Source organism: Mycobacterium senriense (genome assembly GCF_019668465.1).
Taxonomy (GTDB): Bacteria; Actinomycetota; Actinomycetes; order Mycobacteriales; family Mycobacteriaceae; genus Mycobacterium; species Mycobacterium senriense.
In genome coordinates this window covers 1,197,875-1,656,284 of the sequence record NZ_AP024828.1, presented here as the reverse complement: position 1 = coordinate 1,656,284, position 458,410 = coordinate 1,197,875, and the positions used below count along the sequence as shown (strand labels likewise).

Genomic DNA, 458,410 nt, shown 5'->3' with positions numbered 1-458,410 from the left:
GATGCCGACCTCTGGGTGTCGTTTTGACCGCACCAGTCGTCGGTGAGGGCACTGAACTGTGCCGCCGTGGGTCTTCGTACCGACGCGGTGCCGCATCGCTGGAACTGTAGGCGGAGCCTGCTGTGGTTACACGAGGCCTGCTGCCGAGTCGACCAGCCTTGGACGAGCGGGAATCCCTTGACAGCTTCCTGGAACGGCTCGCTATCGCCAACGGCTTGTCACCACCTCAGCTGCTGCGGCTTCTTACCGTGGCTGAGCATTTCGGCTCCCCCAGTGCGGCTTTCATGATGATCAAACCGGATCCTTTGATCATCAGCAGGATCGCCAGGTTGAGTGGCGTCGATGAGGCTTCCGTTGCCCATGCCACCCTCCTGCGGTTCGACGACGGGTTGCCGCTGTATCTCGACGGGCTGGATCCTCTTCGTCGGCACACCTTCCGGCACGTGGTGACCCAGGGCTGGTTTCCCCAGTGCGGCTCGCAGGCGTGCCCGCTGTGCTTGGTCGAGGACGGCATCTGGGCGGTGGAATGGCGACTGCCTCTTGCCGCGACGTGTCCTCGCCACGGGGTCTTCCTGACGACGCACTGCAGTGGTTGCGGTCATCGATTCCGCACTCACCGCTATTCGCCGTTGCGCCCCCTGGCCGGCCCGCAACAGTTATGCGCGAACCCTGTCGGCCTACGCAATCCATGCAGGCAATCGGTGCTTAGACACGTTCCAGAGTCAGCTCCACCACAGGTGCTCAGCACCGCAACAATCTTGGCCGAAGCGCTGGCCGGCGAGACCGTGCCGATGCTAGGCAGGCGCGTTGACCCTCGACTCTTCCTCGCTGAGATACGGCATGTCGCAACCTTGTTGCTTCACCTGCTGTCGCGGCCAGACGGACCGCAGGTAAGGAACTGGGCCGAGGTTCTCCACGCCGAAGCCCGTGAGCGCACAACAAACCTTCGCGGGCCACGCTGGGGAATCAGCCCACCCAAGAGTGCGGTGGTCCGAGGGCACGTTCTCACCGATGCTGCCGACATCCTTCAGCAGATACACATTGAAGGCGCCGCTACCCGCCTGTGCCCCTGGCTGGGTCTGATCGCCGAGGCGAAAAACGGCCCATGCGCGTGGTTAGTGAATCGCACGACACGCACACCGACGATGGAGCGGCTCATCAATACCGCAGCTAGGCAGCGTCACCACGTCGGGCGACGCCTTCAGAAGGTTCGTCGCAGTGAATTGCTTCAAGGCTCGGCCATTCCACAACTGATCGACACCGACATCTACCACGCATGTTTTGACGAGATGCTCGGTGGATACGAATGGACGGGCAGATTGTATGTGTCACTGTGCATGGTCAGACTCGTGGCAGACGTGGCCAATTGGTCGGATGCCGCAGTAAGAATCGGTCTGGCTCCCGCGATCGGTGCCCGCGCCGCCCGCGCATCCAGCGCCCGATTGCGGGTCACTCCAAAGGTATTCGCCGACGCCGTCAACACCGCGATGGACATGCTCTCGTGCAGTCGCAATTTCCGCGAGCATGAGGCTCGGGTCCGCGCACTGACCCGAGACCCCGGCGGTTGGTTCGAAACTTGGCGGACGACGACGACACCGCATCGGCGGCCCACTTCGTCGCCCTACGCGATCACCTGGATGTGGTGCGAGGTGGCTCAAGGCTTACTCGATGTCAGCCCTGCCTGGCCAGCGCCGCCTACCCCGCGGATCAAGGCGACCTACCGCGTGTTCCGCGATCGCCTTCCGGAGCCGGCGCGCGCGGCGCTGCGCTCGCTTGTGCTCGACCAGTCGTCGCCACATCATTCCGTGGAATAGCTGGTTAACGTCCTCGCGGCTCCCGCGCCTCCGCGCCTGGGCCCCGGTGAGCCACCGCCATGTGCACTACTCCAGTCGTGGTTGACGAGGAGGTGCGATCGGGGCAGCGGTCACTGGACCATCGCCGTGACTTTCGTGCTGGCGTTGCCCAGCTTTTCAGCTGGGTACCAGACGTTGTTCCTCTGCACGTTTGCTCAACATCACGACGTTGAGATGCCGGAGCAGGATCCTGTGGGTGCCATCAGTGATTGCCCCGATCGTCGCCTCGCAGAGCAGCGCTTTGAGGTCTCCGAGGTAGCCCTGCGTGCGGTGATAGAGCTCGGCCGCAAGCTTGGTGTGCAGCTCGTTCGGCCGACTTCGCGGCAGATGAGGCAGCAGCAGCTTCTCGAAATCACGCACGATCACTTGCCAACCGATCCGATCGGCGTCGAGATCGTCGATCTCGTACGGCCCGAACCGATTCAGCCGGAGACGGGCCGCGATTTGTGAGTCATGCACTAGGTCTCGGGCTTCGAGATCGGCACCGATGAGAACAAGTGTGACGCCGATCTGACCAAGACGTGTATTGAGGTGCTTGATATGGTCGAGCACGTCGCGTCCCGATTTCCAGTTCGTCTTGAGCAGGTGAACGTCATCGATAATGACGATCTGTGTTCGGTGTCTTCGAACCGCGTCCATCGCCGCCATCGATATGTCGCGTTTTGCTCCCTCGGCCGACAGGTTGAAGAACCCCAGGATTGCTGCGTCGACGTCTTTGATCTGGGCAGCGGCGTCAAGGTCAATCCACACAACGGGATCCAGATCGACTTCCCACCCCGGTTTTGGGCGGATGATCGGTCGGCCATAGGGGTCCAATTCAGCGTCAGCAATCCACGCTAGGTACTTCTCGCGCGCCCAGCGCATCATCATCGTGCTCTTGCCGGCGTAGTTCGGTCCTGAGAGCGCGGGCAGGCTCTTCGCACCCGGTGGAGTCAACTTATTGATTCGAACAATGTTGTCGGCACTGTCGTAGATCGCCACCACATCGCCAGTGGGCAGAAACAGGCTCTGCAGCCATTCGGTCAAATGGTCGATATGGGCTGCCCGTTGCTGACGTGTCATTACCTTCCACTGCCGGACGGTGACCGGTTGGGGCTCTGCTGGTGGCTGCATCGTGCAGTAGTCGTGCCATAGCTGCGCATCCATGGTTTAGGCACCTTCCGGAAGCTCGGGCCACACGTCGTGCGCCGGCGATGGCCGCCGTGGGCGTGACCGCGAGGGCGGCACCTGGTCTTGATGCTGCTGCGCCTCGGCGTGATCGGCCTTGGCCTGCTCCACCCGCAACCGGGCGGCGATGAGCTTTTTGCGCAGTTTCGGTTTTGCAGGTGCCTCGGTGATCTGGGTGAGTTCGTCGAGGATCTGGCGCGTGGCGGAATCGCCATTCAAGACCAGGTTGCCGCCTCGGTGGCGTATCCGTCGACACGCGGCATCGACGATCGCCGCGGTCATGGGCGCGACGCTGCGATCCGAGCCGCGCCATTCAATGGGTTCGACTCGCTTCGTCGCGGGATCGCGAAACCAGATCCGCGAGAGATCTTGCGGATCGTAGAAGAAGGGTGCCGCGCGGTCTTCAGGTCGGAACTGCCCGACTGGCACCGAACGATAGGGCTCAAAGACTCTCAGCGAGTCGTACACCAGGTTCTTGAACTCCACACCGGCGTGGCTGATGGTCCCCCATCGAACCGGGAGGAACTGGTAGATCAGATCCGATTGTTGCGGCACATCGATTCTCCCAGTGAGTTCAGTCATCGCATCCCACATCTCGAGCGGGCACATCCTTGCCTCCTCTTCACCGGGCAGGATCAGGCCCTCATGCGCGCTGCGGTGGTAATCGAGTGCGACGAAACGACGTAAGTGATCCCGCAGCTGCGATGCGGTCAACAGGGGCTCCTCGCTAACCAGTCTGCCGCGCTCAGAGGTGTTGCGGCCCTTGTATCCCGGGATCTGCTGCAACCCACGCTGAATGGTTTCGTGCCAACGTTCCACATGTGGGTTGTCGTTGGCCTTGCCGCCGCGATTTAGCATCAGGTCGATTCCCAGGGTCGCCAGCAGCGCCCGGAAATGTTGAGAGACGAAGATTGATCCGTGGTCGCAGCGGATGGCATCCGGTAACACGGACGGGATGCCGTGCTCGCCCTGCAGAGTGCTGAAGTCCGGTGCCAGCAGGCGCTTGCCGACCCGTACGGCCACGCCGCGGAGATCGAGCTGCCCAGGTAGGCCCGCCCACCTCCACTGACTGATGGACGTACCCTCGACCAGCAATGAGAAAGGGCGGCAGATGTCGTAGAGCAGCAGCCCTGCCTCGATACCATTGGCGCTTCTGGGAACGACGCGTAGCGCGAGAACCACGCGGGTCGCGACATCGATGGCGGTGATGATCTCCACGCTGCATGCGCGGCCAGTCAGTGTGTCGTAAACGAGATTGTCGGCGCGGGTGACGTCGATGGCGACCACCTGGCCCGGGCGAATCGCCGGGTAGTGTTTTGCGCCTGAAACCTTGCGGTGCTTCCGGCTCTTTTGTGCACGCGTCGTTGCTCCTCGCTCCCGTTTGAGGGCAGCCAGGAACTGGCCGGTGATTCGCTGCGGCGCCTGGAAGTCCTTAATCCCGTTTTCCTTCAGTCGAACTCTGGTTCGGCGATCGATCTCCTGATTAGAGATAGTCGATCGGTCCCCGTCCAAGGTGTCCACTATCTGGGTGGCCACCTGACGGTATCGCTCGTCGATCAACTCCCAGGACTTGCTCTGGCGAGTACTTCGTGCATCGATCAGCGCGAGCAGGCCACGCTCTTTGAACCCGCGTACCCAGCTTCTGATCGTGACCGGGCTGTAATGCGCTGTGCTGCAATCCTCGTCCTGAATCCGACGGGGCGGTTTGCGATCGAGTTGCGCCCCGAGATTCAATTCCATGGCCATCGCACTGCAGCGCTGGCTCTCCGAAGCCCCACTCGGACCGAACGGCGGTCTCGGCTCACCAGGACGTGCCAGAGCGGGGTGGCCGTCTCGGTAACCGGTCAAGATCTCTTGAACAATTCCCAACTTGAAAAGCGCCGCCTCGCGGGCTTCGTCGCTGACGGCGTCCCACCGTGGGCGAAGCGGTTCGCAGAGTGCTGACGCTTCGCCGTTCTCAAGGATGCGGATTGAATCAATGTTCGCATAACCGGTTTTCGTTGTATCGCCGTAGGCATACTGCAAGATGACGCTGGCTGCTTCGACTTTGTCGATGACCGCGAACCCTCGATTAGTCAGTACGCGTGTTCCTTCGACCAGGTTGGTACGGCCACTAGACATGGCTCTGCTCCTTGCTCGCTACAACGGGTGTGTGCAGCGTCCACGGCACGGTCATGTCGATGTCCAATGCGCCCGTCCACATCATGTGCCAGACCACCGTTTTGAGTTCGCCTGTCCCGTCATCTGCCGAAAGAAGCGAGCCCACTGTCGTGTCGCCACATTCAGCCAGCTGCTGTATCTGTTCCTCGAAATGCGTTGCCCATGGAGGTCTGCGGCGAAATCCGTGCAGCCACAACATGTTCATTCGTTCCGTTACGGTTGTTCCGGCGAACACCGTGTAGCGCCATCCAACCCGCTGGCAGGCGCGACGGGTCACGACGCTCTTGGCCTGAAAGTCGTCGTCCTGCTTTTCTTGTGGTCGGGCATCCCATACGGTGACGCTCCCATCGATGTGCTGAGTCAATAGGTCGGGGAAGTGGGTAACCGGTTCTTCGGTATGCCATGACAACCGGAACGGTTGGGAAAATTATCCGCAAGACGGTGGAGTCACGGTCTAGCATGCGAACCAGGTCGTGCTCAAGCCCCGATTCCAGATGTACGACACCAGAATTGGTAAATGTGTAAGCCGACACTGGGATATGGCGATTACTCGCCGAAGACCGAGGGGTCCGGATCGGAGCCAGCAGGTCCAGTGGTGGAGCACCTTGGACTTGCCATAGCCATACGGTTTCCACACCGTCGCGGAAACGCAGTGTCCACTCAAGCTGCACAACGCCGTCTGCTGCGCCTTGGCCATTTTGCCGTGCATTGTTGCGACTCATCGGATTTACCTCCACCTTCGACGTAGGGTCAGGTGCGCCACGATATGCATCTTGGAGGTAGCTACTGGGTCGATTTTCGAAACTTTTACGTGCATTTTCACTCGTGCACAGCATTTGCTGTGCACTCACGGTTTTGTGTGCCACCTATGAGAAGTTAAGTCCGTCAAGAAGTTTGAGAGGCGGGTGCCAGTACACCGGTTCACTGACTCCCTGCTCCGCAAGGAAGCTCCGTGCACGCTGATCCAGCGCCGCCACCGCCGGCTCGGTCAGGTGCGCCGTGAAAGCGGTCACGAGCTTCGTCAAACTCCAGTAGTCCAACTCGGGGTGGAACTGAAGGGCGAGACGCGGGGAACCACTTATCCTTTCAATCAAATAACAATGCGCGGCCACAACCGAGCTCCCCGTCGGCAGCGAGCCAGCATCGCCTTCCATCTGTTGCTGCCAGAAGTCATCGCTGACCAACAGGGAGTAATCGAGCTGGCGGCGGCGCTCGTAGTTGATCCGGCCACTGCCCTGCTCTAGGAAGTCACTTAACCGGACGAGCGCCTGCTGCATCGACTCCCAGTAGTTTGAGTCGCACAAAACCCACAGCCTGTTATTCAAAATGCTGTGACTCTCGACGACGCCCAGGAGGCCCACTGCCGCAACGGGCCTGATGGTTGCACCCACGAGCAGTGTGGCGCACGACAATGTCTCGCGGAGTACCAAAGTCTTGCGACGGCCGGATAGCAACACAGACGCCCATCGCGTCCAGATTGCCGCCGGCAGCCGGGCAGCCTTCTTCTGGATTCGCTTCTGACCGGGGATCGGTGCGCACGGCAGCGTCGTTGCAGTGCGGTATCGCAGCTGGAGTTCAGGACCCAGATCGGCGTTACGCGCCTTCAAGACGATGGCAGCGGCGATGTCGCTATCTCGAACGCATGAGCGGATTTCCGCTGGGCCGCTGGTGGCGTTCTGCCCTGCAATGAACCATCGTGCGGCCATCCCACAGTCGGCCACGCTTGCGTGCCGCAACACCTTCAAGGCCAATGTGGTACCGACGGCAACATCCAGAGCACGAAGCGGCGCTTTGTTATTCAGTGTTTCTCGCGCCTGTGAGGACGTGAAACCTACCGTATGCTCGCCCGTCAGGTCATCCTCAATGCCCTGAATCGTCAGGCTGTGGGTCGACGAATAGTTCAAGATCCTGTTGGCAAGGCTTCGGACAGCCCCCAGGACCTCCTCCAAAAGTCGTGGGTACGCGTCGAAAATTCCGAAATCATAGTAGCCGTCGTCAATAACCTCATTGACCGCCTCCTGCGCCCACGAAAAGTCGTGTCTATCGGTCCACCGCAATGCTGGAACCGTTCCCAGTGGGAGGCCGCAACGGCAGGTGGCTGGAGGCTCGATGCGGCGGTAGTACTGGGTCGATCGCTGATAGCTTCCGCAGCCGGGACATTGGTCGACGAGGATGCAATTGTGTTCCAGGCACGCGAAGGACCAACCGAGGCGCCAGCGCAATTGCCACCGACCGCCCGTTTCGCGTAGGCATGCAGGGCAGAACCGGGACCTTGGCAGAGCTCCGAAGGGGAATTTTGGATTGAGGCGCTCCGTGTCCGCATCAATATGCAAGGCGGTCCCGTCGTACTTGCTCAGCGTCATCGCTTCGAACGACTCCGCCGGTACACCGGTGGCCGCCGCGAGCAACTGCGCCTGCGCCGGCGGCAGGCAGGTCAACCAAGGCGGCTTCGCGGTAGCCGGAAGCTTTGCGGCTGCCGCAAGGGTTCCGACGGTGCCCCCCATTGCACGTGCACTGGCCTCCAGCCACGAATCGATCGATTCACCCTTAAGTGGTTGCACCTGAAGCGGAAGCCAGCGGCGCGCGACTCTCATTTCGAGCAGCTACTTTGACAAGATCTTGGGGCCGAGTCGGCAGTTAGCGGCTTGACCTGCACTTATGCTGCCAGACACTCAGATCGACTGACGCTGTTGTTTAACAATCAATGCGCGCTTGTCAATCTTCATTGCATCTCGGCAGCAGCCTCACCGCGCCATGTTGGTGAACCGCGACAGGTGCAGCTGGTGCGCAACCGTCACCGTCTTGGTGGGGCCGTTGCGGTGTTTGGCGAGAATAAAATCCGCCTCTCCCCCGCGTGGGTCGTCGCGCTCGAACGCGTCCGGCCGGTTCAGCAGGATCACCATGTCGGCGTCCTGCTCGAGCGATCCCGACTCACGAAGGTCCGACAGCATCGGCTTCTTGTCGGTGCGCTGCTCGGGACCACGGTTGAGCTGGCTGATCGCGACGACGGGGACTTCGAGCTCCTTGGCCAAAAGCTTGAGGTGACGCGAGAATTCGGATACTTCGAGCTGCCGCGACTCGACCTTCTTGCCCGACGACATCAGCTGTAGATAGTCGACCACGACCAGTCGCAGGTCGGACTTCTGCCGCAACCGGCGAGCCTTGGCGCGGATCTCCATCATCGTCAGGTTCGGCGAGTCGTCGATATACAGGGGCGCCTCGCTGATCTCGCTCATCCGCCGGGCCAGCCGCGTCCAGTCTTCGTCGCTCATGCGACCGGACCGCATGTCGGCGAGCTTGATCTTCGCTTCCGCCGACAGCAGCCGCATCACGATTTCGGACTTGCTCATCTCCAGCGAGAAAATGACGCTGGCCATGCGGTGCTTGATGGAGCACGACCGCAAAAAATCTAGCCCCAGTGTCGACTTGCCCACCCCAGGCCTGGCCGCGACGATGATCATCTGCCCGGCGTGTAGGCCGTTGGTCACCTCGTCGAGTTCGGTGAAACCCGTCGGCACGCCGCGCGCGACGCCACCGTTGGACGCGATGGCGTCGATCTCGTCCATCGTCGGCTGCAGCAGATCCTCGAGCGGAACGAAATCCTCCGACGTCCGGCGCTCGGCCACCTCGTAGATCTCAGCCTGCGCGCGGTCGACCACCTCGGCCACGTCGGCACCCTCGGCGCCCGCGTAGCCGTACTGCACGACCCGGGTGCCGGCCTCCACGAGGCGCCGCAGGAGCGCCTTCTCGGCCACGATGGTCGCGTAGTAGCTCGCGTTGGCCGCGGTCGGCACCGTCGAGATCAGCGTGTGCAGATACGGTGCCCCGCCGATGCGCCGCAGCAGGTTGCGGCGGTCCAGCTCCGCGGCGACCGTCACCGCGTCGGCCGGCTCGCCGCGCCCGTAGAGATCGAGGATCGCGTCGTAGACGTTCTGGTGGGCGGGGCGGTAGAAGTCGCCAGGCCGCAGCCGTTCCAGCACATCGGCGATGGCGTCCTTGCTCAGCAGCATGCCGCCCAGCACCGCCTGCTCGGCCGCCATGTCCTGCGGTGGCTGCCGGCCGAAGTCCTCGCTTGGCGGCGAGGAATCCATGCCCGACGCCAAGTCATCGACGACCGCCACGGATTCCCTCCTCCCCTGATTCACGCATCCGAACATACATTCGAAGTCGACCTCGAGCGTAAGTCAAGGTGCTGACAACCTGCGCCCAGAGCACCCGCACGCCCGGCGCCGGGACGACGTTAAACGTTGCTGGCTAGTACGCAAAGGGGGCGCTGTTTATGAACCTGTGCATCGTGTGTGCATATCCGTCGACACCTGTGTTGAGCGGGGTGTGGAGAACCTGTGGATTAATGCAAAGGGCTAGGACATCAGTGCAGATACCGGCCATACAACGGCATGGAATTCGTGTGGACAAGAATCTCTACGGCGTGTCGGGCCAGGTTACTGTGCCGGGCGTGTTGGCTTTCGGCCGTGTTTTCCCAGCGTTACGGGCCGGTAAAGCGCCCTGGCGGAATACACCCCAGAAATAGTTCGCCGGGGGGCACGTCCGCGATTGCTGTCACCGGAGTGTGCCCGCGTGGCCGCAGCGCAACGCAGCCCGGCGGCGGCCGATCAGGCCACCGCCGGGCTGTGAGCAAATGTCGGATGCTTAGCTCTGCGCGACGACCTCGAGCGCGACCTCGACGTCGACCTCGGGGTGCAGGTGCACCGCCACCGGGTGGGTCCCGACGGCCTTGATGTGCGACTTCGGCAACCGCACAATGCGCTTGTCCAGGTTGGGGCCGCCGGCCTTCTTGATCGCCGCGACGACGTCGCTGGCCGTCACCGAACCGAACAGCTTCCCGGAATCGGCCGCGGTCTTCACCGGCAGCGCGACCGGGCCGAGCGCCTCGATCGCCGTCTTGAGTTCGTTGGCGTGCCCGAGGTCGCGGACCGCCTTGGTTTCGCGGGCCCGGCGGATATCGTCGGCCTGCCTCTGCGCGCCGCGGGAGGCCACGATAGCCAGCCCGCGCGGGAGCAGGAAGTTACGGCCGTAACCATCCTTGACCTCGACAGTGTCGCCGACGGTACCAAGGTGGTCGACGTCAGCCGTCAGAATCAGCTTCATCGTTTCGTACTTTCGGTAGGCCTGCGGCGACTATCGCGCCGAGGAGGTAAAGGGCAGCAGCGCCACTTCGCGGGCGTTCTTCACCGCGACGGCGACGTCACGCTGGTGCTGCACGCAGTTGCCGGTGACGCGACGCGCACGGATCTTGCCGCGCTCGCTGATATACGTACGCAGCAGCGCGGTGTCCTTGTAGTCGATCGCTTGTCCCTTCTTCGAGCAGAAGACACATTTCCGCGCCTTGACCGGCTTTTCCGGAGCCGGCCGCCGCTTGTTGGACTTGGCCATGTCTGTTTTTCTTTCCGTTCTCTATTACTGAAGTTTCTTCAAATCAGAAGGGCGGTTCGTCGTCGCCGCCGCCGAACGAGCCCGATGCGGGGGCACTGCCCCACGGATCGTCCGCGGGTGCGCTGCTCGCCGGCGCCGACTGCTGGCGGGATCCGCCGCCGCCACCACCGCCGCCACCGCCGAAGCCGCCGCCACCGCCACCGCCACCGCCGCTGCGGCTGGCCTTGTTGACCTTGGCCGTGGCATACCGCAGCGAGGGGCCGATCTCGTCGACCTCGACCTCGACGACGGTGCGCTTCTCACCTTCACGAGTCTCAAAGGAGCGTTGCTTGAGCCGGCCCGTGACGATCACCCGGGCACCACGCGTGAGGCTTTCCGCGACATTCTCGGCGGCTTCCCGCCAGATGTTGCACCGCAGGAACAGCGCCTCGCCGTCTTTCCATTCCCCGCTTTGGCGGTCATAGATCCGGGGGGTCGACGCCACGGTGAAGTTCGCGACGGCCGCACCCGACGGGGTGAACCGCAATTCGGGGTCGGCGGTCAGGTTTCCAACAACGGTGATAGTGGTGTCACCAGCCACAATTTCCTCCTGGGTCCGCCGCTCGGGTGGTGGGTGTCATGAGCGTACTTTCGCTGAGCTCTCCACAGCCTAAGCAGGTGCGCCGACGAGAAGCACGCGACGCAGCCAAGGCTGTTAGTGCTTGTCGGTGCGCATCACCTTGGTGCGCAGTACCGACTCGTTGAGGCTCAGCTGGCGGTCGAGCTCGGACACCGTCGCCGGCTCGGCCTTCAGGTCGACGACGACGTAGATGCCTTCGGCGTGCTTGGCGATCTCGTAAGCCAGACGGCGCCGGCCCCAGATGTCGACCTTGTCGACGGATCCACCATCCTTGCGGACGACGTTGAGGAACGTCTCCAATGACGGGGCAACGGTGCGCTCGTCGAGCGTGGGGTCAAGAATGACCATGATTTCGTATGGACGCATGGAAACCTCACCACCTCCTCTGGTCTGTGCGGCCACGGACGTTCCGTGGCAGGAGGGTCGCCTGCGTCGGCAACCGCATCAGAGTACCGGACAGCGGGCTGACCAGAAAAATCCGGTCGTTTGGGCAACCTTGCTACTGCCGGGCGGCCAAGTATTCCTCGGCCCTCGCCACCGTCGCGGGATCGGTTTTGGCGAGCGCGCCCGAGTCGAACGGCGGCTGCGGGTCGTATTCGATGAGCAGCTGCGCCGCCTGCGCGGCCTCGCGATCGACGAGCAGCTCCACCAGACGTAGGGCCATGTCGATGCCGCTGGACACTCCGGCCGCGGTGATGATCCGCTGCGGCAAATGTTCGACGACGCGCTCCGGCACGTAGCGGGCGCCCAAGCCGTTGAGGAGGTCCGCGGCCCGCCAGTGGGTGGTGGCGGTGAGCCCATCCAGCAAACCGGCCGCGGCGAGCAGCAGGGCACCCGTGCACACCGAGGTGGTGAACGTCGTGTTGGGATGTACCGCTAGCAGCCACCCCTTGATGGCCTCGTCGTGAACGAGCTGCCGGGTACCGATGCCGCCGGGGAACACCACCACATCGGGTGTAGCCACCTCGTCGAAGGTGGCGTCGCAGCTGATGCCGAGCATGCCGTTCTCGGTCCGCATTTCACCGCGCTGGTGCCCGACGAACACGACGTCGATCGACGGGATGCGTTGCAGCACCTCGTACGGACCCACCGCGTCGAGCGCGGTGAATCGCGGGAAGACCGGGATGGCCACCTGCGTCACGGCGCTGAGGCCACTTCGCTGGCCACCGCGGGTTGCTCGTCAGCGGCGTGGGATTCCGGGACGCCCGAGCGGCGCGAACCAATCGGCCGCAGCCGGTCCGGCACCCACCGGGGTGGCGCGTCAGGTGCGCGGTCGAACGGCCCGCCCACCGGATCGTCCACCCGGCCGTCCCAGCGCACCAAATCCTCACCGGGCCGGTAGATCTGGCGAATCACCAACGCGCACAACACGATAACCGCGATGTCGCGCAGCAGCACCGTGGTGGTGAAGAACTGTTCGGGTAGCGAACGGTTGGGATTGCCGTACAGGAAATACATCCGCGGCACCCACACCAGCGCGTCAAGGGTCATCCACGTCAGCAGTAGCCGGCGATGCGGGAGTGCGAGCACCGCCAGCGGCACCAGCCACAGCGAGAACTGCGGGCTCCAAACCTTATTGGTCAGCAGGAAAGCGGCGACCACTAGGAACAGTAACTGCGCCACGCGTGGCCGTTGCGGGGCGGTCAGTACGATGAATGCGATTGCCGCACAACACGCCACGAACAGCACCGCAACGACGGTGTTGAGCACCGTCGGCGGCTGCCAGAACCCGAGCTTGGGATCGAAGCCCCGCCAGCCGGTGAACGACTTGATGACGTTGTACACCGAGTCCATGTCGTCGCCGCGACGCGTGTTGAGCCGGAAGAACTCCGACCAGCCCCGCGGAAAGAACACCAGCACCGGCAGGTTCACCAGCAGCCAGGTCACGCCCGCCGCGACCGTGGTGCGGGCCCATGCACGCAGACGTCCGGTCCGAATTCCCAGCAGCAGCATCGGGCCCAAGAACAGCAACGGATATAGCTTCGCCGCGGCACCCAATCCGATCAGCACCCCGGCCAGCACCGGTTTTCGTCGCGCCCAGGCCAGGAGCCCGGCCATCGCGAAAGCCGTTGCCAGCGCGTCGAAGTTGGTGAATATCTGAAAGATCAGTATCGGGGAGCCGGCCACCAGGGCCGCATCCCAGATCCGCCGCCCGGCCAGACCGGCGCTCGCCCAGACGGTGGCCAGCCAGGCCAGTGCCAGCCCGAAGGCCGCGACGTCGAAGAACATCACCACCTCGGCGACCACCGGAAGCGGGGCCAGCTTGCTCAGCGCGGTGTAGGTCTTGGCCAGCGCCATCGACACGTACTGATAGATCCCGGTCAGCACCGGATACTCCATGTAGCGCACCGCGGGCCGGCCGTCGTAACGGATCTGCTGGGCGCCGGTCGAGTCGGTCTCGACCCAGCTCGACTTGTAGGGAAATTTGCCCTGGCTCAACAATTCTGCGCCGTAGAGCGGCACGGTATCGGAGTAGCACAGCTCGTAGTAGGCGCGCTGGTTGTTCCAGTTGGCAACCCGCTGGTCGGCGGTCCCGGTGCCGGTGCTTTGCAGACAGGCCGCCTTCGTCGACCAGCCGAGCGCCAGGAACACCAGTGCGATCAAGAACATCACCCGCACCGGGGTCATCAGCCGGGAGCGGCCGATCAGCGCGTGCCGGCCGACCGGTCCGCCGACGACGTCGGCGAGTGCGGCACCCAGAAAGTCGGTGCGGCTCGGGCAATCTCGGCTGTCGGCGCTGCGCAGATCCGCGGCGAGCCGCTGCGGTGAGGTCGTCGCGCCGTGCTCCGCGGCGTCGGTCACGGTGGCGGTGGCGGCGCTTGGGCTCCACCCGGCGGGACGCCACCACCCGGGGGACCACCAAACGGGCCACCCGGGGGGCCACCAAACTGACCACCCGGCTCCGGGCCACCACCCTGCTCCGGCCCACCCGGCGGACCGACAGGCGCCCGTGGCGCCGCGGTGATCGTCGTGGGCGGACCGACCGGAATGGTGATGCCCGGCGCCACTTCGATGGTGGGCTGGATGACGGTCTCCGACGGCGGCGGGGGCGGCGGGGGTGCAACGGGCACGCCCGCGTAACCGCCGATCTCGGTCGGCTTGGGGAAGGATTCGTTGGACGTGCCCTTGAGCGCGCCGTCCATGGTGGACTTCCAGATGTCCGACGGCAGCCCCGAGCCGTAAACCGGTCCGCCTGAAGCCGTTACCAGCGGGCTATCGCCCTTGGCGGTGCCCACCCACACCGCCGTCGAGAGCGACGGCGTGTAACCCACCATCCAGGCGTCCTTGTTCGAGGTGGTGTCACCGAGCTGGGTGGTGCCCGTCTTGGCCGCCGACGGCCGACCGCCGGACAGGGCGTGGCCACGCGAATAGGCGGCGATCGGCACCATGGCCGCGGTGGTGTTGTCGGCGACGGCCTTGGGGATGCGCTGCTCGGTCTTGTTGTCGGAGTTGGCGGCATCGAACAGGACCTGGCCGTCTGAGTTGACGACCTTCTGCACGAAGTGCGGGCGGTGATAGACGCCGGAGGCCGCCAGCGTGGCGTACGCCGAGGCCATGTCGAACACCCGGGTTTGATACTGGCCCAGCACAACTCCGTTGTTGGGTGGTCCGCCCTTGCCGTCCTCGGATAGGGTGTGGTCGACGCCAGGGAAGCTGGTCGCGATGCCGGCTTGGTGCGCTGCGTCGGCGACGGCCTGCGGGCCGCCCTTGAGCTTGAGCATCAGCCGGTAGTAGGAGGTGTTCAACGACATCTTGAGCGCCTGGGCGATGTTGCAGGTTCCGCAGCTCTCGCCCTCGACGTTGGTGATCTTGATGCCATCGACGGTCAGCGGTGAGCTGTCCACCTGGTAGCCCAGGCCGATCCCCTGCTCGAGCGCGGCGATGAGGCAGAACACCTTGAACGACGACCCGGTCTGCAGGCCGGCCTGGGCGAAGTCGAACCCGTTGGCGTCGGTGCCGCCGAAGTACGCACGTATCGCGCCGTCGTGTGGGTCGACCGACACCGCGGCCGAACGCATATCGGGATCCTGGCCGTCGAGGTACTTCGACACCGCCTTCTCCGCGGCCTGCTGGGCCTTCGGATCGATGGTGGTGGTGACCTGTAGGCCCTGGGTGTTCAGGGTCCGCTCGTCGATGTTGAACAGTTCCATCAACTCTTTGGTCACCTGACGCTCGATCAGCCCGTTGGGCCCGGTCGTCTGGTTCTGCGCGCGCGCCTGATCAGGCGGCACGGTCGGCGGGAATTCCTGCGCCCTGCGATCACTCGGAGACAGCGCCTTGGTTTCCACCATGCCGTCGAGCACCCACGCCCAGCGGGCACGGGCGCCCTGCGGATCAATCGCCGGGTCCAATGAGGACGGCCGCCGGATCAGTGCCGCCAACAGTGCGCCCTCGGAGACCGTGAGTTGCTCGACGGGTTTGTTGAAGTAGGCCTTTGCGGCGGCCGAAATCCCGTAGGCGCCCCGACCGAAGTAGATGATGTTCAGATAGGCCTGCAGCACATCGTCTTTCGACCACTCCCCCGACATCTTGGTGGCGATGACAAGTTCCTTGGCCTTACGCATCAGGCCGCTGACCCCGTGCTGGGCCGAACCGACCAGCGCGTTCTTCACATACTGCTGGGTGATCGTCGACCCGCCCTGCAGATCACCGCTGCCGAAGAGGTTGTTGTTCACTGCGCGCACGAAGCCGCTGAAATCGAATCCCGGGTTCGAGTAGAAGTTTCGGTCTTCGGCGGCGATCACCGCCTGGCGCACATGCACGGGAACCTGATTGATGTTGACGTCGACCCGATTGCCTTCGGGCGGAATGATCTTGGCGATCTCCGAGCCGTCGCTGGCCAGGATCGTCGAAACCTGATTGGTGCGAAGGTCACCCGGCTTGGGGATGTCGACGATGAAGTACGCCATGGCGAACGTGACGATCGGCAGCAGCACCAGCACGGCCGCGCAGAGGTAGGCCCCGCGCCGCACCCATAGCCAGTTGATCTGCTCGGTCCAGGTCCAGTCGCGCCACGGCGGCAGCGGCCGGCCGCCGGGACCGCCGGGTCCTCCCGGACCTCCTGGCCGGCGGGGCGGAGGGGGCGGGCCGCTGGGCGGACCACCGCCGAGGCCGGGGCGATCGAGCCGGCCGGACGTCGGTCTCCGGCCGTCGAGTGCGGCCTTGACCTCGTCGAGCGCGTCGCGCCGTAAGGGCGTCGACGGGGGGCCGGCCAGCGCAGCCTTGACTTCGTCGATGGGGTCGGAGCGTCGTGGCGCCCGGTCGTCTTGGACCGGCGGCAGGATCGTCGTCAGCCGATCGTCGGGCGGGGCCTGACGGCGACGGCGGTTGATGGTCGGCGGCGCTTCCCGGCGTTCGGGATCCCGACGACCGGCGTCCGGACGGTCGGGCTCCGGGCGCTTGTCAGAACTCTGATTGCCTACATGCTCAGTCGCTGGCCCACGTTGGTCACCGGACGACTGGCTGTGGCGTCCTTCGTTATTCAATGGCCGTGCGAGCGTTGTTGCGCGCCGTCCGCGTGCGTCCGGTCCCCCTGGGAGGAGGTGCCGTGCGCGCCGCGCCGAGCACATAGGACTTGACGAGATGGTTCCAGCTGCAGGTCCGGCACACCTCCACCACGTGGACGGCGAACTCCTCGAAGCGGGTGGCCAGCATCACCAATTCTTCGGCCGTGCGCGCCGAGCCCGACACCGCACCGAGGTGCTCGCCGAACACCCACGACACCAGCGTCAGCTGCTCCTTGCGGCAGATCGGGCACATGACCTGACTGGGTTTCCCGTGAAACTTGGCGGCGCGCAGCAGATACGGGTTCGCGTCACAAACCTCGGACACACCGGTGCGGCCCGAGTACACCTGGGCCAGCAGTGAGCGCCGTCGGAGCGCGTAGTCCACCACTTGTCGCTGCAGTCGCACGCCCACCAGAGTACGTCGCCATCCCGACCAGTGATACGCAACCGAACCGCGGCGGTCCGTGCCGGGCGTTCGACGACGGTATCTGTGGGCTCGCGCGCGTCACTGCCGCCCCTGCAGTCCCGGCTCCGGGAGTGCATGGTCTTTTCGAAGTGCGATAGCGCCGGCGCTAGCACGTTTTGGAGTCACCCATGGGTGCCATCTCGGTGCCCATGAGGCCGGTGTGGCGGCGGCCCATATCGATTGGTCGCGCCAGGTGAGCGCGCCCGCGCTCACCGACCTTGCGGACCAGCCGCGCCAAAACCACGTACTCGATCGTCGAGCCCGACCGACCCGACCACACCGGGTGGGCTCTCGCAGATGAGTCTGCCCACGTAAAGCCCGGTCCTCCGGCTCGTTTCACACCCGTGCACTGTGACGAACGGCAAACCAACAGTCAGTGGTGTTGTGGCTAATATATCGAGACGATACGATTGCGCGAGGCGTCGAACCGTCGTAACCAGCCACGCAAATCTTTTCAGGGAGGTGATTCGGTTGCTGGAGCTTGCCATCCTGGGTCTCCTGATCGAGTCGCCCATGCACGGCTACGAGTTGCGCAAGCGGCTGACCGGTCTCCTCGGTGCGTTCCGGGCGTTTTCGTACGGATCGCTCTACCCCGCCCTGCGGCGCATGCAGGCCGAAGGGTTGATCGCCGAGGATGCCGCGCCGGCCGGGACGCCGGTCCGGCGGGCCCGGCGCGTCTACCAGCTGACCGACGAGGGCCGCCGGCGCTTCGGTGAGCTGGTGGCCGACACCGGTCCGCACAACTACACCGACGACGGCTTCGGCGTACACCTGGCGTTCTTCAACCGGACTCCGGCAGAGGCGCGGATGCGCATTCTGGAAGGCCGCCGCCGTCAGGTCGAGGAACGACGGGAAGGCCTGCGCGACGCCGTGGCGCGGGCCAGTAGCTCGTTTGATCGCTACACCCGTCAGCTTCATCAATTGGGGCTCGAGTCCAGTGAGCGCGAAGTCAAGTGGCTCAACGAGCTCATTGCTGCGGAGCGGGCTATGCCCGGCCTCTCCGAGCAAACGTAAATCCCTGCACATACCCAGCATCCCAGTCAGTGGTTAGAGGTTAGGAGAACGCCCATATGAGTGAGCAGAACGCGCCGCAGGCGTCGACGGAGGTACGAGTCGCCATTGTCGGCGTCGGTAACTGCGCGTCTTCGCTGGTTCAGGGCGTGCAGTACTACTACGACGCCGACGCGAACAGCACCGTGCCCGGCTTGATGCACGTGAAGTTCGGTCAGTACCACGTCCGCGACGTGAAGTTCGTCGCGGCGTTCGACGTGGACGCCAAGAAGGTCGGCTTCGACCTGTCCGAGGCGATCTTCGCGTCGGAGAACAACACCATCAAGATCGCCGACGTACCGCCCACCAACGTGACGGTGCAGCGCGGCCCGACGCTGGACGGCATCGGCAAGTACTACGCCGACACCATCGAGGTGTCCGATGTCGAGGCCGTCGACGTGGTCCAGGCGCTGCGCGAGGCCAACGTCGACGTCCTGGTCTCCTACCTGCCGGTCGGCTCCGAAGAGGCCGACAAGTTCTACGCCCAGTGCGCCATCGACGCGGGCGTGGCGTTCGTCAACGCGCTGCCGGTATTCATCGCCTCGGACCCGGTGTGGGCCAAGAAGTTCGCCGACGCCGGCGTGCCGATCGTGGGCGACGACATCAAGAGCCAGGTCGGCGCGACCATCACTCACCGCGTGATGGCCAAGCTGTTCGAGGACCGCGGCGTGCAGCTGGACCGCACCATGCAGCTCAACGTCGGCGGCAACATGGACTTCCTCAACATGCTCGAGCGTGAGCGCTTGGAGTCCAAGAAGATCTCCAAGACGCAGGCCGTCACCAGTAACCTGCAGCGCGAGTTCAAGACCAAGGACGTACACATCGGCCCGTCCGATCACGTCGGCTGGCTCGACGACCGCAAGTGGGCCTACGTGCGGCTGGAAGGCCGCGCCTTCGGTGACGTGCCGCTGAACCTGGAGTACAAGCTCGAGGTCTGGGACTCCCCGAACTCCGCGGGCGTCATCATCGACGCGGTGCGCGCCGCCAAGATCGCGAAGGACCGCGGCATCGGCGGCCCGGTGATCCCGGCATCGGCGTACCTGATGAAGAGCCCACCGCAGCAGCTGCCCGACGACATCGCGCGCACCCAACTCGAAGAGTTCATCATCTCGGGCTAAGGCCCGACGCTCGGCCGACTCCTACCGTCGAGTGTGGGCCCCGGGAACGAATTCGGGCGCTGTCCCCCTGCCGAGGGCCCACACTCGGCGCATCATCGCCAAATCATCGACACGATGCTGTGCAGGTGCTTAGCATCATGTTTCGATGACCGTTCAACCCGCAGCGTTCCTGCGCACCACCCTGCCCCTTGACCTGTCCGGGCTCGCCGGACTCGACAGCGGCCGGTACCACTCCATCTGGCTGCCCGATCACATGGTCAGCTTCTGGCCGGACTCGCTCTGGACTCCCGAATTCACCGACCTGGCCGCCGCTTCCCCCTCGCCGCACCGCCACCTGGACGGGCTCGCGGTGGCGGCCGCGGCGGCCGTGCTGACCGAGCGGGTTCCTCTGGTCAGCGCCGTGGTCGACACCGTGCGCCGCCATCCCGCCATGCTCGCCCAGACGGCGCTGACCATCGATCACCTCGCCAAGGGGCGTTTCATCCTGGGGCTGGGCAGCGGCGAGAGCGAGAACACGCTGCCCTACGGCTTCGACTTCTCGCGTTCGGTCAGCCGTTTCGAGGAGGCGCTTGCGGTGATCCAGCTGCTGTGGCGCAGTGACGGCCCGGTCGACTTCGACGGCCAGTTCTATTCGCTACATCATGCCCGCCTGGACACCGAACCCTACGAGGGCCGGCAGCCCCCGATCTGGATCGGCGCCAGCGGCCCCCGGATGCTCGACATCGCGGGCCGCTACGCCGACGGGTGGTGGCCGGCGGGCGCCTGGACTCCCGAGCACTACGCCCAGATGCTCACCGCGGTAAGGGCATCCGCAGACCGCGCCGGGCGCGACCCGATGGCGATCACCCCGTGCTTCATCCAGGTGTGCCTGATCGGCTCGGACGACGCCGCCCTCGCCGAGATCCTGCAGGCTCCCCTGGTCAAGGCCTTCCTGCTGCAGGTCTCCGCAAAGACGCTGCGCGACTTCGGGTTCGAACACCCGATGGGCGAGAGCTGGCGGGGATTCCAGGACATCGACCCGGCCGTGCTCACCCGGGAACGGATCGTGGAATTTCTGGACAACGTGCAACCCGAGATGGTGCTGGCCGTCGTACCGCACGGCACGCCCAAAGAGGTCGCCAAAATCGTCAAGACATACGTCGACGCCGGCCTGCGCGTGCCCAAGATCCTCGACTACGGCGCGATGGCCGGCGTGAAATACGCGCAGGCCTCGGCGGCCAACGTTCGCGCGGCCGAAGACGAACTGCTGCGGCTCTGCGGAGACCTGCCGTGACACCACGTTTGGACGCCGCGGAGATGCTCGCCGCCGCCGAGGCGGAGACCGGACTGCGCGATTACGGTGATGCCACCCTGCCCGAACGCTTCGCCGTCGCCGTCGACCACCTCAACGGTCTGGGCATGGATGCCGATGGCCGCTTCGAAGCCGCGCAGGTGTGTCGCTGGCTGCTGACGTCGCGCCTTGAACTCATCGAAGACCGCAACCGCTACCCGATCGGTGCTGAGGTGATCGAGTCGCCGATGTTCGTCACCGGCGAACCCCGTTCGGGCACAACGCTTATGCATGCCCTGATGTCCGTCGACCCGCGCGCCCGCGCGCTGCGGTTCTGGGAGGTGATGTATCCGTCCCCGCCGCCGGGGCTCGCAGCACCCGACGACGACCGCCGGGCGCGCGCCGACGCGGATTGGCGCGAGATCAACGCCAAGATGCCGAAATGGCTGCACAGCCACCCCTACAACGACATGCTGGGCGACGGCCTTCCCGAAGACGAGCGCACCTGGGCATTCGACTTCCGGGTGATGACGCCGACGGCGTGGTGGCGGGTGCCCATGCAGTCGCTGGTCGGCGGCCTGGCAACCGACGCGGCCGCGCAGTACCGGCTGCACAAGGCCATGCTGCAACAACTGCAGTACCGACGGCCCCGGAAATACTGGGTGCTGAAGGGGTTTCACGGATTTCGCCTCAAGGAGATGTTCGACGCCTACCCCGACGCCACCCTGGTGTGGCTGCACCGCGACCCGGTGCAGGTCGCGGCCTCACGCACGATGATGATGGCCGACATCGCCGAAGGCATGGTCGGTCCCGTCGACCTGCACGCCCTGGCGAAGATGCATCTGGAGTTGACGCGCGATGGCGTCGCCAACACCATGAGCAACCCCATGGTGGACGATCCGCGCATCCTGCACATCCGCTACACCGACTTCGTCGCCGATCAAATCGCGACTGTCCGGCGGTATTACGAGTTCGCCGGACGCAAACTCACGCCGGAGGCCGAATCGGCGATGCGCGACTACCTGGCCAACAACCGCGGCGACCGGTACGGCAAGTTCCGCTACTCCACCCGGCTGCTGATCGACATCGGCGAGGACCTCGATGCGCTGCACGCCGAATTCCGGCCATTCCGTGAGCGATTCGGTGTCGAGATCGAAACCCGGGGCTGATGTGACGTCGCCGCACAAACGCCTGTCCGTCCACGACGTCACCTTCTTCGGCGCGCCGCTGGCCGAAGTGGCACAGCATTGGGCGGCCCTCGGCGTGTCGCGGCTCAGCGTCTTGGACAGCGAGCTGCTCGACCCACAATTTCCAAAGCTGTTGCAGCGCAATACCTACACCGTGGAGGCGGTGTGCCACATCTTCGGCGGTGGCCGGCTCGACGCATTCGGGACCGCGGCCCGGGACGCGTTGCTGGCGGTGATCGACGCCGCGGCCGCGGTCGGCGCCCGGGTGGTCTACCTGCTCACGGGCGGCCGGGGGGCACTGACCTGGCCGCAGGCCGCCGATCGCTTCAGCGCGTTGATCGCGCCCTGTGTCGAGCACGCGGGGCAGGCGGGGGTGGCGTTGGCGATCGAGAACGCGTCCAGCCTCTACGCCGACATTCATCTCGCGCATACCCTGCGCGATACCGTCGCGCTGGCCGAGATGAGCGGACTCGGAATCTGCATCGAGCTGTTTCACTGCTGGGCGGAAGGCGATGTCGAAGCGATGGTGCAGCGGGCATTGCCACGAACCGAGCTCATCCAGCTCAGCGATTACGTGCTGGGCGACCGGGCGCTCCCGGGTCGCGCGGTGCCCGGCGACGGCGTGATCCCGCTCGAAGCGTTCGTCGGCCAGGCCTTGGCCGGCGGCTACGCGCACGGATTCGACCTGGAACTGATCGGCCCCCGCATCGACGCCGAGGGCCGGCTGCAATCCGCGCGGCGCGCCTGCGATGTCGTGGGCGCGATGCTGAACAGATTGGGTGCATGACAATGGGTTTCGGCGACGGCCCCGACGACGCGGCACTGCAGTCGGCGTGGACCGAATTCTGCGCCCAGCTGGAGCGCGCGGGCCGGCAGGTGTTCAAAGACGCCAACCCCGCCAAGGCATCGCAGCGCGTCGATGCGTACCGATTTCTCACCCAAAACCTCGGCCAGGCCTTCGATCTGGCACTCGAGACCCGCGACACCGGCTACCCGGCGCTGCATGCCTTCTGCGGTCCCACCCGCAAACTCGGCGGGGACTGCGCCGACTTCACCTATCAACAGGCGTGGATCGACGGGCACTCCAGCTATCGGCTCACCGGCACCCGCGGCACCGCCCGCTTTTTCAACGTCACCGTGCAGGGACGGCGCACGCCCGGCCCGGGCGTCTTGCACGAGCCATTCGGCGACACACCGGAGGCAAACCTGGTCGGCCACCAACTCGACATCGGCGAAGACGGGCGGTTCGAGCTTTACCTCGGAGGCCCCGAACGCGGGCCGAACTGGCTACCCACCACACCGGAGTCCCGGAAACTGTTCATCCGCCAGGGGTTTGACCGCTGGGACGAATCGCCGGCGCAGCTGCGCATCGAACGCATCGACATGGCCTCCCCCAAGCCGTTGCCCACCACCACCGACATGGTTGACGCGATGCGCTGGGCCGGCGATTTCGTCACCGGCCTGATGTCGGATTGGCCCGAATTCCCCTTCAACTACGGCGGCGTCGACGCCGAGCACCCCAACACGTTCCCGCACGTCGGCGTCACCGACGCCGACAACAAACGCGGCAGGGCCGCGGCCAACATGTACTGGGAGCTGGCGGCCGACGAGGCGCTGATCGTCGAGTTCGACGCCCACGACGGGCTGTGGATGTTCACCAATATGGGTGTCTTCTTCAACAGCATGGACTACCTGTACCGCCCGGTGAGCTATACGCCGAGCCGCACCAAGGTCGACCGCGACGGCCGCATCCGCCTGGTTATGGCTCACCGCGATCCGAGCGTGCACAACTGGCTGGACACCCAGGGCTTCGAACGCGGCAACCTGACCTACCGGCACATGCTCGAGGGCGAGCCCGCTGTGCTGGACACCCGGCTGGTCAAGCACGACGCACTGCCGGGCGCCCTGCCCGAGGAAACCGCCATGGTGAGCGCGCCGGAGCGCGCCGCCGCGATGTGGCAGCGCTTCCGTGGCGTTCGCCGCCGGTACGTCCTATAGCTAGTGTCAAAGATCGTGACCGAGATTTCCGAAGACGAACTGGCCGGGCTGTCCGAATTCTCGCTGCTGTCCGAAAACGCCGAGCAGGCCGGGGTCTCCGGTCCCCTGCCCGACGCCGAGCGCGTCGAGTCCGGCACGGGCGAAAGCAAAATCAGCGCCCTGCGCTGGGGCAGCGCTCCCCCGCGAATCGTGTTCGTGCACGGCGGCGGGCAGAATGCGCACACCTGGGACACCATCATCGTCGGCCTCGGTGAGCCCGCTCTGGCGGTCGACCTTCCCGGCCACGGCCACTCCGCCTGGCGCGAGGACGGCGACTACTCGCCGCAGCACAACGCCGACACCTTGCTGCCGATCCTGCGCGAACACGCCGCGTCCGCCGACCTCGTCGTCGGCATGTCGCTGGGCGGATTGACCGCGATCCGGCTGGGCGCGGTGGCACCCGAACTGGTCAAAGAACTGGTGCTGATCGACGTCACCCCGTCGGCGCTGCAACGGCATTCCGAGATGACCAAGGAGCAGCAGGGCACCGTGGCTCTGATGCACGGGGAACGCGAATTTCCCAGCTTCCAGGCCATGCTCGACTTGACCGTCGCGGCGGCCCCGCACCGCGAGGTGAAGGCTCTGCGCCGCGGGGTGTTTCACAACTCGCGCAAGCTGGAGAACGGCCAGTGGACGTGGCGCTACGACGCCATCCGTACCTTCCCCGATTTCGCCGGCCTGTGGGACGACGTCGACGCCTTGTCCGCACCCGTGACGTTGGTGCGCGGCGGCTCGTCGGGCTTCGTCAGCGACGACGACGCGGCCGAGTTGGCCCGTCGCGCAAAGCATTTCCGCGCCGCGCACGTCGTGGAGAATTCGGGCCATTCCGTGCAAAGCGACCAGCCACGCGCGCTGATCGACCTTCTGCGTGGAGTGCTCGACGCACGCTGAGCCTACGGTGGGCTAATGACTTCTGAGTTCGGAATCCGTATCGGTGTCCAGCTGCAGCCCCAACACGCTCCGCAATACGGCCAGATGCGCGACGCCGTGCGCCGCTGTGAGGACATCGGCGTCGACATCGCCTTCAACTGGGATCATTTCTTCCCGCTCTACGGCGATCCCGACGGTGCGCATTTCGAATGCTGGACGATGCTCGGGGCCTGGGCCGAGCAGACCTCGCGCATCCAGATCGGCGCGCTGGTCACCTGCAACTCCTACCGCAATCCCGAGCTGCTGGCCGATATGGCCCGCACCGTCGACCACATTTCCGACGGCCGGCTCATCCTCGGCATCGGTTCGGGTTGGAAACAAAAGGACTACGACGAGTATGGCTACGAATTCGGCACCGTCGGCAGCCGCCTTGACGACCTGGCGGCCGCACTGCCCCGGATCAACGCGCGGCTGGCTAAATTGAACCCGGCTCCCACCCGCGACATCCCGATCCTCATCGGCGGCAAGGGCCCGCGGAAGACATTGCGCATGGTCGCCGAATACGGCGACATCTGGCACGGTTTCACCACCGTCGAGACCTATCCGGGGGCGGCGGCCGTGCTGGAAGAACATTGCGCCGCGGTCGGGCGCGACCCGTCCACCATCGAAAGGTCGGCCGGCGTCGAGAACAACAGCGGCGTGCGCCGCGGCGAGGGCCTCGACGGGCTGATCGCCAACGCCGAAGGCCTCACCGCCCTGGGCGTGACGCTGCTGACCGTCGGCGTAAATGGTCCGCACTACGACCTGACCGCCGCCGAAGCGCTATGCAAGTGGCGCGACAGCCGTTAAAACCGGCGTATTCAGGTTCCTCGGCCAAACACTAAACGCGCGCGTCAATTCGTGAGAAACTCTCAGCGCTGGCTTGCCGAACCGGGCGTGAAAGAGACTGAAACAAAAAGATGCCGAAGAAATACGGGGTCAAAGAAAAGGACCTGGTTGTTTCGCACATCCTGCACCTGTTGTTGACCGGGAAGCTGCGCACTGGAGACCGCGTCGACCGCAATGAAATTGCGCTGGGCTTGGGAGTGAGCCGGGTGCCCATTCAAGAGGCACTGGTCCAACTCGAACACGACGGCATTGTGTCCACGCGATATCACCGGGGCGCGTTCGTCGAGCGGTTCGATGAGGCCACCGTCCTCGAACACCATGAGCTCGACGGAATGCTCAATGGGATTGCGTCCGCACGCGCGGCGACCAGTCCCACGCCAAGAATCCTGGGCCAGCTCGACACCCTGATGCGCTCGCTGCGCACCGCCAAGGATTCGCGCGCATTCACCGACATCGCCGCCGAGTATCGGCGCACCCTCAACGAGGAGTACGCCGGTCCGCGGCTGCATGCCACGATCCGCGCCTCGCAGGATCTCATCCCCCGCCTGTTCTGGACGACCTACCAGAGCGGACGCGACGAAGTGCTGCCGTTCTACGAAGACGAGACCGCGGCGATACAGCGGCGCGACCCCGAAGCCGCGCGGGCCGCGTGCGTCGACCGCTCCTATCTGATGGCGCAGACCATGCTGGCCGAACTGGTCCGGCGGCGGGTCTTCACCCCGCCCGACGACGTCGGTCGCGTCGTTCCGGGCCCGCTGCCCGCGATCGCCGACGCGGGCCCGATCTCCGACGAAGCATCGCTGGTGCTGTGAACCGACTCTGAGCGGGCCAGGTCGCCGTTCAGTCGTTACGGTGACACTGATGAATTCGCGCGTGGGCCGCCACACCGAGCGCCGCGGAAGGGCATTCGGCCTGGCCGCGACCGTCCTTGTGGTGTGCGGCCTAACGCTGGGGGGCCCGGTCGCGCCGGCGGCAGCCGACTGGAATCAATGCGCGCCGGCCGGCGTGGACAGCGCGCGGGCCCTGCCCAAGGACCTGACCGAGAGCCCGACGACCGGCGAGGACGACCGTGACACCACGGCGTCGGTCGAGCCGCTCGACGCGGTCGACGTCGGCTCCCTGGGTCTCGGCGTGCCGGGTGTCCTGACCGTCGGCACGCTGTCGGACGCCCCACCCAACATCTGCATCAATCCCACGGGCGAATTCAGCGGCTTTGACAACCAACTGCTGCGCGCCATCGCCGCCAAGCTGGGTCTGCAGGTCCGCTTTGTCAGCACCGACTTCTCCGCGCTGCTCGCCCAGGTGGCTTCCCGGCGCTTCGACGTCGGCTCGGCAGCGGTCAAGGCGACCGACGCCCGCCGGCACACCGTCTCTTTCACCAACGGCTACGACTTCGGGTTCTATTCGCTGGTGGTCCCGCCCGGTTCGGCCATCCACAAATTCAGCGACCTCGCCGGCGGCCAGCGGATCGGCGTCGTGCAAGGCACCGTCGAGGAGTCGTACGTCGTCGACGTGCTGCATCTGCAACCCGTGAAATATCCCGGCTTCGCCACCTTGTACGCCAACCTGAAGTCCCGGCAGATCGATGCGTGGGTGGCACCGGGGACCCTTGCCGCGACCGTCATTCGCCCGGGCGATCCGGCGGTGGTCGCCGCGAACACCTACAGCCCAGGCAATTTCGTCGCCTATGCGGTCGCCAAGGGCAACAAGCCGTTGATCGACGCGCTCAATTCCGGGCTGGACGCCGTCATCGCCGACGGCACCTGGGCGCACCTGTACACCCAATGGGTGCCGCGGACAGTGCCGCCCGGCTGGAAACCCGGCTCCAAAGCCGCGCCCATCCCCAAGCTGCCGGACTTCGCGGCGATCGCGAAACAACACCGCTCGCCGGCGGGCCCACCTGCCCCGAAATCTCCACTGGCCCAGTTGGGCGACTCGTTCTTCGACTGGGATATGTACCGGCAGGCCATTCCCGTGCTGTTCACCACCGGCCTGCCGAACACGTTGATCCTGACCAACAGCGCCCTGGTCATCGGCCTGGCGTTCGGAATGGTGTTGGCGATGGCCGGGATCTCGCACCGGCGCTGGCTGCGCTGGCCCGCCCGGGTGTACACCGACATCTTCCGGGGTCTGCCCGAGGTGGTGATCATCTTGCTGATCGGGATGGGCATCGGCCCATTGGTCAGTGGGCTGACCAACAAGAACCCCTACCCGCTCGGCATCGTCGCGCTGGGGTTGATGGCCGCCGCCTATATCGGCGAGATTCTGCGCTCCGGCATTCAAAGCGTCGATCCCGGACAATTGGAAGCGTCCCGGGCGCTGGGCTTCGGCTACGTCACCGCAATGCGGCTGGTGGTGGTGCCGCAGGGCATCCGTCGCGTGCTCCCCGCCCTGGTCAATCAGGCCATCGGGCTGTTGAAGGCCTCCGCGCTGGTCTACTTCCTCGGCCTGATCGCCGATCAGCGAGAGCTCTTCCAGGTGGGGCGGGATCTCAACGCGCAGACCGGGAGCCTCTCACCGTTGGTGGCCGCGGGTCTGTTCTACCTGCTATTGACCATCCCGCTAACGCATTTGGTGAACTACATCGACACCCGGCTTCGCCGCGGCCGCCGCGCCGCCACGCCCGAGGACGACGCCGACCTGCTCGGGACCACGTTCGGCCAGGAGATCACGTGACCTTCGGCATCCACGGGCGCGCGTCAGTTTCGCTGGCGGCCAAGGGCGTCCACCAAACCATAGGCGGAAGCAAGGTGCTGCGAGGCGTCGATATCGAGGCACCCGCGGGCAGCACCGTGGCGATCATCGGGCCGTCCGGTTCGGGAAAGTCGACGCTGCTGCGCACGCTGAACCGCTTGTATGAGCCCGACAGCGGCGACATTCTGCTCGATGGCCGGTCGGTCCTGCGCGACGATCCCGACGAGTTGCGCCAGCGCATCGGCATGGTGTTCCAGCATTTCAACCTCTTTCCACACCTGAGCGTGCTGGCCAACGTGGCGATGGCACCACGAAAGTTGCGGCGTCTGCCGGCCGACGAGGCCCGCGACCTGGCGATGGCGCAGCTGGACCGAGTTGGCCTGAAACACAAGGCCGGTGCCCGTCCCAGCATGCTGTCCGGCGGGCAACAGCAGCGGGTGGCGATCGCCCGCGCGCTGGCCATGGGGCCGCAGGTGATGTTCTTCGACGAGGCAACCTCGGCGCTGGATCCCGAAATGGTCAAGGGAATACTGCAACTCATTGCCGACCTCGGCGCCGATGGCATGACAATGGTTGTGGTGACCCACGAAATGGGTTTCGCGCGGTCGGCCTCCGACGCCGTGGTGTTTATGGATCACGGCAAGGTCGTGGAATCGGGCCCTCCTGAGCAGATATTCGATGCCGCAGAGACCGAACGGCTGCAGCGGTTTTTGTCGCAAGTGCTTTGATCGCCACTAACTGGCGGGCAATAGCTCCCTTGTACGCACCTCATATCGGGTTAGACTCCCGATTTATGGCAGACAGCGAATCGAACCCGGCCGAGGTAGCCGAGCTCGCCGAGGGTTTGCACCGAGCGCTGTCCAAATTGTTTGCGATTCTCCGCCGGGGAGACCCCAGCGGCGCCGCGGCCGGGGAGCTGACCCTGGCGCAACTGTCGATCCTGGTCACCCTGCTCGACCAAGGTCCGATCCGGATGACCGATCTCGCCGCACACGAACGGGTGCGGACCCCCACCACGACCGTGGCGATCCGGCGGCTGGAGAAGGTGGGGCTGGTCAAGCGTTCCCGCGATCCGTCCGACCTGCGTGCCGTGCTCGTGGACATCACCCCGCGGGGACGGGCCGTGCACGGCGAATCGCTGGCCAATCGGCGCGCCTCGCTGGCCGCGATGCTGAGCCAGCTTCCGACGTCCGACCTCAACACCCTGATGCAGGCGCTGGCGCCACTGGAGCGGCTAGCCTCCGGTGACCCGACGTCCGGACCCGCCGGCGTACCACCCGCACGCAAGGAAGCCTGAAAAGAACTCGCCGTCAACGCTTTTCGCTTACATTTGCGGCGTCGGTAAACTGCTGGGCATGCCCAATGCACTCATCACCGGCGCCGGCGGCGGTATCGGATCGGCCATCGCCACAGCGCTGGCACCCACGCACACCCTGCTGCTGGCGGGCCGGCCGTCCGATCGGCTCGACGCGATCGCGGAGCGGCTCGGCGCCACCACGTTCCCACTGGACCTCACCGACTCCGGCGACATCGACGCGGCCTGCGAAATTGTGGACGAGCTCGACGTGCTCGTGCACAATGCGGGGCTGGCCATCCCGGGCAGCGTCGCGGACTCGAACGTCGACGAGTGGCGTGCCACCTTCGCCGTGAACGTCTTTGGACCGGTGGAACTTACGCTGGCGCTGTTGCCGGCGCTGCGACGGGCGCGCGGCCAGGTGGTGTTCATCAACTCCGGTGCGGGGCGCACCGCTTCGCGGGGTATGGCCTCGTATTCGTCCAGCAAGTTCGCACTGCGCGCCTTTGCGGACTCGCTGCGCAGCGACGAACCGGAGTTGCGGGTGACGACGGTCTATCCGGGCCGGACCGACAGCGACATGCAGCGAGAACTCGTCGAGTTCGAGGGCGGCACCTATGACCCCGCCAACTTCTTGAAGCCCGAAACGCTCGCGGCCGCGGTCGCCCATGCGGTGGGCACCCCGCGCGACGGTCACCTGCACGAGGTGGTGCTGCGCCCCGCCGGGCGATAGCGCTACACGACCAGGTTGACCAGGCGGCCGGGCACCACGATCACCTTGCGCGGGTTGGCGCCCGCCAGAAACGCCTGGACCTTTTCGTCGGCCAGCGCGGCCGCCTTCAGGGTGTCCTGATCGGCGTCGGCGGCCACCGACACCCGGCCGCGCACCTTGCCGTTCACCTGCACCGGGTACTCCACCGTGTCGTCGACCAGATAGGCGGGGTCGGCGACCGGGAAGGGGCCGTGCGCCAGCGGGGTCTGGTGGCCCAGTCGCAGCCACAACTCCTCGGCCATATGCGGGGCCAGGGGCGCCAACATCAGCACCAGCGGCTCAACCGCCGCGCGGGGCACCGCGTCGCGGTGCTCCTTGGTGAGATGGTTGGTGTATTCGATCAGTTTGGCCGCAGCGGTGTTATTGCGCAGTGCGGCATAGTCTTCCGCGACGCCGGCGATGGTGCGATGCAGCGCTCGAAGCGTGTCGGTTGCCAACTGCTGTGCGGGTCCGTCGACCACGCGGGCGTCGCCGGTCTGCTCATCGACCACCAAGCGCCATACGCGCTGCAGGAAGCGGTGGGCTCCGACGACATCCTTGGTCGCCCAGGGCCGAGAGGCCTCCAGCGGGCCCATCGACATCTCGTAGACCCGCAGCGTGTCGGCGCCGTAGTCGTCGCAGATCTCGTCGGGTGAGATCGAATTCTTCAGGCTCTTACCGATTTTCCCGAACTCCTGGAAGACTTCCACCTCTCCCCCGGGTCCGGGGTAGACGAAGCCACCGTCTCGTTCGACCACTTCCTCGGCCGGCACGTACGAGCCGCGCGCGTCGGTGTAGGCGAAAGCCTGGATGTAGCCCTGATTGACCAGCCGGCGATAGGGCTCCCGTGAGCTCACGTGGCCCAGGTCGTAGAGGACCTTGTGCCAGAACCGCGCATACAGCAGATGCAGCACCGCATGTTCGGCGCCGCCGACGTACAAGTCGACGCCACCGGGATCCTGCGGCCCATGCTCGGCCGGCCGCGGACCCATCCAGTAGGCCTCATTCTCCTTGGCGCAGAACCGTTCCGAGTTATGCGGATCGGTGTAGCGCAGTTCATACCAGGAGCTGCCTGCCCACTGGGGCATCACGTTGGTATCCCGGCTGTAGGGCTTCAGGCCATCGCCGAGGTCCAGCTCGACGTGCACCCACTCCGTCGCCTTTGCCAGCGGCGGCGACGGCTCGCTGTCGGCGTCGTCGGGGTCGAACAGCACCGGCGAGTAATCCGGGACGTCGGGCAGCTCGACCGGCAATGCGGCCTCGTCGAGCGCATGCGCGCGCCCGTCGGTGTCGTAGACGATGGGGAAAGGCTCGCCCCAGTACCGCTGGCGCGCGAAAAGCCAGTCGCGCAACTTGAATTCGATACGCGCCCAGCCACGACCCTCGGCCTCCAGGCGGGCGGTGATCTTTTCTTTGGCCGCGGCCACGTCCAGCCCGTCGAGGTAGCCGGAGTTGACCAGAACCCCGTCGCCGGCGTAGGCGGACTCCGAAATATCGCCTCCCGCAATGACTTCCACGATCGGCAGGCCGAACTCGTGGGCGAAGTCCCAGTCGCGCTGGTCGTGGCCGGGGACCGCCATGATCGCCCCGGTGCCGTACCCGGCCAACACGTAGTCGGCGATGAAGATCGGCACCGGTTTGCCGTTGGTGGGATTGGTCGCGTAACTGCCCAAGAAGACGCCGGTCTTGGCTTTACTCTCCTGGCGCTCGAGGTCTGACTTTGATCCGATCGCCTGCCGGTAGGCGGCAACGGCCTGCACCGGTGTGGCGGCGCCGTACGTCCAGCGCGGGTCGGTGCCGTCCGGCCAGGCGGTCGCCACCAACTCGTCGACCAGGTCGTGCTCGGGCGCCAGCACCAAATAGGTGGCACCGAAGAGCGTGTCGGGCCGGGTGGTGAACACTTCGATGTCGACCGTCTCACCATCGCGCCCGGTCGCCGCGAACAGCGCCTTGGCGCCGGTGGACCGGCCGATCCAGTTGCGCTGCATGGTCTTGACCGGTTCGGGCCAGTCCAGCACGTCGAGGTCGTCGAGCAGCCGATCGGAGTACGCGGTGATTCGCATCATCCACTGTCGCAACCGTTTCCGGAACACCGGGAAGTTGCCGCGGTCGCTGCGACCGTCCGCGGTCACCTCTTCGTTGGCCAGCACGGTGCCCAGACCGGGACACCAATTCACCATCGAGTCCGCCCGGTAGACCAGCCGGTAGCCGTCGATCACATCGGCCCGCTCCCCCGCCGACAGCCCGGCCCAGTCCCGCCCGTCCTCGAGGCCGCGCGCACCTGACTCGAATTCGGCGACCAGCTCGGCGATGGGGCGGGCCTTGTTGGCGGCGGTGTCGAACCAGGCGTTGTAGATCTGCAAGAAGATCCACTGGGTCCACTTGTAGAACTCGGCGTCGGTGGTCGAGAAACTGCGCCGGCTGTCGTGGCCGAGGCCCAGGCGTCCCAGCTGGCGCTTGAAATTGACGACGTTGGCCTCGGTCCGGGTGCGCGGGTGGGTGCCGGTCTGTACCGCGTACTGCTCGGCGGGCAGCCCGAAGGCGTCAAACCCCAACGCATGCAAGACGTTACGGCCGGTCATCCGGAAATAGCGGGCGTATACGTCCGTCGCGATGTAGCCCAGCGGGTGGCCGACGTGCAGCCCCTCCCCCGACGGGTAGGGAAACATGTCCTGCACGAACAACTTGTCGTCCGGGACCGGGGCTCCGTCTGCCGGAGCCAGCGAACCGACCGGGTTGGGCACGTTGAACGTCCCGAGCTTCGCCCAGTTCTCCTGCCACGCGCCCTCGATACGACCCGCCAGCGCCGCGGTGTAGCGGTGCGGCGGCGCATCAGAGTCGGGCACGGCGGCGCCGGAACTGCTTGCCGGCGAAGCGGTCGGGGAGTCGGTCACCTGAACAGGGTATAAGGGCCGACACGACGAGTCCGCCGGCCACAGGTTGGTCTCGGTTCCGTTGCGCGCCGATCAGAGGTTCATCCCAGGTGTGTTTCGAGCCTGTTCACCGCCTTTGACCTCTAGTTACAGTCAGCCACTATCGACGGCTTCTGATACTGACGCCTTTGGAAGGACCGACGCAGATGATTGAGATCGTCCCCGTCCACCGGGCACTCCTCGGCGGTATGGTCGCTGGCCTGATGGGCCTGGCGGTTGTCGCGGGCGGCACGGCATCGGCAGACCCGGTGCCCCCAGCGCCGGCACCCGTCCCCGCGGTTCCCGCGCCGGCACCGCAGAATCTCGGGCCCGAGCTGGTGCCGCCGAGCAGATACCTCGCGGCCCCGCCGGCCGGCAACCAGATCACCCCGCCGGCAGCCGCCCCCGCCCCGGGAACCGCGGCGCCGGCCGCGGTCGCCCCGCCGGCCCCGGCTCCGGCTCCCGCTCCCGCGACGTCCGGCACGATCCGCGAGTTCTTGCAGTCGAAGGGCGTGAAGCTCGAGGCGCAAAAGCCTCAGGGCTTCCAGGCACTCGACATCACCTTGCCGGTCCCCGCGCGCTGGACCCAGGTGCCTGATCCCAACGTGCCCGATGCGTTCGCGGTGATCGCCGACCGGCACGGCAGCAGCATTTATTCGTCGAACGCGCAGGTCGTGGTGTACAAACTGGTCGGTGCGTTCGACCCGAAAGAGGCCATCACCCACGGTTACGTCGACAGCCAGAAGCTCCCGGCGTGGCAGCCCACCAACGCCGCGATGACCGATTTCGGCGGCTTCCCGTCGTCGATCGTCGAAGGCACCTACCGCGACGGAGATTTGACGCTCAACACGTCGCGCCGCCACGTCATCGCCACGTCGGGACACGACAAATACCTCGTGTCGCTGTCGGTGACCACCGATCGCGCGGTAAGCGTTGCCGACGCACCGGCCACCGACGCGATCGTCAACGGATTCCGCGTGACCGCCCCCGGCGCCGCTCCCGTCGCACCTGCCGCCCCGGCACCCGCTGTGGCTCCCGTCGCACCTGTCGCCCCGGCACCCGCTGTGGCTCCGGTCGCGCCCGCCGCCCCGGCACCCGCTGTGGCTCCGGTCGCGCCCGTCGCCCCGGCTCCCGGCGCGGCCCCGCTGGTGCCGCTCGCCCAAACGTCACCCGCGGCCCCGGTCGGGCTTCCCGCGCAGGCGCCCGTGACGAACCCGCAGCGCACCCCCAGCCTGTTGGCTATGGTGCCGGGCCTGCCCCCGCTGCCGAACTTCTCGTTCCTGCAGCATTAGAGGAAGGCGGCGCCGGCACCCATAGAGCCGGATGCGCAGGTCGATAAGCCGGCTCGTATTGTGAGCCCATGCTGATTGCGGGCGTGCTGTGCATGTGTGCTGCGGTGGCCTCGGCGGGTTTCGGCACCTGGTCGCTTGCCCACAACCGGGATTTCGGTGCCACCGCGTTGGCGCTGCGCGCGATGGCGCCCACCCAGTTGGCCGCTGCGGTGATGTTGGCGGCTGGCGGCGCGGTGGCCGTGGCCGCCGTCCCGGACACGGCGCTGGTGGTGCTCATCGTCTGTGTGGTCGGCGCGCTGGGAACGCTGGCCGCGGGCTCGTGGCAGAGCGCCCGCTTCGCGCTGCGCCAGGATGCGGCGGCGCCCGCCTGCGCCGGCAGCTGTGCCGGCTGCACGCAGTCGTGCCAGTGAACTGAGGCCGGGGGACAGGCTCTAATTCCGGCTGACGTCGATGGGGTGGGTGGCCAGCAGCGAGAGCGGCAGCGGCTGGCGACGCAGGACTTGGCCCCACAGGTCGGACCTCGGTCCCACGAGCACGTCGGATGGCAAGGCGGACAACACAATCCAGTCGTCGCGCTCGATCTCGCCTTCCAGCTGACCGATAGTCCAACCCGAGTATCCCGCGAAGATTCGCACCCCTTCGACCACCGGCGCGATCACGTCGGGGTCGGCGTCCAGGTCGACCATGACCACCCGGCCGTCAACGTGCCGCAAGCCGGGCACGCCCTGGGGATCGGCGCCGACCCGCAGCGTCGCCAGACACAGCGCCGCGTCACGCTTGACCGGCCCGCCGATGAACATCGTCTTCGGCTTGGCCGACAGCTTGGTCCACTGGGGCAACACGTTGTACACCGCGGTTTCGCTGGCGCGGTTCAGGACGACGCCCAGCGTGCCTCCGTCGTTGTGCTCGACGATGTAGATCACGCTGCGCCGAAACGTCGGTTCGAGGAGATCGGTGTTGGCGAGCAGCAACGTGCCCGCACGCACCCGTTGCGCGGCAGGTGCGACGTAGTCCTCTGGATCCTCCGGCGGCGGCACCTCACCATCATCGCATCCAGCGGATCGTGGCCCAGGGCAATCGAGAGGGTGGACCACGGAGATTTGTACTGTGGTTGGGACGGCTCTGATCGCGCGAGCTTTGCCAGCCCCAATCGTGGAAGTCGGTTTCGGTGATCCCAACCCGGATGCAGTCCAGTGCACCCGTCGAGATTTGGCGGTCCGTGCGTGGTTTGCCGGATTTCTGGCGGCTGCTGCAGGTGCGAATTGCGAGCCAATTCGGTGACGGCTTGTTTCAGGCGGCGCTGGCCGGCGCCCTGCTGTTCAGCCCGGATCGGGCCGCCGATCCTCTCGCCATAGCGCGCGCCTTCACGGTCCTGTTCTTGCCGTATTCGCTGCTCGGTCCGTTCGCTGGTGCGCTGATGGACCGATGGGACCGGCGGCTGGTGCTCGTCGGCGCCAACGTGGGCAGGCTGATCCTGTTCGCCGCGATCGGCACCATTCTGGCGGTGCGAGCCGGTGATCTGCCGCTGTTGCTGGGGGCCCTGTTCGCCAACGGCCTGGCCCGCTTCGTCGGGTCCGGGCTGTCGGCGTCGCTGCCGCATGTGGTGCCGCGCGAGCAGGTGGTGACGATGAACTCGGTTGCCACCGCGACCGGGGCCATCGCGGCATTCGTCGGCGCAAACTTCATGCTGGTGCCCCGGTTCATCTTCGGGTCCAGCGACAAGGGCGCCTCGGCGATCGTATTCCTCACGGCGGTTCCCGTGTCGATCGCGTTGCTGTTGTCCTTGCGGTTCGGTGCGCGGGTGTTGGGGCCCGACGACACCTGGCGAGCGATCCACGGGCCGGTCTTTTACGCGGTGATCACCGGCTGGCTGCATGGCGCACGGACGGTGGCGCAGCGTCCCACGGTGGCCGCCACTCTGTCCGGCTTGGCCGCCCACCGGATGGTCATCGGCATCAACTCGCTGCTGGTCTTATTGCTGGTGCACCACATGCCCAACCTCGAGGGCGGGGGATTCGGCACCGCCTTACTGTTCTTCGGCGCCGCTGGCCTTGGCGCCTTCCTGGCCAACGTCCTGACGCCGCCCGCCATCCGCCGCTGGGGGCGCTACGCGACGGCCAACGGCGCGTTGGCGGCGTCGGCGATCATCGAAGTTGCCGGCGCCCAGCTGCTTCTCCCGGTCATGGTCGCGTGCGGCTTCCTGCTCGGCGTCACCGGTCAGATGGTCAAGCTGTGCGCCGACACCGCAATCCAGATGGACGTCGACGACGCTCTTCGCGGGCATGTGTTCGCCGTGCAGGACGCGCTGTTCTGGGTTGCGTTCATCGTCTCGATCACGGTGGCCGGCGCCCTGATTCCCGACGACGGGCACGCACCCGCATTCGCGCTGGTCGGATCGGTGCTCTACCTGATCGGACTGGCCGTGCACAGCGTCATCGGGCGCCGCGGCGAGCAAGCCAACGATCGTTAAGGTACAGACGTGATTTGTCCGATGGCCGCTGCCGACAATCGAGGGCTGCGATGACCGGCCCCGCGCCCATGGTCGACGATTTGCGCGCCGAAAGCGACGCGCTCGACGAGCTGGTCGCGCCGTTGCCGCCCGACCGCTGGGGCGACCCCACACCGGCGCCCGGGTGGACCATCGCACACCAGATCGGCCACCTGCTGTGGACGGATCGGGTCGCCCTGATCGCGGTCACCGACGAGGCCGGCTTCGCCGAGGTTTTGGCGGGCGCGGCCGCCGACCCGGCGGGTTTCGTCGACAAGGGCGCCGAGGAGCTGTCCGCGCTGGAGCCGGCCGCGTTGCTCGCGGACTGGCGGGTTACCCGGGCACGGCTGCACGACGCGCTTCTCACGGTGCAGCCCGGCCGCAAGCTGCCGTGGTTCGGCCCGCCGATGAGTGCGGGGTCGATGGCCACCGCGCGCCTGATGGAGACCTGGGCACACGGCCTCGATGTCGCCGACAGCCTGGGCGTGACGCGGCCCGCGACCGAGCGCCTGCGGTCGATCGCTCACCTTGGGGTACGCACCCGCGACTTCGCTTTCGCCGTCAACAATCTGGCGCCACCGGCCGAGCCGTTCCTGGTCGAGCTGCGCGGGCCCGCCGGCGATACCTGGTCCTGGGGGCCACCCGACGCCGAGCAGCGGGTCAGTGGGTCGGCGGAGGATTTCTGCTACCTGGTCACCCAGCGCCGCCCGTTGAGTGCCCTCGACATCACCGCCCAAGGCGCCGACGCCCAGCGGTGGTTGCAGATCGCGCAGGCTTTCGCGGGGCTACCCGGCACCGGTCGATGAGCGCGTGAAGCGCGCGAAGAGAGCCGGGGCCCATCAGGTCGAGCACCGGTCGGTGAGCGCGTGGGGAGCACGCGTCAGTGCAGCGGGCCGCCGTAACTCGCCCGGTTCTCGGCCTCGGCCTCCTCGCGCAGCGCGGCAATCGCCAGGTTCAGCCTTTCGGCCAGCTCCCCGTGGCCGTACCCGGTCATCACCCCGGGATGCAGAGTCAGTTTGAGTAACCGGCCATCGGAATTCGCGACCGCGTGGACGTCGCCGAGGTCGACGCTGTAGGTGACGGCTTGGGCCTGCGCCACGAGGGCTTCCCACTTGTCGGCCGCCTCGCTCAGTTCCCGAAGAACCGATTCGACGAGATCCTTCTCGCTGAGATTCGCGCGACTGCCCGAACCCGCCACCATCACAGTATCGTCGACCCCTCCGACCAGCGTCAATTCATACGCGAACAGGTTTGCGACCGGCCTACCGGGGGTTCACCCGCCGAGCTTTTGATACCAGGCGAGGTGATAGTTCGCCGACACCGCGTCGCCGCTGGCGATCCCCTCGGTCGCGGCCATCAACAGGCACTTGAGCAGAAGCGCGGGATTGACGTTCGGGTACTGAACGAGGAGTTGGTAGCGCGCGGTATCGAGGTGTACCCGCAGCACGTCGACCTCCTGGTCGACGATGACCGTTCCCGCGGCGGCGGCCTCTGCCAACCTCGGCACGATCTTGGGCAGCTCGGCACGTCCGCGGGTGGCCGCGCTGAGCACGTTCGCCAAATCATCGATCGCGGGCAGGGTGCGAGGCTCCACCGACGACCTGGTCGCGGCGAAGTCGACCGAGCGGCGTAGCGAATCACCGGGAGCGTAAGTGACGACGCGCGCCGTTTCTCCGATCAGCGCGGCAACCCTGCCGGTGCGCCGCTCGGGCTCCAACAACCGCACGCCCGCCGGAAGGGTGATGCCGGACGGGATCCACCCGTGAGCGAGGTCGGTGACGAGCACGGTCGTCCCGTCGGCGCGCTCTCCGATCGCCCAATTCACGCGTGGCTCCTGCCGGACCACGAACTCCAGTAGCCGATTCAGCCGCTCGCCGTCGGATCGTGTTGGCGGCGTTGGCTTTTCGATCTGCGGCCCGGCGGCGGCGAACGCGGCCGTGTCGGCCTCGACGGCGGGAGCGACGTCGGCCGCCGCGAGGGCCACGTCGGCCGCCGCGGGTTCCTGCGGGACCGGCTCCGCCTTCGCGACGGCCGGCTCGTCGACGACCGCGTGGTGGCGACCGGAATCGGCCTGGTCCGGGGCCGGCTCGGGCGCGCGCTGCGCTGGCGCCTCGAACACCGGCTCCGTCCGCGTGACCACCGGGATGACCTGCGTCTCCTCGAGATGCGGCGCATCGACGGCACCGGGAGGCTCGTGCTCGGGCGCCGCCGCCTGCGGCTCGTCCTCGTCGCCCGGGTCGACGATCGCGTGGTGACGACCGGAGTCGGTCAGCTCCGGGGGCGCGGGATCCGCCGGCATCGGCGAAACCGGCTCCTCCCTGATCACCGGGATGACTTGCGTCTCGTCGAGATCTGACGCATCGGCGCTGCGGCGGGCCGCGTCGTCCGCACGGGCCTTCGGCCCAGCTGCCTGCGGTGTAGCGGTGTCGGTGACGGCCTCTTCCGCGGACTCTCGGCGGCGCCTTCTGCCCGGCCGCGGGACCGACTCGGGCGGGCTCGGTGGGCGCGCCTCGGCGACCGGCTTCACCTCGCGGATTGCCGGCAGCACCTGCGTCTTTTGCAGGTCCGTGTCCGACGGCTCGACCCTCGGTGGGGGAGCCGCGGGGGGCCGGGCTCCGCTCTGCACCGCATGCAAATAGCGGATCGTCGATTCGACTCGGCGCACCGCACGGCCGCGGGCGGCGTCGATGACGCGCGCCTCCGCCGCCTGACGGGAAGGGTCGGTCATTCCCGATCGCTTGATCAACTTCAGTTCGTCGTTGGCGGCGCGAGCAATTCGCTCCAGGTCAGCCTTGAGATACTCAGCGAGGGTGGCGGTTTCGGGCGTCACAGTCGACAATTCGGCAGGCCACAACCCGCCTGTCACCCACGGGGTGCAGTCGATAGGGGAGCTGAAAGCCGGCGTCGCCAGTGATTCCCGGGTAGCTCTCCGGAGGCGCTGGCGCGCCGACATCCGACCGAAGACCGCCACCGGCTAAGCGTACCGGGACCCGGCGGGCGACTTGTGCGGTCAGTGAATTGTGCGCTCGCAAGGCCCTGGGTAGCGTAAGGGCATGGCTGATTCTGCACTGCAGCAGCAACTCGACGAGGTGCGCGCCATGCTCGCTCGCGCGCGAGAGTTGTTCGGCCCCAATCCGATAGAGCCGCCGACCGGTATCGCCCCTGATCCCAGCGCGGCTAAGCCGTGGTTGCGCTAGGCCGGCAGCTCGCCTGAAAGCCCTTAAATCACACCGCTGCGGCGACGCAGTTTGTGCGCCAGCAACTTTTCGATGGCCGCATCGAGATCTCGGGGGGTCGGAACCTCCGCGGACGGAGTGTGCCCCGCCGCGACAATCTCGTCGCGAATTTCCAGCAACGCTTTGAGGCAAGACACGTCGGCGGTCAGCAGGATGCCCTGCGCCAACGTCTCGGCGTCGGTTTCCATCGCCTCTTCACTCAGCGCGACGCTGTGCATATAGCCGCCGCGGCAAGAGCGGACGAGGATGTGTCCACTCGGGTGAACGGTGTCGAAAGCGGGATTCGCGTCGGTCATCGACCGCGGTCGACGATGTCGCCGAACTTCCCTGCCGCCTCCTGCTCGTGCTGCTCCCACATCGTCGCCGAAACCGTCAGTTTGTCGGCCAGATCCGCGTGGTCAGCAGCTTGCTGCTCATAACACTGGCGTCGAAGCTCCAGCAGCTCCCGGCCCGCGTCGCGCAGTTCACTGAAGATCGGCCCGAGCGAATCGAGGCTCTCTTGAATCGCCGCATGCGACGAAGGAACGGTACGCAAGTACTCCGAGGTGTCCTGGTGATGCGCGGCAGCCTGACGTAGGTGCGCAGGCACTACATGAATTGAATCTGCCATCCGCTGTCTCCTGTTGACGACCGCCGGTTGTGCCGGCGGATTCATTTTTGTCAGGTGGTCGACGAAGTCGCCGGCCGGGTAGGTGTCGGTGGGTCAGGCTTGGCCGGCGTCGGTATTGCCGCGGCCGCCGCCGGCGGATGCTCCCAGCCTAAGAAGGTCGGCCCGCTCACGGTGGCGATGTGCTGAATTTGGCCATCGAGAAGCGCCTTGCCGGAGCCGAGGGCGAGCGCGTGACGATCGGTGAGCATCCCGATGTCGCCGGGTGCCACCTGTAGGGCATCGACGGGGCTGGACACCGCGGTTCCCGGTGGGGGAATGGTCATTCCCTGCTGTTGGAAGGCCTCGGCTATCGGGGTACCGGCGACGGCGGCCGTGATCGCGGCCGCCAACTGTGGGCTGGCGGCGGTCACCGTTTCCCCGTCGGGCAAGGTCACCGGTGTCGGACCGGCCGGCGACTCATCCGACGACGTGCCGTCCTGGGCGTCGGTCCCGTCAGCCGCCTCGTCCGAGGCGTCGCGCGCTCCCGGGTCCTGGACCTGGTCGTCCGGCAGCTCGTCGTCGGCCAGTTCTTGAACAGCCGGATCGGTCCCGTCGCCACCTTCCGGTCCGGAGAGCGGAAGGCCGCCGGGCTGCCACCCGGCCATCGACGGCATGGAGCCGAGCCCCGGCAGGGACCCACCGAAGTTGGGCATGGCGGGCGCCATCGGCGGCTGCGGTACGGCGGGCATCGCCGCGCCGGCACCGGGATCCGGCCCCAGGACATCCCCGGACAGGTCGTCATCGTCGGCCAACAAGGAGTCCAACAGCGGATCCACTTCGGCGTCGAGATCATCGGTCGCGCCGCCCGCGGATGTATCACCAACCGGCACCGCGGCCCGCGGTTGTTCGCCTGGCGCATGCGGTTCGCCTTTGGAGGCGTCGTACAGCGACGTCCAGGAGGCCATCAGCGCTGACTTCGACGTGTCGTCCAGGCTGGCGTTCAGGACTACCTCGCGGATGTCCCGGAGCTTGCCGATGAGGAAGCGCTGGAAATCCCGCGCCCCCGCCGGGGTGTCCAGGTCTGACCTGGTCCGCACCGCGGCTTCGGTTTCGTGTTGCAACTTGGTCAGGGTTTCTCTGCCGTCAACGGCCCGCAGGTGCGCGTTCAGGATCGCCGAGACCACCTGCATGTCCAGCTGCGAGCTCGCCGAGTTCTGTTGCGCAAGAGCAGCTTCGGCATTGGCGATGGCGTCAGCCGCAGCGCCCGTCTCGCGATCCGGCGGTGCCGAGGTTTCGGCGGACGGCCGCTGCACGGGCGGATTGGCCGCCGTTGCGGCGCCGAAGACGCCGGCGTGCTGCTGGCGGACCTTGCGCAGGATCGCCTCGACCTGTTCGGGCCGAGTGGTCGGGGTGATCACGGCGGTCACTTCGGCGGGCGCCAATCCCGTCTGCCATGCGTTCGGATCACCAGTGCGGTCTCGGACGTATTTCACCGCGGCAAGCAGGTCGTCATATGCCGACATCAGCCAGCCAGGCGGCGCCGCAGCCTGCTCGAACGCTGCTGCCAAAAATGACGCGACCCCTCCATGTTCGGCGACAGTACTCAGGGGCATAGCTATCGACAATTCACTGCATTGCACGGTGTGGACTAGTTCTGGCTAGCCGCTGTCGGCGCCGTACTGAGCCCGAAGGCTCTGCAACACAGCCTTTTTCGCCTGGCCGAATTCGCGCGCTTCGGTCACGACCGAGGCGATCTCGCGTTGCTTGGCCATCAGGAACTTCTGAAACTCGCGCGCCCCCATGGGCGTGTCGAGCGCGAGGTCCGCCTGGTTCACGGTCGCGTGGTCGATCTGCTCGGCGATGAAGTCCAGTCGCCGGACGCTCTCGCGCGCTGCCTCGTGAGCACTCGTCAGCACCTCGGTCAGCACCCGATCGGCTTCCGACGCGGTGCCGTGCTGACTCGCCAGCGCCGACCGCCGCGCCTCAACTGCCTCTAACGATGGCCCCGGTTGTTGTTCCGGCATCGGCTCACCCCATTCGTCGTGCCCGCATCGCCGGGCGGTCTTGGGTTGTCATATCGCTCGGCGGATCGCAACGTTGTTGCCCAGTCGGCTTATTCGCACCGAGGCGCCCGAATAGGGCGCTTCCACAACCAGGTTGTTCCCGATCGCCAGCTGCACATGGCCGGCGTGCGGAAACACCAGATCACCCGGTCGCACCTGGGAACGGGCGACCGGGAAGCCGTCGTTGATCTGCTGATACGTGGTGCGGTCCAGGTGGATACCGGCCTGCGCGTAGCTCCACTGCACCAGCCCAGAACAGTCGAACTGGTCTGGGCCGGTCGCGCCCCAGACATACGGTCGCCCTAAGCGCGACAAGGCGGCACGCACCGCGAGTGCGGCGCGGCCGTTCGGCAATCCCGCCAGCCCGAGCCGACGGTCGTGCCGGAGCCGATAGCGCAAGGCCAACAGTTCCGCATAGCGCCGCCGCGCACGCGAGCGCGCCGACAAGACGTGCGCCCGTTGGGCCCGCAGGCGAATCGCGCGGCGCCGCATCGCCTCCCGCTGGGCCAGTGGCGTCACCTGCAGATCGGCATCCGCCCGGGCCGCGTCCAGCACGCTTCGAGTCAGGTCGCGGGCCTGTGCCCGATCGCGGTGCGCGCCGGCGATGACGTCAGTGGCCGCGGCGTCGGTGCCGGCCGCCTCGGTAAGCCGTTGCCGGCTGTGGTCCACCGCGAGTTGGTAACCGCCGTGCGCCATCTTGTCGCTCAGCCGTGCGGCTTGCTGCAACACGTTGCTGTAGTGCGCGGTGCCCGCGGCCAGGGACGACGGATGCGTGCTGCCGGCGAACAGTTGATGGGCGCGGCTCAATGCCTCGACTTCGCTTTGACTCACGGCGCCCCCTCGTCGTCGGCTTGGCCTGCCTCGTTCTGACCGGACTCGACCGCGTCGGTGAAGGCACGGACGCGGGGGAGGGCACCCGGCGCGATCACCCCCCGGTTGCGGATGTCCCACATCTCGTCGACACCCACGCCGACCAGTGCCGCGATAATGGTCTCCGGCAACGACGACTGCGCGCACGCCCGGTCGAAACGGGCGCTCAAGCTGGTGGGCATCCGCTCCAACAGCGCCGCACGCGTCGCCTCCAGGGCTTGCAGATGCTCCATCAGCCGGCCGGTCGAGTCGGCGCCGGCGTTCACCGCCACCCGCCAGGAACTGGCGGCGAGCATCTCTGCCTTCACGCATTGCGCGATCACAGACAGAATATACGTCTCATATTCGTTTGATGTTGTCGCAGGCAACCGATCGATGACTGATTTGAGAGCATCGAGCTGCGCTTCGGCATAGCCTTCCAGCACTTCTGTGTCGCTGTGACGGTCCACCACCACCGGTCCGCTGCGCCGCGTGGGCATGGGTGCCGGCGGCTGCGCGGCCATCAGACGCGCCAGCTCGGCGTCCGGATCGGCGGCCACCAAGAGCCGCGAGTAGGTGCCCGGCGGTAGCCCAAGGCCGTTTTCGATCTTCTGAACTGTGCTTTTGTGCGGCTTGCGGGCTCCACGCTCGAGAAAGCTCAGTCCCATGATGCTGACCCCGGTCGCGGCGGCGAGGTCGGCTAACGACCAATCGCGCGATTCACGCAGCGCGCGGATGGCCGCACCAGCCGATTCACGAGTCACCGCGCGCTCCGGCCATGGGCCGGATATTACACAGCCAACGCTTGCACTATCGGTATATACGTTTCTGTCACGTTTCTCTTGCGCTCGCCGTGGAGTTATGTATACGCTTCCATCTACGTTTCACGCTCGACAAGGAGACCGACATGGGACACCCTTGCGCAACCAACCCGGAACTGTGGTTCGGCTACCCCGACGACGACGGTGGTGACGGTGCCGCCAAGGCACGCGCATACGAACGGTCGGCCACCGAGGCGCGGATCCAGTGCCTGCGTCGCTGCCCACTGGCACAGCAGCGCCGTTGCGCCGCCCACGCCATCGCGCATCGCGAGGAGTACGGCGTGTGGGCCGGGGTGAAGCTGCCGGGCGGCCAATACCGCAAGCGGGACCAGCTCGCTCACGCACACGACGTCCTGCGGCGTATCGCCTCCGGCGAGATCAATGCCCGGCAGCTGCCCGAGAACGCAGCGCTGCTGGCACGCCACGAGCACGAAGCGGTCCCGGTGGCCGCGGTCGTGCTGCACCTGCCGCTGGCGCAAGTCAAACCGCGTTCGGCTGCCTGACATTTCGCCGAAAGCCGGAGCGGCAGTTTGCTGAGCCGGTCAACGGGGTAGTCGGGGTCGGCAAGACCAGTCTGTCGACCTAAGGCGCACCCATGACGTTCGACCTGACCCCGACGGCGGCACAACACGACCTGGCCCGGCGTACGCACGAGTTCGCCGAATCCGTAATACGCCCAGTAGCACTCCACTACGACCAGCGGCAGGAGTTTCCCTGGCCCGTGCTGGAGGAGGCGGCTGAGCGCGGCTTCTACAGCCCACTGTTTTACCGCGATCTGATCGGTGATCCGACCGGCATCTCCCTACCGATGTTCATGGAAGAGCTGTTCTGGGGCTGCGCCGGGATCGGTTTGGCCATTGTCATGCCGGCGCTCGCGCTATCCGCGATCGGCCAGGCCGCGTCCCCGGAGCAGATGCTGGAGTGGGCGCCCGAATGTTTCGGCACACCAGGAGATCTCAAGCTCGCGGCATTGGCCATCTCCGAGCCCGAAGGCGGCAGCGACGTGCGTAATCTGCGCACATTCGCGCGACGCGACGGCGATGACTGGATCATCGACGGCCACAAGATGTGGATCGGCAATGGCGGCATCGCCAACGTGCACGTGGTCAACGCCGTGGTCGACGAGGAACTGGGCCATCGCGGTCAGGCGCTGTTCGTGGTGCCCGGTGGCACTCCTGGACTGAAGCTACTGCGAAAGCTCGACAAGCTGGGCTGCCGCGCCTCCCACACCGCCGAGTTGCTCTTTGAAGGCGTGCGCGTCCCGGGCGCCAATCTGCTTGGCGGGCAAGAAAAGCTCGAACACAAGCTGGCGAAGGCCAGGGAGGTCGTGGCGGGCGGAAAACGCTCCGGTTCGGCGACCTTGGGCACCTTCGAGCAGACCCGGCCCATGGTCGCCGCCCAGGCCATCGGAATCGCCCGCGCGGCCCTCGAGTACGCCACCACGTACGCCACCGAGCGCGAGGCCTTCGGCGGGCCCATCATCGACAACCAGGGCATCTCGTTCCCACTGGCGGAGCTGGCCACCCAGATCGACGCCGCCCGGCTGCTGACCTGGCGTGCGTCGTGGATGGCCGCCAACAACATTCCCTTCGAACGGGGCGAGGGTTCGATGTCGAAGATGGCCGCCAGCGAGGTCGCGGTCAGGGCCACCGAACGCGCCATCCAGACCATGGGTGGCTGGGGCTACATCACCGATCATCCAGTGGAGAAGTGGTATCGGGATGCCAAGCTGTACACCATCTTTGAAGGAACCAGCGAGATCCAGCGGATGGTCATCTCCAACGCGCTGGGTGCCGCCGTCGGTACCCCGCCGCTGCATGTGGTGCTCGAACCGTCCGGGGGACCGCTGAACCGGGTATTCGGGCGGGGCACCCCGCTGCGCTCCCGCGCAGCCGACAGCGCCCTGTCGATGAAGGATCGCGTGCCCGAGCCCGTCATGCGACTGGCCATGAAGGTGCTGCGGCCCCCGCGCAAGTAGGCGTGGCGGGTACGGTCGCGGACGACGGCGCTCGCGCGAGGGCCCCGCGACGGAGGGTGGACGATGAGCAATCTCGAGGCCGCGCCGGCCGAAGTCGCTTGCGCCGCTTCACAACACGTAGATGCCTCGGCGATGGTGGAAGTGCTGCAGCCGCGAGAGGTTCCGTTGGGCGGCCCCAGGGCAATCCGGGTGCAACGCACCCTTCCGCAACGACGGCGCTCGCTCGTCGGGGCGTGGTGCTTCATCGACCACTACGGTCCGGTCGCCGCGCGAATGGACGTCCCGCCGCACCCCCACACGGGACTACAAACCGTCAGCTGGTTGTTCAGTGGGGAAGTGGAGCACCGCGACAGCGCCGGCGTGCACGCGGTGGTACGGCCCGGCGAGTTGAACCTGATGACCGCGGGGGCAGGCATTTGCCATTCGGAAGTCTCACTCGATTCCGGCGTCCTGTTGCACGGTGTCCAACTCTGGGTCGCGCTGCCCGGGTCCGACCGCGAAACCGCACGCGACTTCGCCCATTACACCCCGGCGCCCCTGGCGCTGCCGGGGGCGACCGCGCGGGTCTTTCTTGGCGAGCTGGCCGGCGGGCGATCGCCGGTGCCAACGGCTACGCCGTTGCTGGGTGCCCAGATCGACCTCGACGCAGGGGCCGACCTGGACATCGACGTGGACCCGACCTTCGAGCACGGGGTGCTCTGTGATTCCGGGACCGTACACGTGGACAGGACGGCCCTGACGACCGCTGGATTGGCATACCGAAGTCCCGGCCGGGCCCGGCTGCAGATACAGAATGGGGGAGAGGGCCCCGCGCGGGTGCTGCTGCTCGGCGGCACGCCGTTTACGGAAGAGTTGGTGATGTGGTGGAACTTCGTCGGGCGAAGCCACGAGGACATCGTCGACTACCGACAATTGTGGGAGGACGCCGACGACCGCTTCGGCGCCGTCCAGGGATACCGGGGAGCGCTCGACCGACTGCCCGCCCCACCGCTGCCGACCACCCGGCTGCGGCCGCGACCGACACCGCAAAGAAAGGGAAGCACAGATGACAACCGATAAGACCGGCGCCGAAGCCACGGTCAACCTCCAGGACGGCAAGTACACGATCGCCGTCGACGGTAAGACGGTAGGACTGGCCGATTTCGCCGACCGCGGCGATCAGCGCGTCTTCTACCACACCGAAATCGATCCGGCCTACGGCGGACGTGGGCTGGCGACAATCCTTGTCGAGGAGGCGCTCAATGAGGCGCGGGATGAGGGCAAGCGCATAGTTCCGGTGTGCTCGATGATCGGCACGGTGCTCAAGAAGCATCCCGAATTCGACGACATCACCGATCCGGTCACCCCGGAAATCACGCAGTGGGTGCGCTCGTAGCGGGGCTGAATCAAGCGAAGGCGCGGTGTGTCGTCACCAGAGCCCCAGGCTATCCGTGTGATGGGCCAAAATACTTGTCCGCGAGTGCCTTTTCCAGTGCGATTAACTCTTTACACGACCTCGCCGCGTTTGTGCTGGAGAACAGTTCTTCGATACGACCAACATTATTACGTGCCCATGTCACCGTGTCGGATGGTTGTACCACATTCATCTCATCAAAACCATCCAGGTACTGTCGAATAACCGATATTCGGAACCAGTTGCCAGGGGAATCTGCCAGCGCAGTAGGCGCGACTCCGAAACCTATCTGCCCGCGGTTATTGTGTATAGACCAATTGATGACAGGGCCCGTAAGAGTCAGACCCGCATCTATCGTCGGGGCCCCCGATGTCCTGGAATCGGTAATGCGATAATCGGGATCTAGATACAAAAATCCGAAATGTTCCACAAAGAACTCTAACAATGTCTTCATCACGAAGCTCCTTTAGTCGGCGGAATGAGGGTATTAGTGCCCACGCGTTGATATCCATGCGCTTGAAAGTACCGTATTTCGGCGGCAGCGTAGGTGTTTGCTTCGACCTTACTAAATGGCACCGTTAACGTAATTTGATCTTGGTTTGCTATCGCAATATCGAGCACGTGTTGGTTCGCGGCGAGTTGCTGAGTCGGTGTGCACGAATACCAGGCTTTTCCAATATCAAAGTAGCTCGCCCCCCGATCCTCTGCCACCTGGATATAAGAGGGACCCCGCCCTCTGGGTTGAACGGTCCGATGACGGTTTCGCCGCTGCCAGTCAGGTGCTGTTCGGATAGCGCCCGCAGCTCGGGTGGCATGTAGTTGAGCGGGTTGTCGAGGTTAAATTCCGGATGGGCTGGATCGACCACAACTGGCGGCGGGCTATCGGAGACGACCGGTACGTGGGGTTCACCTGAGGCGTGTTCGACGGGTGCGTCGGCGGGCGGTGTGTGCTCAACAGGAGGCGGCTCAAGCGGATGGGTGCCCGGAACAGGTTCTCCGCCGGCGGGCGGCGGGGAGTGTGCGGCGAGGTTGCGCTCAGCGGCCTGGAAGTGTTCTTCGGCTCCGGCTAGTGCACGGGGGAACACGTTGTCGGCTGTCACGCCCTCCAGCGCTTCACGGCTGAAAAGCGTCTTCAGGCCTTGCCAAGCCGCAGCCCCGCCTGCCTTGAGCTCCGGCGCCCCAACCGCCAAAGTAACTGCGGTAAACAAGGGTTCAGAGGTGGCTTCCACCTTCCCGGGATCCGGTGTGCGCATGCCGGTCAGCTTGCCGCCGTTGAAGGAGTAGTACGTACCAGTGGCCTGGTCGAAGAATTCGCCGGTGCCGTTCTTGAGCTGGCCCATGACCTGGACGGGCTGTCCGTTGGCGTCATAGGTAAACATGAAGTGCCCGTCGGGGGTGATGCTCACCGAAGCGGGGTCGATGCTGTTGTAGTCGGGAATCTTGCCCAGGTCGTCGAGAGCATGGGCGAGATCGGACTTGAGCTTGGGCAACTTGGCACTGGCGGCCTCGCCTTCCGGCGAGCCCGGACCGTGGATATAGAGGTCGGCGATGGCCTTATCCAGAGCCTGCTGCGCCGCACGCACCTTAGCCATTTGGTCCACGACGGCCTGGTTGGTGGCTTGGCGAATGTCAGCCAACGCGGCCTGTTGGGCTGGAGACGGCGGAGCCACACCGTCAGCGTCGGCGCCATGGAGCGGCGCGCCGTCATACCCTTCGGCGTGAAGGCTATTCAGAGATTTCTGCAGTCCGTCGGAATAGCCGTTGCGAATCGCTTGCAGATCAGCGAGGGCGGCCTTGGTGTCGCGTAGGGCGTCGCCTTCGAGCGTGTCGATGAGGGCATGCAACGATTGTTGGTCCGCCGGACTGAGGCTATTGTCCTGGTTCAACATGTCGACGGCCTCGGCAACCAAGTCCGAAATATTCTTCAACTGCGCATCTAAGGTGGCGATCCGCGCGGCCCCGGCCTTTTGCGCGTCGGCCAACGCCGCCGCGATGCCCTCCAGGTCCGCGGCGATCTTGGGCAGTTGCAAGGACTGCGCCCCCAATGCTTTCGTCACCCGCTGCACTTCGTCCGAGTCGTTGATCGGGTGACCGCCATCCTGGTGATTCCAGGCAGCTCGGAAGCGGGTGCGGGCCTGCTCGAAGGCGTTGTTGGCCTCCTGGGTGCATAGGCCCGCGCGATGAAAGGCTTCGGCCAGATTGGAAATCTGCAACGGGCTGCCCGCCTGCAAACTTGCGTTGATCGCCCACGGGTCACCACCGGCTTCGGCGATCAGCGCCTGCTCATCTATATAGGGAAGACCCACGGCTCCGCCTCTGGCTGCGCAGCCCCAAGCATCCGCCCCGCGGATCGCGTCCCGCGCATTTCCGACCCTTCCTGAGCTGGTCATCAGGGTACTAACGCCGACACTCCCGTCAATTCACTTCGCCGTATCCGGCCGCCCGGGAAATTGGACACTACATAGATGGAGCCTGCACGGTGGCCGCCGGATGAAACGATCTGCTATCCGTCGCGTTCCATTGCGCCACAACGAGATCCTGCTCATTCGGGCGCCGTTGCCTTCACACAACTATCGGGATTTGAAAAGATGGTCGGGTGACAGATCCGTGTGCGGGTTGCGGTTTCGTCTACGACCTGCGCCAAGCCGGGACCGCCGGTGGTGATATCTGCGCCCGAGCGGCCGCAGTCGTTGAGGTACTGCGCGACAATGCAATTGATGTCCGGTCCCGCCCATGTCCCGACGTGTGGTCTCCACTGGAGTACGCATGCCATCTGCGAGATGTGCTGCTGGTGCAGCGGGAGAGGGTGCTGGCGGCTCGGCGGACGAATGGCGCCGACTGCGCGAGCATGGGTCGCGAGGAGCGCGCCGAGCATGACGGATACAATGAACAGGATCCCACCGACGTCGCGCGCCAACTTATCGATGCGGCAGCACTATTCAGCAATGTACTGGCTCGGCTATCCGCGGAGGACTGGGACCGCACGGTCATCTATCACTACCCGGAGACCAGCGAGCGACCGTTGCGCTGGGTTGCGATACATACCGCACACGAGTTGCGTCACCACCTTCTCGACATTCGCGGCCAACTGTGACCGGGCGCAGCGAGCGGCCGGGCCGCTGATCCGCCTGCGCTACTGTGCCGACCTTGAACGTCGATGCGGTCGCCTTCTCCCAACGATGGGAGCGGAACTGGAACGTTCACGACGTCGAGGCCGTTCTCGCCGACTTCAATGACGACGTCGTGTTCACGTCGCCGGTGGCCGCCAAACTCTTCCCGGAAACGCAGGGCGTGGTCCGCGGCAAGGCGGCGTTGCGGCAGTACTGGACCGCAGCCGTCGCACACATACCGGATCTGCGGTTCGCCGTTGATGGCGTCTACCACGGCATAGACACGCTCGTTATCGCGTACCGCAACCAGAACGGTGACGCGGTCAGCGAGGTCCTGACATTTCGGGACGGCGCGGTCATCGAGGGCCATGGAGCGTATCGGGTATCCGACTGACGCAGACGCCGGCATCAAACCGGTCGCGTTCTCAGGGGCTCGATCAGCCGTTTCGTTCGGGGATGTCCGCAACAGCTCGACATCTGCGTACAGGCCCCAGCCCCGAAGTTCGTTCGCCGTTTCGCGTACGCAGCGCTTGGCCCAGCGCGGGTTGAGTCGGTTCAGCGGGAGTCCCGGTGCGGCGGGCTGTGCCGGGCCGCGACGGATCCGCCGACATCAAAGGCGACGTCTTTTGAGAACCAATACAGCGCCTCATCGACGTCGCCGACGTGGTCGAACTTTTGCCGACCCCGCTCCCAGTAGTCGTAGTGATACCTGCCGTCGTCATCGATGTAGATGTTGCGGTCGTCGTTCTTCAACACGATGCCGACCTCGATTGCTGGGGCGTGCAGCATTGCGGCGAGGCGATCGACTTCGGCCTGCAATCGAGCCGTCCGGTCATCGACCATGGCGACCGACCCTATGTCGCCAGCGCTGCACCGCACCCACCACAAAACACAAAAGTCACGACCTCTTTCGAGGCCGTGACTTTTCGTTGAACCGCTCAGTGTGGGCGAAGGGGGACTTGAACCCCCACGTCCCGAAGGACACTGGCACCTGAAGCCAGCGCGTCTGCCATTCCGCCACTCGCCCGGAAAAACAACCGATGGACCATATCACTCTAATGGCCAGATCCCCGAACCGCCGCAGTGGGCCCCGAAGCTGCACCGCACCGTGCACTCGTCGGCCAGCACCGGCCTGAGCTGGGCCGATGCAATTCTCACCATTTCGAAAGTGCCGCAGCAACACGGCGTGCCGATACCATGCGGAAGTGATCCAGCACCAGGGTGATTCGTTTGCCGTCCACCGGCAATACCTGATGACAAGTGCACGCGAACGGTAGGACATGAGTAGCCAACGGGGGCTGGTTGCGCGGATCGAGCGCAAACTCGAGGCGACGGTGGACAACGCCTTCGCCCGGGTATTCGGTGGATCGATCGTTCCGCAGGAGGTGGAAGCGCTATTACGCCGGGAAGCACGTGACGGGGTTCAGAAGCTCCACGGAAATCGCCTTTTGGCCCCCAACGAATACATCATTACCCTCGGTATGCACGACTTCGAGAAGGTGAGCGCCGATTCGGATCTCACGTCGAGCGCTTTCGCGAGGTACTTGGCTGACTACATCCACGAAGAGGGGTGGCAAACGTATGGTGAGGTGGTCGTTCGGTTCGAGCAGTCGTCGAACCTGCACACCGGCCAGTACCGCGCCCGCGGTGCTGTCAACCCCGATGTCCAGCCCCGCCCGACGGTCGACGACCCCGTCCGGCCACAATCAAATAACGCGTTCGGCGAAGAACGAGGAGTAGCACCAATGACTGACAATTCTGGCTACCGCGGGGCTCAGGGGCCGGGGCGATCCGGCGACGAGTACTACGACGACCGCTACGGGCGTCCGCAAGACGACGCGCGCGGTGGCCCGGACCCGCAGGGAGCACCCGACCAGCGGGGTGGATATCCACCCGAGCAGCAGGGCTACCCGCCTCAGCAGGGCTACCCGCCGCCACGCCAGCCCGAGCAGGGTGGCTATCCGGAGCAAGGCGGCTACCCCGAGCAGGGACACGGCGGCGGTTATCCCCCTCAGCAGGGCTATCCCGACCAGCGCGGCTACCCCGAGCAGGGACAGGGCGGCTATCCCCCGCAGCAGGGCTACCAAGATCAGCGCGGCTACCCCGAGCAGGGACAGGCCGGCTATCCGCAGTCCTACGAGCAGCGTCCGCCAGCTCCTGGCGGCTACGGCGGCCAGGGCTACGACCAGGGGTACCGCCAGGGTGGTGGCTACGCACCTCCCGGCGGTCAGCAGGGCGGCGGCCAGCAGGGCTACGGCGGATACGGCGACTACGGTCGCGGACCGGGCCGCCCCGACGAGGGTTATGCCCCGCCTGAACACCGACCCGGCTACCCCGAGCAGGGTGGCGGGTACGACCAGGGCTACCAGCAGGGCGGCGGATATGGCCGCCAGGACTACGGTTCCGCCGAGTACACCCAGTACTCCGAGCACGTGCAGGGCGGGTACGGCGGCCAGGCCGGGGGCTACCCCGACACCGCGAGCCCCGAGTACGACTATGGCCAGCAGCCGGAGTACGCCCAGCAGCCGGAATACGGGCAGCCAGCCGACTACGGTCAACCAGCTGACTACGGCCAGCAGGGCGGTTACGGCGGTTACGACCAGGGCGGCTACGGCGCCAGCGGAACCACGATCACGCTTCAGCTCGACGACGGCAGCGGCCGCACCTACCAGCTGCGCGAGGGCTCCAACATCGTGGGCCGCGGGCAAGACGCCCAGTTCCGATTGCCCGACACCGGCGTGTCACGGCGTCACCTCGAGATCCGCTGGGACGGACAGGTCGCGCTGCTGTCGGATCTCAATTCGACCAACGGCACCACGGTGAACAACGCACCGATACAGGAATGGCAGTTGGCCGACGGCGACGTGATCCGCTTGGGCCACTCGGAGATCATCGTCCGGATCCACTAAGCCACTGGGCTTAACGCTGCCGTGCTTCGCCCCGTGTCGTCCGCCGTCCAAGTATCGTGACGTAGCCGATGTGCTCGGAGTCACGGGCGCCAGGGATGCGACGCTAGGACGGAAAGGACGCCAGATGCAGGGACTGGTACTGCAGCTGACGCGCGCCGGATTTTTAATGTTGCTGTGGGTATTTATCTGGTCCGTGCTGCGAATCCTTCGGACCGACATCTACGCGCCGACCGGTGCTGTCATGGTGCGGCGCGGTTTGGCGCTGCGGAGCACACTGTTGCCTTCGCGCCAGCGCCGCCACGCGGCTCGGTACCTAGTGGTCACCGAGGGCGCGCTGGCAGGCGGACGCATCACGCTGAGCGGACAGCCGGTGCTGATCGGCAGGGCCGACGACTCCACGCTGGTGCTTACCGACGACTACGCCTCGACACGGCACGCCAGGCTGTCTCAGCGCGGCTCGGAGTGGTACGTCGAGGATCTAGGATCGACCAACGGCACTTACCTTGACAGGGCGAAGGTGACGACTGCGGTACGAGTTCCAATCGGAACACCGATTCGAATCGGCAAAACGGCGATTGAGTTGCGCCCGTGACCCTGGTCCTGCGATATGCCGCGCGGAGTGATCGCGGCCTGGTGCGCGCCAACAACGAAGATTCTGTCTATGCCGGCGCACGGCTGCTCGCGCTCGCCGACGGCATGGGTGGTCATGCCGCCGGCGAGGTGGCGTCCCAGCTGGTGATCGCCGCGCTGGCCCACCTCGATGACGACGAGCCGGGCGGCGACCTGCTGGCCAAGCTCGACAATGCGGTGCGCTCCGGCAACGCTGCCATCGCCGCACAGGTGGAGGCCGAGCCCGAGCTGGAGGGGATGGGCACCACGCTCACCGCGATCCTGTTCGCGGGCGACCGCATCGGGATGGTGCACATCGGCGACTCGCGCGGCTACCTGCTGCGCGACGGGGAGCTGACCCAGATCACCAAGGACGACACGTTCGTCCAGACCCTGGTCGACGAAGGCCGCATCACCCGGGAAGAGGCTCACAGCCACCCGCAGCGGTCGTTGATCATGCGGGCGCTCACCGGCCACGAGGTCGAGCCGACATTGACCATGCGCGAGGCGCGCGCCGGGGACCGCTACCTGCTCTGCTCGGACGGGTTATCGGATCCGGTGAGCGACGAGACCATCCTCGAGGCCCTGCAGATCCCCGACGTCGCCGAGGCCGCCTACCGCCTCATCGAGTTGGCGCTGCGCGGCGGCGGCCCGGACAACGTGACCGTCGTGGTCGCCGACGTGGTCGACTACGACTACGGGCAGACCCAGCCGATTCTCGCCGGCGCGGTGTCAGGCGACGAGGATCAGATGACCCTGCCCAACACCTCGGCCGGCCGCGCCTCGGCAATTCGGCCCCGCGACGAATCCGCCAAACGCGTTGCGCCGCAACTGGAGACACCGAACCGGCCACGTTGGTCGCGGCGGAAAATGTACATGGCAGTCGGCCTGGCGGTGCTGTTGGTGTTCGCGGGCCTCACCGTCGGATGGTGGGTCATCCAACGCAACTACTACGTCGCGGAATACAGCGGCCGGATCTCCATCGTCCGCGGGATCCAGGGCACCCTGCTGGGCATCCCGTTGCAGGAGCCCTACCTGGTGGGTTGCCTCAACGCCCGCAATGAGCTTTCCCTGATCAGCTATGGGCAATCCAGTGGCCACCCCAATTGCCAGCTGATGGCGCTGCAAGACCTACGCCGCCCCGGACAAGTGCAAGTTCAAACCGGCCTGCCGGGCGGCAGCCTGGACCAGGCCGAGTCGCAGCTGCGGCAACTATTGGCTGAATATCTGTTGCCGATCTGTCCGCCCCCGCGCGCGACCTCACCGCCCGGCGCACCGGGCACCCGCAGCGGAACACCAGAATCCGGCACCACAGCATCGCCAGCACCACCGACCACCAGCTCGCCAAGCGCCGGCCCCGCACCGAGCACGAGCGCCAACGGCCCCGCGAACTCAGCGCCGGCAGGTCCGACGACCACCTCGCAGACAGTCACCGCGCTTCCCGGGCCGCCACCTCAACCGGGCATCGATTGCCGGACCGTGGCATGACGACCCAACTTCAGCCGCCGGTCGCGGTCACGCCCCCCTTGCCTACCCGACGTAATGCCGAACTGCTGCTGCTGGGCTTCGCCTCACTGATCACCGTCGCCGCGCTGCTGATAGTTGAAGCCAACCAAGAGCGCGACCTGCACTGGAACGCGATCAGCTACGGGCTGATATTCCTCATCGTCTTCGGGTCGGCGCACATGGCCATCCGGCGCTTCGCGCCCTACACCGACCCGCTGCTGTTGCCAATCGTGGCCTTGCTCAACGGCCTTGGCCTGGTCATGATTCACCGGCTCGACCTGGTCACCAATCAGCTCAGCGGACGGCACCACCCCAGCGCGACCCAACAGATGCTGTGGACCCTGATCGGCGTGGTGACCTTTTCGCTGGTGGTCACGTTCCTGAAAGACCATCGGCAACTGGCGCGCTACGGCTACATCTGCGGACTGGTCGGCCTGGTCTTTCTGTTGGTCCCCGCCCTGCTGCCGGCGTCGCTGTCCGAGCAGAACGGCGCCAAGATCTGGATCCGCTTCCCCGGCTTCTCAATTCAGCCCGCCGAGTTCTCCAAGATTCTGCTGCTGATCTTCTTCTCCGCGGTGCTGATCGCCAAGCGCGGCCTGTTCACCAGCGTCGGTAAGCATTTCATGGGATTGACCCTGCCCCGTCCGCGCGACCTCGCGCCCCTGCTGGCGGCGTGGGTGATCTCGGTCGGCGTGATGGCCTTCGAAAAAGACCTCGGCACATCGCTATTGCTGTATACATCGTTTCTGGTGGTGGTGTACCTCGCCACTCAACGCTTTAGCTGGGTGGGGATCGGCCTGGTGCTGTTCGTCGCGGGAAGCGTTGTCGCGTATTACATTTTCGCCCACGTCCGGGTCCGCGTGCAGATGTGGTGGGACCCGTTCTCCGACCCCGACGGCAGCGGCTACCAGATTGTCCAGTCGCTCTTCAGTTTTGCCACCGGCGGAATCTTCGGGACCGGCCTGGGTAATGGTCAGCCCGACACCGTGCCGGCCGCCTCGACCGACTTCATCATCGCCGCGTTCGGCGAAGAACTGGGGCTGGTGGGCCTGGCCAGCATCCTGATGCTCTACACCATCGTGATCGTGCGGGGCCTGCGCACGGCGATCGCCACCCGCGACAGCTTCGGCAAGCTGCTGGCCGCGGGCCTGGCGTCGACGCTGGCCCTTCAGCTGTTCATCGTCGTCGGCGGGGTAACCCAGCTCATTCCCCTGACCGGGCTGACAACGCCGTGGATGTCCTACGGAGGCTCGTCCCTTCTGGCGAACTACGTGCTGCTGGCCATCCTCGCGCGCATCTCGCATAGCGCCCGTCGCCCCCTGCGCAGCCGCACCCGCAAGCCGCCGATCGCGGCGGCCAGCACAGAGGTGATCGAGAAAGTATGAACGCCTCTCTGCGCCGGATCTCGGTGACCGTGATGGCGTTGATCGTGTTGTTGTTGATCAACGCCACGATGACGCAGGTGTTCGCCGCGGACTCGCTGCGTGCCGATCCGCGCAATCAGCGGGTTTTGCTCGACGAGTATTCGCGCCAGCGCGGCCAGATTGTGGCAGGCGGCCAGCTGCTGGCCTATTCGGCCGCCACCGACAACCGCTACCGCTTCCTGCGCGTCTACCCCAACCCGGCGGAGTATGCGCCCATCACCGGCTTCTATTCGCTGCGCTATTCCAGCACCGGTCTGGAACGCGCCGAGGATCCGCTGCTGAACGGGTCCGACGAGCGGCTGTTCGGGCGCAGGCTGGCCGACTTCTTCACCGGCCGTGACCCGCGCGGCGCGAACGTCGACACCACGATCAAGCCACGGATCCAGCGCGCCGCCTGGGACGCGATGCAGCAGGGCTGCGGCGGTCCGCCGTGCAAGGGTGCCGTCGTCGCCCTCGAGCCGGCGACCGGCAGGATCCTGGCGATGGTGTCCTCGCCGTCCTATGACCCCAACCTGCTGTCGTCGCACGACCCCGAGGTGCAGGCGCAGGCGTGGCAGAAGTTGCGTGACGACCCCAACAACCCGTTGACCAACCGTGCGATCTCGGAGACGTACCCGCCCGGGTCCACCTTCAAGGTGATCACCACCGCGGCCGCGCTGCAGTCCGGGGCCTCCGACACCGAGCAGCTGACTGCCGCCCCCTCCATTCCGCTGCCCAACAGCACGGCAACTCTGGAGAACTACGGTGGGGAATCGTGTGGAAACGACCCGACGGTGTCGCTGCGGCAGGCCTTCGCCCTGTCCTGCAACACCGCATTCGTCCAGCTCGGCATGCTCACCGGGTCCGACGCGCTGCGCAACATGGCGCGCTCCTTCGGCCTGGACAGCACGCCCAGCGTCATCCCGCTGCAGGTCGCGGAGTCGACCGTGGGGATCCTTCCGGACGCCGCGGCGCTGGGAATGTCGAGCATCGGGCAGAAGGATGTCGCGATGACGCCCCTGCAGAACGCCGAGATCGCCGCGACCATCGCGAACGATGGGGTGACGATGCAGCCCTACCTGATCGACAGCCTCAAGGGGCCAGACCTGACGACGATCAGCACCACGGCACCGTATGAGCAGCGGCGCGCCGTGTCGCCGCAGGTCGCCGCTAAGCTAACAGAGCTGATGGTCGGCGCCGAGAAGGTCGCACAGCAGAAAGGGGCCATTCCCGGCGTGCAGATCGCATCTAAGACTGGTACCGCAGAGCATGGCAGCGATCCGCGGCACACCCCGCCGCACGCGTGGTACATCGCTTTCGCGCCCGCACAGACCCCGAAGGTCGCTGTGGCGGTGCTGGTGGAGAATGGCGCCGACCGCCTGTCCGCGACGGGGGGTGCACTCGCCGCGCCGATCGGACGGGCTGTGATCCAAGCCGCGCTACAGGGAGGACCATGAGCCCGCGAGTTGGTGTGACGCTGTCTGGCAGATACCGCCTACAGCGCCTGATCGCCACCGGCGGCATGGGTCAGGTGTGGGAGGCGGTAGACAGCCGGCTGGGCCGACGCGTCGCGGTCAAGGTGCTCAAGCAGGAGTTCTCCCAAGACCCCGAGTTCATCGAGCGCTTCCGCGCCGAAGCGCGTATCTCGGCGATGCTGAACCACCCCGGGATCGCTGCCGTCCACGACTACGGCGAAAGCCAGCTTGACGGCGAAGGCCGGACCGCCTACCTGGTGATGGAGCTGGTCAACGGCGAACCGCTGAACTCGGTGCTCAAGCGCACCGGCCGGCTGTCGCTGCGGCACGCACTGGACATGCTCGAGCAGACCGGGCGCGCGCTGCAGGTGGCGCACGCGGCCGGTTTGGTGCACCGCGACGTCAAACCGGGCAACATCTTGATCACGCCGACCGGCCAGGTGAAGATCACCGACTTCGGTATCGCCAAGGCCGTCGACGCCGCGCCGGTGACCCAGACGGGGATGGTGATGGGCACCGCGCAATACATCGCACCCGAACAGGCTCTGGGCCACGACGCCAGCCCGTCCAGCGATGTGTACTCGCTTGGAGTTGTTGGCTACGAAGTTGTTTCGGGCAAGCGGCCGTTCACCGGTGACGGCGCCCTGACGGTGGCGATGAAGCACATCAAGGAACCTCCGCCACCGCTACCCTCCGACCTGCCACCCAACGTCCGCGAACTCATCGAGATCACGCTGGTGAAGAACCCGGCGATGCGTTATCGCAGCGGGGGACCGTTCGCCGACGCCGTGTCCGCGGTGCGCGCCGGTCGTCGTCCGCCGCGGCCCAGCGCGACACCGCCCGCCGGCCGGGCATCGCCGGCGGCCATTCCGTCCAGCCCGACCACCCGCGCGGCCGCGGTGACGCCGAGCCGAAGCGCGGCGCCCCGTCGCTCGCGCCCGACCACCGGCGGACACCGCCCACCCCCGGCCCGGCGTACCTTCTCCTCGGGTCAGCGCGCGCTGCTGTGGGCGGCCGGCGTGCTCGGCGCGCTGGCGATCATCATCGCGGTGCTCATCGTCATCAATTCGAAGGCCGACCAGCAACAACAGCCACCGACGGTGACCGACACCGGGACCCCGCCCGCCTCGGCAACGCCGCCGCCGAGCAAGACCCCGAGCGGTTCGGCGGCCAGGCCCGAAATGCGGCTCGATTGGCCGGATGACGGGACAATAGGGACCTCCGGCTTACACAACGTGCCGGCCCGACACGGAACACATCAATGACCACGCCGCAACACCTGTCCGACCGTTACGAATTGGGCGAGATCCTCGGCTTCGGGGGTATGTCCGAGGTCCACCTGGCCCGCGACGTCCGCTTGCATCGCGACGTCGCCGTCAAGGTGCTGCGCGCGGATCTGGCCCGCGACCCCAGCTTCTACCTGCGCTTCCGGCGCGAGGCGCAAAACGCCGCGGCGTTGAATCACCCGTCCATCGTCGCGGTCTACGACACCGGCGAGGCCGAGACGCCCACCGGGCCGCTGCCCTACATCGTCATGGAGTACGTCGACGGCGTCACCCTGCGCGACATCGTGCACACCGATGGCCCGCTGCCGCCCCGCCGGGCCATCGAGATCATCGCCGACGCGTGCCAGGCGCTGAACTTCAGCCACCAGAACGGCATCATCCACCGCGACGTCAAGCCGGCCAACATCATGATCAGCACCACCAATGCGGTCAAGGTGATGGACTTCGGTATCGCCCGGGCGATCGCCGACAGCGGCAACAGCGTCACCCAGACCGCCGCGGTGATAGGGACCGCGCAGTATCTCTCGCCCGAGCAGGCCCGCGGCGACAGCGTCGACGCCCGTTCCGACGTGTACTCGTTGGGCTGCGTGCTCTATGAAATCCTCACGGGCGAACCGCCTTTCACCGGTGATTCGCCGGTTGCCGTCGCCTACCAACATGTTCGGGAAGACCCGGTCCCGCCGTCGCAGCGGCACGAAGGCATTTCGGCCGACCTCGACGCCGTCGTACTCAAGGCGCTGGCGAAGAATCCGGACAACCGTTATCAGACCGCGGCGGAGATGCGCACCGATTTGATTCGGGTGCACAACGGCGAAAAGCCCGACGCGCCAAAGGTGTTCACCGACGCGGACCGCAGCTCGCTGCTGTCGTCCGCTCCCGGCGCCGCCAGCCCGTCACGGACCGATCCGCTGCCGCGTCAGGTTCTCGCCGATGCGGGCGAGGACCGCAGCGTCGGCTCGGTCGGCCGCTGGATCGTCGCGGTCGCCGCCCTGGCGGTTTTGACGATCGTTGTCGTCATCGCCTTCAACACCTTCGGCGGCAGCGCCCGCGACGTGCAGGTGCCAGACGTGCGCGGGCAGGTGTCCGCCGACGCCATCGCGGCGCTGCAGAATCGCGGTTTCAAGACCCGCACCCTGCAGAAGCCGGATTCCACGATCCCGCCCGACCACGTCATCGGCACCGACCCGGGCGCCAACGCTTCGGTCAATGCGGGCGACGAGATCACCATCAACGTCTCCACCGGGCCCGAACAGCGCGAGGTGCCCGACGTGTCCTCGCTGAGCTACTCCGACGCGGTCACCAAGCTCAAGGCCGCGGGATTCAGCAAGTTCAAGCAGGCCAACTCTCCCTCGACCCCGGAACTGCTCGGCAAGGTGATCGGGACCAACCCGCCCGCCAACCAGACGTCGGCGATCACCAACGTCGTCACCCTCATCGTCGGCTCCGGGCCGGAGACCAAGCAGGTTCCGGATATCGCGGGCCAGACCGTCGACATCGCGCAGAAGAACCTGACCGTCTACGGCTTCAGCAAGGTCACCCAGGTGCAGGTAGACAGCACCCGCCCGGCCGGCGAGGTCATCGGCACCAATCCGCCCAAGGGACAGGCGGTTCCGGTCGACTCGGTGATCGAACTGCAGGTGTCCAAGGGCAACCAGTTCATCATGCCCGACCTGTCCGGCATGTTCTGGACCGACGCCGAGCCACGGCTACGGGCGCTGGGCTGGACGGGGATCCTGGACAAGGGCGCCGACGTCGACGCCGGTGGCTCCCAGTCCCATCGGGTGGTGTATCAGAACCCGCCGGCCGGCTCCGGGGTCAACCGGGACGGCATCATCACGCTGAAGTTCGGTCAGTAGGCGTCGGGTCGGCCGGGAAATACGGTCGCACCGCGGCGTGCACGTCGTTCTCGAGCCGGCGCACCAATGTGTCGTCGCGCTCCCATCCGCAGTCGGCGAGCCAGTTCGCCAGCATCCGGTGGCCGCCCTCGGTCAGGATCGACTCCGGGTGAAACTGGACACCGTGAATCGGTAATTCGGTGTGCCGCACGCCCATGATCACCCCGCTCTCGGTGTGGGCCGTGACCTGAAGCACCGGCGGCAGCGACTCGGGCAGGATGGTCAGCGAGTGGTAGCGAGTCGCCGTGAAGGGATCCGGAAGTCCTTGCAGCACACCGATATTGCCATGGTGGACGCTGCTGGTCTTGCCGTGCAGCAGTTCGGGGGCCCGGTCGACGACGGCGCCGAACGCGACGCCGATGGCCTGGTGCCCCAGGCAGACGCCGAGCAGCGGGGTCCGCTCGGCGGCACACGCGCGCACCATCGGAATCGACGCGCCGGCGCGTTCCGGGGTGCCCGGCCCCGGACTGAGCAACACCCCGCCGAACTGACGCGCGACGGCGGCCTCGTCGGAGAGCCGGGCGTCGTCATTGCGCCAGACTTCGGCGTCCACGCCCAGCTGGCCCAGGTACTGCACGAGGTTGAACACGAAGCTGTCGTAGTTGTCGACAACCAGGATCCGCATCGTGCCAGGTTACCGTCCACGGGCGCTCGCGCCGCTGGTCAGTAGGCCTCAGTAGCCGATCGGGCCGTTGGGCTGCGCGAAATGCAGGCGGTCGGGCTCGAAATGACCGACCACCTGCACGTCGGTCTTGACCTCTTCGGTGTAACCGAGCCCGAAGCGAACCACGTACTGCTTGTACAGGATCACCAGCGGCGCGGCGGCCAGGGCGGCCTGCATGGCCGCCGCGTTGCCGATCGCGGCGATCGTGTACGGCGGGCTGTAGGTGCGCCCGTTCAGCAACAGGGTGTTGCCGACGCAGCGCGGCACCGAGGTCGCGATGATCCGCTGGTCCTGCATCTGGATCGCCTCGGCGCCGGCGCTCCACATCGCGTTGAGCACGGCCAGGATGTCTTGCTGGTGCACCACCAGATCGTCCGGAGAGGCGTCGCGGGGAAAACGGCCGTTGGCGTCGCGCTGGGCGTCCGCGAGGGTGACCACCAGGCCCGGACCATGCACCGGGCTCATGCCCGCCTCCCCGGCGAGCTGGCCGGAGCGCCGCAGCATGGCCGCCAGCGCGGCATCGGACGACCGCCCGTGCGCGGCGTCGATCTTGCCCGCCAGCGCCTCGCGCTGGGCGCTGAGACGATTCACCGACGACTGGGTCTCCCGGACGAGGTCCACCAGCCGCGGGGCGTCACTGCGGCGGATCTCGGCGCCTCCGGACACGCCGTGGGTGGCGGCGAGCAGCAGTCCGGCCAGCAGACACACGACCGGGACGCCCCAGCGCCATGGCGACTGGCGCGTCTGGATCATCGCCTCTCCATTTCCTGGTCACCGCCCCAGGTGAGTTAGTCTCGTACCCAAGCTATGGGTGCAGCTGCAGTGCTTATCGTTGCACCCCGTCCCGCTCCCCGTGTCGTTGAGGTAATTCGCGAGGTAATCATGCCCAAGTCCAAGGTTCGCAAGAAGAACGATTTCACCGTCGGCGCGGTCAGCCGCACCCCGGTGAAAGTCAAGGTCGGACCCTCGAGCGTGTGGTTCGTCGCGCTGTTCATCGGTCTCATGCTGATCGGCCTTGTCTGGCTGATGGTCTTCCAGTTGGCCGCCGTCGGGAGCCAGGCACCGGCCGCTCTCAACTGGATGGCCCAATTGGGCCCGTGGAACTACGCGATCGCGTTCGCTTTCATGATCACCGGTTTGTTGCTCACGATGCGCTGGCACTGAGCAGGGCAGCCGCCGTAATGAATTCATTTTCGGCCTGATCTGTCACCGCGTCAGCAACTTTGTAACCACCCAATCACACGCGTGTGATTTATCCCCACTGTTGATAGCTGATGTGGATAACTGCATAGGCCGTGGTGGGAGGGGTTAAGGACCGCATGCAGCAAACACAATGGCAGCCGCACACGGCGGGAATCGCTGGTTGCGGAGCCGCGGGTGTTCTGATGGCTATCGCGGCTGTGACCGTGGTCACAGACCCGCCGGGGCGCATCCTGGCGAGCGTTGCCGCGGCGGGTCTGATCTTGTTTGCCGGCGTGTCGTGGCACGCGCGTCCCAAGCTGGCAATCACGCCCGGCGGCCTGATGCTCCGCGGCTGGTTTCGGACGCAGGTATTGCAGCATTCCGACATCAAGATCATCCGCATCATCGAGTTCCGCCGCTACGGGCGCAAAGTGCGGTTGCTCGAGGTTGAGACGGCCGACGGCGGCCTGGTGCTGTTCTCCCGCTGGGACCTCGGAACGGATCCGCTCGAGGTGCTCGACGCACTCACGGCAGCGGGCTACGCGGGCCGCCAGCAAGGCTGATCGGCACGCGGCTTACCGCCGACTCAGGAGATGGTGATCGACTCGATGACCACCGGCTCGGTGGGACGGTCGTTGCCGTCGGTGCCCGTGGTCGAGATCGCCTCAACGACCTTCTGCGACTCGGGGTCGGTGACCTCGCCGAAGATCGTGTGGCGCCGGTTCAGGTGTGGGGTTTGGCCGACCGTGATGAAGAACTGCGAGCCGTTGGTGCCGGGGCCCGCGTTCGCCATCGCCAGCAGGTAGGGCTTGTCGAATTGCAGTTCGGGGTGGAACTCGTCGGCGAACTTGTAGCCCGGGCCGCCGCGACCGGTTCCGGTCGGGTCGCCGCCCTGGATCATGAAGCCCCGGATCACCCGGTGAAAGACCGCGCCGTCGTAGAACGGGCCGGACGAGCCTCCCGATGCGTTCTGCGTCGAGTACTCCTTGGTGCCCTGCGCCAGGCCAACGAAGTTGGCGACGGTCTTGGGTGCGTGGTTTCCGAAGAGGGCGACCTTGATGTCGCCGCGGTTGGTGTGGAGCGTGGCGGTAGCAGTCTGAAAGGGGCTGTTGGTCACGGCATCAGAGTCTGCCACTACGGGCGGGCGTTGCCGCAGGCGGTGTCACCCAAGGCAACGCCGACGTCCCTATGCTGGCAGTCTGTTCAGATACCGGGCCGGCTTCACGCCAGGCTCTACCCACGGGACAGGAAGGCGACAGATGAGGGCGAAGGCGGATTCTCGGCTGACGCCGCGGCAGCGACTGGCCCGCGGCCTGACCTATTCGGCGCAGGGACCGGTGGACGTCACGCGGGGAGTGGTCGGCCTGAGTGTTCAGTCCGCGCAGTCGACCGCCACGCAGCTGCGTCGCCGGTATCAAGAGGGTCAGCTGGCCAGAGACCTCGCCGCGGCCCAGGAAACCCTGGCCCAGGAGCTGGCCGCCGCGCAGGAAGTTGTCACGAGCCTGCCCCAAGCGCTGCAGCAGGCGCGGCGCGCACAGCGTCGCGGCAAGCGCCCGTTGGTCTTTGCGGGGGCGGCCGTCGCAGTCCTCGCCGGGGGGGCCATCGCGTTCAGCCTCGTCCGGCGCTCCGTGCGGGCGAAGCCGCAGGAGCCGCAGTCGCGGCCGCCGAGCGTCGACGTGCAGCCGCGGCCGTAGGGGTCACTGCACAGCTAGCTGAAGCCGGTCGCGGCGCCGGACCAGGATGCTCGGCAGCCAGTCGCCGATATCGGTCGCGTCGATCCATGAGGTGCGCTCGAGCAGCATCCGCAGCACGATGTGGGCCTCCAGACGGGCCAGCGCCGCACCCACGCAGAAATGCACGCCCCTGCCGAAACTCACATGACTTTTGGCTGCCGCGCGGTCGAGCCGAAACTCGTTCGGATCCTCGAAATGCGTCGGATCGCGGTTGGCCGCCCCCCACATCAGTAACAAGTGTGCGCCGGCCGGCACCTCGACCCCGGCCAGCGTGGTATCGCGCCACACGTGACGGTAATGACCGCGAAACGGCGGCTCGAAGCGCAGCGTCTCTTCGATGAAAGCGCTTAGTAACTCCGGGTTTTCGCGAAGTTGCCGCTGGATCGCGGGGCGATCGGTGAGGATCCAGGCCGCGCTACCCAGCAGCGACGCCGTCGATTCGCCCGCGGCACTGAAGAGGGTGAGCATGATGCTGAGTGCCGGCAGCTGCGCGAGTTCGCCCGAGGCACAGCGGGCCGCCAGGTCAGCCATCAGCGCCGACTCTGGCTTGCCGCTTGCCTTTTCGAAATGCTCGATCACATAACCCGACAGTTCCATCGCGGCCAGTCCGGCGAGTTCGAGCTGTTCGGCGGCGACAACCCCGTCGAGCAACGTGGTGGTGGCGTAGCCGAGCCGGATGAGTTTGTCGACGTCGTCAGCGGGCAGTCCCAGCAGCTTGCAGACCACCATCATGGGCAATCGGTTGGCGATCGCGCTCATCCATTCGATCCGGCCATCGCGCAGGTTCTCCTCCCAGAGACGGTCCGCGGTCTGGGCGGCGAACTCTTCGATGACCCGAATCCGCTTGGCCGACAGGTGCGGCAACAGGATCTTTCGGTGCATCGCATGGATCGGGTCGTCCGCGGTGGCCAGAGCATGCATCGAATCTCCCGGCGGCCCCATATCGAACGGGGTGACGGTGCCATCCTCGTGAAAAACCATGGTCGCCGTGAGATTCGAGGAGAAATCTTCGACGCGGTCGACTGCCTCGAGTACGGCGTCCCAACCGGATACCGCGTAGAACACTGAGTCGCCGATGCGGTGCACCGGCGCGTCGGCACGCATGCGGTCGAACAGCGGGTAGGGATCCTGGATCGCCTCGTCGCTGAAGAATTCGATCGCACTGTCCAAGACCGCCATGTGTTTCAGGCTCGATGCAGCTCGCACCAGCGTCAACGGGATGCCGAGAAGTTGAGGAACCGTCGCGCCTCCGGTCGACGGGTTACGGCCGCGCGCACCCGCCACCAGCAGCCGATTCGCCTGATAAACGCTGCCCGGAATTTCTCAGGCTGCGAGAAGTATTTCTGCATCGTGCAATGTGGTGGAGCATGGGTGGATGCCACGTGACGACTGGTTGGTGGGCCGGGATCGCCGTAGTGAAGCCGCCGAACGGATCTACACCACGGCGGCCGACCTCATCGCGCGCCATGGATACGACGGCTTCACGATCGAGGCCTTGGCAACCCGGGTGCACTGCTCGCCCGCAACGATCTACCGGCATGCCGGCGGCAAGGCGACCATCCGCGACGCCGTCGTCGGTATTCAAGCGGCTCGCATTGTCGACGCCACTCGGGAAGCCATCAAGGACCTGCGCGGCCCCGAGCGAGTCGTCACCGCCACGATCATGGCGCTGGAACGCCTGCGTGCCGATCCGCTGGCCCAGCTCATGCGCTCGATCCACGCGGCCCCGGTCAGCGATTGGGTCATCAGCTCGCCCACGGTCACCGCTTTGGCCGCCGAGATGCTGGGGCGCGACAACGATGACCCGCTGGCGGCGCAGTGGCTGATCCGCGTCTTCCTGGCGCTGTGGAGCTGGCCGCTCAAAGACCCGGCGGCTGAGCGCGCCCTGGTGGAACGCTTCCTCGGCTCGTCGTACACGGGCAGCGCCGGGAAGGGGCGTGACCTGTGGAGCCTAGGGGAATCGAACCCCTGACACCCGCCTTGCAAAGGCGGTGCTCTACCAACTGAGCTAAGGCCCCTCATCGTGACTGAGCGGCTGACCTTGGTCATCCACCGCCACGTGCCAAACCTCGACTCCACGTCGTGACCACGCCACCGCTGCCAATACGGCGATGAGTCCCAGTGGCAGGGCGAGCCTTACGCAACGTCTTGACGGGCACATGGTTGTGGGCCTAGGAGGACTCGAACCTCCGACCTCTTCGTTATCAGCGAAGCGCTCTAACCGCCTGAGCTATAGGCCCGTACTCGCGTACGGCCGAGCGACGAGATTACCGCAATCCCCGCCCTACTCCCAAAAGCGCAGCATCCATTGCTAGTCGCGGTCCGCCAGCGTGACCTCGACGCCGCCGATCAGATCGGTGGTCAGGTTGTAGACGAATGCGGCGATGGTCGCCATGGCGGTCAGCAGCACGATGTTGACCAAGCCGATCAGGACGGCGCCGCCGAAAATCGTGCCGCTGGACACCAGTTCGCCGCTGCTGCCGCTGGTGTTGTTCAGCAGGTCGCCGACGTTGCTGTTCAACTTCGACCACACACCCATGCCGCCGAGCACCAGGTAGAGGAACGCGACGGCGATCATCCAGACGAAGAACAACGCCACCGAGAGCAGCAGCGACACCTTCAGCGTGCTCCACGGGTCGATGCGGCGGATCTGCATGCTCGCGCGTACCGGGCCCCGCGTGCGGCGAGACACCTGCACCCGGTTGTCGCGGCTGTCCCGTCCCTCCCGGGTTTCTGCGGTGGCCAAACGTCCGGCACCCGACGAGCTCGACGACTCCGCGGGCCGCTCGGGGGCGGGTTTGCGGTGCGGGCCGCGCGGCACCGGGCCGGACAGATCCGGCAGCTCGCTGGCATAGGCCTCGGTCGCCGAAGTCTCGGCCCGTGCGGGCTCGGGCTCTTTGGCATGCGCCGGAGCGCCGGGTGCCGCGGTGCCGGAGATGAATCTGTTCAGCCGTGCTTCGACGCCGCCGGCCGGACCGGATGGCCGCTTCTCGGTGGGCGGCTCGCTCTGCCGAGGTCCCGGCTGCTGGGGCCGGGCACCGCCACGCTGCCAGGGCGGTCCATCCCCGCCCTCTTGGCTGCGGCCACCCTGCGCGGGCGGCGCGGCGCGGCGCACCCCGGCACGCTCGACCGAACCATCCCCGTTGGGGCCGTCCCCCTTGTTGGGGGCGCCCGGCTCGTTCGGTGAGGTCACCCCGACTCCTTAGGTCTCCTACCCGGCCGCCCACGCGGTGGCAGTCGCATTATGTCTGGTCGGGCTGAGTCTAGTGGCTCGGCGCCGGCTAGCTGTCCGACTCCGCGGCGCCGCCGATTTCCTCGACGACTTCGTCCGCGTTTTCTTCCGCGTTGCGGGCGATGGCCAACAGCGTGTTCTCCTCACCCAGGTTCATCAGGCGTACGCCCTTGGTCTGCCGTCCCGCCTTGCGAACCTGGCCCGCTGCGGTGCGGATGACGCCGCCTCCCGAGGTGATTGCGTACAGCTCGCTGTCATCATCGACTATCAACGCACCAACCAGCCTGCCACGTCGGCGGTCGTACATCACCGTCAGGACTCCCTTGCCGCCGCGGCCCTGCACCGGATACTCCTCGATCGCGGTGCGCTTGGCGTAGCCGCCCGACGTCGCGACCAGCAGGTAGGTGCCCTCGCGCACGACGTTGAGCGACAACAGATAGTCGTCGGTGTTGAACCGCATGCCCTGCACGCCGGAGGTGGCGCGGCCCATCGGGCGCAGCGCTTCGTCGGTCGCCGAGAACCGGATGGATTGGCCGTTCGCCGAGACCAGCAGCAGGTCCTCGTCGGCGGAGCAGAGCACCGCACCGACCAGTTCGTCGTTGTCGCGCAGGTTGATCGCCACGATTCCGCCCGAGCGGTTGGAATCGAAGTCGGTCAGCTTGGTCTTCTTCACCAGACCGTTGCGGGTTGCCAGCACCAGGTACGGGGCGTCCTCGTAGCTGCGGATCTGGATGACCTGCGCGATGCGCTCCTCGGGTTGGAACGCCAGCAGGTTGGCGACGTGCTGACCGCGAGCGGTCCTCGAGGCCTCGGGGAGTTCGTACGCCTTGGCTCGATACACCCTGCCCTGCGTGGTGAAGAACAGGATCCAGTCGTGCGTGGAGCACACGAAGAAGTGCCGCACGATGTCGTCCTGCTTGAGGCCGGCGCCCTGCACGCCCTTGCCGCCGCGTTTCTGGCTGCGGTACAGGTCGGTCTTGGTGCGCTTGGCGTAGCCGGTCTCGGTGATGGTGACGACGACGTCCTCGCGGGCGATCAGGTCCTCGTCGTTGACGTCGCCGTCGGCGGCGATGATCCGGGTACGACGCTCGTCGCCGTGCTTGTCGACGATCTCCGACAGCTCGTCGTGCACGATCGCGCGTTGCCGCTCGGGCTTGGCCAGGATGTCTTCCAGGTCTGCGATCTCGGCCTCGATCTTGGCCAAGTCGTCGATGATGCGCTGACGCTCCAGGGCGGCCAGCCGGCGCAACTGCATGTCCAGGATGGCCTGCGCCTGGATTTCGTCGATATCGAGCAGATCGATCAGGCCGGCCCGCGCGATTTCCACGGTCTCGGACGCGCGGATCAGGGCGATCACCTCGTCCAGCGCGTCGAGCGCTTTGACCAGACCGCGCAAGATGTGCGCGCGTTCGTTGGCTTTGCGCAACCGGTAGGTGGTGCGCCGGACGATGACGTCGAGTTGATGCGCGACGTAGTAGCGGATCATCTGGTCGAGCCGCAGCGTGCGCGGCACCCCGTCGACGATCGAGAGCATGTTCGCGCCGAAGCTGGTCTGCAGCTGGGTGTGCTTGTAGAGGTTGTTCAGCACCACCTTGGCCACCGCGTCGCGCTTGATCTCCACCACGATGCGCAGACCGACGCGGTCGCTGGACTGGTCCTCGATGTTGGAGATGCCGGCCAGCTTGCCGTCACGGACCTGCTCGGCGATCGAGGTGATGAAGTTGTCGTGGTTCACCTGGTAGGGCAGCTCGGTGATCACCAGCGAGGTGCGGCCGCGTGAATCTTCTTCTACCTCAACGACTCCGCGCATCCGGATCGAGCCGCGGCCGGTGGTGTAGGCGTCGTGGATGCCCTGGGATCCGACGATCAGACCGTGGGTGGGGAAGTCCGGGCCCTTGACCCGCTCGCGGACCGCGGCCAGCGTCGCCTCTTCGTCGGCCTCGTGATTGTCCAGGCACCAGTAAACCGCTTCGGCCAACTCGCGCAGGTTGTGCGGCGGGATGTTGGTCGCCATGCCGACCGCGATGCCGCCGGAGCCGTTGGCGAGCAGGTTCGGGAATCGGCTGGGCAGCACGGTCGGTTCCTGCACACGACCGTCATAGTTGGGGATGAAATCGACTGTCTCCTCGTCGATTTCGCGCAGCATCTCCATCGCGAGCGGGGTCAGTCGCGCCTCGGTGTACCGCATGGCGGCCGGCGGGTCGTTGCCTGGCGAACCGAAGTTGCCCTGCCCGTCGACCAGCGGATAGCGCAGCGACCACGGTTGCGCCATGCGCACCAGGGTGTCGTAGATCGACGAGTCACCGTGCGGGTGATAGTTACCCATCGTCTCCGCAACCGACCGTGCCGATTTTGCGTGTCCGCGGTCGGGCCTGAACCCGGAGTCGAACATCGCGTACAGCACGCGGCGGTGCACCGGTTTGAGACCGTCCCGCACCTCTGGCAGCGCGCGTCCGACGATCACACTCATCGCGTAGTCGATGTAGCTGCGCTGCATCTCCTGCTGAATGTCGACCGGTTCGATCCGGTCGACGGAGTCGTCGCCCGGCGGCAGCGTGGTGTCAGTCATGTAGTCCTCGTGGGTCGGTCAAGGGTGGCGGGTCTGATCGCTCAGACGTCCAGGAAGCGAACGTCCTTGGCATTACGGGTGATAAAGCTGCGGCGCGCATCGACGTCCTCGCCCATCAGGATCGAGAACAGTTCGTCGGCGGCTGCGGCGTCGTCCAGCGTGATTTGGCGCAGCACCCGAACGGTGGGGTCCATCGTGGTTTCCCACAATTCCTTGGCGTCCATTTCACCCAGACCTTTGTAGCGCTGGATACCGTCTTCGGCGTTGATCCTCTTGCCTGCCGCCCGTCCGGCCTCCAGCAAGCCGTCGCGCTCGCGATCGGAGTAGGCGAACTCGGGTTCGCTGCGCTGCCACTTCAGCTTGTACAGCGGCGGCTGCGCCAAAAACACGTGCCCGTGCTCGATCAGCGGCCGCATGAACCGGAACAGCAGCGTCAGCAACAACGTAGAGATGTGCTGGCCGTCGACGTCCGCGTCGGCCATCAGCACGATCTTGTGATAGCGCAGCTTGGCGATGTCGAACTCGTCGTGAATACCGGTGCCGAGTGCGGTGATGATCGCCTGGACTTCGGTGTTCTTCAAAACCCGGTCGATGCGGGCCTTTTCGACGTTGATGATCTTGCCGCGCAGCGGCAGGATGGCCTGGAACATCGAGTCGCGGCCACTCTTGGCCGAGCCGCCGGCCGAGTCGCCCTCCACCACGTACAGTTCCGACTTGCGGGGGTCGGTGGAGCGGCAGTCGGCGAGCTTGCCGGGCAGCCCGCCGATATCGGTCGCGCTCTTGCGGCGCACCAACTCTCGCGCTTTGCGGGCGGCGATGCGGGCCTGCGCCGACGACACCGCCTTATTGACCACGACCTTGGCGTCGGCGGGGTTGGCCTCGAACCAGTGCGTGAGTTGTTCGTTGCAGACCTTCTGCACGAACGACTTAACTTCGGTGTTGCCCAGTTTGGTCTTGGTCTGGCCTTCGAACTGCGGTTCGCTGACCTTGACCGAGATCACCGCGGCCAGGCCCTCACGGATGTCGTCGCCGGTGAGGTTCGGATCCTTTTCTTTCAGCAGCTTTTTGTCTTTGGCGTACTTGTTGACCACCGTCGTCAGCGCGCTGCGGAAACCCTCTTCGTGGGTGCCGCCCTCGTGGGTGTTGATGGTGTTGGCGAAGGTGTGCACCGATTCCGAGTAGCCACCGTTCCACTGCATCGCGATTTCGACCTCGTGGCCGGGGCCCTTGCCGTCGAAGTCGATGATGCTCTGCTGGATCGGGCTCTTGGTGCGGTTGATGTGCTTGACGAAGTCGACGAGCCCACCCGGGTAGTGGAAGGTGCGGTGCTTAACCTTATGGGGCGCAGTGGATTCCGCTGCCTTCTCCTGCGCCGACTTGGGGGCTTCGGCGGTGTCGCTGACGACCTCGTCGACCACCTCCTCCTTGGTCACCCGCTCGTCGGTGAGGTTGATCGTCAACCCCTTGTTGAGGAACGCCATCTCTTGGAGCCGGCGCGCGACGGTCTCGAAGTCGTAGTCGGTGGTCTCGAAGATTTCCGGATCGGCCCAGAATCGGATCGTGGTGCCGGTGCGTTTGGTGGCCTCGCCCTGCTTGAGGGTGCCGGGCACGGCGCGGTCGTAGTACTGCGACCATTCGTGGCCGTCGCGGGCGATGTCCACTTCGAGTCGGGTCGAGAGCGCGTTGACCACCGACACACCGACGCCGTGCAGACCACCGCTGACGTTGTAGCCGCTGTTCTCACCGCCGAACTTGCCACCCGCGTGCAGTTGGGTCATCACGACGTCGACAGTGGGGGCGCCGGTCGCGTGCATGGCCACCGGGATGCCACGGCCGTTGTCGGAGACCTCGACGCTGCCGTCGTCGAGAATGCGGACGTCGACCTTGTCGGCGTAGCCGGCCATCGCCTCGTCAACCGAGTTGTCGACCACCTCCCAGATGAGGTGGTGCAGACCACGCTCACCGGTGGACCCGATGTACATACCGGGGCGTTTGCGGACGGCCTCCAGGCCTTCGAGCACGGTGATCGCTGAAGCGCCGTATTCGTCTTGCGCCTTCTTCTTCTGGGCAGCCACGGTCGGAATGCTCTCCTTGGGGTTTCATGCGGGCGGTTCCAGTCACCGCAACAGTCGCATCCCGTCAGTCTAGCGTGAACAGCCGTCCGCACCGATTTTCTGGCCGCGTTTCTACCCAGCTAACCGCGCCGTGCGCACGATTTCTTTATTCTGGCCGCGTCCCGACGTGCGTAGCAGGGATCCGCGTCGTCCTGGCGGATTTCAGGGGCCTGTGGACAAAGCCCCGTCCGAGGATCCGCGGACGGGAATTCAACTCCCTAACCGTAGGTGTCGCGCGGGCCTCGTCCAGCGATATGACGCGGCCCCTTGCGCCACGAAGGCGCGGTCGGGCCGGTGATTTTCAACGACGTGACCACACCGTTGCCGACCGCGGCGGCGATCTTGGCCAGTAACTGTGACTGAATCATCCGCAACTGGGTGGCCCATGCCGTCGATTCGGCGGTCACGCTCAGCACACCATCATTGAGGGCGGTCGGCGTCGCATGGTCGGCGATCTGATGCCCGACGACGGTCGCCCAGTTGCCCAGCACGGTGCCTTCGGCCACTTGCGCGGACCAACCTCGTTTTTTCGCCAGATCACGCGCCAGGTTGCCCAGCGGTTGGGGATCGCGCACATCGGGTCCCGGTCCCGACCAACTGCGACGCTGGCCCGCCACCCGGCGGCGGGCGGGGGCCACCGCGCGGCCACGGCCGGCGTCTTTTCCCTGAGCCCGAGCCGCGGCGCGCGCCTCCTCAAGGGTGCGGCGCACCAGATCGATCCCGCTCAGCGAATTCAACGGCTCGGTGGGACGCGGACCCTCATCCGTGCCGGTCACGAGCGCATCTCCGATATCCGTCCTAAGTCGCTGTCTCGTAAGTCGACGTACACCTGCCGAGCCTCCCAACCCGCCGGAATGTCTTCGAGCACCGCCGCGGTGACCAACACCTGTTCGGCCGATTCGGCCACCATCGCCAAGGCCCGGCGCCGCGCCGCGTCGAGTTCGGCGAACACGTCGTCGAGCAATAACACGGGATCGCTTTCGTCGGCGCGCAGTAACTCGTAAGCGGCCAACCGCAGCGACAACGCAAACGACCACGATTCCCCGTGGCTGGCAAAGCCTTTCGCCGGCTGATCGCCGAGCCACAATTCCAGGTCGTCGCGGTGCGGGCCAACGAGGCACATGCCGCGTTCCAGCTCCGCCCCGCGGCGCGCCGACAACGCCGCCAGCAAGGCGGCTTCCAGGAACTCGCGGTCGGCGCCTGCGATGTCCGCCGCGGCCTCGGCGCCCACGCTGGATCGATAACCGATGGAGGCGGCACGCGATCCCGGTGCCAACAGCTGATAAGCCTTCTCGACCTCCGGTGCCAACTGGTTCACCAAATCGATACGAACGGCCATCAATTGGGCACCGAATTCGGCCAGCCGGCTGTCCCAGACGTCTAACGTATCCAGGGCGCTCTGATCGCCGCGGTGGCGCGCACCGGACAGGGATTTCAACAGCGCGGTGCGCTGCCGCAAGGCTTTTTCGTAGTCGGCGCGTATCCCGGCCACCGCCGGCCGCCGCACCGTCGCCAAATCGTCGAGGTAGCGCCGCCGATCGGACGGGTCACCGCGGACCAGGGACAGATCCTCGGGAGCAAATAGCACCGCGCGCAAGACCCCGATCACTTCGCGGGCACTGCGCATCGGTGAGCGGTTCAGCCGCGCCTTGTTCGCCCGGCCGGCCGCGATTTCCAGATCGACCGCGCATTCCCTGCCTTCGTTGACCACGATGGTGGAAACCACCGCGCGGTCGGCGCCCGCGCGGATCAACGGCGCATCCGTGCCCACCCGGTGTGAGCCCATGGTGCTCGAATACCACAGCGCCTCAAGAAGATTCGTCTTCCCAAACCCGTTGGGCCCGATGAAGACCGTCCGACCAGGCTGCAATTCGAGGTCGGCGTGTGCCCAGGACCGGAAATCGCGCAGTCCCAAATGCCGGACGTACACCTAGCCAGGCAACCGGACGGGCATCAGCAAGTAGACGTAATCGGTCGGCAGGGCGCTGTAGGGCCCCGCGCCGCTCGGGTGGCTGTCGTCATTCAACGCCGGACGCAGCAACGCCGGCTTGCCCGGTGTCGTGAAACCGAACGACACCCGCTCGGAGTGGACCGATCCCAGTCCGTCGGTCAGATACGTCGGGTTGAAGGCGATCGTCAGCGGTTCCCCGACGAAATCGACCGCCAAGTCCTCCTCGGCCCGGCCGACGTCGTCGGCGCCCGCGGACAGCCGCAGCGATCCCTCACTGAATTCCATCCGCACCTGGGCGCCCCGGTCGGCCACCAGCGCCACCAGCTTGATCGCCTCGGTCAACTCCGCGACGTTGATCGTCGCGACCGCCGTGTGCTCCGCCGGCAACAGCTGCCGGAACTTCGGGAACTCCGCATCCAGCAGGCGGGTGGTGCTGCGCTTGCCATTACCGCTGATGCCGAGCAATCCGTCTTTGCCGACGCCCGACCCTGCACCCAATGACAGCCGGACCTCGGAGCCGTCGGCGCCCGTCCGCGCGGCTTCGGCCAGGGTCTTGGCCGGGACCAGCACTGCGGCTTCGATGTCGGGCGAGGCCGCCGACCAGGTCAGCTCGCGAACCGCCAAGCGGAACCTGTCGGTAGCGGCCAAAACCACGGTGTTACCCGAAATCTCAACCCTGATCCCGGTCAGCATCGGCAACGTGTCGTCGCGACCGGCCGCGATGGCGACCTGGCTGATCGCCTCGGCGAACAGGTCGGCGGGCAGCGCCCCGGTCTCTTCCGGCAGCGTCGGCAGCGTCGGGTAATCCTCAACCGCCATCGTCGGCAGCGAGAACCTGGCGTTTCCGCAGTGCAGCGCCACCCGGTTACCGTCGACGTAGAAGTCGATCGGCTTGTTCGGCAGCGCCCGCACGATGTCGGATAGCAATCGACCGGATACCAAAACGCTTCCCGGAGAAGCGATTTCAGCTGCAACTTGTGCTTCGGCCGAAACCTCGTAATCGAATCCGGAGATCGTCAGCCCCTCATCGGTTCCCGAGAGAAGCACACCGGAGAGCACCGGCACCGCAGGCCGGGACGGCAGATTCTTCGCCACCCACGACACCGCGTCTGCGAAAGACTCCCGCACCAAACGAAATTTCAAGTCGCTGAGGCCAGCCGTTGTCGTCGCCGCATCCATAGCGTCCCTCCACCTACCCAGCGTTCTCGAATCCATTGGCTAGCCGTCCCCGCTAGCACGGCTCCGCCACGAGCGGCGATGACATGCAATGCCAACGACGATCGCAACGGCAGTCGAAGAACAACCGTAGATCCTCCGACGTCATCTTGAAAGCTAATCGCAAAGCCCGACAACCCGAGCCGGCGAAGGCTCAGACGACGGCTGTGCGCCGCGCGTCCCCAAGCCTGTATTTCAAAGAAGAACCGATGAAGAGATCTCAGTACCAGTATTAAGGCCTGTGCATTCTGGGGACAGCACCGTCTCGGTGCAGCTAGCGCCACGATCGGGTTGTGCATCGCGGCGCGAACGCCTGTGGGTGACATGTTGGGCGGGTGGGGACGAACGACGGCTGTGCACGCAACGCCCGTTACTACACCGGCGCTTAATTGCGTTGTGCACAGCCCTGCGCACATACCCGGGGTGTGGCGGATGTGACAGACGGGTGTGAAGTTTCTCGAAAAAATTACAAACACGGGCAGCGGAAGCACGAAAATCAGCGCTCGCAGCGCTAGGGGAGCGGGAAACTCAGCGCTTTGAGCGCTGACGGATGCGAGTGGTGAGCTCCTTGACGTGATCAAAAACCTCACGCCGCTCAGCCATCTCGGACAAGATCTTGCGCTGCGCGTACATGACCGTGGTGTGGTCCCGGCCGAAAGCCTGCCCGATCTTGGGCAGTGAGAGGTCGGTGAGTTCGCGGCACAGATACATGGCGATCTGACGCGACTGGGCCAGCGCCCGGGTCTTGCCGGGCCCCCGGAGCTCTTCGACGGTGGTGTCGAAGTATTCGGCGGTGGCCGCCATGATGGTGGCCGCGCTGATCTGCATGGTGCTGGCATCGGCGATCAGATCGCGCAGCACAATCTCGGCCAGCGACTTGTCAATCGGGGTCTTGTTCAGCGACGCGAACGCGGTCACCCGGATCAGCGCGCCCTCGAGTTCTCGGATGTTGCGTTCGATGCTGCTGGCGATCAGCTCGAGCACGTCGTCGGGCACCGCCAGCCGCTCCATCTGCGCTTTCTTACGCAAGATGGCGATGCGGGTTTCCAGCTCCGGGGGCTGCACATCGGTGATCAAGCCCCACTCGAACCGCGTCCTGAGCCGGTCTTCCAGGGTGGCCAGCTGTTTGGGCGGCCGGTCCGACGAGATGACGATCTGCTTGTTGGCGTTATGCAGGGTGTTGAAGGTGTGGAAGAACTCCTCCTGGATACCTTCCTTGCCCTCGATGAACTGAATGTCATCGACCAGCAGCACGTCGACGTCGCGATAGCTGCGCTTGAAGGCGACCTTGCGGTCGTCGCGAAGCGAGTTGATGAAGTCGTTCGTGAATTCCTCGGTGGAGACGTACTTGACCCGCATCCCGGGGAAGAGCCGCTGTGCGTAATTGCCGGCGGCGTGCAACAGGTGGGTCTTGCCCAGACCGGACTCACCCCAGATGAACAACGGGTTGTAAGCCCGGGCCGGCGCTTCGGCGATGGCCAGGGCGGCGGCGTGGGCGAACCGGTTGGAGGCGCCGATGACAAAGGTGTCGAAGGTGTAGCGACGGTTGAGGCTCGTTCCGGCGGCGACGGCTGGATCGATGGCGTGCGGCCGCTCGGTGAAGTAGTTCGGCCAACCCGGCTGGTTGTCGTTGACGGTCTCGCTGTTTTCGAAGGCTTCCTCGGTCTCGACGGCCGCGGCGTCAGCGCTGAACGACGGGTCGGAGGCGGGGAACGGTTCGGCCGGCGGGATGAGTGCATCCTCGACATCGTCGGATGGGGGAGCGATGCGGACACCCAGCTGGATCTGTTGTCCGAGCCGGCGGCTCAGCGCATCGGTGATCGGGGCCCGGAGATGCCGTTCGATCTCGTTTTGGACAAAACTGCTCGGCACCGACAGCAGAGCAAAACCTTCGACGATGGTCAGTGGGCGAACCAGATTCAGCCACGCTCGTTGCTGGGGGGTGAGAGGAGTGACCAGAGTCATGCGGTTGGCGGCCATGCCGTCCGCGGTGGGCTCTCCGTTGAGTTCGGAAACGACCGCATTCCACACTGTCGTGAAACTGGAACCGGGGTCATCGGTCAACGACGCATCTCCCTGGTTCTCGAACGTCCCGACCCAAGTCACACCACGCTTGGCGACAAAACAACTGTCCACATAGTTATACACAGGTGTGGACAGGATGATCGTAGGTGAGCCACAACCTACCGGCGACGGCTCGCGATCTCCGCGCTGGAAGAGAACCTCGAAAGGTTGTCTAGGCAGCTAGTCGATCTACCATCCTCGCTTCGTTGTCGAGCGCTGCTTCAGTCTAAAACGACTTCGCAGAAGCTAACAGTTTTCCGTTCGGCTGCCAACCGTTCCGCTGCATTCCAATCGGGTCGTCTAGGGTACGTGGGGCCTGCTACGGCTCGTTATGGTAGCCACCTCGGTCGCGGGTGTGATCGAAACGGAAATCTTTGTTAGACCCTCCGCCCGGGTTCGTTGTGGGAAGCGAGGTTTGACCAGGCGAAGCCGCGTCAGTACCCTCAAACAGTCGCCCGAAAGTCGGCGATACGGCTGCGACCCGAACCACTGGGGACCGCGCCGGCCAGCAGCACCAAGACCACCTCCGGTCGAACCGCAGACGAGCCCGATGCGAAACGTCTGAGCGGCCGGATGGCAACACAACGAGGAGAACGTCGTGGCCAAGGGCAAGCGGACCTTCCAGCCGAATAACCGGCGCCGTGCCCGCGTGCATGGTTTCCGCCTGCGGATGCGCACTCGTGCAGGACGCGCGATCGTGTCCGGTCGGCGCCGCAAGGGTCGCCGCGCGCTCTCTGCCTGATCGCAACGTCAGGTCTTTCGGCGGTGCTTCCCGCACGCAACCGCATGACGCGGTCAATTGACTTTGACGCGACGGTGAAGCACGGGATTCGTCTGGCACAGCCCGATGTCATCGTGCACTTTCGTCGGGGAGTGGACGGCGACGGAATCGGTGCGCCGCGGGTCGGATTGGTTGTGGGCAAACCCGTCGGATCCGCCGTGGAACGCCACCGTGTCTCGCGCCGACTGCGCCATGTGGCGCGCACGCTGCTGAGCGAGCTCGGCCAATCCGATCAGTTGGTGATTCGTGCACTGCCCAGCAGCCGCACCGCATCCTCGGCCCGCCTGGAGCAGGAACTGCGCCGGTGCTTGCGACGCGTGCCGGCGGCGGGGAGTAAGTCGTGACGACATCGGCGCGGCTGCGCGCGTTCACCCGTACGACCGGAAGGGCCGCCGCGCGCGGAGTGATTTTTCTGATCCAGCTGTACCGGCATATGGTGTCGCCGCTACGCCCGGCGACGTGTCGCTTCGTTCCGACCTGCAGCCAGTACGCGGTCGATGCGCTCAACGAGTACGGCCTGATTCGGGGGAGCTGGTTGGCTGCGGCCAGACTTGCCAAGTGCGGACCATGGCATAAAGGCGGATGGGATCCGATACCGGACCGCCCCGGAAGCTACGTGAATTGCCAAAACGCCAGCGACGCTTGGGTTGTCCAGGCGGCGCGAGGGGAGAGTGGATCTTTTGTTTGATTTCTTCAGCCTCGACTTCGTCTACTACCCGGTGTCGTGGATCATGTGGGTCTGGTACAAGCTGTTCGCCTCCATGCTGGGGCCGTCGAACTTCTTCGCCTGGGCACTGTCGGTGATGTTCCTGGTCTTCAGCCTGCGGGCGCTGCTCTACAAGCCTTTCGTGCGGCAGATCCGCACCACGCGCCAGATGCAGGAGCTGCAGCCCCAGATCAAGGCGCTACAGAAGAAGTACGGCAAGGATCGCCAGCGCATGGCGCTCGAGATGCAGAAGCTGCAGCGCGAGCACGGCTTCAACCCGATCCTGGGCTGCCTGCCGATGCTGGCGCAGATCCCGGTGTTCATCGGTCTGTATCACGTGCTGCGTTCGTTCAACCGGACGACCGGCGGCTTCGGCCAGCCCCACTTGTCGGTGGCGCAGAACCGCCTGACCGGAAACTACGTCTTCACCCCGACCGATGTCGGACACTTCCTGGACGCCAACTTGTTCGGCGCCCCCATTGGTGCCTTTATGACGCAGCGCACCGGGCTGGACGCGTTCACGTTCTTCAGCCGGCCGGCCGTGATCGCGGTGGGCTTGCCGGTGATGATCCTGGCCGGCGTCGCGACCTACTTCAACAGTCGGGCGTCGGTGGCGCGGCAGAGCCCGGAGGCGGCGGCCAACCCGCAAACCGCGATGATGAACAAACTCGCGCTCTACGTCTTCCCGCTCGGCGTGGTGGTCGGTGGGCCGTTCCTTCCGCTCGCGATCATCCTGTACTGGTTCGCCAACAACATCTGGACCTTCGCGCAGCAGCACTACGTCTTCGGGATGATCGAAAAAGAGGACGAAGCCAAGAAGCAGGAAGCGATCCAGCGCCGGGCGGCCAATGCGCCGGCGCCGGGAGCGAAGCCGAGACGGAACCCCAAGGTGGCATCGCCGGGCGGCAACGGGTCGTCGACGGCCGACAGCGACACCGATGCATCCGGTTCCGCGACGGCGGATTCCGACGTTGCCGACGGCCCGGCCGCCGACGCGAGCAACGGGCCGACCAACCGCACGCCGCGGCCCGGGGCGCGACCGAAAAAACGTAAACGCTGATCCGGGCGGAGTAGCTATCGGGGCCGCCCGGGGAGGGCGACCTCAATTGGGCTGGGGCCCATGGAATGAGGGAGAGAAGACATGACAGACGCCGACACCACTGAGCGCGACGTCGACACGGAGCTCGACGCGCAAGCGGCCGCGGAGGATGCCGGGGAATCGGGTTCGGAGGAATTCGATGATCTCGAGGAGCGGTTGGTCGCCGAGGGCGAGATAGCCGGCGACTATCTCGAAGAGTTGTTGGACTTGTTGGACTTCGACGGCGACATCGACTTGGACGTCGAGGGCAGCCGGGCGATCGTGAGCATCGATGGCAGCGACGACTTGAACAAGTTGGTTGGTCGCGGCGGTGAGGTGCTCGACGCGCTGCAGGAGTTGACCAGGCTCGCGGTGCACCAGAAGACCGGCGTGCGGAGCCGGTTGATGCTCGACGTCGCGAGCTGGCGGCGGCGGCGCCGGGAGGAATTGGCGGCGCTGGGCGACAAGGTCGCGCGCCGGGTGCTCGAGTCCGGGGAACGCGAAGAGCTCTCGCCGATGACGCCGTTCGAACGCAAGATCGTCCACGACGCCGTCGCGGCGGTCGCCGGGGTGCACAGCGAGAGCGAGGGCGTCGAGCCCGCCCGCCGCGTGGTCGTCCTGCACGACTGACGCCCAGAGTTACAGCCATGTAGTTCCCGTCGCCCGTCCGGCCTCCGAAGGTTGCAATGCACGCTCCAACTAGAGGATGTTTCACGTGAAACATGTCGGACCCGGCGACGCCGCCGTGGGTCCGTCCGGGCAGGAAGCGGGGATCCGCGCGGCCCCTGATTCGGCGGCCGCGATCTTCGGCGACCGGCTGGGAACCGCGCAACACTATGCGGAACTCCTCGCGACCGCCGGGGTGGAACGGGGCTTGCTCGGCCCGCGCGAGGTGGACCGTATCTGGGACCGCCACATACTCAATAGCGCCGTCCTCGGTGAGCTACTCGGCTCGGGCGAACGGATCATCGACATCGGCAGCGGGGCGGGCCTGCCCGGCATACCCCTGGCGATCGCGCGGCCCGATCTCGACGTCGTATTGCTAGAGCCGCTGCTGCGGCGCAGCGAATTTCTCAACGAGGTCATCAACGAACTAGGGTTAGCCGTCGAGGTGGTCCGTGGCCGTGCGGAGGAACCGGGAGTGCGCAGCCGGTTCGGGGAGAGGGATGCTGCGGTGTCGCGAGCGGTTGCATCATTGGACAAGCTGACGAAGTGGAGCTTGCCACTATTACGCCCCAACGGACGGATGCTCGCCATCAAGGGGGAGCGCGCTTCCGACGAAGTTGAACAGTACCGGCGTGTGATGGCAGCATCGGGCGCCGCTGATGTCAGGGTGGTGACATGTGGCGCGACCTATTTGCGTCCCCCGGCAACCGTAGTTTCAGCGCGACGCGGAAAGCCGCCACACCACAAGCCGGCACGGACCGGGAAGGCCGGAACCCGATGAGTTCTTCAGGAGATTGGCCGGTGGCTCCGCAGGCGCCGGCAGACGTTCACCAGGCGGCAGCGCCCGCCCCAGCGGCGGCGAATCCGGATGTGTCCGCCCCACCACCGGTTGCCCCCCCGCCGACCGCCGGGACGAATGTTTCACGTGAAACAGCGGATGAATTCGACACCCCGATCGGGGCCGCCGCCGAGCGCGCGATGCGGGTGCTGCACACCACCTACCCGCCGCTGCGCCGGCCGTCGCGTCGCCGGGTGTTCACGGTCGCGAACCAGAAGGGCGGCGTCGGGAAGACGACCACCGCCGTCAACCTCGCGGCTGCCCTCGCGCTGCAGGGACTCAAAACCCTCGTCATCGACCTCGACCCTCAGGGCAACGCCAGCACGGCGCTCGGCATCACGGACCGTCAATCGGGGACGCCATCGTCGTACGAGGTTTTGCTCGGCGAGGTCGCCGTGCATGACGCGCTCCGGCAGAGCCCGCACAACGAGCGCCTGTTCTGCATCCCGGCGACGATCGACCTGGCCGGTGCCGAAATCGAATTGGTCAGCATGGTTGCGCGCGAGAACCGACTGCGCACCGCGCTGGCCGACCTCGACACCCTCGACTTCGACTGCGTCTTCATCGACTGCCCGCCATCGCTCGGGTTGCTGACTATCAACGCACTCGTCGCTGCGCCGGAGGTCATGATCCCGATCCAGTGCGAGTACTACGCTCTCGAGGGCGTCTCGCAGCTGATGCGCAACATCGAAATGGTGAAGGCGCACCTCAATCCCAAGCTTGAGGTGACCACCGTCGTCCTGACCATGTACGACGGCCGCACCAAACTCGCGGACCAGGTCGCGGAAGAGGTGCGCCGATACTTCGGAAGCAAGGTGTTGCGCACGGTGATTCCACGCAGCGTGAAGGTTTCCGAGGCGCCCGGCTACAGCATGACCATCATCGATTACGACCCCGGCTCACGCGGGGCGATGAGCTATCTCGATGCGAGCCGCGAACTCGCCGAGCGCGATTGACCACCATCCGCGAAGGGACGACTATGACGCAGCCGTTACGCAAGAAGGGCGGCCTCGGCCGGGGCCTGGCTTCGCTAATTCCGACCGGCCCCGCGGAGGGTGACTCCGGGCCGGCGACACTCGGCCCGCGGATGGGCGACGCCGCCGCCGACGTCTTGATCGGGGGACCGCCGGCACAGGACGCGTCGTCGGTGGGAGCGGTCTATCGCGAGATCGCGCCGGCCGACATCGAACGCAACCCCCGTCAGCCCCGGCAGGTCTTCGACGAGGAGGCGCTGTCGGAACTGGTGCACTCCATCCGCGAGTTCGGGCTCTTGCAGCCGATCGTGGTGCGAGCCGTCAAGGATTCCGCGAGCGGAGCGCGTTATCAGATCGTGATGGGGGAGCGGCGCTGGCGCGCGGCCCAAGAGGCCGGCCTGGCGACCATCCCGGCGATCGTGCGCGAAACGGGCGACGACAATCTGCTGCGCGACGCCCTGTTGGAAAACATCCATCGCGTGCAGCTGAACCCGTTGGAAGAGGCGGCCGCCTACCAACAGCTGCTCGACGAGTTCGGTGTCACCCACGATGAACTGGCTGCACGCATCGGTCGGTCCCGGCCGTTGATCACCAACATGATCCGCTTGCTCAAGCTGCCGATCGCGGTGCAGCGTCGGGTGGCCGCCGGGGTGCTTTCCGCCGGTCACGCGCGCGCACTGCTGTCGCTGGAGGCGGGCCCGGAGGCGCAGGAGGAACTGGCCACCCGGATCGTCGCCGAGGGGCTGTCGGTGCGGGCCACCGAGGAGGCGGTCACCTTGGCCAACCGGGGTGGCCCGGCCACGCCGACGGCACCGCGCCGCAAGCCGATCCAGATGCCGGGCCTGCAAGACGTTGCCGACAAGCTCTCCACAGCCTTCGACACCCGGGTCACGGTCAGTCTGGGGAAACGCAAGGGCAAGATCGTCGTCGAGTTCGGTTCGGTGGACGATTTGCAGCGGATCATCGACGTTATGTCCCCGCCCAAGGCATGAACTAGGACATCGTGTAATTACGTCACTGTGACACCGAGGCTGTTTTTGCGGGGACTGCACGTATTCCAGGTGTTTCGGATTGACGAAACGGCATGCGCATCAACAACTTTCGATTACTGGCGCGATGCGGTGGCGCGGCGCCGAGCTTTCGGGACCGCCCACCCCCGTGGCCAGGCCAAAGCTGGCCCGATCACGACAACCTCTCCTATTCTGGAGGGGTTGTCGGCGCAGATCGCTGCAGTACCGCACAGGAGCCAGGAGGCTAGTGTCCGCTCGAATCATGCCGCTACGGCTCGAGGCATTCGAGCAGCTTCCCAAGCACGCACGCCGGTGCGTCTTCTGGGAAGTCGATCCAGCGACCCTCGGTAATCAGGATCACCTCACCGACCCCGAATTCGAAAAAGAAGCGTGGCTCTCGATGGTGATGCTGGAGTGGGGCTCGTGCGGACAGGTCGCGACCGCCGTCCCCGATGAGCGAAGCCAGGCCGAGCCGCCGTGCCTGGGCTACGTGTTCTATGCGCCGCCGCGGGCGGTGCCCCGGGCGCAGCGATTCCCGACCGGTCCGGTGTCCGCGGACGCGGTGCTGCTGACGTCGATGGGCATCGAACCCGGGCCGGCGGCCGACGATTTACCGCACGGTTTGATCGCCCGGGTTATCGACGAACTGGTGCGCCGCGGCGTCCGCGCGCTTGAAGCGTTCGGCCGCACCCCGGCGGCCTCCGAATTGCAGGATCCGTGCCTCGTCGGTCCTGACGTGCGGCCGGTCCTGGAAGCCGTCGGCGACTGCTCGGTCGATCACTGCGTCATGGATGCGGACTTCTTGAAAGACGCGGGTTTCGTTGTGGTGGCCCCGCATACGTACTTCCCGCGGCTGCGCCTCGAGCTCGACAAGGGTCTCGGGTGGAAGGCGGAAGTGGAGGCCGCCCTGGAGCGCCTGCTGGAGAACGCGCATTTCGAGCAGCCGGTGGGCGCGGGGTCCACGGCAGCGAATGCGCTGAAAACCACCCAGGGTGGTTAGAACCTAGGAACCGCCGAGTTGGCTGGTGCGTTCCACCGACAGTTCGTGGGCCAGTAATTCGGCGAAAGTGAATGTGCCAGTGGGCCGGTCGTTCTTGCCCAACAGGTAGAGCCGCTTGACCGCGGCGAGGATCCCCTCGGCGATGGCGTCACGGGTCTGGGTCGAGACCAGCATCGAGCGATCCCGCGGGTTGGTGATATAGCCGACGTCGACCTGCACCGTCGGCATCCGGGTCAGACGCAGCAGGTCCCATGTCCGGCCGTGCGTGCGGCAGTCCCGTAAACCGGTGCGGGCCACCACTTCTCGCTGGATGAAGTCGGCGAGATTACGCCCGATGGTGGAGACCGATCCATGCGAGTTGCCGAAGTGAAAGGAGGCCACCCCATTGGCGGCGGGGCTGATCTGACTTTCGCAGCGCAGGCTGATCATCAGGTCGGCGCCGACGTTGTTCGCGGTGGCGGCGCGTTCGGCATCGAGGGGGCTGCGGCCGACCGGTCGGGACAGGAAGGTCTCCATGCCGATCGCCGCCATCCGCCCCTCGAGGCGGCTGGCCAAGTCCCACAACACATCTGCTTCACTGACCGGTCCCGACGGACCCTGCATGATGGTGCCGTGGTCCGCGCCGCCACGGCCCGGATCGATGATGATCCGCTTGCCCGACAGTTTGGGACCGGATGAGCGAACCAGCTCCTCCTCGCGCAGCGCGTGCGGAGAGCCGCCGGTGACCCGCGAACTCAGGAAGTGAAAGGAGCGCAAAGTTTCCGGGCCGCAGATGCCGTCGGCGGAGAGCCCGTACTCGCGCTGATATGACATCAAAGCGTTGTGGGTCTGCAACCCGAAGTAGCCGTCGACCAGACCGGTGTAGAAGCCAAGGTCCTGCAGCCGTGCCTGCAACGTGGCGACGTCATCGCCGAACAGCGGGGCGCCGAATTGGTGATACAGCGTGCGGGCACCGAGCCGGTACGACGCCTCCTTCAGCGCCCGGTAGGTGGCCTCACCGACGATGCCGTCCACCAGCAGACCGCGATGCTGTTGAAAGGCGCGAACCGCCTGGTCAAGCTCGGCATCGAAAAGTTCGAGGGCCACGTGCCGCCCGGTATCGAGATCGTCCTCGGAGCTATCCAGCAGGCCCAGTGTGGCCAGCGTTGCCCGGATCTCGGTCACAGCTGCGCTGCGGTCACCACAGCGCAGCGCGTCGCCGTATTCGCGGCGCGGACTCGACATACCAAGGGTCCTCCGGGACTAACTGACAAGCTCAGATGTGGGCAACAGCTAACCGTATTGTCGCAGACGCTTCGCAGATTCGGGAAAACCCCAGGCTGTGCGCGGGGCGTGGTGCGACGAATTAATGAATGTCAGCCGAGGTCGGGCACGGCGTCGGAGAGCTCACGCAGTAAAGACGCCTTGCCCTTCGCGCCGACGATCCGCTTCACCGGCTGCCCGTCTTTGAACAGGATCAGGGTGGGAATGGAGACCACCTGGAAGTTCTGCGCGGTTTCGGGGTTGGCGTCGACGTCGAGCTTGGCAACGGTGAGGTGTTCGCCGCGCTCGCTGGCGATCTCCTCGAGAACCGGCGCAACCATCTTGCAGGGCCCGCACCAGGTCGCCCAAAAGTCAACCAGCACAGGCTTATCGCTCGACAACACCTCGGTGGAGAATGACGCGTCGGAGACTTCTATTGTGGCACCGGCTTTTTCGGCGTCGGTCATTGTGGCGCTCCAATCAATGTGTCGGTACTGCCCGGAAATTCGGTGGCGTCGCCCTGTGCGGCGGCGCTGGCCTCTTCGTGGTCGGCGAGCCAGCGTTCGGCGTCGATGGCGGCCGAGCAGCCGCTGCCCGCGGCGGTGACGGCCTGGCGGTAGGTGCGATCCACCAGGTCCCCGGCGGCGAACACCCCATCAATCGACGTACTGGTGGTGCGGCCTTGGACCAGCACATAACCCTCAGGGTCGGTCTGCAGCACGTCGCGCACCAACTCCGAACGCGGGTCATGCCCGATCGCCACGAACACCCCGCTCACCGCCAACGTGGACACCTCACCGGTGCCGGTATCACGCAGCCGCACCCCGGTCACGGTCTGCTCACCCTCGACCGCCTCCACCGCCTTGTTCGTCAAGATCGTGATCTTGTCGTTCGCGCGGGCGCGGTCCAGCATGATCCGCGACGCGCGGAACTCGTCGCGGCGGTGCACCAACGTCACACTGCGGGCAAAGCGGGTCAAAAACGTGGCCTCCTCCATCGCCGAGTCACCACCCCCGATCACCGCAATGTCCTGGTCCTTGAAAAAGAACCCATCACAGGTCGCACACGACGACACGCCGCGGCCCAACAACTCCTGCTCACCGGGCACCCCCAAATAACGCGCCGCCGCACCCATCGCCAAAATCACCGACCGCGCCCGCACCGTCTCACCCTCGGCGGTGGTCACCGACTTCACCGGCCCGTCCAGCGACACCGATTCGACGTCTTCCATCCGCAGATCCGCCCCGAACCGCAACGCCTGCTCACGCATCTGATCCATCAACTCCGGACCCGTGATCCCGTCGCGAAACCCCGGGAAATTCTCCACCTCGGTCGTCGTCATCAACGCCCCACCAAACGACGTCCCCTCAAACACCACCGGCGCCAACTGCGCCCGCGCCGCATACAACGCCGCGGTATACCCCGCAGGACCCGAACCAATAACGATCACGTCATGCACTGTGTCGGCGGTCATTAAAACCTTTCAAGCGATTCATCTCTGGATCTGTGTAAACGCCAGCGTAGGTACGGCTGTTCCCGGGTGTGTCGTACCCATGGGACCACATTAGGGGCGGGGGACCTGGGTATTGGCCAGTAGTCCGGTATCGGCGGCGCTGCAGTTCGGCGATACCGCGAACACGGCCAGGATGTGCGGGCTGTCACCGGGGATGACCAGAACGATTCCGGGGCGGGCGTTGATTTCGACCGGGCGCGCCCCCAGGACCTGCGTGGACGCGGGATAGCCGAGACCGGTGAGGCAGGAGGCGCGCCGCGCCGGGTCGTTGAGTGTGCCGTAGTCGGGGCTGCGGCCGAGCAGGCCGAGGATTTCGTTCTGCGAAAGCGGGATTTCCATCGGCGAGGTCGACACCGTGATGTGCTGGATATCGCCGGGGGTGTCCGGGGCGGGTTCGGGCACGTGCAGCAGGGCGACGGTCCCGAAGCCGATCGCGGCGAGCGCCGCGCACACGCCGGCGGCGGCCGCGATGGTGCGGGCCGGACGCAGGTGTGGGCGTGCGGAATGATCGACCGGGCCGTTCTCGTCGGTGGACGCAGGATCCGCGGCGCGCAACGCCGCCGAAACTCGGCCGGTCACCTGTGGGGGAGGGTCGGGTGGCGCGCCCGGATCGGCGCCGACGGCGGCGACGTCGCGGCGGACTCGATTCAAGGCGTTTAGCACGTCGGCGGCGTGCGGGTCGGCGCGGACTTGGCTGCGGACACGGGTGGCGGCCTCGTCGTCGAGAATGCCGGCCTGCAGGTCGGCGAGCAGTTCGACGGTCAGCGGTGGGTCTGATCCCGCACTGCGGTCATCCGCCGCGTCGTCGTCCGCTGCGTTCATCGGACCTAGTGTCCGTCATGCACGCACCGATGGCCACGCATGGCCCGCGGGGGCGGCCGGACGCGGAGAGGTTCAGGCCTGGCCGGCGGCGGCGTCGGGCAGGGCGTGCGCGCCGGCGTTGAGGTAGCCCAGCAGTTCGGCGAGCCGCACCCGGCCGCGAGCGCAGCGGCTCTTGATCGTGCCTTCGGCGACGCCGAGCAGGCGGGCGGTGTCGGCCACCGAATACCCCTGCATGTCGACGGCCACCACCGCGGCCCGCTGCTCGACCGGAAGCCGCATCAGGGCGCGCTGCACCGCCATCGTGGTCTCGACCTGAGCCGTGCGATCGGCCACCGGATAGATGTCTTCCAGCGGCACGGTCGGGTGCGCTTTGGTGCGGCGCAGCCGGTCCAGGCAGGCGTTGACGACGATGCGATGCAGCCAGCTGCCGACGGCGGCGTCATGCCGGAATGCGCCGGCGCCGCGGTGAGCGGAGAGCATGGCGTCCTGTAGCGCGTCCTCCGCGTCCTCGGGGGTGCGGGTGGTCAGGCGGGCGAGCCGATGCAGGTGCCGCTGGTGGCGGAGGAAAAGCTCGCTGAAGGCGTACCGATCGCCGGCCACATGGGCCGCTAGCAGCTCGGCGTCACTGCGCTCTTGCTCGGCGTTTCTCCCGAAGCCCACGGGCGGACATTAACCAATTGCGTATGCCGCGGCACTTCACTCGCAACAGGTTGTGTGAGTGTGTGAATGGCCCGCGGATCAGGACGCGGCCTGGACCGTGATCTCCGAAAAGCCCGCTTGGCTCTTCCCGTTGGTGGAGCCCAGCGTGGAGATCCACACCAGCAAATTCGACGTCGGTGAGCCGGCCTTGACCGGAATGACGTTGTGGCCGGGTTTGAGCGTGAAGGCCGGCGCCAGCACGGTCGTGTCGTTGAGGCTGGACGGGCTGGGCGAGGAGGCTGCGCGGATCTCGACCTTGGTTCCGTTGCTGGGGGTGTCGATGCTGACTTGGCCGATCACGGTGGGGCTGGGCAGCTGCAAGATCAGCCCCTCGCCCTGCTTGAAGCTGGGGAAGGGGACGGCGTCGCTGTAGACCTCGGTCGCCCAGGCCGTCGAGGGATCGCCGTCGATCGCCTGCCCGGCCGTCCCCGCATTGTCGGCGTCGCCGTCGGGGGAGAAGACGGTCGCCTTGGTGGGTTTGACGACGCTGCCCGCGGCCGCGGATGGGGCGGGCGCCGAGGCCGGCGCGGACGACGACGACGAGGGGCCGTTCAGCCCGAGCTCGTCCTTGTTCAGGCCGCCGCCGACGTTGCCGAAGATCTTGCTCACGATCGACGCCAGCACGAGCAGGGCGACCACGATGACGGCGAGGCCGGCGCCGACTCCGATGAGCACATTGCGCCGCCGGCGCGCGAAGGTCGCCTGCTCCTGACCCGGTGAGATCAGAGCCGTCGACGGCGAAGGCGAATCGTCGATCGGGCCGAGGACCTCGGTGCGGTCGGCGACCGCGGTGGCCTGCTGGAGCAGGTTCAAAAGCGTTGAGGCGCTGCGTATTCCGCCGTCCTCCTGGACCGCGCGGACGGCGACGGCGGAGATTTGGAAGGGGATGTCGCGGTCGAGGGACATGGGTTCGACGGGGTTGCCCGAGGAGTCGCGCTCGGCCGCCGCGAGCCCGCTGCGCACCCCGCTCTCCACGATGGGCCAGCGGTTGACCAGCAAGGCGTAGAGCGCGGCACCGATGCCGCGGATGTCGTCCTGCGGGTTGGCGTCGGGCATGGTCGCCGGGTATGCCAGCACCACATCGCCCTCGATGCTGACCCGGACCCGGCTGGGGTGGTCGATCGACAGGGCGACGCCGGCGCGGTGGGCCGCGTCCGCGGCGGCGGCCAGCGACTGCATGGCCCGTACCGCGCCCACCGGTGAGGGTGCGGTGTCCGCCACCTCCTGCAGCGAGCCACCGCGAATCCACTCGGAGACGACGAGGCCGCCGGCGCCGGTGTGCACCACGTCGAGCACGCGGGCGATACCGGGCTTGTCGATGCGGCTGAGCCGCAGGGTGCGCGACAAGATCTCCTGCAGGACCTCACCGGGCAGGGCCCCGTCCGGGTCGACGAAGGTCAGCGCCACCTGCCGGTCCAGCGCGGTGTCCAGCGCCTGCCAGAACTGCAGCGGTGGGGCGCCGCCGTGGAAGACCAGCAGGCGGTAGCGGCCGCCGGCGATGCGGGCGCCGGGGACCAGGTGCACGTCGTCTCCGGCGGAATCCGCGCGACGTTCGCGCGGCGCTTCGAACGGGGTCGGTGCCCGCCGGGCTTCGCCGGGGATATCGTCGTTGGCCTTGTCGGACGGGCGCGGGGCGGGCCGCTTGGGCTCGTCGGCCGGAATGTCAGGCTGAAAGTCGTCGGCGACCGGCCGCGGCAGCGAGGTACCTGAGCCTGCGCCAGGCCCAGCGCCGGGGGCTGCGCTCTCGATCGGGCGATCGGTCACCTCCGGTCCTTTCACTAGCCGGGCTCGGTTTGCCCGCTCCGGAGGCCTGCGCCGGATCGGCTCCTGGACCGCATTTACCCCAGGCGGGGACGAATTCCTCTGCTCAGGGTACGTGACCGGGCGCCGGTGGGACGATCGATCCTTGGCACTCGGTTTGCGGGGGCGCGGTCCGCGGCCCGTGATGCGGTACCGGAGCACGTCCAGCGCCGCCCGTGCCTCGGGGACTTGAGCGCGCAGCATGACGGCGGCCGTGATCGGCAGCATGATCAGCCCCAGCACCAGCAGGCGAAGCAGGGAACCGGCGCCGCCGTGCTCGGTGAGCCGGTTCAGCCCGAGCAGCCGGTCGATCACATGGGCAATCAATCCGGCCAGCATCGACGCGGTGAGCGTCACCAGGATGGTGCGGACTTCACCCACGCCGATCAGGTGGCCACCGACCGACAGCAGGGCGCGTCGCAGCAGGACGTAGCCGATGACGGCGCCGGCCAGGAATCCGATGCCGTTGGCCAGCCCCAGGAAACCGGCCACCAGCTTGGGGTCATCGGTGAGGTGCGGTGCCAGCACAGAGCCCAGGATCTTGACGGCCGTAATGACCAGGATGATGACGATCGGCGTCCACGGCTGTTCGCGCGCGTAGAACACCCGCAGCTGCAGCAGCACCAGGCCGTAGGGAATCAGCGTGAAGGCCGACAGGGTGATCGCGGCGCCCAGGTATCCGGCGTCGACGTTTCCGAAATGGCCGTAGGCGAACAGCGCGCTGCCCATCGCCGGACCGCCGACCGTCATGAACGCCACGATCGGGATCAGGGTGATCAATGTCAGCCGGGTCGCCAGCGAGAGGTCACCCAGCACGGCTTTGGTGTCGTCGGCGGCGGCGTTGCGGCTCAGCCGCGGCATCACCACGGTCAGCACGGTCACGCCGATCATGCCGAACGGCAGCATCAGGACCAGCCACGTGTAGTTGTAGATCGCGGGGCCGGATGCCGCCGCGGTACTGGCGATCTGGTTGCCGACCACCAGGCCGAGCTGGCTGATCAGCACGTAGAGCACCATCGCGGCGGCCATGGTGCCAAAGCGCTTGAGCCGCTGGTCGATTCCCCACAGGGGGCGTAGGTCGACGCGCTGGCGTCGCAGCGCCACCAGCAGCAGTCCGGTCTGGGCGAACACGCCCAGCGTGGTGCCGACGGCGAGCACCAGCAGCTTGGCGTTGCCCATCCGGACGGGATCGACCGAGAGCTCGCCCGGCACCAGCGCGTAGACCCCGAGGGTGACCAGCGCGACGAGGTTGTTGAGGACCGGTGCCCACGCCGTGGGCCCAAACACGTTGCGGTTGTTCAGGATCGCCATGAACACCGATGTCAGCCCGTAGGCCAGGACCTGGGGGAGTAGCAGGTAGGCGAACGCGATGGTGAGCGGCTCGTTGACTTGCGGGTTGCGGCCCAGCATCAGCCGCACCAGCAGCGGGGCGGCCACCACCGAAAGCACAGTGGCGAAGACCAGCAGCGCCGTCGTCAACGTGACCAGACGCCGCACGAACGCCGCGCCGCCGTCGGGGTCGCTCTGCTCGGCGCGCGCCAGCACCGGCACGAAGATCGCGGTGAACGTCGCCTCCAGCACGAGGGCCGCCACCAGGTTGGGCAGCTGGTTGGCCACCGAGAACGCGCTGGACAACGCCGCACCCAGAATCGCGGCCAGCAGCACCACCCGGGCGAAGCCGGTGAGCCGGCTGATCAACGTGGCGAAGGCCATCCCCCACGACCGCGACACCAGCGCCGCGTCGGACAGCTCGGGGCGCCGGCGATCGATCTCGGCGGCAACGGGCGGCAACGGACCGGTCGGCGGTGAGCCCTGCATCCGGGAATGGCGGGGCGGTTCGGGCAGGCGATGGTGTGGTTGGGCCTGCCGATAAGCGGGGGTCATACGCGGTGCTCTTGTTCGACCGGCTGGTCGGCCTCGTCGCGGGCCTGGCCGGCGTCGGCGGCGTGCCGGGCATCGGGTGGGTCGGGGCGGTCCAGGTCGGCGCGGTCGGGCTGGCCCCGGAAGCGGTGCCACAGCCGGCGGCCGGCCAGCAGGACCAGCACCGCCGCGGCCGACAGCGTGATCGCGAACAGGACCTTGCCGTAGGCGTTGGAATGCACCGACAACCGCACGGGCTCGCCCAGCCGCAAACCGTCCGCGGTCCGCAGGGTGACGTCGACGGCGACCCGCTGGGTGAAGTTCACTTCGATCGGAACGCGCAGCGGCAGGTAACCCGGCGGCAGTTCGATCTGGCCGACGTCGGTGACGTTCATGCCCGGCGGCGCGTCGACATGCAGCCTCACCCGGATCGGGACGGCCAGCCCGTTGTGCAGCGCCAGCGGCAGCGGGCTGTGCTCGGTGGCGAGGGTGTAGGAGCCGCCAGGGTTGACGATCGTCACCGCGCCGAACAGGTCGTTGACCGTCTTACCGACCACCGCCAGGCGCTGCTGGGCCAACCCGCTGCGGGTGTCCGGCGGTTCCGACTGGCTCAGCGCGCGCAGCATGTCCTCGCGCAGCGGCGCGGTGTACTGGACGCCGGTCAGCCCGGTGCGGTCGTCGGTCATCAGCGATGACGTCAAGCCCCACAGCCGGCCGACCTGCGCTGTGATGCCGGCGGTGACGTCGTCGCTGAACTGGCCGCGCGCGGACGTATAGCTGCCGACCTCCTGCGGGGGTTCGGGGTGGGCTTGCACAGCCTGGTTGGCCTCCGCGATCACCGCGGGCAGCGGGCGCGGCACCGCCAGACCGGAGCGGATGGTGGTGGTCAGCGCGGTCAGGATGACCTGCGCATCGTCGGCCTGCAGGTTCCATGTCGTCGGCGGCACCAGGATCTGGGTGCGCGGGTCGTCGCGGCGCAGCGCGTGCCAGAAGATCGAGCCCAGAGCGTCCTGGCGGCGCGCGGTCACCGAATCATGTCCGAGCCGAACCGTCAGGGACGGGTCCAGGTACGTCGGCACCTCGGGGTTGGTCCCCGCTCCGGCCAGCGCGGCGCCCACGGCGGGGTCGAACGGCGCGACCACGACTTGCGGGGACAACCGCCGGGGCGCGGTGTCGACGGCGGTTTCCGAGGAGCCCTGCGCCTCGGCGGCCGACAGGTCGGTGGCGGCGATCGCGACGGTGTTGTCGTTGGCGCCGAGCAGCTTGACCGCGCGGCTGGTCAGCGGGCCGTCGGGCACCAGCGTGGCGCCGCGGATCGAGGAGACGTCCAGGATCTTGTCGATGATGTTGTTGGCGCTCGTGGTGGCGATGGCGCTCAGGCCGGGATCGTTGACGCGCTGCACGGCATCCAGATCGGCCTGCGCGTAGGGGAGCGGGGCCACGCAGGTCCGGTGCGCGAGGGCGCGCAGGCGGTTCAGCCATTCGGTCGCGGTGGCCTGCCCGCCGCCCGGGTGGGTGGGGGTGCCGGGCAGCTGCGCCGGGCCGTCGGGGGAATCGGACACGACATAGCCGGCGGTCATCGCATTGACGGTGACCAGCAGGTCCGGGTCGATCGCCAGACACAGCGCGCGGCCGACGGCCCCGTCGGGGTCGACGTCGTGACTGGTTGCGACTTCCGCCGAGGCCAGCAGGATGTCGAGCCGGCCGCCGCTGGCCAACGAGGTGGCCAGGTCGTCGTCAACCAGCCGCACCGGGATGGTCCCGCCCGGCACCCCCGGAGCCAGCCGGGGCCGGTCGGCCAGCGGCCACAGCATGGTCATCAACACCGGTTTAGAGGTGTCGGGCGCGACGGCCGAGCCGACGTCGTCGGCGCGGTCGGGTGGGACCCCGACCGCGGGCAGCAGGAAGCGCGCGTTGTCCAGCCGGGCGGGCGCGCCGTAGTCGGGCGTGCCGTTCACGTTGACCAGGACGGGATAGATGCCGGGCTTCTCCACGCCCAGCGATGGCTTGGTTAACGCGCGCAGCGGGGCCGACAGGGTGAAGCCCACCTCCTGCCCGCGCTGCAGTTCGGGCGCGACCGTGAGGAAATCCGCGGCGGCCTGATAGCCATCGGTGTCGCCGTCCAGTGTGGTGCGCAACCCCGCGGAGGCAGTGACCGCGCCGGCGTGCTCGAGCCGGACCATGACGTCGCGGACCGGACGGTCGCCGATGTTGGTCACCATGCCGCTGACGGTCACGACGGGCGGACTGGTTGTGGTGACCACATCTGGGGTGACCTGATCGATGCGGACCCGGACGAACGGCGTCACCCCGGGCTCGCCCGCGGCCGCCCGCGGCATAACCGGCCCGGTGAGCACCGCGAGTCCGGCCACGATGGCGAGCACGGCGGCGATCCGCACCAAGCCGGCCCAACGCAGACGCGGAGCTGTCACGGCCCCGGTCCGTGGCCGTTCTTCCGGCCTGCGGCCGGTTTGTCAGAATGCCGAGTCCGCGAATGGGTCTGCGGGCGGCGCCGCGGCGCGCTGGGCGGCAGCGGCGGAAGCGAGGCCGGACCGTCGCTCTGCAGCTTGTCGATCAGCTCGTCGGCCACGCGGGCCAGGCGACGCTCGTCGGCGTAGGCCAGCCGGGACGGCAGTTCGCCCATCGGTACCCAGGCCACCTCGGCGACTTCGAGATCTTCGTCGGACAGCTCACCGCCGGAGAACCGCATTAGATAGTGGTGCACGGTCTTGTGCACACGACGGCCGTCGGTGACGAACCAGTAGTCGATACGGCCCAGCGCGGCCAGCACGCTGCCCCGGATGCCGGTCTCTTCGGCCACTTCTCTTATAGCGGTCTGCTCGGCGGTCTCGCCGAGTTCGATGTGCCCTTTGGGCAGCGACCACAGCATCCGTCCCCGCCGGTCGATGCGACCGATCAACGCGGCGACCTGAGACTCGCGCGGTCCGTCGAGCCCGTCGATGACCAGCCCCCCGGCCGAGGTTTCGTGCACGGTGCGCAGCTGATCGGGTCCGCGGCGGGACGCCCGGGATCGGCGCGACTTGGTGGCCGTCGAATCACCGGTCACTTGACCGGCGGTTTGGTTCTCGGACGAAACCGGGGTGCCACGGCCGCGGCGACGCCCCCGGCGCCGACGTGGTTTGCCTTGTTCGCCGTCCGACACCCAAGCGATAGTAGCTGGCACGGCATCTTCTGCCGGAGATACTCGCCGCGGGTGGGCGCGGGAGGGCGCGGCGGAAGGTCACTCGTCAGATCGGGCCGACCGCGTGAGCGATTGCCCACAGCGCACCGAAGATCAGCAGTGAGAGTGGCCCGGACAGGCTGCCGATGAGCATTCCACGCCCGATCTGGCCCACTGTTCCCGAAGCCTGCATAACCAGAGCTGCGATCGCCATGTAGACGAGGACTACGGGAAGTACAAAGACGATCGAGTACGGCATGAAAAGCCATGTGGTGAATTCGACGATGAAGACGTGGAGTACCGCTACCCCGAAAGTGACCGGCCCGTAGCGCGATTGCGATAACGGGAGTACCGATTCATCGGCCATCACAAGACCTTTCAGCGTAATACCAAGTAAGCGTAAACAATCCCACCGATGAGCACCGTCGCGGAAGATCCCGCAATGCTAAGCGCAAGACCGCGGTTGCGCGGCCTAGGCGATTGCCACAGTGCCGCGGCGACCGCAAGAGATACCACGGTGGTGATCGCGGCGGCGAGAAGCATCCAGCTGCGTTCGGTGTGTCCGCGTTCGGTCGCGAAGATCCCTTTGCCCAGCACCCACATCGTGGCGAGCAGCAGTCCTAGGACGATCTGTACGACGAACGGCGTGGACAAGGTCGCCGTGCGCCATGTGGTGGCGTCTAAGTCACGAACTCGGAGGAAAGACGGCATTTATTGTGCTTTCAGTTGTTCGCGATGACCTTCCACGGGTCTCCACCGCGAACATGATCAGTGCGCCCTTGCATATGTATCAAAGATGCAACCCGTCATCCCGCCGTTGACCCTTTCGTCGCACGTAACGCTACTGACGCTCCCCGCTCGGTCAATTCACCGTGTCCGCGTGCGAGCCGCCTCACAGGGGCTTTTCGCCGACGGCCGACTAGGCTGATCGAACGTGCCAGACGCCGCCCAGGATGCCGACCTGCTGACCGCCGCCGCGGTCGCTCTGAATCGGCATGCGCCCATGCTGGCCGAGCTCGGCTCCGCGTTCGACGCCGCGGGCCACGAGCTCTACCTCGTCGGCGGGTCGGTGCGGGATGCATTGTTGGGCAGGTTGAGTCCCGACCTGGATTTCACCACCGACGCCCGGCCCGAACAGGTGCAACAAATTCTGCGGCGGTGGGCCGACAACTTGTGGGACACCGGGATCGAATTCGGCACCGTCGGTGTCGGCAAGGGCGACCACCGCCTGGAGATCACCACCTTTCGCGCCGACACCTACGACCAGGTGTCGCGAAATCCCGAGGTTCGCTTTGGCGATCGCCTCGAAGATGATCTGGTGCGCCGCGACTTCACGGCCAACGCGATGGCCGTGCGCATCACGCCCCATGGGCCGGGCGAATTCCTCGACCCGCTAGGCGGTTTGGCTGCGCTGCGCGCGCGAATCCTGGACACTCCCGCCGCGCCGGAGGTGTCCTTCGGCGACGACCCGTTGCGAATGCTGCGCGCCGCGCGGTTCGTCTCGCAGCTCGGCTTCGGTGTCGCGCCGCGGGTCCGCGAGGCGATCAACGAGATGGCCCCGCAGCTGTCGCGGATCAGCGCCGAACGGGTGGCCGCCGAGCTGGACAAACTGGTGCTCGGCGACGACCCGACGGCCGGCATCGATCTGCTGGTGCAGACCGGCATGGGTGAGGTGGTGCTGCCCGAGGTCGGCGGCATGCAGATGGCCATCGACGAACACCACCAACACAAGGACGTCTACCAACACTCGCTGACCGTGCTGCGCCAGGCGATCGCCCTGGAAGACGACGGCCCGGATCTGGTGCTGCGGTGGGCCGCGCTGCTGCACGACATCGGCAAGCCCGCCACGCGGCGCCACGAAGCCAACGGCGGTGTGAGTTTTCACCACCACGAGGTCGTCGGCGCCAAGATGGCCCGGAAGCGGTTGCGGGCGTTGAAGTATTCCAAGCAGATGGTCGAAGACATCTCGCAGCTGGTGTATCTGCATCTGCGTTTTCATGGCTACGGCGACGGCAAGTGGACCGACTCGGCGGTGCGCCGTTACGTCACCGACGCCGGCCCGCTGCTGCCGCGGCTGCACAAGCTGGTGCGAGCCGACTGCACGACCCGCAACAAGCGCCGGGCCGCGCGGTTGCAGGCCAGTTACGACCGGCTCGAGGCGCGGATCGCCGAGCTGGCCGCCCAGGAAGATCTGGCGCGGGTGCGCCCCGATTTGGACGGCAACCAAATCATGGAGCTGCTCGGCATCCCGGCCGGCCCGCAAGTCGGTGAGGCATGGCGATTCTTGAAGGAGCTCCGGTTGGAGCGCGGCCCGCTGGACAACGAGGAGGCGACCGCGGAGTTGTTGGCGTGGTGGCAGTCTCGGGGGAACGACTAGCCGCAGCCACGCGTCCGAATACCCATGGACTACTGCATCTCTGGCGATAACGGCGCAGCGGCGATTTGGCACGGGCAGCCGGACCTCGACTTGGACCACGACGGTCACTTCGAATCGATCGGACTGGATTTCGATCACGACGGACTGCGCGACGACGCCCTCACGGATCTCGACGGCGACGGCCTCGTCGATCACGCCGTGCTGGACCTCGACAATGACGGCACCCCCGAGGCGTACTTCACCGACGACGGATCCGGGACGTGGGCGGTGGCCATGGATCGGGGCGGCCAGTTGCGCTGGTTCGACCTCGACGGGGTCGAGCACACCGGCGGCCCGATGGTCGACTTCGACGGCCACGGGAGCGCCGACGCACGCCTCGTCGATACGGACGGCAACGGGCTCGCCGACCGGGTGCTGCGCTCGGACGACACCGGCGTGACCGGTTACGTCGACACCGATTGCGACGGCAAATGGAATGTCCGGCTGAATGATTCGGACGGCGACGGTCTGGCCGACGGGGCGAGCACGCTGTGACAACGGGTCGGTGACGTACCGTCGCGACTCGATGCGGATGCGATGCAACTGCGCCACCTGAGCATTCCATTCCTCGTCGCCCAGGCCGGTGGCGATCCCTGGTCGACCGACGCCGGCCTGCAGGCCGGTCGCCCGGCGCAGATCTCAGCGCTGGCGCAGGCCTTCCGCGATGCCGGGGTGAGTACTGCCGAGGCCGCTTTCGCGTTTGAGGCCGCACGCCGCCGGTTTGAGGCGGCGTGGGATCACCGTAATGGCGAGCATCCGATCAACGGCGCTGACGAAGTGCAGCGTGTCACCAGGGTACTGGGCCTGGAGGCCGCGCAATTACCCGCGATCGCAATCGATTTGGAGGGCATCGCCGCCGCTCTGGCCGAGGGCCAACGCACCTCCGCGTGGTACCTAGCCGCGCTGGAGTACGACCTCGAGGCCATCGACGACGAGATCTGCGAGGCCCTCGCCGACGACGATGTTTGTGGCGCCGACGACCTGCGCGGGGACGCCGTTACCGAGGTGAGGGCAATCATGCTGGCGCTCCGTCAGATTCGCGATCGATATTCGGCCGTGCTTGCGTCTGCCTTGGGAACGCTGCGGGCTGATGGGGCTGACCCGGCCGAGATTCAAGGTGTCGACGAGTTGTCGATTCCGCTACCGGACAGTGATCCAGGACGAGTAACACGATGGTGGGATTCGTCGAGCGCCGAGCAAAAGCGCCTGCTGATCGATCAGCACCCCGACGAGCTGGGCAACCTCAACGGCATCCCGGCCGACGTGCGCGACTCGGTCAACCAGGCGGCGATGAACGATGACCTGCGCAGGGTCGAAGACGTTGCCCGTCAGCGCGGGCTGGTTCCCGCAGCGCTCCGAGATAGCGCACTGAACAACCGGGATGCCGACGTGTTCACCCGCCCCGGCGACTACGGGCTGTGCGCTACCGACATCACCCGATACCAGAACGCGGTGAAAACCAACGACTTCCTCGAGCGCGACGAAGGGCATGACGGGCTGCCCGTCATGTTGTGGGCGTATGACCCGCTGGCATTCAACGGCAAGGGCAGGGCGGCCGTCGCGATCGGCAACCCGGACAAAGCCCGCAACACGGCGGTCATCGTCCCCGGCACCAACAGCAGCGTGCGGGCAGGGTGGATGTCCGACGGGACAGACGACGCCATCAACCTGTACCAGCAGGCTGCGAGAGCCGACCCCCAACACTCCACCGCGGTGTTGGCCTGGATGGGTTATGACGCACCCGAATTCGCGTCACGTTGGCAGCAGGCCGTGACCGACCCGTCGAACCTGGAACAGGTCGGTACCCCATGGCGGGCCCGGCAGGCGGGGGCGTTGCTGGCCGCCGACGTCAACGGCCTTGCCGCCACTCATGGTGCGTCGACCCCCAGGCATGTCACTGTTCTGGGGCATTCCTACGGTTCCACAACTGTCGCCGACGCGTTCGCCAACAGCGGCATGCGCGCCAACGACGCCGTGCTAACCGGTTGCCCGGGAACCGATTTGGCGAGTAACGCGGCGGACTTTCATCTCGACGGCGGCAGGCTGTACGTGGGTGCCGCATCGACCGACGCGATCAGCTGGATCGGCGAGTCGGGCGGTGGCCTGCCCAATGGGCTGAACGCGACGCTGGACCGACCGTTGGGCCCCTTGGCCGGGCTCGGCGCGGACCCGGCTCACGCGGGTTTCGGGGCGGTGCGGTTTCGCGCCGAAGTCGCCGGCTCACACAGTGTCATGCCGTGGTTCACTGACCACTCGCACTACTACGACGTGGGCAGCGAGGCCCTGCGCAACATGACTGAGATCGTCACTGGGCACGGCGATCGCCTGGCCGGCGAAGGCATGCTGGCGCCCGACCGAGCCGCAGCGCGGATCGCCGTTCCGCTCCAGGTGCACACCCCCTTGGGGACGATGTCGCTGCCGCATATCGGAGTCCAGATGCCGGTCACGGTCGATCCGGAATGGGATCGGCCGGCGCGAACGGTCACCAATGATCATGGTTTCTAGCCGCGGGACAGCCGGGGGCGGTGGTGAATTGACCACTCGCGAATCGGCATTTAGCCTGATCAACGGCGACTGTGGCGCGTATTGAACCCCATCGCTTGAGACCCGGAAGGAGTGCCGATGTTCGTCGATACGGATCTTTTGCACTCCGGTGGCAATCAGTCGCACCGTGCCGGTGGGCACGCTCAAGACGGGGCGGATCAGTTGGCGGGCGGAACCGTGGCGTCGGGGATGTTCGGTGATTTCGCCGCGGCCGACGCTTTTCACGGTGCGGTTTCAGCCGCACACGGCCAGCACGTGAAAGCGCTTCAGGGACATAGCGAGACGCTGACCGGTGTGGGCACCAAGGCGCACCACGCGGCCAACGGGTTCACCAACATGGATAAGAACAACGCCACCGAAATGCAGGCGCTGCGACCGAGTTCCGGTCCTTCAACACAGAACGTCTAAGGAATGCCGGTGACGGAGGACCCGCCTTCGCATCCGGCTGCGGGGCCGCATGTTGGTCCGCCGGTAGGGCAGCAAGCACCGGGCTATCCCGCGGCGCGCTCACGCATATGGCCGGCGGTCGCGCTAGCGACCGTCGCCGTCCTGCTGGGCGGCACTGCCCTCGTTGTCGCCTTGATCCGGCCTACAGGCGACCGGCCAGCGGCCTCGTCAGCCATTTCAGCGACACCTTCGTATACCGCGGACCAAACCGCAGCGGCACACAAACAGCTTTGCGCGGCATACAAGCTGGCTGCGCGCGCGGTCGAAATCGATACCAACGGTGACAATCCGGCGTTGGCTGGCGTTGCCTCTGTAAACGGTTCCCTAATCCTGGAGCAGGCGTTAAGTGCTGCACCGGCAATCTCATCGAGCGATCGAGCTGCCGCACTTGCGTTGGCTGCGGCGTATACGAAAGCCACTGCGATGGGCAGCTGGTCGCAACGGGACGATCCTGCCTTTAGAGCGCAAGTCAATGAGGTCAACGCCAAGGACGCCGCAATGAAGTCGGTATGCGGCGACGGCTGAGTTCTTACTCGCAAGGCCGCGGTGATTGCTCACTGGTTGGTTAGCTGTTCCACTAAGGGGACACGCGGCGCAGGATCTTCGGCAGTCTACGTCGAACGCCGCTAAGAGATCTGAGGAGGACGCATGGCGGGGGATTTGCCTCCAGCTCCTGGGAGTGGGCCGACCGCAGGCGCTCCCAGACCAACGCAATGGTCACCCGTATTTCCCACCCAGCCACAAGCTCGTCCTCGGACATGGCCTGCGGCGCTCTTGGCTGGAATAGCTACGGTCCTGGCGATCGCTGCATTGATTGTGGCGCTGACTCGACCGACAGCTACGAAGTCAACAACGACATCCACTGCGCCGACCTACAGTGCCGTCGAGACTTCCGGAGCTGAACGGCAATTGTGCGATACCTACAAGCTAGGCGCGCAAGCAGTGCAAGCTGACACGAACGGCCACGAGGTCGCGCTAGGTCGGATAGCACTGACAAACGCTGCAGCCATGCTTGAGGATGCAGCGACCAATCCAGCCCTTGGCGCGACATATCGCGATCCCGCACGTGCGTTAGCCGAGTCCTATCGCAAGGGGACGGCTATGGGGAATAGGGACGTTGCGACCGATGCACAGTTTCAAGCCGCACTCGACGACATCAACGCGAAGGATGCTGCAATGAAGAAGGTATGCGGGGGCGGGTAAGTTCTGCCGGGTAATGCCCAGTGTTCGGTTAACACCCTAACGATCAATTTGCCAGACGTGATGAGCAGATGTGCAGCGGCGGTTGATTTTTGCGGCGTCCGTCGTCGATTTGACGCATCGAGCGACGTTCAGATGAGGGAGAATCGCCGTGTGCGGTGAATTGCCTGCCGTCCGGTTGCTGTTCCACTATTGGAGGAGGCAATGGCGCCATGACACCGGGCAAGCCGCCGCAGGAGTTTCCGGACCAAAGGAGGACGGATGGTGGGAGACCCCCCTTCGGGCCATGGTGAAGGGCCGTCAGGCCCGCCGCCCGCTGGAGGTTGGCCGCCACCGCATTTCCCGCAACCAGTATCTCGTCCACGCCGATGGTTAGCGATCGCACTAGCCCTGACGGCGGCAATAGCCGTCGCAGCGCTGGCGGTAGCACTGACCCGGCCCACGGCTTCGAAACCGCTCGCTACCACGACGACGCCGACTTATAGTGCGGCCGAGACTCGTGCAGCACAGAAAACACTTTGTGACACGTACACGCTGGTAGCGCGAGCGGTGGAAGTGGACACCAGCGGTAATGACAAGGCACTGGCCCGTATCGCGGATACCAACGGTGCCGTGATGCTCGATATGGTGTCGACAGCTCCTGCTCTTGATACCAACCATCGAGAGGCCGCGCGCGCCTTGGCAATGGCCTACGGGACGGTTACTAGCATGGGCAATAGCGCAGTCACCGCCGACGCAGATTATCGAGCTGCTCTCGACGACGTTATCGCCAAGGACGCTGCAATGAAAAAGGTATGCGGTGGCCGTTGATCTTCCACCTGGCACCTGGACAGCTGCGCTGATCGGGCCTTGGTGGCCAGCACCGTCGACGGGTTTACGCGCCGGCGCTCAGCACTGGAGCCAAGAGTGCGCAGAGCAGCAGCTGTATTCGCAGAACTTGCGCACCCAGTGGACAGCCTTTGCTGCAAACAACAAGGGGCATACGGCAGACGATCTCATAATGAGATTCCAGCAAGGGGAAAAGCTCCACCTGGACCTTGCCGAAAAGTACCAGACAAAAGCGTCGGCGTTTAATTCAGGCGCCGACGCCATCGACTATCTCCGAAGTCGCTTGTCGGACATAGCAAATACGGGCAACAGAGAAATCAATGAAATCCTCGCATCAAAAAAGCTGCCTCCGGAGAAGTTGGTTGAAATCCAGGCTGTTCAGGCGCGCTGCAACGCCGACGCCGCGAATGCCAGTCGGGACGCGGCCGACAAGATGATGGCGGCGACGCAAAAGATTCTCGATGCTGAAGGCATCGGTGGCAACGCCCGGAGCTGGGCGCAGGCGAACGGGTTCGATGTTGGCGATACCAAGCCGCCGGAGCCGATTAGTGAGCATGACATGAATTCGGTAGCTGGCGGTAGCGGGGTGCGTGGTGACGGAGGAGTTCCGCCACCGGCTGGGTCGCCGGGCCACCCGCCGCCAGCCGCGGCGGGCGGTGGGATACGTGGTGGTGGAGGTGTGCCATCTGGCGGACCGTCAGGTGGGCCGCTTCCAGCACCAATCAGTGGGGAGGGTGTGCGCGGCAGTATCCCGGGCGCGAGTACTCCGTTATCGCCCGCCGGCGTCCAAATGCCCGGTGGCGGCGGAACCGTATCGCCCGGAATGCCAGGCGTACACGGCGGCGGAATGCCAATGTCACCGGTCGGTCTAGGTCAAGGCGGGCAGCCCGGATTAGGACAAGCGTTCACGTCCGGCCTCGCGACCGGGCAGGCGACGGGACCTGGCGGGCAAGCGTTTACGGCTGGTCCGCTACAAGCGATGGAAGCCGGGGGGCCTCAAACTCCCCAGGTGGCACCAGCAGGAACACCGACCGTGCCCAGCGCCGGAGCATTCATTCCAACAAGCACTCCCGTCGACGCACCCCCAGCGGCGTCCCCCGCGCCGGCGGTCACCGGGGGAGGCACTTCAGTTGCGCCGGTGATGACCGGGTCCTCGTGGTCGTCGCCCGCCCCGACCCTCGGGGGCGGGTCTTCCATTCCCTCAGGATCGTTGCCCGCCTATGGCTCCGACCTGCGTCCGCCGGTGGTGGCGCCCCCATCCGTGCCTTCTGCACCGGCCGGTCCCCTGTCGGGTGCACCGGTGGCTTCTTCACCGGCGTCGTCCCCATCCGCGGGTGGGCCGCTTGTCTCTCCCGTGGAGCGGACGGCCTCCGGGGCAGCCGCGGGTCAGGCCGGTGCGGGATCGTCGACCATGGCAGGCGCATCGGCAGCGTCCGCGGCTGCAGGTGCGACCGCAGGCACGGTGTCCGCCAGGACGGCCGAACAACAACGGCTGCAGCGGCTGGTCGACGCGGTGGCCCGTCAGGAGCCGCGGCTGTCGTGGGCGGCCGGATTGCGCGACGACGGCACCACGACGCTGTTGGTTACCGACCTCGCCGGAGGGTGGATTCCACCGCACGTCCGGTTGCCCGCCCACGTCACCCTCCTCGAGCCGTCGGCACGACGCCATGACGCCAACGTGGTGGATTTGCTCGGCGCCATCACGGTCGCGGCTGCCCATCATGCGAACTCGTATGTCGGCGAGCCTGGGCCCGACGAGCCCGCACTCAGCGGTGATCGGCCTGCCCGATCGGCCGCGCCTGAAGTCGATGAGCTCGGGCCGATCCTGGTCGATGCCGTGCGCCGGCGGGACGGCCTTCCTCGTATCGCGCAGGCTGTCGCAGGGCCTGCGGTGCGAAAGACGGGTGTCCTCGAGAGCGAAACGGCGATGCTGCGCGAATGCGTCGCTGAAATTCAACACTCGGTGCTGAACGCATACCCCCATCACGACCCAGCGGCTGTCGGGGATTGGATGCTTTTAGCAGCTATCGAGGCGCTGATCGACGGGCACGGGTACCTCGCGAATTATCATCTGGCGTGGTTTGACGTGATCAGTCACCGGGGCGGTTCGTAATCGCCCGCAGTTATCGGGTGAATAGCGTTACCGCCGTTTTGTGCCAAAATTGTTGTACTAGCGCTCGGCTGCACCAGCATGAAGCGTTTGCGGGCTTTGCAAGTGGGGTGGAGGTGAGACTGTGAATCAGCCGATCAGTCACGATTTTCCAACTACTACCGGGTTAGCCAACGGAGTGCCATTTCCGCCTCCGAACCCAGGCCCCGGTCACCCACCCGGCGCGTCGCCTCTGGACGGCACTGGCGGCGCACTAACCGGCGCTGGAAACGCCGGTGTCCCCAAAGACGCAGCCGACGCAGCCGCCGCCGACGCTGATCGTCGGGCCCACGCCGCCGACGCCGCCGCAAAATTCCCGGCCAACGAAGCAATCGGCCAGCAAGACATGCAGATGATCCAGCAGATGCTGCAAAGCGTCACCGGCGCGCTCGGCGGCGCGATCGGTGGAGTCATGGGGCCGATGACGCAACTTCCCCAGCAGGCGATGCAGGCCGGTCAGAGCGCACTCCAGCCGCTGATGAGTGCGGTGCAGGGCGGCGCCCACGGCGTTGGACTGGCCAACGACGCGCATCTGGTCGACAGCGTCGGCAGTGGCGGGGGCTCCGGACTGGGCGCCGGTTCCGGCGGCGGTGGTGCTGGTCTCGGCGGTGGCGGCACAACTCCGGCCAGTTCGCTGGGCCCGCCGCCCGTGCCCACGTCGTCCCCGCCGACCACACCCGCGGGCGCCAAGGTGCCGGTGATGCCGCCGACCGGTGGCATGCCCGCCATGCCCGGCCAATCCGGCATGACCGGTATGCCGATGATGCCGCCCGGTGCCATGGGCCACGGCGGTGAAGGCGGCAAGAAAGACAGCCCGGTCGAGAAGCGGGTGATGGCCCCGGGTGTGCCCAACGGCCAACCGATCAAGGGCCGCTTGACGATTCCGCCTAGTGCCCCGGGCAACAAATCCGGGGAGGCCAAGCCGACCGTCGTCACCAATAGGCCCAACCGCCGGATCGTGATCATGCCGTCCGAGGACGAGCCGAAGGAATAGCCAACGAATCCTCCCAGCCCGCCGAAAGGTGAGTGGCCGGGCGGTTCGCACGCCAGTAGTGTCGCTACGTAATCGCGGCCGGGTCGATCCCAATGTGCGGGTCAAATTGGGTTGTTCGTTATTGACAGCAGAACTGTCGATGCGTGCATGCTATGGGAACGTCTGCAGCGACCGCGGAATACGCGGCCAGGAGGGTGTGGGAGTACTAGCGCGAAGTGTCCGGCGAGGATGCGGCGCCGCGAGGGCGCATAAATGGATCAAGGCGGGGAAGTCGGTGACCGATCCCCTCAAAATGCAAGCGGTCACGGCGCTGTTGCGCGCCCACAATCTGTTCTCCGGAGCGACGCAGGACGGCGGCGTCGGTGACGCGCCGGCTCGGATGCAGGCGCGCGCCGAGGCGATAACGCATCGCGCGGGTGGACTTCCCAGCGCGGCGGTCAAGCGGTCGGGCGCATCGATCACGCAGTTGACGCGGCTGGCTAATTCGGACCGATCACTGGGACAGATCATCACCGCGGCTCGGGCCGATCACACATACGGCCGCGCGGCAACGCGCGCAACCCTGGACGCCGCCTTGACCGACACGACGCCGGCGGTAGACACGCCGCTGGGCCGCCGCGAGGCCGCCGCCCGCATGGCAGCGCGGTTGCGGGCCCAACATCGGCATGTCGCCGGATCGCGCCGGCGGGCACGGCTGCTGGCGCGCAGGTTGCGACGTTTGCACTACCTACGAGGGCGGTCGATGCACAGCAACCAGGCCAGCGGGCGCCCGGCGGTGTTGGCGGCCATCCGGAAAGCCTTGGATATCAAGGGCATTCACGACCCGGCGGCGCGTATTCGCTGGGAACGCGGCATGGACCTGGTGGCCCGCCGCGAATCCAACTATGACGCGAACGCGGTCAACGACTGGGATTCCAACGCGGCACGGGGCACACCGAGCAAGGGTGCCTGGCAATTCATCGCGCCGACGTTCGCGGCCTACCACCAGCCGGGAACCTCGCGCGACATCCACAATCTGGTGGCGCAGGCGTGCGCATTCATCAACTATGCGACGGGCCGTTACGGGGTGGCCCTCAACGCGTCGAACCTAGCCGATCGGATTCAGCAGGCCGATCCTCACCGAGCACCCAAGGGGTACTGAGCATGCCGCTGAGTTTGTCTAACCGCGACCAGAACTCCGGGCACCTCTTCTACAACCGTCGGCTGCGCGCGGCGACCACCCGCTTCTCGGTGCGCATGAAGCACGATGACCGTAAGCAGACCGCCGCGCTGGTGTTGTCGATACTCCTGGTGGTCATCGCCTGCGGCTGGATGCTCTTGCTGAACGTACTGAAACCGACCGGGATCGTGGGTGATTCGGCGATCATCGGCGACCGCGATTCCGGAGCGCTCTACGCCCGGATCGACGGCCGGCTCTACCCGGTGCTGAATTTGACGTCCGCGCGGCTGGCGACCGGCACGGCGAACCAGCCGACGTGGGTGAAACCCGCTGAGATAGCGAAGTATCCGACCGGGCCGCTGGTCGGCATCCCCGGTGCGCCGGCGGCGATGCCGGTCCATCGGGGCGCGACGTCGGCGTGGGCGGTCTGCGACACGGCGGGACGACCGCGCAGCCCTGAACGACCGGTGGTGACCTCGATCGCGGGTGTACTCGACGGCTTTGACCGCGCCACACCGCTGAGCGACGACGCCGGGGTGCTGGTCACGTTCGAGGGCAACACGTTCGTGATCTGGGGCGGCAAACGCTCGCAGATCGATCCGACGAACAGGGCGGTCACGCTCAGCCTGGGACTCGACCCGGGAGTCACACTGCCGGTGGAGATTTCGCGCGCCCTCTACGACGCGCTGCCCGCGACCGAACCGCTCGGCGTCCCCGCGGTGCCCCTGGCGGGCACGCCATCGACCTGGGTGTCGGGCTCACAGGTCGGCGCCGTGTTGCAGACCCAGACCGCCAGCGGCGGCAAGCAGTTCTACGTGCTGTTGCCCGACGGCGTGCAAAAGGTCACCAGCTTCGTCGCCGACCTGTTGCGCAGCGCCAACTCCTACGGCTCGACAGCGCCCCGAGTGGTGACTCCCGACGTGTTGGTCAACATCCCCGAGGTGTCCTCGCTCGCGGTGGACTACTACCCAACCAAGCGGCTGAATTTCATTGACACCACGGCCGATCCGACCACCTGCGTGGGGTGGGCGAAGGGGTCGACGGATCCGCAGGCCCGTGTCGTCGTCTACAACGGACGCGGACTGCCCACGCCGTCGTACATGGACAACCGCATCGTGCACCTGGTACGCGACGACCGCGACCCGGCTTCGGTGGTCGCCAACCAGGTGCTGGTCTTACCCGGCGCGGCGAACTTCGTGACGTCGACCAGCGGCGTGGTCACCTCCGACTCCCGGGAATCGTTGTTCTGGGTAGCGGACAACGGGGTGCGGTTCGGCATCACCAATGACGACACGACGTTGCGCGCGCTCGGGCTCGACCCGGGGTCGGCGGTGCAGGCGCCCTGGCCGCTGCTGCGGACCTTCGCTGCGGGCCCGGCACTATCAAGGGAGGCAGCGCTTTTGGCGCGGGACACCGTCCCGGCGCTCGGCAAGGTGGCTGTGGTGACGACATCGGCGAAGCCGGGAGGCTAGAGAATGTCCAAGAAAGCGTTCCCCATCAACCGCGTCAAGATCGAGCCGCCGAAACCGGTGCGGGTAGCACCCAGCGCGCCGATCGCGCTGCCGGAACGCGAGCCGCGCAACATCTGGGTGATGATCGGTGTGCCGGCGCTGATCGTGGCGCTCATCGGCACCATCGTCATGCTCTACGTCTCGGGCGTGCGCAGCCTGACCACCGGCTTCTTCCCCCTGATGGGCATCGGCGCCTTCAGCATGCTGGCCTTCTCCGGGCGCTTCGGGCGAGCCCGCAAGATCACCTGGGGCGAAATGGAAAAGGGCCGTCGACGCTACCTACGTGATCTCGACGGCAACCGCGACGAGATCCAGACCGCCGTGTGCGCGCAACGCGAGTGGCAGAACTCCGTGCACGCCGACCCCCGCGGTCTCGGCGCCATCATTGGTGGCCCGCGGATGTGGGAACGAGGGCGCAGCGACGCGGACTTCCTGGAGGTGCGGCTCGGCACCGGCGTGCAGCACGCACCGGATTCGGTGCTATCGGTGACCTGGCCCGACATCGCCTCCGATGAGGAGCTCGAGCCCGTCACCGGGCAGGCGCTCCGGGATTTCATCTTGGAGCAGCGCAAGATTCGCGACATCGCCAAGGTGGTCAACCTGCGCTCTGCGCCCGGATTCAGCTTCGTGGGCGAGGATCTGGACCGGCTCAGGTCGCTGATGCGCTCGGTGCTGTGCTCCCTGGCGGTCTTTCATAACCCACGCGACGTCAAGCTGATGGTGGTGACCCGCAACCCCGAGGTGTGGTCGTGGATTGTGTGGCTGCCGCACAATCTGCACGACGAGCTCTTCGACGCCTGCGGGTTTCGTCGCCTGGTCTTCGCCACACCCGAGGAACTCGAAGAGACCCTCGGTGCCGAGCTGCACATGAAGGGCAAACGTGGCGCCTGGACGCCGCTGGCCGCGGCAAGTCCCACCGCGATGGGCTCAGCCCTGGAAACCGGCACGGGCACGGTCGACCTCGGCCCGCACCTGGTGATCGTCGACGACAACACCGGCAGCCCCGACGCCTGGGAGAGCGTCGTCGGCCAGGTCGGCAAGGCGGGAATCACTTTGCTGCGCATCGCCTCCCGGATCGGCACCGGCGTGGGCTTCGCCGGCGACCAGGTGTTCGACCTCAGCGAACGCCACAGCTCACCCAACGGCTCGGTCAACGGTCAAGTAGCCTTGCACCGCAACGGCTCCGACGCCGACGGCGAAGACGACCGCCCGGCACCACTGCTGCGGGTTCGGAACAAGTTCTTCGCCCACGCCGACCAGCTCTCCGTGCACCGCGCCTACCGCTACGCACGGGCGATGGCCCGCTGGTCGCCGACCAGCCGCAGCGAGATCGCCGACTCCGTCAGCGGCGCAACCGAATTGCTGCGCGCCCTCGGCATCAGCGACCCTCGCGACCTGGACGTCGACCGGCTCTGGGCCGAACGCCGCGGCCGCGGCGACGAGCGCTGGTGCGAGGTCCCGGTCGGTGCCAAACCCAACGGGGAGCTGCAGAACATCACCATCCGCGCCAAGGACTTCGGCGGCTTCGGGTTCCACTCCGTCGTCATCGGCACCAGTGGCTCGGGTAAGTCGGAGTTCTTCCTGTCGTTGGTCTACGGCATCGCGCTCACTCACTCCCCGGAGACGTTCAACGTCATCTTTGTCGACATGAAGTTCGAATCGGCGGCGCAGGACATCCTCGGCATCCCGCATGTAGTGGCCGCGTTGTCGAACCTCGGGAAGGACGAACGGCACCTGGCCGAGCGGATGCGCAGGGTCATTGACGGCGAGATCAAGCAGCGCTATGAGCTGTTCACCTCCGTGGGCGCACGTGACGCCAACGACTACGAGGAGATCCGGCTCGCCGGGCGCGATCTGCCGCCGGTGCCGGTCCTGCTCGTCATCGTCGACGAGTACCTGGAACTGTTCGCCAACCACGAGAAGTGGATCAATCTCATCATCCACATCGGCCAGGAAGGGCGCGGCGCGAACGTCTTCTTCATGCTGGGCGGGCAGCGGCTGGACCTGTCCTCGCTGCAAAAGGTCAAGTCCAACATCGCCTTCCGCATCGCGCTGCGCGCCGAGTCCGGGGACGACAGCCGCGAGGTGATCGGCTCGGATGCCGCCTACCACCTGCCGTCGAAGGAAAACGGTTTCGGTCTGCTCAAGGTCGGGCCGCGCGATCTGGAGCCGTTCCGCTGCTTCTACCTGTCCGCCCCGTTCGTGGTGCCGAAGACCAAGGAGGTCGCCACCACCGTCGACATGACGCTGACCAAGCCACGGTTGTACAACTGGCAGTTCCAGCCGCTGGACGCCTCCGACGCCACCGCTTTGGAGGCCGCCGCGGCCGTCGACGCCGAGCCCGACGAATTCCTGTACTACGACGACGGTTTCAAGCGAAAGAAGATCGTCGACGTGCTGCGGGAATCGTTGCACGATGTGCCGCACCGCTCACCGCGCCGGCCGTGGTTGGAGCCGCTGGAGGAGCCCGAGTCCATCGACGCCCTCGTTGCCGGATACCGCGGCAAGCCCTGGCACGTCGACTATGGGCGCAACCCGGGCCTGATGTTCCCGGTGGGCGTCATGGACATCCCGGAAGAGTCCAAGCAGATCGTGCATGCGGTGGATGCGTTGCGCAGCAACGTGATTGTGGTGGGCGCCAAGCAGCGCGGCAAGACCACCACGCTCATGACGCTGATGTGCTCGGCGGCAACGATGTACAGCCCGTCGCGCGTGACGTTCTTCTGCATCGGCGGGGCAACCCTCGCCCAGGCCGCTTCGCTGCCCCACGTCACCGACATCGTGTCGCCGAAGGACGCCGAGGGCATCGAGCGAATCCTGAGCAGCATGGACGCCTTGATCGATGCCCGCGAGGATTCGTTCCGGCGCCTCAAGATCGACCTCGACGGCTTCCGCGAACGCCGGTTCGCGCCGGGCAGCGACGGCCTGGGCGGCACCGACGCCAACGACCCGTTCGGCGACGTCTTCGTGGTGGTCGATGACTACGACGACCTGTATTCCAAAGACACCGTGCTCGGTGACCGCATCATCTCGTTGAGCAGCCGCGGTCCCGAGTACGGGGTGCACGTGATGTGCAGTGCCGGCGGCTGGATTCACGGGCAACGGCAGAGCCTGCTGCAAAACGCCACGGCGCGAATCCAATTGCGGTTGGCCGATCCCAGCGAAAGCCAGATGGGCCACTCGTCGCTCGAATCGCGCGACGCAGCCCGGCGCACACTGAACCGGCCCGGGTTCGGTCTGACCGACAGCCTGCACGAGTTGCGCGTGGGCGTGCCGGCGCTGACCGACCCCACCACCGGTGCGACGGTCAGCATCATCGACGTCGGCGCCCGCATCGCCGACGTCGCCGGAGTGACCAAGCACGCCACCCTGCAGCGACTGCCGCAGCGGGTGGCGCTGAAGGCGATCCTGGACTACGAGGCCGCACACCCCAGCGGCGACGACCTCTCGATCAGCTTCGCCATCGGGGAGCGGCACGAACTGGGACCGGTCCCCATCAAGCTGCGCGAGAGTCCCGGATTGATGATTCTGGGACGGCAGGGCTGCGGAAAAACCATGTCGCTGGTTGCCATTGGCGAGGCGATCATGAGCCGGTTCAGTCCGGAAGAGGCGCAGCTGACGTTGATCGACCCCAAGACCGCACCGCACGGGCTGCGGGATCTGCACGGGCCCGGCTATGTCAGCGCGTACGCCTACGACCAGGACGAGATCGATGAGGTGATCACCGCGCTGGCGCAGCAGGTCCTGCTGCCCCGGTTGCCACCGAAAGGCTTGAGCCAGGAGGAATTACGCGCGCTCAAGCCGTGGGAGGGTCCGCGACACTTCGTGCTCATCGACGACATCCAGGACCTGCGTCCGGACCAGAGCTACCCGCCCAAGCCGCCGGTGGGCGCGGCGCTGTGGAAGCTGATGGAGCGCGCGCGGCAGATCGGATTGCACGTCTTCACCACGCGCAACAGCGCGAACTGGGCGACGCTGCAAATGGATCCGTGGATGCGGTTCCAGAACTCGGCGAAAGTCGCTCAGCTGTACATGGACAACGACCCGCAGAACCGGATCAACCGAAACGTCCGGGCCCAGACGCTGCCGCCGGGGCGTGGCCTGCTGGTCAGCGTCGACGGCGACGTCGAAGGCGTGCTGGTCGGGTTGCCCTCGTCGTTCATACCGCCGCAGCAGTAACCAGTCGCGGCTCTGGCGTTTTCACCGTCGGCGTGACGGCGCGGCGGGGAAGCGGGCTGGGCCACCAGAACCACCGGCCCAGCAGCGCCACGATGGACGGCACGATGAAGGCCCGTACCACCAGGGTGTCCAGCAATAACCCGACGGCGATCGTCGTGCCGATCTGGGCGATGCTGAGCACACTGCTACTGAGCAGCGCCAGCATGGTCAGCCCGAAGATGACGCCGGCGACAGTGACCACCCCGCCGGTTGCACCGAATGCCCGGATGATGCCGGTCTTCAGACCCGCCGCCGCTTCCTGTTTGATGCGCAACGCCAGCAGCAGGTTGTAGTCCGCGCCGACGGCGATCAGCGCGATGAACGCGATCGGCGCCACGGCCCAGTGCAGGTCGTGATGAAACAGGTGCTGCCAAATCAGCACGCTGGCACCGATGGCCGACGCGTAGGAGGTGACGACGGTCCCGACAACGACCAATCCCGCGACCGGGCTGCGCAACATGGCGGTGACGATCAAGAAGATCAATACCAGCGCGGCACCCACCAACAGCTCGGTATCGCCGGCGACAAAGCGCTGCAGATCGGCGGTCACCGGGCCCACCCCGGCGAGGTCGACCTCGGTCGGGGCCAGGGTGCCCTCCTTGGTGGCCTCCTTTATGGCGGCGCGCACCTGGTCCGCCCGCTTGGCGCCGTCGGCACCCCACTCTGAACCATCGCCATAGACCAACAGGTAAGCGGCGCGGCCATTCTGCGAGATCAGATGGCTGAGCGCGGTCGTGTACCGCGGATCGGTCAGCGCCCGCTGCGGCATGTAGAAGTCCGCCGCGGCGCTGCCCTGAAACTGGGTGGCGATCTCGTTCATGTAATCGGTCAACTGGCGCATTTGCGGTCCGAGCGTGTCGGACAGGCTGAGCAGGTCATGCGTGGCCGAACGTGCCTGCCCCAAGGCGTCTTTCATCGACGTGACGCTCTGCGGCAGGGTGGCCATCGCGGTTGCGGCCGTGCTCGAACCGGTGGTGAGCTTCGCGGCGCCCGAGCCCAGGCGCGTGGACGTCTGCACCAGGCTGTCGACTGGCTGCAGCACGCGGTCGACCGTCGAGCAGATCGGATTGGTGGCGCAGTCGGGGGTCCGCCCGACGAAGTCGCGCAACGGGTCGAGGTAGCCCGACACCGTCGTGACATTGCGCTGCAGCCCGTCCATCCCGGCCCGCATGTCTTCCGCGGCACCGGACATGTCCGCCAATCCTGCACTGCCACCGCGCAATCCGGTGCCCAGCCCGTCGACAGCAAGCTGGGTTTGCGCCAGCGCGCTGTCCAGTTCGGAGATCCGCTTGAGGCGCTGGGTCAGCGAATCCATGGTGTCGCCGAACTGACGGCCCAGCACACCGGCTTGGTAGCTCAACGTCGCCTGTTCGGGCACCTTGCCGTCGGGCCGGCTGGCGGACTGCACCGCCCGCACACCCGGCACGGCCATGATGTGGCGAGTGATGCGCTCGATGGCGATCAGGCCGGCCGGATTACGCAGGTCGTGGTCGGCCTGGACGGCGACGACATCGGGCAGCAGAGCGTTGGCCGCGAAATGCCGGTCGGCGCTGGCGTACCCACGGTTGGAGTCGGTGGACGACGGCGTGGCGGCGGGTTCGTTGAAGCCGACCCGCATGCTGACCAACGGCAGCGCGATCAGCAGGGTCAATGCCAGCGCGGTGACCAGGATCGGTCCGGGCCAGCGCGCCACCGTCGTTCCCACGCGACGCCAGCGACGCGCGGTGCTGGACGGCCGCGGTTCCAGGTATCCGCGGCGTATCGCCAGGCTCATCAGCGCGGGAGTCAGGGTCAGCGCGGCCACCATGGTCGCCAGAATGCCGATAGCGCAGGGCAACCCGGCACTGCGGAACGATCCCACCTTCGCGAACACCAAGCACGCCAGCGCAACCGATACGGTCAGCGCCGATCCGATGACCACGGGCGCGATGGAGCGGTAGGCCTGCTTCAGCGCCTGAGCCGGCTCGACACCGCGGCGCCGGCCTTCGTGGTAGCGGCCGACCAGGAAGATCGCATAGTCGGTTCCGGCCCCGAGCGTCATGGCCGCCATCAGCGCCACCGAAAACAGCGACACCTCAACGACATTGGACTGGCCCAGGGCGGCGACGACGGCTCGCCCCAGGGCCAGGGCGAGCCCCACCGAGATCAGCGGGATCGCCGCCGCGATCGGCGATCGGTAGACCACCAGCAACAGCAGCAGGATGAGACCGATGGTGGCGGCGGTGATTCCGAGCATCTGGCGGTCGATCGCGGAGAACTCGTCGACGATGGTGGCGCCGGGGCCCGTGACATGGACCTGCAGGCCCGACGGTGGTGAGAGCTTGTGGACGGTCCCGCGCACGGAGTCCACCGAGTCGCGCGCCTGCGCGGTGCCGAGCATGCCGGCCAGGCGCACCATCACGCTGACCGCCTTGCCGTCCGAACTCTGCGCACCGGCGGCCGTGGCCGGCTGCGACCACAGGTCGGTCACCGCATACACGTGACGCTGATCCGAACCGAGCGCTGTCGTCAGCGCATCGTAGAACCGGCGGTCCTGCGGTGTCAGCCGCTGATCACGTTCCAGCACAACGTAAACGAAGTTGTTGCTGGGCGTCTGGTCGAACAGTTGGGCGGCGCGTGCCGCTGCCACCGCGCTGGGCGCGCCGGGGGGCATGAAGGACCGGGCATGGGAGTCGACGACCCGCTCGAGTTGGGGGACCGCAAGGTTGGCGGCACCCGCGGCCAAAATCCAGAGGCCGACGATCAGGAGCGCGTACCGACCGGTCAGGCGCGCGAAGCTTCCCATTCGGTCATGCAACGGTCTGCCGATCCCCGGTGGGCCCACCGAACAGGCCCACGGCCACGTGCTCGCCGCGCGTGAGCGAGCGCACGCGCAACGACCGGCGGGCGCCGATCTTCACCAACGCGTGGAGCCCGGGCTCGGCGGCTTCCAGATCGGCGCGCACCTGTTCGGCCGGCGCGCCCTCATGAGCCGCCTGATCCAGCTTGGCCACCAGCATGGTGATCCATCGCTGGCTGAGCGAAAGCATCAGGCCCTCCTCGTCACCGAAGAGCTCGGACACCTCGGATGACTTGTCAATCAACGCAAGTGCCGCCTCGGGGTTCGTCTCGGCGGCGTTGATCACCTCGGCCATGAAGGCCATGCGGTCGTGCAGCTGTGTCCATGTCATGACTCGACGTTAGAAAACCAGCCACCCGCTGCGCGTCGTGCCGAAGTGCAGTCTTTGCCTCCTACCACGGGCGGAGGCGGGTGCCGACCGCGGGAGGATGTGACGGGGCGCCGTGCTCTTCTAGGATTGGACGATGTTGCACGCCGCAGCGAATTACCTGCGGGAGCAGCTTCGCCGACGAAGCGAACTGATTCCCGTCGGTATCACCTGGGCATCGTTTCTCGCCGTCGACGTGACCGAGGTGGGCGGTGGGGTGATCGCGATCTGGCAACGCCCCACCTCCGATCTGGCTGTCGGCCTGGCGGCGTTCGCGGTATCCATTGCACCGTCACTGCTTTTCTTCTTCTTCAACATGAAACTCAGCACGGCGGTGATGTGGGCAAGCTGGTCGAGCGCCTCGGCCATGATGCTGTTCGCCACCTCGACACCCATTCGCGCCGATTTTGCCCCGGCCTTGTTGGTGCTCATGGTCCTCGCCGTCGCTACCTTGAGCTCGATCGTGGGTGGCTTCCTGGCTGCAGCGTCGGCGGCCGCGATGTTGCTCACCGCGTCGGCGTTGCACCGCCTGGACGCGGTGGCGCTGTACCTGGGTTTCGTCGGGGCGGGGTGGCTGCTCGGTTACGTGATGCGCTCGCAGCGGCTGTTGCTGGCGAAACAGATCGAGGCGCAGGAAATGCTTGCCGAGCATGCCGCCGCCGATGAGCGGCGGCGCATCGCGCGTGAGGTGCACGACGTCATCGCCCATTCGCTCAGCATCACCCTGCTGCATGTGACCGGCGCGCGCCGCGCACTGCAGCAGGACCGCGACGTCGACGACGCGGTCGAGGCATTAGAGCAGGCCGAGCGGCTGGGCCGGCAGGCGATGGCCGATATCCGTCGTACCGTCGGATTGCTCGACAACTGGCCGACCAAGGCCACTAAAACCACACCAGAACCCGGCATCGACGACATCGCGGCGCTCGTCGAGGGTTTCCAGCGGGCCGGGCTGGCCGTCGGGCTGTGCGTCGAAGGCCCCACCGATCACGTGTCCGCTGCGCTCGGCCTCGCGCTGTACCGCATCACCCAGGAGTCGCTGGCCAACATCGCCAAGCACGCACCGGAGTCGAAAGCCGGTGTCGTGTTGGATATATCGCCGGTATCGGCGCGGCTCGCCGTCACCAATCTGCTGCCCGCGGCGGTGATGGCCGCGCAATCGGCCGAGGGGCGCGGCTTGCGCGGCATGCGCCAGCGCGTCGAGTTGCTCGGCGGGGCCATCGACGTCGGCCCCACCCGCGACGGCTGGTCGGTGTGCGCCGAAATCCCGCTGCGGGAAGGCGATACCAGCTGGTGTCCGTGGTGGCGGACCCGCCATGATTGACGCGACCCCCGAGGTCACCGTGCTGCTCGTCGACGATCAGGACCTGGTGCGGTCCGGCCTGCGCCGGATCCTGCGCCGCAAGGACGGTTTCGTCGTCGTCGCGGAATGTGCCGACGGTGACGAGGTGCCCGCGGCGGTGGCCGAGCACCTGCCCGATGTCGTGGTGATGGACCTGCGGATGCGCCGCGTCGACGGCATCGAGGCGACGCGCAGGCTGGGCGGTCGGCCGCCGGTGCTCGCGCTGACTACCTTCAACGAGGACGAGCTGTTGTCGGGGGCGCTGCGAGCCGGCGCGGCCGGCTTCGTGCTCAAGGACTCTTCGGCCGAGGAGTTGATCCGCGCGGTCCGGGCGGTCGCCAGGGGCGACAGCTATCTCGATCCCGCGGTGACCTCGCGCGTGCTCACCACGTACCGCAAGGCCGCGCCCGGGCCGCGCGGCACCGCGATCGGCGAGCTGACTACCCGCGAGCTCGACGTGCTGACGCTGATCGGGCAGGGCCTGTCGAATACCGAGATCGCCGATCAACTGTGCATCTCGGGCGTCACGGTCAAGAGTCACATCGGGCGGATCTTCGGGAAGCTCGATCTGCGCGACCGCGCCGCCGCGATCGTCTACGCGTACGACAACGGCATCGTCGCGCCGCGCTGACGGCTTAAAGGGGCGCCGACTGCTCCGTCAGATTCAGCAGCAGGTAGGCCATGCACACCAGGAAGTTCAGCACCACCATGACCAGGCCCGCGAACAGCAGCGAGCGGGTGCCGCGTTGCTTGAGCCGCTTGTAGCGCGCGGCGCGCAATTCGCGGTCGAGCCGGATCGCGATCAGCGCGAAGTTCACGTTCATCAGTTCGTGGGCGGCCAGCGGCGCGCCCTCCAGCATTTGCCGCAACCGTTCCGGTGCCGTTCGAACACCCACCCGTTCGAAGCTGTGGCACAGACGTAGCGCCCGCCGTCGGCGGAGCGTTTCATACGGCAGCCGAAGCCGCCGCGCAACTTGCCCTCGATCGTCCCCCCAGGGGTAAGACGGGGTCATCACAAGCGGGATTCTAAATCGCTCGGCGCCACTTTCGCGCTGTGAACACGAATTACATTGCGAGATATCACTCCGGCGCACCACCGCTCATTTGCTGGGACATGGGCAACTCGATGTAGCGCTCCAGGTTGCGATGCATGTTGATCACGCGTCGTTCCTCGCTGGACAACACCATGTGTGTGAAGCCGGGTTGATGCATGCCGCGTTGCAGGCCGGGAAGCACCGCGATGTCTTGCGTGAGGACCACGCCGGGCTCGGCCGCATCCGCGGCCATGCGGACGTCGGTCGGCTTGGTGCGCGGCGCGCCCGGAGGCATCCGCGTCATCAAGAACATGATCAGCTCGCCCTTGTCGGGGGAGGGGTCAGCGCCCGGCCGCGAGCACATGACGGTCAGATGGTCGGCGTTGGTCAACAGCGTCATGTTGGGAAACACGTTGTACTGGTGCAATCGGGTCATCCGATCGGTATCAGCCCAGTTGAGATCGACACCGCGGCTCGCGGCGAAGGCGCGGGTTCGGTCGGCGATCAGGTCGGCGACCGTCTGGCCGGGCCGTCGTTCGTCGGCGGGGAACGGTGTGCCCTCGGCGGCGCCCATCAGCGCCCCCTGCGTGTAGACGTAGGCGTTCCAGACCTCCTCGTCGCTCAGCGCGCCGTCGAAGCGGGGGCTCTGCACGCCATAAGGCTGATCCGACTTCCCGGTATGGCCCCAAATTCGTTGCGGCGCGTGGATATCGTCGACGCAGCCCAGGAGTTCGGGATGCAGGGTCTGGATGTGGTAGGTCTCGCTGAATCCGTCGGCGATCGTCTTCCAGTTGGCGCCGACCTCAACAGTGAGCGTGGCGTAGCAGCGGAAATCCTCCAGGTGGCACCAGGCGATGTCGTCGGGCACCGCCTCCAGGTATTCGGTCAACGACACCGCGCCCGGGTCGAGGTTGACGAAGACGAGCCCGGCCCAGGTGTCGACGCGAGCCGGTATCAGTGGAAAGTCGGACATCCGCAGCGAGCCGAAACCCTTGCGGTTGGGCACCCGTTTGAGCGCCCCGGCCAGATCCCAGGTCCACCCGTGGTAGCCACACTTGAGTTCGCGCAGGCCCGAGCCGGACCCGGTGCACAGCGAATTGCCGCGATGCCGGCAGACGTTCTGGAACGCGCGGAGCTCCCCGTCGTCGTCCCGGACGATCAGCACACCGAAAGGGCCGCAGCGGTATTCGAAATAGTCGCCGGGTGCGGCGACATGGTCGACCATGCAGGCCAGTTGCCACACCCGCGGCCACATCCGTTGCGTTTCGAGCGCGGCGAAGGCGGGTGAGTAGTAGCGCTCGGCGGGCACCAGCGTCGGGTTCTCCGGCGGGGTGCCGATCGCATCCTCGTCGCGGGTCCGCACCGGATTGCCGGCCGTCGTTGCCATCGAGCGAGTTCTCAGCGCGCTCCGCGGACCAGGCGTCCGGGGCGGGCACCGGTGTCGACGTCTTTGCGGCGGGTCACCGTTCCGCTGACGATGGTCGCGGCATAACCGCTGGCGCCCTGTAAGATTCGGTTCCCACCGGCGGGCAGGTCGAACGCCATTGCCGCCGGGTGCAGGGTCAGGGCGTCCATGTCGATGACGTTGAGGTCGGCCTTCTTGCCGGGCTCGATGGTGCCGCGGTCGGTGAGCCCGAACAGGTGGGCAGTGTCGCGGGATTGCTTGCGGATCACGTACTCCAGCGACAGCTTCTCGCCCCGGTGCCGGTCGCGCGCCCAGTGGGTGAGCAGGAACGTCGGGTAGGACGCATCACAGATCATCCCGCAGTGGGCGCCGCCGTCGGAGAGTCCGAGCACGCCCGCCGGGTGCAGCATCATTTCGCGGATCGCGTCGTGGTTGCCGTCGGCGTAGTTGAACAACGGCAGCATCAGCATGCTGGTCGCGTTGGACTCCAGCATGAGGTCATACAGCGTCGACAGCGGGTCCTCGCCGCGGGCCTTCGCGATGGCCGCGACGGTGCGGTCGGGGGTGGGCTCGTAGTCGGGCGGATTGCCGAGCACAAAGAGCCTGCCCAGCGAGTGCTGTACCAGTGCGAACATCCCGTCGAACAACAAGGTGGGGTCGGCGGGCAGGTCGTCCTCGGACAGGATTGCGGCCTTCACCGCGGGGTCGGCCAGCCGCTGAGCGAGCTCGTCGCGGCCGCACTCGGCCTTGAGCCGGCGGTAGGTGGGCCGGTGGCTGAATCCGTGATGCCCTTGGAAGCCGATCATCATGCCGAATGGCCGCGCCGCGATCTGCGGATGGAGGCGGGCGCCCGCCGCGTGCGCGTCCGCCGACAGGTCCAGCATCTCGCGCCACAGTTTCGGATCCGCGTCCACCTGGATCAGCGCGAAGGACACCGGCCGGTCGATCTCGGCGCTGAGTCGCCGCATCCAGTCCAGTTCCTTTTTGGGTCCGATGATGTCCTCGCCGGCCGCCCCTTGCGGGGCGAGCTCGAACACCGCCTGACCGCCGGCCGCCATGGCGCGCCCGAGGCCGAACAGCTCCTCCTCGGCCGCGAAGGTGCCGGGGACCGGTTCGCCGTCCATCGCGCGGTGGCCCATCGTGCGCGACGTGGAGAACCCGAGCGCCCCGGCCTCGATCGCCTCGCGAACCAGCCGGCCCATCGCCTCGATGTCCTCGGGGGTGGCCGGTTCGTTGCGTGCTCCCCGCTCGCCCATCGCGTAGGCGCGGACGGCGCCGTGCGCGACTTGGCTGCCCACGTCGACGGAGAACTTCTGCTTGCCGACCGCGTCGAGGTACTCGGGGTAGGTCTCCCAGCCCCAGGTGATGCCTTCGGTCAGCGCGGTGCCGGGGATGTCCTCGACGCCCTCCATCAGCTCGATCAGCCACTGCTCGCTGCCGGGCCGCACGGGGGCGAACCCGACGCCGCAGTTGCCGGTCACGATCGTGGTCACGCCGTGGCCGCTGGATGGCTCCAGCAGGCTGTCCCAGCTGACCTGGCCGTCGTAGTGGGTGTGGATGTCGACGAAGCCGGGTGCCACCACATGCCCTGTGGCATCAATGGTTTCGGCCGCCTCCCCGCTCATCGCGGGGCCGTCGGCGGCGCGGCGCACGACGTCGACGATCTTGCCGTACTTGATGCCGATGTCGGCCGGGTAGCGTTGCGCGCCCGTGCCGTCGACGACGGTTCCACCGATGATCTTGAGGTCGAACATGAGGCTCCTCTTCGCCGCCGCGGGCTGTCTCTGGAGGGCTGAGCCGTAAGGCGCGCAGCATTTCGCTACGGTAGGTAGCGTAACTCTTGGCGCGGCGAAGGCAATAGCCTCAGCCGAATTGGGCCGGGCCTACAGGGAGCTCTTCAGGACGGCGACGGTTTCCAGATCGTCGAGTGCCGCGACGCCTCGGCGCAGGCCTTCCATCGCGATGTCTTCGGCCTGCATCCCGCCCATGCCGGTGGTGATCAGCGGCGCGACGTAGGCGTACAGCGCCGCCTGGCGGAACCGCAGCCAGAGGTCGTCGCGGTCCAGGTCGGGGCCGCCTGACGCCACCAGCGCCCGCCGGTAGTCGTCGAGGAGCTCGCGCTGGTTGGCCCGCCGGTCTTCGGGCGTCAGGCTGGTGATCAGCGTGTAGGCCAGTTCGCGGGAGGGGTGTCCCCTGCGCACCGCCTGCCAGTCCAGCAGCCCGGCCTTTCCGCCGTGGAAGTACATGTTCCCCGGGTGAGCGTCACCGTGCATGACGGTGTGCGGGGGAGTGTCGATGAGCGCGGCGACGGCGCGGTAGTTGTCGGCGATGAACCTGCCGTTGTCCACCGGGATCGTCGTGTGTTCGGCGAGCCGCTTGATCGAGGTGTGCATCAGCGAACCGGTCAACAGCGACGTGACGTCGCCGGACGCGGTGTACAGCCAGCCCATCGGGCCGCGTCCGTTGCGCGGCAGCCGGTCCCAGAAGGTGGCGTGCAGCTCGGCCAGCAGCTCGATGATCAGGCTGGCCTGGTCGGCCGACAGCGGGTGCAGGGTGTCCGGGAACTCGCACGACTCGGCCGGCAGGTCCTCCAGGACCAGCAGGTAGCGGCCGGTCGAAGCGTCGAACGCCGTGCCGTAGCAATAGGGGACGCCGATGACCTGCGGCGCGAGCTCACGATAGAACCGCACCTCGGTCTGTCCGAGGCGCCCCAGCTCGCCGACCAGCCGGGTAGCCGCGGTCTGTGCCGCGACCTTGACGAACACCGATTCGGGGACGTTCTTGCCGGTCAGGACCAGCCGGCCCCGCGAGGACGTGCCCGCGTCCCTGCTCAGCACGCGGATCGACCGAACGGTCGTTCCCATGACCCGGGACAGGACCGCCGGGTCGATGTCGTCGACCGTCCGCGGTAGGCCGAACCGGCCGCCCACCAACGCGTCGGTGGCCACCCGACGCGCGCCACGGCCCAGGTGCGCGGCCAGGCCGAGGATAGAAAGCGCCTGTCCCACAGGAGTTTTCATGTCGATCCATCCTGATTTGCCAGCCGGCCGTGGTGCTGTGCTTTAACACCGGGGCGCAGGGCAAAACCAATTGAACGCCTGGACATCAGACAATATCCGATCATTGTCTGATCTGTGGCACCAGAGCCCGCACCACGAACTGCTCGACGAATTCTCGTTTGTCCGCGGCGGTGCGATATCGCCACGACGGAGCCAGTAAAAACAGGGTCGTGGTGTGCAACCACTGGACGATCGACCGGAAATCGACGTCGGGGTAGAGCAACCCCGCCGCTTTCCACCGGGTCAGCAGCGGACCGTAATGCCGCATCAGCAACTCCACGATGGGTTCCGAACCCTTCTCCAGCGCCGAGGCCACCGCGGTGCTCTCGGCGGCGAACAACGCTTCGTTCAGCGCGTTGCCATTCACCGATTCCACCCGGGCCAGCACCAACTCGGGCACCGATCGAACGGGGTCGTCGGGGGCGGGCAGCGTCCGCACCAACTCCGAGATCGCGTCGTCCACACGCGCCAGCATCAGGCCCAGCAGGACATCGTCGCGGCCAGGGAAATACCGGTACACCGTCGACCGTGACACCCCCGCCTCATCGGCCACCTCGCCCATCCGGAACTGGGTGTTGCCGCGCCGGACGATGCAGCGGCCCGCGGCGTCCAGGATTCGGCTGCGGGCCTCCTCGTCGTCGAGGATCGCGCGGTCGTCGCCCCATCGCCGGCTCGGTTCCATGGCGGCGATGTTACGGGATGCCTTGTGCTGCTTTGTTATCTGACGCGAGCAGAATCCAGCGCGGTTTCTGCTGTTGAAACCTATTGCAGCACAAGGCGTTAGGTAGCGAGGAGCGGGCGCGGCCGGGTGATCAGGCCTTGAAGCTGGGCCGCGTGATGTGGCTCCAGGTCAACGTGACGCGGGTGCCCTGCGCCGTGCGGTCGATGGCAACGTCGTCGGCGAGCGCCTCCATCAGCGGGATGCCGCGGCCGCGCATCTGCTGCCGGTACTGGACCGGCTTCTTCTGCCGCCACCGGCCGCGGTCGTCGACGATCACCGCCAGGGTGTCCGAGTCGCCGTCGTAGGCCGCTCGCACGTCGACCGTCCCGCGCTCCGCGGCGTCGACGTAGGCGAATTCCGCGGCATTGGCGATCGCCTCGTTCACCGCCAGCAGCAGGTCGTTGAAGCGGTCGTCGTCAAGCGAGAAATACCGTCCGAGCCACATCCCGAATTCGGCACGGGTCCGCGCAGCGCTGCGCGCGTCGGCGGCCACTCGCGTCCGCACGAAGCGGGATCGGTCATCGATGTTCGGCACGTTCCGCGGCTGATCAGAGCGCCCCATCGTCCCCAGTTGCGTCCTCATCCGGTCGAGGCTCACTCACCAGCGAGACCGCTCAGCGCACCGTCGAGGCTGCTGTAGAGCGAGAGCACGCTGTCGATTCCCATGAGTTTGATCGGCCGGCTAGTGGCCGACCCGTTGGCAACCACGGCGAACTGCGTCGGCGGCTCAATCTCCGACTGCGTGGTGACCAGGACGGTCATCCCGGCCGAGGCCAGGAAACCGACCTTGGACAGATCAACGATCAGCGCCGCGGGCTTGGTGGCCAGCGCGGTTTGAATGGCATCGGCCAGCAGCGGTGAGCTGAGCATGTCGACTTCGCCGGAGACGGTCAGCACGACCGCCTGATCTACCTGGTGTTTGCCCACTTCAAAAGCGGTTGGATCGACGATGTCGCCGGATTGTTCGCCCATGGTCTTTCACTCACATTCGGTCCCGTGTGGGACACCGCTAGCTCTCAAAAACAGCAACTGCCATACCGGAGGCTGTTGATTCAACCCCTCGGGAACACGCATGCCTACGGAGGAGACGCACCCCGTCGATCTGCACTACTGAATGCAGATACAGCTACAAGTGTTTAGCCAATGGTAGGACACGCGGCGTAACACGCTCAAAACGCTGAACGATTTCGGGCACCACGACGTAGTCCGGATGTGCGTGACGGCCGGCGCAGAAGTTGCACGGTGCATCGGCCCGTGCGTGAATTGCTTCCATCGGTTTCGTTCTCAGCCCGCACGGCGTGGCCTGCACAAACGGGAAGGACGGTGGGCCGTGGGACCCGGTGATCGCGGTGGCGAACAAGACGGTGGAGAGCGGTTTGACGACCCCCCGGAGCCCGCGCCACCGCCCTCGCAATCCGGCGCGCTGAACCGGCGCAGCGCACTGCTGGGCATGGGCGCGGTCGCCGGATTCGCCGCGGTCGACGTCGGTGGCTTCGCTTATGCCGGGGGCTGGTTGCGGCCCGGCGCGCTGACTCCGCCCCGGTTCACCGACCGCTTCGAGCACGTCTACGGCCGTCACGATGGTTTCCGGCGCAATCACGCCAAGGGCCTGAGCGCCACCGGAACGTTCGTCAGCACCGGGGCGGCGGCGGCGATCTGCCGGGCCGCGGTCTTCCGGCGCGGCAGTGTTCCGCTGATCGGCCGGTTCTCGCTGTCCGGTGGGCTGCCCGACCAGCCCGACAAACTCGACACCGTGCGCGGGCTGGGCCTGCTGTTCGACGGACCCGACGGCCGGCAGTGGCGCACCGCGATGATCAACATCCCGGTCTTCCCCGACAGCACGCCCCAAGGGTTCTACGACCGATTACTCGCATCGAAGCCGCTACCCGCCACGGGCAAACCCGACCCACAGCAGATGGCCGCGTTCCTGCAACGCCATCCCGAGACCGCCGCGGCGATGCGCATCATCAAGCAGGCCCCGCCGAGCGGGGGATTCGCCGACAGCGCGTTTCACGGCCTGAACGCCTTCCAGTTCACCAACGACGCCGGCGCGACGGTGCCGGTGCGCTGGTCGGCGATTCCCCAGCAAGGCACCGAGGTCACGGCCCCGCCGGCCAAGGACTACCTGTTCGACGGCCTCATCCGCACGCTGGCACACACGCCGCTGAGCTGGCGGCTGGTGCTTACCGTCGGTGAGCCGGGCGATCCGACCCACGACGCCACCAAACCCTGGCCGGCGGGGCGGCGGACGATCGACGCCGGCACCATCACCATCTCCGCGGTCCAGACGGAGGAGCCTGGCAACGCGCGCGACGTCAACTTCGATCCCCTGGTGCTGCCCGACGGCATCGCGGCCTCCGACGACCCGCTGCTCGCGGCGAGGTCGGCGGTGTACGCCCGTTCATTCACCCGTCGCGCCGAGGAGCCCAAAACGGCCAGCGCTGTCGACGTCCAAGCGGTCCTGCAGTGACGCCGGGTCCCGTCGCGGCGCGGTTCACCCTGCCGTCGCGCGTTCTGCACTGGCTGATGGCGCCGATGGTCATTGCGCAGCTGCTGATCGGCGTGACCATGGTCGCCGCGCTCAGCTACTACCCGCTGCTGCTGGCGATCCATCGGCCACTGGGGCTTTTGATCTTGGTATTCGCTGTCATCCGGTTGGCGAACCGGCTCACCCACCGGCCGCCGGCCTTCCTGGCCACCATGAGCAAAGCCGAACGCCGCATCGCGACATGGTCGGAATACCTGCTGTACGGCCTGCTGCTGGTGCAGCCGCTGATCGGGTGGGCCATGCTGTCGGCGGCCCGGTTCCCGATCGTTCTGACGGGGTCGCTTCACCTGCCGGGCATCGCGCCACACGACCTCGACATGTACGGGGTACTCCGGGAGTGCCACAACGTCTTCGCGCTCCTGCTCTTCCTCGCGTTTACCGCCCATGTGACGGCGGTACTCTTTCACACGCTCGTCTTGCGTGACCGGCTGCTGGACCGCATGGCGCTATGGCGCACCAAGGCCGGCGCCGGCCAGCCAGACCGGGGCTGAGACCCAAATCGCAGTCCGACGACCTGCCTGCTCGGGCTCGAAGTGGCCGAATATGATCGGCACGATTCAGACTTGAGCGCGCGGGCAGGGGGCCGGGCGTGCGGTGTCCGTGAGGGCCATGAGAAACCGGGAGAGTTCAATGTCGAACCAGCAGCAAGCGGAACGGATGACGTCGGGCAAGGGATTCATCGCGGCCCTCGACCAGAGCGGCGGTTCGACGCCCAAGGCGCTGCGCCTGTACGGCATCGAGGACAACGCGTACTCCTCCGAGAAGGAGATGTTCGACCTAATTCACCAGATGCGCTCGCGGATCATCACGTCCCCGGCCTTCACCGGTGACCGCGTGCTGGCGGCGATCCTGTTCGAGCAGACCATGGACCGCGAGATCGCGGGCAAGCCGTCGACCACCTACCTGTGGGAGACCAAGGGTGTGGTGCCCTTCCTCAAGATCGACAAGGGCCTGGCCGACACGTCCGACGACGTCCAGCTGATGAAGCCCATCCCCGGCCTCGACGAGCTGCTGGACCGCGCCGCAAATCTGGGTGTCTTCGGCACCAAGGAGCGATCGGTGATCGGCGGCGCCAACCCCAAGGGCATCGCCGCCGTCGTCGCGCAGCAGTTCGAGCTGGGTCACCAGGTCCTCTCGCACGGTCTGGTGCCCATCATCGAGCCCGAGGTCACCATCTCGATTTCGGACAAGGCCGAGGCCGAGGGCATCCTGCGCGACGAGATCACCAAGCAGCTCGACGCCGTCCCCGAGGGCGAGCGCGTCATGCTCAAGCTGAGCCTGCCCTCCGAGGTCAACTTCTACCGCCCCCTGATCGAGCACCCGAAGGTGATGCGGGTGGTCGCTCTTTCCGGCGGCTACTCCCGCGAGGAGGCCAACGACCTGCTGGCCAAGAACACCGGGTTGATCGCCAGCTTCAGCCGGGCGCTGACCGAGGGGCTGACCGCCGACCAGTCCGACGAGCAGTTCAACGCCACCCTGGACAAGGCGATCCAGTCGATCTACGACGCCTCCGTCGCCGGCTGAGCTAGTAGCGGTGCTGGGCCATGCGCGGTGGCCCGGTGTCGCCGTCGCCTTCGTCGGACACCAGAGCGGGCACCATCTCGCTGGTCACCAGGCCCTCGTCTTGGGTCAATTCGTCGATGATGGCGAAGGATTGGGCGATGTTGGCCGGGGTGTCGATCACGATGGTGACGACGGGCACCCGACGGGTCAGCGAGAACAAGCCGTCACCGTGGGGCGGGTGGTCGCCGTGAAAACCCCAGACGCCGCGCAGCACGGTCGCGCCGTCCGCGGACTTGGCCTGGCGCAGCCGCTGGGCGATTGCGCGGTGGATCGGCACACCGCCGTGGTGGGCCGACTCGGAGGTGTAGATCGTCAGCTGCTGGAACAGCGGCAAGCCGCGCTCGTCGACGCCGGGCAGGGCGTGCGGCCGCTCCAAGAACTGGCCGTCGCGCTTGCACACCCGAACCCGCTCGAGGGTGAACAGGGGCCTGCGCACCAGCTCGCCGAGTTCCGGGAGCACGCGACTGATCCGCTCACCGGATCCGACGACGACGATCACCATCGGGACGTCGGCATTGCGCCCAAAGAAGTTGGCGCGCTGGCGTTCTCCGTGTGCGACGCCGTCCACCCCGAGCAGCACCGTGGCGCCGGCGAGGCCACGCCGGTGCATCAGATCGCAGAGCGCGATGTAGGCGGGTGAGCCGTTGACGCGTTGCTTGCGGCCGACGTAGATCGTCAGCTTGACGGCGTCGCGCAGATCTTCGGGCAGCTGTGGCGTCCCGATGTGCTCGTGGAGCAGCCGGGCGCGCTCCAGGGTGACCAGACCACGCTGCTTGACGGACAGCACCGGGTCGAGCAGGGCCTCGATCTTCGCTCGCGTGTCGACCGCGATGATCGCCACCGGCGGGTCCTCGGACAACGTCAGGGACTCGTCGGTACGCAGATAATGACCGGTGCCGAACCCGCCGATGCCGCGCAGCAGGACGCCACACGCGATGCGGTGCTGTGCGTACAAGCCGAGCAGGACATCGGAGACGAAGCTGTCCCCGGTCCGCCTACGCTCGGCCAAATAGGTGGTGAGCTTCAGGCAATCGTCCATCGCCGCTCCCGTCGCCTCTCGGCGAGCCTACCGCTCGCAGACACCAAGCGCCGCAGCGGCGTTCGACGCGACCGACGTCAACGCAGCCCTTCGATCGGCTGAACCGCTCAGCTTCCGGTGAGCGCTGCCACGATGAGCCGGGTGGTCCGTTCGGCCCGCCGACGCGAGTAGGCCTGTGCGCCCGACAGGATCGGGTACACCACCCCGCCGACGATCGCGTCCGCAGCCGACTCGGCGGTGGCCTCGTCGATGCCGTCGGCCAGCAGCCGGGCCCGCACCCTGTCATGCAGGGGCGCACTGAAACCGGCGCGCAGCTTGACGGCGGTGTCCTCGTGTTCCATGCAGGCGACGGTCAGGATTCGCAGCATGGCCGAACCCCGCGGCGTTGTCAGCCTGGCGAACAGCTTGCCCACCCAGCCGACCAGGTCGGTGCTGAGGTTGTCGCCGTGGTTGACCGACGAGAGCAGCTTGTCGGCGTCTTCGAGCATGACGTCGGCTACCAGCGCGGGGCGGGTGGGCCACCAGCGATAGATGGTCTGCTTGCCCACGCCGGCGCGCGCGGCGACGGCCTCGATGGTCAGCCCGTCGAACCCGCGCTCGAGCAGCAGTTCGCGCGTCGCGGTGACGATCGCCGTGCGGGACCTCTCGCTGCGTCTCCTCGGCGAGCCCGCCGGCGCGTTCACCCCGCTCGGATCGGTTGGCATCTGGTGGTCCTCGCTTCTGCGAACTCAGATCGGAAGCCGCTCGCCGGGGATCGGGCGCGCTTTACATATCCTGACTCGCGCCGGTAGTCTTCCACAAGACGAGACGGTCCGTCTTGTACGCGGCGATCGCAAGCGCGGCAACGGCCGGGCGCAGCGGGTCGCCGCCATCAGAGGCGAAAGGATAGCAGTCCGTGCGGCCCACGCCAGTTATCTCTCGGCCGTCCTCGTGACCCTGGGACTGAGTCCGGAGCAGCAGGAGCTCAGCGACGCCGTAGCGCAGTTCGCCGCCCGCAATGCTCCCATTGCCACGACGCGTGAGAGCTTCGACGACCTCGCGGCCGGACGCGTACCCGCGTGGTGGGATGCGCTGGTCGCCAACGGTTTCCACGCCGTACATCTGCCCGAGGACCTCGGTGGCCAGGGCGGAGGGCCGATCGACGCCGCCTGCGTGCTGGAATCGGCGGGCAAGTCGCTGCTGCCCGGACCGCTGCTGCCGACAGTGACCGCCGGAGCCGTCGCACTCCTCGCTGAACCGACGCTGCCCGCAGAATCATTCCTGCGTGACCTGGCGTCCGGCGCCACCGCGGCGACCGTGCTTCCCGACGACAACCTTTCTGCGCGCTTCGACGGCGGGCGGTGGCTGGTCACCGGCGCCTCGCAGGTCACGCAGGGAGTGTGTGCGGCGCGCACGATCCTGCTCGGCGCCCACAGCGAAGACGGCGACGTCGTCTGGCTGCTGGTGAAACCCGAAAACCCCGCGGCCACAGTCGAACCCATAACCGGCACCGACCTCGTCGCCGATGCCGGGATCCTACGACTCGACGACTACCGCGCGACCGAGTCGGAGGTCCTGCGCGGCATCGACCCCGACCGCGCGGGGTGCGTCGCCGTGGGTCTGGTGGCCAGCACGCTGGCCGGCGTCGCGCAGTGGTGCGTCGAGGCAGTCACCGCGCATCTACGCATCCGAGAACAATTCGGCAAGGTGATCGGAACCTTTCAGGCATTGCAACACAACGCCGCCATGCTGTTGGTCAACAGCGAACTGGCCACCGCGGCGGCCTGGGACGCGGTCCGCGCCGTCGACGAATCGCTCGACCAGCACCGCCTCGCGGCCGCCGGGGCGGCGACGATCGCGGTCTCGCCGATCCCTGATCTGGTGCTCGACGCCCTGACGATGCTCGGGGCGATCGGTTTCACCTGGGAACATGACGTACACCTGTACTGGCGGCGGGCCATCAGCCTGGCGGGATCGATAGGTCCGGCGAATCGCTGGGCGCGGCGGCTGGGCGAGCTCGCGTGCACGCAGACGCGCGACATGTCGGTCAATCTCGGCGACGCGGAATCGGAATTCCGTTCCTGGGTCGCCGAGACCCTGGATGCGGCAATGCAATTGCGCAACGACAAACCCGCACCGCACGGCGACTACGCGGACCAGGCCTCCGGGCCGCAACGCACGTTGATCGCCGACGCCGGTCTGATGGCGCCGCACTGGCCGGCACCCTGGGGCGTCGGGGCGGATCCATTGAAACAGCTCATCATCGACGAGGAGTTCGCCAAGCGGCCCGGGCTGGTTCGGCCGTCGCTGAACATCGCCGAGTGGATCCTGCCCTCGGTGATGGCCGCCGCACCAAAAGACCTGCAGGAGAAATTGATTCCGCCGACCCAACGCGGCGAGATTCATTGGTGCCAGCTGTTCAGCGAGCCGGGCGCCGGCTCCGACCTCGCGTCGCTGGCCACCCGGGCGACCAAGGTCGACGGCGGTTGGCGGGTCAACGGCCACAAAATCTGGACGTCGTTGGCGCAGTATGCCGACCTGGGTGCACTGCTGGCCCGCACCGACCCCGAAGCCGGCAAGCACCGCGGCATCGGGTACTTCATCCTCGACATGCGATCGCCTGGCATCGAAATCCAGCCGATCAAGACGGCGACCGGGCAGGCGCACTTCAATGAGGTGTTCCTCAACGACGTCTTCGTTCCCGACGAGATGCTGCTGGGCGGCCCGACCGACGGATGGAACCTCGCGATCGCGACGATGGCCGAAGAGCGTTCAGCCATCAGCGGATACGTCAAGTTCGACCGGGCTATCGCGTTGCGCCGGCTCGCAGCTCGACCCGGGCCCGACCGTGACGACGCCGTGCGTGAGCTCGGCGAGCTGGACGCCTACACCAACGCGATCAAGGCGCTCGGGGTGCGGGAGACCATCCGGCTGCTCGACGGGCAGGCGTCGGGTCCGGCGTCCAGCATCGCGAAGGTCGCGATGAATGTGTTGCTGCGCCGGACCTTCCAGGCCACACTGCAGTTGACCGGGCGGGTCGCGATGGTCGACGATCCCGACGCAGGGGTCGTGGAACCCTATCTGCATCTACCGGCCGAGCTGATCGGCGGGGGGACGAGGGAGATCCAGCTCAACATCATCGCGCAGATGATTCTCGGCCTGCCCCGGAAATAAGGACACAGCATGGGTTTACGCGGAGAGGCCGCGATCGTCGGATACGTCGAACTGCCGCCGGAACGCATGACCAAGGCGTCGCCCGCGCCGTTCGCCATCGAACAATGGGCGGAACTCGGCGCCGCCGCGCTGGACGATGCGGGTCTGCCCTTCGAGGTCGTCAACGGGATCGTCGCGTCACACCTGGCCGAGTCGGAGATCTTCGTCCCCTCCACGATCGCCGAATACCTGGGCGTGGGAGCACGATTCGCCGAGCACGTCGACCTCGGCGGGGCCAGCGCCGCCGCCATGGTGTGGCGGGCCGCCGCCGCCGTCGAACTCGGCATCTGCGACGCGGTGCTGTGCGCGCTGCCCGCCCGCTACATCACCCCGATGTCGCCGAAGAAGCCCAGATCGCTGGGCGACGCGTTGTACTTCGGTTCGTCGAGCAACCAATACGGCTCGCCGCAAGCCGAATTCGAAATTCCCTACGGCAACCTCGGCCAGAACGGCCCCTACGGCCAGGTGGCCCAGCGCTACGCGGCGGTCTATGGCTACGACGAGCGGGCCATGGCCAAGCTCGTCGTCGACACCCGGGTCAACGCCAATCACACCGACGGCGCGATCTGGAAAGACAAGCCGCTCACCATCGACGACGTTCTGGCCAGCCCGGTGATCGCCGACCCGCTGCACATGCTGGAGATCGTCATGCCCTGCGTCGGCGGCGCGGCGATCGTCGTCGCCAGCGCGGACGTCGCCAAGCGGTCGCGCAATCGTCCGGTGTGGATCAAGGGATTCGGCGAGCACGTGCCGTTCAAGACCCCGACGTATGCCGAGGATCTGCTCAACACCCCCATCGCCGCCGCGGCCGACACCGCGTTCGCGATGACCGATCTGACTCGTGACCAGATGGACATGGTCTCGATCTATGACTGCTACACCATCACGGTGCTGCTCTCGCTGGAGGACGCCGGTTTCTGCGAGAAGGGCACGGGCATGGAATTCGTCGCGAACCATGACCTGACCTTCCGCGGCGACTTCCCGCTGAACACGGCCGGCGGCCAATTGGGCTTCGGCCAAGCGGGTTTGGCCGGCGGAATGCACCACGTCTGCGACGCCACCCGCCAGATCATGGGCCGCGCGGGCGCCGCGCAGATTACCGACTGCAACCGTGCCTTCGTGTCCGGCAACGGCGGCATCCTGTCCGAGCAGACCACCCTGATTCTGCAAGGGGACTGACCGATGAAGTTCGAACGACCGATGCCCGTCAAAACTCCTACCAGCGCGCCATTTTGGGATTCGCTGGCGCAGCATCGCATCGTCATCCAGTATTCGCCGTCGCTGCAGTCCTACGTGTTCTACCCGCGGGTGCGAGCGCCGCGCACCCTGGCCGACGACCTAGAATGGCGCGAAATCTCCGGCATGGGGACCCTGTACTCCTACACGGTCGCGCACCGGCCCGTCAGTCCGCATTTCGCCGATGCCGTACCTCAGCTGCTCGCCATCGTCGAATGGGAAGAGGGCCCAAGGTTTTCCACCGAGATGGTCAACGTCGACCCGGCCCGCCTAAAGGTCGGGATGCGGGTCAAGCCGGTGTTCTGCGACTACCCCGAACACGAGGTCACGCTGCTGCGTTACGAGCCCGCCTGACCTAGGTCGACGACCGCACCACCAAGTGGGCGATGTCGGTCAGCTCGGGAGACGGTGGCGCGGGGTGCCCCAGCCGCTCGAAGACCGCGGCAAGCGCAGCGTCGGCGACCGCGCAGGGATCGAATTGCACGGTGGTCAACGGCGGCGTGCTCACCATGCCCATCGGGGTGGCGTCGACGCCCATCACCGCCAGGTCGCCCGGACAGCGCAGCCGCGCTTGATGAATGCCGTACAGCACGAGGCAGGCGATGTCGTCGCTTTGCGCGCACACCGCGGTCACCCCGTTGCCCACCCAGCCGGCGACCACGTCGGCGGCGTTGTCCAGGGTGACTTCGTCGACGCGCACATCGGGAAGGCCGCGCAACTGCGCCGCCCGCGAAACACCCTCGAACCAGTAGTCGCCCAGCGGGCGCCATCGGGCAATCCCGGTGTAGGCGAACGCGATCCGGCGATGGCCCCGCTCGATCAGGTGGTCGACCCGCATCTCGCCGACAGACAGATGCGGGGCTTTCAGCGCGGGCAGTGTGCCGATCTCGATGTGGGGGATGCCCGCGGTCGCCACCGCCTGCCGCGCGGCCGCACTCAGCGGGAACAGGCTGGTGACCGCGACGGGATCCAGATTCTCGATCGCGTCGACCACGTGCTGGGCGTCGTCGGTCTCGAAGATCTGCACCTGAAGAAAACCCTCGCAGGCCAGCGCGGTCGTCATCCGGCTGCCGGCCTGCATCGGCATCTCGCCGACGGCCACGTGCGGCACCACGTAGAGCACCACCCCGCTTTTACCGCGCGCGAGGTTGCGGGCGGCCAGGTTAGGCCGGTAGCCCAGCAGTTTGGCCGCGCGGTACACCGCGTCGCGCGTCTCGGGGGAGATGCGGCGGCCCCGCGCGTTGTTGAGTACATAACTGACCGTGGCGGTGGACACGCTGGCCAGTCGGGCCACGTCGGCGGTGGTCGGACGCGCAGCTTTATTGGTGCTCAACTTCCGTTACCTTCCGGGCCCGGTCATGCCCCATGGTGGCACGGGAAGCCGATTGGCATCGCGCCATCCCACGCTGTGTGCCTGTGGGTGGTGGCAGACATCGGACTAATAGTCCGTTTTTACGCGCCGGATGGAATGGTCTACCCCGCTTACCGGCTCGTAGCTGCGCCGTTGCTATATGGCGGATTAAGCCCGGTAATGCCGTGTCCCGCACCCGGCGGCGGCGGTTGACACTGTGACACACGCCATTATCTACTAGTCGCTATCGATAGACCGAGGAGCGCGGCATGAACAAGGACGATCTGATCCTGATCAGCGTGGACGATCACATCGCCGAGCCGGCCGACATGTTCGACGCGCACGTTCCCGCCGCCTACAAGGACCGCGCCCCGCGGGTGGTCCTCGAACCCGACGGCATCCAGCAGTGGTATTACGGCGAGATCCGCGGACGCAACATGGGACTGAACGCCGTCGCGGGAAAGCCGCGCGAGATGTACAACATCGACGCCTCACGCTACGACGAGATGCGGCCGGGCTGCTTCAACGTCGACGAGCGGGTGCGGGACATGAACGCCGGCGGCCAGCTGGCGGGTTTGAACTTCCCGAACTTCACTGGCTTCTCCGGCCAAATCCTCAACCAGGGCCCCGACCGCGACACGAACCTGGTGATGATCAAGGCCTACAACGACTGGCACGTTGACGAATGGTGCGGGGCGTACCCGGGCCGGTTCATCCCGTGCGGCATCCTGCCGCTGTTCGACGTGGCCGAGGCCGCCAAGGAAGTCAAACGACTCGCCGACAAGGGTTGTCACGCCGTCACGTTCTCGGAGAACCCAGAGGCGTTGCAAATGCCCAGCATTCACACCAAGTACTGGTACCCGCTGTTCGAGGCCGTGTGTGAAAGCAATACGGTGCTGTGCACCCACGTGGGCTCCGCGTCACGCTCGCCGCAGGTGTCGACCGACGCCCCGCCCAGCGTGCAGATGACCGCCTCGTCGATGATGAGCATGTTCACGTTCACCGAGCTGATCTGGGCGCAGTTCTGGGCGGATTTCCCACAGCTGAAGTTCTCGCTGACCGAGGGCGACGTCGGCTGGATCCCGTACTTCCTCTGGCGGGCCGAGCACGTCTACAACCGACACTCGGGTTGGACGCTGGCGTCCTTCCCGCCGGGATACGACGGGCCGACCGACGTCTTCAAACGGCACTTCTACACCTGCTTCATCAGCGACAAAGTCGGTGTGCAGAACATGAACTGGTTCAACGAAGACATGCTGTGCTGGGAGTCCGACTTCCCACACTCCGACAGCAACTGGCCCTTCGCGCCCGAAGACATCATTGCCACCATGGGCCACCTCGACGACGCGGTCATCGACAAGATCACCCACCAAAATGCCATGGCCGCATACTCATTCGACCCGTTCGAGTACATCCCGAAGGAGCAGGCGCGGGCCGGCTACCTGCGTGCACAGGCCACCGACGTCGACGTGGTCACCCATGTCGGACGCCACGCCAGCCAGCGTGACCGGGACGCGTGGACGCGGATGACACAGTTTGCCCTGCAGGCGCAGGCCTCGGCGCAGGCGCCTGCGACGGTTGAGGTGTCCGGCATCGCCGGGCGCGCCACCACCCTGGGCAACTGAGCGTGGCAGCCGAGGCGCCGTTCGCGGACTGGCGCGTGCTGGAATTGTGCAACGGCCTGGCGGTGTCCTACTGCGGCAAGATGTTCGCCGATGCCGGCGCCGACGTGGTGAAAGTCGAATCACCGCAGGGTGATTCGCTGAGAGGCTGGTCGGCGGGTGGACCGCCCGGTGCGCTGTTCGGCTACCTGGCCGCGGGCAAGAGGTCGGTCGTCAACCACGGCCAGGCCGAGATCCCGTCGCTGCTGGCCGGCGCCGACCTCGTGCTCACCGACCTCACCGACGGATGGACACTGGACGCCATCACCGCCCACACCGCCGCGTCGGCCGTGATCGTGGCCATCACGCCGTTCGGCACCACCGGCCCTTACGTCGAAAACCAGGTCGCCGCGAACGAATTCATCCTGCAGGCGTTGTGCGGATCGATCGCCGGTCGCGGCTGGCCGGACGACGAGCCGGTCCAAGTCGGCGGCCGGCTCGGCGAGTGGCTGGCGGGCACCTTCGCGGCGGCGGTCGCCGCCGCGACAACGCGGCATGCCGTCCGCAGCGGGCGCGGCGAGGTCATCGATGTCTCCATCTACGAGGCCATGGCGATCGCGATGGGCGGGCTGTCCGCCATGTCGGCCAGTGTGCTGGGCGCCGATTCGCTGCTGCACGAACGCAGCCTGGAGCTGCCCTCGATCGTTCCGACGGCCGACGGCATGGTGGGCTTCTGCACCATCACGGCGCAGCAGTTCCAGGACTTCCTGGCGATGATCGAGCGCGCCGATCTGGTCGACGACGCCGAACTGGCCTCGTTCGCCGGCCGCGCCGAGCGCCGCGACGAGTTCCTGGGCATGGTCACCGAATGGACCGCGAGCCGAACCACCCAGGAGATCGTCGATCTCGCGGTGGCATTCCGGATTCCCGTCGCCCCCATCGCGACTCCCGAGATGCTGCCCAAGATCGACCACTTCGTGGAGCGCGGCGTCTTCACCGAATCGCCAGGTGGGGTGCTGGCCCCGCGGGTGCCGTATCGCAGCGATGCGATAACGACCGGGCCGCCCGCAGAACCGCCGCAACTCGGCGCCGATACCGGGCGCGTGCGGTGGCCGGCGCGCCCCGAGTCGCCGCGCGGCGATGATGCCGGCGCACTGCCGTTGTCGGACGTCCGGGTCACCGACTTCACCGCGTTCTGGGCCGGGCCGGTGGCCACCCAACTGCTGGGCGCCCTGGGCGCCGACGTGATCAAGATCGAGGGTGTGCGCCGCCCCGACGGCATGCGGTTCTCCGCCGGCCGCCCACCGGACTGGGACCAATGGTGGGAATGGGGCCCGGTGTTCTTGTGCAGCAACAACAACAAGCGCGGAGTCAGCATCGAACTCGGTACCGACGCCGGACGAAAGCTCGCCCTCGAACTCATCGCCGCGAGCGATCTCGTCGTCGAGAACTTCTCACCCCGGGTGATGGCGAACTTCGGCCTGGAGTTCGACGCGGTGCGTGTAGCCAACCCGCGAGCGATCATGGTCCGGATGCCCGCGTTCGGCCTCGACGGCCCGTGGCGCGATCGGGTCGGCTTCGCGCAGACGATGGAACAGGCCACCGGCATGGCGTGGATGACCGGACACGCCGACGGCCCACCGGTGATCCCGCGCGGAGTGTGCGACCCGATCGCCGGCCTGCACGCCGCCTTCGCCGCCGTGGCGGCGCTGGTAATCCGTGACCGCCGAGGCACCGGAATGCAGGTGGAGTCCATCATGGTCGAGGCCGCGCTGAACGTGGCGGCCGAGATGCTGGTCGAGTATTCCCGCAACGGGATCGCTATGCGCCGCAATGGCAACCGCGGCCAGGGCGGCTATCCCCAGGGCGTCTACCGCTGCCGCGGTGACGAGGAGTGGGTAGCGCTGGCCGCGATGGACGCGGCCGCCCGCTCGTCGCTGGCCGGCCTCCTCGGCCAGCCCGGGCTGGAGAAATCCGGCTGGGCCGAGCGTGCCGACGACATCGACAAACTCATCGCCGCCTGGGCCGCGGGGCAATCGGTGACCGACGCCGTCGAGGCGCTGCGCAACGCCGGTGTGGCCGCGGCGCGCGTCACCCCGGCCTCCGCGTTGCTGACCGATCCGCAGCTGCGGGCCCGCGGCTTCTGGGAGACGGTCGACCACCCCGTTGCGGGATCGTTCCTTTGCACCGGAATGCCTTTCGCGTTCCTCGGCAAGCCGCGGCGCTGGATCCGGCGGGTGCCGCCGCTGTACGGCCAGCACACCGATGAGGTGCTGACCGACGTTCTGGGGCACAGCCGGGACGAGCTGGCCGCCCTGCGGGAGTCGGGAGCCGTCAGCGCTCGGCCGGCGGGCCTGTGACATGGCAGTCAGCCTGTGCGTGCCGCCCCGCGCCGGCGAGCTGTGTGCACCGGTGCGCTTCCTGGTGCGCCAGGACTCGGTGGTGATGGAGCTGACCGCGCGGCACCGCATCACCAGCGTCGAATGGGACGATGGCGAACACGCCATCGCGATGGTCGTCGAGATCACCGACCCGCAGACGGCGCGGCCGGTGGACGTGCGCATCGATGTCCTGGAGTTGGATTCGGCGGCCGACACCGACAACGCCGATACACACGGCAAGACCATCGGTACTATCAGCCGCGACGGGCGGCAATACGAGGTACGCGGCACCTACCTGGGTGTCGTCGCGGACGAAAACTAAAGGGCTGCAACGGGAATGGAATGTCAGTGAGCGTTGCCAAGCGTACCGCCGCGATCGTCGGAGTGCACAACACCCGCCAGGGGCGCCGCCTGGACGGCGAAACCTCGCGTGGCCTGGCGATCAAGGCAATCCTGGGCGCGCTCGACGACGCCGGCCTGACCCTCGACGACGTCGACGGCATCAGTGCGAGCCCACATTCGACTTCGTTGATCTACGACCTGCGGATCGGGCCGGCCTGGCAGGGCCTGGCGTTCGGGGTCGGCATGATCACCGAGGCGGTCACCGCCATCGAGCACGGCATGGCCGACGTGGTGGTGCTGGTCGCGGCCCAGGCCGGCGAGTACCGCGACCACGAGGCCACCGCGCCGTGGACCCGACCCGAGAACGAATTCGTCGCCCCCTGGGGAATGTTCACCACCGCCGAGTTCGCGCTCATCGCGCGGCGCCACATGCACGTCTATGGCACGACGCGCGAACAACTTTCGATGGTGGCGGCGACAATCCGCAACAACGGTTCACGCAATCCCGAAGCCGTCTACTACGACCGGGGGCCGTTCACCCCGGAGGACATCACCGCGTCCCGGCCCATCGCCGACCCGTTCCATCTGCTGGACTGCGCGACCACCTCCGAGGGGGGATGTGCGCTGGTGGTGGCCAACATCGATGCCGTCGACCTCGCGGGCCAGCCCATCTACGTGCTGGGCAGTGGTGCGGACTTCCACGGCCCGTCCTACCAGCATCCACCCGCGTACGACCTTGCCGGGCGGCGCGGGGATCACGTCAACGGTGTGGTGGGCCGGCGCGCGGCCAACTGCGCGTTCAACCACGCCGGACTGCGCCGCGACGACGTCGACGTGCTGGAACTCTACGACCCGTTCTCCTTCGAAATCATTCGCCAGCTCGAGGCTTTCGGCTTCTGCGGTGACGGCGAGGGCGGCCCGTTCGTGGCCGACGGTCACACCGCCGTCGATGGCAGCCATCCGATTACCACCGACGGGGGAACCATGTCGTTCAGCCACGCCGGCGCCAATCCGCAGATGATGCAGCGCGCCATCCGCGCGGTGCAACAGTTGCGCGGACAGGCCGGCGATCTTCAGGTCCCCGACGCCCATGTCGCGTTGTGCAGCAACGGGGGAGCCGGGGCTCTGTTCACGACGGTGCTGATCCTGGGAGACGAACCACGATGACCTCCGATCCATTGCGGCCCCAGGCCGGTCCCGTCCCGCACGCGAGCAGCCACGTCAGCGAGCCGTTCTGGGCGGGATGCCGGTCTCACGAACTGCGCTATCAGCGTTGCGCGGCTTGCGGATCGGCGAACTTCCCGCCGACCGAGCATTGTCGCCAATGCCTTTCGGAGGAGCTCAGCTGGCAGCTGGGCGGCGGTCGTGGCGAAGTATACAGCTGGACGGTCGTATACCGGCCGGTCACAGCGGAATTCGAGCCGCCCTACGCGCCGGCCATCATCACCCTGGACGAGGGTTACCAGATGCTGACCAACGTCGTCGGCGTAGCACCGGATGACCTGGACGTCGGCATGCGGGTGCGGGTGGAGTTCCACGCCGCCGGGCCCGGCGTCACGTTGCCGTACTTCACCGGCGCGAAGACGGACAGCTCGTGAGTCCCAGGACCGCCAACGGCCTGCCGGTCACCGCCTACCTCGTGCTGGGGGTGCTGGCGGCCAACGACGAGCAACTCACCGCCGGTGAGATCAAGATGCGCGCGGAACTGTCGGTCGGCCACTTCTATTGGTCGCCGTCGGTCAGTCACGTGCGGCGCGAACTGACCCGTCTGCTGCAGCGGGGCATGGTCAGCGAGACCGGTGCGCAATCCGGCAAGCGTGCCATCACCTTGTACGCGACCACCGATGCCGGCGTCGACGCGCTGCGCCGCTGGGTCCAGCACTTCCCGGGCCAGGATCAGGTGGTCATCAAACACCCCGTCATCCTCAAAACCTGGCTGGCCCGCGGCCAGGACCCCGAACACGTCCTCGACACGTTGGACCGGCATCTGGAAGCGACCCGGGCCCGGCTGGACGAGGCGCTGTGGTCGCGGCAGCGATCCGTCGAACTCGGCATCACCGAGGATCCTGAGCAGCGCTACTCGTTTGCGGTGCTGGACTACGCGATTCGCGGGCTGTACGCGGAGATCTCCAACATCTCCCAACTGCGCGACGAGATCGCCGCCGGCACAACCCGAGACCAGGTCAAACGGGTGCGACGGTCGAAGGGGCAGATCCGGCGCCGGGAACCGAGGAGCCCGGCCTAGCCGATAGCGACCCGCTGCGCCCGGCTCCGCCGCCCTTGCGATCGCCACTGACCGCGTAGGCCGTGCCCCGTGGTTCGCGCTCCCACAGCACCTCTGGCGCCCCGACGTCCGTTCCCTGAGCGATCAACTGGCGCTTCAGCACTTTATGCGTTGCGGTGCTGGGTAGGTCGGCAGCGATGCGGACGAAGCGTGGGCGGGCCTTGGGGGACAGGTCGGGCTGCGCGTCCAGGAACGCTTCGAATTCGGCGGGCGTAAGGGTGTGGCCGTCGTTGAGGACGATCGCGGCCATCACCTGATCCCCGACGTGACCGTCCCCGACGGCATACACCGCAATCCGGCTGATCGCGCTGTGGCGCAGCAGAATCCGTTCGATCGGCGCCGCGGCCAGGTTCTCGCCGTCCACCCGCATCCAATCCGCCGTGCGCCCGGCCAGGTAGATCCAGCCGTCGGCGTCGCGGTACGCCAGGTCCCCGGACCAGTACATGCCGTGGCGCATGCGTTCGGCGTTTGCGTCCGGGTCGTTGTAGTAGCCGGTAAAGAAACCCGAACCGGCCGTGTTGACCAACTCGCCGATCGCTTCGTCGGCGTTGACCAGTGCGCCGTCGGCATCGAACCGGGCGACCGCACATTCGGTGACGGTGTCGCTGTTGTAGATCGCGATCCCGTCCATGCCCTTGCCGATCGAGCCCTTGGGGGTGCCTTCTTCGCGGATCACGATGACGGCGTTCTCGGTGGAGCCGAAGCCGTCCTCGACCTGAACACCGAAGCGGCGGGCGAATTCGTCGATGTCCTTGTCGTTGGCCTCGTTGCCGAAGGCCACCCGTAGGGGATTGTCGGCGTCGTCGTCGCGTTCGGCGGTGGCGAGGATGTAGGCGAGCGGCTTGCCGACGTAGTTCATGTAGGTGGCGCCGTGGCGGCGGATATCGTCGAGGAAACTGCTCGCCGAGAACTTCGCCGGCACCAGGGCGGCGCCGGAGCACACCGCGGGCGCCCATCCGGCGACGACCGCATTGGAGTGGAACAGCGGCATCGAGACGTAGCAGGTGTCCTGTGCGGTGAGGCCGAAGCGCTGGACAAGGTTGAGGCCGGCGAACGTCGCCATGAGGTGTGATACCTGCACCGCCTTGGGATTTCCGCTCGTCCCGGAGGTGAAGATCATCATGAAGGCGTCCATCGCGGTGACCTCGCGGTGTGGCTTGAGCTCACCGGCGGCGTCGATGAATTCGCTCCATTGCGGTGTCGAGGAGTCGAGGATCTGCGTGGCGCCGAGGTCCAACCCGTCCAGCAGCGGCCGGTGTTCGGCGTCGGTGACCACGAACTGGCAGTCCGCGCGCCGCACGTCGGAGGCCAGCGCCTCACCGCGCCGGGTGGTGTTCAGTCCGCACAGGACGTAGCCGCCGAGGCCGGCCGCCGCCATCTGGCTGACCATCTCGGGGGTGTTTCCCAGCAGGGCGCCGATGTGCATCGGCCGCTGCGGGTCGGCGGCCGCCAGCAGGGCGGCGGCGCGCGCCGCGGCGCCCGCCAGATACTGACGCCAAGTCCACTGCAGATCACGGTATTTCACCGCGACCCCGGGGTCGGACAGGCGCTTGCGCAGCAGCGCCTGAATCGTGTCGTCAGCCATCGGTCGAATTCACCTTCACTCCGCCCGTACTACGAGACGAGACGGTCCGTCTTATACTAACGGCTCAGCGCCGCTGCACCCCAGCGGCGGGCGGCGCCGGCGGGCGCACGCCCCGCCACCACCTCGCGTTGTGGAAATTTTCATGCCCATTTCGCCCAGGATTCCCGATCGGGGACCGCGTGTACAGCCGTTCCGTTCGCATTCAACGGCCATCATTGGACCCATGCTCTTTGAGTTGCACAGGTCGCTGATCCTGCTCAGGAATCGAGCCCGCGAATATCGCCTCGAAGTCGCACAATCGCGTTCGATGGGCGTCTCCGGCCGGCGGCGGCGCCGCGGTCAGTCCGCCGCACCGAAAGACCGCGACCAAAGCTGATGCCACGCAACGCCGTTGGCAATCGAATCCATCGCCCGTCGGCTGCCTAACCGCCCACCATCATCAGGCCGCCGTCCACGGCCAGCAGTTGACCGGTGATGAAGCCGGAGCCGGGGCCGGCCAGGAAAACGAGCATCGGGCCGACGTCGCGGGCGGGGTCGCCCAGTGTGCCGCCGAGCGGGATCATCATCTGCATCTGCTGGTCGATCAGGGCCGCGGCGTCCGGGCCTAGGAAATCGCGGAGCCGGTCGGCGCCCGCAGTATGCACCGCGGGAGCCAGGGCGTTGACGGTGATGTTGTCGGAGGCCCAGGCCTTGGCGGCCGACCGCGTCCACGCCTGCACCGCGCCCTTGGTTGCGGCGTAGACGGCCGAGATCGGGCTGCCCATCACGGCTTCGGATGACCCGAAGTTGATGATGCGACCACCCTGGGCTTGGTCCTTCATCACCGCGTAGGCGGCCTGGTTGGTGAGTATGGTCGCCTTGACGTTGGTGTCCAACAGAAATGAGATGTCGTCGGCGCCGATGTAACCGGGAATCCCCGCCTGCCACAGCCCGGCGGCGTTCACCAGCACGTCGAGTCCACCGAGCCGCTGCGCGGCCTCGCCGACCATCGCCGTGACGGCCTCGGCCTCGCGCACGTCGCACTGCAACCAGTCGGCCGCGAGGCCGTCCGGCGGCGGCGTCTGGTGATAGGTCGCGGCGACCCTGGCCCCCGCCGTCGTCAGGACCGAAACAGCGGCCGCGCCGATACCGGTGGCGCCGCCGGTGACCAGGATTCGCCTGCCGGACAGGGGAGCCGTCGCTTCTGACATGGCCAAGACGCTACCGCGAGCGGAGGTTTCCGCCGCGGCGGCACCACGCAGGTCAGGCGCGCACCGCGATCGTCGAGAGCAAATCGGCGAGCCGGTCGGGCTGATCGACCATGGAAAAGGTCCTGGCCCCCGCGATCACTTCGAGACGGGCGTTGGGGATGGTAGCGGCCAGCCGCGCCCCGTCTTCCTGCTCGAAGAACACGTCGTCGGCAGACCACGCGATGAGCGTCGGCTTGTCGAAGTCGTACAGCCTGGCCGCCACCGTCGTCGTCACCTCGGTGCGCATCGAAAGCGTGAACTGCCGCAGGTCTTCGGCGACCGCCGGCAGCGACAGCGCCGGGCGTACCCAGACCTTGGTGAGGTCATCGATGTTGCTGTGCGCCAGGTCGTTGAATGCGCGGGCGCGCACGACCGGCGCGCGCACCGCCTGAATCGCGGTGCGGAACAACGTCTTCGATTTTGCCGCCAGGAGCAGTGGCCGCAGGATCGGCGGCGGAAAGTGTTCGAACGCATCGCAACTCGTGAGCACCAGCGCACCCAGGCGCTCGCGATGATGCACCGCCACCAGCTGGGTGACGACACCGCCGGTGTCGTTGCCGACCAGCACCACGTCCCGCAGGTCAAGCGCTGCGAGCACCTCGGCGACCATGCCGGCAACACCGGTGATGGTCTGGTCGGCGCCGCGGCGCAGCGGCTCCGGATGCGCGCCCAACGGCCAGGTCGGCGCGATGCAGCGCAAACCGCGGGCGGCCAGGCGCTCGCTGACCTGGCGCCACAACTGCCCACCCATCATGTATCCGTGCACGAAGACCACCGGCCTGCCGTCCTCGGGTCCGGTTGCTTCGTAATGGATGGTTCCGGCACTAATGTCGATCGTCGACATAGCAAACTCCTACTTCAGAGATACACTTACAAACAGGCTGCCTGTTCGTAAGTTACCAACAGGTTGTATGGAAAGCAAGAGACGGACCCAGGAAGAGCGCTCCGCGGCGACCCGCGACGCGCTGATTGCGGCTGCCCGCAAGCTCTGGGGACTGCGGGGCTACGCGGACGTGGGGACGCCGGAGATCGCCACAGCCGCCGGGGTCACCCGGGGAGCGATGTATCACCAATTCGCCGACAAGGCGACGTTATTCCGCGAAGTTGTCGAGGTCGTCGAGCAGGATGTGATGGCGCGGATGGCCATCGTGGTGGCCGAGTCCGGGGCCACCACGCCCACGCAGGCGGTCCGGGCCGCGGTCGACGCGTGGCTCGAAGTTTCCGGCGACCCCGAGGTGCGCCAGCTGATCCTGTTGGACGCGCCGAGCGTACTCGGCTGGGCCGAATTCCGTGATGTCGCGCAGCGGTACAGCCTCGGCATGACCGAGCAGATGCTCAGCGAGGCCATCCGGGCCGGCGAACTGGCCGAGCAGCCGGTGCGGCCGTTGGCGCACGTGCTGATCGGCGCGCTCGACGAGGCGGCCATGGTGATCGCCACCGCCGAGGACCCGCAACGAACCCGGCGAGAAATCGGTCAGGTGCTGCACCGGCTCATCGGCGCGATGTTCGCCGCTCGGTGACACCCGCAGGCGGTTTGCTGACCTTCTGAATATCAGGCTGCGTAGGCGTCGATGGTGGGACGATATTCCACGTGACGAACGGCCGGGGCATGCCGGCGGAGAGCGCAAGTACCCATAGCGAGCTCGGCGCATCAATCGACGAGCTGGTCGATCGCGCCGTGTCTGCAATCAATCGTGGTGACTCCACGACGGCGGCGGCCTTGGCCGGTGAGGTACTTGCCATCGACCATGCGAATGCCGACGCCGAGGACTTGCTGTCGGCCGCGCCCGGCGTGGGAGGGGAGATCCGGCGGCTCACAATTCTGTTCGCCGACGTGGTCGATTCAACCGCGTTGTCGACTCGCGTGGAGCCGGAGATTTATCGTCTGGTGGTCGGAGGCTACCGGGATATCGTTTCGCGCACGGTTGACGGGTATGAGGGCCACATCGGCTCCACCAAGGGTGATGGATTGCTGGCGGTGTTCGGTTACCCGACGGCGCATGAGAACGACGTCAAACGGGCGGTGCACGCAGGACTGGACATCGCCCGAGCGGTAGCCCGGCTCAGCGAGCAGACCGACCGCCGGTTCGGGATCGACATCGCGGTGCGCGTCGGGGTGCACCGCGGGCTGGTGTACCTGGACACCGCACAGGACGATGTGTACGGCTTGGCGGCGAACTTGGCCGCCCGCCTGTCGGGACTCGCAGCACCGAACTCCGTGGTGGTTTCCAACCCGGTTGCGGTATTGGTGCGCAACGACTTCGAGCTCGAAGAGCAACCCGCCGCCCCGGTCAAGGGTGTGGCCGGGTTGATCGCTCACCACCGCGTCGACAGCGAACGTGTTGAGCGACCGGCGCGCGTCCATGGACCTTTGGTGGGCCGTGATCGCGAGCTGGCACAGCTGAACACACACTGGCGGCGCGCTCGGTCCGGCGCGCTCAAAACGCCCGCGCTGTTCTTCTGCGGCGAACCGGGCGTCGGCAAGAGCCGGCTAGTGGCCGAAGTCGCCGACCTGGTCAAGCCGTCTGGCGCGGTAGTACTGGAGCTGGCCGGATCTCCCTTCCACACCCCGGTGGGCTTGCACCCGATCCGCGTCCTGCTGGAGCGACGGTGCGGCATAACTCGCGTAACCGATCCGGTGGAGCGGCTGCGTCTGCTGCGAGCCGAAATAGTTGCGCGCGGTCTAGATCCAGCTACCGCGGTGCCGGCACTCGCACCGGTTCTGGGAATCGGAGCCGAACACGGCTACGAGCCGCTCGAGGCTGAGGGCCGCAGGCTGGAACAGTTGATCGGCTCGGCGGTGCGCTCGTACCTGACGGCTTGCCTGAGTGACGCGCCGGCGCTACTCGTCGCCGAGGACCTGCAGTGGTTTGATCTACCGACCCTGGAAGTGATCGAGGCCATGCTGGACACCGGCGAGGGTCGGCTCCTTGTCGTGATCACCAGTCGCGACGAAAAGTCGCTGCCGAACCATTGGCAGGTAGAACAATTCAACCTGCCGCCATTGACGGACGAAGAGGCCGATGAGCTCATCGTCGCGCTAGACCCGACTGCGAGCGCCGAAGAGCGCGCGGAGGTGCGACGCCGTTGTGACGGGGTGCCCTTCTACATCGAGCAGGTAGTGGCAGGGCTGCATATGGCGCCATCGGACGGTACCCATGTGCCTGACGCGTTGTACGAACCGCTTTTCGCACAGCTGCGCGCCGGCAACAATGTGGTGCCGGTGGTAGAGGCCGCCGCGGTCATCGGCCGCCATATCGACCGATCGCTGTTGATCACCGTGGTGGACCTCGACGAGCAAGAGGTCGACGAAGTCATCGACCGCCTCGCGGATACGGGTGTGTTCGACCGCAGCGGAAACGCCGGCTGCCGATTCCGCCATGAGCTGCTTCGCGAGGTCGCCGACGAACTCGCTCCGCCGAGCGTGCGGCGCAAACTGCACGCGAAGGTCGCCGACGCCTTGGTCAACACCATGACTGGTGACCCCGACTGGCCACTGGTTGCCTCTCATTACGAGCAGGGCGGCCGGCACGCCGACGCCGCGTCGGCCTACCAACGGGCTACGGCCGCAGCACGTCGCCGCGGCGCCCTCGCCGAAGCCCGCACCTACCTGACCTTCGCCCTGGCTCAAGTTGAGCAATGCCCGCCCGGCCCGGACCGCGATCACCGCGAGATCGCCCCGCGGCTGGAACGCGGCTACCTCACTGCCACCGCAGAAGGGGCCCAAAGCCCGGTTGCCGCTTCAGACTTCGAGCGATGCCTGCAGCTTGCGGGTACCGATCCGCGCGACGATGAACTGTTTGCGACGCTGCCCGCCGTGGGCGCCTACTACCTTTGGCGTTCGGACCTCCGCCGGGTTGATTCGCTGTTACAGGCCGCACAGGCGGCCACCGAGCACGGGCGAGAATGGTTCCGGCCGGCCCTTGCCGGCTCTGCGGGCGTCGTGGCCTGGCTGCGCGGCGAATTCGACACCGCGAGCACATATTTCGAGCAGACGACGGGTCTAGCTGAGGAATACCAGGAGCGGATCCAGGCCATCTGGTTCGTCCCGCACGACCCGGTGGCGTCGGCACACGAACACCTGGCCTGGCAACGCCTGGTGCAAGGAGATCTCGCCGGCGCCGAGGTGCAACTCAAAAGCGCCGTCGACCGCGCGAGCCAACTTGGTTATCCACAAAAGCCCTACAACCATCTCTACGCCATCGACATGGATATCTGGGTATGCGCCGAGACCGCTCAGTACGATCGCGCTCGCGAACTAATCCGCGAAATAGCCGACACCGCCGACCGATACGGGCTCGACTATCTGTATTGGCAGCTGCTCGGCGCGACCGAAAAAGCGATGGTCGACGGGCAGGCGGCTATCGCTGCGCGCAATCCCGACCCCACCTCGCTAGGCCCCCACATCGAGGCGATGACGCAGGTGATCGAGGTCTGGCAGGCGCTGGGAGCCAGCACGTACAGGCCCTTCTATTGGTGCATTCTGGGACGGCTTTTGATCGCCGGCGAACAGGTAGACCAGGCCCGTACCCGGCTCGATACCGCGCTCCAATTCGCGGCGGACACCGGCGTGCGTTTCTACGACGCCGAACTGCTGCGGGCCCGGGCGCAGACCCACACGGAGCCGAACGCGCGCGCCGACGACCTTGCCGCCGCCCGCGAGGTCGCTCGCCGCCAAGGTGCGCGGCTCTTTGAAATCCGCGCGAGCCTCGACGATTTCGTCCTGCGTGGGGAGCCGGCGCGAAGGCATCTAATTGATGCCGTCGGGAAGATCCCGAAAGACAGTCGGCTTCCCGAGCTTGCGCGGGCGCGTGCAGCCCTTCGATAGCCGACGGAAAGCCGAGCCAAACAAGCGGTCCGTCAAACACCGCGAACATCAGCGACGCCCGCGATGACGCCTTGGATCAGCCGGTCCAGGTGCTCGGCATCGCCGACGGCCGGCTGGCCCGCGACGAAGGTCAGCATGATGCCGTTGATGAACGCGAGCGTGGCGATCGCCTGATCGTCGACCAATGCCGGATCCGGCGCGCTGTCGGCGGGATGCCACTGGGTGACGACGTCGCGCGCCAGCGCGTAGAGCCGGTCGGCGGAGTCGCTGAGGGCCGCGGCCAGCTCCGGGTCCCGGCCGGCGAGCAGAGCGAGTTCGTAGCGCGCCTTGGCGCGGGTCAACCAGGGTTCGCTGTTGACGTACATGACGATGCGGGCCAGGCCCGCGGTGCCGGTGAACTGCGTGGCGTGATCCTCGGCGAGTTCGGCCATCATCGAGAAGTCGGCGAGGTCGAGTTCGGCAAGCCGCGTCGCCATGGCGTGCATCAGCGCCTTGCGGGTCCGGAAGTAGAACGACGTGGTGCCGGCCGGCACGCCGGCGTGGTCGTCGACTTTCGGGTGACTGACGCCGTGCACCCCGTTGCCGCCCAGCAGTTCGATCGCGGCGTCGGCGAGCTGGCGGCGCCGCTCCGCCGCGTTGTGCTTTCTACGTGCAGCGATACACACCAGTTTATCCGGCGACCGCGACGACGGCCCGGATCGTGGGAAACCGTTAGAACTGGCCGCAGTTCGGTGCTGTGGGCGCGCCGTTGAAGCGCGCGGCGATCCATTGCATGGCGGGTTCGCCGTCGACCAGCATCGGCAGCGCGTGGTTGATGATCAGCTTGTTGAGGAAGGGCGGCTCTTCGTTGGTGCGGAATTCCACGTCGGCGCCCTGCGCGCACCAGTCGCGACCCAGCTGATTGGCCGCGGTCCACGGCACCAGCGGGTCGTACCGGTTGCTGTCGATCATGACCGGCGCATTGGGTTTGAAGCGCCCGATCCGCTGCGCTTCGAAGAGGGTGTTGAACGGCTCCTCGTTGACCAATGTGTTGATGTCTTCGGTGAAGTAGGGCTGCAGGTGACGAAACATGAAGTCCAGCAGGGTCTGTCCCACGCATTGGCGCGACACCGACTCCAGCATCGCCAGCCCGCGCGGCGTCATTTTGGAGCGGATGGTATCGGCGAACTCCGGGTAGGCGGCCATCACGCTGTTGAGCGCGTACCCGACGACACCGACCAGGACGCTGCCGTCGGCGTAGGGGAACAGCTCCTTGAGGTCGGCAGGCGGGGCGCCGGCGTAGGTGCCCACGATATGAAGGTCGGGGGCATATTGCGAGGCGAGTTCGGCGGCCGACGCCGAAGCGCCACCGCCCTGCGAGTAGCCCCAAAAGGCCACCGGCCCATGCGGATCCAACGAGGTTCCGGGTAGCCGCATGGCGGCGCGGGCGGCGTCGAGTACGGCCTGCCCCTCGGCCACCCGGCCCACATAGGTGTGCATCGACGGGGTGCCCAGGCCCTGGTAATCGGTCATCACGATGGCGAAGCCACGGGCAACCATGGTGGCGACGAACAGCTCCTCGTAGTTGAACATGATGTCCCAGCCACCCGAATAGTGGATGCCCTGGTTGAACATTCGCGACGGGGCGCACTGATTGCCCTGGCCCTGGGTGCCGGGTGCGTAACTGATCAGCGGCCGTGGTCCGCCGCCGGGCCAGTCGTTATAGGGCTCGAAATAGGTGCCGGTGACCGCGATCGGGTTGCCCCGGGTATCGGTGCTGCGGTACATGATCCGGGTGCCGGTGGCCATGATCGCGCCCAGCTGGCCGGAGGGCTCCAACACCAGCCGCGACGGCTCGGTGCGGATCAGGTCGCCGGGCTGGCCGGGCGGCAGGGGATCCGGCGGAAGATAGAAGTCCGCATATTGCGGTTCGTCCCCGCCGTCGGCCCGCGCAATTCCGACTCCCGCGAGTGCGGAAACCATTACCAGCAGTGTTGCGAAAACTCCCCCGGCCCGACGCATTACGGAACGGTAACAATCAGCGGGTCGCCAGCGGAAGGGAAATCTCTAATTTTTTAGAGATTGGTTTTCGCTACCGATGTTTCTGGCTGAAGAATTGCCAGATGGTGTCAGTGGCGTCCAAGGCCGTTGACGGCGCCGGAATCCCGGCGACCCTTTCCGCCAGGGGACTCGGCTCCCCGCCGGGCCATTGATGACCGGCCCCCGCGACCGAGATCAGCTGCACGATTCGCCCGTCGGCGCAGCCCGCCGTCTGCGTGGTCACGTCGCCGGAGGTGATCGAGCTGGGCGCCTCGCATCCGTCGATGGCGCGCCAGGTGGCGTTGACGGATTGCACCGACGGCCCGTCGACACGCGGGGATCCGTTGATCGCCAACGACTCTCCGGGCCCGCCGTTATACGGCACGCGGCCGTCGGCAGTGCCGTGGATCTGCAGCACCGATGCCGGCCGTGCCGCGGAGCAGTCGGTCAGCAGGGTGCCGCCCACAGGTGCGATCGCCGCGAAGGCGTCGGACTGGCAGCCCAGGCGAAGCGCCATCATGGCGCCGTTCGACATGCCCGTGACATAGATCCGCGCCCGATCGACAGGGATCTCCTGCTCGATGGCGCCGAGCATGGCGGTGATGAATCCGACGTCGTCGGTGTTGAGGTGTCCGGGTTCGCCGCAACAGGTGCCGGCGTTCCAGGCCCGGTTTAGGCCGTCGGGGTAGGCGACCAGGAAGTGTCCGTTGTCCGCCTCGGCGTCCCAGTGGTAGGAACGCTCGGCCTGCGCGCCGTTGCCGAAGCCGCCGTGCAGCATCACCACCACCGGCACGGCCTCGCTTAGCCCCTGGGGCCGATAGAGGTGGAAGGTCCTGTTCGCTCCGCCCGAGGAGATGCTTTGCGTGGATTGGCCCGCCGGGATCGATTGCGAGCCGGGGGTTCCCAGCGCATGACCGCCACCGAGACACCCGCCGAGCATGACGACCAGAACGGGTGGCAGGCAAACGCTCGCCACCCGGGTCCATCCCCATCGCATGAGCACAGCGTGACACCGATCGGTGGTTTTGACAAGTAACTTGTCAAATGGGCTCGGGGTGGCAGACTTGCGACATGGCGCAGGAATCGGGTTCCGGGTGGGAGCCCACCATGCCGGCGCTGGTGAATCTGGTCGCCGCCGCAGGGGCGCCGCACTTGCGCGCGGCGTTCGCCGCGGCCGGCCTCGACGGGATCCGCCCCGCCCAAGCGGTCGCGCTGGTGCCACTGGCGGCGGGTGGGTTGCACGCATCCGATCTGGCCGATCGCCTCAGGGTGAGTCGGCAGGCGGTGGCCCAGGCGATAGCGGCCCTGGAGCGGCATGGCTACGTCACCCGGGGACCCGACCCGGCGGACGCGCGTGCCCGCATCATCGAGCTGACCGCACGCGGTCGCCGGGCGCTGCAGGTAATGCGTTCTAACGCACTGGCTTTGGAGCAGCGATGGACCGGGGTGCTGGGCGAGCGACGGATGGGGGAGTTACGCGAGACCCTGAAGGCGTTGCTCGCCAGTGAGGTTGGTGCGGCCTCCAAATCGGTTGACTAGCCGCCCGTTACGGCGTCTTGAGGAACACGTCGTTGAGTGTGACGGTGCGAAGGTTCCGGTCGCGGATGATGTCGATGAGTTGCGGATAGACATGGGTCACCGGCAGATGATTGAGGTGCCCGATCACGATGGACTGCGGCGTGAAGTACTGATCGGCCATCTGCACGATGTACTCCTCGGTGATCAACGTCGAGTCCGACAGCGATCCCGACCACAAAGTCGGGACCGTGTAACCGAAGTCGCCCGCCACGGCGTCGACGGCGGCGTTGTGCTTTCCGTACGGCGGCCGCCAGTATGGTTTCGCGCCGACGCCATAGGTGTTCTTCAGAAACGCATCATTACGTGAGAGCTGTTCGGCGACTTGCTCTTTCGTCAGCGTGGTCAAGTCCGGGTGCGACCAGGTGTGGTTGCCGAGCTGAATCTGCCCGCTGTCCACCAACGGCCGCAGCATGTCCAGGTTCTCGGTCCATGAGTCGTAGGTCCCGTTGACGAAATAGGTCAGCCGGATGTCGGTGTCCTTGGCGAACTGCGTGTAGGCCCGCACCACCTCGCTGTTGACGCCGTCGTCGACGGTCAGCGCGAGCAGATCGCCCTGGCCGGGGATCTTCATCAGGGCGCCGCCGCCGGGCAGCGGGATGCGGGCGCTCGGTGGCGGGGGCGGCAGCAGGGCCTGCGGGGCGGTCGGGCCGGAGGTCGGTATGTCGGCCGCCGGAGTTTGGGCGAACGTGCGTGGCTGCGGGTCGACGATGAGCCGCGCAGCGCCCACGCCGGCGACGACCGACGCGGCGAGCGATCCAAGGAACTGACGACGGTTCATGGCTGACAAGCGAGGGCGTCGAACAAATGATCACGCGGTAGTAATGGCGAATTCGGCCCGAGTATTCGCGCATTTATTGTGGCGCGCTGCGCAACTAGCGGGTCCGCGTGGGAACCGCCGTTGGTGCAATACATCGAGGCCACAGCAGCGAACCGTACCATTCGCGCTGCCCGAATGTCGGCTGCGTTACGGGAGGGTCAGCTGTGAATTCTAGTCGACTCCTGTTATCACCGGTGAATGCGAGCCGACCAGCGGGAATTAACGCGGTTCGCCGGCGGACCGTTCCGGCAGCTGCACCGGTTCGGTATTGGGGGTGCCGAGCGTCGAGGCCAGCCAGGGTAGCGCCGTGGCAAACGCCTGGGCGGCGAACGGCCAGTCGTGTTTGCCCGGCTGGGTGACCACCGCGCAGACGATGCCGTTGGCGGCGCCGACGGCGCACAGCGAGTTCGCCGCGATGTCCTGGCCCTCGGGGTTGACGGCGGGATCGCTGCTGGACGCGATCAGGGCCGGATTGCCTTCCTGCGCGACGTTGTGCGCCCCGTCCGAGCCGGGCACGTCGAACCAACCCGACAGGCCGTCGTAGTGACCGTGCTTCGTCATCACGGTGACCGGGTCGAAGGCGGCCCAGGCGTCGTGGTTGCCGCCGAACAACCGGGCGACGGTTTGATCCTTAGAGCCGCCGTTGGGTCCGCGGTCACCCGCGATGTCCACGAACGCGCTGAACAGCTCGGGGTGCATGACGGCCAGGGTCACGGCGCAGGTCCCGCCCATCGACCATCCGGCGACGCCCCAGTTGGCCCGGTCAGCGCTGACGCCGAAGTTCGACACCATGAAGGGCTCGATGTCCTTCGTCAAGTGGTCGGCGGCGTTGCCTCGGGTGCCGTTGACGCACTCGGTGTCGTTGTCGAAGGAGCCGGTCGGATCGACGAACACCAGCACCGGGGAGAAGCCGTGGTGTGCGGTCGCGAAGTCGTCGATGGCGGTGAACGCGCCGCCGGGGCCCAGCCAGTCGGCCGGGGTGTTGAACGCGGAGCTGATCATCATGACCGCAGGCAGCCGGGGTGGCGGATTGGTGTTGAACCATGCGGGAGGCAGGTAGACCAATTCTCGGCGGTGGGCGAAGTGCGAGCCGTTGTCGTCGATGTCCACCGGGACCACCACGCCCTTGGCCGGCTTGGTTCCGGCGACCTGCATCTCGGTCACCCGCAGCCGGTCGATCTGGTCGGGCAGCGGCACGGACGTCAGCTGATTCCACGCGGCGAGCGCGGTGGGGAAGTAGCCCACCCAGCCGTTCAGCGCCATTCCCGCGCACAGGACACACAGCGGTATCGCCAACACCGCCACCCCGCGCCGCCACCAGCGGATGCCCCGCCACCCCACCAGGAGGACCGCGGCGGCCAAGCCGCTCATCGCGATCCAGAGCCACAGCGCGGTCGGCGCCGGGTCGCCGGCCACCCCGAGCGAAGTGATGTACCACCGGGCCAGCAGCGTCACCGCGACGGCCGCGATCAGCGCCACCGGCAGCACCCGCTTGAGCCAGCTTCGGGTGCGCCATTGAATCGCGACGAGCAGCACGAGCAGCGCCAGGCCCTGCACCGACGGCGGGAACCAGCCGTGCAACAGGGACAGCTTTGCGAAGAACTGCTCCAACGGTCGTGACCTTTGCTAGATCGATCGCTGCGCGCGGGTGAGGTGAGTATCGAAGGGCCGGTCGGGGTCACCGAAGGCGGCGGCCGGACCAACTATCCCATACGAACGTGGCCTGTCAGCCGACCGTTTCTGCGTGTGGGCCGACCAGATGCGCGCGGACCGGGATCCGCTGCTCATGCGTGGTCGATGACGCTGGTGAACGAGCGCAGCCGCAGGCTGTTGCCGACGACGAGAAGGCTCGAGGCCGCCATCGCGGCACCGGCGAACATCGGGTTGAGCATGCCGAGCGCGGCCAGGGGGATCGCGGCCAGGTTGTATCCGAAGGCCCACACCAGGTTGGTCTTGATGGTGGCCAGCGTTCGCCGGGACAACCGGATCGCGTCGACGGCGGCACGCAGGTCACCGCGCATCACCGTGAGGTCGGCGGCCTGGATCGCGACGTCGGTGCCGGTGCCCATGGCCAGGCCCAGGTCGGCGGCGGCCAATGCCGCGGCGTCGTTGATGCCGTCACCGACCATGGCGACCACCTTGCCCTCGGATTGCAGGCGTTTGACGGCGGCGACCTTGTCGGCGGGCGTCGCGTCGGCGATGACCTGCGCGATGCCGAGTTCGTCGGCGATGTGGGCGGCGACGGCGGTGTTGTCCCCGGTCAGCAGCACCGGGGTCAGGCCCTGGCTGGTGAACTGCCGCACCGCCTCCGCGCTGGACGGTTTGACGGTGTCGGCGACCACCAGGATGCCTTGGGCCAGGCCGTCCCAGCCGACGGCGACGGCGGTCTTGCCCGCGGTCTCGGCGCGGTTTTTGGCCTCCGAGAGGGCCGCGTCGAGGCGAATTCCGCATTCGGTCAGCAGGCTCTCGCGCCCGACGACGACCGCGCGACCGTCGACCGTGCCCCGCACACCCTTGCCGTTGACCTCGGTGAAGTCGGCAGGTGCCGGCAGCGCGCCGAGTTGCGCCGCGGCACCCCGGGCGATTGCTCGCGCGACGGGATGCTCGGAGGCGTCTTCCAGGGCGCCGGCGTAGCGCAACAGGGTGGTGCGGTCGGTCCCGATCGCGGCGATCGCGTCGACCAGGGTCATCTTGCCGGTGGTGACGGTGCCCGTCTTGTCGAGCACGATCGTGTCGACCTTGCGGGTCGACTCCAGCACCTCGGGCCCGTTGATGAGCACGCCGAGCTGAGCGGCGCGGCCGGTGCCGACCAGCAGGGCGGTCGGGGTTGCCAGCCCGAGGGCGCACGGGCAGGCGATGATGAGCACCGCGACGGCGGCGGTCAGGGCGGTGGTGAGCGTGAAGCCCGCCGCGAGCCAGCCGGCCAGGGTCGCCACTGCCAGCCCCATCACCAAGGGCACGAACACGCCCGAGACGCGGTCGGCGAGACGCTGTACCCGGGCCTTGCCGGATTGGGCCCGCTCGACAAGCCTGGCCAGCTGCGCGAGCTGGGTGTCGTCACCGATCCCGGTGGCCCGGACGACGAGCCGACCGCCCGCGTTGACGGTCGCGCCGGTGACGGCGTCACCCTCGCCGACCTCGGCCGGGACGGACTCGCCGGTCAGCATGGAGGCGTCCACTGCCGACGAACCCGCGACGACGATCCCGTCGGTGGCGATCCGTTCGCCGGGACGCACGACGAACTCGTCGCCGACCGCGAGCCGTTCGATGGGCACGCGGGTCTCGCTGCCTTCGTGCAGCACAGCGACGTCCTTGGCGCCCAGCGTCAGCAGCGTGCGCAGCGCGGCGCCGGCCGCCCGCTTGGACCGCCTTTCGAAATAGCGCCCGGCGAGGACGAACAAGGTCACGCCCGCGGCGACTTCGAAATAGGCGTGGCACGGGGCGCCGTCGCGCCCGACGGTCAGCTCGAAGTCGTGCTGCATGCCCGGCCGGCCCGCTGACCCGAGCAACAGGGCGTAGACGGACCACAGGAAAGCCGCCACGGTGCCGAGCGAGACCAGGGTGTCCATGGTGGCCACGCCGTGTTTGAGGTTGGTCCAGGCCGCCGCGTGGAACGGCCGGCCGCACCACACGACGACCGGTGTGGTCAGGGCCAGCGAAAGCCAGTGCCAGTGCGGGAATTGCAGGGCGGGAAGCATGGCCATGGCGATGACCGGGCCGGCCAGCGCGATCGCGGTGACCAGACGCCGGCGCAGCGAGGTCAGTTCGGGGTCATCCGGCGCCGCCCCGTCCCGGGCGGGCTCCGGCACGCGCCGCGGCACGACGGCCCGGTAGCCGGCCTTTTCGATCTCGCCGATGAGAATCCGTGCGTCGTAACCGGCGGGGGCCGTCACGGCGGCCTTCTCGGTGGCGTAGTTGACGGTGGCGGCGACGCCGTCGAGCTTGTTCAGTTTCTTCTCGATCCGGGCCGCGCAGGCGGCGCAGGTCATCCCGGTGACGTCTAGCTCGATCAGAGGTGATGCGGGGTTATCGGGTAGGGCGCCCTCGTCGATCTGCCGTGGGGGCGTGCTCATGCGACCAAGACGGCCTCATAGCCGGCCTCGTCGACAGCGCCGAGGACGGCGTCCGCGTCGATGGGTTGTGCGCTGGTGACGACGAGCTTGCCCGTGGCGGCGCTGACCGCCACGTCGTCGATGCCCGGGATCTGGGCAACCTCGCTGCGGACCGCGGCCTCGCAGTGGCCGCAGCTCATTCCGCTCACCTGATATTCGCTGGTGGGCATGCCGCTCCTTCTCGATCCCCCGGCAGTCTTGACCACACCATTCTGCCTGCTGGCGGAGCGGCCTATTGCCGCAGGTGCGAGCCGCCGCGGGTGGACCAGATGTGCCCGTCACCGGTGTGGGACCCGAACATCACCGATCCACAGAACCAGACTGGATTACCCTGCCGGTAGCGGAAGGACATCATGACCGTCACTGTCGTCGACCGGGGGCCCCGCCAGGTGAGCCGCAGGGTCGAGGTGGCCGCCCCGGCCGCGGAACTGTTTGGCTTGGTCGCCGACCCACGCCGTCACCACGAGCTGGACGGGTCGGGCACGGTGCGCAACAACATCACCGTGCCGGCACACCTGGTTGAGGGCTCGAAGTTTTCGACGCACATGAAGATGTTCGGCCTGCCCTACCGGATCACCAGCACGATCACCGCACTGACGCAGAACGAAGTCATCGAATGGCGCCACCCGTTGGGTCACCGCTGGCGGTGGGAATTCGAGAAGCTGTCGCCGACGCTGACCCAGGTCACCGAGACCTTTGACTACCGCGATGCGGGCGCGCTCAAGAACAAGCTGAACTACTACGAGCGGATGGGCTTCGCAAAGGCGAACGCGAGGGGCATCGAAGCGACGCTGGGCAAGCTGCGCGATCGCTACGCGGGGTGATCAGTCCGCCGCCGGATCGGCTGCGTCCCAAGGCATCACGCCGGAGACCCAATGGCTTAGCTCTTGGACTTGGTCGTTGCGGTGCAGATGGCGCGGCGGCGTTGCGAAGGTGGAGTAGGGCCGGCAACGGATGACCACGCGATTCTCGCGTTCGCACATTTCCCGGATGTGCGGCCGGGCCTCGTCGCCGAGCGGTTGGCCGGACATCCGGCCGCCGACGGCCATCATCACGTCGACCGCCAGATCCCGGTCTTGGTCGATGGTGGCGTCGGCGTAGACCTGCAGATACGCGAACGGCCAGCGCTCGTCGAGGACGCACAGGCTCACCTTGGGATCGCGTTGCACGATGCGGGCCTTGCCACGGCCGGCCATGGTGGAGACCAGCAATTCACCGGCGTCGGTGGGGACGTAGTACACGATCGACATCGCCGGGCCGTCGTTGCGGCGGCGGTAGCCGAACACGCAGGTGCGATGAGTGCGCACGAACTCGCGTCGTTCGGAGGGGAGCATGTCGCGGTCGGTGGGCGCAGTGAAGGGCTCTGCCGCCAGGGGGAGAAGCATGGCGAATGTTCCTTGCTGTCAAGGTGGTTGATCAATCCGTTATTTATGGATACAGTGTCTCCGTAATGTACGAAGTTGTCAAGCGGCATGAGCGCCACGGTGGGTGATGTGAGCGACAGCGACCGGTCGCAGAGCCGTTCTCGTGGCCGCCCGGCCCTGCCGGTGGACCGCATCCTGACCACGGCCGTCGAACTCGTCGACGAACGGGGGTCCGAGGCACTGTCGATGCGCTCGCTGGCACAGCGCCTGGAGTCGGGTACGGCCACGCTGTACCGCCACTTCTCCAATCGGTCACAGTTGGTATCCCAGGTGATCGACCACATCCTCGGCGAGGTCGACCTCGATGCGGACGAGCTCGCCGCACTGCCGTGGCAAGACGCCTGTACGTTGTTCGCGCAGCACATGTTCGACGCACTGAGCCGGCACGGCAATATCGCGCCCCTGTTGATCGAATACACCCCGACGGGACCGAACGCGTTGGCCAACCGCGAGCGCTGCCTGGCCATCCTGCTCGACAACGGCATCCCACCGGCGGTTGCGGCCCGCGCGTACGCGACGCTCGCCCGCTACGTTCTGGGCTTTGCCATACAGCTTTCCGGCGCCGAGACGGACGGCGGCGAACGAGACGCCGAACTCTCCGCGGCGTTTCACCGGCTCGATCCGTCCCGCTTTCCCGCGACGGTCACCGTCGCCGACGACCTGCCCGTCCCGCTGGCCGACGAATTCGCTTTCGGGTTACGGCTCATCGTCGCGGGCCTCGAGCGGTTGCGGAATTGAACGCGAACGTGTCCTGAACCGTGGGTTGGGTGGATGCCAGTTTTGTTCTCTCGAAAGGACTTCGCCCGATGATCGATCACACCCTGGCGCCATCGGCGGCGCCGGCGCTGACCCGGTGGGGCCGCCTCGTCAGCCGCTACGGCCTGGTGCTCGTCCTGGCGTGGATCGGAGTGGGCAAGTACGTGAAAATGGAATCCCGCGTGCTCATCCAGCACAGCCCGTTGATGAGCTGGGTCTACGACGTCTTCAGCTTCACCTTCGTCGCGCGCGCACTCGGGACGATGGAAATCGTTGCCGCCCTTCTCATCGCGCTGCGGCCGCTGTGGCCGCTGGTCTCGGCCGCGGGCAGCGCCCTGGCGGTGGTGCTGTTCTTGGGCACGGTGAGTTTTCTGTTCACCACTCCCGGAGTGGTCATGACGTACGCCCACGGCTTCCCGGTGCTCTCTGCGCTCCCCGGCCAGTTTCTGCTCAAGGATCTGGTCTTGCTCGGCGTCGCGTTGTGGACGTTGGGCGAGTCATTGGCGGCGGTCGGTAAAGAGCGTTCCCCGCAGTAGTCCCTTGGCCGAATCGAGCGTCGCGGCGTAGGCGCCCGGGTCGAGGCTGGCCGCCCGTTCCGTCAGACCGCGCGCCAGCGCATGGATCGCATTCACCGCGGCGCGCGGCTCGGTCCCGCCGGGCAGCACGCCTTGCGCGCGGGCGTCACTGATGATCTCAGTGATGGTGTCGCGCAACGCTTTCGGCCCGCGGCGCCGCGTCCGGTTGCCGTGTTCGTGGCCGATCACGCCCATCGCGCGTTCGAAGGCGGCCAGGTCGGGATAGTCGCGCATCAACCGGCTCGACTCGTCGAGCACCGCGGCGAGGCGATCGACGACGTTCTCGGCCCCGGCGGCGGCGTCCCGCAGCCGGGGGAGTGCGATCCGGTCGATCTCGCTGACGGTGGCCTCGAGCAACTCGGATTTGTTCACGAAGTAGTGATACAAGCTGGCGCTGGTCATGTCCGCGGCGCGGGCGATCTCACGAATCGTCGCGCGAGTGTGCCCGGCCTCGGCCACACAGCGCATTGCCGCGGCGATGATCCGTGCCCGGGTCTGCTCGGCATCGGCGCCCACCGGCCGGCCCAATTGCGGCCCAGCGACGGTCATTCCGCGCCTCGGGTCCGTTGATCACGCACCGCGCACCTCCGCGCCAGCATCAAATCGATCGTCCGATTATATTCGATATGTCGGAACCATCGGCCGACGGACAGGATGCGAGCAGTGCAGGCAGCACCGTGACGCGGGCCCAACGCGGGCGCCCGGTCGGTGCCAGCGGCGAGGAGACGCGCCGGCGGATCGTCGCCGCCACCATGCGGTGCGTGGCCACGGTCGGTTACGCGCGCGCGACGATTCGTGAGATCGCCCGCACCGCGGACGTGTCCAGTGCGAGCCTCTACAACTACTTCCCGAACAAGTCCGAGCTTATGAATGCTGCGGTGGCCGCGCGGACCGACATCGCGGTGCCGCGACTGCGCCGGGCGGCCGCCCGGCCGGGCGACGCGATCGCGCGACTGGAAGCGGTCCTCGACGAGTCGGGCCGACTGATGCGCGAGTACCCCGACCTGGCGGCGTTCGAGTGGGTGATCCGGGCGGAGAACGCGATCGCCGTCGACGCCACGGCGACGAGCGGGTTTCAGGCGTTCCGCGAAATCATCGACTCCATCGTCGAAGACGCGGTCCGCGAGGGCGGGCTCGCCCGCGGTGCGGACCGGCGCGGCGTCGCCGAGGCGATCTACGCGCTGATCTACGGCCTGACCGAGTCGGCGGCCACGCTCGCGCCCGAGGACTATCACGCGGCGCTGGTGTCGGCCAGAGACCTGATCCGGGGCACCCTGCTCGCGGCGTCACGGGCATAGCCGCCGGTAGACGGCCGTTTGCGCGGACGCGCCCTTGATATGATCAAGCGATTGATTATAAGGTCGAGGCCACGGAGAGGAACCGAGGTCGTGACTGAGACCGTTGGCCGGGCGCTTGACGTCGACGCGCTGCGACGCAAGTACGCCGAAGAACGCGCGCGCCGCATTCGCCCCGACGGCATCGCCCAGTACGTCGAGATTGCGGGCGCGTTCGCCCGGTTCGCCGACGACCCGTGGGCCAACGGGGATCACGCCCGCGAGCCGCTCACCGACGAGGTGGACGTCGCCATCGTGGGCGCCGGGTTCGGCGGGCTGTTGACCGGGGCACGGCTACGTCAACTCGGCGTCGAAAGGGTGCGGTTGATCGATCGGGCGGCCGACGTCGGCGGAACCTGGTATTGGAACCGTTATCCCGGAATCGCTTGTGACGTCGAGTCGTATGTGTACATGCCTCTGCTAGAGGAGCTCGGCTACACGCCCACCGAGAAGTATGCGAAGGGCTCGGAGATTTTCGCGCATTGCCGTCGGATCGCAGAGCACTACGACCTCTACCGTGACGCCTGCCTGCAGACCGATGTGCGGGAAATCCGTTGGGATTCAGCGAGATCGCGGTGGATCATCCGTACCGACCGGGGTGACGAAATGCGCGCCAGGTTCGTGTCGATGGCCAACGGCTACCAGGCCAAACCGAAGCTGCCGGGCATCGACGGACTCGGCGCCTTCCGCGGGCATGCCTTCCACACCAGCCGGTGGGATTATGCCTACACCGGCGCGCAGCTCCAGCATCTGGCCGACAAGCGCGTCGGCATCATCGGCACCGGCGCCACGGCGATCCAGTGCGTACCGCACCTCGCCGCTGCCGCCGGACGGCTCTACGTCTTTCAGCGCACGCCCTCCTCGGTGGACGTGCGGGCCAACCGCGCCACGGATCCGCAGTGGGCCAACGCGTTACAGCCCGGCTGGCAGCGCGAGCGGATACAGAATTTCCAGATCCTCACCGCCGGAGGTCAAGCCGACCAGGACCTGGTCGCCGATGCCTGGACGAGCATCACCCGCAAGCTGCCGGTCATGCGTCACGACGGAGACGGCCTGGCCGATCCCGAACAGCGCGGCCGTGACATCGAGCTGGCCGACTTCGCCAAAATGGATGAGATCCGCGCGCGCGTCGCCGCGATCGTCAGCGATCCCGCCACCGCCGAAGCACTCAAACCGTGGTACGGGTACTTCTGCAAACGTCCCTGCTTCCACGACGAGTATCTGCAGACCTTCAACCGGGACAACGTCACCCTGGTGGACACCCGCGGGCGCGGGGTGCAGCGGATCACCGAAACCGGCGCGGTGGTCGACGGCGTGACCTACGAGCTCGACTGCCTGATCTTCGCAACGGGTTTCGAGGTGGGCACCGATTACTGTCGCCGCACCGGATTCGAGTTGATCGGTCGTGACGGCGTGACGCTGACCGAACATTGGGACGACGGGGTGCGCACCTTCCAGGGCCTGTGCACGACCAAATTCCCGAACTGCTTCATCGAAAGCATCGCCCAGGCCGGCCTGACGGTGAACTTCCCATACCTGCTCGACGTGCAGGCCGGCCACGTCGCCTGGATCATCGCGACCGCACTCGCCGACGGCATCACCGAAATCGAGGTCGCACCCGAAGCCGAAGCCGGCTGGGTCGACACGGTGGTGGCCCGCTCGGTCGCGAGCGCCGAGCGCGCCAAGACATGTACGCCCGGCTATTACAACCGGGAAGGCAAGGCCGACGGTAAGACTCGACAGGGCAGCTTCTTCTTCGGCGCACCAACCGAGTACGCCGACATCCTGCAGCAGTGGCGGGCCGACGGCGACCTGAAAGGCCTACTGGTCCGCCGCGCGGGGGACCGACCATGACGAGCCGAAAAGCCGGAGCGCTCTACGCCATTGGGCGGATGCGGGCGGCGACACGGCGCCGGCGCGCGCCGAAGGTGGCCATCATCGGCGCCGGCTTCGGCGGGCTGGGCGCGGCCGTGGCGCTGCGCCGCGCGGGCATCGACGACCTGGTGATCATCGAGGGCGCCGACGGCGTCGGTGGCACCTGGCGGCGCAACACCTATCCCGGCGCAGCCTGCGATATTCAGAGCCACCTGTACTCGTTTTCCTTCGCCCCCAACACATCCTGGAGCCGGACCTACGCGAGGCAGCCCGAAATATTGGCCTACCTGGAATCCGTCGCCGACGATTTCGACCTGCGTCGCCATCTCCTGCTCGGCACCACGGTGCGCTCCGTGCGCTGGGACCCGCATGCCGGCGCGTGGCATTGCGAGCTGGAGCGCGACGGTCAGCCGGCCATGCTGACCGCCGACGTCGTCGTGTGTGCGGTCGGCCTGTTCGGCTCCGCCAAGCTCCCCGATATCGACGGGCTGCGCGACTTCACCGGCCCGGTGCTGCACACCGCCGCATGGGATCACAACCTCGATCTGGCCGGCCGGACCGTCGCGGTGATCGGCACCGGCGCCAGCGGGGTACAGCTGGTGCCCGAGCTGGCGAAGACCGCTGGTCGCGTCACGGTCTTCCAGCGCACCCCACCGTGGATGGTCCCCAAGGACGACCGTCCTTACAGCGCAACGGAATTGGCCCGCTTCAAGCGCAGCCCCCTGGCGGTGCGGCGTACCCGCTGGCAGATCTGGAAGTTCCAGCACGACAACACCGCGACCTTTGCCGACGATCCCGTGGTGATGGCGCGCACGCAGATCGCGGCATCGTTCCTGGGCCGTACGGTGGATGACGAACCGCTGCGCCGGGCGCTGACGCCGGACTACCCGTTCCGCTGTAAGCGGGTGCTGCTGGGCGACGACTATTACCGGGCCTTGCAGTGCGACAACGTCGAGCTGGTCACGGACCCCATCGCGCGCATCGGCCCGCCCTCGGTGATCACCGCGTCGGGCGCGGAAGTCGACGTCGACGCCATCGTGCTGGCCACCGGTTTCGAAACATCCCGCTACCTGTCCGGCATCGACGTCGTCGGCGCCGGCGGGCGCAAGCTGCACGAGCACTGGGGTGACGACCCGTGCGCCTACCTTGGGGTCGCGGTCAGCGGATTCCCGAACTTCTTCATGCTCTACGGCCCTAACACCAATCAGGGCGGTAACTCCATCGTCTACATCCTCGAGGCCGGGGCGCGGCTGGTTGCCAGCGCGGTAACCCGGCTGGCGCGCCGCGGTGGATACCTCGACGTGCGCCGGGAGGCCGAAAAGCGTTACAACGACGCGCTTTCCGCGGACCTGGCGCGCACCATCTGGACGCAGTGCGACAGCTACTTCCGATCACCGTCCGGCCGGATCGTCACCCAGTGGCCGTACACCGAGCTGGAGTACGCGCGCCGGACCTGGCGGGTTCGCCGACGAGATTGGCTGCACCACGTCGGGGCGCCGAACGACCGGACGACGCCAACCGACACCGAAGCCGATAACCGCGAACCAATTGGCCGGTAACTAGGTCGAGCAACACGATCGGCCGTTTGAACATGTGGCGGAGCCACGCCCCAGCGGGCCCTCAGCGTGCGGGATCGTCGGCGACCTCGATATCGCCGGCCGCTGCCGCGGCGCGCAACTGGTGAAAGTCATCAAGTGATTTGTCGGCGTAGGCATACGACCAATCGGCCACCGCGTCGTGCACGGCGCTACTGGTGCCGACATATCCCCGCAGGATGGACGCGTTCGCACTCTGCGCGTGTGCTCGGGCCAGCAGCACCGCACAGGCAAGGACGTATTCGGCGAAGATCGAGGCCGACATGCCTTCGGTGTCGATGCTGCCCTTCATGTCGTGGAACTGCCGGACGTAGTAGTCGCGGCCGTCCTTGCGGGTCGTCCCCAGGAACACATCTGACATCGCCTGCAAGATCAGCTGACCGTCAATCACGCGCACGCCCTGGCCGTTGGCCTCGACCGCCGCCGTGAGGACGACCGGCTGCGGGCCAACCGCCGTATTCGTCGAGCACCGATCGAGTGGCCTCTTTGATCTGCATGATCAGCGGCGTTCCGTTGGGGCCGACCAGGATGACCAGGTAGCACCGGGTGCCGACGCTGCCGACGCCGACGACGCGCAGCGCGATGTCGGTGATGCGATAATGCGACAGCAACAACGCCACGTCGGCCGGAACCGCGGCCAGATATTCCTGAACCGACTCGATCAAGGGGGCTTCGATGTCCTCCTCGACGTGCTGCAGGACGGGAGGATCCTCGCGCAGGCGCGGGGTTCCATCTGCGCCGGTTTCCATGATCTGCTTGAAGACTCGCTCCGACGTTCGCGTGCGCGCCCGGGAAATCGTCTTTTGAATCACCGCCTGCAGACCCTTGGACACTGTCCCGGTGTAGCGCTCGGGTTCCACCCGTAGGTAGTAGCGGTCCAGAACATTCATCTCCTCGAGCATCGCCTCGAGGCTGGTTTGATAGCCCGTCAGCGCCTCTTCGACACAGCGGCGGATGGCCTTGCCCGGGTATCCAGCGTGACGACCACCGATGATCGCGCTGGTGATCAGGCGCTTGACGTCCCACTCCGCGGGTGCGACGGCGGCCTCATCGAAGTCGTTCAGGTCGAAGACGATTGAGCGATGAGGGGCGGCGTACAGGCCGAAATTCGACACGTGCGCGTCGCCGCAGCACATGATTTCGATCCCGCTGGACGGGCTTGCGGCCAGGTCGGCGGCCATGACCGCCGCCGAACCTCGGTAAAAGGAAAATGGGTCGGCGAGCATGCGGGCAAATCGGAGCGGAACGAGTTCTGTTAGCCGATCGGCGTTTTGGGCGACGAGAATTTCGGTGGCTGTTCGCGTGGATGGCGTCAGCTGCGCGAGCGACCGCCGGGGGGCGGCCTTGCGCAGCGCCCGGCCGCGTGCCAGGTCCTCGCTTGGAACCTCGACGTCGATCAAGCGATCACGCAACGGGCGTTGCGGCATTTGACCAGCATAATCACCGCGGCAGGCATTTACGTCACGCTGATTCTCATGGCTGTCGCCGGGTGGCCCGATCGTTAACATTCTCAAAAATGTTCGGTGCCACACGGGGCTGTTTGGCACATCATCATGATCGGTGATGGGAGGTGTGGCTGGCGTGGTGAAACTGCTATCACCCGGTGCGGCCCGCCCGTCGCTGCGCCTGCCCTGGCTGAGCATCCTCGGCGTCCTGGCCATCGTCGCCGCCACGACCGCGATCGTGCTGAAAAACCTCCCGACGGGTGGTTCGAACGAAGTCCTCAATGTCTCCTACGACCCGACGCGCGAGTTGTATGCCGCGCTGGACAAGGAATTTGTCGCGGATTACCGCACGCACAACGGAACGACGCTGACCATCAAGGAATCTCACGGCGGCTCGGGACGCCAGCTCCGCAGCGTGCTGGACGGCAGCCAAAAAGCAAGCGTGGTGTCGCTGGCGCTGATCAGTGACATCGACACGCTCAGCAAGCGGGGCCTGATCGCCGGCAACTGGCAACAGCGGCTTCCCAACGCCTCGGTGCCCTACACGTCGACCATCGTCTTCGTCGTCCGCAAGGGCAATCCCAAGGGAATTCTCGACTGGCCCGATCTGATCAACCCGGACGTGGCCGTGGTGTCGCCGAACCCACGGACGTCCGGCAACGGTCAGCTGAGCGTCCTGGCGGCCTGGGGCTCGGTCACCACCCGCGGCGGCACCCCGACACGGGCGGCCGCCTACGTGAAGTCGCTACTGCAGCACGTCGCCGTCTCCGACGGCGGAGCCCGCGGCGCCGGAGACAGTTTCGCACTGGCCAAGATCGGCGATGTCCAGCTGACGTGGGAGAACGAGGCGCTGCGTGAGGTCGCCGCGAACAAGGACGACCTGGAACTGGTCTATCCGCCGGTCAGCATCCTCGCCGAGCCCGCGGTCGCGTGGGTCGACGCGAACCTGACCGATCCCCAGACGGCGGCCCACGCGAAGGCCTACCTCGATTACCTGTTCACCGATGCCGCCCAGGAACAGGTGGCGCGATTCGGGTATCGGCCCTACAAGCCGGCGATCCTGGCCAGGCACGCCGATCGGCTGCGCCCGCTGACGTTGTTTCCGATCAGCGCCATCGCCAAGGACTGGAGCGACGCCCGGGAACAGTTCTTCGGCACCAACGGAATTCTGGACACGATCTCGGTGCCGGGCGCGGCGTCGGGCGCTTAGCGGAAAGACGTCGAAAACGTGGGTGTGCGTGTGAATTACGATCTGGTGAAGGGCCGCCATGATGTGATCGCCGGCCTGACCGTCGCCGCCATTTCATTCCCCCAGGCGATGGCCTATGCCCTGATCGCCGGGGTGGACCCGAGATTCGGCGTCTACTCGGCGATCGTCGTGACCGTCGTCGCCTCGATCTTCGGGTCGTCCTCGCACCTGATCAACGGGCCGACCAGCGCCATCTCGCTGCTGGTGTTCACGGCGCTGGCCTTCATCGACTCGGAAAATTCCAAGGAACTCTTCGAGGCGCTCTTCCTGCTGGCGGTGCTGGTCGGCGCATTCCAGATCGTGATCGGCCTGTTCAAGCTCGGCAACCTCACCCGCTACATTTCCGAGTCGGTCATCATCGGCTTCATGGCGGCCGCGGCCTTCCTGCTCGCGATCGGGCAACTGGGCAACGCGCTGGGCGTGCGCGACAAGGGCAACGGTCACATGCAGGTGCTGCGCCGCGTCTGGCTCACCCTGACCCACGGCGACCACATCAATTACCGCGCACTGACATTGAGTGCGGCGGCGGTGATCGTGGCCGTCGTGCTGCGCAAGCTGGTGCAGCGCTACGGATGGCCGCAGGTCGACATGCTCGCGGTGCTCATCATCACCGCACTCATCGCATACCTCACCGGTTGGTCGACCCCGGGCCCGGGTGGGCACACCGCGGTGTCGGTGGCCGCCAGGATCCCGCGGAGTCTGCCAGGACCGCATGTGCCCGAGGTCCACACGGAGTGGCTGCCGCATCTGTCGACGGGTGCACTCGCCATCGCCTTCGTCGGCATCATCGAGGCGCTGTCGATCGCCAAAGCCATTGCCTACCAGACACAGCAAAAGATCGACTACAACCGCCAGATCATGGCCGAAGGCCTGGCCAACCTGACCGGCGGGTTCTTTCAGAGCCTGCCCGGCTCGGGCTCCCTGTCGCGGTCGGCAATCAACTTCCAGTCCGGCGCCGCGACACGGTTCTCCGGAATCGTGTCGGCCGCAACGGTTGCCGCGGCCCTGCTGCTGTTCGCCCCGCTGTTGCGCTACGTTCCGCAGCCCGCGCTGGCCGGGCTGCTGCTCGTCACGGCCGCGCGCCTGGTCGACTTCAAGCGCTTGGTCTACACCCTCAAGGCGTCCCGCTACGACGCCGGACTGGTGATCGTCACCGCCTTCACCGGCATCGCCGTCGACCTCGACAAGTCGGTCCTGCTCGGGGTGGTCCTGTCCATCCTGCTGTTCGTGCCGCGGGCGGCCAAGCTGAAGTCCAAGGAGCTCGTCGTCACACCCGAACGCGTGGTCCGCGAACGCATTCCGGGCGACTCAGCGGATCCCTCCATCGTCATCTACGACCTTGAAGGCGAGTTGTTCTTCGGCGCCGCACCGGAATTGGACCGGTACCTGACCGGGATCAGCCGACGCGTCGCCGAGGGCGATATCGCCTTCGTGGTGTTACGGCTCAAGCGGGTGCGTCACCCGGATGTGGTCTGCATCGAGCGGATCGAGCATTTCCTGCGCGAGGTGACCGAGCGTGGCGTTACCGTCCTGCTCGCCGGGGTCCGCCCCGACACGCTTGGCGTCCTGAACAATGTCGGCTTCCGGAGTTGGTTCCCCGCCGAGCAGGTCTTCCCAGAGGAGGACGAGGAATTCTCGGCCACCCTGAAGGCGGTTCGCTACGCGCACAACAGGCTGGCCGACCTCAAAGTCAAGGAGCCCTTCACCAGCGCGCCCGAACTCGCCCCGCACTCCGAGCTCTACTACCTGGTCTAGCCGGCGGCGGACATCCTGGCGCGTTCGGTCATGGAGGCGATCACGCCGCCGTCGTTGAGAATGTCTGTGCCGGTGAGGTATCCGGCCTTCTCGCTGGCGCAGAAGGCGAGCAGCTCGGCCATCTCTTCCGGCTTGCCCCACCGCGGGACGGCGGCGTTGGCAACCATCGCGCCCGCTCCGGCCTGCTCCTCGAGCCGGCCCATCTCGGTGTCGATCGACCCCGGTGACACCGAGACGATGCGCAGCCCGCGGGCGTTGAAGCGCTCCGCCTGCGACTGGCTGTACCACTTCACGAAGCTCTTGCTGATGGCGTAGGCGAGACCGGATCGCGCCTCCTCGGGGGCGATGCCGCACGCCGCCAGCATCGCGTCCATGAAGGCTTCGGTGTCGTTGAGCGCTTGCGGAAATTGTTCTGCCGGAATGATTTCGGCGGGCAGCATGTGCGCCGCCATCGATGCGACGTTCACGATCACCGCGCCCTCGCCGGCGACCGCAAAGAACTCCTCGTTGACGTTGACGGTGCCGACGGCGTTGGTCCGCATGACGTAATCGGCGGCACCCATGCTCGGGCTGACGCCCGCGGTATGGATGACGGAGACGACCGTCCCGAGGCCGGTTGCGGTGCCGAGCATGTCCGCGACGGCGCGTCGGTCAGTGACGTCGCAGTCGACGGCCGTCGCGGCGATCCCGAGGTCTTGCAGGGCGGTGGCCGCGGCCGCCAGCCGGGCCTGCCTGACGTCGCACAGCACCAGGGTGTGGTCGTGGCCGACGATTTTCGCCGTGGCCACGCCCATGCCGCCCGCGCCGCCTGTGATCACCGACACTCGAGTCATAACTGGACCGTATACGCCGCGTGCTGTCGAACGCGGGCGCGGGGGCGGTGACGGCGCGCCGGAGCCTACCGCGGGTGGGCGGGGCCTTGTGGTTCGTGGTGGGGATGACCGCTGTGCCGGATCGCCGTGCCGAAGAACGGCGCCCGGACGGTGGCAACCAGGTGGCGACGATTGATGATCAGCCCGGCGACGGCCACCGCGAGGTAGACACCGCAGAGCAGCAGCCGGCCCTGCGTCGTGAAGATCGGGAACTGGACCACGAACAGACCCAGCAGGGTGCACGCGGCGGACCGGTGGAATCGCAGCGCCAAGATCAGCGCCACCCCCATCATCGTCTGCGTCGCGGTGAGCAGCACCTCCTCCACCTGCCGGGAGTCGAGGTGCAGGGAGATCCCGCCGCCGCCCAGCAGGTGGGCGATGGGCAAAGACCCGATCAGCAGGGTCCACTGGTTGACTTTGGAGGAGATCAGCGTGGCGATGGCCGCCGTGCCCTTGCCACGAGTGGCGAAGATGGTCGCGATGATGAATTCGGGCGCTTCGGACGCCAGCGGGGCCAGCCACTGCACAAGCAGGAAGCGGTTGATGCCGAGTTCGGTGCCGGCGGCAACCAGGTTGTCGGCGAACGGCTTGGCGCACAGCAGGATCACCGCGCCCGACACCAGGAACAGTCCCACCACGGCGACGCGCCGCCGGCGGTCGGGCAGGTCGCCCAACGCGGCCGCGGTGCCGATCAGGTCGGGCTCTTCGACGTCGCCGTGGCTGATCTTGTAGAGGTAGAACCCGAACCAGGCCAGCAACGCCAGCCCCAGCCCGAGATGGATCTGCCCGCTCGCCGGGATCACGAACGCCAGGACGCCGGCGATCAACAGGAATCCGAGTTCGACCCGGTTTGCTGGCTCCAGCGTCAGGCCGGTGGTCTTCCCCGAGCCGGACTTGCGCGCGACCAGGATGCTCACCAGCACCACGACCGGCCAGCCCAGACCCATCAACAATCGGTTGGACCCGGTCATGTTGGCGGCGGCGTACTGCGTGTAATCAGGATTGTGGCCGGACACGTAGGCGTAGTAGAGGTCGACGGCGTATTCGGGCAGCACCGCGATCAGTGCGAGCAGCGCCGTGGCCAGCCCGCCGGAGACGTCGATCTGCGCGGCCTCGGCCGCCCACGCCAGCAGGAAGCTCGCCGCCACCACCGCGGCCCCGAAGATCAGCAGGGCGAGCACCGCGCCGGTGCGCAGGCCCGCGATGCGGACGACCACGGCCGGAAGGATGAATGCGCCGGTGATCAAGCCGGAGCGGGTCAAGGTGAGCCGCCGCCAGCGTGCCGTCGTCGCGACGGTGGCTGCGGGCCGGTCTATGGCGAGCATCGTCATCCTTCGCGCTGGCGATCGGGCGGCTGCTTCGGCTCGTGTGTCGTGGTGAACCGGTTACCCAAGGTACCCGCAGTGGCGGGGGTCAGCAACGCGGCGGGTTCGCGAACACAGCGGCGCATCCGAACCCATATTTGCTGCCCAGGGTATCGCGGACGCAAAAGTTAGGTTGCCCTGATTTGGAACTTTGGCAAACCTCGCCGACATCCATACGACGCACAGCGAACGCCCGAAGTTCCCGCCGGTTGCGGCTATGCGCCTGGTCCCATGGCCGCCGCGGCGGCCTGCGCGAACAGCTCAACCGCCTGTTTGCGGCTCAGCGATGCCAACAGCTGCGCCGCGGCGCGCATGGTGTCGCCCACCATCAGGGTGGGGCCGTTGCCGAGGTTCTCGAACGCCTCGGCGACGACGTCGGACACGGCCGCCGCGTCTGGAGGCACCTCGTCGGGGGACCCGATCAGACCGCGGGCGTATTCGAGTTCGCGCAATGCCGGTGTGTTGGTCTTGCCCAGGATGAGGCCCAACACGTCGACGCCCTTGTCGTGGAGTTCGGCCCACAGCGCCTCGGCGAAGACCATGTCGAACGCCTTCGATGCGCCGTAGGCGACCATGTTCGCCCCGCCGGCCAGCCCGGCCCCGGAACCGAAGATGACGATGCCGCCGCTGCCTCGCTCCACCATCGCGGGTGCGTAGTGGTGACATAACTGCATGGGCACCATGCAGTTGCGTTGCACCATCGCCTCGGCCGCTTCGATCGGATTGGCAAGGAAGGGCTCGAAATTGGGGTCGGCACCGGCGCAGTACACGACCGTGCCGATCTCCAAGTCGCCGGTTGCCGCGGCGACCGCCGCGGCGGCGCCCGGCTCAGCGAGATCGATTGCAAGGGTACGGGTTTGCGCCGGCGTCTTTGTCTCGATGTCGTCCGCGACGCGGTCGAGCACAGCTTGCCGGCGCGCCAGCAGTACCACGTTCACGCCGCGCTCGGCGAGCCCTTCGGCGAACGCCGCGCCCACACCATCGGAGGCGCCGGCCACCAATGCCCAGGGGCCGTATTTCGTCGCGAATGTCATTTATCCGCCTCCGATCGTCGTGATGCGAACCTGCGTGTAGCGCCGGCGGGCGATGCGCCATCCCGCCGGCGTGCGGACGATGTCGTCGTCGTAGAATCCGATCGCGTTGACACCAGAGTTGTTGTCGCCGGACATGATCAGGCCGTCGACGTAGGTGCATGCGGTGGCTTTGTCGCCGTCGAGGGTGATGGCCTGGTTGGTCAGGCGGTGCAGCGTGTGTCCCGCCAGCGCGTGCACCTGCTCCATGAAATCAGCGACGGCGTCGACGCCGTCCCAGGTGCCGATCTCGCCGTAGTCCAGTCGGCAGTCGTCGGTGAAGACGGTGCGAAACAGCGTCCAGTCGCGCCGGTCGATCCCCGTGGCATAGCGCACCAGCAGTTCGGAGATGTCTTGCCGGTCATCGTGTGCGGTCACTGGTTGCCTCCATTCGGACGGACGGTTGGTCCGGGGTTCGGCGGCTTGCGAACCGGTCATCGGCCAACCAGCAACACGACAGCACGCAACGCGGTAGCCTTCTCGAATAATCGATATAGGACCTCGAATTTTCGTACAACTGTAAAAACGCTGTTCCAGAGGAGTCAAGCAATTCGCGGATCGACGTCAGCGCCGACCGCCCGGGTGCTCGACGTTGTTGAGCTGCTGGCGCGGTCTCCAACCGCCCGGCTGCGCTTCTCCGACGTGGTGCGGGAGCTGGACCTCACCCAAGCAACCGCGCACGCGATTCTGAAGACCTTGTGTGACCGCGGGTGGGCCAGTCGAGATCCGGTCGCGAAAACGTTCGCCCTCGGTCCCGCGCTCGCCGTGGTGGCCGCCCGTACCGACACCGCCCGGCCCCTCGCGTACGCCGCGCGTTCCGCCGCGCTACGACTCTCCCGCGAAGTCGGTTACGCCTGTTCAGTGGTCGAGAAGTTCGGTGATTCATTGGTCGTCACCGCCTTTGAGGGAGAACCCGCCACGCAGCCATCGGGAATACCGGGCGATCGCATTCCGTACGCGCCGCCGTTCGGCGTCGCGATGGCGGCGTGGGACACCGAGGACGAACAACTCGCGTGGATCCGGCGTGGCGCGGGCGGGAGTCCCGACCGCACGCAGCGCCTGCAGCAGGTGTTGGCGCACACGCGGCAGCGGGGATTCGACGTCGACTGGACGACGCCCGCGCTCGCGCAGGCCGTGCAGGCGGTCGGCACTTTGGACAGCAGCGAGATGCCGACTCCGGTGCGCCACATCATGGACCAGTTGCTGGTCGAGTTCACCACCATCGGGTTCCTTTCCGACGACAACCCGGGCCGCCGGAAGCAACCCGTGGTGACCATCGCCGCGCCGGTCTTCGACGACCGGGGACGCGTCGCCATGATGGTGGCCGTACATCCGCTGTGCGCGCTGAGCGCGCGACAGATCCGGGACATCGGAAAACACCTGACCGACGAGACGACCGCACTCAGCGGATCGCGACCGCAGCCGGGTGCGGTCGAGCGGATCAACGACCGCGGCGCCTGAGCGAACCCACGAACGGCGCTATGCGTCGTCGCGTCCGGGCACGCCGGCATCGAACGCATTGAGTGTCACGGCGACCATCGAGAAGCAGCCCACCAGAAACACGATCTCGGCAGCTCCGCCCTGGCCGAACCGGCGTACGGCGGCTCGATAGGTCGCGCTTCCTAGTGCAGGTGAGGACACCTAAGCTCGACACATGGAACTGCGGCAGCTGCGCTATTTCGTCGCAGTCGCAGATGAATTGCAGTTCGGTCGCGCCGCCCAACGCCTGCACATTTCGGGACCGGCGTTGTCGCAACAGATCATCGCGCTGGAGCGGGAAGTGGGCAGTGATTTGTTGGTGCGCGACCGGCGAAGCGTCCGGTTGAGCGCAGCCGGCCGTACGTTTCTTCCGGACGCGCGCCGGATCCTGTCACTGGCCGACGATGCCAAGCATCGGCTGCAACGAACGGCCGCACACAGTTCGCCGCTGCGGCTGGGTTACGTCAGCTGGTTACCCGATGACATCGGCAATCTGGTGGGATCCGGGGTGGCCCTGCGCCTCGACGAATGGGTGTTGCCCTCACACGTGCAAGCGGACCGGGTGGCCGAGGGTACCCTCGACTTCGCCTTGGCGTGGATCACCGGTGGGCATGTCAAGCAGCGGGAGTTGACCGCCCACCTGTTACGCGCCGAACCGTTGCGCGCGGTCATTCCAGGAGCTACCTCTTCGGACCCGGTTGGCGCACAGCATGTCAGCGTGCTCGTCGATGACGACGAGTCGGCATGGTCGTCGTGGAACCGGTTCGCCAAAGAGTTTGCCGCCGACACCGGCGCACGTGTCATCGAAATCAACGACGGCGGCATCACCGGTGACGCGTTCTACTCGCACGTACGCAAGATCGGAACTGCCGTGCTCGCGTCACCGAAGCGCCACACCGCGGCACTCCCACCCCGGCTGGGACTGCGTCCCGTCGCCGACCCGATACCGCTGTGGACGTGGTCGCTGCTACATCGTCAAGACGATGACCGGGCCGTTGTGCGCGGTGTCGCGAGCTCGCTGCTGACGGTTGCGCGCGGACGTCATTGGCTCACCCCTCCCACGCGGCGGTGGTGGACTCCGTCCGACGATCCTCACCGTGGAGTCCTCGATCCCGGTGCCGGCGTGCGGTGAGAACTTCTTCCAACTACTCATAAGAGATTGATCCTGGACGGTGCCTCATCGCTGGGTTTCAGTAGCGGTAGCAGCTAGGAGGCGAAAAGTGGTGGCACATAACTACGTTGTGGACGAGCTGGCCGAATTCGTCGTCGGCGCGCGGCAGGCGGATCTGACCGGGCCGCCGCGCGCGCTGTTGAAACGCAACGTGCTCGACAGCCTTGCGTGCGCCGTCGGTTCCCTGGACGGGGAACTCATCCCGACGATCCGTGACCACACCGCCCAGTTCGGTGGAGCCCCCACGGCCACCCTGGTCGGCGGTGGGCGGGCGTCGGTGGACCAGGCCGCGTTCTTCAACGCGGTGCTGGTGCGCTATCCCGATCTGCTCGACACCTATCTGACCGTGGGCGGGCTCTGCCATCCCGCCGACAACGTCGGTGCCATGCTGGCCGTGGCCGAGCACACCGGGGCCAGCGGGGCCGACTTCCTGCTGGCGCTCGCGGTCGCCTACGAGATCCAATGCCGTTTCAGCGCACAGGTTCCCGTGATGGCGCGCGGGCTCAACCACGCGCTGCAGCTGTCGATGTCCGTTGCGGCGGGCAGCGCGAAGCTGCTGGGGCTGAGCGCCGAACAGACCGCCAACGCCATCGCCGCCGCGGCGGCCGACAACGTGTCGCTGGCCACGGTCCATGCCGAACCGGTGTCGAACTGGAAGGGCATCTCGCCGGCGATCACCGGCATGCGCGCCGTGTACACGACGATGCTGGCCGCGCGCGGCATCACCGGGCCCAAGTCGCTGTTCGAGGGCCCACACGGGTTGGTGCAGCTGTTCGATCAGCCCATCGATCTGCACGCCGGCGACCGGAGCCTGCGCTGCGTCGAGCAGACCTACCTGAAGCAGTACTGCTCTCTCATCCACGGCCAGGTGGTGATCGACGCGGTGCTGACCGTTCGGGCCGAGAACGGCTTGCGCGGTGCGGATGTCGCGCGGGTGGTCCTCGAGGTCTTCCAGGGGGCGTACGACTTCGCCGGTGGGGGCGCGTACGGCGACAAAGAACATCCGATCACCAAGGAGCAGGCCGACTACAACCTCAAGTACCTCACCGCGGTCGCCCTCCTCGACGGCGGCGTCGGCCCCGAACAGCTTGAGAACGAACGTGTTCTGCGAAGCGACGTCCAGGATCTGTTGTCGCGCGTGGAGGTCAGGCCGGCCGACGATTTGACCGCCGACTATCCGCAACGCACGGCGGCGCGCGTGCGCGTGATCGCGAACGACGGGCGAAAGTTCAGCCGCGAGCAGTCGGATTACGAGGGATCACCCACCCGTCCGATGTCCTGGGAACGCGTCGTGGACAAGTTCGGCTGGCTTGCCGAACCCTTCTGCGACGAGCCGCTGCGTGACGACATCGTCGCCGCGGTGGCCCGGCTCGATGACATCGGAGTCGCCGAGCTCACCGGACTCCTCGGGTCGGTGCTTCCCACCGCCCGGTGCCCGCGCAGCGAGCCGCGCTTCTGACGCACATCGTGCGCGCCCCCTTGCGTGGCCGACCGCCCGCCATGAATGATCCGGCCATGGGGAAAGAACGCCGCCACAACCGGTGGGAGCTGGTCACCTGCGCCGTTGCCGGCCACGTCACGTATGCACCCGACGACCAGTCCCTCGCCGACCGGCTGAGCGGTAAAACCGGGCTGGGCGAAGTGTGGCGCTGCCTGCGGTGCGGCGAATTCACCGTCGGCGAGCCCCACGGACGCGGCCGCGCCGAGGACGCGCCGATGATCATGCGGGGCAAGGCGTTACGTCAGGCCATCATCATCCGCATCCTCGCGGTGGAACGCTTGTTCCGGGCGGTGGTGATCGCGCTGGCGGCCTACGCGGTATGGAAGTTCCGCGGGGCGCGCGGCGCGATCCAGGCCACCCTCGATCGCGACCTGCCGATCTTTCGCACCGCCGGCTTCAAGGTCGACCAGATGACCATCGTGCACGAACTGGAGAAGGCGCTGGCCGCCAAGCCGTCCACCCTGGCCCTGCTCACCCTGATGCTGGCCGGCTATGCCCTGATCGAGGTCGTCGAAGGGGTCGGCCTGTGGCTGCTGAAGCGCTGGGGCGAGTATTTCGCGGTGATCGCCACCTCGGTCTTCTTGCCGCTCGAGATCCACGACCTGGCCAAGGGCATCACGATGACCCGGGTGGTGACCTTCACCATCAACGTCGCCGCGGTGATCTACCTGCTGTTCTCGAAACGACTGTTCGGGCTGCGCGGTGGGCGCAAGGCCTACGACGAGGAACGACGCGGCGAGCAGCTGCTCGACGTCGAGAAGGCCGCGGCGGGCAGCTGACCGGCCCGCCGGGCGCCGGGGCTCATGCCCGCGTGTCCTTGGGCTGGATGAAGACGCCCTCGGCTTCCACGGTGACGCCGTCCTCGTCGGCCAGGTGGCCGACGGCGAAGATCTTGACCCCGTCGACGCGCTCGACGCGAGCCTCCGCCCGCAGTCGCCGCCCCAGCGCCGTGGGACGCCGGTACCGCAGGGTCAGGGTGCCGGTGTACGCGGGCTTGTCGGGTCGATGCGCCGTCGCGCCGAGCACATGATCGAGCACCAGGGCGCACACCCCGCCGTGAACGGTGCCCGGCGGGCCTTCGTAGGCGGCGCCCAGCACGAACTCCGACCACACCGGGCCGTCGGGATCGTGATGGATGACCAGCGGCGGCGCCACCGGGTTCCGCAGACCCACCACGGCGTTGCCCCACGCAATGGTCTGGCCGTCGGGTGTGCGGTGCACGCCGAACGGTCCGGGCAGCAGGTCATCGCTCAATTCGTCTGCCGCACTGTCGATTCTGGTTATCGCCGCCGCCACGGCCGTCGGCCCGGCTTCGGTGCGGATGCTGATGTCGAGGAGTCGGCGGACCGATTCGGCCAGCGGCGCGTAAACCGACTCGAGCTGGCTGAAATCGATGCAGGGCGTCTGGTCATGCATCCTGGCAACTTAACAGTGCGACCACTGGCTGGGCCGTGCCCGTCTCAGCGGCCCGTCGCCCGGGCATACTGCCGTGAGAACGGAGGAGTCAATGGGGACCTATGCCATTACCGGGTCGGCTTCCGGGATGGGCCGCGAGACCGCCCGGCGGCTTCGGGACAACGGGCACAGCATCATCGGCGTCGACATCAAGGACGCCGACGTGGTCACCGACCTGTCGACGCCCGACGGGCGCAATGCGGCGGCCGAGCGCGTCCTGGAGCTCTCGGGCAACAGGCTCGACGGTGCCGTGCTGGCGGCCGGCCTGGGGCCCAGTCCCGGTCGCGACCGCATCCGCCGGATCGCTGCGGTCAACTACTTCGGGGTCGTCGAACTGCTTGCCGCCTGGCGTGCCGCGCTGGCCGCCGCCGAACGCGCGAAAGTCGTTGTCGTCGGCAGCAATTCGACGACCACCATACCTGCGGTGCCGCGTCGTGCGGTCAGAGCGTTGCTTGCCCACGACGCCGACAAGGCGGTGCGAACGGTGCGGCTGTTGGGTCCGGCCGCGCCGACGATGATGTACGGGGCGTCCAAGATCGCGGTCAGCCGGTGGGTGCGGCGACACGCGGTGCGTCCGGAGTGGGCCGGGTCGGGCGTGCGCCTGAACGCGCTGTCTCCCGGCGCGATCATGACACCACTTCTGCAGGAGCAGTTGTCGGACCCGAGGCAGGCTAAGGCCGTCCGGTCGTTCCCTGTCCCTGTAGGCGGCTTCGGAGACGCGGGACACATGGCGGACTGGATGTGCTTCATGCTGTCGGACGCCGCCGATTTTCTCTGCGGCAGTGTAGTATTCGTAGACGGCGGTACCGACGCGTATTTCCGCCCCGACGACTGGCCGAAGGCGGTACCGGCACACCGATTACCGGGTTATCTGCGCCGGTTCAAGGGTTTTCACTGAACGCACTGTTGCGTGCCCATCGTTGCGTCACGAATGTGCCGTAGGCCACAAACCGGCTTTTCGTGACGTTTACCCCGGCGCGGCGCCGCCGTAAAACGGCTGCAGTGCAATTGACTGAATCGGCGCACATGCCGAAAGAACAGAGGAATACATCGTGGCAACACTTCCGGCCTGGGTCAGCCAGGCTCCCGCCACTTTCGACGTGGTCGCGCCGCTGAAGGCGCGCGCCTTCGATGTAGTGCAGGCGGTGCTCAGAAGCGGGCGGCGCCCGGTGGACCCGGTCCCGCGCCTGATGCCCAAAGGCATCGAACGCTGCTGACGGCCCGGTCGGGCAGACTGGGTCGACGGTGGATGACTACGCGAAGCACGACGACTACTGGAACCACAACACCGCCTATCACCCCTGGCTGGTCGGCATCGCCTCCCAACACCGGGGCGACGTCCTGGACGTCGGATGCGGCGAGGGGTTGCTGGCCGCGCGGCTAGCTGCGGTGTCATGCAGCGTCGTGGGGATCGACGCCGACCCGACATCGGTGCGGCGTGCCTCGCAGCGACTGCAGGCGCTCGGTAACGCCTCGGCGGAACTGCGGCGCTTCGAGGATCTCGAGCGGGGCGAGCGTTCGTTCGATGTCATCACCTTCGTCGCCAGCCTGCACCGTCTGCCGCTGCGCGACGCACTGTGGAAGGCACGCCAAATGCTGTGTCCAGCAGGGGAATTGGCGGTGGTCGGACTGTCCGCCAACAAGAGCGTCGCCGACTGGGTGTGGGCCGGTCTGTGTTTACCGGCGGTGCGCGCCGGGTCGAGACTGCACCGGGAAACCCGCAACATCGGCGTGGCGGTCGCGGATCCCCGCGAAAGCCTGGCCGAAATCCGGCAGACAGCCAAAGACGTCCTACCGGGGGCCCGCATCCGACGGGGGCTCTACTACCGGTACCGCCTGCGCTGGCGAAACGCCTGACGCCGCCGCCCGATCGCGTTCGCGCCGCCGGGCCCGGGAGGCCCGCAGATTGACGGCGTTGCCGCACGTTTTGACGTCGTGCCAGACCCCGCTGTTGTTCTTCGAGCGGTCGTAGAACGCCGACCCGCACCGGTGATTCTGGCAGCGCTTGATCCGCCGCCAGGTGCCGGCGTGCTGGCTCAACAGGATCTCGCCCCACAACGCCGACGCCAGCCAGCGCCAGCCGCTGCCTGCGGGATCCAGCCGCACCTCACCGGACCCGGCCAGCGCGAAGCGTGCCGCAACGCCGCCGGGACCGCGCCCGCTGGGCGGCTCGCCGTCCACCAGCCGCTCGACGGCGGCACGCACGGCGCGAAGCCTGGCCAGGTCCGCCTCGCCCAGCTCCGGGGGCCGAAGGTCCGCGCCGCGCCCGGCCGACCACGCGCGCACCGCGGCGGCCGCCCAGTCGGCGGCGAGCTTCGGGTCGGCCAACAGGTCTGGGCCGTACCCGTCGATGGCCCTCGTGTTCAGGAAGTCCTGGACCAGGGCCAGGCTCCCGGGCGCCGCGGCGCACCCGTATCGCTGTGACGCAACCCACGGACAAGACATAGGCAAATATTAGTTGACTATGTCGGCGCGGTCAATTACCGTGACGCAAGCAAAGTAGTTTTGCCTACGTCAAAGGAGCGAGATCATGGTCAACGTCAAGGGGTCGACGGTGGTGGTCACCGGTGGGCAGCGCGGGCTCGGCAAGGCCATCGTGGCGGAGTTGTTGGACCGCGGCGCGGCCAAGGTCTACGCCACCGCCCGGGCGCCGCAGCCTAGCCCGGACCCACGCGTGGTCAGCATCGAATTGGAGGTCACCGACGCGGATTCGGTTGCCGCGCTGGCCGCCACGGCATCGGACGCCGACATCGTCATCAACAACGCCGGTGTTCTCGGCGCCCGGAGCCTGCTCACCAGCGACATCGACGAGGTCCGGGCGGTCTTTGAGACGAACTACTTCGGCGCGCTGCGCGTCGCCAAGGCGTTCGCCCCGATCCTGGCCGACAACGGCGGTGGCGCACTGGTCGACATCGCCTCGATCCTGTCGTGGATGCCGGGATCCGGCGGGTATGGCGACTCCAAGGCCGCCCTGTGGTCGACGACGAATTCGCTGCGACTCGAGCTCGAGAAGCAGGGCACCCTGGTGGTCGCCGCGCACCTCAGCTTCACCGACACCGAGATGACCACAGGCTTTGACGCACCGAAGAACGACCCGCGCCACGTGGCGCGCGCGATCGTGGACGGCATCGAGGCGGATGACACCGAGGTGCTGGCCGATGACGACACCCGCTACGTCAAGGCGGCGCTGTCCGGACCGATCGAGGCGCTGCCCCGGATGGGGTGAACGGCTTGAAGGTCTGTCCGAAGGCAGAACCCCGTGGTGACGGTGGGTCAAGCAGGCCCTTGCGGTGGCTCACTTGGTCGGAGCCCGGACTAGGCTCTCTGCACTTCGGACAGACCACCGGGTCGTCCCGGCACGACCACCGTCGCACGCGCGCGCCGGCGCGGCGATGGCCAAAGGTCCTCAACGCCCGGCCCAAAGTCACCAGCGCATCGACCGGCCCGGCGTGTTTGGATAGCACCATGTCCGATACGGAACTCGATCGCGTCGTCAGCGCCACCCGCGTGATGTCGGCCAACGCCGCGCGGATCTTCGAACTGATCGCCGACCCGTCGCGCCAGCCGAGCTGGGACGGCAACAACAACCTGGCGTCGGCCGCCGCCGGCCAGCGCGTTCATCGGGTCGGCGATATCTTCAAGACCACATTGACCAACGGTGCGGTGCGGGAGAATCACGTCACCGAGTTCGTCGAGGGCAGCAAGATCGCTTGGCGCCCAGCAGAACCCAACAAGCAGCCGCCGGGCCACCTGTGGCGCTGGGAGCTCAGCCCGGTCAACGCCGAGCTGACCACGGTGACCCACACCTACGACTGGACGGAGCTGGCCGACGCCACCCGCCTCGAGCGGGCCCGTGCGACGACGGCCGACATGTTGCGCGAGTCGATGGACCGGCTCGCTCTGGTCGCGCAGTCGCCGGACTGAGGGCCGGGCGCCCGGCCGGCGGTCAGCCTTTCTTGGCGCGCACCCACTGGAACGTGCCCAAGTTCTTCACTCGCACGCTGGCAAAACCGTTGTCCTCCAAGACATCGCCGATTTCGTCGTCACCGAACGCGTGTGCCCCGACATTCGGCAGCAACTGCCAATACCGGGCCAGCCGCCCGGCGGTCGGGACCATGACGGCGAGCCTGCCGCCGGGCCGCAACACGCGAGCGATCTCGGCGAGGGCCGCCGCCGGATCCGGCACCAATTGCAGTACCGCGGTCGACACCGCGACGTCAATAGTGCCGTCGCGCAGCGGAAGCCGTTGCGCGTCGGCCTTGATGAAGCCGACCTGCGGCCCGGCCTCATTGCGCACGGCGCGGGCAAGCATCGGCTCGGAGATATCGACCCCGAGGCCCAGCCCCTCCGGGCCGGCGGCACGTGCCAGCGACGCGGTGACGTTGCCCGGACCCGAGCCGACATCCAGCGCGATGCCGCCTCGCGGAACGTCCAACCACTCCAGCGGCAGTTGCCACGCACTGATCCAGCGCCGGGAAAGCGCCTGGGCGTTGTCGTAGAGCATCGACCCGAGCGGTGACGCCCACGCCGCCTGGATCGGCCCGGTGTTCTTCTCGACGGCGTCGTCGTGGGCCGCGCCGGTGCCGAGCAGATCGAGATAACCCCGGCTCACGTCGGGATCGGCCGGTGGGTCGATGAGCAGGTCCAGCGCTCGCCGGAGCGCGGGAGGCAGCGAGATGTGCACGTCGGTCATGCGTACTCCTTCGATCAAATGCCAAGCCAGACGCCAGAAATCGAATGGAAAGCCGCGAAGCCTCGGCTCCGGTAAGTCCCCGCCCGCAGCCTACGCCGAGGCCCCCGACGCTTCGACCGCTGCGAATTGGCCGCCTGGTTACCGGCGGACGACGGCGTGCTCGCGGACCAGGGCGTACAACCGCCAGTAACCGGGCACGCCCTTGAGCGCGGTCTCGCCGCGGTCACCGAACCTGTGCCGCGAGCCGGTGACGATGTCACGCAGCGTGGACGACACCAGTACCTCGCTGGGCCCGGCGAGTGCCGCCACCCGCGCGCCGATGTGTACGGCCATGCCCGCGACGTCCGCGCCGCGCACCTCGACTTCGCCCGCATGAATGCCTACCCGCACCTCGATGCCCAGCACGTGAACGTCGTCCACGATGGCGTCGGCGCAGGCGATCGCCGCGCTCGGGCTGCTGAACGTTGCGACGAATCCGTCGCCGGCCGTGTTGACTTCGCGGCCGCCGAAGCGCTGCAGTTCGTGGCGCACGATCCTGTCGTGGTTGTCCAGCAGGTCGCGCCAGCGGTGGTCACCCAGCGCCGCGGCGCGCTCGGTGGAGCCGACGATGTCGGTGAACACGATCGTGGTGAGCAGGCGCTCGGCGTCGGTGCCGCCACGCACCCCGGTGATGAACTCTTCGATCTCGTCGAGCATGGGCGCGGTGTCGCCGACCCAGTACAGGGCGTCCTCGCCGGGCAGTTCGACGAGGTGCGATCCGGCGATGTGCTCGGCGAGGTAGTGCGCGTGCTCGACGGGGCTGAAGCCGGGGTTGTCGCGATGCAGGATCAGCGTCGGCACCGCAACGCGAGGCAGCCGGTCTCGGACATCGCCCTCCCTGACCTTGTTGATGAACGCACGGGCCATGCTGGGTGACGCGGCCCGGTTGCCGGCCATGTCCCACCACGAGCGGAATGCGGCGTCATCCGCCACGGAAGGCGCGATGATGCCGAGCATGTCGAAACCCTGCTCGACGGCGTCCGGCTCCATGCCGATCGACGTAAAACGATCGGCGGCGTCGAGCTCAGCGCCGATGGGGTAGTCGGGACCCCGCAGCGTGCGCGCCGCGCCGTTGGCGATGACAAGGCTGTTCACTCGATCGGAGTGGTCGGTGGCCAGAACCACCCCGGCCAGCGTGGTGAAACCCGGGGCGAAGACAGTGGCTCGCTCGCAACCGACCGCGTTCATGACCGCGAGCGCATCCTGTGCCCACGATTCCGGGCCGAGCATGTCCAGCGAGGGAACCCGCGACGACAGGCCGATCCCGCGCTGATCGAAGCGGATCACCCGGCAGAACGACGCGAGCCGGCGATGGAAGCGGTACATCGAGGGCTCGAGGTCGACGCAGTCGATCGGGATCAGCGGGCCCGGCAGCATGAGCAGGTCCATCGGCCCATCGCCGAAGACCTGATAGGCGATGTCGATCTCGCCGCAACTGGCATACCGGGTCCGCGGAGCCGCAGAACTCCCAGCCACGGCTCAAGGCTAGTGCAGCGGGCCGACAATTCGAGGCCCGTTACCGGGCCTGCCGATGATCGGAACCAGATAGCGCGCGGCGTACTCGCGCACCGCGGCCGGGTCGGAGGTGTCGAGCCGGTCGGTGGGAAAGACGATGATGCCGAGGGCGACGCGCAGCAGGATGTCGGCGATGTTGTCCAGGTCGGGCTCAGCCAGGTCGGCGCCGCACCGCCGCAGGGTATGGGCGATGCCGTCGGCGAACTGGCGAATCGGGAAGGCCTGCGACCGGGAGAACATGCCGAACAGCTCGGGCTCGCTTTCGGCGATCCGCGAATACAGCGGCGAGTCCTGCACCAGGCGCACCCCGAGCGCGAACGCCTCGATCACCGCCTCTTGCTGGTCGCAGCCCGTCGTCGCCCGATCCAGGGTGCTGAAGAACAGTCCCGCCTCGCGCCGCACGACGTGGGCGAACAAGTTCTCCTTGGTTGGGAAGCGACGGTAGATGGTGCTGCGGCTGACGCCGGCCCGGGCGGCGACGTCGTCGATGTTGGCGCGGCGCACGCCGTAGGTCTCGAACACGCTGCGCGCGGTGTCCAAGATGGTGCGATCGAGGTCGGTGAGCGCATCGGCACTGGCAGAGCCCGGTTCGGACTGCATGATTGGCGGCATCGTATCAATCCTCGGCGGGGTCGCTGCCGACTTTTCGGGGGCTTGGGCCCCGCCCCGGGGTATGCAACGGAGGCGAGCGATTGCTAGGCTCTGGAACAAAGATACGGCTTTGTGTCATTGATTCGCAACGTTTGCCGGGAGGCAGGCTCCGCCCGGCGCGACCAGGAGGTGGGCATGACCGCCCAGCACGACGAGTGGACCGCGCCGAGCGCGGGTTCGCGGTTCGACACCGGCGTTCGCGAAGCGATCCCCATGCCCATCGACGACGACGACGTCGCCGACGCCGCACCGCGGCTGGGCCCGGATTCGTTGATCTGGAAGTTTTACGGGGACAACCGGACTCAGCTCTTCGGTTTCCAGCGCACCGCCGGGGTGGAGAACTGCATCGAACAGCTCGCCCAGGGCGTGCTGGACCATTCCGTCATCTTCAGCGACACGCTGGGCCGGGCCAAGCGGACCGCGCCGCCCCTGATGAACACCGTCTACTCCGACGAACCCCACGAGTGGGGCCGCAAGGTGCGCGACTTCCACAAGACGATCAAAGGCACCATCAGCGACGGCTCGAGGTATCACGCGTTGAATCCGGAGCTGTTCTACTGGGCGCACGCCAGCTTCGTCGACCAGGTCATCTACAACACCGACACGTTCATCCGCAGGCTGTCGCACGCGGAGAAGGAACAGGTCTTCAACGAGGGCAAGCTCTGGTACAGCCTGTACGGCGTCAGCGACCGCGCACAACCGCAGACCTACGACGACTTCCTGTCCTACTGGGACGAGATGCTCGACCGGTTCGTCCCGCACAAGACCGTGCTGTACGGCACCGGCTACATCCGCAAGGGCATCCCCGGTCCGCGCCGGATCCCTAGGCCGTTGTGGAAGATCCTGTCGGCGCCGCTGAACGCCTACACCCGGCTGGTCGTGGTCGGCACCCTGCCACCCCAGATGCGCGAGGTGTGCCAGCTGCAGTGGGACGCCAAGAAGGAGAAGCGTTTTCAGCGCATCGCCGCGGCCATCCGGGCGCTCAACCCGCTGCTCAACCGGCTGCCCGTCCGGGTGCTCTACACGAGCTGGGCCGCCGCGGCGTGGCAGCGCGCCGGCGTCGACCCGCGCCCGCTGCACAACCGGCCGGCCGCGTAACGGATCCTTCGGCGGCCGTGATTGTCGTGACACCGCGCGGGCGCATAGGGCATCGTGGTTAGCCGGCTCCGCATTGGGGCATTCCGCTCTGTCGGCCGAGTAGGCCGGTCGAGCTGGCCGATGACAGGGCGACCCCAAAGGAGAACCGCGATGCAGATGACCGGCAACACCGTTCTGGTCACCGGTGGCGGCAGCGGCATCGGCCGCGGCCTGGCCGAGTCTTTCCACCGTTTGGGTAACACGGTGATCATCGCCGCCCGGCGCAGCGACAAATTAAAGGCCGTCGCCGAGGCCAACCCGGGCATGCAAACCCTGTCGCTCGATCAGGGTGACGCCGCCGACATCCGGCGATTCGCCACCCGGGTGACCGACCATTACCCAGACCTCAACGTCGTCGTCAACAACGCCGGCATCCAGCGGGTCGAGGACCTGACCAGTGGCAATGTCGGTCTGGCCGAGCAGTCGGTCGCCATCAATCTGCTGGGCCCCCTCCGGCTGACCTCGGCGCTGCTGCCGGCGCTGCTGCGCAAGCCGCACGCCACGATCCTCAACGTCACGTCCGGTCTGGCCTTCATGCCCAGCGCGCTCACCCCGACCTACTGCGCCGCCAAGGCGGCGCTGCACTCCTACACCGAATCGCTGCGCTTCCAGCTGCGCGACACCTCCGTGCAGGTGATCGAGATCATCCCGCCGCACGTGCAGACCGCGCTGCAGGGCGAGCGGGGATTCGACCCCCGGGCGATGCCGCTGGAGGACTACATCACCGAGACGATGACGCTGCTGCAGACGCAGCCGGACGCCAAGGAGATTGTGGTGGAGCGCGCCAAGATGTTCCGGTATGCCGAGCGTGACGGCACCTATGACGACATCTATCCCCGTTTCAATCAGGCGATCACCGCCCTGCTCGGCAGTTAGGCCAGGAGCGGCTCGCGCGGGAGGACGCGATGCGAGTCTTGATGGTGGGCGCCACCGGGCGACATGCCCGCCTGGTGTTGCCCGAGCTGAAACGACGCGGCGCCGCGGTGCGGGCGTTGGTGCGCACTGAGGAACGGGCGCTGCTGGCCCGGCGCAACGGCGCCGACGAGACCGTCATCGGCGATCTCACCGCACCCGAGAGCCTCACCGACGCCATGGCCGGGATGGACGGCGTCTTCCACATCGGTCCCGCGCACTCGGCGACCGAAGCCCAGATGGGTCTGGCAATGGTCGACGCTGCCCGGGCCGCCGGCGTGCGAAAGTTCGTGTATTCCGGCGTCATTCACCCGTCGATCTCGGCGATGACCAACCATGCCGCGAAGCTGGCGGTCGAGGAGGCGCTGTACGGCTCGGAGTTGGACTTCACCGTGCTGCAGCCCGCCCGGTTCATGCAGAATTTCGAGCAGTCCTGGGGCGACATCGTTGAAAACAACCGGCTGGCGCAGCCGTACGCGCTGACCTCGAAGATGGCTTCGGTGGATTACCGCGACATCGCGGAGGTCGCCGCGATGGCGATGACGGACGCCGAACTCGGCTACGGCACCTTTGAATTGTGTGCGCCCGGAATGCAGGACACCCGCGAAACGGCCGCGATTCTCAGCGAGGTGCTCAGCCGGCCGATCGCCGCGGTGCAAATACCCCTGGACCAATACGCCGCCCGCCTACCAGAAGGCTCCTTCCGCGACGGCATGACCCGGATGATGGCCTACTACGACCGGCACGGTCTGCCCGGCGGCAATCCGCTGGTGTTGCGCGCAATCCTGGGCCGCGAGCCCCGGACGCTGCGGGGCTACTTTCGTGAGCTGGCATCGGGCTGAACACCGCGTGCACACCGATGAAACGTACTGTGAAATAAGACGATAAAGCGATACGAGGACACGGGTGGAGGGCCGGTGTCCTTGGCGTAGCGGCCCACGATGGGACAGGATCAAGGGCATGGGCGAAGTCGACTTCTCGTTGTTGGACGTCCCGCGCGCGGCACCGGTCGAGGATGCCGAAGCCTATCTGCGCGCCGCGATCGCCTGGCACTTCGGCGACGACACCGGGTCGCCGTTCTGGCTGCGGACCGCCGGCGCACTGGACTTCAACCCGTTGACCGACGTCAACACCTTTGCCGATCTGCGGTTGTTTCCCAACCTGGTCAACGAATTGCGCAGCGTCCCAGTGGAGGATCTCATTCCGCGCGGTTACCTCGCCCAGGGATCTGCGCCCCCGGTGCCCCAGATCTTCGAGTCCGGCGGCACCACCGGCGCCCCGAAACGCACTGCGCAGCTACCGGATTGGGTCGCGCAGGTCATCAAATGGCAGACCGAGGACTTCGCCACCGGTGGCTTCCGGCAGGGGCAGGGATTTCTCTGCCTGATGCCGAGCGGCCCACACGGCGTCGGCTACTTCTCCCGGCTGGTGTCGCAGCGGCTCGGCGCGGCCTTCCACGCGATCGACATCGATCCGCGCTGGGTCAAAAAGATCGCCGCCCGCGGCGCCGCCGCCGACGTGGCGGCCTACGTCGACCACGTCGTTGAGCAGGCCGTCTTCGTGTTACAGACACAGAACGTCGCCAACCTGCACGCCACCCCGCCGCTGCTGGAGGCCATGGTCCGCGACGATCGGGTGGTGGACCTGGTCAACGACAAGATCCGCTACCTGCTGCTCAGCGGCGCGCATGTGGATGCCGACACCCTCGACCTGCTGCGCGGCATCTTCCCCGCGACCACGATCACCATGGCGTTCGGCAGCACGATGGTGCTGTCGCAGGCGGTCACCCGAACCGTCGACGGCGACACATTCGTCTTCGACCCGCGCACCCCGTACGTGGTGTTCTGGGTGGTCGATCCCGACACCGGGGAACGGGTGCCGTACGGGCAGCAGGGCCAGGTGGTGATGAACCACGTCAGCAAGGGCATGTTCATCCCGAACAACCTGGAGCGCGACCTGGCGATCAGGATGCCGGGACCGGCGGGTGAACTCAGCGACTCGGTCAGCGAGGTGCGACCAGTGTCCACCTTTGAGGGCGAAGCCGTCATCGAAGGCGTGTACTGAGCGTGACCGGTGAAAACATCGGCGTCGCAACCGATTTGGTCGCGCTGGACGCGCTCGGCGCCGACGGTGAATACCGGACCCGCAACCGCCAGGTGATCACCACCACCGCGGGCGCCGCCGTCGCGGAGCTGAGCATGGTTCCGCCGCTCTACGTTTCGCGCACGCTGGGCGCGCAGCGCAAGGCCGCACCGCTGCCGCTCGCCCAGCGCGCGGCGGCGCTGTCCCGGGCCGCCGACATCTTCGGCAACGGCGTGATCGCGGGCCTGGATTTCGAGGCCTATGTCGGGCTGGCCGCCCGGATCTCGGGCATGCCGATCGCCATCACCCGCGCCGGGGCGCGCGGCGTGGCCGACGCGGTAGCCGGCGCTTTCGATGCGGTGCGGCCGGCTCAGCCGGTAGGGGCGACGCTGGACTGGCGCGACGAGCGCACCCGCGCGGGCGGCGCGTTGTGGGTGCGCCGGGGGGAGGTGTTCGCAGTGCACGCGGCCGGAAACGGCCCCGGCGTCCATGGGCTCTGGCCCCAGGCGCTGGCGCTGGGCTACCGGGTCGCGGTGCGCCCATCGCGGCGCGAACCGCTGACGGCGCATCGGCTGGTGTGCGCGCTGCGGGAGGCCGGGTTTCGCGCCGAGGACGCCGTCTATCTGCCCACCGACCATGCCGGAGCCGACGAAATCATCCGATCCGCCGACCTCGCCATGGTGTACGGCGGCCAGGACGTGGTCGACAAGTACGCCGGCGATCCGGCGGTGATCGTGAACGGGCCGGGGCGCACCAAGATCGTGATCACCGCCGACCGGGACTGGCGTGACTATCTGGACGTCATCGTCGGCTCGATCGCCAACCACGGCGGCATGGCGTGCGTCAACACCACCGCGGTGCTCTACGAGGGCGATCCCACCGATGTCGCCCGGGCGATCGCCGAGCGACTGGCGGCCATCGAGCCGCTGCCCACCGATGACGAGTCGGCGAACCTGCCGACCCAGCCCGTCGAGAAGGCGCGCGCCCTGGCAAAGTTCCTGGCGGCCAAGGCCGCCGGGTCAACCCCGCTGCTCGGCGCCGATCAGGTGGTCGCCGATCTCGGGAAAGGCTATGCCGCGCTGCGCCCCGCCGTCCATCTGCTGGCCGAACCCGACGTCGACACGCTCAACCTCGAGCTGCCGTTCCCGTGTGTGTGGGTGTCGCCCTGGACGCGCGAGGCCGGGGTGCGCCCGTTGCGGCATTCGCTCGTCGTCACCGCGATCACCGGCGACGAGACGCTGATCGACCATCTGGTCGCCGAGCCGACCATCGGCAATGTGTACTGCGGACAGCATCCGACGTGGTTGCACGCACCGCACATTCCGCACGACGGATTCCTGGCCGACGCCCTGATGCGCAACAAAGGCTTCATCAGGGAGTAGCCAGGAATCTCCGTCGGGCCGCTACTCTCCGAAGCTGCCGTGCGGCGACGCGACCGACTGTGCGCCGGGCCCGCCCGAACCCAGATGGCTGGAGGCGAAGGCGACTCCCTTGTCGATCATCGCGTTGTCGTCGGCGTAGGTGTCGTGCGCGGCGAAATTCATCCCGTCGGAGCAGACCGGGTCCTCGGTGGCGCACACCTTGACGGTCTTGTCTTGGTAGAGCGGGCCGATGACCACGGGCGGTTCGTTGAGGAAGTTCATCGCCCGCACGTTGGGCATGCCGAACAGCACGACCGAGGAGACGTGGCTGGCGACGTCGGGGGACAGCGGCTTTGGAACGGTGTTGGGGTCGATGCCGTCGGGCACCGAGGCCGAGGTGACAAACCCCATCACGGCCGCGCCCTGCGAGTAGCCGCCGAGCACCATTTTGGTGGTGGGGCAGTCGTGGGCCATCGAGTTGATGTGTGCGCCCGCGTCTCTGATCCCGTCGATGCCGGTATCCCATTGGTCGCTGGCGGGGTAGTTGACCGGATACACATCGAACGACCGTCCGCCGACGCGCTGGTGCAGCGCGTCGACGAAGGCTTGACCGGTGGGGCCGACGCCCGGCGCTTCACCGGTGCCGCGGGCGAATACCACTTGCACGTCCGGACACTGGGCCGAGGCGGAAGGGATAACGGACGTGGACAAGGCCGAGACGGCCATGCCCGACGCTGCGATAACTGCTGCTGAACCGAGGGAACGAACTAATTGACGCGCAATCATGCCGCCATTGTGCCCAGCCGACGCGTTCGCTAAACACAGGAAACACCGAAATTACTGTGTTCTCATAAAATAACCGCCGCTGATGCGGACGGGCTGAGATCGGTTGTGCGCGGCGCTGATCCGGCGCGCACGCTCGGGCGGCCTACGCTCACCCGTCGCCGAGGGTCCCCGGGGGCGGTCTTGGCCGGGGCGGAGCGCAGGTCCGGACCGCACTGTGGTCTGCTACTTGTAGTTACGAGCCCGGGGCACGGTGAAGCAACCGCCGACCCCGGCAAGCGGCTCGAGTGGATGCGGCAGCGAAGTTGAACGCACTAACGCAGGCCCTGAACACGGTCACGGACCACGTGGCCAACCCGGCGCGGGTGTCGGACCCCGACAAGTTGCGGGGCACCGTCCTCGGCAAGACCGTCTTGGTGACGGGCGCCTCCTACGGCATCGGTGAGGCGACTGCGCGCAGCCTGGCCGCCGCGGGGGCGACCGTGCTGGTGGTCGCCCGGTCCGCGGAACGGCTCCGCGACCTCACCGCGTCGATCAACGCCGGCGGGGGTCGAGCGGTCTCCTACCCGACCGACCTCACCGACGAATCCGCGGTGAGCACCCTGACCGAACAGATCACCGAGGAGCACGGTCCGCTCGACATCGTGGTGAGCAACGCCGGCAAGTCATTGCGCCGTTCGCTGCATGACCAGTACGACCGGCCGCACGACTTCCAGCGCACCATCGACATCAATTACCTGGGGCCGGTGCGGCTGCTGCTGGGGCTGCTGCCGGCCATGCGCGGCAACGGCAGCGGGCACATCGTGAACGTGTCGAGCGTCGCCGTGCGGGTGGCGCCGGGCCCGCAGTGGGGTGCCTATCAGGCGTCCAAGGGCGCCTTCGACAGGTGGTTGCGCAGCGTGGCGCCGGAGTTGCACACCGACGGCGTCGACGTCACCACCGTCTACTTCGCGCTGGTCCGCACCAGGATGATCGCGCCCACCCCGCTGCTGGGCAGCCTTCCGGGACTCTCACCCGACGAAGCCGCCGACGCCATCGCCAAGGCGATCATCGAGCGGCCCCGCACCATTGCGCCGCTGTGGGTGCTGCCGGCCGAGGTGGCCTCGGTGCTCCTGGCCGGGCCGGCCGACTATGCGGCCCGGCTGTGGCATCGCCGGTTCTTCAGCGAGTCCGACACCGACGAGGCCGCTGATGACGACTGATCGCGTGCTCCCCTCCGCCGCCCGGGCCCTGCTGCGTTCCGGTCTGCTCACTCCGCCGGCGCCGCTCGCGGGTGTCCGGCTGCTGCGCGAGGTGCGCCGGGGCGGCACCAACCCCTACACGCTGCTGGCGGTCACCGCCGCCCGCTGGCCCGACCGGACGGCGATCGTCGACGACGACGGCGCGCTGACCTATCGCCAGCTGCAGCAAGCGACCGAGTCGCTGGCGCGGCGGCTGGCCGGCGACGGTGTTGCACCCGGGCAGGCGGTTGGGGTGATGTGCCGCAACGGACGCGGTTTCGTGGCGGGCGTTTTCGCCGCGGCCCTGCTGGGTGCCGACGTCGTGCCGATGAGCACGGAGTTCCGCACCGATGCGCTGGCGGCCGCGGTAGCGGCCCACCGCATCTCGACCGTGGTCGTCGACGACGAATTCACCGAGCGGGTCCGGAGTGCGGACGATTCGGTCGTCACGGTCGATCCGGCGACGGTCGGCACCGACGAGGGCGCCCGCCCGGACGTCGCCACCCCCGGCCGCATCGTGCTGCTGACGTCGGGCACCACCGGGAAACCCAAGGGCGTGCCGCGCACCCCGCAGATGCGCTCGGCGGTGGGCGTGTGGGTGACGATCCTCGATCGCACCCGGTTGCGCACCGGTTCGCGGATTTCGGTGGCAATGCCCATGTTTCACGGGCTCGGGCTGGGCATGCTGATGCTGACCTTCGCGCTCGGCGGCACCGTTCTGACGCGCCGTGAGTTCGACGCCGAGGCCGCGTTGGCCCAGGCGTCGCTGCACCGCGCGGACGCCTTCACCGCGGTGCCGGTCGTGCTCGCGCGAATCCTGGAGCTGCCCGAGGAGGTTCGGGCGCGAAACCCGCTGCCCTACTTGCGCACGGTGATCTCCAGCGGCGACCGCCTCGACCCGACTCTGGGCCAGCGGTTCATGGACGCCTACGGCGACATCCTCTACAACGGCTACGGCTCCACCGAGGTCGGCATCGGCGCGCTGGCCACGCCGGCGGATCTGCGCGAAGCCCCCGAAACCGTCGGGAGACCCGTCGTCGGGTGCCCGGTGCGCATCTTCAACAAGAACGACAAGCCGGTCGGGCCGCGGGTCACCGGGCGGATCTTCGTCGGCGGCGAATTGACCAGCGAGGGCTATACCGATGGCGCGGCGAAAGCCGTCGTCGACGGCATGACCAGCACCGGTGACATGGGCTATCTGGACAATGCGGGCCGGCTCTTCATCGTCGGCCGCGAAGACGACATGATCATCTCCGGTGGCGAGAACGTGTATCCCCGCGCGGTCGAGAACGCCCTCGCGCAGCACCCCGCCATCGCCGACAACGTGGTCATCGGCGTGCCCGACGAACGGTTCGGTCAGCGCCTGGCGGCGTTCGTGGTGGCGCAGCCGGGTGGCGAGATCGACGTGGCCGAGCTGCGCGAGTACCTGAAGGGCCGCGTCTCTCGCTTCGAACAGCCCCGCGACATCAACGTCGTGGACAGCATCCCGCGCAATCCCACCGGCAAGGTGCTGCGCAAAGAACTGTCCGGCTGACGGCTTACCCCTCGCCGGGCTCCAAAGCGGCGACCTGCTTGGCCAGCCAGTTGGGCGCCAGCGCCGAGATCGCGGTGGCACCGGCCGTCGAACCCAGCACACCCGACCAGGCCACCGGCCCCAGCGGCGTGCATCCGAAGAACTGACTGAGCACCGGCGTCTGCACGATGCCGACCAGCACGCCTGCGCTGCCCAGGGCGGTCGCCACCACGAGCGGGCTGTGCCGCCGTGTCAGCAGCGTCTGCGCCAGCTGGGTCGTCACGAGCGCGGTCAACCCCATTGTCGCCGTGCGGCGTTCGGTGCCCGGCGTCCAACGCCCGATGGCCCAGGCAGCCGTCGCCCCGGCGGCCGTGACGGCGCCGCGGGTCACGATCTGGCGCATCAGCGGGGCGTCGAGTGAGGGGGTGGGTCCGGTGAGCACCGCGCGGCGGTGCAGGCGGCGGGCCTCGTCGGCGGCTTCGGCGGATTCGTACTCGGCTTCGTCGGGCTCGACGTACTGCGACGTGACCGCGACCGCCAGGGCGGGGAACATGTCGGTGAGCAGGTTTACCAGCAGCAGCTGCCGGGTTCCCACCGGCGCGCGGCCCTGGCCGAAGGCGGTCCCGATGATGGTGAACAACACCTCGCCAACGTTGCCGCCGACCAGGATCGTGACGGCGTCGCGAACCCCGCCCCACATGCTGCGGCCCTCGACCAGGGCGTCCATCAGCACGCCCAGATCGTCGTCGGTCAACACGATGTCGGCGGCGCCGCGGGCGGCCGACGATCCGCGACCGCTCACCCCGATACCGACGTCGGCCATCCGGATGGCGGCGGCGTCGTTGGCGCCGTCGCCGACCATCGCGGTCACGCGCCCGCAGCGCTGCAGGGCGCCCACGATCTGCACCTTCTGCTCCGGGCTGACGCGGGCGAACACCTGCACGTCGGCGACCAGCTTGGCGCACGCGTCCTCGTCGAGAGCCGCGAGTTCGGCGCCGGTAACCACCCGCACGTCCTCGGGCAGGCCCAGTTGCCGGGCGATCGCCCGCGCGGTGACCGGGTGGTCGCCGGTGATCAGCACCACGTCGCGGTCGGCGTCCAGCAGGGCTTCGATCAGCGGACGCGCCGACGCCCGGGCAGTGTCGGCCAGGCCGACGTAGCCCAGCAGCTCGAGGTTCTTCGCCGCCGCGTCGACGGCGTCGGCGTCGGTGTCGTCGTCGTCGGTCTCGTGCTTCCAAACGCGCTGCGCCACGGCGAGCACCCGCAAGCCCTGCTCGGCGAGACCGTGCACCACCGCCTCGGCCCGCTGCCGGTCGGCTTCCGGGTCGGCGAACTTGCAGCGCGGCAGGATGACCTCGGGGGCTCCCTTGAGGATCAGCACCGGCGCGTCCGCGGGATGGCCATTGGCAATGCCGTCGTGGCCCACGGTGCCGATCGCGGCGGCGAAGCCGCGACTGGACTCGAACGGCACCTCCGCGAGCATCGTCCAGTCCGAATCGGTGTGGCCGTTCAGCGAACTCGCCGCGGTGAGGATCGCCTCGTCGGTGGCGTGCGCATGTCCCTGGCCTTCCTGTGGCTGAGCGGACGCCCGTGCCGCGGCCCGCAGCAGAGCGGCCGATTCCGGGTCGGTCAGTTTCGGGAACGGGTCGTGCGGGTTGACGTCGGCGGGCACGGCGCACACCACGCGTAGCCGGTTCTCGGTGAGCGTGCCGGTCTTGTCGAAACATATGGTGTCGACGCGGCCCAACGCCTCGATGGTGCGCGGTGCGCGGACCAGAGCTCCGCGCGCCGTCAGGCGCTGGGCGGCGGAGAGCTGGGAGAGGGTAGCCACCAACGGCAGGCCCTCGGGGACCGCGGCCACCGCGATCGCGACGCCGTCGGCCACCGCCTGGCGCAGGGACGCATGGCGAAGCAACGCCAGCGCCGACACCGTGGCCCCGCCGGCCAGCGTCAGCGGGAGAACCTTGCTGGTGAGTTCGCGCAGCCGCGCTTGGATTCCGGCCGACGTTTCGACGTTTGCGACCGCCGAGATCGCGCGGTGCGCGGCGGTGCCGACCCCGGTGGCCACGACGATCGCCCGGGCGTGTCCGGCGACGATGGTGCTGCCCTCGAACAGCATGCTGGCGCGGTCGGGGTCGTTGACGGCGACGGGATCCACCTGCTTGTCCACCGGAAGCGACTCGCCGGTCAGCAGCGACTCGTCGACCTCGAGGTCTTCGGCGACCAGCAGGCGGGCATCGGCGGGCACCACTTCGGGTGCGGCCAGGTCGATGACGTCGCCGGGCCGCAAGGACTTCGCGGACACCGTCGCCGTGCGGGTCGCGTGTCGGGCGGCCTCGAGCCGGCGGCGCGTCGTCGCGACGGCCGGAACAACCACCCGGCGCACCAGCTGGTCCTGCTCGGCGAACAGCTCGGCGGCGGCGGATTCAGCCCGGAGCCGTTGCGCCCCACCGGTTATCGCGTTGACGGTCATGACGCCGGCCACCAGAAGCGCGTCCACGTTGCTGCCGACGATCGCCGACGCCGCCGCGCCGACGGCCAGGATGGGGGTCAGCGGATCCGCGAGTTCGGTCCGGGTCGCCGAGGCCAGCCGGGCCACGTTGTGCAGGGGTTTGCGCAGGGGTTCCAGCGCCGGGCTGTACGACAGGTCGTCGAGACGGCGCCGCCAGGACGACTCGGTTTCGACGGCCATCGGCCGCGCGCCGCCGGCCAGCCGCGAGTACACGATCTCGGGATCCAGCGCGTGCCAGGCGGTCAGCGGTTGGGGAGTGGGGTCGGGCAGCCGCAGCACCCGGGCCGCCGAGAAGGTTCCGGCGACCAGCGCGGTGGCCGCGGCGGCGTTGACCGGGTTGAGCCAGCGCCGGAAGCTCACCGGGCTGGTGCCTGCCTCCTGTTCACCGGTGACCAGCAGCAGCCCGGCCAGCGTGGTGCCGCCCTGCGCCAGGTGCACCGCCGACTCGCTGGCCGACCGGGCCACCGGGATCGCCGACAGGATGCGCACCGCGTCGGCCAGATCGGTGCCCGTGATGATGTCCGCGGTCCATGCCGTCGCGGCGCGCGGATCATCAAGTGCCACACCGATATCGGCGATCGCGAGCGCGGCCAGGGTGTCGGTCGAGGCGAAATCCCGATGCAGCGCGGTGATCAGCAGCACCGGTCCGCGGTCGGCACGCAGCTCCCGGACCACGTTGAGCAGCGGTGTGCCGGGCGGATGCGTGGTGCCGACGCTGGCGCTGAGGTCTTCGGTGCCCGCGACATGGCGCAGTACCACTCTCGCACCGGTGCGGTTCGCGGTCTGGAACAGCGGAATGGCGTAGGGGTCGACCTCCCAGCCCACGTCGACACTGCCGACGCATTCGCCGTCGACGATCAGGTCGGCGCTTTCCAGGCCCTGCGCGGGCGTCGCCGAAGACCCTTGTTGCCGAACCCATTTCAGCCGTGCACCGGTCGCGGGCAACTCGTCCGGGTCGGGCTCGGGCGCCTCCTCGCCGTGCAGCAGCGCGTCGGCCACCTCGTAGACCCGGTCGTCATCCCAGCCGGGAGCGTCTCCGCGGACATGCAAGACCGCGCGATGATCGCCGCGCAGCGCGGCGCCGTCGATGACGACCACCTTCACCCGGTCCAGGCGGCGCAGGGCACCCGGGTCGAGCACCAGTTGCCCTGAATTGGCAAGCCCGCGGCCCAGAATCGCGGCGAACGCCTGCCGACCCATGTGCGCGGCGCGGGGTACCCCGGCCTCGATGGCTGCGGCCGCGTCTTCGGTGCCGCCGCCGGCGACCAGGGCGCTGACCGCGGCGATCAGCGAGCCGTTGGCCGCCGAATCGACATAGCTTTCCACCGGACCGGCCATCGAGCCCTTGGCCTTGTCCATCGCGGCGTCGATCGTTCCTCCGACCACGACGTGGGACGCTTCACCGGCGGCCGCCGCGGCCCAGCTGTGCCGGGGCAACTCCGACTTGGCCGAGGAAATGACCGGGACCACCGGGGCCTGCGGCCGGTCGGGGGAGGCCAGCTGTGGCTCGCGGTCGCGCCAGACGCGCCGATGCGCCGACGCCTCGGAGACCTGCAGGGTGCGTTGCGTCAGGTCGAGCATCGGGGTGCCGAACGATTGGGTCAGACCGTGGGCGGCCGCCGTCGTCGCGGCCAGGGCGAGGTCGGTGCCCACCCGGCCCAGCCGGGCCTCCAGGATCGAGACCATGCGCGGTTGATGATTGATCAGCGCGGCCGCGGCGCGGGTGGTCTGCGGCGCCGCGGGCAGCCGGGTCACCCAACCGGTGACCGCCGCCCCCATCGCGACCAGATCCATTGCCGCCGCGGTGAGCGGTACCAGAATCGCCAGCGGGTTGCCCGGGTCGGCGAACGGCGCGGACAGCGGCGGCGACTCCGACTTGGACCAGGTGATGTCGGAGGCGATCGAGGACACCGTCGCGCGCACCTCGTCCACAACCGCGTCGTTGTCCGCGTCGTCCGACAGTTCGACCACCAGGCGGCCCAGTGAGCCCTCGACGTGGGCCTTGGTCACGCCCGGAATCCGGCGCACCGGCTCCTCCACGGCGGGGGCGTACTCGTGCCAGCGGGGGAACGGAAGCAATGGATCCAAGTCCAGGTGCACGCGGTGCCCACTGTGCCAGCGCACCGGCGGCAGGACGGCCCCGGGGGAGCCGTTGGAGGAACTGTCCATCCCGATCGCGCGGCCCGTCGTCTGGGCGACGGACTGGATGACCGGTCCGGCGAGTTCGGTTACCGGGCTGGCCAACATCTGCAGCGCGCCCGCGGCCCCCGCCGCGGTGGACACGCCGGCGCGCACGACCTGCGCCGCTCCGCCAGCTACACCAGCGACGACGCTGGAAACGCCGGGAATCTTCACTCGTCACCCTTCACTTCGTCTACCGCGCCTAATGATCCTGGCGTGTGGAGGACCTGTCCACACGTGGGCGGGAAGGTAAAACCGTGCGACGACACCGATGACGATGCAGGTCGGGCCTCCCTTAGAGAGCAAGGGGTGCGATTATGTCCCTGCTCCAAGGTTACCGGGTTGGCGAAAAACCAAACGTGCTGAACAGGCCAGGGTCGAGGAAGACGGTGATGCCGGCGACGCCGGAAGCGCCGGTGGTCAGCACGTGAATGGAATGCGCCCGCATCGCCCCGTCGGCGCCGCGCCGGTACTCGGCAACGGCGGGTTGCGAATTCGCGGCCGTCGGGATCATCACAATATCGCCGGGCTCGGCCAGGGCGCGTCCGGCAAGGAATCGCAGTACGGCGTCCCGGCCGGTGAACCACACTGGCATTGGCGGCATTTCGAGTTTGACATCGGCTTGCAGCAGCGCTGTCAACGCGGCCATGTCCGCGTTTTCGAATGCCGCGCAATACCGGTCGAGTAATTCGCGACGCTCGGCATCGCCGGGCTCGGACATGCTCTCCTCGGTGGGGGACAGGTCGGCGAGGCGGGTCCGGGCGCGCTGCAGCGAACTGTTCACCGCCGCGGGCGTGGTTTCGAGCAGTTCGGCAACCTCGGCGGCGCTGAACTGCACGACGTCGCGCAGGATCAATACCGCGCGCTGCCGCGCCGGAAGCTCCTGAAGTGCCGTCATCACGGCCAGCCGCACGCTCTGCTTGGCGGCGAGGTCGTCTTCGGGGCTCTTGAACATCAGCGCGTCGGGAATGGGCTCCAGCCAGGCGTGCGCGCCGGTCTTCGCGTCGAAATCCGCGTCCGGGTCGATCGAGCCTTCCCCCACACCCATCGGCAGCACGCGGCGCGCGCGGTTCTCCAGCGCCCGCAGGCAGGCGGTCGTGGCGATCCGGTACAGCCACGTCTTCAGCGCCGCGCGTTCCTCGAATGCCGGATAGCCACGCCAGCCCCGCAGATACGTCTCCTGGACCAGGTCCTCGGCGTCGTGCACCGAGCCCAGCATGCGGTAGCAATGTGCGATCAGCTCGGCCCGAAATGGCGCCGCCTGCTCGACGAAATCCTCCTGCGCCGGCACGACCCACTCCTTTCGGCTGCGAGGGAACCTACTCCCTTAGAGACATCCCGCCGCCGAAATTCATCGGTCCGCGGCCGATGAAACCAGATGCCGCGCCGTATCTGAATTGGTGAAGGCGCGGCCACGGCCGCAGACCACGTCAGAGAGCGAGAACGACCATGAACCAACCCAGTACCGCCCACGCCGACGGGCTCACCGGCACCACCGCGATCGTGACCGGAGCCGGCCGCGGATTCGGCCGTGCCATCGCCGCCGCGTTGGTGGCCGCCGGTGTGCGCGTCGTCGGCGTTGCACGCACCCGAGCGCAACTCGAGGAGGTGCGCACCCAGCTCGGCGACTCCTTCACGCCGGTGGTGGCCGACGCCGCCGATCCGGGGACTGCCGAACGGCTGATCGACGAGCACCGGCCGCGCACCCTGGTGCTGTGTGCCGGTGCGACGCCGCCGATGCTGCCACTCCAGGAACAGACCTGGGAGACGTTCAGCGCGAACTGGAACTCCGACGTCGCGCAGGCGTTCCACTGGATTCGCCAGACGCTGCTGCGTCCGCTGGCGCCGGGCAGCTCGGTGATCGTGATGTCCAGCGGCGCTGCGCTGAACGGGTCGCCGCTGTCGGGTGGCTATGCGGGGGCGAAGGCGACCGTCAGGTTCATCACCAGCTATGCCGCCATCGAGGCGCAGCGCGCGGGGCTCGGGATCGGATTCACCGCCGTGCTGCCGCGGTTGACGCCGGCCACCGCCCTGGGGGCGGCCGCCGTCGCGGCCTACGCCAACCGGCAAGGCGTCGACGTCGACTCCTTCGTGCGGGCCAGCGGGCCCGCGCTCACCGCCGAGCAAGTGGGCAAGTCGGTGCTCGAGATCGCCACCGGCGACGCCATCGGCCAGGACGCCTACCTGCTCACCTCCGCCGGCCTCTCGCCGCTGGCCTGAACATCCGAACCGAAAGGCACCCAGCGATGCACACACCGCCGATCGTGTCCGCCCAGCAGTGGGCGAGCGCGCACCAGCAACTGCTGGCAAAGGAGAAGGAACTCACCCGGGCGCATGACGCGCTGGCGGCCATGCGGCGCCGGATGCCGTGGACGGTCGTGGACAAGCGGTACGAGTTCGACGGACCCGAGGGCCGAGTCGACCTGTTGGGTCTGTTCCAGGGCAGGCGTCAACTCGTCGTCTATCGCGCCTTCTACGGACCCGACATCGACGGCTGGCCCGACCACGCGTGCCGGGGCTGCTCGATGATCGCCGACCATGTCGGCAACCTGGCCCACCTGAACGCCCGCGACACCACGCTGGTGTTCGCCTCGCGTGCCCCGCAGGCAGACATAGACCGACTCAAGGCGCGGATGGACTGGAAGATGCCCTGGTACACGATCACCGATGACTTCGACGCCGATTTCGGGGTGGATGAATGGCACGGCACCAACGCCTTCATCCACGACGGCGACCGGGTGTTCCGCACCTACTTCATCAACAACCGCGGCGACGAGGCGCTCGGAACCACGTGGAGCTTCCTGGACATGACCGCGTTGGGACGCCAGGAAAACTGGGAGGATTCGCCCCCAGGCTACCCGCAGACCGCTCCCTACGAATGGTGGGACTGGCACGACGCGTACGGCGAGCACGAGCCGTCACGCTGGTTCGGTGAGCCCGACCCGAACGATCCGAACGACCAACGGCCGCCGTGCGAGAACTGAACGGCGTCAGGCGAATTGAACGGACTGGGGCCGGAGAACACGAATGCGCGGTAGCCGTCGGGCGGCTACTCGCGCATTATTCAGGGCGACCGGATTGTCAGAGAATTCGGTGGTGTGCCCTGTCGACCTGGTACCCGGCCGGGAATGACTTCTCGATGACCTGTAGGTGGTGGTCCACCCTGGACTCCAGCTCGAGAACCACACAGCTATCGCCGAGCGCTTTTGATTCGAGAACTATGTACCGCTGACCACAATCGGTGATCGGGTCGCCCGAGTGCAATTTCTCGACCGGCACCGACTCCGGAGTTGCATCTGCCTCCATCCATGACACGTTAGGTCAATTCCGTGGGGGAGGGAATAGACCGCTATGCGGTGCCGGCGGACCGCTGCTTGAAGAACACGCTGACGTGAGAGATCAATCCGTCGGTGTCTTGCTCGAACAGAATGCATTCGGGCCACGTGGTCGCGACGCTGTCGATCTCGAATGTCTCGGACAGCTCGGCGTACGACACCCGGCTGTCCACGTGCGAGACCCGCCGCACGTGCAACCGATGGCCCTGAAGCTCGGTGCACACCTTGCGCAGAAAGGCGACATAGCGCGCCTTGCCCTCGACCACGTCGCAGAACGGCCCCTCCCGGGTCAGGCCCTCCTCGGCAATGGTGTCGGCCAGTCCGTCCCAGTCGTGAGCGGCCAGGCATTCCAGGTAGCGCTCGACCACTTGACCTCGGGTGCCCATCACGCCTCCGCTCCTTGGTCCTGCGCCGAGCGTAACGCCACGGCGAAAAAACCGGCAGAATGTCGCCGTGGCGTTACATTCGCGGGCACGGTCGTTGTTGTTCGTCCACGCCGACCGGACGCTGTCCGAAGAGGTCCCCGCACCGCCCGACGCCGTGCGCGACTTCTACGTGGACCTGAACAACATCAAGCTGGTGCACCCGCTGATCATGTCGGTGGAAACGGTGTCCCGCAGTGAAACCCCGGACGGCTACCAGCAGACCTACCGCGTGGTCGACCGAATTCCGCTGGGGCCATTGACCATACGAACCAGCTATCGGGCCCGGCTGCGGGTGCCCGTCCGCGGCGACGTGCTGACCGCGGCCGATCAATCGCCCGGGGTGCGCCTGCGCGGCACGGTCAGTTTCGAGCCCGTCGACCGCGGCACCCGGGTCACCGAGCGGATCTCGATCACCGCGCCGCGACTACTGGCCGGGGTGACCATCCGTGAAGGGGTCAAGGCGCACGTCAAGATGCTTGCCGGCATCCGGAGTCACTTCGAGTCCCGTTGACCCGTCGCGCGAGGACTGGACTCGTGATCACACGCCCGCGAAATCGATCACGCCGCGAATGTTGCGCCCTTCCCGCAGGTCTGTCATTGCCTCGTTGATCTGGTCGAGTCGGTAGTGGCGGGTGACCAACTCGTCGAGTTTCACCGCGCCCGCCTGGTACATCGACAACAGCATCGGCACGCTGGTACGCGGATTCATCCCGCCATAGAGCGCTCCCCGAAGTTGTTTGGCCGACAGCGTCATCTCCTGCAGCACCAGCGGAACCGGGGGTTCGGTGAACGGGGTGATGCCGGTGAGCACGCAGACGCCGCCCTTGCGAAGCAGCGCCATCGCCAACGGCAGCAAGTCGACATGTACCACGCCGGGGCAGATCACTACGCGGTCCGCCATCAGGCCGGCGGTTATCTCATTGACCAACGGCATCGCGTCCTGCGCCGAGGCGGCGGTGTGCGTGGCGCCGAAGATCTTGGCCGAATCCCGCTTGGACTCAACGGGATCCACCGCGACCACATACTTCGCGCCGACGGCGCGCGCCCCCTGCAGAGCGTTCATCCCGACGCCACCGGCGCCGATGACGACGACGGTGTCGCCGGGTTCGGTGCCCGCCGATATCGTCGCGGAACCCCAGCCGGTGCTCACCCCGCATGAGACGAGCGAAGCGGCATGGAACGGGATCGCTTCGTCGATCTTGATGACCGACCTTTCCGACAGCACCGCATACTCGGAGAACGTGCCGAGTTGTCCGTAGGCCAACAGGTCTTCGTCGCCCAGGTGCCGGCGGCAGGTTCCGTCGGTGGGCATCTCCCGGACGAACAGGCTGGCGCCGATGTCGCAGATGTAGCTCTGCCCGCTCACGCAGAAGCGGCAACTACCGCACGCCGGAATGAACGACAGCGCCACGTGGTCCCCCGGCTGGACCGACGTCACGCCGGGGCCGACTTCTTCGACCACACCGGCACCTTCGTGACCACCGAGCAGGGGGAACCAGTCCGGTGCCGGCTGGCCGCTAGCGGCGACCGCCTCGGCCGTCGGGACCACGTCGCCGGTGAAGAGGTGATCGTCGGAGTGGCAGATTCCGGCGACGGCAATCCGGACCATGACCTCACCCGCGTGGGGCGGGTCCAGTTCGATCTCGCGGATCTCCCAGTCCTGGCCGACCCCGCGGATGACAGCGGCGCGACATTTCATTTGCGAACTCCCTCGATTTGTTGTGGCGTAGCGGGTCTCAGTGCGCCAGGCTGGCGCGCAGTTCCCGTTTGAGCACCTTGCCGTAGCTGTTTTTCGGTAGCTCGTCGACGAATTCGTAGCGCTTGGGACGTTTGAAGCGGGCGATGCGCTCCAGCAGATGCGCGTCCAGCGCCGCGGGTTCGACGGCGCCGACGATGAAGGCAACCACGATCTCACCCCACTCGGCATCGGGGGTGCCCACCACGCACGCCTCGGCGACGCCGGGGTGTTCGAGCAGCACCTCCTCCACCTCGCGGGGGTAAATGTTGCTCCCCCCGCTGATGACGACGTCCTTCGACCGGTCGCGCAGCGTCAGAAAGCCGCGTGCGTCGAACGAGCCCATGTCCCCGGTGTACAGCCAGCCGTCCTTGAGTGCGGCGCGGGTGGCTTCGGGGTTTTCCCAATACCCGACCATGACCGCGTCTCCGCGACAAACGATTTCGCCGATCTCGCCCGGCGGCGCCGGATGGCCGTCCGGGCCCAGCACGGCTACCTCCATCCCCGATCGCGCGTAACCGACCGAACCCAGGATCGCGTCGTCGCCCGATTCGTGATCGGCGCGCCGCAGCCCGGTGATGGTCATCGGTGACTCGCCCTGCCCGTAGATCTGCGCGAAGATCGGGCCGAACGCCGTGATCGCCTTGCGCAGGCTTTCGACGTACATGGGTCCGCCGCCGTAGACGATCGTCGTGAGATTGGCCGGGCGGGCGCGGCCCGTAGCGACCAGCCGTTGCACCATCGTCGGCGCCAGGAATGCGCTGGCGGCCGGGTGGCGCTCGCAGAGATCCAGGAATTCGTCGGGATCGAATGCACCCGAGGTAGGCAGGATTTGGCGGGCGCCGCGCAGCACGTAGGGCAGAATGTAGAGGCCCGAGCCGTGCGACATCGGTGCCGCGTGCACCAGGCTGCAGTTCTCATCGGGCGCGTCGATATCGGCCAGGTGCGCGACCGTCATCGCCGTGAGGTTGCGGTGTGTCAGCATTGCGCCCTTCGAGCGGCCGGTGGTGCCGCTGGTGTAGAACAGCCACGCCAGCGCCGACGGATCGGTGTGCGGCGGCACCGACGACGGGTCGGCAGCGAACCGCCGCGAATAGTCTTCGGAGTCAATGATTTCCGTCGGCACCGGGGTCATCGGCGCGAGCTCGCCACCGATCGCCGACGAGGCGAACACCCGTGCCGCTCCGGCGTCGTCGAGGATCTGCGCCATCTCGCGCGGATGCAGCTTGTAGTTGATCGGCACGACGACGCATTCGGCGGCCCAGGTCGCGAACATCAACTCGATGATCTCGGGGCGGTTGTGGGTCGCGATCGCGATCCGGGCACCCGCATCGTGCTGTCGCCGGATCGACGCGGCCAGGCGTAAGGCCCGGTCGCGTAACTCGATCCAGGTGCACACGCGGCGCTCCCCCCGATACACCGCACCGCGATCCGGGAACCGGTTCGCGGCGTGATCGAGCAGCGCGAACAGATTCATCGCTCGATCCACTGTGCCGCCAGCGCCGACTCCGACAGGTACTTCGTCGAACTCCAGCCGCCGTCGACGACGATGGTCTGGCCGTTGATGAAACTTCCGCCCGGCGAGCACAGGAATGCGACGGTGCTGGCGATGTCATCGATGCGGCCCAACCGCTGATGCGGCGTCATCTCGGTGTTGATCTTGCGGAATCGCTCGTCCTCCAAGCGCTTTTCGACCATCGGCGTCACGGTCACCCCGGGCGCGACGGCGTTGCAGCGGATGCCGGACGCGCCGTACTGGCAGGCGATGTGAGTGGTCAGCGCGGTCAGCCCGCCCTTGGCGGCGGAGTAGGCGCCGCCGCGCAGGCCGCCGACGACCGCGAAGGTCGATGTCACGTTGATGATCGCCGACCCGGGCGCCATGTGCGGCAGCACGTCGCGCGCGAGCCGAAACGGCGCCCGCAGCATCAACCCCAGGAAATAGTCCAAGGTTTCGTCGTCGGTTTCGTGCAGCGGCTTGGGGCTGCCCACTCCGGCGTTGTTGATCAAGAAGTCGATGTGTCCCCACCGGCCGACCGCAAGGTCGACGATGCGGCGCGGTGCGTCATCGTCGGTGAGATCGACGGCGAGTGTCGCGACGCGATCCGGATCGCCGACCGCGCTTGCCAGTTCGGCCAGCCGCGCCTCGTCGCGGCCCGTGCCGACCACGGCCATGCCCATCTCGGCCAGCTTTGTGGCGCACCCCAGGCCGATGCCGCTGCTTGCACCGGTGACGATTGCGACCTGCATCTCACCCATCCTTAGTCTCCACGCGGCGACCCGCCGCGCCCGGCTTCGCCGCGCTCGCGATCGCCGCGCATCAGCGACGCCCGGATCTGATGCTTGAGTATCTTGCCCGCATCGTTCTTCGGCAGCGCATCCCAGAGCACAACCTGTTCCGGGGCCTTGAATTTCGCGACGCCCTTGCTCACCAGCACTGCAAGCAGGCTCGCGACATCCGGGGTCGCCGCACCCGCGGGCACGATCACCGCACAGGCCCGCTCACCGGTGCGGTCGTCGGGCAGCCCGACGACCGCGATCTCGGCGATGCCGGGGTGGTCGGCGAGCAGGTCCTCGACCTCCTTGGCCGAGATGTTCTCCCCGCTGCGAATGATGACGTCCTTGGCCCGGCCGGTCACGACGAGGTACTGGTCATCGACCCAGCGCCCGAGATCCCCGGTGCGGAAAAAGCCTGCGGCATCGAAGGAATCGTCCTCGGGATGCCGATAACCCAGCAGCATCTGCGGACCCCGGACACAGATTTCCCCGTCGCCGGCGGGGGCGGCCTCGTGCGTGATCAGCTTGATCTCCGCGATTCCCGGCCTGCCGTCGGTGTCCGCCGCACGATCCGCTTCGTCCGGCCGGGGAGCGCCGACGGTCGCCACCGGCACTTCCGTGCAGCCGTACACCCGGGTGACCGCCGCGCGGTCGAAATACTCCGCGGCGCGGCGGATCAACGACGGTGACACGGACGCGCCCCCGCAGATGAACACCTTCAGGTCGGGCAGGCGGGTGCCGACGCGCTGCGCGGCGGACAGCAGCTGCTGCAGAAACGGTGTGGCGCCGGCCATGTGGGTGCACCGGTGCGAGTCCATCAGTGTGACCGCCCCGGCCGCATCCCAGCGGTCCATCAGCACCGCCGTGGTGCCCAGCAGCAGTGGGCATTCGAAGGCGTATATCGAGCCGCCGATGTGGGCGACCGGCGACGGCACCAGGAACGTGTCGCCGGGGGCGATCGTCCAGTGCTCGCGGATCTGGCAGATGAGTGCGTGCATCGAATTATGGGTGTGCAGGACGCCTTTCGGCCGGCTCGTGGTGCCGGAGGTGTACAGGATCATCCGCGCGGCATCGGGATCCAGCGCCGGCAGGGCCGCGTCCTGCGGCGGCGACTCCAACAGGGCAGCATACGGTGTGTGCGGGCCGGCGTCGCCGCGCAGCACCACCACCTCCGGCGGCCGGCCCATCGCGGCGGTCACGCGTTCCAGCATCGCCGCGTAGTCATGCCCACCGTATTGGTGCGGGACGAAAACCATTGCGGTGCCGGCGTCGTCGAGTATGCAGCGCAGGTCGTGATCGCGCAGCGACGGCAGGATCGGGTTCACCACCATGCCGGCCAGCGTCGCGGCCAGGTAGATGACGGCGCTCTCGTGCCAGTTCGGCAGCATGAACGACACGACGCTGCCCGGGGGGATGCGGGCCAACAGGGCGCCGGCCAGCGCGCCGGCCTGGGCCTGCAGCGCCGCGCAATCGAGACGAATATCCCTGTCCACCAGCAGCGTTCGGTGCGGCGATTCCGTCGCGGCGGCCCGCAGCGCATCGGCCAGCGTGGTGTGCACCCACAACCCGCGCCGGTATGCCTCCGCCGCGTGCGGCGCCTCCTGGGCGGTCCGGGCCATCACCGCGACCTCATCTCGTGCGCCCTATTCGTCCACGCGACGCATGGTCATCGCGTACCGGAACCTCGACGACAGGTGGGTGTTGATCGTCACCTGGGCCACCTCGCCGTCGGAGGTCGTGTACGTGCGCCGCATCTGTAGCGCGGCCGTGCCCGCTTCGACCCCGAGCCCGTCGGCCAGCTCCGGGGACAGCAGGACGGCGGCGATCTCCTGGTGCAACTGGGCGACGCTCACGCCGAAGAGGTCCTCGATCAACGGGAATATCGGGCCGGCGTGGCGTTGCAGCAGCCTGCCCACCGCCGCGAAAGTCCGGTTGATGTAGTACTCCGTGCGGCACAACGGGACCGCCGCATCATCGGCCTGCCGGTAGCCGCGCACCGTTAGCCACTGGCTGCCCACCTCGAGGCCGGTCCGGGCGGCGAGGTCGTCGTCGATCGTCACCATCGCGTTGGATTCGATGGTCAGCTGCGCGCCGGCCGCGAACGCCAAGAGGTCGTCGATCGACATCGCGTCCTGGGCATAGGAGCTCGACGCGGGCCGGGGAACCACCCGGGTGCCCGCGCGCGGCCGGGAGGCCACCAGGTTGTCCTCGCGTAACCGGCGCAGCGCCTCCCGGATGGTGTAGCGGCTCACCGCAAAGCGCTCGCACAGTTGGTGTTCGGTGGGCAACTGCGAGCCCACCGGGTAAACGCCGTCGACGATCTCCTTGCGGAGGGTGCGCGCAATCTGCAGGTAGCGGTGGTCGCCCGCGATGGCCTGGGGCATCACGGTCCGTCCGGTGTCGGACGCAACGCCAGCACGCTGCCGTCACCGTCCGCCGAGACGTACAGGGTCCCGTCGGCCGCGGCGGCGATGCCGGCGAAGGGGCCCTGCGGCCCGGAGAACGGCGGCATGCCGCGCAGCGGCTTGGGTGTCACACCCGGCGGGGGCCCGATCGGCAGCCCGCCGGCGATCGTCCGCCGCGCGTTGGTGCCCAGATCTACCGCGATCAACTCCTTGGCGCCGGCGTCGACGACGTAGAGCACCCCGCCCCGCACCAGAATGCCTTGCGGGCGTTGCAGATCGGCGACAACGGTGTCGGTCCCCGAGCCGCTCACCCTGATCACCCGGCCGGCTCCGGCCTCGGCCACCAGACACGCCCCGTCCGCGTCGATTGCGACTCCCACCGGCTCACGCAACCCGGTCGCCAGCACCCGGACACCATCCGATCGCAGCGCCAGTACCCGCCCGGTGCCCAGCTCCGCGAACATCACCCCGCTCGCGCTCACCGCGACACCGTAGAGCTGGTCGAAACCGTCTGCCAGCACCTCGCTTTCGCTCGCTTCCGGCCGGTAACGGGCGACCTGGCCGCCGGATGTGGTGACGACGAATTCGCCGGGCCCGCTGGCTGCGACGCCGCGCAGGAACCCGGGATAGCCGGGGCTGAACAACATTCCGGCGGTGTGCAGTGACCCATCGGGCAGGGCGACGTAGAAGTACGTGCCGTCGGCGATGTAGAGCTGTCCGTCGTGGCCCACCGCCAGGTCCATCGGCCAGTTGAGGCCGCCGGCCAGAACCGATCGCGTTGTGCCGTCGGGTGATATCTCGGTGATCTCGCCGGTGAAGTTGGACACGAACAGCCGGTCGCCGACGAAGGTGCAGTTGTCCAGGCCCGGAGTGAGCTGGGCGAGCAGGCGTTGTTCGCCATTACGGGGATCGATGCGCAGAACCTGCCCGCTGGCCACCTGTGTGGACACGATGTGGCCCTGCGGGTCGAACTTGACCGAGTCGGGCACACCGAGATTGCCCGCCACGCACTGCGGTTCGCCGCCGTTGGGATCGATGCGCCAGATCTCGTTGGCGCCCATCACCGGGAAATACAGCAGGCCGTCCGGGCCGACCTCCATCGCGTTCGGCGAGGGCACGTTCTCCAAGAGCACCCGCGGCGGCCCGCCCGCCAGGTCGAATTCCAGCAACCGCCCACCCTCGCGGCATTCACCGATGAACAACCGGCCCTGGTGAAAGGTGATGCCGTTGGCCGAAGGCACGTCGTCGCGCAGCACTCGCGTCCGGCCGCCGGTGTCGCGCACGCTCACCCGGCCGTCCATCACCTCGGTCGCGTACAGGTTGCCGTCGGCGTCGAAGGCGACGTCGTCGGGCGCCACGATGTCGCCGCCCTTGGGGCTGGCGGTCACCAGTTCGCCGGTGCGGTGATCCAGGGCGCTGATCTGACTTCCGGTCACCTGGGCGATGTAGATGTGACCGTCCGGGCCGGTGCGCAGACCGTTGGCGCCGAACAGCCGACTGGGAGCGGTGACCCGTTCCAACTCCCAGCCCTCGGCGACGTCGATGGGGGCTGCCGGCGCATAGCGCGAGGGCAGCGTTGAGATGGCCCTTGAGGTGGACATGCTTCGCCGAGGTCCTTCCGTCAGCCGTTTGGGCTGGACGCTATCAACTCCGCCTAGTCCAGACAATAGCCGCCGATGGGCGGCGAACCCACCTTGACAGGCAAGTCCAACGATCGGAATAGTGTTCTCCAAAGGACAGAATGCGATATTTTGTCCGGACAAGGTGCGCGGATTGATCCCGCTGCGGACGCGTGACGCGATGGCGGCAGGGGAAAGCAGGTCATGGCCGATCACGGGGAACTTCTAGGGCTCGACGGCCGCGTCGTGGTGGTTTCCGGCGCCGGCGGGGGCGGCATCGGCACGACCGTCACCGCCATGACCGCGCGGGCCGGGGCCACCGTGATCGCGGTGAGCCGGTCGAAGGAGAACCTCGACGAACACGTCGCCCCGCTGGCTCAGCAGGGGCTGCCCGTGGTGCCCGTCGCGGCCGACGCGTCGACCGACGAGGGCATCGCCGCGGTGATCGACCACGCGCGCCGCGCCGACGGCGACTTGTACGGGCTGGTCAACGTCGCCGGCGGCGCGGAGCCGTCGACGTGGATGCCGTCCACCAGGGTGTCGCGCGGCGACTGGCGCAAGATCTTCGCCGACAATCTCGAAACGGCATTCTTCATGAGCCAGGCCGTCGCCAGTGAACTCGTCGCGCAGCGACGGCAGGGGTCGATCGTGTCGATCTCCTCGATCAGCGGCATGAACTCCGCGCCGTTCCACATCGCCTACGGGACGGCCAAGGCCGCGATCACGGCGATGACGCGCACCATGGCCGTCGAGTTGGCGCAGGCGGGAATTCGGGTCAACGCCGTGGCGCCCGGCGTCACCGAGACCGCGGCCTCGCGCACCTACGTCGACGAGGACCCCGATCGCGACCGGCGGGCGATCGCGATGGGCCGTCGCGGGCGGCCCGAGGAGCAGGCCGGCGCCATCCTGTTTCTGCTCTCCGAGCTGTCGAGCTACGTCACCGGTCAGACGTTGCTCGTCGACGGCGGCCTGGACCTCAAGTGGAGCCACCTCGGCACCGACAACACCTCGCTGTTCCTCAAAGACGAATCCTTCCGCGCGGCGATTAGGAGGATGTGATGACCGACCTGGCCAAGGGCGTGAATCCCGAAGCTGCCGAAGAACTGTCGACGCCGATGACGATCGGGGTCGAGGCATACATCTCCGAGGACTATGCGCGCGCCGAGCGGGACAAGCTGTGGCGCAAGGTCTGGCAGCAGGTCGGCCGCGTGGAGGAGCTGCCGGATGTGGGCAGTTACCTGACCTACGACATTCTCGACGACTCAATCATCGTGGTGCGCACCGGAGAACAGGAATTCCACGCACACCACAACGTGTGCATGCATCGTGGCCGCCGGCTGATCGACACACCCGAGGGCGCCAAGAACGCCTGTGCTCGAACCCGAAAGTCGTTTGTCTGCGGCTTTCACGGCTGGACCTACGGCCTCGACGGCGCGTGCACACACATCCGCGAACAGCAGGACTGGCAGGGAGCGTTGACGCCCGACAACACCCATCTTCGACCGGTACGGGTCGATACGTGGGGCGGCTGGTTGTGGATCAACATGGACCCCGACTGTGAGCCGCTCGCCGACTTCCTGTTCCCGGCCGCCAAAATTCTCGACCCGTTCGGCCTGGAGAACATGCGCTACAAATGGCGCAGGTGGCTGTCCTTCGACTGCAACTGGAAAGTCGCGATGGAGGCCTTCAACGAGACCTACCACGTCTTCACGACGCACCCGGAGTTCAACAAGTTCGGCGAATTCAAGGGCTGGGCCAAGGCGCAAGGCAAACACAGCAACATCGGCTACGACGCGCCAAAGGATTTGGAGGCCACCAAGTCCAAGATCCGCCTCGGCACCGGGGGCGACCCGCGGGTGTCAACCGCCGAGATGCAGATCTACACGATGGAGGAAACCAACACCTCCACCACCGAGACGCTGGTGAACGCCGCCAAGCGGCTGGTCCACGAACTGCCCGAGGGCACACCGCCCGACAAGGTCCTCGAGCACTGGCTGGCGTCGGCGCGCCGCGACGACGAGGCCCGCGGCGTGATCTGGCCGACGATCCCCCCCGACATCCTCGGACAGGCCGGCACCGCGTGGCAAATCTTTCCGAATTTCCAAATCGGTCAGGGTCTGACGGTCGCGCTGTGCTACGGCGCGCGGCCGCATCCGAGCTATAACCCGAACAAGTGCATTTTCGAGGTGTCCGTCTTCGAGCTGTACCCGAAAGGCCAAGAACCCCAGACCGAGTGGGAGTACACGCCGGTCGGTGATCCCCGGTGGCGGTCGGTGCTGCCGCAGGACTTCTCCAACATGGCCGCCGTGCAGCAAGGCATGAAGTCGCTCGGCTTCCCGGGCACCAAGCCCAATCCGTACCGCGAGCGCAGCACCGTCAACCTGCACTACCAATTGTCGAGATATATGGGAGCCGGTGAGCCCCAGGAACTATCAGGGAAGGAGCACCCCGGGGCATGACGATGTACCAAGACGGTTGCGGGCCCACGCAGACGCCCGACGACTTCGACATCGCCGCGCTGCGCGAGAAATACGCCCACGAACGTGAAAAGCGGCTGCGCAAAGAGGGTTCCAAGCAGTACATCGAGTTGGAGGACGACTTCGCCGGCTACTACGAAGTCGACCCGTACACGCCCGCGACGCCGCGCGAGCCGATTTGCGAGGACATCGACGTGGCGGTCCTGGGCGGCGGATTCGGTGGCCTGCTGTCGGCGGCCTACCTGAAGAAGGCCGGCGTGGACGACGTCCGTGTCATCGAGCTCGGCGGCGACTTCGGCGGAGTCTGGTACTGGAACCGGTACCCCGGCATCCAATGCGACAACGAATCCTACTGCTATATACCGCTTCTCGAAGAGCTCGATTTCATGCCGTCGAAGAAGTTCGCCGACGGTGCCGAGATCTTCCAGCACTGCCGCAACATCGGTAAGCAATTCGGCCTCTACGATTCGGCGATCTTCTCCACCCAGGTGCACGACCTACGGTGGGACGAGGGGATCAAGCGCTGGCGGATCAGCTCCAACCGCGGCGACGATATCCGCGCCCGGTTCGTCGTCCTGGCGTCCGGCCCGTTCCACCGCCCGAAACTGCCCGGCATCCCCGACATCAAAACCTTTGGCGGCCACAGCTTTCACTCGTCGCGGTGGGATTACGACTACACCGGTGGGGATGTCAGCGGCAATCTGCACAAGCTGGCCGACAAGCGCGTCGCGGTGGTCGGCACCGGCGCCACGGGCATCCAGATCGTGCCCTTCCTCGCCCGTGACGCCAAGCATCTCTACGTCTTCCAGCGGACGCCGTCGACCGTTGACGCCCGCAACAACACCGCGACCGATCCGGAATGGGTCAAGACGCTGCGGCCCGGCTGGCAACGGGAGCGGCAGCGCAACTTCCACTCGTGGACGTTCGAGGGCATGGCGCTGGGCCAGCCGGATCTGGTCTGCGACTTCTGGACCGAGCTCGGGCGCAACACCGCCGCCCGGGTGCTCGCACTGGACGATCCCGCGTCGCTGACCCCCGAGCAGTTCATGGCCATCCGGGAGGAAGAGGACTACAAGATCATGGAGCGGCTGCGGCGCCGCATCGACACCCTGATCGACGACGGCGCGACCGCCGAAGCCCTCAAGCCGTACTACCGCTTCCTATGTAAGCGCCCGTGCTCCAACGACGACTACCTGGCCAGCTTCAACCGACCGAATGTGACGCTGGTCGACGTGTCATCGAGCAAGGGCGTCGAACGCGCGACCGAGAAGGGTTTGGTCGCCAACGGTGTCGAGTACGAGGTTGACTGCATCATCTACGCCAGCGGCTTCGAAATCACCACCGAGATCAGCCGCCGCTACTCGATCGAAACGATCGAGGGACGCGACGGGCTGTCGCTGTTCGATTACTGGGGCGACGGCTACAAGACGCTGCACGGGATGACCAGCCGCGGCTTCCCCAACCAGTTCTATACCGGCTTCACCCAGGTGGGCATCTCCGCCAACATCGCCGCCAACTACGAGCTGCAGGGCGAGCACATCGCCTACATCATCGCCGAGGCGCTGAAACGGGGTGCGACCACCGTGGAGCCCAGCCAAGCGGCGCAAGAGGAGTGGTGCGCGACCATCCGCGAAACCGCAGTCGACAACTCGGCATTCGACGCCCAATGCACGCCCGGCTACTACAACAACGAAGGCGGCGGCGGGGGAGAAGGAATCCGGTCACACCTGGGCGAGCCGTACGGTCCGGGGTTCTACGCCTTCGAGGACCTGCTGCGGGTGTGGCGCGACAAGGGCGACCTGGACGGGTTGGTGCTCGGCACTTGAGCGAAACCCTGGGGCCCCAACTGCGATTCGACGACCGTGTTGCCGTGGTGACCGGAGCCGGTCGGGGGCTGGGCCGCGCCTACGCACACCTGCTCGCCTCGCGCGGCGCGAAGGTGGTCGTCAACGACGCCGGCGGCGAGCTCGACGGCGACGGGGCCGACGAGGGGCCGGCCGAGCAGGTGGTCGCCGAGATCACCGCAGCCGGGGGAGGGGCCGTCGCGTGCAGCGCGTCGGTGGCCACCAGCAACGGCGGGCTGGAGATCATCCAGACGGCGGTCGACAACTTCGGTCGAATCGACATCTTGATTCACAACGCCGGCAACGTCCGTCGCGGCTCGCTCAAGGAGATGAGCTACGAGGACTTCGACGCCGTGCTCGACGTGCATCTGCGCGGCGCCTTCCACGTGGTGCGGCCGGCCTTTCCGCTGATGTGTGAGGCGGGCTACGGCCGCGTCGTGCTGACGTCGTCGATCGGCGGCCTGTACGGAAACCACAATGTGGCCAACTACGCGGCCGCCAAGGCGGGCGTGATCGGGCTGTCCAATGTCGTCGCTCTCGAAGGCGCCGCCGAGGGCGTGCGATGCAACGCGATCGTGCCGGCCGCGGTGACGCGGATGGCCGACGGCATCGACACCTCGGCCTACCCGCCGATGGGCACCGAGCTCGTCGCGCCGGTCGTGGGTTGGCTCGCGCACGAATCCTGTTCGGTGACGGGCGAATTGTTCATCGCGCTGGCGGGTCGCGTGGCGCGGGCGGTCATCGTGGAGAGCCCGGGCGTGAGCCGGCCGTCGTGGACCATCGAGGAGGTCGGCAACCACCTCGATGCGATCCGGTACGTCGAGGCGCCACTCATTTTTCCGGTCGTCCCCGACGGGCACAACGAGCACATCCGCTACAGCTTCGAACTGGCTCACCGCTCAACCGACCAAGGAGCGCTCAATGGCTAGCCCGACGGGCCCGATGGCCGGCGTGCGCGTGATCGACCTCACCGCGATGGTGATGGGCCCGTACTGCACGCAGATCATGGCCGACATGGGCGCCGACGTGATCAAAGTCGAACCACCGCAAGGCGATAACACCCGATTCATCTCGGTGGGACCGGCGCCGGGCATGAGCGGGGTGTTCGTCAACGTCAACCGCGGCAAGCGCAGCATCGTGCTGGACCTGCAGACCGACGCCGGAACACGCGCGCTGCGCGCGCTCATCGAGACCGCCGACGTGTTCATCCACTCGATGCGTGCCAAGGCGATCGCCAAGCTCGGCTTCGGCTACGACGACGTCGCCGCGATCAATCCCGCTGTCATCTACACCAATTGCTACGGATACGGCCGACGCGGGCCCGACCACGACCGTCCCGCCTACGACGACACGATCCAGGCCGAATGCGGCCTGCCGGCGGTGCAACAGCAACTGACCGGCGAGGCCGACTACGTCGGAACCATCATGGCCGACAAGATCGCCGGCCTGACGGCGCTGTACGCCACGACGATGGCGCTGTTCCACCGCGAGCGCACCGGACAGGGGCAGGAGGTCGAGGTCGCCATGTTCGAGACCATGGCCTCGTTCATGCTCGTCGAACATGCCAACGGCGCCCTGTTCGACCCCCCGCTGGGGCCGGCGGTGTACCCGCGCACCGTGGCGCCCAACCGCCGGCCGTACCGCACCAGCGACGGCTACATCGCCGCGCTGATCTACAACGACAAGCACTGGAACGCCTTCATGAAAGCCGTTCAGCCACCGTGGGCCAGCGAGCTGTATTCGACGCTGGAACAGCGCGCCCGCGAGATCGACACCGTCTACGGGCTGGTCGCCGAGACCATGAAAGAGCGGACCACCGCGGAGTGGCTGGCGCTGCTGCGCGAACTCGAGATACCGGCCGCACCGCTGAACACGCCCGGCGCGCTGTTCGACGACCCGCATCTCAACGCCGTCGGCATGTTCGAGACGGTGGACAGCCCGCACGGACCGGTGCGCTTCCCCGGCGTACCCACCTGGTTCTCCCAGACACCGGGCCGCGTCGCCGGGCCCGCACCCGAGCTGGGCGCACACACCGCGGAGATCCTCGACCAGCTGGGCCTGGCGGTCGACGGTGTTCCTGGTTCCGGATAGCGATCTCAACGAAATATATTGCTGATGAAGGAGTTTGAAGACCATGGGCGTGCCCGTTTACAATCGCATCCTCGACCTGTTCGAGGCCGAGGGCGTGAACACGCTGTTCGGCATCCCGGACCCGAACTTCGTGCACATGTTCGCCGAGGCCGACGCCCGCGGCTGGTCGGTGGTCGCACCGCACCACGAGCTGAGTGCGGGATTCATGGCCGAAGCCGCGTCGCGGATGACGGGTAAGCCCGGGCTGTGCATCGGCACGCTCGGACCCGGCATGGCCAACATCGCCGGCGCGATCCAGTGCGCGCTCGTGGAGAACTCGCCGGTGATCTTCCTCGGCGGTCAGCGCGCCCGCATCACCGAACGCCGGGTCCGGCGCGGTCGCATCCAATTCGTCCGCCAGGAGCCCCTTTTCGCGTCGTCGGTCAAGTACAGCGCATCCATCGAGTACGCCGACCAGACCGACGAAATCGTCCACGAGGCGATCCGGCGCGCCATGTCCGGCACCCCCGGCCCGGCCTACATCGAGTACCCGTCGCACGTCATCTTGGCGGAGCTCGATGTCGCGGATCCGCCGCCGCCGCACCGGTATCGGCTGGTCAACCAGGGCGCGGGCGACCGTGAGGTGGCCGAAGCGGCCAAGCTGATCCGCGAGGCCGACAGCCCGATCCTGTTGGTTGGACACGGGGTCCACACCTCCCGCACCCAGCATCAGGTCAAGGAGCTGGCCGAGCTGATGGCCTGCCCGGTGATCCAGACCTCCGGCGGCACCTCGTTCATCCCGGGACTGCAGGATCGGACGTTCCCCTATCTGTTCTCCCCGGCCGCCAACGAGGCGGTCGAGGAATCCGACCTGTGCGTCGCGCTGGGCACCGAACTCGGTGAGCCGATGCACTACGGCCGGACCCAGCATTGGGCCGGCAACGATGCGAACCGCAAGTGGGTGTACGTGGAGCAGGACCCGGCCGCCATCGGCGTCAACCGTCCGATGGACGTGGCGCTGGTCGGCGATCTGCGCGGCGTCATACCGCAGCTGGTCTCCGCGCTCAAGGATTCCCCACGCAAGCCCGCACCCGCGCTACAGGCCCTGATCGAAAAGGATGCGAAAGAGCTTGCGGATATGGCGGAATCGGCACCGTCCGGACGCTCGCCGATCCATCCGGCACGCTACGTCGTCGAAGCCACCAAGGCGTTCAATGCGCTCGAGGACGGCATCATGGTGCGCGACGGCGGCGCGACCGTGATCTTCCAGTGGACCTACTCGCAGTCCAAGCCGCGCGACGTGATCTGGAACCAGAACTTCGGCCACCTGGGGACCGGCCTGCCCTACGCGATCGGAGCCTCCGTCGCCGAGGGCGGCAAGCGCCCGGTGATGCTGCTGACCAGCGATTCGGCGTTCCTGTTCCACATCGCCGAGTTGGAAACCGCTGCGCGGCAAAACCTTCCGCTGGTGTGCGTGGTGGGTGTCGACCACCAGTGGGGCCTGGAAGTGGGCGTGTACAAGCGCACCTTCTCCCAGCCGTCGCCGCAGCCCGGTGTGCACTGGAGCAAGGACGTCCGGATGGACAAGGTTGCCGAGGGCTTCGGGTGCCACGGTGAGTATGTCGAGAAGGAAGAAGAGATCGGCCCGGCGATCGCTCGCGCCTACGCCAGTGGCAAAGTCGGTGTGGTGCACGTGTGCATCGATCCGAAGGCCAATTCCGAGGAGATGCCCAAGTACGACCGATTCCGGACCTGGTACGCCGAAGGCACCCAGTAGGGCCCGCAGGAAGAAAGAGGATCGATGTCATGCGCGAATACCTGAAGTTCTACATCGACGGACAGTGGGTCGACCCGGTGCGCCCCAACACCTTCGACGTCGAGAACCCGGCAACCGAGCAGGTTTCCGGCAAGATCTCGCTGGGATCGGCGGTCGACGTGGACGTGGCGGTGCAGGCCGCCCGGCGGGCCTTCACCGGCTGGTCGCAGAGCACCCGCGAGCAGCGCCTGGACCTGTTGCAGGCCATCCTCGCCGAATACCAGAAGCGCGCGGACGATCTCGCCGAGGCGGTCACCGAGGAGATCGGCGCGCCGCCCTCGCTGGCCGCGGGGCCTCAGGTCTTTCTCGGGATCGGCCACCTGACCACCGCGATCGACGCCCTGAAGAACTTTTCGTTCTCCGAACAAAAAGGGGCGACGCTGATCGCCAAGGAACCGATCGGCGTCTGCGGCCTGATCACGCCCTGGAACTGGCCGATCAACCAGGTCGCGGTCAAGGTTTACCCGGCGCTGGCGACCGGCTGCACCGTCATCCTGAAACCTTCTGAGGTGGCGCCGTATTCGCCCTACATCTTCGCCGAGATCCTGGATGCCGCGGGCGTGCCGGCAGGGGTGTTCAACCTGATCAACGGTGACGGCGCGGGCGTCGGCGTGGCCCTGGCGAGCCATCCCGACATTGACATGGTGTCGTTCACCGGATCCACCCGCGCCGGTGTGGACGTGGCCACCAACGCCGCCGCGACCGTCAAACGGGTGACCCAGGAACTCGGCGGCAAGAGCCCTAACATCGTCCTCGACGACAGCGGCTTCGCCGCGGGCGTCAGTGCGGGCGTGGCCAACATGATGCCCAATTCCGGGCAGAGCTGTAACGCGCCGTCGCGCATGCTGGTCCCGAATTCCCGGATGGACGAGGCCATTGCCATCGCGCGGGAAACCGCCGAGAAAGTCGCGGTGGGAACCGACGACGCGACCGCGATCGGGCCGGTGGCGTCCAGGACGCAGTTCGAGAAGGTGCAGCGCCTGATCCAGCAGGGCGTCGACGAGGGTGCGACCGTGGTTGCGGGAGGCCCGGGCCGGCCGGACGGACTGGACAAAGGTTACTACGTCAAGCCGACGGTCTTCGCGCACGTCACCAACGACATGACGATCGCGCGTGAGGAGATTTTCGGGCCGGTGCTGTGCATCCTTGGCTACGACGATCTCGACCACGCCGTCGAGATCGCCAACGACACCCAATACGGCCTCGCCGGCTTCGTTTCGGGGGCCGACCTCGACACGGCGCGCGACGTCGCCCGCAAGATCCGCGCGGGATGGGTGACCATCAATCACGCGTTCGACATGAACGCACCGTTCGGCGGGTACAAGCGCAGCGGCAACGGTCGCGAATGGAGCGAATTCGGCTTCCACGAGTACCTGGAGGTCAAAAGCACCCTGGGCTACGCGCCTGACAAGGCCTGACGGGTCGGGCCGAAATCCGAACGCAGCGCGGCGAAAAACACCTCGCGTGTCCTCCACCTGATCCTGCGCGCCCGCCTCTAGGCTGGCTTGCTGAACTCAACAGGAGGGGCAGCGACGTATCGGCATCAACCTTGGCGCCGGGCGAGATGGTAGTTACGGCGCGCTGACAGTAAGCACCGAGCCGGGCGGGTCTCACCCCGCACCGGCTCGTCGTACTCGGCGCCGATGGGTCGCCCCCATGCGCCGCGTCGGCCGGCTGGCGATCTGGGACCGGCCGGAGCGGGCCAGCGGAATCCCGGCGCTCGACGGGCTGCGCGCGATCGCGGTTGCACTGGTGCTCATCGGACACGGCGGCATTCCCGGCGTCAGCGGCGGATTCATCGGCGTAGACGTCTTTTTCGTCCTCAGCGGATTTTTGATCACCTCGCTGCTGCTGGACGAGCTGGGACGCAGCGGCCGTATCGAGCTCACCGGTTTCTGGATCCGGCGCGCCCGGCGACTGCTGCCCGCGCTGGTGCTGATGGTGCTCACCGTGGCCGCGGCCCGCCAGCTGCTGCCCGACCGGTCGCTGACCGGGTTGCGCGACGACGCCATCGCGGCCTTCGTATGGATGGCGAACTGGCGGTTCGTCGCTCAGAAGACCGACTACTTCACCCAGGGCGCCCCGCCCTCGCCGCTACAGCACACCTGGTCACTCGGGGTGGAGGAGCAGTACTACTTCGTCTGGCCGGTGCTGCTGATCGCGGTCACCCTGCTGCTCGCGGCCCGCGCCAGGCGCCGCTCGACCCGGGCGACCGTCGGCGGCGTGCGGTTAGCCACGTTTCTGATCGCCACCGTGGGAGCACTGGCCTCGGCTGCGCTCGCCATCGTCATGACGTCGGATGGCACCCGCGACCGGATCTACTTCGGCACCGACACCCGCGCGCAGGCGCTGCTGGTCGGCGCCGCGTCGGCCGCCCTCCTGGTTCGGGACTGGCCGTCGATGAACCGCGGCTGGTGCATGATCCGTACCCGATGGGGTCGCCGAGTGGCGCGCGTTCTGCCGTTGCTCGGGTTGGCGGGGCTGGCGGCGGCGACGCACTACGCCACCGGCGCCAGCGGTGAATTCCGGCACGGCCTGCTGATCGGGGTCGCGATCGCGGCGGTAATCGTGATCGCACCCGTCGCGCTGGAGCAGCGCGGCCTCATCGCCCGCGCGCTCGCGTTGCGCCCGCTGGTGTGGCTGGGAACCATCTCCTACGGCGTCTACCTGTGGCATTGGCCAATCTTCTTGGCGCTCAACGGCGAACGCACCGGGTGGTCCGGGCTGCCGTTGTTCGCCGCGCGGTGCGGCGCCACGCTGGTGCTGGCCGCGGCATCGTATTGGCTGCTCGAACAACCCATCCGGCGCTGGCGACCGGCGCGGGTGCCGCTGCTGCCGCTGGCGGCCGCGACCGTGGCGAGCGCGGCCGCGGTGACCCTGCTGGTGGTCCCGGTGGGCACCGGGCCCGGTCTGCGCGAGGTCGGCCTACCGCCCGGCGTCTCGGCGGTCGCGGCGGTCTCGCCGTCGCCGCCCGGCGGCACCCGGCCCCGAGATGCCAACCGGCCGTTCACCGTTTCGGTGTTCGGTGATTCGATCGGGTGGACCTGGATGCACTACCTGCCCCCGACGCCGGGGTTTGCGTTCCTCGACCACACCGTCATCGGATGCAGCCTGGTGCGCGGCACGCCGTACCGCTACATCGGTCAGACTCTCGAGCAACGATCCGAATGCGACGGCTGGCCGATTCGCTGGTCGAGGCAGGTTAGCCAGGATCAGCCGGACGTCGCGCTGCTGGTCATCGGTCGCTGGGAAACGGTGGACCGGGTCAACGAGGGCCAGTGGACCCACATCGGCGACCCGACGTTCGACGCCTACCTCAACGGTGAGCTCGAACGGGCGTTGACCATCGTGAGTGCCACCGGTGTGCACGTGGTGGTCGCGACCGTCCCCTACAGCCGGGGTGGTGAAAAGCCGGACGGCCGGCTGTATCCGGAGGACCAGCCGGACCGGGTCAACCTGTGGAACACCATGTTGCGCAAGACCGTCAGCCACCACCCGAACGTCGCGATCCTCGACCTGAACAAGAAGCTGTGCCCCGACGGTGTCTACACCGCCAAGGTCGACGGCATCAAGGTCCGCAGCGACGGCGTCCACCTCACCCCCGAAGGGGTGAAGTGGCTGACGCCGTGGCTCGAGGAATCGCTGAGGTAGTCCTAACCGCTTGTGCGGCAGCTGATCTCCATGCTGTCGCTGTCGCGAACCTGGAAGTTGAAGCTCACGTAGCCGTTCTCCGGGTTGCGCACCCGGTCCAGATAGGGCGCCATGTCGGCCGAGCTGGCGTTGTCGGCGATGACGAGCACACCGGGTGACAGGCGCGGTTCCAGCAACTCGAGCACGGGCAGGTACAGGTCCTTCCAGCCGTCGAGCAAGACGAAATCGACCGGCCCCGCAACGTCCGCCAGCGTGGACAGCGCGTCGCCTTCGAGGATGGTGATGACGTCGTCGAGACCGGTCTCGGCGAACGTCTGCTTGGCCGCGGCGATCTTGGTATCGCTGAGTTCGGTGGTCACCACCCGGCCGGTGCCGTTGTCGCGCACCGCGGCGGCCAGGTGCACGGCGGAAATGCCGAAAGACATGCCGAATTCGACGATGGTGGCCGGGCGGGTGGCGCGTACCAGTGAATACAGCAGCCTGCCTGCTTCCGGTGTCACCGGGATGTAGAACTCGCTCATCGCCTCGGCCCGCTCCTGTGCGGTCATCGGGCGATCGAACGTGCCGCGCCGCTCGCGCAACAGCGCCATCTGGTTTTTCGACTCGGCGTACATGCGGTCGAGCGTCGAAGCGACCCGGGCATCCTGCAACGTTGTGGTCATGGCATCGAGCCTAGGCGCGCAGCCTGGGCGGGCGCTGGGAGAGCCGCGCCGGGCGTCAGGGATCCGTTAAGCGTTTGACGACGCGTTTGACGAGCCCGCGACCGCGGTGCCACTATGGACCCCGCAAGCACCTCGGTAGGTGAGGCGTCTGCATGGATACAGGCCACTGACCCCGAACGTCGAGAGACGCCCCGGGTCAGGACAGCTCTTCCCGGACCCAAGGGTTGAGCCCAAGTGGCTTCTGGAATGTTCCGGATACGCCGTGCAGTGCCGAAGCTCCGACGAGAGGGGTGCGACCCGCGGCATGTGACGCGGGTCATTCCTGCCTCTTTCGTTCAGGTGAATGTGGTGACACCCGCGTGTGTCTTGGCCGTGAGGAGGTGAGGGCGAGATGAGTCCCGGCGATAGTCCCTATCCGAAATCCGTCTTGTCCCGATCCGGTTCCGGCATTTCTCTCACCGCCTGACCTCTCCTGGTGCTGCGCGGCCGAGCAGCCGTGCCGATGCCGATCGGGCCTCCGTCAGGAGAAGAAGATCATGGCTTTTGTTATCACGCACCGTTTTTCCACCGCTTCCCGGATGCGCGGACGCTCGATGCTGCGTGCAGGCCGGTTGTTGGCCAACAGGTTTCACTGGCAGGCCGGCCTGACCCAGCAGGAGCGGGCCAACCTGTACGTGTCGAGGATGCCGATCGCGATGGTCACCGCATCGCTGGGTGGCCACGCCTCGGGTTCGGACCGCTGAACCACCGCCGCGGCGACGGGCGTCACAGCGCCGCCCGTCGCCGCAGGCGCGTTGAGTGCCGCAACCGCGACTGCCTCATCACGAGGTGAGAAGTGTTCGAGATAGCGAGGATTCGATGACTTCGATCGACACCGGCGGCCGTCGCCGCGACTCGGGATTCGCTGCTGCCGCGCGGGAAGACGCACGCCGCGAGGCGCATAGCCCGACGGTGCTCGATTCCGCGCACGTCGGCGACATCGTCGGCGCGTTCGGGCGCATCCGGCGCGACGGGGACGGCGGCTACGGGGCGTTCAGCGGACGCTGGCGCCGGCTGCGCACACTGGCGGTCATCACCGGTCCGGGGTTGATCGTTATGGTGGGCGACAACGACGCCGGCGGCGTCGCGACCTACGCGCAGGCCGGCCAGAACTACGGCATGGGACTGTTGTGGACGCTGGCACTGTTGATTCCGGTGCTGTACGTGAACCAGGAGATGGTGCTACGGCTCGGCGCGGTGGCCCGGGTCGGGCACGCGCGCTTGATATTCGAGCGGTTCGGCAAGTTCTGGGGCGCCTTCAGCGTCGGTGATCTGCTGGTCCTGAACGCTCTGACGATCGTGACCGAATTCATCGGCGTCTCACTGGCTCTCGGGTTCCTGGGTTGCCCGAGGGTCGTCGCCGTCCCTGCCGCGGCCGTGCTGCTGTTCGCGGTGGTGGCCGGCGGGTCGTTCCGCCGTTGGGAGAGGCTGATGTTCCTGCTGATTGCGGTGAACGTGCTGGTCTTCCCGATGGTGTGGCTGGTGCATCCGAACCCGAAAACGGCGGTGGCCGGCCTGATCCCGCAGTTCCCGGGCGGCCTCAACTCCACGGTGCTGCTGCTCGTGGTCGCGATCGTGGGCACCACGGTCGCGCCGTGGCAGCTGTTCTTCCAGCAGTCCAACGTGGTGGACAAGCGCATCACCGCCCGCTGGATCCCCTACGGCCGAGCGGATTTGGCCATCGGAATCGTCGTGGTCATGGTCGGCGCGACGGCGTTGATGGCCGTGGCGGCGTTCGGGTTGACCGACACCGCCGATGCGGGTCACTTCACCGATGCGGGCGCGGTCGCCGCGGGATTGTCGAAGCATCTGGGCGGGACGCTGGGGGTGCTGTTCGCGATCATCCTGCTGGACGCATCGCTGATCGGCGCCAACGCCGTCGGCCTGTCAACCACCTACGCGGTCGGTGATGCCATGGGCAAGCGGCACTCGTTGCACTGGAAGATCAGCGAGGCCCCGCTGTTCTACGGTGGCTACGCGATACTGCTCGGAGTTTCGGCGGCGGTCTCCTTCAGCCCCGACCACATCCTGGGCCTGGTGACGCAGGGTGTGCAGGCGCTCGCCGGTGTCCTGCTTCCCTCGGCGACCGTCTTTCTGGTGCTGCTGTGCAACGACCGGGCGGTGCTGGGCCCGTGGGTGAACACGGTGCGGCAGAACATCATTGCGTGGACCATCGTGTGGTGTCTGGTGCTGCTGTCGCTGGCGTTGACGGCCGCCACCTTCTTTCCGAACCTGTCCACCGCCACGCTCGAGGAGGGCCTTGCCGGCGGAGCGGTGCTGGGCATCGTCGCCGGCGCGATGATGATCGTCGTTGGCCGACGGCACCGCAACCTGACCGACGCCGAAGCCATCGTGCGCACGCTCGGCGGTGGCCTGGACCCAGAGGAGGTCGACGAACTCGACGAGGCCGCGTCGCTGACGCGTGCCGAGCGCCGGGCCGTACGTCGCCAGGACCGGGCCGGCTGGCAGACCCCCAACCTCGCGCTACTCGATCGGCCGACGATGTCGCCGATGCGCCGGGCGGGGCTGTTCACCCTGCGGGGCTACCTGGTGGTGGCCGTGGCCTTCGTCATCATCAAGATCGTGCAGGCAGGTGTGGTCGGGCCGGCAGCCTCACTGTGAGTTAGTGGGCAGCAGAACGATTTTCCCGTGGGTGTGCCGCTGCTCCAGCTCGGCATACGCGTCGGCGACCCGGTCCAGCGGGTAGGTTGCGGCGATGTCGAACTCGATGGCTCCGGAGACGATCAGGTCGGCCATCTCGGCGAGCACCTCGGGCGTCGAGCCCTCCATGCTGCCCTCGGTCTTGGCGCCCACCTCCCCCGCCTTCTGGAACGAGATGATGGTGTCGATCCGCTCGGGCGCCACGCCGAGATCGACGGCGAGCTGGACGTAGTCCGGGCCGAACAGGTCGATGAATGCATCGATGCCATCCGGTGCCGCCTCGCGTAGCCGTTCGAGGAGCCCGTCACCGTAGGCGATCGGTATGACACCATGCGCGCGCAGCCACTCGGCGTTGCCGGGCCCGGCGATGCCCAGCACCCGCGCCTTGCGCAGCACCAGGAGCTGCACGACCAGGCTGCCCACCCCGCCCGCGGCGGCCGACACGGCGATCGTCTCACCCGGTTGGGGTGCCACCGCGCGGACGGCCGCATAGGCGGTCGCCCCGACCACGTACAGCGAACCCGCTGCCTCCCAACCGAGTTGGGCCGGTTTGCGGATCAACTGGTTCACCGGAACCGCGGTGTGGGTGGCGTGGCTGGACCGACGCAGGCTGAATCCCAGGACTTCGTCGCCGACGGAAAACTCGGTGACCCCAGGTCCCACGGCGGTGACGACGCCGGCCAGGTCGCTGCCCTGTCCGGAGGGGAAGGTGGCCGGGAACATCTCGTGCATCGCCCCGACCCGGATGCCGGCCTCGCCGGGGTTTATCCCGGCGGCTCGAACCTCGACGACGACCTCGCCGGGCTCGGGGGAGGGCATCTCGATGTCGGCGACGTACAACACCTCGCGTCCGCCGTAGCGGTCGAACCGTACCGCGCGCGCCGCCGCAGCCGTCATGCCGATCTCCTTCCGGTCGAGGATGCTCCTACCCACGCCAGCATAGGCACCCGATGTGCTACCCACCGGGTGCCCAGTGGGCATATGTTCGTAGCAAGCCTGGTTCACACCAGCATTTCGCCGGCGGCGTCGGGAGCCGCGGTGAAACCCGGATACCGATGACACGTGGAAGGAACATGCGTGGAAGTTGATCGGATCGGCAAAGCCGGCTGGGCCGTTGCCATCGTCGTGATCGGCGCCGCGAGCAGCGGATGTGGCGGCGCCGACAAGGCCTCGCCCCCGTCGGCGTCGAGTTCCGCCGCTTCGACCAGTTCGAGCGTGGTCACCGGCCCGCCCTCGGGTCAGCCCTCGGATTACGGCTTCTTGTTGATCAAGCCGAACGACGTGGGCGGCGGTCTCACCGCGCCGCAGTCGCCCATGCTCAACCCCAACAACGCGCCGGGGGTCGCCCAACTGTTCGCCAACGCCGACAGCAGCCGCCGGCTGTGGGACACCATCACGGTCGCCGCGGACCCGGCGGCAGCCGCCGCCGAATTGGCTTCCACCCAGGGCGGTTACAACGGCAAGGTGAATGGGAGTTGGCAGCCGCTTGCCGTCGGCGCCCACGGGGTGACGATCTCGGGCACCTCGCCGGACAACTCCCAGGCCATGACGGTCTTGGTCTTCACCGAAGGCAAGGCGTTGGTCACCCTGGAATTCGATGGCGCGCCGACCGACCCGCTCGATCCGGCCGTCGCCCTCGACATCGCCCGCAAGCAGGATGCCGCGGTCAGGGCCGGGCTGCCCGGCTAGCGGTTACACCAGGCCAAGCAAGCGCAGATCGGCGACGTACTTGTCGATCAATGCCGCCGACAGATGCGGAATGTCTTGGTCCGCACCTATTTTCGCCGACCGCACGGCGCTGCGGAACACGTCGGTGGGGGCCGGGGCACCGCGCAGCGGGGTCTCCGGTTTCCGGTAGGCGTCCAGCAACGGCAGCACCGAATGCTGGCGCTGCTTGTCGGGCAGGGCGCGAAGGGCGGTCGTGAACCGGCCCAGCCACTCGTCGTAGTCGTCGATGCGCCGAATGTCGTGTCCGGCGGCGATCAGCCAGTCGACGAACACATCCAGCGAGATGCCGTCGTCGTGCGGGTTCATCACGTCGAAGGACCGGTAGGTGCCGGAATCCTCGGCGGCCGTGGCGATCTGTTCGCCCAGCGTGGTCACCGCTTCGGCCACGAAGTCGGCGGGCAACCCGTCGTAGTGGGCGATCGCACGGCCTCCCTGCGGATCGGCCTGGTAGAAGGAGGCCGGTGCGATACCGGTGGTCAGCAAGCTGAATACCAAGCGGGTGAACGCATCTGGAACATTGAGCTGTCCGGCATAACGGCTGTGCGCCAGGATCATGTCGGACCGGAAGACCGCGACGGGCAGGCCGCACAGGTCGTGCGCCTCGCGCAGCAATACCTCGCCGGCCCACTTGCTGTTCGCGTACCCGTTCGCATAACTGTCATCGACCGGCCGCAGTGCGCTGACGGTACGGATGTCGCCGTCTTCGGCGAACGCGGCCGGATCGACCGACAGGGCCACCGCGACGGTCGACATGTACGTGACGGGCTTGATCCGTGTCGTGATCGCCAGGCGAATCAATTCGGCGGTGCCCACCACGTTGGGGCCGAACAGTTGGTCGTAGGGCAGCACGTGGTTGACCAGTGCGGCAGGATGGACGATCAGATCCACACTCTGCGCGAGGCGCTCCCAGGTGCCTTGCTGTAGGCCGAGATTCGGCTCACCGATATCGCCGACGATGACCTCGAGGTGATCGGCGGCCAGCGTGCGGAAGCGCTCCAACAGTTGCGGATCGCCGCTATCGAAGACGGCCTCCAGGCGTTTGGTGGCGGCCGCGGCATCCGCGGCGCGGATGACGGAGATGAGTTTTCCGCCGGTCTCGGCGAGCCGTTCGAGCCACTCCAGGATCAGGAAGCGGCCGAGGTAGCCGTTGGCGCCGGTGAGCAGGACGGTGTGCGGCGTGCCGGTCGCGCGCGGCAGCGCCGGGGCCTCGACCAGGGTGGTCGCGTCGATGAACTTGTCCAAGGTGAGGTCCGCGGCGCGGACCTGCGTCGCGCCTCGCCCGTGGACGGTTGCGAAGGTCGGCCGCCGCGACCCCGATTGGCGTTCGGATTCAACGTATTCCGCGAGCTGGCCCAGGTCGGTTGCCGGGCCGGTGATCATTCCGACGGGCACATCGACGTCGAAGATGTCACGCAGCAGGTTTGAAAACGTCAACGCCGACAGGGAGTCGCCGCCGAGCTCGATGAACAGCGCGTCGGGCGCCGGCGGCCCGCCGGCCAGGCCGAGCAGCGCCTCGGCGGCGCGACTGAGGGTGAAGATCACCGGGTGGTCGGCCGCGCCTTCGCGCAAGGCACGCAATTCGGTCACCCGGTTTTCGGCCAGCTCCGCGTACAGCTGTTCGAGCCGGGCGCCGTAGTGCTCTTTGAGCTTGGGCCGCAGCAGCTTTCCCACCCCGGAGAGCAGGCCGTTGTCCTCGCTGAACGGCTCCGTCTCGACCACGAAGTCGACGGGTACCTCGTAGGACTGCAGCTCGGCGAGTTTGGCCGACTGGCGCAGGGATTCACCGAGGGCGGCCTTCAAGCCGTCGGCGTCGCCGGCGAACCTCTCCGCGGCGTCGTCGGTCGGGACGACAACGGCCAGCAGATAGGGCCGTTCGCTGTTGCCGTAGACGAAGACCTGGCGCACCAGTGCCGCGCTGGAGAACACCGCTTCCAGCCGCGCCACGGCGACGAACTCGCCCTGGGCCAGTTTCAGCACGTTGTTGCGGCGGTCGACGTAGGCGAGCCGGCCCGGCTCCAGCTCGGCCATCACGTCACCGGTGCGGTAGTAGCCCTCGGGGTCGAAGGCCTTGGCGGTGACATCGGGCCGTTTGAAGTACCCGGGCGTGGCGCTCAGCGACTTCACCAGCAATTCGCCTCGCGGATAAGGCTTGTCGGTGAGGAAATAGCCCAACTCGGGAACGTCGATGAGCTTGTAGTCCTGCACCGGCGGTCGGGTGATCCATCCGTCCTTGCTCACCATGCCGACCTCGGTCAGACCGTAGCCGTCGAGAACATGGACTTCCAAACAGGTTTCGATGAAGGCGCGCATCTCGGCCGCCAGTGGCGCGGTGCCGCAGAACGCGGTCACGATGCGTCCACCGAGGACCTGCTCGCGCAGCTCGACCTGCGCGTGCGCCTGTGCCGCGGCGGTGTCGGCGCCCGCGACTTCGAATCGATCGACCGCACTCTGGTAGCGCTGGTACAGCATCTCCGCGACGCGTGGCACCAGTCCCATTTCGGTGGGGCGCACCAGGTTCCAGTCGTCGAACAGGGTGGACAGGTCGCTCTCCGGGACGAAGTAACTGGTGCCGCCCGCCTGGAACGCCGTCGACAGCGGTATCCGGCCGCCCAGGTGATTCAGCGGCATGAAATTCACGTTGATCACCGGGGTGTCGGTGAAGTCCGGCATCAGTTCGGTGGTCCACAACCGGCACAGCATCCGCTCGGTGTACATGGCTCCCTTGGGCAATCCGGTGCTGCCCGAGGTGTACATGATCATGGCCAGCCGCTCGTCGGTGTCGCCGGTGAACATCGGCTCCGGCGGTAGGGTCCGCCCGCGCTCGATCACGTCGTCGAGGGTCTCGATAGTAACGGTGACGCCGGCGTCCGTCAGCTTCGCCTGCGCGCGTTCGACGGGCTCGCGTTGCTCGTCGACCTCGGGCCGGTAGTCGAAGACCACGACCCGCCGCAACGACGAGCTACCCAGTGCCGCTTCGACGGCCAGGTCGAGATAACCGACACCGGCGGCCAACGTGGAGGGCTCGACCTCCTCGACGATCGGCCTCAGCCGCGAGGCCGTCGTGTTGTGCTGCAGCGGCACGGCCACCAGCCCGAGGTAGGCACAGACCAGATCGATGGTGAGGTACTCGGCGCTCGCGAAACCGACGGTGGCGACCAAGTCGCCGGGCGCAACGGGATTGGCGGTGTCGTGTCGCCATGCGCCGGCGATGGCGCGGACGTTGGCCCACAGTTCGCGGTAGGTCATGGTGTCGAACCGAGGCAGCAGTTGTGCGTTGGTTCGGCCGGTGGCGGGATCGGTGGTCAACGAGCGGGCCCGCCAGCCCAGTGCGGGGCGATCGGCGTAGCCCTCGGCGAAGATCTCCAGGATCTCCGGCAGCCGAAGGCCGGGTTGGCGTGCCGCGAGCTGCACGGCGGAATCGGGCTTGCTGCCGCGGAACTCTTCGTCATGCGCGTCCAGGTCGCGGATGCGGTCGGCTACCTGTTGGCGCACCGCGCTGATCGGGCCGGTGGAGCTAACTTTCGTGCGCTTCGCGTCGTCAGTCATGGCCCGCCTCTCGTTGACGATCACTCGTCTACCTGAACGAACCCCCACGGTTCAGGCTTCCGTTCAATGGTTGTGACGGTTGTCACACCGCGACGGAGGCGCCGGTGGGTTCGCGGCACGCCGGGCAGGTGTCGTTGGCGCTCAGGCCACGACCTGAATGGGATCGCCCACGTTCACCTCGTTGAAGTACCAGGCGGCGTTGTCGGGGCTGAGGTTGATGCAGCCATGGCTGACGTTGGCGTTGCCCTGGGAATCGACCGACCACGGGGCGGAGTGCACGTAGACGCCGCTCCAGGTGACGCGAACGGCGTATGAGGCGGTGATCTTGTATCCCTCGGGGGAGCTGAGCGGGATGCCGATGGTCCGTGAGTCCATCACCACGGTGCGCTGCTTTTCGAGCGCGGTGAAGCTGCCCATCGGGGTGGGGCGGCTGGGCTTGCCCATCGACGCCGGCATGGTGCGCAGGACCTCTCCGTCCCTGCTGACGGTGAAGGTGTGCTTGGAGATGCTGGCGACGCCGAGTAGCGCATCGCCGGTGTCGAAGCCCGTCGACAACGCCTGCACGCCGACCGACACGTGGGTGTGCGCCGGCCAGTACTGGTTGGGCACCCACTGCACGACCGTGTTCTGAACCCACTCGAAGTGTCCGCGGGTACCACTGGGCGACGTGACGTGGATCGACCGTTCGACGGCGGCCCGATCGGCCACCGGGGCGGTGAAGGTCACCACGACCGGATGGGCCACGCCGACCACGGCGCCGTTGGCGGGCAAAATCGAGGCGACTGTGGGGCTGGGTTGCGGTAGCGGCACGGAGGCGGTGCCGCGACCGACCGGCGCCACCAGACCCACAGCCGTGATCGCGACCACAACAAATAGATAACGAACACCCCGCCGCATAGCGTCCACCCTTCGAGATGGTGCGATCAACACACCGACATCCTACTGGTTACCCACTCGTCACCGGTTTCAGCAAACAATGACAGGCCAGCCCGGCCGCCACGGTAACGATTCGATCACCGATTGAGTTCAACCGTGTCGGGGCGCAGCGGGATGGGTAGTGCGGCGCATGATCGCCGCCTGTGGGCCGTCGCCCGAGGTCGGGCCGTGGTTGCCTGAAAGGGCCGCCGATGCTTCGGTTTTCGCGGCCGCGACCTTCCGGCCGGCTTACTTGACCGAACTCGTAGGGATAGCCGCAAAAGTCGTGGCCCAAACGTTCGGCTTGGCCCGCCCGCCGGCGACGCGTTAGCCTCAGCGGGATCGGATCGGTGCCCAAGGCCGAGCCCGAACCCGAGGAGTGCGGGTGCTCTTCCGTCAGCTGGAGTATTTCGTCGCCGTCGCTTCCGAGCGGCACTTCGCCCGGGCAGCCGAGAAATGCTTTGTCTCCCAACCGGCGCTGTCGGCGGCGATCGCCAAGCTGGAGCGGGAACTGAACGTCACGCTGATCAACCGCGGGCGCAGTTTCGAGGGCCTCACGCCCGAAGGCGAGCGGTTGGTGGTGTGGGCCAGGCGGATTCTCGCCGAGCACGACGCGTTCAAGTCCGAAGTGGACGCCGTGCGCTCGGGCATCACCGGAACCCTGCGGCTGGGCACCGTTCCCACCGCGTCCACGACCGCGTCACTGGTGCTCTCGGCGTTCTGTTCGGCGCACCCATTGGTGAAGGTGCACATCCTGTCCCGGCTGGCGGCCACCGAACTGTACCGGCGCCTGCGCGAGTTCGAGATCGATGCCGCCATCGTGCATGCGGCGCCCGACGAGGCCCACGATGTGAACCTGATTCCGCTGTACCACGAGCGCTACGTGTTGTTGGCGCCCACGGACATGGTGGGATCCGGTGCGGCGACGATGACCTGGGCCGAGGCCGCGCAGCTCCCGCTGGCGTTGCTCACCCCCGACATGCGCGATCGGCAGATCATCGACAAAGCGTTCGCCGGCCATTCGATCACCATCAGCCCCCAGGTCGAAACGGATTCCGTCGCATCGCTATTCGCGCAGGCATCCGCGGGCAACTGGGCATCCATCGTGCCGCACACGTGGCTGTGGACGTCACCGCTGGGGCCCGACATCCGGGCGGTGGAAATGGTCGATCCGGTGCTCAAAGCCGATGTCGCCCTGGCCACCAACTCGAGCGAACCCGGATCGCCGATCGCCCGCGCGCTGGCAGCGTCCGCCGGGCGGCTTTCGCTGAACGAGTTCTTCGACGCGCAGCTGTTGGGCCTTACCCGCCGGCGCTGACCGCGGCCGGCGGACGCGTGGCCGCGCTCGCCGGGTTCAGGTTGGACAGGTGCCCGCTCTCCACGCCCGCCGCCGGGTCGAGTTCGCAGTCGATGAGCGACGGCGCCCCGGAGCCGATCGCCTCCGTCAGCGCCGTGCGCAGCTCCGACGGCGTGGTGACGTGATATCCCTTGCCGCCGAACGCCTCCGCGAGCAGCTCATGGCGTGCCCGGGCACTCAGGACGGTCGGGGCCGGATCGGATCCCGTTGCCGCCGCCCCGGCTGCGGCCTCGTCGCCGCGGTAGACGCCGCCGTTGTTGAGGATGACGACGGTGACCGGGAGTCGGTACCGGCAGATGGTCTCGATCTCCATGCCGCTAAAACCGAATGCGCTGTCCCCCTCGATCGCGACCACCGGCTTGCCGGTCTCGACGGCGGCGCCGATGGCATAGCCCATCCCGATGCCCATCACGCCCCAGGTCCCGGTGTCCAGCCGGTGCCGCGGCAGCTCCATGTCGATGACATTGCGGGCCAGATCGAGCGCATTGGCTCCTTCGTTGACGACATACACGTCACGGTTGTCCTGCAGCACAGCGCGAATGGCGCCGAGGGCGTTGTAGAACCGCATCGGGTGCGGGTCCTCGGCCAGGCGCTCGCGCATCTTGGCGTCGTTTCGCGCGGTGCGCTCGGCCAGTTCGCCGACCCACTCCGCTGGCGCGGTGATCGGGCGCGCGGCCACGCCGTCACACAGCGCGGACATCACCGAGCCGATGTCGCCGGCCAGCGGCGCATCGATCTGCTGGTTGCTATCGAACTCGGACGCGGCGATGTCCACCTGCACAAATTTGGTTTCGGGGGCCCATTGCGGTGACTCCCCGTGGCCCAGAAGCCAATTCAGGCGCGCACCGACCAACAGGACCGCATCGGCGCGCGCGATCGCCAGCGAGCGGGCGGCCGCGGCGGACTGCGGGTGTGAATCCGGCAGCAGGCCCTTGGCCATCGACATCGGCAGGAACGGAATCCCGGTGGTCTCGACGAACTTCCGAATCACGTTGTCGGCCTGGGCATACGCCGCACCCTTGCCGAGCACCATAAGCGGCCGCTGCGCTCGGGCCAGCACGCCCAGCGCGCGGTCGATCGCGTCCGGCGCCGGCAGCTGCCGGGGTGCGGGATCGATGACCCGCCAGACCGTGTCCGCGGCGGCGGCGGAGTCGATAGCCTGGCCCAGGATCTCACCGGGGATGTCCAGGTAGACGCCGCCGGGCCGGCCGGACACCGCGGTGCGAATGGCGCGCGCGACGCCACGGCCGATGTCCTCGATCCGGCCGATCCGATAGGCCGCCTTGGCGAACGGCTTTGCGGCACTGAGTTGATCGATATCCTGGTAATCGCCGCGCTGCAGATCCACCAGCGCCCGATTGCTGGAGCCGGAAATCTGGATCATCGGAAAGCAATTCGTCGTGGCGTTCGCCAGCGCGGGCAGGGCATTGAGGAAGCCGGGCCCCGACGTGGTGAGGCAGACGCCGGGACGCCGGGTGAGGAATCCGGCGGCGGCCGCGGCGTTGCCGGCCGAGGTCTCCTGCCGAAAACCGATGTAGCGGATCCCCGATGCCTGCGCGACGCGTGCGAGGTCGGTGATCGGGATGCCGACGATGCCGTAGATCGTCTCGACGTCGTTGGCCTTCAGCGCGTCCACCACGAGATGAATGCCGTCGATCAGGCCCGTCGGGTTCGTAGACGTCGAAGCGGTGGACATGGGGCGACTCCTCGGATGCTTTGCGGTACTGCCTTGGCCATCACTGTGACCCCGGCGCACCCCGGGTGTCCAAGACGAGGGCACTATCCGACGATTTACACCGTCTATCGTGGCAGGTCAGCGCCAATGCTGCTGCTTTTTAATAGCCAACGGTTATCGGTCGTGAGCAAATCCATATTGGACGCGACAAACGGCCGCCGGGCAGGGTGGCAGCTGTAGCAGGACTGGAAGGAGTGCGGCGATGACAACTGACGCGATCACCACCGGCGAGGGGACGACGGAATCCGCCCCCGGCATCGCCGATCTGGTCGAGGCGGCGGCACGCCGGTCGCCGGAGGCACCGGCCCTGGTCGTCACCGCCGAGCGCATACCGGTCAACTACCGCGAGGTGATCCGGTTGGTCGACGATCTGGCCGCCCAGCTGAAGGCCGGCGGCCTGCTCACGGGCGACCGGGTCGCGCTGCGCGCCGGCAGCAACGCCGAATTCGTCATCGGGCTGCTGGCCGGGTCGCGTGCGGATCTCGTTGTGGTGCCGCTGGATCCGGCCCTGCCCGCCGCCGAACAACGCGCCCGCAGCGCGGCGGTGGGCGCACGGGCGGTGCTCGTCGACCAGGTCGCCGACGCCGACATGGCTGCACCGGAAGGCTTGCCGTGGTGGCCGATCGCGGTGACCGTCGGGTCTGACGGCGCCGCGGCGGTGAGCCTGGATGTCACCGGGGCACCCGCGGGCGATGCTTTAACGCCGGAAGGGCTGCGCGACGACGACGCCATGATCATGTTCACCGGCGGCACCACCGGCGTGCCCAAGATGGTGCCCTGGACGCGCGACAACGTCGCCCGCTCGGTGGCGGCCATCATCGCCGGCTACGGGCTGGGACCGCGGGACGCGACGGTGGCGGTGATGCCGCTCTACCACGGGCATGGTCTGCTCGCCGCGCTGCTGGGCACCCTGGTGTCCGGGGGAGCGGTGTTGCTGCCCGCGCGCGGAAAGTTCTCGGCGCACACTTTCTGGGACGACATCGAGGCCGTCGGCGCCACCTGGTACACCGCCGTCCCGACGATCCATCAGATCTTGCTGGAGCGCGCCCGAACCGAGCAGCAGGGCGCGACGCACGCCCTGCGATTCATCCGCAGTTGCAGCGCGCCGCTGACCGCCGAGACGGCGCAAGCGCTGCACGACACGTTCTCGGCGCCGGTGGTGTGCGCGTTCGGGATGACCGAGTCGACCCACCAGGTGGCGACGACGGCCATCGGGGGAGCGGACAGCGGCGAAAATCCCGGCGCCACACCGGGTCTCGTTGGTCGGTCGACCGGACCGGAAATCCGGATCGTCGGGCCCGATGGCCAGACGCTGCCCGCGGAGACGGTCGGCGAGGTGTGGCTGCACGGCCCGACCGTGGTGCGCGGCTACCTCGGCGACCCGTCCATCACCGCCGCCAATTTCACCCAGGGGTGGTTGCACACCGGCGACCTGGGCACGCTGTCGCCGGCCGGCGACCTCGTCATCCGCGGCCGCATCAAGGAGCTCATCAACCGGGGCGGGGAGAAGATCTCGCCGGAGCGCGTCGAGGGCGTCCTGGCGACCCACCCCGACGTGCTGGAGGTGGGCGTGTTCGGCATGCCGGACAAGCTGTACGGCGAGACCGTGGCCGCGGTCATCGTCGCCCGCGGGTCGGCCGCGCCGACGGCTGACGAGCTGACGGCGTTCTGCCGTGAGCGCCTGGCGCCCTTCGAGGTGCCCGCCGAGTTCCAGCAGGCCGGCGAGTTGCCGCACACCGCAAAGGGATCGCTGGACCGCCGCGCGGTGGCCGAGCGGTTCGGCCGCAAGGCCTGAACGGCGGGGGTGCTAGACGGTGGCGTTCAGCCGGGCGGCCGCGGATTCCGGCATGGGTTCATAGCGGGCGAACGAGCGGGTGAACGAGGCGGCGCCGTGCGCCAGGGACCGCAGGTCGATCGCGTAGCGGGTCAACTCCACCTGCGGCACCTCGGCCTTGACCACGGTGCGCTCATTGCCCGCGGTGTCGGACCCGAGCACCCGGCCGCGCCGGCTGGACAGGTCACCCATCACCGCACCGACAAAATCGTCGGGCACCAGCACCGAGATCTCGTCGATGGGCTCGAGCAGCGCCACCTTGGTCGCCGCGGCGGCCTCGCGCAGCGCCAGCGAGCCCGCCATCTGGAACGCGAAGTCCGACGAGTCGACGCTGTGCGCCTTGCCGTCGAGCAGGGTGACGCGGATGTCGACCACCGGATAGCCCGCGTGTACACCCTTCTCCATCTGCGCCCGCACGCCCTTCTCCACGCTCGGGATGAACTGCCGCGGCACCGCTCCGCCGACCACCTTGTCGACGAATTCGAAACCGGAGCCTTCCGGCAGCGGCTCCACCTCGATGTCGCACACCGCGTACTGGCCGTGCCCGCCGGACTGCTTGACGTGGCGGCCGTGGCCTTTTGCCTTGCCGCCGAACGTTTCTCGCAGCGGGACCCGCAGTTCAACGGTATCGACCGTTACGCCGTACCGGTTGGCCAGCGCGTCAAGAACCACACCCGCATGCGACTCGCCCATGCACCACAGCACGATCTGGTGGGTTTCGGGGTTCTGCTCGATCCGCAGCGTCGGATCCTCGGCGGCCAGCCGTCCCAGCCCGACCGACAGCTTGTCCTCGTCGGTCTTGGCGTGCGCCGCAATCGCGACCGGCAGCAGCGGTTCGGGCATGGTCCACGGCTTCAACACCAACGGCTCGGACTTGTCCGAAAGCGTGTCACCGGTTTCGGCGCGGCTCAGTTTGCCGATCGCGCAGATGTCACCCGCCACCACGAAAGTCGCCGGGCGTTGCTGCTTGCCCAGCGGGAAGGACAGCACCCCGATGCGCTCGTCCTCGTCGTGGTCGGGATGCGCATGTCCGTCGCCGTTGGGCATGCCGAAGAACGACGCAAAATGGCCCGACACATGAACCGTCGCGTCGGGCCTGATGGTGCCGGAGAACACCCGGACAAGGCTGACCCTGCCCACGTACGGGTCCGACGTCGTCTTCACCACCTCCGCGAGCAACGGTGCGTCCGCGGCACACTTCAGGCCGGCGTGCGGCGCGCCGACCTGTGTGAAGACCTCGGGCAGTGGGTGTTCCATCGGAGACGGGAAGCCGCGCGTGGCGACCTCCAACAATTCCAGGGTGCCGACGCCGCTGCTGCTGCAGACCGGGATCACCGGAAAGAACGACCCCCGGGCGACGGCGCGCTCCAGGTCCTCAATGAGCACGGATTCGTCGATGGCCTCGCCCCCGAGGTAGCGCTCCATCAGCGACTCGTCCTCGGACTCCTCGATGATTCCCTCGATCAGGGCACCGCGCGCCTCCTCGATCTGCTCGGCGTCCGAGGGATTCGGTGGCTGCACGGTGCGATTGCCGTCGGTGTATTCGTAGCGGGTCTGCGACAGCAGGCCGATCAGGCCGTGGCAGGACGGCAGGTCGGTGGGCAGATAGAGCGGTAACACCTTGTCGCCGAACGCATTCTGTGCGGCGGCCAGCGCCTCGGAGTAATTCGCCCGGGTGTGGTCGAGCTTGGTGATCACCACGGCGCGGGGCATGCCGACCTGGTTGCATTCCTGCCACAGCGATTTGGTGGGCTCGTCGACGCCCTCGTTGGCCGCGATGACGAACAGCGCGCAATCCGCGGCGCGCAGCCCGGCCCGCAACTCGCCGACGAAATCGGCGTATCCGGGGGTGTCGACCAGGTTCACCTTGACGCCGTCGTGCGACAGGGACGCCACGGCGACGCCCACCGATCGTTGTTGGCGGATCTCGGCATCGTCGTAGTCGCAGACCGTGCTGCCGTCGGCGACCGAGCCGCCGCGGGTCAGCACACCGGCGGCGACCAATAGGGCTTCTACGAGTGTGGTTTTGCCGCCACCCGACGGACCCACCAGCACGACGTTGCGAATCTGGTCCGGACCGTCGGCGGTAGGAGCGTTCCCCGCTCCTTGGGAAGTATTTGTCCTGTCGGCCATGACTTTCCTCCAGGTTGCCCAGGGCGCGCCGTTGCCGCCCTGGTTAGCACCTATCTAGCTACCATTCACCCAACTTCGGTCGACCACAAGACCGTCGGGCCAGATCAGGTGCCCGGAGCCGCGCCGCAGCTTTCGGGACGCCGCTCAGTAATGCCAGCTGGACCAACGCTGCACCGCGACCTCGATCACCGGGCCGTCCAGCGAAACCGTTTGGTACTGAGGGTATTTAGCGCGCAGCAGGCGGCGGGCGAGCTCAACGGCAGCCCCGTCGGTGTGGACGGTCGCCAGGCCGTCGGCGCGCACCCACCACAGCTGGGTCCAGTCGTCGGCGTAGTGATCGACGAGCAGGCTCACCCGTGGGTTGGTGTCGATGTTGGCCAGGCGGCGCAGCCGCCGCGTCGTTTTCGGTTTCGCGTCGACGGCCGTGTAGACCACGTCGCGGTTGTCGGCGGCGACCGCGAAGACCACCGGCACCAGGTGCGGCAGGCCACCGGGCGCGACCGTGGCCAGCCGGGCTACCGGGGACCGGGTGAAGTCGGCCTTGGGGTCGAATGCGCCCACCGGGTCAGCTTAGGACGGGCGGCAAATAGGGCTGGGAAGCCGATGAGGCGCGTCAGACCTGGCACATGCCGTGCATAGCTACCAGCATTACGGTTATATACACACAAATGTGCCGCCAAGATCCTGAGGCCGGGACAGTTTGTTCTTTACCGCGAAGCAGGAGGGTGACACCGATGAGCAAATCGCAGCACCGCCCGATCTTGTGGTCATGGTTGGTCAGCGTGCTGACCGTGGTTGGACTGGGCCTCGGCCTGGGGTCCGGGGTGGGCCTCGCGCCGGCGTCGGCGGCGCCGTCGAATTTTGCGCTGGACCGGTTCACCGACCGTCCCCAGGCGCCGCTCGATCCGTCGGCGATGGTCGGTCAAGTCGGGCCGCAGGTGGTCAACATCGACACCAAATTCGGCTACAACAACGCGGTGGGCGCCGGAACCGGGATCGTGATCGACCCCAACGGCGTCGTCTTGACCAACAATCACGTGATCTCCGGCGCCACCGACATCAGCGCATTCGACGTCGGCAACGGGCAGAGCTACGCCGTTGACGTGGTCGGCTACGACCGCACGCAGGACATCGCGGTGCTGCAGCTGCGCGGCGCGGCCGGCCTTCCCACCGTCGCGATCGGCGGCGAGGCCACGGTGGGGGAGCCCATCGTCGCGCTCGGCAACGTCAACGGGCAGGGCGGCACGCCCAACGCGGTGACCGGCAAGGTCGTCGCGCTGAACCAGAGCGTCTCGGCAACCGACACGCTGACCGGCGCGCAGGAGAGCCTGGGCGGCCTGATCCAGGCGGACGCCCCGATCAAGCCGGGCGACTCCGGCGGGCCGATGGTGAACAATGCCGGGCAGGTGATCGGCGTGGACACCGCCGCCACCGACAGCTACAAGATGTCGGGCGGGCAGGGCTTCGCCATCCCGATCGGGCGTGCGATGGGCGTTGCCGGACAGATCCGCTCGGGCGCCGGCTCTAACACGGTGCACATCGGTCCCACGGCCTTCCTCGGCCTGGGTGTGATGGACAACAACGGCACGGGCGCGCGGGTGCAGCGGGTCGTCAGCACCGGTCCCGCCGGGGCCGCCGGGATCGCACCGGGCGACCTCATCACCGGCGTCGACAACGTCGCGATCACCGGCGCGACGTCCATGACCGAGGTGCTCGTCCCGCATCATCCGGGGGACACCATCTCGGTGCACTACCGGTCCAACGACGGTGGCGACCGCACCGCCAACATCATTCTGGCGGAGGGACCGCCGGCCTGACATCCGTGCCGACGGGACGCGACCGGTGGCGAATTCGTTTGCTGCCGGGCGTGTTTCGTCGTAAACATGGCGGTGTGATTCCGAAAGTCGCCCCCAGGGTATCCGTGGCATCGTGGATTTGATGAACGACGCAAGAGAAGCTGTCGAGCACCATCCCGAGGGTGGCAGTCACGTCCAGGACGGCGTGGTCGAGCACCCCGACGCCGAGGACTTCAACAACGCCGCCGCGCTGCCCACCGACCCCACGTGGTTCAAGCACGCGGTGTTCTACGAGGTGCTGGTCCGTGCGTTCTTCGATGCCAACGCCGACGGTGCCGGTGACCTGCGCGGTCTGTTGGGGCGCCTGGACTACCTGCAGTGGCTGGGCATCGACTGCATCTGGCTGCCGCCCTTCTACGACTCGCCCCTGCGCGACGGTGGGTATGACATCCGGGACTTCTACAAGGTGCTGCCCGAGTTCGGGACGGTCGAAGATTTCGTCGCGCTGCTCAACGCCGCGCACGAGCGGGGCATCCGGGTCATCACCGATTTGGTGATGAACCACACCTCGGATTCACACCCCTGGTTTCAGGAGTCTCGGCACGACCCCGACGGCCCGTACGGCGACTTCTACGTGTGGAGCGACACCAGCGAGAAGTACACCGACGCGCGGATCATCTTCATCGACACCGAGGAGTCCAACTGGACCTTCGACCCGGTGCGCAAGCAGTTCTACTGGCACCGGTTCTTCTCCCACCAGCCCGACCTGAACTACGACAACCCGGCCGTGCAGGAAGCCATGATCGACGTGCTCCGGTTCTGGCTCGAGCTGGGTATCGACGGGTTCCGGTTGGACGCGGTGCCCTACCTGTTCGAACGGGAGGGCACGAACTGCGAGAACCTGCCCGAGACGCACGCCTTCCTCAAGCGCGTGCGCAAGGTCATCGACGATGAGTTCCCCGGCCGGGTGCTGCTGGCCGAGGCCAACCAGTGGCCGGCCGACGTCGTGGAGTACTTCGGCGACGCCACTACCGGTGGTGACGAGTGCCACATGGCGTTTCACTTTCCGCTGATGCCGCGCATCTTCATGGCGGTGCGTCGGGAATCGCGCTTTCCGATTTCGGAGATCTTGGCCCAGACGCCCGAAATCCCTGACATGGCGCAGTGGGGCATCTTCCTGCGTAACCACGACGAGTTGACGCTGGAGATGGTCTCCGACGAAGAGCGTGACTACATGTACTCCGAGTACGCCAAAGATCCGCGGATGAAGGCGAACGTCGGGATCCGCCGCCGGTTGGCTCCGCTGCTGGAGAACGACCGCAACCAGATCGAGCTGTTCACCGCGCTGCTGATGTCGCTGCCCGGCTCGCCGGTCCTTTACTACGGTGACGAGATCGGCATGGGCGACGTGATCTGGCTGGGTGACCGCGACGGGGTGCGCACACCGATGCAGTGGACACCCGACCGCAACGCCGGCTTCTCCAAGGCCAACCCGGGCCGGCTCTATCTGCCGCCCAGCCAGGACTCCGTCTACGGCTATCAGGCGGTCAACGTCGAGGCTCAACGCGACACCTCGACGTCGCTGCTCAACTTCACCCGGACGATGCTGGCCGTACGGCGCCGTCACGAGGCCTTCGCGATCGGGACCTTCGAAGAGCTGGGCGGCTCGAACCCGTCGGTGCTGGCCTTCGTGCGGCAGGTGTCCGATGACGGTGACACCGTGCTGTGTGTCAACAACCTGTCGCGTTTCCCCCAGCCGATCGAACTGAATCTGCAGCAGTGGAGCGGATGCACGCCGGTCGAGCTGACCGGGCAGGTGGAGTTTCCGCGCATCGGTCACCTGCCCTACCTGCTCACACTGCCTGGACACGGGTTCTACTGGTTCCAGCTGACCGGATGCGAGGAAGATGGATGACGAGGACTCGCGCCGCGACGATGCAAAGCGGAACCGATGAGAAGGAGTGGCGCAAATGACTCAGCCGGCCAAGCTGCCCTGGTCTGAGTGGCTTCCACACCAACGCTGGTACGCCGGGCGCAACCGCGAACTGACCGGCGCCGAGGCGAGCGTCGTCGTCCCGCTCGACGACGGCCTCGACCTGGTGCTCGTCGACGTCGACTACGCCGACGGTTCCCGGCACCAATACCAGGTGATCGTGCGGTGGGATGCCGCCCCGGTCTCCGAATACAGCAGCGTCGCGACCATCGGCGCCGCGGACGACCGGACCGGTTTCGACGCGATGTATGACGCCGACGCGCCGAAGTTTCTGCTCTCGCTGGTCGACTCGTCCGCCTCACGCAGCGGCGCGTCGGGCGCCGAGGTGAAATTCGCCAAGGAACCGGATGCGGTGCTGCCGCTGGAGGCGATGGCGCACGTATCGGACGCCGAGCAGTCCAACACCAGCGTCATCTTCGACCGGGATGCCATCTTCAAGGTGTTCCGGCGGGTCAGCAGCGGCATCAACCCCGACATCGAGCTGAACCGTGTGCTCGGCCGGGCCGGCAATCCGCACGTCGCGCGGCTGCTGGGGACCTACGAGATGACGGGTTCGGACGGCGGCGCCGACGCGGCGTGGCCGTTGGGCATGGTGACCGCGTTCGCCGCCAACGCCGCCGAGGGCTGGGCGATGGCCACCGCCAGCGTCCGCGACCTGTTCGCCGAGGGTGACCTGTACGCGTACGAGGTCGGCGGCGACTTCGCCGGCGAGTCCTACCGCCTGGGCGAGGCGGTGGCGTCGGTGCACGCCACCCTGGCCGAGACCCTCGGCACCTCGCAGGCCTCCTTCCCGGTGGACAACGTGCTCTCGCGGCTGTCGGCGACCGTGGCCCTGGTTCCCCAGCTCAAGGAACACGCGGCGACGATCGAGGAGCGCTTCCAGAAGCTGGACACCGAGCAGATCACTGTGCAGCGCATCCACGGCGATCTGCACCTGGGCCAGGTGCTGCGCACGCCGGAGCGCTGGCTGCTCATTGATTTCGAGGGCGAACCGGGACAGCCGCTCGAGGAGCGCCGCGCACCCGATTCGCCGTTGCGCGACGTGGCCGGCGTGCTGCGGTCGTTCGAGTACGCCGCCTACGGGCCGTTGGTGGATCACGCGGCCGACAAGCAACTGGCGGCGCGCGCCCGCGAGTGGGTCGAGCGCAACCGGACGGCGTTCTGCGACGGCTACGCGGCCGCCTCCGGGATCGACCCGCGCGACTCGGCGCCGCTGCTGGCCGCCTACGAGCTCGACAAGGCCGTCTACGAGGCCGGCTACGAGGCGCGCCACCGGCCGGGTTGGCTGCCGATTCCGTTGCGCTCCATCGCTCGCCTATCAAGCTAGGTTCGCGTCCGCTGCGCGCGCCGCGGCCGTCTGGAAGCATGTGCGTGTGCCGAGTGACATATGCAACAGCGAGTCGCGGTTGTCGTGGGTGCTGGCGGCGCTCGCGGGTGTGCTGGGGGCCACCGCCTTCACCCATTCCGCCGGCTACTTCGTGACCTTCATGACCGGCAATGCCCAGCGCGCGGTGCTCGGGTATTTCCGCGGCGACGTGCTGCTGTCGGCCACGGCGGGGGTGTTGATCGTCTGCTTCGTGGCGGGCGTGGTGGTGGCCTCGGTCTGCCGGCGGCATTTCTGGGTGGCGCACCCGCACGGCCCGACGGTGCTGACGACGTTCAGCCTGGCGGCGGCCACGGTGGCCGACGTCATCGACGAGGGCTGGGAAGAGAATCTGCTCGACTTCGCACCAATCATGTTGGTGGCCTTCGGGATTGGCGCGTTGAACACGTCTTTCGTCAAGGACGGCGAGGTTTCGGTCCCGCTGAGCTACGTGACCGGCACGCTGGTGAAGATGGGCCAGGGGATCGAGCGCCACATCGCCGGCGGATCCGCGGCGGACTGGCTGGGCTACTTCCTGCTGTTCGCCAGCTTCGCGGTGGGCGCCGCGGTGGGCGGTTTCATCAGCACGCTGGTCAACGGGACGTGGATGCTGGTGGTGGCCACCTTGGTGTGCGCGTTGACCACCGGCTACACGTATTTCCACTCCGATCGCCGGGCCCTGCTCGGCGAGGCGTGAAAAAGAGCATCGGCAGTAGCGCTGACCGGTGCGCTACTGCCGATGCTGGCTTTGGGCTCAGGCCGCGGGAGGGTTAGCGGTGGGCGCGCTAACCGGTGCGGCGTTGACCGTGTTGAGGGTTTGCAGGATGTCGGGCTTCATAGCGACCAGCTGCTGGTTCCAGTAGGGCCAGGAGTGCGTCCCGTTGGCCGGGAAGTTGAACACCCCGTTGCGTCCGCCGGCGGCCGCGTAGGTGTTCTGGAACTGCTGGTTGGTGCGCAGCGTCATGCTCTCCAGGAACTTGGCCGGCATGTTGTCGCCGCCGAGGTCGCTGGGGGCGCCGTTACCGCAGTAGACCCAGATGCGGGTGTTGTTGGCGACCAGTCGTGGAATCTGGACCATCGGGTCGTTGCGCTTCCACGCCGGATCGGTTGACGGACCCCACATGCTGTTGGCGCTGTAGCCACCCGCGTCGCTCATCGCCAGCCCGATCAGCGTGGGCCACCAGCCCTCGGACGGGTTGAGGAAGCCCGACAGCGCGGCGGCGTACGGGAACTGCTGCGGGTAGTAGGCCGCCAGGATCAGCGCGGAGCCGCCCGACATCGACAGGCCCACGGCCGCGTTGCCGGCCGGCGAGACCTGCTTGTTGGACTGCATCCACAGCGGCAGTTCCTGGGTCAGGAACGTCTCCCACTTGTAGGTGTAGTTCTGCCCGTTACCCGAGGACGGCTGGTACCAGTTGCTGTAGAAGCTGGACTGGCCACCGACCGGCATGATCACCGACAGGCCGGACTGGTAGAACTCCTCGAACGCGGGGGTGTTGATGTCCCAGCCGTTGTAATCGTCCTGCGCGCGCAGGCCGTCGAGCAGGTACACGGCGTGCGATCCGCCGCCCTGGAACTGGACCTTGATGTTGCGGCCCATCGACGGCGACGGCACCTCGAGGTACTCCACGGGAAGCCCCGGCTTGGAGAAGGCCCCCGCGACGGGTGAGCCGCCGGAGGCTACGGCGAGACCGGACAGCAGGGAGGCCCCCATAGCCGCGATCGCCAGTCGGCGCGGCATGGTAGCCGCAGCGCCACGCAACTTTTCGAAGAACGACATAGCTCTCTACCCATCCCAACTTTCATCTGCCGCATGGTGCGGTCGAATCTGTTCTCGGGGAGTCAAACACAGCGAGAGGGCCGAAAACGGTTGTCGCGGCCGGGATATCAGATCGCGGTTAGCTAACGATTGGGCCTCGCCCAGAAATCGTCACGGTCGGGTCACGATCGGCTCTCGGAACCATGTGCCCTTCTTGCAATGCGCTAGCGCATGCGCTATCGCGTTCGCAATGTATCAGGCGACCAGACGCCGCAAAAGCGTTGATGCCGTGATGATTCCGAGCACGGCGGCCACCACCAGCACGACGATGTCCGCGGGGTTGAAGGGCGTGCCGATCAGCAGCGCCCGCAGCGCGTTCACCTCGTAGCTGAGTGGGTTGACCTTGCTCAGCACGTGCAGCCACGCCGGCATGATGTCGACCGGGTACAGCGCGTTGGACGCGAAGAACAATGGCATGGTGATCGCCTGGCCGATGCCCATCAGGCGGTCGCGGCTGCGCACCAGGCCGGCCAGCGTCATCGACAGGCAGGCGAAGAACGCGGCGCCGAGCATGACGATGGCCATCGCCGCCACGATCCGCAGCGGATTGACCGTCAGGCCGACACCCATCACGTACGCCAGCGCGAGCACCCCCACCACCTGGGCCACCGAACGGACCCCGGCGGCAAACGCCTTGCCGGTGATCAGTGCCGACGCCGGAGCAGGCGTCACCATGAGTTTGGCCAGTACACCGGCGTCCCGGTCCCAAATGATCTGTATCCCATAGAAAATGGAGATGAACAGTGCCGACTGGGCGATGATCCCGGGCGCCAGGAACGCCAGATACGAGACGGATCCGGTGGGGATGACATGCAGGTGGCTGAACGTGGTGCCGAAGATCAACAGCCACAGCGCGGGCTGCACCATCCGGGTGACCAGCTCGGTCCGGTCGTGCTGCAGCTTCTGCAGTTCGACGATCGCGAACGCCCCGATGCGACTGGACAGCGCGCCGACTCGTTGCCAGCCGCGCGGGGCACGAATCAGGGTGCCCGCCATGGCGCTATCAACCGACACGGCGCGCCACCTTTCTGCTGGAACGGATTTCGCGGATGGACCCGTTGGCTTCCGATGGATCGTCCTCGTCGTCCAGTCCCGATGCCGCGTAGTGGCGGAACACATCCTCGAGCGTGGCGTTCGGAGACACCTTGGACACCTGGGCCTTCAACTTGTCGGGGGTGCCGACGGCACGCAGCTGACCGCGGTGCATCAGGGCGACCCGGTCGCACAGCGCGTCGGCTTCCTCCATGTAGTGGGTGGTCAGCAGCACGGTCATGCCGAACTCCGCCTGCATCTTTTGCACCTGGGCCCACACGCCGTCGCGCGCGATGGGATCCAGGCCGACGGTCGGTTCGTCGAGCACCAGCAGCGACGGGCGGTTGACCAGCGCCTGCGCCACCTCGAGGCGACGCACCATGCCGCCGGAGTAGGACGACGCCAGCCGGTCGGCCACGTCGATGAGGTCCATCGCGACCAGCGCCTGATCGACACGGTCGGCGCGCTCGTTGCGGGGCACCCCGTACAGCCGCGCGAACCACTGCACGTTCTGCCGTCCGGTCAGGGCCGGCTCGATTGAAAGCTGTTGCGGCACATAGCCGATATTGCTTCTGATGTCGGTGGTCCGGCGACGCGCGTCCATGCCGAAAATGCGCAGTTCGCCGTGCTGCACGGGGGTCAGCGTGGTCAGCATCCGGACCAGGGTCGTCTTCCCTGCGCCGTTGGGTCCCAGCAGGCCCATGGTTTCACCTGGCCGTACCTGCAGTGTCACATCGTCGACGGCGGTGAACTGGCCATAGCGATAGGTCAGGTTGCGGCCGTCGACCGCCATCGGCAGCGATCCGCTCATGATCGCCGCTCGCGCAGTTTTCGGGTCATCGTGTCGAGGACCTCCAATCCTTTTGTCAAAGCCTCGATTTGGTCGTCGTCGAGCTCGTCGATCACCTCGGACAGCAACGCCCGCCGGGTGGCGCGGGACGCGTCGACGATCTGCTGGGCGGGCTCGGCGAGCCGGAGTTGGCACACCCGGCGGTCGGTGTTGCCGGCCGTACGCAGCAGCAGGCCGCCGGAGACCAGCTTGGTGACCAGGGTCGAGGCGGTGTTGGGCACCAGCCCGAGCTCGGCGGCCGCGGCGCTGACCGAAATCCCCGGCCGGCGCCCGACCAGCCACAACAGCTCCGACTGCGACTCGGAAAGCTGCGACGAATCGAAGCCACGGCCGGCCGACCTGCGGAGTTGCCGGCGAAACCTGCCGACCACACCGAACAGCTCGGCCGCCACATCAGTGCGAGATTTCATATACACCAATAATACCTCTGTAGCCGAGCTATCTATGTGTGGAAGCTATGTAGCAGGTATGTACCCGCTACCTGGGCAGACGATGCAGCTCGACGTCAGTCAGCGCGCGGTCGACGACGCGGGCGGTCATGTAGGTGCAGAACGGTTGGCGGCGGCGATCCGTCGGCGATCCGGGATTGAGCAAGCGCAATCCGGTCGCGGTGGTGGTGTCCCACGGGATGTGGCTGTGCCCGAACACCAACACGTGGCTGTCGGGGTAGAGCCGCGACATCCGCGCGTCGCGTCCGGTCGCGGCGCCGGTCTCGTGCACGACGGTGAATCGCACCCCCGCCAGCGTCACGTCCGCGCGTTCGGGCAGCCGTGCCCGCAAGGCCGGGCCGTCGTTGTTTCCCCAGCAGCCCACGACCCGGGCCGCCCGGCTTTCGAGCGCCTCGAGGAAATCCGGTGCTATCCAGTCGCCGGCGTGCACGACGACGTCGGCCTCGACCACTTCATTCCAGACCGCCGCGGGCAGGTCGCGGGCCCGTTTGGGGATATGGGTATCGGCAATCAGCAGCAGCCTCACAGCCCCATCTTGCGCCCATCGGGCGGTCGTGCGTGCTGCCCGACGCTGAGCGGTGGGCGCCGCATATACCCTACGGGGTATGGTATAAAGGAGTATGGCAATTGATGGCAACGGAAGCGGACCGCGCAGTGCAGAAGTTGTGAAGCACGAGCCCGGCGACGTCGATGCCGCCCTCACCCGGTTACGGCGGGCGCACGGTCAGCTCGGGGGTGTCATCTCGATGATCGAGCAGGGCCGCAGCTGCAAGGACGTCATCACCCAGTTGGCTGCGGTGTCGAAGGCCCTGGATCGCGCCGGGTTCAAGATCATCGCCTCGGGTTTGCGTGACTGCGTCACGCGATCAGACGATCAGCCGGCCGTTTCCATCGATGAGCTGGAGAAGCTGTTTTTGAGCCTGGCCTGAATGCCCAGGCTTTGAAGAAGGGGAGAGGGCAGATGTCCCCCACCGAAACTGATCGCACCGCACCGACGGTGACGCTGTGGCTCGACCCGGTGTGTCCGTTCTCATGGAACACCGCACGGTGGCTGCGCGCCGTCGCCCAGGCGACAGGGTTGTCGATCGATTGGCGCCTGATGAGCCTGGCGGTTCTCAACGAGGGGCGCGAACTCCCACCCGCGCAGCAGGCCCGCATGCGTGATTCGCGGCAGATCGGCCGCCTGATGGCTGCCGTCATGCGCGAGCATGGCGCCGCGGGATGGACCGCGGCGTATTTCGCCTTCGGCGAGCGATACTTCGACCGCTCAGAACCTGTCAGCGCCGACCTCGTCGCGCAGGTCTTGATGGCGGCCGGGGCCCGTGGCGCCACGGCGGCGGCGGTTTCGGACGCATCTTTTGACGACCTCATCCGGACTCAACATGAGGCGGGCCAACAGGCGCTGGGTGAGACTGGGGGCAGCCCGATACTGCGGATCGGCGAACACACACTCTTCGGGCCGGTGCTGACCGCGCTGCCGGATGCGCACGCCGCGACCGCTGTGTTCGACGCGGTTGCCACGTTGGCCGCAACCCCGCAGTTCGCGCAGTTGCAACGGCCGCGCACGGCGGCCTAGCAGGCATGCGGCGAGATCTTGGGCGGTCCAACGCTGAAATGAGGAGGAAAATGATGACATCGGCATTGAGCACCACGCTGCACACCTCGTTCGAGGATGCTGTCGATCGGACCACAAAAGCGTTGGCGGATCAGGGTTTTGGCGTGCTGACCACGATCGACGTGAAGGCCACGCTGAAGCAGAAGCTCGGCGAGGAGATGGAGAACTATCTCATCCTGGGTGCCTGCAACCCGACCCTCGCGCATCGCGCGCTGGGCATCCACCGACAGATCGGCCAGTTATTGCCGTGCAACGTGGTGGTGCGGTCCGATCCCGACGGCGGTGCCGATGCGGTTCTGGTCGAGGCGATGGACCCCCAACTCATGGTCCAGGTGACCGGCGAGCAGACCGCGCTACAGGAGGTCGCCGACCAGGCAACCGCCAAGCTGCAAGCCGCTATCGGCGCACTCGGATAGGTGCCGCGACCGCGACGGTAAACAGAGTTAGCCGTCCTGGCTGCGGGCTTCGGCGCCCGACTCACCGGCGTCGAAGGAATCGTCGGAACCCGCCGCACCCACGTACGAGCCGTCATCCTCGCCCGCGGCGGCGCGGGACTGAGTCTGATGCGTCTCAGCGTCCACGTCCTCCTCGGCTTTGTGGCCCTTGCGATCTGACATGGTGGGTTCTCTTTTCTATGGAGGCAACGTTCCCGGGGGGATTCCCGCGACACCTCGCGCGAAACGGTCGCGCAGCGCCCGCTACAGGCCGGCAGGCCGAGTACCCGGTCAGCGGCTTGTCGCTGCGCCCGAAACCGCGGCGGTCGTACCCGCGGCGCTATTGTTAGCAGCCGAAACCAAGGAGAAACTTCAATGCGCACCTTCGAATCAGTCACCGAACTTGCCGCCGCGGCGGGCGAAGCCCTCGGGCACAGCGACTGGGTCACCATCACCCAGGAAGACGTCAACCTGTTCGCCGATGCGACCGGCGATCACCAGTGGATCCACGTCGATCCGGAGCGGGCGGCGTCAGGTCCGTTCGGCAAGACCATCGCCCACGGTTTCATGACCTTGGCGTTGCTGCCGCGGCTGCAGCACCAGATCTACACCGTCAACGGCATCAAGCTCGCAATCAACTACGGCCTCAACAAGGTTCGCTTCCCCGCTCCGGTCCCGGTCGGCTCTCGGGTGCGTGCGCAGAGTTCGTTGGTCAGCGTCGACGACGTGGGCAACGGCGCCGTGCAGGCGACGATTTCGACCACCGTCGAGATCGACGGTTCGGCCAAGCCGGCGTGTGTGGCCGAAAGCGTGGTTCGTTTCGTCGCCTGACACCTGGTCCCTAGAACTCGGCGACCGCGTGTTCCAGCCGCTCGGCCAGTCGCGCCTGCGCTTCGGCTCGCCGGGTCGGGATGTGGGCTGACGGGAAAGGCGTTGTCACCGGCTCGTATTCACGCAGGGTCCGGCGGGCGACCGTCATCTTGTGCAGCTCGGTGGCGCCGTCGGCGATGCCCAGCGACTCGGCGGCCACCAGCATCTTGACGAACGGCATCTCATCGGAGACGCCGAGGGCGCCGTGCAGGTGCAGGGCGCGCTGCGCGACGTCGTGCAGCACCTGGGGCATCGCGACTTTCACGGCCGCGATGTCGCGGCGCACCTTCTGATAGTCGTCGTGCTTGTCGATCAACCAGGCGGTGCGCAGCACCAGCAGCCGGAACTGCTCGATCTGAATCCAGCTGTCGGCGATCTTCTCCTGCGTCATCTGGAAGTCGGAGAGGTGGCCGTGCCTGGTCTTGCGCGACACGGCGCGTTCACACATCATGTCAAAAGCCTTGCGCGCCAGCGCGATCGTGCGCATCGCGTGGTGGATGCGGCCGCCACCGAGGCGGGTCTGAGCGATCATGAACGCCGCACCCTCGCCGCCGAGCACGTGGTCGGCCGGCACCCGGACGTCGTGGTAGCGGACGTACCCGTGCGAACCGTGCTTGGACTCGCCTCCCACCCCGACGTTGCGGATGATCTCGATCCCGGGCGTCTCGCCCGGAACGATGAACAGCGACATCTTCTCGTACGTGCGCGCATCGGGCTTGGTCACCGCCATAACGATGAAGAACGATGCGTGCCTGGCGTTGCTGGAGAACCACTTCTCCCCGTTGATGACCCAGTCGTCCCCGTCGCGGGTCGCCGACGTCACGAACATCCCCGGATCCGAACCGCCCTGTGGCTCGGTCATCGAGTAGCACGAGGTGATCTCGCCGTCCAGCAACGGCTGCAGGTAGCGGGCCTTCTGCTCGTCGGTGCCGAACAGCGCAAGGATTTCGGCGTTGCCGGAATCCGGTGCCTGGCAGCCGAACACCGAAGGCGCCCAACGGGAGCGCCCGAGGATCTCGTTGAGCAGTGCGAGCTTGACCTGGCCGAAGCCCTGGCCGCCGAGTTCGGGGCGCAGATGCGCGGCCCACAGCCCCTGGTCTTTCACCTGCTGCTGCAAGGGCCGCAGGATGGCCATCATCTCGGGGTTCTTCTTGTCGTAGGGATCAAGGGCAACCAGGTCGAGCGGTTCCAGCTCTTCGGTCATGAACTTTTCGACCCAGTCCAGCTTTGCCTGGTATTCGGGGTCCGTTTCGAAGTCCCACACGGTGGCCAACCAATCCCCGGCGCAACGCCGCGCCGGACTCGTTGATGAAGCCATTTCATCCTAGAGCGGCGCGATCAAGAATCAGTCGGGGCGGCGGGTGTCTATCACGCCCTGGGCGACGTCGACGAGCTTGGTCTGGCTTTCCTGGGACAGCCGTCGCAGCAGCTCGAAGGCGCGCACGTCGTCGACGCCGTAGCGCTCCATGATGATGCCCTTGGCCTGGCCGATTCGGTCTCGGGTGGACAGGGCCGATTGCATTTGCCGTCCATGGCTTCCGGCCATGATCGCCGAGGCGGCGTGCGCGGCGAACACGGATCCGATCGTCTCGGCTTCGGTGTCCCACACGCCGGGCCGAAAACTGAACAGGTTCAGGGCGCCGGCGGTGCGCTCCGCCGTATACAGCTTGAAGGAGAGGCTGCTCAGCACACCGTGTTCCACGGCCGCCGGTGCGTAATTGGGCCAGCGGGGCTCCTCGCGGAGGTCGTCGGTGCGCACAATCGTTTCCTTGAGAGCGGCGTCATGGCAGGGGCCCTCGCCGAAGTCGTGCTGCAGCTTGTCGAGCTTGGCGACCAGGCTGTCGGTGTCCGCGACCGAATCGAACTCTCCACCCCCTTTGAGCAGCAAGACTCCCGCGATGTCCGCCGCCGGAATCAGCTTGATTGCGGTGGTGGTCACGTCGGTGAGAACTTGGTCGAGCGAGCGTGGTGTGGCGATCTCGCGGGCAAGCTCCGCCATGCGCGTGGCCAGCTCGTGCTGAGAGGCCGGGTCTAAAGACTCCATGGGACCGGATTCTCCACGATGTGCCCACGGGCGTCACCCCCGCGTCTTCCAGGAGCGCTTAGCGGCGAGCGTCCAGAAAGTTGATGTCTTCGCAGTTTGCCGTAATAGGCCCCGGGTATCCGCCGTCGACAGCCCGATCTATCCCAGGAGGCCCCAGTGTTTTTGCACAACAAAGATCTTCAATTCGAAGTTCGCGTCGAGCGACCCGATCCCCGCTTCGCGTCACTGCTGATGGAGCAGTTCGGTGGCGCCAACGGCGAACTGACCGCCGCGCTGCAGTACTTCACGCAGGCTTTCGTGCTGCGCCAAAAGAATCCGAAGATGTACGACCTGTTCATGGACATCGCCACCGAGGAGCTGAGCCACCTCGAGATGGTCGGGTCGATGATCACCCTGTTGCTGGACGGGCTCAACGACAACCTCAAGATCGCCCACGAGAAATGCGACTGGATGCCGGCCGTGGCGGCCGATGGCGGCGGTCGCGACGGCCTCATCCATTCGGTGGCGGTCAACCCGCTGTTCCTGGTGCTCAGCGGCGGTGGGCCGGACGTCAAGGACTCCGGCGGAAACAACTGGACCGGCGCCTACATCGACGCCAACGGCGACCCGACCGTGGACCTGCGCAACAACGTCGCAGCGGAATCGCGCGCCAAGGTCGTTTACGAATACCTCAAGCAGTACACCGACGACCCCGGCGTGCAGGACACCCTGACGTTCCTGATGACGCGCGAGGTGGCGCACTATCAGCAATTCAGCGCCGCGCTCAACGAGCTGCCGGTGAACTTCCCGCCCGGGCAGTTGCCGGGTGACCCGCGCTTCCAGAACGTCGCGTTCAACATGTCCAACGGTGGCGGCGAGTCCGTTCGCGGCCCGTGGAACCAGGGCCAGGGACCGTGGCCCGAGGGCATGGAATGGGAGTACGTCGAAAAGCCCGAAGAACAATGGTTGGGCGGCACCACGCGCAAGAACACCGGCACGGCGGAGAACCCGCAGGGCTCGCCGGCCGTCAACGCCGAGAAGCCGTTCACCCACGAACAGCACGTTCCCACAGGGTAATTGGAGCCGGAAAGGCCGGGCGCCGACATAGTCGGTGCCCGGCCTCCAACCGGTGTCAGTGCATCTGGGGATCCGGCGGGTTGTCCTCGCCGCGGCCGGTCACCGCGTCGCGTACATGGTCGACCACCGCCGCACCCATTCCCACCGTTTTCAGCACCGCGGGGTTCGGCGGGGTGTTGGGATGCGGCCGGGTCGGGGCGATCTTCTTCCCGGCTTCCAACTTTGCGCCGATCTCTTCCAAATCCGCGCGGCTGAGCACCGTTTCGACCTGTGGCCACACCTCGTTCTGTTCGTAGGCGATGTGTTCGCGGGCGGCCTTGACGAATTCCTGCAACGCTTCGTGGTAATCGGGTTCACCCGGCTTGCCGTCCTCGAGGCGCTGCAGCAGCTTCTTGCCGGCCTGTTCCTGCTCGAGCGCATTTTCGACGAGTCCGTCACCGATCGCATCCCGCACCGCGGGCCAGAAGAACTGCTCCTCGATAGCTTCGTGCTGCGACTCGGCGATGATGAGGTTGTTCACCATGGTCTCCAGGCCGCTCGCCTGTGCACCGGAGCCCGACGGCGCACCGTCAAGCGTCTCCAACAAGCCGAGCACACTTTTGTGGTCTTGACGAAGAAAAGTGATTGCGTCCATGTTGCCTTCCAGTTGGGCTGTTAGAAGTTGCGTGCGGATACCCGGAGCGGCGGCACCGAAACGGTAGGCGGCCGAGGTCAGTTCAGCGCAATTTCGGAAAGACGTTGTCGCGGTAGAACTCGATGGCCACGACGGGATCGTCTTGGGGGAAGTGCAGGAACGGGACGGCGCCGGCGTTCAGCACCCGCTGCACGGCGTCGATGTGCGGAGCCGGGTCAGTGCCGACTGTCCAGCCGGCCAGCACCTTGTCGACGGGGTTGGCCTCGGCCGCGCGCTGGATCTCGACGGGATTGGGCTGATCGGCCGCCCCGGCAGTAAAACGCCACAGCGTGGCGGCCCGGGCGGCCGCGGCGTTGTCTCCGACGACCGCGAACAGTTCGGCGCGCTTGCCCAGCGTGCCCGCGTCACGGCCGGCGGCTTGTGCGCCGGCAGCGAAGGCCGCCAACAGTTTTGGGTTCGTGACATCGTGGGCCTGGGTGATCCAGCCATCGCCGCGCTGTCCGGCGAGCTGCACGCTTTTCGGGCCTGCGGCGGCCACGAAGATCGGTGGCGGGGTGGCCGGAACGTCGTATAGCTTCAGCGAGTTCGTCTGGAAATAGCGCCCGGAGTATGAGATTCGAGCGCCACTCCACAGTTGGCGGATCAGATCGATCGCTTCGGCCAGCCGGTCGTGGCGCTCAGCGTAGTTGCCGTAGGTGTTGGTGGTGGCCTGTTCGTTGAGGCGCTCACCGGTGCCCACCCCCAGAAACACCCTGCCGGGGTTGAGGATCGCCAGGGAGGCGAACGCCTGGGCGACGGTGGCGGGGTGGTACCGGTAGGTCGGACATGTCACCCCGGTGCCGAACGAAACATGGCTGGTTGCGCTGCCCACCAGCGCCAGCGTCAGCCAGGGAAACATCGCGTGGCCTTCGTTGTCCTGCCACGGCTGGATGTGATCGCTGGCCCACACGTATTGAAAGCCCGCTCGCTCGGCCGCCTGCGCCTGTGCGACCAGCCGATCGGTGCGGAACTGCTCGTGGGAGAGCACGAACCCCACGCCCTTACCCGCCGGCGGCGGACCGCTGGACTTGCCATGGTCGCCGGCCGGTTTCGCGCATCCGTCGGCCACCCCGACGGACCCGAGCATGCCCACACCGGCTGCCACCCGTCCGAACGCTCGCCGCGAGATGCCGGTCACCGGATCGGCGTACCCATCCCATCGGGCCTCACACGCACTAGCGTGTTGCGGATGACCCCGCAGGTCCGCCCGGCAGTCAGAGCCGACGTCCGCGCGCTGTCGCGCACGCTGGCGCGCGCGTTCTACGACGATCCGGTGATGATCTGGTTGATTCCCGATCAGAACAAGCGGACCGCGCAGCTGGCCCGCCTGTTCGCGACGATGACGCGCCACCACCACCTGTCCCGCGGCGGCGTGGAGGTGGCCTGCGCGGACGCGGGTATCGGCGCTGCGGCGCTGTGGGATCCGCCCGATCAGTGGCAGGAGACGTCTCGCGCGCAGCTGGCGATGACCCCGACCTTCATCCGGGTGTTCGGCCTGCGCTCGATGCGTGGACGCGCGATCCAGGACTTGATGAAGAGCGTGCATCCTGCCGAACCGCACTGGTACCTGGCCGTGATCGGCAGCGATCCGGACGTCCGTGGCAAGGGATTCGGTCAGGCGCTGATGAGATCGCGGCTCGACCGCTGCGACGCCGAGTACTGCCCGGCCTATCTCGAGTCGAGCAAGCCCGAAAACGTGCCCTACTACGAGCGATTCGGCTTCACGGTCACCCGGGAGATCGCACTGCCGGACGGTGGTCCGACCCTGTGGGCCATGTGGCGCCCGCCGCGTTAGCGGATAGCCGCAATGGCGCTCTGCCCGCGTTTAACCCCCGGATGGCGCGGGCAACCGGTTTGGCATGAGCGATAACCCCCAGGCGGACGAGCTGGTTGATCCGGCGGACTTCCCCGAAGAGGGCGGCCCGGGTGACACCTTGAACCCGAGCGAAGGTACCGACTCGGACGAGCTGCGCAACGATGACGGTGACATCGTCGTCGACCCCCCTGAAGGGTGGAGCGAGGCCGACCGGTTCGGTATGACGGCCAGGGAGGAACGCGAGGGTGAATCCCTCGATGCCAGGTTGGCGGCCGAGGAGCCGGACGTTCCCGATGCCATCGAGCCGGTCGACGACAAACCGCGGCGCGCCCATCGGGGCCAGATCGACGGCACCCCCGAAGACGGCGACTCGCTGTACGAGGTCGTCGACGAGTAAGTCAGTGCTCGGCTGTTTACTGCAGGCGACGCACTCAGGGCGTGCTGCGCCAGCCGGCGATACCGGTGGCGATCATCCTCAGCTGCTTGACCGCAAGCCTGCGGATGTCTTCGGTCGCCTCGGTGCTCTGCGAATCCTCGATGGCCTCGGCGATCACGATCATGGCGTTGACGAACAGGGTCGCGAGCACGTTGAGATCTTCGGTGGTCCATTTGTTCAGCCCGGGGAATCGCGCCAGGTCGGTGGCCAGTTCGGAGGTGATCAGCCGGATCTCGGTGCGAATGGCGTACCGCAGCACCGACAAGCCGCTGTTGCGCTCACGGCCGATGAGCCGCCAGTGCTCGCGCCGGTCGGCGACGCTGGCGACCAGGATCTCCACGGACGACTCGATCACCCGGTTCGGGTCGAGCTTGCCGGCGCGGGCATCACGCAGGGTGTCGCGCAGGCTTCGGAACGACTCGTCGATCAAGACCAGGCCGAGGGCCTCCATCGACTCGAAATGCCGGTAGAACGCCGCTGGAACGATTCCGACCTCGCGGGTCACCTCGCGCAGGCTCAGGCTGGAGAAACTACGGTCCTGCAACAGCTTGAGCGCCGCCGCGATGATGGCCCGACGGGTCGCCTCCTTACGCTCCTCACGCGACTGGCTTTCGCGCGAGCGTTCGCGACCAGAGCCGCGCCCGCGTGAGCTAGGAGTACGGCCGTTCACTGTGTGAACCCTACCACAGCCAGGCAGTTAACCCTTGACTGCATGGGCATTGCGGTCGCACGGTATACACATGTTCACTCAAACCGCTCAAGTTTCTGGCCGAGTCCTCGCGCGGACCCTTCGGCAGCGCGTGTTGGGTTCAGAGCTCTTAGACCTGTTGACCGGTCCACACGGCGTCGACCGCTACACCGAGCTGGTGGCGCCGACTTGGACGCTGGGCGAAGCTCGCGCCAAAGTGACCGACGTGCGCCGGACCACCCCGCGCAGTGTCACCCTGACCCTGATCCCCAACGACACCTTCCTGTCCGCCCACAGCCTGAAGGCCGGCCAGTACGTCAACCTCACCGTCGAGATCGACGGCCGCCGGCACACCCGCTGCTATTCACCCGCCAACGCCGAAGGGACGGCCAGCCTCGAGTTGACCATCGGCCGGCACGAGGGCGGCCTGGTCTCGAACTATCTGTACGAATACGCCCACCGCGGCATGGTCGTCGGTCTGACGGGCACCGGTGGCGACTTCACGTTGCCGGCGCGGGGACCGCAAAGCCCCCAGCGCATCCTCTTCATTTCGGGGGGCAGCGGTATCACCCCCGTGTTGTCGATGGCGCGCACCCTGGTCGCCCAGGGCCATCCGGGCGAGATCGCATTCATCCACTACGCCCGCACCCCCGCCGAGGCGTGCTACCGCAACGAGCTGGCCGCGATGGCCCCGGTGCGGGTGCTGCACGGATATACCCGATCCGACGACGGCGACCTCGTCGGGCGGTTCGGTCCGGAACACCTGGCCGCCGCGATGCCGTCACCCGATGCGGTATTCGTGTGTGGGCCAACGCCTCTGGTGGAAGCAGTCCGGTCGCACTGCGACAACGTGTACACCGAGAGCTTCGTGCCGCCGACCTTCGATGCGCCGGCGAATCCGTCTGGTGGACGAGTCACGTTCGCCGACAGCGGAGTTGACATCGTCGATGATGGGCGGTCGCTGCTGGAGCAGGCCGAGTCTGCGGGCCTGACGCCCGAAAACGGATGCCGGATGGGCATCTGCCACACCTGCACGCGGCGCAAAACCGCCGGCACCGTGCGCAACCTGGTCACCGGCGCGGTCTCGACCGCTCCCGATGAGGACGTGCAGATCTGCGTGTCCGTTCCGGTCGGTGACGTGGACCTGTCGCTGTAGCGCTAAATCGGCACAGCTCAGAAAAAGACTTGGAGGACAAGCAATGTCGAACAACACGATCACTCTGACACCCGAACAGGCCGACGCATTCGGCCGTGAACTCGACGCCATCAAGGAGCGAGTGATGGCAGAACTCGGCGAGAAGGACGCCGACTACATCCGCGGCGTCATCAAGACGCAGCGTGCGTTGGAAGTCGGTGGCCGGGCGCTGTTGTTCGCCGGGTTCCTGCCGCCGGCATGGTTGGCCGGCACCACGATGCTGGGCCTGTCGAAAATCCTGGACAACATGGAGATCGGCCACAACATCATGCACGGGCAGTATGACTGGATGCGCGACCCGGCCATCTCCGGTCGCACCTTCGAGTGGGACACGGCGTGCCCGGCCGATCAATGGCGACACTCGCACAACTACATGCACCACACCCACACCAACATCGTCGGGATGGACCGCGACATCGGCTACGGAATTCTGCGGATGAGCGAGGACCAGCGGTGGCAGCCGTACTTCCTCGGCAACCCGATCTACGCCTTCCTGCTGATGGTGTTGTTCCAGTACGGGGTCGCGTTGCACGAGCTGGAAACCGAGCGCATCCGCTCCGGTGAGATCCGGCTCGAGGACAAGCGCGAAGTCCTTCGGGCCATCTGGAAAAAGACCCGTCGCCAGACCCTCAAGGACTACGTCGCCTTCCCGCTGCTGGCCGGGCCCGTCGCGCCGTTCGTCTTCACCGGCAACCTCACCGCCAACCTGATGCGCAACGTGTGGTCGTACATGATCATCTTCTGCGGCCACTTCCCGGACGGCACACAGGAATTCACCGTCGAGGAGACCAAGGACGAGTCGCGCGGCATGTGGTACTTCCGCCAGGTGCTCGGCTCGGCAAACCTTACCGGCGGCAAGCTCTTTCACCTGCTCTCCGGCAACCTGTCGCACCAGATCGAGCACCACCTGTTCCCGGACATGCCGGCCCGCCGGTACTCCGAGATCGCCGCCGAGGTGCAGGAGATCTGCGAACGCTACGGCATCCCGTACAACGGCGGACCGCTGCTGCGCCAGTTCGGCACCGTCGTGCGCAAGATCGTCCGGCTGGCCTTCCCCGACTCGTGGGTGCAGAAAGCCGGCGCCGAGAAGTCCCCCGAGCCCGAGCCGGTCGCCGCGTAAATCCACCCGGCGGGCATTGCCTCGCGCCGGGACAGGGGGACAATGAGGTCCGTGGAATGGACCGGCGCGCGCTACGCGGATACCCCGACAGTGGAAGCTTCGACGTGGATCGACGCCGACCCGGCCCGGGTCTGGAGCCTGGTCTCCGATATCGCGCTGATGCCCACGTTCAGCAGTGAGCTGAAGGCCGTGGAATGGGCGGAGGGATCGGATGGCCCGCGGGTCGGCGCTCGCTTCATCGGACACAATGAGCACGACGCGTTCGGGCAGTGGAGCAGCACCTCACACATCGTCGCCTGCGATCAGCCGCACGAATTCACCTGGGCCGTCGGCCAACCGGACGACCCCGCGGCCATGTGGCGATTCCGGCTGACGCCGCGCGACGGCGGCACCGTCCTGAGTTACTGGATGCAGATGGGACCCGGACGCTCGGGCCTGTCGGTGGCCCTCGAGGCGATGCCCGACAAGGAGCAGAAGATTGTGTTCGTGCGGCTGCGCGAATTCGAGGGCGCGATCGCAAAGACCCTGGCGGCGATCAAACGGCTGGCCGAACACGGAGTGCATTGATGCGGACCGCCACGACGGTCGAGCTCTCCGGTGCCGGGGGCGAGGCCGTTGAGGTCGTGGCGTTGGCCGTCGAGGCGGAGAAGCTGGGTCTCGACGTCTGCTGGGTGGCTGAGGCGTGGGGCGCGGATGCGCCGTCGGCGCTCGGCTATCTGGCGGCCCGCACCGAGCGGATGCTGCTGGGTTCCGGCGTCCTGCAGGTCGGCACCCGCTCGCCGGTGATGGTCGCCCAGACCGCGATCACGCTGTCCAACCTGTCGAACGGGCGATTCCTGCTCGGGTTGGGTGCCTCGGGCCCGCAGGTGATCGAGGGCCTGCACGGCGTCCCGTTCAGCCGGCCGCTGGCGCGCATCTCGGAGACGATCGACGTCGTGCGGCAGGCATTCGCGGGCGGAAAAATCTCTTATGCCGGCCAGGAATTCGAGATTCCCCGGCCCGGCGGCGACGCGGTGCCCATGCGGTTGTCGAACCGCCCCGAGCACCCCATTCCGGTGTACCTGGCCGCCCTGTCACCGGCGATGCTGCGGTTGACCGGGCGGGTCGCCGACGGCTGGCTGGGCACCAGCTTCGTCCCCGAGGGCGCCGGCGATGCCTACTTCTCCCACCTCGACGACGGGCTGGCCGCCGCGAACCGTTCCCGAGCCGACCTCGACATCTGCCAGGGTGCCGAAGTCGCCTTCGCCGCAGACGAACACGAGCTGCGGGGCATGATCGCGGGCCGCAAGAAGGAGCTGGCCTTCAGCCTCGGCGGCATGGGATCGTCGAGCACGAATTTCTACAACCGGGCCTACAGCCGGCAGGGCTGGGCCGACGTTGCCGCCGCGGTGCGCGAGCGCTGGCAGCGCGGCGACCGGGACGGGGCGGCCGGCCTGGTGACCGACGAGATGGTGCTGGCCACCACCCTCATCGGGACCGAGGAGATGGTTTCCGCGCGCCTGGCGGTGTGGCGCGACGCCGGGGTGAACACCGTGCGGCTGTACCCCGCGGGCGAGACCCTGGACGCCAAGCTGGAGACGCTGGGCCGGGCGATCGAACTGGTCCGCCTGACCTAGCTCACGTCGGTGGGGGCGTCGGCCGCCTTGACGAGTCGCACCTCGGGCCGCTGCGGCACGCCGTCGGCAAGGAACCAACGAAAGGCCAGGTTTCCGCGCGGATAGCCTAGCGTGGTAAGCGAATTGGGGTGCGCCGTCTTGCCGGCGGACAAGACGACCGTGACGGAGCCGTCGCTGTTGAGGACGGCGCTGTGGCCGTTGAGGGAGCATCGGGCGTCCTCCGGGCCGACCGTCGCCATGAACTGGTTCCACACCACCAGGTTCCAGAACCTGCATGACGGCGGCCGGTGCGTGATCACCAGTGCCTCGTCCTCGTCGAGCACGAAACTGCCGTACGAGTAACAGGCGTCGCGCGCCGACCAGCCGAAGTTGGCGTCCGGCACCTGATAGGGATCGGCGAAAGTGTTGGCGGCATGGGCGGTTTCGTGGCCCAGCGCATGCTGCTCGTCCACCCGGTTCCCAACCGCCAGCGGCACGATGGCGAACATGGTCCGCAACCAGGTGGCGGCGGCGCGCAGGCTCGCCGCGGTCTCGGCGTCACCGTGCCGGATCGGGTCGGGCTCGTCGAGCGCCTCGATGCGCCAGGTCGCCGGGCGCCCGGTCAGCGGGTCGGCCTGATAGTCGCGGGTCATCAGTACGGCCGCGTCGGGCGTGGCGGGAAATTCGAAGACGAAGTTGCCGTCGGCGTCGACATCGAGGTCGGTGTCGCGGACGATTGCGACGACCCGATCCGACCAGGCGCCCGGTGTGGGCTCGTTGTAGGCCGTCACCGAGAAGTACACGCTGTCACCCTTGTTCCCGCTGATCCGGTACCGGCGCGCGGGATCGACCGGGCAGATGTAGTAGTAGGCGTCCGTGTTGTCCCCGCCCCAGCGGCGGTCGCGGCGAAAGGGCGTGTTGACCGCGACGAACTGCGGCCGGCCCGGCTCGGGAAACAGGTAGGTGTCCAGGGCCACGCCCAGGGTGGCGGCCAGCATGCGGTAGCCGTCGGCGACGTGTCGGTCGTCGGTGACTGCACGGTCCCCCTGGAGGAATGAGTGACCCTGTTCGCCAAGGGTTTTCAGCAGGTCCTGCCACGCCTCGGTCGATTGGTGCGTCATGCGCTGATTCCTTTCAGGAGCAACGTGGTGGTGCGATCGACCCACGCATCGTCGAGTTCGGTGGCGCGGGTGAGCAGGGCTACCAGCGTGATGCCGGCGATGGTCTCGGCCAGTTCGGCGGCCGTAACGTCCGGCCGTACGTCATCGCGCGCCGCGGCCGCCGCCAGCCAGTCGGCGAGGCCGCCGCCGATGACGCCGGCGAAGCGCTCCAAGAGCGCCGAATGCAGCGTCGGATCCGCGGCCATCTCGCCGATCAGCCCCGGCAGGGCCGACCTGGCGGCCGGCGTGGTGAGGAAAGCCATTGTGCGGCGGACCATCTCGCGCAGGCCGTCGGTCGTCGATCCGGTATCGGGGATGGCGGTGCCGGCGCCGATCGGGAAGACCGCCTCGTGCACCAGGTGCGCCTTGCTGGGCCAGCGGCGATAAATCGCGGGCTTGCTGGTACCGGCGCGCTCGGCGATGGCGGAGACCAGTAAGCCGGGGTAACCGGTTTCAGCCAGCAGTTCGACCGTCGCGCTCAGCACCGCGGTGTCGATCCGGGGGTCACGGGGTCTGCCAAAATCTACTACCATTACGGAACTCAGAGTAACATAAGTCGCCGTGACCGTTCGACTCGACGACCTCGCCCGGCCCCGGTTCAGTGCCGAGGGCCAGCAGATTCTGGACATGATGGCCACAATGGCTCCGGAGTGCCCGCTGGATGCCGACGCGCTGCACGCCAACGCCAGCGCCGACACCGGTTTGCACGATTTCGGACCCGACGACTACCGCGAGCGCCTCGAGGTCTACCTCGCCGCGCTACGCGAGATCGACGGATTGCACGACGCCGGAGTGGTCAATTTCTACGGGCAGCTGCTGCAGGTCCTCAAGAACCGGCTGCTGTTGACCGATCTGCTGACTCGCCATCCCGAGATCAACGGGATCGAACTGCGCTCGCCGGTGGTCATTGCCGGGCTGCCCCGCACCGGCACCACGCACCTACACAACCTGCTGGCAGCGCCGCCGACCTTTCGCACCGTGCCGTACTGGGAAAGCAACGAGCCGTTCCCCATCCCGAACGAAGCTGGGGTGCAACCGGATCCGCGGCGGACCCGGATGGATGTCGCGGTCGGTGTGATCAACATGGTGATGCCGCATTTCCCGCTGATGCACGAGATGACCACCGACCACGTCCACGAAGAGATCCAGCTGCTGGCCAACGACGTGTCCACGATGCTGCTGGAGACGCTCGCCGACGTGCCGCGCTGGCGTGAGTACTACCAGGCTCACGATCAGACGCCGCACTATCAATACCTGGCCACTCAACTCCGGGCGATGCAGTTCCTGCGCGGCGGACGGCGCTGGCTGCTCAAATCGCCTCAGCATCTCGAGCAGGTGCCCGTCCTGAATCGGGTGTTCCCCGACAGCATCGTCGTGTTCACCCACCGCGACCCGGTCCCGGTGGCGCTGTCGATGATCGCGATGATCACCTACTCCGCCCGCATGCACCGCTCGCCGGTGCCGGTGCAGCAGATCGCCAGCTCTTGGATCGACCGCCTCGACCAAATGCTCACCGCGCTGATCCGCGACCGCGACACCATCGGTCCGGACCGCTCGATCGACATCCGGTTCGACGACTTCATGGCGGACGAACTCGGCGTTGCCGAGCGGGTATACGCCCTGGCCGGCGAACCGTTCACCGAGGAGGCGCGTGCGGCCGTCGGCGACTACCTCGCCGGCCACCGGCGCGGGCGACTGGGCAATGTCGAGGCGTCCTACGAGATGTTCGGGCTGGATGAGGGCGACTTGCGCGAGCGCTTCGCGCCGTACGTCGAGCGGTTTCTGGCCTAAGCCTCTCCGAGCCGCTACGTTCTCAATTCATGGTCACTATGCCCGCGCTGGACGGTGTGCAACACAGGTACGTCGATCTGGGAAGCGGCGTGACGATCCATGTCGCGGACGCCGGGCCGGCGAGCGGGCCCGCGGTGATGTTGGTGCACGGCTTCCCGCAGAACTGGTGGGAATGGCGCGAGTTGATCGGGCCGCTGGCCGCCGACGGCTACCGGGTGTTGTGTCCGGACCTACGCGGCTCGGGCTGGAGCTCGGCGCCACGCACCAGCTACACCAAGGACGAGATGGCCGACGATCTGGCCGGGGTGCTGGATCGCTTGGGTGTCGCAACGGTCAAGCTGGTGGCCCACGACTGGGGCGGGCCGGTCGCGTTCATCATGATGCTGCGCCACCCGGAGCGGGTCACCGGGTTCTTCGGCGTGAATACCGTTGCACCGTGGGTGAAGCCGAGCCTGTCGACGCTGCTGAACATCTGGCGGTTCTGGTATCAGATCCCTATTTCGCTGCCGGTCATCGGGCCGCGGGTGATCAGCGATCCCAACTCCCGGTTCGTCCGAATGCTCGGGTCATGGGTCGGCGGTGGTTATACCCTGCCCGAGGACGACACCCGCATGTATCTCGAGTGCATGCAACAGCCCGGCCACGCGGAGGCGGGTTCGCGGTGGTACCGCAGCTTCCAAACCAAAGAGATGCGCAAATGGATGCGCGGCCAGTACAACGATGCTCGCGTCGACGTCCCGGTCCGCTGGCTGACCGGAACCAAAGATCCGGTGATCACCGCGGACCTCACCGACGGATATGCCGATCACATCGACGATTTCGAGGTGGAGCTGGTCGACGGCGTCGGCCATTGGATCGTCGACCAGCGTCCCGATCTGGTCCTGGACCGGGTTCGCGCTTTTCTCGCCGAAAAATAAAGCGAACGAAGCCTTTTGGCCCCGACCCTATTCGACGCCGATGGTGACTTCGGTCGATTTGATGAACACGGTCGCCGGCTGGCCGACCTTGAGTCCGAGGTCGGCCGCGGCATCCTTGGTGACTGACGACGTGACGACCTGATCGCCGCCGTCGAGCGTCACCTTCACCACGGCCATCACGGTGCCGAGTTCGACCTCGGTGATGGTCCCCCTGAGCTGGTTTCGTGTCGAGAGCCGCATAGCAGGATCCTCCAAGTCGGAAAGAATGGGTCTGCGGTGAGCCTAGCCTGACCAGGTCAGGGCCGGAATGGCTTGTGACACTTTCACTTACGCGGATGTGCGGGCCTAATAGCGCGGACCGAGCAGAGCTACGGATGCATCCACGGCCGGTTCCACGATTTCTCGGACCGGTTTATCGTCTTCGACCGCAAGTGCGGTCAGCTCCCGCAGGCCGCCCAACAGGATCACGGCCAACGGTGCGGTCAACGGGGGCAGCTTGGCGCGCCGGAACCCGGGACTGGCGCTGAGGTCGATCAGCAGGCTGGTCAGCAACTGCAGCCCCCGGCGCTGGACCGGGCGAGCGGCCGCACCCAGCGAGGGCAGTTCGCGTATCCAGCTCAATGTGATGGCCGGGCGGGCCTCGATGTATCCGACATAGGCCTCGACCGCCTGGCGGATCTGGACGTGCCAATCGGCCTCGGGATCGACCGAGGCGGTGATCTGGGCGCCCAGTTTCTCGATGTCGACGGCCAGCAGTTCGAGAAAACACTCTTCCTTGCCGGCGAAGTGGTCGTAGAAGGTGCGCTTGGACGTGCGCGCACAGCGGACGACGTCGGCGACCGTGCTGGCGCGGTAGCCCCGCTCGGTGATCGAGGCGGCGAGACCGTCGAGCAGGCGTTGCCGAAACGGATCCGGCTCGGCGGGTGCCTCGCCCGCGACCGCGTCGGCGGCCGTCGTTGTCACCGCTGGTGTCACGCGGGCGCCCCTTTCGGTGTGTGCGGCACCTTGTCAGGCTTGGTACTTCAGAGTACCGTACTCAGAAGATGTTGCGGTACATCGTCGTACCACCCCGGTGCCGGGGCAGATGTTGGGAGAAATGGTCGTCATGAGCCAACAAGTCGCCGCCCCGCCGACCGCGGTCCACTTGCCTCCGGCCGCCCGAATTCCCAAGGTGCTTCAGGGCCTTGGCTTCGCGATGTCGCGGCGCTGGATGATTCAACGGCTGACGCGCCGCCACGGCAACATCTTCACGCTCAACCTGCCGATGTACGGGCGCGTCATCGCCGTGGGTGACCCGCAGTTGGCCAAGCAGATCTTCACGACCAGCCCCGAGGAGCTCGGCAACATCCAGCCCAATCTGGGCAGGCTGTTCGGCACCGGGTCGGTGTTCGCGCTCGAGGGCGATGCGCATCGCCAACGGCGCCGGCTGTTGGCACCGCCGTTCCACGGCAAGAGCATGAAGAAGTACGAAAGCATCATCGAAGAAGAGACGCTGCGCGAGATCGCCGACTGGCCAGAAGGCAGCGCGTTTGCCACGCTGCCGCCGATGATGCGGATCACGCTGAACGCCATCCTGCGTGCGGTTTTCGGCGCGGAGGGCGCCGAGCTCGACGAGCTGCGCCGGCTCATACCACCGTGGGTCACCCTGGGATCGCGATTGGCCTCGATCCCGATGCCCAAACGCGACTACGGCCGGTACAGCCCTTGGGGCCGGCTGGCCGAATGGCGGCGCCGGTACGACCGGGTCATCGACAAGTTGATCGACGACGAGCGGGCCGATTCGCACTTCGACGAGCGGACCGACGTCCTGGCGATGCTGTTGCGCACCACCTACGAAGACGGTTCGGCCATGTCGCGCAAGGACATCGGCGATGAGCTGCTCACCCTGCTGGCCGCCGGACACGAAACCACCGCCTCCACGCTGGGGTGGGCCTTCGAGCGGATAAGCCGGCACCCTGAGCTGCTCAAGGCGCTCGTCGAGGAGGCCGACAACGGCGGCAGCGAGCTGCGTCAGGCCACGATCTTGGAGGTCCAGCGGGCCAGGACCGTAATCGACCTCGCCGGCCGCCACGTCTACCCCGAGGCCTTCCGCCTCGGCGAGTGGGTGATCCCGCGGGGCGATTCCATCATCATCGGAATCGGGCAGATTCACAGTAACCCCGACGTGTTCCCCGACCCCGACCGTTTCGACCCGCAACGCTTCATCGGGACCAAACCGTCGGCGTTGTCGTGGATCCCGTTCGGTGGTGGGACCCGCCGATGCGTCGGGGCGGCGTTCGCCAACATGGAGATGGACGTCGTGCTCCGGACGGTGTTGCGCCGCTTGGCGATCGAAACGACGGACGCGCCCGGCGAGCGGTGGCATGGCCGCGGGGTCGCGTTCACCCCGAAGGGCGGCGGCCGGATCGTGGTGCGCCGGCGCTGAACTCGGCGCCAGGGTTCCGGTTTGCGACGCGGCGGATGGTTTCTAGCGCGACACACAGTTCCGCCGCGGCGCGTGGTTCGGTGACCGGACGCCCCGTCCGCTGCTCGATCTTGCGCAGCCGTTGGCGCACCGTGTTGGCGTGAACGTACAGGGCCTGTGCCGCGCGCTCGGCCGAACCCCCATGGTCGAACCACGCCTCGAGCGTGTCGAGCAGCGCCTCTCGTTCGTGCTCAGGCAACTCGTCCAGAGCACCGAGGACGTTGGCCGCAACGCGGTCCATCACCTCGGGGGCGGCCACCGCCGTGATGGCCATGACGTCGCGATCGAAGACGGTGATCGGCCCGCGATCGGGGCGCGACGCCGTCATCGCGATCCTCGCGTAGCGCAACGCGCCTGCGGTCTGCCCGAGATCCATTATCGGAGGGCTGATCCCGATCCGGGTGGCCGTATGCTTGCTCAGCTCCTCGATCACGAGGTCGATCGACTTGTTCGGGCCGAGTTGCAGGATGCCGATCTCGATGTCGGGCTGTAATCGCCAGGCGGATGAAACCCCTCGCGCAGCCAGCCGGTTCTCGATGCCCGGCAACACCGATCGGCCGATGCTGGACAATTCCGCGCAGACCACCGTGTAGGGCCCCCGCACCGAAATGCGCAGTGTGTCGGCGGTATTCCAGAGGTCCACGGTATCTGCCAGCCGGCCGTCGATCAGCGCCTGCACCATGGCCGAGCGCTCCTGCTGGCGGTCCACGAGCCGGCGGGCCATCTCTTCCTGGTACCCGCTGACCATCGCGGTGGTGAATTCCTCGAGCGCAAGCCACATCGCCGACGAGGCGCGCACCAGCCCGCCGTCGGTCACGGCCCCGGCGCGGCCCGCTTCCACCCGCAGTTCGTCCCAGAGAAAGCGAGCGCAGAGCCGGTAGGAATCCATCACCGCCGGCAGTGGAACCCCGGCAGCGGCCCGGCTGCGCCCGGTCGCGGCGGCCGCCGCGGTGTCGTAATCGCGCTGCGGAGCACCGAAAACGCCCAGAATGAAATCCAGATGAGTCCGGATCGCGCCGCGCAGTTGGTCGTCCGTCACCAACGCCACGGTGCGGTGGAAGCCCACGTCGCGCCGCAACAGCGCCACCATGGTATCGGCCAGCTCGTCGGCGCGCGACAGCAGGGCCGCGCCGAGTTCGGCCAATTGCGGGTCCGCCGCAGAGGCTGCCATGACGGAAGCCTAGTCCGTGCGGCGCACCCCCACCGGGCGCTCACATCGGCTATCGCGCCGCATGCGAGATCACAGGTACAGGAGCCGCTCAGCCCAGGTGTGCGACTTGGGGTTTCGTCGGCACCACGATGACGGTGGGCCCATCGGCGGAAAGCGCGGCGTTGAACTCCTTGACCAGCTGCTCGGTATCGCCCACCGTGACGGCGTGGCAGCCGAAGCCCGTGGCCAACGATTCGATTTCCAGGCCGGGCAGATCCAGGCCCGGCACTCCCGGTGTCTTCTCAAGCAACGCAAATGATTTCAAGACGGCATATTCACCGTTGCGCATCACGACGAACACGATCGGTAGCTTGTGCTGAGCCGCCGTCCAGATCGCCTGGATCGAATACTGGAATGACCCGTCACCGATAGTCGCTACAACCGCACGTTTGCGCCCCGCGGCGCGATCGCCCAGCGCGACGCCGACCGCGCCCGGCACTCCCCACCCGATGCCTCCGCTGCCCGTGGCGAAGAAGGAGGTCGACCGGACGGTGGGCAGCCAGTGCGCCTGCTCGGCCATTGTCGACGTCGACTCGTTGACCAGTGCCGCCTCGGGCGGCTTCACCGTGTTCAACGCGGAGTACACCTGAGCCGGTGTCAGCGGGGTGCTGGCCGGCTCCACCGTTCCCGGCGTCCGGTCGAGTGGCCTGGGTGTTGTTCGGCCGGAACCGGTTTCGATCAACGGGGTCAGCTCCTGCAGGGCGAGCAGTGTGTCGCTCAACAAGCTGTCGCCGACAGGTGCCGCGGCCGTCAGCCCCGGATCGGCGGTGATGTGCAACAGGTCAGTGCCCTCGGGCAGATAGTCCCCGGCCACGTACGGGTAGTAGCGGAACACCTGCGCGCCTATCACCACCACGAGGTCATGCCCGCGCAGCACCTCTGTCACCTCGGCGATGGTCATCGGCAACATGCCCTGATAAAGCGGGTGATCCTCGGGGAACGACAATCGGTCCGGCAACGGGCCGGCATGCACGGGCGCGTTGACCTTCTCGGCGAATGCAACGGCGGCATCCCAGGCGCCGGCCCGATCGACCTCGGGTCCGAAGACCAGCAGCGGCCGCTGCGCCCGGTTGATGCGCTCAGCGAAGGCCCGCAGGCGCTCCGCGTCGGGCGCACACCGCTGACTCGCCGTGCGAATCACGGCCGGGCCCAGGGCCGGCTTCTCCCAATCGTCCAGGGGGATGGATAGATACACCGGACCCGCGGGCGGCTGCACCGCGACGGTGTAGGCCCGCATGAATGCCGCCGGCACGTCCTCGGCGCGGACGGGCTGATACGCCCACTTCACCCATGGCAGCGGCAGTTGAGTCTCGCTGGTATTCGTCAGATATGGCTCACAGAGCACCATTTCGCGCGTTTGCTGCCCGGCCGTGACGATCAGTGGGGTGTTGCTCTTGTACGCCGCGATCAGGCTGCCCATGGCGTTGCCGGTGCCCGCCGCGGTGTGCAGGTTCACCAGCGCCGGCTTGCCGCTGGACTGGGCGAACCCGTCCGCCATGGCCAGCACCGACGCCTCCTGCAGTCCCAGCACGTAGCTGAAGTCGGCGGGGAAGTTCTTGAGGAATGTCTGCTCGGTCGATCCCGGATTGCCGAACACCGTCGTCAATCCCAAGGTGCGCAGCAGATCGTAGGTGACATCCCAGACGGTGGGTGGAGACGACATGAGCCCGAGTTCCCTTCGCGAGCGGACTTTTCATGCATATGAAAAGCGCACCCACGCCGGCGCGCACTGCATCCGATGGGTTAGATCTTGCGCCTGCAGGATCGCAATGTCGATGTTGTGAGCGACATCGGTGTGCGCCGTTAACGGTGGCGCCGCACAGTGCCGGGGGCGAGCCCGGCGCCGCTACTGGCCCGCGGTCGCCCGGCGCGGCAGCTTCCAGCCCGGGCGGATGAAGTGGCAGGTATAGCCGTTGGGAAAGTGCTGCAGGTAGTCCTGGTGTTCGGGCTCGGCTTCCCAGAAGTCGCCGGCCGGGCTGACCTCGGTCACCACCTTGCCGGGCCACAGCCCGGACGCCTCCACGTCGGCGATGGTGTCCAGCGCGATCCGCTTCTGCTCGTCGTCGACATAGAAGATGGCCGACCGGTAACTGGGTCCCCGGTCGTTGCCCTGCCGGTCTTTCGTTGTCGGATCGTGGATCTGGAAGAAGAACTCCAGCATCGTGCGGTAGTCGGTGACCGCTGGGTCATAGACGATCTCGATCGCCTCGGCGTGGGTGCCGTGGTTGCGGTAGGTCGCGTTGGGGACGTCGCCGCCGGTGTAACCGACCCGGGTCGAAACCACGCCCGGCTGCTTGCGGATCAGTTCCTGCATCCCCCAAAAGCAGCCGCCGGCGAGGATCGCCTTTTGCGTGTTGGTCATGTCGTTGCCTCGTTTCGCTCTGACCGAATGGTCGCAATCTCCCTCCGATTATCCTGACGTTCGTCATCGGATACACCTACGAGGCAAAGCTCTCGACAAACCACGGTAGAACGTGTTCTAGTTTTCGCGTGAACAGCCGGCAATTCTCGCGTAGCGAACTGGCCGCCGCCTTCGAGAAATTCGAAGCGACCGTCGATGCGGCGGCGCAATCCCAGGACTGGGACGCGTGGGTTCAGCACTACACACCCGACGTCGTATACATCGAGCACGCGGCCGGCACCATGCACGGCCGCGACGAGGTCCGCGAGTGGATCAGCAAGACGATGGGCAGCTTTCCCGGCAGCCATATGGTCGCGTTCCCGTCGCTGTGGTCGGTGATCGACGAGGCAGGCGGCCGCATCATCATGGAACTCGACAACCCGATGCGCGATCCCGGCGACGGCACCGTAATCAGCGCGACGAACATCTCGATCATCACCTACGCCGGCAACGGCCTGTGGCGTCAGCAGGAAGACATCTACAACCCGCTGCGCTTCGTGCAGGCAACGTTGAAGTGGTGCCGTAAGGCGCAGGAGCTCGGCACACTCGACGATGACGCCGCGCGTTTCATGGAGCAGTACGGCGGCGCCCAGTGAGCACCAAACCCAAACTGGTTATCGGCGCCAACGGTTTTCTGGGTTCGCATGTGACCCGCCAACTCGTCGCCGACGGCCACCAGGTGCGGGCCATGGTGCGCGAGGGCGCGAACACCCGCTCGATCGACGACCTCGAGCTCACCCGGTTTCACGGCGACGTGTTCGACACCGCCGTGCTGCAGGAGGCGATGGACGGCGTCGACGACGTCTAGTACTGCGTCGTGGACACCCGGGCCTGGCTGCGCGATACCAGGCCGCTGTTTCGCACCAACGTCGAAGGACTGCGCAACGTTCTCGACGTGGCCGTCGCGCGACCCGGCCTGCGCCGGTTCATCTTCACCAGCACCTACGCGACTGTGGGCCGGCGCCACGGGCACGTCGCGACCGAAGAGGACGTCGTCGGCACCCGGGGGTTGTCGGACTACGTCCAGTCCCGGGTCCAGGCCGAGAACCTGGTGATGCGCTACGTGGCCGAGGCCGGGCTGCCCGCGGTGGCGATGTGCGTGTCGACGACGTACGGCAGCGGCGACTGGGGCCGCACCCCGCACGGCGCGTTCATCGCCGGAACGGTCTTCGGCAAGCTGCCCTTCACGATGGAGGGCATCCAGCTCGAAGTCGTCGGTGTCGCCGACGCCGCCCGGGCGATGATCCTGGCCGCCGAACGCGGGCGCATCGGCGAGCGGTACCTGATCTCCGAGCGAATGATCCCGTTGAAGGAGGTAGTCCGGATCGCGGCCGACGAGGCCGGTGTGCCTGCGCCGCGGCGCTCGATCCCCGTCCCGGCGCTTTATGCGATGGGCGCGCTGGGCAACCTGCGGGCACGCCTCACCGGCAAGGACGCCGAACTCAGCCTGGCGTCGGTGCGCATGATGCGGGCCGAAGCGCCCGTCGACCACAGCAAGGCCGTCCGAGAATTGGGCTGGCAGCCGCGCCCGGTCGAGGAATCCATCCGGGAGGCGGCCCGGTTCTGGGCCGCGATCCGAGATGCCAAAGGCAGGAGCGCAACTCCGAGCTGAACACCACGCCGACCGCTGTTCAGGACGCGGCGCGGGCGCCTGGTGTAGGACTAGCCTCGGGCGGTGTGACCACAGCGCGAGTTCCCGTCGATCTCAGCGGGGCGCCGCAGACCATGCTGGCGACGTTCTACGCCAAGGCGCTGGACGCCGATTTCCCGAAACCGATCCTGGGCGATCGGTATGCGAAGGAGCTCGTCGAGCGCATCGACTACGACTGGAAGAAAACGACCATCACCCCGCGGCGGGCGCCGTCGGTGACCACCCGGTCGGCGCACTTCGACCAATGGACGCGCAAATTCCTTGCCGCGCATCCGCGTTCGGTCGTGCTGCACCTGGGCTGCGGGCTGGACAGCCGATTCTTCCGCTTGCAGCCGGGTCCGGACGTCCAGTGGTACGACGTCGACTACCCCGAGGTCGTGGCGCTGCGAACCCAGCTCTACCCGAGCCGCGATCACTACCACGTCGTCGCCGCCTCGGTCACCGACCCGGCATGGCTGGCGGAAATCCCGGCCGACCGTCCCACGCTGATGATCGGGGAGGGGCTGACCATGTATCTCACCGAGAGCGACGGCACCGCGCTGCTGCGCAGGGTGGTCGCCCGGTTCGGTTCGGGTGAGCTGCAGTTCGATGTGTTCAATTGGCTGGGCATCAAGTCGCAATGGCTGAACACCGTGGTGCGGCGGTCCGGATCGACGCTGCACTGGGCGATCAACGGGCCCGACGACATCATCGAAGCCGTGCCGGGGGTGCGGCTGCTGGCCTGGGAACGATGGTTCGAGTCGTACACCTTCGCGCAGTTGCCCCGCTCATCCCGAGCCTTGGGCAGAATCATGTCGCACGTTCGCGCGGCTGCGAACATGTCGCAATACCACCGCTACGCATTCGGAGCGCCGGACGGGAAGCCTTGACCACGGACGCGCGTTGCACAACGGTAAGGCGTCTAAGGAGGAACCACCATGGCCCACCCGGAAATCAAAGAACCCAGCGCCGGGCACCCGATCACCATCGAGCCGACCAAGGGGCGGGTGCAGGTACGCGTCAACGGCGAGCTCGTCGCCGACACCACGGCCGCGCTGGAATTACGCGAAGCCACTTTGCCTGCGGTGCAATACATTCCGATCGCCGACGTGGTGCAGGACCGGCTGACCCGGACGGACACCAGCACGTACTGCCCCTTCAAGGGCGACGCGAGCTACTACAGCGTGACCACCTCGGCCGGTGACACCGTCGACGATGTGATCTGGACGTACGAGCAGCCGTATCCGGCGGTTGAAAAGATCGCCGGGCACGTCGCGTTCTACCCCAACAAGGCCGACATCAGCATTTCGGCTCAGTAGGGCATCCACCCGGGAAGCGCGGCCGCCACCGCGCGGGTATCGCTGTACACGCGCATCGAGACGATCAGCCCGTCGTGGGTGTCGAAAATGCACACGAACGGGCTGTCGTACTCGACACCGTCGGACGTGGTGCCAGTGGCCTGTGCCTCCACCACCACGGTCTCGCCCTCGTTGACGCAGCGCACCAAATCGATGGTCAGCTCGAGGTCTTGTTTGCGTCGCTCGACCGATCGCCGGAGCACGTGCTTGTCGCAGGGCGTGCGCGTGTAGAGCGTCCAGTACGTGAAGTCGTCACTGAGCAGGGCGAAACCCTCGTCCAGGTCGCCGCCGTCGCTGGTGCTCTGCAGGAACATCCAGGCCAGTTCGCCCTGCGGGTCATCGAACGGCGTCATCACAACGCAATACTGACTGGGGACGCAGTTCACGGTCAATGAGAGCAGTCGGAGAGTCATCAGGTGCAGACCGCGCGCACGGTCGTGTTTCCCGGAGCGGTCAGCTTCGGGCACACGTTGGCGCCCCTTCGCCGCGGCCTCGGGGATCCGTGCTTCCGGGCCCCCGGTGACGGCTCGATCTGGCGCACCAGCCTGCTGCCCAGCGGGTCCGTCACCGCCCGGATCACCCGCGTCGGACCTAATGCCGCGCACGCTGCGGCCTGGGGCAGCGGCGCGCAGGAGTTCCTCGAAACGGTGCCCGCCATGCTGGGTTTCGAGGACGACGACTCGGACTTCGTGCCGCGGCATCCGACGGTTGCCGCCGCCTACCAACGGGTCCCGCACCTGCGCCTGGGCCGCACCGGGCTGGTGCTGGAGGCCCTGATCCCCGCGATCATCGAGCAGCGGGTGCCCGGCGCCGATGCGTTTCGCTCGTGGCGGGTGCTGGTGTCGAAGTACGGGACGCCGGCACCGGGCCCCGCGCCGGACGGGATGCGCGTCATGCCGCCGGCGCAGGTGTGGCGGAACATCCCGTCGTGGGAATTTCATCGCGCCAACGTCGACCCGCGACGGGCGCAGACCGTGGTGACCTGTGCGCGGCGGGCCCCGTCGTTGGAGCGGCTGGTGTCGCGGCCGACGGTGCAGGCGCGTCAGGCGCTGATGTCGCTGCCGGGCGTGGGGGAGTGGACCGCCGCCGAGACCGCACAACGCGCCTTCGGCGACGCGGACGCCCTATCGGTGGGCGACTACCACATTCCCAAAATGATCGGCTGGACGTTGCTGGGCCGGCCCGTCGATGACGCGGGCATGCTCGAACTGCTCGAGCCGATGCGGCCGCACCGCCAGCGTGTGGTCCGGCTGCTCGAAGCCAGCGGACTGGCATACGAGCCCCGCCGCGGCCCGCGGCTGCCGGTGCAGCAAATCCACTCGCTTTGATCCGTCGCGTTTTTCAGCCTGGCCATCGGGTAACCAACGAGGCAAGTAACCGTGCGTGAATTTCATGGAAGGAAGCTAGGAAAGAAGCGATGACTCAGTTCACAATTCCGGGATTGACCGACAAGCAGGCAGCGCGGCTCACCGAACTGCTGCAAAAGCAACTGAGCACCTACAACGATCTTCATCTGACGCTGAAGCACATTCACTGGAACGTGGTTGGCCCCAACTTCATTGGCGTGCACGAGATGATCGACCCGCAGGTGGACGCTGTCCGCGGGTTTGCCGACGATGTTGCGGAACGCATTGCGGCCCTAGGTGCTTCGCCGCAAGGCACGCCCGGCGCCATTATCAAGGACCGCTCGTGGGACGACTATTCGGTCGGTCGCGACACGGTCCAGGCGCACCTGGCCGCTCTCGACCTCGTCTATACGGGTGTCGTCGAGGACATTCGCCACTACATCGCGGAGACCGACGAACTCGACCAGGTGACCCAGGACCTGCTGATTGGCCAGGCGGGACAGTTGGAGAAGTTTCAATGGTTCGTCCGGGCGCACCTGGAAAGTGCCGGCGGCGAGCTGGCGCACACAGGTAAGACCACCGAGAAGGACGCCGCCAGCAGCGCTCGTGGCAAATCCTAGCTGTCAGTAGGTAATTCAGTCTCAGTGGCCGCCGAGGCTTGGCTTTTGCGCTCAGCCTCGGCGGTTTCACGGTTCAGCCGCTGTGCCTCATAAATAGTGACGTTGGTCCGTGACATCAGCAACGCCGCTATTCCGACGGCCAGGATCGCTCCGGGCACGATCGAGAATGAGCCGGTCATTTCGGCGACCATGATCATGATGGCCAGCGGCGCGCGGGCAACGCTGCCGAAGCAGGCCATCATTCCCACCACCACGAAGATCCCAGGCTCGTGCGGCACTCCCGGCAAGCCGGACAGCTCACCCAGCCGCCAGAGGGCAGCCCCCACGAAGGCGCCGATCACGATGCCGGGACCGAACAGACCGCCGGAGCCGCCGGTGCCGATCGATAGCGACGTCGCGACGATCTTGGCCATCGGCATCAGGAGAACGATCCACAACGGAATAGCCATCAGCGAACTGCGATCGGCCGCGAGCTGTGCCCACCCGTAGCCGCTGCTCAGGATCTGGGGAATCACCAGACCCAGCAGGCCGACTAGCAGTCCGCCCAGCGCCGGCTTGAGCACCGGCCCGCCCGGCAGCCGTCGGGTGAGCCGCACCGAGGCGTGAAACGTCCTGGCGTAGAGATAGCCGATTGCCGCCGCCGCTAGGCCGATGGCGACGAACCACAGCAGCGGCCAAGACTTTTCGAAGCGATATTCGGCGTCGATATAGCCGAAAAGCGGATCAAACCCGAGGAACGCCCCGAACACCGCATAAGCCGTCCCGGACGTGATGAAACCGGGCAACAGGCAGCGGTAATCGAAGTCGTCCCGGTATGTGATCGAGGCGGCCAGCACCGCGCCGCCCAGCGGAGCGGCGAAAATAGCGCCGATGCCGGCACCGATACCCAACGCCACCGCGATTCGGCCGTCCTCATCGGAGAGGTTCAGCCGGCGGGTGAGCAAGGAGCAGAAACCGGCCGAGATCTGAGCGGTCGGCCCCTCGCGCCCAGCTGAACCCCCTGAGCCTATGGTCAGTGCGCTGGCCACCATCTTCACCACCACCGCCCGGAAGCGGATGGCCCGGGGATCACTGTGCACTGCTTCGATGGCTTGGTCCGTCCCGTGACCGGTGGCCTCCGGCGCCAGCTTGGTCACGATCAGCGCGGACAGCAACGCACCCGCCGTCGTCACCAACGGGATCGCCCACGCGCGGTGGAAGCCAGTGGAGCCGCGACTCCCACCCTCTCCGACGGGCGTCGGAATGTGATAGTCGGCCAAGTATCCGAGTAGGTCGGCAGCGTACTTCAGCGCCACGTAGAAGGCGACGGCGCCGAAGCCGGCAACGAAACCAATCGTGATGCCGAGCAGCAACCATTTCTGCAGATAACCCGAATTACGAATAGAAGACCCGAATCGCCCGCCGGCCGCCGCGGCGGGCGCTTCCGCAGGCTGCATCTCGTCGTTCCGCCGGTCGCTCACGTGCTCATTCGCGGCCACCGCCGTGTCTCCCCCGCCACCACGTCATCCTAGGCAGGCCGGCCGACACACCGCCTCCGGAATAAGCGGACCCTAGTCCGGTTATATAAGGCATCCACTATATGAGGAGGCCAGATGCCTGCGGTCACGGCAAACACGCTGACGTTGCCACGAGTCAGCGGTCCCGGCCCCGCCGATACCGAGCGGCCGGTCCGATCGATCACCACCGGCCCTCGTGGCTACGAGGGCGAGGGTTTCCCGGTGGTGCGCGCCTTCGCGGGAGTCAGCACCGCCGCGCTGGATCCCTTCGTGCACATGGACCAGATGGGTGAGGTCGAGTACCAGCCGGGGGAGCCCCGGGGCACGGACTGGCACCCGCACCGCGGCTTCGAGACCGTCACCTACATGCTCGACGGAAAGTTCGCACACCAGGACTCGCACGGTGGTGGCGGCCTGATCGCCGACGGCGCGACACAGTGGATGACGGCGGGCTCGGGCATCCTGCACATCGAGACGCCGCCGGCCGAGCTGGTCGACAGCGGCGGGCTCTTCCACGGCGTCCAGCTCTGGGTGAACCTACCCAGGAAAGACAAGTTCGCGCCCCCGCGGTATCAGTCCATCGAAGGCGGCGACGCCGCGTTGCTCGCATCCGCGGACGGCGGAGCGCTGATCCGGATCATCGCCGGCGACATCGACGGACACCGGGGCCCCGGCGTCACCCATACCCCGATCACCTTGGCGCACACGACGATCCAGAACGGGGCCGAGCTCAACATTCCATGGCGGCGTGACTTCAATGCGCTGGTCTATGTGTTGTCCGGCAGCGGGTACGTCGGCCCGGTCGCTCATCCGATCCACCAGGGCCAGTTGGCGGTACTGGGTCCCGGGGATCGAATCACCGTGGGAGCCCGCCGGATCCAGGATCCAGGCCCGACGGCCGTTCACGGAGCCATTGATTTGCTGCTTCTGGGCGGTCGCCCGATTCGCGAGCCGGTATTCCACTACGGGCCTTTCGTGATGAACACCCGCGCGGAATTGATCGAGGCGCTCGAGGACTACCAAGCCGGAAAATTTGGCAGCATTCCGCCAAATGCGCTAATGCCGCACCGCGGGGGTGGCACACTCTAGCAATGCTTCCACGGGGGAACCGCAGGCCCGGACGGCCGCCTGCCGCGAAGGCTGACGAGACGCGACAGCGGATCATCCAAGCTGCCCGTTTGGTCTTCAGCGAACGCGGCTACGACGGCGCGACGTTCCAGGCCATCGCGGCGCGCGCTGACCTGACCAGGCCGGCGATCAATCATTATTTCTCGAGCAAGCGGGCGCTTTATCGGGAAGTGCTGGATGACACCAACGAATTCGTGATCGGGGCCGGCATCAAACAAGCCGAGCATGAGACCACGCTGGCGGCGCAGCTGGCGGCATTCATCACCGAAGCGACCAGAGCCAATAGAAAGAATCCAGCCGGATCCGCGTTCCTAATCAGCGGTGTGCTCGAATCACAGCGACATCCGGATTTGATAGCAACCGATAACGATTCCATACGGATCAGTCGGGAATTCCTGTTGCGCGTCATCAACCAAGCCATGGAGCGCGGCGAAATCGTCGCCGACGTCGATGCGACGGTAATGGCCGAGGCGCTGCTCGTGCTCGTCTGCGGAGTGGGCGTGTATGCCGGATACGTGTCGAGCCCCGAAAACCTGCTGGCACTCGTCGGGGTAATGCGCCAGCTCTTGGAAGGCGCATTCCGGCGGCCGGAGGCTTAGCGCTCGTCGGCGCGCAGTGAAGTTGCGCACAAAGCGCATAGGCTAACTAACTTATCCCGGTACGATGGATGGGATATGACTGACCTGGATGCCTCGTTGCCGCCGTCCGTACGGTCTGCCGGCGACAGTTGGACCATCACTGAACTCGTCGGGGCCACCGCACTGGGCGTGGCCGCGTCGCGCGCCGCGGAAACCGCCGGACCCAATCCGCTGATCCGCGACGACTTCGCGCGTCTGCTGGTCTCGTCGGCCGGCCCCGCGTGGGCGCGGCTGGCCGATCCCGAGCTCGGCTGGCTCGACGGTGACGAGCACGGACGGCGCTCCCATCGTTGCGGCATCGATTACCAGGCCGTGCGCACCCACTTCTTCGACGAGTACTTCGCGAACGCCGTCGGCGCCGGAATCCGGCAGGTGGTGATCCTGGCCGCCGGGCTCGACTCCAGGGCGTACCGGTTGGACTGGCCGGCCGGCACCACGGTCTACGAGATCGACCAGCCCCAGGTGCTGGAGTACAAGACCGGCATCCTGCAGCACCACGGCGCCGTGCCGTCCGCCATCCGGCACCCCGTCGCGGTGGACCTGCGTGACGATTGGCCCGCGGCGCTGACCGCCGCCGGGTTCGACCGCACCCAACCGACCGCCTGGCTGGCCGAAGGGCTGCTCCCGTACCTGCCCAGCGATGCCCAGGACCGGCTCTTCGAGATGGTCACCGCGCTCAGCGCGCCGGACAGCCAGATCGCCATCGAAATGTTCGGCATGAATTCCCGGAGCAACTCGCAGCGCTGGCTGCGGATGCGCGAGCGGCTCGGGCTGGACGTCAACGTCCAGGCGCTGACCTACCACGAGCCGGACCGTTCGGACGCCGAGGCATGGCTGGCCGACCACGGCTGGCACGTGCACAGCGTGAGCAACCGGGACGAGATGGCCCGACTGGGCCGTCCGGTACCCGACGACCTGGACGACGAGGCGGTCCGCAGCACACTGCTGCGGGCGCGTCTCGGCAAGCCCACCGCCTGACCAAGGATCCATCCAAGGAGCATCCCCATGAGTTCACTGCGCACCCACGACGACACCTGGGACATCAAGAGCAGCGTCGGCACCACCGCGGTCATGGTCGCCGCCGCCCGGGCGATCGAGACCGAGCAGCCCGACGCGCTGATCCGCGACCCCTACGCCCGGCTGCTCGTCAACAACGCCGGTGCCGAGGTCTTGTGGGAGGCCATGCTCGACCCGGACGTGGTGGCCAAGATCGAGGCCATCGATGAAGAATCCGCGGCCCGCATGCAGCACATGCGCGGCTATCAGGCGGTGCGGACCCACTTCTTCGACTCATACTTCGCCGACGCCGTCGCCACCGGGATCCGGCAGGTGGTGATCCTCGCGTCGGGCCTGGACTCGCGGGCATACCGCCTCGACTGGCCGGACGGCACCACGGTTTACGAGATCGACCAGCCCCAGGTGCTGGACTACAAGACCACCACGCTGGCCGAAAACGGCGTCAAGCCTTCCGCCGATCGTCGCGAGGTGGCGATCGACCTGCGGGAAGACTGGCCCGCCGCGCTGCGCGCCGCCGGATTCGACCCGGCCCAGCCGACCGCCTGGCTGGCCGAGGGACTGCTGATGTACCTGCCCGCCGAGGCCCAGGACAAGCTGTTCACCCAGATCGGCGAGCTGAGCCCGGCAGGAAGCCGCGTCTCCGCCGAAACCGCACCGATGCACGCCGAGGAGCGGCGCCAGCAGATGCGGGAACGGTTCAAGAAGGTGGCCGAAGAGCTCGGCCTGGAGGAGACCGTCGACGTGGGCGAGCTGATGTACCGCGACGAGCACCGCGCGAACCTCGCCGACTGGCTCAACGAAAACGGCTGGCGCGCCACGGCGCAGAACTCGATCGACGAGATGCACCGCCTGGGCCGCGGGGTGCAGAGTTCCGAGGTGGACGAAGACCGGGACGCCTTCTCCGACTTCGTGATCGCCGAGCGGCTGTAAAGCCACGCTGCGAGGCGCCTAACCTCGTAGACCCGTCGCACGTCAACCCGTTGGCTCGCGGTCCCGGTTACCGGGAATTCGCCTGGTCATCGGGGACAATGGTCACTCATTATGGGCAGTGGCGGATCCGACCGGTCGCACCGTTGGGCGCTGCGAAAGGGCCGGTCCGTCGCCGCCGTCGCTTCGGCCGCGGTCATGGCGATCACCGGTATGGGCTGGACGGGCTATCACACCGCGCTGGGCAAGATCATCATTTCGCATGCGCTGCAGAATGGGGCGACGACACTGGACGGCAACCAGAACATCCTGCTGATGGGTCTGGACAGCCGGCTGGACCAGAACGGTAAGCCGCTACCCCAAGACGTCTACGAGGCGCTGCACGCCGGTGACGAGAGCTCGGGCGGCTACAACGCGAATGTCCTTATCGTCGTGCATATTTCGGACGGCGACGGGCCGGTGACCGCGATATCGATTCCGCGTGACGACTACGCGGAGTTGCCGGGCTGCCCGGGATCGGTCTGCACCGGCAAGATCAAGCAGGCGTACGGCCTGGCCTACCAGCAGTCGCTGAATTCGCAGGCAGCCGGGAATTCGGGCGGGGCGGGCGCCACCAACTTGACCGCTCGCGAGCAGACCGCGCGCGAGGCCGGCCGCAAAGCCGAAATCAACGCCGTCAAAGACTTTCTGGGCATCTCGGTCGATCACTTCGTCGAGGTCACGCTGGGCGCGTTCTTTCAAATCGCCAAGGCCGTCGAGCCGATCACGGTGTGCCTCAATGCCGATACGCGGGACAGCTATTCAGGCGCGGACTTCCACCAAGGCGTTCAGCGCATCGACGCCGCGGACGCGATGGCCTTCGTGCGGCAGCGGCGCGACGAAAACGACGGCTCCTTCACCGATTTCGACCGCACCCGGCGACAGCAGGCGTTCCTGGTGTCGTTGGTCAACGCGGCTCGCAGCGGCGGCGCGCTGTCCAGCGTCAGCGGGCTGCGCAAACTGCTGCAGGTCGCCCGCGACAACGTCGCCGTCGACGACGGGCTGGACATCATGGAATTCGCTTCGCGCGCCTCGCAACTGAGCGAGCGGCCGCTGTCGCTCTATACCCTGCCGATCGCCGGCTTCGGCAAAGACGCCAACGGGTCCGACATCAACCAGGTCGACCTGCCGACCATCCGGCGCATCGTCAACGAGCGCTTCATGTCGGATACGGCGGTGGCGCTGGAGGCCGCATCGCCGTCCACCCAGCCCCCGCCGGCGCTGGCCGAACCCGCGATTCTCGACGTCGTCAACGCCACCTCGCGGGACGGACTCGCGGGTGCCATCGAGGACACTTTCGCCGGTCGCGGCTTCACCCGCGGCAGCGCCACCACCGCGGCGGCCCCGGCCGACGACAGCGTCATCGAGTACGGCCAGGGGGCCGACCGGGCCGCACAGGTTCTGGCCGATCAACTGCACCTGCCGGTGACGGCGAACAGCGCCGTGGCCGCCGGCACAGTGCGGCTGACCGTCGGACCGCAGTTCCCCGCATCCGACTACCTGGCCCACCCCGGTGCGACGACCGACCCATCCGGGTCCGGGCAGGTGAGTGCCGTGGCCGCCACCGGCACCGGCGATCGTGCGCCGGCACCGACCGACCTCAGCCAGATGACCGCCGCCAACGTGCCCTGCGTCAAGTAACCGCGCCGGTCATCGCGCGTGCGGACCGAGCGCTGGGGCTATCCGACGCGGCGAGACCGGGGTTGGCACGGATCCTTCCTATTGCTCTCCCAACCGGATGGTTAGTATCGCGGATATCACCGACGAGCGGCCGCCATGCGGCGGGACCCTGCTCGGGAAGGACAATGATGACCACCGAATCGGTTGCATCGAAAACCTCGGACACCACGAACGGGACCGCACCGACCGACATCCCCGCCACGGTTGCCCGGCTTCGCCAGACCTTCGCCACCGGACGCACCCGCGACATCGAATGGCGCAAGCGCCAGCTGCTGCAACTGGTGAAGCTGATGGAGGAGAACGAGGCCGCGCTTGCCGCGGCGCTCGCCGAAGACTTGGACCGCAGCCCGTTTGAGGCCTACATCGCCGACATCGCCACCACCGCCGGCGAAGCCAAGTACGCGGCGAAGCGGGTGCGCCGGTGGACGCGCCGCAAGTACCAACTGCTCGAGCTCCCGCAGCTGCCCGGACGCGGCTGGGTGGAGTACGAGCCCTACGGCACCGTGCTGATCATCGGCGCCTGGAACTACCCGTACTACCTGACGCTGGGCCCCGCGGTCGGAGCGATCGCCGCCGGAAACGCCGTCATCCTCAAGCCTTCGGAAATCGCGGCGGCGTCCGCGCACGTGATGGCCGAGCTGGTGCCGAAATACCTCGACAACGACGCCATCGCGGTGGTCGAGGGCGACGGCGCGACGAGCCAGGAACTCATCGCCCAGGGGCTGGACCGCGTGCTGTTCACCGGCGGCACCGAGATCGGCCGCAAGGTCTACGAGGGTGCGGCGCCGCACCTGACCCCGTGCACCCTGGAGCTCGGCGGCAAGAGCCCGGTCATCGTCGCGGCGGACGCCGACGTGGAGGTGGCCGCCAAGCGGATCGCCTGGATGAAGCTGCTCAACGCCGGGCAGACCTGCGTCGCACCCGATTACGTCCTGGCGGACGCCGCGATTCGCGATGAACTGGTCGACAAGATCAGCGCCGCCATCACCAAATTCACCTCCGACAAGCCGGACGGCATGCGGGTGGTCAATCAGCGCCAGTTCGACCGGATCAGCGGTTACCTGTCCGGAGCCGACGGCAAGGTCACCGTCGGCGGGGCGTGCGACGCGTCGAGCCTGCGTATCCAGCCCGCCGTCGTGGTGGATCCCGACCCGAACGGGCCGCTGATGCAGAACGAGATCTTCGGTCCGGTCCTGCCGGTGATCACCGTCCAAAACTTGGACGAGGCAATACGTTTCGTGAACTCGCGACCCAAACCGCTGTCGGCCTACCTGTTCACCAAGCGGCGCGAGACCCGCGAGCGGGTGATCAAGGAGGTGCCGGCCGGCGGCATGCTGGTCAACCACATCGCGTTCCAGGTGTCCACGGCCAAGCTGCCATTCGGCGGTGTCGGCGCGTCGGGAATGGGCGCCTACCACGGCAAGTGGGGGTTCGAGGAGTTCAGCCACCGCAAGTCGGTGTTGACCAAACCCACCCGGCCGGACCTGTCGAGCTTCATCTACCCTCCGTACACCGAGCGGGCTTTCAAGATGGCCCGCCGGATGTTCTGACACGTTGCTTCAATTCGATTGCTAGAACGAGTTTTTCACAGCAGAGAGGAAACTTATGCCCGGAGTGCAGGATCGCGTCATCATCGTCACCGGAGCCGGTGGAGGACTGGGTCGCGAGTACGCCTTGACCCTCGCCAAGGAGGGCGCCAGCGTCGTCGTCAACGACCTCGGCGGCGCCCGTGACGGCACCGGCGCCGGCCACAACATGGCCGACGAAGTGGTCAAGGAGATCAAGGACGCCGGCGGGCGGGCGGTTGCCAACTACGACAGCGTCGCCGAGTCCGAGGGCGCCGAGAACATCATCAAAACCGCGCTCGACGAATTCGGCGCCGTGCACGGCGTCGTCAGCAATGCCGGCATCCTGCGCGACGGCACCTTCCACAAGATGTCCTTCGAGAACTGGGACGCCGTGCTCAAGGTGCACCTCTACGGTGGCTACAACGTCATCCGCGCCGCGTGGCCGCACTTCCGCGAGCAGAGCTACGGCCGCGTGGTCGTCGCCACCTCCACCAGCGGGCTGTTCGGCAACTTCGGCCAAACCAACTACGGCGCGGCCAAACTCGGCCTGGTCGGCTTGATCAACAGCCTGGCGCTGGAGGGTGCGAAGTACAACATCCACGCCAACGCGGTCGCCCCGATCGCGGCGACCCGCATGACCGAGGACATCCTTCCCAAGGAAGTGCTCGAGAAGCTGACGCCCGAGTACGTCGCACCGGTGGTCGCCTACCTGTGCACCGAGGAAAACCCCAACAGCGCTTCGGTTTTCGTGGTCGGTGGCGGCAAGGTGCAGCGCGTCGCGCTGTTCCAGAACAAGGGCGTCAACTACGACAAGCCGCCGACGGTGGAGGACATCGCCTCGCACTGGGGCGAGATCACCGACCTGTCCGCGGCAAAGCAGGCCGATTTCAAGCTGGGGTAGGCCAATTTCGACCGGGTGGTCAGCGAGTCAGGCGAGCAGCTCGCCGCGCAGACGTTCCACGTCCGCCTCGCTGACACCCGCGTCGCGCAAATAGGCGTCCAGCGACCCGAATTCCTGGTCGATGGTCTGGCGTGCGGCGTCGAGGTATTCGGGACGCACGCCGAGGACACCGTCGGCGAGCCGGGCCTTGGTGAACGTGACGACCTCCGGGGTCAATTCGACGTCGGGGCGCCGCTGGATCATCTCGTAGATGTGCTCGCGCAGTTGGGGCACCGCGGCGTTGCTGCGCAGGTAGTCGGCGACGATGGTGTCGCGATCCACGTCGAGCACTTCCAGCACCGTGGCGATCACGAAACCCGTGCGGTCCTTGCCCGCGAAGCAGTGCGTGAGCACCGAACGCCCGGCGGCCAGCATCGAAAAGACCTGCCGCACAGCACGTTGCGCGCCATTGCGGGTCGGGAATTGCCGGTACTCGTCGATCATGTGCCGGATGGCGGCCTCGTTGACCTCTTCGTCGGATTGGCTGACGTCGCCCTCGAACAGCCGCCGAAACGCGGTCTCGTGCGGCGCGTCGTCATCGCTGGGCTGATCGTCGCCGAGGTCGGGCAGGGGGAGCCGGTGGATCTCGATGCCGTCCGGAACCAGACCCGGACCGCGCTTGGTGACCTCCTGGTTCGCGCGCAGGTCGGCGACGTCGGTGATGCCCAACTCGCGCAGCGTGGTGCGGCCCTGGTCGTCGAGCCGGCTCAGCTCACCGGACCGGAACAACCGCCCGGGGCGCAGCGCCGGCGCGCCGTCGGCGACGTCGCGAAAGTTCCACCCGCCGGACAGCTCTCGCAGCGCCTCAGTCATTCGGTGTGACCGCCGCGGCGAAGGCCGCCTGTTCGCGGCCGATCTCGGTGCGCGCGATGGTCCTCATGTGCACTTCGTCGGGCCCGTCGAAGATCCGCATGGCGCGGTGCCAGCCGTACAGGCGGGCCAGCACCGTGTCGTCGCTGACGCCGGCGGCGCCGTGCACCTGGATCGCCCGGTCGATGACGTCGCAGGCCACCTGCGGCGCCACCGCCTTGATCTGCGAGACCAGCAGGTGCGCGGCCTTGTTGCCGTGCTGGTCGATCGTCCACGCAGCCTTTTCGCAGAGCAGTCGGGCCTGGTCGATTTCGTTGCGGGACTTGGCAATTGCCTGCTGCACCAGGCCCTGGTCGGCCAGCGGCCGGCCGAAGGCGATGCGGTTGTTCGCGCGGTGCACCATCAGCGCCAGGGCGCGTTCGGCCCCGCCGAGCGCGCGCATGCAGTGGTGGATGCGGCCCGGACCCAGCCGGGCCTGGGCGATGGCGAAGCCGCCGCCCTCCTCACCGAGCAGGTTGGTGGCCGGCACCCGGACGTTGTCATAGACGATCTCGCAGTGCCCGTGCTGGTCCTGCCAGCCGAACACCGACGTGGAGCGCAGCACGCTCACGCCCGGGGTGTCCATCGGCACCAGCACCATCGACTGCTGCTGGTGACTCGCGGCCTCGGGGTTGGTACGCCCCATCACGATCAGGATCTTGCACCGCGGGTCGGCCGCGCCCGACGTCCACCACTTGCGCCCGTTGATGACGTAGTCGGCGCCGTCGCGCACGATGGCCGTCTGGATGTTGCGGGCGTCGCTGCTCGCGACCGCCGGCTCGGTCATCGAGAAGGCGCTTCGGATCTCGCCGGCCAGCAACGGCTCCAGCCACTGCTTGCGCTGCTCCTCGGTGGCGAACAGGTGCAGGGTCTCCATGTTGCCGGTGTCCGGGGCCGCGCAGTTGATTGCTTCGGGGGCGAGTTCCAGGCTCCAGCCGGTCAGCTCGGCCAGCGGGGCGTATTCGAGGTTGGTCAACCCCGACTCGGCCGGCAGGAACAGGTTCCACAGGCCCCGCTCCTTGGCCTTGGTTTTGAGTTCCTCGATGACGGGCGGGACCGTGTGGTCGTTGGGGCCGGCTTTTTCGCGGTATTTGTCGTATTGGGCCTCGGCCGGAAAGACGTATTCCGTCATGAAGTCGGACAACCGCTTGTGGTAGTCGCTGGCTTTGGCCGACATCGCGAAGTCCATGCCCGTCACGATAGGACACGTGTCGAGTCGCCGCGTTTCCGGTCGTCAGCGCGATGCTTACACCGCGGTGAAAACACGCCGGCGGGGGCGGCACGATGGACGGCATGAGTGAATCCCGCCCCCCGTTGCCTCCGTTCACCCACGAAACCGCGCTGCAGAAGGTGCAGGCGGCCGAGGACGCGTGGAACAGCTGCGACCCTGAGCGCGTCAGCCTGGCCTACACGGTCGATTCGCACTGGCGCAATCGAGACGAGCACATCATCGGCCGCAACGAGATCGTGGCGTTCCTGACTCGCAAGTGGCAGCGCGAGCTGGATTATTCGCTGCGCAAGAGCCTGTGGAGTTTCAACGGCAACCGCATCGCGGTGCGTTTCCAATACGAGTGCCACGACCGGTCCGGCCAGTGGTACCGCAGCTACGGCAACGAGCTGTGGGAGTTCACCGAGTCGGGACTGATGGCGCGCCGCGAAGCCAGCATCAACGACGTGCCCATCGACGAGTCGCAGCGGCGCTACTTCGGGCCGCGCCCCGAGTCCGAACACGGCCAGGAGATCCCGCTCTGGTAGCGCCGCGCAATCGAACCCGCGCACAACGCCGTCTTGTGACGTCACAACGGCGCGGGCGCTACTGCATCGGGTGGTGGCGGCGAACCATCGACCGAAGCGGTGATCACCCGGGGCAGGGGTATCCCGCCGTGGGCGTTCGCGCGTCCATGGTGAAACCTGGTTAAGGTAGCGACGCGCGGCCGAGCCGGCGCCACGCCCATCGGCAGGGACAGTACGGGAAAGTACGGAAAGTAGATGTACGCGCCATGACAAATGCGCAGACGACGGTAGGAGTGGTCGCCGAATCCGGCGCCGACGAGCGGCGGGTCGCGCTGGTGCCGAAGGCGGTCGCGTCGCTGGTAGCCAGCGGCGTGGCGGTGGTCGTCGAGTCCGGTGCGGGCGAACGGGCGCTGCTGCCCGACGCGCTCTACACCGAGGCCGGGGCCAGCATCGGGGACGCGTGGGGCGCCGAGGTGGTGGTCAAGGTCGCGCCGCCGACCCAGGCCGAGGTCGCCAAGCTGCGCAGCGGTCAGACGCTGATCGGTTTCCTCGCGCCGCGCAACGCCGAGAACTCCATCGGCGCCCTGAAACAGGCCGGCGTGCAGGCGTTCGCGCTCGAGGCCATCCCACGTATCTCCCGCGCCCAGGCCATGGACGCGCTGTCGTCGCAGGGCAACGTGTCCGGCTACAAGGCCGTGCTGCTGGCGGCCTCGGAGTCCACCCGGTTCTTCCCGATGCTGACCACGGCCGCCGGCACCGTGAAGCCCGCCACCGTGCTGGTGCTCGGCGTCGGCGTGGCCGGGCTGCAGGCGCTGGCGACGGCCAAGCGGCTGGGCGCGCGCACCACCGGGTACGACGTCCGCCCCGAGGTCGCCGACCAGGTGCGGTCAGTGGGCGCGCAGTGGCTCGACATCGGCATCGACGCCTCCGGTGAGGGCGGCTACGCCCGTGAGCTCACCGACGAGGAGCGCGCCCAGCAGCAGAAGGCGCTGGAAAAGGCGATCAGCGGATTCGACGTCGTGATCACCACGGCGCTGGTCCCGGGACGCCCGGCGCCGCGCCTGGTCACCGCGGCCGCGGTGGAAGCGATGAAGCCCGGCAGCGTGGTGGTGGACCTGGCCGGCGAGACCGGGGGCAACTGCGAGCTCACCGAGCCCGGGCAGACGGTCGTCAAGCACGACGTCACCATCGCCTCGCCGCTGAACCTGCCGGCCACCATGCCCGAGCACGCCAGCGAGCTCTACAGCAAGAACATCACCGCGCTGCTCGACCTGCTGATCACCGACGGCAAGCTGGCTCCCGACTTCGACGACGAGGTCGTCGCGGACTCCTGCGTAACTCGCGAAAAGGCGGAGGCCTAGATGTACGACGAGCTACTGGCCAACCTGGCGATCCTGGTGCTCTCCGGATTCGTCGGGTTCGCGGTCATTTCCAAGGTGCCCAACACGCTGCACACGCCGCTGATGTCGGGCACCAACGCCATCCACGGCATCGTGGTGCTGGGCGCGCTGGTGGTGTTCGGCTCGGTCGAGCACCCCTCGCTGGCGGTGCAGATCATCCTGTTCGTCGCGGTGGTATTCGGAACGCTGAACGTCATCGGCGGATTCATCGTCACCGACCGGATGCTGGGCATGTTCAAGGGCAAAAAGAAACCGGTGCCCGCCAAAAGTGAGGAGCCGGCGGCCAAATGAATTACTTGGTAATCGGCCTGTACATCATTTCCTTCGCCCTCTTCATCTACGGCCTGATGGGCCTGACCGGGCCCAAGACGGCGGTGCGAGGCAACCTGATCGCCGCGGTGGGTATGGCGCTGGCCGTGGCGGCGACCCTGATCAAGATCCGCCACACCGACCAGTGGGTGCTGATCATCGCCGGCCTGGTGGTGGGCGTGGTGCTCGGCGTCCCGCCGGCTCGCTACACCAAGATGACCGCGATGCCGCAGCTGGTGGCCTTCTTCAACGGCGTCGGCGGTGGCACGGTCGCGCTGATCGCGCTCTCGGAATTCATGGAAACCAAAGGTTTTTCGGCCTTCCAGCACGGCGAGTCACCGACCGTGCACATCGTGGTGGCCTCATTGTTCGCCGCGATCATCGGCTCGATCTCGTTCTGGGGATCCATCATCGCGTTCGGCAAGCTGCAGGAGATCATCTCCGGATCGCCGATCGGCTTCGGCAGGGGGCAGCAGCCGATCAACCTGCTGCTGCTGGCCGCCGCCGTGGCCGCCGCGGTGGTGATCGGTCTGCACGCGCATCCCGGCAGCGGCGGGGCGCCGCTGTGGTGGATGATCGGGCTGCTCGCCGCCGCGGGTGTGCTCGGTTTGATGGTGGTGCTGCCGATCGGTGGCGCCGACATGCCCGTGGTCATCTCGCTGCTGAACGCGATGACCGGGCTCTCGGCCGCGGCCGCGGGCCTGGCGCTGAACAACACCGCGATGATCGTGGCCGGCATGATCGTCGGCGCGTCCGGTTCGATCCTGACCAACCTGATGGCCAAGGCGATGAACCGTTCGATCCCGGCGATCGTCGCCGGCGGCTTCGGCGGTGGCGGGGTCGCCCCGAGTGGTGGCGACGCCGGCGACAAGACCGTCAAGGCCACCTCGGCCGCCGACGCCGCCATCCAGATGGCCTACGCCAACCAGGTGATCGTGGTGCCCGGCTACGGCCTGGCCGTCGCGCAGGCCCAGCACGCCGTGAAGGACATGGCGGCCCTGCTGGAGAACAAGGGCGTCACGGTGAAGTACGCCATCCACCCGGTGGCGGGCCGGATGCCCGGGCACATGAACGTGTTGCTGGCCGAGGCCGAGGTCGACTACGACGCCATGAAGGACATGGACGACATCAACGACGAATTCGGCCGCACCGACGTCGCGATCGTCATCGGCGCCAACGACGTCACCAACCCGGCGGCGCGCAACGACGCGTCCAGCCCGATCTACGGCATGCCGATCCTCAACGTCGACAAGGCCAAGTCGGTGATTGTGCTCAAGCGGTCGATGAACTCCGGCTTCGCCGGCATCGACAACCCGCTGTTCTACGGCGAGGGCACCAGCATGCTGTTCGGCGACGCAAAGAAGTCGGTGACCGAGGTCGCCGAGGAACTCAAGGCGCTGTAGCGACAAAAGCGCCTGTGCGCTGGGAGTTTAGACGGGCGGGTACGCCGGCGGCGGGTATCCGTTTCCGTCGGTGACCCCGCGCAGTCCCCAGGTGAAATACCGCATGAAGAACTCGATCTCGTCGCTTCCGTCGTAATCCGGACTCGGATCCATCGGCCCCACCTCTCGACTCGTCGCGCTCGATGGGAAGTCTAGTCGCACACGGCTGCACGTGACACCCGGCGTTTTGCATAAACTGTCCAACCAGTTGATTGATAGCTATTCTGGCCGAACCGGCTCTGGCCTGGCCGTACCGACGATAGTGAGAGCAGATGCCCACCGACAGCATCACCCCGAATGGGCTGACCCGGCGCGAAGAGCTGCTGGCGGTCGCCACCAAGCTGTTTGCGGCGCGCGGCTATCACGGCACCCGGATGGACGACGTGGCCGACGTGATCGGCCTGAACAAGGCGACCGTCTATCACTACTACGCCAGCAAGTCGCTGATCCTGTACGACATCTACCGCCAGGCGGCCGAGGGCACGCTGGCCGCCGTGCACGACGATCCGTCCTGGACGGCGCGCGAGGCGCTCTACCAATACACCGTTCGCCTGCTCACTGGCATCGCCAGCGATCCCGAAAGGGCGGCGGTGTACTTCCAGGAGGCGCCTTACATCACCGAATGGTTCACCAGCGAGCAGGTCGCCGAGGTCCGCGAGAAGGAAGCCCAGGTCTACCACCACGTGCACGGCCTGATCGACCGCGGGATCGCCAGCGGCGAGTTCTACCCGTGCGACTCGCACGTGCTGGCGCTGGGCTACATCGGCATGACGCTGGGTGCCTACCGCTGGCTTCGCCCGAGCGGCCGGCGATCGGCCAAGGAGATCGCCGCCGAGTTCAGCACCGCGCTGCTGCGCGGGCTGATCCGAGACGAGGAAATCCGCACGACGTCCCCGCTGGGTCCCTAAGCGCGCAGGTGCTTGTCGAGGAACGCGAGCTGGTCGGCGACGACACGGTCGAAGGCGTCGTCGACGTAGATCGCGAAATGGCCCTCGGGGTATCGCCTGATCTCGCCGTGGGGCGCTTTGGCCGCGTGGCGCAGCGTCGCCCCCGCGGGGGCCACTGAGTCGGCCTCGCACACGCAGAACAGGATCGGGCAGGCGATCCGGGCCGTGGCGCGGCCCGGGCGATAGCTGAAGACCTGCAACGCGATTCGCGCGGCGACCTCGTTGCGGAAGTCGAATCCGTCGGGCACCAGCCGCAGGTAGCCCGCATACGCGTCGGGCGTGTTCATCAACGCGACCTCGCCGGGCTTGCCGGCCGTCGCGACCATCACCGGCGGCCGGCCCCGCCGGCGCGCGAGCAGGTCGCGCACCACCCGCGCGGTGATGCGCGCGGCGATCAACGGGTTGGTGATGCTGCGCGCCGAGGCGAGACCGTCGGTGAACGGACATTGGACGACGGCCGCCGCGATGCCCGGCAGCCGGGCCGCGGTGGCGATCACGTGGCCGCCGGCAAAAGAGGTGCCCCACAACGCGATCCGGTCGGGGTCGACTCCCGGGATGGTGCGGGCGTACGCGACGGCCGCGGCCCAGTCGGCGAGCTGCATGCCGACGTCGAGCACCTGACGCGGCCGGCCCTCACTGTCGCCGAAGTTGCGGTAGTCGAACACCAGGCAGCCGTAGCCGGCCGCGCTGAAACGCTCCGCATACGCGTCCAGGCGCATGCCGCGCACCGCACCCAGGCCGTGGGCCATCACCAGCAGTGGTGCGGGCCCGTCGCCCGGAGGCCGGTAGAGCCAGGCGCTGATCAGGTCGTCGCCGGAGGCGAACCGAACGTCTTCGCGCGGTGTCATCAGCGATTGATTCTGCCCGCGCGGGCCGCGTCCCGTCGGGTAGGTATGCCGCCCAAAATTTATGGACTACTGTCTAGAAAAGTTGTCCAGGGTTTTACAGGGACGGAGACTGTCATGGCGATCCGTGTCGCGCACGTCGGTACCGGGAATGTCGGAGGGGTGGCCCTCGCCGAACTCATCACCAACCCCCAGTTCGAGCTGACCGGGGTGTGCGTCTCGACTCCGGAAAAGGTGGGCAAGGACGCCGGCGAGCTGTGCGGCGTCGGCCTGGACGCCGGCGTCGTCACCGGCGTCACGGCCGTCAATGACCTGGACGCGATCATCGCCGCCAAGCCCGATTGCGTCGTCTACTGCGCGATGGGCGACACCCGGCTGCCCGAGGCGATGGCCGACGTCATGCGCATCCTGGCCGCCGGCATCAACGTCGTCGGCTCGTCGCCCGGCCTGCTGCAGCACCCGTGGGGCGTCATGCCCGACAAGTACATCGCCCGCGTGGAAGACGCTGCCAAGCAAGGCAATTCGAGCATCTTCATCAGCGGCGTCGACCCGGGATTCGCCAACGACCTGATCCCGTTCGCGCTGGCGGGCACCTGTCAGCGCATCGAGCAGGTGCGCTGCATGGAGATTCACGACTACGCGTCGTACAACGGAACCGAGGTCATGGACTACATGGGATTCGCCAAGCCCATGGACGAGATCCCGATGCTGCTGCAGCCGGGCATTCTTTCCATCGCCTGGGGTACCGCGATCCGTCAGCTGGCCGCCGGCCTCGGCATCGAGGTCGACGAGATCACCGAGTCCTACCAGCGCGAGCCCGCCCCCGAGGACTTCGACATCGCGATCGGCCACGTGGCCAAGGGCACCGTGGCCGTGCTGCAGTTCGAGATCCGCGGCATGGTCAAGGGTCACCCAGCCATCGTCATCGAGCACGTCACCCGGTTGCGGCCGGACCTTCGCCCCGACCTGCCCCAGCCCGCCTCCGGCGACGGCTCGTACCGGGTCGAGATCACCGGCGAGCCGTCGTATGCGGTCGACATCATCCCGAGCAGCCGCAAGGGCGACCACAACCACGCGGCGATCGCGGGCGCCGCGGGCCGCATCGTCAACGCCATCCCCGCCGTGATCGCGGCGCCACCGGGCATCCAGACCACCCTTGACTTGCCGCTGGTAACGGGCAAAGGCCTTTACGCACCAAGCACTTTGGTGACCACCTAAATCGAAAGGAGACCCACGTGGGTCGGGTAGACGGCAAGGTAGCGCTGATCAGTGGCGGCGCCGGCGGCATGGGAGCCGAAGACGCGCGGCTACTGGTGGAGGAGGGCGCCAAGGTCGTGATCGGCGACATCCTGGACGACCAGGGCAAGGCGCTGGCCGACGAGATCGGTGACTCCGCGCGCTACGTGCACCTCGACGTCACCCAGCCCGACCAGTGGGACGCCGCCGTCGCCACCGCGGTCGGCGAATTCGGCAAGCTCAATGTGCTGGTCAACAACGCCGGAACCGTCGCGCTCGGGCCACTGAAGGACTTCAGACTGGACAAGTGGCAGAAGGTGATTGACGTCAACCTGACCGGGACATTCCTGGGCATGCGGGCGGCGGTCGAGCCGATGACCGAGGCCGGCGGGGGCTCGATCATCAATGTGTCGTCGATCGAGGGCCTGCGCGGCGCGCCCATGGTGCACCCGTACGTCGCGTCCAAGTGGGGGGTGCGGGGCCTGGCCAAGTCGGCGGCTTTGGAGTTGGCTCCGTTGAACATTCGGGTCAACTCGATCCACCCCGGCTTCATTCGCACCCCGATGACCGCCCACCTGCCCGAGGACATGGTGACGATCCCGCTTGGGCGTCCAGGCGAGGTCCGCGAAGTCGCGACGTTTGTGCTCTTTCTGGCCAGCGACGAGTCGTCCTACTCCACCGGCAGCGAGTACGTGATGGACGGCGGCCTGGTCACCGACGTGAATCACAAGGAGTTCTAGGGCGCGGATCACACGTCGCCCACTTTATAAGTGACCGGTCGGCTAAGATCGGTGAGATGCCACGCCCGCCAAACCCCGACGTGCCGCGCCGCCTGCTGGCGGCAGGACTCGACCTCGTACATGCACGGGGGTTTGCGGCCAGCGGCGTCAAAGACATCACCGACGCGGCCGGCGTACCGAAGGGGTCGTTCTACGCGTACTTCCCCAGTAAAGAGGCGTTTGCCGCGGCCATCCTCGAGCATTATTGGGCCGATATTGAAGCGCGGTTGGTGCCCATCCTTGGGGCGGCCGGATCGGCGCGGGAGCGAATCACCCGCTTCTTCCACGCGCTCGCCGACGAGCACGAAACCGGCAACTTCCTGCTCGGCTGCCTGGTCGGCAACCTCTCGCTCGAGCTCGGGGGATCCAGCGACCAGGTGCGTGCCGAACTCGTCCGCATTCTCGATCGCTGGGACACGGCTATCGCGGAATGTGTGCGTTCCGGCCAGAGTGGATCGGGAGAGATTCGAGCGGGCCTTGATGCGGAGCAACTCGCAGCCCAGTTGATCGAGGCATGGGAAGGGGCTGCCCTGCGCGGCAAGGTGACCCGCAGTCGTAGCCCATACGATCGGTTCGAAGCGGTCACGGTCCCCGCACTCCTGGATTGATGGGTAAGACCAGGAATGTCATCGTCGCGGCACGAGTTAAATAGACGACTGGTCATTTATTAAATCGGAGCGCAGACGAGGAGCGCGATTAGAATGGCAACGATCACCGGCCCCAATCAGCAGACATTCGCCTTGAACCACGGCAGCGGTCACCTTCCGGCGCTCGGGTTCGGGACGTCACTCTCTGACAACACGCAAACCCGCAACGCCGTCAAGACCGCGGTCGAGGTCGGCTTCCGCCACCTCGACGCCGCCGAGCGCTACCGCAATGAAGCCGAGGTCGGTGTGGCGCTCAAAGAGTTGTTCGCCGACGGAACCGTCCGCCGGGAGGACTTGTTCGTGACGACCAAGCTGTGGAACAACAACCATCGACCGGAACGCGTGAAGCCGGCGCTGCGCGCGAGCCTTGACAGGCTAGGGCTCGACGCGGTCGACCTGTATCTGGTGCACACCCCGTTCGCGTTCAGGCCCGGCGATGATCAAGATCCCCGCGACATCCACGGAGCTGTCGTTTATGACACCGGCGTCACGCTAAAGGAAACGTGGGCCGCGATGGAAAGCCTTGTCGACGAGGGACTTACCGGCGCGATCGGCCTGTCCGACATCGACGTCGAACGCACCCGCCAGGTCGTCGAAACCGCCCGCATCAAGCCGGCGGTCGTGGAGGTCGAGTCGCACCCTTACCATCCGCAGTGGGACCTGCACGATTATCTGACGGCCGAGGGCATCGTTTTACTGGCATTCGCGTCGCTGGGGCATGCATTGGAACCCCGATTGCTCGACGACCCCCTCATCGTTTCGGTGGCCCAGCAGTTCGAGAAGACACCGGCGCAAGTGCTTTTAGCCTGGGGCATCCAGCGTGGCAGCGCGGTTCTCACCGGATCGGTCAACCCCGCACGCATCCGCGAAAACTTCGACGTCACGGCGCTTCCCGAGAGTGTGATCCACGAGATCAGCGAGCGCCTGGAGACTCGAATCCGGTTCAATTCCGTTGTGGAGGGCGGAGAACCGGGATTCACCGAAGTGCCGAAGGGATAAGCGCGGTGAAGGCGATGGCCGGTGTCGACATGGCACCGGAGCTGCCGACCGTGGTGTCCGGTGCCGACGGCGTCGTCCGGTGTCGTTGGGCCAGCGAGACGGGCCGCGATCTGATCGCCTATCACGACGACGAGTGGGGCAGGCCGACCCGCGACGAGGCCGAGCTGTTCGAGGCGTTGGTGCTGACGTATTTCGAGAACGGCCTGTCCTGGGGAACCGTCTTCGACAAGCGGGACAGCCTGCGCGCGGCGTTTCACGGGTTCGACCCGGCCGCGGTGGCCGCGATGACCGACGACGACGTCGAGCGAATGATGGCCGATACCTCCATCATTCGCAATCGGCGAAAGATCGAGGCGACGCTGCACAACGCTCGCCTGCTGTCCGAACACTCGTTGGCGCGCCTGGCCTGGAAACATCAAGCGCGCCAACATCATCGGTTGCGGAGCTGGGCCGACGGCCGGATGACCAGCCCGGAGTCCGATCAGCTGGCCCGCGCGTTGCGGCAGGCGGGATTTCGGCATGTCGGACCCGTCGTCGCGCACTCTTTCATGCAGACCGTGGGGATCGAGAACGGCCATTTCGAAGGATGTTTCCGCGCGGTGCCGCCTCCCTCGGGCTGACACCGCACAACTCGCGGCCGGTGTGAGCGACGCGCGCCCGCGGTGCTATAACCGCGAACATGCTGCGCAGTCTGGCGAGCCTGGTCGGATCGAACCACGTCGTCACCGACCCCGATGTGCTGGCGGCGCGCAGCGTGGACCACACCGGCCGGTACCGGGGCAGGGCGAGCGCGCTGGTGCGGCCGGGTACGGCCGAGCAGGTCGCCGAGGTGCTGCGGGTGTGCCGGGACGCCGGGGCGCACGTGACGGTGCAGGGCGGTCGGACCTCGCTGGTGGCCGGCACCGTTCCCGAGCACGACGACGTGTTGTTGTCCACCGAGCGGCTGCACGCCGTCGGTGACGTCGACACGGTGGAGCGCCGCGTCGAGGTGGGCGCCGGAGCCACCCTGGCCGCGGTGCAACGGGCCGCGGGCGGGGCCGGTTTGGTGTTCGGCGTGGATCTGGCGGCCCGCGACACCGCGACCGTCGGGGGGATGGCGTCGACGAACGCCGGCGGCCTGCGCACGGTGCGCTACGGCAACATGGGCGAGCAGGTGCTCGGCGTGCAGGTGGCGCTGCCCGACGGCACCCTGTTGCACCGGCACAGCCGGGTGCGCCGGGACAACACCGGCTACGACCTGCCCGCGCTGTTCGTGGGCGCCGAGGGCACCCTGGGCGTCATCACCGAGCTGGACCTGCGGCTGCATGCCACCCCGTCGCACCGGGTGACGGCGATCTGCGGGTTCGCCGATCTCGAGGCGCTGGTGGAGGCGGGCCGGGTGTTCCGCGACGTGGACGGCATCGCCGCCCTGGAATTGATCGACGGCCGGGCCGCAGCGCTGACCGGCGAGCACCGCGGCGTCGGCGCCCCCGTCGCCGGCGAGTGGTTGCTGCTGATCGAATTGGCCGCCGATCACGACCAGACCGAGCGGCTCGCCGAGTTGCTCGACGACGTGCCGATGCGCGCCGACCCCGCGGTCGGCGTGGATCTTGCTGCGCAGCAACGGTTGTGGCAGGTTCGCGAATCTTTGGCCGAGGTGCTCGGGGTGTACGGGCCGCCGCTGAAGTTCGATGTCTCGCTGCCGCTGTCGGCTATCGGCGAATTCGAAAGGCACGCGGTCGATTTGGTCCACATGCATGCCCCCGACGCGCTGCCGGTGCTGTTCGGTCACATCGGCGAGGGCAACCTGCACCTGAACGTGTTGCGCTGTCCGGCCGACCGGGAGCGGGTGCTGTATGAGCCGATGATGGACCTCATCGCGCGATCCGGCGGAAACGTCAGCTCCGAACACGGCGTCGGCAGCCGAAAACGGCCCTACCTCGCCATGTCACGGGAGCCCGCCGACATCGCCGCGATGCGGACCCTCAAGAGTGCGCTGGACCCGACCGGCTACCTCAACGCCGCGGTGCTGTTCGACTGATCAGACGGCCGCGACTCAGCTGCCCTTGATTCCCACCGCGTGGCGCAGCTGCGCCAAAAACTGATCGGCGTCATCGCTTCGCACGATGTAGTGCGAGATCGCAATCCGGATCACCGTCGCCGCCTTGACCGCGGCGTTGGGACCGGGCATATGCCGCTGCAGGCCCTCGCGCATCTGCGGGATGACCCAGGAGAACTGGGCGATGGTGTGCTCAGGCTCGACGTCGACCATGCGCACCCCGGAGTACGAATGCTGGTACTCGACGATGAACCGCAACACGGCGTCGAGCTTGTCCACGCCCTTCAGCCCCGCGGTCGCCTTCACCAATCCGCTTTCGAAGATCTGACGCTCGTAGGCCGAAAACGCCGACAGCAGCTCCTCTTTCGACGCGAACCAGCGGTACAGCGTCGGGCGGGAGACGCCCGCCTGGGTGGCGACGTCGGACAGGCTCAGCTTGGTCTTGCCGTTGCGGCCGAGCACCTCGGCGGTGGCCGCCAGGATGCGCTGACGCGTCGAGGTGTCCGTTTCGGCGATCGTCGTCGCCCGGGCCGGCTGGCTCATGATTCAAACTTTTCGCGGTGTCGCCGAGGTGTCATGGTGATTCGCTCCCACGTTAGGCCCGAGGCGGGCGCCGGCGCACCAGCACCGACTGCTGGATGGCGCCGACCGCGCCCTGCTCGTCGAACAACGTGCCGATGGTCGTCCCGATGCCGTCCGGCCCGTAGCTGGTCTCCGCCCGAATGCCGATCCAGTCGCCGTCGGGAACACGAAATACGTGCACGGCCAGATCGGTGTTGAGGAAAGTCCATTTGGTGATGTCGAGCTTGCTGCCGATGCCGTTGGCGCAGTCGGCCACTGCGAACAGCCGTTCCAGCTGCGTCATGGATTCGCCGTTGACCAGGTCGACGGTCGGGTTGATCCAGGATTCGCCGGGCCCCTTGCTGAGCGGCTCGGTCAGCCACAGCCACTGAAGGCTGTGCACGTAATTGCGGTCCCAGTCCCGCGCCTTGAGGTTGCGGTCGAACGCCTCGGACCTTGGCCGGGGCAGCGGCGCCGCGGCGTGCGCCAGCGGCTCGGTGTCCTGGTGCTGCAACCGCCACCCGCTGGCGCGCGCCACCGGGCGCGGTGCGCCGTCCGGGCCGGGGGCCAGCATCTCGGCGCTGAGCAGCTCGATCTGCTTGCCGGGGCGTTGCACCTCCGCGCGCACCCACAGGTCGCCCTCGGCCGGCACGCCGCCCAGCAGGTCGATGACGACCCGGGACAGGCGCGTGTCGTCGCGCTGCTCGCACCGCTCCAGCGCCCGGACCAGCAGCGCCGACACCGGACCACCGTGCTGGATGGCCGCCGACCAGGTGCCGCGCGCCAGATCGGTCGCCCGGAACTTCTCGCCCAGCCCGGCGTCGTCACCGGTCGGGTCGATCAGCTCGTAATAGGCGTCGGTCATCGTCAACCTCTCGGGTCAGGGCAGGCCGGCGCCGGGAGTGGTCACCGTGACGGCATCCAGCCGGGAAAGCCGGGTGCCGACCAGGCGCTGAGGATAGGCGTCCGTGCTCGACAACAGAAACAGGGTGCGGCGCTGCGGGCCGCCGAGGGCACACGCGATCGCGACCCGGTCGCCCATGTCGATGCGGTCGGTCACGGTGCCGCCCGCCACGATCCGCTCGAATTGGTGGGCCAGCGTCATCGACGCCCACACCCCACCCTCGGCGTCCAGCGCGATGCCGTCGGGCGGGCCGTCCAGGCCGTCGGCGAAAAGCCGGCGGTCCGACAGGGCGCCGTCGTCGGCGATGGAAAACGCGGTCAGCCGCCGGCCCGTCGATTCGGCGACGATCAGCGTCTTGCGATCCGGGGTGATCGCCATGCCGTTGGGGAAGTCGAGGTCGTCGGCCACCACGGCGGCGCCGTCGTCGGGGTCCAGACGAAGGATGACCCCATCGCTGAGCGCCTGGCAGCCGATGTAGGCACCGCCCGCGTCGTCGATGACCATGTCGCCGAGGCTGGCCGGCGCCAGGTCGGCGAGATCGGCGATGGTGACGACGGTTTCGCCGTCATAGCGCAGCACCTGCCGGTCCTCGGTCGAGGCGATCAGCAGCGACCCGTCGGGCCGGAAGCCCAGACCCGACGGCGAGTGACCGGGCAGCGGCAGCGTGGTCAGCGAACCACCCATGGTCGCGGTGTGGACGGCCTCGCCCAGCATGTCAGAGAACCACAGCAGGCCCTCGAACCAGCGCGGGCCCTCCCCGAAGCAGAATCCGTTAGCCAGCGGCTCGGGAATCATCCGTTCCCGCCTTCGGCAAATCGGTCCGCTTTACAAAACACCGAAAAAGTGTCATGCACCGCGGGTACCGGTGTCAATCTGCCGATCGGCGAGCTCCCGCGCCACCGCCTGGTGGTACGCGTCGATCTTGGCCGGATTGGCCCGGCTCGGCGTCTTGTTAGCCGAGCTTTACAAATCCTACTCAAAGTGTCACGCTGAGCGCTGAGCTGAGTTCGAGAGGTGGAGTGGGTTGACGAAGGCGTCTGAGGAATCCGCGCAGACCGAATGGACCGTGCAGGGCCTGCTGGATCTGTTCGACGTACAGGCCGACGGGGACGACCGGTTCACCGGTGAGACCGGCATCGCCGCCGGCGACGAACGCCAGGTCGTCGAAGGCACCCAGGTGCTCGCCCAAGCGATCGTCGCGGTGGCGAAGCGCTTTCCGGACAAGTCGGTGCGCTCGGCGCACGCGGTGTTCTCCCGTGCCGTCGTCGTCGGTCCGCCGATCGAACTCGTCATCGACGTCGTGTCCGAAGGCCGGTCCACCGCCACGGCGGTGGTCGCCGTGCACCAGAACGGCCGGCGCTGCCTGAGCATCACCGTGCTGGCCGACGTCCCGACCGACGATGTCATCCGGCACCACCTGCCCCGCCCCGATGTGGCCGCCCCGGCGGACGCCCACCACTCGCCGATGCCGATGGTCGGCCGCGAGCTACGCCTCGTCGACGTCGTCGACATCAACAGCCCCGACGAGGTCGGCCCGCCCGAGCTCTACGCGTGGCTGCACTACGACCCGATCCCGACCCGCGACGAGTTGGCCAAGGCGCTGCTCGCCTACTTCACCGGCCATCTGGGCATCTCCACCACGATGCGCGCACACGAGGGCATCGGCACCGCCCAGGCGCACCTGACCGTGTCGACCGCACCGATGAGCATCTCCGTCGCTTTCCACGAACCGGTGGACTGGACCGGGTGGTTGCTCTATACGCACGAGAGCACCCAGGTCGGCGCGGGCATGTCGTATGTGCGCGGCACCGTGCACGCCGAAGAGGGTGACCTGCTGGCCTCGTTCGCCCAGGAGGCTCTGATCCGCCCGCTGCGCACCAGCGACACGGCGATCGACTCGCGCGCGCGGTTCTAACGGCCATGCGGTTCACCATCACCCACCCGATGCACAGCCATCCGTACAACCCGGAACTGGTGAGCGGGGACGGCATCGGCAAGGTGGCAGCGGCGACCGAGGCGGCCGGGATCCACGGTTTCGGCTTCACCGATCACCCGGCGCCCTCACAGCGATGGCTTGAGGCCGGCGGACACGACGCGTTAGACCCTTTTGTCGCCTTGGGTTTCGCGGCGGCCACGACGTCCACGCTCAGACTGATCCCCAACATCGTGGTGCTGCCGTACCGAAACCCGTTCGTAGTGGCCAAGTCCGGCGCCACCCTGGACCTGCTCTCCGGTGGGCGCTTCACGCTGGCGGTGGGCGTGGGCTACCTCAAGCGCGAGTTCGCGGCACTCGGGGTGAGCTTTGACGAGCGCGCCGAGCTGTTCGAGGAGTCCCTGCAGGTGATCCGGGCCATCTGGACCGGCGACGATATATCCTTTGAGGGCAAGCATTTCAGCGCGCGCGGCATCACCGCGCATCCCCGGCCGGTGAGCGATCCGCATCCGCCGATCTGGATCGGCGGCAACACGTCGTCGTCGCGGCAGCGGGTGGCCCAGTACGGCGACGGCTGGTGCCCGTTCCCGGCGCCGCCGCAGCTGGCCCAGACGGCCGGCACCGCCGTCATCGACTCCGTGCAGAAGCTCGCCGACGGCATCGACGATCTGCGGCGCAGATGCGATGCGGCACAACGGGATTGGTCGGGAATCGATATCACCTTCACCAACTTCGAGGGCGGCAGCCCGGCGAGCGACGACTTCAACGCCGACGCCTACCTCGAGGGCCTGGACAAGCTGGCGAAGCTCGGCGTGACGTGGGTCAGCATCCACCTCCCCGGCGACAGCATGACGCACGCGCTCGAGACCCTCGACCGGTTCCGCACCCTGGTCGTCGACGCGGCCTAGTTGGATCGAAGACGTCACATGGACTTCTCCCGTGTAGTTCTCTCGCCAGAGGATCAGGACTTCTTTGACCAGACCCGGGCGTTCATCGAGAAACACGTCACCGACGAGGTGCGGCGGCGCGATCGCGAGACCGGTGAAAACTTCAGTGAGCAAGTGCATTTAGCGCTGGGGGAGGCGGGTTACCTGACGTCGGACTACCAGGCGGAGTCCGAAGGGGGATTCAATCCGGTGCGCCGGCGAATCTTCCACCTCGAGATCGGTCGTGCGCACACGCCGTGGTTCCACTGGGGCACCACGGCGGTCGTCGCGCGGCTGGTGAAGCAATTCGGGGCGGCCGAACTCGCCGACGCGATCCTACCGGGCGTGCTGTCCGGGGAGATCCGGCTCTGCCTGGGCTACACCGAGCCCGAAGGCGGCTCCGACGTCGCCACCTGCAAGACCCGGGCCGTGCGGGACGGATCGGGCTGGGTGATCAACGGCTCCAAGATGTTCACCTCGAACGCGCAGAACGCCAAGTACGTCTTCCTGTTGACCAACACCGATCCGCAGGGACGCAAACACAAGAACCTGACCATGTTTCTGGTGCCGCTGGATTCTGACGGCATCGAGATCCAGGGCATCCGCACGGTGGACGGTGATCGCACCAACATCGTGTACTACAGCGACGTGCGGGTCGATGACCTCTATCGGATCGGTGAGGTCAACGGCGGCTGGACGGTGATGCGGTTCGCCCTCGACGCCGAGCATGGCATTACCGACCCCGAAGATCATGGCCTGCAGAACATTTCGATGCTGTCGGAGCACGGCCACCTGATGGCCGAGGCGGCCGACGGGGTTGCGGCGGTGCTGGCCACGCCCGATGCGACAGGGCGGCGCCCGATCGACGACGACGCCGCGAAATACCGGCTCGGGCGCAGCATGGCACGCATCGAGGCGGCCATGTCCACTCCAGGAATGTACGGGCGGGTGGCTCTGATTCAGACCATGCGTGAGGTCTCCCCGGAATTGATGGACCTGCTGGGGACGGCATCGGCATTGCCCACCGACACAACGGGTTCCGCGGACGACGGCGCCATCGAGTTCATCTTCCGGCACGGCGTGCCCGCCGGCATCTACGGCGGCACCATGGAGGTGTTCCGCAACATGATCGCCCAGCACGAGCTGGGACTGGGGCGTCCTAGCTACGGCCGCTGACCGGCAGCTCGGCCGTCATCTCGACGCGGGTGTCGTCGAAGCTCAGGAATCCTTTGATGGGCAGGCTTTCCGGTGGCGGGCCGGGATAGCACCACGCGACGTCGGAGACGACATGGTCGCCCGAGACGAACGACCAATACGTCGCGAAGCCCTTGTAATTGCAGTAACTCTCCGTCTCGGAGCGCCGCAACAGATCGGTGCGCACGTGTGCCGGATCGACGTAGAGCCGTGGGCCGAGCGCGGTCTCGAACACGATCACCGTGTCGTCGGTGTCTACCAGCGTGGTGCCGGCGACGCGCACGCGCAGGCGGCGTTGGGTCGGACGGCAATCGACGCGGTGATAGGGATTGGGCGGGTAATGCACGAGCCTGCGCCCCTCTTCCAGCCAGGCGTCGACCGCGTCCCAGGGCACCTCGACGAAACCGGGTGCCTCGGGTTCCGGCTCGTTGGGTAGGTCGCCGACCTCGTCGGCCGCGAACACGTAGCTCAGCGGCCGGCCGCGCCGGTGCACCATCAGCACCCGTTCGGTGTCGATCACCACGCGGCCGTCCTTGACGGCCTGCACGCGCCGGGGATGCGGTTCGACGTAGACGACGTCCTCGGGTATCGGGGGCGAGAACCGCCCCGCGGGATCGCTGCTGAGCGGACCACGCCCGGCCACTAGAGTCATGCGTTCCTCCCGGTTGCTTGCCCCCGCTCTACCCAATCACGTGCGACGCCCGGATGGGGTAACGCGTTGGATCCGGATATCGGCGGAGCGCTTTCCCGGTGTGCCGGTGTCGGTGGTCACGCGCACCCCGACGGTCTCGCCGGTGTCGGCGTCGACGAACTTCAGGGGGGCGGGACCGTCCTGCAGGTAGGCGTCTCCCCACTGCACCAGCGACATGAACACCGGCAGGAAGTCCTCCCCGGCCTCGGTCAGCCGGTACTCGTCGCGGGCGCGCTGCCCTCGCTCCTGATATGGAACGCGCGCGACGATGCCCGCCGCCTCGAGCTGTTTGAGGGCCCGCGACACCGCAGGTGCCGACGTCGCGATGCGTTCCACGAAATCCTCGAAACGCGTTGTGCCGAAGAATAATTCGCGGACTACCTGAAAGGCGGTCTTGGTGCTCAGCAGTTCGAGGACCTTCGACATCGAACAGCCCTCGCCGATCGTCCACTGCCGGCGGTCGTGCAGCCGGTTATCGAACTCCATCACGAACCCCTTTGGCTAACGCTTGCGTTATCCAGCATAACGTGCTTGTATCTTACTAACGACATCGTTACTCAGCAAGGAGTCAAGAAATGTCATCGGATCAGCTGTTTCTCATCACCGCGGCGACCGGCAACACCGGTGCGCCCACCGTCGAGATGCTGCTCGGCGCCGGGCACCGGGTGCGCGCGTTCGTGCACCGCAGCGACCAGCGCTCCGAGGCGCTGGCCGCCCTGGGCGCCGAGATCGTCGAGGGCGATCTGCTCGACTTCCGCGCGGTCAGCTCGGCGATGGCCGGCGTCAGCGCCGCCTACTTCTGCTACCCGATCGCCCCGGGAGCCTGTTGCCGGCCACGGCAATCTTCGCCCAAGCCGCCAGCGAGGCGGGCGTGCGGGCGGTGGTCAACATGTCGCAGATCTCGGCGCGTCGCGAGGCGAAAAGCCATGCCGCGCAGCAGCACTGGATCGCCGAGCGGCTGCTGGACCGGTTCGCCTTCGGCACCACGCATCTGCGCCCGACGTTCTTCGCCGAGTGGCTCAAATGGCAGTGGGCGCGCAGCGGTGACGAGGGCGTGCTGCGGCTGCCGTTCGGCAACGGGCGCCACGCTCCCATCGCCGGGCGTGACCAGGCGGGCGTCATCGCCGCCATCCTGCAAAACCCGGCCCCGCACGATCGGCAGGTCTACCCGCTGGTGGGTGCCGAGGAACTCGACCACTACCGCATCGCCGAGCAGATGTCGGATGCGCTCGGCATCGCGCTCCGCTACGAGCCCATTGGCATCCCCACGTTCGCCGCGGCGCTGACGGCGCAGGGCCGGCCGGACTTCTTCGTTCAGCACATCAGCAGCGTCGCGCAGGACTACCAGGACGGCGTCTTCGCGGGTGAGAACAACCTGGTCGAGGTGATCAGCGGGCACCGGCCGATGACCGTCGGCGAGTACGTCGACGCCAACCGAGCCGCCTTCGACCACGACGGCAGCTTCGCGGTGCGCGAAGCGCGCGTGGCGAGCTGAGGCCACACCGCCGAACCGGGGGGATGCGTGCACCCCGGCGCCCCTACAGGGTAGGAACTTACCCATGGCGGGACCGGTAGCAGGCGTCAAAGTCGTCGAACTCGGAGTCTGGGTAGCCGGACCGGCCGCCGGCGGCATCTTGGCGGACTGGGGCGCCGACGTGATCAAGATCGAACCGCCCACCGGTGATCCGGCGCGCATGTTCGGCCGGATGCTGGGCTGCGACCTGGGCCTCAACCCGCCGTTCGAGATGGACAACCGGTCCAAGCGCAGCGTCGTGCTGGACCTGGGGACCGATGCGGGCCGCGGCACCGCGTTCGAATTGCTCGCCGACGCAGACGTTTTCCTGACCAATGTGCGCCCCGGCGCGTTGCAACGGCTCGGACTGGACTTCGAGACGGTGGCGGCCGCCAACCCGCGGCTGGTCTACGGGCTCATCACCGGATACGGCCAAGACGGGCCCGACGCCGACCGCGCCGCCTTCGACGTCGCCGCATTCTGGTCCCGGGCCGGGGTGGCCCACCTGCTCACCCGGCCCGGTGACACGCCCCCGTTTCAGCGCGGCGGCATGGGCGATCACTCCGCCGGGATGACGATGGCCGCGGCCGTGTGCGCGGCCCTGCTGGCGCGCGAACGCACCGGAATGGGCCAGCTGGTGACGACCTCGCTCTACCGGCAGGGCGCCTACACCGTGAGCTTCGACCTCAACACCTATCTGATGAGCGGCCAGCCGATCGCGATCGGCCAGCGCGAAACGATGGGCAACCCGTGCATGAACAACTACGCCGCCTCTGACGGGCGGCGGTTCTGGATAGTCGGCCTGGAGCCCGAGCGGCACTGGCCGGCGCTGTGCCGTGCGGTGGGCCGGCCTGAGTGGCGCGACGACCCCCGGTTCGCCGATGCCCGGGCCCGCGCCGTCAATTCGACCGCGCTGATCGCCGCGCTGGACGAAATCTTCGCCACGCGACCCCTCGACGAGTGGGCGCAGGTCTTCGCCGGCGAACCGGATTTCTTCTGGTCACCGATCAACACCCTGGAGGACGTCGTCGCCGACGAACAGTTCCATGCGGCGGGCGGCATCGTCGACGTCCCCGACGGCGACGCAGTCGTGCCGATGGTGGCCACACCCGCGGATTTCCATGGGACGCCGTGGGCACCGCGTTCTGCGGCACCGGAACTCGGGCAGCACACCGAGGAAGTCCTGGCCGACCTCGAGGCGCGCCGCGGGTCCTGACCCGCAGCCGGGGACCTTTACAAATTTCGTCAGAAGTGTCACGCTGTCCGGTGAGCCGCATCGCCCGATGCGTGACGCGGCTGCAGCCTTGAGAAAGCCCATGACAAGCGCTTGAGACCCGCCCGCCGACCGGAGGCGGGTGGTGGTGAGGAATGGATCGATGGTCGCTCCGACGTTCGACATCAGCAAGACCGACGCCGCGAAAGCAACCCGCGCGAACGGCGAGGGTCTGCGTTACCGGCTCGACGTCGTCGCGGCCAACGCCGTCGATGTCGTGCAATCGGCCGGCGGCTGGCTCTACGACCGGGCCATGGCCGGCTGGGAGGTGACCGTGCTGCTCCCGCGGGGCTGCGACACCCGGTCGCTGCGGATCCTGGGGGTGCGGGCGGCGGAACTCGAGCCGGAGCTCGCCCGGCTGGGGACGGGCTCGACCAGCCTGGCCGTCAGCGCCGAGGTGTTCGCCGCCGACGCCCGGGTGCGCGGCGCGGTGCTCGAGTCACTGGACAACCGGCTGATCGAGGTCGCGTTGTGGGGTGAGGGATGGCCTCTGGGCGTGAACCGTGCGACCACCCGGGCGCAGCACCTGCTCAGCGGCGCGGCCCGCATGTTCAAGGGCTATGCGCTTGCGGCGGTGGGCATTCCGGGCGCGACGGTCGATGCCACCGAGACGCTGCTGTGCGATGTGGGCTCGGGGGCCGACTCAGAGCTGATCCGGCTCGACTAGTCCATGAAGAAATACTTCGGCCACACACTGCTCTACTTGCACGAGACGATCTCGCTGGGATCCGGGCGAAGCGACCGCTTCACCGAAATCTTCACCGACACGTATCAGCCGATGATGGAGCTACTCGGCGCCCGGCTGTTCGCGATCTGGGAATCCACGCCGTACAACGGTCACTGGCCACAGGTGACGGTCATCTGGGAGATCGACGGCTTCGCCGATTACGCCAGGATCGGCGCCGCGCAGGCCCGTGGCGGCAGCCACGAGGCCGCGTCCGGCAAATGGTCGGCGTTTCTGGCCGACATCGGCGCCTCCGGGGAGGGCCGCATCATGTACCCCGGCCCCAGCAACAAGACGCTCGCTCAGCTTCGCGACGCGAATTTCACTGCGCCGCTAGTGATTCAAGAGATCATGCAGACCAAGCCGGGGCGTCAGGATGACTACATCCGCGAACTGGAGCGGCTGTACGTTCCGTGGTCGGAACGCACCGGTAAGCGCTGGCTCGGTTCGTTCACCACGACCTTCCGCTACAACGAGGTCATCCACTACTGGGCGCTGGACGGCGGCTGGGACTGCTTCGCCGAACACTATCCGTCCTGGAAGGAGAGCCCACCGGCCGAAATCGTCACGTGGATGAGTGTGGCTCCCGCGCTGCGCGACGGGTGGGAGGACTCCATTCTGCAGGCCCTCCCGCCATCGCCACTGCAATGACGGAGCGACGAAACCCCTTGCACACGGTCGGCTTTCACTACGACCCATTCGATGCGGCGGTGATGGCGAACCCGTTGCCGTACTACCGAATCCTGCGCGATGACCACCCGGTGTACTACATGCCGCAGTGGGACAGCTTCGCGCTGTCGCGCTTCGACGACATCTGGACGGTGCTGGAAGTCAACAACGGCACGTTCGTCGCCTCGGAAGGCACGCTGCCACCGGCATCGGTTCTCGCGCAACACAACAGCGGCCCGGTCGACGACCCGCCGCTGCACCCGCTGCCGTTTCACGCCATGTTCGACGCGGACCTGTACGGCGAGATCCGGCGCACCCACTCCCACCCGTTTAGGCCACGGTCGGTCATGGACCTGGAGGGCCGGATCCGCACGCTGGCCAACGAACGCCTCGACGCCCTGCTCCCGGGCGGTTCGTTCGACCTGACCCAGGACTACGGCGGCATCGTGGTGGCCGCCATCGTCTGCGAATTGTGTGGTATACCGACCGATCTCGCGCCACAGGTCCTCGCCACGGTCAACGCCGGCAGCCTCGCGCAGCCCGGCGAAGGCGTGGACACCGGCCAAGCGCGGCCCAACTACTTCGAATATCTGCTGCCCGCCGTGCGGCGCCGCCGCGCCGATCCGTCCGGGGGACCGCTCGATGTCGTCGATGGCCTGCTCGGCTATCACCTGCCCGATGGCAGCGCGCTCGACGACATGGAAGTCGCGACCCAGATGCTGTGCATCTTCATCGGGGGGACCGAGACGGTGCCCAAAATCGTGGCGCACGGACTCTGGGAGCTCAGCCGGCGGCCCGACCAACTCGCCGCCGTGCGGGCCGACCTGGACAACAACGTGCTCGTCGCGCGCGACGAGATGATCCGATTCTGCGCGCCGGCGCAGTGGTTCGCCCGAACGGTGCGCAAGCCCTTCGAGATTCACGGCCAGACCCTGAATCCGGGTCAGCGCGTCATCACCTTGCTCGCCTCGGCAAACCGCGACGAGCGGGAATACCCCCAGCCCGACGAATTCATCTGGGACAGGCCCATCCGCCGCTCGCTGGCGTTCGGCCGCGGCCAGCACTTCTGCATCGGATATCATCTGGCGCGGCTGGAAGTGGCTGTGCTGCTGGCCGAATGGCTGCGCCGGGTACCGGACTACGCGATCCAGGGCGACATGGCCACCCGGCTGCCTTCCAGCTTCCAGTGGGGATGGAACAACATCCCGGTGGAGGTCTGACGTGTGGTCCCACCGGATCATTGCCCCGTATCTGTTCGAGCGCAACACAATCCACGACAAGACTCCCGAGTGCCTGGCCGACGGGCAGGTGCTACTGCGGTTTTCGGCCGCGGGTGTCTGCGGCAGCGATCTGCCGGCCTTTCGCGGCGCCAGGGGACGGATCCCCGGTGACGACGGCCGAAGCGGACCCGAGAAGGACGGCTTTCCCATCCACGAGGTCGCCGGCGAGGTGATCGCCAGCCGGCACCCCGCACACCGCCCAGGCGATCACGTCGTCGGCTGGGCGTCCGGATTCGACGGCCTAATGGAACGCATCGTCAGCCACGGTGACGGGCTGGCGCCGTACGATCCGGCGTTGACCCCTGCCCAGGCGGTCGGGCTGCAACCACTGGCTTGCGTGCTGTACGCCTGCGAGCAGCTCGGCGACTTGGCCGACCGGCACGTCGCGATCATCGGCCAGGGATCGATCGGCTTGTTGTTCTCCTACGTCGCCAAGGCGGCGGGCGCGCGTCGTGTCACCGGGGTGGACCCGATTGATCGCCACGATCTGGCAAGGGCTTTCGGGGTCGACGACGCGGTGCGCGCGACCAGCGACCGCTGGGTGAGCCAGCTCGGACCGGGTGACCGCGCGGACGTCGTCATCGAGGCCGTCGGCCACCAGGTCGCCACCCTGAACCACGCCATCGACGCCGCCGCCCCCGGCGGCACCGTGTTCTACTTCGGCGTCGCCGACGACGAGATGTATCCGATCAGCATGCGGGTGATGCTGCGCAACAACCTGACCCTGAAATCCGGTGTGACGCTGGACCGGCGCCGGATGCTGGAGCTCGCCGGCAAGTTCGCCGCCGAGCACCCCTGGCTGCTGGGCGCCTACCTCACCCACACGTTCGGCATCGACGGGGTGCAGGACGCCTTCGACCTGGCCTGCCGGCCGGATCCCGAACGCATCAAGATCGCGATCGCCGAATGAGCCGGCCATGACTTCGCCCAGTAACCTGCAGCAGGCGCTGAGCCGCAAGACCCCGATCTTCGGCGGCTGGGTCACCGGCCCGACGGCGTTGGGCCCCGAGGAATTCGCCCGCGCCGGTTATGATTACGTCGGCTTCGACGCGCAGCACGGCTATCTCGACGACGCCGGTATCGCCCGCACCTTGCGCCGCATCGAGCACCTGCCCGTCGGCACGGTGGTGCGCCTGCCCAACGCCGACGCGGCGCCGATCGGGCGGGTGCTGGACGCCGGCGCCGATGCCGTCGTCATCGCGATGATCGAGTCGGCGGACCAGGCCGCCGCCGCGGTGGCCGCCGCCCGCTACCCGCCGAGGGGCGTGCGCAGCTTCGGCCCGCTGCGCGCCAGCCTGGGACACGACCCCGCCGTCCACGAGTCACGAGTCAGCGTGTTCGCGATGATCGAGACCGCGGCCGCGCTGGCCGGCATTCACGAGATCTGCGCCATCGACGGGCTCACCGGAATCTACGTCGGCCCAGCCGATCTCGCCATTTCACTGGGTGCCGGCGTCGTGGGCGCCACCCGGCATCCCGAGGTGCTGGACGCGATCGTGCGCATCCATCGGGCGGCGTCGGACGCGGGCCTGGTCACCGGCATTCACGCCGGGGACGGCAAGACGGGTCATGCGATGGCGCAGCTGGGCTTCGGCCTGATCACCCTGGCCGCAGAGTCACAGGCGCTGCGACGCGGCGCCGCGGAGCACCTGCATGAGGCGACGCAATGACGGGCGACGCCCGCAACGATGAGGCCGCGATCCGCGAACTGCTCGCCGGTTACGCCCTGGCGCTTGACGTCGGCGACATCGACGAATGCGTGCAGCTGTTCGCGCCCGACGGTGAATTTTTGGTCTACGGCAAGACCTTTGCCGGCCGTGACGCAATCGCGGGCATGTTCCGCGCCGCGGCCCGCGGCCTGCACCTGAACGGCAGCGCGCGGATCGAGGTCGCGGGGGAGCGAGCCACCGCCAGATCGCAGGTGCTGTTCGTCCGCGCGGGCGACCTGCAACTGCGGCCGGCGATCTACGACGACGAGCTGACCGGCACCGCCGGGCAGTGGCGCTTTGCGCGGCGCCGCTGCCGCTTCGTCACCAGCGCCGGCCTGGCCGACAGCCCCGAGGTGAGTCCATCATGAACCAACGCGTCGCACTGGTGACCGGCGCCGCCGGCGGACAGGGCCTAGCCATCGCCAACCGCTTGCGCGGCAAGGGATTTTCGGTGGCCGCCTGCGATCGGCGCATCGGCGAACTCCGCACCGCGGTCGGCGAACCGGCCGACGACGGCGTGATCGGCCTCGAGCTCGACGTCACCTCTGCGGAGCAGTGGGACTCCGTGGTGGCGGAGGTCGTCGGGCGCTTCGGGTCGCTGAGCACGCTGGTCAACTGCGCCGGCGTGCTGCACCGGGCGTCGCTGACCGAGGAGACGACCGAAGGTTTCGAAACAGCCTGGCGGGTCAACTGTCTGGGCCCGTTCCTGGGGATGCGCGCGGCGCTGGAACAACTACGGCTGGCGTCGAACGCGTCCATCGTCAACATCTGCAGCACCGGTGCGATCCGCCCCTTCCCGCAGCACAGCGCCTACGGGTCGTCCAAGTGGGCGCTGCGCGGACTGACCCAGACCGTGGCCGCCGAACTCGCACCCTCCGGCATCCGCGTCAACGCCGTCTTCCCCGGGCCGATCGCCACATCGATGCTAGACGAGTTGACCCAGACACGGCTGGCCGAGGCGTCGATGTTCGGGCGGATCGGCGAGGCCGGTGAAGTCGCCGACGCCGTGGCCTTCTTGGTCTCCGACGAGGCGTCGTTCATCACCGGCTCCGAACTCGTCATCGACGGTGGGCAATGCCTGCAAATTCGATGAGCGAGATCTCCATCGGCATCATCGGCGCCGGGCCCGGCGGCCTGGCCCTGGGAATCATGCTGTCACGGGCCGGGTTTGACAGGTTCACCATCTTCGACCGGGAGGACGGCGTCGGGGGCACCTGGCGAATCAACACCTATCCGGGGCTGGCGTGCGACGTCAACTCGCACCTCTACTCCTACTCGTTCGACCTGAACGCCGACTGGTCACGGCTGTGGTCGGGACAGCCCGAGATCCTGGACTACTTCCAGCGCTGCGCCGACAAGTACGGCCTGCGGCCACACTTGCGACTGCGCACTGAAATCACAGCGGCACAATGGGATCCGGACAGTCAGCTCTGGTGCCTGACCACCGCATCCGGCGACCAGCACCACTTCAACGTCGTCGTATCGGCGGTCGGACTGTTCACCCGGCCGTTGCTTCCCGACCTCACCGAAGAAGAGCCGTTCACCGGTACGGTGATGCACTCGTCACGCTGGGACCATTCGATACCCTTGGAAGGCAAGCGGATCGCCGTGCTGGGCACCGGTTCGACGGCCTCCCAGCTGATCCCCGAGCTGGCCAAGGTCGCCGACAAGGTGTATTCGGTGCAACGGTCACCGACCTGGATCCTGCCCAAGCCGGACCGGCACTACACGCGCCGCGAACGCTGGCTGTTCGCGCACCTCCCGTTCGCCAAAAGGCTCTATCGGGCCCGGCTGTGGCTGCGCAGCGAATCGAACATCGCGGTGATCGAGCACGGCAGCGAAAAGACCGAACAATTCAAGGCCGTCGCGCTCGGATTGCTCGAGAAGACGGTCGACGACGAGGAATTACGCAACAAGCTCACCCCGGAGCACCCGATGGGCTGCAAGCGGCTGGTGTTCTCCTCGGCCTACCTGGCCGCACTGACCCGGCCCAACGTCGAGGTGGTGACCAGCCCGGCGCGCGCCCTGCGGAGCCGATCCCTGAGGACCGACGACGGCACCGAACACGAGGTGGACCTGGTGGTCTGCGCCACCGGTTACGCCGCGGCCGACTATCTCGCGGAACTGGACGTGTCCGGCGAAGGGGGACTTACCCTGCGGGAGGCATGGCAAGACGGGGCGCACGCCTACCTCGGCATGGCCGTGCCGGGATTCCCCAACTTCTTCATGCTGTACGGACCCAACACCAATGTCGGCTCCAACAGCGTCATCTTCATCCTCGAGGCGCAGGCCCGCTACATCGTGCGGGCGCTGAAATACCTGCGGCGCAGGGGCGGACGCTACGTCGCGGTGCGCCCCGCCGCGCTGGCCGGCTTCGTCGCCAAGATCGATCGATGGATGGTCGGCACGGTCTGGACCACCCAGTGCAGCAACTACTTCCGCGCCCCCAACGGTCGTGTGGTCACCCAGTGGCCGCGCAGCGCGCGGGCCTTCTGGAGCATGACGCGCAGGTTCACCCCCGCCGACTTCTGCTTCACCGCGCCCGTCACGCAAGTGCCCGACGCGGTCACCGTGCCGGAGCGGGGCGCGTGATGACGGGGCTGGACGGCGCCGATCGCCTGGACCCGACGCTGCGTGAGGTCGCGACGACGCGCACCGACTTCTCCCTGGCCGCAATCCACCTCACCCGGGAACCGTTCAACGAACGCCGCCGGCTGACCGCCGAGCGGACCGATACCCACGGGGTCCGGATCGTCGGGGACAGCGTGCCGGCGGGATCCGGTGACGTGGGGGTGCGCATCTATCGCGGTGGGCCCGCCCCGGCACCGGCGGTGGTGTTCTGCCACGCCGGTGGTTTCGCGCTGGGCAACCTCGACACCGACCACGTGCAGTGCGTGGAGCTTGCGCGCCGTGGCCGCTGCACCGTGGTGTCGGTCGACTACCGGCTCGCCCCCGAACACCCCTATCCGGCGGCCCTCGAGGACGCCGGCGCCGTGCTGCGCTGGGTGGCCGCGAATGCGGTTGAGCTCGAAGTGGATCCGGCACGGCTGGCGGTCGCGGGCAGCAGCGCCGGCGCCGCCCTGGCCGCGTGCCTGGCGCAGCGGGCCGCCGACGGGGATGCGCCGCCGGTGGTGTTCCAGCTGCTGCACCAACCGGTGCTCGACGATCGGGCCACCCCGTCGAAGGCGCAGTTCCGTGCCAGCCCAGCGTTCGACGGTGAGGGCGCCGAGCTGATGTGGCGCCACTATCTGGGCCCGGCCAGCGCGTCCGAGTCCGCGGTGCCCGCCCGGCGCGGCGAATTCGCCGGGCTGCCACCGGCTTTGATCACCTGCGCGGAGATCGACCCGTTTCGGGACGAGGCGGTCGACTACGCGCTACGGCTACTGCGCGCCGGGGTCTCGGCCGAGCTGCACGTCTTCGCGCGGGCCTGCCACGGGTTCGACTCGCTGCTGCCGGATTGGGCTGGCTCGCAACGACTGTTCGCGCTGCAGGGCCACGCCCTGGCCAGCGCGTTGCACAACGACTAGCCGTCGAATCTGATCAGCTGCCGCACGGCGGTGCCGTCGGCCAGGTTGTCCATCGCCTCGTTGATGCCGTCCAACCGAATCGTCGACGACACCAGCGATTCCACCGGCAGCCGGCCAGACTGCCACAGCTCGACGAAACGGGGAATGTCCCGGCTGGGCACCGCCGAGCCGAGGTAGCTGCCGATCAAGGACCGGCCCTCGGCCACAAAACCCAACGGCGACACGCTGATTCGCGCGGCAGGCGGCGGCAGACCCACGGTGATGGTCCGCCCCCCGGGCGCGGTCAAGCCGATCGATGTCTCCAGCGCGGCCGGATGACCGACGGCCTCGACCACCACCGCGGCCTTCACCCCGGCGTCCGCGGCCTGCTGCGGCGTGTAGGCGTCATGGGCGCCCAGGCGGCGGGCGGCCGCCAACTTCTCCGGCAGCTGGTCGACGGCCACCACGCGGACGTCGTCGTAGGTCAGCGCGGTGAGCAGCGCCGCCATCCCGACACCCCCCAGCCCGACGACGGCGACGGTCTGGCCGGGCCGCGGATGCCCCACGTTGAGCACGGCGCCACCACCGGTGAGCACCGCGCAGCCCAGCAGCGCGGCGACGTCGGGCGGCACGTCGCCGGGCACCGCGACCGCGCTGGCCCGATTAACGACCGCGTGTGTCGCAAAACCCGACACCCCGAGGTGGTGAAACACCGGGTGCCCGGCCCGGCTGAGTCGAATGTCGCCGCCGAGCAAGGTGCCGGCGCCGTTCGCCGCGCTCCCCGGTTCGCACGGCGTCAGGCCGTCGGTCGCGCACGCCGCGCAGTGGCCGCACCGCGGCAGGAACACCAGCACCACCCGCTGACCCACGGCCAGGTCGTCGACACCCTCGCCGACCCGCTCGACGATCCCGGCGGCCTCGTGGCCGAGCAACATCGGCACCGGACGCACCCTATTCCCGTCGACCACCGACAGGTCGGAGTGGCAGACGCCGGCCGCCTCGACGCGGATCAGGACTTCATCGCGCCCCGGCGGCGCCAGCTCGAGTTCGGTGATGGTGATCGGCCGCGACTGCGCGTAGGGCCGAGGCGACCCGATGTGCTCCAGTACGGCGCCCCGGATTGAAGGCATGTTGGAATACAACCATGGCGTCGGCTTCCGTAGTTCCGCCCGCACCGGACGGGCTGACCAGCAGCGACTTTCCGGTGCTGTGGCCGGTCGGAACCCGGTGGGCCGACAACGACATGTTCGGCCACCTCAACAACGCCGTGTACTACCAGCTGTTCGACACCGCGATCAACGCCTGGATCAACACCGGCACCGGGCTGGACCCGATCACCACGCCCGCCCTGGGCATCGTCGCCGAATCGGGATGCCGCTACTTCTCCGAACTGCAATTCCCGCAGGACCTCATGGTGGGCCTGGCCGTCACGCGGCTGGGCCGCAGCAGCGTTACCTACCGGCTGGGCGTGTTCCGGACCGACCCAGCGGAAAGCACGGCGCAACCCGTCACCGCGCTTGGGCACTGGGTGCACGTCTACGTCGACCGGGTCACCCGCAAGTCCGTCCCGATTCCCGACGCCGTCCGCGCGCTGCTGGCTACTGCCACCGTGGACCAATAGTCGCCCAATAGGGGCCTGGCACCAGGGCTTTCGTCACCGAACGAGGCCGCGACAGCGCCGCCTGGACGTGCCGCAGGCCCGGCTATGCTTCGCGCATGCCAGTCATGAGCAAGACCGTCGAGGTGGACGCCGACGCCGCATTGATAATGAAGATCGTCGGCGACTTCGAGGCCTACCCGCAGTGGAACGAGGAGATCAAGGGCCTCTGGGTGCTTGCCCGCTACGACGACGGGCGCCCCAGTCAGCTGCGGCTCGACACCGATTACCAGGGCATGCAGAGCATGTTCATCCAGGCCGTGTACTACCCGGGCGAAAACCAGATCCAGACCGTCCTGCAGCAGGGCGACCTGTTCACCAAGCAGGAGCAGTTGTTCAGCGTGGTGTCCATGGGGGCGTCGAGCCTTTTGACGGTGGATTTAGATGTCGAGACCTCGATGCCGGTTCCGGCGCCGATGGTGAAGCAACTCCTCAACAACGTGCTCGACCATCTGGCCGAAAGCCTCAAGCAGCGCGCCGAGCAGCTGGCTTCGACCTAGCTAGTCGAAGATCCCGGTGCGGTCGCGCATCTCGGTCAGCCGGTTGGCCGCGTCGGTGAACTGCCACACGGTGTGCTCGATCACCGCGGCGGTGTCGCGGCGGCGCAGCGCCGCGATCAGCTGGCGGTGGTTGTCCACCGCCGCCTCTCCCCACTGCGGGTCGGCGGCGTAGACCAGCACCGGCATGTACCGCGCGGCGTTGAGCAGGAACCAGGCCAGCTTGATCCGGCCGCTCGCCTGGTTGAAGACGCGGTGGAACGCGAACTCGATGCCTGCGATGGTCTCGGCGTCGCCGGACCCCACGGCCGCGGCCAACGAGTCGTTGATCCGGTCCAGCTCGTCGATCTCGGCGTCGGTGATGTGGTCGGTGGCTGCGGCCGCCAGCTCCCGGGCGATCGATGCCTGCAGCCAGAAGATGTCCTCGATGTCCTGCCGGGTCAGCGGCAGCACGACGTGGCCGCGGTGCGGTTCGAGCTGCACCATGCCCTCGCCGCGCAGCTTCAGCAGGGCCTCGCGCACCGGGGTGACGCTGACCCCGAGCCCGGCCGCGGTCTCGTCCAACCGGATGAACGTCCCTGGGCGCAGGGCGCCGGACATGATCGCCGCCCGCAGGTGGCCGGCCACCGCATCGGACAACTGCGCCCGGCGTAGCGGCCGCCGACTCCTCGGCTGCATTGACATGGGTGCGTTCACGGGGGCTGCCAGGGCTTTCGTGGGCTTGGCGGGACGGGGTTTAAGTTTTGACGGGCGTAAACGGGGACTTGTCAGTAGACCGTCGACGCCATAGTGTGACCCACACAACACCAAGTTTTATCAAATATCAACCTGGCGCAAGCGGTGCGCGAGTGAAGGGAAGTGCTGGGCTTGACCGCGCAATTGGCGAACCATCCGACACAGGCGAACGAGCAGCCGTATCTGGCCCGGCGACAGAACTGGGTGAACCAGCTGGAGCGCCACGCGCTGATGCAGCCGAAGGCGACGGCGCTGCGGTTCCTGGGCAAGACCCTGACGTGGGGTGACCTGCGCGACCGGGTGGCGGCGCTGGCCGACGCGTTGAGCCGCCGGGGTGTCGGCTTCGGCGATCGGGTCATGATCCTGATGCTCAACCGCACCGAGTTCGTCGAGTCGGTGCTGGCCGTCAACATGCTCGGCGCCATCGCGGTCCCGCTGAACTTCCGGCTCACCCCGCCCGAAATCGCGTTCCTGGTCCAGGATTGCCAAGCCCGCGTGATCGCCACCGAGCCCGTGCTGGCGCCGGTGGCCGCCGGGGTCCGCGACATCGAGTCGCTGCTGGGCACCATCGTGGTGGCCGGCGGCTCGACCGACGACCACGTGCTCGGCTACGAGGACCTGATCAACGAGCCTGGGCAGGAGCACCAGCCCGTCGACATCCCGAACGACTCGCCGGCGCTGATCATGTACACCTCGGGCACGACCGGCCGGTCGAAGGGTGCCGTGCTGACCCATGCCAACCTGACCGGCCAGACGATGACCGGCCTGTACACCAACGGCGCCGACATCAACAACGACGTCGGGTTCATCGGTGTGCCGTTCTTCCACATCGCCGGCATCGGCAACCTGCTGACCGGGGTGCTGCTCGGCATCCCGACGGTGATCTACCCGCTGGGCGCGTTCGAACCAGGGCAGCTGCTCGACGTGCTTGCCGCCGAGAAAGTCACCGGCATCTTCCTGGTGCCCGCCCAGTGGCAGGCGGTCTGCGCCGAACAGCACGCCCGCCCGCGTGACCTGAAGTTGCGGGTGATCTCGTGGGGCGCCGCGCCGGCCCCCGACGCGCTGCTGCGGGAGATGTCGGCGAGATTCCCCGGCACCCAGATCCTGGCCGCGTTCGGCCAGACGGAGATGTCGCCGGTCACGTGCATGTTGCTGGGCGAAGACGCCATCCGCAAGCGCGGCTCGGTCGGCAAGGTGATCCCCACCGTGGCCGCCCGCGTCGTCGACGAAAACATGAATGACGTGCCGATCGGCGAGGTCGGCGAAATCGTTTACCGCGCACCGACTTTGATGAGCGGCTACTGGAACAACCCGGAGGCCACGGCGGAAGCGTTCGCCGGCGGCTGGTTCCATTCCGGCGACCTCGTCCGCATGGACGAGGAGGGCTACGTGTGGGTGGTCGACCGCAAGAAGGACATGATCATCTCCGGTGGCGAGAACATCTACTGCGCCGAGGTGGAAAACGTCCTCGCCGGCCACCCCAGCATCGTCGAGGTCGCCGTGATCGGCCGCGCCCACGACAAGTGGGGTGAGGTGCCCATCGCGGTCGCCGCTGTCGCGGGCGACAATTTAAGACTCGACGAGCTCGACGATTTTCTGACCGAGCGGCTGGCGCGGTACAAGCATCCCAAGGCGCTCGAGATCGTAGACGCGTTGCCGCGCAACCCGGCCGGGAAGGTGCTCAAGACTGAACTACGGGTTCGCTACGGTGTCGGAGAAATCGACTAAATCCATTCTAGGGCAAGAGGTTTTGAGAGCAGAAAGGAAAGTTAACGGGACCTGTAACGTTTGCCAGCTGTTGGCGAAGGGTTAATTGTGCAGATGCGGTTCACACGTGCTTGGCCATCGGGTACATTCCTGTGGTCTCCGTTACTACTTGCCAGTAGGGAGCCGATGGTCACAGGCATCAAGCCGGGGCGAGGTGGGGACGCCCCCAGCTACATAGCGGTGAGGGGGCGAGGCGTGCTAGACGATCCGCCGCGACGCCAGGGAGCGCGCGGTGACGGCCGGAGGGGGGAACGGTGACTTCAACGTCGACAAATCGGCAAGGCCCCTACCTGGTCAGCTATGTGCGTGACCAAGCGCGGACGCCCTTGACCCTCGTCGGGGGATTCTTCCGGATGTGCGTCCTGACCGGGAGAGCGCTGTTCCGTCGGCCGTTCCAGTGGGGCGAATTCATCCTGCAGTGCTGGTTCATCATGCGGGTCGCATTCCTGCCCACCGTCTTTGTCTCGATCCCGTTGACCGTGTTGCTGATCTTCACGCTCAACGTGCTGCTCGCTCAGTTCGGAGCCGCTGACCTCTCCGGTGCCGGCGCGGCAATCGGCGCCGTCACCCAGCTCGGCCCGCTGACCACGGTGCTGGTGGTCGCCGGCGCCGGCTCGACGGCGATCTGCGCGGACCTCGGTGCTCGCACCATCCGCGAGGAGATCGACGCGATGGAGGTGCTCGGGATCGACCCGATTCACCGCCTGGTGGTGCCCCGGGTGCTCGCCGCGACCCTGGTCGCTACGTTGCTCAACGGCCTGGTGATCACTGTCGGCCTGGTCGGTGGCTACCTGTTCGGCGTCTACTTGCAGAACGTGTCGGGCGGTGCGTACCTGGCCACCCTGACCACCATCACCGGCCTGCCCGAGGTTGTCATCGCGACAATCAAAGCCGCGGTGTTCGGCCTGATCGCCGGCCTGGTCGGCTGCTATCGCGGCCTGACCGTGAGCGGCGGCTCCAAGGGCCTGGGCACCGCGGTCAACGAGACCGTGGTGCTCTGCGTCGTCGCGCTCTACGCCGTGAACGTGGTGCTGACGACCATCGGCGTGAGGTTCGGGACGGGGCACTGACATGTCGACATCCGCCGTCTTTCGCGCCCGCTTTCCGCGGGCGGCAGAGAACCTCAACCGCTACGGCCTCGCGGCGTCCCGCGGTCTCGACGACATCGGCCAGATGGCGTGGTTCGGCACGACCGCCGTCGGGAGCATCCCGCACGCGCTGCGCAACTACCGCAAAGAGACGCTGCGCCTGATCGCCCAGATCGGCATGGGCACCGGCGCCATGGCGGTCATCGGTGGCACCGTCGCCATCGTCGGCTTCGTGACGTTGTCCGGTAGCTCGCTGGTCGCCATCCAGGGTTTCGCCTCGCTGGGCAACATCGGTGTGGAGGCGTTCACCGGGTTCTTCGCCGCGCTGATCAATGTGCGCATCGCCGCGCCCGTCGTCACCGGCATCGCCATGGCCGCCACGGTCGGTGCCGGCGCCACGGCGGAGCTGGGCGCCATGCGCATCAGCGAGGAGGTCGACGCCCTGGAAGTGATGGGCATCAAGTCGATTTCGTTTTTGGCGTCCACCCGCATCATGGCCGGGCTGGTCGTGATCATCCCGATCTACTCCATGGCGATCATCATGACGTTCCTGTCCCCACAGATCACCACGACGGTGATCTACGGGCAGTCGAACGGTACCTACGAGCACTACTTCCGGACGTTCCTGCGTCCCGAGGATGTGTTCTGGTCGTTCGTGGAAGCCATCCTCATCACCGCGGTCGTGATGATCACGCACTGCTTTTATGGCTACCACGCCGGCGGCGGTCCGGTCGGCGTGGGTGAGGCCGTCGGTCGGTCGATGCGTTTCTCGCTGGTGTCGGTACAGGTTGTCGTGCTGTCCGCCGCGTTGGCGCTCTATGGCGTCAACCCGAACTTCGCCCTGACGGTGTAGACGCCATGTCCCGACCGATACAAATCAACGCCCCGCGGACCCCGCCGTACAAGCTGGCCGGGGTGGCGCTGCTGGTCGTCGCCGCACTCGCGCTGGCGCTCGTCTACGGGCAATTCCGGGGTGCCTTCACGGAAAAGACGCGGCTGACCATGCTGGCGGCGCGGGCCGGGTTGGTGATGGATCCGGGTTCGAAGGTGACCTACAACGGGGTGGAGATCGGCCGGGTGGGGTCGATTTCGGAGACGGTGCGCGACGGCAAGCCGGCCGCGAAGTTCATCCTCGAGGTGTATCCGCGGTACCTGAAGCTGATCCCGTCCAACGTCAACGCCGATATCAAGGCGACGACGGTGTTCGGTGGTAAGTATGTGTCGTTGACGACGCCGGCCAACCCCTCGCCGCAGAAGATCTCGACGCACACGGTGATCGACGCGCGGTCGGTGACCACCGAGATCAACACGCTGTTCCAGACGATCACGTCGATCGCGGAGAAGGTCGATCCGGTCAAGCTGAATTTGACGTTGAGCGCGGCGGCGCAGTCGCTGTCCGGCCTGGGGGAGAAGTTCGGTCAGTCGATCACCAACGCGAATACGCTTCTCGATGACGTGAATCCGCAGCTGCCGCAGGCGCGCAAGGACATTCAGCGGTTGGCCGCGCTGGGCGATACGTATGCGAACGCGTCGCCGGATCTGTTCGACTTTTTGAACAATGCGGTGATCACCTCGCGCACCATCAATGCCCAGCAGAAGGATCTGGATCAGGCGTTGTTGTCGGCGGCCGGGTTCGGCAACACCGGCGCGGAGCTGTTCAACAAGGGCGGGCCGTACCTGGCGCGCGGTGCCGAAGACCTGGTGCCGACGGCGCAGCTGCTCGACACCTACAGCCCCGAATTGTTCTGCACCGTGCGCAACTATCACGACATCGAGCCCAAGGCCGCCGCCTTCCTGGGCGGCAACGGCTACTCCCTGGTCGCCCACACCCAGGCGCTGTCGGGATTGGGGTTGGTCGCCAACCCGCTGTCGCTGGTCGCCGTCGCCGCGCTGACGCTGGGCCTCGGCGGGGCGGCCGGTCTGGTCGGCGGCGCGCCGAACCCCTACACCTATCCGGAGAACCTGCCGCGGGTGAACGCGCGCGGTGGCCCGGGCGGCGCGCCGGGATGCTGGCAGCAGATCACCCACGACCTGTGGCCCGCACCGGAGTTGGTGATGGACACCGGCAACAGCATCGCGCCGTACAACCACCTGGACACCGGATCGCCGTATGCGATCGAGTACGTCTGGGGCCGCCAGGTAGGGGATAACACGATCAACCCATGAAAAACACCGGAACCCTCGTCAAACTCGGCATCTTCTCGGTGGTGCTGCTGATCTTCACCGTGATGATCATCGTGGTGTTCGGTCAGATGCGCTTCGACCGCACCAACGGGTACACGGCGGAGTTCACCAACGTGAGCGGCCTGCGCGCGGGCCAGTTCGTCCGCGCCTCCGGGGTCGAGGTCGGCAAGGTCGACGAGGTGGAGCTGGCCGACGGCGGCAAGCGGGCACGGGTGAAATTCAACGTCGACCGCTCGATCCAGCTGTACCAGTCGACGACCGCCCAGATCCGCTACCTCGACCTGATCGGTAACCGCTACCTGGAGCTCAAGCGCGGTCAAGGCGAAGGCGCCGACAAGGTCCTGCCGCCCAACGGGTTCATCCCGGTGGCACGCACCCAGCCGGCGCTCGACCTCGATGCGCTGATCGGTGGGTTCAAGCCGCTGTTCCGGGCGCTTGACCCGCAAAAGGTCAACACCATCGCGAGCTCGCTGGTCACCGTCTTCCAGGGGCAGGGCGGCACCATCAACGACATCCTCGACAACACCGCGCAACTGACCAGCCAGCTCGGTGAGCGCGACCAAGCGATCGGCGAGGTGATCAAGAACCTGAACATCGTGCTGGACACGACCGTCCGGCACCGCCAGCAGTTCGACGACACCATCAACAATCTCGAAGTGCTGATCACCGGCCTCAACAACCACCGTGACCAGCTGGCCGGTGGCGTCGCGCACATCAGCAATGCCGCCGGGACGGTGGCTGATCTGCTGGCCGAGGACCGCGGGCTGCTGCACAAGACGATCAACTACCTGGACGCGGTGCAGCAGCCGCTGATCGACCAGCAAGACCAACTGCAGGACTACCTCAAGAAGGTGCCGACCGCGTTGAACATGATTGGGCGCGCCATCGGGTCCTACGGGGACTTCGTGAACTTCTACGCCTGCGACATCACCCTGAAGATCAACGGTTTGCAGGCCGGTGGCCCGGTCCGCACGGTCCGGCTGTTCCAGCAGCCGACGGGTAGGTGCACGCCGCAATGAGAACACTGGAACCACCGAACCGGGTCCGCATCGGGCTGATGGGCATCGTCGTGACGCTGCTGGTGATCGGCGTGGGCCAGAGCTTCACCAGCGTCCCGATGTTGATGGCCAAACCGCACTACTACGGGCAGTTCACCGACACCGGCGGCCTCAGCAAGGGTGACAAGGTGCGCATCGCCGGGGTGGACGTCGGCAAGGTGGAGGGCCTCAAGATCGACGGCGATCACATCGCGATCCAATTCAACGCCGGCACCGCACAATTCGGCACCGAGAGCCGGCTGGCAGTCAAGACTGACACCATCCTCGGAAAGAAGGTCCTCGAACTCGAGCCGCGCGGCAACCAGCCGCTGCGGCCGGGGGCGACATTGCCGGTCGGCCAAAGCACCACGCCCTACCAGATCTATGACGCGTTCTTCGACGTCACCAAGGCCGCCCAGGGCTGGGACATCGACACCGTCAAGCAGTCGCTGCACGTGCTGTCGCAGACCATCGACCAGACCTATCCGCACCTGAGCCCGGCGCTCGAAGGGGTGCAAAGGTTCTCCGACACCATCGGCAAGCGCGACGAAGAGGTCAAGCACCTGCTCGCCCAGGCCAACCAGGTGGCCGGCATCCTCGGTAAACGCAGCGATCAGATCGACCGGCTGCTGGTCAACACCAAGACGCTGCTGGTCGCCTTCAACGAGCGCGGCCAGGCGATCAACGCCCTGCTCGGCAACATCGCCGCGTTCTCCCAACAGGTCAAGGGCCTGATCAACGACAACCCGAACCTGAACCACGTGCTGGAACAGCTGCGCACGGTCAGCGGCATCCTGGTGCAGCGCAAAGATGACCTGGCCAACGGTCTCACCGAGGTCGGCAAGTTCCTGCCATCACTGAACGAGGCCATCGCGTCGGGGCCGTTCTTCAAGGTGGTCCTGCACAACCTGGCCCTGTACCAGATCACGCAGCCCTGGGTCGACGCCGCCTTCAAAAAGCGCGGCATCGATCCGGAGAACTTCTGGCGCAGCGCCGGTCTGCCGGAATACCGCTGGCCCGACCCGAACGGGACCCGGTTCCCGAATGGTGCGCCGCCGCCGGCACCGCCGGTGCTGGAGGGCACACCCGATCACCCGGGTCCGGCCGTCCCACCGGGATCACCGTGCTCGTACACGCCGGCCAACCCCGGCGGCAATGTCACCGTCGGGGACGAGGGCCTGCCGCGTCCGTGGAACCCGCTGCCCTGCGCTGGCGCCGCCAGCGGCCCGTTCGGCGGGCCGGGCTTCCCGGCGCCGGTCGACGTGATGACGTCGCCGCCGAACCCCGCGGGTCTGCCGCCGACGCCGGGCATCCCGATTGCGGGCCGGCCGGGCGACCCGCCGCCTGACGTGCCGGGCACACCGGTGCCGTTGCCTGCTCAGGCACCCCCGGGTGCTCGCACCGAGAACCTGGCACCGGCCGGACCGACGCCGCCGCCGTCGACGTTCGCGCCGGGGTTCCCGCCGGGACCGGCGCCGCCGCCCGGGCCGGGCAACCAGCTGCCGGCACCGTTCATCAACCCCGGCGGATCCGGAGGCAGTGGCGCAGCGGGGGGAGGTAGCCAGAATTGAGCACCATCTTTGACATCCGCAACGTGCGGTTGCCCAAGCTGACGCGGGCATCGGTGATCGTCGCATCGCTGGTGGTGATTTTGGCGCTGGTCGTCGGCTACGTCGGCTGGCGGCTGTACCAGAAGGTGACCACCAACACCGTGGTGGCGTATTTCTCGGCGGCCAACGCCCTGTACCCGGGGGACAAGGTCCAGATCATGGGGCTGCGGGTGGGCGCGATCGACAAGATCGAGCCGGCCGGCAACAAGATGAGGGTCACCTTCCACTACGAGAACCAGTACCGGGTTCCGGCCAACGCCTCGGCGGTGATCCTCAACCCCACCCTGGTGGCGTCGCGGGCCATCCAGCTGGAGCCGGCCTACAAGGGCGGGCCGGTGCTGGCCGACAACGCGGTCATCCCCGAAGAGCGCACCCAGGTGCCGGTGGAGTGGGACCAGCTGCGCAACAGCATCACCAACATCATCTCCAAGCTGGGCCCGACACCCGAGCAGCCCAAGGGCCCGTTCGGTGAGGTCATCGAGTCGTTCGCCAACGGGCTGGCCGGCAAGGGCAAGCAGTTCAACGCCACGCTGACCAGCCTGTCGCAGGCGCTGACCGCCCTCAACGAGGGCCGCGGCGACTTCTTCGCGGTGGTGCGCAGCCTGGCGCTGTTCGTCAATGCGCTGCACAACGACGACCAGCAGTTCGTCGCGCTCAACCAGAACCTGGCCGACTTCACCACGCGGCTGGCGCATTCCGATACCGACCTGGCCAACGCGATCGCGCAGTTCGACAGCCTGCTGACCACCGTGCGGCCCTGGCTGGACCAGAACCGCGGGGTGCTCGTCCAAGACATCAACAACCTGGAAACCGCGACGAACGCGCTGCTGCAACCGGATCCGCTCAACGGGCTGGAGACCGCGCTGCACGTGGTGCCGACGGCCGCGTCGAACATCAACCAGATCTATCACCCGTCGCACGGTTCGGTGGTCGCCATCCCGTCGATCACCAACTTCGCCAACCCGATGCAGTTCATCTGCAGTGCGATCCAGGCCGGCAGCCGCTTGGGCTACCAGGAATCGGCCGAACTGTGCGCGCAGTACCTCTCCCCGATTCTCGACGCGATCAAGTTCAACTACCCGCCGTTCGGGTTGAACCTGTTCAGCACTGCCGAGACGCTGCCGAAGGAGGTCGCCTACTCCGAGGATCGGCTGCACCCGCCGAACGGATACAAGGACACCACCGTCCCGGGCATCTGGGTGCCGGACACCCCGACCTCGCACCGCAACACCCAGCCGGGCTGGATCGTCGCCCCGGGCATGCAGGGCCAGCAGGTCGGGCCCATCTCCGCGGGTCTGATGACCCCGGACTCGCTGAACGAGCTGATGGGTGGTCCGAACATCGCGCCGGTCCAGTCGACTCTGCAGACGCCCCCGGGTCCGCCGAACGCCTACGACGAGAACCCGATAGCGCCGGTCATCGGGCAGAACCCGCCCCAGGTGCCGATACCGCCGCCACCGCCGGGGCCGGAGGTGGTCCCGGGTCCGGTCGCTCCGACGCCGGCGCCGGTGTCCGCGCCCGCCCCGAACGCGGGCGGCCCGGCGGCACCCGCTGACTTTGGAGGTGGCCAGTGAGGCGCCCGACGATCAAGACGAAGCGCCGGGGCGCGCTTCGTGTGCTGCGCCGTCGGAGCTGGCAGGGCCTGACCCTGCTGGTTGCGGCGATGGTGCTGAGCTCGTGTGGCTGGAAGGGCATCTCCAACGTCGCGATTCCGGGTGGCCCCGGCAGCGGCTCGGGAGCCATGACCCTGTATGTGCAGGTGCCCGACACCCTGGCGATCAACGGCAACAGCAAGGTGATGGTCGCCGATGTGTTCGTCGGCTCGATCAAGGCCATCCAGTTGAAGAACTGGATCGCCACTTTGACGCTCGGCGTGAGCAACAGCCTCAAGCTGCCGAAGAACGCCGTCGCCAGGATCGGCCAGACGTCGCTGCTGGGTTCTCAGCACGTCGAGCTCGCCGCGCCGCCGAACCCGTCGCACGAGCTGCTCAAGGACGGCGACACCATTCCGCTGAAGAATTCGACGTCGTACCCGACCACCGAGCAGACGCTGGCCAGCCTCTCGCTGATCCTGCGCGGCGGCGGCATCCCGAACCTCGAGGTGCTGCAGAACGAGGTCTACAACATATTCAACGGCCGCGGCGAGCAGATCCGGGCGCTGCTCGGCAAGCTGGACACCTTCACCAATCAGCTCAACCAGCAGCGCGATGACATCACCCACGCCATCGACTCCACCAACCGGCTGCTGACGTACGTGGGCGGACGCGCCGACGTCCTGGACCGGGTGCTGACCGACATCCCGCCGCTGATCAAATATTTCGCGAACAAGGACTATCAGCAGCATCTGATCAATGCCGTCGACTCGGTGGGACGCCTCAGCCAGGCCGCCGACCAGTACCTGTCGGAGGCGCGCGGTCCGCTGCACACCGACCTGCAGGCGCTGCAGTGCCCGCTGAAGGAGCTCGGCCGCGCCTCGCCGTACCTGATCGGCGCGCTGAAGCTGATCCTCACCCAGCCGTTCGACATCGACACGGTGCCGAAGATCTTCCGCGGCGACTACATCAACATCTCGCTGACGCTCGACCTGACCTACAGCGCCGTCGACAACGCGTTCCTCACCGGGACCGGATTGTCGGGAGCCCTGCGGGCGCTCGAGCAGTCGTTCGGGCGCGATCCGGAGACGATGATCCCGGACGTGCGCTACACGCCGAACCCGAATGACGCACCGGGTGGACCGCTGGTGGAAAGGGGGGACAGGAATTGCTGACTCCCTTCATCCGACGCCAGCTGATCGCCTTCGGGATCCTGACCGTCATCTCGCTGCTCGTGCTCGGGATCTACTATCTGCAGATCCCAAGCCTGGTGGGCATCGGCCGCTACACGCTGAAGGCCGACCTGCCCGCCTCGGGTGGGCTGTATCCCACGGCCAACGTCACCTTTCGCGGCATCACCATCGGCAAGGTGACCGACGTCGAGCCCACCGAGCGCGGCGCCCGGGCGACGATGAGCATCGACAGCGACTACAAGATTCCGATCGACGCCACGGCCAACGTGCACTCGGTGTCGGCGGTCGGTGAGCAGTACCTGGACCTGACGTCGAGCGGGAACACCGGTAAGTACCTGGCCGAAGGGCAGACCATCACCAAGGGCACCGTGCCCGCCGAGATCGGGCCGGCCCTGGACACGGCGAACCGCGGGCTGTCGGTGCTGCCCAAGGAGAAGATCGGCCAGTTGCTCGACGAGACGGCGCAATCCGTCGGCGGGTTGGGCCCCAACCTGCAGCGGTTGGTCGACGCGACGCAGGCGATCGTCGGCGACTTCAAAAACCAGATGACCGACGTCAACGACATCATCCAGAACTCCGGGCCGGTGCTGGACAGCCAGGTCAAATCGGGTGACAACATCGAGCGCTGGGCACGCAACCTGAACCGGCTGGGCGCGCAGTCCGCGCAGGAAGACCAGCACCTGAAAAGCATTCTGCGCCAGGCGGCGCCGACGGCCGACCAGGTCAACTCGGTCTTCAGCGACGTCAAGGATTCGCTGCCGCAGACGCTGGCCAACCTCGAGGTCGTCTTCGACCTGCTCAAGCGCTATCACACCGGCGTCGAGCAGGTCCTGGTGTTCCTCCCGCAGGGTGCGTCGATCGCCCAGACGGTGGCCGCGCCGTTCCCCAACATGGCCGCGCTCGACCTGGCGCTGTCGATCAACCAGCCACCGCCGTGTCTGACCGGGTTCATCCCGGCGCCGGAGTGGCGGTCGCCGGCCGACACCAGCATCCAGCCGTTGCCCACGGGTACGTACTGCAAGATCCCGATGGACACCCCGGCGAACAGCGTGCGCGGCTCACGCAACATTCCGTGCGTTGATATCCCGGGTAAGCGGGCGGCCTCGCCGCGGGAATGCCGTGACCCCAAGCCGTATGTGCCCGCGGGTACCAACCCCTGGTATGGCGATCCCAACCAGATTCTGACCTGTCCCGCGCCCGCAGCGCGCTGTGATCAATCGGTCCGGCCCGGGATGGTGATCCCGGCACCGTCGGTGGACAACGGGTTGAACCCGGCACCCTCGGACCGGGTCGCGGGAACACCCCCGCCCACCAGCGATCCGTTGTCCCGGCCGGGGTCGGGTACCGTGCAGTGCAATGGCCAGCAGCCCAACCCCTGTGTCTACAAGCCCAGCGGGCCTCCCTCGGCGATCTACAGTCCCCAAAGCGGTGAACTGGTAGGGCCAGACGGAGTTAAATACTCCGTCGAGAACTCGACCAGAACAGGAGACGATGGATGGAAGGAGATGCTGGCACCAGCCGGCTGAACCCCATCGACACGGACGATTCATTGACCACTCAGGACAAGAACGAGGGTTCGGCGGCACCCGAGAACGGAGCCGAGCAAACCGGTCCGCAGGACGCTTCCGAGGACGCGGTGGAATCCACCGACGGTGCTGCCGACACTGACGCGTCCGAGTCCGGTGACACCACCGAGTCCGGCGGCGCTACCGAGTCCGGCGGCGCCACCGAGGATGCGGCGGAATCCGGCGAGCCCGCGGTGGCCACACCGCGAGGCCCGTCCCGGGTGGGCCGCGGATGGCTGGCCGCGATCGCCGCGGTGCTGGTGTTGTGCGCCGTCGGCGTCGGCGGAGGCGGCTACCTCGCGTTGCACTACCACCACCAAAGCCAGCGGATCGCCCGTAACGACACCGCGGCGCTGAAGGCGGCGGTGGAATGCGTGTCGGCGACCCAGGCGCCGGACACCAACGCGATGACCGCGAGCGAGCAGAAGATCGTCGACTGCGGCACGGACGCCTTCCGCTCGCAGGCGCTGCTCTACACCAGCATGCTCGTACAGGCATATCAGGCCGCGAACATCCACGTTCAGGTGTCGGATGTGCGGGCGGCCGTCGAGCGCAACAACCCCGACGGTTCGATCGACATCCTGGTCGCGCTGCGCGTGAAGGTGGCCAGCGACCAGAACCAGAGCGAAGCGGGCTACCGGCTGCGCGTGAAGATGGCGTTCGCCGAGGGGCAGTACAAGATCTCCAAGCTCGACCAGGTGACGAAGTGACGGTGGTGGTCGAACAGACTGCGCCCCCGGAAATCCAGGAGTCACCGCGGGAAGCCTTGGCGCCCTGGCATTCTCGCGTTCGCGCATTCGCCGTCGACGTGCTGCCGTGCCTCGCGGTGATCATCACGATGGCGCTGGTGTTGCGTACCGTGCCGGCCCACGGGGCGTGGTGGTGGCTGGCCATCTCCGTCCTCGGCGTCGTCACCCTGCTGGCGCTGGTCAACCGGCTGCTGCTGCCGGTGATCACCGGCTGGAGCCTGGGCCGCGCGTTGGTGGGCATCGCGGTGACGGGACGCACCGGTGATTCGCCGGGCCCGTGGACCCTGCTGCTCCGGGACGTCGCCCACCTGCTCGACATCGTCTCGATCGTGGGATGGCTTTGGCCCCTGTGGGATTCACGCCGCCGCACATTCGCCGACATGCTGGCGCGCACCGAGGTACGCCCCCTCGGCCCGGGCGCGGTGCCGGCCCGCATCCGGCGCTGGACCGCGGTCGCGGTGTCGAGCGCGGTGGTGCTCTGCCTGGCCGGGGCCGCGATCAGCTTTTTCGTGGTGTACTCCACGGACCGGGCGACCGATCAGACGCGCGCCCAGATCGCCACGCAGGGACCGAAGATCGTCGCCCAGATGCTGACGTACGACCCCAAGTCGCTGCACGAGGACTTCACCCGGGCGCTGTCGCTGGCGACCGACAAGTATCGGCCCCAGCTGGCCGCCCAGCAGGACCTGGTGCAGAAGGGGCACCCGGTCATCAACGAATACTGGGTCACCAACAGCTCGATCGAATCGGCGGGGCCGGACCGGGCGACGATGCTGCTGTTCATGCAGGGCCGGCGCGGCATCGGGCCCGAGCGGCGCTACATCAGCGCCACCGTGCGGGTGAACTTCGCCAAGGGCGGCGGAAACACTTGGCGCGTCGACGATCTCAACGTGCTGACCAAGCCGAAGCAGCCCGGGGGCGGAAAATGAGCCCGCGGCGCAGGTTTGCACCCGGCGATCGACCCCTGCTCATCGCGCGCCCGGTCGAGGCCGAGGCGCGGCGGCCATGGCTGGTGCCGTTGGCCGGAACGGTCGCCGCGCTGCTCATCGTCGCGGCGATCACCGCCTGCGCGCTGATGCTCGGCTCACATGAATCCCGGGTGCGGACCGCGTCGAGGGACCGCGAGGTGCTCAGCTACGTGACCGGATTCATGACGCAGTTCACCTCCATCGATCCCTTTCACGCCAACGACTACGTGAACCGGATATTGGCGCAGGCGACCGGCGACTTCGCCAACCAGTACCAGAAGAACGCCAACGAGATCCTGCTCCAGGTCGCACGGGCCGAACCGGCCACCGGCAGCGTCCTGGACGCCGGCCTGGAGCGATGGAACGACGACGGCAGCGTCAGCGTCATGGTGGCCACCGCGATCACCACCAAGTCGCCGGATGAAAAGCAGGTCTTGGAGAACACCAATCGTTGGGCGGCAACCGCGACGCAGGAAGGGAACCAGTGGAAGATCAGCAGCCTGCAGCAGGTGATGTGACCGCCGAGCAGAACCCGGCCGCCCCCGAGACCGAGGCGACGGGCGCGGCGGGGGGCGACGGCCCGGAGGAGCGCGACGAAAAGTCGGATGCCACAACGGATTCCGACAGCGCCGAGGGCGACGAGGCCGCGCCGGACGGCGCCGATGCCGAGGCCTCCGGCGAGGACGCGGAACAGACCACCGACGCGGCGCCGGCCGGCGGCGCGAGAAAGAAGCGGCGGGCCGGTAAGGCCTGGGCCATCGTCGCCGTGATCGCCGCCCTGCTGTTCGTCGGGTCCGCCGCGTTCGCCGGCGCGATGGTGCAGCCGTACCTGACCGATCGGGCTACCGCCGCAACGAAACTGAACGTCGCGCGGACCGCCGCCAACGCGATCACCACGCTGTGGACGTACACGCCGGAAAACATGGACACGCTCGCCGACCGCGCATCTCGCTATCTCAGCGGGGATTTCGAGGCGCAGTACCGCAAATTCGTCGACGCGATCGTGGCCCCCAACAAGCAGGCCAAGATCAGCAACAGCACCGAGGTCACCGGAGCGGCGGTCGAGATGCTGGACGATCCCAACGCTTCGGTGCTCGTCTACACCAACACGACCTCCACCAGCCCGCTGACCAAGAACGTCCCGTCATTGAAGTACCTGTCGTACCGGCTGTTTTTGAAGCGGTCCGACAACCGTTGGCTGGTGACCAGGATGACGACGATCACGTCGCTGGATCTGACGCCGAAGGTTTGACGGCGGCTGCGGGCGGCCCCGAAATATACTGCACCGCATGGCTGTCACGTCACCGGTATCGCAACGATGGACCGTAGCGGCGTTGCTGCTGTTGACCTTCGCCACCGGCTTGGCCGACTCGATCAGCATCCTGGCACTCGGCCACGTGTTCGTCGCCAACATGACCGGCAACGTGGTCTTCCTGGGGTTCTGGCTGGCCCCGAGCACCACCATCGACCTGACCGCCGTCGCGGTGGCCCTGCCGACCTTCATCTGCACGACGATCGTCAGCGGCCGCCTGTCACGCTACTTCGGCATGCGCACGCGACCGTGGATCACCACGGTGCTGGCAACCGAGATCGTCCTGCTGGTGGCGCTGGCCATCCTGGCGGGCTCGGGAGTGCTGCGCTACCAAGGGAATTCCAAGCTGATCATGATCGGCATCCTGGCGGTGACCTTCGGCCTACAACATTCGAGTGCGCGCCAGTTCGGCATCCAGGAGCTGTCCACCACGGTGCTGACGTCGACGATCGTCAGCCTCGGACTGGACAGCCGCCTGGCCGGCGGCGCCGGCGAACGCCAGGGGCTGCGCATCGGCGTGGTCGCCACCATGTGCGCCGGCGCCTTTTTGGGCGCGACGATGTCGAGATACGTGATCGCCCCGGTGTTCGTGGTCGCCGCGGCGGTGATAGCTGCGAGCCTGTTGATCTTCCGGTGGGGTCCGGCGGCGACGAAAAGCGCTGCGGCGGTGGCTAGTTAAACGCCAGCCAGCTAGGCAGAGCCCGCTCGTGTGAATCGCAGAGCACCTGGCGGGTGTCACACGAGCCGCGCGGTGATCCCGCGCCGGCCCACATGCCGCCGGTGTCGCGGCGCAGCACGATCGCCGACGAGCCGCCACCGTCGAGCAGCACGGCGTTATCGCTACCCAGGCCGCGGAACAGGTCCTGCATGTTGTCCGGGGTGTAGTTGCCGCCCTCGAAGACGTACATCTCGTCCTTTTGCCTGGCGTAGGCCAGCGCCGTTCGGGCCGCGCTGGGCCCGCCGTCGTGTAGCTGTCCGGTGTTGCCGGGCGCCAACAATCCGATGCCCGAGACGGCGACGAACTTCTCGTTCTTGTTGAGCAGGTCGGCGACCACCGGGGTGGCGGCGTCATAGTCGCTCTTTGTCTTGGGCCACACCACATATGGGGCACCACCGGACGGCAGGATCATGGTGGACAGGGCGCTCCAGCTTTCGCCGCCACCGGACAGGCCCTGCTTGCCGGGGTAGGCGACGGTGCCGGTGACCGCCTGGTTGGCGCGACCCTGGCCCTGGGTGTTGTCGACGAAGGCGCCCAGCGGTGAGCTGCACCCGGTCTGGCGCCACGAGCCGCCCTTTTGGCCGCGGACGTCGAAGAAGTTGGCGTTGATCGCGATGGTCGGCTGGCCCATCCGCTGCCAGGCCTGCAGCGGGGCGTACAGCTCCGAGGCCTGCCAGAGTCCCTCGGCGGTGCGCGCGCCGGGGTTGTTCTCGCAACGGGCCTGATCGCCCTGGTGCGTGTCGACCAGGAGGTGCGGCGACAGGCGTCCCGCCGCGTTCTTGATGATCATCAGGTGGCCGCCGTTGTTCATCTCGTACCAGCTGCCACCGGCGTTGAGCATCGGTGCGGGATGGCCGGGGCCGAAGTTGTAGACCAGGTAGGAACCGCGGGTGCTGCCGATGGCGTTGGCCAGCAGATCGCGTCCGTCGGCGGCCCGGGCGAGGGGTTGTCCGGACGTGACGGCCAGGGTGAAGCAGGCAACGACGGCGGCGCAGCACGCCGCCAGCCGGCGGAAGCTGGCGCGTCGGGTCAGCACGATAGCCCTTTCCGCCAGGTACTAATGCAACAGGAACATCATCAGTACCATAAGTCACACTGTCAACAAAAATAACGACGCGGTGACGGTCAGGCTACGCGCGAATTAAGCTTGCTCGCTTGAACTTTCAGGCTTGGCGGCGGCGGGCTGGGCCGGCTCCGCGGCGGGTTCGGCCGGCTCCACGACGGCCGGCTCCGGACCGGCCAGCTCGCTGTTGGCGACCGGGTTGGCGTCCGGTTCCGCGTGCTTGCTGCGGCGGGTTTGGTGCTGCGCCTGGTGCTCCTGGGCGATAGCCAACTCGACCGCCCCCTGAATCCGGTGAAAACCCTTGCGGTCGTACAGGTGTGTGACAATGCCACCGAGCAGCAAGCCGATCACGAGGCCGATCGTCGTCATGGTCACCGCCTGCGTCAGGCCCGCGTCGCCACGGCCGCCGAAGTACAGCAGCGACCGGGTCCCGAGGAAGACCTGGTGCATCGGCTCGAATTCGGCCAGCCAGCGAAAGAACGACGGCGTCGCCTCGAGCGGCACCGTGGCGCCGGCCGAGGGCAGCCCGAGGATCACGAAGATCAGCAGGCTGACCAGCATTCCAGCTGTGCCCAGCACCGAGAGCAGGGAACTGGACGTGATGCCGACGGCGGCGATCGCGAAGACGCCGAACGCCCACAGCTGCCAGCTGTGATCGATGGGCATGCCCAGTCCGTCGGCGATCGCCAGGTACACCGCCGAGGTCAGCAATCCCAGCAGCACCATCATGGCCCACTTCAGCAGCAGCGTCTGAAATCTGGAGATCCTGACCTGCTCGGCGAACCGGTACACCGGGCCGAATTCGGCCGGCACATAACCGAGCAACGCGTCGACCAGCGTGCTGACCACGATGCTGCCGGTGAAGCCGGCCAGCAGCAGCAAGAGCGCGTAATAGAAGGCCGACAGCCCGTTGCCGGTGCCGTTGGGCAGCGGGTTGTAGACGTTCGACTGAATATCGATCGGCGCGCTCAGGCCCACCTGGGCCGCACCGGCCAGCGGCGCACCGCGGGTTTGCGCGGCCACCTCGGCCATAACCTGTTGCCCGGCTATGCCGTTCGCGATTCCCATCGCCGTGTTGAGGGTCTGGCCGGCGATGCTCGCCCCCAGGGTGCCGGCCCGCGGATTGATGGAGACCGTGATCGATGGCCGGTCCGCGCGGGCCGGCAGCACCGCACCGGTGGCGAAGTCCCGCAGCTTCGACGAGAAGCTCGGCGGTATCAGCACCTGGCCGTACACCCGGCCGGCGTCCAGTTGGTGCCGGGCCTCGCTACGGGAGAGCACGCGGACATCGAACTTGTTCTTGTCCAGCCCGTTGACCAGCCGGTCGACGATCTGTGCGCCCCCGGGCCCGGCATCCTCGTTCACCACCGCGATGGGGAAATGACGCAGGTTGGTCGTCGGATTCAGGATGCCGCCGAGGTAGAGCGCGCACAACGCCGCCATCAGCGCCACGGTGATGACCAGGGGTGCCGCCCAGAACCGCAGGGTGCGGATCGCCTCGATGTTGCGGCCGGGGTTGGGCGCCGCGTGCTGCGGTTGCGAGTGAGGCATGCCGACTCCTGTCTGTCGTGCCCACTCTATGGGCTGCGGCGCCGACCCTCTATGGGGCGCGGCCCGCGATGGCCTCACTCACCCAGCTTCGCGTGCATCTCCCAGATCAGCAGTTCCGACGGCTCGCCCGCCGACACGCGCCGGCCGTCCGCGTCGGTGAATCGCACAGCATCGCCCTCGTTCACCGCGCCGAGTCCTTCGACGTTGACCCGGCCCCGGGCCACGAAAAGGTGCAGGTAGGGAGCCCGCGGAAGGCTGACCGCGGCGCCAGCCGGCAACCGGGTCGCGTGTAGCGCGGCATTGCGGTTGTGCAGCGTGATCGCGGTATCGTGCGCGGACATCCCTGACGCGATCGTCACAAGGTTGCCTGCCAGCTGCCGGTCGTCGATCTCGTGCTGTTGGTAACTCGGCTGCACCCCGGCCTCGTCGGGCACCACCCACATCTGCACGAAATTAACCGGCTCACTAAGGGACTCATTTCGCTCGGAGTGCAGGATTCCGCTGCCGGCCGACATGCGTTGCGCCAGGCCGGGATAGATCACCCCGCGGTTGCCGGCGGAATCATGGTGCGACAGTTCCCCGCGCAGCACCCAGGTCACGATCTCCATGTCCCGGTGTGGGTGGGTGTCGAATCCCGTTCCGGGCGAGACGATGTCGTCGTTGTTCACCAGCAGCAGCCCGAAGTGGGTGTTGTCCGGGTCGTAATGGTCGCCGAAGGAGAAAGAGTGCCGGGAGGTCAGCCAGGGGGTACTGGTGACCGCCCGGGTTGCCGCATCCCTGAGCTCCGCGGTGGCCGGCATCAGCCCAGCCTAATCCCCGGCCGCATCAGGGCAGCGTCGCGGCGAGCAGGCCCTGGGCGTGCCGCAGCGCGGCGTCGAGTTCCGGCAGGGTCAGCGCGGTGGCGTGGCTCAGGTGAATCTCGATTTGGTACTCGGGCTGGCCGTCATGGGCGAATATCGGCAGGACGACGAATTCCGTTGTGGCTAATTCCGTTTCGAGGACATCGGTGACCGACTGCAGGGCCACCATCGTCATCAGCCTGGTGAGCTGGTGGGTGACCTGTGCCGTCGGCTCCAGCGAGGCCAGCACGTCGACCAGCCGGGTGTGCAGCGACCGGTGAGTGTCGTCGAACCGCCAGGCGCCGTAGCCGCGGGCGCGGATACTCGCCAGTACCCGCTGGTGCTCGGCGATTTCGCCACGCGTAAGCCTGGGCGTCACGCGGCGCAACCACGCCTCGACGGAGTCGTCGTCGCGCCAGGCCATGGCGACCAGGCCGAACGGCGGGTCGATGGGGAAGCGTTGCCCCACGGCGTGCTCGCCGTCGGGGCCGTGGCCAACCGCATCGACGGTGGTCAGATGCCGTGCGCCGATCCTGGACATCGAGCAACCCGCGCCGAGCTTGTCGTGCAAGAAGCGCAGCGCGTCACGCCCGCGGTCCAGCAGCGGGAACTGGTCGCGCAGCCCGTGGACCAGCCCGAACAATCCGCTGCCCAGGACGTAGCGGCGATTGCCGCGGCGCGCCACCCAGGCCCGTCGCTCCAGTTCGGCCAGCACCAGGGCACAGGTCGAGGTGCTGATCGCGCAGCGCTTGGCCAGCTCGGCCGAGGTGAGGCCGAACTTCGAATTCGCCAGGGCGGCAAGGACGTCCATCACCCGCGCGGTTGGCGGTGACTTGGCACCCGATTCGTCTGGCGTCTCGGCCATTGACGTTTCCACGCCACCTCCCTACGATCCGTCCAAAATACAATAATATCCGTCCTAATATTAGGAGATAATCGTGTTCAAGGTGGGGGTGTGGGGTCCGGGATCCATGGGTGTGATCGCCCTGCGTGGGGTCATCGACCATCCGGAGCTTGAACTGGTTGACGTCGTGGTGCACAGCGACGCGAAGGCCGGCCGCGACGCCGGGGAGTTGTGCGGCATAGGGCCGGTCGGCGTGGTAGCCACCCAGGACTCGGCGGCGCTGCTCGCCGGCGACGCCGACGTGGTGGTGTATGCCGCCGGCGCCAATTTACGGCCGCTTGATGCCACGGCCGACATGGTCTCGATCCTGCGGTCCGGCAAGAACGTGGTGTCCTGCTCGATCGTGCCGCTGGTCTTTCCCGACGGGCTCGACGCCGCCTTCACCGGCTCGCTGCGGCAGGCCGCGCTCGACGGGGGCGTGTCGTTCTTCACGACCGGCATCGACTCCGGGTTCGCCAATGACGTGCTGCCGCTGGTGCTTACCGGCGTCTCCCGGGCGGTCGAGTCGGTGCGGGTAACTGAGATGTTCAACTACGCGACCTATCCGGACCGTGCTGCGGTGTATGAGATCCTCGGCTTCGGCAAGCCGCCGGAGTATCAGGCATTCGCGGCGCAGCCCGGAATTTTCACCTTCGCTTGGGGACCCGTCCTGCACCAGCTCGCCGCGGGTTTGGGCGTCAAGGTCGACAGCATCGAGGAGAGCAACGAGCGGATTGCCGCCACCGAGTCCTTCGACACCCCCACCGGTCACATCGGCGCCGGAACCATCGCCGCGATGCGCTCCACGCTCACCGGTTATGTCGACGGGAAGCCGACTTTCGTGGTCGACCACGTGACGCGGATGCGCGACGACATCGCGCCCGACTGGCCGCAGCCGCACATCTCGATCCCGCCGAAGGACCTCGGCTACGGGCTGGCCTCCGGGCAGGGCCTCTACCGCGTGGAGATCGAGGGATCCCCGAGTATGCGGTGCGAATTCGAGATGGCCGAAGACCACGACCACGACCTGGGGGCGCGCATCGCGGGCGCCTCGCGCATGGTGAACGCGATCCCGGCGGTGTGCGCGGCCCCGCCCGGTCTGCTGTCGGCACTGGACCTGCCGATGGTCACCGGGGCCGGATTGCTCCGCCCGGTCCAGGGGCCCCCGCCGGACAGCCGGCTGTTCTAAGGCCGCCCGCCGGGATATATCGCGGCGGCAAGCTGCAGGATCTCGGCGCGGTCGGCCGGCAGGATGAACCCGGCACCGATCGCCGCGTCGAGGGCCCCGGTGAAGCTTTCCAGGTACTGGGTGCTGCCACCGGGATAGAGCCGCTGAATCGTGTTGGCGTCGAACAGCTCTCCTGAGCCGAAGATAGCCGACATGATGCTCTCTTCGCCGCCCAGGCCCGACGTCCTGGCGATCGGCACGTCCACCCACGGCGTCCTGATGCCGCCCCGGGCGATGCCGTTGCCGTCCGGAACAGGTTGTGGCAGAGAGCTTTCACGGACCTCGAGCGAGTCGGCCCTCGGCGCCGGTTCGCCGGTGGCCACCCAGTTGTTCAGCGCGGCGAGCGCCGCCTGCACCACATAGTGGTGCTGCGGGCCAAAGTTGATATTGTGCGCGAGTTCCTGGCCCATCAACGTGTTGGTCGGCGTGTAGCCGGCCACGATGGCCTCGAGCGGTGCCGAGCCGCTGTCGATGAACGCCACCTGGATCGTGTAGTTGTCGGCGTGGGCCGCACCGGCGATCTCCCAGACCCGCAGCCGGTCATTGTCGGGCTGCCTGGCGAAGTAGTAGCCCTCGCGTGGTCCGCCGAAAACGTCGGTCTCGGTGATGACGGTGAGCAACGGGACACGTAGTTCCGGCCGGAACGTAACTGCCGGCGTCGCAGGGGATTCCTCGAAGATCGAGCTGCCGTCCAGCGGAGCGGCCGGGCCGAACCGGGAGTGGACCAGGAATCCGTCGTAGTGCGGGGACAGCGGATCGACGGCGTTGACGTAGGTGGTGAGGAACATCGCGGACTGGGATTCGCCCACTGCGATGACGCGCTGCGCGGGCAGGTCGCGCAGGATCGCGCCGTGTTCGCCACCTTTGATGAGCGCGCCGATCTGGGAGAAGATGTCGTAAGAGAACGCGTCGCCCGGGTGGTGCAGGCCCGCGTACCGTTGCGAATCTTGGCTTTTCAGCGACATATCCGCGCCGAGCAGGCTCTCGCCGCCCTCGACCCCCACTCGCTGGGCCGACACCGCGACGTAGGCGTAACCGGAGCGCAGGATTTCGCGATGCGCCATCATCCACACCGCGGCGGCGTCGATGCCGCCGCTCACGTTGAGCCATTCGACCAGCACCGTGCCGTTGAACCGGGCCGGGTCGGCTGGCGTCAGCGCCACGATGCGGGTGGTGTAATCGGCCGAGCCCGAGGGGGTTACGTCCCAACGGCCATCGGGGCCCAGCCCGCCCACCGGGGCGTAGCAGCAGGCCGTGCCGGAGACGAAGAACTCCTCGACGACGTAGCCCACGTCGGCCAGGTCGAAAGCGCTCAGCAGCAGCGCCGGCTTGCCGGGGACGGGCGTCACCTGGGTGGTGTTCGTCATGAAAGCAACCTTCTCAACTCTGGCCCGCGGACAGCGAACCGGGCAGCCCGAACTTCGTGAACAAGCTGTTGTCGAGGAAGGCCACCACGTGGGACACCTTGCCGCCCTGCACATCCAGCACGTGCAGCTGAAAGGGCACGTGCGCCTCGCCGGCGCGCATGTACATCGCCGCGGCCAGCTGTCCGTTGGCGATCAGCGGCAGCATGCGCATGTCCCCGCTGCCCTCCGCCGGGCACTGCTGATGAATGAGGGTGACGATGGCGCCCGCGCCCTGATACCAGCCGGTGTACGGCGGCATCTCCCAGATCGCCTCGGCGGTGAACAGGTCGACCAGCCGATCGATGTCGTAGGTTTCGAACGCGGCGATGTAGCGCGCCAGCAGGTCCTGGGCCTCGGCCGAATCCGGCTGCAGCAGTGGGTCTTCGGAGCTGGGCCCGGCGGCCTCGAGCTGGGATCGGGCCCGCTGCAGCAGGCTGTTGACGGCGGCGGTGGTGGTGCCGACCGCGTCGGCGACCTCGGCGGAGCGCCAGCCCAACACGTCGCGCAGCAGCAGCACCGCCCGCTGCCGGGGCGGGAGGTATTGCAGCGCAGCAACAAACGCCAACCGCACCGACTCCCGCGACCCGACGACGACTGACGGGTCGGCGGGATGCTCGGTCAGCTCCGGTAGCGGTTCCAGCCACGGCACCTCGCGTCGCTCCACCAGCTCGGCGGTCGGGTCCGAACTCGGACCGCCCAGGCCCACCGGCAACGGCCTGCGCTGGCGGCCCTCCAGCGCGGTCAGGCAGGTGTTGGTGGCGATGCGGTGCAGCCAGGTCCGCATCGAGGACTTGCCTTCGAAACGGTCGTAGGCCTTCCAGGCCCGCAGCAGGGTCTCCTGCACCAGGTCCTCCGCGTCGTGCAGGGATCCGGTCATTCGGTAGCAGTGGGCCAGCAGTTCGCGCCGATACGGTTCGGCGTGCGCCGAGAAATCCGCGCCGGCCGCGGGGTCACCTTCAGAGTTCTGCGCGAGAAGGCTCATTCGCATGAGCCTACGCAGTGTCTGCCAACACGTCCCGCATCAGCAGCCATTACGCTGCCGGTAATGACTAGGACCTCCGAGTGAACCGCACCGAACGCAGTTTCGACGGGTTCGGCGGTGTGCGCATCGTCTACGACGTCTGGACACCCGACACCGCACCGCGGGCGGTCCTGGTGCTGTCACACGGTCTCGGGGAGTACGCCCGCCGCTACGACCACGTCGCCAAGCGCTTCGGTGAGGCGGGGCTGGTCACATATGCGCTGGACCATCGCGGCCACGGCCGCTCCGGCGGTAAGCGGGTGCTGGTGCGCGACATCCACGAGTACACCGCCGACTTCGACACCCTGGTCGGCATCGCCACCCGGGAACACCACGGGCTCAAGTGCATCGTGCTGGGGCACAGCATGGGCGGCGGCATCGTCTTCGCCTACGGCGTCGAACGTCCGGACAACTACGACCTGATGGTGCTGTCGGGGCCCGCGGTGGCGGCCCAGGATCAGGTGTCGCCGCTGCTGGCGCTGGCCGCCAAGGTGCTCGGTGCCGTGGTGCCCGGGCTGCCGGCCCAAGACCTCGACGTCGATGCCATCTCCCGGGACCCCGCGGTGGTGGCCGCCTACAAAGACGATCCGCTGGTGTACCACGGCAAGATGCCCGCCGGCATCGGGCGGGCGTTGCTGCAGGTCGGCGAGACCATGCCGCAGCGGGCACCGGCCCTGACGGCACCGCTGCTGGTGGTGCACGGCGAGCAGGACCGGCTGATCTCCGTCGCGGGCAGCCGTCGCCTGGTCGAGTGTGTCGGGTCCACCGACGTCGAGTTGAAGGTCTACGCGGGGCTCTACCACGAGGTTTTCAACGAGCCCGAGCGCGAACAGGTGCTCGATGACGTGGTCGCCTGGATCACCGCCCGGCTGTGAGGGGGGGCGTGTCGGCCGGCTCCCGTACTTTGGCCACAGAGCCACGCGATGGGGAGGAGCGGCGCTATGACTGACGACAAGATGCTGGCGCGCATCGCTGCATTGCTGCGTCAGGCCGAGGGCACCGACAACACCCACGAAGCCGACGCGTTCATGTCCGCCGCGCAGCGGCTCGCGACGGCCGCCTCCATCGATCTCGCGGTGGCGCGCTCGCATTCCGCCCAGCGGACGGCGGCGCAGACTCCGACGCAGCGCACCATCACCATCGGGGAGGCGGGCACCAAGGGGTTGCGCACGTATGTGCAGCTGTTCGTGCTGATCGCCGCGGCCAACGACGTGCGCTGCGACGTCGCCTCGAATTCGACGTTCGTGTACGCCTACGGGTTCGTCGAGGACATCGACGCCAGCCACGCGTTGTACGCCAGCCTGGTTGTGCAGATGGTCCGCGCGTCGGACGCCTACCTCGCCTCGGGCGCGCATCGTCCCACGCCGACGATCACCGCGCGGCTCAACTTTCAGCTGGCGTTCGGCGCGCGCGTCGGCCACCGGCTGACCGAGGCCCGCGATCAGGCGCGGCAGGAGGCCACCAAAGACCATCGACGATCGCCAGGCACCGCTATCGCGTTGCGGGACAAGGAGATCGAGCTGGTGGACTACTATCGCGGTGCGTCGAAGGCGCGCGGCACCTGGCAGGCCAGCCGCGCGTCGGCCGGATATTCCTCGGCCGCGCGGCGCGCCGGCGATCGGGCCGGCAAGCGGGCGCGGCTCGGCAACAGCCCCGAACTTCCCGGGGCGCGGAGCGCGCTGAGCGGGTGACCGCGGGGAACTCCCCACGCCGGGATTCTCAACGCTCCAAGGTGTATGCGGCCGAGGAGTTCGTCCGGACGCTTTTCGACCGCGCCGCCCAGCACGGCTCGCAGGTGGTGGAGTTCTTCGGTACCCAGCTGACGTTGCCGCCCGAGGGCCGATTCGGTTCGGTGGCCTCCGCGCAGCGCTACGTGGACGACGTGCTGGCGCTTCCGGCGGTGCGGCAACGCTGGCCGGATCTGACGCCGCTGCGGGTGCGGGGACGGCGCGCGGCCAGCGCCGCGCACTACGAAAACCACGACGGCACTGGCGTTATCGCGGTTCCCGACCGGGACACCGCCGACTGGGCGCTGCGCGAGCTGGTGATGCTGCACGAGGTGGCGCATCATTTGTGCCAGGCCGACCCGCCGCACGGCCCCGAGTTCATTGCGACGATCTGTGAGCTGACGGAGCTGGTGATGGGACCGGAACTGGGGCACGTGCTGCGCGTGGTCTACGCCAAGGAGGGCGTCCGGTGAACCCCGCCGACCCCGACGCCCGGGCGCGTGAGGTCGAAGCTCAAATGACCGACGACGAGCGGTTTGCGTTGCTGGTCTCGGTGATGGGGGCCGGCGACATGTGGCCCGTGCGCGACGAACGCATCCCCGCGGACGCGCCGATGAGTGCGGGATACGTACCGGGGGTTCCCCGTCTCGGTGTCCCCGCATTGCTGATGAGCGATGCCGGCCTGGGTGTCACCAATCCCGGGTTCCGCGTTGGCGATACCGCCACCGCACTGCCCGCCGGCCTGGCGCTGGCCGCCAGCTTCAATCCGTCGCTTGCCCGGGCCGCGGGCGAGGTGATCGGCCGCGAGGCGCGCAGCCGCGGGTTCAACGTGCAGCTGGCCGGTGCGATGAACTTGGTCCGCGACCCGCGCAACGGCCGCAATTTCGAATATTATTCCGAGGACCCGCTTTTGACCGCGACGATGGCCGCCGAGTCGGTCGAGGGCATTCAACGCCAGGGCGTCATCTCGACGGTCAAGCACTACTCGCTGAACTGCAACGAAACCAATCGGCATTTCCTGGACGCGGTCATCGATCCCGACGCGCACCGCGAATCCGACCTGTTGGCCTTCGAATTGGCGATCGAGCGCTCGCGGCCCGGCGCCGTGATGACCGCCTACAACAAGGTCAACGGCGACTACGCCGCCGCGAACGCCGTCTTGATCAACGACGTGCTGAAGGGCGCGTGGGGTTATCGCGGCTGGGTCATGTCGGATTGGGGCGCCACGCCGAGCTGGCAGTGCGCGCTGGCCGGCCTCGATCAGGAGTGCGGGGCTCAGATCGACGCGCTGCTGTGGCAGGCCGAGTCCTTCGGTGCACCGCTGCGCGACGCGTACGCCGACGGCAGGCTGTCCGCGGAGCGCCTGTCGGACATGGTTCGCCGGATCCTGCGATCCATGTTCGCCGTCGGCGTCGGCAGCGGCGGCGCGGCACCGAAACCGGACCTGGCCTTGCACAACGAGATCGCGCTGGAGATAACGCGGCAGGGAACGGTGCTGTTGACCAACCGCGGTCTGTTGCCATTGGCGCCCGGGTCGAGCCCACGCATCGCCGTCATCGGCGGGTACGCGCACGTGGGTGTGCCGGCCGGATACGGCTCGAGCACCGTCGTCCCGCCGGGCGGATACGCGGGTGTGGTGCCCATCGGCGGCTCGGGACTGGAGGCCGGGATGCGCAATCTGTACCTGCTGCCGTCGAGTCCGCTGGAGGAGTTACGAAAACTCCTCCCGCAGGCCCAGATCGAGTTCGACCCCGGCGTCAGTCCGGCCGGGGCGGTGCGGGCGGCGCGCACGGCCGACATCGCGATAGTGTTCGCGGTCCGCGCGGAGGGCGAGGGTTTCGACATCGGCGACCTCTCGCTGCCGTGGGGTCAGGACGAGCTGATCGCGGCGGTCGCGGTCGCCAACCCCAACACCGTGGTGGTGCTGCAGACCGGCAATCCGGTATCGATGCCCTGGCGCGATGCGGTGAATGCCATTGTGCAGGCGTGGTTTCCGGGCCAGGACGGCGGCCGGGCCGTCGCGGAGATCCTTACCGGGACGGTGAATCCCTCGGGCCGGCTGCCGATCACTTTTCCAGTCGACCTCGCCCAGACGCCGCGCCCGCAGCTGCCCGGCGCCGGCGAACCGTGGGGGACACCCACCACGATCGACTACGCCGAGGGAGCCGACGTCGGCTACCGCTGGTACGCCCGGCGCGGCCATGACCCGATGTTCGCCTTCGGTCACGGGTTGTCCTACACCAGGTTTGACTACCGCGACCTGGTGGTCAGCGGCGGGGAAACCATCAGGGCCAGTTTCAGCGTCGTCAACGGCGGCGACCGCGCCGGGGCCGACGTACCGCAGCTGTACCTGACGGCCGCCGCCGGTGAACCGTGTTTACGGCTGCTGGGATTCGAGCGGGTGGATCTCGCGCCCGGTGCGACTCAGCGGGTGACCGTCGAGGCGGACCCGCGACTGCTCGCCCGCTATGACGGCCGCGCCAAGAGTTGGCGGATCCGCCCGGGCGCCTATACGGCCGCGGTGGGCACGTCGGCGATCGAGATGCGGCTGGAAGCCGCGGTCGAGCTGACCGGTCGTACGTTCGGGCGATAGGTCACCGGGGACTACGCCCGAACGCACGACCGGCCCGGCGGTTTACTTGACGGGGGTCAGCTCGTCGCCGCACGTGCAGCGGTACGGCTCACCCGAACCCGAGCAGTGGCAGGGGACCTCGATGCGGACGCGACAGCCGCAGCCTTCGTGACCGCACGTCAGCTCGGTCCCGGCCTCGTAAGTTGCCATTCAACTCACCCTTTTCCTGTTCTGGTGATTCTTGCGGTGCGGGTCGACCGCACCATCACTATATACCCCCCATGGGTATACGTAAACGGGCGCGACCGGTTCGATACCACCCCGGGCCGTCCGTGTCGACGCGGCGGGGCGCGGCTAGCGTGGGCGCCATGACCGAGAACCCAACCCCCAAAGACGTCGACGCATTCTTGGACAGCACAGTGGTGGACGGCGACCCGTCGTTGAGCGCGGCCCTCGAGGCCAGCGACGCGGCCGGGTTGCCGTCGATCGCGGTGTCGGTGCAGCAAGGAAAGTTCCTGAGCCTGCTCGCCGGTGCCATCGGTGCGCGCAACATCCTCGAGCTCGGCACGCTGGGGGGTTTCAGCACCATCTGGCTGGCGCGCGGCGCCGGGCCGCAAGGACGGGTCGTGACGTTGGAATACGAGCCCAAGCACGCCGAGGTGGCGCGTGCCAACCTGGAGCGGGCCGGTGTCGCCGATCGGGTGGAGGTGATCGTCGGAGCCGCACTGGATACGCTGCCGACGGTGACCGGTCCGTTCGATCTGATCTTCATCGACGCCGACAAGGAGAACTATCCCGCGTACCTGGAGTGGGCGGTGCGCCTGGCCCGCCCCGGCGCGGTCATCGTGGCGGACAACGTGATTCGGGAGGGCCAGATTCTTGAGCCCGAGTCCAACGCCCAAGCGCAGGCGGTGCGCCAGACGCTGCAGGCGATGGGTGAGCACCCGCGGCTGGACACCGCGGTACTTCAAACGGTGGGTGCCAAACGCTGGGACGGCTTCGCGTTCGCGTTGGTGCGGTAGGCCTCAGCGAGGGGCGAGGTCGGCGACGGCCTGCTCGGCGGAGGTCAGTTCGCCGATTCGCAAAGCGGTTTCGCCCGCGTACAGGGCCGCACTGTCCAGCCAGGAGTCGGGCACGCCGGCCACCGGCGCCAGCGGGGTGAAGAACGGGAGGGCGGGTGACTGCAGGCGCATCAGCGGTCCCGCGTCGAAATAGCCCAGTACCGACAGCGGGCGGCTGGCCGCGTTCAGGGCGGCGGGCAGCGCCTTGGCCTTGCCGTTTTGGTGGCACCACCGGCGGGTGGCCGCGTTGGGAACGACGCGGTGGCGCAGCGGCCAGCTCAGGCCGAACAGGTTGGTTTCGATTGTCTTGTCCGCCCGCAGAATTCGTTGCTGGTACGCGCGGTTCGCGTTGGCCTCGTGGGTCAACAGGAATCGCGTGCCGGCGATGACACCGCTGGCGCCGGCGTCCAGCGCGGCGCGCGTGTCGGCGCCGGTGGCGATCCCGCCGGCCACGAACACCGGACGGCCGGCGGCCGCGGCGAGGGCGCGCGGCAGAAAGTCCAGCGCCGCCACCGTTCCCACCAGATGGCCACCGGCCTCGCGTCCCTGGGCGATCAAGCCGTCGGCACCCGCGGCGATCGCGGCACGCGCCTGCGCGTCGGTGCCCACCATCACCAAAACGAAGATCCCCGCATCGCGCAGGTGTGCGACCAGCCCCCGCTTTTCCCCGAACGCCACCACGACGGCGTCCACCCGCGCGTCGACACAGACCGCGACGTGCCGGCGATGAACGAAGGGCACCAATAGGTTTACCGCGACCGCCCGGCCCGGCGCCTGCGCGCGTACCCGCTCGATCGACCTTCGTAGTCGCTGGGGCGTGTCGATGCCCAGCGTGCCCAGTCCGCCCGCCCGGGCGACCGCGCCCGCCAGTGCCGCGCCCGCCAGTCCGCCGCCCATCCCGGCCTGCCCGACCGGAACATCGAGCCGCAACCGGTCCGCGATGTCCATGACCCAAGACGCTACGCGCGTTGTCCATCCGGCCAGCTCGGGCGGCCCTGCCGGGGCAACGATTTTCGTTGCTGGCCAACGGCGTGCGGGCGTAATCTTGACGGTAGATGGATGGGTGCGACAACGCTCAAAAGGCTTGCCGCATAACAGAAAGGTCACAAAATGAGTACAGTCCATTCATCAATCGATCACCACCCCGATTTGTTGGCTCTGCGTGCGCGTTACGAGCGCGTGGCCGAGTCGATGAGCGCGCATGTCACGTTCGGTCTGGCCCTGCTGACGGGCCTGTACGTGGCCGCTTCGCCGTGGATCGTCGGATTCAGCGGCACGGCATCGCTTGCCACGTCCGACCTGATCGTCGGGATCGCGGCGGCGTTCCTGGCCTACGGGTTCGCGACGACGCTCGATCGCGCGCACGGCATGACCTGGACGCTGCCGGTGCTGGGGCTGTGGGTCATCGTCTCGACGTGGATCCTGCCGGGCGTCGTGATGACCACCGGCATGACCTGGTCGAATGTCGTTGCGGGTGCGTTGTTGGCGTTCCTGGGCTTCAACGCGACCTACTTCGGCATGCGCACCCGCGCGACGGACACCCACACCTGATCGCCAACTCGGTTAGGTCGCAAGGCAGTTCGCCCGCCCCGAACCCCATCGGGCCGGCCCGGGACGGCGATCAGCCGCAGACCGCGCCGATGGCGGCCGAGCTGACCAGCTTCACGTACTTGGCCAGCACGCCGGTCTTGTAGCGCGGCTCCGGCGGGGTGAAATCCTTGCGCCGAACCTCGAATTCGGCCGGATCGGTCAGCACGTCGAGCACATGGTTGGCCACGTCCAGGCGGATCCGGTCACCGTCGCGCAGGAACGCGATCGGTCCGGCGTCGACCGCCTCGGGCGCGATGTGGCCGACGCACAGGCCGGTCGTCCCGCCGGAGAAGCGGCCGTCGGTGAGCAGCAGCACGTCTTTGCCCAGACCGGCGCCCTTGATGGCCCCCGTGATGGCCAGCATTTCGCGCATGCCGGGGCCGCCCTTGGGTCCTTCGTAGCGGATCACCACCGCGTCGCCCTTGGTGATGGTGCCGTCCTCCAAAGCGTCCAGTGCGGCCCGCTCGCCGTCGAAAACCCTTGCGGTGCCCTCGAACACGTCGGAATCGAATCCCGCCGACTTGACCACCGCACCCTCGGGCGCCAGCGATCCGCGCAGGATGGTGATCCCGCCGGTCGGGTGAATGGGATTGCTCAGCGCGCGCAGCACCTTGCCGTCCGGGTCGGGCGGGGCGATCGCGGCCAGGTTCTCGGCCACCGTCGCACCGGTCACCGTCAGGCAGTCGCCGCGCAGCAGCCCGGCGTCCAGCAGCGCCTTCATCACCACCGGCACGCCGCCGATGTGGTCGACGTGGGACATGACGTGGCGGCCGAACGGCTTGACGTCGGCCAGGTGCGGGACCTTCGACCCGATCCGGCTGAAATCGTCGAGCGACAGCGCGACGCCGGCCTCGTGGGCGATGGCCAGCAGGTGCAGCACCGCGTTGGTCGAGCCGCCGAACGCCATCACCACGGCGATCGCGTTCTCGAACGCCTCCTTGGTGAGGATGTCGCGGGCCGTGATGCCGCGCCGCAGCAGTTCGACGACGGCCGCACCGCTGCGCCGCGCGAACCCGTCGCGGCGGCGGTCGGTCGCCGGCGGCGCCGCGCTGCCCGGCAACGACATCCCGAGCGCCTCGGCGGCGCTGGCCATCGTGTTGGCCGTGTACATGCCGCCGCACGCGCCCTCGCCGGGACAGATCGCGCGCTCGATGGCGTCGACGTCTTCGCGCGGCATCAGACCCCGGGCGCAGGCGCCCACCGCCTCGAACGCGTCGATGATGGTGACCTCGCGCTCGGTGCCGTCGGACAGCTTGGCGACCCCGGGCAGGATCGAGCCCGCGTAGAGGAACACCGAGGCCAGGTCCAGCCGGGCGGCGGCCATCAGCATGCCGGGCAGCGACTTGTCGCAGCCGGCCAGCAGCACCGAGCCGTCCAGGCGTTCGGCCTGCATCACCGTCTCGACGCTGTCGGCGATCACCTCGCGCGACACCAGCGAGAAGTGCATCCCCTCGTGGCCCATCGAGATGCCGTCGGACACCGAGATGGTGCCGAACTCCAGCGGGTAACCGCCGGCCGAGAACACGCCCTCCTTGACCGCTTTGGCGAGCCGGTCCAGCGAGAGGTTGCACGGCGTGATCTCGTTCCACGACGACGCGACGCCGATCTGCGGCTTGGCGAAGTCCTCGTCGCCCATGCCTACGGCCCGCAGCATGCCCCGGGCGGCGGCCTTCTCCAGGCCGTCGGTGACGTCACGACTACGCGGCTTGATGTCGGCGGTTCCGGCCGAATCGGTGGTGGGCATCGTTCAAGTATGCGCTGGCCAGTCGCGATGCCAATTTCCGGGGTGATACCCCGACGGGGTATAAGCTGGAGTTCGGCGTGATGCCGCCGCAGGGCGGGCGATTGGCAGGGGAGACAGATGACGAACGACCACGGGTACTCGCAGCAGAAGGACAACTACGCCAAACGGCTGCGGCGCATCGAGGGCCAGGTGCGGGGCATCGCACGGATGATCGAGGAGGACAAGTACTGCATCGACGTCCTCACGCAGGTCAGCGCGGTCAACAGCGCGCTGCGTTCGGTCGCCTTGAACCTGCTCGACGAGCACCTGAGCCACTGCGTCACCCGCGCGGTTGCCGAGGAGGGGCCGGAGGCCCCGGAAAGGGCCCAAGCCAAGCTTGCCGAAGCCTCCGCCGCGATCGCACGCCTGGTTCGTTCCTGATTTCGTTCTTCATCGGTGATGTAGTTGAGACCGGTGTCCCGGCCCTGATTCAGGGGGAGGCGTAGTTGCGGTCCGTACGGTAAGGCAGTGTGATCGCATTAGGCGCGACAACCCAGGAGATGGGTAGTCCGGCCGATACAGACGCCATGACTGCCGAAACCAACGCCGCCGCGCGAACGTGGACTCCACGCATCGCGGCTCAGTTGGCTGTGCTGGCCGCCGCGGCCTTCACCTACGTCACCGCCGAGATTCTGCCGGTCGGCGCGCTGCCGGCCATCGCCCGCGACCTGCACGTCAGCCTGTTTGCGGTGGGAACGCTGTTGACCTGGTACGCCTTCGTGGCGGCCCTGACGACGTTTCCGCTGGTGCGCTGGACGGCGCATTGGCCGCGGCGCCGCACGCTCATGCTCAGCCTGACCTGCCTCACCGCCTCGCAGGTCATCTCGGCGCTGGCGCCCAGTTTCTCGGTGCTGGCCGCCGGGCGCGTGCTCTGCGCGGTCACCCACGGCCTGCTGTGGGCGGTCATCGCGCCGATCGCGACCCGGCTGGTGCCGCCGAGCCATGCCGGACGCGCCACCATGTCGATCTACGTCGGCACCAGCCTCGCGCTGGTGGTGGGCAGCCCGCTGACCGCCGCGCTGAGCCTGATGTGGGGCTGGCGCCTGGCCGTCGTCTGCGTCACCGTCGCGGCCGCCGTCGTCACCCTCGCAGCCCGGCTGATGCTGCCGGAGATGATGCTCACCGAGAACCAGCTCGCCCACGTCGGTCCGCGGTCACGACACCACCGCAACCCGCGGCTGATCCTGGTGAGCGTGCTGGCGATGATCGCGGTCACCGGCCACTTCGTGTCCTACACCTACATCGTCGAGCTGATCCGCAACGTCCTGGGCGTGCGCGGGCCGAACCTCGCCTTCGTGCTGGCCGCCTACGGGCTGGCCGGCCTGCTGTCGTTGCCGCTGGTGGCGCGGCCGCTGGACCACCGGCCCAAGGGCGCCATCATCCTGTGCATCACGGGCCTGACGTCGGCCTTCGTGGTGCTGACCGGGCTGGCACTGGGTGGTAGGACGGGCGTGGCCACCGCGCTGATCGGGACCGCCGCCATCGTGCTGTGGGGGGCGATGGCCACGGCGGTCTCCCCGATGATGCAATCCGCGGCGATGCGCAACGGGGCCGACGACCCCGACGGGGCGTCGGGGCTCTACGTGACCGCTTTCCAGGTCGGCATCATGGCCGGCTCGCTGGCCGGCGGCCTGTTCTACGAGCGCAGCGTCACGATGATGCTGACCGCTTCGGCAGCCCTGATGGCCGTCGCGCTCATCGGGATCGTGGCCAACCGGCGGATGCTCGACGTTGCTCCGACAAGCTCACCCGATTCATATCCGCCCAGATCAGCCCGGTAATCGGCGCCCTTTCCGGGCGCGGGCAACCGGCGGTGACGGTAGCTGGCGCGGCCCCTATGCCACACTGTGTCGAGAACACGAGTGGAGGTATGCATATGTCGGGCTGGACGAGGGCCGGTACCAAGAAGGGCCTCTTCGCCACTCTGAACGCCGCCGGCTTGGCGTCCGTCATGGGCTTGGTGCTGGTGCTGAGTGCGGCTCCCGCGCTGGCGGATCCGGACCCGGCGCCCGCTGACCCTGGCGCGGTCGCGGCCCCCGCCCGGACCGCCGCCGCCACCCGACCCGCTGGCGCCCCCCGCCGCCGCCCGACCCGCTGGCGGCCCCGCCGCCGCCCAACCCGCTGGCACCGCCGCCCTGGCTTCCCCCGGGTGCGCAGCCCGCCGCGGCCCCGGCCGATGGGCAGAACAACACGCCGTTCACCGGCACGGCCCCGTTCGGGCCGCCGTCGTTCGTCCCCAAGGGCGGCTCGACCGTGGGTGTGGCCCAGCCGATCATCATCAACTTCCCCGGAACGGTCGAGAACGCCGACGCGGCGATCGGCGCCGTGCACGTCTCGTCGGTCCCGCCGGTGCCGGGCAAGTTCTACTGGATGACCCCGACCCAGCTGCGCTGGCGCCCAATCAATTACTGGCCCGCGCACACCGCGGTAACCGTCGACGCCGGCGGTACCGTGTCCACCTTTCAGACCGGCGACTCGCTGATCGCCACGGCCGACGACGCGACTCATCAGCTGACCGTCACCCGCAACGGCACCGTGGAGAAGACCTTCCCGATGTCGATGGGCATGACGTCGGGCAATCACCAAACCCCCAACGGCATCTATTACGTGCAGGACAAGAAGGCGTCGGTGGTGATGGACTCCTCGACCTACGGGGTGCCGGTCAACTCGACCTACGGCTACAAGGTGACGGTGGAGGACGCGGTCCGCTTCGACAACGTCGGCGACTACGTGCACAGCGCGCCGTGGTCGGTGGATGACCAGGGCAAGCGCGACGTCAGCCACGGGTGCATCAACATCAGCCCCGCCAACGCCAAGTGGTTCTTCGACAACTTCGGTCCGGGCGACCCGATCGTGGTGAAGAACTCCAGCGGGGGCAACTACAAGAAGAACGACGGGTCCGCCGACTGGCTGAACTGACCCGCATTACTCACGCAGAATCGCCCATTTCCTCTCGGGGATGGGCGATTTCGCGTCGGTGAGCCCCTCGAGGCGCTGAGCGACCGTGCGATCCGCGAAAAGGGGGCTTTCGCTTGCCGGTCGATTATATATAGCATCATACATAACGAGAAGAGCCGAGGAGCTGCGATGCGTGGTCCACGCGAGCGGATGGTCGTTTCTGCCGCGCTGCTGATTCGGGAGCGCGGGGCGCGCGCCACCGCGATCTCCGATGTGCTCGAGCACAGCGGTGCGCCCCGCGGATCGGCCTACCACTACTTTCCCGGCGGTCGCACCCAGCTGCTCTGCGAGGCCGTCGACTACGCCGGCGAGCACGTCGCCGCCGTCATCACCGGCGCCGACGACGGCCGGCAACTGCTGGACACGTTGATCGACAAGTACCGTCGCCAGCTCCTCGACAGCGACTTTCGCGCGGGCTGCCCCATCGTGGCCGTCTCGGTTGAAGCGGGCGAGCACCACGACGCCGAACGCATGGTGATCGAACGCGCCGCGGCGGTCTTCGACCGATGGACGGACCTGATCGCCGCACGGTTCATCGCCGACGGGATTGCGCCGGAGCGGGCGCGTGAATTGGCGGTGATGGCCACCACCTCGCTCGAGGGTGCGATCGTGCTCGCGCGGGTGCGACGCGACCTGATGCCCCTCGACGTCGTCCATCGCCAGCTGCGCGACCTGCTGGCGGCGGCGTCGTCTGGTCAGGCGCTCGGAAAGGAAACCCACGATGACCGGTGAATGGCAATCCAGCGCGTGCATCCTGTGTGAATGCAACTGCGGCATCGTCGTCCAGGTCGAAGACCGCCGGCTGACCCGCATCCGCGGTGATAAGGCGCACCCGGCCTCGCAGGGCTATACCTGCAATAAGGCGTTGCGGCTGGACCACTATCAGAACAGCGGCGCCCGGCTGACCTCCCCGCTGCGCCGCCGCGCCGACGGCAGCTACGAGGAGATCGATTGGGACACGGCGATCGTCGAGATCGCCGAGGGTTTCAAACACATTCGCGACAGCTACGGCGGCGACAAGATCTTCTACTACGGCGGCGGCGGTCAGGGCAACCACCTGGGCGGGGCATACAGCGGCGCCTTCTTGAAGGCATTGGGGTCGCGCTACCGCTCGAATGCGCTGGCGCAGGAGAAGACCGGCGAGGCCTGGGTGGACGGGCACCTCTACGGAGGTCACACCAGGGGTGAATTCGAGCACGCCGAGGTCGCGGTGTTCGTCGGGAAGAACCCGTGGATGTCGCAGAGTTTTCCGCGAGCCAGGGTGGTGCTCAACGAGATCGCCAAGGATCCGGCCCGCGCGATGATCGTCATCGATCCGGTGGTCACCGACACCGCCAAGATGTCCGACTTCCACCTGCGGGTGCGACCCGGCACCGACGCATGGTGCCTGGCCGCACTGGCCGCCATCCTCGTCCAGGAAAACCTGTGCAACGAAACCTTTCTCGGCGAGCACGTGCGCGGCGCGGATGCCGTCCGGGCCGCGCTGCGCGAGGTTCCGGTGGCCGACTACGCCGCGCATTGCGGGGTCGACCAGGAGTTGCTGCGCGCCGCCGCGTGGCGCATCGGCACGGCCGCCAGCGTCTCGGTGTTCGAAGACCTCGGCGTGCAACAGGCGCCCAACAGCACGCTGTGCTCCTACCTGAACAAGTTGTTGTGGATCCTGACCGGCAATTTCGCGAAAAAAGGCGGGCAGCACCTACATTCGTCGTTCGCCCCGCTGTTCGGCCAGTTCTCCGGGCGCACACCGGTCACCGGCGCCCCGATCATCTCAGGGCTGGTGCCCAGCAACGTGGTGCCCGAGGAAATCCTGACCGACCACCCGGATCGCTTCCGGGCCATGATCGTGGAAAGTAGCAATCCCGCACACTCGCTGGCCAACTCGGCCGCCTGCCGGGAGGCCTTTCGAGCCCTGGAACTGATGGTGGTCATCGACGTCGCGATGACCGAGACCGCCAGGCTAGCCCACTATGTGCTGCCCGCGGCGTCCCAATTCGAGAAGCCGGAAGCCACCTTCTTCAATCTGGAATTCCCGCACAACACCTTTCATCTGCGCCGCCCATTGATGGCGCCCCTGCCGGGAACCCTGGCCGAGCCCGAAATCTGGGCACGGCTGGTGCGGGCGCTCGGCGTCCTGGACGACGCGGATTTGCGACCACTACACGAAGCCGCACGAAACGGTCGGCAGGCCTACACCGAGGCGTTCCTCGGTGCCATGGCCAATCCGAGCGTGGCGCAACTACTTCCGTACGTGCTGTACGAAACACTCGGGCCGACCCTACCGGAAGGGTTACGCGGTGCGGCCGCCCTGTGGGGCCTTGCCCAAAAGACCGCCATGGGTTATCCGGACGCGGTGCGGCGCGCCGGACACGCCGACGGCAACGCCCTGTTCGACGCGATCCTGGACACCCCGTCGGGCGTGACGTTCACCGTGCACAACTACGAGGACGACTTCACGCTGATCAGCCACTCCGACCACAAGATCGCGCTCGAAATCCCGTCGATGCTGGACGAATTGAAGACGCTGTCCCGGGTTCCGCCCCAGCTCACCACGCCGGAATTTCCGATCGTGCTGTCGGTGGGGGAGCGGCGCGCCTACACCGCCAACGACATCTTCCGCGACCCGACCTGGCGCAAACGCGACGCCGAGGGCGCGCTGCGGATCAGCGTCGAGGATGCCCAGACCCTCGGACTCGTCGCGGGAGACCGGGCGCGCATCAGCACCGCGGCCGGGAGCGCCGAGGCCACCATCGAGATCACCGAGACGATGATGGCCGGGCATGCCGCCCTGCCCAACGGTTTTGGGCTCGATTACGTCGACGGCGAGGGACGCACCGTCACCCCCGGTGTCGCCCCGAACGTGCTCACCTCGACCGAGTGGCGCGATCCTTACGCCGGCACGCCGTGGCACAAGCACGTGCCCGCACGCATCGAGCCCGCCCCCTTGGCCAGCGGCGTCAGTTCCAGATCTTGACCCGGCGGTCCGGTTCCAAGAACAGCGCACCGGAGTCGGCACCGTCGAAGGCGTCGTAGAACGCGTCCATGTTGCGCAGCACGCCGTTGCAGCGGAACTCCGGGGGCGAATGCGGATCCACCGCCAGGCGCCGGATAACCTCCGCGTCACGGGATTTGGTGCGCCACACCTGGGCCCAGCCGTAGAACACCCGCTGCACACCGGTGAGGCCGTCGATCACCGGGGCGGGCTGGCCGTTCAGCGACAACTGGTAGGCCAGCAGCGCGATCGACAAGCCGCCCAGGTCGCCGATGTTCTCCCCGACGGTGAATGCGCCGTTGACGTGATGGTCACCGGCCAGGCCGCGCGGCGTGTAGGCGTCGTACTGCTCGATGAGAGCCTTTGTGCGGGCGCCGAATTCGGTCCGATCGGCGTCGGTCCACCAGTCGACCAGGTTGCCGTCGCCGTCGTACTTGGCGCCCTGGTCGTCGAAGCCGTGGCCGATCTCATGGCCGATCACCGCGCCGATGCCGCCGTAGTTGGCCGCGTCGTCGGCCTCGGCGTCGAAGAACGGCGGCTGCAAAATTGCTGCCGGGAAGACGATTTCGTTCATCCCCGGGTTGTAGTAGGCGTTGACCGTCTGCGGCGTCATGAACCACTCGTCTTTGTCCACCGGCCCGCCGAGCTTGGCCAGCTCACGGTCGTGGTTGACCGCGTAGCCGCGCTGGTAGTTGCCGTACAGGTCGTCGCGGTCGATCACCAGCGAGGAGTAGTCCCGCCACTTGGACGGGTAGCCGACCTTGGCGGTGAACTTCTCCAGCTTGGTCAGCGCCCGTTCCCGGGTCTGCGGTGTCATCCAGTCCAGGTCGCTGATGCTCATCCGGTACGCCGCACGTAGGTTCGCGACCAGCTCGTCGATGTGGGCCTTCGCTTCGGGCGGGAAATGACGCTGCACATACAGCTTTCCGACGGCGTCGCCCATCAGGTTCTCCACCAGCGACACCGCGCGCTTCCACCGGTCCCGGATCTGCTCGGTGCCGGTCAGCCGCCGGCCGTAGAAGTCGAAGTCCGCGGACACCAGCTCGTCGGTCAGCAGGGCGGCCCGCGCGCGGATCAGTCGCCACCGCGCCCAGCTCTTCCACACCTCGAGGTCCTCGCTGCGCCACAACTCGGCGAAGGTGCGCAGGTAATCCGGTTGGCACACAATCACTTCCGCGAGGGCATCGGGGTCAGCGCCGAGCCCGCCGGCCCAGCCGGCCCAGTCGAAGCCCACCGACTCGTCGCGAAGCTCGGCGAACGTGCGCAGGTTGTAGGTGAGGTCGGCGTCGCGGCGCTTGACCACATCCCAATGCGCCTCGGCCAGCCGGGTCTCCAGCGCGACGATGCGGTCGGCGGTCTGGACGTGGTCGGCCGGCTCCCCGCCGAACACCAGGCCGAACATCCGCGCGATGTGCGCGGGATAGGCCTCCAGCACCTCGGCGTGCCGCTCCTCGCGGTAGTAGGACTCGTCGGGCAGCCCTAGCCCGGACTGGGTGAAGTGCACCAGATAGCGGGCCGAGTTCTTGGCGTCGGTGTCCACGTACACCCCGACGCCGCCGCCCGCGCCGGTGCGCTGCAGCGCACCGATGGCGCGGGCCAGCGCGTCGGCGTCGGCGGCATCGTCGATCACCGTCATCTCGTCCAGCAGCGGCCGCACGCCGCGGCGCTGCACGGTGTCCTCGTCCAGGAAGCTGGCGTACAGGTCGCCGATGCGCTGCGCGTCGTCGTCAGCAGCGCCCGAACCCTGCCGGCTGGCCTCCACGATCAGGTCGCGCACCTGTTCTTCGGCGCGGTCATAGAGCTGGCGGAAGGCGCCGTCGGTGGCCCGGTCCGCCGGTATCTCGTATTCGGCCAGCCAGCGGCCGTTGACGTGACCGAACAGGTCGTCTTGGGGGCGGATGCTTTCGTCGACAAAGCTCAGGTCGATGCCCGAGCGGATGGCCGTATTCGTCACCCCGCCATCCTTCCATCTTCCCCGGGTGCAACGATCGGGCCATGTCCGAGGGCGACCGAACCGAGCCACCTACCGAAGAAGATTCCGTTGACGTCGCCCCCGACGACGACTCGACCGACGTCGACGACGACGAGTCCGAGAGCGCCGAAGTCTTTTCCCATTACGGCATCGCGTCGGCGGTGCTCGGGGTGTTGTCGGTGGCCGCGGTGGTGCTCGGCTTCATCATCTGGTCCGGCCACCGCGACCAGGTCGCGGAGCGCGGCTACCTCAGCCGCGCCATGCAGACCGCCGCGGATTGGGCGAACGTGTTGATCAACATGAACAGCGGCAACGTCGACGCCAGCCTGCAGCGGCTGCACGACGGGACGGTCGGCGAGCTCAACACCGACTTCGACGCCGCCGTGCAGCCATACAAGGCGGTCGTGGAGAAGCTGCAGTCCAAGAGCGCCGGGCGGCTCGAGGCGGTGGCGATCGAAACCGTGCACCATGATTTGGACAGCCAGCCCGGCGTCTCGAGGCCGGTGGTCACCACCAAGCTGCCGCCGTTCGCGAGCCGAACCGACTCGGTGATGGTGATCGCCACGTCGGTCAGCGAAAACGTCGGCGCCAAGCCGCAAACCGTGCACTGGAACCTGCGGCTGGACGTCTCCGACGTGGACGGCAAGCAGATGATCTCCGGATTGGCTTCGATCAGGTGAGGACCCGATGAGGAACATCTGGCGGTTATTCGCCTTCGACATCCTGGCCCCGCTGGCCGCGATCGCGGCCCTGCTGGCCATCGGGCTGGTGCTGGGCTGGCCGCTGTGGTGGGTGTCGGCGTGCTCGGTGCTGATCCTGCTGATCGTCGAAGGCGTGGCGATCAACTTCTGGCTGCTGCGTCGCGACTCGGTCAGCGTCGGCACCGACGACGACGCCCCGGGGCTGCGGCTGGCCGTCGTGCTGCTGTGCACCGCGGCGCTGACCACGGCCGTGGCGACCGGCTACACGCACTGGACGAGGGCCGACAACGACTTCACCAACAACTCGCACCAGGTCGTTGCGACCGCGACCGGCATGGCGGAGGCGATGGCGTCGTTCAGCCCCACCGCGCCGACCGGCTCCATCGACCGGGCCACGGCGATGATCGTCCCGGAGCATGCGGCCGCGTTCAAGGAGCAGTACAGCAAGTCCAGCGCCGAGCTGGCCCAGCACAACGTCACGGCGCAGGCCACCACGGTGTCGGCCGGAGTCGAGGCCCTCGGACCGACGGCGGCCAGTGTGGCGGTGATCCTGCGGGTCACCCAGAACACCCCCGGACAGCCGCCCAGTCAGGCGGCGCCGGCGCTGCGCGTGACGCTGACCAAGCGGGGCAGCGACTGGCTGGTCGCCGACGTGCTGCCGGTCAGGTAGCCCTGATCAGTTGGCTTCGGCGGACCGAGCGGCCTTCACCTTGACGAACCGGTCCGACAACCGCCGGATCCGGATCATCAGCGCGGCCGTCGGGCTGGTGCTGCCGTCGAGGTAGCTGCCCAACTCCTCGGCCGTGACCCCGATGCGGGACGCGAACTCCTGCGGGTCCAGACCCGACCGTTCGATCAGGAGCCGCACGTGACGCGCCACCTCGGCGCGCTCGTTGGACTCCAGGTGGGTGCGGGCCCGCTCGAGCACCTCCCACAACGCCTTGGCGATGCCGTACGGCCGGGTGCCTTCGAGGACCTCCTCGACCTGGCGGGCGGTCCGCCCGTACGGGTCGCGCTTCAGCGCTCCGGCGATGCGCTTCCAGGTCGCGATGTCACCACCCTGCAGCGCGGACCGGATGGCCGCGGTCGGCCAGAATTCCACCGGCTGGTCCGGGTCCTGGAAGGACCCGGACGGTCCGTTGCCGCGTGGCCGCTGTTCGGGGCCCGGCGGGCGGGGCGGCGGTGCGGGGCGTCGGTCGGGTGCCAACGTCACCTCGCCTCCTCCAGCATCGCTACGGCCACGGCCAGGCAGCGTTGCCTTATTCCCTCCCAGTCCGCGTTAGCGTCGGCTTCCGATCCCTGATCTTCCGGGTAATCGCGGGGGTCAGGATCTGCGAGTCGACGGACCAACTGGGTGGCAATCCACTGCTGCCTAGATGATTTACAACAGTAATACCTGTCCATTCCGGCCAGCACCACCGCGGCGGTCTCCGGCTCCAACGCATCGACCATGTCTGCAAAATCGGCATAGTCGCGCCGACTGTTACGGCACATGATCAGGTAGCCCTTCAGCCGCAGGGTCTCGGCGCCGGTCGGGACCAGCAGCCGGTCGCCGGTGGGCAGCTGCACGTTAGTGGTCTCCACGGGGCTGCGCCGCTCGTAGCTCGGTCCGTCGCCCGCGGCGGTGTCGCTTTCCAGCGCGTCGATCGCGACCGACAGGCGTCCCCGCCACAGCGTCACCGGGTGAACGGGCCGGTCCGCCCCCACGATGGCCTTGGCGATGCCGTTGCGCGAGGTCAGGCCGCCGACCAGCTTCTTGGCCGCCAGGGAACCGTTGGTGTGGCCGTTGGTGCCGGGCTTCTTGTTGCCGGCGCCGACGCCGACGCTGACCTTCTCCTCGTTGAGGGCAACCTGGTGGGGGATCTGCGCGGGTCCCAGGCCGCGGGTCTGATCCTCGTCCGGGCCCGGCGACGCCTGCGCGGCGTTGCGGCCACAGCCGGTGAAGGCGAGCGGATCGGTGACGCAGATGGCGTCGGGCGCCAGGTGCTTGAGCTTCGCGGCGGACTTGAGCACCATCCGCAGGTCGGCGTTGGGCGCCACCAGCGCCGAGATGTCGTCGGGGATGACCACCACGTCGCCCAAGTCGACCTCGGGCAGTGGCCGGTCGAAGTCGACCGACGGCAGCACCCTGGACAGCCACGGCGGCAGCCACCAGTTCCACTGGGCGAACATCGCCATCAGCGCCGGCACCATCACCAGCCGCACCACGGTGGCGTCCACCGCGATCGCGACCGCGCACGCCACGCCGATCTCGGCCACCAGCGGCATGCCGGCGAACGCGAAGCCGACGAACACCGCGATCATGATCAGCGCGGCGCTGGTGATGGTGCGGGCGCTGGTGCTCACGCCGTAGGCCACCGCGTCGCGGGTGTTGCCGGAATGCAGGAAGCGCTCCCGGATGCGGGTGAGCAGGAAGATCTCGTAGTCCATCGACAACCCGAAGGTCATCGCGAGCACCAGCGGGGGAACGGTGCTGTCGATCGAGCTGATCTGGGCGAAGCCGAGGTCCTTCAGCCACCCCCACTGGAACACCATCACCAGGCTGCCGTAGGCGGCGGCGACCGACAGCAACGTCATCAGGACGCCCTTGAGCGCCAGAAACACCGAGTGGACCGAGACCAGCAGCATCACGAACGCGATCGCCGCGACGATGGCCAGCACCAGCGGCTCGGTCGCCGACACCTGGTCGTCGAAGTCCTTGATCAGCGCGGTCGGGCCGCCGACGTCGACGCGTGCGGTGCCCGCCTCGGGAATCTTGGGCAGCTGCGCGCGCATCCAGCCGACGGTCTCACGGGCCTTCATGTCCTCGGGGTCCACCGACAGCACCGCGGACAGCAGCGCGCTGCCGTTGTCCTCGGCGAACTGGGGCGGCGACACCGAGACGATGTTGGGTGCCTGCGACATCCGCTGGCGGATCGCCCCGACGGTGTGGCTGTGTTCGGGGGAGGCCGCGCCGCCATCGGGGAAGTTGATCAGCACCCGGATGGGGCCCAGCGCGCCGGGACCGAGGGCCTGGGCCGCGGCGCCCACCCCGGCGCGGATCTCATGCGACGAGTCGAACTGGCGCAGCAGGCTGTTGCCCAGCACCATCGAGGCCGCCGGGACGGCCATCATGAGCAGCACCAGCGATGCCGCCAGCGCGGCCACCCACGGCCGGCGCATCACCCAGCCGATCCAGCGGTTCCAGAACCGGGACTGGGTGCTTTCGGGTCGTCGCGACCAGTGCAGGAAGCCCGACCGCTTGGCGGCCGCCCGCCCGAATGTCGCCAGGGCCGCCGGGGTCAGGGTCGTCGAGGTCAGCATGGCCACCCCGACGGCCAGGATGGCGCCGGTGGCCATCGACTTCAGCGCCGGGGTGTTGATCACGTAGATCCCGGTGAGGGAGGCGATCACCGTCATGCCGGACAGCACCACCGCCAGCCCGGAGGTGGCCATCGCGGCGTCGACGGCGTCGCGGGGCTGACGCCCGGTGCGCAGCTCCTCCCGGAATCGCATCAGGATGAACAGTGAATAGTCGACGGCCAGCGCGATCCCGAACATGGACACCGTCGAGGTCACGAACACCGACATGGTGGTGTAGGCGGACAGCAGATAGACCAGGCCCATGGTGACCACGACCGTGCAGATGCCGAGGGCCAAGGGGATGGCGGCGGCGGCCAGCGACCCGAACACCGCGAGCAGCACGATCAGGATGACCGGCAGGTTCCACTTCTCGGCGGCGGCGATGTCGTGCTTGGTGTTGGCGGCCGCGGCGGCGGACAGCGCGCCCTGCCCGATGACGTAGAGCCGGACGCGACCGTTCGCGGTCTGGCCGGGCTGGTCGCCCTTGATGCCGACCTTGGTGCGGAGCTGCTTGGCGACGTCGCTGGTGTTGCGCGAATCCAGCCGCACCGACAGCACGTAGGGCCGGTCGGGCTGCGGGGGCCGCTGGGCGGGGTTTGGGATCTCGGTGGTGCCGGGGATGCCGGTGGCGATCTGTCGCAGCTGCGCGACGGCGTCGTTCATGTCCTGGTAGCTGGCGTCGGGCCGGGGGGCGGCCACCAGCGCCAGCGACGATCCGCCCTGGTCGTGGTACAGATCCTCGAGCTGGTCATGCACCGCCAGCGACTGCGATCCGGCCACGTCGAACCCACCGCCGGTGAGGTTGCCCGACTGCGTCAGCGCCAGGTAGACCGCCGGAACCAATGCCAGCAACCAGCCTGCGAAGACCAACCAGCGGTACTTACGCAGGCTGCGGCTGAGGCGCATCATTAACTGCTGGATTTTGTCGTCCCCCGCTTCTTGCTAACGCGTGCTGGCGACGATACCGCAGCAGCCTGTGGATTATGTGGGCTTATCTGGTTCCTGAGCTGCGGCGACGGCGTTGTTGCCAAGACGCTGCGAAGACGTTGTGAACCGGTGACCAACCGGGATTTCGGTCACATATCCCGTCCCGGCCTTCGTTCGGACTGGCAGGGGTGATATCGGCGGTGGCAGGATGTCCGATGGCCCGAGGCCCCGGGGATTCGGGGGACGCCTTCGTCGCGTGGGGCCGTTCTTATCGCAGTCGTTTGCGAGCCGCCGATCGACGGTCGTCGCAAGCTCCTAAGGAGTTGTCCATGACGAGAGCCACCGCTGGACGGGGTCGCATTATCTTCGCCGGGCTGATCGCCGCCACGGTGCCCGGTGTGGCCGTCGCGGTGCTCGCCGGAGCCCCGGCGACCGGCGCCAACGACCCGTGCGCGGCCAGTGAGGTCGCCCGGACGATCGGCTCGGTCTCCAAGTCGATGGGTGACTACCTGGATTCGCACCCGGAGACCAACCAGACGATGACCTCGATGCTGCAGCAGCAGGCGGGGCCGCAGTCGGTGAACGGGCTGAAGTCCTACTTTGAGGCGAACCCCAAGGTCGCCGGTGACATGACGTCGATCGCCCAGCCGCTGACCAACCTGTCGCTGCAGTGCAAGTTGCCGATCTCGATCCCGCAGGCGATGGGCCTGATGCAGCAGGCGCAGGGCGCGGCCGGTGGGCTGCCCGCGCTGCCCGGGAACCCCGCGGGCGCTTCGCCGCTGGGCGGGACCACCGGCGGCGCCCCGGCCGCCGTACCGCAGCCGGCGCCGCCCACGGCGACCAACCCGCTGCCGGGCCCGTCGCGCGGCAACACCGTCGGCTAGGCCCGATGGTGGCGACCCGCTTCGCCCGGCTACGCCGCCCTCGCGATCGCCACTAGGCCCGATGGTGGCGACCCGCTTCGCGCGGCTACGCCGCCCTCGCGATCGCCACTAGGCCCGGCCGTCTTTCTCTGGATTGCGATCCGCCGGATTCCGGTCGGGGGGCAACGGCCCCTGCAGCGCGGTTTCGGTCGGGTCTGCCGCGGAGTCGCCCTGCAGCGGCACGATCGGGAGCGGACCCGTGATCGGGTCCTCGTCGGAGTCGGCGATGTTCTCGGTGCGGAACACGAAGAAGAACACCACCCAGCCGATTGCGGAGATGAGCAACCAGCTGATCAGCCGGTAGATCAGCATGGCCGAAATCGCGTTGGGCAGCGACATCCCGCTGGACACCAGGCCGGGCACCAGCACCGCCTCGACGATCAACAGGCCGCCGGGCATCAGCGGAATCGTGCCGACCGCGCGGGCGGCCGCGTAGGCCACCGTCAACCCGGCCACCGAGGCGTGGTCCCCGGCGGCGTAGGCGGCGAAGCCCAGGCAGGCGACGTCGGCGATCCAGTTGAACATCGACCAGCCGAACGCCACCCCCAGGTCGCGCCGGCCCAGGCTCACCGATTCCAGCTGCATCAGCGTCTCGCGCCACTTGTCCAGACCGGTGTCCGCCGGCCTGCCGCGCACCGAGTTGACCCATGCCAGCACCCGGCTGCCGATGCCGTCAATCAGCTCCGGCCGGGACGCGACGGCCTGGGCCAGCAGCAGCAGCGCGACGAAGCCGCCGAGGGTGAACAGCAGCGAGAACGGGTTGTTCTTCGCGCCCAGCAGGAAGGCGCCGCCGAGGCCGAGCAAGGCCAAACCCACCGCCTGCAGCACGCCCGACATCACCAACTGCCACGACGCCACCACGGTCGAGGCACCCCACAGCCGCTGCTGCCGGAACAGGAAGGTCGCCGACAGCACGGGTCCGCCCGGCAGCGTGGTGCTCAGCGAATTGGCGGCATAGAACGCGGCCTCGGAGCGCAACTGCTTGACGTGCACGCCGGCCGACCTGAGCAACGTGCGCTGGATCTGAGCAAAGCTGTGCATCGACGCGGCTGCTGCCGCCACGGATGCGAGCAACCACCACCAGTTCGCCTCGTACAGGCTCATCCAGGCTTTGGCCAGCTGATGCCAGCCCAGCGAAACCTCGACGGCAAGCACGATGGCTACCGCGGCGAGGATCACCCAGCGCACCCACCAGTACTTCCCGCGCGGGGTTTCTTCGCGCGGGAAGTCGAGATTGCGGGCGGGTGCGTCGTGCGGCACGTGATTTAGGGTAACGGTGCAGGTGGCGCCACGATCGCTGCGCACCGCGTACCGTGTCTCGGACGTTCTGGGGTCGTAACCGGATCGTGCCGACGGCGATGGCTCCCGCCGACGCGCAGCAACCCTCGAGGCGGCTCCGAGGCACGTTTGGCAGCGCGCCGCGGCGGATAGGCTGGCTAAATGTCAGCAAACGCCGACGACGCGTCGGTCGAACCCCTCGTCCGCAAGACCGCCGCCTGGGCCTGGCGCTTGCTGGTCATCCTGATCGCCGTGCTCGCCCTGTTGTGGGTGGTGCAGAAACTTGAAATCATCGTCGTCCCGGTGCTGGTCGCGCTGCTGCTGAGCGCCCTGCTGGTGCCGGTGGTCGACTGGCTGGACAAGCGGGGCCTGCCCCGCGGCGGCGCGGTGGCCCTGGTGCTGCTGGGTGGCTTCGCGATCCTGGGCGGCATCCTTGCGTTCGTCATCCTGCAGTTCATCGACGGCCTGCCCGGCCTGACCGAACAGGTGACGCAGAGCATCGAGTCGACGCGCCGCTGGCTCATCAACGGGCCCGCGCACCTGCGCAACGAACAGATCGACAGCGCGGGCAACGCCGCCATCGAGGCGTTGCATAACAATCAGGCGAAGCTGACCAGCGGCGCGCTCTCCACCGCGGCCACCGTCACCGAGCTGGTCACCGCGGCGGTGCTGGTGCTGTTCACGTTGATCTTCTTCCTCTACGGCGGGCGCAACATCTGGAAGTACGTCGTGCAGATCATCCCGTCGGACGTCCGTGGCCGGGTGCACGAAGCCGGCAACGCCGGATACGGGTCGCTGATCGGCTACGTGCGGGCCACCTTCCTGGTGGCCCTGACCGACGCCGCAGGCGTCGGCACCGGTCTGGCCATCATGAGCGTCCCGCTCGCGCTGCCGCTGTCATCCGTGGTTTTCCTGGGCGCGTTCATCCCGCTGGTCGGTGCCCTGATCTCGGGCCTGGTGGCTGTGGTGGTCGCGCTGCTGGCCAAAGGCATCGTGTACGCCTTGATCACGCTGGGCCTGCTGATCGCGGTCAACCAGATCGAGGCCCATCTGCTGCAACCGCTGGTGATGGGACGTGCGGTCTCCATTCACCCGCTCGGGGTGGTGCTCGCCATCTCCACCGGCGGCGTGCTCGCCGGGATCGTCGGCGCCCTGCTGGCCGTACCCACGGTCGCGTTCCTGAACAACGCGATCCAGGTGCTGTTGGCGCGCGATCCGTCCGCCGAAGCCGAGAAACAAATCGAGGAGACGGACGAGAAGAACGCGATCCTGCAGGCCGAGCCCGACCAGCCTCAGGACGAATCCGCCTGAGGCTCAAGCCTTTCGGGGCTTTCAGCGACGCGCGGGAGCCTGGTTACAGCCGTCCCTCGCGGCGCAGCAGATCCTGGGCCGACAGGCCGCCGCCGGAGCGCCGGCGTTGCCGCGCCGGGTCGCCGTTCTCATCCTGTTCGTGCGCGTTCACCTGGTCGGTGGCCGCTTTGGGGTCGTTGCCGCCCGGGCGCATCTTGGGCAGGGCGGTGGTGGGTACGGCGGCGTCGCCGTCGCCGTCGTCGTCGGACCGGTTGCCGGGAACCGGGATGGCCCGCGTCTGATCACCGGACGGCGGTGCCGCCGGACCCGGCCCCGGGGGTCGCTGCGGAGGCTGCGGCGCGGGACTGGCGGGACGCGGGTCGGCCGGCCGGTCGTGGCCGGGCGCGCCCTGGGCGGCGAAGCGCGTCGTCTTGGCTTCGGTCGGCTGGCTGGGCCGGGCCGGGATGCGCGTGGTGCTCGCGGCCGGTTCCTGCGCGGGCCGCGGGTCCGTGGGGGCCCGGCCGCGCGGGCCGCGCCGGATCCAGCGCTCCGGGGTGCGTCGGGTCGTGCGGGGGCCGCGGCGCGGCGGCGACCAGGCTGGCCGCCACCGGCGGCCGCGCGGGCCGGCCGTTGAGCGTGGGCCGCTTGCGCTCGTCGGGCAGGTCGATCTCGCCGAGGCCGATCTTGTTCTGCAGGCGCCGGGCCCAGCGCGGCGCCCACCAGCAGTCGTCGCCGAGCAACTTCATCACCGACGGCACCAGGAACATCCGGACCACGGTGGCGTCCAGCAGCAGCGCCGCCATAAGACCGAAGGCCAGATACTTCATCAACACCAGGTCGGAGAACACGAACGAACCGGCGACCACCGCCAGCACCAGCGCGGCCGCCGTGATCAGGCGTCCGGTGGTCGCCGTCCCGATCCGGATGGCCTCGGCCGTGGACATGCCGCGTTCGCGCGCCTCGACCATGCGCGAGACCAGGAACACCTCGTAGTCGGTGGCCAGACCGAATCCGACGGCGACGACCAGCGCGATGACCACCACCATCAGCGGGGTCGGGGTGAAGTTCAGCACGCCCGATAGGTGCCCGTCGACGAAGATCCAGGTCAGGATGCCCATCGTGGATCCCAGCGTCAGCGCACTCATCACTGCCGCCTTGACCGGCAACACCACCGATCCAAACGCCAGGAACATCAACAGCATGGTCGCGCCCAGCAGCAGCACCAGCATCAGCGGGGCTTTATCGAACAGGCTGTGGATGCTGTCCTGTTCCAGGGCCGGCGTGCCGCCGACATAGAGGTTCAGCCCCTTCGGCGGATTCACGGACCGCAGTTCGGCGATCTTCTTGGCGGCGTCGTTTTTGTTGACCAGGCCGTTCTGGATCACCCGCACCGAGCCGTCCTTGGGCACCGTCGTCCCGTTCGGGCCGGCGACGCACGGGTTACCGGCGATGGCCGGACACGGCCGCTCCTGCCACTGCTTGTCGGTGAACCCGCCGATCGGGGAAATCCGGTTGCGGATGTCGGCCACCTGCTGGTCGGTGACCTTGCTGCCGTTGCTGCTCTGGATCACCACCGTCAGCTGCTCGGTTCGGTAGCCGGGGAATTGCTTGTCGAAGTGCTCCTGCGCCAGGCGCACCGGGTTGTCCGGCGGCAGGTACTTCTCGCTCATGCCGCCGAACGACAGGTTGCCCAGCGGAATGACCAGCAGGATCATTCCGACGGCGATCGGAATGGCGAACGCCAGCGGTCGCTTCATCACCGAGTTGACGAGCTTGCCCCAGAAGCCGGCCTCGACCTCTTCACGGGTCTTGGTCTTCTGCAGCCGGTCGGCCAGCCAGTTCAGATAGGCGCGCGACCACTTCCAGTTCCGTAGGAATGGCACCCGGAACGCGGTCCGCACGCCCAGCGCGTCGACGTGGCGGCCGAGGATGGCCAGGCACGCCGGCAGGAACGTGATCGACAGCAAGGCGGCAAGTCCCACGGCGGCGAAGATCGCGTAGGTGAGCGAATGCACGAAGCCCTGCGGCAGCACCAGCAGGCTGGCGCTGGACGCGATGATCAGCACCGCGGAGAAGGTCACGGTGCGCCCGGCCGTCATCACGGTTCTTCGCACCGCGGCCTCGGTGTCGTAGCCCTCGGCTATCTCCTCCCGGAACCGGCTCACCACGAAAAGCCCGTAGTCGATGGCGATACCCAGGCCGATCAGCGAGACCACCGGCTGAGCGAAGAAGTGCACCGGCCCGAACACGGCGACCAGGCGCAGGATGCCCAGCGAGCCCGCGATGCTCAGGCCACCCACGATGGCCGGCAGGCCGGCGGCTATCGCGCCGCCGAAGACCAGGAACAGCACCACCGCCACCAGCGGCACCGCCAGGACCTCCATGCGGCGCTGGTCGGTGGCGATGGTGCCGGTCAGGGCGTTGGCGATCGGCTCCAGGCCGGCGAGTTCCACCGCGCCGCCGTTGAGCTTCTGCAGACCCGGCGCGATGGCCTTGTAGTTATTGAGAATGCTGTCGTCGTCGTCGCCCTTCAGCGGGATGGAGACGAAGGTGTGCTTCTTGTCATCGCTGACCATTCCCTTGATGACCGGGTTGGTGCTGTCGGGAGCGGCCAACCAGCCGGCCCAGCCGACGACCTGATCGGGGTGGTCGGTCTTGAACTTGTTGAGCTCGGCGACGACCTTGTCCCGCCACGCCGCATCGTTGACCGTCTGACCGTTGGGAGCCGTGAAGGTGGCGACCACGTGACTGGTCCGGTCCCGGCCGTACGTCTTGTCGCCCAGCACCGAGGCCTTGACCGATTGGCTGCCGTCGTCGTAGAAGCCGCTCTGTGTAACATGCTTGCCCAGGCTGATTCCGAAGACGCCGCCCAGCAGACACAGAGCTACCGTGACCCCGATCACGATGTACCGGTATCGGTACACAGTTCGACCCCACCAGGCGAACACGCAAGCTCCTTACTGGATCGTTAACGACCCGCGCATTGGTTTTCCAGTGTCACACACGCGCGGTCAGCAGCGCGGACAGCGGCCGGAACGGCTGCAGCCACGCACCCTGGTCAGGCAGCGAATCTAGGCCGATCCGCGGCAACGGTTCCCGGAAGACACCAGCGATATCCTCCAGATCAACGAAGTCCAAGGTATCCGACGCTAGCGCCCAACTCGCGTGTTCGCGAAATCCGATCACCTGGACGCCGACCCCGCTTCGTGCGATGTCTTCCAGCGGGTGACGAAACGCCTGACCGTCGGCGGAGGCCACCACCAGCGCCGCCAACCCCTCGGTGCGCCGCAGTTCGATGTGGGCCAGCATGTCGCGGTCGACGTCGCTGTCCTCGTCGATCTTCGGCTTGGCGAAGACCGCGAACCCCACGTTACGGAGCGCGTCCACCCACGGCCGGACGACGTCGGCGCTGCCCGGCGCGATGTTGGTGAACACCGTGGCCTCGGGTTCCACCACGACTCCGGGGCGAGCGGCGCTGACCTCGGCCGTGCGCGCCAGCAACCAGCGGCCTAGGGCGTCGAACCGCGGCCGTTCCAGGGCTGTCGGGCGGCGGCCCAGGATGGAGCCCAGCCCCATGTCCAGGTTCGGGGCGTCCCACACCAACAGCACGCGTCCACCCGGGGGAGAGAAGCCGCCCAGTTCGTCGCCGGTCAGCACGGCCGGTGGCGCGACGGGTTCGGCCCCCGCCGCGGTCTCTTCGGTCAGGCTCATACTCATCGCCTACTCATCGTCTAAGCCAAATGAATTCGGTGACGGCGCTGCCCGCTTCTTGAGCCTTCGTCTCGTACTTGGTGGTCGGGCGCGCGGTCGAGATCGGCAGCGCACTGTCGGGATCGGCCGGGTGCAGCCGGGGTTCGCCCGCGCCGACCTCGGCGATGTGCTCGGCGTAGCCGGCGTGGTCCGTCGCAACGTGCAGGACACCACCAGGGAGTAGCCGGTCGGCTATCAAGCCAATCGTGCCCGGCTGCAGGAACCGGCGTTTGTGGTGCCGCGCCTTCGGCCACGGATCGGGAAAGAAGACGCGTACGCCGGTCAACGAACCCGGCGCGATGAGGCGTTGCAGGACATCCAGGGCATTGCCGCGGATCAGCCGGATGTTGTTGACGTTGTCGCGGTCGATCGCGCACAGCAGCTGCGCCAGCCCGCGCCGGTAGATCTCCACCGCGACCACATCGATACCGGGTTCATCTTTGGCCATCGCCAGCGTGGATATGCCACTGCCACAACCGATTTCGAGTATCACCGGTGCCTGTCGCCCGAACCAGGCGCGGGTGTCCAGGGTGGGTTCGGAGCTGTCGGGTTCGTCGGTTGCGGCGCCCACCGACAAGCCGAGCTCGGGCCAGCGCCGTTCCCAGGTCTGGCGCTGGGCATCGGACAGGGCCGATCGTCGCGATCGGAACGCCGTGGCCGGGAGATAGCGCTGGTCGGGGCGGTCCGAACCCTCGGTCGGCGTGTCGGCAGACATCGCCACCCCGCGCTGCGGATGCATTTGTCCATGGTGGCCTATAAACCTCGGATGTAGCCGCCCCTGGTCCGGATTGATACCCAACAGTTGCCTCCACCTGGTAACTCATTAACGGTGGCTCGCTTCTTGGTGACGTGGGTGCCACCATTCGGTGGGACTGCTCGGGCCCGGCGCTGCCTCCGGTAGCGGCGACGCCGGCCGGGCATGGGGTCATCCAGACCGAACAGGCGGGATATGAGGGGACAAGGACACCAGAGTTTCGTCGACGAGCTGGCGCGCTTCGCCGCCGGCCACGTCGACCCGCGCCTGACGGCGATCGCGCGGCGGTCCGCCGCGCCCCTGCGCGTGGTTGTGCGCGGCCGCCGGGGGGTCGGCTGCCGCACCGTGCGCCGCGCCCTGGACGGCGCGGGACGCGCGGCGGGCATCTCGGTCGACAGCCCGGCGACCGAGCGCGCCGTCGACGCGGTGGTCTACGTGATCACGGAGGTGGTCAAGCCCGAGGACACCCAGGCCATCGCCCAGGCCTCAGCGGCCGGGCGCCCGGTGCTGGCCGTGCTGAACAAGGCCGACCTGGCCGGCTCGCTGTCCGGCCGGGGCGGCGACAGTCCGGTCGCGGCGGCGCGCGCCAGGTGCACGGAGTTCGCGGCGCTGATCGGCGTGCCCATGGAACCGATGACGGGTCTGCTCGCCGTCGCCGCGCTCGACGATTTGGACAGCGCCCAGTGGACGGCGCTGTCCGCACTCGCCGCTCACCCCGGCACCGCGCGCTTCGACGGCTCCTTCGCCGCATTCCTGGCCGCCGACGCCCCTGTGCCGACCGAGGTGCGGCAGCGCCTGCTCGGCACCCTCCACCTGTTCGGCACCGCGCTGGCGGTCGCCGCGCTCCGGCATGGCCGGACCCCCGCCCAGGTGCTGACCCTGCTGCACCGGATGAGCGGCGTCGACGCCGTCCTGGCCAAAATCGGCGCGCTGGGCGCCGAGGCGCGCTATCAGCGGGTGCTGGACGCCGTCGCCGAGCTCGAGGCACTGGCCGCCGGGGGCGGCACGCTCGCCGAGCGCATCAGCGGGTTCCTGTCCCGCGACGACACCGTCGTCGCCCGCATGGCGGCCGCCGTCGACCTGGCCGAGGCAGCCGGACTGGAGCCGGGCAACCCGCGACCCCTCGACGCGCATCGCGACCCGTCCGGGCACCTGCCGCGGGCGGTCCGGTGGCAGCGCTACAGCCGCGCGTCCGCCACCGAACTGCACCGCGCCTGCGGCGCCGACATCGCGCGCGGATCGCTGCGGCTGTGGTCGCAGGCGTGCGGCTCGCTGCCGGGGGAATCCTGGTGAGCGGCGAGACGGGCGACGATCCCGTCGCCGCGGTGGACGCCCTGGTGGCGGCTGCCGGGCCGGGGCTGGATCCGCCGGCGATTCAGCGCCGCGACGTGGTACTGGTGACCGGTCCGTGGATGGCCGGGGTCACGGCGGTGGCCGACGCCCTGCGGAAGCGGCTGCCGCAACACAAATTCGTGGAGTCGACGGACCTGGGGCCGGGCGAGGTGCCGACGGTCGTGGTGTTCGTCGTTTCCGCGGCGGCCAACCTGACGCCGTCGGACTGTGCCCTGCTGGACGCCGCGACCGAGCACACCGATGCGGTCGTCGGTGTGGTGTCCAAGGTCGACGTGCATCTCAACTGGCGCGACATCGTCGCCGCCAACTGCGACGTGCTGGGCGCGCACGCGGCCCGCTACGGCCGGGCGCCCTGGGTGGGTGCGGCGGCCCTGCCCGACCTGGGCGACCCCGAAGTCGACGACCTGGTCGACACCGTCTCGGCGCAACTCGAAGACCCCGATCTTGCCCGGCGAAACCGGTTGCGGGCGTGGGAATCTCGCCTGCAGACGGTGGCGCGGCGGTTTGACCGCGAGGTCGAGGGGTCGGGTCGGCGGGCTCGGGTCGAGGCGCTGCGCGAGGAGCGCAGCGCCGCGTTGCAGCAGCGGCGTCAGGCGAAAAGCGAGCGCACCATCATGCTGCGCAGTCAAATCCAGCAGGCTCGGGTCGCGCTGTCGCACTCGGCCCGTAACCGGTGCGCGGCCGTGCGCACCGAACTGCAGGAGTACGCGGCGGGTTTGTCGCGGCGCAATATGTCCGGCTTCGAGGCGGTCACTCGTGACCAGCTGGACGGGGTGGTCGCCGAGGTCAGCGAAAGCACCGACGCGCAACTGGCCGAGGTGGCGCAGGCGATGGATGTGCCGATGGAGCTGCCGCCGGTCGAGCAACTGCCGGCGGTGGACGTCTCCCCGCCGCCGCTGAAATCGCGGCGCCAGGAAACGTGGCTGACGGTCCTGCTCGGCGTCGGATTCGGCTTGGGGGTGGCGCTGACGCTGAGCCGGCTGATGAGCGGCCTGGCCTCGCGGCTGAATCCCGCGCTGGCCGTCGTCGCGGCACTGGCATGCGTGGCGATCTCGCTGGGGCTCACCTTCATGGTGATCAACCTCCGTGCGCTGCTGCACGATCGGGCGCTGCTGGACCGCTGGGCGAGCGACGTCACGGCCTCGCTGCAGTCGGTCGCCGAGGAGCTGGTCGCCACCCGGGTGCTGGTCGCCGAGTCGGTGTTGAGCAAGGCGCTGCTGGCCCAGGACGAGGCCGAGAACGCGGAATTGTCCGCCTCGGTGGGCGTCATCGACACCGAACTGCGCGAGCACGCCCTGGCTGCCGCGCGGGCCTCGGCGGCACGCGATCGGGAGATGCCCGCGGTGACGGCGGCCCTGGCGGCCGTGCGTGCAGAACTGGGAGAACCGGGTATACGAGAAGGCGAAAGTCACTCCGAAGACGACGCCGGTGACGAGACCGAAAAACCCGCTTCGAGGAGCGAAGATGGCGACCAGTCGTGAGCTTCTGAATCGTTGTTGTGAGAAGGCTTATACCTGCCCGAGACTCACCCGACAAGGTCCTCACGATAACCTGTAGTTAACGCCACCAATTCCTTAATTGTGTGGGCGAGAGCATAGCGAGCAACACCAGCCCGATACGCAGATGAATCCAGGAGAGTTCGATGACCTCAGCGACCATTCCCGGTTTGGACACGGCACCCACGAACCACCAGGGCCTGCTGTCATGGGTGCAGGAGGTCGCCGAACTCACCCAACCCGACCGGGTGATCTTCGCTGACGGCTCCGACGAGGAGTTCAACCGGCTGGCCACCCAGCTGGTCGAGGCCGGCACGCTCAAGAAGCTCAACGAGAAGAAGCACCCGAACTCCTACCTGGCGCTCTCGGACCCGTCCGACGTGGCGCGCGTGGAGTCCCGGACCTTCATCTGTTCCGAGCGTCAGATCGACGCCGGGCCGACCAACAACTGGATGGACCCGTCCGAGATGCGGTCCACCATGACCGACCTGTACCGCGGCTGCATGCGCGGCCGCACCATGTGGGTGGTGCCGTTCTGCATGGGTCCCCTGGGCGCCGAGGACCCCAAGCTGGGCGTGGAGATCACCGACTCCGAGTACGTCGTCATCTCGATGAAGGTGATGACCCGGATGGGCAAGGCCGCCCTGGAGAAGATCGGCGACGACGGATTCTTCGTGAAGGCGATGCACTCGGTGGGCGCGCCGCTGGAGCCGGGCCAAAAGGACGTGCCGTGGCCGTGCAACGACACCAAATACATCACCCACTTCCCCGAGACCCGCGAAATCATGAGCTACGGCTCGGGATACGGCGGCAACGCGCTGCTGGGCAAGAAATGCTACTCGCTGCGGATCGCCTCGGCGATGGCCCACGACGAGGGCTGGCTCGCCGAGCACATGCTGATCCTCAAGCTCATCTCCCCGGAGAACAAGGCCTACTACTTCGCCGCGGCCTTCCCGTCGGCGTGCGGCAAGACCAACCTCGCCATGCTGCAGCCGACCATTCCGGGCTGGCGCGCCGAGACGCTCGGTGACGACATCGCCTGGATGCGGTTCGGCAAGGACGGCCGCCTGTACGCGGTCAACCCCGAGTTCGGTTTCTTCGGCGTCGCGCCGGGCACCAACTGGAAGTCCAACCCCAACGCCATGCGCACCATCGAGGCCGGCAACACCGTCTTCACCAACGTGGCGCTCACCGACGACAACGACGTGTGGTGGGAGGGCCTCGAGGGCGAGCCGGAGCACCTGACCGACTGGAAGGGCCGCGACTGGACGCCCGATTCCGGCGAGAAGGCCGCGCACCCCAACTCGCGCTACTGCACCCCGATGTCGCAGTGCCCGATCCTGGCGCCGGAGTGGGACGACCCGCAGGGCGTGCCGATCTCGGGCATCCTGTTCGGCGCCCGCCGCAAGACCACGGTGCCGCTGGTGACGCAGGCCCGCGACTGGCAGCACGGCGTGTTCATGGGAGCCACCATGGGCAGCGAGCAGACCGCCGCCGCCGAGGGCAAGGTCGGCACCGTGCGCCGCGACCCGATGGCCATGCTGCCGTTCCTGGGCTACCACGTCGGTGACTACTTCCAGCACTGGATCGACCTGGGCAAGAACTCCGACGAGTCCAAGATGCCGAAGGTGTTCTTCGTCAACTGGTTCCGCCGCGACGAAGACGGTGGCTTTCTGTGGCCGGGCTTTGGCGAGAACAGCCGGGTGCTCAAGTGGATCGTGGACCGCATCGAGCACCAGGCCGGCGGCCAGGACACCCCGATCGGCATCGTGCCGACCGCCGACGACCTTGACCTGGACGGCCTGGACGTCGATGGCGCCGACGTAGCCAAGGCGCTGGCGGTCGACCCCGCCGAGTGGCGCGAGGAACTGCCCCTGATCGAGGAGTGGTTCGAGTTCGTCGGCGACAAGCTGCCCACCGGCGTCCGCGACGAGTTCGAGGCGCTCAAGCAGCGGCTGTCCGAAGCGGGTTAAGACCCGCGACGGCCGCTAGCCGCTAATCGCCCGCCGCCGTAGCGATCTCGGCAGGTACATCGCTCCCGCTCCGGTGCTGGCCGCCTGGTCGCCCGGGTTGGAGATGGTGCAGCGCTTCAGCGACAGGCAACCGCAGCCGATACACGAGTCGAGGTTGTCGCGCAGCGCGACCAAGCCGGCGATCTGATCGTCGAGGCGGGCGCGCCAGGTTTTGGACAGTCGGCCCCAGTCGGCGCGGGTCGGCGTGCGGCCATCCGGAAGTGTGGCGAGTGCCTCGGCGATCTCATCCAGGCTCAAGCCGACGTTGCGGGCGGCCTTGATGAAGGCCAGGCGTCGCAGCATCTGCCGCTCGAAGCGGCGCTGGCCACCGGTGGTCCGGGTCGCGGTGATCAGGCCCTGGCTCTCATAGAACCGGATCGCCGACGCCGCGAAGCCGCTGCGGTTCGCTATCTCACTGACGGTGAACAAGTCTCGCTTATCCATTGTGGCCTTCTCGAATTCATGACTTGACTTAAACTTTACTTCAACTATCAGTATGGGGGGCATGACTCAACCCAAACAGCAACCCGTCGCGATTGTCACCGGCGCCTCGCGCGGCTTCGGGAAAGCGCTTGCCGCCGCCCTGCTCGACCGCGGTTGGACCGTCGTCGGCGATGCCCGACGCGCCTCCGAACTGGAATCAACTGTCCGAGAACTGAATTCACGGAATTTCATCGCGCTGCCCGGTGACGTCACCGACGCGTCGCACCGTGCCGAGTTGGCTGCGGCAGCATCGGTCGGGCCGCTTGGCCTCTTGGTGAACAACGCCAGCCACCTGGGGCCCAGCCCGCAACCGGTCCTCACCGATTACCCTGCGAGCGAGTTATGGACGGTGTACCAGACGAACCTGTTCGCGCCCCTGGCCCTGATCCAGATCACGTTACCGGCGCTGTCCGAAAACGCCGGCGTGATCGTCAATCTGACTTCCGACGCCGCCGTCGAACCGTACCCGGGCTGGGGCGGGTATGGCTCGTCGAAGGCCGCGCTCGACCAACTATCGGCCGTCCTGGCCGGCGAGACGCCCGCGGTGCGCGTGTACGCCTTCGACCCCGGGGACATGCGCACCGAGATGCACCAGGCCGCCTTCCCTGGTGAGGACATCTCCGACCGTGCCGAGCCGGCGTCCGTCGTGCCGACATTGCTGCGATTGCTCGACACGCGTCCGGCTCCCGGCCGCTACCGCGCCGCGCAGCTTGCGCCGTCGGGAGTGCAGCTATGACCGCCTCATGGACGCTGCCGAGCCCGCAGACGCAGTTCCACCGATTGCCGACGTCGGGTGCCACCGAGCCGCCGGAGGCCCGCGGCGTCGCCAGGGACGCGGTGAAGCTGCTGGTCGCCCAGCCGGGCAGGGTCGACCACGCGCGATTCAGCGACCTCGGTGACTACCTGCGACCGGGCGATCTACTGGTGGTGAACGACTCGGCCACCCTGCCCGCCGCCGTCGATGGTGACCGCGCCGGAGGGCCGATCGCCATTCACTTCTCCACGGCACTCGCCGCCCTGGTCTGGGTGGTCGAACTCCGGCCGGCGGGCAACGCGACGGGGAACCTGACCGACATCCGGCCGGGCGAACGCATCGAGATGCCGGGCGGCGGCGTGCTGGTCATCGAGTCGTCCTACCCGCAACCGGGGATCCGCGGGGCGCGGTTGTGGGCCGCGCGAGTCGTTGTGGAGGGTGACGTCGCCTCGTATCTGGTCCGGCACGGCCGACCCATCCGGTACTCGTATGTGCCACGGCCATGGCCGCTGCGCTACTACCAGACGGTCTTCGCCAGGCAACCCGGCAGCGCTGAAATGCCGAGCGCGGCGCGGCCGTTCAGCACAGAACTAGTCACCGACCTCGTGGCCGCCGGCATCGCCATCGCGCCGATCACGCTGCACGCGGGGGTGTCGTCGGCGGACGTGGGCGAGCCACCGGTCGCCGAACCCCTCCACGTGCCCGCCGCGACCGCGCGACTGGTGAACTTCACGCGCGCGACCGGCGGACGGGTGATCGCGGTGGGAACCACGGTGACGCGCGCCCTGGAGTCCGCCGCTGGCGCGGACGGCGTGGTGCGGCAGGTGGACGGCTGGACGGATCTGGTGCTTGGGCCCGGCCGGCCATGTCGTGTCGTCGGCGGCCTGGTGACGGGCTGGCACGATGCCGGCGCCTCGCACCTGTTGTTACTGGAGGCGGTCGCCGGTCCGCAGCTGGTTGCCAGGGCGTATCGGGAGGCGGTGGAACACGGCTACCTGTGGCATGAATTCGGCGACAGCGCGCTGCTCCTGCCCGGCGGAGCGACCACTTAACACCCGTCAAGTTTGGCGGCGGTACAGTCTGCGCATGCAGATCCGCCCGTACGTCGGCGCCGACAAAGCTGCTGTCATCCTGTACCCGTCCGGAACGGTCGTCACATTCGACGACCTCGAGGCCCGTGCCAATCGGCTGGCGCACCGGTTCCGCGCGGCGGGTCTGCGCGAAGGCGACACCGTCGCCATCCTGATGGAGAACAACGAGCACATCCACGCGGTGATGTGGGCGGCTCGTCGCAGCGGCTTGTACTACGTGCCGATCAACACCCACCTGACCGCGGCAGAGGCGGCCTACATCATCGACAACAGCAGCGCGAAGGCGATCATCGGGTCGGCGGCGCTGCGCGATACCCTCGCCGGCCTGGCCGAGCATCTGCCGGGCGGGTTGCCGGAACTGCTGCTGATCGCCGACGGTGACCTGCCCGGCTGGGAACGTTACCCGGAATGCGTTGCAGGCCAGCCCGATACCCCGATCGACGACGAGATCGAGGGCGACCTGCTGCAGTACTCGTCGGGCACCACCGGCCGGCCCAAGGGCATCAAGCGCGAATTGCCGCACGTGCCACCGGCCGAGGCGCCCGGCATGATGTCTGCTCTGGTTGGTTTCTGGATGACGCCCGACTCGATCTACCTGAGCCCGGCTCCGCTGTACCATACGGCGCCGTCGGTGTGGTCGATGAGCGCGCAGGCCGGTGGCATCACTACGGTGGTGATGGAGAAGTTCGACGCCGAGGGCTGCCTGGACGTCATCCAGCGGCACCGCGTCACGCACGGCCAGTTCGTCCCGGCGATGTTCACCCGCATGCTGAAACTGCCTGAGCGGGTTCGTCATTCGTACGACCTTGGCAGTCTGCAGCGGGTGATGCACGCCGCCGCGCCTTGCCCGGTGGAGATCAAGAAGCAGATGATCGACTGGTGGGGCCCGATCATCGACGAGTACTACGCGTCCTCGGAGGCGCACGGGTCGACGTTGATCACCGCCGAAGAGTGGCTGGCGCATCCGGGTTCGGTCGGCAAGCCCATGGGGGGTGCCGTGCACATCCTCGACGAGCACGGCAACGAGCTACCACCCGGGCAGGCCGGCGAGATCTACTTCGAGGGTAGCTATTCCTTCGAATACCTCAATGACCCAACGAAAACCGCCTCATCGCGCGACAAGCACGGCTGGGCCACCGTCGGAGACATCGGCTACCTCGACGACGAGGGCTACCTGTACCTGACGGACCGGCGCCACCACATGATCATCTCCGGCGGGGTGAACATCTACCCGCAGGAGGCGGAGAACTTGCTGGTCACCCACCCGAAGGTGCTCGACGCCGCGGTGTTCGGGGTGCCGGACGACGAGATGGGCCAGCGCGTCGTGGCGGCCGTGCAGACCGTCGACCCGGGTGACGCCACCGACGAATTCGCCGACGAGCTGACAGCGTGGCTGCGAGACCGGCTGGCGCACTACAAGTGCCCGCGATCGATCGCCTTCGAAGCGCAGCTGCCGCGCACCGACACCGGCAAGCTCTACAAGAATGGGCTGATCGAGAAATACTCGGTGTGAGCGATGCTCCGGGTGGTCGACCTGTCGAGCGCGCCGCAGGACGGGCTGCCCTCGTCGCCCGGGGTGATCGTCGCCGCCGGCTCGGTCGCCGACATCGCCGAAGCCGGATCCTGGCTTGACGCAGCAACTTTCACACTGACCGAGGAACCGTGCACCGATCGGCGGGTGATAACCGTCGATTCGGTGCCGGCGACCGTGGCTGAGTTGACGGCGCGGTGCCGGCGCTGGCCGCACGCCAGCGGAATCTGTGACGACGTATTGCGCGCGGTGGATCCGCGCGGCTCCACGCTGTCCGGGGTGGTGACGGAGTCGTTGGCGTACTCGACCCTGCAGGCCGGCCCGGAGTTCGCGCAGTGGTTGCGCGAGCGCGGCCCGGTCCGCATGCCGGAGATCCCCGACCCGGTGCGGGTGACCCGCGACGGCGACGTCGTGCGAATCGCGTTCAACCGACCGCAACGGCACAACGCGTTCTCCACCGATGCCCGCGCCGCGCTGCTGGAGGCGCTGACGGTGGCGCAGCTGGATCCCTCGGTCACCGGCGTCGTGTTGAGCGGCACCGGCCCGTCGTTCTGCAGTGGCGGTGACCTGGCCGAATTCGGCACCTTCGCCGATCCGGCGAGCGCGCACCTGGCCCGCACCCGCTACAGCCCCGCCTTGGCGCTCGATGCGCTGGCCGCCCGGCTCGGCCGTGCGTGCCGGGCCGAGGTGCACGGCCGGGTGATGGGCAGCGGATTGGAGATGGCGGCGTTCTGCGGGTGGGTCAGCGCCCGCGACGACGCGGTGTTCGGGCTACCCGAGCTGGCGTTGGGGCTGCTCCCGGGGGCGGGCGGCACCGTCAGCGTCACACGGCGGATAGGCCGTTGGCGCACAGCGTATCTCGTGTTGTCCGGCCGCACCGTCGACACGGGGACCGCGACGGCCTGGGGGCTGGTCGACGAGACCTGGGATCAGAAGCCCGGGTAGGTGGTGGTGGTCGTGGACGGGATGGACGACACTATCGCCGCGAACATGGCGAACCACAGCACGACGCCGATCACCGCGGCGGCGGCACCGACCACCGCGCTGATGATGGCCCACTTCTTGGCGTTGTTGGACGCCTCGTAGGCCTCGGCGTACCGTCCCTGGGCCCACAGCCCGGAAACCTTGTTGGAGTAGACGATCGACACGATCCCGATCGGCAGGCAGCACAGCACCGTGCACAGGATCGCCCAGACCAGATAGTTGTCCGGCTCCTGCCCGTACCAGCCCGGTTGGGGTGCCGGCCATCCCGCGGGCGGGGGCTGGCCCTGCCACCCCGGCGGCTGCTGAGCCTGCCATCCGGCGGGCTGCTGGCCCTGCCATTCCGGTTGCTGGCCTTGCCATTCCGGTTGCTGGCCTTGCCATTCCGGTTGCTGGCCTTGCCATTCGGGCTGCTGCCCCGGCCACTCTGGCGAACCTCCGGGCGGCACGGGGGGATAACTCATAGCGGCTGCCTTTCCCTTTGGTTCCCGCGTCCGGCGAACGACTTTGCTTACGCACGGTTTGCCAGCCGGAGAAGTCAGGTAAATATACTCCGAAACTTCGGGTGGGTGGGCAGGGCCGAGCCCGAAAGGAAAGTCAAAATTTCCGCTTGGCCGAATCGCTTACGCCTGAATCGGTACGCGGGATTGGTAGATCGGCAAGGGCAGGGTCGCCACCAGATCCACCGTGCCGGTTGTCCTTCTCACGAAACGCCGGCCTCATCCTTGTCACGGCCGGCGACGGCATTTGGGTGGGGGTTAAGACCTGTAGGCGGTCGCGCGTGTTACGACCGCATCGTAACAGGGGCGCGTCGTGTCTTGTTTGTACACACATTCGCCTGCATTGATCCGCGCAGCATCAGCATTCGCGTCTCCCTCGGTACTCCAGAAGCGCACGATCGAGCCCATCCGCGGGCGGTCGTCGTTGCTTCGGCGAACCTTGGCGTCGACGGCCCAGTACTGCCCCGTCTCGGTGATGGCATGCACGCTTGAGTGTTTGGCCGCCCGGTAGCTGTCCGTCCCGCAGCGGCCGCGGGCGGTAACGCGCAGTTCCTTCGCCGTCACATTTGATTCCTCTCTTCGGGGTCACTGCAGCTCTGCACGTAGCACTACAGGCATTCGCCGTTATGGACCATGAAGCACTTGTCGCACCGTGCCTCTGGCTTCTCGGGGCGCGCCGCGTCACTGCCGCCCAGGTGGACGTTGCCTAGCGGTGTCAGCTTGATCGACGGATCGAGTTGTTGGAGTTGAGTCAGTCGCGTCTTGATGTGCTGATCTAGCTCAGGAGAGCGTGGATAGTTGAGCAGCTCTCGATAGAGAGTCCGACTTGCATTTCGGCCTCAGAGGGGGCGGCGAGTCTATCGTCAAGTGTCAGTTGAACATTCCTGCGCACCTCGGTGATCCGGTCGACCTTTACGGGCTCTCCCGCTGATGCGGCAGCGGCGATTTCGGTGTCGGTGAGATCCTGCTTCATGCCGATGAGCACCTTCGCGTAGCGGGTACGCGGGTGTTTGAGCAGGATCTGCTTGATCTCGTCTCGTAGCTGGTTTTGGCCGGACATCTGATCCCTCCATCGAGTCGGCTCGACCGCTTTAGCAGAATAAGGGTCTGGCCTGACATGTCTGGGCTCCCGGCAGCGCCGAGGGATCAGTAATTGCCGGCTGTTTCACTGAAAGACCCTGAGCGGTTGCTGGTTTGGCAGGGTTTGCATCGGTCGGTTTAGCTGTATCGATTCAACGATTCCTAGCGGGGGGCGGTTAAGGGAGCCAGAAGCTCCATCCTGGGGGTGCCGGGGGCCAGGTGGGGTCTGGTTTCCAATCGGGTGGCGGTGTCCAGCCGGGGGGGATTGGCCATGTGGGTGGGGGATTGAAGCGTCTCGGGGGGGTTACTGCCGATGGGGACGGCGTGGAGGTGGCACCGGGATGGAGGGGCGGAGACGGGTGTTGCCAGGCGGGATGCGGGGAGTTCGGATCGCGGTAGGCCGCGAGGTTGTTTGCGCCGGCTTTCCATGCGCCGGTGACGCGTTCCTTGAGTCCGCGGGCCTTATCGGGGTTTCTCATCAAGTAGCCCCCGACTCCGGCGATGAATAGGATGGGCGCGGCAAGCCAGGCCGATCCTCCACCGCCACCGAAGAAGAAGAAGTGCCGCGAGCGGCCGCCCCGGCGAGCGACGAATTCGATGGCGTCGGCCATTCTTGGCGATCCGCCGGAGCCGTGCAACGACCACAGTGTGTCAAGTGTTGTGGACATGCCTTGGCGGGCCCTCTCTGACGATTGAAGATTCGCTACGTGACAGAGCGCAGCTCAGGTCGCCCGTGCGACGCGCGCAGCCCTGGGCGCGCCAGTCGTGGCGACTTCGTGTCACTGGGGGCGTGTCTTGAAGGCCCCGTTGGTTGATTGGTGGTGCTGCTGAAGGGCTTTGAGTAACCGGTCACCAAAGGATTTGTAGAGTCCGTAGCCATCCATGCGTTTCGTCAGGGGCACCGGGATGAAATTGACCCGGTTACGCCGCCACGTCCACCTGTCGAGGTGGGTCGAAACGAAGGTCCACCCCGATGGGTCGGGTCGCAGCGTGACGTGGAACTCCAGGGGTTTCCAGGTTGAGCCGCGGACGGTGAAGTTGGCACGGTCGGCGGTGGAGCCGGTGAACTCGACGCTCGAGAGGGGGCCGCGCAGGCTGTTGGCGGCGTCGACCGCGATGCGGATTGCCTGGTCTGCGGCTACGGGGGTTTGGGCTCGTAGTCCGGCCTTTTCGTGGTAGCCCTGGCGAAAGCACAGGGCCCAGACCGCAATCGCCAGGAGGAGCGCGGGGATTTTGACGCCTGGGCCACCGGTCAGGAACAGCATCAGCGCGACGAAGCCACCGGCGACTCCTGCGACCAGTTTGAGATGTCCGGGGGCGGCCAACCACTGCGCGATCGCGTCCCCGGTGAAAGGGGTGTTCTGGGGTGGCGCGGCTCCGGCACTGGCGCCTGCGGGGGGCGGCGGTGGCCAAGCTGGTTGCGGGGGCGCGGTGTAGTAGGCGCGGTCGGGATCTGCGTGGGCGAAGCCGGGTTGGTTTGGTGCGGTTGCGCCGAAATGCGTTGCGGCTTGGCGGTGGTATTCGGCGTGCGGGTTGTTGTGATGGGGACCGGTGGGGGTATCGCTGGCCGGGAGCCCCATTGGGGCGCGACTGTCGCCTGGGTGGGGTGTAGGCCAGCCGGCGGCAGGCGGCGCGGTGGGGGCCCATGGCGGGCTTTGGGGCGCGGAAGCAGAGCCGTTGTAGGTGTAACCGGTACCGAATTCGCTCGGCGGCAGGTTGTCGCTCATTACTTGGGTGTAGCACGTGGTTTCCGTCGACGGGCCTTGCCGAGATGCTTTTAGTACGAACGACTGACAGGGTCGCCGGCGTTGAGGCGACGTCGGTGTGTGTCGAGTCTTAGTCATGCGCCCTGCGGTGTTTGTACGGCAGCGACGCCCGTTGATTGCACTGGCCGCTGAACACGATCTGCGCAACGCCGAGGGATGGCCGACGGTGTCATTACGCCGAGCGGTCCCACCGCGGGGCGGGCGCACTCACAGGTCCGTCAGGCTCAGAATGCCGTCTTCGATGGCGCGTGCCAGCAATGCAGACTTGGTGGGCGCGGGGCGGCCGACGGCGGCGTATTTGGCCCGCGCGCGCTGCAGGTGGGTGCGCACGGTCGTGGGAGCGATGAACAGTCGCCTGCCGACGAGGTCCTTGCTTTCCGTTTGGAACCAGGCGATCAGCACTTCTTTTTCTCGCTCGGAGAGGTTGATCCGCCCCTGGGTTTGGTCGTTGATCAGTGCCTTGGCCATGCGGGGGCCCACATAGGGTTCCGCGGCGTGAGCGGAGTGGACGGCTTCGATAAGGTGCCGTTGCCCTTCGGTTTTGACCAGGTAGGTGAGTGCACCCAAGTCGAGGCTGGTCAATATGACTTCGTCGGCGAACATGTGCGAGAAGACGATGACGGGTTGGCCCGCGTCGCACAGTTTGCCTAGGGTATCCCAGTCAGGGCGCCTGCCGTCGATTTGCAGATCGAAGATGACGACATCGACCTCGTCGCTGGGCTGCGTCAGGTAGCGCGCGAAGTACTGCCGGGGATTGTGGAAGCTGCCGACGACATTAATCGGCGGATCGGCCTTCGCGCACCATGCTTCAACCCCGGCATGGACGACGTCGTGGTCGTCAATGATTGCGACCCTGACCGACGGTGACCGATTATCGGTAGCGGCCATAGCCGTAATCCCCCCCGACTATTCAGATTTAGCAAACTGTCGTGTTGGATGCCCGTGGGCATAGTTAAGCACCGTTCGGGCAAGCGCGCGGGCGGGTCTTGAAAAATTTTGGTTACCGCCATCTCGCTGGGCTTCCCTGTCGCAGGACCGGCGCATGCCGCCCGCTTTTTTGCACGTGCGTAAAGGTTGATCCAGGCGGCGGCGACAGGTTGTTAGCGGCCTAAAGCAAATAATGGCCTGCGCGATGGCGGAGCCGCCCTTGTAGAGCGCTCACGGGAAACGGTTCTTGTGATGGCTCACGATGAGGGGCCTTGTGCCCGAGGCCTAACAATCCGTCGGCGTCGCATGGCAAGGAGGCGCAGGGATGAGCTGTCACCAACAGCTGCCTGCCCCAGGAAATTAGCGGGACACCCTGGATTCGTTAATGCGAGGTCTTCCATCTGGGTTCTGTCACGAAGGCGCCCTACGGGAGCCGCGGGCACAGGACTCGTCCCCTGCCGGCGGGCGACCCACGCGTCGATGTGCCGGTTACCCCAGGTGGTGCCGTCTTGGCCGATGCAGTTCCGTGTTCGATGTCATGTGTGCAACGGTCGTCATGTGAACTCGGTCGTCGCGGAAGACCCGTCGGTGGTGGGCCGGGCCGCAAGCGCGCCGGCACCCGGGGCCGCGTCGCAGCGCCAGCTGATGCGTCGCGCCGCGGCCGTCGGCCTACTGATGCGCAATTGCGCCAACCTATTAGTGGTTTCGATGTCGCTGGCTGATCCGGCTTCGCAGGCTCGGTTGCCGGGCAGATGGCTGCTGGGCGCTCTGGGGCTGTGGTCGCTGTACCGTCTGACCACCCGTTCACAGCACGCTGCCCTCATGGCCGCGGACTACGGATTCGTGCTGGCGATATGTGTGGGTATTCCGATGTTGGTTGGTCCCGGTTTTTACACACACAACAGTGCTCCTGTGGCGATCGCCGGCACCAGCGTCATCGCGTTTTCGGTTGCGCTGTCGGCGCGTGTGTCGTTGCCGATGACGGTGGGCGTCGCCGCCGCGTTCGCCTGCGGGTCGGCGTCCGAGGTGGGCTGGGCCCACCTCGGAGAGGTCTTCAACCTGTACTACTTCGCTCTCCAGTGGACGACGTCGGCGCTGATCCGTGTGGTTTTGTTGCGGGTAGCCGCCGCGGTGGACCGGGCCCGTGCTGATCGGCAGGCTACCGAGGTGAACGAAGAGGTCATGAACGCGGTGCGCGAGTTCGAGCGCGAGCAGCTGGCGTTGCTGCATGACACCGCCGCGTCGACGCTGCTGATGGTGGGGCAGGGCACCATGTTGCCGCCGCCTCGGCTGGCCGCCCAGGCCCGCCGCGATCTCGAGCTGCTCGAAGAGAGTCCGTGGGTGGCGCCGCCAGCGCGCACGGAGTTGGTCGCGGCTTTGCGTCAGTGCGCTGCTCACCTGTCAACGCCGGTGCGCTTTGTCGGGAGCGAGCAGGTCTGGCTCGACGGTGAGATCGTCAGGGCGGTGATCGCAGCGGCCCGCGAGGCGATGAACAATGTCGATCGCCATGCAAACGCCGGACTGTTAACCATCACCGTGTCTTCTGCCGCAGTGGTGCTTGAGGACGACGGCGTCGGGTTCGAGTTTCCAGCCCCGCAGCCTGGTCATGGCATCGCTGATTCCATCGTCGGACGGATGCGCCGCGCGGGCGGCGACGCCCTCATCGGCTCGGCCCCGGCAGCGGGAACCCGGGTGGAAATGTCCTGGCCAACGGGCCCCTACCGTGCCGCACCCGTGTCGCCGGTCGACCCGGAACGGATGATTCACCGCAGCCGGGCAGGCTACGGGCTGGCGCTGACAACCTATGCGGTGGCCAACGTGGTGGTGATGTTTCCTTACTCGCTGGTGCGTGGCGACCATCCGGCGGCTCAGGTATTGCTGGCGGGAATTGCGGTGACCAGCACCTTGATGGCGGTGTCTGGCATCCGGCACGGGCGCTGGCGCGCGCGGCGGATGGCTGTGTTGGCCCTTGCGGTGGTGACGGCCGTTCAGCCACTTTTGTTGCCGCCTGCGGAGCTGGGTGGCCAGCACCATTGGGCGCAAGCCGCGGTCGGCTGGTGCCTGCTGCCGTTGCTGCTGGGGTCACGCGCCGGCACGGGCGCGGCCCTGCTGGTGGGCTACTGGGTGCTTGGGGCGGGGGTTGAACTGAGCCGTGCGCCCTCGGCGGAGCATGTGGTCAACATCGGATTGGGCGCTGCGAGCATTCTGGGGGTGCAATTGTTCGCCTTGGCGTTCACCGCGTTGATGAGTGACGCCGCAGCCGACGCTCAGGCCGAGACCGAAGCTCACCACCGCCTGATTCGGCGTGACCGGGTCGCGCAGGCGGTACGGGTCGAGTACCGGCAGCACTATGCGACGTTGGTGGATAACGTCGTGCCGTTGTTGGAGACGCTCAGCCGCGGCGGCGCCGTAGACGACGATGTGCGCCGTCGGGCCCGCGCCGAATCGCGCCGTTTGCGGGTGTTGTTCGACCAGGCCGCGGTGTTTGACCATGCGCTGATGCGCCGACTGAGGCCCGCGGTAAATGAGGCGGCGTTCAGGCAGATTGATGTGGCCGTGGGTGTGGCCGGTGAGCTGCCCGAGCTGACTGATGCTGAAATCGACGCTCTGGTAGCCCCGTTGGTGCAGGTGTTGCAGGAGGCTACGTCATCGGCGCGTGTTGTCGTGTGTACGACATCAGGTGAGTGTTGCGCCAGCATCGTCTGCGATCAGATATCGGACGCGGACAGCCTTAATGCGCGGCTGCGCTGCGACGCTGACGACGTCGACGTCGACGTGGTAGCGGCCGGGCAGACGGTGTGGGTGCTGGTTCGGCATCGGTTCAATGGGAGGGCCGTTGGAGGCGCCGCGCCGCGGCAGCTTGGCTGACCGCCTATCGCCGAAATTATGTCGAAGGAAGCTGTGTCGCAACCTGTTCGGCTGCTGGCGCTGTGGCCCCCGACGTAATGCGTTGCGGCGCTTGAGTGGGTCCGCGTAGCCGGCGGGGGACAGCGGACTCCGAGGGCCTGAAGACGCAGAGCACGATGTCGAAGGTGCTCGCCATCTGCTGGCGATGGCGTTGCACGGCTTACGGATTGAATGCTGTGGTGCCGTCGACGGGGTGGGTGGTGCTGACGAGTTTGGCGTAGCAGTGGTCGTGGTCGAGGTGGTGGTCTCGGCACCATGCCAGCGCGCCGTCGGCGTCGGAGAAGACGACGCCAGCGATGGTGACCCAGAAGTCGGGCACGGAGAAGGTCGACCAGTCCCCGGTCCGCAGCAGCCGCACCTCGGGGTACTGCAGCCGCATTTGAAGGTGCTCACGCAGGGTGGCGACGTTGTCCCAGGTGATTCCGTCGGCGACGAGCCCGGGTCGTTTGGAACTTAGTTGCGGTACCCAGCGGTCCACGAGCGAACCGATCACGAAGGGCCGGTCGGCGTTGGCGAGGGCGCGCAGCGCGTCGAAGCTCGCCGACTCGTTGTCGCCGGATGGCGGTGGGGCAGGCCCCACCGCGATGCTGGTCGGATTCGACCTGGTGGTGCCGGTGACCGGGGCGGTGGTAACCGTGGACGGGGTTTCCTGGCAGGCCACCACGAGTGTCTGGACGTTCAGATCGGTCGGGCCGGTCTGCGGGGCGCCGCTGGTGGGTGCCTGCTGAGTGGAAACCGGTAAGCGCCAGAACGATCCGAGCGGGAAGCGGAACTCGTGTTCGACGGCGGGTTGGGAGCTGGTACCGGAGCCGGGTGGGATCACGATCGGAGACTTCGACAGGTCGAACACCCCGGCGGCGACGTCTTGGCCGCCCGAGGTCACGCTGATGGTTGTTTGCGGGGAGATGAGCACGTCCCCGCCCGGGCACAACGCGACGATTTTCATCCTGATCATTAGTCCGCCCGAGTCGGTGCGGATCGCTTCTGGCTGAAATTGCGGTGTTCGGCCGCATTTGGTGACCAGCCTGGTACCACCTTGACCTTCGGTGGGGCTGTCGCTTGCGGCGGCGGTTTGCGCCGCGACTGCCACGTAGAAAGCCTTAGCCACTTTCCGGGTGGCCAGATGCCCATCGGCGGGGCCGACGCTCACGCTCCAGCCGCCGAAGCCCTTGTCGATTCCCTGGTCGGGTGGTCCCCACACGGCCGAGAAGGTGCGCGGCGAGGAGATCGAGGATGGGTCATGGCAGGCGTAGTGACCCACCCAATTGGGGTGCTCGGTCGGTCGGTCCCAGGCACCGCCGATGCGTACCCGGCATTGTGTGCCGTCGTCGAGCTGCAACGCGAATGGGATGGGGTCGCCGGCCAGCGGCTTGCGCGGCGTGTTGAGTCCTTGCGCTCGGATGCGGTAGAGCACGTGGGAGAAAGGATCAATCAGACATAGAACGTGTGTGCCGTCAGCTGCGGGCCAGCAGGCATCACCAGAGTCGGCGCTGGCGCCACAGTCGCGCACTCCGGCGGATTTGTCGTAGCGCGACGGCGAGCCGAACGAGCAGTCGATGGGTTGGTTCGCGCGACTGGTGTCTTCTGTCCAGCCATTCTCGACATTGCCTTGGGCATCAACGGGTTGCAACACGACGATGTCGGGCTGGTTCGCGCGGTGATAGACGTAGGCGATGACGGAAGCCAGGGCTACGGTTGCCACGACCGCGATTGCGACCCATCGCGGATAACGCCGGAGGAATAGGGCCGGCGCGGAGTTCGGAGACCCAGGGGCCCACAGTGGCGCTGCTTCCCTTGCCGGTAGGCCCGCGCTGTGGTGGGTTACGGGCTGGTCGATAAAGAATTTCCATCCCGGTGGTGCAGGGGGCCACGACGGATCCGGTTCCCAGTCAGGGGAAGGCATCCACCCTTGGGGCACTGGCCAATTCGGGGGCGCATTGAAGCGCGTTGCAGGCATCAGGCGTCCTCCGGCGGGTTGATGAATGGCCTCGTCGTCACCCACCACTCGAAGCTGGCGGTCGACAGGAGGTGGATGGTCGCTGGTGATTGGACTGTCCGGGCCAAAGCGGTTGAGGCAAGGACGCATTCGGTCCAGCCTCATTCGCTTTATGGTTCACCATCACCACGGTGCTTCTGCCCAGCCGAGGTAGGTTGCGCCGGGCGTGGGGTCGTAGGTGTTCATTACCTGAACGTTGTGGCCGGCGCCGGCGACCCCTCGATAGTTCGCCTCGACGCCGCCGGAGACGAAGGTGCCATCGCCCCGAGCGATGTCGATGTGGCCTGCTCCGCCATCGAGTGAGTTCTCCGAGAAGACCAGTGCGCCGCGTGGAAAGTTCTTGTCCATGTGAATGCGTCCCTGGGAAGCGAGTGCGTTATGGAACTCTTTGGCCGTCTGGTAGCCGATTCCTGGCACCCCGTAGGCCCAGGCGACGAACTGGCCACAACCGCGCGGGCCGAACATGTCGCTGCCAACCGCGGAATTGGCCTTGGCCACAGCGGCGTCGGCCTTAGAGGACGGTGCGGCAGCGGGCTGCTGTCCGCCCGGGCTGCACTCCGGTCCAAGCGGGTTGAGGGTGTGCGTCTCGATATCGACGTCGGCGACGAAGTGACCGTCTGACGTCTTATACCAGAGGTTGTCCCACCCGCCGTTGGGGATGTTGAAGCTGAAGTAGCCCTTCACCCGCTCGCCGGTGGTGTGGCAAACCAGGCTCAAGACCTGGCCGGCGTGGTATGTACCGTCCTGCCCGGCGTTCAATGCGGGCCCGTTCATCCGCTGTGTGCTCTGGGCCTTCACTGTAGCTGTCACGTCCGCGTTTGCCGTGACGGCTAAGACAGCGCTGCATAGCAAGGTACACGATAGACCAACAGCCAAGCGCCGCGGCAGCAATGGCGGTTGGGAAGTCGCTGCACGCCTGATGGTTCGTACGGCGGTCGTCATTTGCGCTACCGCGGCTTTGAGGCTTGTGTCGTGGTTCGTGGGCGTCCGCTCCACAGGGTCGGGCACTGTGGTGTTGAGGTAGCGAGTGCGGAGTCGCTGGACCCTCAACCTTTTCGGCGTGGCGCCAAGAGGAGCCGTTCCGCACTTGATCCGCCCGTTACCTGGTTGCGCTGGCTTAAGGCTGTCGTTCACCGCAATGTCGTCCATGAGTGATATCAGTGATCTCGCTGTCCCTGGGGCCCTTTGTCTTACAGAAAGCCACCACCGAGATCCGGTCAGAGCAACCTCTCTGTTAGACGGTTCCCCGACGCTGTGCTGATCCTTCAGCATTGCACCGACCTCGGTGTCTTGCTCTTCTGATCTTGAGATGTGAAGTTCCTGCGGGTGGTGCTGTCTGCTTTGTTTCTGGAACACTCGCTGAGCAATGCGGTGGCTGGTGAAGCGGCCGCAAATGCGGCTGTGTCCTCTTCTCATGACGCCCTTTCGGTGCCGCGACGCTGGCTCGGCCAGCCAAATGCCATCTCTCACAGCTGACGATGACAGGACGGCCGCCCCTGTGGTATCAGTCAATCGGATGAATCCGGCAGCCTGACGGCACCAAACGAAATTCCTGGAATCAGACACGGTGCCTCGTCGTCGTGAAATTCTTGCGACGCGCGGTATGCGTGTTGGGGTGCTGCCGGATAGCGATGTGGCGCTTACGCCAATCGCTGGTGCTGAGCAGTGACGCCGGCCCTTCCGCCGGCAATACCGTCTGCGCCTCAGATTGTTGGGCTCGGGTCTCGCTAACTCACGGATTCGGCTGGCATCCATGCTTTTCTGGTTCCTGTCGGAGTTTGTCGGTTCGGTAGGTAATCAACCGTTCTGCATGCGGGCCAGGATGAGGGTGGCTACTTGGGTGGAGTTGTGCTGGTCACCGTTTGGTGCCACCTGGACGCTGATCGCACGTTGCGCGTCTACCTTGACGATCAGCAGGTTGAGCGCCTGACCTGAGGTAGCGGTGGTGAGTAGCTTGGCGTCGACCCCGAGTCCTGGCACGTCGGTGATGTTGGCCCGGCCGGCTTCGTTGGTGAGTTCATGGTCGAAGCCGCCTGCGCCAATGGTGCTGACTGCGACGAATGTCTTGGCGCTGAAGGCGTTTTCGCCGTTGTTATAGGTGCAGCCGGAAGAGCCGCGATCGACCTCCGAGCTCACATGCACTCCGGACGCTTCGGCGATCTCTTGCGGGTACGCGTAGCGGCAGCCGTTGGTTGGGAACGGATGCGGCCATCGGTCTCCCCCCGGGGGCGGTGAGGGAGTCGGAGCGAACCGAGTCACCGACGTTTGTGCGGGGGAAGGAGCCTGGCCCCGAACACTATTCGGCGTTGCGCATCCCGCGGCCCCGCTCGCGACGGCCATAAGGGTGACAATCGTGGCACCCGACTTGTGTCCCAGCCGCATGGATCTCCTCCTGTGGGGCGTCATCATCAGGACACCGCGTTCGTAGGTATATCGAGAGGTTCCTGGGGAAGTGAGGGGCTCAGTGGCATCTTCATACCTTCGGCTGACACCGCGCCAGGCGAACACGCCTAATTTGTCTTGAAATTCGACCACGCGACGCCCCGGTCGATCGTCGAGCCAGGATTGCTAGCGCAGTAGTGGGTGACCTCGTCAGAGGCTACAGTGACGTTCATGACGTGATCGCCCGCGGCGGCGTCGTAATGATGATTGCCGCCGGGGTTGACACCGTGTCCCAGCAGCAGATCGCTCACTGCGCGCGTGTTTTCGGTGTACTGCGCGGGGTTCGTATTCACCGAGTTGTAGGTGGAGCAACTCATCGATGATCCGACGCTGCCGGTGCTGTGACCGCATCCTGCGACGGCTGCAGCCACCCCGGTCGCCAACGATAGGGACGCGCCTACTGAAAGCGCCCAGTTTGCGCTCGATCTCGTCTGCGCGGGCATGTTTCAGGTCTCCTTGTGTCTCCCTCGGCATTGTCAGGAACTGGTCTAGCATCGTCGGCCTGCCCGAATCAGCGGATTCGAGTCGATAGCGTGCCGGGGCCGCGATATTCGAACGTTCGGATGACACGAGAGGGAGTCCGTTCGCCGTTGCACAGCCACCGTGACGCAAGGGAAGTGCGCGGGGATAGCTCCAGAAGCGGGGATAGCTCCAGAAGGCGGTGGTCGTGGCGAGCGTCGCCGGGCGGTGGCCGTCCCCGGCGCTCTGGGCGACCGGCTGCGCCACCGTGGTCACCGGACACCGCTCATCAATGCTGTATGACACGTTTCACGTCGGACGCCTGTGGGCTGGTGTGAGGGATCCGCCGCCGGTGTCGACCGGCTTCGCGTCGCCTTGTCGATCGAACGTACGAATCGGCATGCACGCGCGCCCTTTCCGCCAGATCCTGCGGTTAAGTAGCACGCGTGAGGATCCTCGGCACCGCAAGGACACGTCTGATGCGGCGACATGCATGAGGACTAATTCGACCCATAGTCGCGGCGGACAACGAGAGTAAGCACATTCGCATCCTTTACTCATCTGCCGTCGGCTCCAGGAAGGCGGAGAAAGTGAAAAAGTCACTCGGCGTCATCGCGGCGTCAGGATTGATCGGTCTAATTCTCACAGTGGTAGGGCTTGACGGAGCGACGCAAGCCGGGGCTCAGCCCGACAGTCAGTGCCAGGATCCTGCATACACAACGGCCATTGTTTACCCGAACGATGGCCCCTGGGCGCATTCACCGGTCGTAGCGTGCGTCCCGGTAAGCGTTGTCGGACATGATTGTCGGGCACCATTGGGCGAGCCGCACACTCTCCTGTATCCATTGGGTCAGGGGCAGCAGCCCGCATGCCGGAGTATTTACGGACCGCATTAAGGTGCGCAATAGATGCGGATCTCCTGCGTTTTGTGGGTCCCTGGCGTCGAACCCGGCTTACGGATCTCCTGACCGCTGCGCCAAGTTTGACACAGCAGATCGCCGGATGGCAGTGCAGCGTCTCCTGCCGGCAGAGGACTTGTACTGGCTCGAAGCTGCTTGGCCGCCCCCGGAATTCATCCGCTGCCTATCCATCGGCGCGTGCGGCACCCATGGGTGTAGACGACAACGTCGACCGGCCGATCGTGCTGCGACCGGGGTAAGCGGTTATAAGCATTTGGTTCATCTTCTAGAGCTATTGAGAAGCGGGGCTCCAACGCATGAGAGAAAGGAGTGGCGGTGGGTGCTTTGATCGGGATCGGAATCTGGGCATTGGTGGCGTACGTGGTCTATAGGCGATTAAAGCGGACGATGAATCGTCGTCGTCGGGACGGCCAGAAATTTGGATTGATGCCGGCAAATGCAGCGGCAATTCTGGGTGTGCTGGCCATGATCCCGGGTTTCTGGATCTTGAGGGTCGAAGGGTGGAAGGAGACGTTGTCGATTGACATCGCTACCGGACATACATCCAGCACCAGCACCTTCAGTTCCCAATTGGCCAGGGCTGCAGTGTACTTCGTCATCGGTGCCGCCCTACTTCTCGTGGCGAAAGTTCTGGCGGATAAGCAGACCCCCTGGCCGCCGGCGGTTCAGCAACTGATGGAGCGATTGGGACTGGCTCCGTACAGCTCACGTAGCCCATCGCCAATGGCGAACGGCATTCTCAGCGAACGCCCTCACGGGTTACGTCGATTCAACACGCCACCGAACTGGCCTCCGACTCCCGCAGGCTGGGCACCGGGCCCCGGCTGGGAACCAGATCCATCCTGGCCGCCCGCGCCGCCCGGCTGGCAGTTTTGGATCGACGATTCGTCGACACATGCCGAGCCCGGCCACAGCGCTGACATAGCTCCGGTCAAGGTCAGACGAAAGACGGCGCGGGTCAAGCTGGTGATTGGCGCCTGTGCACTCATCGCCGTTTTGCTAGGTGTCTACGTGTGGGCGACGCGGGGAGTGTCTGATCACCAGGTCGAGCGGGCGCTCAAGGCGCGTAGCCAGACGGCATACCTATTCAAAAGCGATGGCAGGCCGCGGTTTCATATCACCTCGAGTACGGAGCCTGAGCCGGGATGGTATGTCGTCAAATTGAAACTCGACGACGTGGATACCGAGGAGGGCACTGTTGTTCTGCAACAGCGGCAAGGCTCATCCGACAAGCAACTCAACGTCATTGCTGGACCGGGGACGGCATTTCCCAATGAATGCGCGTCGTATGTCTTTCCCGCGGCAGTACATAAAATGATCTGCGGCAGCTGATGCCAGCGCTCGTAGCACAGACAGATAATGCCCCAAACGCGCTCAGTGGCCATTCGCTCCGATATGCTGCCGCGGCCTGACCGAGGGATTGTAACGGCATGGGCCCGAACCGACAGACGCTACCGCCGTCACGGCTGGGGCCGAACTGAGAGCAGCACAACCGATTTAGAGGCATTGGCGATTAATCTCCAACGCGCCCCTGTCGTCCGATCGACTGAATTCTGGGTCATGTTGGCTCTCGGGAGGCAGCCTGCTGACCTGCTTCAGGGGCCTTGAACTGCTGATCTATACGGATCTGCCTATCCGTCAAGAAGGTTACGAGCATCAGCTTATCGAGGAGTGGAGCCGGGACACGGGCCGCAGCCCGGCATGACAATGGCTGGTGCTGATCTGCGATTAGTGGCGGTTGATAAGGGGCCCAGGCCCATTCTGTGAGCCTCACACGCCCGAGTTATCCCGGCGTGCGGCGAAGTATCGGAAACCACAGGCACACAAGCGCTTTCACTATTGAGCTGGCATGGTCGCGGTGCACAACATCGGGACTGTTTAGATCGCCGACAGCGGGAAAGGCGTGGTCGAGCTACCACGAGTCTCCGGCCTCCAGGCTAATCTGGCTTTCGATGGGCCGAATATTCTGCATAGTCCCGCTATCAACAGCCAAAAGCCAAATCGTTTGCAGGGCGGTATTCGACCGCACTCGAACAGGCCCGTCCGATTCCGCCGAGCAGGGCGTCCGTCTTTCGCCGGCCGCGAGGTTGGCGGGCCGGGTTCAGATCCCGCCCCGTGTCACCAGTTGCCGGGCGATCACGTTGCGCTGGATCTCGTTGGTGCCTTCGCCGACGATCATCAGCGGCGCGTCGCGGAAGTAGCGTTCGACGTCGTATTCGGTGGAATAACCGTAACCGCCGTGGATTCGCACCGCGTTCAGCGCGATCTCCATGGCGATCTCGGAGGCGAACAGTTTGGCCATCCCGGCTTCCATGTCGCAGCGTTCGCCGCTGTCGTATCGCTCGGCGGCATACCGGGTGAGCTGGCGGGCCGCTGTGAGTTTGGTCGCCATGTCGGCCAGGTAGTTACCGATCGACTGGTGCTGCCAGATCGGCTGGCCGAAGCTCTCCCGCTGCTGGGCGTAGGCCAGCGCGTCTTCCAGCGCGGCGGTGGCGACGCCCAGGGCGCGGGAGGCCACCTGGATGCGTCCCGTTTCGAGCCCCTTCATCATCTGTGAAAAGCCTTCGCCCGCAGCGCCGCCCAGCAACGCCGTGCGGGGCACCCGGAAGCCGTCGAACGACAGCTCGCAGGACTCGATGCCCTTGTAACCCAACTTCGGCAGGTCCCGCGACACCGTCAGGCCCGGCCCGTGCTCGACGAGCACGATGGAGATGCCCTTGTGGCGCGGCGTGGCGTCCGGGTCGGTCTTGCACAACAGCGCGATCAGCCCTGAACGGCGCGCGTTGCTGATCCACGTCTTGGACCCGTTGACCACCAGATGATCGGCGTCGTCGGGGTCGGGCAGCGCGGTGGTCGTCATGTTCTGCAGATCCGAGCCGCCGCCGGGCTCGGTCAGCGCCATGGTGGCGCGCACCTCGCCGCTGGCCATCCGCGGCAGATAGGCCCGCTTCTGGTCCTCGGTGCCGAACAACGTCAGCAGCTTGGCGACCACGGTGTGCCCGCCCATCGCCCCGGCCAGGCTCATCCAGCCCCGCGCCAGTTCCTCGGTGACCCGCACGTAGCACGGCATGGACACCGGCGAACCGCCGTACTCCTCCGGAATGGCCAGACCGTAGATGCCGATCCGCTTCATCTGCTCGATCCACGCCTCGGGGTAGGTGTTGGCGTGCTCGACCTCGCGGATGCCCGGCTTGACGTCGCGGTCGATGAACGCCCGCACCGTGGTGACCAGCATCTCTTCTTCGTCGTTCACCTGTGATCACCCTCCAACCCTGATGGTGACGACCCGCTTCGCCCGGCTTCGCCGCGCTCGCGATCGCCACGTGCCCCGATGGTGACGACCCGCTTCGCCCGGCTTCGCCGCGCTCGCGATCGCCACGTGCCCCGATGGTGACGACCCGCTTCGCCCGGCTTCGCCGCGCTCGCGATCGCCACGTGCCCCGATGGTGACGACCCGCTTCGCCCGGCTTCGCCGCGCTCGCGATCGCCACGTGCCCCGATGGTGACGACCCGCTTCGCCCGGCTTCGCCGCGCTCGCGATCGCCACGAAGTTGACCCTCGATTCCACAGCCTGCCAGCATGGGCGTGGTGACCAGTGACGGGTATGCGGGAATCCGCGAGGGCGGGCCATACTTCGACGACCTCGCGGTGGGGCAGGTGTTCGACTGGGCGCCCTCGATGACGTTGTCGTCCGGGTTGGCGGGTGCGCACCAGGCGATCGTGGGGGACCGCCTGCGTCTGGCACTGGACGCCGATCTGTGCGCGGCGGTGACGGGTCTACCCGCGCCGCTGGCGCATCCAGGGCTGGTGTGCGACGTGGCGATAGGGCAGTCGACGTTGGTGACCCAGCGGGTCAAGGCCAACCTGTTCTATCGCGGCCTGGTGTTCCACCGGTTCCCGGTCATCGGCGATTTGCTCTACACCCGCACCGAAGTGGTTGGGCTGCGGGCGAATTCGCCCAAGCCGGGCCGGGCGCCGACGGGGCTGGCGGCGCTGCGGATGATCACGATCGACCAGGCCGATCAGCTGGTGCTCGACTTCTACCGGTGCGGGATGCTGCCCGCCAGCCCGGATTTCGCGCCCGACGACGCCCCGCACGACGACCTGTCCGCCATCGGCACCGACGTGCCCGGGCCGGCCCACGATCCGACCGCGCAGTGGGACGGTGCGGTGTTCCGCGAGAAGGCGCCCGGTCCGCACTTCGCCGCCGGGCTGGCCGGTTCGGTGTTGCGCAGCACCGCCGACGTGGTCAGCAGCGCTCCCGAACTCGCCCGGTTGACCTTGAATATTGCTGCCACGCATCATGATTCGAGGGTCGGCGGGCGGCGGCTGGTGTACGGCGGGCACACCATCGGCCTGGCGCTCGCGCAGGCGAGCAGGCTGCTGCCCAATCTGGTGACGGTCCTGAACTGGCAATCCTGCGATCACACCGGGCCCGTGCACGAAGGCGACACCCTGTACAGCGAGCTGCACATCGAATCCGCCGAGCCGACCGATCACGGCGGCGTGCTGGGGCTGCGGTCGCTGGTGTACGCGGTCAGCGATACCGCCGGTGAGCCGGACCGTCCGGTGCTTGACTGGCGGTTTCACGCGCTGCAGTTCTGAGCCCCGGGTTTGCCGCTTGCCGCGGCACCGCGGGCCGCGCGCACAATGGGGGCGTGAGTTCGGCTTCGTCAGTGGGGGAGTCCCAGCAGGTCAAGGAGTGGGGGAGCAGCGGGCTGGCCTACTTGACCGGCCTGCCCGACGGTCCCGCCGACTTCTCCCGCGCCCACGTGCTGACCCGCGCGCGCGACGTCGCCGCAGCCACCGGTGACCGGTTGGGCGTCGACATCGACGCGGCGAGCCTGTTGACGGGGCGGGCCGCCATGCTGGGGTTGACGCGCGGCGGCCGGGTGTCGCCGGGCGGCGGCACCCGCCTGCTCGTCGCCCGCGATGGCTGCTGCGCGCTCACCCTCTCGCGCGCCGACGACCTCGACGCCGTGCCGGCGCTGCTGCAGGCCGATGAGATAGCCGCCGACCCGTGGCCGGCGCTGCAACGCTGGGCCGCCGGCCGCCCAGTGGCCGAGATCGTCGACCGGGCGGGGCTGCTGGACATTCCTGCGGCGGGACTGGGCGAGGCCGCACCCACGCCGGCGCGGATAGACGCGAAAGGATCGCGGGCGACGCCGCGGGCACCGCGGGGTCTGCTGGTGGCCGACCTGTCCTCGATGTGGGCGGGCCCGCTGTGCGGGCAGCTGCTCGCCCGGGCCGGCGCGACCGTCGTCAAGGTCGAAAGTCCGCGCCGCCCGGATGGCACCCGGGGCGGGGATCGGACATTCTTCGACTGGGTCAACGGCGAAAAGCTCAGTTATGAACTGGATTTCGACGGCCAAGCCGACGAACTGGGTGAACTGGTCGCGGTCAGCGACGTCGTCATCGAGGGCTCGCGCCCGGCGGCGCTGGCGCGCCGAGGGCTCGGGCCCGACGACGTCGCGCCGCGCGCGGGGCGAATCTGGTTGCAGATCACCGGGTATGACGGCCTGCGGCCGGGATTCGGCGACGACACCGCGGTGGCCGGTGGCCTGGTCGGCACCAGCGCCGAGGGACCGGTGTTCTGCGGTGACGCCATCGCCGACCCACTGAGCGGGCTGGAAGCCGCGCTGGCGGTGGCCGAATCGTTGGGTCGCGGCGGCGGCGAGCTGATCCGGGTATCCATGGCCGGGGTCGCCGCGACCTACGCGGCGCTGCCGGTCGAGCCGTCGCCATCGCCGGCGCCGGTGTCGGCACCGGCGGCCCCGCCCGCACCGCGTCCGGCCTCCGGGCCGGGCGCCGACAACGAGGCGGTGCGCCGCCTGGTCGCCCAAAGACGGGTGCTGTCATGCTGATTCAGCGCGCCACCTTGCTGGACGGCACCACGACAGACATCAGGGTAGGCGCGCTGATCGAGGAGATGGCGCCGGGCGAGGGGCTGGTGCCGCGGGCGGGGGAGGGCGTGCTGTACGCGGGCGGCGGCGCCGTCCTGCCCGGGCTGCACGACCACCATGTGCACCTGCGCTCGGCGGCCTCGGCGCTGGATTCGTTTCTCGTCGGACCGCCCGGGGTCAGCACCGAGTCGCAGCTCACCCGATTGCTGACGAACGCCACACCGGGGCCCGACGGCTGGATTCGCGCTGTGGGCTACCACGATTCGGTTGCGGGGGAACTCGATCGGGGCGCCCTCGACGCCATCGTTCCGCACATTCCGGTGCGCATCCAGCACCGCAGTGGGGCGCTGTGGATCCTGAATTCCGAGGCGCTGGGCCGGGTCGGCCTGGCCGAACACCCCGACGGGCGGCTGCGCAGCGCCGACCGCGGCTGGTCGCTGGCGCTGCAGCGGCGCGAAACCGACCTCGCCGAACTGAGCCGCCGGATCACCGCCACCGGTGTCACCGGCGTCACCGACGCAACCCCCGACCTCGATGCCGACGACATGGAGTCGCTGACGACGGCACACGAGCGCGGCGAGTTCCGGCCGCGGCTGAGTTTCCTGTCGCCGGGCAAGAAGATCCTGCACGACGATCGCCTGGACCTCGATGCTCTCACGGAATGGATTGCGCACCAACATGACAACGGGCAACCGGTCGCCATGCACTGCGTGACCGCGGCCCAGCTGGTGGTGACCATCGCGGCCCTGCGCGCGGCCGGCGGCCATCCGCGAGACCGCATCGAGCACGCCGCCGTGGTGCCCGACGACAACCTGGCCGACCTCGCCGAGCTCGGGATCACGGTGGTGACGCAGCCCAACTTCGTCGCCGAGCGCGGCGACCAGTACCTCGCCGAGGTGCCCGCCGCCGAGCACGATCAGTTGTGGCGCGTCGCCTGCCTGCGTGACGCGACGGTGCCCGTCGCGCTGTCCACCGACATGCCCTTCGGCCACGCCGACCCCTGGACGGCGATGCGCGCCGCGGTGCACCGCACCACGCCGCAGGGCGCCGTGCTGGGCCCGCGCGAATGTGTCTCCGCGCGAGAGGCTTTGACGATGTTTCTGGGCCGGGCGGATCAGCCCGGCCGGCCGCGCAGCGTGCAGATCGGGCAGCCGGGCGACCTGTGTGTGCTGAACGAACCGCCCACGATCGCACTGGAAGCCCTGGACGCGGGGCTGGTCGCGGCCACCGTCATCGGCGGTGAACTCGTGTACTTCGCGATGTGAGGCGCATCAACCGGTGGGGGCCAGCGCCGCGCGCAGGCTGTCGCACTGGCTGTCGAAAAACCGCCGCGACACTTGGGCTTTCGGCAACACCAGGTCGAAGCCGTGGAAGGCGCCCGAGATGGTTTCGACCTGGCACGGAACCCCGGCGGCGCGAAGGCGTTCGGCGTAGGCCAGGTCTTCGTCGTGGAACAGGTCGTGCGTGCCCACGCCGATCCAGGCCGGCGGCAATCCGCTGAGGTCGTCGCGGCGCCCGGGAACGGCGACCTGCGGGTCGGCATTGCCGAGATACGCCGCCCAGCCGAACCTGTTGCTGCGGTTGTCCCACAGCCGGTAATTCGAGCTCGGCGCGGTGGCCGAACTGCGGTCATCCAGCATGGGGTAGGTCAGCAGCTGAAATGCCGGGCTCACCTCGGCGCGGTCGCGGGCCAGCAGGGCCAGGGCCGCCGCCAGGCCGCCGCCGGCGCTGGCGCCGCCGATCGCGATGCGGTAGCGGTCCACCGAGGGCAGCCCGGCCAACCACATCAGCGCCGAATAGCAATCCTCCAGCGGTGCGGGATACGGATGTTCGGGCGCCAGGCGGTAGTCCACCGACGCGACGGTGACGCCCAGCCGCCTGCTGAACCCACTGCAGAGCTGGTCGTCCTGCTGGGCGGTGCCGATGACGTATCCGCCGCCGTGGATCCACAACAGCGCGGGCGTGGCCGCGGTGGCCCCGGCGGGACGGAACAGCCGAACGCCGGCACCCGAGTCGAGCGTGATCGCCTCGACTCCGGCGACGGGCTTGCCGAGGCGCCCCCGCCACGCGATCCCCGCCCGCATGAGCGGCAGGGTCCGGGGGCCGACGAGCCGGCGCGGGGCGAAGCGGGCAAATCTCTGCAGGTCAGGATGAACATCGTTGTTCGTCACCGGACAAGTATCGCCGACGCGGAAAATCAAAGGACGGGGATGCGCATCTGCCGTGCGACCTACGACGTGAGGAGGCAGCGTGACCGCCCACAACCCATTGCTGAATTCGCGGTCGGTGGATACGGCCCTCGGGACGATCCGGGTTCAGCTGAGTGCGGGCACCGGGCCCGCCATCCTGATGTGGCCCAGCCTGTTGATGACGGGCGACCTGTGGGCCGGCCAGGCCGCGCACTTCGGCGACACCCACCGCCTGGTGCTCATCGACCCGCCCGGCCACGGCGGCAGCGCGCCGCTGCGGGCGATGTTCAGTTTCACCGACTGCGCGCGATGCGTCGTCGACCTGCTGGACGGCCTCGACATCGAGCGGGCCCACTTCGTCGGCAATTCGTGGGGCGGAATGATCGGCGGCACCTTCGCCGCGCTCTATCCCGATCGGCTCGACCGTGCGGTGCTGATGAATTGCACGGCTTCGAAAGCCGGTGTCGCGCAAAAGATGCAGTATGCGGCCCTGGCGCGGTTGGCGACGGCGCTGGGTGAAATCCGGCCGCCGCTGACACGCTCGGCCATCCGCGCTTTCCTGGGGCCGACGACGTTGCGCACCCGCCCGGACGTGGTCGACACCGTGCGGGCCAACGTGCAGTCGGTGAACACCGATTCGGCCCGATGGGCGGTGCGCAGCGTGGTTTCGGCGCGGCCGGACCAGCGCGCACTGCTGGCCCGCGTCACGTCCCCGGTGCTGGTGGTCGCCGGCGCGGAAGACGCCACATTCCCGGTTGCCGAAACCCGCGCCATGGCCGACTCGATCCCAGGCGCGTCCTTCACCGTGCTCGACGGGGTCGCGCACCTCGCGGCGCTGGAGGATCCCGCGCGGGTGAACCAGCTGCTGGACGCGTTTCTGTTCGGACAACGACGGTGAGACAGCGGTAGTCGTCCGGACAATCCACCGAAATACCTCCGAAACACGCACCACGTAGCTTCGGCAGCGAAGGGCCGATCGGGAGGCTACATGGAAGGTCTACATCGCGGGGCCGGCCGAATGCGTGGCGGCCCCGCAGCTGAGTGGTGATCGCCGATGGCGTCGGCGCCGACGAAAACACACTGCCCATACTGTTCGTTGCAGTGCGGGATCAGCCTCCACGCCGTCGGGGGTCAGGTGGCGCTCGCGCCACAGAACGACTTTCCGACCAATCGTGGCGGCTTGTGCGCCAAAGGCTGGACGGCCGCTGACCTACTGGGTCATCCGGAACGCCTGACCCGCCCACTGGTCCGCGACGGACGTGGTTCCCCGCTGCGCCCTGCCACCTGGAACGAGGCACTCGAAAAGGTTGTTGCGGCCTTTCAGAACGCGCAGCGCGATCATGGCCCAGACGCGGCGGGCTGCTTCGGTGGTGGCGGCTTGACCAACGAGAAGGCTTATCAACTGGGCAAGTTCGCGCGCGTTGCGCTGCGCACCTCGGCGATCGACTACAACGGCCGATTCTGCATGTCATCCGCGGCCGCCGCGACGAACCGATCGTTCGGTATCGACCGAGGATTGCCGTTCCCACTGGCTGATATCGCTGGAGCCGACGTGGTCCTGCTGGTTGGCAGCAATCCTGCCGAGACGATGCCCCCGGCAATGCAGTTCTTCGACCAGGGTCGGGCACGCGGTGCCAAGCACATCGTGGTGGATCCTCGGCGCACCGCGACTGCTGCTCGTGCCGATCTGCACCTGCAGCCGGTCCCGGGCACCGACTTGGCTTTGGCCAACGGCATGCTCAATGTCGTTGCCCGCGAAGGCCTTCTCGACGAGAGATATGTCGTCGAGCGCACCAGGGGATTCGAGGCGGTGCGCCGCGCCGTGCGTCTATACTGGCCGGACCGGGTGGAGCGCATAACCGGCGTGCCCGAGAACGACATCGTCACGGCGGCGCGGATGCTGGCCAACGCCGACCGCGCGATGATCCTGACCGCTCGGGGTGCCGAGCAGCACAGTTCCGGCACCGACACGGCGCAAGCGTTCATCAATCTCGCCCTGGCGCTGGGGCTGCCAGGCCGTCCGTACAGCGGCTTCGCGACCATCACGGGACAGGGCAATGGGCAGGGCGGTCGCGAACACGGGCAGAAGTGTGACCAGTTACCGGGTTATCGCAAGCTCGACGATCCTGTCGCTCGGACCCACGTGGCACAGGTGTGGGGCATCAACCCCGCCGATCTGCCGTCTTCGGGACGGTCGGCATACGAGATGCTCAGCGGCATAGGCAGTCCCGGTGGTGTACGGACGCTTTGGGTGCTGGCGTCCAACATCGCGGTGTCCGCACCGAACTCGACGTACGTAGGCGAAAAGCTCGCGGAACTGGATTTCCTGGTAGTGTCCGACATCTTCCTGTCCGAGACCGCTGCGCTGGCCGACGTGGTGCTGCCCACGACGCAGTGGGCCGAGGAGTCGGGCACCATGACGAACCTGGAAGGACGGGTAATTCTGCGCCGGGCGGCGGTCACGCCGCCCGGGGATGTGCGCTCCGATCTGGACGTGATGACCGATCTGGCCAAACGCCTAGGTGCGCAAGGCTTTTCGGCCGAACCCCGAGAAGTGTTCGAAGAACTGTGTCGAGCGAGCCAGGGCGGCAAGGCCGATTACCGCGGAATCAGCTACGAACGGATCGAGGCCCAAAAGGGGGTGTTCTGGCCCTGTCCGTCAGCGCTGTACCCAGACACGCCGCGACTGTTCGTCGAGGACTTCCCCACGCCCGACCGCAGGGCCCACTTCCACGCGACCGAACAACGCGCCGCCGCCGAATTGCCCGATGACGACTACCCGTACTACCTGACGACTGGGCGAGTATTGCGCCAATACCAATCCGGGACCCAAACCCGGCGCGTGGCACAACTTTCCGATGGCGAGTCAGAACCCGTGGCTGAGTTGCATCCCGCACTGGGTCAGCGGATCGGAATCGGTGACGGTGACAAGGTCCGCCTGACCACGCGTCGAGGCGAAGTCGTGATGACAGCCCGCATGGACAGCGGTATCCGGCCCGACACCGTCTTCGCACCGTTTCATTGGGGCGGCGCGGCATGCATCAACCGGCTGACCAATCCGGCACTGGACCCGCAGTCACGCATGCCGTCGTTCAAGGTATGTGCGGTCGCGGTGAGCGCGATTCACGCCGAGCCGAGCATTGCAAAGGAAGGAGATTGACCCATGGGTGACGACAGCATGGCACGATTCTTGCAGGGCGCCTTCGCGTTCGACGGCAAGGGCTACGACGCGCCGGTTCTCCTCGATGCGTCGCTGCGCTACATGGTGCCGGCTGGGGCGATCGCTCAGCCGGTCTATTTCCGGGGCGGCAATAGCACCGACGAGTTGATCACCGTCGTGGTGATGCGTGACGGTGCCCCGATGCGCTACTTCCCGATCGGCGCCAAAGCAGCCGTCCACGTGCCGCTGCGCGTCGTCGAAGACCTGCTCGCCGACACCGTCCTCGAGATTTTCGTCGCCGCGCCGGACGGGCTGAGCGGCACGGTGTTCGTTGACGTCGGCCTGGTCGAGATCTAGTCCCGGCGAGGATCATTCATGACCACACTCATTCAATGTGAGACCAACGGCCACCGTCCGCAGGCCCCGGCTACCCTGGTGGTGGTCGGGAACGGCATGGCGGGAGCGCGGGCGCTCGAGGAAATCATCGCCCGCGGCGGCAGTGAGCGGTTCTCGATCACCGTGTTTGGCGACGAACCCTACGGGAACTACAACCGCATCTTGCTCTCCAACGTGCTGGCAGGCTCCGACGATGCCCGCGAAATCTATCTCAATCCGCTGGATTGGTACGCCGACAACGACATTGACCTGCGGCCAGGGGTGCGAGTGGTGCGCATTGACCCCTTTGCGCACCTGGTGCACGCCGACGACGGCAGCACCGTGCGCTACGACAAGCTGATCCTCGCCACCGGCAGCAGATCGTTCTTCCCGCCGGTGGACGGCATTTGGGTGGACAACAAGACTCTTGCGCCCGGCGTCTTCGGCTTTCGCACACTCGACGACTGCGCAGGCATGATCGGCTTCGCCGAGGGGCGAAGCCGGGCGGCCGTGATCGGGGGTGGTCTCTTGGGTCTGGAGGCCGCCAGAGGCCTGCAGAACCGGGGACTGCAGGTGAGTGTCGTGCAGGGCGGTCCTACATTGATGAATGCTCAACTCGACGATCAAGGGAGCGGCATTTTGCGGCGGCTGGTCGAGGCGCTGGGCATCGAGGTGTGCACGGGTAGGAAAACCACCGGGATGCTCACTCAGGACGGGTTGCCGTCGGCGATCGAGTTCGACGATGGCAGCCGGCTGCACTGCGACATGGTGGTGATGGCGGCAGGCATCCGCCCGAATGTCGGGTTGGCGGTGCGCGCCGGTTTGACTGTCGAACGCGCCATCGTCGCCGACGATCACATGCGGTCGGTCGATGACGGCGACATTTACGTGGTGGGGGAATGCGCGCAGCACCGCGGTCAGGTCTACGGCCTGGTCGCGCCGCTATGGGAGCAGGCCACCGTGCTTGCCGATCACTTGACGGGCGTCAATCCCCGTGCGGCATACCATGGTTCGCGCACTGCAACCAAGCTCAAGGTTGCCGGAGTGGACGTGGCGGCGATGGGCATCAAGAGCCCGGAGCGCGACGACGACGAATTCGTACAGTACTCCGAGCCCCGGCGGGGGGTGTACAAGACCGTCGTGGTGCGCGACGACAAATTGGTCGGGGCGACGCTGGTCGGCGACGTCAGCAAAGTGGCGTTTCTGATGCAGGCCTTCGACCGCGGTCTCCCGCTGCCGCCCGAGCGCGTGTCGCTGATGTTCGACATCGGCGGTGCTCCGGACCAAGCCACCGGGGCGGCCGAATTATCCGACGACGCTCAAGTATGCAACTGCAACGGCGTCGACAAGTCCGCCATCGTGCGGTGCGTCAGAGACGGGCAAACGTCACTCGAGGGCGTGATGTCAGCGACCCGCGCCGGCAAAGGATGCGGGTCCTGCAAGGGCCTGGTCGCGCAGATCGTCGAGTGGGCGGCTGACGGCGCGATTTCGCAGGACGCCGAAGCCAATTGGTACGTGCGGGGGATCCCTTACGAGAAGCCGGAGCTGATGCGCAGGATCCGCGAGCTCGAACTGCACTCGGTGTCGTCTGTTTTCGCCGCGCTGGCGCCGGAGGGCCGCGAGGACGCCGGATCCAAAATGGCCTTGTCCTCGTTGCTGCACATGATGTGGGGCGACGAATTCGTCGACGAGCGCGACGGCCGGTTCATCAACGACCGTGTACACGGCAACATTCAGCGGGACGGAACGTTCTCGGTGGTGCCCCAACTCAAGGGTGGGGTGACCAGCGCCGAGCAACTGCGCAAAATCGCGGACGTCGCCGACAAGTACCGCATCCCGATGATCAAGCTCACCGGCGGCCAGCGCATCGATCTGTTGGGCGTGCGGAAGGAAGACCTCCCGCTGGTGTGGGCCGACCTCGGAATGCCGTCCGGGTATGCGTACGGCAAAAGCTTCCGCACCGTCAAAACCTGTGTGGGAAGCGACTTCTGCCGCTACGGCCTGGGTGATTCGACGGCGCTGGGCATTGCGATCGAGGAGCGCTTCCAAGGCATACCCGCCCCCGGCAAGATGAAGCTGGCGGTGACCGGGTGCCCCCGCAACTGTGCCGAGGCGCTTTGCAAGGACGTCGGCGTGGTGGCGATAGAAGGCGGGCAGTGGCAGATCTACGTCGGCGGCGCCGCCGGTGCACACGTACGCAAGGGCGACCTGTTGACCACTGTGGACACCCCGGACGAGGTGATTGCGCTGACCGGACGCTTCCTGCAGTACTACCGCGAAAACGCCAACTGGCTGGAGCGCAGCTACGACTTCGTCCCGCGGGTGGGTATCGACCGGATTCGGAACGTCGTGGTCTTCGACAGCGACGGCATTGCCGCCGACCTGGACGCGCACATGCAGAAGTCGGTCGACGCGTATCGCGATCCGTGGGCGAATAGCCGAAATGCATTGAATAGCAGTGAATTTCGTTCATCCTTGCCGCTGATCCCGCTGCCCCAGGTGCCGGTGCGATGAGCGACGTCAACCTGGGTCCGGTGGATCAGATTCCGGTCGGACAGGGCCGCACGTTCGTCGTCGACGGCCGGCAGATCGCGGTGTTCCGGTGCCGGGATGGCTCGCTGCGCGCACTTGACGCCGTGTGCCCGCATCGCGGCGGTCCGCTGGCCGATGGGCTCATGGATGCCGATGTCGTCATCTGCCCGCTGCACGGCTTCACCTACCACCTGGCATCGGGACGCGAGGTCGCCAACGGCGGAGCACCGGTCACTGCCTATCCCGTTCATGCCGACGACGGGTTGGTTCACCTGTCGGTCGATGGGAAAGTCCACATCTGACTGAACCGTCCCCCTTCCGGTCCCGTGCACCAGTGCGTTGGATTATCCGACCCAGGATCGGGGTATCGGAGCAATGCTGGCGCACGGGCTTGCTGTCAGCTTGTTGGGTTCGCCGGTACGTCGCCGCAACGTCCCGCACGGGGCCGAGCGCCGCCGCGCCGCCCGATCGGCCAGGACGCGAGGGACGTGGAATGCTTGGGCAACTTTACGATCGGGCACTCGGCGGGGAGCGATGTTGGATCCGGCATGAGGACGGCGAACTGCGGCCACTGCCGGCGCACCGATGGCTTGGTGTGCGATGCCCCGGTGATGGATCTGGCGACGCCTTCGACGAGGTCTTCGACGAAGCCGTCACGCAGATGTGCACCGGGCCGACGATCGAGCTGGGCTGCGGTCCGGGCCGGTTGGTGGCCAGGCTGAGTCAGCGCGGCATCCCCGCACTCGGCATCGACCGGTCCGCGACCGCGATTCAGCTGGCGGGCCGAGGCGGCGCGCCGGCCCTGCTGGGCGACGTGTTCGAGCCGCTGCCGGGTACGGGCCTGTGGCAGACGGTTCTGCTGGTCGACGGCAACGTCGGGCTCGGCGGGGACCCGCGCCGAATCCTGGGACGCGCCTTCGAACTGCTGGCCCGCGGTGGCCGTTGCATCGCCGAATTCGAAGCCGAGGCCATCGGAATCTGTTCGCGATGGGTGCGGCTGGAGGCGGCGGGTGAGGTCGGGCCCTGGTTTCGCTGGGCATCGGTCGGGGTGGACAGCGCCGCCGCGCTGGCCGCACAGGTGGGACTGACGCTGACCAGCGTCAGTCTTGTCGGCGGCCGGGTGATCGCCGACCTGACGGCCAGGTAAGCGTGTCGTCCACAGCAAAATTCACCAAATTCAGCGAACCGCGAAAAACGGTTCAAACAGCGTAAATACCGAGCTCAGCGAGCGGGCCGGGCAAAGCGTTTTCGCCCCGTCCGCCCGTTGTGCGGAAACGTCAGTTTGCGCACCGTCGTGAGGGGTACAGTCCCCACCATGACGGTGCGTGGACCGGGCATTACCGATTGCGTGAAATGGTTGCTGCGGGCCCGCCCCGGTGACTATGCGCTGGCGTTGAGTGTGGCCGGGGCTTCGCTGCCCGTGGTCGGCAAGCACCTTGAGCCCCTGGGCGGTTTGACCGCTATGGGCGTGTGGGGCGCCCGGAACGCGCCCGAGGCGATCTCCGCGGTGACCAAGGACTGGTTCACGCCCGGAATCAACGACGCCCGGCGCCGCGACCGGGAGAGCACCCAGCAGGTTTCCCTGGCCGCGTTGCGCGGGGTCGTGTCGGCCGCGGACCTCGAGATGGACTGGCCGGTCGCCGAGAAGACCCCCCCGATCTGGGACGGCCTGCGCCAGCGCCGCTACCTCTACCGCCGCGCCGTCCACTACGGCGACCACCCCGATCAGGTGCTCGACGTCTGGCGGCGCAAAGACCTGCCCGCGCAGCCCGCGCCGGTCCTGATCTTCCTGCCGGGCGGCGCCTGGGTGCACGGCAAGTGCATGGGTCAGGGATCGGCGCTGATGTCCCGGCTCGCCGAACAGGGATGGGTGTGCCTGGCGGTCAACTACCGCGTCTCGCCGCACCACCGCTGGCCGCGCCACATCATCGACGTCAAGACCGCCATCGCGTGGGCCCGTGCCAACGTCGACAAGTTCGGCGGCGACCGCACTTTCGTTGCGATAGCGGGATGTTCGGCCGGCGGCCACCTGTGCGCGCTGGCCGGGCTGACGCCCGATGACCCGCAGTTCCGGGCGAAGCTGCCCGAGGGCGCGGACACCTCGGTGGACGCCGTCGTCGGGATCTACGGCCGCTACGACTGGGAGGACCGCTCGACGCCGGAGCGCGAACGGTTCGTCGAGTTCCTGGAGCGGGTCGTGGTGAAGAAGTCGATCGCCCGTCGCCCCGAGATCTTCCGCGACGCATCCCCGATCGCGCGCGTGCACCGCAACGCGCCGCCCTTCCTGGTCATTCATGGCAGCAAGGACACCGTCATCCCCGTCGAGCAGGCGCGCAGCTTCGTCGAGCGGCTGCGGGGGGTGTCGCATTCGATGGTCGGTTACCTCGAATTCCCCGGGGCCGGCCATGGTTACGACCTCATCGACGGCGAGCGTGCCGGCGCGGCCGCGCACGTCGCCTCGCTGTTCCTCAGCCAGATCTACCGGACCAAGACACGCGTCGGGGCAAAAGAGGTTATCTGAAGCGGCGCCGCTGAGTATGGTCCGTCTATGGGCAAGGGGCAGCGGTGAAGAGGCTTAGCGGGTGGGACGCCGTACTGCTGTACAGCGAAGCGCCGAATGTGCACATGCACACCATCAAAGCGGCCGTCATCGAACTGGACGCCGATCGGCGCTCACTGAACGTCGACACGTTTCGTGAAGTCATCGCCGGGCGGCTGAACAAGCTCGATCCGTTCTGCTACCAGCTCGTCGAGGTGCCGTTCAGTTTCCACCACCCGATGTGGCGGGAGAACTGCGAGCTCGACCTGGACTATCACATCCGCCCCTGGCGGGTGTCGCCGCCGGGCGGCCGGCGCGAACTGGACGAGGCCATCGGGCAAATCGCCAGCACACAGCTCGACCGCAGCCGCCCGCTATGGGAGATGTACTTCGTGGATGGCTTGGCCGACAACCGGATTGCCGTCGTCGGCAAAATTCATCACGCCCTGGCCGACGGCGTCGCCTCGGCGAACTTGATGGCTCGCGGCATGGATCTGCAGCCGGGTCCGGAGGGCAAGGCGTATATGTGCGACCCGGCCCCCACCACACGCCAGCTGATGGCGTCGGCGTTCGCCGACCACATGCGCCATGTCGGGAGCCTGCCGCGCACCATCCGCTACACCGCCCAGGGGCTGGGTAGGGTGCGCCGCAGCGCGCGCAAATTCTCCCCGGAGCTGACGCGGCCGTTCGAACCGCCGCCGACGTTCATGAACCACAAGATCACCCCGGAACGCCGGTTCGCCACCGCAACGCTGGCGCTGGCCGATGTCAAGGAGACCGGCAAGCGACTCGGGGCAACGATCAACGACATGGTGCTGGCCATGGCGTCCGGCGCGTTGCGCACCCTGCTGTTGCGGTACGACGGCACGGCCGTGCCGCTGCTGGCGTCGGTGCCGATGAGTTTCGACTTTTCGCCCGAACGGATCTCCGGCAATCGGTTCACCGGTGTGCTGGTGGGTCTGCCGACCGATTCCGACGATCCGCTGGAGCGGGTGCGGTGCAGCCACGAGAACGCCATCGCCGCCAAGGAAAGCAACCAGCTGATGGGGCCGGAGCTGGTCAGCCGGTGGGCGGCCTACATGCCCCCCGCGCCCACCCAGGCCTTCTTCCGCTGGGCGTCCGGGCGCGACGGGCACAACAAGCTCCTCAACCTGAACATCTCCAATGTGCCCGGCCCCCGGGAACGCGGCCGGGTGGGCGGCGCGCTGGTCACCGAGATCTATTCGGTCGGCCCGCTGACCGCCGGCAGCGGCCTGAACATCACCGTGTGGAGTTATGTCGATCAGCTCAACATCTCGGTGCTCTCCGACGGGTCCACGCTCGAGGACCCGCACGAGGTTTCCGAGGCCATGGTCGCCGACTTCATCGAAATCCGCAGGGCTGCAGGGCTTTCCGAGAAACTGACGGTCGTCGAGACCGCGATGGCGCCAGTGTGATCGGCCCCGCTCGGCAAGGAATCGCCTTCGGCGGTAAGCGGGATCTCGGGGGACGTTAACGCCATTTCCGCCGACCGTTACCATCGGTCCGACAGCAGCCACCCCTACCGAAGGAGCTGTGCGGCACGTGAGCACTGGGAACGACGAAGCCAACGAACCCGAAGTTCTGGTCGAACAACGGGATCGAATCCTCATCATCACGATCAACCGGCCGAAGGCCAAGAACGCGGTGAACTCCGCGGTGGCCAACGGCCTGGCCGCCGCCGTTGATCGGCTCGACAATGAGACCGGCCTCTCGGTGGGCATCCTCACCGGGGCGGGCGGCTCGTTCTGCGCGGGCATGGATCTCAAGGCCTTCGCCCGCGGCGAGCTTCCCATCGTCGAGGGCCGCGGCATGGGCTTCACCGAACGTCCGCCGGTCAAGCCGCTGATCGCGGCGGTCGAGGGTTACGCGCTGGCCGGTGGCACCGAGCTGGCGCTGGCCACCGACCTGATCGTGGCTTCGAAGGACTCGGCATTCGGCATTCCGGAGGTCAAGCGTGGCCTGGTCGCCGGCGGCGGCGGGCTGCTGCGGCTACCGCAGCGCATCCCGTCCGCGATCGCCATGGAACTGGCACTGACCGGTGAAAACCTGAGCGCCGAGCGGGCGCACGCGCTGGGCATGGTCAACGTGCTGGCCGACCCGGGCGGCGCGCTGGACGCCGCGATCGAACTGGCCGAAAAGATCGCGGCGAACGGGCCGCTCGCGGTGGCCGCCACCAAGCGGATCATCGTGGAGTCCCGCGGCTGGAGCCCCGAGGAGATGTTCGCCGAGCAGAACAAGCTGCTGACTCCGGTGTTCTCCTCCAACGACGCCAAGGAGGGCGCCATCGCCTTCGCGGAGAAGCGCCCACCCAAGTGGACGGGCACCTGATACGCCGCTAGGCGGCCCGATCCTCTTCTGCCGCTGGGCTTTCCGCGTCCGCGCTGTCCTCGGCGGTGACGGGGCCGGCCACCCTTGACGCGGCATCGGTGGTCGGCAGCGGGGCCAGGCCCGGCTCCGGGGTCAGCAGCATGATCGCGCGCGCATCCAGCACGTGGCCGATGAAGAAGTCGTAGAGGAAGATGCCGATCACGGCGCCGGCCAGCGGGCCGACGATCGGGATCCACCAATACTGCGTGGTCCCGCCGTAATCACCGGAGAAGGCCAGCTTCCCCCAGCCCATGAAGTAGGTGAATACGCGCGGACCCAGGTCGCGGGCGGGGTTGAGTGCGTAGCCGGCGTTGGTGCCGTACGAGCATCCGATCACCGCGACGACGAAGCCGATGATCAGCGGCGCCATGTTGCCCGCCGGTGCCTGGTTGCGGTGGTCGATCAGCGCGGCGATCAATGCCACCAGGATGGCGGTGCCGACCAGCTGGTCCACCAGCGGTCCCAGGTAGCCACCGTGGAAGTACTGGGCCGGGAACGTCGCGAAGATCGAGTAGGTGTCCTGCGACTCCGGCCTGCTCAGGTGGTTGGCCGTGTTGTAGTTGTCGATGGCCGAGCCGTAGACGGCGTACACCGCCGCAGCAGCGCTGAACGCCCCGAGCAGCTGGGCGATCCAGTACGGAATGACGTTGCGCCAGTCGAACTTTCGCGCCACCGACGAAGGCCAGCGTCACCGCGGGGTTCAGGTGCGCACCGCTGATACCGCCGGCGACGTAGGCCGCGAGCATCACCGCGAATGCCCAGCCGAACACGATGATCAGCCAGTTCGCCGGGCCGAACGGCACCGTCTGCCGGCCCGACCCGGGTAACCCGACGACGTTGAGCGCGCAGGTGCCGAGTCCGAGCAGCAGCAGGATGAAGGTGCCGAAGAACTCGGCGAGCATGGCGCCGGGCAGCCCGGCGCGCAGTCTGGTCATCGCGGAGGCGGTGATCCGGGTCTGTCCTGGAAGGGTTGTCGATGTCGATTCCACGTGGTTCCCAACTAGGCCGGCGGTCTAGGCCGTCGGGCGCCCTGCAACGGCGGCCCGGGCGGAGCTTCGGGGTGGGTTAACCCACCGCCAGCTGCGGGTAAACCTCGCCGGCACGCTCGGGCGATGCGATGGGCTGACGGTGCTGGGCCGCAAGATAGTTGCGTGATCTAAACTACAGTCGGGCATGACACTTTTGGTCAGCTTTGTAACGTGTTGATACCGGAGAAAGATCGAGGATGAGCATTTCGCTGCTGCTCGAGATGGCCGCGTCGGGCGACGCCGAGCGCACCGCGGTGGTGTCTGGAGACCTGCGGCTGACAACGCAACAGCTCAGCGATCTTGCCGACGGCGGCGCGGGCGTGATCACCGGGTCGAACGCCAAGCACGTCGCGTATGTGGGCACCGGCGGCGCGATGCTGCCGGTGCTGATCTTCGCCTCCGCGCGCGCCGGGGTGGCCTTCACGCCGATCAATTACCGGCTCTCCGCCGAGGGGATCCAGGCGTTGATCGAGCGGCTGCCCGAACCGTTGGTGATCGTCGACGGCCGCTACCGCGAGATGGTGGGCGATGTCTCGGACCGGGTGATGGTGTCCGACGACTTTCTGGCCGCTGCCCGCGACGCCGAGCCGGCTGCGGAGTTTCCCGACCCGGACTCCGTCGCGATCGTGCTGTTCACCTCGGGCACCACCTCGCAGCCCAAGGCCGTCGAACTCTCGCACAACAACCTGACCAGTTACGTCACCGGGACCGTCGAATTCGGGGCGGCCTCCGACACCGACGCCGCCCTGATCTGCGTGCCGCCGTACCACATCGCCGGGGTCAGCGCCGCGCTGTCGAACCTGTATGCCGGCCGCAAGATGGTGTACCTGCCGAATTTCGATGCGCAGGAATGGGTTCGGCTGATCAACACCGAGAACGTCACCACCGCCACGGTGGTGCCGACCATGCTGGACCGCATCATCACCGTGCTGGAGAACGGCGACGGGCCGCCCATCGAGCTGCCGTCGCTGCGCAACCTGGCCTACGGCGGCTCCAAGGTGGGGCTGCCGCTGGTCCGCCGCGCGCTCGAGCTGTTGCCCAACGTGGGCTTCGTCAACGCCTACGGCCTGACCGAGACCAGCTCGACGATCGCGGTGCTGACGCCCGACGACCATCGCACGGCGCAGGCGGGGTCGACCGCCGACGTCACCCGCCGGCTGGGATCGGTCGGGCAGGCGGTGGCCGGCATCGAGCTGCAGATCCGCGACGAGGCCGGCAACGTGCTGCCACCGGGTGAGACCGGCGAGCTGTTCGTGCGGGGCGAGCAGGTGTCGGGCCGCTACACCGGGATCGGTTCGGTGCTCGACGAAAATGGCTGGTTCCCCACCAAGGACATCGCCATGCTCGACGACGAGGGCTACCTGTTCATCGGCGGGCGCAGCGACGACACCATCATCCGCGGCGGCGAGAACATCGCGCCCGCCGAGCTGGAAGAGGTCCTGGTCGAACATCCCCACGTGCGTGACGTCGCCGTGGTCGGTGTCGAGGACCCCCAGTGGGGGCAGGCGATCGTCGCGGTCGTGGTGCCGGCGGCGGGCGTGGAGCCCGACCCCGAAGAATTGCGGGAGTTCGTCCGCAAGAGTTTGCGCGGTTCGCGCACCCCCGACGAGGTAGTCTTTCGCGACGAGCTGCCCACCACCGCTACCGGCAAGGTCTTGCGGCGGGAGATCATCCAGACCCTAACTCCGATTGCGCGTCGGACGGCCCAGCAGTAAGCGATCAAGGACGGAAATCAATGATCAAGAACGGAACTCGTCTCGCCAGCCAGGTCTGTGACACGCAGGTGATCGTCGTCAGAAGTGCCGACAGCCTGGACGACCTGCGGTGTGGCGGTGCGCCGATGGTGCCGGTCGGCGGCGAGCGGTCGGGCGAACTGGACCCGGCATTCGCCGACGGCACGGTCATGGGCAAGCGCTACGTCGACGACGCCGGTGCCGAGGTGCTGGTGACAAAGCCGGGCGCGGGCAGCCTGAGCATCGGGCAGACCGCCCTGCAGCTCAAAGAGGTCAAGCCGCTACCGGCCAGCGACTGATCGGGTCACTGCGCGGCGTCCTGCTTTCCCGGGATCTTGTTGCGGGCCACGAATTCCTTTGCCTTGATCAGGAATTCGAGCTGTTCGCCCACCTGGTGTAGCGGGCCCGCGTTGCGGGTGGAGCGGGAGAGCACGATGGCGCCCTCCAGCGCGGCGATCGACGTGACGGCCAGCGACGCGGCGTCGGCGTGGTCGAAGCCGTCGTTGACGAAAGCCCGGGTGAGCGCGGTGCACCAGCGGCCCAGGATGGCGCCGGCCTCGGTGGACAGTTTGGGGCCGTCGCCGTCCGAACAGCCGATCGCCGCCGCCACGACCGGACAGCCGGCGGTGAATCCGCCGTCGGTGAGCAACCGCTCCCAGAATGCGACGAACTCCTGCAACAGCACCCGGGCGCCCCGCCCGGCGGCGTCATCGATCATGGCGGTGATGGAGTCGCCCGAGTAGCGCAACGCTTCTGTCAGGATCTGATTGCGTCCGTCGGGAAAGTGGTAGTACACCGAGCCGCGTGGGGCGCCGCTGCGGGCGAGCACCGCGTCGATGGTGACGCCCGCCGCTCCGCGTTCGCGCATCACCTCGGCGGCGCTGGCCAGCATGTTGGTTCGGGTGCCCCCGCGTTTTGTTGGGGCGTGCTCCGGCGCTGACTCACCGATGGTCGGCACTGGCGTACCTCCTGTGGCCGGGGTCATGCAGCGTGCGAGTGCCGCAGCGCCGGCCAGTGCATGTGGCGTGGGCTGAAGCGGAAGGTGCGGCGCCGCAAGTCCGGCATCTCGCGGGTGAATTGATAGCCGGCGACGTTGAGCTCGATGATCCACATGATGTTCTCCCGGCCTGTGTACGGCCCTTGATTATGCTATGAACCATATAAGACAATTGTTAATTAATCTATTTCTCAGGTGAAGTGTGACGTACGCCGCATAAATGGCGGGAGGTTGGGCGAGGGCCGCGCTCCCGGTTGTACAGATGCTCAGAAAATTATGCCCTATTGCATAATTACTAGCGCCGCGGACGCGCCTGTCGACCGGGCACGCCGCTGCCGTTCACGTGCCGTCGGCCGCACAACGCCGAACGTGCACCCATGGCGAAAAACCGACGGAATTTTCGCCATGAGTGCACGTTCGAAGCGCGCGAGAGTCAGCTCTCGACGGAGTAGCCCATCGGCATCAGCACGCTCTTCTGCTGCGTGAAGTGCTCGACGCCCTCCGGCCCGTTCTCGCGGCCGATGCCGGAGTTCTTGTAGCCGCCGAACGGGCAGCACGGGTCGAACGCGTACCAGTTGATGGCGTAGGTGCCGGTGCGGATCTTCTCCGAGATCGCGATCCCCTTGGGGATGTCGGTGGTCCACACGCTGCCGGCCAACCCGTAAGCCGAGTCGTTGGCGATCTTGATCGCGTCCTCCTCGGTGTCGAACGGGATGATGCTCAGCACCGGCCCGAAGATCTCCTCCTGGGCGATCGTCATCTTGTTGTCGACGTCGGCGAAAACGGTGGGTTGGACGAAGAATCCGTTGTCCAGGCCCTCGGGACGGCCGCCACCGCACACCAGCCGGGCGCCCTCCTCGATGCCCTTGGCGATGTAGCCCTCGACGCGGGCGCGCTGCTTCTCCGAGATCAGCGAGCCGACCTGAGCGGCCGGGTCCGACGGCGGTCCGACAGGCAGGGCCTGCACGAATTCGCTTACCGCGTTGACGATTTCGTCATACCGCGAGCGGGGCGCCAGGATGCGGGTCTGGCCCACGCAGGCCTGCCCGGTGTTCATGATCCCGGAGAACACCAGCATCGGGATCGCCGAGGCCAGGTCGACGTCCTCGAGGAGGATGGCCGCCGACTTACCGCCGAGCTCCAGCGTGCACGGCTTGAGCATTTCCGCGGCGCGACGGCCGATCTCCTTGCCGACGCCGGAGCTGCCGGTGAACGTGAACAGGTCGACGTCCGGGTTGGAGGTCAGCGCCTGGCCGGTCTCGATACCGCCGGGCACCACCGACAGCACGCCCTCGGGCAGGCCGGCCTCGGCGAAGATGTCCGCCAAAGCGTTTGTGGTGAGCGGGGTTTCGGCGGCGGGCTTGAGCACCACGGTGCAGCCGGCCAGCAGCGCCGGGCCCAGCTTGTTGACCGCCAAAAACAGCGGCACGTTCCAGGCGACGATCGCGCCGACCACGCCGATCGGCTCGCGGTGCACGATGGTCTGGCCGTAGGAGCCGTTGCGAATCTCGCGCCACTTGACCTGGTCGACGGCCGGGCCGGCGAAGAAGTTCATCGCACCCATCGAGCCCATCCAGTGCATCGTCTCGATGGTGGTCGGCGGCTGGCCGGTCTCGCCGGCGAGCAGCGCGCTCAGCAGCTCCTTGCGCTCCTCCATCAGCTTGACCGCGTTGGCGATGACGGCCGCGCGTTCCTTCGGCGGCGTCGTGGGCCAGGGGCCGTTGTCGAACGCGGCGCGGGCCGCGGCGACCGCGGCGTCGACGTCCGCCGCCGCGGCCAGCGGTGCCTTGCCGAAGTACTCGCCGGTGGCCGGACAGCGCACCTCGATCACCTCAGAGGTCGACGGCTCCGTCCACTTGCCGCCGATGAAAAGCTTGTCGTATTCGGTCTTGATGTCGCCCATGGCGCCACCCTACATAAGCCGACGCAAAACGAGAACACGTTTCACTATTGGGGTTGTAGGACCAGCACCAGATTGCTCACCAGGAACTCGCGCAGCCCCGGTACGCCGGTCAGCCACCACGCCCATCGCGGGTGGTAGCGGGGAAATGCGGCCACCAGCGCCCCAGTGTTCTCGGCCCAGTTCAGGCCCGCGGCCGCCGACACCTCGAACAACGACGACCCGTAGTGGTTTTTGGGCGGATGGCCATGCTTGCGGGCGTAGCGGGCCGCGGCGCGGGCACCGCCGAGGTAGTGGGTCAGGCCCGTCTCGTGGCCGCCGAACGGCCCCAGCCAGACGGTGTAGGACAGCACGGCCAGCCCGCCCGGCTTGGTCACCCGCAGCATCTCGGCGCCGAGTTGCCAGGGTCGCGGGACGTGCTCGGCGACGTTGGACGACAGGCAGATGTCCACGCAGTCGTCGGCGAACGGCAGCGCCATTCCCGAGGCGCGCACGAAGGTGCCGGCTCCGCCGGCAACGGCCGGCCCGGCGGCGTGCATCTCGCTGGGGTCGGGTTCGACCCCGACGTAGTGGACGCCGGCATCGGTGAAGGCCGCCGCGAAGTAACCCGGCCCCCCGCCGACGTCGAGAAGCGTGCGGCCGGAAAGGGGCTCGCCGTGGGTGGCCCGCCACAGGTCGCTCACCATGGCCGCGGTGTCGGCCGCCAGGGCGCCGTAGAAGCGGGCCGGATCCGGCTGCTCGTAGCGAAATTCCGACAGCAGCCGCACCGAGCGGGCCAGCGTCGCCCGGCGCGCGAAGATCTCGGTGGCCGCCACCGGCCACACCCTACGGATGTGTAGCGCTGCCCGGTGCACATCATCGCCGGTTAGGCTGACGACCGATGTCTTCCTTGCGCTCCGTGCTGCTGCTGTGCTGGCGCGATATCGGGCACCCGCAGGGCGGCGGCAGCGAAGCCTATTTGCAGCGCATCGGCGCGCAGCTGGCCGCATCGGGAATCGCCGTGACGCTGCGCACCGCCCGCTATCCCGGCGCGGCGCGCCGCGAGGTCGTCGACGGCGTGCGGATCACCCGGGCCGGGGGCCGCTACACGGTGTACGTCTTCGCGCTGCTGGCGATGGCCGCGGCCCGGCTCGGGGTCGGGCCGCTGCGAAAAGTGCGGCCCGACGTGGTCATCGACACGCAGAACGGCCTGCCATTCCTGGCCCGGCTGATCTACGGCCGTCGGGTGGTGGTGCTGGTGCATCACTGCCACCGCGAGCAGTGGCCGGTGGCCGGGCCGGTTCTCGGCCGGCTCGGCTGGTTCGTCGAGTCGACGCTGTCGCCGCGGGTGAACCGGCACAACCAGTACGTCACGGTATCGCTGCCGTCAGCGCGCGATCTGGTCACCCTGGGCGTCGACGGCGCCCACATCGCGGTGGTGCGCAACGGCCTCGACCGGGCGCCGGCGCAGTCGTTGTCGGGCCCGCGCTCGGCCGCGCCGCGGGTGGTGGTGCTGTCGCGGCTGGTACCGCACAAGCAGATCGAGGACGCCCTCGAGGCGGTCGCGCGGCTGCTGCCGCGGACACCGGATCTGCACCTGGACATCGTCGGTGACGGCTGGTGGCGCGAGCGGCTGGTCGAGCAGGTGCAACGGCTCGGCATCAGTCCGGCGGTGACGTTTCACGGTCACGTCGACGACGTGACCAAACACCATGTCCTGCAAGGGGCCTGGGTGCACCTGCTGCCGTCGCGCAAGGAGGGCTGGGGCCTGGCCGTCGTCGAGGCCGCCCAGCACCGGGTGCCCACCATCGGCTACCGGTCCTCGGGCGGCCTGTCGGACTCGATCGTCGACGAGGTGACCGGGATCCTGGTGGACAGCCACGCCGAGCTGGTGGATCGGCTCGAAGAACTGCTCGCCGATCCGGTGCTGCGCGAGCAACTCGGCGCCAAGGCGCACACCCGCAGCGGGGAATTCTCCTGGACGCAAAGCGCCGACGCGATGTGCGGCGTGCTGGAAGCGGTGCAAGACGGCCGCACGGTCAGCGGGTTAGTCACCGGGCGGGGCTGAGCGCGCCCGGCGCCGCCACGCGCCGATCGCCGCGCCGGCGCCGCCGCCGATCAGCATCGCCAGCCACGCCAGATGCGCGACCATCGTCGCCGTCCGCCGCCCGGCGGCCACCCCGGCGGTCTGCCCGCCGATCCGATACAGCGCGATCTCGTGGTCCCGGTAGGTCGGCGCCAGCGCGCTCAGGGTGCGCGCGGCCGCCCCCATGTCGCCGGCGCTGTCGGATTCCACCACCAGCCAGCCCACCCCGGCGGCGGCCAGCGCCGCCGGATCGGGCCCGGACAGCAGGAGCTCCTGCACCGCCCGGGCGTGCGCGCCCTCCCCGGCGATGGTGGTCCCCGAGATCACCAGGTCGCCGGTGCTCAGCACGTCGGCGCGCACCCAGCGGGGCAGCGGGTCCAGCACCGCTGCGGGGCCCGACCAGGAGAACAGCCGCATGGTCCCGGCGGGCAACACCGCAACGGCCGCCGGCCGGTCGTTGATCGCCGCGGCGACGGCGGTCCAGCCGCGCGGATAGCGCACCGGCGCCACCTTGCCGAACACGCCCCAGCCCAGGTCGGGCAGCGCCAGCAGCAGCGCCAGGCAGCAGACCAGCGCCGGGACCGCGGTCCCCGGAAGTCGTAGCCACCGGCGCAGCGTCACCGCCGCACCGGCCCCCGCCAGCGCGTAGCCCGGCATCGCCAGCGCCACCCACTTCTGCGCGTCGCGCAATACCCCGAAGCCGGGCACGGCGTCGACCACCGTGCTCAGCAGCTGCAGGCCCGGGCCGGTCGCCAGCGCCGCCGGGACCAGCACCGACACCGCCGCCAGCACCAGCAGCGGCACCGCTGCCGGGCGCCGGGCGACCGTCGGCAGACCCACCGCAACCACACCCAGCAGCACCGCCGCCGAACACACCGCGAAAAGCGTGGTGCGCGAACCGGGTACGGCGTCGCCGTTCCAGATGCCGCCGAGACTGGCCAGGCTGGCCAGGGTGCCCAACCCGGGCTCGGCGCGGGGCGCGAACGCCTCGACCCCCAGCCGGTTGGCCGCCGTGTGGGCGGTCAGCGACGAACCCATCGCAGACGCCGTCAGCCACGGCAGCGCCGCCACCAGCGCGGCGCCCAACGCGGCCGCGGCGCACCACCCGCGTGCGGTGCCGGTGCCCGGCACCGCCACGCAGACCAGCGCCACCGTCGCGGCCAGCAACAGCCCGGTCGGGGTCAGCCCGGCGAACGCGATCCAGAAGGCCAGGCCGAAAAACGCCAACCGGCCAGCCGCCGTCGTCCGCAGCGTCAGCACGGCCGCAGCCACCCACGGCAGGCAGCCGTAGCCGACCAGCAGGCTCCAGTGACCCTGCACAAGTCGTTCCGCGACATAGGGATTCCAGATCGCCACGGTGGTGGCGACGAACTGGCCGGGCGCACCCGCGCAGGGCAGCGCGACCGCGACCAGCCGGGCCGCGCCCCATCCCGCCAGCCACAAACCGAGGACCAGCAGGGTCTTGACCACCACGCCGCCGTCGACCAGATGGGAGGCCAGCGCCACCGCGAAATCCTGGGGGGTGGCGCGCGGCGCCGACGTCAGCCCCAGCGCGGTGTCGGACAGGTAGGACCGCGGCGTCGACACCGCGTCACGCAACAGCAGGTATCCGGGCGCCAGGAGCGGCCCGACCACCAGCAGCGCCAAGACCAGTGCGTACCCGGGCCGGGTCCAGCGCACGGTTAACGCATCCGGGCCGGGCTATTCCCGGTCGTGCTGGCCGTGCGGATTGGGCTCGGCCGGCCCCGCCTCGGTGGGCTCGTCCGGGCCGGGTGGGCCGGAGCCGGACGGACCGGCCTCCTCACGCGCCTCGGGACGCTGGGTCGGCAGCTTCTCGGTCTCGGCTTCGGCGCCGGGCACCGGCTCCTCGAGTCCGCTGCGGCCGAAGAAGTCCTGGTCGCCGCGGTCCAGACCGGGGTCGGTCAGCGCGCTCTCGCTGCGCAGGCTGAACGAGGCGAGCAGCCCACCGCCGATCAGCGCGATCAGGCCGACCGCGGTGAACGTGATCGGCAGCACCCGCGACCAGAGCGCCAGCCGGTCGCGCTCGTCGCGGGCCGCGTTGATCTGGGACTCGACGGTGTCTTCGTTCGAGGTGACCTTGTAGTCCGCCAGCGTGAGCTCCGGCTTGAGCGGGTCACGGGCGAAGTAGTGGTCGGCGTGCTCGGTCTGCTTGACGATGGTGCCCGACACCGGGTCCACCCAGAACGTGCGCTGCGCCGCGTAGTAGCGGGTCATGGTGATCTGCTCGTTCGGGTCGCCGCCCTGGATGCCCCACATCGACGCCGACGTGGTCTGCTTGGCGTCCTCGTTGCCGGCCAGCAGCGACGGGTAGGCCACCGGCGCCACCAGCTTGCCGTCGGCGTTGAAGCCGACGTTCTGGGTGAACTTGTACGTGGTCAGCCCGTTGACGTCTTCCTGTGTGTCGTAGTTGACGTCGAACGCCTTCTGCGCGATCGGATCGAAGTAGGGGTAGGTCTTCTTCTCTGTGTGGAACGGGAACCGGTAGGACAGCCCGTCGTGGCGCAGCGGCATCGCGGTGGGCGGGTTCTCGTCGTTGACCGCGCGCGGCTTCTGGACCGAGCCGCCGGCGTGGGTGTCGTCGGAGACGGCCAGCGCGGTCTTGCGGTTGAGCGTGACGGTGTCGACGATCGCCAGCAGCAGCCCGCTGTCCTTCTGCTTGTCGGTGCGCCGCAACGAACTTCCGACCTGGAGCGTGACCACGTCGGCGTTGGCGGGCGACTCGACGCTGATCTGCTGCTGGGAGACCAGCGGCACGTTCTGGTTGACGACGACGTGGTCGGTCGACAAGGACGCGGAGTCGAGTGTGGTGCCGGTGCCGTCACCGATCAAGGTGGCGTCGATGTCCAGGGGGACCTTGGTGATCCTGCTGGTGGTGTACGTCGTCAAAAGCAGCGCGGCGATAAGCAGGGCAGCTCCGAGTCCGATGATCCCGCATGCGGCGAACCTCAACATGACTGCTCGGTTCACGTCGCTGTGCCCTCCTCAATTCCTTGCTTCATCAGCCGCGACCCGACCCGAGCGAGCAGCCCGGGGCAAACTCGTTTGACCCTAACAGCACAAAGTAAGGCAGCGACTTACGAACCTGTTGCTCGCGCGGACGGGTCCACCGGGTGTGCCCATTCGCCTGGCAACGCAGCACAGGCAAACTGTGGTGGTGAGCGATGACCAGCGGGTGGGCGGGGTCCGCAGCTTCCTGCCGGCCGTGGAAGGCATGCGCGCCTGCGCGGCCATGGGCGTGGTGGTCACGCACGTCGCGTTCCAGACCGGGCACTCCAGCGGCGCAACCGGCAGGCTGTTCGGCCGCTTCGACCTGGCCGTGGCGGTGTTCTTCGCGTTGTCGGGTTTTCTGCTGTGGCGCGGACATGCCGCGGCGGCAAGGGATCTGGGACCGCGCCCGCGCACCGGCCACTACCTGCGGTCGCGGGTGGTCCGCATCATGCCCGCCTATGTGGTTGCCGTCGTCGTGATCCTGACCCTGTTGCCCGACGCCGACCACGCCAGCCTGACGGTGTGGCTGGCCAACCTGACGCTCACCCAGATTTACGTGCCGCTGACGCTGACCGGCGGGCTGACCCAGATGTGGAGCCTGTCCGTCGAGGTCAGCTTCTACCTGGCGCTGCCGATCCTCGCGCTGCTGGCCCGCCGCCTGCCGGTGCGGGCCCGGGTGCCCGCGATCGCGGCGTTGGGGGCGCTCAGCTGGGCGTGGGGCTGGGTGCCGCTGGGCGGTGAGTCCGGAATCAACCCGCTGAACTGGCCGCCGGCGTTCTTCTCCTGGTTCGCCGCGGGCATGCTGCTGGCCGAATGGGTGCACAGCCCGATCGGCCTACCGCATCGGTGGGCGCGGCGGCGCATCGTGATGGCCGCCGTCGCGGTGGTCGCCTATCTTTTGGCGGCCTCCCCGTTGGCCGGTCCGGAGGGCCTGATTCCCGGCACGGCCACCCAGTTCGCGGTGAAGACGGCAGCGGGTTCCGTGGTTGCCTTCGCGCTGGTGGCGCCGCTGGTGCTGGATCGGGTGGACACGCCGCACCGCATCCTGGGGACCACCGCGATGGTGACCCTGGGGCGCTGGTCCTACGGGCTGTTCGTGTGGCACCTGGCGGCGCTGGCCATGGTGTTCCCGGTGCTCGGGACCTTCCCGTTCACCGGCCGCATGCCCACGGTGTTGGTGTTGACGTTGATCTTCGGCTTCGCGATCGCCGCGGTCAGCTATGCGCTGGTCGAATCGCCGTGCCGAGAAGCGTTGCGCCGCTGGGAGAAACGCGAGAGGCCGGGCGAACCGGCGCAGGCCGTCGACGCCGAGGCGGACGCGATCGCGCCGTGAACCTGCCCTGACCGCACCCGAATTCCTCTTCGACGCGGTACCGAAGGTCTCGAAACGTCATTTTTGGGTAACCCCGGGTGTGATAGAGCGGCGTATTACCGGGTGCCGACGGCGGCGAAGGCAACGAAGTCGCGTCAGTGCTGGAGAGGTGTTGAACGATGAACAACGACACGATCGCGGCGCGGTCTTTGGCGGACACGTCACACGAGGAGTCGCGTCCTGGCGAGCGTCCGCTCTCGCCGGACGACGACCCGTTCTACCAACCGCCGCCGGGGTATGAACAGGCCGAATGTGGCACCGTGCTGCGCTCTCGCACCGTCGCGTTGGGCTTCCTGGGTGTGCTGCCGCAAAGCTTCCCGGCCACCCAACTCCTTTACCGCAGCACGAACCTGCACGGCGACCCGGAGGTGGCCGTGACCACTGTCTTGCTGCCCGAAGACCGCGATCCGCGCGCAGTGTGTCCGCTGCTGTCGTATCAGTGCGCTATCGACGCGGTGGCGTCACAGTGTTTCCCGTCGTACGCGCTGCGCCGCGGCGCGGGGCCGATCGGTGCGTTCACGCAGGCGGAATTCCTCCTCGTCGCCGCGGCCTTGGCCGAAGGGTGGGCGGTCTCGGTACCCGACCACGAGGGCTGTCACGGCATGTGGGGTGCACCCCGCGAACCGGGGTACCGGATTCTCGACGGTGTCCGCGCCGCGGTCAGTTGCGAACGGCTGGAGTTGTCACCGTCGGCCCCGGTGGGGCTGTGGGGTTATTCGGGCGGTGGCTTCGCCTCCGCCTGGGCGGCCGAGGCGGCCGGCCGCTACGCGCCAGAACTCAATATCGTCGGCGCGGTGCTCGGCTCACCGGTCGCCGACCCGGAAAGCGTCGCGCGCCGCCTCAACGGGTCGTTTTTCGCCGGACTGGCCGCACTGATGATCACGGCGCTGACCGAGGTGTTCCCGGAAGCGCAGCGGGTCGTCATCGAGCACGCCACCGAAGAGGGCAAGGCGGTGCTGAACGAATTGCGCAGGCTGACCACCGCGGGCGCGGTTCGGCTGCTGCGCAATGCCGACATCGCCTCCTACGTCGACATGACCACCGACGAACTGTGGGACCTGCCGGAGGTGCGCCACATCTTCGACGAAACCAAGCTCGGCAAGACCCCACCCGTACTGCCCCTGCTGGTGATCCAGGCCGTGCACGACAGAATCATCAGCGTCGACGACATCGATCAGCTCGTCGAGACCTACATCGCGGCCGGGGTAGCGGTCACCTATCACCGCGATCGATTCTGCGGCCACCTGCTGCTTCACCCGCTATCCTCGCCGATGGCCCTCAGGTGGCTACGCGACCGGTTCGCCGGACGGCCGCTCGACGAACACAAGAACCGTACGGTGTGGCCGACCCTGTTCAACCCGTCCACCTACCTCGGCATGCTGAAGCTCGGCGCGATCACGTCCAAGGTGATCTTGGGACGGCCGGTCCGGTCCAGTCCGCTGTCCAAATCCGACGCGGCGTAGCGGTTTGGTCGGGTCAGCCGGCTTCCGCAGCGGCCAGCCGTTCCAGGATTTGTTCGCGCACCGCCGAGCGGCGAGCCTTGCCGGCGTCGTCGCGCAGCGGGGTGTCGACGAACTCGACGACATGCGGCACCTTGTACCCCGCCAGGTGCTCGCGCAGAAACGCTTGCACGGCAGCGGAATCCAGTACCGAGCCGTCGATCGGGTGCACGAGCGCGTACGGCACCTGGCCGAGATCGTCGTGAGGGACGCCGACGACCAGGCAGGACAACACATCCGGGTGCGCCGAGAGCGCGTTCTCGATCTCGGCGGGATAGACGTTGCGGCCGCCGACGGTGAACATGTCGACCCGCCGGTCCGAGAGGTACAGGAACCCGTCGGCGTCGAAATAGCCGAGATCGCCCAGCGAGTCCCAGCCGTCGCGGCTCTTCGCCGTGGCGCCGACGTAGCGGTAGGTGGGCGCGCTGTCCGGGCCGGGTCGCATGTAGATCTCGCCGATTACGCCGGGCGGGCAGGGGATGCCGTCGTCGTCGAGCACCTTCATCTCCCCGGCGACCACCACGCCGACCGACCCGCGGTGCGTCAGCCACTGGTCTCCGGAGATGAACGTCAGCGCCTGTAATTCGGTGCCGCCGTAGAGTTCCCAGACTTTCTCCGGACCCAGCAGATCGATCCACGCCTGCTTGATGGCGGGCGGGCAGGGCGCCCCCATGTGCCAGAACCGCCGAATGGACGAGAGGTCGTAGGCGCCTGGGTCGGCCTGGTAGACCGGCAGCGCCCGCTGCATGATCGTCGGCACCGTCGTCAGAAACGTCACGCGATGGTCGGCGATCAGCCGCAGGAACCGCTCGGGGTCGAACCGGCTCATCAGCACCAGGTGATGCCGCATCAGCAGTGCGATGGTCGCGGTGGTGAAGCCGGTGTTGTGTGACAGCGGGATCGGCACCAGGGTGGTGTCGCCGTCCTGGGCGCCCAGCGGATAGCCGATCGCCGACGGTATCCGGCTGTCGCCACCGGACTCGATCAGCTTGGGCCGGCCGGTGCTGCCGCCCGAACCCATCGCCTTCCACACCGGCGACACCGCCTCCGGCAGCGCGCCGTCCGACAACCCTGGGTCGGGTATGAAACCGATTGGCACGCTTGGTATCTGGTGATGCTCGCGGCCGACCAGCAGGGCGGGTGGCCGTAGGTCCACCAAGCTCTGCAGCTCTGCGTCCGGCAACCGCGCGGACAACGGCTGCGGCACCGCGCCCAGCTTCCAGCACGCCACCGCGGCCTGGATCCACTCGACCGAGTTGGGCAGCACCATCGTCACGTAATCGCCGGCGCCGACGCCACGTTCGGCATAGGCACGCGCCAGCCGGTTGGTCGAACGCTCGAGCTCTCCGCGGGTGAGGGTGATGCCGTCGCAGGTGACCGCCGGCTCGTCGGGGGCCAGTTCGGCCAGCGCCGAAATCTGCGTGCCGATCGGCGGGATCGGCTCACTCATACGCGCCCTGCCGCTCGAAGATGCGGCGCGGGTTGTCCACCAGCATGGTGTGCAGCTGTTCGTCGGTGACGCCGCGCTCCTTGAGCGCCGGAATCACGTCGTTGTGGATGTGCAGGTAGTGCCAGTTCGGCATCACCTGCGACACCAGCTCGTCGGGCAGCGCATCGAAGTAACAGTTGGCGTCGTGGGAGAGCACCATCTTGTCGGCATGCCCGCGCTCGCACATCTGGGCCACGATGTTCACCCGGTCTTCGAACGGCGAGATTGCGTCGATGCCGAACCGGTCCATCCCGAGATAGGAACCGGCGGCGATGAGCTCCTCGAGGTATCCGACGTCGGTGCTGTCACCGGAGTGGCCGATGACGACGCGGCCGAGGTCCACGCCCTCCTCCTCGAAGATGCGCTGCTGTTCCAGCCCGCGTCGCATGCCCGCGTGGGTGTGCGTGGAGATCGGCACCCCGGTGCGCTTGTGCGCCTGGGCCACCGCGCGCAGCACCCGCTCGACGCCGGGGGTGACGCCGGGTGTGTCGGTCGCGCACTTGAGGATCCCGGCCTTGATCCCGGTGTCGGCGATGCCCTGCTCGATGTCGCGCACGAACATGTCGGTCATGATCTCCGGGCCGCCGAGCTCGCCGCCCGGGCCGAGGTAGTGGAAGTACATCGGCACATCGTTGTAGGTGTAAAGCCCGGTCGCCACAACGATATTCAGCTCGGTCTCGGCCGCGACCCGGGCGATCCGCGGGATGTAGCGGCCCAGGCCGATCACGGTGAGGTCGACGATGGTGTCCACGCCGCGGGCCTTCAGTTCGTTGAGCCGCTTGACGGCGTCGGCGACGCGCCGGTCTTCGTCGCCCCACGCTTCGGGATAGTTCTCGGCGATCTCGGTGGTCATGATGAACACGTGCTCATGCATGAGGGTCACGCCCAGTGCGGCGGTATCGATGGACCCGCGAGCGGTATTGAGTTCTGACACTCCAGTGATGCTAGGGCGGTGGGCACCCAACCAACAGGGTCGTTTTGTTCCGGTCGCCCCGACGGCCGCGCGATTGCAGTACCGTCACCCTCGTCTTCGTCGAGAACCCGCTGGGAGTCACGTCATGTTGCTCAATCCCAACCACTTGCAACGCCAGTACCCAGACCGCCGTTCGGGGGAGATCATGGCCGCGACGGTCGACTTCTTCGAGTCCCGGGGCAAGGCCCGGTTGAAGACCGACGACCACGAACGGGTCTGGTATTCGGAGTTTTTGGACCACATCGGGCGGGAGCGCATCTTCGCCTCGTTGCTGACCCCGTCGGGGTATGGCGCCTCGGATGTCGAGGCTTGCCGCTGGGACACCTACCGGATCAGTGCGTTCGCCGAGATCGTCGGCTTCTACGGGTTGAACTACTGGTATCCCTTCCAGGTCACCGCGCTGGGCCTGGGCCCGATCTGGATGAGCGGCAACGAGGACGCCAAGCGCAAGGCCGCCGCGCTGCTCGAGGCCGGCGAGGTGTTCGCCTTCGGCCTGTCGGAGCAGACGCACGGCGCGGACGTCTACCAGACCGACATGAACCTGACGCCGAAAGACGGGGGCTGGACCGCCACCGGGGAGAAGTACTACATCGGCAACGCCAACGTGGCGCGGATGGTCTCCACCTTCGGCAAGTTCGACGGCACCGACGAGTATGTGTTCTTCGCCGCCGACTCACAGCATGATCGCTACGACCTGATCAAGAACGTGGTGAACTCGCAGAACTTCGTCGCGAACTACGCGCTGCGCGAGTACCCGGTCACCGAGGCCGACATCCTGCACCGTGGCCCCGAGGCCTTCCACGCCGCGCTCAACACCGTCAACGTCTGCAAGTACAACCTCGGCTGGGGCGCGGTCGGCATGTGCACCCATGCGATGTACGAGGCGGTCACCCACGCGTCCAACCGCATCCTGTACGGGACCGTCGTCACCGACTTCACCCACGTGCGGCGGCTGCTGACCGACGCCTACGCGCGGCTGGTCGCGATGCGGCTGGTCGCCACCCGGGCGTGCGACTACATGCGCAGCGCGTCGGCCGAGGACCGCCGCTACCTGCTGTACAGCCCGCTCACCAAAGCGAAGATCACCAGCGAAGGCGAACGGGTCGTCACCGCGCTGTGGGACGTCATCGCGGCCAAGGGCGTGGAGAAGGACACCATCTTCGAGGCGATGACCCGCGAAATCGGCCTGCTGCCAAGGCTGGAGGGCACCGTCCACATCAACGTCGGGCTGCTGGGCAAGTTCATGCCCAACTTCCTGTTCGCCCCCAACAGCACGCTGCCGTTGATTCCGCGCCGCGACGACGCGGCCGACGACACCTTCCTGTTCGCGCAGGGGCCGACCGGCGGCCTGGGCAAGGTCCGCTTCCACGACTGGCGCGCGTCGTTCGACAGCTTCGGGCACCTGCCCAACGTCGCGCTGCTGCGCTCGCAGATCGACGTGCTCGCCGACATGCTGGCCGGCGCCACCCCGGATGCCGCGCAGCAGAAGGACATCGACTTCGCCTTCGCCGTCGGGCAGTTGTTCGCGACCGTGCCCTACGCCCAGCTCATCCTGGAGGAGGCCGGGCTCTCGGGCGTCGACGAGGGGTTGCTCGACGAGATCTTCGCTGTGCTGGTCCGCGACTTCAACGCCTATGCCGTGGAGCTGTCCGACAAGCCGGCGACGACCGACGCACAGGCCCGCTTCGCGCTGCGGATGATCCGCCGGCCCGCGCATGATCCCGCGCGTTACGACCAGATCTGGAAGGACCACGTGCTGCCGCTCAGCGGCGCGTACCGGATGCGCCCCTGACGTTCGCCGCCGCTCGAGGAACTCCCGGCGCCCTGCGGCAAACGCGTCATGCGCGAGTTTGATAGGCCTTCCAGCGATCAGGGTCGTCTTCAAGCGCAGCGCGGTCCCACCCGCCATGCACCGCGGCCGCTTCGTAGGTGTCCTGCAAGAACCCGAGAAGAGTCCGGTCGGGGTCGGTTACCTGCCGCACCGCCTCGTACGGCAACAGGTATTCACCGAGATCCTTGTCGTAGCCCGCCTCGTCGGGTCCGACCGGGTAGTCGGCGAAGCCGTCGGGTTCGGGGTAGGCGTACGCGTAGAAAGCGCCCTCGTCACCCCCGCCGGGAAAGAATCCACAGCTGCTCAGTTCTCGCGAGTAGCCTTCGGCCATCACCCAGTCTCCGCAGTTGGGTGCGCCGCCCGGGTGGCGGGGTGCACCCCGCCCGGAAAATCTGGTGCATGCGAGATCCATTGCACCCCAAAAGAAATGGACCGGACTTACCTTACCCATGAACCGGGACCGAAACTGGCCGAGCACGCGGTTCGCAGCAAGCAGCTGGCGCCAGAACAGGTTCGCCGCATCAGGGTCGTACGACGCGTGTTCGACATCTTCGGCGAACGGCAGGGCCGGGTCTACCTCGTTGGGGTGCGCTTGGATGCGCGTCGAGAAACCCAGCTCGTCGAGTGCCCGCATCGTCTGCGAGTAGAACTCGGCCACCGATTTCGGTTCCAGGCGCACGCTGCGGGTCGCACCGGTGCTGCCGCGGATCATCAGCACGTGGTCGATGAAATCGAACTCCATATCGAAGATCGCTGTCCCATACGGGATCGCCGACGTCGTCAAACCGCGCGGGGTCACATACGAGGTGACCTGCCACCAGTGGTTGACCAACGGCGAATGGGCCAGCCGGACCTTGCCGACAATCTGAGCCCACATGTGCAGTGTCTGCCTCGTTGGAGCCCAGTCGTCCACCCGCAGGCTCGGCCACGCAATGCTGTCGTGGTGCGTCGTCACGATCACTCCTCGGCTTTGGTCGGCGTCCGGTTTTCACTGGGCCGCTATCACCGATAGTGCTCGTCCGCCGAGGAGACCGCCCCTGGCGCCCTTGACTGTGGCGTGGCTCACAGTAGAATGACCAGTGGTCATTCACCATAGGAGGCGGCATTGCCAACGGTCACCTGGGCGCGCGTCGATCCCGCTCGCCGCGCGGCGATCATCGAGGCAGCCGAGGCCGAGTTCGGGGCGCACGGGTTCTCCCGGGGCAGCCTGAACGTCATCGCCCGCCGCGCCGGGGTCGCCAAGGGCAGCCTGTTCCAGTACTTCGCCGACAAGCGTGGCCTGTACGCGTTCATCGCCGACATCGGCAGCCAGCGGGTGCGTGCCTACATGGAAGACCGCATCCGTGAACTCGACCCGAGCCGGCCCTTCTTCGACTTCCTCACCGACTGGCTCGACGCGTGGGTGGCCTACTTCGCGGACCATCCGCACGAACGCGCGCTGCACGCCGCGGCGACCCTGGAAGTCGACACCGAAGCCCGCGTCAGCGTGCAGAACGTCATCCACCGGCACTACCTGGAAGTGATGCGCCCGCTCGTCCGCGACGCGCACGTCCGCGGTGACCTGCGTGCGGATTCCGACACCGACGCGCTGTTGTCGTTGCTGCTGTTGATCTTTCCGCACTTGGCGCTGGCGCCGTACATGCGCGGCCTTGATCCGATTCTGGGGCTCGACGAGCCCACCCCGGAACAGCCGGCGCTGGCCGTGCGCAGGCTCGTCGCCGTGCTTGCGGCCGCGTTCTCGGCTGCGCCGAACACCCCGCCAATCAGCTCAGCCCCCAAACGATCTGAGGAGGTCACATGAATCGCACCCGAATCGCCTCGATGGCCGAGGGCGGTCTCAACTGGGACAGCCTGCCGCTCAAGCTGTTTGCGGGCGGCAACGCGAAGTTCTGGAATCCGGCCGACATCGACTTCTCCCGCGATCGCGAGGACTGGGAACGGCTCACCGACGACGAACGCAGCTATGCGACCCGGCTGTGCGCCGAGTTCATCGCCGGCGAGGAGTCGGTGACCCAGGACATCCAGCCGTTCATGGCCGCGATGCGGGCCGAAGGCCGGCTCGGCGACGAGATGTATCTGACGCAGTTCGCCTTCGAGGAGGCCAAGCACGTGCAGGTGTTCCGCATGTGGCTCGACGCCGTCGGCATCACCGAGGACCTGCACGACTACCTCGAGGACGTCCCGACCTACCGCACGATCTTCTACGACGAGCTGCCGGAGTGCCTGAACGCGCTGACGGTCGATCCGTCGCCGGCCGCCCAGGTGCGGGCGTCGGTCACGTATAACCACATGGTTGAGGGCATGCTCGCGCTGACCGGTTACTTCGGCTGGCACAAGATCTGCGTGGAGCGCGGCATCCTGCCCGGCATGCAGGAGCTGGTGCGGCGCATCGGCGATGACGAGCGACGGCACATGGCCTGGGGCACCTTCACCTGCCGGCGCCACGTCGCCGCCGACGACGCCAACTGGGGCGTCTTCGAAACGCGGATGAACGAGCTGATGCCGCTCGGTCTGCGCCTGATCGAGGAAGGCTTCGCCCTCTACGACCCGATGCCGTTCGGCCTGTCGGTGGACGAGTTCATGCAGTACGCCTCCGACAAGGGGATGCGGCGCTTCGGCACCATCGCCAGCGCCCGAGGCCGCCCCGTCGGCGAGATCGACCTCGACTACACGCCAGTGCAGCTCGAGGACACCTTCGCCGAGGAGGACGAGAAGCTGCTGGCCGGGGCCTCCGCTTAGCCGGCGACTCGGCTCACTCGACCTTGTTGTCGCCGGCCGAGGAGCCGCTCTCGGTTTCCCCGACCCACACGGTCTTGGCGTTGACGAACGCCCGGATGCCCAGGCCCGCGAGCTCGCGTCCATAGCCGGACCGCTTGACGCCGCCGAACCCCAGTTCGGGATAGGACACCGTCATTCCGTTGATGAAGACCTGGCCGGCCTCGATGTCGTCGATGAAGCGCTGCTGCTCGGCCTCGTCGTTGGTCCACGCGTTGGACCCCAGGCCGAACGTGGTCGCGTTGGCGATCTCGATGGCCTCGTCGATGTCGGCCGCCCGGTACATCGACGCGACCGGGCCGAACACCTCCTCGGTGTACAGGGCCATGTCCTTGGTGATGTCGGTGACCACCGTCGGCGGGTAGTACCACCCCGGCCGGTCGATGGGCTTGCCGCCGAGCCGGATCTTGGCTCCCGCCGCGGCGGCGTCGTCGACCTGCTTGGCGATCTCGTCGCGGCCCGACTCGGTGGCCAACGGGCCTACGTCGGTGTCCGGGTCGGTCGGGTCGCCGACGGTCAGCGCCTCCATCTGCTTGGTGAACTTGTCGACGAACGCGTCGTAGATGTCGGTGTGGACGATGAACCGCTTTGCGGCGATGCAGGACTGGCCGTTGTTCTGCACCCGGGCGGTGACCGCGGTCTTGGCGGCCTCGTCCAAGTCGGCCGACGGCATCACGATGAACGGGTCGCTGCCGCCGAGCTCGAGCACGGTCGGCTTGATCTCGTCGCCGGCGATGGCCGCCACCGATTGGCCGGCCGGTTCGCTGCCGGTCAGGGTGGCCGCCGCGACGCGGGGATCGCGCAGGATGCGCTCGACCGCGCTGGACGAGACGAGCAGGGTTTGGAAACACCCCTCCGGGAAGCCACCGCGGGCGATGACGTCGGCGAGGTAGAGCGCGCTCTGGGGAACGTTCGACGCGTGCTTGAGGATGCCGACGTTGCCGGCCATCAGCGCCGGCGCGGCGAACCGCACGGCCTGCCACAGCGGGAAGTTCCACGGCATTACGGCCAGCACCACGCCCAGCGGTTGATACCGGGTGTAGGCCTTCTTCGCGCCCACCGCCTCGGCGTCGGCCGGCTCGTCGGCCAGCAGCCGCTCGGCGTTTTCAGCGTAGTAACGAAAACCCTTGGCGCACTTAAGCGTTTCCGCCTTGGCGGACTTCAGCGTCTTGCCCATCTCCTGCGTCATCATGGCGGCGACATCGTCGGCCTCCGCCTCCAGCAGGTCGGCGGTCGCGTTTGCCCACTGGGCGCGCTGGGCAAACGTGGTGTTGTGGCGGTAGTCGAGGAAGCGTTCGTAGGCACGGGCAATCGCGGCGTCGACTTCTTGGTCGGTGGCCGGGGTGAAGGTCTTCACTGTCTCGCCGGTAGCCGGATTAATGGTGGCGATGGGCACGTCGGCCCTCCTTCATCGGGTTCGTGTTGCTTAGTGGCTGCAAGTCCAACACCTAGCCTGCCACTATCGTTCCCCTAAGGGAGGTGTCGGATGAGCAAAGCCGCTGAGCTGATCGTCAAGTGCCTGGAAAACGAGGGTGTTTCCGTCGTATTCGGGGTGCCCGGCGAGGAGAACATCCGGTTCGTGCAGGCGCTGGCGGCATCACACATCCGCTACGTGCTGACCCGGCACGAGCAGGCCGCCTCCTTCATGGCCGAGATGTACGGCAGGGTCACCGGGCGCGCGGCGGTGGTGTCGGCGACGCTGGGGCCCGGCGCGATCAACATGCAGCTCGGGGTGGCCGACGCCACCACCAACAGCACCCCGCTGGTCGCCATCTCCGCGCAGGTGGGTCACGACCGGGAGTTCAAGGAGTCCCACCAGTACGTCGACCTGGTGTCGATGTTCGCCCCGATCACCCGGTGGGCGGCGGGCATCCCGACCGCGCGCGCCATCCCCGAGATGGTGCGCAAGGCGTTCAAAGTCTCCGAGGCGGAACGCCCGGCCGCGGTCTACCTTGCGGTGCCCGAGCACATCGACGCCGACGAGGCCGACTACGACCTGCGACCGTTGCCGCGCAACGTCGTCCGCCCCGACGCCCCGGCCCCCCGCCAGGTGGCGCGCGCCGTCGACGTCCTGCGCGGCGCGAAGCGCCCGGTGGTGCTGGCCGGGCATGGCGCCGCGCGCGCCGACGCCACCAAAGCCCTGGTGCGCTTCTCCGAAGAGTTCGGCATCCAGGTGGCCAACACCTTCCACGGCAAGGGCGTCATGCCCGACGACCACCCCAACAGCATCGGCACGCTGGGCTTCATGCGGCACGACTACGTCAACTTCGGGTTCGACAACGCCGACGCCGTCATCGCCGTCGGCTACGAGTTGCAGGAGTTCGACCCGGTGCGGATCAACCCGCAGGCCGACAAGAAGATCATCCATATTCACCGGTTCCCGGCGGAGGTCGACGCGCACTACTCGGTAGACGTGGGGATCATCGGTGACATCAGCGATTCGCTGAACGCCCTGACCGACGCGCTGTCCGGCCACACCTTCAATCACGCCGCCGAAGTGCCCGGCTCGGGCCTGTTGGCCGAGGAATTCGCACGGGGTCAAGAGGATTCGCGCTATCCGCTGGCGCCGGCGCGGGTGGTCGCCGACACCCGCGCCGCCCTGGGCCGCAGTGACATCGTGCTGGTCGACACCGGCGCCACCAAGATGTGGATGGCCCGGCTCTACCCGACGTACGAGCGGAACACCTGCCTGATCTCAAACGGGTTGTCCACCATGAGTTTTGCCCTGCCTGGGGCGCTGGGTGTCAAGTTGGCGCAGCCGGATTGCAAGGTGCTGGCCGTCGTCGGCGACGGCGCGTTCCTGATGAACTCGCAGGAGATCGAGACCGCCGTGCGCGAGCGCATCCCGCTGGTGGTGCTGATCTGGGAGGACGGCGGTTACGGCCTCATCGAATGGAAGATGGACCTCGAGCTCGGCGAGCATCACTACGTGAAGTTCGGCAACCCCGACATCATCAAGTACGCGGAAAGCTTCGGCGCCAAGGGATATCGGATCAACAGCGCCGAGGAGCTGCTGCCGACGCTGCGGACCGCGCTCGACGACGACGGCGTCTCGCTGATCAGTTGCCCGGTCGACTACTCCGAGAATCTGCGGTTGACCGACCGCCTCGGCGAGCTGGACGAAACGCTGTAACGGCCGAGCCCGGCGGCCCGGCTCAGGACGACTGCTTGATCTGTATCTGGTCGGTGTACGAGTAGCCCGCCGGATGCCCGCAGGCCGGGATCAGATACGTGTGTTCTGCCGTGCCCGCAAGGGTATTCGGGTCCCACGTCAAGTGCGAGTTGGTGGCGTAGAGGACGTAGGCGCCGTCGGAGCAGGTGACGTTGTTCATCGTGTCCAGGACCCATTGGCCGTCGACCAGCCGCGCCTGGCTGCCGCCCACCCCGGCCTTGATGTAGACGCATTCGTCGCCGCAGGAGTTGACCGTTGGCGGAGCGTGATCGCGACGAATCGGGTCGGCCGCGAAATGCCCGACCGCGCGACGCCGTGGGTCGACCACTTCCGCCCGGCAGCGCGGGCGTGCCACGCGTGCCGGATGACCTGGTGCGTCGCGGCTACTGCCCCGTCTCGTGGCCTGATGTGTCCTTGCCGGCGCGTTTTGCCCGCCGGCAGTGTCGCGCTCGTTCTAGTCGATCTTCTCCAAGGCGTCGCCTTTGTGCATCGCGATGTGGTCGGTTTTGTCGCTTTTGATCTCGTATTGCGGGTCGTCCTTCGTGCAATGCCGTTTGTGGCCTTGGTACTCGGTGTCGCGGGTGTGCTTTTTCACGATGGCGCCGGCTGACCTGGCCGGCTTCTGAGTTCCATCTGACGCGATCTCCGAGCTTGAATTGCTTCGTCACTGTGCGCCTCCTTCGCATCCTGCCTGGCGTCACCAACCATGGCTGACCCGCTGCGGTCACCAAGACGGGTGCCCGCTAGCGGCCGGCGGCATGGTCGAATGGCACATGCTGTTCCGTCAGCTGGAGTACTTCGTCGCGCTCGCTCAAGAGCGCCACTTCGCGCGCGCCGCGAGCGCCTGTTACGTGTCGCAGCCGGCGCTGTCGGAAGCCATCCGCAAGCTTGAATCCGAACTCAACGTCCCGCTGGTGCGGCGCGGTCAGAAGTTCGAGGGTCTCACCCCGGAGGGTGAGCGGCTGGTGCCGTGGGCGCGGCGCATTCTGGCCGACCGCGACGCCCTCAAACAGGAGGTCACTGCGCTGCGGGCCGGCCTGACCGGCGAACTGCGGCTCGGCGTGGTGCCGGCCGCCTCGACCACCGTTGCGCTGCTTACGGATCCGTTCTGTGCGGCGCATCCGTTGGTGCGCGTTCAACTCGAGGTCAACCTGCGCTCGGCCGGCATCGTGGAGCGGGTCCGCAAGTTCGAATTGGACGCGGGCATCTTGTATCCGGACCAACAGGACACGGCCGATCTCCTGGTCACCCCGCTGTACCACGAGCAGCCGGTGCTCATCGCCGCCGCCGAACTGCTTGGCGGCGAGGCGAAAACGATGGCGTGGTCGGACGCCGTGCAGTTGCCGCTGTGCCTGCTGACCCAGGGCATGCGGGGCCGCCGGGTCATCGACGACGCGTTGGCCACCCACGGTCTGCAGGTCACCCCGCAGCTGGAAACCGATTCCGTGGCCGCGCTGTTCGCGCACGTTCGCACCGGCCGGTGGGCGAGCATCGTGCCGCAACCGTGGATCCACACCCTGGGCGTGCCGGCCGGGGTGAGCGTGCTGCGGCTGCGGCGCCCGTCGGTGACCGCGTTGATAGCACTGGTGACCAACCGGGCGGAGCCCGGCTCGTTGCTGGCGCGCGCGCTGCGACGGACCGCGCGCGAGGCCCGCATCGGCGCGACGCTGGGCGAGCTCTCCTAGCCGCGCTGATCGGCGCCGCCTATCAACCGGTCGGAATCCTGTCTTGGACACCGCGGCGGGCGCGCTCCGATACTGGGCGTGATCGCCGGTTTAAGGAGAATTCGAATGTCCAAGTGTGTGATGGTGCTCTATCCCGACCCCGTCGACGGGTACCCACCGACCTACGCGCGCGACAGCATCCCGACCATCCGGGGATACCCCGACGGCAGCACCGTGCCGACCCCGTCGAAGATCGACTTCGCCCCCGGCGAGCTGCTCGGCTGTGTCTCGGGTGCCCTGGGCCTGCGCCAGTTCTTCGAAGACGCGGGCCACGAATTGGTGGTCACGTCGGACAAGTACGGCCCCGACTCGGAATTCGAGCGTGAGCTGGCCGACGCGGAAGTCGTGATCTCCCAGCCGTTTTGGCCTGCCTACCTGACCGCGGAACGCATCGCCCGCGCCCCCAGGCTCAAGCTGGCGCTGACCGCGGGCATCGGCTCCGATCATGTCGACCTGGACGCGGCCCAGCAGCGCGGGATCACCGTGGCCGAGGTGACGTACAGCAACAGCATCAGCGTCGCCGAGCACACGGTGATGCAGATCCTGGCGCTGGTGCGCAATTTCGTGCCGTCACACCGGTGGGCGGCCGAAGGCGGCTGGAACATCGCCGATTGCGCCCAGCGCGCCTACGACCTGGAGGGGATGGACGTCGGGTTGATCGCGGCCGGCCGGATCGGGCGTGCCGTGCTGCGCCGGCTGGCGCCGTTCGACGTCAACCTGCACTACACCGACACCCGCCGGCTGACACCGGAAGCCGAGAAACAACTCAACGTCACGTTTCACCCCACGGTCGAGTCGCTGGTGCAGGCGGTCGACGTGGTGTCCGTCCACTCGCCGCTGTACGACGACACCCGCCGGATGTTCAACGAGCAGCTGATCGCGACCATGCGCCGCGGCTCCTACATCGTCAACACGGCCCGCGCCGAGGAGACGGTGCCGGAGGCGATCGCGGCCGCCCTGAAGTCCGGTCAGCTCGCGGGCTACGCCGGAGACGTGTGGTATCCGCAGCCGCCGCCGCCCGACCATCCGTGGCGGACGATGCCGAATAACGCTATGACACCGCATGTTTCGGGCACCACGCTATCCGCCCAGGCGCGTTATGCGGCCGGCACCCGGGAAATCCTGGAGAGCTGGTTCGCCGGCAAGCCCATCCGCCCCGAGTACCTGATCGTCGAGGGCGGCAAGCTCGCGGGCACCGGGGCGCTGTCCTACCAGAAGTAGCGGCCCGCGCCCAGCACTCAGTTGGCGCTGGTCGTCGTCGACAGGGCCATCGGTGGCACGTAACCGCCGATCAGGGCGCGATGCCACCAAGCCCGATCGTGGCGGAGCTCGGCCGGTGTGGTGAAGCGGTACTGGTAGAGCTGTGCCCGCACGTACCGGGGTGGTGAATCGGGAAACGGGTTGTGGCGCAACAACCGCAGGGTCGGCCGATCGTTCTCCAGCAGCCGTTGCAGGAACGGCCTCAGCCACGGCTGCGCGTACCCCGGCGAGATCGCGGCGAACCACATCAGCCAGTCCAGGCGAAGGTGGTACGGCGCCCACTGGCGGGGCAGCCGGCAAACATCGCCGGGCTTGCCCTTGAACTCGTATTCCCGCCAGTGTGTTTCGCGGGTGATCTGCTCCTCGTCGGTGCCTTCGATCACCACCTCCCGCCGGATCCGCCCGATGCTGCCGAATGCGCCGTAGGTGTTCACCAAATGAAATGAGTTGAACGACATGTTCATTCGCTGACGCGAGGACAACATGTTGGCCAGCGGCCAGTAGCTCATGAACAGCACCGCGGCCGTGACGGCGGCCACCAGCCCGACGAACCACAGCGGTGTGGGCGCCAGGCCCGCGTGCGCCGGGACGAAGCCCTTGGGCACAACCAGCGCGAACGACGCGTCGTCGATGGCGCTGAACGCCAACACGATCGTCACCCAATTGAGCCACGCGAAATTGCCCGAGGCGACCAGCCACAATTGGGTGATCACGATGATCGCCGCGGCCACGCTGGCCACCGGCTGCGGCGCGAACAATCCGAACGGCACGATCAGCTGCGCGAAATGGTTGCCCGCCACCTCAATCCGGTGCAGGGGCTTGGGCAGGTGGTGGAAGAACCAGCTCAACGGCCCCGGCATGGGTTGCGTCTCGTGGTGGTAGTACAAACACGTCAGGTCGCGCCAGCACGGGTCGCCGCGCATCTTGATCAGTCCGGCACCGAACTCGACCCGGAACAACAGCAGGCGGACCATCCAGAGGGTCAGCACTGGCGGCGCCACGTCGTGATTGCCCAGGAAGATCATCAGGAACCCGGTCTCCAGCAGCAACGACTCCCAGCCGAAGGAGTACCAGGTCTGCCCGACGTTGACGATCGACAGGTAGAGCATCCACAGCATCAGCCACATCGCCATCGCGGCCCCCAACGGCACCGCGTCGGCGGCCCCGGCGATGATCGCCGCCGACAGCGCCGCACCGAACCAGGAGACGGCCGCAAACAGCCGATCCGAATAACGCAGGTGAAACAGGCTCGGCGTGCGCCAAAAGGATTGCCTCGCCAAGAACTGCGGGATGGGCAGGATGCCGCGCTCGCCGATGAGCGCGCGGAACTGGACCGCGGCGGCAACGAAGCCGAGCAGGTAAATCGCCGCGGTGCCGCGCTCGAGCACCAGTCTGCCCACCCAATATTCGGGTGCGGAAAACCAGTCCATCGCGCTAACTCCTCGGTTGGTGACGGTTACGCCAACCCGCGTATCCAGTCAATCAGCCGGTAAACGGGTAGCCAATAGGCTGGCGAACTATTCGTCGCGCGCTCCCCGCGCACGTTCGGGGAGCGCAACCACCGAAGCGGCAAGCACCGCAAGCGAAATCAGCGCCAGCAGCTGAACACCGGCGGAATGGCCGGCGTAGCCGTCGGCCGAACGCCACGGCTGTCGTGACAGCACCGCGCCGGCCAGGATCAGACCGCCGGCGCTGCCCAGCACGCTGAGGCGTTCCCAGTGCCCCTGGCGCAGCGCATACCGCAGTCCCAGTGCTGCGCCCATCACCGCGACACCGCCCAGGCCGGCGATCACCCCCGCGGCGGCCAGCGCGGGGACGGCCGCCCAAGGGCCGGGCCGCCATGGCCGCGCGGGCGCGTCGCCGTCCTCCTTTCTTCGGGTGCGCCAGAGCGCGAGCATCGCCAGCAGCGGCAGCAACGCCAGTCCGACCGCCAGGCCGGCGCGGTAGAGCGAGTTGGAGGCGAATGTCAGCGTGATGGTGCCCGGGTCGCCCGCGGGCACCAACCAGCCCTGCTGCCATCCGTTGACGGCGATCGGCGTCAAGCGGGCGCCGGCGCCGGAGCGTGCCACCCAGCCCGGGTTGATGCTTTCCGGGATGACCAGCACCCGCGAGGTCGACGAGGCGGGCGCCTGCACTTCGCGGCGATCCGAACCCCAGGCCCGCCAGGACGAAACACGCAGCGGCCGTGCGACTTCGGTGACGGCCGGCACCGTCAGTTCGGCTCCGTCCACCACGAATTGTGCGCCGGGACTGATTAGCAGCTCCTGTTGGCCGGCGGGCAACTCGATCGGGTCGCGTTCGCAGGGCACGGCGGCGACGGGAGCGTCATCCAGGATCGCCCCCACGGTGGTGTGGATGGCGGTGTGCATGAACCGGCCCGCGACCGCGACGACGGGTCCGCGGTCGCAGCCGATGCTGATCTCCCGGGTGCGGTTGCGGGCCGCGTCGGCGGGCGCGATCGGGTTGCCGTCGACGCCCAGCGCCGTGACCTCGGCCAGCCCGGGCGGCTTGAGCTGGTCGAAACCCAAAGCGTTGCGGTCGATGACGTCCTGCCAATTGAGCAGGCTGATGGTTACGGTGTCGGTCACCCGGGCTTTCAGCGGCACCGTCTGCGTGATGTCGGGTTTCAGCGCGGCGGCTTGCGGGCCATCGCCCAGGTTGACGGCCACCATCGTCGGGTGCGCGGGCAACGTCGACCGGCTCGGCGCCAGCCGCACCCCGGTGACCTCGGTGGGGCGGGGCAGCCTGAGCGTCAGGGTCGGCGGGGTTTTATGCTGCACCACCCGCTGCGGCGCCGTCCACGCGGTGGCCGGGTCGCCGTCGGCGGCGGCGTACGCCGAGCCCAGGACATCGACCGTATCTGAATCGCCGTGGGCGACAGCGGTATTCGGCTCGGCGATCAGGTCGGCCAGCTTGGGCCCCTGGCGCGGGCGCACCCACACCGTCGGGGTCACCGACATCGGCGCCGGCACGGTCAGCGTCCGGCTGAAGTTGACCGGTTCCTCCGGTGCCAGGGCCATCGACGGCGCGCAGCGCACACCGTCGGGCGCGGCGGCGCAACCCGGTCTGCCCAGCAGCTCCGAGCCGAGGTCCCACCCGGCGATCGGCGAACCCGGCGGCGGCCCGGGCACCCGCACGGTGTGCCGCAGGTCGACCTGGTGGGCGAATCCGGAGGCGTCGTACTGGGTGATGGACAGGTCGGTGATGCCGAACTGCACGCCGGCGGATCGGTCGTCGGTGCCCGCGGCGGTGATCCGCACCCACGGGGTTTCGCCGTAGGGGAGCGCCGCGGCAAGCGGCTTGCCCGGCTCGTCGAAACGCAAAGTGGTGCTGCCGGTGGCGGTTTCGATCAGGATGCGGCGCACCTGGGCGCCGACGGCGGTGGCGCTGGGCGTCAACGTGATCGCCGCGTTGGTCACCGGATGGTCGAAATCGATCCGCATCCATTGACCGACGGCGGCCTGCAGCGAGTTGGACACCCAGGCGGTCGCGGAGTCGCCGTCGATCGCGGCGGCCGGCGAGTTCGCCGGTGCGACGTCGGGCATCGCGGTGGAATCCGACGACGAGCTCGATACCGTGATCCGGCCGCCGGTCCAGGCGCCGGTCACCGGGTCGGCGCCGGGGACGGGATAGTCGGGCACCCGGTTGTAGGTGTGCCGCGCATCGCCGGGGGCCCTGATCGCCGACGAATGTTGGTCTACCCGGCCATAATCCGTCTCACGGGCCACCGGGGTGTCGGTGATGGTCACCCCGGCGTCCCCCGGCAGCCCGGCGCCGCGCGCGTCGGCGGTCAGCAGCGCCGGACCCAGCGGCGCCTGGCCCTGCAGCCGTCGGCGCTCGTCAAGACGCAGCAGCGCCTCGGGGCCGCCGTCGACCCGGGCCAGCCGGTCGGTGTCCACGAAATACGGTGTGGCGGGGTCACTGTCGTCGCCGACCCGGAAAATCTCGACCGCCGGATATCGCGGCCGCAGCCCGCTGTCGGCGACGAAACCCGCGAGCGTGCCGGGCCCCACCGGCGCGCCGAACTGCGCGACCTTGCGCAGTCCGGGTGACCCGTCGATGGCGCGATGCACCAGGATCGGGCGCGCCGAGCGCGACGTGTCGGGATCCAGGTCGTTGCGCAGCGCCACATAGGAAATGCCTTGGCGGGCAAGGGTATCGGCCAACCCGGCCGAGGGACGGCCAGCGGCGAACAAGCGCTGCACCGAATCGAGCGCCCGGATGGTCTGCGGCGGGGTCAGCGGGATGGAATCGCGCACCCCCCACGGGCTGGCGCCCAGCACTTGCAGCGGCTCATCGTGGCTGGTGCCCCACACCTGGGTGGCGAAGGGCGCCCCCGGGACCACGAGCACCCGCCCGGGCGTCGGTGTCCCGGTGTTGTGCTCGGTGAGCCAGTCGGCGGCCTCGTGCCAGTACTGCGGGATCGCGGTGAAGGTTCCCGGCGGGGCCAGCCGGCCGGTCCACGCCAGTGACGTGCTGACCAACAGCGCCGTCACCACCACGATCGCGGTGGCGAGCCGTTTGTCACGCTCGGGGTGCGCAAAGGCGCGTAGCCACACCAACATTGGTGCGCTGCCCGGCAGCGGTATCCGGCCCAGCAGCTGCGCGAGGCCCAGCACCACCGGGATCCTGATCACCGATCCCAGCTTGTGCACGTTGCGCAGCGGGGCGCCGCCGGCGTCCAGGAAGGCCTGCGCCGCGTGCGCCACCGGCGAGCCCAGCCCGCCGCTGTATCCGGCGGCCATCAGCACCACCCCGACCAGCAGCATCGTCACCAGCCGACCGCGCGCCGGCATGTCCCGGCGGGCCAGCCCCGCGAGTCCGGCCGCCGCGACCAGGCAGGTACCCAGCACGGCCGCCGACCCGGTCACCAGCGGAGCGCCCGCGGTGGCGGTCGGCGCCACGTACGGGGTCCAGCTGTCGGTGCCGCGCAACATCTCGACCAGTGAGGACCATTGCGTTGTGACGCCGGACGATTCGATGAAATCCAGGAAGGGAGGGCTGATGGCGCGCAGCATCACCAGCGCCACCACCCACCACAGCGTGGCCAGCACCAGCGCCACCAGCCACCACCCGGTGTAGCGCCACCACAACCGGTTCGGCCGGTGGCACGCCCACCAGATCACCGCCGGCAGGCAGCCGGCCGCGGTCGCGATGGCATTCACCGCGCCCATCAGCGCGATAGCCAGGCCCGCCTGCCCGGCCAGCGCTCGCACGGATCGGCCGCCGCTGGCCCGCAGCGCGAGGATCGTGGGCAGCAACACCCACGGCGCCAACATCATCGGCAATGTTTCCGACGAGATCGATCCGAGCGTGGTGAGCACCCGCGGCGACAGCGCGAACGCGGCCGCGGCGATCACCCGCGACGTCGGGCTGCCGATCCCCAGCGCCTCGGCGACCCGCAACAGACCCCAGAAGCCGACGGTGAGCAGCAGCGCCCACCACAGCCGCTGGGTCATCCAACCGGGCACGCCCAGCGCGTGGCCGAGGAGAAAGAAGGTGCCGTGCGGAAACAGGTATCCGTAAGCCTGGTTCTGTGCCTGCCCGAACGGCAGCTCGCTGTTCCACAGATTGGTCGCCCGGGCCAGAAAGCGCAGCGGGTTCGCGGTCAGGTCAAGCTTGGTGTCGGGGGAGATCCGTCCGGGGGATTGGGCGAATGTCAGGGTCAGCGCGATCGCACCGACCAACCACAACCACCGGCGCGACACCGGCCCAGCCGTCGAGCATGAGACCGGCGCTCCGGTCCCCGTTCGCGACTGGCTAGCTACGGTTGCCGTACTCGACCCGGTTGAGCACTGACGACTGCGGATCGCCCCCGGGGAGTGGCGGCTTCGTGTCTTGCTGGACCATCAGCGTGATCCCGAAGATCGCGGCCGCGCCGAGCAACAAACCAACCACAACGCTCGCTGCGGCGGGCGCAACGATCCGGTTCATCGAGGCTCCTGGGTGTCGGCTTGCGGTCGTGACTTTCGACCTAGCGCCAACCTAGCAGAAGGGCCCCCGGCCAATGGGAGCCCTGGTCACCAGTGCAGACAGTGCCCGTGAAAGCAGCGGTCGCCGTATTCCACCTGATAGGGACCGGCCGGAAGCGCAGGGGGCTGCATGCTGGGCACCTGCACCGGCCTGTGGTCGGCCACGGCGAGCGTGATGCCGACCGTCGTCGCCACCCCGACGGACAACCCCACCGCGACGCTAACCGCGGCGGCCACCGAGAAACCGTTAATTGCTGGCTCCTCCCTGCCAGTCAATGGGCGTCTCGAGCACCCCGACCCCCTGATCAGCAACGTACCGTTGATGCCCCCTGGAGCCGGGCACGAAACGCCCGCCGTGAAAGCATGGCCCGATGGCATTTTCGCGCACCATGGCCGTGCTCGCAGCCGCGTCGATGCTGGTGGCCGGTTGCGGCCAGCATGCCGCGCACCCATCCCACACGTCGACGAAGACGTCGAGCAAGCCGGTGGCCGCTCCGGCGCCGCCGGTGTGTGCCGACCCGTCGGCGGTTCCGGCGACGTTGGGCATCCGCGACAAGCTCGCGCAACTGCTGATGGTGGGCGTGAAGAACGCCGACGACGCCCGCGCCGTCGTCAACGGCTACCACGTGGGCGGCATCTTCATCGGCAGCTGGACGGACCTGTCGATCTTCAAGGGGCCGCTGGCCGAGATCGCGGCCAAGGCGGGCCCGCTGCCGCTGGCGGTCAGCGTCGATGAAGAGGGCGGCCGTGTCTCGCGGCTGAAGTCGTTGATCGGGACCTCGCCGTCGCCCCGCGAGCTGGCGCAGACGCAAACCGTCCAGCAGGTGCATGACCTGGCCGCCGACCGCGGCAAGAAGATGCGTGACCTGGGCATCACCGTCGACTTCGCGCCCGTGGTCGACGTCAGCGACGAGCCCGACGACGCGGTGATCGGCAACCGTTCGTTCAGCGCGGATCCGGCCAAGGTCACCGATTACGCCGGTGCCTATGCGCAGGGGCTGCGCGACGCCGGGCTGCTGCCGGTGCTCAAGCACTTCCCCGGCCACGGGCACGGCTCGGGCGATTCGCACACCGGGGGCGTCGTCACGCCGCCGCTGGACGATCTGCAGAACAACGATCTGGTGCCCTACCGGACCCTGGTGGCTTCGCCGCCGGTCGGGGTCATGGTGGGCCACCTGCAGGTCCCCGGCCTCACCGGCGACGCCCCGGCCAGCCTGAGCCCCGAGGCGGTGCAGCTGCTGCGCAACGGGGTCGGCTACAAGGGGCCGCCGTTCACCGGGCCGGTATTCAGCGACGACCTGTCCAGCATGGCCGCCATCTCCGACCGGTACGGGGTGTCGGAGGCGGTGCTACGCAGCCTCCGGGCCGGCGTGGACGTCGCGCTGTGGGTCACCACCGACGAGGTGCCGGCGGTCTTGGACCGGTTGCAACAGGCGGTGGCGTCCGGCGACCTGCCGGCCAAGCAGGTCGACGAATCGCTGGTGCGGGTGGCGACGATGAAGGGCCCCAGCCCCAGCTGCGGCCACTAGCGGGTGTGCGGCAGAAGCAGATTGCTTACTCTTGAGTCAGATTGACGGCTGGAGAGGCAAGCGATGGCGGGTGGTACCAAGCGGTTACCGCGTGCCGTCCGCGAGCAGCAGATGCTCGACGCCGCCGTCCAGATGTTCTCCGTCAACGGCTACCACGAGACCTCGATGGACGCGATCGCCGCCGAGGCGCAGATCTCCAAGCCGATGCTGTACCTGTACTACGGCTCCAAGGAGGACCTGTTCGGCGCCTGCCTGAACCGGGAGATGGCCCGGTTCATCGACGAGGTGCGCGCCGACGTGGATTTCCAGCAGAGCCCCAATGACATGCTGCGCAACACCATTGCGTCGTTCATGCGCTACATCGACGCCAACCGGGCGTCCTGGATCGTGATGTACACCCAGGCCACCAGCTCGCAGGCGTTCGCCCACATGGTCCGCGAGGGACGCGAGCAGATCATCGACCTGGTGGCCGGGCTGATGCGGGCCGGTAGCCGCAACCCGCGCTCCGAGCGCGAGCACGAGATGATGGCCGTGGCCCTGGTGGGCGCCGGCGAGGCGGTCGCCAACCGGCTCAGCACCGGCGACGTCGACGTCGACGAGGCGGCCCAGCTGATGATCGACCTGTTCTGGTACGGCCTCAAGGGCTCACCGGCCGAGCGGGAGGCGGCCGCGGCCCACCCCGACGCGGGCGGCTCGGACGCCGCCGCCGACTAGGCCTACATTCGGTCAGGTGGCCCGCATGAGCGCTCTCCGCTCGGACCGCGGCAACCTCGACTTCTTTTGCGCGGTAATCATCGTCGGGTTGCTCGCCGGAGTTGCCGGATTGGCGACGACCTACGTGCTGCGCCTCGCCCAGCACGCCACCTACCACTACAGCTTCGGCGCGCAGCTGGCCGGAGTCGCCGCCAGCAGCCAGATACGCCGGGTGGTGGGCCCGATGATCGGCGCCGCCTTGGCGGGCCTGGGCTGGTGGTTGTTGCGACGGCGGGCCGAGGTGCCCCCACTGGCGCAGACCATCGCCGCCCGCAAACCCGTGCCGAGGCTTTCGTGGAGCATCGACGCCCTGCTGCAGGTGCTGCTCGTCGGATCGGGGGCGTCGTTGGGGCGAGAAGGGGCCCCGCGTCAATTCGCCGCAGCGCTAAGCGATTTGGGAATCGGATGGCTCAAGCGGCTCGGACCGCGCGACCGCGAGGTCCTGCTGGCGTGCGCGGCGGGCGCCGGCCTGGGCGCGGTGTATGCGGTGCCGCTGGCCGGTGCGCTGTTCTCGTTCCGGATCCTGCTCACCACTTGGCATCCGCGCGCGGTGGGCGCGGCGTTTCTGTCCTCCGGCCTGGCGGTCGCCGTCGGTTCGGCCATCACCCGCGATCAGCCCAACCTGCGGTGGCCGGTCGAGGAGTCGACGTATCTGCTGACCGCGCACGGATTGCTGCTCGCGCCGGTGGCTCTCGCGGTGGGTCTGGCCTTCAACCGGTTGATGGCCGTGGCACGCCCGGTCCGCCAGGTGCGGACTCCGCTGCTCATCCCCGCGCTCGCCGGGGCCGGCCTGGTGATGGGGATCTGTTCGCATTGGTGGCCCGAGCTGCCCGGCAACGGCCGCAGCATCCTCACGGTCAGCCTGGCCAGCGGCATGACCCTGCTGTCGGCGCTGGCGATACTGGCGCTCAAACCCCTACTGACCGCAGTGTTTCTGCGGGCCGGCGGTGCGGGCGGGTTGCTCACCCCGTCGCTGGCCACCGGTGCCGCCGCCGGGGCGGCGCTGATCTTGACGATCAACGCGGCGACCGGTACCCACCTGCACGTGCCGGCGGTGTCGCTGGCCGGCGCGGCCGGCGTGCTCGCGGTGACGCAGGGCTCACCGATCTGGGCGGCGATCTTCGTCTGGGAACTCGCCCGGCCACCGCTGTGGCTGTTCCTGCTTTTCCTGCTGACCGCGACCAGCGCCCACGGTCTGAAACTGCTTGCGCAGGGCCGCACTTCGACGCACCCGGGCTAGTGGCGGATCGCCACCGTCGGCATTAGAGCGCCCGGACCGTGCCGGTCAGGTGCGGGTAGCCCTTGGCGATGTTGCGCAGGGAAATGTCCCACCCGCCGTCGTGCTCGTCGATGTAGAGCCCCGCGGTCGCGGGCAGCACCACCGGCTTGCCGAACCGCACCGAATACCGGACGGCATCGGGAATCTGCGCCTCGACATTGGCCAATACTGCTGCCGCGCTGAACATTCCGTGCGCGATCACCGTCGGGAACCCGAATAACTTCGCCGCGACCGAGTTGGTGTGAATCGGGTTGTGATCGCCCCCGACGTCGGCGTAGCGCCGGATCAGCCCCGGGCTGATGCGCAACACGGTCGACGGCGGCGGCAGCTTGGGCTGCTTCTGCGGGGGCGGCTTGGGTTCGTCGGACAGGCTGGTCCGCTGCTGGTGCAGGAAGGTCGTCACCTGGTGCCAGGCGGTGTCGTTGCCGACGCTGACATCAGTGACCAGATCGACCAGTAGGCCCTTGCGGTGCTCGCGCAGGTTCTCAGCGTGCACGCGCACGCCGACGGTGTCGGTGACCGCGATCGGGCGGTACTGCGTGATGTGGTTCTCGGTGTGCACCGCTCCCATTGCGGCGAAAGGGAAGTCGAATCCGGTCACCAGTGACATCAACGCCGGAAAGGTCAGCGCGAACGGGTAGGTCAGCGGCACGTGATTGCCGTAGCGCAGACCGGTGACCCCCGCGTACTCGGCCACGTTCGCGCGATCGATCGGCAGTTCCTCGATGGTCACCGTGCGGGTGGGCAGCTCGCTTCCGCGCGACACCACGGGCAGCGCCCCGGCGGCGGCGCGCAGCATGTTCTTCAGGCCGCTTGGCTGATTCATGACGTTCTCCTATGCGCCCAGCATGGCCTGGCCGCAAACGCGAATGACGTTGCCCGTCACCGCATTCGAAGCCGGGCTGGCGAAGTATGCGATGGTTTCCGCGACGTCCACGGGCTGCCCGCCCTGAAGCAGCGAGTTCATCCGGCGTCCGACCTCGCGGGTGGCCAGCGGGATGGCGGCCGTCATCTGGGTTTCGATGAATCCCGGCGCGACCGCGTTGATCGTGATGCCCTTGCCGTAGAGCTCCGGGGCCAGCGACTGGGTGAGGCCGATCATTCCGGCCTTCGTCGTCGCGTAGTTGGTCTGGCCGCGGTTACCGGCGATGCCGGCCATCGACGACAGGCCGATCACCCGGCCACCCTCACCGAGGGTCCCGTTGGCCACCAGCCCTTCGGTAAGACGCAGCGGGGCAAGCAGATTGACGGCCAGAACGGCGTCCCAGCGGGCGTCGTCCATGTTGGCCAACAGCTTGTCGCGGGTGATGCCCGCGTTGTTGACCAGCACGTCGGCGCGGCCGCCGTGGTGTTCGCGCAGGTGCTCGGTGATCTTGTCGACGGCGTCGGAGGCGGTGACGTCGAGCCACAGCGCGGTGCCGCCGACCCGGCTGGCTGTCTCGGCCAGCGCCTCGGCGGCCGATTCAACGTCGATCGCGACCACGCGCGCGCCGTCCCGGGCGAACACCTCGGCGATCGTCGCACCGATTCCGCGGGCCGCGCCGGTGACGATGGCGACCTTGCCGTCCAGCGGACGCTCCCAGTCGGCCGGGGGCGTGGAGTCCGCGTCCCCGATGTAGAAGACCTGACCGTCGACGTAGGCGGACTTGGCCGACAGGATGAACCGCATCGTCGATTCCAGGCCCGTCGCGGCGGGTTTGGCGTCCGGCGAGAGATAGACCAGGGCCGCCGTGGCACCGTTGCGCAGCTCCTTGCCCAGCGAGCGGGTGAAGCCCTCCAGCGCGCGCTGCGCGATCCGCTCGTGCGGGCTGGCGGCGGCGTCGGGCGTGGTGCCGACCACGGCCACGCGCGCGGAATGGCCCAGATTGCGCAGCAGGGGGGTGAAGAACTCGTACAGCCCCCTGAGCCCCTCGGGCGTGGTGATGCCGGTGGCATCGAACACCAGGCCGCCGAACTTGTCGGCCCACCGACCGCCCAGGTTGTTGCCCACCAGGTCGTAGTCGGCGTCCAGCGCCGCGCGCAGCGGTTCGACGACCCTGCCCTCCCCGCCGATCAGCAGCGCCCCGGCCAGCGGCGGTTCACCCGCGCGGTAGCGGCGCAGCGTCTCGGGTTGGGGAACGCCGAGCTGCTTGGCGAGAAACGATCCAGGACCGGAATTGACGATCTGAGAGAACAGATCGGACGAAGCCTTGGGAGCCACCGGAGCTACCTTCCATGTTCTTGCGAAGTCGGGGTATGCCTACAGCACAACCGTATCGAGGACGAACTTACTGCAGAGTAAGAACAGTGGGTAGTATGGCCCCAGACGGGCGATTCCCAAACCGACAGATCGCAAAAACACGGAGAAGAATAGTGGCCCCTGCAAGTTCTGAGGCAAGCAAACAGCGCAGTTCCGAGCGGCGCCGCGTGGCCGTCCTGGGCGGCAACCGCATCCCGTTCGCCCGGTCCGACGGGGCCTACGCGGAGGCGTCCAACCAGGACATGTTCACCGCCGCCCTGGGCGGGCTGGTGGATCGCTTCGGGCTGGCCGGCGAACGGCTGGGCGTGGTGGTCGGCGGCGCCGTGCTCAAGCACAGCCGCGACTTCAACCTGACGCGCGAATGCGTGCTGGGTTCGCAGCTGTCGTCCTACACGCCCGCGTTCGACCTGCAGCAGGCCTGCGGGACCGGGTTGCAGGCGGCCGTCGCCGCCGCCGAGGGCATCGCGGCCGGACGCTACGAGGTGGCCGCCGCGGGTGGCGTCGACACCACCTCCGACGCGCCCATCGGCCTGGGCGATAACCTGCGCCGCACGCTGCTCAAGTTGCGCCGGGCCAAGTCCAACGTGCAACGGCTGAAGCTGGTCGGCACGCTGCCCGCGACGCTGGGCGTCGAGATCCCGGTGAACAGCGAACCCCGCACCGGGCTGTCCATGGGGGAGCACCAAGCGCTGACCGCCAAGAAGATGGGCATCAACCGCGTCGCCCAGGACGAGCTGGCCGCCGCCAGCCACCGCAACATGGCCGCCGCGTACGACCGCGGCTTCTTCGACGACCTTGTCACTCCGTTTCTGGGGCTGTACCGCGACGACAACCTGCGCGCGGACTCGTCTGCGGAGAAGCTGGCGAAGCTGCGTCCGGTGTTCGGTGTGAAGGCCGGTGACGCGACGATGACCGCCGGCAACTCGACTCCGCTGACCGACGGGGCGTCGGTGGCGCTGCTGGCCACCGACGACTGGGCGGCCGCTCATTCGTTGACGCCGCTGGCCTACCTGGTCGATTCGGAGACCGCGGCGGTCGACTACGTCAACGGGCGCGACGGCCTGCTGATGGCCCCGACGTACGCGGTGCCGCGGTTGCTCGCCCGCAACGGCCTGAGCCTGCAGGACTTCGACTTCTACGAGATCCACGAGGCGTTCGCGTCGGTGGTGCTGTGCCATCTGCAGGCGTGGGAGTCCGAGGAGTACTGCAAGGAGCGGCTGGGCCTGGACGCCGCGCTGGGCTCGATCGACCGGTCCAAGCTCAACGTCAACGGGTCCTCGCTGGCCGCCGGGCACCCGTTCGCGGCCACCGGCGGGCGGATCCTGGCCCAGGCGGCCAAGCAGCTCGCCCAGCGCAAGGCCGAGCAGAAGGGCGGCGGCACCGTGCGTGCCCTGGTCTCGATCTGCGCGGCCGGCGGCCAGGGCGTCGCCGCGATCCTGGAGGCATGACGGGTCGTCCGCACGCCGCCCCTGGTGGCTCCGCTCCGGCGATGAGTTGAGTCACATCGGGTTAGTCGGATGGGGGTGCGGGTATTCGACCCACCGGATGGCCCCGTGTTGTGGTCTGACCCCCCGACCCCGACGGCAATACGGGGCATCCCCCGAATGCGAGCGTTGGTTCGTTTTGCACGGACCGGCGTACGAAAAGGGCCGCCGCTGGTTTGAGGGGATCCAGCGGCGGCCTTTTTACTGTCTACCAGCGTGCCTTCTGCGCCCGCTAACTGCGACAAGTCCCCCGCCTCGGGGGCGAAGCGGGGGACTTGTCGTGTCGTTCGCGTCGGCCTAGAAGGCGGCCTCGTCGAGCTCCATGATGTCGTTGTCCAACGTGTCGATGACCTCGCGAGTGCTGGTCAGCAGCGGCAAGAAGTTCTTCGCGAAGAACGATGCCACCGCGATCTTGCCCTCGTAGAAGGACCGCTCCTCGCCGCTGGCACCGGCGTCCAGCGCGGCCACGGCAACCGCCGCCTGACGCTGCAACAGCCAGCCGATGACCAGGTCACCGACGCTCATCAGGAAGCGCACCGAACCCAGACCCACCTTGTACAGGCTGGTCACGTCCTCCTGCGCTGCCATCAGGTAACCGGTCAGCGTCGCCGCCATCGCCTGCACGTCGGTCAGCGCCTTGGACAGCAGCTCCCGCTCGGTCTTCAGGCGGCCGTTGCCGGACTCGCTGTCGACGAACTTCTGGATCTGCTCGGACACGTGAGCCAGCGCCACACCCTTGTCGCGGACGATCTTGCGGAAGAAGAAGTCCTGCGCCTGGATGGCGGTGGTGCCCTCGTAGAGCGAGTCGATCTTGGCGTCGCGGATGTACTGCTCGATCGGGTAGTCCTGCAGGAAGCCGGACCCACCGAAGGTCTGCAGGCTCTCGGTGAGCTTGGCGTACGCCTGCTCCGAGCCCACACCCTTGACGACCGGCAGCATCAGGTCGTTGACCTTGACCGCCAGCTCGGCGTCCACCCCGTGCAGGGCCTCGGCCACGGCCGAGTCCTGGTAGGTCGACGTGAACAGGTACAGCGCGCGCAGACCCTCGGCGTAGGCCTTCTGGGTCATCAGCGACCGGCGCACGTCCGGGTGGTGCGTGATGGTCACCCGCGGTGCGGTCTTGTCGGTCATCTGGGTCATGTCGGCGCCCTGCACGCGAGACTTCGCGTACTCCAAGGCGTTCAGGTAGCCGGTCGACAGGGTCGCGATGGCCTTGGTGCCGACCATCATTCGGGCCTGCTCGATGACGTCGAACATCTGCGCGATGCCGTTGTGCACCTCGCCGACCAGCCAGCCCTTGGCGGGGACGTCGTGCTGTCCGAAGCTCAGCTCGCACGTCGCCGAAACCTTCAGGCCCATCTTGTGCTCGACGTTGGTGACGAAGACGCCGTTACGCTCGCCCAGTTCACCGGTCTCGAAGTCGAACAGGAACTTGGGCACGAAGAACAGCGACAGACCCTTGGTGCCCGGACCGGCGCCCTCGGGGCGGGCCAGCACCAGGTGGAAGATGTTCTCGAACAGGTCGCCGGAGTCGGCGGAGGTGATGAACCGCTTGATGCCGTCGATGTGCCAGGAGCCGTCCTCCTGCTTGACGGCCTTGGTCCGGCCCGCGCCGACGTCGGACCCGGCGTCCGGCTCGGTGAGCACCATGGTGGCGCCCCAGCCGCGCTCGGCGGCAAGGACGGCCCATTTCTTCTGCTCTTCGGTCGCCAGCTTGTAGAAGATGCTGGCGAATCCGGCGCCGCCGCCGTACATCCAGACCGCCGGGTTGGCGCCCAGGAGGTGCTCGTGCAGTGCCCACAGCAGCGCCTTGGGCATCGGCACGCCGCCGAGCTCTTCTTCGATGCCGACCTTGTCCCAACCGGCCTCGATGACGGCCTGAACCGACTTCTTGAATGATTCCGGCAGCGTCACCGAGTGCGTCTTCGGGTCGAAGACCGGTGGGTTGCGGTCGCCCTCGACGAACGACTCCGCGACCGGGCCCTCGGCCAGCCGGCTGATCTCGTTCAACATTTCGCGGGCCGTGTCGGCGTCCAGATCGCTGTACTCGCCTTGGCCCATTGCCTTGTCAACGCCCAGAACTTCGAACAAGTTGAATACCTGGTCGCGCACGTTGCTCTTGTAGTGGCTCACTACGGTCCTCCTCGTTGAGAATGCCACTTGTGGTTGGGTACTACTTCTAAGTTACCCACCAGTAACACCGCTAAAATATCGCTAGCGTCAGCGGTATGCA

At 67.3% G+C, this 458,410-nt stretch carries 415 protein-coding genes, 3 tRNA genes, 9 pseudogenes and 1 riboswitch; of the genes and pseudogenes, 241 read left to right on the top strand and 186 right to left on the bottom strand.

The window, feature by feature from the left end:
- Positions 1-122 precede the first annotated feature (122 nt).
- Entirely contained in the window at positions 123-1,814 is a 1,692-nt protein-coding gene (locus tag MTY59_RS07875; RefSeq protein ID WP_221045168.1) for a TniQ family protein, read from the top strand.
- A 156-nt stretch (positions 1,815-1,970) separates the two neighbouring features.
- On the opposite strand, the gene MTY59_RS07870 is transcribed toward MTY59_RS07875, so the two are convergent.
- The 13 genes from MTY59_RS07870 to MTY59_RS07810 all read right to left on the bottom strand — a co-directional run bounded on the left by MTY59_RS07870 (position 1,971) and on the right by MTY59_RS07810 (position 17,106).
- Complete coding sequence (locus tag MTY59_RS07870) at positions 1,971-2,999, bottom strand: TniB family NTP-binding protein (protein WP_221045167.1); 1,029 nt, start codon at positions 2,997-2,999, stop codon at positions 1,971-1,973.
- Positions 3,000-3,002: 3 nt separating this feature from the next.
- Positions 3,003-5,141, bottom strand: coding sequence for an integrase (locus tag MTY59_RS07865; protein ID WP_221045166.1), 2,139 nt, complete (start codon positions 5,139-5,141; stop codon positions 3,003-3,005).
- A complete protein-coding gene (locus tag MTY59_RS27260; protein ID WP_250160747.1) occupies positions 5,134-5,589 on the bottom strand; it encodes a hypothetical protein in 456 nt (151 codons plus the stop codon). Before MTY59_RS27260 ends, MTY59_RS07865 begins: the two co-directional genes overlap by 8 nt.
- A gap of 457 nt (positions 5,590-6,046) precedes the next feature.
- Positions 6,047-7,774 carry a TniQ family protein gene (locus MTY59_RS07855; RefSeq protein WP_221045165.1) on the bottom strand — a complete coding sequence of 576 codons (1,728 nt, stop codon included), beginning with the start codon at positions 7,772-7,774 and terminating at the stop codon, positions 6,047-6,049.
- A 150-nt stretch (positions 7,775-7,924) separates the two neighbouring features.
- Positions 7,925-9,301, bottom strand: a complete 1,377-nt coding sequence (gene dnaB / locus MTY59_RS07850; protein WP_221045164.1) for a replicative DNA helicase — start codon at positions 9,299-9,301, stop codon at positions 7,925-7,927.
- Between the two features lie 529 nt (positions 9,302-9,830).
- Positions 9,831-10,289, bottom strand: a complete 459-nt coding sequence (gene rplI, locus MTY59_RS07845) for a 50S ribosomal protein L9 (protein WP_221045163.1) — start codon at positions 10,287-10,289, stop codon at positions 9,831-9,833.
- A 30-nt stretch (positions 10,290-10,319) separates the two neighbouring features.
- Positions 10,320-10,574, bottom strand: coding sequence for a 30S ribosomal protein S18 (rpsR, locus tag MTY59_RS07840; RefSeq protein WP_221045162.1), 255 nt, complete (start codon positions 10,572-10,574; stop codon positions 10,320-10,322).
- Between the two features lie 43 nt (positions 10,575-10,617).
- Complete coding sequence (locus tag MTY59_RS07835; RefSeq protein ID WP_221045161.1) at positions 10,618-11,154, bottom strand: single-stranded DNA-binding protein; 537 nt, start codon at positions 11,152-11,154, stop codon at positions 10,618-10,620.
- 114 nt (positions 11,155-11,268) lie between these two features.
- Positions 11,269-11,559, bottom strand: coding sequence for a 30S ribosomal protein S6 (gene rpsF, locus MTY59_RS07830; RefSeq protein WP_007771721.1), 291 nt, complete (start codon positions 11,557-11,559; stop codon positions 11,269-11,271).
- A gap of 133 nt (positions 11,560-11,692) precedes the next feature.
- A complete protein-coding gene (locus MTY59_RS07825) occupies positions 11,693-12,334 on the bottom strand; it encodes a DJ-1/PfpI family protein (protein WP_221045160.1) in 642 nt (213 codons plus the stop codon).
- Entirely contained in the window at positions 12,331-13,995 is a 1,665-nt protein-coding gene (locus MTY59_RS07820) for a glycosyltransferase family 87 protein (protein ID WP_221045159.1), read from the bottom strand. The genes MTY59_RS07825 and MTY59_RS07820 overlap by 4 nt, the downstream gene beginning before the upstream one ends.
- Positions 13,992-16,679, bottom strand: a complete 2,688-nt coding sequence (locus MTY59_RS07815) for a transglycosylase domain-containing protein (RefSeq protein WP_431190732.1) — start codon at positions 16,677-16,679, stop codon at positions 13,992-13,994. The genes MTY59_RS07820 and MTY59_RS07815 overlap by 4 nt, the downstream gene beginning before the upstream one ends.
- Positions 16,672-17,106, bottom strand: a complete 435-nt coding sequence (locus tag MTY59_RS07810) for a DUF5318 family protein (RefSeq protein WP_064883320.1) — start codon at positions 17,104-17,106, stop codon at positions 16,672-16,674. Before MTY59_RS07810 ends, MTY59_RS07815 begins: the two co-directional genes overlap by 8 nt.
- A 531-nt stretch (positions 17,107-17,637) precedes the next feature.
- On the opposite strand from MTY59_RS07810, the gene MTY59_RS07805 reads away from it, so the two are divergent.
- The 13 genes from MTY59_RS07805 to MTY59_RS07745 all read left to right on the top strand — a co-directional run bounded on the left by MTY59_RS07805 (position 17,638) and on the right by MTY59_RS07745 (position 30,307).
- On the top strand, positions 17,638-18,180 hold the full coding sequence (locus MTY59_RS07805; protein WP_067257326.1) for a PadR family transcriptional regulator: 543 nt from the start codon (positions 17,638-17,640) through the stop codon (positions 18,178-18,180).
- Between the two features lie 56 nt (positions 18,181-18,236).
- Entirely contained in the window at positions 18,237-19,334 is a 1,098-nt protein-coding gene (locus MTY59_RS07800; protein ID WP_221045158.1) for an inositol-3-phosphate synthase, read from the top strand.
- A 145-nt stretch (positions 19,335-19,479) separates the two neighbouring features.
- A complete protein-coding gene (locus MTY59_RS07795; RefSeq protein ID WP_221045157.1) occupies positions 19,480-20,607 on the top strand; it encodes an LLM class flavin-dependent oxidoreductase in 1,128 nt (375 codons plus the stop codon).
- On the top strand, positions 20,604-21,773 hold the full coding sequence (locus MTY59_RS07790) for a sulfotransferase family protein (RefSeq protein WP_221045156.1): 1,170 nt from the start codon (positions 20,604-20,606) through the stop codon (positions 21,771-21,773). The genes MTY59_RS07795 and MTY59_RS07790 overlap by 4 nt, the downstream gene beginning before the upstream one ends.
- Before the next feature lies 1 nt (position 21,774).
- A complete protein-coding gene (locus MTY59_RS07785) occupies positions 21,775-22,578 on the top strand; it encodes a sugar phosphate isomerase/epimerase family protein (RefSeq protein WP_221045155.1) in 804 nt (267 codons plus the stop codon).
- 2 nt (positions 22,579-22,580) lie between these two features.
- Positions 22,581-23,789, top strand: coding sequence for a DUF1214 domain-containing protein (locus tag MTY59_RS07780; protein ID WP_221046317.1), 1,209 nt, complete (start codon positions 22,581-22,583; stop codon positions 23,787-23,789).
- A 15-nt stretch (positions 23,790-23,804) separates the two neighbouring features.
- Complete coding sequence (locus MTY59_RS07775; protein WP_221045154.1) at positions 23,805-24,719, top strand: alpha/beta fold hydrolase; 915 nt, start codon at positions 23,805-23,807, stop codon at positions 24,717-24,719.
- A 15-nt stretch (positions 24,720-24,734) separates the two neighbouring features.
- Positions 24,735-25,547 (top strand): LLM class F420-dependent oxidoreductase, encoded by an 813-nt coding sequence (locus MTY59_RS07770; RefSeq protein WP_221045153.1) that lies wholly within the window; start codon positions 24,735-24,737, stop codon positions 25,545-25,547.
- A gap of 110 nt (positions 25,548-25,657) precedes the next feature.
- Positions 25,658-26,398 carry a GntR family transcriptional regulator gene (locus MTY59_RS07765; RefSeq protein WP_221045152.1) on the top strand — a complete coding sequence of 247 codons (741 nt, stop codon included), beginning with the start codon at positions 25,658-25,660 and terminating at the stop codon, positions 26,396-26,398.
- 49 nt (positions 26,399-26,447) lie between these two features.
- Positions 26,448-28,262 carry an ABC transporter substrate-binding protein/permease gene (locus MTY59_RS07760; RefSeq protein ID WP_221045151.1) on the top strand — a complete coding sequence of 605 codons (1,815 nt, stop codon included), beginning with the start codon at positions 26,448-26,450 and terminating at the stop codon, positions 28,260-28,262.
- The gene (locus tag MTY59_RS07755) at positions 28,259-29,008 is read left to right on the top strand and encodes an amino acid ABC transporter ATP-binding protein (RefSeq protein ID WP_221045150.1); all 750 of its coding nucleotides are present in this window, start codon (positions 28,259-28,261) and stop codon (positions 29,006-29,008) included. The genes MTY59_RS07760 and MTY59_RS07755 overlap by 4 nt, the downstream gene beginning before the upstream one ends.
- A gap of 65 nt (positions 29,009-29,073) precedes the next feature.
- Positions 29,074-29,577 (top strand): MarR family winged helix-turn-helix transcriptional regulator, encoded by a 504-nt coding sequence (locus MTY59_RS07750; protein WP_065029490.1) that lies wholly within the window; start codon positions 29,074-29,076, stop codon positions 29,575-29,577.
- Between the two features lie 58 nt (positions 29,578-29,635).
- Positions 29,636-30,307 carry an SDR family oxidoreductase gene (locus tag MTY59_RS07745; protein ID WP_221045149.1) on the top strand — a complete coding sequence of 224 codons (672 nt, stop codon included), beginning with the start codon at positions 29,636-29,638 and terminating at the stop codon, positions 30,305-30,307.
- Positions 30,308-30,309: 2 nt separating this feature from the next.
- Here the strand turns inward: MTY59_RS07745 and leuS are convergent, their stop codons facing one another.
- A complete protein-coding gene (leuS, locus tag MTY59_RS07740) occupies positions 30,310-33,219 on the bottom strand; it encodes a leucine--tRNA ligase (RefSeq protein ID WP_221045148.1) in 2,910 nt (969 codons plus the stop codon).
- 185 nt (positions 33,220-33,404) lie between these two features.
- Between leuS and MTY59_RS07735 the strand changes: the two genes are divergently transcribed.
- Positions 33,405-34,529 (top strand): LpqN/LpqT family lipoprotein, encoded by a 1,125-nt coding sequence (locus tag MTY59_RS07735; protein ID WP_221045147.1) that lies wholly within the window; start codon positions 33,405-33,407, stop codon positions 34,527-34,529.
- A 68-nt stretch (positions 34,530-34,597) separates the two neighbouring features.
- Positions 34,598-34,939: a hypothetical protein gene (locus MTY59_RS07730; RefSeq protein WP_221045146.1), complete on the top strand. Its 342-nt coding sequence runs from the start codon at positions 34,598-34,600 to the stop codon at positions 34,937-34,939.
- A 21-nt stretch (positions 34,940-34,960) separates the two neighbouring features.
- Here MTY59_RS07730 and MTY59_RS07725 read toward each other — a convergent pair whose 3' ends face one another.
- Complete coding sequence (locus MTY59_RS07725) at positions 34,961-35,566, bottom strand: YqgE/AlgH family protein (protein WP_221045145.1); 606 nt, start codon at positions 35,564-35,566, stop codon at positions 34,961-34,963.
- Positions 35,567-35,666: 100 nt separating this feature from the next.
- Here MTY59_RS07725 and MTY59_RS07720 point away from each other — a divergent pair.
- A pseudogene (locus MTY59_RS07720) lies at positions 35,667-36,999 on the top strand (MFS transporter).
- 50 nt (positions 37,000-37,049) lie between these two features.
- Complete coding sequence (locus MTY59_RS07715) at positions 37,050-37,823, top strand: TIGR03084 family metal-binding protein (RefSeq protein WP_221045143.1); 774 nt, start codon at positions 37,050-37,052, stop codon at positions 37,821-37,823.
- A gap of 74 nt (positions 37,824-37,897) precedes the next feature.
- On the opposite strand, the gene MTY59_RS07710 is transcribed toward MTY59_RS07715, so the two are convergent.
- Both MTY59_RS07710 and MTY59_RS07705 read right to left on the bottom strand, forming a co-directional pair.
- Positions 37,898-38,218, bottom strand: a complete 321-nt coding sequence (locus tag MTY59_RS07710; RefSeq protein WP_221045142.1) for a DUF2710 family protein — start codon at positions 38,216-38,218, stop codon at positions 37,898-37,900.
- Between the two features lie 72 nt (positions 38,219-38,290).
- Complete coding sequence (locus MTY59_RS07705) at positions 38,291-39,988, bottom strand: DUF5632 domain-containing protein (protein ID WP_221045141.1); 1,698 nt, start codon at positions 39,986-39,988, stop codon at positions 38,291-38,293.
- An 82-nt stretch (positions 39,989-40,070) separates the two neighbouring features.
- Between MTY59_RS07705 and MTY59_RS07700 the strand changes: the two genes are divergently transcribed.
- Complete coding sequence (locus MTY59_RS07700; protein WP_221045140.1) at positions 40,071-40,214, top strand: hypothetical protein; 144 nt, start codon at positions 40,071-40,073, stop codon at positions 40,212-40,214.
- 23 nt (positions 40,215-40,237) lie between these two features.
- On the opposite strand, the gene MTY59_RS07695 is transcribed toward MTY59_RS07700, so the two are convergent.
- From MTY59_RS07695 to MTY59_RS07670, 6 genes are all read right to left on the bottom strand, one after another.
- Positions 40,238-40,549: a DUF2694 family protein gene (locus MTY59_RS07695; protein ID WP_076188728.1), complete on the bottom strand. Its 312-nt coding sequence runs from the start codon at positions 40,547-40,549 to the stop codon at positions 40,238-40,240.
- Complete coding sequence (locus tag MTY59_RS07690) at positions 40,546-40,863, bottom strand: ESX-1 secretion-associated protein (protein WP_007771671.1); 318 nt, start codon at positions 40,861-40,863, stop codon at positions 40,546-40,548. Before MTY59_RS07690 ends, MTY59_RS07695 begins: the two co-directional genes overlap by 4 nt.
- Positions 40,864-40,913: 50 nt before the next feature.
- Positions 40,914-42,365 (bottom strand): DUF4226 domain-containing protein, encoded by a 1,452-nt coding sequence (locus tag MTY59_RS07685; protein WP_221046316.1) that lies wholly within the window; start codon positions 42,363-42,365, stop codon positions 40,914-40,916.
- Positions 42,366-42,500: 135 nt separating this feature from the next.
- The gene (locus MTY59_RS07680) at positions 42,501-42,866 is read right to left on the bottom strand and encodes a DUF4226 domain-containing protein (RefSeq protein WP_221045139.1); all 366 of its coding nucleotides are present in this window, start codon (positions 42,864-42,866) and stop codon (positions 42,501-42,503) included.
- Positions 42,867-42,914: 48 nt separating this feature from the next.
- Positions 42,915-43,736, bottom strand: coding sequence for a C40 family peptidase (locus MTY59_RS07675; protein ID WP_221045138.1), 822 nt, complete (start codon positions 43,734-43,736; stop codon positions 42,915-42,917).
- The gene (locus MTY59_RS07670) at positions 43,733-44,518 is read right to left on the bottom strand and encodes a helix-turn-helix domain-containing protein (RefSeq protein ID WP_221045137.1); all 786 of its coding nucleotides are present in this window, start codon (positions 44,516-44,518) and stop codon (positions 43,733-43,735) included. Before MTY59_RS07670 ends, MTY59_RS07675 begins: the two co-directional genes overlap by 4 nt.
- A gap of 143 nt (positions 44,519-44,661) precedes the next feature.
- Here MTY59_RS07670 and MTY59_RS07665 point away from each other — a divergent pair, with 143 nt between their 5' ends.
- From MTY59_RS07665 to MTY59_RS07650, 4 genes are all read left to right on the top strand, one after another.
- A complete protein-coding gene (locus MTY59_RS07665) occupies positions 44,662-45,078 on the top strand; it encodes a WhiB family transcriptional regulator (protein WP_221045136.1) in 417 nt (138 codons plus the stop codon).
- Between the two features lie 92 nt (positions 45,079-45,170).
- Entirely contained in the window at positions 45,171-46,553 is a 1,383-nt protein-coding gene (locus MTY59_RS07660; protein WP_221045135.1) for an acyl-CoA dehydrogenase family protein, read from the top strand.
- Between the two features lie 63 nt (positions 46,554-46,616).
- Positions 46,617-47,612: a pirin family protein gene (locus tag MTY59_RS07655; RefSeq protein WP_221045134.1), complete on the top strand. Its 996-nt coding sequence runs from the start codon at positions 46,617-46,619 to the stop codon at positions 47,610-47,612.
- Positions 47,599-47,928, top strand: coding sequence for a GNAT family N-acetyltransferase (locus tag MTY59_RS07650; protein WP_221045133.1), 330 nt, complete (start codon positions 47,599-47,601; stop codon positions 47,926-47,928). Before MTY59_RS07655 ends, MTY59_RS07650 begins: the two co-directional genes overlap by 14 nt.
- 49 nt (positions 47,929-47,977) lie before the next feature.
- Here MTY59_RS07650 and MTY59_RS07645 read toward each other — a convergent pair whose 3' ends face one another.
- Positions 47,978-48,400 (bottom strand): hypothetical protein, encoded by a 423-nt coding sequence (locus MTY59_RS07645; RefSeq protein WP_221045132.1) that lies wholly within the window; start codon positions 48,398-48,400, stop codon positions 47,978-47,980.
- A pseudogene (locus MTY59_RS07640) lies at positions 48,400-50,252 on the bottom strand (putative alpha/beta hydrolase). Before MTY59_RS07640 ends, MTY59_RS07645 begins: the two are co-directional and overlap by 1 nt.
- Before the next feature lie 290 nt (positions 50,253-50,542).
- On the opposite strand from MTY59_RS07640, the gene MTY59_RS07635 reads away from it, so the two are divergent.
- Positions 50,543-51,040, top strand: a complete 498-nt coding sequence (locus MTY59_RS07635) for a DinB family protein (protein ID WP_221045131.1) — start codon at positions 50,543-50,545, stop codon at positions 51,038-51,040.
- 53 nt (positions 51,041-51,093) lie between these two features.
- Complete coding sequence (locus MTY59_RS07630; protein ID WP_221045130.1) at positions 51,094-51,450, top strand: nuclear transport factor 2 family protein; 357 nt, start codon at positions 51,094-51,096, stop codon at positions 51,448-51,450.
- 161 nt (positions 51,451-51,611) lie between these two features.
- On the opposite strand, the gene MTY59_RS07625 is transcribed toward MTY59_RS07630, so the two are convergent.
- Together MTY59_RS07625 and MTY59_RS07620 are read right to left on the bottom strand one after the other, a co-directional pair.
- Positions 51,612-51,899: an immunity 63 family protein gene (locus tag MTY59_RS07625; protein ID WP_250160745.1), complete on the bottom strand. Its 288-nt coding sequence runs from the start codon at positions 51,897-51,899 to the stop codon at positions 51,612-51,614.
- Between the two features lie 101 nt (positions 51,900-52,000).
- Positions 52,001-52,083: transfer RNA gene (locus tag MTY59_RS07620), tRNA-Leu, on the bottom strand.
- 253 nt (positions 52,084-52,336) lie between these two features.
- On the opposite strand from MTY59_RS07620, the gene MTY59_RS07615 reads away from it, so the two are divergent.
- From MTY59_RS07615 to pknB, 7 genes are all read left to right on the top strand, one after another.
- Positions 52,337-53,965, top strand: a complete 1,629-nt coding sequence (locus tag MTY59_RS07615) for an FHA domain-containing protein (protein WP_221045129.1) — start codon at positions 52,337-52,339, stop codon at positions 53,963-53,965.
- Positions 53,966-54,089: 124 nt separating this feature from the next.
- Positions 54,090-54,557, top strand: a complete 468-nt coding sequence (locus MTY59_RS07610; RefSeq protein WP_007771646.1) for an FHA domain-containing protein FhaB/FipA — start codon at positions 54,090-54,092, stop codon at positions 54,555-54,557.
- Positions 54,554-56,062: a protein phosphatase 2C domain-containing protein gene (locus MTY59_RS07605; protein ID WP_221045128.1), complete on the top strand. Its 1,509-nt coding sequence runs from the start codon at positions 54,554-54,556 to the stop codon at positions 56,060-56,062. The genes MTY59_RS07610 and MTY59_RS07605 overlap by 4 nt, the downstream gene beginning before the upstream one ends.
- Entirely contained in the window at positions 56,059-57,465 is a 1,407-nt protein-coding gene (locus tag MTY59_RS07600; protein ID WP_221045127.1) for an FtsW/RodA/SpoVE family cell cycle protein, read from the top strand. Before MTY59_RS07605 ends, MTY59_RS07600 begins: the two co-directional genes overlap by 4 nt.
- Positions 57,462-58,940 (top strand): D,D-transpeptidase PbpA, encoded by a 1,479-nt coding sequence (gene pbpA / locus MTY59_RS07595; protein ID WP_221045126.1) that lies wholly within the window; start codon positions 57,462-57,464, stop codon positions 58,938-58,940. Before MTY59_RS07600 ends, pbpA begins: the two co-directional genes overlap by 4 nt.
- Positions 58,937-60,223, top strand: coding sequence for a serine/threonine-protein kinase (locus tag MTY59_RS07590; RefSeq protein ID WP_221045125.1), 1,287 nt, complete (start codon positions 58,937-58,939; stop codon positions 60,221-60,223). Before pbpA ends, MTY59_RS07590 begins: the two co-directional genes overlap by 4 nt.
- The gene (gene pknB / locus MTY59_RS07585) at positions 60,220-62,100 is read left to right on the top strand and encodes a Stk1 family PASTA domain-containing Ser/Thr kinase (RefSeq protein WP_221045124.1); all 1,881 of its coding nucleotides are present in this window, start codon (positions 60,220-60,222) and stop codon (positions 62,098-62,100) included. The genes MTY59_RS07590 and pknB overlap by 4 nt, the downstream gene beginning before the upstream one ends.
- On the opposite strand, the gene MTY59_RS07580 is transcribed toward pknB, so the two are convergent.
- Entirely contained in the window at positions 62,078-62,764 is a 687-nt protein-coding gene (locus MTY59_RS07580) for an aminodeoxychorismate/anthranilate synthase component II (protein ID WP_221045123.1), read from the bottom strand. The two genes, pknB and MTY59_RS07580, sit on opposite strands and share 23 nt — an antisense overlap.
- 48 nt (positions 62,765-62,812) lie before the next feature.
- A complete protein-coding gene (locus MTY59_RS07575) occupies positions 62,813-63,556 on the bottom strand; it encodes a DUF881 domain-containing protein (RefSeq protein ID WP_221045122.1) in 744 nt (247 codons plus the stop codon).
- Between the two features lie 129 nt (positions 63,557-63,685).
- Here MTY59_RS07575 and crgA point away from each other — a divergent pair, with 129 nt between their 5' ends.
- Both crgA and MTY59_RS07565 read left to right on the top strand, forming a co-directional pair.
- Positions 63,686-63,967 (top strand): cell division protein CrgA, encoded by a 282-nt coding sequence (gene crgA / locus MTY59_RS07570; RefSeq protein WP_066861804.1) that lies wholly within the window; start codon positions 63,686-63,688, stop codon positions 63,965-63,967.
- A 155-nt stretch (positions 63,968-64,122) separates the two neighbouring features.
- Positions 64,123-64,548 (top strand): PH domain-containing protein, encoded by a 426-nt coding sequence (locus MTY59_RS07565; RefSeq protein WP_221046315.1) that lies wholly within the window; start codon positions 64,123-64,125, stop codon positions 64,546-64,548.
- 23 nt (positions 64,549-64,571) lie between these two features.
- Here MTY59_RS07565 and MTY59_RS07560 read toward each other — a convergent pair whose 3' ends face one another.
- Entirely contained in the window at positions 64,572-65,120 is a 549-nt protein-coding gene (locus MTY59_RS07560) for a peptidylprolyl isomerase (RefSeq protein ID WP_064953480.1), read from the bottom strand.
- A gap of 124 nt (positions 65,121-65,244) precedes the next feature.
- On the opposite strand from MTY59_RS07560, the gene cwsA reads away from it, so the two are divergent.
- Positions 65,245-65,679, top strand: coding sequence for a cell wall synthesis protein CwsA (gene cwsA, locus MTY59_RS07555; protein ID WP_221045121.1), 435 nt, complete (start codon positions 65,245-65,247; stop codon positions 65,677-65,679).
- Between the two features lie 3 nt (positions 65,680-65,682).
- Here the strand turns inward: cwsA and MTY59_RS07550 are convergent, their stop codons facing one another.
- The gene (locus MTY59_RS07550) at positions 65,683-66,897 is read right to left on the bottom strand and encodes a cytochrome P450 (protein WP_221045120.1); all 1,215 of its coding nucleotides are present in this window, start codon (positions 66,895-66,897) and stop codon (positions 65,683-65,685) included.
- Between the two features lie 196 nt (positions 66,898-67,093).
- Here MTY59_RS07550 and MTY59_RS07545 point away from each other — a divergent pair, with 196 nt between their 5' ends.
- Positions 67,094-67,690 (top strand): TetR/AcrR family transcriptional regulator, encoded by a 597-nt coding sequence (locus tag MTY59_RS07545; RefSeq protein ID WP_221045119.1) that lies wholly within the window; start codon positions 67,094-67,096, stop codon positions 67,688-67,690.
- Here the strand turns inward: MTY59_RS07545 and MTY59_RS07540 are convergent.
- The 9 genes from MTY59_RS07540 to dnaA all read right to left on the bottom strand — a co-directional run bounded on the left by MTY59_RS07540 (position 67,664) and on the right by dnaA (position 78,863).
- Positions 67,664-67,736: transfer RNA gene (locus MTY59_RS07540), tRNA-Ala, on the bottom strand. The two genes, MTY59_RS07545 and MTY59_RS07540, sit on opposite strands and share 27 nt — an antisense overlap.
- Before the next feature lie 148 nt (positions 67,737-67,884).
- Positions 67,885-67,958 (bottom strand) — tRNA-Ile (locus MTY59_RS07535).
- 71 nt (positions 67,959-68,029) lie between these two features.
- Complete coding sequence (locus MTY59_RS07530; RefSeq protein WP_221045118.1) at positions 68,030-68,911, bottom strand: DUF3566 domain-containing protein; 882 nt, start codon at positions 68,909-68,911, stop codon at positions 68,030-68,032.
- Positions 68,912-68,999: 88 nt separating this feature from the next.
- Positions 69,000-71,519 (bottom strand): DNA gyrase subunit A, encoded by a 2,520-nt coding sequence (gene gyrA, locus MTY59_RS07525; RefSeq protein WP_221045117.1) that lies wholly within the window; start codon positions 71,517-71,519, stop codon positions 69,000-69,002.
- Between the two features lie 41 nt (positions 71,520-71,560).
- Complete coding sequence (gene gyrB, locus MTY59_RS07520) at positions 71,561-73,594, bottom strand: DNA topoisomerase (ATP-hydrolyzing) subunit B (protein ID WP_221045116.1); 2,034 nt, start codon at positions 73,592-73,594, stop codon at positions 71,561-71,563.
- A gap of 257 nt (positions 73,595-73,851) precedes the next feature.
- A complete protein-coding gene (locus MTY59_RS07515; RefSeq protein WP_221045115.1) occupies positions 73,852-74,409 on the bottom strand; it encodes a DUF721 family protein in 558 nt (185 codons plus the stop codon).
- Positions 74,406-75,563 carry a DNA replication/repair protein RecF gene (recF, locus tag MTY59_RS07510; protein WP_221045114.1) on the bottom strand — a complete coding sequence of 386 codons (1,158 nt, stop codon included), beginning with the start codon at positions 75,561-75,563 and terminating at the stop codon, positions 74,406-74,408. The genes MTY59_RS07515 and recF overlap by 4 nt, the downstream gene beginning before the upstream one ends.
- Positions 75,564-76,763, bottom strand: a complete 1,200-nt coding sequence (dnaN, locus tag MTY59_RS07505) for a DNA polymerase III subunit beta (RefSeq protein ID WP_221045113.1) — start codon at positions 76,761-76,763, stop codon at positions 75,564-75,566.
- Positions 76,764-77,327: 564 nt separating this feature from the next.
- Positions 77,328-78,863, bottom strand: coding sequence for a chromosomal replication initiator protein DnaA (gene dnaA / locus MTY59_RS07500; RefSeq protein ID WP_221045112.1), 1,536 nt, complete (start codon positions 78,861-78,863; stop codon positions 77,328-77,330).
- A gap of 598 nt (positions 78,864-79,461) precedes the next feature.
- Here dnaA and rpmH point away from each other — a divergent pair.
- The 9 genes from rpmH to MTY59_RS07455 all read left to right on the top strand — a co-directional run bounded on the left by rpmH (position 79,462) and on the right by MTY59_RS07455 (position 85,916).
- Positions 79,462-79,605: a 50S ribosomal protein L34 gene (gene rpmH / locus MTY59_RS07495; protein ID WP_003874369.1), complete on the top strand. Its 144-nt coding sequence runs from the start codon at positions 79,462-79,464 to the stop codon at positions 79,603-79,605.
- A gap of 23 nt (positions 79,606-79,628) precedes the next feature.
- Positions 79,629-79,988, top strand: coding sequence for a ribonuclease P protein component (gene rnpA, locus MTY59_RS07490; protein WP_221045111.1), 360 nt, complete (start codon positions 79,629-79,631; stop codon positions 79,986-79,988).
- Positions 79,985-80,332, top strand: a complete 348-nt coding sequence (yidD, locus tag MTY59_RS07485) for a membrane protein insertion efficiency factor YidD (protein WP_250160744.1) — start codon at positions 79,985-79,987, stop codon at positions 80,330-80,332. Before rnpA ends, yidD begins: the two co-directional genes overlap by 4 nt.
- Positions 80,316-81,410, top strand: a complete 1,095-nt coding sequence (yidC, locus tag MTY59_RS07480) for a membrane protein insertase YidC (RefSeq protein ID WP_221046313.1) — start codon at positions 80,316-80,318, stop codon at positions 81,408-81,410. Before yidD ends, yidC begins: the two co-directional genes overlap by 17 nt.
- Positions 81,411-81,491: 81 nt before the next feature.
- Entirely contained in the window at positions 81,492-82,058 is a 567-nt protein-coding gene (locus MTY59_RS07475) for a Jag family protein (protein ID WP_221045110.1), read from the top strand.
- 76 nt (positions 82,059-82,134) lie between these two features.
- On the top strand, positions 82,135-82,875 hold the full coding sequence (gene rsmG, locus MTY59_RS07470) for a 16S rRNA (guanine(527)-N(7))-methyltransferase RsmG (protein WP_221045109.1): 741 nt from the start codon (positions 82,135-82,137) through the stop codon (positions 82,873-82,875).
- Complete coding sequence (locus MTY59_RS07465) at positions 82,872-83,888, top strand: ParA family protein (RefSeq protein ID WP_250160743.1); 1,017 nt, start codon at positions 82,872-82,874, stop codon at positions 83,886-83,888. The genes rsmG and MTY59_RS07465 overlap by 4 nt, the downstream gene beginning before the upstream one ends.
- Positions 83,889-83,911: 23 nt before the next feature.
- Positions 83,912-84,898: a ParB/RepB/Spo0J family partition protein gene (locus MTY59_RS07460; RefSeq protein WP_221045108.1), complete on the top strand. Its 987-nt coding sequence runs from the start codon at positions 83,912-83,914 to the stop codon at positions 84,896-84,898.
- Positions 84,899-85,163: 265 nt separating this feature from the next.
- Entirely contained in the window at positions 85,164-85,916 is a 753-nt protein-coding gene (locus MTY59_RS07455) for an acetyltransferase (protein ID WP_221045107.1), read from the top strand.
- A 3-nt stretch (positions 85,917-85,919) separates the two neighbouring features.
- On the opposite strand, the gene MTY59_RS07450 is transcribed toward MTY59_RS07455, so the two are convergent.
- The 10 genes from MTY59_RS07450 to MTY59_RS07405 form a co-directional block, all read right to left on the bottom strand.
- Positions 85,920-87,140: an N-acetylmuramoyl-L-alanine amidase gene (locus MTY59_RS07450; protein ID WP_221045106.1), complete on the bottom strand. Its 1,221-nt coding sequence runs from the start codon at positions 87,138-87,140 to the stop codon at positions 85,920-85,922.
- Between the two features lie 131 nt (positions 87,141-87,271).
- Entirely contained in the window at positions 87,272-87,625 is a 354-nt protein-coding gene (gene trxA / locus MTY59_RS07445) for a thioredoxin (RefSeq protein ID WP_221045105.1), read from the bottom strand.
- Positions 87,622-88,632 (bottom strand): thioredoxin-disulfide reductase, encoded by a 1,011-nt coding sequence (gene trxB, locus MTY59_RS07440; protein ID WP_221045104.1) that lies wholly within the window; start codon positions 88,630-88,632, stop codon positions 87,622-87,624. Before trxB ends, trxA begins: the two co-directional genes overlap by 4 nt.
- Positions 88,633-88,722: 90 nt before the next feature.
- Positions 88,723-89,493 carry a hypothetical protein gene (locus MTY59_RS07435; RefSeq protein ID WP_221045103.1) on the bottom strand — a complete coding sequence of 257 codons (771 nt, stop codon included), beginning with the start codon at positions 89,491-89,493 and terminating at the stop codon, positions 88,723-88,725.
- A 72-nt stretch (positions 89,494-89,565) separates the two neighbouring features.
- Positions 89,566-90,153 (bottom strand): RNA polymerase sigma factor SigM, encoded by a 588-nt coding sequence (gene sigM / locus MTY59_RS07430; RefSeq protein WP_221045102.1) that lies wholly within the window; start codon positions 90,151-90,153, stop codon positions 89,566-89,568.
- A 78-nt stretch (positions 90,154-90,231) separates the two neighbouring features.
- A complete protein-coding gene (locus MTY59_RS07425; protein ID WP_221046311.1) occupies positions 90,232-93,810 on the bottom strand; it encodes a murein biosynthesis integral membrane protein MurJ in 3,579 nt (1,192 codons plus the stop codon).
- 62 nt (positions 93,811-93,872) lie between these two features.
- Complete coding sequence (locus MTY59_RS07420; protein WP_221045101.1) at positions 93,873-96,284, bottom strand: hypothetical protein; 2,412 nt, start codon at positions 96,282-96,284, stop codon at positions 93,873-93,875.
- On the bottom strand, positions 96,281-97,015 hold the full coding sequence (locus MTY59_RS07415) for an NUDIX hydrolase (RefSeq protein ID WP_221045100.1): 735 nt from the start codon (positions 97,013-97,015) through the stop codon (positions 96,281-96,283). Before MTY59_RS07415 ends, MTY59_RS07420 begins: the two co-directional genes overlap by 4 nt.
- An 85-nt stretch (positions 97,016-97,100) precedes the next feature.
- Complete coding sequence (locus MTY59_RS07410; protein ID WP_221045099.1) at positions 97,101-97,400, bottom strand: hypothetical protein; 300 nt, start codon at positions 97,398-97,400, stop codon at positions 97,101-97,103.
- 11 nt (positions 97,401-97,411) lie between these two features.
- Positions 97,412-97,744 carry a hypothetical protein gene (locus MTY59_RS07405; protein ID WP_250160742.1) on the bottom strand — a complete coding sequence of 111 codons (333 nt, stop codon included), beginning with the start codon at positions 97,742-97,744 and terminating at the stop codon, positions 97,412-97,414.
- Between the two features lie 223 nt (positions 97,745-97,967).
- Here MTY59_RS07405 and MTY59_RS07400 point away from each other — a divergent pair, with 223 nt between their 5' ends.
- The 7 genes from MTY59_RS07400 (at position 97,968) to MTY59_RS07375 (ending at position 104,450) form a co-directional block, all read left to right on the top strand.
- Positions 97,968-99,410 carry a CCA tRNA nucleotidyltransferase gene (locus MTY59_RS07400; protein ID WP_221045098.1) on the top strand — a complete coding sequence of 481 codons (1,443 nt, stop codon included), beginning with the start codon at positions 97,968-97,970 and terminating at the stop codon, positions 99,408-99,410.
- Between the two features lie 24 nt (positions 99,411-99,434).
- Complete coding sequence (locus MTY59_RS07395) at positions 99,435-99,944, top strand: pullulanase (protein WP_221045097.1); 510 nt, start codon at positions 99,435-99,437, stop codon at positions 99,942-99,944.
- A gap of 42 nt (positions 99,945-99,986) precedes the next feature.
- Complete coding sequence (locus MTY59_RS07390; protein ID WP_221045096.1) at positions 99,987-101,954, top strand: putative alpha/beta hydrolase; 1,968 nt, start codon at positions 99,987-99,989, stop codon at positions 101,952-101,954.
- Between the two features lie 117 nt (positions 101,955-102,071).
- On the top strand, positions 102,072-102,401 hold the full coding sequence (locus tag MTY59_RS07385; protein ID WP_221045095.1) for a DUF2563 family protein: 330 nt from the start codon (positions 102,072-102,074) through the stop codon (positions 102,399-102,401).
- A gap of 9 nt (positions 102,402-102,410) precedes the next feature.
- A complete protein-coding gene (locus MTY59_RS07380; protein WP_250160741.1) occupies positions 102,411-102,965 on the top strand; it encodes a hypothetical protein in 555 nt (184 codons plus the stop codon).
- 123 nt (positions 102,966-103,088) lie between these two features.
- Positions 103,089-103,643: a hypothetical protein gene (locus MTY59_RS27255; RefSeq protein ID WP_250160740.1), complete on the top strand. Its 555-nt coding sequence runs from the start codon at positions 103,089-103,091 to the stop codon at positions 103,641-103,643.
- A gap of 258 nt (positions 103,644-103,901) precedes the next feature.
- Complete coding sequence (locus MTY59_RS07375) at positions 103,902-104,450, top strand: hypothetical protein (protein WP_221045093.1); 549 nt, start codon at positions 103,902-103,904, stop codon at positions 104,448-104,450.
- A gap of 352 nt (positions 104,451-104,802) precedes the next feature.
- Here the strand turns inward: MTY59_RS07375 and MTY59_RS27250 are convergent, their stop codons facing one another.
- Positions 104,803-105,024: a hypothetical protein gene (locus MTY59_RS27250; protein WP_250160739.1), complete on the bottom strand. Its 222-nt coding sequence runs from the start codon at positions 105,022-105,024 to the stop codon at positions 104,803-104,805.
- Positions 105,025-105,930: 906 nt separating this feature from the next.
- Here MTY59_RS27250 and MTY59_RS27240 point away from each other — a divergent pair.
- The 5 genes from MTY59_RS27240 (at position 105,931) to eccCa (ending at position 114,460) form a co-directional block, all read left to right on the top strand.
- Positions 105,931-106,581, top strand: a complete 651-nt coding sequence (locus tag MTY59_RS27240; RefSeq protein ID WP_250160738.1) for a DUF5631 domain-containing protein — start codon at positions 105,931-105,933, stop codon at positions 106,579-106,581.
- 133 nt (positions 106,582-106,714) lie between these two features.
- Positions 106,715-107,611, top strand: coding sequence for a hypothetical protein (locus MTY59_RS07365; RefSeq protein WP_415822636.1), 897 nt, complete (start codon positions 106,715-106,717; stop codon positions 107,609-107,611).
- Positions 107,612-107,885: 274 nt separating this feature from the next.
- The gene (locus MTY59_RS07360; RefSeq protein ID WP_415822619.1) at positions 107,886-108,752 is read left to right on the top strand and encodes a transglycosylase SLT domain-containing protein; all 867 of its coding nucleotides are present in this window, start codon (positions 107,886-107,888) and stop codon (positions 108,750-108,752) included.
- A 2-nt stretch (positions 108,753-108,754) separates the two neighbouring features.
- Positions 108,755-110,242, top strand: a complete 1,488-nt coding sequence (gene eccB, locus MTY59_RS07355) for a type VII secretion protein EccB (RefSeq protein WP_221045091.1) — start codon at positions 108,755-108,757, stop codon at positions 110,240-110,242.
- A gap of 3 nt (positions 110,243-110,245) precedes the next feature.
- Entirely contained in the window at positions 110,246-114,460 is a 4,215-nt protein-coding gene (eccCa, locus tag MTY59_RS07350) for a type VII secretion protein EccCa (RefSeq protein ID WP_221045090.1), read from the top strand.
- Here eccCa and MTY59_RS07345 read toward each other — a convergent pair.
- Together MTY59_RS07345 and MTY59_RS07340 are read right to left on the bottom strand one after the other, a co-directional pair.
- Positions 114,441-117,296 (bottom strand): MMPL/RND family transporter, encoded by a 2,856-nt coding sequence (locus tag MTY59_RS07345; RefSeq protein WP_415822620.1) that lies wholly within the window; start codon positions 117,294-117,296, stop codon positions 114,441-114,443. The genes eccCa and MTY59_RS07345 overlap by 20 nt on opposite strands.
- Positions 117,289-117,669, bottom strand: coding sequence for a hypothetical protein (locus MTY59_RS07340; protein WP_221045088.1), 381 nt, complete (start codon positions 117,667-117,669; stop codon positions 117,289-117,291). The genes MTY59_RS07345 and MTY59_RS07340 overlap by 8 nt, the downstream gene beginning before the upstream one ends.
- A 133-nt stretch (positions 117,670-117,802) precedes the next feature.
- Between MTY59_RS07340 and MTY59_RS07335 the strand changes: the two genes are divergently transcribed.
- A complete protein-coding gene (locus tag MTY59_RS07335; protein ID WP_221045087.1) occupies positions 117,803-119,026 on the top strand; it encodes a sensor histidine kinase in 1,224 nt (407 codons plus the stop codon).
- Entirely contained in the window at positions 119,019-119,675 is a 657-nt protein-coding gene (locus MTY59_RS07330; protein WP_221045086.1) for a response regulator transcription factor, read from the top strand. The genes MTY59_RS07335 and MTY59_RS07330 overlap by 8 nt, the downstream gene beginning before the upstream one ends.
- A 4-nt stretch (positions 119,676-119,679) precedes the next feature.
- Here MTY59_RS07330 and MTY59_RS07325 read toward each other — a convergent pair whose 3' ends face one another.
- From MTY59_RS07325 to MTY59_RS07295, 7 genes are all read right to left on the bottom strand, one after another.
- Entirely contained in the window at positions 119,680-119,940 is a 261-nt protein-coding gene (locus MTY59_RS07325; RefSeq protein WP_221045085.1) for a hypothetical protein, read from the bottom strand.
- Positions 119,941-120,124: 184 nt separating this feature from the next.
- Positions 120,125-121,465: an aromatic ring-hydroxylating oxygenase subunit alpha gene (locus MTY59_RS07320; protein ID WP_221045084.1), complete on the bottom strand. Its 1,341-nt coding sequence runs from the start codon at positions 121,463-121,465 to the stop codon at positions 120,125-120,127.
- An 11-nt stretch (positions 121,466-121,476) separates the two neighbouring features.
- Positions 121,477-123,237 carry an N-acyl-D-amino-acid deacylase family protein gene (locus MTY59_RS07315; RefSeq protein WP_221045083.1) on the bottom strand — a complete coding sequence of 587 codons (1,761 nt, stop codon included), beginning with the start codon at positions 123,235-123,237 and terminating at the stop codon, positions 121,477-121,479.
- Positions 123,238-123,366: 129 nt separating this feature from the next.
- Entirely contained in the window at positions 123,367-124,503 is a 1,137-nt protein-coding gene (locus MTY59_RS07310) for a phosphotransferase (RefSeq protein ID WP_221045082.1), read from the bottom strand.
- A gap of 100 nt (positions 124,504-124,603) precedes the next feature.
- Positions 124,604-125,224, bottom strand: a complete 621-nt coding sequence (locus tag MTY59_RS07305) for a TetR/AcrR family transcriptional regulator (protein WP_221045081.1) — start codon at positions 125,222-125,224, stop codon at positions 124,604-124,606.
- 130 nt (positions 125,225-125,354) lie between these two features.
- A complete protein-coding gene (locus tag MTY59_RS07300) occupies positions 125,355-125,798 on the bottom strand; it encodes an ATP-binding protein (protein WP_221046307.1) in 444 nt (147 codons plus the stop codon).
- A gap of 59 nt (positions 125,799-125,857) precedes the next feature.
- Positions 125,858-126,235 carry an STAS domain-containing protein gene (locus MTY59_RS07295; protein ID WP_221045080.1) on the bottom strand — a complete coding sequence of 126 codons (378 nt, stop codon included), beginning with the start codon at positions 126,233-126,235 and terminating at the stop codon, positions 125,858-125,860.
- A 358-nt stretch (positions 126,236-126,593) separates the two neighbouring features.
- Here MTY59_RS07295 and MTY59_RS07290 point away from each other — a divergent pair, with 358 nt between their 5' ends.
- The 3 genes from MTY59_RS07290 to MTY59_RS07280 all read left to right on the top strand — a co-directional run bounded on the left by MTY59_RS07290 (position 126,594) and on the right by MTY59_RS07280 (position 129,335).
- On the top strand, positions 126,594-127,733 hold the full coding sequence (locus MTY59_RS07290) for a catalase family peroxidase (RefSeq protein WP_415822622.1): 1,140 nt from the start codon (positions 126,594-126,596) through the stop codon (positions 127,731-127,733).
- A 56-nt stretch (positions 127,734-127,789) separates the two neighbouring features.
- Positions 127,790-128,302 carry a cytochrome b gene (locus tag MTY59_RS07285; protein WP_250160852.1) on the top strand — a complete coding sequence of 171 codons (513 nt, stop codon included), beginning with the start codon at positions 127,790-127,792 and terminating at the stop codon, positions 128,300-128,302.
- A 139-nt stretch (positions 128,303-128,441) separates the two neighbouring features.
- Entirely contained in the window at positions 128,442-129,335 is an 894-nt protein-coding gene (locus MTY59_RS07280; protein ID WP_221045078.1) for a fructose bisphosphate aldolase, read from the top strand.
- 1 nt (position 129,336) lies between these two features.
- On the opposite strand, the gene MTY59_RS07275 is transcribed toward MTY59_RS07280, so the two are convergent.
- Together MTY59_RS07275 and MTY59_RS07270 are read right to left on the bottom strand one after the other, a co-directional pair.
- Positions 129,337-130,413 (bottom strand): DUF190 domain-containing protein, encoded by a 1,077-nt coding sequence (locus MTY59_RS07275; RefSeq protein ID WP_221045077.1) that lies wholly within the window; start codon positions 130,411-130,413, stop codon positions 129,337-129,339.
- A gap of 107 nt (positions 130,414-130,520) precedes the next feature.
- Positions 130,521-131,117 (bottom strand): TetR/AcrR family transcriptional regulator, encoded by a 597-nt coding sequence (locus tag MTY59_RS07270; protein WP_221045076.1) that lies wholly within the window; start codon positions 131,115-131,117, stop codon positions 130,521-130,523.
- A 226-nt stretch (positions 131,118-131,343) separates the two neighbouring features.
- Between MTY59_RS07270 and MTY59_RS07265 the strand changes: the two genes are divergently transcribed.
- Genes MTY59_RS07265 through MTY59_RS07255 form a run of 3 tightly spaced genes read left to right on the top strand, consistent with a single transcriptional unit; the run spans position 131,344 to position 135,195 of the window.
- Positions 131,344-133,566: an acyl-CoA dehydrogenase family protein gene (locus tag MTY59_RS07265; protein WP_221045075.1), complete on the top strand. Its 2,223-nt coding sequence runs from the start codon at positions 131,344-131,346 to the stop codon at positions 133,564-133,566.
- Between the two features lie 9 nt (positions 133,567-133,575).
- Positions 133,576-134,784 carry a thiolase family protein gene (locus tag MTY59_RS07260; RefSeq protein WP_221045074.1) on the top strand — a complete coding sequence of 403 codons (1,209 nt, stop codon included), beginning with the start codon at positions 133,576-133,578 and terminating at the stop codon, positions 134,782-134,784.
- Between the two features lie 3 nt (positions 134,785-134,787).
- Positions 134,788-135,195, top strand: coding sequence for a Zn-ribbon domain-containing OB-fold protein (locus MTY59_RS07255; protein WP_221045073.1), 408 nt, complete (start codon positions 134,788-134,790; stop codon positions 135,193-135,195).
- Between the two features lies 1 nt (position 135,196).
- On the opposite strand, the gene MTY59_RS07250 is transcribed toward MTY59_RS07255, so the two are convergent.
- The gene (locus MTY59_RS07250; RefSeq protein WP_221045072.1) at positions 135,197-136,174 is read right to left on the bottom strand and encodes a LacI family DNA-binding transcriptional regulator; all 978 of its coding nucleotides are present in this window, start codon (positions 136,172-136,174) and stop codon (positions 135,197-135,199) included.
- A 287-nt stretch (positions 136,175-136,461) separates the two neighbouring features.
- On the opposite strand from MTY59_RS07250, the gene MTY59_RS07245 reads away from it, so the two are divergent.
- Genes MTY59_RS07245 through MTY59_RS07220 form a run of 6 tightly spaced genes read left to right on the top strand, consistent with a single transcriptional unit; the run spans position 136,462 to position 142,761 of the window.
- Positions 136,462-137,817, top strand: coding sequence for an amidohydrolase family protein (locus MTY59_RS07245; protein ID WP_221045071.1), 1,356 nt, complete (start codon positions 136,462-136,464; stop codon positions 137,815-137,817).
- 2 nt (positions 137,818-137,819) lie between these two features.
- Complete coding sequence (locus MTY59_RS07240) at positions 137,820-140,153, top strand: CaiB/BaiF CoA-transferase family protein (RefSeq protein WP_221045070.1); 2,334 nt, start codon at positions 137,820-137,822, stop codon at positions 140,151-140,153.
- A 1-nt stretch (position 140,154) separates the two neighbouring features.
- On the top strand, positions 140,155-140,496 hold the full coding sequence (locus MTY59_RS07235; protein WP_221045069.1) for a hypothetical protein: 342 nt from the start codon (positions 140,155-140,157) through the stop codon (positions 140,494-140,496).
- Between the two features lie 20 nt (positions 140,497-140,516).
- Entirely contained in the window at positions 140,517-141,683 is a 1,167-nt protein-coding gene (locus MTY59_RS07230) for a thiolase family protein (protein ID WP_221045068.1), read from the top strand.
- Complete coding sequence (locus MTY59_RS07225) at positions 141,680-142,114, top strand: Zn-ribbon domain-containing OB-fold protein (protein WP_221045067.1); 435 nt, start codon at positions 141,680-141,682, stop codon at positions 142,112-142,114. The genes MTY59_RS07230 and MTY59_RS07225 overlap by 4 nt, the downstream gene beginning before the upstream one ends.
- A complete protein-coding gene (locus tag MTY59_RS07220; RefSeq protein WP_221045066.1) occupies positions 142,111-142,761 on the top strand; it encodes a MarR family transcriptional regulator in 651 nt (216 codons plus the stop codon). The genes MTY59_RS07225 and MTY59_RS07220 overlap by 4 nt, the downstream gene beginning before the upstream one ends.
- Here the strand turns inward: MTY59_RS07220 and fadD1 are convergent.
- The 3 genes from fadD1 to MTY59_RS07205 all read right to left on the bottom strand — a co-directional run bounded on the left by fadD1 (position 142,700) and on the right by MTY59_RS07205 (position 146,458).
- Positions 142,700-144,385: a fatty-acid--CoA ligase FadD1 gene (gene fadD1 / locus MTY59_RS07215; RefSeq protein WP_221045065.1), complete on the bottom strand. Its 1,686-nt coding sequence runs from the start codon at positions 144,383-144,385 to the stop codon at positions 142,700-142,702. The genes MTY59_RS07220 and fadD1 overlap by 62 nt on opposite strands.
- 422 nt (positions 144,386-144,807) lie before the next feature.
- Positions 144,808-145,575, bottom strand: coding sequence for an SDR family NAD(P)-dependent oxidoreductase (locus MTY59_RS07210; RefSeq protein WP_221045064.1), 768 nt, complete (start codon positions 145,573-145,575; stop codon positions 144,808-144,810).
- A 52-nt stretch (positions 145,576-145,627) separates the two neighbouring features.
- Positions 145,628-146,458 (bottom strand): alpha/beta fold hydrolase, encoded by an 831-nt coding sequence (locus MTY59_RS07205; RefSeq protein ID WP_221045063.1) that lies wholly within the window; start codon positions 146,456-146,458, stop codon positions 145,628-145,630.
- Positions 146,459-146,525: 67 nt separating this feature from the next.
- Between MTY59_RS07205 and MTY59_RS07200 the strand changes: the two genes are divergently transcribed.
- A complete protein-coding gene (locus MTY59_RS07200) occupies positions 146,526-147,134 on the top strand; it encodes a TetR/AcrR family transcriptional regulator (RefSeq protein WP_221045062.1) in 609 nt (202 codons plus the stop codon).
- Between the two features lie 71 nt (positions 147,135-147,205).
- Positions 147,206-150,442, top strand: a complete 3,237-nt coding sequence (locus MTY59_RS07195; protein ID WP_347881612.1) for an ATP-binding protein — start codon at positions 147,206-147,208, stop codon at positions 150,440-150,442.
- Between the two features lie 32 nt (positions 150,443-150,474).
- Here MTY59_RS07195 and MTY59_RS07190 read toward each other — a convergent pair whose 3' ends face one another.
- The 3 genes from MTY59_RS07190 to MTY59_RS07180 all read right to left on the bottom strand — a co-directional run bounded on the left by MTY59_RS07190 (position 150,475) and on the right by MTY59_RS07180 (position 153,458).
- A complete protein-coding gene (locus MTY59_RS07190) occupies positions 150,475-151,041 on the bottom strand; it encodes a TetR/AcrR family transcriptional regulator (protein WP_284145696.1) in 567 nt (188 codons plus the stop codon).
- 112 nt (positions 151,042-151,153) lie between these two features.
- Positions 151,154-152,404: a lipase family protein gene (locus MTY59_RS07185; RefSeq protein WP_250160736.1), complete on the bottom strand. Its 1,251-nt coding sequence runs from the start codon at positions 152,402-152,404 to the stop codon at positions 151,154-151,156.
- A gap of 109 nt (positions 152,405-152,513) precedes the next feature.
- Positions 152,514-153,458: an extracellular catalytic domain type 1 short-chain-length polyhydroxyalkanoate depolymerase gene (locus MTY59_RS07180; RefSeq protein WP_221045060.1), complete on the bottom strand. Its 945-nt coding sequence runs from the start codon at positions 153,456-153,458 to the stop codon at positions 152,514-152,516.
- Between the two features lie 110 nt (positions 153,459-153,568).
- Between MTY59_RS07180 and MTY59_RS07175 the strand changes: the two genes are divergently transcribed.
- A complete protein-coding gene (locus tag MTY59_RS07175; RefSeq protein ID WP_221046303.1) occupies positions 153,569-154,000 on the top strand; it encodes a MarR family winged helix-turn-helix transcriptional regulator in 432 nt (143 codons plus the stop codon).
- 7 nt (positions 154,001-154,007) lie between these two features.
- On the opposite strand, the gene MTY59_RS07170 is transcribed toward MTY59_RS07175, so the two are convergent.
- The 4 genes from MTY59_RS07170 to MTY59_RS07155 form a co-directional block, all read right to left on the bottom strand.
- Positions 154,008-154,817, bottom strand: a complete 810-nt coding sequence (locus MTY59_RS07170; RefSeq protein ID WP_221045059.1) for a polysaccharide deacetylase family protein — start codon at positions 154,815-154,817, stop codon at positions 154,008-154,010.
- 258 nt (positions 154,818-155,075) lie between these two features.
- Positions 155,076-156,467 carry an alpha/beta hydrolase gene (locus tag MTY59_RS07165; RefSeq protein WP_221045058.1) on the bottom strand — a complete coding sequence of 464 codons (1,392 nt, stop codon included), beginning with the start codon at positions 156,465-156,467 and terminating at the stop codon, positions 155,076-155,078.
- Between the two features lie 173 nt (positions 156,468-156,640).
- On the bottom strand, positions 156,641-158,929 hold the full coding sequence (locus MTY59_RS07160; protein ID WP_221045057.1) for a heavy metal translocating P-type ATPase: 2,289 nt from the start codon (positions 158,927-158,929) through the stop codon (positions 156,641-156,643).
- Complete coding sequence (locus MTY59_RS07155) at positions 158,926-159,138, bottom strand: heavy-metal-associated domain-containing protein (RefSeq protein WP_221045056.1); 213 nt, start codon at positions 159,136-159,138, stop codon at positions 158,926-158,928. The genes MTY59_RS07160 and MTY59_RS07155 overlap by 4 nt, the downstream gene beginning before the upstream one ends.
- 183 nt (positions 159,139-159,321) lie before the next feature.
- Between MTY59_RS07155 and MTY59_RS07150 the strand changes: the two genes are divergently transcribed.
- The gene (locus MTY59_RS07150; protein WP_221045055.1) at positions 159,322-159,792 is read left to right on the top strand and encodes an SRPBCC family protein; all 471 of its coding nucleotides are present in this window, start codon (positions 159,322-159,324) and stop codon (positions 159,790-159,792) included.
- Here the strand turns inward: MTY59_RS07150 and MTY59_RS07145 are convergent, their stop codons facing one another.
- The gene (locus MTY59_RS07145) at positions 159,793-160,353 is read right to left on the bottom strand and encodes a pyridoxamine 5'-phosphate oxidase family protein (RefSeq protein WP_221045054.1); all 561 of its coding nucleotides are present in this window, start codon (positions 160,351-160,353) and stop codon (positions 159,793-159,795) included.
- A 162-nt stretch (positions 160,354-160,515) separates the two neighbouring features.
- Here MTY59_RS07145 and MTY59_RS07140 point away from each other — a divergent pair, with 162 nt between their 5' ends.
- Positions 160,516-161,130, top strand: coding sequence for a TetR/AcrR family transcriptional regulator (locus tag MTY59_RS07140; protein ID WP_221046302.1), 615 nt, complete (start codon positions 160,516-160,518; stop codon positions 161,128-161,130).
- A 68-nt stretch (positions 161,131-161,198) separates the two neighbouring features.
- The gene (locus MTY59_RS07135) at positions 161,199-161,684 is read left to right on the top strand and encodes a DUF417 family protein (RefSeq protein WP_221045053.1); all 486 of its coding nucleotides are present in this window, start codon (positions 161,199-161,201) and stop codon (positions 161,682-161,684) included.
- Here MTY59_RS07135 and MTY59_RS07130 read toward each other — a convergent pair.
- Positions 161,646-162,272 (bottom strand): TetR/AcrR family transcriptional regulator, encoded by a 627-nt coding sequence (locus MTY59_RS07130; protein ID WP_221045052.1) that lies wholly within the window; start codon positions 162,270-162,272, stop codon positions 161,646-161,648. The two genes, MTY59_RS07135 and MTY59_RS07130, sit on opposite strands and share 39 nt — an antisense overlap.
- Before the next feature lie 128 nt (positions 162,273-162,400).
- On the opposite strand from MTY59_RS07130, the gene MTY59_RS07125 reads away from it, so the two are divergent.
- The 3 genes from MTY59_RS07125 to MTY59_RS07115 all read left to right on the top strand — a co-directional run bounded on the left by MTY59_RS07125 (position 162,401) and on the right by MTY59_RS07115 (position 166,491).
- A complete protein-coding gene (locus tag MTY59_RS07125) occupies positions 162,401-163,021 on the top strand; it encodes a TetR/AcrR family transcriptional regulator (RefSeq protein WP_221046301.1) in 621 nt (206 codons plus the stop codon).
- 90 nt (positions 163,022-163,111) lie between these two features.
- Positions 163,112-164,911: a flavin-containing monooxygenase gene (locus tag MTY59_RS07120; protein WP_221045051.1), complete on the top strand. Its 1,800-nt coding sequence runs from the start codon at positions 163,112-163,114 to the stop codon at positions 164,909-164,911.
- Positions 164,908-166,491, top strand: coding sequence for a flavin-containing monooxygenase (locus MTY59_RS07115; protein ID WP_221045050.1), 1,584 nt, complete (start codon positions 164,908-164,910; stop codon positions 166,489-166,491). The genes MTY59_RS07120 and MTY59_RS07115 overlap by 4 nt, the downstream gene beginning before the upstream one ends.
- Before the next feature lie 61 nt (positions 166,492-166,552).
- Here MTY59_RS07115 and MTY59_RS27645 read toward each other — a convergent pair whose 3' ends face one another.
- Positions 166,553-166,918 carry a DUF2252 family protein gene (locus MTY59_RS27645; protein WP_284145687.1) on the bottom strand — a complete coding sequence of 122 codons (366 nt, stop codon included), beginning with the start codon at positions 166,916-166,918 and terminating at the stop codon, positions 166,553-166,555.
- Positions 166,911-168,170 (bottom strand): DUF2252 family protein, encoded by a 1,260-nt coding sequence (locus MTY59_RS27640; protein ID WP_284145686.1) that lies wholly within the window; start codon positions 168,168-168,170, stop codon positions 166,911-166,913. Before MTY59_RS27640 ends, MTY59_RS27645 begins: the two co-directional genes overlap by 8 nt.
- Between MTY59_RS27640 and MTY59_RS07105 the strand changes: the two genes are divergently transcribed.
- Together MTY59_RS07105 and MTY59_RS07100 are read left to right on the top strand one after the other, a co-directional pair.
- Positions 168,109-169,182 carry a sulfate ABC transporter substrate-binding protein gene (locus MTY59_RS07105; protein ID WP_250160735.1) on the top strand — a complete coding sequence of 358 codons (1,074 nt, stop codon included), beginning with the start codon at positions 168,109-168,111 and terminating at the stop codon, positions 169,180-169,182. The genes MTY59_RS27640 and MTY59_RS07105 overlap by 62 nt on opposite strands.
- Positions 169,183-169,200: 18 nt before the next feature.
- On the top strand, positions 169,201-170,976 hold the full coding sequence (locus tag MTY59_RS07100; protein ID WP_221045048.1) for a SulP family inorganic anion transporter: 1,776 nt from the start codon (positions 169,201-169,203) through the stop codon (positions 170,974-170,976).
- On the opposite strand, the gene MTY59_RS07095 is transcribed toward MTY59_RS07100, so the two are convergent.
- The 4 genes from MTY59_RS07095 to MTY59_RS07080 form a co-directional block, all read right to left on the bottom strand.
- A complete protein-coding gene (locus MTY59_RS07095) occupies positions 170,973-171,809 on the bottom strand; it encodes an SDR family oxidoreductase (RefSeq protein WP_221045047.1) in 837 nt (278 codons plus the stop codon). The two genes, MTY59_RS07100 and MTY59_RS07095, sit on opposite strands and share 4 nt — an antisense overlap.
- Before the next feature lie 65 nt (positions 171,810-171,874).
- Positions 171,875-173,179, bottom strand: coding sequence for a sodium/calcium exchanger protein (locus MTY59_RS07090; protein ID WP_221045046.1), 1,305 nt, complete (start codon positions 173,177-173,179; stop codon positions 171,875-171,877).
- Positions 173,180-173,427: 248 nt separating this feature from the next.
- Complete coding sequence (locus MTY59_RS07085; RefSeq protein WP_221045045.1) at positions 173,428-174,246, bottom strand: SDR family NAD(P)-dependent oxidoreductase; 819 nt, start codon at positions 174,244-174,246, stop codon at positions 173,428-173,430.
- A complete protein-coding gene (locus MTY59_RS07080) occupies positions 174,247-174,660 on the bottom strand; it encodes a nuclear transport factor 2 family protein (protein WP_221045044.1) in 414 nt (137 codons plus the stop codon).
- A 204-nt stretch (positions 174,661-174,864) separates the two neighbouring features.
- Between MTY59_RS07080 and MTY59_RS07075 the strand changes: the two genes are divergently transcribed.
- Entirely contained in the window at positions 174,865-175,743 is an 879-nt protein-coding gene (locus tag MTY59_RS07075) for a helix-turn-helix domain-containing protein (RefSeq protein WP_221045043.1), read from the top strand.
- Between the two features lie 18 nt (positions 175,744-175,761).
- On the opposite strand, the gene MTY59_RS07070 is transcribed toward MTY59_RS07075, so the two are convergent.
- Positions 175,762-175,923 (bottom strand): hypothetical protein, encoded by a 162-nt coding sequence (locus tag MTY59_RS07070; RefSeq protein WP_221045042.1) that lies wholly within the window; start codon positions 175,921-175,923, stop codon positions 175,762-175,764.
- Between the two features lie 13 nt (positions 175,924-175,936).
- Between MTY59_RS07070 and MTY59_RS27635 the strand changes: the two genes are divergently transcribed.
- The 3 genes from MTY59_RS27635 to MTY59_RS07055 all read left to right on the top strand — a co-directional run bounded on the left by MTY59_RS27635 (position 175,937) and on the right by MTY59_RS07055 (position 179,212).
- On the top strand, positions 175,937-176,893 hold the full coding sequence (locus tag MTY59_RS27635) for a LysR family transcriptional regulator (RefSeq protein ID WP_221045041.1): 957 nt from the start codon (positions 175,937-175,939) through the stop codon (positions 176,891-176,893).
- Between the two features lie 109 nt (positions 176,894-177,002).
- On the top strand, positions 177,003-178,391 hold the full coding sequence (locus MTY59_RS07060) for an MmgE/PrpD family protein (protein ID WP_221046300.1): 1,389 nt from the start codon (positions 177,003-177,005) through the stop codon (positions 178,389-178,391).
- 56 nt (positions 178,392-178,447) lie between these two features.
- Positions 178,448-179,212 carry a DUF2127 domain-containing protein gene (locus MTY59_RS07055; protein WP_221045040.1) on the top strand — a complete coding sequence of 255 codons (765 nt, stop codon included), beginning with the start codon at positions 178,448-178,450 and terminating at the stop codon, positions 179,210-179,212.
- Between the two features lie 22 nt (positions 179,213-179,234).
- Here MTY59_RS07055 and MTY59_RS07050 read toward each other — a convergent pair whose 3' ends face one another.
- The gene (locus tag MTY59_RS07050) at positions 179,235-179,849 is read right to left on the bottom strand and encodes a PaaI family thioesterase (protein ID WP_221045039.1); all 615 of its coding nucleotides are present in this window, start codon (positions 179,847-179,849) and stop codon (positions 179,235-179,237) included.
- Between the two features lie 91 nt (positions 179,850-179,940).
- Here MTY59_RS07050 and MTY59_RS07045 point away from each other — a divergent pair, with 91 nt between their 5' ends.
- The 3 genes from MTY59_RS07045 (at position 179,941) to MTY59_RS07035 (ending at position 181,745) form a co-directional block, all read left to right on the top strand.
- Positions 179,941-180,786, top strand: coding sequence for an SDR family oxidoreductase (locus tag MTY59_RS07045; protein WP_221045038.1), 846 nt, complete (start codon positions 179,941-179,943; stop codon positions 180,784-180,786).
- A 154-nt stretch (positions 180,787-180,940) separates the two neighbouring features.
- Positions 180,941-181,105, top strand: coding sequence for a hypothetical protein (locus MTY59_RS07040; protein ID WP_221045037.1), 165 nt, complete (start codon positions 180,941-180,943; stop codon positions 181,103-181,105).
- A 28-nt stretch (positions 181,106-181,133) separates the two neighbouring features.
- On the top strand, positions 181,134-181,745 hold the full coding sequence (locus tag MTY59_RS07035) for a class I SAM-dependent methyltransferase (RefSeq protein ID WP_221045036.1): 612 nt from the start codon (positions 181,134-181,136) through the stop codon (positions 181,743-181,745).
- On the opposite strand, the gene MTY59_RS07030 is transcribed toward MTY59_RS07035, so the two are convergent.
- Positions 181,680-182,270 carry a CGNR zinc finger domain-containing protein gene (locus MTY59_RS07030; protein WP_221046299.1) on the bottom strand — a complete coding sequence of 197 codons (591 nt, stop codon included), beginning with the start codon at positions 182,268-182,270 and terminating at the stop codon, positions 181,680-181,682. The genes MTY59_RS07035 and MTY59_RS07030 overlap by 66 nt on opposite strands.
- A gap of 148 nt (positions 182,271-182,418) precedes the next feature.
- Here MTY59_RS07030 and MTY59_RS07025 point away from each other — a divergent pair, with 148 nt between their 5' ends.
- Positions 182,419-183,114 carry an SDR family oxidoreductase gene (locus MTY59_RS07025; protein ID WP_221045035.1) on the top strand — a complete coding sequence of 232 codons (696 nt, stop codon included), beginning with the start codon at positions 182,419-182,421 and terminating at the stop codon, positions 183,112-183,114.
- Between the two features lie 239 nt (positions 183,115-183,353).
- Entirely contained in the window at positions 183,354-183,812 is a 459-nt protein-coding gene (locus MTY59_RS07020) for an SRPBCC family protein (protein WP_221045034.1), read from the top strand.
- Between the two features lie 22 nt (positions 183,813-183,834).
- Here the strand turns inward: MTY59_RS07020 and MTY59_RS07015 are convergent, their stop codons facing one another.
- From MTY59_RS07015 to MTY59_RS07005, 3 genes are all read right to left on the bottom strand, one after another.
- Entirely contained in the window at positions 183,835-184,581 is a 747-nt protein-coding gene (locus MTY59_RS07015; RefSeq protein WP_221045033.1) for a methyltransferase domain-containing protein, read from the bottom strand.
- A 138-nt stretch (positions 184,582-184,719) separates the two neighbouring features.
- On the bottom strand, positions 184,720-186,096 hold the full coding sequence (locus MTY59_RS07010) for an adenylate/guanylate cyclase domain-containing protein (protein ID WP_221045032.1): 1,377 nt from the start codon (positions 186,094-186,096) through the stop codon (positions 184,720-184,722).
- A 9-nt stretch (positions 186,097-186,105) separates the two neighbouring features.
- Entirely contained in the window at positions 186,106-186,735 is a 630-nt protein-coding gene (locus tag MTY59_RS07005; protein ID WP_221045031.1) for a TetR/AcrR family transcriptional regulator, read from the bottom strand.
- Between the two features lie 186 nt (positions 186,736-186,921).
- Here MTY59_RS07005 and MTY59_RS07000 point away from each other — a divergent pair, with 186 nt between their 5' ends.
- The 5 genes from MTY59_RS07000 to MTY59_RS06980 all read left to right on the top strand — a co-directional run bounded on the left by MTY59_RS07000 (position 186,922) and on the right by MTY59_RS06980 (position 192,299).
- Positions 186,922-187,884, top strand: coding sequence for an oxygenase MpaB family protein (locus MTY59_RS07000; RefSeq protein ID WP_221045030.1), 963 nt, complete (start codon positions 186,922-186,924; stop codon positions 187,882-187,884).
- A gap of 150 nt (positions 187,885-188,034) precedes the next feature.
- Positions 188,035-188,799, top strand: a complete 765-nt coding sequence (locus MTY59_RS06995; RefSeq protein ID WP_221045029.1) for an SDR family oxidoreductase — start codon at positions 188,035-188,037, stop codon at positions 188,797-188,799.
- A 29-nt stretch (positions 188,800-188,828) separates the two neighbouring features.
- Positions 188,829-189,677 carry an SDR family oxidoreductase gene (locus MTY59_RS06990; protein ID WP_221045028.1) on the top strand — a complete coding sequence of 283 codons (849 nt, stop codon included), beginning with the start codon at positions 188,829-188,831 and terminating at the stop codon, positions 189,675-189,677.
- A gap of 118 nt (positions 189,678-189,795) precedes the next feature.
- A complete protein-coding gene (locus MTY59_RS06985; RefSeq protein ID WP_221045027.1) occupies positions 189,796-190,899 on the top strand; it encodes a class I adenylate-forming enzyme family protein in 1,104 nt (367 codons plus the stop codon).
- Between the two features lie 35 nt (positions 190,900-190,934).
- On the top strand, positions 190,935-192,299 hold the full coding sequence (locus tag MTY59_RS06980) for an aldehyde dehydrogenase family protein (RefSeq protein ID WP_221046298.1): 1,365 nt from the start codon (positions 190,935-190,937) through the stop codon (positions 192,297-192,299).
- 21 nt (positions 192,300-192,320) lie between these two features.
- On the opposite strand, the gene MTY59_RS06975 is transcribed toward MTY59_RS06980, so the two are convergent.
- A complete protein-coding gene (locus MTY59_RS06975; protein WP_221045026.1) occupies positions 192,321-193,064 on the bottom strand; it encodes a cutinase family protein in 744 nt (247 codons plus the stop codon).
- 302 nt (positions 193,065-193,366) lie between these two features.
- Between MTY59_RS06975 and MTY59_RS06970 the strand changes: the two genes are divergently transcribed.
- Together MTY59_RS06970 and MTY59_RS06965 are read left to right on the top strand one after the other, a co-directional pair.
- Entirely contained in the window at positions 193,367-194,263 is an 897-nt protein-coding gene (locus MTY59_RS06970) for an SDR family NAD(P)-dependent oxidoreductase (RefSeq protein ID WP_221045025.1), read from the top strand.
- Complete coding sequence (locus MTY59_RS06965) at positions 194,253-195,815, top strand: AMP-binding protein (protein ID WP_221046297.1); 1,563 nt, start codon at positions 194,253-194,255, stop codon at positions 195,813-195,815. Before MTY59_RS06970 ends, MTY59_RS06965 begins: the two co-directional genes overlap by 11 nt.
- A 4-nt stretch (positions 195,816-195,819) precedes the next feature.
- Here the strand turns inward: MTY59_RS06965 and MTY59_RS06960 are convergent, their stop codons facing one another.
- Complete coding sequence (locus MTY59_RS06960; protein ID WP_250160732.1) at positions 195,820-200,661, bottom strand: cation-translocating P-type ATPase; 4,842 nt, start codon at positions 200,659-200,661, stop codon at positions 195,820-195,822.
- Between the two features lie 160 nt (positions 200,662-200,821).
- Positions 200,822-201,778, bottom strand: coding sequence for a sigma-70 family RNA polymerase sigma factor (locus MTY59_RS06955; RefSeq protein ID WP_221045024.1), 957 nt, complete (start codon positions 201,776-201,778; stop codon positions 200,822-200,824).
- Positions 201,779-201,936: 158 nt separating this feature from the next.
- Here MTY59_RS06955 and MTY59_RS06950 point away from each other — a divergent pair, with 158 nt between their 5' ends.
- Positions 201,937-202,707, top strand: a complete 771-nt coding sequence (locus MTY59_RS06950; protein ID WP_221045023.1) for an SDR family oxidoreductase — start codon at positions 201,937-201,939, stop codon at positions 202,705-202,707.
- A gap of 26 nt (positions 202,708-202,733) precedes the next feature.
- Positions 202,734-203,471, top strand: a complete 738-nt coding sequence (locus MTY59_RS06945; protein WP_221045022.1) for a DUF899 domain-containing protein — start codon at positions 202,734-202,736, stop codon at positions 203,469-203,471.
- Positions 203,472-203,568: 97 nt separating this feature from the next.
- Here the strand turns inward: MTY59_RS06945 and MTY59_RS27230 are convergent, their stop codons facing one another.
- On the bottom strand, positions 203,569-203,793 hold the full coding sequence (locus MTY59_RS27230) for a hypothetical protein (RefSeq protein WP_007769504.1): 225 nt from the start codon (positions 203,791-203,793) through the stop codon (positions 203,569-203,571).
- A gap of 43 nt (positions 203,794-203,836) precedes the next feature.
- Positions 203,837-204,208, bottom strand: coding sequence for a nuclear transport factor 2 family protein (locus MTY59_RS06940; RefSeq protein ID WP_221046296.1), 372 nt, complete (start codon positions 204,206-204,208; stop codon positions 203,837-203,839).
- Positions 204,209-204,275: 67 nt separating this feature from the next.
- Between MTY59_RS06940 and MTY59_RS06935 the strand changes: the two genes are divergently transcribed.
- On the top strand, positions 204,276-204,758 hold the full coding sequence (locus tag MTY59_RS06935; RefSeq protein ID WP_221045021.1) for an SRPBCC family protein: 483 nt from the start codon (positions 204,276-204,278) through the stop codon (positions 204,756-204,758).
- Between the two features lie 27 nt (positions 204,759-204,785).
- Here MTY59_RS06935 and MTY59_RS06930 read toward each other — a convergent pair whose 3' ends face one another.
- From MTY59_RS06930 to MTY59_RS06905, 6 genes are read right to left on the bottom strand one after another with little or no spacing between them, the layout of a single operon-like run.
- On the bottom strand, positions 204,786-205,946 hold the full coding sequence (locus MTY59_RS06930) for an NDMA-dependent alcohol dehydrogenase (RefSeq protein WP_221045020.1): 1,161 nt from the start codon (positions 205,944-205,946) through the stop codon (positions 204,786-204,788).
- A 37-nt stretch (positions 205,947-205,983) separates the two neighbouring features.
- Complete coding sequence (locus MTY59_RS06925; protein ID WP_221045019.1) at positions 205,984-207,459, bottom strand: acyl-CoA synthetase; 1,476 nt, start codon at positions 207,457-207,459, stop codon at positions 205,984-205,986.
- Positions 207,456-208,238, bottom strand: coding sequence for an SDR family NAD(P)-dependent oxidoreductase (locus MTY59_RS06920; protein WP_081286061.1), 783 nt, complete (start codon positions 208,236-208,238; stop codon positions 207,456-207,458). The genes MTY59_RS06925 and MTY59_RS06920 overlap by 4 nt, the downstream gene beginning before the upstream one ends.
- 2 nt (positions 208,239-208,240) lie before the next feature.
- The gene (locus MTY59_RS06915; RefSeq protein ID WP_221045018.1) at positions 208,241-209,878 is read right to left on the bottom strand and encodes an AMP-binding protein; all 1,638 of its coding nucleotides are present in this window, start codon (positions 209,876-209,878) and stop codon (positions 208,241-208,243) included.
- A 21-nt stretch (positions 209,879-209,899) separates the two neighbouring features.
- On the bottom strand, positions 209,900-210,640 hold the full coding sequence (locus MTY59_RS06910) for a GntR family transcriptional regulator (protein ID WP_221045017.1): 741 nt from the start codon (positions 210,638-210,640) through the stop codon (positions 209,900-209,902).
- Positions 210,640-212,262, bottom strand: coding sequence for an SMP-30/gluconolactonase/LRE family protein (locus MTY59_RS06905; RefSeq protein WP_221045016.1), 1,623 nt, complete (start codon positions 212,260-212,262; stop codon positions 210,640-210,642). The genes MTY59_RS06910 and MTY59_RS06905 overlap by 1 nt, the downstream gene beginning before the upstream one ends.
- A gap of 222 nt (positions 212,263-212,484) precedes the next feature.
- Between MTY59_RS06905 and MTY59_RS06900 the strand changes: the two genes are divergently transcribed.
- The 8 genes from MTY59_RS06900 (at position 212,485) to MTY59_RS06865 (ending at position 224,138) form a co-directional block, all read left to right on the top strand.
- The gene (locus MTY59_RS06900; protein ID WP_221045015.1) at positions 212,485-213,339 is read left to right on the top strand and encodes an SDR family NAD(P)-dependent oxidoreductase; all 855 of its coding nucleotides are present in this window, start codon (positions 212,485-212,487) and stop codon (positions 213,337-213,339) included.
- Positions 213,339-214,739 carry an aromatic ring-hydroxylating oxygenase subunit alpha gene (locus MTY59_RS06895; RefSeq protein ID WP_221045014.1) on the top strand — a complete coding sequence of 467 codons (1,401 nt, stop codon included), beginning with the start codon at positions 213,339-213,341 and terminating at the stop codon, positions 214,737-214,739. The genes MTY59_RS06900 and MTY59_RS06895 overlap by 1 nt, the downstream gene beginning before the upstream one ends.
- A complete protein-coding gene (locus MTY59_RS06890) occupies positions 214,736-216,583 on the top strand; it encodes a flavin-containing monooxygenase (protein ID WP_221045013.1) in 1,848 nt (615 codons plus the stop codon). Before MTY59_RS06895 ends, MTY59_RS06890 begins: the two co-directional genes overlap by 4 nt.
- Positions 216,580-217,530: an SDR family NAD(P)-dependent oxidoreductase gene (locus MTY59_RS06885; protein WP_221045012.1), complete on the top strand. Its 951-nt coding sequence runs from the start codon at positions 216,580-216,582 to the stop codon at positions 217,528-217,530. The genes MTY59_RS06890 and MTY59_RS06885 overlap by 4 nt, the downstream gene beginning before the upstream one ends.
- Before the next feature lie 13 nt (positions 217,531-217,543).
- On the top strand, positions 217,544-218,692 hold the full coding sequence (locus MTY59_RS06880) for a CaiB/BaiF CoA transferase family protein (protein ID WP_221046295.1): 1,149 nt from the start codon (positions 217,544-217,546) through the stop codon (positions 218,690-218,692).
- Positions 218,693-218,735: 43 nt separating this feature from the next.
- Positions 218,736-220,448: a thiamine pyrophosphate-binding protein gene (locus MTY59_RS06875; RefSeq protein ID WP_221045011.1), complete on the top strand. Its 1,713-nt coding sequence runs from the start codon at positions 218,736-218,738 to the stop codon at positions 220,446-220,448.
- A gap of 29 nt (positions 220,449-220,477) precedes the next feature.
- Positions 220,478-221,905 carry an aldehyde dehydrogenase family protein gene (locus MTY59_RS06870; protein ID WP_221045010.1) on the top strand — a complete coding sequence of 476 codons (1,428 nt, stop codon included), beginning with the start codon at positions 220,478-220,480 and terminating at the stop codon, positions 221,903-221,905.
- A gap of 238 nt (positions 221,906-222,143) precedes the next feature.
- Positions 222,144-224,138: an acyltransferase family protein gene (locus MTY59_RS06865; RefSeq protein ID WP_221045009.1), complete on the top strand. Its 1,995-nt coding sequence runs from the start codon at positions 222,144-222,146 to the stop codon at positions 224,136-224,138.
- Positions 224,139-224,140: 2 nt separating this feature from the next.
- Here MTY59_RS06865 and MTY59_RS06860 read toward each other — a convergent pair whose 3' ends face one another.
- Positions 224,141-224,800 (bottom strand): O-methyltransferase, encoded by a 660-nt coding sequence (locus MTY59_RS06860; RefSeq protein ID WP_221045008.1) that lies wholly within the window; start codon positions 224,798-224,800, stop codon positions 224,141-224,143.
- Between the two features lie 124 nt (positions 224,801-224,924).
- Positions 224,925-225,097, top strand: a riboswitch (M-box (ykoK) riboswitch).
- A 239-nt stretch (positions 225,098-225,336) separates the two neighbouring features.
- On the opposite strand from MTY59_RS06860, the gene MTY59_RS06855 reads away from it, so the two are divergent.
- Complete coding sequence (locus MTY59_RS06855) at positions 225,337-225,543, top strand: hypothetical protein (protein ID WP_221046692.1); 207 nt, start codon at positions 225,337-225,339, stop codon at positions 225,541-225,543.
- 115 nt (positions 225,544-225,658) lie between these two features.
- Entirely contained in the window at positions 225,659-227,461 is a 1,803-nt protein-coding gene (locus MTY59_RS06850; RefSeq protein WP_221045007.1) for an NRAMP family divalent metal transporter, read from the top strand.
- Here the strand turns inward: MTY59_RS06850 and MTY59_RS06845 are convergent.
- Complete coding sequence (locus tag MTY59_RS06845) at positions 227,453-228,397, bottom strand: NADP-dependent oxidoreductase (protein WP_221045006.1); 945 nt, start codon at positions 228,395-228,397, stop codon at positions 227,453-227,455. The two genes, MTY59_RS06850 and MTY59_RS06845, sit on opposite strands and share 9 nt — an antisense overlap.
- Before the next feature lie 180 nt (positions 228,398-228,577).
- On the opposite strand from MTY59_RS06845, the gene MTY59_RS06840 reads away from it, so the two are divergent.
- The gene (locus MTY59_RS06840; RefSeq protein WP_221045005.1) at positions 228,578-229,189 is read left to right on the top strand and encodes a hypothetical protein; all 612 of its coding nucleotides are present in this window, start codon (positions 228,578-228,580) and stop codon (positions 229,187-229,189) included.
- Positions 229,190-229,192: 3 nt separating this feature from the next.
- On the opposite strand, the gene car is transcribed toward MTY59_RS06840, so the two are convergent.
- Positions 229,193-232,774 (bottom strand): carboxylic acid reductase, encoded by a 3,582-nt coding sequence (gene car, locus MTY59_RS06835; protein WP_250160731.1) that lies wholly within the window; start codon positions 232,772-232,774, stop codon positions 229,193-229,195.
- Between the two features lie 141 nt (positions 232,775-232,915).
- The gene (locus MTY59_RS06830; protein ID WP_221045004.1) at positions 232,916-233,671 is read right to left on the bottom strand and encodes a L,D-transpeptidase; all 756 of its coding nucleotides are present in this window, start codon (positions 233,669-233,671) and stop codon (positions 232,916-232,918) included.
- A 403-nt stretch (positions 233,672-234,074) separates the two neighbouring features.
- Here MTY59_RS06830 and MTY59_RS06825 point away from each other — a divergent pair, with 403 nt between their 5' ends.
- Positions 234,075-235,007 carry a LysR family transcriptional regulator gene (locus MTY59_RS06825; protein ID WP_221045003.1) on the top strand — a complete coding sequence of 311 codons (933 nt, stop codon included), beginning with the start codon at positions 234,075-234,077 and terminating at the stop codon, positions 235,005-235,007.
- Here the strand turns inward: MTY59_RS06825 and oxc are convergent.
- On the bottom strand, positions 234,991-236,742 hold the full coding sequence (gene oxc, locus MTY59_RS06820) for an oxalyl-CoA decarboxylase (protein WP_221045002.1): 1,752 nt from the start codon (positions 236,740-236,742) through the stop codon (positions 234,991-234,993). The two genes, MTY59_RS06825 and oxc, sit on opposite strands and share 17 nt — an antisense overlap.
- Before the next feature lie 241 nt (positions 236,743-236,983).
- Here oxc and MTY59_RS06815 point away from each other — a divergent pair, with 241 nt between their 5' ends.
- A complete protein-coding gene (locus MTY59_RS06815) occupies positions 236,984-238,576 on the top strand; it encodes a FadD7 family fatty acid--CoA ligase (protein WP_221045001.1) in 1,593 nt (530 codons plus the stop codon).
- Between the two features lie 12 nt (positions 238,577-238,588).
- Here MTY59_RS06815 and MTY59_RS06810 read toward each other — a convergent pair whose 3' ends face one another.
- Both MTY59_RS06810 and MTY59_RS06805 read right to left on the bottom strand, forming a co-directional pair.
- The gene (locus tag MTY59_RS06810) at positions 238,589-240,748 is read right to left on the bottom strand and encodes an elongation factor G-like protein EF-G2 (protein ID WP_221045000.1); all 2,160 of its coding nucleotides are present in this window, start codon (positions 240,746-240,748) and stop codon (positions 238,589-238,591) included.
- A 144-nt stretch (positions 240,749-240,892) separates the two neighbouring features.
- Positions 240,893-241,309, bottom strand: coding sequence for a TIGR03668 family PPOX class F420-dependent oxidoreductase (locus tag MTY59_RS06805; RefSeq protein ID WP_221044999.1), 417 nt, complete (start codon positions 241,307-241,309; stop codon positions 240,893-240,895).
- Positions 241,310-241,482: 173 nt separating this feature from the next.
- Between MTY59_RS06805 and MTY59_RS06800 the strand changes: the two genes are divergently transcribed.
- The 4 genes from MTY59_RS06800 to MTY59_RS06785 all read left to right on the top strand — a co-directional run bounded on the left by MTY59_RS06800 (position 241,483) and on the right by MTY59_RS06785 (position 246,597).
- Entirely contained in the window at positions 241,483-242,565 is a 1,083-nt protein-coding gene (locus MTY59_RS06800) for a S1C family serine protease (protein ID WP_221044998.1), read from the top strand.
- Between the two features lie 121 nt (positions 242,566-242,686).
- Positions 242,687-244,459, top strand: a complete 1,773-nt coding sequence (gene treS, locus MTY59_RS06795; RefSeq protein WP_221044997.1) for a maltose alpha-D-glucosyltransferase — start codon at positions 242,687-242,689, stop codon at positions 244,457-244,459.
- A 55-nt stretch (positions 244,460-244,514) separates the two neighbouring features.
- Complete coding sequence (locus MTY59_RS06790; RefSeq protein ID WP_221044996.1) at positions 244,515-245,864, top strand: maltokinase N-terminal cap-like domain-containing protein; 1,350 nt, start codon at positions 244,515-244,517, stop codon at positions 245,862-245,864.
- Positions 245,865-245,910: 46 nt separating this feature from the next.
- A complete protein-coding gene (locus MTY59_RS06785; protein ID WP_221044995.1) occupies positions 245,911-246,597 on the top strand; it encodes a YoaK family protein in 687 nt (228 codons plus the stop codon).
- Positions 246,598-246,654: 57 nt separating this feature from the next.
- Here the strand turns inward: MTY59_RS06785 and ag85C are convergent, their stop codons facing one another.
- The 5 genes from ag85C to MTY59_RS06760 form a co-directional block, all read right to left on the bottom strand.
- Positions 246,655-247,680: a diacylglycerol acyltransferase/mycolyltransferase Ag85C gene (ag85C, locus tag MTY59_RS06780; RefSeq protein ID WP_221044994.1), complete on the bottom strand. Its 1,026-nt coding sequence runs from the start codon at positions 247,678-247,680 to the stop codon at positions 246,655-246,657.
- A gap of 234 nt (positions 247,681-247,914) precedes the next feature.
- Entirely contained in the window at positions 247,915-248,733 is an 819-nt protein-coding gene (locus MTY59_RS06775) for an ABC transporter permease (protein WP_221044993.1), read from the bottom strand.
- Positions 248,723-249,562, bottom strand: a complete 840-nt coding sequence (locus tag MTY59_RS06770) for an ATP-binding cassette domain-containing protein (protein ID WP_221044992.1) — start codon at positions 249,560-249,562, stop codon at positions 248,723-248,725. Before MTY59_RS06770 ends, MTY59_RS06775 begins: the two co-directional genes overlap by 11 nt.
- Positions 249,559-250,011 (bottom strand): MarR family winged helix-turn-helix transcriptional regulator, encoded by a 453-nt coding sequence (locus tag MTY59_RS06765; protein ID WP_415822795.1) that lies wholly within the window; start codon positions 250,009-250,011, stop codon positions 249,559-249,561. The genes MTY59_RS06770 and MTY59_RS06765 overlap by 4 nt, the downstream gene beginning before the upstream one ends.
- 67 nt (positions 250,012-250,078) lie before the next feature.
- Positions 250,079-250,576: a metallophosphoesterase family protein gene (locus tag MTY59_RS06760; RefSeq protein WP_221044990.1), complete on the bottom strand. Its 498-nt coding sequence runs from the start codon at positions 250,574-250,576 to the stop codon at positions 250,079-250,081.
- A 94-nt stretch (positions 250,577-250,670) separates the two neighbouring features.
- Here MTY59_RS06760 and MTY59_RS06755 point away from each other — a divergent pair, with 94 nt between their 5' ends.
- From MTY59_RS06755 to MTY59_RS06745, 3 genes are read left to right on the top strand one after another with little or no spacing between them, the layout of a single operon-like run.
- Positions 250,671-250,979, top strand: coding sequence for a metal-sensitive transcriptional regulator (locus MTY59_RS06755; RefSeq protein ID WP_221044989.1), 309 nt, complete (start codon positions 250,671-250,673; stop codon positions 250,977-250,979).
- Between the two features lie 32 nt (positions 250,980-251,011).
- Positions 251,012-251,626, top strand: coding sequence for a mycothiol-dependent nitroreductase Rv2466c family protein (locus MTY59_RS06750; protein WP_221044988.1), 615 nt, complete (start codon positions 251,012-251,014; stop codon positions 251,624-251,626).
- Between the two features lie 53 nt (positions 251,627-251,679).
- A complete protein-coding gene (locus MTY59_RS06745; RefSeq protein ID WP_221046293.1) occupies positions 251,680-252,081 on the top strand; it encodes a DUF302 domain-containing protein in 402 nt (133 codons plus the stop codon).
- A 27-nt stretch (positions 252,082-252,108) separates the two neighbouring features.
- On the opposite strand, the gene MTY59_RS06740 is transcribed toward MTY59_RS06745, so the two are convergent.
- Positions 252,109-252,282, bottom strand: a complete 174-nt coding sequence (locus tag MTY59_RS06740; RefSeq protein ID WP_221044987.1) for a hypothetical protein — start codon at positions 252,280-252,282, stop codon at positions 252,109-252,111.
- A gap of 192 nt (positions 252,283-252,474) precedes the next feature.
- Here MTY59_RS06740 and MTY59_RS06735 point away from each other — a divergent pair, with 192 nt between their 5' ends.
- Positions 252,475-252,930 carry a MaoC family dehydratase gene (locus tag MTY59_RS06735; protein WP_221044986.1) on the top strand — a complete coding sequence of 152 codons (456 nt, stop codon included), beginning with the start codon at positions 252,475-252,477 and terminating at the stop codon, positions 252,928-252,930.
- Positions 252,931-252,940: 10 nt separating this feature from the next.
- On the opposite strand, the gene MTY59_RS06730 is transcribed toward MTY59_RS06735, so the two are convergent.
- Together MTY59_RS06730 and MTY59_RS06725 are read right to left on the bottom strand one after the other, a co-directional pair.
- Complete coding sequence (locus MTY59_RS06730; protein WP_221046292.1) at positions 252,941-254,233, bottom strand: acyl-CoA dehydrogenase family protein; 1,293 nt, start codon at positions 254,231-254,233, stop codon at positions 252,941-252,943.
- An 81-nt stretch (positions 254,234-254,314) separates the two neighbouring features.
- Positions 254,315-255,013 (bottom strand): GAF and ANTAR domain-containing protein, encoded by a 699-nt coding sequence (locus tag MTY59_RS06725; RefSeq protein ID WP_221044985.1) that lies wholly within the window; start codon positions 255,011-255,013, stop codon positions 254,315-254,317.
- A gap of 156 nt (positions 255,014-255,169) precedes the next feature.
- Here MTY59_RS06725 and MTY59_RS06720 point away from each other — a divergent pair, with 156 nt between their 5' ends.
- Positions 255,170-256,069, top strand: coding sequence for a manganese catalase family protein (locus MTY59_RS06720; RefSeq protein ID WP_221044984.1), 900 nt, complete (start codon positions 255,170-255,172; stop codon positions 256,067-256,069).
- Positions 256,070-256,124: 55 nt separating this feature from the next.
- Here the strand turns inward: MTY59_RS06720 and MTY59_RS06715 are convergent, their stop codons facing one another.
- Positions 256,125-256,703, bottom strand: coding sequence for a hemerythrin domain-containing protein (locus tag MTY59_RS06715; protein WP_221044983.1), 579 nt, complete (start codon positions 256,701-256,703; stop codon positions 256,125-256,127).
- An 82-nt stretch (positions 256,704-256,785) separates the two neighbouring features.
- Entirely contained in the window at positions 256,786-257,880 is a 1,095-nt protein-coding gene (locus tag MTY59_RS06710) for a F420-dependent hydroxymycolic acid dehydrogenase (protein ID WP_221044982.1), read from the bottom strand.
- Positions 257,881-257,931: 51 nt separating this feature from the next.
- Between MTY59_RS06710 and MTY59_RS06705 the strand changes: the two genes are divergently transcribed.
- Positions 257,932-258,537 (top strand): GNAT family N-acetyltransferase, encoded by a 606-nt coding sequence (locus tag MTY59_RS06705; protein ID WP_221044981.1) that lies wholly within the window; start codon positions 257,932-257,934, stop codon positions 258,535-258,537.
- A 64-nt stretch (positions 258,538-258,601) separates the two neighbouring features.
- Positions 258,602-258,955 carry a hypothetical protein gene (locus MTY59_RS06700; RefSeq protein WP_221044980.1) on the top strand — a complete coding sequence of 118 codons (354 nt, stop codon included), beginning with the start codon at positions 258,602-258,604 and terminating at the stop codon, positions 258,953-258,955.
- A 34-nt stretch (positions 258,956-258,989) separates the two neighbouring features.
- Here MTY59_RS06700 and MTY59_RS06695 read toward each other — a convergent pair whose 3' ends face one another.
- Positions 258,990-259,664, bottom strand: a complete 675-nt coding sequence (locus MTY59_RS06695; protein WP_221044979.1) for a TetR family transcriptional regulator — start codon at positions 259,662-259,664, stop codon at positions 258,990-258,992.
- A gap of 70 nt (positions 259,665-259,734) precedes the next feature.
- Between MTY59_RS06695 and MTY59_RS06690 the strand changes: the two genes are divergently transcribed.
- From MTY59_RS06690 to MTY59_RS06675, 4 genes are read left to right on the top strand one after another with little or no spacing between them, the layout of a single operon-like run.
- Positions 259,735-260,838, top strand: coding sequence for a ferredoxin reductase (locus MTY59_RS06690; RefSeq protein ID WP_221044978.1), 1,104 nt, complete (start codon positions 259,735-259,737; stop codon positions 260,836-260,838).
- Positions 260,839-260,881: 43 nt separating this feature from the next.
- Complete coding sequence (locus MTY59_RS06685) at positions 260,882-261,997, top strand: fatty acid desaturase family protein (RefSeq protein ID WP_221044977.1); 1,116 nt, start codon at positions 260,882-260,884, stop codon at positions 261,995-261,997.
- Between the two features lie 42 nt (positions 261,998-262,039).
- Complete coding sequence (locus tag MTY59_RS06680) at positions 262,040-262,564, top strand: SRPBCC family protein (RefSeq protein WP_221044976.1); 525 nt, start codon at positions 262,040-262,042, stop codon at positions 262,562-262,564.
- The gene (locus MTY59_RS06675; protein ID WP_221044975.1) at positions 262,564-263,613 is read left to right on the top strand and encodes an LLM class flavin-dependent oxidoreductase; all 1,050 of its coding nucleotides are present in this window, start codon (positions 262,564-262,566) and stop codon (positions 263,611-263,613) included. Before MTY59_RS06680 ends, MTY59_RS06675 begins: the two co-directional genes overlap by 1 nt.
- Here the strand turns inward: MTY59_RS06675 and MTY59_RS06670 are convergent.
- Positions 263,610-264,713 carry a DUF1214 domain-containing protein gene (locus tag MTY59_RS06670; protein WP_221044974.1) on the bottom strand — a complete coding sequence of 368 codons (1,104 nt, stop codon included), beginning with the start codon at positions 264,711-264,713 and terminating at the stop codon, positions 263,610-263,612. The genes MTY59_RS06675 and MTY59_RS06670 overlap by 4 nt on opposite strands.
- The gene (locus MTY59_RS06665; RefSeq protein WP_221044973.1) at positions 264,710-265,285 is read right to left on the bottom strand and encodes a TetR/AcrR family transcriptional regulator; all 576 of its coding nucleotides are present in this window, start codon (positions 265,283-265,285) and stop codon (positions 264,710-264,712) included. The genes MTY59_RS06670 and MTY59_RS06665 overlap by 4 nt, the downstream gene beginning before the upstream one ends.
- 28 nt (positions 265,286-265,313) lie before the next feature.
- Here MTY59_RS06665 and MTY59_RS06660 point away from each other — a divergent pair, with 28 nt between their 5' ends.
- Entirely contained in the window at positions 265,314-266,543 is a 1,230-nt protein-coding gene (locus MTY59_RS06660; RefSeq protein ID WP_221044972.1) for a sulfotransferase family protein, read from the top strand.
- Between the two features lie 29 nt (positions 266,544-266,572).
- Positions 266,573-267,460 carry an alpha/beta fold hydrolase gene (locus tag MTY59_RS06655; protein ID WP_221044971.1) on the top strand — a complete coding sequence of 296 codons (888 nt, stop codon included), beginning with the start codon at positions 266,573-266,575 and terminating at the stop codon, positions 267,458-267,460.
- Between the two features lie 27 nt (positions 267,461-267,487).
- Here MTY59_RS06655 and MTY59_RS06650 read toward each other — a convergent pair whose 3' ends face one another.
- Together MTY59_RS06650 and MTY59_RS06645 are read right to left on the bottom strand one after the other, a co-directional pair.
- The gene (locus MTY59_RS06650; RefSeq protein WP_221044970.1) at positions 267,488-267,700 is read right to left on the bottom strand and encodes a TOBE domain-containing protein; all 213 of its coding nucleotides are present in this window, start codon (positions 267,698-267,700) and stop codon (positions 267,488-267,490) included.
- 105 nt (positions 267,701-267,805) lie between these two features.
- The gene (locus MTY59_RS06645) at positions 267,806-268,423 is read right to left on the bottom strand and encodes a TetR/AcrR family transcriptional regulator (protein ID WP_221046291.1); all 618 of its coding nucleotides are present in this window, start codon (positions 268,421-268,423) and stop codon (positions 267,806-267,808) included.
- 142 nt (positions 268,424-268,565) lie between these two features.
- Between MTY59_RS06645 and MTY59_RS06640 the strand changes: the two genes are divergently transcribed.
- Complete coding sequence (locus tag MTY59_RS06640; protein WP_221044969.1) at positions 268,566-269,885, top strand: cytochrome P450; 1,320 nt, start codon at positions 268,566-268,568, stop codon at positions 269,883-269,885.
- Here MTY59_RS06640 and MTY59_RS06635 read toward each other — a convergent pair.
- From MTY59_RS06635 to msrA, 3 genes are all read right to left on the bottom strand, one after another.
- Complete coding sequence (locus tag MTY59_RS06635) at positions 269,842-271,095, bottom strand: PucR family transcriptional regulator (RefSeq protein WP_221044968.1); 1,254 nt, start codon at positions 271,093-271,095, stop codon at positions 269,842-269,844. The two genes, MTY59_RS06640 and MTY59_RS06635, sit on opposite strands and share 44 nt — an antisense overlap.
- 88 nt (positions 271,096-271,183) lie before the next feature.
- Positions 271,184-272,797, bottom strand: coding sequence for a benzoylformate decarboxylase (gene mdlC / locus MTY59_RS06630; protein ID WP_221044967.1), 1,614 nt, complete (start codon positions 272,795-272,797; stop codon positions 271,184-271,186).
- A gap of 183 nt (positions 272,798-272,980) precedes the next feature.
- Complete coding sequence (gene msrA, locus MTY59_RS06625) at positions 272,981-273,496, bottom strand: peptide-methionine (S)-S-oxide reductase MsrA (protein ID WP_221044966.1); 516 nt, start codon at positions 273,494-273,496, stop codon at positions 272,981-272,983.
- Positions 273,497-273,624: 128 nt separating this feature from the next.
- Here msrA and MTY59_RS06620 point away from each other — a divergent pair, with 128 nt between their 5' ends.
- The 4 genes and pseudogenes from MTY59_RS06620 (at position 273,625) to MTY59_RS06605 (ending at position 276,484) form a co-directional block, all read left to right on the top strand.
- Entirely contained in the window at positions 273,625-274,131 is a 507-nt protein-coding gene (locus tag MTY59_RS06620) for a nuclear transport factor 2 family protein (RefSeq protein WP_221044965.1), read from the top strand.
- Positions 274,128-275,147: pseudogene (locus tag MTY59_RS06615) on the top strand (NAD-dependent epimerase/dehydratase family protein). Before MTY59_RS06620 ends, MTY59_RS06615 begins: the two are co-directional and overlap by 4 nt.
- A 113-nt stretch (positions 275,148-275,260) precedes the next feature.
- A complete protein-coding gene (locus tag MTY59_RS06610) occupies positions 275,261-276,055 on the top strand; it encodes a class I SAM-dependent methyltransferase (protein ID WP_221046290.1) in 795 nt (264 codons plus the stop codon).
- Between the two features lie 48 nt (positions 276,056-276,103).
- Positions 276,104-276,484 (top strand): DUF427 domain-containing protein, encoded by a 381-nt coding sequence (locus tag MTY59_RS06605; protein WP_221044964.1) that lies wholly within the window; start codon positions 276,104-276,106, stop codon positions 276,482-276,484.
- Here the strand turns inward: MTY59_RS06605 and MTY59_RS06600 are convergent.
- Positions 276,478-276,879: a nuclear transport factor 2 family protein gene (locus MTY59_RS06600; RefSeq protein WP_221044963.1), complete on the bottom strand. Its 402-nt coding sequence runs from the start codon at positions 276,877-276,879 to the stop codon at positions 276,478-276,480. The two genes, MTY59_RS06605 and MTY59_RS06600, sit on opposite strands and share 7 nt — an antisense overlap.
- A 60-nt stretch (positions 276,880-276,939) precedes the next feature.
- Here MTY59_RS06600 and MTY59_RS06595 point away from each other — a divergent pair, with 60 nt between their 5' ends.
- Both MTY59_RS06595 and MTY59_RS06590 read left to right on the top strand, forming a co-directional pair.
- A complete protein-coding gene (locus MTY59_RS06595) occupies positions 276,940-277,851 on the top strand; it encodes a DNA-3-methyladenine glycosylase family protein (protein ID WP_221044962.1) in 912 nt (303 codons plus the stop codon).
- An 89-nt stretch (positions 277,852-277,940) separates the two neighbouring features.
- Positions 277,941-278,489, top strand: a complete 549-nt coding sequence (locus MTY59_RS06590; RefSeq protein ID WP_221044961.1) for a Dps family protein — start codon at positions 277,941-277,943, stop codon at positions 278,487-278,489.
- Here MTY59_RS06590 and MTY59_RS06585 read toward each other — a convergent pair.
- Entirely contained in the window at positions 278,486-279,925 is a 1,440-nt protein-coding gene (locus MTY59_RS06585; protein WP_221046289.1) for a chloride channel protein, read from the bottom strand. The genes MTY59_RS06590 and MTY59_RS06585 overlap by 4 nt on opposite strands.
- A 156-nt stretch (positions 279,926-280,081) precedes the next feature.
- Here MTY59_RS06585 and MTY59_RS06580 point away from each other — a divergent pair, with 156 nt between their 5' ends.
- From MTY59_RS06580 to MTY59_RS06550, 7 genes are all read left to right on the top strand, one after another.
- The gene (locus MTY59_RS06580) at positions 280,082-281,074 is read left to right on the top strand and encodes a pirin family protein (RefSeq protein ID WP_221044960.1); all 993 of its coding nucleotides are present in this window, start codon (positions 280,082-280,084) and stop codon (positions 281,072-281,074) included.
- Between the two features lie 2 nt (positions 281,075-281,076).
- On the top strand, positions 281,077-281,712 hold the full coding sequence (locus MTY59_RS06575) for a TetR/AcrR family transcriptional regulator (RefSeq protein ID WP_221044959.1): 636 nt from the start codon (positions 281,077-281,079) through the stop codon (positions 281,710-281,712).
- Positions 281,713-281,787: 75 nt separating this feature from the next.
- Positions 281,788-282,729 (top strand): class I SAM-dependent methyltransferase, encoded by a 942-nt coding sequence (locus MTY59_RS06570; protein WP_221044958.1) that lies wholly within the window; start codon positions 281,788-281,790, stop codon positions 282,727-282,729.
- A 27-nt stretch (positions 282,730-282,756) separates the two neighbouring features.
- Positions 282,757-283,698, top strand: coding sequence for a class I SAM-dependent methyltransferase (locus MTY59_RS06565; protein WP_221044957.1), 942 nt, complete (start codon positions 282,757-282,759; stop codon positions 283,696-283,698).
- A gap of 111 nt (positions 283,699-283,809) precedes the next feature.
- Positions 283,810-285,375, top strand: coding sequence for an LCP family protein (locus MTY59_RS06560; protein WP_221044956.1), 1,566 nt, complete (start codon positions 283,810-283,812; stop codon positions 285,373-285,375).
- A 164-nt stretch (positions 285,376-285,539) separates the two neighbouring features.
- Positions 285,540-286,964 carry an aldehyde dehydrogenase family protein gene (locus MTY59_RS06555; RefSeq protein ID WP_221044955.1) on the top strand — a complete coding sequence of 475 codons (1,425 nt, stop codon included), beginning with the start codon at positions 285,540-285,542 and terminating at the stop codon, positions 286,962-286,964.
- Positions 286,965-287,019: 55 nt separating this feature from the next.
- Entirely contained in the window at positions 287,020-287,883 is an 864-nt protein-coding gene (locus tag MTY59_RS06550; protein WP_221044954.1) for an SDR family oxidoreductase, read from the top strand.
- Positions 287,884-287,910: 27 nt separating this feature from the next.
- On the opposite strand, the gene MTY59_RS06545 is transcribed toward MTY59_RS06550, so the two are convergent.
- Together MTY59_RS06545 and MTY59_RS06540 are read right to left on the bottom strand one after the other, a co-directional pair.
- Entirely contained in the window at positions 287,911-288,735 is an 825-nt protein-coding gene (locus tag MTY59_RS06545; protein WP_221044953.1) for a tyrosine-protein phosphatase, read from the bottom strand.
- Positions 288,728-289,948 carry an acyl-CoA dehydrogenase family protein gene (locus MTY59_RS06540; protein WP_221046288.1) on the bottom strand — a complete coding sequence of 407 codons (1,221 nt, stop codon included), beginning with the start codon at positions 289,946-289,948 and terminating at the stop codon, positions 288,728-288,730. Before MTY59_RS06540 ends, MTY59_RS06545 begins: the two co-directional genes overlap by 8 nt.
- A 116-nt stretch (positions 289,949-290,064) precedes the next feature.
- Here MTY59_RS06540 and MTY59_RS06535 point away from each other — a divergent pair, with 116 nt between their 5' ends.
- The 4 genes from MTY59_RS06535 to MTY59_RS06520 all read left to right on the top strand — a co-directional run bounded on the left by MTY59_RS06535 (position 290,065) and on the right by MTY59_RS06520 (position 293,617).
- The gene (locus MTY59_RS06535) at positions 290,065-290,526 is read left to right on the top strand and encodes a nuclear transport factor 2 family protein (RefSeq protein WP_221044952.1); all 462 of its coding nucleotides are present in this window, start codon (positions 290,065-290,067) and stop codon (positions 290,524-290,526) included.
- 245 nt (positions 290,527-290,771) lie between these two features.
- A complete protein-coding gene (locus MTY59_RS06530) occupies positions 290,772-291,866 on the top strand; it encodes a Re/Si-specific NAD(P)(+) transhydrogenase subunit alpha (RefSeq protein WP_221044951.1) in 1,095 nt (364 codons plus the stop codon).
- A complete protein-coding gene (locus tag MTY59_RS06525) occupies positions 291,867-292,196 on the top strand; it encodes an NAD(P) transhydrogenase subunit alpha part 2 (RefSeq protein WP_064950966.1) in 330 nt (109 codons plus the stop codon).
- Positions 292,193-293,617, top strand: a complete 1,425-nt coding sequence (locus tag MTY59_RS06520) for an NAD(P)(+) transhydrogenase (Re/Si-specific) subunit beta (RefSeq protein WP_221044950.1) — start codon at positions 292,193-292,195, stop codon at positions 293,615-293,617. The genes MTY59_RS06525 and MTY59_RS06520 overlap by 4 nt, the downstream gene beginning before the upstream one ends.
- A gap of 27 nt (positions 293,618-293,644) precedes the next feature.
- Here the strand turns inward: MTY59_RS06520 and MTY59_RS06515 are convergent, their stop codons facing one another.
- Entirely contained in the window at positions 293,645-293,770 is a 126-nt protein-coding gene (locus MTY59_RS06515; RefSeq protein ID WP_156745502.1) for a hypothetical protein, read from the bottom strand.
- 158 nt (positions 293,771-293,928) lie between these two features.
- Between MTY59_RS06515 and MTY59_RS06510 the strand changes: the two genes are divergently transcribed.
- Positions 293,929-294,564, top strand: coding sequence for a TetR/AcrR family transcriptional regulator (locus MTY59_RS06510; RefSeq protein WP_221044949.1), 636 nt, complete (start codon positions 293,929-293,931; stop codon positions 294,562-294,564).
- On the opposite strand, the gene MTY59_RS06505 is transcribed toward MTY59_RS06510, so the two are convergent.
- A complete protein-coding gene (locus MTY59_RS06505) occupies positions 294,561-295,451 on the bottom strand; it encodes an alpha/beta hydrolase (protein WP_221044948.1) in 891 nt (296 codons plus the stop codon). The two genes, MTY59_RS06510 and MTY59_RS06505, sit on opposite strands and share 4 nt — an antisense overlap.
- Positions 295,452-295,565: 114 nt before the next feature.
- Between MTY59_RS06505 and MTY59_RS06500 the strand changes: the two genes are divergently transcribed.
- The 6 genes from MTY59_RS06500 (at position 295,566) to MTY59_RS06475 (ending at position 301,129) form a co-directional block, all read left to right on the top strand.
- Complete coding sequence (locus MTY59_RS06500) at positions 295,566-296,666, top strand: NAD(P)H-dependent amine dehydrogenase family protein (RefSeq protein ID WP_221044947.1); 1,101 nt, start codon at positions 295,566-295,568, stop codon at positions 296,664-296,666.
- A 17-nt stretch (positions 296,667-296,683) separates the two neighbouring features.
- Positions 296,684-297,424: a glucose 1-dehydrogenase gene (locus MTY59_RS06495; protein WP_221044946.1), complete on the top strand. Its 741-nt coding sequence runs from the start codon at positions 296,684-296,686 to the stop codon at positions 297,422-297,424.
- 56 nt (positions 297,425-297,480) lie between these two features.
- On the top strand, positions 297,481-298,071 hold the full coding sequence (locus MTY59_RS06490; RefSeq protein WP_221044945.1) for a TetR/AcrR family transcriptional regulator: 591 nt from the start codon (positions 297,481-297,483) through the stop codon (positions 298,069-298,071).
- Between the two features lie 93 nt (positions 298,072-298,164).
- Entirely contained in the window at positions 298,165-299,109 is a 945-nt protein-coding gene (locus MTY59_RS06485; protein WP_221044944.1) for an aldo/keto reductase, read from the top strand.
- Positions 299,110-299,123: 14 nt separating this feature from the next.
- Positions 299,124-299,729, top strand: a complete 606-nt coding sequence (locus tag MTY59_RS06480) for a DNA-3-methyladenine glycosylase I (RefSeq protein ID WP_250160850.1) — start codon at positions 299,124-299,126, stop codon at positions 299,727-299,729.
- A 59-nt stretch (positions 299,730-299,788) separates the two neighbouring features.
- Entirely contained in the window at positions 299,789-301,129 is a 1,341-nt protein-coding gene (locus MTY59_RS06475; RefSeq protein ID WP_221044942.1) for an FAD-binding oxidoreductase, read from the top strand.
- A 15-nt stretch (positions 301,130-301,144) separates the two neighbouring features.
- On the opposite strand, the gene MTY59_RS06470 is transcribed toward MTY59_RS06475, so the two are convergent.
- The 3 genes from MTY59_RS06470 to MTY59_RS06460 are packed head-to-tail and all read right to left on the bottom strand — an operon-like array spanning position 301,145 to position 303,407.
- Positions 301,145-301,690, bottom strand: a complete 546-nt coding sequence (locus MTY59_RS06470) for a TetR/AcrR family transcriptional regulator (protein WP_221044941.1) — start codon at positions 301,688-301,690, stop codon at positions 301,145-301,147.
- A gap of 52 nt (positions 301,691-301,742) precedes the next feature.
- The gene (locus tag MTY59_RS06465) at positions 301,743-302,573 is read right to left on the bottom strand and encodes a thioesterase family protein (protein WP_221044940.1); all 831 of its coding nucleotides are present in this window, start codon (positions 302,571-302,573) and stop codon (positions 301,743-301,745) included.
- Positions 302,574-302,588: 15 nt separating this feature from the next.
- A complete protein-coding gene (locus tag MTY59_RS06460; RefSeq protein ID WP_221044939.1) occupies positions 302,589-303,407 on the bottom strand; it encodes an SMP-30/gluconolactonase/LRE family protein in 819 nt (272 codons plus the stop codon).
- 229 nt (positions 303,408-303,636) lie between these two features.
- On the opposite strand from MTY59_RS06460, the gene MTY59_RS06455 reads away from it, so the two are divergent.
- The 3 genes from MTY59_RS06455 to MTY59_RS06445 are packed head-to-tail and all read left to right on the top strand — an operon-like array spanning position 303,637 to position 306,647.
- Positions 303,637-304,527, top strand: coding sequence for an acyl-CoA thioesterase (locus MTY59_RS06455; protein ID WP_221044938.1), 891 nt, complete (start codon positions 303,637-303,639; stop codon positions 304,525-304,527).
- Between the two features lie 5 nt (positions 304,528-304,532).
- The gene (locus MTY59_RS06450) at positions 304,533-305,453 is read left to right on the top strand and encodes an LLM class F420-dependent oxidoreductase (RefSeq protein ID WP_221044937.1); all 921 of its coding nucleotides are present in this window, start codon (positions 304,533-304,535) and stop codon (positions 305,451-305,453) included.
- 18 nt (positions 305,454-305,471) lie between these two features.
- A complete protein-coding gene (locus MTY59_RS06445; protein ID WP_221044936.1) occupies positions 305,472-306,647 on the top strand; it encodes an acyl-CoA dehydrogenase family protein in 1,176 nt (391 codons plus the stop codon).
- Here the strand turns inward: MTY59_RS06445 and MTY59_RS06440 are convergent.
- Positions 306,631-307,317: a DUF427 domain-containing protein gene (locus MTY59_RS06440; RefSeq protein ID WP_221044935.1), complete on the bottom strand. Its 687-nt coding sequence runs from the start codon at positions 307,315-307,317 to the stop codon at positions 306,631-306,633. The two genes, MTY59_RS06445 and MTY59_RS06440, sit on opposite strands and share 17 nt — an antisense overlap.
- A 36-nt stretch (positions 307,318-307,353) precedes the next feature.
- Positions 307,354-307,842: a winged helix-turn-helix transcriptional regulator gene (locus MTY59_RS06435; protein ID WP_221044934.1), complete on the bottom strand. Its 489-nt coding sequence runs from the start codon at positions 307,840-307,842 to the stop codon at positions 307,354-307,356.
- An 89-nt stretch (positions 307,843-307,931) separates the two neighbouring features.
- Here MTY59_RS06435 and MTY59_RS27915 point away from each other — a divergent pair.
- The 12 genes and pseudogenes from MTY59_RS27915 to MTY59_RS06375 form a co-directional block, all read left to right on the top strand.
- Positions 307,932-308,102, top strand: a pseudogene (locus tag MTY59_RS27915) (NmrA family NAD(P)-binding protein); the annotation flags it as partial.
- Positions 308,103-308,182: 80 nt separating this feature from the next.
- On the top strand, positions 308,183-308,851 hold the full coding sequence (locus MTY59_RS27225; RefSeq protein WP_250160730.1) for a Rossmann-fold NAD(P)-binding domain-containing protein: 669 nt from the start codon (positions 308,183-308,185) through the stop codon (positions 308,849-308,851).
- Between the two features lie 64 nt (positions 308,852-308,915).
- The gene (locus MTY59_RS06420) at positions 308,916-310,085 is read left to right on the top strand and encodes a CaiB/BaiF CoA transferase family protein (RefSeq protein WP_221044931.1); all 1,170 of its coding nucleotides are present in this window, start codon (positions 308,916-308,918) and stop codon (positions 310,083-310,085) included.
- Between the two features lie 160 nt (positions 310,086-310,245).
- Positions 310,246-310,809, top strand: coding sequence for a hypothetical protein (locus MTY59_RS06415; RefSeq protein WP_221044930.1), 564 nt, complete (start codon positions 310,246-310,248; stop codon positions 310,807-310,809).
- 3 nt (positions 310,810-310,812) lie between these two features.
- Positions 310,813-311,517: an NIPSNAP family protein gene (locus MTY59_RS06410; RefSeq protein ID WP_221044929.1), complete on the top strand. Its 705-nt coding sequence runs from the start codon at positions 310,813-310,815 to the stop codon at positions 311,515-311,517.
- Positions 311,514-312,755: a cytochrome P450 gene (locus MTY59_RS06405; protein WP_221044928.1), complete on the top strand. Its 1,242-nt coding sequence runs from the start codon at positions 311,514-311,516 to the stop codon at positions 312,753-312,755. Before MTY59_RS06410 ends, MTY59_RS06405 begins: the two co-directional genes overlap by 4 nt.
- A 1-nt stretch (position 312,756) precedes the next feature.
- Positions 312,757-313,725 (top strand): zinc-binding dehydrogenase, encoded by a 969-nt coding sequence (locus MTY59_RS06400; RefSeq protein ID WP_221044927.1) that lies wholly within the window; start codon positions 312,757-312,759, stop codon positions 313,723-313,725.
- 7 nt (positions 313,726-313,732) lie between these two features.
- Positions 313,733-314,485 carry an HpcH/HpaI aldolase family protein gene (locus MTY59_RS06395; protein WP_221044926.1) on the top strand — a complete coding sequence of 251 codons (753 nt, stop codon included), beginning with the start codon at positions 313,733-313,735 and terminating at the stop codon, positions 314,483-314,485.
- Positions 314,482-314,892, top strand: a complete 411-nt coding sequence (locus MTY59_RS06390; RefSeq protein WP_221044925.1) for a nuclear transport factor 2 family protein — start codon at positions 314,482-314,484, stop codon at positions 314,890-314,892. Before MTY59_RS06395 ends, MTY59_RS06390 begins: the two co-directional genes overlap by 4 nt.
- Positions 314,889-315,617: an SDR family NAD(P)-dependent oxidoreductase gene (locus MTY59_RS06385; RefSeq protein ID WP_221044924.1), complete on the top strand. Its 729-nt coding sequence runs from the start codon at positions 314,889-314,891 to the stop codon at positions 315,615-315,617. Before MTY59_RS06390 ends, MTY59_RS06385 begins: the two co-directional genes overlap by 4 nt.
- Complete coding sequence (locus MTY59_RS06380; RefSeq protein ID WP_221044923.1) at positions 315,599-317,116, top strand: flavin-containing monooxygenase; 1,518 nt, start codon at positions 315,599-315,601, stop codon at positions 317,114-317,116. The genes MTY59_RS06385 and MTY59_RS06380 overlap by 19 nt, the downstream gene beginning before the upstream one ends.
- Positions 317,116-318,051 carry an alpha/beta hydrolase gene (locus MTY59_RS06375; RefSeq protein ID WP_221044922.1) on the top strand — a complete coding sequence of 312 codons (936 nt, stop codon included), beginning with the start codon at positions 317,116-317,118 and terminating at the stop codon, positions 318,049-318,051. The genes MTY59_RS06380 and MTY59_RS06375 overlap by 1 nt, the downstream gene beginning before the upstream one ends.
- Here MTY59_RS06375 and MTY59_RS06370 read toward each other — a convergent pair.
- Positions 318,048-319,160: an alcohol dehydrogenase catalytic domain-containing protein gene (locus MTY59_RS06370; RefSeq protein WP_221044921.1), complete on the bottom strand. Its 1,113-nt coding sequence runs from the start codon at positions 319,158-319,160 to the stop codon at positions 318,048-318,050. The two genes, MTY59_RS06375 and MTY59_RS06370, sit on opposite strands and share 4 nt — an antisense overlap.
- 14 nt (positions 319,161-319,174) lie before the next feature.
- Here MTY59_RS06370 and MTY59_RS06365 point away from each other — a divergent pair, with 14 nt between their 5' ends.
- Both MTY59_RS06365 and MTY59_RS06360 read left to right on the top strand, forming a co-directional pair.
- A complete protein-coding gene (locus MTY59_RS06365) occupies positions 319,175-319,651 on the top strand; it encodes an acyl-CoA thioesterase (RefSeq protein WP_221044920.1) in 477 nt (158 codons plus the stop codon).
- A gap of 95 nt (positions 319,652-319,746) precedes the next feature.
- Positions 319,747-320,187 carry an SRPBCC family protein gene (locus MTY59_RS06360; protein WP_221044919.1) on the top strand — a complete coding sequence of 147 codons (441 nt, stop codon included), beginning with the start codon at positions 319,747-319,749 and terminating at the stop codon, positions 320,185-320,187.
- On the opposite strand, the gene MTY59_RS06355 is transcribed toward MTY59_RS06360, so the two are convergent.
- Positions 320,188-320,868 carry a GntR family transcriptional regulator gene (locus MTY59_RS06355; protein ID WP_221046287.1) on the bottom strand — a complete coding sequence of 227 codons (681 nt, stop codon included), beginning with the start codon at positions 320,866-320,868 and terminating at the stop codon, positions 320,188-320,190.
- A 183-nt stretch (positions 320,869-321,051) separates the two neighbouring features.
- Here MTY59_RS06355 and fadD5 point away from each other — a divergent pair, with 183 nt between their 5' ends.
- From fadD5 to MTY59_RS06285, 14 genes are all read left to right on the top strand, one after another.
- Positions 321,052-322,647, top strand: a complete 1,596-nt coding sequence (fadD5, locus tag MTY59_RS06350; RefSeq protein WP_221044918.1) for a fatty-acid--CoA ligase FadD5 — start codon at positions 321,052-321,054, stop codon at positions 322,645-322,647.
- Between the two features lie 293 nt (positions 322,648-322,940).
- Entirely contained in the window at positions 322,941-323,756 is an 816-nt protein-coding gene (locus tag MTY59_RS06345) for an MlaE family ABC transporter permease (protein WP_415822800.1), read from the top strand.
- Position 323,757: 1 nt separating this feature from the next.
- Positions 323,758-324,627 (top strand): ABC transporter permease, encoded by an 870-nt coding sequence (locus MTY59_RS06340; RefSeq protein ID WP_221044917.1) that lies wholly within the window; start codon positions 323,758-323,760, stop codon positions 324,625-324,627.
- 5 nt (positions 324,628-324,632) lie between these two features.
- Positions 324,633-325,940 (top strand): MCE family protein, encoded by a 1,308-nt coding sequence (locus MTY59_RS06335; protein WP_221044916.1) that lies wholly within the window; start codon positions 324,633-324,635, stop codon positions 325,938-325,940.
- A complete protein-coding gene (locus tag MTY59_RS06330; protein ID WP_221044915.1) occupies positions 325,937-326,977 on the top strand; it encodes a virulence factor Mce family protein in 1,041 nt (346 codons plus the stop codon). Before MTY59_RS06335 ends, MTY59_RS06330 begins: the two co-directional genes overlap by 4 nt.
- Complete coding sequence (locus MTY59_RS06325) at positions 326,974-328,566, top strand: virulence factor Mce family protein (RefSeq protein WP_221044914.1); 1,593 nt, start codon at positions 326,974-326,976, stop codon at positions 328,564-328,566. The genes MTY59_RS06330 and MTY59_RS06325 overlap by 4 nt, the downstream gene beginning before the upstream one ends.
- On the top strand, positions 328,563-330,179 hold the full coding sequence (locus MTY59_RS06320) for a virulence factor Mce family protein (protein ID WP_221044913.1): 1,617 nt from the start codon (positions 328,563-328,565) through the stop codon (positions 330,177-330,179). Before MTY59_RS06325 ends, MTY59_RS06320 begins: the two co-directional genes overlap by 4 nt.
- 11 nt (positions 330,180-330,190) lie before the next feature.
- Positions 330,191-331,372, top strand: coding sequence for a virulence factor Mce family protein (locus MTY59_RS06315; protein ID WP_221046285.1), 1,182 nt, complete (start codon positions 330,191-330,193; stop codon positions 331,370-331,372).
- Positions 331,366-332,916, top strand: coding sequence for an MCE family protein (locus tag MTY59_RS06310; protein ID WP_221044912.1), 1,551 nt, complete (start codon positions 331,366-331,368; stop codon positions 332,914-332,916). Before MTY59_RS06315 ends, MTY59_RS06310 begins: the two co-directional genes overlap by 7 nt.
- Entirely contained in the window at positions 332,886-333,665 is a 780-nt protein-coding gene (locus MTY59_RS06305; protein ID WP_221044911.1) for an Mce protein, read from the top strand. Before MTY59_RS06310 ends, MTY59_RS06305 begins: the two co-directional genes overlap by 31 nt.
- On the top strand, positions 333,662-334,633 hold the full coding sequence (locus tag MTY59_RS06300) for an RDD family protein (protein ID WP_221044910.1): 972 nt from the start codon (positions 333,662-333,664) through the stop codon (positions 334,631-334,633). Before MTY59_RS06305 ends, MTY59_RS06300 begins: the two co-directional genes overlap by 4 nt.
- Complete coding sequence (locus tag MTY59_RS06295; protein WP_221044909.1) at positions 334,630-335,190, top strand: mammalian cell entry protein; 561 nt, start codon at positions 334,630-334,632, stop codon at positions 335,188-335,190. Before MTY59_RS06300 ends, MTY59_RS06295 begins: the two co-directional genes overlap by 4 nt.
- Positions 335,157-335,924 carry a mammalian cell entry protein gene (locus MTY59_RS06290; protein ID WP_221044908.1) on the top strand — a complete coding sequence of 256 codons (768 nt, stop codon included), beginning with the start codon at positions 335,157-335,159 and terminating at the stop codon, positions 335,922-335,924. Before MTY59_RS06295 ends, MTY59_RS06290 begins: the two co-directional genes overlap by 34 nt.
- Positions 335,925-335,961: 37 nt before the next feature.
- Positions 335,962-336,663, top strand: coding sequence for a YoaK family protein (locus tag MTY59_RS06285; protein WP_221044907.1), 702 nt, complete (start codon positions 335,962-335,964; stop codon positions 336,661-336,663).
- Here the strand turns inward: MTY59_RS06285 and MTY59_RS06280 are convergent.
- The 4 genes from MTY59_RS06280 to MTY59_RS06265 form a co-directional block, all read right to left on the bottom strand.
- Positions 336,656-337,756 carry a phosphodiester glycosidase family protein gene (locus tag MTY59_RS06280; protein WP_221046284.1) on the bottom strand — a complete coding sequence of 367 codons (1,101 nt, stop codon included), beginning with the start codon at positions 337,754-337,756 and terminating at the stop codon, positions 336,656-336,658. The genes MTY59_RS06285 and MTY59_RS06280 overlap by 8 nt on opposite strands.
- An 87-nt stretch (positions 337,757-337,843) precedes the next feature.
- On the bottom strand, positions 337,844-339,316 hold the full coding sequence (locus MTY59_RS06275) for a YhgE/Pip domain-containing protein (RefSeq protein ID WP_221044906.1): 1,473 nt from the start codon (positions 339,314-339,316) through the stop codon (positions 337,844-337,846).
- Between the two features lie 74 nt (positions 339,317-339,390).
- The gene (locus MTY59_RS06270) at positions 339,391-340,116 is read right to left on the bottom strand and encodes a pirin family protein (RefSeq protein WP_221044905.1); all 726 of its coding nucleotides are present in this window, start codon (positions 340,114-340,116) and stop codon (positions 339,391-339,393) included.
- 25 nt (positions 340,117-340,141) lie between these two features.
- Positions 340,142-340,966, bottom strand: a complete 825-nt coding sequence (locus MTY59_RS06265; protein WP_415823297.1) for an IclR family transcriptional regulator — start codon at positions 340,964-340,966, stop codon at positions 340,142-340,144.
- Between the two features lie 127 nt (positions 340,967-341,093).
- On the opposite strand from MTY59_RS06265, the gene MTY59_RS06260 reads away from it, so the two are divergent.
- The gene (locus MTY59_RS06260; protein ID WP_221044903.1) at positions 341,094-342,227 is read left to right on the top strand and encodes an NAD(P)H-dependent amine dehydrogenase family protein; all 1,134 of its coding nucleotides are present in this window, start codon (positions 341,094-341,096) and stop codon (positions 342,225-342,227) included.
- Here MTY59_RS06260 and MTY59_RS06255 read toward each other — a convergent pair.
- Both MTY59_RS06255 and MTY59_RS06250 read right to left on the bottom strand, forming a co-directional pair.
- Positions 342,224-343,633 (bottom strand): alpha/beta hydrolase domain-containing protein, encoded by a 1,410-nt coding sequence (locus tag MTY59_RS06255; RefSeq protein WP_221044902.1) that lies wholly within the window; start codon positions 343,631-343,633, stop codon positions 342,224-342,226. The genes MTY59_RS06260 and MTY59_RS06255 overlap by 4 nt on opposite strands.
- Before the next feature lie 13 nt (positions 343,634-343,646).
- Positions 343,647-344,781, bottom strand: a pseudogene (locus MTY59_RS06250) (sigma-70 family RNA polymerase sigma factor).
- On the opposite strand from MTY59_RS06250, the gene MTY59_RS06245 reads away from it, so the two are divergent.
- From MTY59_RS06245 to MTY59_RS06230, 4 genes are all read left to right on the top strand, one after another.
- Complete coding sequence (locus tag MTY59_RS06245) at positions 344,774-345,568, top strand: alpha/beta hydrolase (protein ID WP_250160848.1); 795 nt, start codon at positions 344,774-344,776, stop codon at positions 345,566-345,568. The pseudogene MTY59_RS06250 and the gene MTY59_RS06245 overlap by 8 nt on opposite strands.
- A 66-nt stretch (positions 345,569-345,634) precedes the next feature.
- On the top strand, positions 345,635-346,384 hold the full coding sequence (locus MTY59_RS06240) for a DUF2786 domain-containing protein (protein WP_221044899.1): 750 nt from the start codon (positions 345,635-345,637) through the stop codon (positions 346,382-346,384).
- Positions 346,381-346,893, top strand: coding sequence for a TIGR04338 family metallohydrolase (locus tag MTY59_RS06235; RefSeq protein ID WP_221044898.1), 513 nt, complete (start codon positions 346,381-346,383; stop codon positions 346,891-346,893). The genes MTY59_RS06240 and MTY59_RS06235 overlap by 4 nt, the downstream gene beginning before the upstream one ends.
- A gap of 44 nt (positions 346,894-346,937) precedes the next feature.
- Positions 346,938-349,013: a beta-glucosidase gene (locus MTY59_RS06230; protein ID WP_221046283.1), complete on the top strand. Its 2,076-nt coding sequence runs from the start codon at positions 346,938-346,940 to the stop codon at positions 349,011-349,013.
- A 42-nt stretch (positions 349,014-349,055) separates the two neighbouring features.
- Here the strand turns inward: MTY59_RS06230 and mymT are convergent, their stop codons facing one another.
- On the bottom strand, positions 349,056-349,202 hold the full coding sequence (gene mymT / locus MTY59_RS06225; protein WP_075233985.1) for a copper-binding metallothionein MymT: 147 nt from the start codon (positions 349,200-349,202) through the stop codon (positions 349,056-349,058).
- A 158-nt stretch (positions 349,203-349,360) separates the two neighbouring features.
- On the opposite strand from mymT, the gene MTY59_RS06220 reads away from it, so the two are divergent.
- The gene (locus MTY59_RS06220; RefSeq protein WP_221044897.1) at positions 349,361-350,014 is read left to right on the top strand and encodes an O-methyltransferase; all 654 of its coding nucleotides are present in this window, start codon (positions 349,361-349,363) and stop codon (positions 350,012-350,014) included.
- Positions 350,015-350,017: 3 nt separating this feature from the next.
- Here the strand turns inward: MTY59_RS06220 and MTY59_RS06215 are convergent, their stop codons facing one another.
- On the bottom strand, positions 350,018-351,001 hold the full coding sequence (locus tag MTY59_RS06215) for a nitronate monooxygenase (RefSeq protein WP_221044896.1): 984 nt from the start codon (positions 350,999-351,001) through the stop codon (positions 350,018-350,020).
- Between the two features lie 162 nt (positions 351,002-351,163).
- On the opposite strand from MTY59_RS06215, the gene MTY59_RS06210 reads away from it, so the two are divergent.
- Positions 351,164-351,604 (top strand): SPW repeat protein, encoded by a 441-nt coding sequence (locus MTY59_RS06210; RefSeq protein WP_221044895.1) that lies wholly within the window; start codon positions 351,164-351,166, stop codon positions 351,602-351,604.
- 70 nt (positions 351,605-351,674) lie between these two features.
- On the opposite strand, the gene ilvD is transcribed toward MTY59_RS06210, so the two are convergent.
- Entirely contained in the window at positions 351,675-353,387 is a 1,713-nt protein-coding gene (ilvD, locus tag MTY59_RS06205) for a dihydroxy-acid dehydratase (RefSeq protein ID WP_221044894.1), read from the bottom strand.
- A 117-nt stretch (positions 353,388-353,504) separates the two neighbouring features.
- Between ilvD and ricR the strand changes: the two genes are divergently transcribed.
- The 5 genes and pseudogenes from ricR to MTY59_RS06180 all read left to right on the top strand — a co-directional run bounded on the left by ricR (position 353,505) and on the right by MTY59_RS06180 (position 359,355).
- Positions 353,505-353,807, top strand: coding sequence for a copper-sensing transcriptional repressor RicR (gene ricR / locus MTY59_RS06200; RefSeq protein ID WP_085291181.1), 303 nt, complete (start codon positions 353,505-353,507; stop codon positions 353,805-353,807).
- A 146-nt stretch (positions 353,808-353,953) separates the two neighbouring features.
- Positions 353,954-355,207: an MFS transporter gene (locus tag MTY59_RS06195; protein WP_221044893.1), complete on the top strand. Its 1,254-nt coding sequence runs from the start codon at positions 353,954-353,956 to the stop codon at positions 355,205-355,207.
- A 95-nt stretch (positions 355,208-355,302) separates the two neighbouring features.
- Positions 355,303-356,345 (top strand): annotated as a pseudogene (locus MTY59_RS06190) (L,D-transpeptidase).
- Between the two features lie 168 nt (positions 356,346-356,513).
- Entirely contained in the window at positions 356,514-357,116 is a 603-nt protein-coding gene (locus MTY59_RS06185) for a TetR/AcrR family transcriptional regulator (protein WP_221044892.1), read from the top strand.
- On the top strand, positions 357,106-359,355 hold the full coding sequence (locus tag MTY59_RS06180; RefSeq protein ID WP_221044891.1) for a molybdopterin-dependent oxidoreductase: 2,250 nt from the start codon (positions 357,106-357,108) through the stop codon (positions 359,353-359,355). The genes MTY59_RS06185 and MTY59_RS06180 overlap by 11 nt, the downstream gene beginning before the upstream one ends.
- Here MTY59_RS06180 and MTY59_RS06175 read toward each other — a convergent pair.
- The gene (locus MTY59_RS06175; protein ID WP_221044890.1) at positions 359,339-361,327 is read right to left on the bottom strand and encodes a M13 family metallopeptidase; all 1,989 of its coding nucleotides are present in this window, start codon (positions 361,325-361,327) and stop codon (positions 359,339-359,341) included. The genes MTY59_RS06180 and MTY59_RS06175 overlap by 17 nt on opposite strands.
- Before the next feature lie 41 nt (positions 361,328-361,368).
- Here MTY59_RS06175 and MTY59_RS06170 point away from each other — a divergent pair, with 41 nt between their 5' ends.
- Both MTY59_RS06170 and MTY59_RS06165 read left to right on the top strand, forming a co-directional pair.
- A complete protein-coding gene (locus tag MTY59_RS06170) occupies positions 361,369-362,025 on the top strand; it encodes a hypothetical protein (protein ID WP_221044889.1) in 657 nt (218 codons plus the stop codon).
- A gap of 7 nt (positions 362,026-362,032) precedes the next feature.
- A complete protein-coding gene (locus MTY59_RS06165) occupies positions 362,033-362,716 on the top strand; it encodes a hypothetical protein (protein ID WP_221044888.1) in 684 nt (227 codons plus the stop codon).
- 6 nt (positions 362,717-362,722) lie between these two features.
- Here the strand turns inward: MTY59_RS06165 and MTY59_RS06160 are convergent, their stop codons facing one another.
- Complete coding sequence (locus MTY59_RS06160; RefSeq protein ID WP_221044887.1) at positions 362,723-363,259, bottom strand: XRE family transcriptional regulator; 537 nt, start codon at positions 363,257-363,259, stop codon at positions 362,723-362,725.
- Complete coding sequence (locus MTY59_RS06155) at positions 363,256-366,297, bottom strand: MMPL family transporter (RefSeq protein ID WP_221044886.1); 3,042 nt, start codon at positions 366,295-366,297, stop codon at positions 363,256-363,258. The genes MTY59_RS06160 and MTY59_RS06155 overlap by 4 nt, the downstream gene beginning before the upstream one ends.
- Positions 366,298-366,644: 347 nt before the next feature.
- Here MTY59_RS06155 and MTY59_RS06150 point away from each other — a divergent pair, with 347 nt between their 5' ends.
- The gene (locus tag MTY59_RS06150; RefSeq protein ID WP_221044885.1) at positions 366,645-367,199 is read left to right on the top strand and encodes a hemophore; all 555 of its coding nucleotides are present in this window, start codon (positions 366,645-366,647) and stop codon (positions 367,197-367,199) included.
- Positions 367,200-367,307: 108 nt separating this feature from the next.
- On the opposite strand, the gene MTY59_RS06145 is transcribed toward MTY59_RS06150, so the two are convergent.
- Positions 367,308-368,498 (bottom strand): lysylphosphatidylglycerol synthase transmembrane domain-containing protein, encoded by a 1,191-nt coding sequence (locus MTY59_RS06145; protein WP_221044884.1) that lies wholly within the window; start codon positions 368,496-368,498, stop codon positions 367,308-367,310.
- 180 nt (positions 368,499-368,678) lie between these two features.
- Here MTY59_RS06145 and MTY59_RS06140 point away from each other — a divergent pair, with 180 nt between their 5' ends.
- Positions 368,679-369,827, top strand: coding sequence for an AI-2E family transporter (locus MTY59_RS06140; protein WP_221044883.1), 1,149 nt, complete (start codon positions 368,679-368,681; stop codon positions 369,825-369,827).
- A 43-nt stretch (positions 369,828-369,870) separates the two neighbouring features.
- On the opposite strand, the gene MTY59_RS28065 is transcribed toward MTY59_RS06140, so the two are convergent.
- From MTY59_RS28065 to trmB, 4 genes are all read right to left on the bottom strand, one after another.
- Complete coding sequence (locus tag MTY59_RS28065; RefSeq protein ID WP_488656281.1) at positions 369,871-370,020, bottom strand: hypothetical protein; 150 nt, start codon at positions 370,018-370,020, stop codon at positions 369,871-369,873.
- An 88-nt stretch (positions 370,021-370,108) separates the two neighbouring features.
- Positions 370,109-372,754, bottom strand: coding sequence for a trehalose monomycolate exporter MmpL3 (gene mmpL3, locus MTY59_RS06135; protein WP_488656280.1), 2,646 nt, complete (start codon positions 372,752-372,754; stop codon positions 370,109-370,111).
- Positions 372,755-372,803: 49 nt separating this feature from the next.
- Positions 372,804-373,517 (bottom strand): NYN domain-containing protein, encoded by a 714-nt coding sequence (locus tag MTY59_RS06130; protein WP_112635795.1) that lies wholly within the window; start codon positions 373,515-373,517, stop codon positions 372,804-372,806.
- Between the two features lie 13 nt (positions 373,518-373,530).
- Positions 373,531-374,313: a tRNA (guanosine(46)-N7)-methyltransferase TrmB gene (trmB, locus tag MTY59_RS06125; RefSeq protein WP_221046282.1), complete on the bottom strand. Its 783-nt coding sequence runs from the start codon at positions 374,311-374,313 to the stop codon at positions 373,531-373,533.
- Positions 374,314-374,505: 192 nt separating this feature from the next.
- Between trmB and MTY59_RS06120 the strand changes: the two genes are divergently transcribed.
- The 3 genes from MTY59_RS06120 (at position 374,506) to MTY59_RS06110 (ending at position 379,132) form a co-directional block, all read left to right on the top strand.
- The gene (locus MTY59_RS06120; protein ID WP_221044882.1) at positions 374,506-375,603 is read left to right on the top strand and encodes a hypothetical protein; all 1,098 of its coding nucleotides are present in this window, start codon (positions 374,506-374,508) and stop codon (positions 375,601-375,603) included.
- Positions 375,600-377,144: a hypothetical protein gene (locus MTY59_RS06115; RefSeq protein WP_221044881.1), complete on the top strand. Its 1,545-nt coding sequence runs from the start codon at positions 375,600-375,602 to the stop codon at positions 377,142-377,144. Before MTY59_RS06120 ends, MTY59_RS06115 begins: the two co-directional genes overlap by 4 nt.
- Before the next feature lie 161 nt (positions 377,145-377,305).
- On the top strand, positions 377,306-379,132 hold the full coding sequence (locus tag MTY59_RS06110; RefSeq protein ID WP_221044880.1) for a phosphoenolpyruvate carboxykinase (GTP): 1,827 nt from the start codon (positions 377,306-377,308) through the stop codon (positions 379,130-379,132).
- A gap of 15 nt (positions 379,133-379,147) precedes the next feature.
- Here MTY59_RS06110 and soxR read toward each other — a convergent pair whose 3' ends face one another.
- Complete coding sequence (gene soxR, locus MTY59_RS06105) at positions 379,148-379,615, bottom strand: redox-sensitive transcriptional activator SoxR (protein ID WP_221044879.1); 468 nt, start codon at positions 379,613-379,615, stop codon at positions 379,148-379,150.
- A gap of 61 nt (positions 379,616-379,676) precedes the next feature.
- Between soxR and MTY59_RS06100 the strand changes: the two genes are divergently transcribed.
- The 4 genes from MTY59_RS06100 to MTY59_RS06085 are packed head-to-tail and all read left to right on the top strand — an operon-like array spanning position 379,677 to position 383,975.
- Positions 379,677-380,390: an SDR family NAD(P)-dependent oxidoreductase gene (locus tag MTY59_RS06100; RefSeq protein WP_221044878.1), complete on the top strand. Its 714-nt coding sequence runs from the start codon at positions 379,677-379,679 to the stop codon at positions 380,388-380,390.
- Positions 380,387-381,460, top strand: a complete 1,074-nt coding sequence (locus MTY59_RS06095) for an S-adenosylmethionine:tRNA ribosyltransferase-isomerase (RefSeq protein WP_221044877.1) — start codon at positions 380,387-380,389, stop codon at positions 381,458-381,460. The genes MTY59_RS06100 and MTY59_RS06095 overlap by 4 nt, the downstream gene beginning before the upstream one ends.
- A 34-nt stretch (positions 381,461-381,494) precedes the next feature.
- The gene (gene fadD4 / locus MTY59_RS06090) at positions 381,495-383,012 is read left to right on the top strand and encodes a fatty-acid--CoA ligase FadD4 (RefSeq protein WP_221044876.1); all 1,518 of its coding nucleotides are present in this window, start codon (positions 381,495-381,497) and stop codon (positions 383,010-383,012) included.
- A gap of 3 nt (positions 383,013-383,015) precedes the next feature.
- Positions 383,016-383,975: an enoyl-CoA hydratase/isomerase family protein gene (locus MTY59_RS06085; RefSeq protein WP_221044875.1), complete on the top strand. Its 960-nt coding sequence runs from the start codon at positions 383,016-383,018 to the stop codon at positions 383,973-383,975.
- Here the strand turns inward: MTY59_RS06085 and MTY59_RS06080 are convergent.
- The 5 genes from MTY59_RS06080 to MTY59_RS06060 form a co-directional block, all read right to left on the bottom strand.
- A complete protein-coding gene (locus MTY59_RS06080; protein ID WP_221044874.1) occupies positions 383,960-384,475 on the bottom strand; it encodes a CD225/dispanin family protein in 516 nt (171 codons plus the stop codon). The two genes, MTY59_RS06085 and MTY59_RS06080, sit on opposite strands and share 16 nt — an antisense overlap.
- A gap of 294 nt (positions 384,476-384,769) precedes the next feature.
- Positions 384,770-385,075 carry a hypothetical protein gene (locus tag MTY59_RS06075; RefSeq protein WP_221044873.1) on the bottom strand — a complete coding sequence of 102 codons (306 nt, stop codon included), beginning with the start codon at positions 385,073-385,075 and terminating at the stop codon, positions 384,770-384,772.
- A gap of 211 nt (positions 385,076-385,286) precedes the next feature.
- Positions 385,287-385,571: a hypothetical protein gene (locus tag MTY59_RS27220; protein WP_250160729.1), complete on the bottom strand. Its 285-nt coding sequence runs from the start codon at positions 385,569-385,571 to the stop codon at positions 385,287-385,289.
- Positions 385,572-386,370: 799 nt separating this feature from the next.
- Positions 386,371-387,318, bottom strand: coding sequence for a hypothetical protein (locus MTY59_RS06065; RefSeq protein ID WP_221044872.1), 948 nt, complete (start codon positions 387,316-387,318; stop codon positions 386,371-386,373).
- 246 nt (positions 387,319-387,564) lie between these two features.
- Complete coding sequence (locus MTY59_RS06060) at positions 387,565-388,245, bottom strand: response regulator transcription factor (protein WP_221044871.1); 681 nt, start codon at positions 388,243-388,245, stop codon at positions 387,565-387,567.
- Between the two features lie 951 nt (positions 388,246-389,196).
- Here MTY59_RS06060 and MTY59_RS06055 point away from each other — a divergent pair.
- Entirely contained in the window at positions 389,197-391,152 is a 1,956-nt protein-coding gene (locus MTY59_RS06055) for a sensor histidine kinase (protein WP_250160728.1), read from the top strand.
- A gap of 199 nt (positions 391,153-391,351) precedes the next feature.
- Here MTY59_RS06055 and MTY59_RS06050 read toward each other — a convergent pair whose 3' ends face one another.
- Complete coding sequence (locus MTY59_RS06050; RefSeq protein WP_221044870.1) at positions 391,352-392,893, bottom strand: hypothetical protein; 1,542 nt, start codon at positions 392,891-392,893, stop codon at positions 391,352-391,354.
- Between the two features lie 417 nt (positions 392,894-393,310).
- Positions 393,311-393,961 (bottom strand): hypothetical protein, encoded by a 651-nt coding sequence (locus tag MTY59_RS06045; RefSeq protein WP_221044869.1) that lies wholly within the window; start codon positions 393,959-393,961, stop codon positions 393,311-393,313.
- A gap of 537 nt (positions 393,962-394,498) precedes the next feature.
- Between MTY59_RS06045 and MTY59_RS06040 the strand changes: the two genes are divergently transcribed.
- Positions 394,499-394,663 carry a hypothetical protein gene (locus MTY59_RS06040; protein WP_221044868.1) on the top strand — a complete coding sequence of 55 codons (165 nt, stop codon included), beginning with the start codon at positions 394,499-394,501 and terminating at the stop codon, positions 394,661-394,663.
- A 321-nt stretch (positions 394,664-394,984) separates the two neighbouring features.
- Here MTY59_RS06040 and MTY59_RS06035 read toward each other — a convergent pair whose 3' ends face one another.
- Positions 394,985-395,323, bottom strand: a complete 339-nt coding sequence (locus MTY59_RS06035) for a hypothetical protein (RefSeq protein WP_221044867.1) — start codon at positions 395,321-395,323, stop codon at positions 394,985-394,987.
- Positions 395,324-395,697: 374 nt separating this feature from the next.
- Positions 395,698-396,072 (bottom strand): hypothetical protein, encoded by a 375-nt coding sequence (locus MTY59_RS06030; RefSeq protein ID WP_221044866.1) that lies wholly within the window; start codon positions 396,070-396,072, stop codon positions 395,698-395,700.
- A gap of 1,251 nt (positions 396,073-397,323) precedes the next feature.
- Here MTY59_RS06030 and MTY59_RS06025 point away from each other — a divergent pair.
- Positions 397,324-398,340 carry a hypothetical protein gene (locus MTY59_RS06025; protein WP_221044865.1) on the top strand — a complete coding sequence of 339 codons (1,017 nt, stop codon included), beginning with the start codon at positions 397,324-397,326 and terminating at the stop codon, positions 398,338-398,340.
- 769 nt (positions 398,341-399,109) lie between these two features.
- Here the strand turns inward: MTY59_RS06025 and MTY59_RS06020 are convergent.
- Positions 399,110-400,261 (bottom strand): acyl-CoA dehydrogenase family protein, encoded by a 1,152-nt coding sequence (locus tag MTY59_RS06020; protein WP_221044864.1) that lies wholly within the window; start codon positions 400,259-400,261, stop codon positions 399,110-399,112.
- Between the two features lie 326 nt (positions 400,262-400,587).
- On the opposite strand from MTY59_RS06020, the gene MTY59_RS06015 reads away from it, so the two are divergent.
- From MTY59_RS06015 to MTY59_RS06005, 3 genes are read left to right on the top strand one after another with little or no spacing between them, the layout of a single operon-like run.
- A complete protein-coding gene (locus MTY59_RS06015) occupies positions 400,588-401,613 on the top strand; it encodes a MaoC family dehydratase (protein ID WP_221044863.1) in 1,026 nt (341 codons plus the stop codon).
- 53 nt (positions 401,614-401,666) lie between these two features.
- Positions 401,667-402,872: a CoA transferase gene (locus MTY59_RS06010; protein ID WP_250160727.1), complete on the top strand. Its 1,206-nt coding sequence runs from the start codon at positions 401,667-401,669 to the stop codon at positions 402,870-402,872.
- Positions 402,866-404,176, top strand: a complete 1,311-nt coding sequence (locus MTY59_RS06005) for an amidohydrolase family protein (protein WP_221044862.1) — start codon at positions 402,866-402,868, stop codon at positions 404,174-404,176. Before MTY59_RS06010 ends, MTY59_RS06005 begins: the two co-directional genes overlap by 7 nt.
- 6 nt (positions 404,177-404,182) lie before the next feature.
- Here MTY59_RS06005 and MTY59_RS06000 read toward each other — a convergent pair whose 3' ends face one another.
- Positions 404,183-405,082 carry an alpha/beta hydrolase gene (locus MTY59_RS06000; RefSeq protein WP_221044861.1) on the bottom strand — a complete coding sequence of 300 codons (900 nt, stop codon included), beginning with the start codon at positions 405,080-405,082 and terminating at the stop codon, positions 404,183-404,185.
- 178 nt (positions 405,083-405,260) lie between these two features.
- Here MTY59_RS06000 and MTY59_RS05995 point away from each other — a divergent pair, with 178 nt between their 5' ends.
- From MTY59_RS05995 to MTY59_RS05955, 9 genes are all read left to right on the top strand, one after another.
- Entirely contained in the window at positions 405,261-405,998 is a 738-nt protein-coding gene (locus tag MTY59_RS05995) for an alpha/beta fold hydrolase (protein WP_250160846.1), read from the top strand.
- 156 nt (positions 405,999-406,154) lie between these two features.
- Positions 406,155-408,260, top strand: coding sequence for a molybdopterin oxidoreductase family protein (locus MTY59_RS05990; protein WP_221044859.1), 2,106 nt, complete (start codon positions 406,155-406,157; stop codon positions 408,258-408,260).
- Between the two features lie 3 nt (positions 408,261-408,263).
- On the top strand, positions 408,264-408,617 hold the full coding sequence (locus MTY59_RS05985; RefSeq protein WP_221044858.1) for a molybdopterin oxidoreductase: 354 nt from the start codon (positions 408,264-408,266) through the stop codon (positions 408,615-408,617).
- 18 nt (positions 408,618-408,635) lie between these two features.
- Positions 408,636-411,149 carry a nitrite reductase large subunit NirB gene (gene nirB / locus MTY59_RS05980; RefSeq protein WP_221044857.1) on the top strand — a complete coding sequence of 838 codons (2,514 nt, stop codon included), beginning with the start codon at positions 408,636-408,638 and terminating at the stop codon, positions 411,147-411,149.
- Positions 411,146-411,469, top strand: a complete 324-nt coding sequence (locus MTY59_RS05975) for a Rieske (2Fe-2S) protein (protein WP_221044856.1) — start codon at positions 411,146-411,148, stop codon at positions 411,467-411,469. Before nirB ends, MTY59_RS05975 begins: the two co-directional genes overlap by 4 nt.
- Positions 411,470-411,660: 191 nt before the next feature.
- Positions 411,661-412,314 (top strand): class I SAM-dependent methyltransferase, encoded by a 654-nt coding sequence (locus MTY59_RS05970; RefSeq protein WP_221044855.1) that lies wholly within the window; start codon positions 411,661-411,663, stop codon positions 412,312-412,314.
- Between the two features lie 168 nt (positions 412,315-412,482).
- Positions 412,483-413,688 carry an alpha/beta hydrolase gene (locus MTY59_RS05965; RefSeq protein ID WP_221044854.1) on the top strand — a complete coding sequence of 402 codons (1,206 nt, stop codon included), beginning with the start codon at positions 412,483-412,485 and terminating at the stop codon, positions 413,686-413,688.
- Positions 413,689-413,732: 44 nt separating this feature from the next.
- A complete protein-coding gene (locus MTY59_RS05960; RefSeq protein WP_221044853.1) occupies positions 413,733-415,142 on the top strand; it encodes a WS/DGAT/MGAT family O-acyltransferase in 1,410 nt (469 codons plus the stop codon).
- Between the two features lie 118 nt (positions 415,143-415,260).
- The gene (locus tag MTY59_RS05955; RefSeq protein ID WP_415823237.1) at positions 415,261-416,055 is read left to right on the top strand and encodes a crotonase/enoyl-CoA hydratase family protein; all 795 of its coding nucleotides are present in this window, start codon (positions 415,261-415,263) and stop codon (positions 416,053-416,055) included.
- Between the two features lie 7 nt (positions 416,056-416,062).
- Here the strand turns inward: MTY59_RS05955 and MTY59_RS05945 are convergent, their stop codons facing one another.
- Together MTY59_RS05945 and MTY59_RS27910 are read right to left on the bottom strand one after the other, a co-directional pair.
- Positions 416,063-416,767, bottom strand: a complete 705-nt coding sequence (locus MTY59_RS05945) for an MIP/aquaporin family protein (RefSeq protein ID WP_284145685.1) — start codon at positions 416,765-416,767, stop codon at positions 416,063-416,065.
- Positions 416,768-416,828: 61 nt separating this feature from the next.
- Positions 416,829-416,996 (bottom strand): annotated as a pseudogene (locus MTY59_RS27910) (aquaporin); the annotation flags it as partial.
- A 323-nt stretch (positions 416,997-417,319) separates the two neighbouring features.
- Between MTY59_RS27910 and MTY59_RS05940 the strand changes: the two are divergent.
- Both MTY59_RS05940 and MTY59_RS05935 read left to right on the top strand, forming a co-directional pair.
- Positions 417,320-418,837 (top strand): class I adenylate-forming enzyme family protein, encoded by a 1,518-nt coding sequence (locus MTY59_RS05940; protein ID WP_221044850.1) that lies wholly within the window; start codon positions 417,320-417,322, stop codon positions 418,835-418,837.
- 20 nt (positions 418,838-418,857) lie between these two features.
- Positions 418,858-419,154: a hypothetical protein gene (locus MTY59_RS05935; protein WP_085291151.1), complete on the top strand. Its 297-nt coding sequence runs from the start codon at positions 418,858-418,860 to the stop codon at positions 419,152-419,154.
- Positions 419,155-419,159: 5 nt separating this feature from the next.
- On the opposite strand, the gene MTY59_RS05930 is transcribed toward MTY59_RS05935, so the two are convergent.
- From MTY59_RS05930 to MTY59_RS05920, 4 genes are all read right to left on the bottom strand, one after another.
- Positions 419,160-419,747 (bottom strand): TetR/AcrR family transcriptional regulator, encoded by a 588-nt coding sequence (locus MTY59_RS05930; RefSeq protein ID WP_221046279.1) that lies wholly within the window; start codon positions 419,745-419,747, stop codon positions 419,160-419,162.
- An 89-nt stretch (positions 419,748-419,836) separates the two neighbouring features.
- On the bottom strand, positions 419,837-419,968 hold the full coding sequence (locus MTY59_RS27630) for a hypothetical protein (RefSeq protein WP_003874074.1): 132 nt from the start codon (positions 419,966-419,968) through the stop codon (positions 419,837-419,839).
- 317 nt (positions 419,969-420,285) lie between these two features.
- A complete protein-coding gene (locus tag MTY59_RS05925) occupies positions 420,286-421,755 on the bottom strand; it encodes an aldehyde dehydrogenase (protein ID WP_221044849.1) in 1,470 nt (489 codons plus the stop codon).
- Positions 421,756-421,799: 44 nt separating this feature from the next.
- Complete coding sequence (locus tag MTY59_RS05920; protein ID WP_221044848.1) at positions 421,800-422,567, bottom strand: class I SAM-dependent methyltransferase; 768 nt, start codon at positions 422,565-422,567, stop codon at positions 421,800-421,802.
- Positions 422,568-422,632: 65 nt separating this feature from the next.
- Between MTY59_RS05920 and MTY59_RS05915 the strand changes: the two genes are divergently transcribed.
- Positions 422,633-423,799, top strand: a complete 1,167-nt coding sequence (locus MTY59_RS05915) for a glycosyltransferase family 4 protein (RefSeq protein WP_221044847.1) — start codon at positions 422,633-422,635, stop codon at positions 423,797-423,799.
- Here MTY59_RS05915 and MTY59_RS05910 read toward each other — a convergent pair.
- Together MTY59_RS05910 and pgfA are read right to left on the bottom strand one after the other, a co-directional pair.
- The gene (locus MTY59_RS05910) at positions 423,779-425,497 is read right to left on the bottom strand and encodes an MmpA family trehalose lipid delivery protein (protein ID WP_221044846.1); all 1,719 of its coding nucleotides are present in this window, start codon (positions 425,495-425,497) and stop codon (positions 423,779-423,781) included. The two genes, MTY59_RS05915 and MTY59_RS05910, sit on opposite strands and share 21 nt — an antisense overlap.
- Before the next feature lie 21 nt (positions 425,498-425,518).
- Positions 425,519-426,805, bottom strand: a complete 1,287-nt coding sequence (gene pgfA, locus MTY59_RS05905; protein ID WP_221044845.1) for a cell envelope lipid trafficking protein PgfA — start codon at positions 426,803-426,805, stop codon at positions 425,519-425,521.
- A gap of 181 nt (positions 426,806-426,986) precedes the next feature.
- Here pgfA and MTY59_RS05900 point away from each other — a divergent pair, with 181 nt between their 5' ends.
- Together MTY59_RS05900 and MTY59_RS05895 are read left to right on the top strand one after the other, a co-directional pair.
- Positions 426,987-428,159 carry an acyltransferase family protein gene (locus tag MTY59_RS05900; protein WP_221044844.1) on the top strand — a complete coding sequence of 391 codons (1,173 nt, stop codon included), beginning with the start codon at positions 426,987-426,989 and terminating at the stop codon, positions 428,157-428,159.
- A 158-nt stretch (positions 428,160-428,317) separates the two neighbouring features.
- Positions 428,318-429,661 (top strand): lipase family protein, encoded by a 1,344-nt coding sequence (locus MTY59_RS05895; protein ID WP_221044843.1) that lies wholly within the window; start codon positions 428,318-428,320, stop codon positions 429,659-429,661.
- A 13-nt stretch (positions 429,662-429,674) separates the two neighbouring features.
- Here the strand turns inward: MTY59_RS05895 and MTY59_RS05890 are convergent, their stop codons facing one another.
- Together MTY59_RS05890 and MTY59_RS05885 are read right to left on the bottom strand one after the other, a co-directional pair.
- Positions 429,675-431,147, bottom strand: a complete 1,473-nt coding sequence (locus MTY59_RS05890; RefSeq protein WP_221044842.1) for an AMP-binding protein — start codon at positions 431,145-431,147, stop codon at positions 429,675-429,677.
- Positions 431,140-432,120, bottom strand: a complete 981-nt coding sequence (locus tag MTY59_RS05885; RefSeq protein ID WP_221044841.1) for a phosphotriesterase-related protein — start codon at positions 432,118-432,120, stop codon at positions 431,140-431,142. Before MTY59_RS05885 ends, MTY59_RS05890 begins: the two co-directional genes overlap by 8 nt.
- Before the next feature lie 124 nt (positions 432,121-432,244).
- Between MTY59_RS05885 and MTY59_RS05880 the strand changes: the two genes are divergently transcribed.
- Complete coding sequence (locus tag MTY59_RS05880) at positions 432,245-433,951, top strand: acyl-CoA dehydrogenase family protein (RefSeq protein ID WP_221044840.1); 1,707 nt, start codon at positions 432,245-432,247, stop codon at positions 433,949-433,951.
- Between the two features lie 46 nt (positions 433,952-433,997).
- Here MTY59_RS05880 and MTY59_RS05875 read toward each other — a convergent pair whose 3' ends face one another.
- A complete protein-coding gene (locus MTY59_RS05875) occupies positions 433,998-434,945 on the bottom strand; it encodes a DUF5996 family protein (protein ID WP_284145684.1) in 948 nt (315 codons plus the stop codon).
- Between the two features lie 150 nt (positions 434,946-435,095).
- Here MTY59_RS05875 and MTY59_RS05870 point away from each other — a divergent pair, with 150 nt between their 5' ends.
- A complete protein-coding gene (locus tag MTY59_RS05870; protein ID WP_221044839.1) occupies positions 435,096-435,791 on the top strand; it encodes a TetR/AcrR family transcriptional regulator in 696 nt (231 codons plus the stop codon).
- Positions 435,788-436,729, top strand: coding sequence for a R2-like ligand-binding oxidase (locus MTY59_RS05865; RefSeq protein ID WP_221044838.1), 942 nt, complete (start codon positions 435,788-435,790; stop codon positions 436,727-436,729). Before MTY59_RS05870 ends, MTY59_RS05865 begins: the two co-directional genes overlap by 4 nt.
- Positions 436,730-436,742: 13 nt before the next feature.
- Here the strand turns inward: MTY59_RS05865 and MTY59_RS05860 are convergent, their stop codons facing one another.
- Positions 436,743-438,161: an NADP-dependent succinic semialdehyde dehydrogenase gene (locus MTY59_RS05860; protein WP_221044837.1), complete on the bottom strand. Its 1,419-nt coding sequence runs from the start codon at positions 438,159-438,161 to the stop codon at positions 436,743-436,745.
- 90 nt (positions 438,162-438,251) lie between these two features.
- On the opposite strand from MTY59_RS05860, the gene MTY59_RS05855 reads away from it, so the two are divergent.
- Positions 438,252-439,898 carry an acetolactate synthase large subunit gene (locus tag MTY59_RS05855; RefSeq protein WP_221044836.1) on the top strand — a complete coding sequence of 549 codons (1,647 nt, stop codon included), beginning with the start codon at positions 438,252-438,254 and terminating at the stop codon, positions 439,896-439,898.
- Positions 439,899-439,920: 22 nt separating this feature from the next.
- Here the strand turns inward: MTY59_RS05855 and MTY59_RS27205 are convergent, their stop codons facing one another.
- Positions 439,921-440,148 carry a hypothetical protein gene (locus MTY59_RS27205; RefSeq protein ID WP_250160726.1) on the bottom strand — a complete coding sequence of 76 codons (228 nt, stop codon included), beginning with the start codon at positions 440,146-440,148 and terminating at the stop codon, positions 439,921-439,923.
- A gap of 44 nt (positions 440,149-440,192) precedes the next feature.
- Here MTY59_RS27205 and MTY59_RS27200 point away from each other — a divergent pair.
- Positions 440,193-440,309, top strand: a pseudogene (locus MTY59_RS27200) (DUF309 domain-containing protein); the annotation flags it as partial.
- An 82-nt stretch (positions 440,310-440,391) separates the two neighbouring features.
- Here MTY59_RS27200 and MTY59_RS05845 read toward each other — a convergent pair.
- A pseudogene (locus tag MTY59_RS05845) lies at positions 440,392-440,605 on the bottom strand (hypervirulence associated TUDOR domain-containing protein).
- Positions 440,606-440,710: 105 nt separating this feature from the next.
- On the opposite strand from MTY59_RS05845, the gene MTY59_RS05840 reads away from it, so the two are divergent.
- Both MTY59_RS05840 and MTY59_RS05835 read left to right on the top strand, forming a co-directional pair.
- On the top strand, positions 440,711-441,622 hold the full coding sequence (locus MTY59_RS05840) for a LysR family transcriptional regulator (protein WP_221046277.1): 912 nt from the start codon (positions 440,711-440,713) through the stop codon (positions 441,620-441,622).
- Between the two features lie 105 nt (positions 441,623-441,727).
- Positions 441,728-442,882 carry an NAD-dependent formate dehydrogenase gene (locus tag MTY59_RS05835; RefSeq protein WP_221044834.1) on the top strand — a complete coding sequence of 385 codons (1,155 nt, stop codon included), beginning with the start codon at positions 441,728-441,730 and terminating at the stop codon, positions 442,880-442,882.
- Between the two features lie 17 nt (positions 442,883-442,899).
- On the opposite strand, the gene MTY59_RS05830 is transcribed toward MTY59_RS05835, so the two are convergent.
- The 4 genes from MTY59_RS05830 to MTY59_RS05815 form a co-directional block, all read right to left on the bottom strand.
- A complete protein-coding gene (locus tag MTY59_RS05830) occupies positions 442,900-444,351 on the bottom strand; it encodes a lipase maturation factor family protein (RefSeq protein WP_221044833.1) in 1,452 nt (483 codons plus the stop codon).
- An 87-nt stretch (positions 444,352-444,438) separates the two neighbouring features.
- Positions 444,439-448,629, bottom strand: coding sequence for an alpha-(1->3)-arabinofuranosyltransferase domain-containing protein (locus MTY59_RS05825; protein ID WP_221044832.1), 4,191 nt, complete (start codon positions 448,627-448,629; stop codon positions 444,439-444,441).
- A gap of 52 nt (positions 448,630-448,681) precedes the next feature.
- Positions 448,682-448,855, bottom strand: a complete 174-nt coding sequence (locus MTY59_RS05820) for a DUF2613 domain-containing protein (protein ID WP_007769006.1) — start codon at positions 448,853-448,855, stop codon at positions 448,682-448,684.
- An 86-nt stretch (positions 448,856-448,941) separates the two neighbouring features.
- Positions 448,942-449,145, bottom strand: coding sequence for a DUF2613 family protein (locus tag MTY59_RS05815; RefSeq protein ID WP_221046276.1), 204 nt, complete (start codon positions 449,143-449,145; stop codon positions 448,942-448,944).
- Between the two features lie 119 nt (positions 449,146-449,264).
- On the opposite strand from MTY59_RS05815, the gene MTY59_RS05810 reads away from it, so the two are divergent.
- From MTY59_RS05810 to MTY59_RS05800, 3 genes are all read left to right on the top strand, one after another.
- Positions 449,265-450,422 carry a glycoside hydrolase family 3 N-terminal domain-containing protein gene (locus MTY59_RS05810; protein WP_221044831.1) on the top strand — a complete coding sequence of 386 codons (1,158 nt, stop codon included), beginning with the start codon at positions 449,265-449,267 and terminating at the stop codon, positions 450,420-450,422.
- 63 nt (positions 450,423-450,485) lie between these two features.
- A complete protein-coding gene (locus MTY59_RS05805; RefSeq protein ID WP_221044830.1) occupies positions 450,486-451,136 on the top strand; it encodes a TetR/AcrR family transcriptional regulator in 651 nt (216 codons plus the stop codon).
- A gap of 25 nt (positions 451,137-451,161) precedes the next feature.
- Complete coding sequence (locus MTY59_RS05800; RefSeq protein ID WP_221044829.1) at positions 451,162-452,415, top strand: chloride channel protein; 1,254 nt, start codon at positions 451,162-451,164, stop codon at positions 452,413-452,415.
- A 22-nt stretch (positions 452,416-452,437) separates the two neighbouring features.
- On the opposite strand, the gene MTY59_RS05795 is transcribed toward MTY59_RS05800, so the two are convergent.
- Positions 452,438-453,280: a MaoC/PaaZ C-terminal domain-containing protein gene (locus MTY59_RS05795; protein WP_221044828.1), complete on the bottom strand. Its 843-nt coding sequence runs from the start codon at positions 453,278-453,280 to the stop codon at positions 452,438-452,440.
- A 9-nt stretch (positions 453,281-453,289) separates the two neighbouring features.
- Positions 453,290-454,654, bottom strand: a complete 1,365-nt coding sequence (locus tag MTY59_RS05790) for a 3-oxoacyl-ACP reductase (RefSeq protein ID WP_221044827.1) — start codon at positions 454,652-454,654, stop codon at positions 453,290-453,292.
- A 152-nt stretch (positions 454,655-454,806) separates the two neighbouring features.
- Here MTY59_RS05790 and MTY59_RS05785 point away from each other — a divergent pair, with 152 nt between their 5' ends.
- A complete protein-coding gene (locus MTY59_RS05785; protein ID WP_221044826.1) occupies positions 454,807-456,141 on the top strand; it encodes an acetyl-CoA C-acetyltransferase in 1,335 nt (444 codons plus the stop codon).
- A gap of 333 nt (positions 456,142-456,474) precedes the next feature.
- Here MTY59_RS05785 and MTY59_RS05780 read toward each other — a convergent pair whose 3' ends face one another.
- Positions 456,475-458,310, bottom strand: coding sequence for an acyl-CoA dehydrogenase (locus MTY59_RS05780; RefSeq protein ID WP_221044825.1), 1,836 nt, complete (start codon positions 458,308-458,310; stop codon positions 456,475-456,477).
- Positions 458,311-458,410 lie beyond the last annotated feature (100 nt).

What these genes read in the sequence shown, in the direction of transcription:
- MTY59_RS07870 (WP_221045167.1), bottom strand. Translation starts at nt 2,999, where the DNA reads ATGGATGCGCAGCTATGGCACGACTACTGCACGATGCAGCCACCAGCA.
- MTY59_RS07865 (WP_221045166.1), bottom strand. Translation starts at nt 5,141, where the DNA reads ATGTCTAGTGGCCGTACCAACCTGGTCGAAGGAACACGCGTACTGACT.
- MTY59_RS07855 (WP_221045165.1), bottom strand. Translation starts at nt 7,774, where the DNA reads ATGAGAGTCGCGCGCCGCTGGCTTCCGCTTCAGGTGCAACCACTTAAG.
- rplI (WP_221045163.1), bottom strand. Translation starts at nt 10,289, where the DNA reads ATGAAGCTGATTCTGACGGCTGACGTCGACCACCTTGGTACCGTCGGC.
- rpsR (WP_221045162.1), bottom strand. Translation starts at nt 10,574, where the DNA reads ATGGCCAAGTCCAACAAGCGGCGGCCGGCTCCGGAAAAGCCGGTCAAG.
- rpsF (WP_007771721.1), bottom strand. Translation starts at nt 11,559, where the DNA reads ATGCGTCCATACGAAATCATGGTCATTCTTGACCCCACGCTCGACGAG.
- MTY59_RS07800 (WP_221045158.1), top strand. Translation starts at nt 18,237, where the DNA reads ATGAGTGAGCAGAACGCGCCGCAGGCGTCGACGGAGGTACGAGTCGCC.
- MTY59_RS07795 (WP_221045157.1), top strand. Translation starts at nt 19,480, where the DNA reads ATGACCGTTCAACCCGCAGCGTTCCTGCGCACCACCCTGCCCCTTGAC.
- MTY59_RS07780 (WP_221046317.1), top strand. Translation starts at nt 22,581, where the DNA reads ATGGGTTTCGGCGACGGCCCCGACGACGCGGCACTGCAGTCGGCGTGG.
- MTY59_RS07770 (WP_221045153.1), top strand. Translation starts at nt 24,735, where the DNA reads ATGACTTCTGAGTTCGGAATCCGTATCGGTGTCCAGCTGCAGCCCCAA.
- MTY59_RS07765 (WP_221045152.1), top strand. Translation starts at nt 25,658, where the DNA reads ATGCCGAAGAAATACGGGGTCAAAGAAAAGGACCTGGTTGTTTCGCAC.
- MTY59_RS07760 (WP_221045151.1), top strand. Translation starts at nt 26,448, where the DNA reads ATGAATTCGCGCGTGGGCCGCCACACCGAGCGCCGCGGAAGGGCATTC.
- MTY59_RS07750 (WP_065029490.1), top strand. Translation starts at nt 29,074, where the DNA reads ATGGCAGACAGCGAATCGAACCCGGCCGAGGTAGCCGAGCTCGCCGAG.
- MTY59_RS07745 (WP_221045149.1), top strand. Translation starts at nt 29,636, where the DNA reads ATGCCCAATGCACTCATCACCGGCGCCGGCGGCGGTATCGGATCGGCC.
- MTY59_RS07735 (WP_221045147.1), top strand. Translation starts at nt 33,405, where the DNA reads ATGATTGAGATCGTCCCCGTCCACCGGGCACTCCTCGGCGGTATGGTC.
- MTY59_RS07730 (WP_221045146.1), top strand. Translation starts at nt 34,598, where the DNA reads ATGCTGATTGCGGGCGTGCTGTGCATGTGTGCTGCGGTGGCCTCGGCG.
- MTY59_RS07715 (WP_221045143.1), top strand. Translation starts at nt 37,050, where the DNA reads ATGACCGGCCCCGCGCCCATGGTCGACGATTTGCGCGCCGAAAGCGAC.
- MTY59_RS07710 (WP_221045142.1), bottom strand. Translation starts at nt 38,218, where the DNA reads ATGGTGGCGGGTTCGGGCAGTCGCGCGAATCTCAGCGAGAAGGATCTC.
- MTY59_RS07700 (WP_221045140.1), top strand. Translation starts at nt 40,071, where the DNA reads ATGGCTGATTCTGCACTGCAGCAGCAACTCGACGAGGTGCGCGCCATG.
- MTY59_RS07695 (WP_076188728.1), bottom strand. Translation starts at nt 40,549, where the DNA reads ATGACCGACGCGAATCCCGCTTTCGACACCGTTCACCCGAGTGGACAC.
- MTY59_RS07690 (WP_007771671.1), bottom strand. Translation starts at nt 40,863, where the DNA reads ATGGCAGATTCAATTCATGTAGTGCCTGCGCACCTACGTCAGGCTGCC.
- MTY59_RS07685 (WP_221046316.1), bottom strand. Translation starts at nt 42,365, where the DNA reads ATGTCGGCATATGACGACCTGCTTGCCGCGGTGAAATACGTCCGAGAC.
- MTY59_RS07680 (WP_221045139.1), bottom strand. Translation starts at nt 42,866, where the DNA reads ATGCCGGAACAACAACCGGGGCCATCGTTAGAGGCAGTTGAGGCGCGG.
- MTY59_RS07665 (WP_221045136.1), top strand. Translation starts at nt 44,662, where the DNA reads ATGGGACACCCTTGCGCAACCAACCCGGAACTGTGGTTCGGCTACCCC.
- MTY59_RS07660 (WP_221045135.1), top strand. Translation starts at nt 45,171, where the DNA reads ATGACGTTCGACCTGACCCCGACGGCGGCACAACACGACCTGGCCCGG.
- MTY59_RS07655 (WP_221045134.1), top strand. Translation starts at nt 46,617, where the DNA reads ATGAGCAATCTCGAGGCCGCGCCGGCCGAAGTCGCTTGCGCCGCTTCA.
- MTY59_RS07650 (WP_221045133.1), top strand. Translation starts at nt 47,599, where the DNA reads ATGACAACCGATAAGACCGGCGCCGAAGCCACGGTCAACCTCCAGGAC.
- MTY59_RS07645 (WP_221045132.1), bottom strand. Translation starts at nt 48,400, where the DNA reads ATGAAGACATTGTTAGAGTTCTTTGTGGAACATTTCGGATTTTTGTAT.
- MTY59_RS07625 (WP_250160745.1), bottom strand. Translation starts at nt 51,899, where the DNA reads ATGGTCGATGACCGGACGGCTCGATTGCAGGCCGAAGTCGATCGCCTC.
- MTY59_RS07615 (WP_221045129.1), top strand. Translation starts at nt 52,337, where the DNA reads ATGAGTAGCCAACGGGGGCTGGTTGCGCGGATCGAGCGCAAACTCGAG.
- MTY59_RS07610 (WP_007771646.1), top strand. Translation starts at nt 54,090, where the DNA reads ATGCAGGGACTGGTACTGCAGCTGACGCGCGCCGGATTTTTAATGTTG.
- MTY59_RS07600 (WP_221045127.1), top strand. Translation starts at nt 56,059, where the DNA reads ATGACGACCCAACTTCAGCCGCCGGTCGCGGTCACGCCCCCCTTGCCT.
- pbpA (WP_221045126.1), top strand. Translation starts at nt 57,462, where the DNA reads ATGAACGCCTCTCTGCGCCGGATCTCGGTGACCGTGATGGCGTTGATC.
- MTY59_RS07590 (WP_221045125.1), top strand. Translation starts at nt 58,937, where the DNA reads ATGAGCCCGCGAGTTGGTGTGACGCTGTCTGGCAGATACCGCCTACAG.
- pknB (WP_221045124.1), top strand. Translation starts at nt 60,220, where the DNA reads ATGACCACGCCGCAACACCTGTCCGACCGTTACGAATTGGGCGAGATC.
- MTY59_RS07580 (WP_221045123.1), bottom strand. Translation starts at nt 62,764, where the DNA reads ATGCGGATCCTGGTTGTCGACAACTACGACAGCTTCGTGTTCAACCTC.
- MTY59_RS07575 (WP_221045122.1), bottom strand. Translation starts at nt 63,556, where the DNA reads ATGATCCAGACGCGCCAGTCGCCATGGCGCTGGGGCGTCCCGGTCGTG.
- crgA (WP_066861804.1), top strand. Translation starts at nt 63,686, where the DNA reads ATGCCCAAGTCCAAGGTTCGCAAGAAGAACGATTTCACCGTCGGCGCG.
- MTY59_RS07565 (WP_221046315.1), top strand. Translation starts at nt 64,123, where the DNA reads ATGCAGCAAACACAATGGCAGCCGCACACGGCGGGAATCGCTGGTTGC.
- cwsA (WP_221045121.1), top strand. Translation starts at nt 65,245, where the DNA reads ATGAGGGCGAAGGCGGATTCTCGGCTGACGCCGCGGCAGCGACTGGCC.
- MTY59_RS07550 (WP_221045120.1), bottom strand. Translation starts at nt 66,897, where the DNA reads ATGGCGGTCTTGGACAGTGCGATCGAATTCTTCAGCGACGAGGCGATC.
- MTY59_RS07545 (WP_221045119.1), top strand. Translation starts at nt 67,094, where the DNA reads ATGCCACGTGACGACTGGTTGGTGGGCCGGGATCGCCGTAGTGAAGCC.
- gyrA (WP_221045117.1), bottom strand. Translation starts at nt 71,519, where the DNA reads ATGACTGACACCACGCTGCCGCCGGGCGACGACTCCGTCGACCGGATC.
- dnaN (WP_221045113.1), bottom strand. Translation starts at nt 76,763, where the DNA reads ATGGATGCGGCGACGACAACGGCTGGCCTCAGCGACTTGAAATTTCGT.
- MTY59_RS07475 (WP_221045110.1), top strand. Translation starts at nt 81,492, where the DNA reads ATGACAGACGCCGACACCACTGAGCGCGACGTCGACACGGAGCTCGAC.
- rsmG (WP_221045109.1), top strand. Translation starts at nt 82,135, where the DNA reads ATGTTTCACGTGAAACATGTCGGACCCGGCGACGCCGCCGTGGGTCCG.
- MTY59_RS07465 (WP_250160743.1), top strand. Translation starts at nt 82,872, where the DNA reads ATGAGTTCTTCAGGAGATTGGCCGGTGGCTCCGCAGGCGCCGGCAGAC.
- MTY59_RS07460 (WP_221045108.1), top strand. Translation starts at nt 83,912, where the DNA reads ATGACGCAGCCGTTACGCAAGAAGGGCGGCCTCGGCCGGGGCCTGGCT.
- MTY59_RS07450 (WP_221045106.1), bottom strand. Translation starts at nt 87,140, where the DNA reads ATGTCGAGTCCGCGCCGCGAATACGGCGACGCGCTGCGCTGTGGTGAC.
- trxA (WP_221045105.1), bottom strand. Translation starts at nt 87,625, where the DNA reads ATGACCGACGCCGAAAAAGCCGGTGCCACAATAGAAGTCTCCGACGCG.
- trxB (WP_221045104.1), bottom strand. Translation starts at nt 88,632, where the DNA reads ATGACCGCCGACACAGTGCATGACGTGATCGTTATTGGTTCGGGTCCT.
- MTY59_RS07435 (WP_221045103.1), bottom strand. Translation starts at nt 89,493, where the DNA reads ATGAACGCAGCGGACGACGACGCGGCGGATGACCGCAGTGCGGGATCA.
- MTY59_RS07425 (WP_221046311.1), bottom strand. Translation starts at nt 93,810, where the DNA reads ATGCAGGGCTCACCGCCGACCGGTCCGTTGCCGCCCGTTGCCGCCGAG.
- MTY59_RS07410 (WP_221045099.1), bottom strand. Translation starts at nt 97,400, where the DNA reads ATGGCCGATGAATCGGTACTCCCGTTATCGCAATCGCGCTACGGGCCG.
- MTY59_RS07405 (WP_250160742.1), bottom strand. Translation starts at nt 97,744, where the DNA reads ATGCCGTCTTTCCTCCGAGTTCGTGACTTAGACGCCACCACATGGCGC.
- MTY59_RS07395 (WP_221045097.1), top strand. Translation starts at nt 99,435, where the DNA reads ATGGACTACTGCATCTCTGGCGATAACGGCGCAGCGGCGATTTGGCAC.
- MTY59_RS07390 (WP_221045096.1), top strand. Translation starts at nt 99,987, where the DNA reads ATGCAACTGCGCCACCTGAGCATTCCATTCCTCGTCGCCCAGGCCGGT.
- MTY59_RS07385 (WP_221045095.1), top strand. Translation starts at nt 102,072, where the DNA reads ATGTTCGTCGATACGGATCTTTTGCACTCCGGTGGCAATCAGTCGCAC.
- MTY59_RS27255 (WP_250160740.1), top strand. Translation starts at nt 103,089, where the DNA reads ATGGCGGGGGATTTGCCTCCAGCTCCTGGGAGTGGGCCGACCGCAGGC.
- MTY59_RS07375 (WP_221045093.1), top strand. Translation starts at nt 103,902, where the DNA reads ATGGTGGGAGACCCCCCTTCGGGCCATGGTGAAGGGCCGTCAGGCCCG.
- MTY59_RS27250 (WP_250160739.1), bottom strand. Translation starts at nt 105,024, where the DNA reads ATGCTCACTAATCGGCTCCGGCGGCTTGGTATCGCCAACATCGAACCC.
- eccB (WP_221045091.1), top strand. Translation starts at nt 108,755, where the DNA reads ATGCCGCTGAGTTTGTCTAACCGCGACCAGAACTCCGGGCACCTCTTC.
- eccCa (WP_221045090.1), top strand. Translation starts at nt 110,246, where the DNA reads ATGTCCAAGAAAGCGTTCCCCATCAACCGCGTCAAGATCGAGCCGCCG.
- MTY59_RS07340 (WP_221045088.1), bottom strand. Translation starts at nt 117,669, where the DNA reads ATGACATGGACACAGCTGCACGACCGCATGGCCTTCATGGCCGAGGTG.
- MTY59_RS07335 (WP_221045087.1), top strand. Translation starts at nt 117,803, where the DNA reads ATGTTGCACGCCGCAGCGAATTACCTGCGGGAGCAGCTTCGCCGACGA.
- MTY59_RS07330 (WP_221045086.1), top strand. Translation starts at nt 119,019, where the DNA reads ATGATTGACGCGACCCCCGAGGTCACCGTGCTGCTCGTCGACGATCAG.
- MTY59_RS07320 (WP_221045084.1), bottom strand. Translation starts at nt 121,465, where the DNA reads ATGGCAACGACGGCCGGCAATCCGGTGCGGACCCGCGACGAGGATGCG.
- MTY59_RS07315 (WP_221045083.1), bottom strand. Translation starts at nt 123,237, where the DNA reads ATGTTCGACCTCAAGATCATCGGTGGAACCGTCGTCGACGGCACGGGC.
- MTY59_RS07310 (WP_221045082.1), bottom strand. Translation starts at nt 124,503, where the DNA reads ATGAAAACTCCTGTGGGACAGGCGCTTTCTATCCTCGGCCTGGCCGCG.
- MTY59_RS07305 (WP_221045081.1), bottom strand. Translation starts at nt 125,224, where the DNA reads ATGGAACCGAGCCGGCGATGGGGCGACGACCGCGCGATCCTCGACGAC.
- MTY59_RS07295 (WP_221045080.1), bottom strand. Translation starts at nt 126,235, where the DNA reads ATGGGCGAACAATCCGGCGACATCGTCGATCCAACCGCTTTTGAAGTG.
- MTY59_RS07285 (WP_250160852.1), top strand. Translation starts at nt 127,790, where the DNA reads ATGGCGCCGATGGTCATTGCGCAGCTGCTGATCGGCGTGACCATGGTC.
- MTY59_RS07280 (WP_221045078.1), top strand. Translation starts at nt 128,442, where the DNA reads ATGTCGAACCAGCAGCAAGCGGAACGGATGACGTCGGGCAAGGGATTC.
- MTY59_RS07275 (WP_221045077.1), bottom strand. Translation starts at nt 130,413, where the DNA reads ATGGACGATTGCCTGAAGCTCACCACCTATTTGGCCGAGCGTAGGCGG.
- MTY59_RS07270 (WP_221045076.1), bottom strand. Translation starts at nt 131,117, where the DNA reads ATGCCAACCGATCCGAGCGGGGTGAACGCGCCGGCGGGCTCGCCGAGG.
- MTY59_RS07260 (WP_221045074.1), top strand. Translation starts at nt 133,576, where the DNA reads ATGGGTTTACGCGGAGAGGCCGCGATCGTCGGATACGTCGAACTGCCG.
- MTY59_RS07255 (WP_221045073.1), top strand. Translation starts at nt 134,788, where the DNA reads ATGAAGTTCGAACGACCGATGCCCGTCAAAACTCCTACCAGCGCGCCA.
- MTY59_RS07245 (WP_221045071.1), top strand. Translation starts at nt 136,462, where the DNA reads ATGAACAAGGACGATCTGATCCTGATCAGCGTGGACGATCACATCGCC.
- MTY59_RS07235 (WP_221045069.1), top strand. Translation starts at nt 140,155, where the DNA reads ATGGCAGTCAGCCTGTGCGTGCCGCCCCGCGCCGGCGAGCTGTGTGCA.
- MTY59_RS07230 (WP_221045068.1), top strand. Translation starts at nt 140,517, where the DNA reads ATGTCAGTGAGCGTTGCCAAGCGTACCGCCGCGATCGTCGGAGTGCAC.
- MTY59_RS07225 (WP_221045067.1), top strand. Translation starts at nt 141,680, where the DNA reads ATGACCTCCGATCCATTGCGGCCCCAGGCCGGTCCCGTCCCGCACGCG.
- fadD1 (WP_221045065.1), bottom strand. Translation starts at nt 144,385, where the DNA reads ATGGCTGACGACACGATTCAGGCGCTGCTGCGCAAGCGCCTGTCCGAC.
- MTY59_RS07210 (WP_221045064.1), bottom strand. Translation starts at nt 145,575, where the DNA reads ATGTCAGAAGCGACGGCTCCCCTGTCCGGCAGGCGAATCCTGGTCACC.
- MTY59_RS07205 (WP_221045063.1), bottom strand. Translation starts at nt 146,458, where the DNA reads ATGTCGACGATCGACATTAGTGCCGGAACCATCCATTACGAAGCAACC.
- MTY59_RS07200 (WP_221045062.1), top strand. Translation starts at nt 146,526, where the DNA reads ATGGAAAGCAAGAGACGGACCCAGGAAGAGCGCTCCGCGGCGACCCGC.
- MTY59_RS07185 (WP_250160736.1), bottom strand. Translation starts at nt 152,404, where the DNA reads ATGGTTTCCGCACTCGCGGGAGTCGGAATTGCGCGGGCCGACGGCGGG.
- MTY59_RS07180 (WP_221045060.1), bottom strand. Translation starts at nt 153,458, where the DNA reads ATGCGATGGGGATGGACCCGGGTGGCGAGCGTTTGCCTGCCACCCGTT.
- MTY59_RS07175 (WP_221046303.1), top strand. Translation starts at nt 153,569, where the DNA reads ATGCCGGCGCTGGTGAATCTGGTCGCCGCCGCAGGGGCGCCGCACTTG.
- MTY59_RS07170 (WP_221045059.1), bottom strand. Translation starts at nt 154,817, where the DNA reads ATGAACCGTCGTCAGTTCCTTGGATCGCTCGCCGCGTCGGTCGTCGCC.
- MTY59_RS07160 (WP_221045057.1), bottom strand. Translation starts at nt 158,929, where the DNA reads ATGAGCACGCCCCCACGGCAGATCGACGAGGGCGCCCTACCCGATAAC.
- MTY59_RS07155 (WP_221045056.1), bottom strand. Translation starts at nt 159,138, where the DNA reads ATGCCCACCAGCGAATATCAGGTGAGCGGAATGAGCTGCGGCCACTGC.
- MTY59_RS07150 (WP_221045055.1), top strand. Translation starts at nt 159,322, where the DNA reads ATGACCGTCACTGTCGTCGACCGGGGGCCCCGCCAGGTGAGCCGCAGG.
- MTY59_RS07145 (WP_221045054.1), bottom strand. Translation starts at nt 160,353, where the DNA reads ATGCTTCTCCCCCTGGCGGCAGAGCCCTTCACTGCGCCCACCGACCGC.
- MTY59_RS07135 (WP_221045053.1), top strand. Translation starts at nt 161,199, where the DNA reads ATGATCGATCACACCCTGGCGCCATCGGCGGCGCCGGCGCTGACCCGG.
- MTY59_RS07130 (WP_221045052.1), bottom strand. Translation starts at nt 162,272, where the DNA reads ATGACCGTCGCTGGGCCGCAATTGGGCCGGCCGGTGGGCGCCGATGCC.
- MTY59_RS07115 (WP_221045050.1), top strand. Translation starts at nt 164,908, where the DNA reads ATGACGAGCCGAAAAGCCGGAGCGCTCTACGCCATTGGGCGGATGCGG.
- MTY59_RS27640 (WP_284145686.1), bottom strand. Translation starts at nt 168,170, where the DNA reads ATGCTCAGCCAGGGCAGGCGCAGCGACGGGCGGGCCGCACCGGGTGAT.
- MTY59_RS07095 (WP_221045047.1), bottom strand. Translation starts at nt 171,809, where the DNA reads ATGACTCGAGTGTCGGTGATCACAGGCGGCGCGGGCGGCATGGGCGTG.
- MTY59_RS07090 (WP_221045046.1), bottom strand. Translation starts at nt 173,179, where the DNA reads ATGACGATGCTCGCCATAGACCGGCCCGCAGCCACCGTCGCGACGACG.
- MTY59_RS07085 (WP_221045045.1), bottom strand. Translation starts at nt 174,246, where the DNA reads ATGACATTCGCGACGAAATACGGCCCCTGGGCATTGGTGGCCGGCGCC.
- MTY59_RS27635 (WP_221045041.1), top strand. Translation starts at nt 175,937, where the DNA reads ATGGAACTGCGGCAGCTGCGCTATTTCGTCGCAGTCGCAGATGAATTG.
- MTY59_RS07055 (WP_221045040.1), top strand. Translation starts at nt 178,448, where the DNA reads ATGGGGAAAGAACGCCGCCACAACCGGTGGGAGCTGGTCACCTGCGCC.
- MTY59_RS07050 (WP_221045039.1), bottom strand. Translation starts at nt 179,849, where the DNA reads ATGCATGACCAGACGCCCTGCATCGATTTCAGCCAGCTCGAGTCGGTT.
- MTY59_RS07045 (WP_221045038.1), top strand. Translation starts at nt 179,941, where the DNA reads ATGGGGACCTATGCCATTACCGGGTCGGCTTCCGGGATGGGCCGCGAG.
- MTY59_RS07025 (WP_221045035.1), top strand. Translation starts at nt 182,419, where the DNA reads ATGGTCAACGTCAAGGGGTCGACGGTGGTGGTCACCGGTGGGCAGCGC.
- MTY59_RS07020 (WP_221045034.1), top strand. Translation starts at nt 183,354, where the DNA reads ATGTCCGATACGGAACTCGATCGCGTCGTCAGCGCCACCCGCGTGATG.
- MTY59_RS07015 (WP_221045033.1), bottom strand. Translation starts at nt 184,581, where the DNA reads ATGACCGACGTGCACATCTCGCTGCCTCCCGCGCTCCGGCGAGCGCTG.
- MTY59_RS07005 (WP_221045031.1), bottom strand. Translation starts at nt 186,735, where the DNA reads ATGCAGTCCGAACCGGGCTCTGCCAGTGCCGATGCGCTCACCGACCTC.
- MTY59_RS07000 (WP_221045030.1), top strand. Translation starts at nt 186,922, where the DNA reads ATGACCGCCCAGCACGACGAGTGGACCGCGCCGAGCGCGGGTTCGCGG.
- MTY59_RS06995 (WP_221045029.1), top strand. Translation starts at nt 188,035, where the DNA reads ATGCAGATGACCGGCAACACCGTTCTGGTCACCGGTGGCGGCAGCGGC.
- MTY59_RS06990 (WP_221045028.1), top strand. Translation starts at nt 188,829, where the DNA reads ATGCGAGTCTTGATGGTGGGCGCCACCGGGCGACATGCCCGCCTGGTG.
- MTY59_RS06985 (WP_221045027.1), top strand. Translation starts at nt 189,796, where the DNA reads ATGGGCGAAGTCGACTTCTCGTTGTTGGACGTCCCGCGCGCGGCACCG.
- MTY59_RS06975 (WP_221045026.1), bottom strand. Translation starts at nt 193,064, where the DNA reads ATGATTGCGCGTCAATTAGTTCGTTCCCTCGGTTCAGCAGCAGTTATC.
- MTY59_RS06965 (WP_221046297.1), top strand. Translation starts at nt 194,253, where the DNA reads ATGACGACTGATCGCGTGCTCCCCTCCGCCGCCCGGGCCCTGCTGCGT.
- MTY59_RS06950 (WP_221045023.1), top strand. Translation starts at nt 201,937, where the DNA reads ATGAACCAACCCAGTACCGCCCACGCCGACGGGCTCACCGGCACCACC.
- MTY59_RS06945 (WP_221045022.1), top strand. Translation starts at nt 202,734, where the DNA reads ATGCACACACCGCCGATCGTGTCCGCCCAGCAGTGGGCGAGCGCGCAC.
- MTY59_RS27230 (WP_007769504.1), bottom strand. Translation starts at nt 203,793, where the DNA reads ATGGAGGCAGATGCAACTCCGGAGTCGGTGCCGGTCGAGAAATTGCAC.
- MTY59_RS06940 (WP_221046296.1), bottom strand. Translation starts at nt 204,208, where the DNA reads ATGGGCACCCGAGGTCAAGTGGTCGAGCGCTACCTGGAATGCCTGGCC.
- MTY59_RS06930 (WP_221045020.1), bottom strand. Translation starts at nt 205,946, where the DNA reads ATGAAATGTCGCGCCGCTGTCATCCGCGGGGTCGGCCAGGACTGGGAG.
- MTY59_RS06925 (WP_221045019.1), bottom strand. Translation starts at nt 207,459, where the DNA reads ATGAATCTGTTCGCGCTGCTCGATCACGCCGCGAACCGGTTCCCGGAT.
- MTY59_RS06920 (WP_081286061.1), bottom strand. Translation starts at nt 208,238, where the DNA reads ATGGGTGAGATGCAGGTCGCAATCGTCACCGGTGCAAGCAGCGGCATC.
- MTY59_RS06910 (WP_221045017.1), bottom strand. Translation starts at nt 210,640, where the DNA reads ATGCCCCAGGCCATCGCGGGCGACCACCGCTACCTGCAGATTGCGCGC.
- MTY59_RS06905 (WP_221045016.1), bottom strand. Translation starts at nt 212,262, where the DNA reads ATGTCCACCTCAAGGGCCATCTCAACGCTGCCCTCGCGCTATGCGCCG.
- MTY59_RS06900 (WP_221045015.1), top strand. Translation starts at nt 212,485, where the DNA reads ATGGCCGATCACGGGGAACTTCTAGGGCTCGACGGCCGCGTCGTGGTG.
- MTY59_RS06895 (WP_221045014.1), top strand. Translation starts at nt 213,339, where the DNA reads ATGACCGACCTGGCCAAGGGCGTGAATCCCGAAGCTGCCGAAGAACTG.
- MTY59_RS06890 (WP_221045013.1), top strand. Translation starts at nt 214,736, where the DNA reads ATGACGATGTACCAAGACGGTTGCGGGCCCACGCAGACGCCCGACGAC.
- MTY59_RS06880 (WP_221046295.1), top strand. Translation starts at nt 217,544, where the DNA reads ATGGCCGGCGTGCGCGTGATCGACCTCACCGCGATGGTGATGGGCCCG.
- MTY59_RS06875 (WP_221045011.1), top strand. Translation starts at nt 218,736, where the DNA reads ATGGGCGTGCCCGTTTACAATCGCATCCTCGACCTGTTCGAGGCCGAG.
- MTY59_RS06870 (WP_221045010.1), top strand. Translation starts at nt 220,478, where the DNA reads ATGCGCGAATACCTGAAGTTCTACATCGACGGACAGTGGGTCGACCCG.
- MTY59_RS06865 (WP_221045009.1), top strand. Translation starts at nt 222,144, where the DNA reads ATGCGCCGCGTCGGCCGGCTGGCGATCTGGGACCGGCCGGAGCGGGCC.
- MTY59_RS06860 (WP_221045008.1), bottom strand. Translation starts at nt 224,800, where the DNA reads ATGACCACAACGTTGCAGGATGCCCGGGTCGCTTCGACGCTCGACCGC.
- MTY59_RS06855 (WP_221046692.1), top strand. Translation starts at nt 225,337, where the DNA reads ATGGCTTTTGTTATCACGCACCGTTTTTCCACCGCTTCCCGGATGCGC.
- MTY59_RS06850 (WP_221045007.1), top strand. Translation starts at nt 225,659, where the DNA reads ATGACTTCGATCGACACCGGCGGCCGTCGCCGCGACTCGGGATTCGCT.
- MTY59_RS06845 (WP_221045006.1), bottom strand. Translation starts at nt 228,397, where the DNA reads ATGACGGCTGCGGCGGCGCGCGCGGTACGGTTCGACCGCTACGGCGGA.
- car (WP_250160731.1), bottom strand. Translation starts at nt 232,774, where the DNA reads ATGACTGACGACGCGAAGCGCACGAAAGTTAGCTCCACCGGCCCGATC.
- MTY59_RS06830 (WP_221045004.1), bottom strand. Translation starts at nt 233,671, where the DNA reads ATGCGGCGGGGTGTTCGTTATCTATTTGTTGTGGTCGCGATCACGGCT.
- oxc (WP_221045002.1), bottom strand. Translation starts at nt 236,742, where the DNA reads ATGTCCACCGCTTCGACGTCTACGAACCCGACGGGCCTGATCGACGGC.
- MTY59_RS06815 (WP_221045001.1), top strand. Translation starts at nt 236,984, where the DNA reads ATGACAACTGACGCGATCACCACCGGCGAGGGGACGACGGAATCCGCC.
- MTY59_RS06810 (WP_221045000.1), bottom strand. Translation starts at nt 240,748, where the DNA reads ATGGCCGACAGGACAAATACTTCCCAAGGAGCGGGGAACGCTCCTACC.
- MTY59_RS06800 (WP_221044998.1), top strand. Translation starts at nt 241,483, where the DNA reads ATGAGCAAATCGCAGCACCGCCCGATCTTGTGGTCATGGTTGGTCAGC.
- treS (WP_221044997.1), top strand. Translation starts at nt 242,687, where the DNA reads ATGAACGACGCAAGAGAAGCTGTCGAGCACCATCCCGAGGGTGGCAGT.
- MTY59_RS06790 (WP_221044996.1), top strand. Translation starts at nt 244,515, where the DNA reads ATGACTCAGCCGGCCAAGCTGCCCTGGTCTGAGTGGCTTCCACACCAA.
- ag85C (WP_221044994.1), bottom strand. Translation starts at nt 247,680, where the DNA reads ATGTCGTTCTTCGAAAAGTTGCGTGGCGCTGCGGCTACCATGCCGCGC.
- MTY59_RS06770 (WP_221044992.1), bottom strand. Translation starts at nt 249,562, where the DNA reads ATGAGCGGATCGCTGCCGATGGCGGTCGACGGCCGCAACCTGACCTAT.
- MTY59_RS06765 (WP_415822795.1), bottom strand. Translation starts at nt 250,011, where the DNA reads ATGAAATCTCGCACTGATGTGGCGGCCGAGCTGTTCGGTGTGGTCGGC.
- MTY59_RS06755 (WP_221044989.1), top strand. Translation starts at nt 250,671, where the DNA reads ATGGCAATTGATGGCAACGGAAGCGGACCGCGCAGTGCAGAAGTTGTG.
- MTY59_RS06750 (WP_221044988.1), top strand. Translation starts at nt 251,012, where the DNA reads ATGTCCCCCACCGAAACTGATCGCACCGCACCGACGGTGACGCTGTGG.
- MTY59_RS06745 (WP_221046293.1), top strand. Translation starts at nt 251,680, where the DNA reads ATGACATCGGCATTGAGCACCACGCTGCACACCTCGTTCGAGGATGCT.
- MTY59_RS06740 (WP_221044987.1), bottom strand. Translation starts at nt 252,282, where the DNA reads ATGTCAGATCGCAAGGGCCACAAAGCCGAGGAGGACGTGGACGCTGAG.
- MTY59_RS06735 (WP_221044986.1), top strand. Translation starts at nt 252,475, where the DNA reads ATGCGCACCTTCGAATCAGTCACCGAACTTGCCGCCGCGGCGGGCGAA.
- MTY59_RS06725 (WP_221044985.1), bottom strand. Translation starts at nt 255,013, where the DNA reads ATGGAGTCTTTAGACCCGGCCTCTCAGCACGAGCTGGCCACGCGCATG.
- MTY59_RS06715 (WP_221044983.1), bottom strand. Translation starts at nt 256,703, where the DNA reads ATGGACGCAATCACTTTTCTTCGTCAAGACCACAAAAGTGTGCTCGGC.
- MTY59_RS06705 (WP_221044981.1), top strand. Translation starts at nt 257,932, where the DNA reads ATGACCCCGCAGGTCCGCCCGGCAGTCAGAGCCGACGTCCGCGCGCTG.
- MTY59_RS06700 (WP_221044980.1), top strand. Translation starts at nt 258,602, where the DNA reads ATGAGCGATAACCCCCAGGCGGACGAGCTGGTTGATCCGGCGGACTTC.
- MTY59_RS06690 (WP_221044978.1), top strand. Translation starts at nt 259,735, where the DNA reads ATGTTCACTCAAACCGCTCAAGTTTCTGGCCGAGTCCTCGCGCGGACC.
- MTY59_RS06685 (WP_221044977.1), top strand. Translation starts at nt 260,882, where the DNA reads ATGTCGAACAACACGATCACTCTGACACCCGAACAGGCCGACGCATTC.
- MTY59_RS06680 (WP_221044976.1), top strand. Translation starts at nt 262,040, where the DNA reads ATGAGGTCCGTGGAATGGACCGGCGCGCGCTACGCGGATACCCCGACA.
- MTY59_RS06675 (WP_221044975.1), top strand. Translation starts at nt 262,564, where the DNA reads ATGCGGACCGCCACGACGGTCGAGCTCTCCGGTGCCGGGGGCGAGGCC.
- MTY59_RS06670 (WP_221044974.1), bottom strand. Translation starts at nt 264,713, where the DNA reads ATGACGCACCAATCGACCGAGGCGTGGCAGGACCTGCTGAAAACCCTT.
- MTY59_RS06665 (WP_221044973.1), bottom strand. Translation starts at nt 265,285, where the DNA reads ATGGTAGTAGATTTTGGCAGACCCCGTGACCCCCGGATCGACACCGCG.
- MTY59_RS06655 (WP_221044971.1), top strand. Translation starts at nt 266,573, where the DNA reads ATGGTCACTATGCCCGCGCTGGACGGTGTGCAACACAGGTACGTCGAT.
- MTY59_RS06650 (WP_221044970.1), bottom strand. Translation starts at nt 267,700, where the DNA reads ATGCGGCTCTCGACACGAAACCAGCTCAGGGGGACCATCACCGAGGTC.
- MTY59_RS06640 (WP_221044969.1), top strand. Translation starts at nt 268,566, where the DNA reads ATGAGCCAACAAGTCGCCGCCCCGCCGACCGCGGTCCACTTGCCTCCG.
- MTY59_RS06635 (WP_221044968.1), bottom strand. Translation starts at nt 271,095, where the DNA reads ATGGCAGCCTCTGCGGCGGACCCGCAATTGGCCGAACTCGGCGCGGCC.
- mdlC (WP_221044967.1), bottom strand. Translation starts at nt 272,797, where the DNA reads ATGTCGTCTCCACCCACCGTCTGGGATGTCACCTACGATCTGCTGCGC.
- msrA (WP_221044966.1), bottom strand. Translation starts at nt 273,496, where the DNA reads ATGACCAACACGCAAAAGGCGATCCTCGCCGGCGGCTGCTTTTGGGGG.
- MTY59_RS06610 (WP_221046290.1), top strand. Translation starts at nt 275,261, where the DNA reads ATGCTGGCGACGTTCTACGCCAAGGCGCTGGACGCCGATTTCCCGAAA.
- MTY59_RS06605 (WP_221044964.1), top strand. Translation starts at nt 276,104, where the DNA reads ATGGCCCACCCGGAAATCAAAGAACCCAGCGCCGGGCACCCGATCACC.
- MTY59_RS06590 (WP_221044961.1), top strand. Translation starts at nt 277,941, where the DNA reads ATGACTCAGTTCACAATTCCGGGATTGACCGACAAGCAGGCAGCGCGG.
- MTY59_RS06585 (WP_221046289.1), bottom strand. Translation starts at nt 279,925, where the DNA reads ATGCAGCCTGCGGAAGCGCCCGCCGCGGCGGCCGGCGGGCGATTCGGG.
- MTY59_RS06580 (WP_221044960.1), top strand. Translation starts at nt 280,082, where the DNA reads ATGCCTGCGGTCACGGCAAACACGCTGACGTTGCCACGAGTCAGCGGT.
- MTY59_RS06575 (WP_221044959.1), top strand. Translation starts at nt 281,077, where the DNA reads ATGCTTCCACGGGGGAACCGCAGGCCCGGACGGCCGCCTGCCGCGAAG.
- MTY59_RS06570 (WP_221044958.1), top strand. Translation starts at nt 281,788, where the DNA reads ATGACTGACCTGGATGCCTCGTTGCCGCCGTCCGTACGGTCTGCCGGC.
- MTY59_RS06565 (WP_221044957.1), top strand. Translation starts at nt 282,757, where the DNA reads ATGAGTTCACTGCGCACCCACGACGACACCTGGGACATCAAGAGCAGC.
- MTY59_RS06560 (WP_221044956.1), top strand. Translation starts at nt 283,810, where the DNA reads ATGGGCAGTGGCGGATCCGACCGGTCGCACCGTTGGGCGCTGCGAAAG.
- MTY59_RS06555 (WP_221044955.1), top strand. Translation starts at nt 285,540, where the DNA reads ATGATGACCACCGAATCGGTTGCATCGAAAACCTCGGACACCACGAAC.
- MTY59_RS06550 (WP_221044954.1), top strand. Translation starts at nt 287,020, where the DNA reads ATGCCCGGAGTGCAGGATCGCGTCATCATCGTCACCGGAGCCGGTGGA.
- MTY59_RS06545 (WP_221044953.1), bottom strand. Translation starts at nt 288,735, where the DNA reads ATGACTGAGGCGCTGCGAGAGCTGTCCGGCGGGTGGAACTTTCGCGAC.
- MTY59_RS06540 (WP_221046288.1), bottom strand. Translation starts at nt 289,948, where the DNA reads ATGTCGGCCAAAGCCAGCGACTACCACAAGCGGTTGTCCGACTTCATG.
- MTY59_RS06535 (WP_221044952.1), top strand. Translation starts at nt 290,065, where the DNA reads ATGAGTGAATCCCGCCCCCCGTTGCCTCCGTTCACCCACGAAACCGCG.
- MTY59_RS06530 (WP_221044951.1), top strand. Translation starts at nt 290,772, where the DNA reads ATGACAAATGCGCAGACGACGGTAGGAGTGGTCGCCGAATCCGGCGCC.
- MTY59_RS06525 (WP_064950966.1), top strand. Translation starts at nt 291,867, where the DNA reads ATGTACGACGAGCTACTGGCCAACCTGGCGATCCTGGTGCTCTCCGGA.
- MTY59_RS06520 (WP_221044950.1), top strand. Translation starts at nt 292,193, where the DNA reads ATGAATTACTTGGTAATCGGCCTGTACATCATTTCCTTCGCCCTCTTC.
- MTY59_RS06515 (WP_156745502.1), bottom strand. Translation starts at nt 293,770, where the DNA reads ATGGATCCGAGTCCGGATTACGACGGAAGCGACGAGATCGAGTTCTTC.
- MTY59_RS06510 (WP_221044949.1), top strand. Translation starts at nt 293,929, where the DNA reads ATGCCCACCGACAGCATCACCCCGAATGGGCTGACCCGGCGCGAAGAG.
- MTY59_RS06505 (WP_221044948.1), bottom strand. Translation starts at nt 295,451, where the DNA reads ATGACACCGCGCGAAGACGTTCGGTTCGCCTCCGGCGACGACCTGATC.
- MTY59_RS06500 (WP_221044947.1), top strand. Translation starts at nt 295,566, where the DNA reads ATGGCGATCCGTGTCGCGCACGTCGGTACCGGGAATGTCGGAGGGGTG.
- MTY59_RS06490 (WP_221044945.1), top strand. Translation starts at nt 297,481, where the DNA reads ATGCCACGCCCGCCAAACCCCGACGTGCCGCGCCGCCTGCTGGCGGCA.
- MTY59_RS06485 (WP_221044944.1), top strand. Translation starts at nt 298,165, where the DNA reads ATGGCAACGATCACCGGCCCCAATCAGCAGACATTCGCCTTGAACCAC.
- MTY59_RS06480 (WP_250160850.1), top strand. Translation starts at nt 299,124, where the DNA reads ATGGCCGGTGTCGACATGGCACCGGAGCTGCCGACCGTGGTGTCCGGT.
- MTY59_RS06475 (WP_221044942.1), top strand. Translation starts at nt 299,789, where the DNA reads ATGCTGCGCAGTCTGGCGAGCCTGGTCGGATCGAACCACGTCGTCACC.
- MTY59_RS06470 (WP_221044941.1), bottom strand. Translation starts at nt 301,690, where the DNA reads ATGAGCCAGCCGGCCCGGGCGACGACGATCGCCGAAACGGACACCTCG.
- MTY59_RS06465 (WP_221044940.1), bottom strand. Translation starts at nt 302,573, where the DNA reads ATGACCGACGCCTATTACGAGCTGATCGACCCGACCGGTGACGACGCC.
- MTY59_RS06460 (WP_221044939.1), bottom strand. Translation starts at nt 303,407, where the DNA reads ATGATTCCCGAGCCGCTGGCTAACGGATTCTGCTTCGGGGAGGGCCCG.
- MTY59_RS06450 (WP_221044937.1), top strand. Translation starts at nt 304,533, where the DNA reads ATGCGGTTCACCATCACCCACCCGATGCACAGCCATCCGTACAACCCG.
- MTY59_RS06445 (WP_221044936.1), top strand. Translation starts at nt 305,472, where the DNA reads ATGGACTTCTCCCGTGTAGTTCTCTCGCCAGAGGATCAGGACTTCTTT.
- MTY59_RS06440 (WP_221044935.1), bottom strand. Translation starts at nt 307,317, where the DNA reads ATGACTCTAGTGGCCGGGCGTGGTCCGCTCAGCAGCGATCCCGCGGGG.
- MTY59_RS06435 (WP_221044934.1), bottom strand. Translation starts at nt 307,842, where the DNA reads ATGGAGTTCGATAACCGGCTGCACGACCGCCGGCAGTGGACGATCGGC.
- MTY59_RS06420 (WP_221044931.1), top strand. Translation starts at nt 308,916, where the DNA reads ATGGCGGGACCGGTAGCAGGCGTCAAAGTCGTCGAACTCGGAGTCTGG.
- MTY59_RS06415 (WP_221044930.1), top strand. Translation starts at nt 310,246, where the DNA reads ATGGTCGCTCCGACGTTCGACATCAGCAAGACCGACGCCGCGAAAGCA.
- MTY59_RS06410 (WP_221044929.1), top strand. Translation starts at nt 310,813, where the DNA reads ATGAAGAAATACTTCGGCCACACACTGCTCTACTTGCACGAGACGATC.
- MTY59_RS06405 (WP_221044928.1), top strand. Translation starts at nt 311,514, where the DNA reads ATGACGGAGCGACGAAACCCCTTGCACACGGTCGGCTTTCACTACGAC.
- MTY59_RS06395 (WP_221044926.1), top strand. Translation starts at nt 313,733, where the DNA reads ATGACTTCGCCCAGTAACCTGCAGCAGGCGCTGAGCCGCAAGACCCCG.
- MTY59_RS06390 (WP_221044925.1), top strand. Translation starts at nt 314,482, where the DNA reads ATGACGGGCGACGCCCGCAACGATGAGGCCGCGATCCGCGAACTGCTC.
- MTY59_RS06385 (WP_221044924.1), top strand. Translation starts at nt 314,889, where the DNA reads ATGAACCAACGCGTCGCACTGGTGACCGGCGCCGCCGGCGGACAGGGC.
- MTY59_RS06380 (WP_221044923.1), top strand. Translation starts at nt 315,599, where the DNA reads ATGCCTGCAAATTCGATGAGCGAGATCTCCATCGGCATCATCGGCGCC.
- MTY59_RS06375 (WP_221044922.1), top strand. Translation starts at nt 317,116, where the DNA reads ATGACGGGGCTGGACGGCGCCGATCGCCTGGACCCGACGCTGCGTGAG.
- MTY59_RS06370 (WP_221044921.1), bottom strand. Translation starts at nt 319,160, where the DNA reads ATGCCTTCAATCCGGGGCGCCGTACTGGAGCACATCGGGTCGCCTCGG.
- MTY59_RS06365 (WP_221044920.1), top strand. Translation starts at nt 319,175, where the DNA reads ATGGCGTCGGCTTCCGTAGTTCCGCCCGCACCGGACGGGCTGACCAGC.
- MTY59_RS06360 (WP_221044919.1), top strand. Translation starts at nt 319,747, where the DNA reads ATGCCAGTCATGAGCAAGACCGTCGAGGTGGACGCCGACGCCGCATTG.
- MTY59_RS06355 (WP_221046287.1), bottom strand. Translation starts at nt 320,868, where the DNA reads ATGTCAATGCAGCCGAGGAGTCGGCGGCCGCTACGCCGGGCGCAGTTG.
- MTY59_RS06340 (WP_221044917.1), top strand. Translation starts at nt 323,758, where the DNA reads ATGTCGACATCCGCCGTCTTTCGCGCCCGCTTTCCGCGGGCGGCAGAG.
- MTY59_RS06335 (WP_221044916.1), top strand. Translation starts at nt 324,633, where the DNA reads ATGTCCCGACCGATACAAATCAACGCCCCGCGGACCCCGCCGTACAAG.
- MTY59_RS06330 (WP_221044915.1), top strand. Translation starts at nt 325,937, where the DNA reads ATGAAAAACACCGGAACCCTCGTCAAACTCGGCATCTTCTCGGTGGTG.
- MTY59_RS06325 (WP_221044914.1), top strand. Translation starts at nt 326,974, where the DNA reads ATGAGAACACTGGAACCACCGAACCGGGTCCGCATCGGGCTGATGGGC.
- MTY59_RS06305 (WP_221044911.1), top strand. Translation starts at nt 332,886, where the DNA reads ATGGAAGGAGATGCTGGCACCAGCCGGCTGAACCCCATCGACACGGAC.
- MTY59_RS06295 (WP_221044909.1), top strand. Translation starts at nt 334,630, where the DNA reads ATGAGCCCGCGGCGCAGGTTTGCACCCGGCGATCGACCCCTGCTCATC.
- MTY59_RS06285 (WP_221044907.1), top strand. Translation starts at nt 335,962, where the DNA reads ATGGCTGTCACGTCACCGGTATCGCAACGATGGACCGTAGCGGCGTTG.
- MTY59_RS06275 (WP_221044906.1), bottom strand. Translation starts at nt 339,316, where the DNA reads ATGCCTCACTCGCAACCGCAGCACGCGGCGCCCAACCCCGGCCGCAAC.
- MTY59_RS06270 (WP_221044905.1), bottom strand. Translation starts at nt 340,116, where the DNA reads ATGCCGGCCACCGCGGAGCTCAGGGATGCGGCAACCCGGGCGGTCACC.
- MTY59_RS06265 (WP_415823297.1), bottom strand. Translation starts at nt 340,966, where the DNA reads ATGGACGTCCTTGCCGCCCTGGCGAATTCGAAGTTCGGCCTCACCTCG.
- MTY59_RS06255 (WP_221044902.1), bottom strand. Translation starts at nt 343,633, where the DNA reads ATGACGAACACCACCCAGGTGACGCCCGTCCCCGGCAAGCCGGCGCTG.
- MTY59_RS06240 (WP_221044899.1), top strand. Translation starts at nt 345,635, where the DNA reads ATGACTGACGACAAGATGCTGGCGCGCATCGCTGCATTGCTGCGTCAG.
- MTY59_RS06230 (WP_221046283.1), top strand. Translation starts at nt 346,938, where the DNA reads ATGACCGACGACGAGCGGTTTGCGTTGCTGGTCTCGGTGATGGGGGCC.
- mymT (WP_075233985.1), bottom strand. Translation starts at nt 349,202, where the DNA reads ATGGCAACTTACGAGGCCGGGACCGAGCTGACGTGCGGTCACGAAGGC.
- MTY59_RS06220 (WP_221044897.1), top strand. Translation starts at nt 349,361, where the DNA reads ATGACCGAGAACCCAACCCCCAAAGACGTCGACGCATTCTTGGACAGC.
- MTY59_RS06215 (WP_221044896.1), bottom strand. Translation starts at nt 351,001, where the DNA reads ATGGACATCGCGGACCGGTTGCGGCTCGATGTTCCGGTCGGGCAGGCC.
- MTY59_RS06210 (WP_221044895.1), top strand. Translation starts at nt 351,164, where the DNA reads ATGAGTACAGTCCATTCATCAATCGATCACCACCCCGATTTGTTGGCT.
- ilvD (WP_221044894.1), bottom strand. Translation starts at nt 353,387, where the DNA reads ATGCCCACCACCGATTCGGCCGGAACCGCCGACATCAAGCCGCGTAGT.
- ricR (WP_085291181.1), top strand. Translation starts at nt 353,505, where the DNA reads ATGACGAACGACCACGGGTACTCGCAGCAGAAGGACAACTACGCCAAA.
- MTY59_RS06195 (WP_221044893.1), top strand. Translation starts at nt 353,954, where the DNA reads ATGACTGCCGAAACCAACGCCGCCGCGCGAACGTGGACTCCACGCATC.
- MTY59_RS06185 (WP_221044892.1), top strand. Translation starts at nt 356,514, where the DNA reads ATGCGTGGTCCACGCGAGCGGATGGTCGTTTCTGCCGCGCTGCTGATT.
- MTY59_RS06180 (WP_221044891.1), top strand. Translation starts at nt 357,106, where the DNA reads ATGACCGGTGAATGGCAATCCAGCGCGTGCATCCTGTGTGAATGCAAC.
- MTY59_RS06170 (WP_221044889.1), top strand. Translation starts at nt 361,369, where the DNA reads ATGTCCGAGGGCGACCGAACCGAGCCACCTACCGAAGAAGATTCCGTT.
- MTY59_RS06165 (WP_221044888.1), top strand. Translation starts at nt 362,033, where the DNA reads ATGAGGAACATCTGGCGGTTATTCGCCTTCGACATCCTGGCCCCGCTG.
- MTY59_RS06155 (WP_221044886.1), bottom strand. Translation starts at nt 366,297, where the DNA reads ATGATGCGCCTCAGCCGCAGCCTGCGTAAGTACCGCTGGTTGGTCTTC.
- MTY59_RS06150 (WP_221044885.1), top strand. Translation starts at nt 366,645, where the DNA reads ATGACGAGAGCCACCGCTGGACGGGGTCGCATTATCTTCGCCGGGCTG.
- MTY59_RS06140 (WP_221044883.1), top strand. Translation starts at nt 368,679, where the DNA reads ATGTCAGCAAACGCCGACGACGCGTCGGTCGAACCCCTCGTCCGCAAG.
- MTY59_RS28065 (WP_488656281.1), bottom strand. Translation starts at nt 370,020, where the DNA reads ATGCGCCCGGGCGGCAACGACCCCAAAGCGGCCACCGACCAGGTGAAC.
- MTY59_RS06130 (WP_112635795.1), bottom strand. Translation starts at nt 373,517, where the DNA reads ATGAGCCTGACCGAAGAGACCGCGGCGGGGGCCGAACCCGTCGCGCCA.
- MTY59_RS06120 (WP_221044882.1), top strand. Translation starts at nt 374,506, where the DNA reads ATGAGGGGACAAGGACACCAGAGTTTCGTCGACGAGCTGGCGCGCTTC.
- MTY59_RS06110 (WP_221044880.1), top strand. Translation starts at nt 377,306, where the DNA reads ATGACCTCAGCGACCATTCCCGGTTTGGACACGGCACCCACGAACCAC.
- soxR (WP_221044879.1), bottom strand. Translation starts at nt 379,615, where the DNA reads ATGGATAAGCGAGACTTGTTCACCGTCAGTGAGATAGCGAACCGCAGC.
- MTY59_RS06100 (WP_221044878.1), top strand. Translation starts at nt 379,677, where the DNA reads ATGACTCAACCCAAACAGCAACCCGTCGCGATTGTCACCGGCGCCTCG.
- MTY59_RS06095 (WP_221044877.1), top strand. Translation starts at nt 380,387, where the DNA reads ATGACCGCCTCATGGACGCTGCCGAGCCCGCAGACGCAGTTCCACCGA.
- fadD4 (WP_221044876.1), top strand. Translation starts at nt 381,495, where the DNA reads ATGCAGATCCGCCCGTACGTCGGCGCCGACAAAGCTGCTGTCATCCTG.
- MTY59_RS06085 (WP_221044875.1), top strand. Translation starts at nt 383,016, where the DNA reads ATGCTCCGGGTGGTCGACCTGTCGAGCGCGCCGCAGGACGGGCTGCCC.
- MTY59_RS06080 (WP_221044874.1), bottom strand. Translation starts at nt 384,475, where the DNA reads ATGAGTTATCCCCCCGTGCCGCCCGGAGGTTCGCCAGAGTGGCCGGGG.
- MTY59_RS27220 (WP_250160729.1), bottom strand. Translation starts at nt 385,571, where the DNA reads ATGTCCGGCCAAAACCAGCTACGAGACGAGATCAAGCAGATCCTGCTC.
- MTY59_RS06065 (WP_221044872.1), bottom strand. Translation starts at nt 387,318, where the DNA reads ATGAGCGACAACCTGCCGCCGAGCGAATTCGGTACCGGTTACACCTAC.
- MTY59_RS06060 (WP_221044871.1), bottom strand. Translation starts at nt 388,245, where the DNA reads ATGGCCGCTACCGATAATCGGTCACCGTCGGTCAGGGTCGCAATCATT.
- MTY59_RS06045 (WP_221044869.1), bottom strand. Translation starts at nt 393,961, where the DNA reads ATGAACGGGCCCGCATTGAACGCCGGGCAGGACGGTACATACCACGCC.
- MTY59_RS06030 (WP_221044866.1), bottom strand. Translation starts at nt 396,072, where the DNA reads ATGCCCGCGCAGACGAGATCGAGCGCAAACTGGGCGCTTTCAGTAGGC.
- MTY59_RS06015 (WP_221044863.1), top strand. Translation starts at nt 400,588, where the DNA reads ATGGGCGTGGTGACCAGTGACGGGTATGCGGGAATCCGCGAGGGCGGG.
- MTY59_RS06005 (WP_221044862.1), top strand. Translation starts at nt 402,866, where the DNA reads ATGCTGATTCAGCGCGCCACCTTGCTGGACGGCACCACGACAGACATC.
- MTY59_RS05995 (WP_250160846.1), top strand. Translation starts at nt 405,261, where the DNA reads ATGTGGCCCAGCCTGTTGATGACGGGCGACCTGTGGGCCGGCCAGGCC.
- MTY59_RS05990 (WP_221044859.1), top strand. Translation starts at nt 406,155, where the DNA reads ATGGCGTCGGCGCCGACGAAAACACACTGCCCATACTGTTCGTTGCAG.
- MTY59_RS05985 (WP_221044858.1), top strand. Translation starts at nt 408,264, where the DNA reads ATGGGTGACGACAGCATGGCACGATTCTTGCAGGGCGCCTTCGCGTTC.
- nirB (WP_221044857.1), top strand. Translation starts at nt 408,636, where the DNA reads ATGACCACACTCATTCAATGTGAGACCAACGGCCACCGTCCGCAGGCC.
- MTY59_RS05975 (WP_221044856.1), top strand. Translation starts at nt 411,146, where the DNA reads ATGAGCGACGTCAACCTGGGTCCGGTGGATCAGATTCCGGTCGGACAG.
- MTY59_RS05970 (WP_221044855.1), top strand. Translation starts at nt 411,661, where the DNA reads ATGCTTGGGCAACTTTACGATCGGGCACTCGGCGGGGAGCGATGTTGG.
- MTY59_RS05965 (WP_221044854.1), top strand. Translation starts at nt 412,483, where the DNA reads ATGACGGTGCGTGGACCGGGCATTACCGATTGCGTGAAATGGTTGCTG.
- MTY59_RS05940 (WP_221044850.1), top strand. Translation starts at nt 417,320, where the DNA reads ATGAGCATTTCGCTGCTGCTCGAGATGGCCGCGTCGGGCGACGCCGAG.
- MTY59_RS05935 (WP_085291151.1), top strand. Translation starts at nt 418,858, where the DNA reads ATGATCAAGAACGGAACTCGTCTCGCCAGCCAGGTCTGTGACACGCAG.
- MTY59_RS05930 (WP_221046279.1), bottom strand. Translation starts at nt 419,747, where the DNA reads ATGCTGGCCAGCGCCGCCGAGGTGATGCGCGAACGCGGAGCGGCGGGC.
- MTY59_RS27630 (WP_003874074.1), bottom strand. Translation starts at nt 419,968, where the DNA reads ATGTGGATCATCGAGCTCAACGTCGCCGGCTATCAATTCACCCGCGAG.
- MTY59_RS05925 (WP_221044849.1), bottom strand. Translation starts at nt 421,755, where the DNA reads ATGGGCGACATCAAGACCGAATACGACAAGCTTTTCATCGGCGGCAAG.
- MTY59_RS05915 (WP_221044847.1), top strand. Translation starts at nt 422,633, where the DNA reads ATGTCTTCCTTGCGCTCCGTGCTGCTGCTGTGCTGGCGCGATATCGGG.
- MTY59_RS05895 (WP_221044843.1), top strand. Translation starts at nt 428,318, where the DNA reads ATGAACAACGACACGATCGCGGCGCGGTCTTTGGCGGACACGTCACAC.
- MTY59_RS05890 (WP_221044842.1), bottom strand. Translation starts at nt 431,147, where the DNA reads ATGAGTGAGCCGATCCCGCCGATCGGCACGCAGATTTCGGCGCTGGCC.
- MTY59_RS05880 (WP_221044840.1), top strand. Translation starts at nt 432,245, where the DNA reads ATGTTGCTCAATCCCAACCACTTGCAACGCCAGTACCCAGACCGCCGT.
- MTY59_RS05865 (WP_221044838.1), top strand. Translation starts at nt 435,788, where the DNA reads ATGAATCGCACCCGAATCGCCTCGATGGCCGAGGGCGGTCTCAACTGG.
- MTY59_RS05855 (WP_221044836.1), top strand. Translation starts at nt 438,252, where the DNA reads ATGAGCAAAGCCGCTGAGCTGATCGTCAAGTGCCTGGAAAACGAGGGT.
- MTY59_RS05840 (WP_221046277.1), top strand. Translation starts at nt 440,711, where the DNA reads ATGCTGTTCCGTCAGCTGGAGTACTTCGTCGCGCTCGCTCAAGAGCGC.
- MTY59_RS05835 (WP_221044834.1), top strand. Translation starts at nt 441,728, where the DNA reads ATGTCCAAGTGTGTGATGGTGCTCTATCCCGACCCCGTCGACGGGTAC.
- MTY59_RS05830 (WP_221044833.1), bottom strand. Translation starts at nt 444,351, where the DNA reads ATGGACTGGTTTTCCGCACCCGAATATTGGGTGGGCAGACTGGTGCTC.
- MTY59_RS05820 (WP_007769006.1), bottom strand. Translation starts at nt 448,855, where the DNA reads ATGAACCGGATCGTTGCGCCCGCCGCAGCGAGCGTTGTGGTTGGTTTG.
- MTY59_RS05810 (WP_221044831.1), top strand. Translation starts at nt 449,265, where the DNA reads ATGGCATTTTCGCGCACCATGGCCGTGCTCGCAGCCGCGTCGATGCTG.
- MTY59_RS05805 (WP_221044830.1), top strand. Translation starts at nt 450,486, where the DNA reads ATGGCGGGTGGTACCAAGCGGTTACCGCGTGCCGTCCGCGAGCAGCAG.
- MTY59_RS05800 (WP_221044829.1), top strand. Translation starts at nt 451,162, where the DNA reads ATGAGCGCTCTCCGCTCGGACCGCGGCAACCTCGACTTCTTTTGCGCG.
- MTY59_RS05795 (WP_221044828.1), bottom strand. Translation starts at nt 453,280, where the DNA reads ATGAATCAGCCAAGCGGCCTGAAGAACATGCTGCGCGCCGCCGCCGGG.